Source organism: Massilibacteroides vaginae (assembly GCF_900178525.1).
GTDB classification, from domain to species: Bacteria; Bacteroidota; Bacteroidia; order Bacteroidales; family Tannerellaceae; genus Massilibacteroides; species Massilibacteroides vaginae.
Genome location: NZ_FXDJ01000009.1, coordinates 519,043 through 980,415 on the forward strand (window position 1 = coordinate 519,043; position 461,373 = coordinate 980,415).

Annotated in this window: 365 protein-coding genes, 7 tRNA genes and 4 pseudogenes (2 of these 376 cut by a window edge); 173 read left to right on the forward strand and 203 right to left on the reverse strand. The window is 40.9% G+C overall.

What is annotated here, in order from left to right:
- A protein-coding gene (locus B9Y81_RS10720) for a LytR/AlgR family response regulator transcription factor (RefSeq protein ID WP_085536925.1) crosses the window boundary here: on the forward strand, positions 1-678 show its 3' portion. Its footprint begins 171 nt before the window's first position; only the last 678 of its 849 coding nucleotides appear in the window; its start codon lies beyond the left edge, outside the window; it ends in the stop codon at positions 676-678.
- A gap of 287 nt (positions 679-965) precedes the next feature.
- On the opposite strand, the gene ybaK is transcribed toward B9Y81_RS10720, so the two are convergent.
- The gene (ybaK, locus tag B9Y81_RS10725) at positions 966-1,442 is read right to left on the reverse strand and encodes a Cys-tRNA(Pro) deacylase (RefSeq protein WP_085536926.1); all 477 of its coding nucleotides are present in this window, start codon (positions 1,440-1,442) and stop codon (positions 966-968) included.
- Between the two features lie 138 nt (positions 1,443-1,580).
- Here ybaK and B9Y81_RS10730 point away from each other — a divergent pair, with 138 nt between their 5' ends.
- Positions 1,581-2,399: a head GIN domain-containing protein gene (locus B9Y81_RS10730; RefSeq protein ID WP_085536927.1), complete on the forward strand. Its 819-nt coding sequence runs from the start codon at positions 1,581-1,583 to the stop codon at positions 2,397-2,399.
- Between the two features lie 78 nt (positions 2,400-2,477).
- Complete coding sequence (locus B9Y81_RS10735; RefSeq protein WP_085536928.1) at positions 2,478-3,284, forward strand: head GIN domain-containing protein; 807 nt, start codon at positions 2,478-2,480, stop codon at positions 3,282-3,284.
- A gap of 9 nt (positions 3,285-3,293) precedes the next feature.
- Here the strand turns inward: B9Y81_RS10735 and B9Y81_RS10740 are convergent, their stop codons facing one another.
- From B9Y81_RS10740 to B9Y81_RS10830, 19 genes are all read right to left on the reverse strand, one after another.
- Positions 3,294-4,301, reverse strand: a complete 1,008-nt coding sequence (locus tag B9Y81_RS10740) for an NAD-dependent epimerase/dehydratase family protein (protein WP_085536929.1) — start codon at positions 4,299-4,301, stop codon at positions 3,294-3,296.
- 2 nt (positions 4,302-4,303) lie between these two features.
- The gene (locus B9Y81_RS10745; protein WP_245832434.1) at positions 4,304-4,495 is read right to left on the reverse strand and encodes a hypothetical protein; all 192 of its coding nucleotides are present in this window, start codon (positions 4,493-4,495) and stop codon (positions 4,304-4,306) included.
- A gap of 46 nt (positions 4,496-4,541) precedes the next feature.
- Entirely contained in the window at positions 4,542-5,300 is a 759-nt protein-coding gene (locus B9Y81_RS10750) for a metal ABC transporter ATP-binding protein (RefSeq protein WP_085536931.1), read from the reverse strand.
- Positions 5,284-6,180 carry a metal ABC transporter solute-binding protein, Zn/Mn family gene (locus B9Y81_RS10755; RefSeq protein ID WP_085536932.1) on the reverse strand — a complete coding sequence of 299 codons (897 nt, stop codon included), beginning with the start codon at positions 6,178-6,180 and terminating at the stop codon, positions 5,284-5,286. Before B9Y81_RS10755 ends, B9Y81_RS10750 begins: the two co-directional genes overlap by 17 nt.
- A 129-nt stretch (positions 6,181-6,309) precedes the next feature.
- Positions 6,310-7,326, reverse strand: a complete 1,017-nt coding sequence (locus B9Y81_RS10760) for a type II toxin-antitoxin system HipA family toxin (RefSeq protein ID WP_085536933.1) — start codon at positions 7,324-7,326, stop codon at positions 6,310-6,312.
- A 120-nt stretch (positions 7,327-7,446) separates the two neighbouring features.
- Entirely contained in the window at positions 7,447-7,779 is a 333-nt protein-coding gene (locus tag B9Y81_RS10765; protein ID WP_085536934.1) for a HipA N-terminal domain-containing protein, read from the reverse strand.
- Positions 7,776-7,982, reverse strand: coding sequence for a helix-turn-helix transcriptional regulator (locus B9Y81_RS10770; RefSeq protein WP_095996275.1), 207 nt, complete (start codon positions 7,980-7,982; stop codon positions 7,776-7,778). Before B9Y81_RS10770 ends, B9Y81_RS10765 begins: the two co-directional genes overlap by 4 nt.
- Before the next feature lie 369 nt (positions 7,983-8,351).
- Positions 8,352-15,674 (reverse strand): T9SS outer membrane translocon Sov/SprA, encoded by a 7,323-nt coding sequence (gene sov / locus B9Y81_RS10775; RefSeq protein WP_085536936.1) that lies wholly within the window; start codon positions 15,672-15,674, stop codon positions 8,352-8,354.
- Positions 15,675-15,709: 35 nt separating this feature from the next.
- On the reverse strand, positions 15,710-16,303 hold the full coding sequence (gene ruvA, locus B9Y81_RS10780; RefSeq protein WP_085536937.1) for a Holliday junction branch migration protein RuvA: 594 nt from the start codon (positions 16,301-16,303) through the stop codon (positions 15,710-15,712).
- A gap of 92 nt (positions 16,304-16,395) precedes the next feature.
- Positions 16,396-17,847, reverse strand: coding sequence for a TrkH family potassium uptake protein (locus tag B9Y81_RS10785; RefSeq protein ID WP_085536938.1), 1,452 nt, complete (start codon positions 17,845-17,847; stop codon positions 16,396-16,398).
- 18 nt (positions 17,848-17,865) lie between these two features.
- The gene (gene trkA, locus B9Y81_RS10790; protein ID WP_085536939.1) at positions 17,866-19,203 is read right to left on the reverse strand and encodes a Trk system potassium transporter TrkA; all 1,338 of its coding nucleotides are present in this window, start codon (positions 19,201-19,203) and stop codon (positions 17,866-17,868) included.
- Between the two features lie 50 nt (positions 19,204-19,253).
- Positions 19,254-21,146: a 1-deoxy-D-xylulose-5-phosphate synthase gene (dxs, locus tag B9Y81_RS10795; RefSeq protein WP_085536940.1), complete on the reverse strand. Its 1,893-nt coding sequence runs from the start codon at positions 21,144-21,146 to the stop codon at positions 19,254-19,256.
- A gap of 133 nt (positions 21,147-21,279) precedes the next feature.
- A complete protein-coding gene (locus tag B9Y81_RS10800; protein ID WP_085536941.1) occupies positions 21,280-22,602 on the reverse strand; it encodes an ATP-binding protein in 1,323 nt (440 codons plus the stop codon).
- A 205-nt stretch (positions 22,603-22,807) separates the two neighbouring features.
- Complete coding sequence (locus B9Y81_RS10805) at positions 22,808-23,299, reverse strand: AAA family ATPase (RefSeq protein ID WP_085536942.1); 492 nt, start codon at positions 23,297-23,299, stop codon at positions 22,808-22,810.
- 13 nt (positions 23,300-23,312) lie between these two features.
- Positions 23,313-26,306 (reverse strand): restriction endonuclease, encoded by a 2,994-nt coding sequence (locus B9Y81_RS10810; RefSeq protein ID WP_085536943.1) that lies wholly within the window; start codon positions 26,304-26,306, stop codon positions 23,313-23,315.
- Between the two features lie 185 nt (positions 26,307-26,491).
- Entirely contained in the window at positions 26,492-26,743 is a 252-nt protein-coding gene (locus B9Y81_RS15295) for a hypothetical protein (RefSeq protein WP_176221481.1), read from the reverse strand.
- A gap of 212 nt (positions 26,744-26,955) precedes the next feature.
- On the reverse strand, positions 26,956-28,893 hold the full coding sequence (locus B9Y81_RS10820; protein ID WP_085536944.1) for a site-specific DNA-methyltransferase: 1,938 nt from the start codon (positions 28,891-28,893) through the stop codon (positions 26,956-26,958).
- A 74-nt stretch (positions 28,894-28,967) separates the two neighbouring features.
- Positions 28,968-29,690 carry a DUF4391 domain-containing protein gene (locus tag B9Y81_RS10825; protein ID WP_085536945.1) on the reverse strand — a complete coding sequence of 241 codons (723 nt, stop codon included), beginning with the start codon at positions 29,688-29,690 and terminating at the stop codon, positions 28,968-28,970.
- The gene (locus tag B9Y81_RS10830; protein ID WP_085536946.1) at positions 29,691-32,861 is read right to left on the reverse strand and encodes a helicase-related protein; all 3,171 of its coding nucleotides are present in this window, start codon (positions 32,859-32,861) and stop codon (positions 29,691-29,693) included.
- 607 nt (positions 32,862-33,468) lie between these two features.
- On the opposite strand from B9Y81_RS10830, the gene B9Y81_RS10835 reads away from it, so the two are divergent.
- The 9 genes from B9Y81_RS10835 to B9Y81_RS10875 all read left to right on the forward strand — a co-directional run bounded on the left by B9Y81_RS10835 (position 33,469) and on the right by B9Y81_RS10875 (position 47,967).
- Complete coding sequence (locus B9Y81_RS10835; RefSeq protein WP_085536947.1) at positions 33,469-34,689, forward strand: 3-phosphoshikimate 1-carboxyvinyltransferase; 1,221 nt, start codon at positions 33,469-33,471, stop codon at positions 34,687-34,689.
- Positions 34,690-34,702: 13 nt separating this feature from the next.
- Positions 34,703-35,137, forward strand: coding sequence for a phospholipase (locus B9Y81_RS10840; protein WP_085536948.1), 435 nt, complete (start codon positions 34,703-34,705; stop codon positions 35,135-35,137).
- Positions 35,137-35,943, forward strand: coding sequence for a metal ABC transporter permease (locus B9Y81_RS10845; protein WP_085537756.1), 807 nt, complete (start codon positions 35,137-35,139; stop codon positions 35,941-35,943). Before B9Y81_RS10840 ends, B9Y81_RS10845 begins: the two co-directional genes overlap by 1 nt.
- Positions 35,944-35,989: 46 nt before the next feature.
- Entirely contained in the window at positions 35,990-39,505 is a 3,516-nt protein-coding gene (gene porW, locus B9Y81_RS10850) for a type IX secretion system periplasmic lipoprotein PorW/SprE (RefSeq protein WP_085536949.1), read from the forward strand.
- 294 nt (positions 39,506-39,799) lie between these two features.
- The gene (locus tag B9Y81_RS10855) at positions 39,800-40,579 is read left to right on the forward strand and encodes a phosphatidylinositol-specific phospholipase C/glycerophosphodiester phosphodiesterase family protein (RefSeq protein WP_085536950.1); all 780 of its coding nucleotides are present in this window, start codon (positions 39,800-39,802) and stop codon (positions 40,577-40,579) included.
- Between the two features lie 191 nt (positions 40,580-40,770).
- Entirely contained in the window at positions 40,771-41,313 is a 543-nt protein-coding gene (locus B9Y81_RS10860; protein ID WP_085536951.1) for an RNA polymerase sigma factor, read from the forward strand.
- A 72-nt stretch (positions 41,314-41,385) separates the two neighbouring features.
- Positions 41,386-42,468, forward strand: coding sequence for a FecR family protein (locus B9Y81_RS10865; protein WP_085536952.1), 1,083 nt, complete (start codon positions 41,386-41,388; stop codon positions 42,466-42,468).
- A 180-nt stretch (positions 42,469-42,648) separates the two neighbouring features.
- Entirely contained in the window at positions 42,649-46,002 is a 3,354-nt protein-coding gene (locus tag B9Y81_RS10870; RefSeq protein WP_085537757.1) for a SusC/RagA family TonB-linked outer membrane protein, read from the forward strand.
- A gap of 18 nt (positions 46,003-46,020) precedes the next feature.
- The gene (locus tag B9Y81_RS10875; RefSeq protein WP_245832436.1) at positions 46,021-47,967 is read left to right on the forward strand and encodes a RagB/SusD family nutrient uptake outer membrane protein; all 1,947 of its coding nucleotides are present in this window, start codon (positions 46,021-46,023) and stop codon (positions 47,965-47,967) included.
- Between the two features lie 56 nt (positions 47,968-48,023).
- Here B9Y81_RS10875 and uxaC read toward each other — a convergent pair whose 3' ends face one another.
- The 9 genes from uxaC to B9Y81_RS10920 form a co-directional block, all read right to left on the reverse strand.
- Positions 48,024-49,427: a glucuronate isomerase gene (gene uxaC / locus B9Y81_RS10880; RefSeq protein ID WP_085536953.1), complete on the reverse strand. Its 1,404-nt coding sequence runs from the start codon at positions 49,425-49,427 to the stop codon at positions 48,024-48,026.
- A gap of 70 nt (positions 49,428-49,497) precedes the next feature.
- Positions 49,498-50,169, reverse strand: a complete 672-nt coding sequence (locus B9Y81_RS10885) for a bifunctional 4-hydroxy-2-oxoglutarate aldolase/2-dehydro-3-deoxy-phosphogluconate aldolase (protein WP_085536954.1) — start codon at positions 50,167-50,169, stop codon at positions 49,498-49,500.
- Between the two features lie 12 nt (positions 50,170-50,181).
- Positions 50,182-51,225, reverse strand: coding sequence for a sugar kinase (locus tag B9Y81_RS10890; RefSeq protein WP_085536955.1), 1,044 nt, complete (start codon positions 51,223-51,225; stop codon positions 50,182-50,184).
- A 275-nt stretch (positions 51,226-51,500) separates the two neighbouring features.
- The gene (locus B9Y81_RS10895) at positions 51,501-51,953 is read right to left on the reverse strand and encodes a methylated-DNA--[protein]-cysteine S-methyltransferase (RefSeq protein WP_085536956.1); all 453 of its coding nucleotides are present in this window, start codon (positions 51,951-51,953) and stop codon (positions 51,501-51,503) included.
- Positions 51,954-52,014: 61 nt separating this feature from the next.
- Positions 52,015-53,346 (reverse strand): TolC family protein, encoded by a 1,332-nt coding sequence (locus B9Y81_RS10900; protein WP_085536957.1) that lies wholly within the window; start codon positions 53,344-53,346, stop codon positions 52,015-52,017.
- 8 nt (positions 53,347-53,354) lie between these two features.
- Positions 53,355-56,417, reverse strand: a complete 3,063-nt coding sequence (locus B9Y81_RS10905; protein ID WP_085536958.1) for an efflux RND transporter permease subunit — start codon at positions 56,415-56,417, stop codon at positions 53,355-53,357.
- A 14-nt stretch (positions 56,418-56,431) separates the two neighbouring features.
- On the reverse strand, positions 56,432-57,529 hold the full coding sequence (locus tag B9Y81_RS10910; protein ID WP_085536959.1) for an efflux RND transporter periplasmic adaptor subunit: 1,098 nt from the start codon (positions 57,527-57,529) through the stop codon (positions 56,432-56,434).
- Between the two features lie 153 nt (positions 57,530-57,682).
- Positions 57,683-58,291: a hypothetical protein gene (locus tag B9Y81_RS10915; RefSeq protein WP_245832437.1), complete on the reverse strand. Its 609-nt coding sequence runs from the start codon at positions 58,289-58,291 to the stop codon at positions 57,683-57,685.
- Positions 58,292-58,328: 37 nt separating this feature from the next.
- Positions 58,329-58,457: a hypothetical protein gene (locus tag B9Y81_RS10920; protein ID WP_176221482.1), complete on the reverse strand. Its 129-nt coding sequence runs from the start codon at positions 58,455-58,457 to the stop codon at positions 58,329-58,331.
- Positions 58,458-58,613: 156 nt separating this feature from the next.
- Here B9Y81_RS10920 and B9Y81_RS10925 point away from each other — a divergent pair, with 156 nt between their 5' ends.
- Positions 58,614-59,075 carry an Lrp/AsnC family transcriptional regulator gene (locus tag B9Y81_RS10925; RefSeq protein WP_085536962.1) on the forward strand — a complete coding sequence of 154 codons (462 nt, stop codon included), beginning with the start codon at positions 58,614-58,616 and terminating at the stop codon, positions 59,073-59,075.
- A 271-nt stretch (positions 59,076-59,346) separates the two neighbouring features.
- On the opposite strand, the gene B9Y81_RS10930 is transcribed toward B9Y81_RS10925, so the two are convergent.
- From B9Y81_RS10930 to B9Y81_RS10965, 8 genes are all read right to left on the reverse strand, one after another.
- The gene (locus tag B9Y81_RS10930; RefSeq protein WP_085536963.1) at positions 59,347-59,949 is read right to left on the reverse strand and encodes a nitroreductase family protein; all 603 of its coding nucleotides are present in this window, start codon (positions 59,947-59,949) and stop codon (positions 59,347-59,349) included.
- 81 nt (positions 59,950-60,030) lie between these two features.
- Entirely contained in the window at positions 60,031-61,497 is a 1,467-nt protein-coding gene (locus tag B9Y81_RS10935) for a Na+/H+ antiporter NhaC family protein (RefSeq protein ID WP_085536964.1), read from the reverse strand.
- Between the two features lie 45 nt (positions 61,498-61,542).
- A complete protein-coding gene (locus tag B9Y81_RS10940) occupies positions 61,543-62,154 on the reverse strand; it encodes an L-threonylcarbamoyladenylate synthase (RefSeq protein ID WP_085536965.1) in 612 nt (203 codons plus the stop codon).
- Between the two features lie 136 nt (positions 62,155-62,290).
- A complete protein-coding gene (locus B9Y81_RS10945; RefSeq protein ID WP_085536966.1) occupies positions 62,291-63,148 on the reverse strand; it encodes an enoyl-ACP reductase FabI in 858 nt (285 codons plus the stop codon).
- A gap of 56 nt (positions 63,149-63,204) precedes the next feature.
- Positions 63,205-65,670, reverse strand: a complete 2,466-nt coding sequence (locus tag B9Y81_RS10950; RefSeq protein ID WP_085536967.1) for a bifunctional UDP-N-acetylmuramoyl-tripeptide:D-alanyl-D-alanine ligase/alanine racemase — start codon at positions 65,668-65,670, stop codon at positions 63,205-63,207.
- A 113-nt stretch (positions 65,671-65,783) separates the two neighbouring features.
- Entirely contained in the window at positions 65,784-66,836 is a 1,053-nt protein-coding gene (locus B9Y81_RS10955; RefSeq protein ID WP_176221483.1) for a DUF6807 domain-containing protein, read from the reverse strand.
- Positions 66,823-67,512, reverse strand: coding sequence for an AIM24 family protein (locus B9Y81_RS10960; RefSeq protein WP_085536969.1), 690 nt, complete (start codon positions 67,510-67,512; stop codon positions 66,823-66,825). The genes B9Y81_RS10955 and B9Y81_RS10960 overlap by 14 nt, the downstream gene beginning before the upstream one ends.
- A gap of 321 nt (positions 67,513-67,833) precedes the next feature.
- A complete protein-coding gene (locus tag B9Y81_RS10965) occupies positions 67,834-68,466 on the reverse strand; it encodes a hypothetical protein (protein WP_139822917.1) in 633 nt (210 codons plus the stop codon).
- A 259-nt stretch (positions 68,467-68,725) separates the two neighbouring features.
- Here B9Y81_RS10965 and B9Y81_RS10970 point away from each other — a divergent pair, with 259 nt between their 5' ends.
- Positions 68,726-69,529 (forward strand): DUF4372 domain-containing protein, encoded by an 804-nt coding sequence (locus B9Y81_RS10970; RefSeq protein WP_085536971.1) that lies wholly within the window; start codon positions 68,726-68,728, stop codon positions 69,527-69,529.
- A gap of 83 nt (positions 69,530-69,612) precedes the next feature.
- Here the strand turns inward: B9Y81_RS10970 and B9Y81_RS10975 are convergent, their stop codons facing one another.
- Positions 69,613-70,767, reverse strand: coding sequence for a 6-bladed beta-propeller (locus B9Y81_RS10975; protein WP_176221484.1), 1,155 nt, complete (start codon positions 70,765-70,767; stop codon positions 69,613-69,615).
- A gap of 76 nt (positions 70,768-70,843) precedes the next feature.
- Complete coding sequence (locus tag B9Y81_RS10980; protein WP_085536973.1) at positions 70,844-71,044, reverse strand: hypothetical protein; 201 nt, start codon at positions 71,042-71,044, stop codon at positions 70,844-70,846.
- 145 nt (positions 71,045-71,189) lie between these two features.
- On the opposite strand from B9Y81_RS10980, the gene B9Y81_RS10985 reads away from it, so the two are divergent.
- Positions 71,190-72,380 (forward strand): IS4 family transposase, encoded by a 1,191-nt coding sequence (locus tag B9Y81_RS10985; RefSeq protein ID WP_245832438.1) that lies wholly within the window; start codon positions 71,190-71,192, stop codon positions 72,378-72,380.
- Positions 72,381-72,842: 462 nt separating this feature from the next.
- On the opposite strand, the gene B9Y81_RS10990 is transcribed toward B9Y81_RS10985, so the two are convergent.
- A complete protein-coding gene (locus B9Y81_RS10990) occupies positions 72,843-74,201 on the reverse strand; it encodes a Gfo/Idh/MocA family oxidoreductase (RefSeq protein WP_085536974.1) in 1,359 nt (452 codons plus the stop codon).
- 242 nt (positions 74,202-74,443) lie between these two features.
- A complete protein-coding gene (locus B9Y81_RS10995; protein WP_085536975.1) occupies positions 74,444-75,829 on the reverse strand; it encodes a Gfo/Idh/MocA family protein in 1,386 nt (461 codons plus the stop codon).
- A 175-nt stretch (positions 75,830-76,004) separates the two neighbouring features.
- On the opposite strand from B9Y81_RS10995, the gene B9Y81_RS11000 reads away from it, so the two are divergent.
- The 3 genes from B9Y81_RS11000 to B9Y81_RS11010 all read left to right on the forward strand — a co-directional run bounded on the left by B9Y81_RS11000 (position 76,005) and on the right by B9Y81_RS11010 (position 80,599).
- Positions 76,005-78,143, forward strand: coding sequence for a S9 family peptidase (locus tag B9Y81_RS11000; RefSeq protein WP_085536976.1), 2,139 nt, complete (start codon positions 76,005-76,007; stop codon positions 78,141-78,143).
- A 142-nt stretch (positions 78,144-78,285) separates the two neighbouring features.
- Positions 78,286-78,834: a hypothetical protein gene (locus B9Y81_RS11005; protein WP_085536977.1), complete on the forward strand. Its 549-nt coding sequence runs from the start codon at positions 78,286-78,288 to the stop codon at positions 78,832-78,834.
- 115 nt (positions 78,835-78,949) lie between these two features.
- Complete coding sequence (locus tag B9Y81_RS11010) at positions 78,950-80,599, forward strand: IS1182 family transposase (RefSeq protein ID WP_085535336.1); 1,650 nt, start codon at positions 78,950-78,952, stop codon at positions 80,597-80,599.
- 121 nt (positions 80,600-80,720) lie between these two features.
- On the opposite strand, the gene B9Y81_RS11015 is transcribed toward B9Y81_RS11010, so the two are convergent.
- The 3 genes from B9Y81_RS11015 to alaS form a co-directional block, all read right to left on the reverse strand.
- A tRNA-Pro gene (locus B9Y81_RS11015) sits at positions 80,721-80,795 on the reverse strand.
- A gap of 33 nt (positions 80,796-80,828) precedes the next feature.
- Positions 80,829-81,890: a 3-dehydroquinate synthase gene (aroB, locus tag B9Y81_RS11020; RefSeq protein WP_085536978.1), complete on the reverse strand. Its 1,062-nt coding sequence runs from the start codon at positions 81,888-81,890 to the stop codon at positions 80,829-80,831.
- A gap of 11 nt (positions 81,891-81,901) precedes the next feature.
- Complete coding sequence (gene alaS / locus B9Y81_RS11025) at positions 81,902-84,520, reverse strand: alanine--tRNA ligase (protein WP_085536979.1); 2,619 nt, start codon at positions 84,518-84,520, stop codon at positions 81,902-81,904.
- 94 nt (positions 84,521-84,614) lie between these two features.
- Here alaS and B9Y81_RS11030 point away from each other — a divergent pair, with 94 nt between their 5' ends.
- From B9Y81_RS11030 to B9Y81_RS11040, 3 genes are all read left to right on the forward strand, one after another.
- Positions 84,615-85,598 carry a M23 family metallopeptidase gene (locus B9Y81_RS11030; protein ID WP_085536980.1) on the forward strand — a complete coding sequence of 328 codons (984 nt, stop codon included), beginning with the start codon at positions 84,615-84,617 and terminating at the stop codon, positions 85,596-85,598.
- Between the two features lie 4 nt (positions 85,599-85,602).
- The gene (locus B9Y81_RS11035; protein WP_085536981.1) at positions 85,603-85,965 is read left to right on the forward strand and encodes a MerR family transcriptional regulator; all 363 of its coding nucleotides are present in this window, start codon (positions 85,603-85,605) and stop codon (positions 85,963-85,965) included.
- Positions 85,966-86,042: 77 nt separating this feature from the next.
- Positions 86,043-86,414, forward strand: a complete 372-nt coding sequence (locus B9Y81_RS11040) for a DUF3127 domain-containing protein (RefSeq protein WP_085536982.1) — start codon at positions 86,043-86,045, stop codon at positions 86,412-86,414.
- 66 nt (positions 86,415-86,480) lie between these two features.
- Here the strand turns inward: B9Y81_RS11040 and B9Y81_RS11045 are convergent, their stop codons facing one another.
- The 7 genes from B9Y81_RS11045 to B9Y81_RS11075 all read right to left on the reverse strand — a co-directional run bounded on the left by B9Y81_RS11045 (position 86,481) and on the right by B9Y81_RS11075 (position 94,022).
- Positions 86,481-88,742: a RelA/SpoT family protein gene (locus B9Y81_RS11045; RefSeq protein ID WP_085536983.1), complete on the reverse strand. Its 2,262-nt coding sequence runs from the start codon at positions 88,740-88,742 to the stop codon at positions 86,481-86,483.
- Positions 88,743-88,927: 185 nt separating this feature from the next.
- Positions 88,928-89,374, reverse strand: a complete 447-nt coding sequence (locus B9Y81_RS11050) for a DUF937 domain-containing protein (RefSeq protein WP_085536984.1) — start codon at positions 89,372-89,374, stop codon at positions 88,928-88,930.
- 57 nt (positions 89,375-89,431) lie between these two features.
- Entirely contained in the window at positions 89,432-90,952 is a 1,521-nt protein-coding gene (locus tag B9Y81_RS11055) for a lytic transglycosylase domain-containing protein (protein WP_085536985.1), read from the reverse strand.
- 4 nt (positions 90,953-90,956) lie between these two features.
- Complete coding sequence (locus B9Y81_RS11060; RefSeq protein WP_085537759.1) at positions 90,957-91,733, reverse strand: DUF5683 domain-containing protein; 777 nt, start codon at positions 91,731-91,733, stop codon at positions 90,957-90,959.
- A gap of 10 nt (positions 91,734-91,743) precedes the next feature.
- Positions 91,744-92,622, reverse strand: a complete 879-nt coding sequence (locus B9Y81_RS11065) for a ParB/RepB/Spo0J family partition protein (protein WP_085536986.1) — start codon at positions 92,620-92,622, stop codon at positions 91,744-91,746.
- A 12-nt stretch (positions 92,623-92,634) separates the two neighbouring features.
- Positions 92,635-93,408: a ParA family protein gene (locus B9Y81_RS11070; RefSeq protein ID WP_085536987.1), complete on the reverse strand. Its 774-nt coding sequence runs from the start codon at positions 93,406-93,408 to the stop codon at positions 92,635-92,637.
- 281 nt (positions 93,409-93,689) lie between these two features.
- On the reverse strand, positions 93,690-94,022 hold the full coding sequence (locus B9Y81_RS11075) for a YegP family protein (RefSeq protein ID WP_085536988.1): 333 nt from the start codon (positions 94,020-94,022) through the stop codon (positions 93,690-93,692).
- Positions 94,023-94,769: 747 nt separating this feature from the next.
- On the opposite strand from B9Y81_RS11075, the gene B9Y81_RS11085 reads away from it, so the two are divergent.
- From B9Y81_RS11085 to B9Y81_RS11095, 3 genes are all read left to right on the forward strand, one after another.
- Positions 94,770-95,132 (forward strand): BlaI/MecI/CopY family transcriptional regulator, encoded by a 363-nt coding sequence (locus tag B9Y81_RS11085; RefSeq protein WP_085536990.1) that lies wholly within the window; start codon positions 94,770-94,772, stop codon positions 95,130-95,132.
- A 23-nt stretch (positions 95,133-95,155) separates the two neighbouring features.
- Positions 95,156-97,003: a TonB family protein gene (locus B9Y81_RS11090; RefSeq protein WP_085537760.1), complete on the forward strand. Its 1,848-nt coding sequence runs from the start codon at positions 95,156-95,158 to the stop codon at positions 97,001-97,003.
- 300 nt (positions 97,004-97,303) lie between these two features.
- Positions 97,304-97,966, forward strand: coding sequence for a tetratricopeptide repeat protein (locus B9Y81_RS11095; RefSeq protein ID WP_394335449.1), 663 nt, complete (start codon positions 97,304-97,306; stop codon positions 97,964-97,966).
- Here the strand turns inward: B9Y81_RS11095 and B9Y81_RS15520 are convergent.
- A pseudogene (locus B9Y81_RS15520) lies at positions 97,881-98,090 on the reverse strand (ATPase); the annotation flags it as partial. The gene B9Y81_RS11095 and the pseudogene B9Y81_RS15520 sit on opposite strands and share 86 nt — an antisense overlap.
- Before the next feature lie 171 nt (positions 98,091-98,261).
- Here B9Y81_RS15520 and B9Y81_RS11100 point away from each other — a divergent pair.
- Positions 98,262-99,785 carry a glycoside hydrolase family 10-like protein gene (locus B9Y81_RS11100; protein ID WP_085536991.1) on the forward strand — a complete coding sequence of 508 codons (1,524 nt, stop codon included), beginning with the start codon at positions 98,262-98,264 and terminating at the stop codon, positions 99,783-99,785.
- Positions 99,782-100,990 carry a clostripain-related cysteine peptidase gene (locus tag B9Y81_RS11105; RefSeq protein ID WP_085536992.1) on the forward strand — a complete coding sequence of 403 codons (1,209 nt, stop codon included), beginning with the start codon at positions 99,782-99,784 and terminating at the stop codon, positions 100,988-100,990. The genes B9Y81_RS11100 and B9Y81_RS11105 overlap by 4 nt, the downstream gene beginning before the upstream one ends.
- 3 nt (positions 100,991-100,993) lie before the next feature.
- On the opposite strand, the gene B9Y81_RS11110 is transcribed toward B9Y81_RS11105, so the two are convergent.
- Positions 100,994-103,279 carry a lamin tail domain-containing protein gene (locus B9Y81_RS11110; RefSeq protein ID WP_085536993.1) on the reverse strand — a complete coding sequence of 762 codons (2,286 nt, stop codon included), beginning with the start codon at positions 103,277-103,279 and terminating at the stop codon, positions 100,994-100,996.
- Between the two features lie 127 nt (positions 103,280-103,406).
- Here B9Y81_RS11110 and B9Y81_RS11115 point away from each other — a divergent pair, with 127 nt between their 5' ends.
- Positions 103,407-104,414, forward strand: coding sequence for an aspartate-semialdehyde dehydrogenase (locus B9Y81_RS11115; RefSeq protein ID WP_085536994.1), 1,008 nt, complete (start codon positions 103,407-103,409; stop codon positions 104,412-104,414).
- Positions 104,415-104,892: 478 nt separating this feature from the next.
- Here B9Y81_RS11115 and B9Y81_RS11120 read toward each other — a convergent pair whose 3' ends face one another.
- Both B9Y81_RS11120 and B9Y81_RS11125 read right to left on the reverse strand, forming a co-directional pair.
- A complete protein-coding gene (locus tag B9Y81_RS11120; protein ID WP_085536995.1) occupies positions 104,893-106,047 on the reverse strand; it encodes a cytochrome d ubiquinol oxidase subunit II in 1,155 nt (384 codons plus the stop codon).
- A gap of 15 nt (positions 106,048-106,062) precedes the next feature.
- The gene (locus B9Y81_RS11125) at positions 106,063-107,625 is read right to left on the reverse strand and encodes a cytochrome ubiquinol oxidase subunit I (protein WP_085536996.1); all 1,563 of its coding nucleotides are present in this window, start codon (positions 107,623-107,625) and stop codon (positions 106,063-106,065) included.
- 410 nt (positions 107,626-108,035) lie between these two features.
- Here B9Y81_RS11125 and B9Y81_RS11130 point away from each other — a divergent pair, with 410 nt between their 5' ends.
- The 8 genes from B9Y81_RS11130 to eco all read left to right on the forward strand — a co-directional run bounded on the left by B9Y81_RS11130 (position 108,036) and on the right by eco (position 114,749).
- Positions 108,036-109,517, forward strand: coding sequence for a Gfo/Idh/MocA family oxidoreductase (locus B9Y81_RS11130; RefSeq protein WP_085536997.1), 1,482 nt, complete (start codon positions 108,036-108,038; stop codon positions 109,515-109,517).
- A gap of 26 nt (positions 109,518-109,543) precedes the next feature.
- On the forward strand, positions 109,544-110,422 hold the full coding sequence (locus tag B9Y81_RS11135; RefSeq protein ID WP_085536998.1) for a 3-keto-disaccharide hydrolase: 879 nt from the start codon (positions 109,544-109,546) through the stop codon (positions 110,420-110,422).
- A 94-nt stretch (positions 110,423-110,516) separates the two neighbouring features.
- Positions 110,517-111,026, forward strand: coding sequence for a DoxX family membrane protein (locus B9Y81_RS11140; protein WP_085536999.1), 510 nt, complete (start codon positions 110,517-110,519; stop codon positions 111,024-111,026).
- 3 nt (positions 111,027-111,029) lie between these two features.
- Positions 111,030-112,685, forward strand: a complete 1,656-nt coding sequence (locus B9Y81_RS11145; protein WP_085537000.1) for a Gfo/Idh/MocA family protein — start codon at positions 111,030-111,032, stop codon at positions 112,683-112,685.
- Between the two features lie 117 nt (positions 112,686-112,802).
- Positions 112,803-113,174, forward strand: a complete 372-nt coding sequence (locus tag B9Y81_RS11150) for a DUF6249 domain-containing protein (RefSeq protein ID WP_085537001.1) — start codon at positions 112,803-112,805, stop codon at positions 113,172-113,174.
- Positions 113,175-113,189: 15 nt separating this feature from the next.
- On the forward strand, positions 113,190-113,753 hold the full coding sequence (locus B9Y81_RS11155; protein WP_085537002.1) for an RNA polymerase sigma factor: 564 nt from the start codon (positions 113,190-113,192) through the stop codon (positions 113,751-113,753).
- Complete coding sequence (locus B9Y81_RS11160) at positions 113,750-114,130, forward strand: hypothetical protein (protein ID WP_085537003.1); 381 nt, start codon at positions 113,750-113,752, stop codon at positions 114,128-114,130. Before B9Y81_RS11155 ends, B9Y81_RS11160 begins: the two co-directional genes overlap by 4 nt.
- Before the next feature lie 121 nt (positions 114,131-114,251).
- The gene (gene eco / locus B9Y81_RS11165; RefSeq protein WP_085537004.1) at positions 114,252-114,749 is read left to right on the forward strand and encodes a serine protease inhibitor ecotin; all 498 of its coding nucleotides are present in this window, start codon (positions 114,252-114,254) and stop codon (positions 114,747-114,749) included.
- 70 nt (positions 114,750-114,819) lie between these two features.
- Here the strand turns inward: eco and B9Y81_RS11170 are convergent, their stop codons facing one another.
- From B9Y81_RS11170 to B9Y81_RS11190, 5 genes are all read right to left on the reverse strand, one after another.
- Positions 114,820-115,032, reverse strand: a complete 213-nt coding sequence (locus B9Y81_RS11170; RefSeq protein WP_085537005.1) for a helix-turn-helix domain-containing protein — start codon at positions 115,030-115,032, stop codon at positions 114,820-114,822.
- Positions 115,033-115,053: 21 nt separating this feature from the next.
- Entirely contained in the window at positions 115,054-116,817 is a 1,764-nt protein-coding gene (gene sppA, locus B9Y81_RS11175; protein WP_085537006.1) for a signal peptide peptidase SppA, read from the reverse strand.
- A 1,855-nt stretch (positions 116,818-118,672) separates the two neighbouring features.
- Positions 118,673-119,083, reverse strand: coding sequence for a DUF3836 domain-containing protein (locus tag B9Y81_RS11180; RefSeq protein ID WP_085537007.1), 411 nt, complete (start codon positions 119,081-119,083; stop codon positions 118,673-118,675).
- A gap of 304 nt (positions 119,084-119,387) precedes the next feature.
- Positions 119,388-120,056: a DUF2461 domain-containing protein gene (locus B9Y81_RS11185; RefSeq protein WP_085537008.1), complete on the reverse strand. Its 669-nt coding sequence runs from the start codon at positions 120,054-120,056 to the stop codon at positions 119,388-119,390.
- A 40-nt stretch (positions 120,057-120,096) separates the two neighbouring features.
- Positions 120,097-122,301, reverse strand: a complete 2,205-nt coding sequence (locus B9Y81_RS11190) for a patatin-like phospholipase family protein (RefSeq protein ID WP_085537009.1) — start codon at positions 122,299-122,301, stop codon at positions 120,097-120,099.
- Positions 122,302-122,633: 332 nt separating this feature from the next.
- Here B9Y81_RS11190 and B9Y81_RS11195 point away from each other — a divergent pair, with 332 nt between their 5' ends.
- From B9Y81_RS11195 to B9Y81_RS11205, 3 genes are all read left to right on the forward strand, one after another.
- On the forward strand, positions 122,634-125,894 hold the full coding sequence (locus B9Y81_RS11195; protein ID WP_085537010.1) for a SusC/RagA family TonB-linked outer membrane protein: 3,261 nt from the start codon (positions 122,634-122,636) through the stop codon (positions 125,892-125,894).
- 34 nt (positions 125,895-125,928) lie between these two features.
- Positions 125,929-127,680: a RagB/SusD family nutrient uptake outer membrane protein gene (locus B9Y81_RS11200; RefSeq protein ID WP_085537011.1), complete on the forward strand. Its 1,752-nt coding sequence runs from the start codon at positions 125,929-125,931 to the stop codon at positions 127,678-127,680.
- 284 nt (positions 127,681-127,964) lie between these two features.
- Entirely contained in the window at positions 127,965-128,639 is a 675-nt protein-coding gene (locus B9Y81_RS11205) for an MIP family channel protein (RefSeq protein ID WP_085537012.1), read from the forward strand.
- 63 nt (positions 128,640-128,702) lie between these two features.
- Here B9Y81_RS11205 and B9Y81_RS11210 read toward each other — a convergent pair whose 3' ends face one another.
- The 8 genes and pseudogenes from B9Y81_RS11210 to trpB all read right to left on the reverse strand — a co-directional run bounded on the left by B9Y81_RS11210 (position 128,703) and on the right by trpB (position 136,331).
- Complete coding sequence (locus B9Y81_RS11210; protein WP_085537013.1) at positions 128,703-129,845, reverse strand: iron-containing alcohol dehydrogenase; 1,143 nt, start codon at positions 129,843-129,845, stop codon at positions 128,703-128,705.
- A gap of 55 nt (positions 129,846-129,900) precedes the next feature.
- Entirely contained in the window at positions 129,901-130,677 is a 777-nt protein-coding gene (trpA, locus tag B9Y81_RS15400; RefSeq protein ID WP_176221507.1) for a tryptophan synthase subunit alpha, read from the reverse strand.
- A gap of 30 nt (positions 130,678-130,707) precedes the next feature.
- A pseudogene (locus B9Y81_RS15405) lies at positions 130,708-131,322 on the reverse strand (phosphoribosylanthranilate isomerase); the annotation flags it as partial.
- Complete coding sequence (gene trpC / locus B9Y81_RS11220) at positions 131,312-132,130, reverse strand: indole-3-glycerol phosphate synthase TrpC (RefSeq protein ID WP_085537015.1); 819 nt, start codon at positions 132,128-132,130, stop codon at positions 131,312-131,314. The pseudogene B9Y81_RS15405 and the gene trpC, both read right to left, overlap by 11 nt.
- A gap of 3 nt (positions 132,131-132,133) precedes the next feature.
- Entirely contained in the window at positions 132,134-133,129 is a 996-nt protein-coding gene (trpD, locus tag B9Y81_RS11225) for an anthranilate phosphoribosyltransferase (RefSeq protein WP_085537016.1), read from the reverse strand.
- A gap of 44 nt (positions 133,130-133,173) precedes the next feature.
- Positions 133,174-133,740 carry an anthranilate synthase component II gene (locus B9Y81_RS11230; RefSeq protein WP_085537017.1) on the reverse strand — a complete coding sequence of 189 codons (567 nt, stop codon included), beginning with the start codon at positions 133,738-133,740 and terminating at the stop codon, positions 133,174-133,176.
- A 6-nt stretch (positions 133,741-133,746) separates the two neighbouring features.
- Positions 133,747-135,141, reverse strand: coding sequence for an anthranilate synthase component I family protein (locus tag B9Y81_RS11235; RefSeq protein WP_085537018.1), 1,395 nt, complete (start codon positions 135,139-135,141; stop codon positions 133,747-133,749).
- The gene (gene trpB, locus B9Y81_RS11240; RefSeq protein WP_085537019.1) at positions 135,138-136,331 is read right to left on the reverse strand and encodes a tryptophan synthase subunit beta; all 1,194 of its coding nucleotides are present in this window, start codon (positions 136,329-136,331) and stop codon (positions 135,138-135,140) included. The genes B9Y81_RS11235 and trpB overlap by 4 nt, the downstream gene beginning before the upstream one ends.
- Before the next feature lie 652 nt (positions 136,332-136,983).
- On the opposite strand from trpB, the gene B9Y81_RS11245 reads away from it, so the two are divergent.
- A complete protein-coding gene (locus B9Y81_RS11245; protein ID WP_085537020.1) occupies positions 136,984-138,444 on the forward strand; it encodes a tryptophanase in 1,461 nt (486 codons plus the stop codon).
- 71 nt (positions 138,445-138,515) lie between these two features.
- Here the strand turns inward: B9Y81_RS11245 and B9Y81_RS11250 are convergent, their stop codons facing one another.
- Genes B9Y81_RS11250 through B9Y81_RS11275 form a run of 6 tightly spaced genes read right to left on the reverse strand, consistent with a single transcriptional unit; the run spans position 138,516 to position 147,776 of the window.
- Positions 138,516-140,114, reverse strand: a complete 1,599-nt coding sequence (locus B9Y81_RS11250; protein WP_085537021.1) for a YfcC family protein — start codon at positions 140,112-140,114, stop codon at positions 138,516-138,518.
- A 34-nt stretch (positions 140,115-140,148) separates the two neighbouring features.
- On the reverse strand, positions 140,149-141,048 hold the full coding sequence (locus B9Y81_RS11255) for a cyanophycinase (protein WP_085537022.1): 900 nt from the start codon (positions 141,046-141,048) through the stop codon (positions 140,149-140,151).
- 9 nt (positions 141,049-141,057) lie between these two features.
- Positions 141,058-142,152: a M20/M25/M40 family metallo-hydrolase gene (locus B9Y81_RS11260; RefSeq protein ID WP_176221485.1), complete on the reverse strand. Its 1,095-nt coding sequence runs from the start codon at positions 142,150-142,152 to the stop codon at positions 141,058-141,060.
- A gap of 11 nt (positions 142,153-142,163) precedes the next feature.
- A complete protein-coding gene (locus B9Y81_RS11265; RefSeq protein ID WP_085537024.1) occupies positions 142,164-143,234 on the reverse strand; it encodes a choice-of-anchor J domain-containing protein in 1,071 nt (356 codons plus the stop codon).
- 21 nt (positions 143,235-143,255) lie between these two features.
- Positions 143,256-144,689 (reverse strand): RagB/SusD family nutrient uptake outer membrane protein, encoded by a 1,434-nt coding sequence (locus B9Y81_RS11270; RefSeq protein WP_085537025.1) that lies wholly within the window; start codon positions 144,687-144,689, stop codon positions 143,256-143,258.
- Between the two features lie 12 nt (positions 144,690-144,701).
- On the reverse strand, positions 144,702-147,776 hold the full coding sequence (locus B9Y81_RS11275) for a SusC/RagA family TonB-linked outer membrane protein (RefSeq protein ID WP_085537026.1): 3,075 nt from the start codon (positions 147,774-147,776) through the stop codon (positions 144,702-144,704).
- A 139-nt stretch (positions 147,777-147,915) separates the two neighbouring features.
- Between B9Y81_RS11275 and B9Y81_RS11280 the strand changes: the two genes are divergently transcribed.
- The 4 genes from B9Y81_RS11280 to B9Y81_RS11300 all read left to right on the forward strand — a co-directional run bounded on the left by B9Y81_RS11280 (position 147,916) and on the right by B9Y81_RS11300 (position 152,059).
- Positions 147,916-148,911 (forward strand): isoaspartyl peptidase/L-asparaginase family protein, encoded by a 996-nt coding sequence (locus B9Y81_RS11280; RefSeq protein WP_085537762.1) that lies wholly within the window; start codon positions 147,916-147,918, stop codon positions 148,909-148,911.
- Between the two features lie 1,531 nt (positions 148,912-150,442).
- Positions 150,443-150,739 carry a DUF2089 family protein gene (locus B9Y81_RS11290; RefSeq protein WP_085537028.1) on the forward strand — a complete coding sequence of 99 codons (297 nt, stop codon included), beginning with the start codon at positions 150,443-150,445 and terminating at the stop codon, positions 150,737-150,739.
- Positions 150,732-151,343 (forward strand): YIP1 family protein, encoded by a 612-nt coding sequence (locus B9Y81_RS11295; RefSeq protein WP_085537029.1) that lies wholly within the window; start codon positions 150,732-150,734, stop codon positions 151,341-151,343. Before B9Y81_RS11290 ends, B9Y81_RS11295 begins: the two co-directional genes overlap by 8 nt.
- Positions 151,344-151,345: 2 nt before the next feature.
- Positions 151,346-152,059 carry a DUF3784 domain-containing protein gene (locus B9Y81_RS11300; protein WP_176221486.1) on the forward strand — a complete coding sequence of 238 codons (714 nt, stop codon included), beginning with the start codon at positions 151,346-151,348 and terminating at the stop codon, positions 152,057-152,059.
- A 66-nt stretch (positions 152,060-152,125) separates the two neighbouring features.
- On the opposite strand, the gene murQ is transcribed toward B9Y81_RS11300, so the two are convergent.
- Genes murQ through B9Y81_RS11340 form a run of 8 tightly spaced genes read right to left on the reverse strand, consistent with a single transcriptional unit; the run spans position 152,126 to position 164,634 of the window.
- Complete coding sequence (gene murQ, locus B9Y81_RS11305) at positions 152,126-152,944, reverse strand: N-acetylmuramic acid 6-phosphate etherase (RefSeq protein ID WP_085537031.1); 819 nt, start codon at positions 152,942-152,944, stop codon at positions 152,126-152,128.
- A 14-nt stretch (positions 152,945-152,958) separates the two neighbouring features.
- A complete protein-coding gene (locus tag B9Y81_RS11310) occupies positions 152,959-153,795 on the reverse strand; it encodes an ATPase (protein WP_085537032.1) in 837 nt (278 codons plus the stop codon).
- Entirely contained in the window at positions 153,792-156,644 is a 2,853-nt protein-coding gene (locus B9Y81_RS11315) for an FAD-binding and (Fe-S)-binding domain-containing protein (RefSeq protein WP_085537033.1), read from the reverse strand. Before B9Y81_RS11315 ends, B9Y81_RS11310 begins: the two co-directional genes overlap by 4 nt.
- Complete coding sequence (locus tag B9Y81_RS11320) at positions 156,645-157,883, reverse strand: exo-beta-N-acetylmuramidase NamZ family protein (protein ID WP_085537034.1); 1,239 nt, start codon at positions 157,881-157,883, stop codon at positions 156,645-156,647.
- Positions 157,880-159,163 (reverse strand): MFS transporter, encoded by a 1,284-nt coding sequence (locus B9Y81_RS11325; protein ID WP_085537035.1) that lies wholly within the window; start codon positions 159,161-159,163, stop codon positions 157,880-157,882. The genes B9Y81_RS11320 and B9Y81_RS11325 overlap by 4 nt, the downstream gene beginning before the upstream one ends.
- Positions 159,160-160,089: a DUF4922 domain-containing protein gene (locus B9Y81_RS11330; RefSeq protein ID WP_085537036.1), complete on the reverse strand. Its 930-nt coding sequence runs from the start codon at positions 160,087-160,089 to the stop codon at positions 159,160-159,162. The genes B9Y81_RS11325 and B9Y81_RS11330 overlap by 4 nt, the downstream gene beginning before the upstream one ends.
- Positions 160,086-161,555: a glycosyltransferase family 2 protein gene (locus tag B9Y81_RS11335; RefSeq protein ID WP_085537037.1), complete on the reverse strand. Its 1,470-nt coding sequence runs from the start codon at positions 161,553-161,555 to the stop codon at positions 160,086-160,088. The genes B9Y81_RS11330 and B9Y81_RS11335 overlap by 4 nt, the downstream gene beginning before the upstream one ends.
- A gap of 28 nt (positions 161,556-161,583) precedes the next feature.
- On the reverse strand, positions 161,584-164,634 hold the full coding sequence (locus B9Y81_RS11340; protein ID WP_085537038.1) for a golvesin C-terminal-like domain-containing protein: 3,051 nt from the start codon (positions 164,632-164,634) through the stop codon (positions 161,584-161,586).
- Between the two features lie 780 nt (positions 164,635-165,414).
- Between B9Y81_RS11340 and B9Y81_RS11350 the strand changes: the two genes are divergently transcribed.
- The 6 genes from B9Y81_RS11350 (at position 165,415) to B9Y81_RS11375 (ending at position 176,814) form a co-directional block, all read left to right on the forward strand.
- On the forward strand, positions 165,415-168,777 hold the full coding sequence (locus B9Y81_RS11350; RefSeq protein ID WP_085537040.1) for a SusC/RagA family TonB-linked outer membrane protein: 3,363 nt from the start codon (positions 165,415-165,417) through the stop codon (positions 168,775-168,777).
- Between the two features lie 12 nt (positions 168,778-168,789).
- A complete protein-coding gene (locus B9Y81_RS11355; protein WP_085537041.1) occupies positions 168,790-170,658 on the forward strand; it encodes a RagB/SusD family nutrient uptake outer membrane protein in 1,869 nt (622 codons plus the stop codon).
- Positions 170,659-170,738: 80 nt separating this feature from the next.
- Positions 170,739-171,908 (forward strand): exo-beta-N-acetylmuramidase NamZ family protein, encoded by a 1,170-nt coding sequence (locus tag B9Y81_RS11360; RefSeq protein WP_085537042.1) that lies wholly within the window; start codon positions 170,739-170,741, stop codon positions 171,906-171,908.
- Positions 171,909-171,931: 23 nt separating this feature from the next.
- Entirely contained in the window at positions 171,932-173,392 is a 1,461-nt protein-coding gene (locus B9Y81_RS11365; RefSeq protein ID WP_085537043.1) for a sodium:solute symporter, read from the forward strand.
- A 10-nt stretch (positions 173,393-173,402) separates the two neighbouring features.
- Entirely contained in the window at positions 173,403-174,698 is a 1,296-nt protein-coding gene (locus tag B9Y81_RS11370) for a SpoIID/LytB domain-containing protein (protein WP_085537044.1), read from the forward strand.
- A 268-nt stretch (positions 174,699-174,966) separates the two neighbouring features.
- Positions 174,967-176,814 (forward strand): biotin/lipoyl-containing protein, encoded by a 1,848-nt coding sequence (locus B9Y81_RS11375; protein ID WP_085537045.1) that lies wholly within the window; start codon positions 174,967-174,969, stop codon positions 176,812-176,814.
- Between the two features lie 52 nt (positions 176,815-176,866).
- On the opposite strand, the gene B9Y81_RS11380 is transcribed toward B9Y81_RS11375, so the two are convergent.
- The 10 genes and pseudogenes from B9Y81_RS11380 to B9Y81_RS11415 all read right to left on the reverse strand — a co-directional run bounded on the left by B9Y81_RS11380 (position 176,867) and on the right by B9Y81_RS11415 (position 196,706).
- A complete protein-coding gene (locus tag B9Y81_RS11380) occupies positions 176,867-178,855 on the reverse strand; it encodes a DUF4954 family protein (RefSeq protein WP_085537046.1) in 1,989 nt (662 codons plus the stop codon).
- A gap of 6 nt (positions 178,856-178,861) precedes the next feature.
- Positions 178,862-180,076: a GTPase HflX gene (gene hflX / locus B9Y81_RS11385; protein ID WP_085537763.1), complete on the reverse strand. Its 1,215-nt coding sequence runs from the start codon at positions 180,074-180,076 to the stop codon at positions 178,862-178,864.
- A gap of 458 nt (positions 180,077-180,534) precedes the next feature.
- A complete protein-coding gene (locus tag B9Y81_RS15445; protein WP_262494098.1) occupies positions 180,535-180,660 on the reverse strand; it encodes a hypothetical protein in 126 nt (41 codons plus the stop codon).
- A gap of 820 nt (positions 180,661-181,480) precedes the next feature.
- Positions 181,481-182,620: a glycoside hydrolase family 88/105 protein gene (locus B9Y81_RS15355; protein ID WP_449560114.1), complete on the reverse strand. Its 1,140-nt coding sequence runs from the start codon at positions 182,618-182,620 to the stop codon at positions 181,481-181,483.
- Positions 182,612-184,252: pseudogene (locus tag B9Y81_RS15360) on the reverse strand (glycoside hydrolase family 43 protein); the annotation flags it as partial. The pseudogene B9Y81_RS15360 and the gene B9Y81_RS15355, both read right to left, overlap by 9 nt.
- 12 nt (positions 184,253-184,264) lie before the next feature.
- Positions 184,265-185,473 carry a DUF4861 domain-containing protein gene (locus tag B9Y81_RS11395; protein ID WP_085537764.1) on the reverse strand — a complete coding sequence of 403 codons (1,209 nt, stop codon included), beginning with the start codon at positions 185,471-185,473 and terminating at the stop codon, positions 184,265-184,267.
- A 43-nt stretch (positions 185,474-185,516) separates the two neighbouring features.
- Positions 185,517-189,935 carry a two-component regulator propeller domain-containing protein gene (locus B9Y81_RS11400; protein ID WP_085537048.1) on the reverse strand — a complete coding sequence of 1,473 codons (4,419 nt, stop codon included), beginning with the start codon at positions 189,933-189,935 and terminating at the stop codon, positions 185,517-185,519.
- 73 nt (positions 189,936-190,008) lie between these two features.
- Complete coding sequence (locus B9Y81_RS11405) at positions 190,009-191,667, reverse strand: pectinesterase family protein (protein WP_085537049.1); 1,659 nt, start codon at positions 191,665-191,667, stop codon at positions 190,009-190,011.
- Positions 191,668-191,785: 118 nt separating this feature from the next.
- Positions 191,786-193,426, reverse strand: a complete 1,641-nt coding sequence (locus B9Y81_RS11410) for a RagB/SusD family nutrient uptake outer membrane protein (protein WP_085537050.1) — start codon at positions 193,424-193,426, stop codon at positions 191,786-191,788.
- A 19-nt stretch (positions 193,427-193,445) separates the two neighbouring features.
- Complete coding sequence (locus B9Y81_RS11415) at positions 193,446-196,706, reverse strand: SusC/RagA family TonB-linked outer membrane protein (RefSeq protein ID WP_085537765.1); 3,261 nt, start codon at positions 196,704-196,706, stop codon at positions 193,446-193,448.
- A gap of 236 nt (positions 196,707-196,942) precedes the next feature.
- On the opposite strand from B9Y81_RS11415, the gene B9Y81_RS11420 reads away from it, so the two are divergent.
- Genes B9Y81_RS11420 through B9Y81_RS11430 form a run of 3 tightly spaced genes read left to right on the forward strand, consistent with a single transcriptional unit; the run spans position 196,943 to position 201,485 of the window.
- Positions 196,943-198,547 carry a glycoside hydrolase family 28 protein gene (locus B9Y81_RS11420; RefSeq protein WP_085537051.1) on the forward strand — a complete coding sequence of 535 codons (1,605 nt, stop codon included), beginning with the start codon at positions 196,943-196,945 and terminating at the stop codon, positions 198,545-198,547.
- 11 nt (positions 198,548-198,558) lie between these two features.
- Positions 198,559-199,998, forward strand: coding sequence for a tagaturonate reductase (locus tag B9Y81_RS11425; RefSeq protein ID WP_085537052.1), 1,440 nt, complete (start codon positions 198,559-198,561; stop codon positions 199,996-199,998).
- On the forward strand, positions 199,995-201,485 hold the full coding sequence (locus B9Y81_RS11430) for a UxaA family hydrolase (RefSeq protein ID WP_085537053.1): 1,491 nt from the start codon (positions 199,995-199,997) through the stop codon (positions 201,483-201,485). The genes B9Y81_RS11425 and B9Y81_RS11430 overlap by 4 nt, the downstream gene beginning before the upstream one ends.
- 10 nt (positions 201,486-201,495) lie before the next feature.
- Here B9Y81_RS11430 and B9Y81_RS15310 read toward each other — a convergent pair whose 3' ends face one another.
- Positions 201,496-201,672 carry a hypothetical protein gene (locus B9Y81_RS15310; protein ID WP_176221487.1) on the reverse strand — a complete coding sequence of 59 codons (177 nt, stop codon included), beginning with the start codon at positions 201,670-201,672 and terminating at the stop codon, positions 201,496-201,498.
- 234 nt (positions 201,673-201,906) lie between these two features.
- Here B9Y81_RS15310 and B9Y81_RS11435 point away from each other — a divergent pair, with 234 nt between their 5' ends.
- From B9Y81_RS11435 to B9Y81_RS11465, 7 genes are all read left to right on the forward strand, one after another.
- Entirely contained in the window at positions 201,907-202,605 is a 699-nt protein-coding gene (locus B9Y81_RS11435) for a DUF3823 domain-containing protein (protein ID WP_085537054.1), read from the forward strand.
- 101 nt (positions 202,606-202,706) lie between these two features.
- On the forward strand, positions 202,707-203,489 hold the full coding sequence (locus B9Y81_RS11440; protein WP_085537055.1) for a DUF5040 domain-containing protein: 783 nt from the start codon (positions 202,707-202,709) through the stop codon (positions 203,487-203,489).
- Positions 203,490-203,596: 107 nt separating this feature from the next.
- Complete coding sequence (locus tag B9Y81_RS11445; protein WP_085537056.1) at positions 203,597-204,898, forward strand: TolC family protein; 1,302 nt, start codon at positions 203,597-203,599, stop codon at positions 204,896-204,898.
- Positions 204,895-205,974, forward strand: a complete 1,080-nt coding sequence (locus B9Y81_RS11450; protein ID WP_085537057.1) for an efflux RND transporter periplasmic adaptor subunit — start codon at positions 204,895-204,897, stop codon at positions 205,972-205,974. The genes B9Y81_RS11445 and B9Y81_RS11450 overlap by 4 nt, the downstream gene beginning before the upstream one ends.
- A gap of 9 nt (positions 205,975-205,983) precedes the next feature.
- Entirely contained in the window at positions 205,984-209,082 is a 3,099-nt protein-coding gene (locus tag B9Y81_RS11455) for an efflux RND transporter permease subunit (RefSeq protein WP_085537058.1), read from the forward strand.
- Between the two features lie 276 nt (positions 209,083-209,358).
- Positions 209,359-210,042 carry a response regulator transcription factor gene (locus B9Y81_RS11460; protein WP_085537059.1) on the forward strand — a complete coding sequence of 228 codons (684 nt, stop codon included), beginning with the start codon at positions 209,359-209,361 and terminating at the stop codon, positions 210,040-210,042.
- A 7-nt stretch (positions 210,043-210,049) separates the two neighbouring features.
- Positions 210,050-211,396 (forward strand): sensor histidine kinase, encoded by a 1,347-nt coding sequence (locus B9Y81_RS11465; protein WP_085537060.1) that lies wholly within the window; start codon positions 210,050-210,052, stop codon positions 211,394-211,396.
- A gap of 9 nt (positions 211,397-211,405) precedes the next feature.
- Here the strand turns inward: B9Y81_RS11465 and B9Y81_RS11470 are convergent, their stop codons facing one another.
- Positions 211,406-213,004, reverse strand: a complete 1,599-nt coding sequence (locus tag B9Y81_RS11470; RefSeq protein WP_085537061.1) for an ATP-binding cassette domain-containing protein — start codon at positions 213,002-213,004, stop codon at positions 211,406-211,408.
- Positions 212,997-214,643, reverse strand: coding sequence for an ATP-binding cassette domain-containing protein (locus B9Y81_RS11475; RefSeq protein ID WP_085537062.1), 1,647 nt, complete (start codon positions 214,641-214,643; stop codon positions 212,997-212,999). The genes B9Y81_RS11470 and B9Y81_RS11475 overlap by 8 nt, the downstream gene beginning before the upstream one ends.
- 330 nt (positions 214,644-214,973) lie before the next feature.
- Between B9Y81_RS11475 and B9Y81_RS11480 the strand changes: the two genes are divergently transcribed.
- The 6 genes from B9Y81_RS11480 (at position 214,974) to B9Y81_RS11505 (ending at position 223,939) form a co-directional block, all read left to right on the forward strand.
- Positions 214,974-216,059, forward strand: coding sequence for a clostripain-related cysteine peptidase (locus tag B9Y81_RS11480; protein ID WP_085537063.1), 1,086 nt, complete (start codon positions 214,974-214,976; stop codon positions 216,057-216,059).
- A 288-nt stretch (positions 216,060-216,347) separates the two neighbouring features.
- Positions 216,348-217,010 carry a response regulator transcription factor gene (locus tag B9Y81_RS11485; protein WP_085537064.1) on the forward strand — a complete coding sequence of 221 codons (663 nt, stop codon included), beginning with the start codon at positions 216,348-216,350 and terminating at the stop codon, positions 217,008-217,010.
- A gap of 3 nt (positions 217,011-217,013) precedes the next feature.
- Positions 217,014-218,399 (forward strand): sensor histidine kinase, encoded by a 1,386-nt coding sequence (locus tag B9Y81_RS11490; protein ID WP_085537065.1) that lies wholly within the window; start codon positions 217,014-217,016, stop codon positions 218,397-218,399.
- A 70-nt stretch (positions 218,400-218,469) separates the two neighbouring features.
- Positions 218,470-221,613, forward strand: coding sequence for an efflux RND transporter permease subunit (locus B9Y81_RS11495; RefSeq protein ID WP_085537066.1), 3,144 nt, complete (start codon positions 218,470-218,472; stop codon positions 221,611-221,613).
- The gene (locus B9Y81_RS11500; RefSeq protein WP_085537067.1) at positions 221,597-222,802 is read left to right on the forward strand and encodes a TolC family protein; all 1,206 of its coding nucleotides are present in this window, start codon (positions 221,597-221,599) and stop codon (positions 222,800-222,802) included. Before B9Y81_RS11495 ends, B9Y81_RS11500 begins: the two co-directional genes overlap by 17 nt.
- 3 nt (positions 222,803-222,805) lie before the next feature.
- On the forward strand, positions 222,806-223,939 hold the full coding sequence (locus B9Y81_RS11505) for an efflux RND transporter periplasmic adaptor subunit (RefSeq protein ID WP_085537068.1): 1,134 nt from the start codon (positions 222,806-222,808) through the stop codon (positions 223,937-223,939).
- Here the strand turns inward: B9Y81_RS11505 and B9Y81_RS11510 are convergent.
- Positions 223,913-224,947: a helix-turn-helix transcriptional regulator gene (locus tag B9Y81_RS11510; RefSeq protein WP_085537069.1), complete on the reverse strand. Its 1,035-nt coding sequence runs from the start codon at positions 224,945-224,947 to the stop codon at positions 223,913-223,915. The two genes, B9Y81_RS11505 and B9Y81_RS11510, sit on opposite strands and share 27 nt — an antisense overlap.
- Before the next feature lie 195 nt (positions 224,948-225,142).
- On the opposite strand from B9Y81_RS11510, the gene B9Y81_RS11515 reads away from it, so the two are divergent.
- Together B9Y81_RS11515 and B9Y81_RS11520 are read left to right on the forward strand one after the other, a co-directional pair.
- The gene (locus tag B9Y81_RS11515) at positions 225,143-225,409 is read left to right on the forward strand and encodes a hypothetical protein (protein ID WP_085537070.1); all 267 of its coding nucleotides are present in this window, start codon (positions 225,143-225,145) and stop codon (positions 225,407-225,409) included.
- 69 nt (positions 225,410-225,478) lie between these two features.
- Positions 225,479-226,786 (forward strand): RtcB family protein, encoded by a 1,308-nt coding sequence (locus B9Y81_RS11520; protein ID WP_085537071.1) that lies wholly within the window; start codon positions 225,479-225,481, stop codon positions 226,784-226,786.
- Between the two features lie 36 nt (positions 226,787-226,822).
- Here B9Y81_RS11520 and B9Y81_RS11525 read toward each other — a convergent pair whose 3' ends face one another.
- Entirely contained in the window at positions 226,823-227,185 is a 363-nt protein-coding gene (locus tag B9Y81_RS11525) for a winged helix-turn-helix transcriptional regulator (RefSeq protein WP_085537072.1), read from the reverse strand.
- A 143-nt stretch (positions 227,186-227,328) separates the two neighbouring features.
- On the opposite strand from B9Y81_RS11525, the gene B9Y81_RS11530 reads away from it, so the two are divergent.
- From B9Y81_RS11530 to rarD, 6 genes are all read left to right on the forward strand, one after another.
- Entirely contained in the window at positions 227,329-228,099 is a 771-nt protein-coding gene (locus B9Y81_RS11530; protein ID WP_245832440.1) for an EFR1 family ferrodoxin, read from the forward strand.
- A gap of 577 nt (positions 228,100-228,676) precedes the next feature.
- Entirely contained in the window at positions 228,677-228,898 is a 222-nt protein-coding gene (locus B9Y81_RS11535; RefSeq protein WP_085537074.1) for a helix-turn-helix transcriptional regulator, read from the forward strand.
- On the forward strand, positions 228,895-229,230 hold the full coding sequence (locus B9Y81_RS11540) for a HipA N-terminal domain-containing protein (protein ID WP_085537075.1): 336 nt from the start codon (positions 228,895-228,897) through the stop codon (positions 229,228-229,230). Before B9Y81_RS11535 ends, B9Y81_RS11540 begins: the two co-directional genes overlap by 4 nt.
- On the forward strand, positions 229,220-230,179 hold the full coding sequence (locus B9Y81_RS11545; protein ID WP_085537076.1) for a HipA domain-containing protein: 960 nt from the start codon (positions 229,220-229,222) through the stop codon (positions 230,177-230,179). The genes B9Y81_RS11540 and B9Y81_RS11545 overlap by 11 nt, the downstream gene beginning before the upstream one ends.
- A 58-nt stretch (positions 230,180-230,237) precedes the next feature.
- Positions 230,238-230,543 (forward strand): DNA alkylation repair protein, encoded by a 306-nt coding sequence (locus B9Y81_RS11550; RefSeq protein WP_245832441.1) that lies wholly within the window; start codon positions 230,238-230,240, stop codon positions 230,541-230,543.
- A complete protein-coding gene (rarD, locus tag B9Y81_RS11555; RefSeq protein ID WP_085537077.1) occupies positions 230,512-231,414 on the forward strand; it encodes an EamA family transporter RarD in 903 nt (300 codons plus the stop codon). Before B9Y81_RS11550 ends, rarD begins: the two co-directional genes overlap by 32 nt.
- 376 nt (positions 231,415-231,790) lie before the next feature.
- On the opposite strand, the gene B9Y81_RS11560 is transcribed toward rarD, so the two are convergent.
- Together B9Y81_RS11560 and B9Y81_RS11565 are read right to left on the reverse strand one after the other, a co-directional pair.
- A tRNA-Lys gene (locus tag B9Y81_RS11560) sits at positions 231,791-231,863 on the reverse strand.
- An 81-nt stretch (positions 231,864-231,944) separates the two neighbouring features.
- Positions 231,945-233,090: an AI-2E family transporter gene (locus B9Y81_RS11565; protein ID WP_085537078.1), complete on the reverse strand. Its 1,146-nt coding sequence runs from the start codon at positions 233,088-233,090 to the stop codon at positions 231,945-231,947.
- Positions 233,091-233,143: 53 nt separating this feature from the next.
- Here B9Y81_RS11565 and dacB point away from each other — a divergent pair, with 53 nt between their 5' ends.
- The 4 genes from dacB to B9Y81_RS11585 all read left to right on the forward strand — a co-directional run bounded on the left by dacB (position 233,144) and on the right by B9Y81_RS11585 (position 236,946).
- Complete coding sequence (dacB, locus tag B9Y81_RS11570; protein WP_085537079.1) at positions 233,144-234,628, forward strand: D-alanyl-D-alanine carboxypeptidase/D-alanyl-D-alanine endopeptidase; 1,485 nt, start codon at positions 233,144-233,146, stop codon at positions 234,626-234,628.
- Positions 234,629-234,734: 106 nt separating this feature from the next.
- Entirely contained in the window at positions 234,735-235,892 is a 1,158-nt protein-coding gene (locus B9Y81_RS11575; RefSeq protein WP_085537080.1) for a TlpA disulfide reductase family protein, read from the forward strand.
- A 176-nt stretch (positions 235,893-236,068) separates the two neighbouring features.
- Complete coding sequence (greA, locus tag B9Y81_RS11580) at positions 236,069-236,539, forward strand: transcription elongation factor GreA (RefSeq protein ID WP_085537081.1); 471 nt, start codon at positions 236,069-236,071, stop codon at positions 236,537-236,539.
- 11 nt (positions 236,540-236,550) lie between these two features.
- Entirely contained in the window at positions 236,551-236,946 is a 396-nt protein-coding gene (locus B9Y81_RS11585) for an HIT family protein (protein WP_085537082.1), read from the forward strand.
- A gap of 214 nt (positions 236,947-237,160) precedes the next feature.
- Here the strand turns inward: B9Y81_RS11585 and B9Y81_RS11590 are convergent, their stop codons facing one another.
- The gene (locus B9Y81_RS11590; protein ID WP_085537083.1) at positions 237,161-238,267 is read right to left on the reverse strand and encodes a PspC domain-containing protein; all 1,107 of its coding nucleotides are present in this window, start codon (positions 238,265-238,267) and stop codon (positions 237,161-237,163) included.
- Positions 238,268-238,271: 4 nt separating this feature from the next.
- A complete protein-coding gene (locus B9Y81_RS11595; protein ID WP_085537084.1) occupies positions 238,272-238,598 on the reverse strand; it encodes a PadR family transcriptional regulator in 327 nt (108 codons plus the stop codon).
- Between the two features lie 193 nt (positions 238,599-238,791).
- On the opposite strand from B9Y81_RS11595, the gene B9Y81_RS11600 reads away from it, so the two are divergent.
- The 3 genes from B9Y81_RS11600 (at position 238,792) to B9Y81_RS11610 (ending at position 241,924) form a co-directional block, all read left to right on the forward strand.
- Positions 238,792-240,600, forward strand: coding sequence for an AMP-dependent synthetase/ligase (locus tag B9Y81_RS11600; RefSeq protein WP_085537085.1), 1,809 nt, complete (start codon positions 238,792-238,794; stop codon positions 240,598-240,600).
- A 45-nt stretch (positions 240,601-240,645) separates the two neighbouring features.
- Positions 240,646-241,771, forward strand: a protein-coding gene (prfB, locus tag B9Y81_RS11605; RefSeq protein ID WP_139822918.1) for a peptide chain release factor 2 whose coding sequence is annotated in 2 segments (ribosomal slippage) — positions 240,646-240,708 and positions 240,710-241,771 — 1,125 coding nt in all. Because the reading frame shifts where the segments join, the coding sequence is not laid out codon by codon here.
- 79 nt (positions 241,772-241,850) lie between these two features.
- A tRNA-Ile gene (locus tag B9Y81_RS11610) sits at positions 241,851-241,924 on the forward strand.
- Positions 241,925-243,125: 1,201 nt separating this feature from the next.
- Here the strand turns inward: B9Y81_RS11610 and B9Y81_RS11620 are convergent.
- The 3 genes from B9Y81_RS11620 to surE all read right to left on the reverse strand — a co-directional run bounded on the left by B9Y81_RS11620 (position 243,126) and on the right by surE (position 245,876).
- Positions 243,126-243,866, reverse strand: coding sequence for a NigD1/NigD2 family lipoprotein (locus B9Y81_RS11620; protein WP_085537087.1), 741 nt, complete (start codon positions 243,864-243,866; stop codon positions 243,126-243,128).
- Positions 243,867-243,968: 102 nt separating this feature from the next.
- Positions 243,969-245,102 (reverse strand): lipid-A-disaccharide synthase, encoded by a 1,134-nt coding sequence (gene lpxB / locus B9Y81_RS11625; RefSeq protein ID WP_085537088.1) that lies wholly within the window; start codon positions 245,100-245,102, stop codon positions 243,969-243,971.
- A 3-nt stretch (positions 245,103-245,105) separates the two neighbouring features.
- Positions 245,106-245,876, reverse strand: coding sequence for a 5'/3'-nucleotidase SurE (gene surE / locus B9Y81_RS11630; protein ID WP_085537089.1), 771 nt, complete (start codon positions 245,874-245,876; stop codon positions 245,106-245,108).
- A gap of 264 nt (positions 245,877-246,140) precedes the next feature.
- Here surE and B9Y81_RS11635 point away from each other — a divergent pair, with 264 nt between their 5' ends.
- Together B9Y81_RS11635 and B9Y81_RS11640 are read left to right on the forward strand one after the other, a co-directional pair.
- Entirely contained in the window at positions 246,141-247,226 is a 1,086-nt protein-coding gene (locus B9Y81_RS11635; RefSeq protein ID WP_085537090.1) for a metallophosphoesterase, read from the forward strand.
- A 3-nt stretch (positions 247,227-247,229) separates the two neighbouring features.
- A complete protein-coding gene (locus tag B9Y81_RS11640) occupies positions 247,230-248,360 on the forward strand; it encodes a metallophosphoesterase (protein WP_085537091.1) in 1,131 nt (376 codons plus the stop codon).
- Here B9Y81_RS11640 and B9Y81_RS11645 read toward each other — a convergent pair.
- The gene (locus B9Y81_RS11645) at positions 248,357-250,102 is read right to left on the reverse strand and encodes a S41 family peptidase (protein ID WP_394335441.1); all 1,746 of its coding nucleotides are present in this window, start codon (positions 250,100-250,102) and stop codon (positions 248,357-248,359) included. The genes B9Y81_RS11640 and B9Y81_RS11645 overlap by 4 nt on opposite strands.
- A 54-nt stretch (positions 250,103-250,156) precedes the next feature.
- Positions 250,157-251,134: an adenosine kinase gene (locus B9Y81_RS11650; RefSeq protein WP_085537092.1), complete on the reverse strand. Its 978-nt coding sequence runs from the start codon at positions 251,132-251,134 to the stop codon at positions 250,157-250,159.
- 121 nt (positions 251,135-251,255) lie between these two features.
- Between B9Y81_RS11650 and B9Y81_RS11655 the strand changes: the two genes are divergently transcribed.
- The 4 genes from B9Y81_RS11655 to B9Y81_RS11670 all read left to right on the forward strand — a co-directional run bounded on the left by B9Y81_RS11655 (position 251,256) and on the right by B9Y81_RS11670 (position 253,250).
- A tRNA-Asn gene (locus B9Y81_RS11655) sits at positions 251,256-251,329 on the forward strand.
- A 38-nt stretch (positions 251,330-251,367) separates the two neighbouring features.
- A tRNA-Asn gene (locus B9Y81_RS11660) sits at positions 251,368-251,441 on the forward strand.
- Between the two features lie 43 nt (positions 251,442-251,484).
- Positions 251,485-251,558, forward strand: a tRNA-Asn gene (locus B9Y81_RS11665).
- Between the two features lie 480 nt (positions 251,559-252,038).
- Positions 252,039-253,250, forward strand: coding sequence for a DUF418 domain-containing protein (locus B9Y81_RS11670; protein WP_085537093.1), 1,212 nt, complete (start codon positions 252,039-252,041; stop codon positions 253,248-253,250).
- Positions 253,251-253,294: 44 nt separating this feature from the next.
- Here B9Y81_RS11670 and B9Y81_RS11675 read toward each other — a convergent pair whose 3' ends face one another.
- A complete protein-coding gene (locus B9Y81_RS11675) occupies positions 253,295-254,482 on the reverse strand; it encodes a DUF418 domain-containing protein (RefSeq protein WP_085537094.1) in 1,188 nt (395 codons plus the stop codon).
- Positions 254,483-254,690: 208 nt separating this feature from the next.
- Between B9Y81_RS11675 and B9Y81_RS11680 the strand changes: the two genes are divergently transcribed.
- Both B9Y81_RS11680 and B9Y81_RS11685 read left to right on the forward strand, forming a co-directional pair.
- Positions 254,691-256,343 (forward strand): sialidase family protein, encoded by a 1,653-nt coding sequence (locus tag B9Y81_RS11680; RefSeq protein ID WP_085537095.1) that lies wholly within the window; start codon positions 254,691-254,693, stop codon positions 256,341-256,343.
- 36 nt (positions 256,344-256,379) lie between these two features.
- Positions 256,380-258,878, forward strand: coding sequence for a glycoside hydrolase family 2 TIM barrel-domain containing protein (locus tag B9Y81_RS11685; protein ID WP_085537096.1), 2,499 nt, complete (start codon positions 256,380-256,382; stop codon positions 258,876-258,878).
- 360 nt (positions 258,879-259,238) lie between these two features.
- Here the strand turns inward: B9Y81_RS11685 and B9Y81_RS11695 are convergent, their stop codons facing one another.
- The gene (locus B9Y81_RS11695; RefSeq protein ID WP_085537098.1) at positions 259,239-259,511 is read right to left on the reverse strand and encodes an HU family DNA-binding protein; all 273 of its coding nucleotides are present in this window, start codon (positions 259,509-259,511) and stop codon (positions 259,239-259,241) included.
- Between the two features lie 203 nt (positions 259,512-259,714).
- On the opposite strand from B9Y81_RS11695, the gene B9Y81_RS11700 reads away from it, so the two are divergent.
- The 10 genes from B9Y81_RS11700 (at position 259,715) to B9Y81_RS11745 (ending at position 272,067) form a co-directional block, all read left to right on the forward strand.
- The gene (locus B9Y81_RS11700) at positions 259,715-260,434 is read left to right on the forward strand and encodes a rhomboid family intramembrane serine protease (RefSeq protein WP_085537099.1); all 720 of its coding nucleotides are present in this window, start codon (positions 259,715-259,717) and stop codon (positions 260,432-260,434) included.
- Positions 260,415-261,290, forward strand: coding sequence for a rhomboid family intramembrane serine protease (locus tag B9Y81_RS11705; protein ID WP_085537100.1), 876 nt, complete (start codon positions 260,415-260,417; stop codon positions 261,288-261,290). The genes B9Y81_RS11700 and B9Y81_RS11705 overlap by 20 nt, the downstream gene beginning before the upstream one ends.
- 6 nt (positions 261,291-261,296) lie before the next feature.
- Positions 261,297-262,397, forward strand: a complete 1,101-nt coding sequence (locus tag B9Y81_RS11710) for an endonuclease/exonuclease/phosphatase family protein (RefSeq protein ID WP_394335450.1) — start codon at positions 261,297-261,299, stop codon at positions 262,395-262,397.
- 47 nt (positions 262,398-262,444) lie between these two features.
- A complete protein-coding gene (locus B9Y81_RS11715) occupies positions 262,445-263,302 on the forward strand; it encodes an alpha/beta hydrolase (RefSeq protein WP_085537102.1) in 858 nt (285 codons plus the stop codon).
- 145 nt (positions 263,303-263,447) lie between these two features.
- Complete coding sequence (locus tag B9Y81_RS11720) at positions 263,448-264,578, forward strand: hypothetical protein (RefSeq protein WP_085537103.1); 1,131 nt, start codon at positions 263,448-263,450, stop codon at positions 264,576-264,578.
- A gap of 13 nt (positions 264,579-264,591) precedes the next feature.
- Positions 264,592-266,454, forward strand: coding sequence for a DNA topoisomerase IV subunit B (locus B9Y81_RS11725; RefSeq protein WP_085537104.1), 1,863 nt, complete (start codon positions 264,592-264,594; stop codon positions 266,452-266,454).
- Between the two features lie 121 nt (positions 266,455-266,575).
- The gene (gene coaD / locus B9Y81_RS11730) at positions 266,576-267,031 is read left to right on the forward strand and encodes a pantetheine-phosphate adenylyltransferase (RefSeq protein WP_176221510.1); all 456 of its coding nucleotides are present in this window, start codon (positions 266,576-266,578) and stop codon (positions 267,029-267,031) included.
- 33 nt (positions 267,032-267,064) lie between these two features.
- Positions 267,065-268,657, forward strand: a complete 1,593-nt coding sequence (locus B9Y81_RS11735; RefSeq protein WP_085537106.1) for a S41 family peptidase — start codon at positions 267,065-267,067, stop codon at positions 268,655-268,657.
- Positions 268,658-268,697: 40 nt separating this feature from the next.
- Positions 268,698-269,300: an LEA type 2 family protein gene (locus B9Y81_RS11740; protein WP_085537107.1), complete on the forward strand. Its 603-nt coding sequence runs from the start codon at positions 268,698-268,700 to the stop codon at positions 269,298-269,300.
- 37 nt (positions 269,301-269,337) lie between these two features.
- Complete coding sequence (locus B9Y81_RS11745) at positions 269,338-272,067, forward strand: family 78 glycoside hydrolase catalytic domain (protein ID WP_085537108.1); 2,730 nt, start codon at positions 269,338-269,340, stop codon at positions 272,065-272,067.
- 80 nt (positions 272,068-272,147) lie between these two features.
- On the opposite strand, the gene B9Y81_RS11750 is transcribed toward B9Y81_RS11745, so the two are convergent.
- Both B9Y81_RS11750 and nagA read right to left on the reverse strand, forming a co-directional pair.
- Complete coding sequence (locus B9Y81_RS11750; protein WP_085537109.1) at positions 272,148-274,232, reverse strand: beta-galactosidase; 2,085 nt, start codon at positions 274,230-274,232, stop codon at positions 272,148-272,150.
- Between the two features lie 16 nt (positions 274,233-274,248).
- Complete coding sequence (gene nagA, locus B9Y81_RS11755) at positions 274,249-275,466, reverse strand: N-acetylglucosamine-6-phosphate deacetylase (RefSeq protein WP_245832442.1); 1,218 nt, start codon at positions 275,464-275,466, stop codon at positions 274,249-274,251.
- A 41-nt stretch (positions 275,467-275,507) separates the two neighbouring features.
- Here nagA and B9Y81_RS11760 point away from each other — a divergent pair, with 41 nt between their 5' ends.
- Entirely contained in the window at positions 275,508-277,175 is a 1,668-nt protein-coding gene (locus B9Y81_RS11760) for a nucleoside kinase (RefSeq protein WP_085537110.1), read from the forward strand.
- A gap of 925 nt (positions 277,176-278,100) precedes the next feature.
- On the opposite strand, the gene B9Y81_RS11765 is transcribed toward B9Y81_RS11760, so the two are convergent.
- The 4 genes from B9Y81_RS11765 to B9Y81_RS11780 are packed head-to-tail and all read right to left on the reverse strand — an operon-like array spanning position 278,101 to position 280,381.
- Complete coding sequence (locus B9Y81_RS11765; protein ID WP_085537111.1) at positions 278,101-278,529, reverse strand: DUF3788 family protein; 429 nt, start codon at positions 278,527-278,529, stop codon at positions 278,101-278,103.
- Between the two features lie 23 nt (positions 278,530-278,552).
- Positions 278,553-279,026, reverse strand: a complete 474-nt coding sequence (locus B9Y81_RS11770; RefSeq protein WP_085537112.1) for an AraC family transcriptional regulator — start codon at positions 279,024-279,026, stop codon at positions 278,553-278,555.
- Complete coding sequence (locus B9Y81_RS11775) at positions 279,023-279,952, reverse strand: helix-turn-helix transcriptional regulator (RefSeq protein WP_085537113.1); 930 nt, start codon at positions 279,950-279,952, stop codon at positions 279,023-279,025. The genes B9Y81_RS11770 and B9Y81_RS11775 overlap by 4 nt, the downstream gene beginning before the upstream one ends.
- Positions 279,953-279,958: 6 nt before the next feature.
- Positions 279,959-280,381, reverse strand: a complete 423-nt coding sequence (locus tag B9Y81_RS11780; RefSeq protein WP_085537114.1) for a VOC family protein — start codon at positions 280,379-280,381, stop codon at positions 279,959-279,961.
- A gap of 283 nt (positions 280,382-280,664) precedes the next feature.
- On the opposite strand from B9Y81_RS11780, the gene B9Y81_RS11785 reads away from it, so the two are divergent.
- The 5 genes from B9Y81_RS11785 to gntK all read left to right on the forward strand — a co-directional run bounded on the left by B9Y81_RS11785 (position 280,665) and on the right by gntK (position 288,298).
- A complete protein-coding gene (locus B9Y81_RS11785; protein ID WP_245832443.1) occupies positions 280,665-281,360 on the forward strand; it encodes a DsbA family oxidoreductase in 696 nt (231 codons plus the stop codon).
- Positions 281,361-281,598: 238 nt separating this feature from the next.
- Entirely contained in the window at positions 281,599-283,794 is a 2,196-nt protein-coding gene (pnp, locus tag B9Y81_RS11790; RefSeq protein WP_085537116.1) for a polyribonucleotide nucleotidyltransferase, read from the forward strand.
- Between the two features lie 206 nt (positions 283,795-284,000).
- A complete protein-coding gene (locus B9Y81_RS11795; RefSeq protein ID WP_085537117.1) occupies positions 284,001-286,403 on the forward strand; it encodes a sodium-translocating pyrophosphatase in 2,403 nt (800 codons plus the stop codon).
- Positions 286,404-286,420: 17 nt separating this feature from the next.
- On the forward strand, positions 286,421-287,740 hold the full coding sequence (locus B9Y81_RS11800; RefSeq protein ID WP_085537118.1) for a gluconate:H+ symporter: 1,320 nt from the start codon (positions 286,421-286,423) through the stop codon (positions 287,738-287,740).
- Between the two features lie 15 nt (positions 287,741-287,755).
- Entirely contained in the window at positions 287,756-288,298 is a 543-nt protein-coding gene (gntK, locus tag B9Y81_RS11805; protein ID WP_085537768.1) for a gluconokinase, read from the forward strand.
- Positions 288,299-288,555: 257 nt separating this feature from the next.
- Here gntK and B9Y81_RS11810 read toward each other — a convergent pair whose 3' ends face one another.
- Complete coding sequence (locus B9Y81_RS11810; protein ID WP_085537119.1) at positions 288,556-289,665, reverse strand: acyltransferase family protein; 1,110 nt, start codon at positions 289,663-289,665, stop codon at positions 288,556-288,558.
- Between the two features lie 21 nt (positions 289,666-289,686).
- On the reverse strand, positions 289,687-290,700 hold the full coding sequence (locus B9Y81_RS11815; protein ID WP_085537120.1) for an ATP-dependent 6-phosphofructokinase: 1,014 nt from the start codon (positions 290,698-290,700) through the stop codon (positions 289,687-289,689).
- A gap of 80 nt (positions 290,701-290,780) precedes the next feature.
- Between B9Y81_RS11815 and B9Y81_RS11820 the strand changes: the two genes are divergently transcribed.
- Positions 290,781-292,310, forward strand: coding sequence for a GH3 auxin-responsive promoter family protein (locus B9Y81_RS11820; RefSeq protein WP_085537121.1), 1,530 nt, complete (start codon positions 290,781-290,783; stop codon positions 292,308-292,310).
- On the opposite strand, the gene B9Y81_RS11825 is transcribed toward B9Y81_RS11820, so the two are convergent.
- Positions 292,289-293,068 carry a phosphatase PAP2 family protein gene (locus B9Y81_RS11825; RefSeq protein ID WP_085537122.1) on the reverse strand — a complete coding sequence of 260 codons (780 nt, stop codon included), beginning with the start codon at positions 293,066-293,068 and terminating at the stop codon, positions 292,289-292,291. The two genes, B9Y81_RS11820 and B9Y81_RS11825, sit on opposite strands and share 22 nt — an antisense overlap.
- Before the next feature lie 97 nt (positions 293,069-293,165).
- On the opposite strand from B9Y81_RS11825, the gene cysS reads away from it, so the two are divergent.
- Entirely contained in the window at positions 293,166-294,641 is a 1,476-nt protein-coding gene (cysS, locus tag B9Y81_RS11830) for a cysteine--tRNA ligase (protein WP_085537123.1), read from the forward strand.
- Positions 294,642-294,647: 6 nt separating this feature from the next.
- Here the strand turns inward: cysS and B9Y81_RS11835 are convergent, their stop codons facing one another.
- From B9Y81_RS11835 to B9Y81_RS11855, 5 genes are all read right to left on the reverse strand, one after another.
- Positions 294,648-295,535, reverse strand: coding sequence for a DUF3108 domain-containing protein (locus tag B9Y81_RS11835; protein ID WP_085537124.1), 888 nt, complete (start codon positions 295,533-295,535; stop codon positions 294,648-294,650).
- Positions 295,474-297,384 carry an Ig-like domain-containing domain gene (locus B9Y81_RS11840; protein ID WP_085537125.1) on the reverse strand — a complete coding sequence of 637 codons (1,911 nt, stop codon included), beginning with the start codon at positions 297,382-297,384 and terminating at the stop codon, positions 295,474-295,476. The genes B9Y81_RS11835 and B9Y81_RS11840 overlap by 62 nt, the downstream gene beginning before the upstream one ends.
- Positions 297,385-297,461: 77 nt before the next feature.
- Positions 297,462-298,727 carry a DUF2851 family protein gene (locus tag B9Y81_RS11845; RefSeq protein WP_085537126.1) on the reverse strand — a complete coding sequence of 422 codons (1,266 nt, stop codon included), beginning with the start codon at positions 298,725-298,727 and terminating at the stop codon, positions 297,462-297,464.
- Between the two features lie 313 nt (positions 298,728-299,040).
- Positions 299,041-299,895: a sugar phosphate isomerase/epimerase family protein gene (locus B9Y81_RS11850; protein WP_085537127.1), complete on the reverse strand. Its 855-nt coding sequence runs from the start codon at positions 299,893-299,895 to the stop codon at positions 299,041-299,043.
- Position 299,896: 1 nt separating this feature from the next.
- Positions 299,897-301,411 (reverse strand): Gfo/Idh/MocA family protein, encoded by a 1,515-nt coding sequence (locus B9Y81_RS11855; RefSeq protein WP_085537128.1) that lies wholly within the window; start codon positions 301,409-301,411, stop codon positions 299,897-299,899.
- Between the two features lie 398 nt (positions 301,412-301,809).
- On the opposite strand from B9Y81_RS11855, the gene ribF reads away from it, so the two are divergent.
- From ribF to B9Y81_RS11870, 3 genes are read left to right on the forward strand one after another with little or no spacing between them, the layout of a single operon-like run.
- Positions 301,810-302,745 (forward strand): riboflavin biosynthesis protein RibF, encoded by a 936-nt coding sequence (gene ribF, locus B9Y81_RS11860; RefSeq protein ID WP_085537129.1) that lies wholly within the window; start codon positions 301,810-301,812, stop codon positions 302,743-302,745.
- Position 302,746: 1 nt separating this feature from the next.
- Positions 302,747-303,805 (forward strand): M20 family metallo-hydrolase, encoded by a 1,059-nt coding sequence (locus tag B9Y81_RS11865; RefSeq protein WP_085537130.1) that lies wholly within the window; start codon positions 302,747-302,749, stop codon positions 303,803-303,805.
- Positions 303,806-303,814: 9 nt separating this feature from the next.
- A complete protein-coding gene (locus tag B9Y81_RS11870) occupies positions 303,815-305,095 on the forward strand; it encodes a lipopolysaccharide biosynthesis protein (protein ID WP_085537131.1) in 1,281 nt (426 codons plus the stop codon).
- An 11-nt stretch (positions 305,096-305,106) separates the two neighbouring features.
- Here the strand turns inward: B9Y81_RS11870 and B9Y81_RS11875 are convergent, their stop codons facing one another.
- The gene (locus B9Y81_RS11875; RefSeq protein ID WP_085537132.1) at positions 305,107-305,937 is read right to left on the reverse strand and encodes an ROK family protein; all 831 of its coding nucleotides are present in this window, start codon (positions 305,935-305,937) and stop codon (positions 305,107-305,109) included.
- A gap of 147 nt (positions 305,938-306,084) precedes the next feature.
- Between B9Y81_RS11875 and B9Y81_RS11880 the strand changes: the two genes are divergently transcribed.
- A complete protein-coding gene (locus B9Y81_RS11880) occupies positions 306,085-306,921 on the forward strand; it encodes a hypothetical protein (protein WP_085537133.1) in 837 nt (278 codons plus the stop codon).
- A 43-nt stretch (positions 306,922-306,964) separates the two neighbouring features.
- Entirely contained in the window at positions 306,965-307,735 is a 771-nt protein-coding gene (locus tag B9Y81_RS11885) for an NIPSNAP family protein (protein WP_085537134.1), read from the forward strand.
- Between the two features lie 606 nt (positions 307,736-308,341).
- Here B9Y81_RS11885 and B9Y81_RS11890 read toward each other — a convergent pair.
- Together B9Y81_RS11890 and B9Y81_RS11895 are read right to left on the reverse strand one after the other, a co-directional pair.
- Positions 308,342-309,577 (reverse strand): hypothetical protein, encoded by a 1,236-nt coding sequence (locus tag B9Y81_RS11890; protein WP_085537135.1) that lies wholly within the window; start codon positions 309,575-309,577, stop codon positions 308,342-308,344.
- Between the two features lie 12 nt (positions 309,578-309,589).
- On the reverse strand, positions 309,590-310,816 hold the full coding sequence (locus tag B9Y81_RS11895) for a DcaP family trimeric outer membrane transporter (protein ID WP_085537136.1): 1,227 nt from the start codon (positions 310,814-310,816) through the stop codon (positions 309,590-309,592).
- A 398-nt stretch (positions 310,817-311,214) separates the two neighbouring features.
- Between B9Y81_RS11895 and B9Y81_RS11900 the strand changes: the two genes are divergently transcribed.
- From B9Y81_RS11900 to B9Y81_RS11915, 4 genes are all read left to right on the forward strand, one after another.
- A complete protein-coding gene (locus B9Y81_RS11900; RefSeq protein WP_085537137.1) occupies positions 311,215-312,576 on the forward strand; it encodes a TrpB-like pyridoxal phosphate-dependent enzyme in 1,362 nt (453 codons plus the stop codon).
- An 86-nt stretch (positions 312,577-312,662) separates the two neighbouring features.
- The gene (locus tag B9Y81_RS11905) at positions 312,663-315,371 is read left to right on the forward strand and encodes a DNA gyrase/topoisomerase IV subunit A (RefSeq protein ID WP_085537138.1); all 2,709 of its coding nucleotides are present in this window, start codon (positions 312,663-312,665) and stop codon (positions 315,369-315,371) included.
- Between the two features lie 74 nt (positions 315,372-315,445).
- Positions 315,446-315,527 (forward strand) — tRNA-Leu (locus B9Y81_RS11910).
- Between the two features lie 157 nt (positions 315,528-315,684).
- Entirely contained in the window at positions 315,685-316,608 is a 924-nt protein-coding gene (locus B9Y81_RS11915; RefSeq protein ID WP_085537139.1) for a carbohydrate deacetylase, read from the forward strand.
- 644 nt (positions 316,609-317,252) lie between these two features.
- Here B9Y81_RS11915 and B9Y81_RS15450 read toward each other — a convergent pair.
- Positions 317,253-317,384, reverse strand: coding sequence for a hypothetical protein (locus tag B9Y81_RS15450; protein ID WP_262494099.1), 132 nt, complete (start codon positions 317,382-317,384; stop codon positions 317,253-317,255).
- 13 nt (positions 317,385-317,397) lie between these two features.
- The gene (locus B9Y81_RS11920) at positions 317,398-317,649 is read right to left on the reverse strand and encodes a hypothetical protein (protein ID WP_085537140.1); all 252 of its coding nucleotides are present in this window, start codon (positions 317,647-317,649) and stop codon (positions 317,398-317,400) included.
- A gap of 129 nt (positions 317,650-317,778) precedes the next feature.
- On the opposite strand from B9Y81_RS11920, the gene B9Y81_RS11925 reads away from it, so the two are divergent.
- Positions 317,779-317,964: a sigma-70 family RNA polymerase sigma factor gene (locus B9Y81_RS11925; protein WP_245832444.1), complete on the forward strand. Its 186-nt coding sequence runs from the start codon at positions 317,779-317,781 to the stop codon at positions 317,962-317,964.
- Positions 317,965-318,003: 39 nt separating this feature from the next.
- On the opposite strand, the gene B9Y81_RS11930 is transcribed toward B9Y81_RS11925, so the two are convergent.
- Together B9Y81_RS11930 and B9Y81_RS11935 are read right to left on the reverse strand one after the other, a co-directional pair.
- Entirely contained in the window at positions 318,004-318,552 is a 549-nt protein-coding gene (locus B9Y81_RS11930) for a DUF4468 domain-containing protein (RefSeq protein WP_085537142.1), read from the reverse strand.
- 6 nt (positions 318,553-318,558) lie between these two features.
- Complete coding sequence (locus tag B9Y81_RS11935) at positions 318,559-319,806, reverse strand: DUF4468 domain-containing protein (protein WP_085537143.1); 1,248 nt, start codon at positions 319,804-319,806, stop codon at positions 318,559-318,561.
- Positions 319,807-319,930: 124 nt separating this feature from the next.
- On the opposite strand from B9Y81_RS11935, the gene B9Y81_RS11940 reads away from it, so the two are divergent.
- Both B9Y81_RS11940 and secDF read left to right on the forward strand, forming a co-directional pair.
- Positions 319,931-320,509, forward strand: coding sequence for an NAD(P)H-dependent oxidoreductase (locus B9Y81_RS11940; protein ID WP_085537144.1), 579 nt, complete (start codon positions 319,931-319,933; stop codon positions 320,507-320,509).
- Between the two features lie 186 nt (positions 320,510-320,695).
- Positions 320,696-323,725: a protein translocase subunit SecDF gene (gene secDF, locus B9Y81_RS11945; protein ID WP_085537145.1), complete on the forward strand. Its 3,030-nt coding sequence runs from the start codon at positions 320,696-320,698 to the stop codon at positions 323,723-323,725.
- 181 nt (positions 323,726-323,906) lie between these two features.
- On the opposite strand, the gene B9Y81_RS11950 is transcribed toward secDF, so the two are convergent.
- Positions 323,907-325,538 carry a fumarate hydratase gene (locus B9Y81_RS11950; RefSeq protein WP_085537146.1) on the reverse strand — a complete coding sequence of 544 codons (1,632 nt, stop codon included), beginning with the start codon at positions 325,536-325,538 and terminating at the stop codon, positions 323,907-323,909.
- A 1,193-nt stretch (positions 325,539-326,731) separates the two neighbouring features.
- Between B9Y81_RS11950 and B9Y81_RS11955 the strand changes: the two genes are divergently transcribed.
- The 14 genes from B9Y81_RS11955 (at position 326,732) to B9Y81_RS12020 (ending at position 344,855) form a co-directional block, all read left to right on the forward strand.
- Positions 326,732-329,023, forward strand: a complete 2,292-nt coding sequence (locus B9Y81_RS11955) for a lysyl endopeptidase (protein WP_095996278.1) — start codon at positions 326,732-326,734, stop codon at positions 329,021-329,023.
- A 172-nt stretch (positions 329,024-329,195) separates the two neighbouring features.
- Positions 329,196-330,887 (forward strand): tetratricopeptide repeat protein, encoded by a 1,692-nt coding sequence (locus B9Y81_RS11960; protein ID WP_085537147.1) that lies wholly within the window; start codon positions 329,196-329,198, stop codon positions 330,885-330,887.
- A gap of 259 nt (positions 330,888-331,146) precedes the next feature.
- Complete coding sequence (locus B9Y81_RS11965; RefSeq protein WP_085537148.1) at positions 331,147-331,848, forward strand: succinate dehydrogenase cytochrome b subunit; 702 nt, start codon at positions 331,147-331,149, stop codon at positions 331,846-331,848.
- Positions 331,849-331,883: 35 nt separating this feature from the next.
- On the forward strand, positions 331,884-333,827 hold the full coding sequence (locus B9Y81_RS11970) for a fumarate reductase/succinate dehydrogenase flavoprotein subunit (RefSeq protein ID WP_085537149.1): 1,944 nt from the start codon (positions 331,884-331,886) through the stop codon (positions 333,825-333,827).
- A 30-nt stretch (positions 333,828-333,857) separates the two neighbouring features.
- On the forward strand, positions 333,858-334,613 hold the full coding sequence (locus B9Y81_RS11975; protein ID WP_085537150.1) for a succinate dehydrogenase/fumarate reductase iron-sulfur subunit: 756 nt from the start codon (positions 333,858-333,860) through the stop codon (positions 334,611-334,613).
- A gap of 282 nt (positions 334,614-334,895) precedes the next feature.
- Complete coding sequence (locus B9Y81_RS11980) at positions 334,896-336,164, forward strand: nucleotide sugar dehydrogenase (RefSeq protein WP_085537151.1); 1,269 nt, start codon at positions 334,896-334,898, stop codon at positions 336,162-336,164.
- A 561-nt stretch (positions 336,165-336,725) separates the two neighbouring features.
- Entirely contained in the window at positions 336,726-337,640 is a 915-nt protein-coding gene (locus B9Y81_RS11985; RefSeq protein ID WP_085537152.1) for a hypothetical protein, read from the forward strand.
- Entirely contained in the window at positions 337,633-338,901 is a 1,269-nt protein-coding gene (locus B9Y81_RS11990; RefSeq protein ID WP_085537153.1) for a protoporphyrinogen/coproporphyrinogen oxidase, read from the forward strand. The genes B9Y81_RS11985 and B9Y81_RS11990 overlap by 8 nt, the downstream gene beginning before the upstream one ends.
- On the forward strand, positions 338,888-340,336 hold the full coding sequence (locus B9Y81_RS11995) for a lipopolysaccharide biosynthesis protein (RefSeq protein ID WP_085537154.1): 1,449 nt from the start codon (positions 338,888-338,890) through the stop codon (positions 340,334-340,336). The genes B9Y81_RS11990 and B9Y81_RS11995 overlap by 14 nt, the downstream gene beginning before the upstream one ends.
- Entirely contained in the window at positions 340,330-341,217 is an 888-nt protein-coding gene (locus B9Y81_RS12000; protein ID WP_085537155.1) for an FkbM family methyltransferase, read from the forward strand. Before B9Y81_RS11995 ends, B9Y81_RS12000 begins: the two co-directional genes overlap by 7 nt.
- 25 nt (positions 341,218-341,242) lie before the next feature.
- Positions 341,243-342,091: a glycosyltransferase gene (locus tag B9Y81_RS12005; protein ID WP_085537156.1), complete on the forward strand. Its 849-nt coding sequence runs from the start codon at positions 341,243-341,245 to the stop codon at positions 342,089-342,091.
- Between the two features lie 2 nt (positions 342,092-342,093).
- Positions 342,094-343,017 (forward strand): glycosyltransferase family 2 protein, encoded by a 924-nt coding sequence (locus B9Y81_RS12010; RefSeq protein WP_085537157.1) that lies wholly within the window; start codon positions 342,094-342,096, stop codon positions 343,015-343,017.
- On the forward strand, positions 343,017-343,997 hold the full coding sequence (locus B9Y81_RS12015) for a glycosyltransferase family 2 protein (RefSeq protein WP_085537158.1): 981 nt from the start codon (positions 343,017-343,019) through the stop codon (positions 343,995-343,997). Before B9Y81_RS12010 ends, B9Y81_RS12015 begins: the two co-directional genes overlap by 1 nt.
- 45 nt (positions 343,998-344,042) lie before the next feature.
- A complete protein-coding gene (locus tag B9Y81_RS12020) occupies positions 344,043-344,855 on the forward strand; it encodes a hypothetical protein (protein WP_085537159.1) in 813 nt (270 codons plus the stop codon).
- On the opposite strand, the gene B9Y81_RS12025 is transcribed toward B9Y81_RS12020, so the two are convergent.
- A complete protein-coding gene (locus B9Y81_RS12025) occupies positions 344,846-345,754 on the reverse strand; it encodes a glycosyltransferase (protein WP_085537160.1) in 909 nt (302 codons plus the stop codon). The two genes, B9Y81_RS12020 and B9Y81_RS12025, sit on opposite strands and share 10 nt — an antisense overlap.
- A 102-nt stretch (positions 345,755-345,856) precedes the next feature.
- On the opposite strand from B9Y81_RS12025, the gene B9Y81_RS12030 reads away from it, so the two are divergent.
- Positions 345,857-348,361 carry a YfhO family protein gene (locus B9Y81_RS12030; RefSeq protein WP_085537161.1) on the forward strand — a complete coding sequence of 835 codons (2,505 nt, stop codon included), beginning with the start codon at positions 345,857-345,859 and terminating at the stop codon, positions 348,359-348,361.
- A gap of 87 nt (positions 348,362-348,448) precedes the next feature.
- Here the strand turns inward: B9Y81_RS12030 and B9Y81_RS12035 are convergent, their stop codons facing one another.
- Positions 348,449-351,166, reverse strand: coding sequence for a S9 family peptidase (locus B9Y81_RS12035; protein ID WP_085537162.1), 2,718 nt, complete (start codon positions 351,164-351,166; stop codon positions 348,449-348,451).
- Positions 351,167-351,417: 251 nt separating this feature from the next.
- On the opposite strand from B9Y81_RS12035, the gene B9Y81_RS12040 reads away from it, so the two are divergent.
- Both B9Y81_RS12040 and B9Y81_RS12045 read left to right on the forward strand, forming a co-directional pair.
- Positions 351,418-353,679 (forward strand): inorganic phosphate transporter, encoded by a 2,262-nt coding sequence (locus B9Y81_RS12040; protein ID WP_085537770.1) that lies wholly within the window; start codon positions 351,418-351,420, stop codon positions 353,677-353,679.
- A gap of 75 nt (positions 353,680-353,754) precedes the next feature.
- The gene (locus tag B9Y81_RS12045) at positions 353,755-354,711 is read left to right on the forward strand and encodes an aldo/keto reductase (protein ID WP_085537163.1); all 957 of its coding nucleotides are present in this window, start codon (positions 353,755-353,757) and stop codon (positions 354,709-354,711) included.
- A gap of 198 nt (positions 354,712-354,909) precedes the next feature.
- Here the strand turns inward: B9Y81_RS12045 and B9Y81_RS12050 are convergent, their stop codons facing one another.
- The 4 genes from B9Y81_RS12050 to dapB are packed head-to-tail and all read right to left on the reverse strand — an operon-like array spanning position 354,910 to position 358,540.
- The gene (locus B9Y81_RS12050; RefSeq protein ID WP_085537164.1) at positions 354,910-355,536 is read right to left on the reverse strand and encodes a WbqC family protein; all 627 of its coding nucleotides are present in this window, start codon (positions 355,534-355,536) and stop codon (positions 354,910-354,912) included.
- Positions 355,536-356,393 carry a signal peptidase I gene (gene lepB / locus B9Y81_RS12055; protein WP_085537165.1) on the reverse strand — a complete coding sequence of 286 codons (858 nt, stop codon included), beginning with the start codon at positions 356,391-356,393 and terminating at the stop codon, positions 355,536-355,538. Before lepB (B9Y81_RS12055) ends, B9Y81_RS12050 begins: the two co-directional genes overlap by 1 nt.
- Before the next feature lie 5 nt (positions 356,394-356,398).
- Positions 356,399-357,799, reverse strand: a complete 1,401-nt coding sequence (gene lepB, locus B9Y81_RS12060) for a signal peptidase I (protein WP_085537166.1) — start codon at positions 357,797-357,799, stop codon at positions 356,399-356,401.
- Positions 357,800-357,823: 24 nt separating this feature from the next.
- Complete coding sequence (gene dapB, locus B9Y81_RS12065; protein WP_085537167.1) at positions 357,824-358,540, reverse strand: 4-hydroxy-tetrahydrodipicolinate reductase; 717 nt, start codon at positions 358,538-358,540, stop codon at positions 357,824-357,826.
- A 155-nt stretch (positions 358,541-358,695) separates the two neighbouring features.
- Between dapB and B9Y81_RS12070 the strand changes: the two genes are divergently transcribed.
- Positions 358,696-359,148, forward strand: a complete 453-nt coding sequence (locus B9Y81_RS12070) for a copper resistance protein NlpE (RefSeq protein ID WP_085537168.1) — start codon at positions 358,696-358,698, stop codon at positions 359,146-359,148.
- 88 nt (positions 359,149-359,236) lie between these two features.
- On the opposite strand, the gene B9Y81_RS12075 is transcribed toward B9Y81_RS12070, so the two are convergent.
- Genes B9Y81_RS12075 through B9Y81_RS12105 form a run of 7 tightly spaced genes read right to left on the reverse strand, consistent with a single transcriptional unit; the run spans position 359,237 to position 369,745 of the window.
- Positions 359,237-359,821 carry a hypothetical protein gene (locus B9Y81_RS12075; protein WP_085537169.1) on the reverse strand — a complete coding sequence of 195 codons (585 nt, stop codon included), beginning with the start codon at positions 359,819-359,821 and terminating at the stop codon, positions 359,237-359,239.
- A gap of 57 nt (positions 359,822-359,878) precedes the next feature.
- Positions 359,879-361,174 carry a flexirubin biosynthesis putative acyl-CoA ligase FlxY gene (locus tag B9Y81_RS12080; protein WP_085537170.1) on the reverse strand — a complete coding sequence of 432 codons (1,296 nt, stop codon included), beginning with the start codon at positions 361,172-361,174 and terminating at the stop codon, positions 359,879-359,881.
- A 4-nt stretch (positions 361,175-361,178) separates the two neighbouring features.
- Positions 361,179-362,849, reverse strand: a complete 1,671-nt coding sequence (locus B9Y81_RS12085; RefSeq protein WP_085537171.1) for a C45 family autoproteolytic acyltransferase/hydrolase — start codon at positions 362,847-362,849, stop codon at positions 361,179-361,181.
- Positions 362,842-364,332, reverse strand: coding sequence for a phytoene desaturase family protein (locus B9Y81_RS12090; RefSeq protein ID WP_085537172.1), 1,491 nt, complete (start codon positions 364,330-364,332; stop codon positions 362,842-362,844). Before B9Y81_RS12090 ends, B9Y81_RS12085 begins: the two co-directional genes overlap by 8 nt.
- Positions 364,322-368,182, reverse strand: a complete 3,861-nt coding sequence (locus B9Y81_RS12095) for a trifunctional MMPL family transporter/lysophospholipid acyltransferase/class I SAM-dependent methyltransferase (RefSeq protein ID WP_085537173.1) — start codon at positions 368,180-368,182, stop codon at positions 364,322-364,324. Before B9Y81_RS12095 ends, B9Y81_RS12090 begins: the two co-directional genes overlap by 11 nt.
- Positions 368,175-369,341: a DUF2062 domain-containing protein gene (locus tag B9Y81_RS12100; RefSeq protein WP_085537174.1), complete on the reverse strand. Its 1,167-nt coding sequence runs from the start codon at positions 369,339-369,341 to the stop codon at positions 368,175-368,177. Before B9Y81_RS12100 ends, B9Y81_RS12095 begins: the two co-directional genes overlap by 8 nt.
- Positions 369,338-369,745, reverse strand: coding sequence for an ApeI family dehydratase (locus tag B9Y81_RS12105; RefSeq protein WP_139822919.1), 408 nt, complete (start codon positions 369,743-369,745; stop codon positions 369,338-369,340). The genes B9Y81_RS12100 and B9Y81_RS12105 overlap by 4 nt, the downstream gene beginning before the upstream one ends.
- A gap of 450 nt (positions 369,746-370,195) precedes the next feature.
- Between B9Y81_RS12105 and B9Y81_RS12110 the strand changes: the two are divergent.
- A pseudogene (locus B9Y81_RS12110) lies at positions 370,196-370,823 on the forward strand (virulence RhuM family protein).
- Positions 370,824-370,884: 61 nt separating this feature from the next.
- Here B9Y81_RS12110 and B9Y81_RS12115 read toward each other — a convergent pair.
- From B9Y81_RS12115 to B9Y81_RS12200, 18 genes are all read right to left on the reverse strand, one after another.
- Positions 370,885-371,523 (reverse strand): flexirubin biosynthesis protein LolB2, encoded by a 639-nt coding sequence (locus tag B9Y81_RS12115; RefSeq protein WP_139822920.1) that lies wholly within the window; start codon positions 371,521-371,523, stop codon positions 370,885-370,887.
- Positions 371,501-372,130, reverse strand: a complete 630-nt coding sequence (locus B9Y81_RS12120) for a flexirubin biosynthesis/transport protein LolA2 (protein ID WP_139822921.1) — start codon at positions 372,128-372,130, stop codon at positions 371,501-371,503. The genes B9Y81_RS12115 and B9Y81_RS12120 overlap by 23 nt, the downstream gene beginning before the upstream one ends.
- Before the next feature lie 4 nt (positions 372,131-372,134).
- A complete protein-coding gene (locus B9Y81_RS12125) occupies positions 372,135-372,824 on the reverse strand; it encodes a polysaccharide deacetylase family protein (protein WP_245832445.1) in 690 nt (229 codons plus the stop codon).
- On the reverse strand, positions 372,821-373,687 hold the full coding sequence (locus tag B9Y81_RS12130) for a beta-ketoacyl synthase chain length factor (RefSeq protein WP_085537178.1): 867 nt from the start codon (positions 373,685-373,687) through the stop codon (positions 372,821-372,823). Before B9Y81_RS12130 ends, B9Y81_RS12125 begins: the two co-directional genes overlap by 4 nt.
- Positions 373,681-374,880: a beta-ketoacyl-[acyl-carrier-protein] synthase family protein gene (locus B9Y81_RS12135; RefSeq protein ID WP_085537179.1), complete on the reverse strand. Its 1,200-nt coding sequence runs from the start codon at positions 374,878-374,880 to the stop codon at positions 373,681-373,683. The genes B9Y81_RS12130 and B9Y81_RS12135 overlap by 7 nt, the downstream gene beginning before the upstream one ends.
- Positions 374,877-375,137 (reverse strand): phosphopantetheine-binding protein, encoded by a 261-nt coding sequence (locus B9Y81_RS12140; protein WP_085537180.1) that lies wholly within the window; start codon positions 375,135-375,137, stop codon positions 374,877-374,879. The genes B9Y81_RS12135 and B9Y81_RS12140 overlap by 4 nt, the downstream gene beginning before the upstream one ends.
- A 12-nt stretch (positions 375,138-375,149) precedes the next feature.
- On the reverse strand, positions 375,150-376,907 hold the full coding sequence (locus tag B9Y81_RS12145) for a beta-ketoacyl synthase N-terminal-like domain-containing protein (protein WP_245832446.1): 1,758 nt from the start codon (positions 376,905-376,907) through the stop codon (positions 375,150-375,152).
- Positions 376,880-377,323: an acyl-CoA thioesterase gene (locus B9Y81_RS12150; protein ID WP_085537182.1), complete on the reverse strand. Its 444-nt coding sequence runs from the start codon at positions 377,321-377,323 to the stop codon at positions 376,880-376,882. Before B9Y81_RS12150 ends, B9Y81_RS12145 begins: the two co-directional genes overlap by 28 nt.
- Entirely contained in the window at positions 377,320-377,763 is a 444-nt protein-coding gene (locus B9Y81_RS12155; RefSeq protein WP_085537183.1) for a hotdog family protein, read from the reverse strand. Before B9Y81_RS12155 ends, B9Y81_RS12150 begins: the two co-directional genes overlap by 4 nt.
- A gap of 4 nt (positions 377,764-377,767) precedes the next feature.
- Entirely contained in the window at positions 377,768-378,853 is a 1,086-nt protein-coding gene (locus B9Y81_RS12160; protein ID WP_085537184.1) for a FlxJ family methyltransferase, read from the reverse strand.
- Positions 378,850-379,770, reverse strand: a complete 921-nt coding sequence (locus B9Y81_RS12165; protein ID WP_085537185.1) for an LpxL/LpxP family acyltransferase — start codon at positions 379,768-379,770, stop codon at positions 378,850-378,852. The genes B9Y81_RS12160 and B9Y81_RS12165 overlap by 4 nt, the downstream gene beginning before the upstream one ends.
- Positions 379,757-380,008, reverse strand: coding sequence for an acyl carrier protein (locus B9Y81_RS12170; protein WP_085537186.1), 252 nt, complete (start codon positions 380,006-380,008; stop codon positions 379,757-379,759). Before B9Y81_RS12170 ends, B9Y81_RS12165 begins: the two co-directional genes overlap by 14 nt.
- A 22-nt stretch (positions 380,009-380,030) precedes the next feature.
- Positions 380,031-381,254 (reverse strand): beta-ketoacyl-[acyl-carrier-protein] synthase family protein, encoded by a 1,224-nt coding sequence (locus B9Y81_RS12175; protein ID WP_085537187.1) that lies wholly within the window; start codon positions 381,252-381,254, stop codon positions 380,031-380,033.
- 2 nt (positions 381,255-381,256) lie between these two features.
- A complete protein-coding gene (gene fabG / locus B9Y81_RS12180; protein ID WP_085537188.1) occupies positions 381,257-381,988 on the reverse strand; it encodes a flexirubin biosynthesis SDR family reductase FlxB in 732 nt (243 codons plus the stop codon).
- 28 nt (positions 381,989-382,016) lie between these two features.
- Positions 382,017-383,570: a flexirubin biosynthesis tyrosine ammonia-lyase FlxA gene (locus B9Y81_RS12185; RefSeq protein ID WP_085537189.1), complete on the reverse strand. Its 1,554-nt coding sequence runs from the start codon at positions 383,568-383,570 to the stop codon at positions 382,017-382,019.
- Positions 383,571-383,701: 131 nt separating this feature from the next.
- Positions 383,702-385,174, reverse strand: a complete 1,473-nt coding sequence (gene gltA, locus B9Y81_RS12190; protein ID WP_085537190.1) for an NADPH-dependent glutamate synthase — start codon at positions 385,172-385,174, stop codon at positions 383,702-383,704.
- Positions 385,175-385,181: 7 nt separating this feature from the next.
- The gene (locus tag B9Y81_RS12195; RefSeq protein WP_085537191.1) at positions 385,182-385,979 is read right to left on the reverse strand and encodes a sulfide/dihydroorotate dehydrogenase-like FAD/NAD-binding protein; all 798 of its coding nucleotides are present in this window, start codon (positions 385,977-385,979) and stop codon (positions 385,182-385,184) included.
- Positions 385,980-386,023: 44 nt separating this feature from the next.
- Complete coding sequence (locus B9Y81_RS12200) at positions 386,024-386,407, reverse strand: co-chaperone GroES (RefSeq protein ID WP_085537192.1); 384 nt, start codon at positions 386,405-386,407, stop codon at positions 386,024-386,026.
- 276 nt (positions 386,408-386,683) lie between these two features.
- On the opposite strand from B9Y81_RS12200, the gene B9Y81_RS12205 reads away from it, so the two are divergent.
- Positions 386,684-387,547 carry an Rpn family recombination-promoting nuclease/putative transposase gene (locus B9Y81_RS12205; RefSeq protein WP_085537193.1) on the forward strand — a complete coding sequence of 288 codons (864 nt, stop codon included), beginning with the start codon at positions 386,684-386,686 and terminating at the stop codon, positions 387,545-387,547.
- A gap of 69 nt (positions 387,548-387,616) precedes the next feature.
- Here the strand turns inward: B9Y81_RS12205 and B9Y81_RS12210 are convergent, their stop codons facing one another.
- Both B9Y81_RS12210 and B9Y81_RS12215 read right to left on the reverse strand, forming a co-directional pair.
- Complete coding sequence (locus tag B9Y81_RS12210) at positions 387,617-387,937, reverse strand: T9SS type A sorting domain-containing protein (protein ID WP_139822922.1); 321 nt, start codon at positions 387,935-387,937, stop codon at positions 387,617-387,619.
- A gap of 76 nt (positions 387,938-388,013) precedes the next feature.
- On the reverse strand, positions 388,014-388,928 hold the full coding sequence (locus tag B9Y81_RS12215; protein ID WP_085537195.1) for a ribonuclease Z: 915 nt from the start codon (positions 388,926-388,928) through the stop codon (positions 388,014-388,016).
- A gap of 184 nt (positions 388,929-389,112) precedes the next feature.
- Between B9Y81_RS12215 and B9Y81_RS12220 the strand changes: the two genes are divergently transcribed.
- Positions 389,113-391,929 carry a M16 family metallopeptidase gene (locus B9Y81_RS12220; RefSeq protein ID WP_085537196.1) on the forward strand — a complete coding sequence of 939 codons (2,817 nt, stop codon included), beginning with the start codon at positions 389,113-389,115 and terminating at the stop codon, positions 391,927-391,929.
- Between the two features lie 559 nt (positions 391,930-392,488).
- On the opposite strand, the gene B9Y81_RS12230 is transcribed toward B9Y81_RS12220, so the two are convergent.
- A complete protein-coding gene (locus B9Y81_RS12230) occupies positions 392,489-393,037 on the reverse strand; it encodes a chromate transporter (protein WP_085537198.1) in 549 nt (182 codons plus the stop codon).
- 1 nt (position 393,038) lies between these two features.
- Positions 393,039-393,569 (reverse strand): chromate transporter, encoded by a 531-nt coding sequence (locus tag B9Y81_RS12235; protein WP_085537199.1) that lies wholly within the window; start codon positions 393,567-393,569, stop codon positions 393,039-393,041.
- A gap of 174 nt (positions 393,570-393,743) precedes the next feature.
- Between B9Y81_RS12235 and B9Y81_RS12240 the strand changes: the two genes are divergently transcribed.
- A complete protein-coding gene (locus B9Y81_RS12240; RefSeq protein WP_085537200.1) occupies positions 393,744-395,303 on the forward strand; it encodes a 4Fe-4S binding protein in 1,560 nt (519 codons plus the stop codon).
- 10 nt (positions 395,304-395,313) lie between these two features.
- On the forward strand, positions 395,314-396,711 hold the full coding sequence (locus B9Y81_RS12245) for an aldo/keto reductase (protein WP_085537201.1): 1,398 nt from the start codon (positions 395,314-395,316) through the stop codon (positions 396,709-396,711).
- A 65-nt stretch (positions 396,712-396,776) separates the two neighbouring features.
- Here the strand turns inward: B9Y81_RS12245 and porN are convergent, their stop codons facing one another.
- The 11 genes from porN to B9Y81_RS12300 all read right to left on the reverse strand — a co-directional run bounded on the left by porN (position 396,777) and on the right by B9Y81_RS12300 (position 407,126).
- Positions 396,777-397,829 (reverse strand): type IX secretion system ring subunit PorN/GldN, encoded by a 1,053-nt coding sequence (porN, locus tag B9Y81_RS12250; RefSeq protein WP_085537202.1) that lies wholly within the window; start codon positions 397,827-397,829, stop codon positions 396,777-396,779.
- A 15-nt stretch (positions 397,830-397,844) separates the two neighbouring features.
- Entirely contained in the window at positions 397,845-399,413 is a 1,569-nt protein-coding gene (porM, locus tag B9Y81_RS12255) for a type IX secretion system motor protein PorM/GldM (protein WP_085537203.1), read from the reverse strand.
- Positions 399,414-399,448: 35 nt separating this feature from the next.
- The gene (gene porL / locus B9Y81_RS12260; RefSeq protein WP_245832447.1) at positions 399,449-400,414 is read right to left on the reverse strand and encodes a type IX secretion system motor protein PorL/GldL; all 966 of its coding nucleotides are present in this window, start codon (positions 400,412-400,414) and stop codon (positions 399,449-399,451) included.
- 35 nt (positions 400,415-400,449) lie between these two features.
- The gene (porK, locus tag B9Y81_RS12265) at positions 400,450-401,871 is read right to left on the reverse strand and encodes a T9SS ring complex lipoprotein PorK/GldK (protein ID WP_085537205.1); all 1,422 of its coding nucleotides are present in this window, start codon (positions 401,869-401,871) and stop codon (positions 400,450-400,452) included.
- A gap of 6 nt (positions 401,872-401,877) precedes the next feature.
- Positions 401,878-402,825, reverse strand: coding sequence for a PorP/SprF family type IX secretion system membrane protein (locus B9Y81_RS12270; RefSeq protein WP_085537206.1), 948 nt, complete (start codon positions 402,823-402,825; stop codon positions 401,878-401,880).
- Positions 402,826-402,983: 158 nt separating this feature from the next.
- Complete coding sequence (locus B9Y81_RS12275) at positions 402,984-403,205, reverse strand: DUF2795 domain-containing protein (RefSeq protein ID WP_005633363.1); 222 nt, start codon at positions 403,203-403,205, stop codon at positions 402,984-402,986.
- A 77-nt stretch (positions 403,206-403,282) separates the two neighbouring features.
- Positions 403,283-403,846 (reverse strand): cob(I)yrinic acid a,c-diamide adenosyltransferase, encoded by a 564-nt coding sequence (locus B9Y81_RS12280; RefSeq protein WP_085537207.1) that lies wholly within the window; start codon positions 403,844-403,846, stop codon positions 403,283-403,285.
- 42 nt (positions 403,847-403,888) lie between these two features.
- Positions 403,889-404,677 (reverse strand): O-methyltransferase, encoded by a 789-nt coding sequence (locus B9Y81_RS12285; protein WP_139822923.1) that lies wholly within the window; start codon positions 404,675-404,677, stop codon positions 403,889-403,891.
- A gap of 66 nt (positions 404,678-404,743) precedes the next feature.
- Positions 404,744-405,577: a ribonuclease III gene (gene rnc / locus B9Y81_RS12290; RefSeq protein ID WP_085537209.1), complete on the reverse strand. Its 834-nt coding sequence runs from the start codon at positions 405,575-405,577 to the stop codon at positions 404,744-404,746.
- Positions 405,578-405,614: 37 nt separating this feature from the next.
- The gene (gene fabF / locus B9Y81_RS12295; RefSeq protein ID WP_085537210.1) at positions 405,615-406,871 is read right to left on the reverse strand and encodes a beta-ketoacyl-ACP synthase II; all 1,257 of its coding nucleotides are present in this window, start codon (positions 406,869-406,871) and stop codon (positions 405,615-405,617) included.
- Between the two features lie 18 nt (positions 406,872-406,889).
- Positions 406,890-407,126 carry an acyl carrier protein gene (locus B9Y81_RS12300; protein ID WP_085537211.1) on the reverse strand — a complete coding sequence of 79 codons (237 nt, stop codon included), beginning with the start codon at positions 407,124-407,126 and terminating at the stop codon, positions 406,890-406,892.
- Positions 407,127-407,279: 153 nt separating this feature from the next.
- Between B9Y81_RS12300 and purN the strand changes: the two genes are divergently transcribed.
- The gene (gene purN, locus B9Y81_RS12305) at positions 407,280-407,852 is read left to right on the forward strand and encodes a phosphoribosylglycinamide formyltransferase (protein WP_085537772.1); all 573 of its coding nucleotides are present in this window, start codon (positions 407,280-407,282) and stop codon (positions 407,850-407,852) included.
- A gap of 8 nt (positions 407,853-407,860) precedes the next feature.
- Here purN and B9Y81_RS15315 read toward each other — a convergent pair whose 3' ends face one another.
- Positions 407,861-408,034, reverse strand: coding sequence for a hypothetical protein (locus tag B9Y81_RS15315; RefSeq protein WP_176221488.1), 174 nt, complete (start codon positions 408,032-408,034; stop codon positions 407,861-407,863).
- Between the two features lie 259 nt (positions 408,035-408,293).
- Here B9Y81_RS15315 and B9Y81_RS12310 point away from each other — a divergent pair, with 259 nt between their 5' ends.
- The 3 genes from B9Y81_RS12310 to B9Y81_RS12320 all read left to right on the forward strand — a co-directional run bounded on the left by B9Y81_RS12310 (position 408,294) and on the right by B9Y81_RS12320 (position 413,996).
- Positions 408,294-409,205 (forward strand): hypothetical protein, encoded by a 912-nt coding sequence (locus B9Y81_RS12310; protein WP_085537212.1) that lies wholly within the window; start codon positions 408,294-408,296, stop codon positions 409,203-409,205.
- 193 nt (positions 409,206-409,398) lie between these two features.
- A complete protein-coding gene (locus B9Y81_RS12315) occupies positions 409,399-412,458 on the forward strand; it encodes a SusC/RagA family TonB-linked outer membrane protein (protein ID WP_085537213.1) in 3,060 nt (1,019 codons plus the stop codon).
- Positions 412,459-412,472: 14 nt separating this feature from the next.
- A complete protein-coding gene (locus B9Y81_RS12320; protein WP_085537214.1) occupies positions 412,473-413,996 on the forward strand; it encodes a RagB/SusD family nutrient uptake outer membrane protein in 1,524 nt (507 codons plus the stop codon).
- Positions 413,997-414,078: 82 nt separating this feature from the next.
- On the opposite strand, the gene pdxB is transcribed toward B9Y81_RS12320, so the two are convergent.
- Positions 414,079-415,191: a 4-phosphoerythronate dehydrogenase PdxB gene (pdxB, locus tag B9Y81_RS12325; RefSeq protein WP_085537773.1), complete on the reverse strand. Its 1,113-nt coding sequence runs from the start codon at positions 415,189-415,191 to the stop codon at positions 414,079-414,081.
- An 84-nt stretch (positions 415,192-415,275) separates the two neighbouring features.
- Here pdxB and B9Y81_RS12330 point away from each other — a divergent pair, with 84 nt between their 5' ends.
- From B9Y81_RS12330 to B9Y81_RS12340, 3 genes are all read left to right on the forward strand, one after another.
- A complete protein-coding gene (locus B9Y81_RS12330; RefSeq protein ID WP_085537215.1) occupies positions 415,276-418,194 on the forward strand; it encodes a DEAD/DEAH box helicase in 2,919 nt (972 codons plus the stop codon).
- 104 nt (positions 418,195-418,298) lie between these two features.
- Positions 418,299-419,843, forward strand: coding sequence for a glycine--tRNA ligase (locus B9Y81_RS12335; RefSeq protein ID WP_085537216.1), 1,545 nt, complete (start codon positions 418,299-418,301; stop codon positions 419,841-419,843).
- A gap of 2 nt (positions 419,844-419,845) precedes the next feature.
- Positions 419,846-420,415 (forward strand): BamJ family beta-barrel-assembly machinery protein, encoded by a 570-nt coding sequence (locus B9Y81_RS12340; protein ID WP_245832448.1) that lies wholly within the window; start codon positions 419,846-419,848, stop codon positions 420,413-420,415.
- A gap of 792 nt (positions 420,416-421,207) precedes the next feature.
- On the opposite strand, the gene B9Y81_RS15410 is transcribed toward B9Y81_RS12340, so the two are convergent.
- Complete coding sequence (locus tag B9Y81_RS15410) at positions 421,208-421,630, reverse strand: hypothetical protein (protein WP_245832449.1); 423 nt, start codon at positions 421,628-421,630, stop codon at positions 421,208-421,210.
- A 371-nt stretch (positions 421,631-422,001) separates the two neighbouring features.
- Here B9Y81_RS15410 and B9Y81_RS12355 point away from each other — a divergent pair, with 371 nt between their 5' ends.
- From B9Y81_RS12355 to B9Y81_RS12420, 15 genes are all read left to right on the forward strand, one after another.
- A complete protein-coding gene (locus B9Y81_RS12355) occupies positions 422,002-422,247 on the forward strand; it encodes a hypothetical protein (RefSeq protein ID WP_085537218.1) in 246 nt (81 codons plus the stop codon).
- A gap of 373 nt (positions 422,248-422,620) precedes the next feature.
- A complete protein-coding gene (locus tag B9Y81_RS12360) occupies positions 422,621-422,806 on the forward strand; it encodes a hypothetical protein (protein WP_085537219.1) in 186 nt (61 codons plus the stop codon).
- Between the two features lie 379 nt (positions 422,807-423,185).
- Complete coding sequence (locus B9Y81_RS12365; RefSeq protein WP_085537220.1) at positions 423,186-423,794, forward strand: replication/maintenance protein RepL; 609 nt, start codon at positions 423,186-423,188, stop codon at positions 423,792-423,794.
- Positions 423,791-424,285: a phosphoadenosine phosphosulfate reductase domain-containing protein gene (locus B9Y81_RS12370; protein ID WP_085537221.1), complete on the forward strand. Its 495-nt coding sequence runs from the start codon at positions 423,791-423,793 to the stop codon at positions 424,283-424,285. The genes B9Y81_RS12365 and B9Y81_RS12370 overlap by 4 nt, the downstream gene beginning before the upstream one ends.
- 96 nt (positions 424,286-424,381) lie before the next feature.
- Positions 424,382-424,528: a hypothetical protein gene (locus tag B9Y81_RS15320; RefSeq protein WP_176221489.1), complete on the forward strand. Its 147-nt coding sequence runs from the start codon at positions 424,382-424,384 to the stop codon at positions 424,526-424,528.
- A 19-nt stretch (positions 424,529-424,547) separates the two neighbouring features.
- Positions 424,548-425,408 (forward strand): DNA adenine methylase, encoded by an 861-nt coding sequence (locus B9Y81_RS12375; protein WP_085537222.1) that lies wholly within the window; start codon positions 424,548-424,550, stop codon positions 425,406-425,408.
- 11 nt (positions 425,409-425,419) lie between these two features.
- Positions 425,420-425,650: a hypothetical protein gene (locus tag B9Y81_RS12380; RefSeq protein WP_085537223.1), complete on the forward strand. Its 231-nt coding sequence runs from the start codon at positions 425,420-425,422 to the stop codon at positions 425,648-425,650.
- Between the two features lie 113 nt (positions 425,651-425,763).
- Positions 425,764-427,992, forward strand: a complete 2,229-nt coding sequence (locus tag B9Y81_RS12385; RefSeq protein WP_095996281.1) for a DNA cytosine methyltransferase — start codon at positions 425,764-425,766, stop codon at positions 427,990-427,992.
- Positions 427,989-428,342, forward strand: a complete 354-nt coding sequence (locus B9Y81_RS12390) for a DUF4406 domain-containing protein (protein WP_085537225.1) — start codon at positions 427,989-427,991, stop codon at positions 428,340-428,342. Before B9Y81_RS12385 ends, B9Y81_RS12390 begins: the two co-directional genes overlap by 4 nt.
- 25 nt (positions 428,343-428,367) lie before the next feature.
- A complete protein-coding gene (locus tag B9Y81_RS12395; protein WP_085537226.1) occupies positions 428,368-428,832 on the forward strand; it encodes a hypothetical protein in 465 nt (154 codons plus the stop codon).
- Positions 428,833-428,868: 36 nt separating this feature from the next.
- Positions 428,869-429,087 carry a hypothetical protein gene (locus B9Y81_RS12400; protein ID WP_085537227.1) on the forward strand — a complete coding sequence of 73 codons (219 nt, stop codon included), beginning with the start codon at positions 428,869-428,871 and terminating at the stop codon, positions 429,085-429,087.
- Positions 429,088-429,099: 12 nt separating this feature from the next.
- Entirely contained in the window at positions 429,100-429,378 is a 279-nt protein-coding gene (locus B9Y81_RS12405; RefSeq protein ID WP_085537228.1) for a helix-turn-helix domain-containing protein, read from the forward strand.
- Positions 429,356-430,324 (forward strand): toprim domain-containing protein, encoded by a 969-nt coding sequence (locus B9Y81_RS12410; protein WP_085537229.1) that lies wholly within the window; start codon positions 429,356-429,358, stop codon positions 430,322-430,324. The genes B9Y81_RS12405 and B9Y81_RS12410 overlap by 23 nt, the downstream gene beginning before the upstream one ends.
- Before the next feature lie 10 nt (positions 430,325-430,334).
- On the forward strand, positions 430,335-431,897 hold the full coding sequence (locus B9Y81_RS15325; protein WP_176221490.1) for a hypothetical protein: 1,563 nt from the start codon (positions 430,335-430,337) through the stop codon (positions 431,895-431,897).
- Positions 431,898-432,166: 269 nt separating this feature from the next.
- Positions 432,167-433,021, forward strand: coding sequence for a DUF4099 domain-containing protein (locus tag B9Y81_RS12420; protein ID WP_085537230.1), 855 nt, complete (start codon positions 432,167-432,169; stop codon positions 433,019-433,021).
- A 34-nt stretch (positions 433,022-433,055) separates the two neighbouring features.
- Here B9Y81_RS12420 and B9Y81_RS12425 read toward each other — a convergent pair whose 3' ends face one another.
- Positions 433,056-433,502: a transposase family protein gene (locus B9Y81_RS12425; protein WP_085537231.1), complete on the reverse strand. Its 447-nt coding sequence runs from the start codon at positions 433,500-433,502 to the stop codon at positions 433,056-433,058.
- A 98-nt stretch (positions 433,503-433,600) separates the two neighbouring features.
- Here B9Y81_RS12425 and B9Y81_RS12430 point away from each other — a divergent pair, with 98 nt between their 5' ends.
- Positions 433,601-433,852, forward strand: coding sequence for a hypothetical protein (locus tag B9Y81_RS12430; RefSeq protein ID WP_176221492.1), 252 nt, complete (start codon positions 433,601-433,603; stop codon positions 433,850-433,852).
- 1 nt (position 433,853) lies between these two features.
- A complete protein-coding gene (locus B9Y81_RS12435) occupies positions 433,854-436,241 on the forward strand; it encodes a DUF3945 domain-containing protein (RefSeq protein WP_085537233.1) in 2,388 nt (795 codons plus the stop codon).
- 131 nt (positions 436,242-436,372) lie between these two features.
- Here the strand turns inward: B9Y81_RS12435 and B9Y81_RS12440 are convergent, their stop codons facing one another.
- Both B9Y81_RS12440 and B9Y81_RS12445 read right to left on the reverse strand, forming a co-directional pair.
- Positions 436,373-436,717 (reverse strand): HigA family addiction module antitoxin, encoded by a 345-nt coding sequence (locus B9Y81_RS12440; RefSeq protein ID WP_085537234.1) that lies wholly within the window; start codon positions 436,715-436,717, stop codon positions 436,373-436,375.
- Between the two features lie 7 nt (positions 436,718-436,724).
- On the reverse strand, positions 436,725-437,042 hold the full coding sequence (locus B9Y81_RS12445; protein ID WP_085537235.1) for a type II toxin-antitoxin system RelE/ParE family toxin: 318 nt from the start codon (positions 437,040-437,042) through the stop codon (positions 436,725-436,727).
- A gap of 192 nt (positions 437,043-437,234) precedes the next feature.
- On the opposite strand from B9Y81_RS12445, the gene B9Y81_RS12450 reads away from it, so the two are divergent.
- From B9Y81_RS12450 to B9Y81_RS12470, 6 genes are all read left to right on the forward strand, one after another.
- Positions 437,235-437,801 (forward strand): hypothetical protein, encoded by a 567-nt coding sequence (locus tag B9Y81_RS12450; RefSeq protein WP_139822924.1) that lies wholly within the window; start codon positions 437,235-437,237, stop codon positions 437,799-437,801.
- 606 nt (positions 437,802-438,407) lie between these two features.
- Positions 438,408-438,584 carry a hypothetical protein gene (locus tag B9Y81_RS15330; RefSeq protein WP_176221493.1) on the forward strand — a complete coding sequence of 59 codons (177 nt, stop codon included), beginning with the start codon at positions 438,408-438,410 and terminating at the stop codon, positions 438,582-438,584.
- A gap of 271 nt (positions 438,585-438,855) precedes the next feature.
- Complete coding sequence (locus B9Y81_RS12455; protein ID WP_085537237.1) at positions 438,856-439,125, forward strand: hypothetical protein; 270 nt, start codon at positions 438,856-438,858, stop codon at positions 439,123-439,125.
- A gap of 50 nt (positions 439,126-439,175) precedes the next feature.
- Positions 439,176-439,523, forward strand: coding sequence for a type II toxin-antitoxin system RelE/ParE family toxin (locus tag B9Y81_RS12460; protein ID WP_085537238.1), 348 nt, complete (start codon positions 439,176-439,178; stop codon positions 439,521-439,523).
- A complete protein-coding gene (locus B9Y81_RS12465; RefSeq protein WP_085537239.1) occupies positions 439,495-439,800 on the forward strand; it encodes a helix-turn-helix domain-containing protein in 306 nt (101 codons plus the stop codon). Before B9Y81_RS12460 ends, B9Y81_RS12465 begins: the two co-directional genes overlap by 29 nt.
- A 54-nt stretch (positions 439,801-439,854) precedes the next feature.
- Positions 439,855-441,624 (forward strand): fimbrillin family protein, encoded by a 1,770-nt coding sequence (locus B9Y81_RS12470; protein ID WP_085537240.1) that lies wholly within the window; start codon positions 439,855-439,857, stop codon positions 441,622-441,624.
- A 181-nt stretch (positions 441,625-441,805) separates the two neighbouring features.
- On the opposite strand, the gene B9Y81_RS12475 is transcribed toward B9Y81_RS12470, so the two are convergent.
- The 21 genes from B9Y81_RS12475 to B9Y81_RS12575 all read right to left on the reverse strand — a co-directional run bounded on the left by B9Y81_RS12475 (position 441,806) and on the right by B9Y81_RS12575 (position 459,865).
- A complete protein-coding gene (locus B9Y81_RS12475; RefSeq protein WP_085537241.1) occupies positions 441,806-442,531 on the reverse strand; it encodes an InlB B-repeat-containing protein in 726 nt (241 codons plus the stop codon).
- Positions 442,532-442,545: 14 nt separating this feature from the next.
- On the reverse strand, positions 442,546-442,713 hold the full coding sequence (locus B9Y81_RS15335) for a hypothetical protein (RefSeq protein WP_176221494.1): 168 nt from the start codon (positions 442,711-442,713) through the stop codon (positions 442,546-442,548).
- Positions 442,714-442,716: 3 nt separating this feature from the next.
- Entirely contained in the window at positions 442,717-444,684 is a 1,968-nt protein-coding gene (locus B9Y81_RS12480; RefSeq protein ID WP_085537242.1) for a fimbrillin family protein, read from the reverse strand.
- Positions 444,685-444,734: 50 nt separating this feature from the next.
- Complete coding sequence (locus tag B9Y81_RS12485; RefSeq protein ID WP_085537243.1) at positions 444,735-445,658, reverse strand: fimbrillin family protein; 924 nt, start codon at positions 445,656-445,658, stop codon at positions 444,735-444,737.
- A 59-nt stretch (positions 445,659-445,717) separates the two neighbouring features.
- Positions 445,718-446,626: a hypothetical protein gene (locus tag B9Y81_RS12490; RefSeq protein WP_085537244.1), complete on the reverse strand. Its 909-nt coding sequence runs from the start codon at positions 446,624-446,626 to the stop codon at positions 445,718-445,720.
- A gap of 10 nt (positions 446,627-446,636) precedes the next feature.
- Positions 446,637-448,718, reverse strand: a complete 2,082-nt coding sequence (locus tag B9Y81_RS12495) for an OmpA family protein (RefSeq protein ID WP_085537245.1) — start codon at positions 448,716-448,718, stop codon at positions 446,637-446,639.
- 14 nt (positions 448,719-448,732) lie between these two features.
- Positions 448,733-449,275 carry a DUF3575 domain-containing protein gene (locus tag B9Y81_RS12500; RefSeq protein WP_085537246.1) on the reverse strand — a complete coding sequence of 181 codons (543 nt, stop codon included), beginning with the start codon at positions 449,273-449,275 and terminating at the stop codon, positions 448,733-448,735.
- An 80-nt stretch (positions 449,276-449,355) separates the two neighbouring features.
- Positions 449,356-449,775: a TraQ conjugal transfer family protein gene (locus tag B9Y81_RS12505; RefSeq protein WP_085537247.1), complete on the reverse strand. Its 420-nt coding sequence runs from the start codon at positions 449,773-449,775 to the stop codon at positions 449,356-449,358.
- Between the two features lie 6 nt (positions 449,776-449,781).
- Positions 449,782-450,342 carry a conjugal transfer protein TraO gene (locus B9Y81_RS12510; RefSeq protein ID WP_085537248.1) on the reverse strand — a complete coding sequence of 187 codons (561 nt, stop codon included), beginning with the start codon at positions 450,340-450,342 and terminating at the stop codon, positions 449,782-449,784.
- A complete protein-coding gene (gene traN, locus B9Y81_RS12515) occupies positions 450,339-451,217 on the reverse strand; it encodes a conjugative transposon protein TraN (RefSeq protein WP_085537249.1) in 879 nt (292 codons plus the stop codon). Before traN ends, B9Y81_RS12510 begins: the two co-directional genes overlap by 4 nt.
- 8 nt (positions 451,218-451,225) lie before the next feature.
- Positions 451,226-452,377 carry a conjugative transposon protein TraM gene (gene traM / locus B9Y81_RS12520; protein WP_085537250.1) on the reverse strand — a complete coding sequence of 384 codons (1,152 nt, stop codon included), beginning with the start codon at positions 452,375-452,377 and terminating at the stop codon, positions 451,226-451,228.
- 174 nt (positions 452,378-452,551) lie between these two features.
- Positions 452,552-453,175 (reverse strand): conjugative transposon protein TraK, encoded by a 624-nt coding sequence (gene traK / locus B9Y81_RS12530; protein ID WP_085537252.1) that lies wholly within the window; start codon positions 453,173-453,175, stop codon positions 452,552-452,554.
- A gap of 3 nt (positions 453,176-453,178) precedes the next feature.
- Entirely contained in the window at positions 453,179-454,213 is a 1,035-nt protein-coding gene (locus B9Y81_RS12535) for a TraJ family protein (RefSeq protein WP_085537253.1), read from the reverse strand.
- A gap of 21 nt (positions 454,214-454,234) precedes the next feature.
- On the reverse strand, positions 454,235-454,825 hold the full coding sequence (locus B9Y81_RS12540; RefSeq protein WP_085537254.1) for a hypothetical protein: 591 nt from the start codon (positions 454,823-454,825) through the stop codon (positions 454,235-454,237).
- Between the two features lie 24 nt (positions 454,826-454,849).
- Positions 454,850-457,327, reverse strand: coding sequence for a TraG family conjugative transposon ATPase (locus B9Y81_RS12545; protein ID WP_085537255.1), 2,478 nt, complete (start codon positions 457,325-457,327; stop codon positions 454,850-454,852).
- 1 nt (position 457,328) lies between these two features.
- Positions 457,329-457,640: a DUF4133 domain-containing protein gene (locus tag B9Y81_RS12550; protein ID WP_085537256.1), complete on the reverse strand. Its 312-nt coding sequence runs from the start codon at positions 457,638-457,640 to the stop codon at positions 457,329-457,331.
- Positions 457,640-457,981: a DUF4134 family protein gene (locus B9Y81_RS12555; protein WP_085537257.1), complete on the reverse strand. Its 342-nt coding sequence runs from the start codon at positions 457,979-457,981 to the stop codon at positions 457,640-457,642. Before B9Y81_RS12555 ends, B9Y81_RS12550 begins: the two co-directional genes overlap by 1 nt.
- A gap of 17 nt (positions 457,982-457,998) precedes the next feature.
- Positions 457,999-458,466, reverse strand: coding sequence for a hypothetical protein (locus B9Y81_RS12560; protein ID WP_176221466.1), 468 nt, complete (start codon positions 458,464-458,466; stop codon positions 457,999-458,001).
- Complete coding sequence (locus tag B9Y81_RS15525; protein ID WP_085537259.1) at positions 458,411-458,647, reverse strand: DUF3408 domain-containing protein; 237 nt, start codon at positions 458,645-458,647, stop codon at positions 458,411-458,413. The genes B9Y81_RS12560 and B9Y81_RS15525 overlap by 56 nt, the downstream gene beginning before the upstream one ends.
- Positions 458,601-459,407 carry a ParA family protein gene (locus B9Y81_RS12570; RefSeq protein ID WP_085537260.1) on the reverse strand — a complete coding sequence of 269 codons (807 nt, stop codon included), beginning with the start codon at positions 459,405-459,407 and terminating at the stop codon, positions 458,601-458,603. Before B9Y81_RS12570 ends, B9Y81_RS15525 begins: the two co-directional genes overlap by 47 nt.
- 131 nt (positions 459,408-459,538) lie before the next feature.
- Positions 459,539-459,865 (reverse strand): hypothetical protein, encoded by a 327-nt coding sequence (locus B9Y81_RS12575; RefSeq protein WP_085537261.1) that lies wholly within the window; start codon positions 459,863-459,865, stop codon positions 459,539-459,541.
- A 626-nt stretch (positions 459,866-460,491) separates the two neighbouring features.
- Here B9Y81_RS12575 and B9Y81_RS12580 point away from each other — a divergent pair.
- Together B9Y81_RS12580 and B9Y81_RS12585 are read left to right on the forward strand one after the other, a co-directional pair.
- Positions 460,492-460,872 (forward strand): plasmid mobilization protein, encoded by a 381-nt coding sequence (locus tag B9Y81_RS12580; RefSeq protein ID WP_245832450.1) that lies wholly within the window; start codon positions 460,492-460,494, stop codon positions 460,870-460,872.
- A protein-coding gene (locus tag B9Y81_RS12585; protein WP_085537262.1) for a relaxase/mobilization nuclease domain-containing protein crosses the window boundary here: on the forward strand, positions 460,857-461,373 show its 5' end (the start). It continues 815 nt past the right edge of the window; only the first 517 of its 1,332 coding nucleotides appear in the window; its start codon is at positions 460,857-460,859; the stop codon falls past the right edge of the window. Before B9Y81_RS12580 ends, B9Y81_RS12585 begins: the two co-directional genes overlap by 16 nt.

A 461,373-nucleotide genomic window follows, 5' to 3' on the forward strand; every position in this document is an offset into this window, starting at 1 on the left:
CTCATCATTCTTACGGGTGTATTAGTGGTGGTGATCAGTCGTATTATTATGTATTATTGGGGGAAGAGGCACAGTATCAGCAACAGTAGTTATGCGATTTGGATAATATTGGAGATTTTCTTTATGTCGTTATTCTATACCATATACACGATTGTGTTAAACCCCGAACGAGAATACTTAGCCGTATTCAAAGAATCAGCGATCAATACAAGTCTTGTCTTGTTGTTGCCTTACTCGGCCATCCACCTGTATTTTTCATATAAGGAAAAAGAACGTTTGCTGAAAATGCTGGCGGAGGAAAGAGAAAAAGTAGCCGAACAACAGCAAGTTTATTCTTTTTATGACGAGAAAAACGAATTACGCCTCTCTGTAAAAAGAACCAATCTGCTTTATATAGAATCCGCAGACAACTATGTGTGTATCTGGTATCTGAACAAAGGAAATCTAACGAAGTTTATGCTCCGAAATTCTCTTAAAGCAATAGAAGAAAGCCTGGCAGACACAAACATTATGCGGTGCCATCGATCTTATATGGTTAATTTCGATCAGGTGAAAGTAATCCGTCGCGAAAAGGATGGTATTTACATGGAACTCGGGATTGACAAAGTTCCCGACATCCCTATTTCAAAAACCTACAGCGAAAAAGCAACGCATTGGTTTACCTCTTATTCGTCTTAAAACAAGTTCAGAAAGAATCCCGGTGGTGTATCTAATTAACAATTCAATTTCTTCTTAAAACAGTGCCGTTTTTTTTCAATACTATACATTTGAAAAAATATCCTTTATATTTTTGAAAATAACCTTTATTTTTCGAGAAATAACCTTTATGTTTTTTGAAAATATAAGTCATTGATTTACAGCAATGTATAAGACCGGATCAAAACAGTAAATAAAGCCCGTTTTTTAACTTAAAATATGCAAAAACACGAGTTGCGAACCTGATATTTCACTTGTTCATTAAAACATTAAGCGGTCAGATCGCCAACCACTGCGCGAACTTCTTTTATCAGATCGTTTGGCGCAAGATGAATTTGCAGTCCTCTCAACCCCGCGCTTACATAAATCTGATCATAAGCAATGCAAGTATGATGTATATAAGTCGGGAAATGTTTTTTCATACCGATAGGGCTACAGGCACCACGTATATAGCCGGTGGTAGGCAGTAATTCTTTCATCGGGATCATGTCGCAGTTTTTATTTCCGGAAATCTTTGCGGCTTTCTTCAAATCCAACTCTTCTGCACCGGGGATAACACATACAAAACAGCCGGTTTTATCGCCTTTCAGCACCAATGTTTTAAAAACCTGGTCTACCGGCTCGTTCAATTGCTCGGCAACATGAGTCGCACTCAGGTCGGACTCATCTACTTCGTAAGGAATCAGATTGTAGTTAATCTTTGCTTTATCTAATAATCGGGCAGCGTTAGTCTTTGTTATTTTCATTTTATCCAGCTAAAAGTGGTTGCTAAAATACGTATTTTAGGAATATCTTGAAAATTTTCCCGGAAAAGTGAAACCAAAACATAACTTCGTACGTCTTACTTATAACTGAATGATACAAACAATTAAAATATAAACGATATGAAAGCAAAAGGATTATTTTTAGCACTGTGTTTAGTGGTAACTTTTACGGCAACCGCCGCGAATATCAAGGGGAATGGAAATGTTATTACCAAAGAAATCAGCGTTGGTGATTTTGAAACGATCGAAAGCGGAGGGAATATATCTTTTGAAAACAGGGGATTAAATTTCAAGAAAAACAACAGACACAAACTTAATTACAGTCAGCAAAAAGGGAAAAGCACACTGAACATTACGATGGATGAAAATCTATTTGCTCATTTAGACATTCAATCATCGAACGGAAAACTGTCTATCAAAACGAAAAACAGAGACAAATTGATTGCTACCGAGTTTATATTACAAGCAAAATCAGAGAATCTACAGAAGGTAACTTTGTCCGGAAGTATGGATTTCATAGCAGAAACACCATTAAAGTCTGATTACCTGAGCATATCCGTCAGCGGAGCAGGAGATGTAATTATGGATAAACGTGCCGATATAGCGTCTGTTCTCTTTACAATCAGCGGCGCGGGAGATGTAAAGGCATCCAATCTACATTGCACAAAGTTTGAGGCAAAAATTTCAGGCGCAGGTGATATAGACCTTAAAGGAAAAACAGACAACGCCAGATTCGTTGTTTCGGGCGCAGGTGATGTTTCAGCTTATGACTTCAAGGCCGAAGACGTTTTCGCTTCCGTTACAGGAGCAGGAGATATTAAAGTATATGCCGGTAAAACGCTTAACGCATCTGTTTCAGGCATAGGCGACATTAATTATAAAGGTGACCCTCAGGTACAGTCGAAAAAGTCCGGAATGGGTTCTATTAAAAAGAAATAATTTTGTGCTGCTTTTATTGTAACCTTTCTTTATCTTCGTTAGTCCTATAAACAAACAACTACCTAAATAACAAAAATTATGAAGACGAATATCACTGTATCAATTTGTTTTTTGCTGATTCTGTCCTTCACGGGTTGTATACCGATGAAAACAATAGAAGGGGATGGAAATCTGGTTACAAAAAAAATCAACATAACTGATTTTGACAAATTCTCCGGTTATGGAGGAAAAATGGTAATCAATTATGAACAATCATCCAACGAGGCGGAACTAACTGTTGTAACCGATCAAAACATCTTCGATATTTATTCATTTGAAACGAAAGACAAACACCTTAAAGTTAAGCCTCAAAGGAAATACGAAAAGAGATACCGCATCAGACCAACTGAGTTTACAATCAAAATAAACTCATCAACAATTAAACAGTTTGACTTGGCCGGTGATGCGACACTGAACGTAAACAGTTCGTTAACAGCTATTGAAAAGCTGGGAATAAATATAGCCGGAAGCGGAAACGCCAACCTGCCGGAACGTGTGGAAGTAGGAAGTATTAAAACAGAAATAGCAGGCAGTGGTACAATTAATTTCGCCGAAATGGCCTGTTCTGATTATAAAGGAGATATTGCAGGAAGCGGCACACTGATATTAGGCGGCGAAACCGACAAAGTAAAACTGTCTATCGCAGGAAGCGGCGAAGTGAAAGCTTTCAGTTTACAAGCAAAAGAATTATCCGCCTCAATCGCAGGAAGCGGTGACATAGAAATGACCGTAATCGATAAGATTAACGTAGACATAGCCGGCAGTGGAGATGTTCGCTATAAAGGCAATCCGGCTGATGTGAAAAAGCGTATTGCCGGAGTCGGTTCGGTGGAAAAGGTTGAATAAGCTTATAAGTTAAAGCCAGCCTTCCTTTTTATACCATTCAATAGCTTCTTCCAATCCTTTTCGTAAAGGATATTCAGGAATAAAACCAAGGTCATCCTGAAGTTTCGTAACATCACAAATCCAGTTACGTTGCTTCAGGATGATGTATTTATCCGTATTTAGTGTCATGCTCTTGCCCAACAGCTTGCCGATCGCTTCAGAGCAAATACAAGCCAGATGCACGATAGGCAACGGAATCCTTCCCCGTAACACGCGCTTCTTCTTTAGTATTTCCTGTATCATTTTAGCAAAAGATTCGTCTGTATGCACATCGCCATCGGCTACAAAATAGTGTTTATTCCGTATCGTTTCGTTCTCGAGCGCAAGAAAAGCAACTCGGGCAAGATCTTTTACATAAATAAATGTGATTCGCTGAGGCACACTTCCAGCGGCAAAGTCCACACCAGACTGTACGCTTTTTATTTCCATAAAATAATCTTTCTCTCCGGGGCCATAAACCCCTGTAGGGCGAAGGATCACATACGGAAAATAGTGTTGCGAACGTATATAGTTTTCCGCTTCCAGCTTACTTTTTCCATAAGCCGTGTCCGGACATTGCGGATCATCTAAACGTATCGGTTGAAAGGTAACCTCATCTCCCTTGCCATAGCTACTGAGACTACTCATCAGCAAGAACTTCTTCAACGTATGTCCCGAAGCATGAAGCGCTTCTACTAAATTCTTTGTATAAAGCGTATTAACACGATAGAAATTATCTTTATTAAGCGTTTTAGTCAGGCCCGCGTTGTGCAAAGCAAAATCAAAACTTCCATGTTGCTCTACGACTTCTCTCAGTTGAGTAGTTAAAGCCTGACTATCCTCATAGCGAAGATCAATAAACCGAATTCGTTCATCCTGAAGATTAGAGCGGTCGCTATTCTTTCGTATACCGGCCCAAACTTCATACCCTCTGTTTAATGCCTCCTTAACTAAAAAACCGCCGATAAATCCACTTGCTCCTGTAATCAGAATTCTCATAATTATTCTTTATTATCTTTCATGTAAAATGTATAGTAATACCAAAGCAGACCAATCCAGTTTAGTATCAAAACTGTTAGAATCCACAAAAACTTTTGCCCCCGGGTGATAAACGGATTCTGGGATACGGCCTTAATACCGAATAAAAGCACGGCAACCCAGACAATAAATCCGAACTCCGGCAATCCAATCATACACAACACATTCAAAAGCATAGCGGGTTAGTTTGCAGAATAAATATTAATGTTCGTGCTTCTTTAGCACCCGATGAGGCAGATCACCATGCCCTACAATCTCGATCGGACAATTATACACGTGAGTAAGCCAGTCTTCCGTTACATCGCTTCCCGGGTGATAATGCAATGTTTCATTCACACAAGCAATATTCTTTACCATGCTCACCACTGTACCTATATCATGAGATACCAACACAACAGCACTCTCTTTATTGATTTCCGACAGCAGATCATAAAAATGAGATTCAAACCGTTTGTCTACATACGAATTCGGTTCGTCGAGAACTAATACTTGCGGACGAGAAACAATAGCCCGGCCTAACAGCACACGTTGCAGTTGTCCTCCGGACAATTCGCCGATCGGGCGGGTTGGAAAATCCTGCACTCCCATTTGCTCCAACACTTCATCAATCCGCTTTTCCTGCGCCTTCGTGTAAGAACGAAACAAGGGTTTCTGTTCGGCTAAACCGGAAGCAACCACCTCCCAAACCGAAATTGGAAATTTCTTATCAATATTATTGATCTGAGGAAGATAACCGATCTTAAGAACAGGAACAAGCTGACCGTCTTTATAGAAAGTAATACTTCCCGAAGTAGGAGTCAACAAACCGAGTATTACTTTCAAAAGCGTAGTCTTCCCCCCTCCGTTAGGACCTATAATCCCAAGGAAGTCATCTTTATAAACAGCAAGCGAAACATCCCGCAATACGGTTTTAGTACCGTAAGCCGCGGAAACACCTTTTATTTCAATTATTTTCTCCATTAGCCAACGCCTGAGCAATATGCATCATTTCTTTCTTCCAGTCATAATCCAGCGGATTAATCACGACTAAGTTACAATTTGTTTCCTTTGCCACAAGCTCCGCGTTCTTCTTATCAAATTCCTTTTGAATAAACACCACCTTCGCACCCGATTCTTTTGCTGTATCGATCAGTCTTTTTAGTTGAGCCGGCGAAGGCTCCTTTCCTTCCATCTCAATGCTGAGTTGTGTCAGGTTGTATTCGGCTGAAAAGTAAGTCAGTGCCGGATGATAGATAATAAAGGTGCGGTTGGTTAACGGTGCTAAAAGATTATATATCTCCTGTTCGGTTTGTTCAATCTGGTCCATTAAACGATTATAATTGTTCCAGTAGTACTGCGTATTTTCTTTATCCAACGCGATAAAAGCGTTCAACGTATTCCACGCAATTTTCTTAGCCCCGTTAATCGAGCTCCAGGTATGCGGATCAACCCCATAATGCCCGTGAGTACACTCCTCGCTATGTTCATGATCATGGTCGTGATCATGTTCTTCCGTGTTTTCAATCAACTCCATACCTTCCGACAGATCAAAAACCTGCATATCTTTATTGTTCGCTATTATTTTGGAAATCCATACCTCTTCAAAGCCAAGATGTCCGACTCTAAAATAAGCCTCACTTTTACCAACCTGTACCATCTGTTGAGGAGTCGGGTCATACACTTCCGGGTTCTGACCTGCCGGCACCACGGTATTTATAACAAACTTATCTCCTCCGATTTGCTCCGCGAAATAACGCTGCGGCTCGATAGAAACAGAAACCAAACGTCCCTCTGTTTGCTTACTTCCGCATGAATTCAACACGACTAACAACAATGTAATTAATATCCCTATTTGTTTCATTTGTATCTTTGTTTCATTTACGGTACAAAGATAATCTTTTCGGAATAACTGATTTATTTCCTTTAGTAAAATACCTGAATGTTTTATCGATAGCGTTCGGCGGCAAACGGCAAGCAACCATTTAAACACTTAAATTCCGGAAGTTCTCCTTAATCTCTTTAACCTCTCTTCGTAACTACGAATGTACATCCGTTTTAATTTTTCATCTAAAAATGATTGCTCAGTCAGGGAGTAAACCAATGGTTGAGACAATAAGAATTCATTCAATATCTTTTTTATCTGCACATCCGAAACTCGGATTAACTTCCCCAAAGTCGCAAAGTCGTCCTGACAAGGATGCCCTTTTTGTTTGTATATTTCAGAGTAGTATTTTTTGTCAAATAATCCTCCGGTTAAAGCGAAATCTTCATCATTTACATGCAATGAACTATTCAATAAATCATAGGCAGGGCTCAACACATAATCGCCATTTACCGTTTGTTGCAAAGAAAAGTTTTTCAGGTGAGCATCACCATTCCCAAATAAGTAATTGAAAACAAGCAAACGAAAAAATTTGGTAATTTCCACCTGCCAAGCTGCAACGTACTTAGGAAAAAGCAACCCCATTTCGGTGTAACTCCCTGTATATTTAAACTGTTTCCCGTGAGTTTCGCCGGTTATCTGAAAAAGGGAGGCGAAATCCTCTTGCTTTATTTTGGCGCCCTTCGCATTGATATCAAAACGCTTTGTTATATAGGCAGCTTCTCCATCTTCAAAGAACACTAAGGCATTTTCTGCCGTTTGGATATTATATCCCTGACGAGCTATTTGCATAGTCAAATGTTCATTAGCCGGCATAAATTGACGATGTTGTAGTCGTTTGTAATCCGGAGCCGGCTTTATGAGATACCGCCCCTGAACTCCTTCAGTGGTTAAAACAATTTGTTTCCCATCAACTATGGCAGAATATTTTTCCTGCACTCCTGAAATCGAAATCAGACCAATGTTTTCGTCAAGAATAAGTCGATGACTGTCATCATTTGAGAAACCAAGGATATGACTAACTTTCTTATTATCGAATACCCGGCGGATAGCTGTAGGACTATAGGTACTAAAACCAACAGAAAGCATCCCCGGACAATTTTTTATTTCGAGCCTTTTTGCCATACTTAATGCCTTTTTAAAATTTCCAAAAAATAGAATACCACGATGTTTTTTCGCCCTGCATTGAGTTTCTTTTCGGACTATCTCCTCGATAACAACTCTCAAAACAACAACGGGCAAAATTTAAACGGGCTCTAAAATCTGTTTGATCGTTATTGCCCCAATCGTATCGTTATGTGCTACTGCCAGAAGTAAACTAAAATAATCGTTTTCATCAATTTTGCACTTTCCCGTCTGCACCTGTTTATTCACCCCTTCCGGTAACATATTGAAAAAAAACGGGAATATTGTTGGGGAGTAATATTCTTTCTTCGACTTAGGCAAAGTAAGGCTTATAGCAGTTTTTGTACTGTCACCCAAATAATCATCCGTATAACAAAACAGATAAGAACCATCTGTGTTTTCAGTTAAAACACCTGCCAGGTCATTATTAACAAAAACATTTGCCTTTCTCATAAATTATCTAAATTCTTTATCGACAAATTGAGCGACATCCCTAATACATCCGCAATTTTATTCAGTGTATTCAAAGACGGATTTGCTTTACCCGTTTCTATTTGCTTAACAGTTCGCAGTGCAACTCCGGAAATATCAGCTAAGTCCTGCTGTGTTATCCCTAACAGCAGGCGTCTTTCCTTTATTTTGTTATAAATATCCATACAGTGTATTATAATGCACTTTCGAGCAAATATATAATATAAATATCACCCGAACAACAAAATAGCTAATATATTGCACTTTTAGAATTTCACCCGTAAAAACCCGTCCAATTAATACCGAAAAAACGTGAATAAAAAATGAGTAAAATCCCACTTCATTAACAAGCGATTTTCAACAATACTATATATAAAAAAAGATATCCTTTATTTTTCAAAAAATATCCTTTATTTTCCCCAAAATAACCTTTATGTTTTTGGCCACAATTTACAAGCTGATTTACAGCACATTACAGCACCTCAAAAAAAACGAATATCCGAGCCCGATTTTAACTTAAAATGGTGAAGAAGGTGGGTGCTTTTTCGGGCGGGTTACTGTGCCAGCGAGAAACGAACTGTTACGCCGTAATTTGAGTTGGAGGTTGGGAAGGAGGCGCTGGAAACTAATGGTTCGTTGATTTGCAAATCATAGAAAGCGCGCAAAGTAAGCGAACGGCTTAAGCCATAGTCTGCGGAAAACTGGATTGTTTTAGCCACATTGCCGGATGTAGGTTGTGTGAGTCCGTCGTCTATCTTACGGATCAGGGATTGCATACGGCGATGAGAAAAGTCTACGCGGACAGTCAGGTCATTACTGAAGTTTTCCGTTTTCTTCATACCCAGGGCTTTATTAAATTCGGTTAGCTTATAACCAACACCTACAACTATTTCATTCATTAGCGCCTCTACCAACTGGTAAGAGGAGATGTTGAGGTTAAGGCTTCGTGTTTTTCTGAATTCCAGCCTTGAAGTGATATTGTTTAAGAAGGTAGCATCCACACCGAACAGCGGATTGAATCCTTCCGTTATATTCACGGCCGAAATAGAATAGGGCGAGGAAGGGATACCGTTTACAAAGCCCATTCCATTGCCGGCTGCGTCCCATTGCAGGAATGAGGTATACGACCCTACGTTATAAGAAGATCGGTATTGATGGCTTAGAATTACACTTTTGAAACGATCTTTTATAAACGGCAGACGAATCAGTCCGTCGTACGTTATTTTCCAGTTCGGACGCAATCGGGATAAAGAAGGGAACGGGGTTAGCCCTACCTTAGACGCATTCTGTCCGGTATAAGCCGCTAAAAACGCGGGAATTAACACATCGGATGAGTTGCGGTTTATTTTGGCTGAGTTCGGAGAAACGCTCTCCATATTATTATCTATACGGGAAGCGATTACCTCGCGATTTGTCCGTAATTGTTCGAATGCTTTTGAGGTATATCCGTTTCTTTGGTCTCCTATACCCTGAAAAGCCGTTCCGAAAGTAATTAGCGTCATGGTATAATTACCTCCGAAGGTTTCGGGCATTCCATTTAGCATAAATTTGATATCGGTCGTCTTGGTTTCCACACGGTTGGCATTCAGGTCGATCTTTAATCCGGGAAATGGTTCCAGATTAGCGCGTACATTCAGTGTGGTAGCTCTGCTTATCATCGCCGGTGTAATGATGGATTCGTCCATTACCAACCAACCTCTATCCGCTACCTCATCAATATAGGAGCGTCTTACATCTCCGAAAGCAAAACCAATTCCGGGCGCCATTCCGGCGGTATAATTCTTTTGTCCAAATATCGACCCGATCTCCGGCCTGAATCCCGGCAGCATCATCCCATCCGTCATCGAATATTGAATGTTCACCCGGCGTAGCATCATGGCGAAACGCGTCAGGTGTTGAGCTGTTTTAAAGATAAAATCTTCGGTAGGAGCTGGTCCCGGTTTAATGAACAGTTTCAGCTGCGCTGTATCTCTGTTGAGAATTCTTACGCTTGCAAAGTCTATCGGTTTAAATTTGACCGGATATATTTTACCATCTGCGCCTCTTGCCCGAATATGCAGTTTTTTCGTAAGCATGCCATGTCGAACAACTACGCCACTATCCGGACTTAGTGTTACCTCTCTCTCCAATTCTACCGGTTTACGCTTCTGAACTGTTTTTTGGGTACTGGTTCTTGTTCTGCCGAATTTCTGGTTTACCTCCTTGAGGTATTTATTTTTATTATACAGATTAATTAAATTCAGTCCTCCCTGAATGTCAAATTGACGTTGGTTTCTAATCGTATTACCTACTTCGGAGGCATCGATTGTAGTTACGCGCTCCCAATTGTACGTTGCGTTGTAAGACAATGAGGTGGTTACCCAATCCAAAACCGGCACAAAATGCAAGGGAACGTTATAGGTTGCCATAAAGGTCTGGTCGTACTTCATCGGGGTTCCCAAATCAAGTATACTTTGTATCACTGAATCTTTCCACACCTTGTACTGATCAGGGTTCAATTGCTTATTCACCTGCATGTAAGGTTCTTCAATACGCGCGTTTGTACCTGAGGTAAAGGCCATATTCAGGTTGTTTGTCAATGCCCACGACAAACTGAAAGCTCTGTCCCAGTTAAAATTCTGGCTAAATGAAACCGGTATATTCGAATTTTCCGTGTTGTTCAGATCACGTAATTGAATTTCATAATAGTTGCGCGTCATCGCCGTTTGGAAACTAATATTTGAAGGTAGATAATTCAGCGCTAACTGCTTTAGGTACTTAACATAGCCATTATTGTGCTTTATTTTTTCGAATGGTCGCAAAGGTTTGGCATACGGGGTATAATTGTACGCGAAATTACCATTGTAATCCTTCGTTGTTTCATACGCAGTTTCCGGATTCCTGATCTTGTTTTCACGGAAAGAATAACCGATAGAAAAGTTTGCCGGGTCATAAGGCATTGGTGTTTTACTCTTGATGTTCACCCTTACATTGTTAAATGCTATCCCTTTGGATACGGCAACATCTTGCGAGAACGATTTAATCGAATCTTTCTCGGCCTTTGTCTCCACATTATCTAACGCGTCTTTCAACTTTATATCCTTATCTAACGGATTATATTTGGGAGATAAAACTTCTTTTGAATAGGAGTAGAAAACCGGTATGCTCACTTGCGCTTTTTCGGGAAAGAATTTACCCAATTCCACATTCGTAGAAACACTGAATTGTGAGAAATCATCCAACCTCCGCTCGTTAATGGACTGATCTAACGCTCCGAAGCCTGCGGTTTCCATTCTTCCCGCCAGATTCACCGTACCCAGATCGGAGAGATTAACATTCAGGCTCGCATTTGCCGCCCAGCCTCCTTCTTCATTATAATCTGTAAGGCGTAACTCATTCACCCATATTTCTCCGCTCTTACGCTCTTTTGACGTATTCCGTATTCCGATCATGATCGTCTTCACCTCAGCCAGACTGGGATTTCCTATCACACTGATCGTATTGCGGGTATTATCCGGGTCATTACTTGAAAAGACCTGCTGATAGTTCACTCCTTCCCTACCTTCTCGCCGCGCTTTATTCCGCGCTAATTTCAGATCGGTTAAGATCTCCAGATTGAAGTTCAGCATATTACTTTGCGGCCATACAATATCTGCTTGTGTAGAATTATGGGGAGTTAATTGCAACGGAACCTCGTATTCATAATAATTATTCTTGTAGTCCGATCCTAATCGAAGGAATATGGTAAAATCGCCATTCTGCAAATTAGTTTGATTACCGATCAAAGCCTCTGCGTGGGTAAATAATTGCATCCGTTTGTATTGACGCAAATCGTAACTTGTGTTTTTATAAACAGCACGCGCGTCTTGTGAAGCCAGGTCTGTTACCTTTAAAGACAAAGATTGTTCATTTTGTAGTTGTATCTGAGGCTGTCCCGGATCGTGCGCACGGCTAACACCCGGAGGTAACACATAGTTTACCGGTTCTTTACGTCCGTTTTCCTCAATATTAACGGTAGAAACATCAAGTGTTCCTTTATTCGTAGGCAAACTACCCGGAGCAGATAAATCCTGTTCATAAGTACGCCACTCACCGCGCACCAACTCAAATTTACCAAAACGAAGTATTGTTGTTTCTTTAAAATCAGTCATAAACATACGCATGAAACGTATGGATTTGAAATCTTGAATAGATCCCACCTTAGTTTGAGGTTGCTTAATCGGAATCTTGAACTGATACCAGCTGATTGTTTCTTCTGTTCCGTTCGCCAATCGAACCTTTACCTGTTGCTCATTAACAATGTAGTTGTCTCCTACATTCATCTTTTCAGGACGCAGTTCAACTTTATACTGGAAGTATTTTTCATTTTTATTCAGGTTGTTGTCCTGATTTAAATCTTCAACATCCGGCAAAGTACGGGAAGCCGCATTAAAATTACCGGAACTTTCAGCCGAGTTACCTTCTGTTCCATTATACCGTTTGTATCTGGTGAGAATATCAGCACTCTCATCATAATACCCCCCCCGAAAATAATGAAACGTATCTCCTGCCGGATCATTACGTACGGAGAAAGGATCATTCAACATCTTATTCCACACATCTCCTGATAATTTAGACTCTAACTTTGCCAGAAAATCCCGGTAAGCAGGATATGTTTTTTCTTCTTCAGAAGACAGACCGTTCAAACCAACATCTTGCAAGGCTCTTGCACCGGCAGTATTATCAAATGCGTAAACAGTACTTTGCATCCGTGGCACCTTACCCCATGCAGTAAAGTCAATCTTTGTAGTGTCTCCATCAATGGGAAGTCCATTCTCGAAAAATTTCTTTTCATCTTTAAGTATATCTTCTGATATCTCCCCTAAATTAAAATAGAGATCACCGCCTGAAACTTTATTGTCGTAGATAAAAGGATCCATCATCCAGAACTCGATGTATTCAATATTAGCGGTTTCAAAGTCGCTTTGATCTATTTTACGCATAATACCTCCCCAGCGTTTTTCCGGATTCTGTAATGTGCCATCAGGATTTACTTGATCCGCATCAAGGTTATACGGTCCTCTTTCTTTCGGATAATAGGCTAAATTTAATACGGATAAGGTGTTGTCGGAATAAGCACCCTGATCCATGTTCGGGAATAATTCCGTTGTTTTAACCGCACGCATATAATGATTGGACAGCATATCTTTATCAATGCCCGACGGTCTTAAATTAGATCGTTCGCGGGTAAAAAGACCATCAATATAATACCAGGCTAATAAGGATCTGTTTTTTCCATACTCAATATCGTTTGTAAGGCCTGATTCAGGAAACAACTCAATATCCGAAATGCCATTCGTTGCCCGGGCAGGCACGCTGGCTAATGTCCACGGATAAGGGTTAAGCAAGTCGAACCCACTCTGTGTTGACTCAAAGTCATCCAGATATGAATACCCTCCTGTATTTTTATTTTCATAATGTCCGGCTATTAAATGTGCGAATTCGGCATTAAACGCGATCTGACTTGGTTTAGTCAACGTAAGTAGGGGCAGTTTGTCCAACATATTAGTCAGCCATTGACTTTCCGTTCGGTATGACATGTTTACCCCCCAAAGCGTATTTTTGATCGACTCATCACCAAAAGCCGTCTTTGTTGTAAGAGGCATTTCAGACAAATGCATAATGGTTCCACCCAACGTCAGGTTCTTGCTTAATTCATAACTCAGGTCAAGTCCCATCATGGTTTTACGCTGCATGCTGAACATTCCGCGGTCTTCAAGCGAAACGCTGATAGATTGTCCACTTGCAATAATAGCTTCATTCAATATCGTGACACGACCGGATGTATAATCTACGGTATAATCTACATTTTCGGTTAGCGTTGCCCCTCCGGCAGTTACACGTACCGAACCTCGGGGTACATTACTTGCTCCAAGTTCAATATCGGCTGCCGATGATGCTTTGTATTCCCCTCTAAGGATAAACTTGTTTTTTTCTGCTATTTGGCTGGCAGCGGTTAGTGTTGTGTCGTATAATTCCTGAAACACATACTTATCCGCAATCGCATTATTATTAATTTTCTTCCGCAGGTGAGAACCAAAAGGCTCTACAACAGGGAAAATAATCTTCCCGTTTTCAGCAAGAATCGTATAGCCTTCCAGAAAGTCATAAAACCCATCCGGATACGGTTGATTTTGCGAATTAAGACGGTCCAAATTCATAACACGCAAAAGAATTGAATCTTTGATCGCGCCTTCAGACAAATAATTCATGTAAGTTCCGGTTGTATCGCTTTGATAAAGTATGTCTAACCGGAATTTCTCATTTTGTACGGCATAGGCTCCGAGTGAATAAACATTCTTCATCATCAAATCCCAGAAAGGCATTATGGGAGACATATTCACACCTTTCAGCAGTTTCACATACAAACTGGTTGTAGTTTTCTCCGCATTATCCGTCGAGAATTCCCCTACCTGATAAGGTTGTCCGTTATATGTATATTCAAAAGCTACAGCTAATGCTTCATCCGGTTGCAACTGTGATTTAAGAGAAATATAACCCAAATACGGATTGTAGGAATACTCCGACGCATCCAAAAGGCGGGCACTTTCTATTCCTTCATAATCCAGTCCTCCTTCAATGAAGCCTTTAAAAGTCTGTTCTACTTTATTAATTTCACGAGCTCCGGAATAATTATTTACGATGGTTTCATATACTGTGTTCGCATCATTACGCGGATTCTCTCCTCCTCCTTTCGAAGTAAACTGCGGATTGGATATACGTTTACTTTCCGCCAAATCAGAAAAAGCAACGATATTACGTACCTGATCATAATTCCCTCGCTTATTGGTTACCCAAACTTCTACACGGCTGATAAGCACACCGGAACGCACATTTGGTGCTTGGTTGGAGAAATTATCGTATGTATCCCGGAAAAAATGAGAAAGAAAGAAGTGCCGGTTCTCGTCATACGCATCAACTTTAATCTCGAAAGGCTGGGTTTGCACACCACCACGGGAATTAACCGTTTTTGATTGTGATTCCTGCTGAGCAAGTAAGGCGTTGACTCTTAATTTCCCAAACTGGAGATCGGCTTTCATTCCAAACAAAGCGGCTCCACCGTTGATCAGTGAATTATTGGTTGTCATGCTTACATTACCGGCTTCCAACGATTTAATGATCTCGTCTTCTTCTCCGGTGTAAGCTAATTTCAACCGTTTTGAGTCGAAGTCGAATGAGGTTTCCGTATTATAATTCATCCCGAAGTTTACCTTCGTACCTACTTTGGCATTTACGTTTAATTGGACTGCTTCGTCAAAATTAAAGAAAGTTCGTGTTTGAGCACGTGCCGGCAGAGAAGGATTTTTCGTAGAATTTCGTTTCAACCCTAACGTAATATCAGCACTTCCCTGGGTTTTCACTTGTACACCACCCGGACCAAAGATACGTTCACCTATACCCAGGTCGAATTGCATATCGGTCAGGTTAAATTCTTTTTCTGCTTCTTTACGGAATTCTTCTTCATTTCGCTGACGGTAATAAGCACGGAGAGACTCCTGCATACTGTAATTCTGATACTCTTCAGGAGTCAACGTCATAGGCGTTCCTAATTCCATATCCCCCAGACGGGTTCGTACAATATAAAAACCGGTTTTAAGGTCGTATTCAATGGTTGTCTTTATATTATCCGGAGCTTTAAGATCAGCGGGAGTGCGTTTTTTAAGGTCATCATATTCCTGAGGGGTTATTTTGGATACCGGATAACGAGGCGGGATGGAATCTTCCTGAGCTGATTCCACCAATGCCATCTCCGGGAATGTCGCGTTAGATATCAGAAAGTCCGCACTCAGCGAATACAGACCTACTCCGAATAGAAACAGAGACAACCACAGTATATATTTTAATACCTTATATTTCATTCTGTCAATAACAATCCCCCAACACGATCACAGTATTATAACATTCGTAACGCGGCTTTAATAACCTGTTCTACCAATAAACCCGGAGCATCTTTCAAGATCGCGACAACTGCTTTTTGAGAGGGAGCTTTCTGAAAACCCAACATTGTAAGGGCAGCTATAGCTTCTTCCGCTACAGTTCCTCCTGCATAAGTTCCCGTAACCGAAGTACTATCACCACCGATTGAAGCCGTTTTCACTTTATTCTTCAGGTCAACCAAAATTCGTTGAGCGGTTTTAAGTCCGATACCTTTTACGGATGTCAGTGCCGTTTCATTTTTGTTCGCAATTACCTGAATCAATTCGGAAGGAGGAAATGACGAAAGGATCATTCTCGCTGTATTCGGGCCGACGCCGGATACCGTTATCAGCATAAGAAAAAGCTCCCGTTCCGTTTTTTCAGAGAAACCGAACAACAGGTGAGCATCTTCACGGATTACTTCATAGACATAGATCAATCCATTCTTTTTTCCGTTAAATGCGCTATATGTATTTAGTGATATATTCAATTCGTAGCCTATACCGCCACACTCCAAAATCATGCGTGCCGGTGTTAATTCAGCGACTTCACCTCGTATGTATTCTATCATTTATTTCTGATTTAATAAATCCGTATCTATTATAACGTAAAAAAACGTAAAACCGTATATCAGAACTGAATTTGTTTTTCGCTGATATTCCGTTATTGCTTCCAGAAGCCGGGAACTAATATCGTTAAAACAGTAAATATCTCCAGACGCCCCACCATCATAAGAAAGCCAAGGTACCATTTAGCCACATCAGGTATCGATGCATAATTAGCAACCGGTCCCAGCTCTCCTAAAGCAGGACCAACATTTCCCATACAAGAAACGGCCGCGCCCACTGCTTCTTCAAATCCCATGCCAAGAAATGCCAAAATCAGACAGCTGATCGCAATTAATCCTAGATAAGCAAAGACAAATGCCAATATCCGGTGCACCAAGTCGGCACTGATCGCCCGTCCGTTTATTCTAACCGGAATCACGGCATGAGGGTGTGTTTGTTTTTTGAACGAATTGGAAAGATTTTTCGCCAGAACCACAAACCGAGACATTTTCAAGCCACCGCTCGTTGAGCCCGCACAGCCGGAAATCAGCATCAGCAACAATGCGACAACCCAGAAAAAAGGTCCCCAGCTTATATAATTATCTGTCGCAAAGCCCGAGCCTGTTATCAGCGTAACTACCTGAAACGCCGCTGAACGTACAGCATGCTCTCCCTCCAGATAACTATTCATGCTGACCCAAGCTGTTATAACGACTGTACCAACCAGCACAAATCCGCTGAACCAACGAAACTCTTCATCATGAAACAAGCGTTTGAACTGTCCTTTAACACAGAAATAGATCAGACTCATATTTAATGCTCCGATAAACATAGAGCCTATCGAAACATACTCTACATACGCTGAGTTCCAATAAGCCAGACTTGTATTTTTTGTAGAATATCCCCCTGTCGAGATCAAGGTCAGGGCATGATTGGCCGCGTCGAAAACAGTCATTGGTCCGATAAGAAGCAAAAGAAATACACAAAGTGTCAGTAACAGATAAACACCCCAAATACGTTTTGCAACCTGTGTTACACGCGGCAGAAAACGTTCGTGGGTAATACCTGTCGTTTCAGCTTCAAACATTTGGGAAGCACTCACGCCAAAAATGGGAAGAATAGCCACCGTAAATACGATCACCCCTATCCCACCCTGCCATTGCGTCAGGCTTCGCCAAAACAATATACCGGGAGGCAATGATTCTATGTCAGTCATGATCGAAGCGCCCGTCGTTGTAAAACCGGAGATAGTTTCAAAGTATGCATCTGCCAGAGAAGTCGTGTAGCCTCCCAAGCAATAAGGAAGCATGCCCAGAAACGAAATCAACAACCAGGTCAGCGTTACAATCAACATGCCTTCCCTTCTACCATGCCCCGGATCTGTCGCGTTATGTCCTATCATCAAAAAAACAGCTCCGGTCAGCAGCATAATGCCACAAGAAATCAATAGGGGATGAAGATCACTGCTTCCATAAATCAGGGATACAATTACGGCAGATGACATAAACAAAGACTCAAGTATAAACATGAGTCCCAATATCTTAATAACGAATCGTATATTCGGCATCGCTATTTCTATCTAAAATTATCTAAAATATTTTTCCAAATCGCTGATCGCGTTTCCTAAACAAAACACCACGACATGATCATTACCTTGCAATTGCGTATCTCCTTCAACCATCATTGGCACACCGTTACGGATCAATCCTCCAAGCGTAATATTTTTGTGTAGCTTTAAATCTTTAATTGGTTTTTGAGTTAGTTTCGAACCCGGCTTTATCACTACCTCGGCTACATCCGCGTTCGAAAATGTCAGGAATTTCATATTCGAAACATCCGCGTCCAACAAAAACTGATAGATATTTCCGGCAGCGATCAGTTTCTTATTGATTACCGTTCCCAGGTCTATGTCATTGGCCAAAGGAATATAATCAATATTTTCCACCTGGGCGATCGTTTTGAACACACCGAATTGTTTAGCGGCCAGGCAGGCCAGAATATTGGTACTTGGATTATCGGTAAGCGCGATGAAAGCCTGCGCATCGTTGATTCCTTCCTGAATCAACAATTCCGTATCGCGTCCGTCACCGTTAATAACCAACACATTGCCCGGAGCAACTTCGGCAAACGACTGACTTGTTTCTTTTTCTGTTTCCAGCACTTTGATCCGTATATTATTCGGCAGATACTGGCATGCCCGCAACGCAATGCGGCTTGCCCCCATAATAAATACCTTCTTTACTTCCGGATTACTTTTCCCGGCATGGACCTGTACATCTTTCACATGCGATTTGGTGGTTGTAAAAAAGAGAATATCCCCGGCTTCAACCCGGTCTGTTCCTCCGGGTATGATCGTGTTATTTCTTCTTTTAATCGCAACAATATGATAGAGTTTGTCTTCGTCTTTCAATTCATTCAGGCACTTACCTGCCAGGCGCGAATTAGCCCTGATTTTCACACCTACCAATATCAGCATTCCGCCGAACAATTCCCAATACTGTCTTGCCCACGGATATTTTACAGCAGTTACAATCTCGCGTGCCGCCAGCATTTCGGGATAAATCATCGCATTGATCCCTAATTTTTCAAACAGTTCCTTATTCTTCGGAAGGAGATATTCGTAATTATTTATGCGGGCGAATGTTTTTTCCGCACCCAGATTAGCTGCTAAAATACAAGCCGTGATGTTTGTCGTTTCATGAGGGGTTACGCTAATAAAAAGATCAGCACGTTCAATCCCGGCATTTTCCAAATCATGTAATGAAGTAGGGTTTCCTACCATTGGCAAAATTTCAGAGCTGGAGCCCGGCAAAAGCAATCGCTCTTCGTCCGGATCCATTAATATGATATCATGCTTCTCCTGTGATAACATCTTGGCAAGATGCGTTCCAACTTCACCGGCTCCGGCAATAATAATCTTCATTTTCTAACTTTTAATAATAAAGGAAGTTTCACACCCAAAACCGTCGTTCTTCAGAAAGAACGAATAACACGTTCAATACCCTGCGCGTCCATATCGCACAACCGGAGCAGTTCAGAAACCGAACCTTGCTCAATAAATTGATCAGGCACTCCGATGCGCTTAATCCGTGGCGTATAACCATTGTCGGCCATAAACTCAATTACCGCACTACCTAACCCTCCTTTGCGAACACCGTTTTCCACTGTAATTACACGCGAGAAGTTCTTTCCCACCTCGTGCAACAGCTCCTCGTCCAGCGGCTTCAGGTAAATCATGTCGTAATGAGCAATTGACCCGGCTTCGCCATTCAGCGAATCAATAGCCTTAGCCACCTCATTTCCGATCGGACCAATCGACAGCACTGCTATATCTTTACCGTCACGCAACTTTCGCCCTTGTCCTATCGGTCGCATTTCCGGATCATTTCTCCAATTTGTTTTTTCACCTTTCCCTTTCGGATAACGAATAACAAAAGGCTCATTACACTTGTATGCCGTGTACATCAGGTTGCGCAATTCCCACTCGTCATAAGGCGAAGCAATAATCAGATTCGGGATTGGGCGAAGATAAGCCAGATCGAAAACACCATGATGTGTCGCGCCGTCTTCTCCAACCAAACCACCCCTGTCAAGACAGAAAATAATATGCAACTTTTGTATAGCCACATCGTGTATTACCTGATCATAGGCTCGCTGCATAAAAGACGAGTAAATGTTACAGAAAGGAATCATTCCCTCTTTAGCCATTCCGGCGGAGAAAGTCACCGCATGCGCCTCGGCAATACCTACGTCAAACGCCCTTTCCGGCATAGCCTTCATCATGTGGCACATGGAGCAACCGGTAGGCATTGCGGGTGTCACACCTACAATACGTTTGTCTTTTTCGGCCAATTCCACCAGTGTCAGGCCAAATACCTCCTGATACAATTGAGGCTGGTTTAAATTATCGGGAATAATACGCTCACCGGTTTCTTTATTGAATTTACCCGGCGCATGCCATTCAATCGCCGATTTTTCCGCGGGCTCGTATCCTTTCCCTTTTTTAGTTTTGATATGCAATAATTTAGGTCCTTGCATATCTTTTATATCGTTTAGAACCTTCACTAAATAATTCACATCATGTCCGTCTACAGGACCGAAATAACGTATACTAAATCCTTCAAAAAAGTTATGCTGTTGCGTGATCAATGCTTTCAGGCTATTATTAAAGCGCAAAATACTGCCTCTCCGCTTTTCAGTAATGATATTCATTTTTTTCAGCCCTTTGTAAACATCATAACGCATCTTGTTGTAAGCATAGCTCGTTGTGATATCTACGAGATACTGATTCAGACCACCTACATTATTATCGATAGCCATATTATTATCATTCAGGATGATCAGTAAATTATTAGGATCAGACGCGGCATTGTTGAGCCCCTCAAACGCAAGCCCACCCGTCATAGAACCATCTCCTATTACAGCCACCACATGGCGATCTTCTTCCTTTTTCAGGTTAGACGCGACCGACATACCCAAAGCAGCAGAAATAGACGTAGACGCATGCCCCGCAATAAAAGCGTCGTACTCACTTTCTTTCGGATTCGGGAAGCCGCTTATTCCATTCAATTTCCTAAGCGTATTGAATTTTTCCCTTCTTCCGGTCAATATTTTATGCCCATAAGCCTGATGTCCAACATCCCAGACAATCCGGTCGAAAGGCGTATTAAACACATAATGAAGAGCCACTGTTAACTCCACAGTTCCCAGACTCGCACCTAAATGGCCGGGATTAACGGAGAGAACATCAATAATATATTGACGTACGTCTGCACATACCTTTTCTAAATCCTCCTGCGGCAGTTTTCTCAGATCTTCAGGCGAATTAATCTTATTCAGAAAAGGCCCATATATAGATTCCGCCATACAATTTACTTTTTTAATGCGACAAAGTTACAGAATAAACGTCACATAACATCTCATATTGCTTCAGATTTGGAAAAGGCCGCAATGACAATCACCCGTTTGAGTTTCTTCTGCTAATAAAAGAATTACTAAATCACATATCCTCCAGTGACAAACATACCATTTCAATCTGATACTTAGGCAACAATTTATTCCTAAGTTGTTCCACCTTTGCTTTCAATAGTTCTGGCTTGAAATTTTTCTTTTGCCGTTTTATTTCGGCTGCTACTGCCTGGTTTTTCTCCAATTTTAGGGCAACAATATCAATTTCATTCTGATTACCTTTAAGCTCCCACCACGAACCGATAGCACGATATTGGAAACTTTCGGCAAGCTGCTGTTTGAAATATCTTTCTAACATGATACCCGAATAAGTCGGATAGTCCGATTTGATGATAACTTGTAATACATTAAAGTTTTTTATCTCTATCAGCGAACGATAACGGTCAAAATAGTTGAACCAAAATCGGATAAAGTTATCCTGTATCTCATACCGAACAGTTTGACTTCCTTCTTTTGATAATATTGGACGTTGACGAACAATAATATTATAATCCTCAATCAATCGTTTGATTTGACCGCCAATACTTTTATTTCCTAACGCGGCTTCTATCTCGGGTTGCGTATTGATACCGCCCGAAATAGCACTTAGGATAGAGAAGTAGGTAGCATAGTTTTTCCCGAACTCTTCTATCAGTAAGTTTTTTCCTTCATCAGTAAAGGGGGAGTTTTCCCGAACCATGAAAGAAATCATCTCATCTACACTCAATGTGATATTATCACAGAACAGTTCAACATACTTAGGGATTCCACCTGTAAAAGAATAAAGCGCAAGTAAATCATCATTGGTGTAATTGGGATTGTTGTCACGCATAATTTCTTTCAGCGTAGTTAAATCAAAAGCCGATAGTTTAATGATATTATCTGCCCTGCCAAACAGAGGTTCTTTCTTGTTTTGGAATATTTTCTGCATCAACGAATAAATAGAACCGGATACAATCAGATTCATTTTAGACTTTTTCCGGTAGCTGTCCCATATATTCTGCATGTCGCTATACACCGAATCATTGATGTTGTAAAACTCCTGAAATTCGTCAACAACAAGATTAAACGCTTTTTGTGAAGCCAACTCCATGAGATATTGGAACAATGATCGAAAAGTACGTATTTCAGCAGGAACAAACGTATCAAGCGATTGACTAATAATCGGAATAAACTCAGAACAAAGTGTTGCTTCGCTTTTACGACCCACAAACAGATAGACAGTCGGTAAATTCTCGACTGACTTCATGATAAGACTTGTTTTACCAATCCTCCTTCTTCCGGTGACTACTGTCAGACGAGAATGGTCACTAAACGATAATTTTTGTATTCGTTGCAACTCAGCCAACTCATTTGTTCTGTTATAAAACTTCATATTCCTCTTTAGTTACATCCGTAACAGTTACGGTGGTTACAAAGATATGTGAAAAATTGAATACGCAGTCATCTTTCTCAATTTTAAGCCTATATCATAAAACTAAGTACTCAAATTAACAGATAATCGAGGGGATTGAGTGGCTATCACCAGAATCACTGGCCGGGTATCACCGGAATATATAAAATTGAACGAACACTAAAGATCACTCAGGAGAATTGCACCCTTCTGTCAAATCAATAACCAACCAACCGCTTTCGCTACTTTTAAAATACGATAATTGTTCATCACTGAGATTGTCTTTAAGGACTGCAAAACATAAAAGATGTGTAGGACGAGCAAAATTATGGCTCTGCTTTAATAGAGGATTATTGAAGAACTCGGCGTCTCGCTTTTTCGTTGCAGGTTTTGATTGAACGACAAGTTTTTTTGTTTCATAGGCCTTATAAAAAGTCTCAACATACATTGTTGCACAATGAGTTTGACCTTTCACGGAGTGAACAGAGCAAATTTCAGTTGGAATACCATCTAATTTAATAGCATCAAGAATAGCAGACTTACCTGAATCATTTTCACCAATCAATACATTAAGCCCCTTATTAAGAGGAACCTCTAAGTGAGGAATAGTCTCTTCTGTTACTTCTTCCGAATTTCCATACTTACGAAAATTCCAAAGTTTTAATGATGAGATATACATTAGTTCTACATATTTACAAATTACTCAACCACTTCTTACCATCTTTTACAGGTGCAGCAACAATTACTTCAGGAGCAACTACTTCAAAATGCTTGCGGGCACACTTAATCTTATCTTGTTCTGCGGAACGGAGATCACCAAAGATTTCCGTCCCTTTGGTTTCAACCACAAAATAAACTTTATTCTCTACACCTTTCACGTATACTGCCCAATCGGGGTTGTATGTTCCAAGCGGTGTATCTATCTTGAAATTTGAAGGTAGTTTCATAAAGCAACTCACTCGCTCATTATTATCAAGAGTTTTTGCGAACTCTTGCTCTTCTTTAGAGTCTACAGTAAAACAGTCTACAACACATTTGTTGGGTGTCTCTGCAATTAGTTTATTAAAATATTGCTCCACCTCGTCGTCTGCCGGTAATTCCATCACATACTCATCCTCTATACGGGTATATTTTAATCCTGTCACCAATTCGTGCTGCATCAATCGCCGAATAGTATCGCGAACCAATTCCATATATAATTGAGGATTATAAACTATTTTCCCAAGTGTAGAACTATTAGATAGAATATCAACCAATGTCTGTCGTTTTAGCCCGGTAGTATTTTGTAGATAACGCACAATATCCGGAACTCGAACCTTACCTTTATAACTCATAGCACCAAAATCACTTTTTATGCCATCTTTATCCGACACTCCGGAGTCAGAATCTATTTGAATAGTTCCTCTCTCTATGTTATAGACTATTTTACCTACTTCTAATTCATTTAAAGCATCGATACATTTTCCTTTAAATATGTCCACATCAAAGTCTACGGAATAGACACTCTTGTACTTGATTTTATCCCATAATGCTTTGAATTCGTCCGAATAAATTACTTGTTTATTTACTCTTACTTTTTGTTTTGGTCTATGCTTGTTTAGAGTAATTTTACTTGCAAGTTCAGATACCCTTTTGGCTATAACTTCTGTATATGGTAAAAAAACGTCTTTCTTAGGCACTACTATTTCCGGATTCACTTTGATGGTATCTCTTAGCTTTTCGGTAGGAAGGGCTGCTACTTTCAGTCCTTTCACTTTTTTTTCTTCTACATAGCCTTCCTTTTTGAGATGTGCATACAACTCTATTGCTAAGGGTTCACCCAGCACATGCCTCACTCCATCTTCTGCCAGATAGGTCAAGTTCTTAAATTTATCAGGTGTAATTACATCGAATTGTTCTCCTTCGTCCTCTCTGAGTTCTGTTTGAAAACGAGACACAAAATCACCGAATGCTTCATTGGCGGTTACAGTCAATATATTTACTCCCGAATCATGTACCCGTTCTCCTGCTTGATTTACTGCTATTCGTAATCCACGTCCTATTTCTTGTCTGAGTCGGATGCTCTTATCCTGCTTCACTTGCGGATCTTTGAGCATACATATCTGAAAAACATTGGGATTATCCCAGCCTTCACGCAGTGCCGAATGAGAAAAAACAAACCTGCACGGTTCTGTTTCGCTCAGCAAAATTCCCTTGCGTTTCATTATTTTATCGTAGGTCGAAATATCATCATCAGTATCTCCTTTGGTATCTTTGAAATTCCCTTTTTTATCCTCTGAGAAATAACCATCATGTAGCTTACCTATATTGCCTCCCCATACAGAGAAGAGTTTCTGATAAAACAAGTTTTCTTGTATGAGTTTCAGAAATTCTTCCTCGAAAAATTTTGCATATTTACCTCGTTTATCTTCTGCTTCATAGTCCCGATAATTAACTACCCTGTCAATAAAAAACAGCGACAATACTTTTACTCCTTTATCCAATAAACTTAGCTGTTTTTCAAAGTGTACTTTAATTGTCTCGCGAATCATCATACGTTTCAACTCATCGTCTGAGTATAGAGAGCTACTTGTCTTTACACCACCGATATAGATGCGTTCTTGTCCGTTTATCTCAATGCCGAGATCATCGATATTGGTTAATCGCAATCCAATATATTCGGGGTTTCCGGTCTCAACATGGAAAAGAGCATTGTATTTTACTTTCTTAGATGTGCGAGACGATTTTCCTCCATTGATTATGTTGAGTTCTAAATCAGCTTCACGCTTCTGCGGGTTGGTAGAGTTCACTTTGATATAAACACCATTAAGGTCAGTATCTTCAAACACAGAAAGAATCTCTATTTGCTTAACTAATTCCTGATTGTAAGCTTCAACCGCACCTAATTTATATATTGGATTGGTTATCTGACGATGTGTTGCCGAATAGCGATACACAGCCATTGGAGCCAATGAACGAATAGCTTCTTTTGCCTTATTGGTATTATCAACCGACTGTGGTTCGTCAATAATTACTATCGGACGTGTTTCGGCAAGCAGGTCTATCGGACGACGACCAAATGTTTTTTCACTTTCACGATGAATGACGTTTGCCTTATCTTCTTTGTCAATATCTTTAAAACTCTTGTTGAAAGCCGCAATATTGATTATCATTATCTCCAACGTATTTGCTCTCGCATAAGATGCAACTTGGGGTAAATCTTGTGAGTCGTAGATAAAATGATTGTATTTGATGCCGTACAATCTCAGAAAATGATCTTTTAAATCATTAAAGGAAGCATTAACTCCTTCTCTGATTGCTTTGTTGGGAACTACGATTATAAACTTTTTAAAATCGTATTCTTGATACAGTTTGAGTATGGTTCTAAGATAAACGTATGTTTTACCTGTTCCTGTCTCCATTTCAATTGTAAAGTCAGGAAAATCCAATTTCGGTGAAACATCTAACCCTTGCTCCATCTGTACAGCACGTAAATTATCAAGGATTTTATTTTCAGAAATGGTTAGGCGGTTACCTTCGCCAATAACCGTTTGCGATTCTTCACTGCTGTAAAATCCTGAACCTCTGCTTATAGTAAAAGGCGATTTAGATTTTTGCTGACCATTGAAAAGTGCAGTTGCAGACTTCACAGCTTCAGCTTGATAAGGTAAGTCCGGATTGAATACTATCTTTGTTTCTTGTACCATATAAGTCACTTTAAAACCATATAGGCTTGTTTTTTTGTAAGTTAGAGACTAAACGAAAGCATAAATATATCAGATTTCTCTTGCAAAGAAGCTATTTATGTGCTATCTTCGCATCGAGTTCATAACCCATCTGGGTTAAGGAAATCGAAAAACGGTAGATCTAGATATCTATCGTTTTTTGCATTTTAGTGGAGTACATCTAACTTTCGTTTATATTTCTTTTCCATCTTATTTCTTTGTGCGTCTTTGCCTTTAATGTAATATGCAGATAGGAGATAGTAAGCATCTCCGCATCGTAATGGCTCAAGAACAATAACATACTTTTCATCTACATCATAATAGTAAGTTCTTATCCCTTCCGGTTCTCTGACTGAGAACAGGAGCATATTATCACTCTTTTTTTGGTCAAGATGATAGCGAACCCAGTGTAGCCTCATAGACCTGTCAATTTCAAACATACGTGTTCTAGTCACTTTGTCACTCATTTCAGTAGTAAGATGTCTAAAGAGTGTCTCTACAGGAATCTCAGCATGTGCTTTTACCTGCGGATATGCACAACTAATGTACCCTAAGAACATAAACGGTTTATGGTCGTTCTCAAGGTGACAACTCTCATCGCAGTATATGTTAAACGTCTTTTTCATATCTATTAGATGATTTCATAGTTAGTGATACCACGCTGTTTGAATAGCTGCATTGCATTGGTTTTATCGTTATCGGAAGCAAAACTTTCATCAGCCAGTACAATTTTGAGTTCTCCCGGTTGTACAAAGTCAGCTTTCAGGTCAATCATTTTACCAATTTGCTGATAAGTTAACCCTTTGGCAAATGATGCCAACATAAGGCCATAACCAACAACAAAAGCTTTTTTATTGTCAATCTCTTTTATACTCACGTGTGTGGTAAGCGGTAGTCCTAACTTCAGTATCACTTCGTAGAGAATATCTAATTCAGTACGTTCTTCTTTAAGTATGTCGAGGGTTTTGTTAAACTCTGCCCGTAGTTGTGCCGCGGCTTGCTGTTCTGTAGCTCCATCAAACTCAATATCCCACTCTTTTACATTGGAGCGGTCTAGTTTGAATACTTTGAATCCAATATCGAGTTTGGGAGCATCTTCGGCAAATAGTCCATCGTTTTTGGCTTTCTGTTCTTCTACTATCTTTTTGCCTGCACGGCGAATACGTTCTTTGGCTATTTCAGGTATTGTAGCAAATCCTGCCTTTCGGGCTTCGCTATCTTCGGGGGTAAGTTCGGGTAACTGTACACAAATATATTTGCGAGTACCTTGATCCTCTGTATTTAGTTGCATTACGGCGTGGGCAGTCGTGGCGGATCCACTAAAAAAGTCAAGGATAATAGATTTCTTATTTGTGTATAATTCAGCACATCTCTTAATTAGTTCCACTGGTTTAGGGTAATCAAAATATGCTTTATCCTCAAATAACTGTTTAAGTTTTTGAGAAGCATCTTGTGAGTGACCAACTTCTGAATATTTCCATAATGTCATTGGCGTTAATCCTTCTTTAACTTCTGATAGAAATCTTTTCACTCTTGGAACATTACTTCCATTTTCTCCGAACCAGATACGATTATCAGCAATCATTTCTTGAAAGCGTTCTTTTGTATACAACCAGCATCTTCCATTAGGGGGAAGTATCGTTTTCCCATTTGGCAATGTTAATTCATATACCTTCTCTTTTATTGCAGGCCCAACTGTTGAATTATCGCTTTGCCAGGGACCGCGTACATCATTATCAGGATTCAAATATCGAATATTACTCTCTTCTGTTCTTCTCAAACCATTACAACTAGTTTGATTTAATTGTTTTGCATAACAGATAATATAATCATGACATTCAGAGAAGTGTTTTTTCAGACTGATAGGCGCAAAAGACCTTTCCCATATCAATTGAGCAAGAAAATTATCCTCCCCAAAAATCTCATCACAAATACTCTTCAGATTCGAGACTTCATTATCATCAATAGAGATAAAAATTACCCCATCATCAGTGAGAAGGTTGCGAGCCAACTTCAAGCGAGGATACATCATATTGAGCCAATTGGTATGGTAGCGTCCGCTGGTTTCGCTGTTCACCGCATTGGTAGTATTGGTCTGCTCCAAATAATTGGCAAGGTTGTCTTTGTAATTATCTTTATAGACAAAATCTTTACCTGTGTTATATGGCGGATCTATATAGATCATCTTTACCGCACCCAGATACGAATCTTGCAACAATTTCAGCACTTCCAGATTATCACCCTCAATGTAGAGGTTTTCGGTAGAGTCCCATTCTACAGACTCCTCGGGGCAAGGACGCAAGGTTCCGGTACTGCGCTTCTGTGCTTCGGCAATAGCCCGACGTTTACCTGCCCACTCAAACGAGAACTTCTCGCCATACTTTTGGCGATACTCTATTTCGTCGGTCGGTATCGCTGCTTCGCCCAACAGTAAAGCAAGTTTCTCCATATCCACTTTTTGGCTTATGTTATTTCCGTCTTTGTCTGCAACTTCGGTTACTGCTTCGGGAAATAATGCCTTAATCTGCTGTATGTAATCTTCGGTTAGGTTTCTGCTCTTTCCGTCCATATTGTTAGTTGTCTTATAATTGTTATTCTAATTCTATAAAATTTCATTTTCCTAAATTATCTATTCCACATGTCTCATTTTCCATTGTTCAATAGATTAATTTGTTTCGCCAACTCCATTTTTTCTTTCAAAGATACAGATTTCTGGTTGAGAAGTTTGGTGAGCCTTTTTATTTCTTGTTGCAATGCCTTTTGTTCCTCGGTTTTTTGTTTTAACACTTCAAAATCAGAAGTATCAATGCGGGAAACTATTTCAGCATTACTCTCCTCATATATTTTTCGATGAAAATGTATATACGCTTGTTTGTAGTCTAAAGCAGGGATTTTTCCATAAGTGATTGCTTGCAAGAATAAACGTTGTGGTACGGTAAGCGATCCAATATCCATCCAATTGCTGAAATGATACTCTTCAACTACAATTTTGCCTTTCTCGTTCTTATTCAATCGTTTGAGAGCAGATGTAAACAAAAACTTGCCATTAAGATTGAACACAACAATTGTAGGGGACGGAAGAACCTCGTGTATAATTCGGGATAACCGTTGCAGAGACACCTCTCTTTTCAGTTCCACAGCAACAATTACGATAGTATCATAATGCTCTTCGTTAGTAACAACCGGTTCCATTGGGTAAGTCTGTTCATTAAATACATAAGTCAGACGTACCTCTTCAACCCTTTCCGTCAACAGGTCACGTTCCGCCTTAGAAAGCTCTCCATGTAAAAAAAGCTGTGTCTTCGGAATCCGCTTGTCATACGGTTTTATATTCTCCTTATAGCCTATGTAATCAAAAATATCCATCTACATTATCACTAAAAATGATATTAACTCGTAGTCGTTATCAGTTATTCGAATATCCGAATTCTCACTGCCAAACATAGATAATCCGCCCAAAGAGAAAACATCTCCGCAGTTATCATCTTCTTTATCTTTTACAAAATCAATAGCTTTGGAGCAAAGAGTCTTCCAGTGCTTCATGTTCATTTGGTTATGGCTCTTTTTGTTAAATGCGGTTACCAATTCCTTTATGGGCTCTTTACGTCCCAGGCACAAGGCTCTATAAATATCTAAAACCTGTTTAATCTGTTTTTCAGAAAAACAAATCTCACCATCATCCGAGACATAAACTAAATAGTAAGGAGCTAAAGAATTTCTCTGATCCTGAGATATTTTATCCGTGCTTTTCAAGCAGAAGATAACACCTGGCTTTATTTCATCCTGCAACTTATCGCTTTCATTTCGGCTAACTGCATAAACTCCTGTTGGAATCTCGCTGAGTACTGTCGGGTTCTTTTCTAAGAAGGTTGTCAAATCCATCCTAAAATCGTTCAATGTCAAATCGGTGATAGACACACCTCCGGCAAGATCTTCTATGTCTAAAACTTCTTTTTTTAGCTGTTCAAGTTGGTTTTTACGATATTCCAGGTCTCGCATTTCGGGATTAGATTCAATAATATTTTCTTCACCTGTTGCCGATATGTCTAAAAGTTTCATTCGTCCTTTTACACGTTGCTCTAAATTGATATATTCATCTAATCCAATGGCCGGCCAGAAATTAACCAACTGAATGCAGTCGTTTTTGCTGCCGATACGGTCAATACGACCGAAACGTTGAATAATGCGCACCGGGTTCCAATGGATGTCATAGTTAATGAGATAATCACAATCCTGAAGATTTTGTCCCTCAGAGATACAGTCAGTTGCTATCAACAAGTCTATTTCTTCACCCTCCTCTCCTCTTTCTTTTGAGCGGGGAGAAAAGTTTATCAGCATACCGACAAAGTCTTTACGCTTAACAGGGAAGTTTGTTTTAGGGTCGTCTGATCCTGTTACCAACCCCGTATATATACCAAACTTTGACTTTGCCCAGTCAACCAAATTTTCATATAAGTAATTAGCCGTATCTGCAAATGCTGTAAATACAATAATTTTCTTATTGCCTGAATTAATTGGATTAGTCATTTTATCGGAAATGAGTTGCATTAATTGTTGCATTTTCTCATCACGCTCAGGTGTAACCTTTTTAATAGCTTCTGATATACGATATAGAATAGACAGGTCGTATTCCAAATCTGATTGAAAACGTATTTTATCGAGGTCGGAAACTAAAATTTTTGTCGCATTACCAATCATTAACACCTCAATTTCATCGTCTTCCCAATATGCATCCGAATCATAATCGCTAATTTGAAAACCGACATCCTCACTCAATTTGGTCAAGACGGACTGTATTCCTTCTATCAGATAGCTAATGGTACGATCGAAAGCATATATCGAACTTTCCAGTCGTTTGAGGAGGTTGGTTTTCATCAATGCTTTCAAACTAAATTCACGGTCTGCTTGTTTGAAGCTACCTTTACCTTCGAGTTTAGTATCATATTTCTCTGCATAAAGGGATTTTAGTTCCGGTAAAACATATTCGAGTGGGGTATATACACACATTTCCATCCTCATGATCTCTTCATTGATAGACGCAAATGATGGAAACTGTCTCTTTAAATCAATTTCACAACTTGGATTCATAGGAGTTAATCTTGTTGGAAACTTGCCGATTTTCTCCAATCCATAATATTTTTCAATATGTTTTCTTGAGCGGGCAATAGTCAGCGAATCCAATAATTTGAAATAATCCCAATTCAGATAATCCAATAATGTTTCTGTTGTCTGCTCATTTGGAGGTAGCTTATTCCATAAATTGAATGCCCCTTGAGCCTTACGTAGCGTATTTGATATACTACCTATTTCTGCATTATGTGCAAAAGCGTTATCTCGGCCTTCAGATATAAAGGCTATCTGATTTTTTATATCGTTTAACTCCTTATTCACAGGTGTGGCAGAAAGCATTAAGACTTTTGTTTTCACCCCCGATTGAATGATATCTTTCATCATTTTCTCGTAACGGGTCATTTTATCTTTTCCGGTTGATGCATTACGAAAATTATGAGACTCATCGATTACTACCAGATCATAGTTTCCCCAATGCACATAAGATAAATCTACATCTCCCGAATAGCCATTTTCCCGAGAAAGATCGGTATGATTCAATAGAGTATAACTAAATAAGCGTTCTTTGGCAAATGGATTTCTCTTGTCGTTGAGTTTATAAACCATCCAATTGTCCCGCAGCTTTTTGGGAGCCAACACCAACACTTTATGATTGCGCAGTTCATAATATTTTATAACAGCCAAAGCCTCAAAGGTTTTTCCCAGTCCGACAGAATCAGCGATGATACAGCCTCCAAATTTTTCAATTTTATTGATTGCTCCCACTACACCATCTCGCTGAAAATCGTAGAGTTTATCCCATATCAATGTTTCGGTAATACCTGTCCGTTTTTCAATGAGTGCCTCTTGGTCTGCATCTTCCAAAAAACTTTTGAACAAATGACTTATGGTAAAAAAATACAACAGTTCGGGGGATTTGTCTTCATAAATATTTTTCAGTTGGCATAATATTTTCGCCTTAATGTCTTCCACTTGAGTGGTATTGCTCCAAATGGATTCGAATGCAGTGCGCAAGCTTTTTGCTCTATCCTTATCCTCTACTTTTTCATTTATGTGTATACGCCCCCCTTTATCCAAAAGGCCAAGTCCTGCTGCACTAAAATCTGAGTGAGTAATATAGTCAGTATAATGATTATTACAGTTTATACTCAGCATTTTCCCTTCGATTTTTTGAGACTTTACTTTTTTCACATTAGCATTCTTCCCTATCCATGTAGCAAATTCTTTTGCAATACCAGCATAGTCGAGATTAAGCTTCAGGCTATTTTCTTCAACGGTTTCGAAACACTTACCTGTAGAATCATATCTGTTAGGATTAATAATCAGTTTTACATTGTCAACCTGAGCAAGCTGTCCCTTGATTTCATTGTAACCGAATAATGTAAAATAAGATGTCATTATGTTCAATTGGCATCCTTTCTTGATATCTTCAAGCAATATATCTTTTAACTGGGGGATATTACTCATTGCCACTTATTCTTATTTAATAGTTCACGCTATCAACACCTAAAAGACTTGATATTTCATCAGGCATTTCCAAAAAAGGTTGAATTTTATTTGAGCACCATTTTGAGATGGCTGATGGGTTTATTTCCAACTGATCAGATAACCAATTGCTCGTTTTTCATGTCTTTATTGGTATTTAATACAAAAATATTGAAAATAATAATTGTTTGCATCATTATCCAAACATTAACCGGGTTTATTTTGGCTCTCTTATCCATATTCTCTATATTATTACGGGTATAAATATAAACTACATCTCCTCCCCCAACACCTAAATTTCACCGCTTTCATTGCTTTGAAAACGGGGGTTTTTGGGGGTCAAAAAAGTCGTTTTGTATATTGTTGATAATCAGGGCATTGTATGTAGTGAAAAACATAAAGGTTATTTTTGGAAAAATAAAGGATATGTTTGAAAAAATAACCTTTATGTTTTTTTTTATATAGTATTATAAAAAATCGCCTTTATTTTTAGGGTGAAATTTGATTTGGTAATTTGTTTCGGTAAAGGTTATTGCCTCGGAATAAAATCTGTATTTTTGTAGTCTGAAACTGAAGATTACGCAAAATGATGAATTACCTGATTACAGTTCCGTCCGGACTGCTTCAAGATACGATTAAACTGCCTGCTTCAAAGAGCATCAGCAACAGGGCGCTTATTCTGAACGCGCTGAGTTACAGTCCTTATGATATACAGAATTTATCGGATTGTGATGATACGGAGGTGATGGTGGCGGCATTAAATTCGAATGGCAACCATTTTGATATTAAGGCGGCGGGAACGGCTATGCGGTTTCTGACGGCTTTTTTGTCTAAAATCATTGGGGAATGGACAATCACCGGAACGGAACGGATGAGAAACCGACCGATCAGGTTACTTGTGGATGCGCTTACTGCTTTGGGGGCGCGCATTGAGTACATCGAGAAAGAGGGTTATCCGCCTTTGCGCATTTTCGGAAGTGCGCTGCAGGGAGGTGAGATCGCGTTGAACGGGGGGGTTAGTTCGCAGTATATCTCCGCTTTACTGATGGTTGCTCCGTTAATGGAGAATGGGCTTACGTTGCGGTTGGAGGGTGAAATCATTTCTCGCCCGTACATTAATATTACGTTGGAGTTGATGAAACAATTCGGCGTGGCTGCTTCCTGGGAGGGAAATGTCATCCGGGTGGCTCCTCAAGAATACACGCCCATTCCTTTTACCGTTGAGTCTGATTGGAGCGCGGCTTCTTATTGGTATACGATCTCGGCGTTGTCAAGCTGCCCGCAAGAGTTGCACGGACTTTACAAAAACAGTTTGCAAGGCGACGCTGCCGGTGCGAAATTGTTTAAACAGTTGGGTATGGAAACTGAGTTTACCGCACAGGGTGTTCGTTTGCTTCCGGGAGGTGCGCGTTGTCAGGAATTAATCTATGATTTTGTGCATGAGCCGGATTTGGCGCAAACATTCGCGGTAGCCTGTGTGTTATTAAATACTCCGTTCCGCTTTACCGGACTGCAATCGTTAAAGATAAAGGAAACAGACCGAATTGCGGCGCTGATAGCGGAAACGAGAAAATTGGGATATGTTTTACGCGAAACGGAAAACAATGGACTGAAATGGGATGGCGAACGTTGTGAACCGGATAAGGAACCTGTTATTGCAACTTACGAAGACCATCGGATGGCCATGGCTTTTGCCCCTGCTGCCGTAGTGCGTTCGGAGGGGATAAGGATTGCAGAGCCGGGTGTAGTATCGAAAAGTTACCCGCACTTTTGGAACGATCTGCAAAAAGTTGGATTCAAAATAATTTAAATACAAATCAGCTATGTGGTATATCGTAATTCTGACAGGCTTACTTTTGCTTGGCGTGGTGGCAGCGATAGCCGGATCTATCCGTCAAAAGAAATTAAAGGAAATGCTGGAACGGGGCGAAATCTCCGAAATTCCGGAAGCGCAAGAAGTGGACGGTGAATGCTGCGGACAGCATGAGATGTGCGAACGGGACAGTTTGATTGCAGCAGTAAGTAAACAAATTGAATATTACGACGATGAGGAGCTGGATCGTTTTCAGGGTTTGGAGGAAAGTGAATACAAAGACGAAGAGGTTAACGAATTCAGGGAAGTGTTGTATACGCTTCGCGAAGTGGAGGTGGCCGGATGGTTGCGCAGTTTGCAGCTGAGGCAGATAAATCTTCCTGAATTACTGAAAGACGAAGCTTTTTTAATTGTTGGCGAACGCCGTTTACACCCTAACACATGATTGAATTACTCGGATACGATTTCTTTCAAAACGCCTTATTGGGCAGTCTCCTTACCGCTATTGCCTGCGGAATTGTGGGCACTTACGTTGTTGCCCGTCGCTTAGTATTTATTAGCGGAGGTATTACGCATGCTTCATTCGGAGGACTTGGCCTCGGCTTTTTTCTGGGCACGAACCCTGTTTTAATGGCGTTGATCTTTTCCGTCTTGTCCGCACTCGGAGTAGAATGGGTAAGCAAAACACAAAATGTAAGGGAAGATTCTGCTATCGCGGCCGTTTGGTCGCTCGGCATGGCGTTGGGCGTATTGTTTATTTTTCTGACTCCCGGTTATAGTCCTAACCTTTCGGCTTATCTGTTTGGCAACATACTTACTATTTCTACTGCCGATATTATATGGATTGCCATTCTGGCGGTTGTCTTGCTTTTGCTCGTTTCCCTTTTCTTACGGGAAATGATTTATGTGGCATTCGACAATAGTTTTGCAAAGACACAGGGACTGCCGGTGAAGTTCATTGAATATATGATGATGTTTTTCATTGCGGTAACCATCGTTCTGTCTATCCGTTTGGTAGGGATCATGTTACTGATGAGCCTGCTCACCCTCCCACAGATGGTAGCCAACCAGTTCACTTCGGATTTCCGGAAGATCATGTACAGCAGCATCGTGATCGGATTTCTCGCCTGTGTAATCGGCTTGTTTTTGTCTTATTACATCAACATTCCTTCAGGCGCATTTATCATTCTGGTTCTCACCGTACTCTTTTTTGGAGTTAAAGGAGTACTTGCTTTTACCTCCAGACAATAAAACCGATTGTTTTCTGTTAATATAATGATGAATTGTCAGCAATAGGGTGAAAAAAGCATTTTACTATATAACATCATTATTCCTGATTGGTTTGCTTGTGTCGTGCAGTACGAAGAAAAACACGAAAGCAAGCCGTTTTTATCATGCCGTAAACTCCCGTTACAACATATACTACAACGGCAAAACATCTTTCGACGAAGCGATGGAATCCATGCAAAATGGCTACAAGGAAAATTATTCGGATATGATCTACCTTTTTCCGATCAGCGCGCAACCGAAAGACAAGCCCGAAATGGGAGGCCCTTTTGATCGTGCCATTGAAAAAAGCAATAAAGCGATCAAACTTCACTCCATAAAAGTAAAACCGCCCAAGAAACCGGGCTGGCGCAGCAACCCCAAATTAGTCGCTATCCAGGAGCAGGAAGAGTACAACCCTTTTCTGAAACAGTGCTGGCTGTTGATGGGGCAAGCTCAATTTCATAACGCGGATTTCCTACAGGCTTCGGCCACTTTTTCTTACATAGCCAGACATTACGCTACTGATCCGGAGGTGGTATCTGAAGCCAAACTTTGGCAGGCCCGAAGCTATGCCGAAATGGACTGGCTTTATGAGTCGGAAGATATACTGGGCAAGCTCAACACGAACGGTATCCACCCGAAGAAACTGAATCTCTATGCCACTGTATATGCCGATTATCTGATAAAGAACAAACAATACGAAGAGGCTATTCCCTATTTGCAAACAGCCATAAAAGCGGAAAAGAACGGACGCCAACGGGCAAGAATGCGTTATCTGCTGGGGCAACTTTATACGGACCTCGACCTAAACTCCTTAGCCTACAAAGCATTTGGCGATGTAATTAAGTCGAACCCTCCTTACGAACTGGAGTTTGCCGCCCGGATCAGACAGACGGAAGTTTTTTCGGGAACGAATTACATGAGCATGGTGAAAAAGCTCGAGGCCATGGCGAAAAGCGAAAAGAACAAAACGTATTTGGATCAGGTTTATTATGCCATCGGTAATATTTACATGTCGCGTGAAGACTCGACCAACGCGATTGTCAATTTTCACAAAGGCATAGATCAAAGCACACAAAACGGGATAGACAAAGCACTATGCCAGATAAAGCTTGGAGATATTTATTTCAATCAGGGCGAGTATGTTAAAGCACAACCTTGCTTTAGCGGTGCTCTTGCTTCCCTGCAAAAAGAATACAAAGACTACAAACGCATTGCTAAACTATCCGAGGTACTGGACGAATTGGTTGTACACGTAGAAGCCGTGCATTTGCAGGATAGCTTGCAAACCCTGTCAAAGATGCCGGAGGGTGAGCGTCTTGCGGTGATCGACGCCATCATTGCGCAGGTAGAAAAAGACGAAAAAGAAGCAAAAGAACTGGCCGACAAAGAAGCTTATCTGGCCGAAGCAGAAGCAAGGGGCATCGGAATAAACCGCCCCGGCACAGATTTAAACATACCCATGATAGCTACCGGTGCGGACGGTAGTTCGTTCTATTTCTATAGTCCGCAAGTCGTGGCACAGGGTAAAACCAAATTCCAACGCCAATGGGGACGGCGTACACTGGAAGACGACTGGCGAAGAAGGAAGAAGGAAATGTCTACCTTTATGGAACAGGCAGATAACACGGTTGATGAAACGGAAAACAGCACAGAAAACGGACTGACGGCAGAAGGAGAAGCCGCCGGTGAGCTTCCCGATGAACTGACGGATAACCCTAAAACACGTGAGTTTTACCTGCAACAAATCCCGTTCACACCCGAAGATATCGAAGCGTCAGACCTGATCATCATGGATGGTCTTTACCACATGGCCATGATCTATAAGGATAAATTAGAGGATTTCCGTCTCGCTGTGGAAGCATTCGAAACACTGGAACGCCGCTTCCCGGATCATGAATTCCGTTTGGAAAGCTACTACCAGATCTATCTGATCGCACTACGCATCAAAGACACGGAATTAGCCAATCGCTATAAAGCCAAACTAACAAACACCTTCCCGGAAAGCGATTACACCCTTGCGATTGCCGATCCGAATTACGAATACAATATCCGGATGATGGATACGGTGCAGGATTCTATTTATCAGGAAACGTACCAACGATACCTGACAGAGGATGTATCCACTGTTCGGCGCAATTACAAATCCGTTTTGGAGAAATATCCTTTAGCAGACCTGATGCCAAAGTTTATGTTCTTAGATGCCCTCACGTATGTACAGGAAGGCAATCCGGAAGGATTTAAAACAGCCCTCAAGGCTTTGGTTGAAAAATACCCGGGTGCCGACGTTACGGAACTGGCGGGCGAAATGCTGAAAGGTGTGTTGCGTGGTAGGGCTATGGTTCAGGGAGGAGTACGCGGAATGACCTGGAACCTGCGTTTCGGCATTGGTGAAGATGGTAGTTTATCGGCCGCCGACTCGGCCCGTATTTTTAAAGCGGACCCGAACTCGCCGTATAAAATGTTGTTGATCTATCCGACCGAACGCGTAAACAAAAATCAATTATTGTATGCGATAGCCGCCTATAACTTCGCCAACTTCTTGGTGAAAGAGTTAGATATCACCATAGAAGAGACCGGCCCGATGAGTATGATGGTTCTAAGTGATTTCGTAAACTTAGAGGAAGCTACGCAGTATTATAAAATGATATACGGTACAGATGGCTATGCGAACACGTTAAATAAAGAAATTGCCATTCTGCCGATATCGGAAGAAAACAGGCAGACCCTGCTTCGGGGAAAAACATTGGATGAGTACGTATCCTTCTTCGCAGACAGTCTGGGACAGCGTATCCCTGAATTGCAAGAACGGTGGAATATACGCCTGAGCGATAATGAAGAAGCCGAGATCGTCCCTCCTGTTCTACCGGATGACCTCGACGAAACTCCTGCAACTGAAGCCGCTGTAATTGAAACGGAAACAGCAATTGAAACAGCAACAGAGACTGAAGCTGCAATAGAAACAGAAGCGGAAACAATAATAGAAACGGAAGCAATAATAACAGAACAGGATTCGACAAAGGCAATTGCACCTGATATTGCTCCGGTTGTGCCGGACACTACACAGACTATACCGGTGGTTGCGCCGGAAGAAAAAACGCTGTCGCTGAAAGAGATCGAAGCAATACGCAAACGCGAGGCCGAAGAGGAAGCGGCAAGAAAAGAAGCCGCAAGGGTAGCGTTTGAAGAACAGCAACGCGCGGAACGTGAACTGCAAGAACGAATCGCACGCGAACGCGAAGAGTTGGTAAAGAAGCAGAAGGAAGAAGAAGCGGCTCTTCTAAAGGCGAAGGAAGACCAGGAAAAGCAACTTAAAGAAGATAGAAAAACGCAGCTCAAGAAACGGGAGGCTGAACGAAAAGCGAAGTTAAAAGCCCAGACTCAGCTTCGTAAAGAAAAGGAACGTGCTTATAAAGAACGTCTCAAATTGAAAGAAAAGGAACGCAAGGAAAAAGAGCGTTCCTACAAACAAAAGCTCAAAGAGAAAGAAAAAGCACAAAGAGAAGCCCGAAAAGCGAAAGAAGCCGCGGCACGTAAAAGATAACAACTTAGAGCCTGTTTAAATTTTGCTCGTTGTTGTTTTGAGAATTGTTTTCGAGGATATTTTCTTGTTTTGAAGAGGAGCATAGCGGGCTATGTGACGAAATAAAACAAGGGAATAGACCGAAAAGAAACTCAAAACAGGACGAAAAAACAACATAATATTATTCTTTGGAAAATTTAAACAGGCTCTTAATAATATGGTTATGAAAGGAACATATAAAACAATCGTTTACACCATTGTGAATAATGATGTGCGTTCCACATGATCTTAATGTAACTAATAAACTACAATCGTATGAAAAACTGGACCCTATTTTTGTTAACCCTAATCTGCCTGAGTGCGCATGGTCAAAACATTCATTACAATGCTTTTTCGCATAATGATTATTGGCGTGACAAGCCGTTGTTTGACGCTTTGGATTACGGATTCAATTGCGTAGAAGCGGATCTTTGGCTGATTGACGGCGAATTGTATGTAGCGCATGACAGACCCGAACCCAACAACGCAATCGTTTTCAGCGAACTTTATTTGAAGCCTCTGGCAGAACGGATAAAAAGCAATGGAGGGAAAGTATACGCCGGCAGCAACCGCCCTTTTTTGCTGATGGTGGATTGTAAAACAAACGGAGAGGAAATGTATCCCCTCCTCAAAAAACAAGTAGAACCCTACAAAGACCTATTCTGTTCCGTTGTGAACGGGGTTTATCAGGAAGGAGCGGTACTTCTCTTTATCTCCGGAGATCGCCCAGTCAAAAGCATCACATCCGAAACCACACGCATCGCTTTTTTAGACGGCCGGGTAGCCGACTTAGGCAAAAACATCTCCAAAACAATCATGCCCGTAGTGAGCGACAATTACAAATCCTACATTTCATGGAACGGAGAAGGCACCATACCGGAAACCGAACTGAACAAGATGCGATCAATCATCAACCAAACGCACAACGAAGGAAAATTATTCCGCTGGTGGGGAGCTCCGGACACACCCGAATTCAAACGCTTCTTCATCAACGAAGGAGTAGACCTGGTAGGAGCCGACGATTTGCATATTCTACATAAAGTACTAACCCCCTAAATTAACATAGCCTTCCAGAGTATCTGTCGTCCCGAACGGAGCGGAGAATGGATTAAAATTTAAACGAGATTTTGGTTTTTCAACATGCCTCAACCCATGTTTTTCGACACGGGCTTTTCCCCCTATGTCTTTTTATTCGTTTTTCATTTACCGAACTCATTTTGATTTATTATTTTCGTGAAAAAAATTAAATGTCTGAACGAGAACTATTAAATAAAATAAAAGAGGGGGATATTTCGATGTTTCGCCGATTTATTGATTTATATAATAGGGATCTTTATCTTTTCTCCTTAGGGTATGTATCCACGAGGGAGATAGCAGAAGAAGTAGTCAGCGATGTTTTTCTTGCTGTATGGAAAAACAGGGAAAAACTGGATCAGATACGATCCGTGAAATCCTGGCTGCTGGTTATGACCAAAAACCAATCCATCTCTTACCTACGAAAGGAGCAACCGGACACAATCATTTCGATTGATGATATAGGAGAGGCCGACAATTATTATATTCCACAGATACAAGCCCCGGACAATAACATAATCAGTCTGGAAGAAATGGCCCGGATCAACGAAGCGATAAACGCATTGCCGCCCAAATGCAAAGAGGTTTTCATGTTAGCCAAAATCGAACAAATTCCTTATAAAGAAATAGCACAGATATTAAATATCTCTGTTAAAACCATTAATGTTCATATAGCAAAAGCAATCGGAGTAATAGCTAAATTACTAAACGAATAATTTTTTTTGACTCCTAATAGGAGATTTCATTTTCTCTTGCGTCTTTTAAGTATAGAGCTTTAATCAAAGAAAATGAAAGAATCTAAAAAGAAAACGAATTACTTCTTAAATTCTTGCTCCCCGATTATTGAAAAAGGGGTGGCGGAATCTATTCATAAAAAAACGTTTGAAAAGATTGAACTAAACAAAGATATTTCAATTCTGCCCCCACCTGCAAAAACAGGAAAGAAAACGAGACTTTGGGTGTCTGTTCTGTCCGGTTCTGTTGCAGCAGCCATACTTCTATTAGCTGTATTCTCAATTAAACACACAAAAGAAGAGCCGAACTTCATGGATATTGTTTCACTAACAGAAAATCAGGTTTATGAAAACAACAGCGATGAAGTAGTATTGATTCTATCAGACTCCAGACAGGTCGTTTTTTCACAGGATGAATTAATTGCTTTTACTTCAGACGGAGTTCTTGACTATCCGATAACAACATCAGGAGATAAGAAAGACGACGCTACGCAAGAATCGCTTAATCAACTGTTAGTACCGAAGGGTAAGAGCTCACAACTGTTATTATCAGACGGCACCAAAGTTTGGGTTAATGCCGGCAGTAGAATTTTCTTCCCGAAAGTATTCTCCAAAGAAAAACGCAACATATACATCGACGGCGAAGCCTATCTGGAAGTAGCCCATAATGCTGATCGGCCTTTTCATGTAACAGCAAATGGTTTTGACATCAAAGTTTTAGGAACATCATTTAATGTTTTCGCTTACAAAAATGACGATATGAAAGAAGTGGCTTTGGTGAGCGGAAAGATAGAGATCACTGATCAGCAAAACCAGGTTCTTGAAATGAAACCGGACGAACTGGTCTCCTTTGCGCAAAATTCCATTCTGGAGAAAAAACAGGTAGACGCGAAGAACTATACCTCATGGATAAATAAAATATTGATACTGCAAGGGGAAACATTAACCGCGATAACACATCGATTAGCGTTAACCTACGGAGTAGAGATACACTGTGATTCATCTATCGGTAAAGAAGAGATGTTCGGCAAATTAGATTTAAACAACGACATAAAAGAAATATTAAACTACCTTGAACTAATGCTTCCTATCTCGGTAACACAGGAAGAGGGTACGTTTAGTTTGAGACAGAAATAAATCGAGTGTATAACAAATAAAAAAAAACCATGCGAAACATTAACACATAGAATAAGCCGGATGATACTGCGAATATCATCCGGCAAGAACTACAAAACAATCAGTGATAGTTATCATAATTCTTTAAATCCACGTAAATATATGAAAAACAGTTTTACAAATAGAAGTAAAGCATTAAAAATGTTTTACTTAAGTTTGATTTTTCTCTTATTTTTATGCGTCCCTTTTTCAAATCTGCAAGCAAAAAACAGAGAAGCATCTTCAGTTGAAGAGCAAAACCTCACGGTTAAAGTCCAAAATAAAACGGTGAAAGATGTTATTAATTACATTGAAAACAATAGTGATTTTATCTTTGTGTATGCCAAAAACTCATTGGAAACACTAAACCAAAAGGTTTCTATAAGTATAGAAGACAAAAACATTGCCTATATAATGGATGTATTGTCTAAAACAACAAACCTGAATTATGAAATAAAAGGACGTCAGGTTATTATCTCAAACAAAGTAAGTGAACCTCAACAAGAAAAAAAGGGGATCAATATAAACGGAACGGTTTGGGACGAACAAGGTGAGCCCTTGATTGGCGTAAACGTATCGGTACAATCAACAACCATTGGAGCGGTAACAGACCTGGATGGTAATTATTTCCTGACGGTGCCCGATAAAAATGCGGAGTTGACTTTCCAATACATTGGTTATGAGCCAAAGAAAATTATAGTTGGCAATCAGATCAACATCAACGTCAACATGAAAGAAGTCGCAACAAGTTTGAACGAAGTAGTTGTTGTAGGTTTTGGTTCACAGAAAAGAGAATCTGTAGTCGGCTCTATCACAACAATTGAGCCCACCTTTTTACAACAAAGCCCATCACGCGCATTAAGTAATAATCTGGCCGGACAGTTAGCCGGTGTTATTGCAGTACAGCGTTCCGGAGAACCGGGAGTAGATGGTTCTTCGTTTTGGATTCGTGGTATTTCTTCTTTTCAGGATGCGGGTAGAAACCCGTTGGTACTTGTAGATGGTATCGAACGATCGTTAGACGATATGAACCCGGCCGAGATCGAATCGTTCTCCGTACTAAAAGATGCTGCCGCCAGTGCGGTGTATGGCGTTAGGGGAGCTAACGGGGTTATATTGGTAAACACGAAAAGAGGAAAGTTAGGTAAGCCCTCTATCGACGTACATTATGAACAAGGGTTTACACAACCGGTTAAACTGCCAAGTTTTATTGGGTCAAGCGATTATTTGTCTTTGATGAACGAGTTATCGATTGATGGAGGTGGTTTGCAAATCTACGCTCCGGAGATTATTGAGAAATATCGTACAGGTGCTGATACCGAATTATATCCGGACATAGATTGGCTGGATCTTATTACAAAAGACTACGCCAGTAACCGCCGGGCCAACCTGAATATTACCGGTGGTAGTGATCTTCTACGCTATGCGTTAGTTATTTCTTACTATGGAGAATCGGGTATTTTCGAGAGAGATAAGAGTCAATCCTGGGATTCTTCTACGAAGTTGAACAAATACAATATGCGGTCAAATATTGATGTTAACATCACAAAATCGACCGTCGCACGTATTAGTATAGGCGGTTATTTGCAAGACACCAACGGAATGGTAAATGATGGTGATACAAGAGCTTCAGACCATGTGCTGTCTACCGCTTTCGAAACGCCGCCATTTGTACATCCCGCTATATATTCAACGGGCGAAATTCCAAAGGTAAAGTCACGCCACAACCCTTGGTCAAGAGCTACTCAACATGGTTTTTCAACGTACTCATCAGCGAAAATCGAGTCGTTGTTCTCCTTAGAACAAGACTTAAAAGCAATTTTACCCGGATTGAAGGCTAAAGGGGTATTCTCCTTTGACAGGTATATGAATTCCGGGGTGGTTCGTTCGAAAAGTCCGGACTATTACTATCCGGCTACTTCACGTTTAGAGAACGGAGAGTTAGATATTACAATCGCCGATTACGGACAAATGTTCTTAGGAACAGACGAAAAGAAAGAATGGGGAAACAGAGCTACTTATATAGAAGCGAACATAAACTATTCGCAACGATTCGGCAAGCACAATGTTGAAGGAATGTTCATGTATAACCAACGGGACTATCAAGACGGAAGCGTTGTTCCTTTCCGTCGTATGGGGGTTGCGGGTAGAGCATCTTACAACTATGACAATCGTTATATCGCCGAGTTTAATTTCGGTTATAATGGTTCTGAAAACTTTGCAAAGGGTTATCGGTTCGGCTTTTTCCCTTCTGTAGCTTTAGGATACTTGGTTTCGGAAGAAGCCTTTATGAGCAACATCAAGGAAACCGTATCTAAATTGAAGTTGAGAGGATCATGGGGGTTAGTCGGAAATGACCAGTTACAAGGACGTCGTTTTGCCTACATCACCACGATAAACAACAGTGATAACAATGGTTACAAGTGGGGCGTTAATAATGATTATCATCGCACAGGTCGTTTTGAAGGTGATTTCGGAATTCCTAATCTAACCTGGGAAACGGTTGAAAAAATTAATGTCGGTCTTGAATTAGGTTTATGGAATGCACTCGATTTGCAAGTTGACTGGTTTAAAGACAAACGCCGGGATATTTTCATGAAGCGTAACACAATTCCTTCGGCTGCCGGTTTTGTAAATACTCCTTGGGCAAATTTCGGTAAGGTTGACAATTCGGGTGTGGAAGTATCATTGGTCTACAACAAGCATATAAATAAAGACTGGAACATCGGAGTAAGAAGTACATTTACATACGCGAAGAATAAAATTATTGAGCAAGACGAAGCCCCCGGCGTAATCGGAACGAACAGAGAGAGAACCGGCAAGCCCGTAGGACAATTATTCGGTCTTGTAGCGGATGGTTTGTTTACTGAAGATGATTTCATTGACGTTGAAAAAGGAATTCTAAAAGACCATATCCCCAACCACACGTTTGTTTCCAAAATTCGTCCCGGTGATATTAAATATGTAGATATCGACGGTGATGGAGCAGTAACAGATATGGATGAGGTTGCGCTAAAAGGAACAACAAATCCACAATTAGTATATGGTTTCGGAACAAATATAAGCTATAAGAATTTTGACCTGAATGTTTTCCTCCAAGGTAATGGAAAAACCTACCGGTTTATTGGTGGGTCCGGTTTTATGCCCGGTAGTTCTATGGGGTCTATGTTTAATATTTTTGATAATTATCAGGACCGTTGGACACCTGAAAATCCGAATCAAAATGCTTTTTATCCACGACTAACCTATGGTCAGAATGAAAACAACGCGAAAAATTCAACCTGGTGGCTACGGGATATGAGTATGTTACGTATTAAAGACATTGAACTGGGTTATCGTTTCCCTAAAACATGGATAAACGATTACGGTGTAAAAGCATTGCGTTTGTATTTAAAAGGGTCAAACCTATTTACTTTCTCAAAGTTCGATATGTGGGATCCGGAATTGGACACACAAAACGGAATGAAATATCCGATCATGAAATCTGTTTCTGTCGGAATAGATGTAAATTTCTAATATCGTAAATTACAAATTATGAAAACAATAAAATTATTAAAATACATCGCATTTACCTTAGTGTGTGGGGTGTTTAGTAGTTGTGCTGACTTTATAGACAATGCTCCGGACGATCAGCTTGATCTGGAAATGGTTTTTAATGACAAAACACGTACGGAAGACTGGCTTGCAAATGTGTATTCTAAAGTGCCCGACTCCTATTGGCAATTTACCCGGGATATTGGTTGGGATACTGTTGGAGACGATATTACCCCTTCTCAAAGATGGTTACAATGGTGGGGCGGAACTTTGTTAAATTTCAGAGTGGGCAATTACTACACCAACTCATCTTGGAACAGTGGCTTTTGGAATGAATTACAACAAAGAATTCGCGCCGGATATATTTTAATCAATAACGCTCACCCAAATCCTTTACAGAAAGTAACGGAAGAGGACATTGAATTAATGAAAAATGAATGTCGCTTTTTAATTGCTTACTACTATTGGATGCTGACAGAATCATATGGTGCTGTTCCTTATTTTGATGATGTAGTAGATGTGAACGCTCCGTTGGAAGGGATGACACACGGGCAGGTTCCTTTTGACGAAATGATAGATATGTTGGATGCGCAATTGCTGGATTTATCCACTAAACTTCCGGACAAATGGGAAGAAGCGTTTTTCGGTCGTGCTACATCTATCGCAAGTCTCGCCGTACGTGCCAGAATGCTTTTATTTGCAGCAAGCCCACTTGTAAACGGAAATAAAATGTACGAAGGAATCGATCCGTTGTACAATGGCAAACAGCGTTTCAACACCACTTACGATGCGGGAAAATGGAAAAGAGCTGCCGATGCCTGCAAATTATTAATTGACAAAGCGCATGCAGCAGGTCATGGTTTGTATTATGAATATACGAATGATGGAAAAATAGATCCTTTCATGTCATACTACAATTTATTCCTGAAGAAAACCTCAGAAGGCAATAAAGAAATCCTGTTTGCTCGTCCTGATGTAAATTACGGCGAATATGAAAGACATAGCACACCACGTGGTTGTGGAGGTAACGGTGGTTTAGGTGTTACGCAAGGTATGGTAGATGCATTCTTTATGAAAAACGGATTGTCACCGATATTAGGCTATCATGCGAACGGATCACCTATTATCAATGAAGAATCCGGCTATACAGAATCCGGGTTCTCTACAGAGCCGGAGATACGCAACACGAAATGGGATCCGGCCCGTAAATCGGAAAATGTAAAACCAGGGCAAATTACAGTTGCTAATACATACAATATGTACAGTAACCGCGAGCCTCGTTTCTATTTGTCTGTGTTGTTTAATGGCGCCTGGTTCCATCAGGAAGGTCGTACAACAAGGATGATGTCCGGAGAATGGGACGGCGGACCTACACATGATGCTCCGCAAAATGGATACCTTAACAGGAAAAAGACCTCTTTAGAATCTATTCCAAGAGATGGTAAACAACCTTATCGTCCGGGTATTCTGTATCGTTTAGGAGAAGTTTATCTGAACTATGCCGAAGCATTGAATGAATCAACTCCGGGACACAGCGATATTATACTTTATCTGAACAAGATACGTGAACGCGCGGGTATCCCTGAATACGGAACAGGAACAGACAATAATGGATTCCAGCGAATTGCATACAATGATAACCAATCGGCTGTTCGCGAACTGATCAGAAAAGAACGTAGAGTAGAACTTTGTGGAGAAGGTATTCGCTACCACGATATTCGTCGTTGGTTATTAGGCGAAGAGTTACTGAATGGGTATGATTACGGTATGAACTTTGCCGGAACAGAATATTCTGATGATACAAATAATCCGAAAGCATTCTTTGTTCGCACCAAGGCGTTGTTACGTAGTTACCAAAAGAAACAATACTGGATGCCTGTTCATCAAAATCAAATCGACACAGACCCGACTTTGGTTCAAGCACCATTCTGGGAAAGTGAGGAGTAAGAAGAAAAAAAATCCCGGGACGAATCCCGGGATTTTTCACTCGCTAATCTAAAACATCACCATCCAAAATAATTTTTGGCGTTGAAATAACTTATATTTTCCACCATCTGTTTAATAAACGGAAGTTCTGAAGCCGGTAATTCACCATTCTCCACATCACGTCCGATCATATTACACAAAAGACGACGGAAATATTCGTGTCTTGGATAAGACAAGAAGCTCCTTGAGTCTGTAAGCATACCAACAAAACGACTTAACAAGCCTAAAGCCGACAGTGCGTTGATTTGCTTTTCCATTCCATCCAACTGATCCAAGAACCACCATCCTGAACCGTATTGCATCTTTCCGGCAACCGATCCGTCGTTGAAATTGTAAGCATTGGTTACCATCAGTTCATTGTCACGTGGATTAAGGTTATACAGAATCGTCTTGGCAAGAACACCATCTAAATTCAGACGGTCTAATAAACGATTCATAGCTGTAGCTACCTCGTAATCCCCAATCGCGTCATAACCGGTATCCGGACCTAACTGACGGAACATCTTGGTGTTATTATTTCGGATCGCTCCGATATGAAACTGCTGTACCCATCCTGCTTTCGCATCCATAACAGCCAAATCATACAACATAGCCGAACGAAACTTTCGATCGTCTTCCGCTGTTGGATTTTTCCCTGAACGTACTTTCGCAAAGATCGCATTAATTTCCGAATCAGTATAAGGATCTGCACAAAAAGTGGTCAGCCCATGATCGGAAAGACCACATCCCTGCGCCGCAAAGAATTGATGTCTTTTTTCTAATGCCGCAAGTAAATCTGCATAGGTAGAGATATTCATATCCGCGGCTTTTTCCAATAAAGCAAGATAGTTATTATAAACCTCCGCGTTATCAATCGTCATTGCCTTATCCGGTCTCCAGGTAGGCAATACTTTTACTTTAAATCCACTTTCACGTATAGCAATATGGTATTCTAATGAATCAGCGGGATCATCTGTTGTACAAACCAGTTCTACATTCATGCGTTCCATGATCGCGCGTGAACGAAATTCGGGAGTCTGCAATTTAGCTGTACATTCCTCATATATTTCACGAGCAGTAGATGGATTCAGCACTTTGTCGATGCCAAACACACGGCTCAGTTCCAAGTGCGTCCAATGATAAAGTGGATTACGCATTGCGTATGGCATCGTTTCCGCCCATTTTTCAAATTTTTCGTAAGCGGATTTATTTCCGGTTATATAATCTTCCGGAATACCGTTGGCACGCATCGCTCTCCATTTATAATGGTCACCACCAAGCCAGATTTCTGTTAAGTCTGCAAACTGATAATTTTCCGCGATCATTTTCGGAACAAGGTGACAGTGATAATCAATGATCGGTAACTTTGCTGCATGTTCATGATAAAGCGTACGAGCAGTATCCGAATAAAGCAGAAAGTCCTTGTCTAAAAAGTTTTTCATGGTTTTTCTTTATTTTAAAGAGTCTGTTTCAAAAGAACGCCTTCAGGTTCTTTTGAAACAGGTTCATGTTTTATTTTTTATATTTCAATATTATAGCTAACGCGTCACTACAAAGTTTTGAAATTGTATTCCAATCCTTTTTCTCAATGACTTCTTTAGGGAATAATTTAGATCCCATACCCACACAAGTTACTCCGGCCTTGAACCATGCGGATAAATTTTCTTCAGTAGGTTCAACGGCTCCTGTTGCCATAATCATCGACCAAGGCATAGGGGCTTTGATATTGCTTACGAACGAAGGACCACCTACATTCCCTGCCGGGAATATCTTACACAGGTCACATCCGGCTTCTTGCGCAAACCCGATTTCAGAAACCGAACCACATCCCGGCGTATAAGGAATCAGGCGACGATTACAGACTTTCGCTACTTCCGGATTAAATAAAGGTCCGACAACAAAGTTCGCTCCCAATTGAATATACAAAGCCGCAGTTGGAGCATCAACAATCGAACCGATACCCAGAATCATATCCGGACATTCATTAACCACAAACTTAGATAATTCGGCGAATACCTCTTGTGCGAAGTCGCCTCTATTCGTAAATTCAAAAGCGCGTACCCCACCTGCATAGCAGGCTTTTACAACTTGCTTTGCTGTCTCAACATCATTACTGTAATAAACTGGAATCATACCGGTGTTGGCCATTGCCGACAGCACCTCTATTTTATTAAATCTTGCCATATCTATTGCTATTTAACGAGAAACACGACCGGACGCGTCTCCACTCATTAATTTCTCTACTTCTTCAACGGTTACTTGATTATAGTCGCCATACACTGTATGTTTCAAACAAGAGGCAGCGACGGCAAAATCAAGTGCTTTTTGCGCATCGGCAGGCCAAGTGATCAGTCCATAAATCAATCCTCCCATGAATGAATCTCCACCACCTACACGATCAACGATATGGGTTATATCATAACGACGAGACTGGTATAGTTTTCCGTTAGTGTAAAGCACACCTCCCCAGGTGTTGTGGTTCGCATTGATTGAACCGCGTAAGGTAATAATTACTTTTTTTGCCCGTGGAAATTTAGCCATTAACTGGGTGCATACCGATTCAAACTCAACAGCATTCACTTCACCGTCCGTCTGCGCTACGTCAAAACCTTCCGGTTTGATACCGAACACCTTTTCCGCATCTTCTTCGTTACCCAATATTACATCACATCCGGCAACTAATTCGGGCATAATATCCGATACTTTTTTGCCGTAATTCCATAAGTTTTTACGATAATTCAAGTCACACGAAACAGGAACACCTAATCTGTTTGCCGCCTGTATCGCTTCCAGGCAAGCATCTGCTGCACCCTGAGAGATAGCCGGTGTAATACCTGTCCAATGAAACCAGGAAGCACCCTTCAACACCTCATCCCAATTAATCATACCCGGCTTTATTTCTGAAATGGAGGAATGAGCCCGGTCATAAACAACTTTACTAGCGCGGGCAACAGCACCGGTCTCCAGAAAATAAATACCAAGACGTTCTCCTCCGTAAATAATATCAGAAGTATCCACTCCATATTTCCGAAGATCCATCACGCAGGCTCGCGCAATATCATTTTTAGGTAAACGAGTAACAAAAGAAGTATTAAGTCCGTAATTTGCTAATGACACAGCGACATTGGCTTCACCACCTCCAAAAGTAGCATTCAGCTTATCACTTTGATTAAAACGAAGATAATCAGGTGTAGCTAAACGGAGCATAATTTCACCAAAGGTCACAATTTTTTTTTCCATGATTTTATGATTTATAGGTATATGTAGTTTCTGCACAAATATAAGTTATATCTTCCACAATGATTTGGTGCGCGCCCACAAAATGATCAGTCACCGAGGATATTGATCAATTTATTCCATACAACACACAATTAATATACAAAAGAACAGCTCAAAATCAATTTTTACGTATTAAAAGGAATAGACTATTCACATCAGGATTATGCCGAAAAGGTAAAACACCCTATAAAATAGGGTATGTCGTACTATGTGAGTTTGTATTCTAAACGTGTTATTTATCGTTCTAATAACAGTAATTTTTCTTTTATCTCTAATCCTCCGGCGTATCCGGTTAATTTTCCATTCGAACCGATGATTCGATGGCAGGGTATGATTATGGCAATCGGATTTTTATTGTTTGCTAATCCTACAGCGCGACATGATTGCGGATTTCCTATTGCTTCCGCTATTTGTTTATAGGTACGGGTTTCACCAAAATATACTCTTTGCAGTGCGTTCCACACTGATTTTTGGTAAGGGGTGCCTTGTGGATTAAGCGGAAGTGTAAATTCAGTTCTTTCTCCATCCAGATATTCGTCAATCTGCCGGGCAGTTTCTCTGATTAGAGGAGTTTCTTGTTCTTTATAGCTGTCATCAGGTTTTTGAAAGGATACTCTTGTGATATATTTATCTTCTTCACATATCCATATCAGACATAACCTGTTCGGGTATGAGTAATAATATTTCATGGTAGACTATTAGCGACTAATTTACAATTATTTATGTCGTAAAGATAGTATTATTTATGATTTATTCCTCAACAGGCAAAAAATATTCGAACAGTTGTCCGCTCAGTTGCAATAAGGATATCTCGCATATCTTTGTGGAATATTCTGCGATGGAACGACGTTCTTCCGCATTGAGCAAACTATTTTGCGCCTCACGCAATTCTATACCGGATAAGTCTCCCAATTTATACCGTTCAATTGCGATATTATAATTTTCCTGCGCCGCCATTAAGTTTTCCTTCTCCAAGCTCCAAAGATTCAGGTTGTTTTCATAAGCCATCCACAGATTGCTCATATCCGCCCGCAGCGATAAGTCCATTTCTAATAGTTGTAAATTCTTATTTTCTATCTGAAGACGGCTGTTGCGTTGCTCGCGGCGACGGTTAAATCCGTCAAACAGCGTAAAGCCGACGGTTACACCATAGTTCAGGCCTAAACGCTGTTGCCAATCGGTCGCCCCTATTTCATACCAGTTAGCGGTATATCCGTATCCCGCGTTCAACCTCACGTAAGGATAATTCCGGCTACGGGCTTTTTTATAATCCAATTCACTCAGCGACACTTTTTTTTGCGCTATTTGAAGAGATACATTGGAGGTTTGCGTACTGTTCCACAACTCCGCCTCATCCAAAAATGTATTGGGTATAATCATGGAATCTTTCAATTGAATTTGCTCCTCTACGTTATCCAGTGCCATTAACGTGTTTAGTTGAATGCGCGACCGATGCAGCGTCTCCAGTTGATTAATCACATTCGAACTATCTGCGTTAAAATCCACCTGTGCTTGTTGTAGATCAAGCCGAGACATGGATCCGATATAATAACGTTCCTCTACGATCCGAAGTCTTTCTCTTGACAGGGCAAGCGTCGCCCTTAAATTCTGCAACCGGGTTTTCTGGCGAATCAAATTGTAGTATTCGGCCGATAGAGAAGCTACAAAGTCCTCAATGGTTATCCGGGTGTTTAATTCACCAAGTTGTTTCAGCTCCTTTAATGTTTGGTAAGTAGCCTGAATGCCAAACCCGTCAAAAACAGTCCAGTTCACATTTAGTCCAACATTTGCGCTTTCCGAATTTACGGCGTTAGTTTTTTCCGTTGTTCCATCTGTCAGTTTATTTCGCGTATCATACATGGATCCACTAATGCCTCCGTTCATATCGAAAGTCGGCAAGTAACCGGCATTTCCGGGTGTAGCGTTATTATCGCTGATCACCTGTTCGTTCCGGATCATACGGATAGAATAATTCTTTTCCAACCCCGTTTCTATACATCGCCGAAGGTCAAAAATTTCTTGCGAGAAAGTTATGCCGACATTTAACGTAGCTAATAGGAGTAGATATATAATTCGTTTCATAGCAAATCTTAATTCGTTTGTGTTGGTGCTGTTTCATTCACGCCCAGCTTTTTTTGGCGGTTAGTTGAGATATAAGTGTACATGGCCGGAATAATAAACAAGGTGAGCAAAGTGGAAACTAACATTCCGCCAACCACGGCAATCCCCATTGCTATACGCCCTTGGGCACCTTCGCCTGAAGCATAAACCAGCGGCAACAGCCCGAGTATGGTAGATACACTCGTCATCAGGATAGGACGAAGACGCTGTATAGACGCCGAACGGATCGCCTCCCGGAAGCTATAGCCCGCTAATTGTCTTTGATTAGCGAACTCCACAATCAAAATACCATTTTTGGTTACTAAACCAATCAGCATGATAATCCCGATCTGACTGAAAATATTCATTGTCACCCCTCCTACACTCATAAAGAATAAGGCACCGGCAATAGCAAGTGGTACGGTAACCATCACAACCAAGGGATCCTTGAAGCTCTCGAACTGGGCAGCCAATACAAGATACACCATGATAAGAGCCAAGACTAATGCAAACATCAAGCTATCCGAACTCTCACGAAACTCTTTGGATTCTCCGGATAAAGCCGTACGGAAAGATTCATCCAGGGTTTCCGCCGCGATACGATCCATTTCATCCAATCCGTTTCCGATAGTATAGCCTTTCGCCAGTCCGCTCGAAATGGTAGCCGCCACAAAACGATTGTAACGGTATAATTGAGGCGGTGCAACATTCTCTTGCAAAGCAACCAGGTTATCCAGCTGTATCATCGCTCCATTATCACTTCTTACGTAGATGGATTTCAGGTCAACCGGCGTATTTCTTTGCTGACGGTTGATCTCACCTAATATCTGATATTGCTTCCCGTTCATGTAAAAATAACCGATGCGCTGTCCACTCAATGCATATTGCAATGTTTGGGCAATATTGCGCGTACTTACTCCCAAAAGAGAAGCCTTGTCACGGTTAATCTCAATACGGGTTTCGGGTTTAGTAAACTTCAGGTTCACGTCTGCCATCTGAAAGACAGGACTTTCATTTACTTTTTGCATGAATGCAGGCAACACATCCTGCAACTTTTCCAGCGATGTGGCTTGTAAAACATACTGCACGGGCATTCCTGCGCGTCGGCCGCCAAAAGTGGATTGCTGTTGCACAAAAGCACGGGCTTTGGTTTCTTTTCGTACCGCTGCCGACAGCTCTTCAGCCACATTCATCTGAGTCCAGTCCCGATCTTTTAAATCCGGCAATATCACATTCACAAATCCCCCACCAGACCAGGAACGGGCTATGGCCGCCTGACGTTCGGGCACAATGGAATCAACTATTTCTTCAATCCGTTCATTATAATCTCTTAAATATTCAAATGTTATACCTTCCGGACCACGGGTATTTATCGATACGGAAGATCGGTCTTCCAGCGGCGACAGTTCAGAAGGAATCTGTTTCCAAAAGAACGCAATCACGCCAAGGAGAAACAGAATAATAGGAAAAGAAAGCACTCTATGACTAAGAAAATAGTCCAGTCCTTTTTCATATATACGGTTTATCCAGTTGAAAAAAGGCTCTGTCTTTTCGTAAAACTTATTTTTCTTCTCTTGTTTTTTCAGAATCTTGGTTGCCAACATAGGAGTAAAGGTGAGGGCGACAAACGATGAAATTACCACAGCACCTGCTATCACAATACTAAACTCTTTAAAAAGACGCCCTGTCATTCCATCCATAAAAACAATCGGGAGGAATACGGCCACCAAGGTTACGGTTGTAGAAATAATGGCAAAAAAGATTTCTTTACAACCCTCAATACCGGCTTCTTTCGGAGAGATTCCCCGTTCTATTCGCACGTAAATATTTTCGGTCACCACAATAGCGTCGTCAACCACCAACCCCACGGCCAGCACAATCGCCAACATGGTCAGTACATTGATAGAGAAGCCGGCCACATACATAACGAAAAAAGTTGCGATGAGCGAAACAGGAATAACAACAACAGGAATCATTGTTACACGCCAGTCACGCAAGAAAAGAAAGATCACTAAAGCCACAATAATAAACGCGATATAGATCGTTTCCTGTACCTCAGCGATTGAGGCACGAATAAACCGGGTATTATCATAAACCATCTCGACGGTTACGTCGTCCGGCAAATCTTTCTTTAGTTGTTCTATTCGATTGTAGGCTTCGTTGGCAATTTCAATATGATTAGCTCCGGGTTGTGGGATAATAATATCCATCACCAATGGTTCACCATTTTTTTTCAACAAACTGCGCATATCTTCCGGGGCAAGTTCCGCATGCCCGATATCACTAAAACGTACAATATTGTTGTTGCTCTCCTTTATGATCAGATCATTGAATTCCTTCGCCGTATGCATCAGTCCGAGTGTACGGATGGAGAGGTCTATGGTATTTCCTTCGATACTACCGGAAGGAAGCTCCACGTTTTCACGATCTACGGCGTTTTTAACATCGATCGGTGTCACGCCATAACCGGCCATTTTAACCGGATCAAGCCAAAGACGCATAGAATACCGCTTTTGCCCCCAAATATCCACTGCACTCACATTCGAGATGGTTTGCAAACGTTCTTTTACGGTAAGTTCGGCTATTTCACTTAGTTCCATCAACGAACGTTCACGACTTTGGATACCTATCTGCATAATCGGAGAAGCATCCGCATCTGCTTTGGATACGGTAGGTGGGTCGCAATCTCGCGGTAAATAGCGTTGCGCGAGAGACACTTTATCACGCACATCATTTGCAGCCGTTTCCATATCGACAGACAGTTCAAACTCTACCGTAATACGTGAACGACCCTGACTACTAACACTGCTCAACGAACGGATACCGGGAATACCATTAATATTCTGCTCCAACGGTTCCGTAATCTGATTCATAACCACATCGGCGTTAGCACCCGGATAGGATACATTAACAGAAATGATCGGCTGATCTACACTGGGAAACTCACGCACACCCAAAAAGTCATATCCGATAAATCCAAACAACAGGAGAACGATGGTCATCACCGTTGAAAGAACAGGCCTGTTTATACTTAATTCTGAAATATTACTCATAACTCAACCGGCTTTTAATAGAGATTGTCTATAGAGACTTTCATCCCCATTCGTAGTTGCATTACTCCGGAAGTGATAATCGTATCTCCCTGCATTAATCCATCAAGCACTTGCACCCGGCTTTCCGTACGAATGCCCATGGTTATTTCTTTCGGCAGGGCTACTCCGTTCTCGTATTTATAGACGATATTTTTTCCCATTTCAGGGATAACCGCTTCACTGGGTACGGTAAGCGCATTCGGAATTTCCTGCTTTGTTATTTCAACAGACGTAAGACGTCCGGGCAAAATATTCTCTCCTGTATTCGGGTAAGTTGCACGTACATTCAACGTACGGGTCTCCAGGTCTACTTTACTTTCCACGGCATACACCGTTGCGTAAAATTTTTCCATCGCGCCATCGTTACGCTCCAGGCTGAACGCAATACGAGTACCGTTTTTCACCTCTGCGGAATAACGCTCCGGAATGGAAAAATCGATCTTTAGCGGAGAAATCTTAGTTAGTTTGGCGATGACTGTTGAGGGAGAAGTATAGGCCCCTTCACTCACATTACGCAATCCGATGATTCCATCAAACGGAGCTCGCAGTTCGGTTTGGGCAATATTGGCTTTCACTAATTCTATGTCGGCCATTAATTTATCCAGTTCGGTTTGTACCTGTTCGAAAGCTTCCTGACTAACCGCGTCTTTAGCCAACAAAGCCCGTTGTCTATACACCCGGTCTTGTGCCAAAGGTATTTGCGCTTCCAGTTTTTTCAACTGGGCTTGCAGCGGGTTGTCATTTATCTTAGCCAATAACTCACCTTTATCCACATGGGTTCCTTCCGTGAAATAGATGGCAACCACTTTCCCGGAAGATTCAAATGACAAGTTTACCTCTTCGTCCGGAATTACACTACCTGTACTGATTGTCCTATCCGAAAGCGACTGGTATTTTAACACTTCAGCATTGATATTCAAAATCCTGTTACGAGAAGACGGTCCGGGTGCTACCGGAGCATCAAAGCCCCCCTCTTTTGCAATCAACATTTGTTTCACTTTAGGATAAGCGATCATCCCGACTATCAAGATTACAATGATGGCTGTCACTCCCCACTTAGCTTTCTTTGTCATAACATTTCCTGGTACTAAAAATAAAAATCTACAACTATACGGAGATATAGACTACACATAAACGAAAAGGTTTAACTCGCTCCCCAAAAAAACATCCCGATGATCAAAATCTGACCACCGGGACATTCCCTCTTTTCCCTATCCAACCGTCAACTAAAAGCGCATCAACCGGGCTGCTTCTACCATACGAATCAATGCTTCTCTTGTTTCTGACCAACCCCGTGTTTTTAATCCGCAGTCCGGATTTACCCAAAGTTGTCCGGCAGGTATAACTTCGGCGGCTTTTTTCAACAACGAAACCATCTCTTCAACTCCCGGAACACGAGGGGAGTGTATATCATATACCCCCGGTCCGATTTCATTCGGGTATTTATATTTGACAAATGCATCCAACAACTCCATTTGAGAGCGCGAACATTCAATCGTGATCACATCCGCATCCATTAAGCCTATATATTCTATTATATCGTTGAACTCGGAATAACACATGTGTGTATGAATCTGCGTTTCATCTAGCAGTACTTTCAAGTTCGGACAGGAGCTGCGAATCAGGTCGTAAGCCAGTTTGTATAATTCTTGTGTTCGCCGGTCAATATCCAATGCGAGGAAAGGCTCGTCTATCTGTACCCATTCAACACCCGCTTGCTCTAATTCCTGAAGATATTGAATATAGACAGGCAACAAAGATTCAATCAGGTCAAGTCTGCTGAAACCCTCTTCCTTTTCTTTGCCTAACAACAAAAAGGATACCGGACCAATCAAAACAGGCTTAGTTTCAATTCCGGCTTGTTTAGCTTCCCTATATTCGGCAAGCGCCTTGTTCTAATTCGTCGGCACTTATTTTACCTGCCCAAAAGCTTTCGCAGGCTTTTTTTAATTCGCGTCGGCTACCGACCCGTGGATATCCTAATACTGTTGTTTTCATCATGCCTATATTTCTATTATTATCTACACAAAAATACAAATACAGCATATTCAAATATCAAAACAACAAAACACAGAAAATATAACTATATTGCGCAAGCTTAAAAGAACACATCACCACAAGTGAAATAAAACACACATTAAAACAGAATATTTATCTATGGAAGGAATTGACAATACGGATATTAAGATACTCAGACTATTGCAGGAGAATTCAAACATCACAACAAAAGAACTTGCGCAGCAGGTTAATCTCTCCCCCACTCCTGTATTCGAACGAGTAAAGCAATTGGAGAAAAAAGGGTTTATAAAAAAATACATGGCGGTTCTCGATACGGAAAAACTAAACAGAGGTTTTGTTGTTTTCTGCAACATCAAACTAAAGCAGCATAGCAAAACCTACGGACAACAGTTTATGAAGGAAATCATGAGCATCAACGAAATTACGGAATGTTATAACATATCCGGCGAGTTCGATTTCATGATCAAAGTTTATGTACGAGACATGAAAGAATATCAGGATTTTGTATTGAACAGATTGGGATCGATAGAAAGCATAGGTAGTCTGCAAAGCACCTTCGTTATGGCGGAAACAAAATATAATTACGGAATTATTCTATAAAAAAGCTCAAAAGAAACAGCCGATTACCAACGAATATTTCTCGTTTTTACCTGCTTTTATATATCGCTAATAATCAATGCATTATATTCCCCCAAAAACATAAAGGTTATTTTTAAAAAAATAAAGGATATTTTTCGAAAAATAAAGGATATCTTTTTAAACATATAGTATTATAAAAAATCACCTCTATTTTAAGACGAATTTAGTTACAAAGGCACACCAAAAAAAGAGACGCACAATCGCGCGTCTCTTTCAATACAAATTTCCCTTTTTAACGAAACACTAATAATCTTTTCTCTAACGGTTGAAATTCTTTTTCTCCCGGAGCTGCTGTAGGTTTACCAAATGGCATTTCGGCCATCAGCTTCCACTTCGGGCTTATTCCCCATGTCGACGCCACTTCCGCATCGATCAGTGGGTTGTAATGTTGAAGTGAAGCACCAAAACCTACTTCTTCAAGCATGGTCCATACGGCTAACTGATGCATTCCGGCTGTTTGTTGCGACCAAATCGGGAAGTTTTCACTGTAGGAAGGAAATGACTTCTGAAGTCCTTCCACTACTTCCGTGTCTTCATAAAAAAGAATCGTTCCGTAACCTGCGGCAAACGCTCCGTCAATCTTGGATTCCGTCGCACCGAAATGTTCAGCAGGAACAATTTTACGAAGTGTTTCCTTCGTTATGTTCCACAACTTTTTGTGTTGATCGCCTAATAATAAAACCACACGCGTAGTTTGAGAATTGAAAGATGAGGGTACATGCAACAAGGCATGTTCCAAAATTTCTTTGATTTGTTCATCGGACACCGTAGATTCGTTTGAAATGGTATAATACGTTCTACGGTTTTTTAAAGCTTCTTTAAATGTTAGTGCCATAATCTTATTGTTTATCTACTATTAACAGAACAACCGGCATCTAAAATAGTTTACAGAAAGCTTCTTTCCTCCTCTATGATCTTATTGATTTGCTTTATTGTCCACTTCAGGAGATAGGCGTGCTATTTTATAGCCTATAGCAGCAATGAATAAACTCATCAGTGGACTTGTAAGATTAAAGAAACAGTAGGGCAGATAGGTCAATGTGGCCACACCAAGAACGGTGGATTGGGTTAGTCCGCAACTGTTCCAGGGTACCAGCGGAGAAGTTACGGTAACAGCATCTTCAATAGTTCGACTCAGCAGACAACTGTCATACCCTTTCTCTTTATAAGTACCGCTGTACATCTTGCCTGTCAGTATGATTGAGATATACTGATCTGCCGTACAGATGTTAAAGAACAATCCGGACACAACAGTCGAAGCCACCATGCCAAATGTATTTTGCATAAAACGAAGAAAAACGGAAATTATGCTTGTCAACATGCCACTTGCTACCATCGATCCACCAAAGCACATGGCACAAAGGATAAGCCACACGGTATTCATCATTCCCGACATTCCCCGCGTAGCAACCAATTCGTTCAACATTGCGCTTCCGGTCTCAATCTGCGTACTTCCGTACAGTGTTATTAATGAGCCGGTAAACAAACTTTCTGCCGTAACGCTCACAGCGCCCGATATTTCACGAAGCACCTCCGGCTGAAAGATAAGTGCAAACACAACAGCCAAAAGGGATGAAATAAACAAGGTGATAATCGCCGGCACTCTTTTGGCTATCAGCATACCCGTAATAACAGGCACAATCAGCAACCACAGCGAGATATTGAATGTACTTTCTAATGTCATTCTGAATTCATTGATATGCACCGAATCCGTTGTTGCATTTGTAAATCCTGCCACTGTAAAGATCAGCAAAGCGATTATTATTGAAGGAACGGTGGTAATCATCAGGTAACGGATATGTTTAAACAAGGGAATTCCGGCAACAGATGATGCCAAAACCGTAGTATCAGACAACGGCGAAATTTTATCTCCAAAATAAGCGCCGGAAATGATAGCTCCCGCAATCCAGCCCTCGTCAAACCCTTGCACCTGCCCGATACCAAGCAATGCCACACCAATAGTAGCAACCGTAGTCCACGAACTGCCCGTCACAACCGAAACGATTGCACAAATCACACAAGTTGAAACAAGGAATAAATTAGGATGGATAAGCTGTACGCCATAATAAATTAATGTAGGAACCACTCCGCTAATCATCCAGGAGGAAGATAAAGCACCGATAATCAGAAGAATGATCAAGGCAGTTCCAACTCCCGTTATATTATTGACAATGGCTGCTTCAAATGTTTTCCATGGCACCTTGCAAACAGTCATACCAATCAAACAACAAACGGCAGACGAAAACAATAACACAATTTGACTGGCACCACTCAACGCGTCACTCCCCCAGATAGAGATCGTAACAAAAAGAAGACCAACTAATACAGCAAGCGGAACTAAAGAAAGTAAAGGGGACGGGGTTTTAGAAGGGGAGTTCTCCATTGATTATATAATTTCATAATTACCAGAGAACAAATATAGCTAAAATCAATAGACGAGTTCGCCTTTTCCCTGTCTTACAATTTCAAAATCGTCTGTAGTACAGTCTACAACAGTCGAAGGATTTAATCCTCCATACCCTCCATCAATTACAACATCAACGATTTTTTCATATTTTTCAAAAATTAATTCAGGATCAGTGGCGTATTCAAGAATCTCATCGTCTTCATCATGGATCGTTGTTGTAAGAACCGGATTCCCTAATTCTTTTACAATTTGGCGAATTATAGTATTATCGGGCACACGAATGCCGACTTCCTTCCTGTTTTTATAAATCTTGGGTAGTTCACTGCTGGTAGGCAATATAAAGGTAAATGCGCCCGGTAAATTTTTGCGCATGAGTTTAAAGGCGGCATTACTAACCTTCGCGTATTCGCTTAAATTGGAAAGGTCGTAGCAAATGATAGAAAGGTTGCTTTTTTGGGGATTTATATCCTTCATCCGGCATATCTTTTCCACAGCTCGTACATTCAGGGCATCACATCCGATAGCATAGATCGTATCCGTTGGATAGATTACAAGTCCTCCGTCACGTAATACATTAATTACTTTATCAATTTCTTTGGGATTCGGGTTTTCTGGATAGATCTTGAGGAACATAAGAGTAAGTATTCGGGTTTATACTAGAAAATCAATACAATATAACAAAAATTGTTTTTCTAAAAAGCGAAACAACGAAGCAATCCGACTGTTTGAGTCTGGATTGCTTCACTGTGATTGTTATGACATAAAGTCGTTATCCGTAAATGGGATTGCCATTTTCGTCTGAGAATTCCTCTACACTCTTGCTGTATTGAGTCATTGCGCGTAAACTCATACCCATGTTGGAAAATCCACCATCATGATATAAGTTTTGCATCGTAACTTTCTTTGTCAAGTCAGAGAACATTACAATACAATAATCCGCACACTCATCAGCAGAAGCATTACCCAGCGGACTCATTCTTTCGGCAAAGTCCATTAAATGCTCCATACCTTTTACACCACTACCGGCAGTGGTCATTGTAGGTGATTGGGAGATTGTATTCACACGTACATTTTTTTCGCGTCCGTAAATATAGCCGAAACTACGGGCAACCGACTCTAAAAGACTCTTCGCGTCCGCCATATCGTTATATCCGAAGAATGTACGTTGTGCAGCAACATAACTAAGCGCCAGCACAGAACCATATTCTGAAATAGCATCCTGTTTTTTCGCAACCTGAAGCATCTTATGGAATGAGATAGCCGAAATATCCAGCGTCTTTTCCAACAGATCATAATCCAGATCATCATATGTACGTTTCTTACGTACGTTCGGACTCATTCCTATAGAATGAAGTACAAAATCGATTTTTCCACCAAGTATCTTTACTGATTCTGTAAAGACCATATTCAAGTCATCAACGTTAGTTGCGTCTGCAGGTAAAACCGTAGCATTCAATTTCTGTCCCAATTCGTCAACCTGCCCCATACGAACAGCGATCGGCGTATTACTAAGTGTTATGATCGCGCCTTCTTCAACGGCCTTTTCGGCAACTTTCCAAGCGATAGACATATCATTCAGCGCACCGAAGATAATCCCACGTTTGCCTTTTAATAAATTATGACTCATACCTTATTATTTAATTGATATGGCACAAAAATACGAAAAATGCGCAATCTCAACAATTATTCTCTAAAATATACTCTTTTTACTCTCGGCGAAATGGAGGTAAGTATCTCATACGAAATAGTTTTCAGCTTTTCGGAAAGCTCGCCGACAGGAAGTTCTTCACCGAATACAATCACACGATCTCCTTCTTTTGCGTCAATATCAGTAACATCTATCATACAGGCATCCATACATATATTGCCAATGATCGGGCATCGCTTGCCGTTGATAACAACTTCCCCTCCTCCATTACTAAAATGCCTGTTTAATCCATCCGCGTATCCTATCGGTATAATTGCTATACGTGAATCGCGGTTTACAAAGCTCATCCGGCCGTATCCTACCGAATCACCGGACGGAATCTGTTGTATTTGCAGAATGATTGTACGGAGTGTGCTTACATTCCTTAAACCCTTTTGACCGGAAGCACTTACACCATACAAACCGATACCCAGCCGCACCATATCCATTTGCTGGCCGGGGAAACGTTCTATTCCCGCCGAATTAAGGATATGCCTCATCACTTTCTGCTGCAAACTTTCTTCCAGTTCAGCTGCCGCTTTCTCGAATTTCAGGAACTGCTGATTGGTGAAATCATCCAAACAAGGATCATCACTTCCTGCCAGATGAGAAAAAACCGTGCGCACCACAACTCCGGATTGTTCCTTAACACGCCGACCTATCTCCGCCATATCTTCCGGTTGAAATCCGAGGCGGTGCATGCCTGTGTCTACCTTTATATGTATCGGGTAAGATGTAATTCCGCGTCGTTCCGTTTCTCTAATCATGGCATCCAGCAAGCGAAAACTGTACACTTCCGGTTCCAGCAAGTTCTCGAACAGCACATTAAAACTACTGAACTCCGGATTCATCACAATGATCGGTATGGAAATTCCTTCTTTGCGAAGTGCCGCTCCCTCATCGGCTACGGCTACGGCGAGATAATCACAGCGATACTCCTGCAAGGTCTTCGCCAGCTCGTATGATCCGGCACCGTAACCAAAAGCTTTCACCATGCAAACTATTTTTGTTTCCGGTTTAAGCCGGGAGCGGTAATAGTTAAAATTATGCACCACCGCATCCAGATTCACTTCCAGAATCGTTTCATGTACTTTTTTTTCCAGCAGTTCCGAGATACGTTCAAAATGAAATCGACGGGACCCTTTGATCAGGATCAGTTCATCTTTAAACGACTTGAAGGTGACCGATTTGATAAAATCGTCAGTAGTTCGGAAAAATTCTTTTTGAATATCGAACTCCGATTCATACTCTTTAATATCACGTCCGATACCGATAATACGATCAACCTTCTTCCTTCGCACCATGTCTGCCACTTTCTTATATAAAGATTTCGGCAATGTACCTGATTGAAGAATATCCGAAAGGATCAATGTACTCTTCAGGTTCTTATTCACCCGGCGACTGGCCTGAAAATCTAATGCGATATCCAAAGAATTGATATCCGAATTATATGTATCGTTAATTAACAGACAATTGTTGATTCCCTCTTTCACATCAAGGCGCATGTCTACCGGTTCAAGTGAGGCTGTTTTTGATTCATCACTTACACTGGTTGGTTTAAGATAAAGAATCAATGCCAGACAATGCATCACGTTTTCGATGGAAGCATCGTCGGTAAAGGGTATTACAAATCGCTTGCTAAGTCCTAACATCGTACACTTGATCACAGTTTCCGTCTCTTTCTTTTCGATCGACTCAACAAACAACGGTGCTTCCGAATCCTTCCGGCTCCAGACAATCGCTTTATGTGATAAACACGACGACTCAATACAGTTCGCGATAAAGCCATTGTCTCCATCGTAAATAATCGCTTCGGCTTCATTAAACAAGGTTAGCTTTTCCATGCACTTTTGCGTTGTGGAAAGAAAATTCTCCTGGTGTGCTTCGCCTATATTGGTAATAATCCCGATTGTAGGAGCAATAATCGGCTGTAAACATTCCATCTCATCCGGTTGAGAAATGCCGGCCTCGAAAATCCCTAACGTATGTTTTTCGTTCATTTGCCATACGGAAAGAGGAACCCCTATCTGTGAATTATAGCTCCGCGGCGAACGTACAATATTAAAATCCTTATGCAACAACTGATAAAGAAACTCCTTAACAATCGTCTTCCCGTTACTTCCGGTAATACCGATCACCGGAATATCAAAACGCTTACGATGAAATGAGGTTAGTTTCTGCAACGCCTTGAGGGTGTCTTTCACAACAAGGAAATTCGCATCCTTCATGAGGTTGAATTCGGGCAGCAGTTCAGATACCACAAAATTACGAACCTTCAGGTGATATAATTCATCAACATATTTATGTCCATCGTTAGTCTTCGTTTTAAGTGCAAAAAAAAGACTCTGTTCCGGCAATGTTAATCTTCTGCTATCTATCAGTAATATGCTGATGGAAGTATCTGTTATTTCTTCAGTTTTCGCGTCAATAATACGCGCAACCTCTCTGATCGAATATTCCATTTTCTTTGCTTTTGATCTAAAAAAGTCTGGTTCTTTTTATCAAAGAAACATATTTTATCCTGAACTATATCCTCTATCCGCGTAAAAATCTATAAAATTTCATTAGTCGCTTCTCACTCAAAATGATAAAATAGCGCATTCAATTCCTCATCGGAAGCAAACCCGCCGGACTTTAACGCCAGTTTGTGTTTAATGCAAATCGAATCCCCCTTTTTAAGGGTACATTGTATCGGATCAAGTTCTTTATTAAACGCATTACGCCCTAAGTTATTAATCGAAAACAAACCATATCCCCGGGCATGACTACAAGCAGGATAACCGGGATTGTCCGGATGATCAATTATGGCAATAGATACAGGTAAGCCGTCTTTCTTTGCAGACAACACCACCCAGGAAGCTTGTTTTCCCCAAACATCATCTCCCATGGCTCCTTCGCTGTTTCGGTATACCCCGTTGGCATTACCCTGATTAACAATCTTCGCTTGCGACTGTTTGCCGTCCTTTCCTATAAAAAAGTCCGGTTTATCGGTCGCGGCTTCAAATTCACGGGCTACACGGATAGCAAAAAGTCCTTCTTTATTATCTTTCAGCGTGACTGTATCGCCCCATGCAGTCAATATAGTCACCCGTTCTATCGTCAAAAAGCTCCCTTCTTTTCTAAAAACATATCGCGCGTTTTCTTTCAACAACACTTCCTCTTTCAGGTTAATCCATTCAGACTCCGCCTCTATTTCCGCTCTATCCACTCCGCTTCCCACAAACCTGATTGCCTTATGCCTAACAGACCCATAGTGCATCTTTCGCTCCGGTGGTATAGCTGAAGAATTATTCCAAAAGTCCAACCCATTCACATCTCCGAAATTAAACCACACACCCACATGGTGCGGATGATCCGTCCGTTCATTCTGCCGGGGAGCTAAAGGATACCCTCTCGTAACCTCCACCCCATCCGGTGTAATCAAAGGGAATAACACCGGTTTATCTAATGTATTTGAATATAAATAAGAAGTAATCAGCTGCCCATTGTAGAGCACATCAATCTGCGGAGAACGCTCATTTTCAACAATTGAAAAACCTTCCGCTTTAACCTGAAAGGAAAAAGAAATCAACCCTCCAAGAAAGAGTAGTAAAACAGCAGGGCATTTTTTTAATTTACTCCGTGCCATACACTTCCTCATACGGTTGAACGATAACCCAACCTTCTCCTTCGAATTTCATTTGCAAGCTTTCGCCACTACTGCGTCCGATAAAGGTTTTAAAGGAGATATCTGTTTTAAACTCGGGAGTTAGATTGCCGGACCAAGCCACCGTTGCATTCGGATCGGTATAAATCGGATAACCGGGCTTTACCAATAAGGTTAGCGGATCACCGTGAGTGGTAATGGCAACATGACCTGTACCGCTAATACTTGCCTGAAAAAGACCTCCTCCCATGATTCCGGCAACACTTCTCATCAACTTAACGTCCGACTTTAACGACTCTTCGTGCGCCAGAATATCGTTACCACTAACATGGATTGCTTCATTTTCAAGATATAAAACACGTATTTTTTTAGCACAGTCTGCCACATAAACCCGTCCGGTTCCTATTGCTTTCATCATACTTGTTCCTTCACCGCCAACCGCTTTTTTCAATAAATTTCCAACGCCTTTGCTGAAAATACCTTCCCGCTCAAACTTAACACTTCCATCATAGGCAATCATTGCCCCCTTTTTGATCATTACGGTCTGTCTATTAATATTCAATTCCAGAATATACTCTTTTTCCAACTCGAATAACCCATTCTTAGAATCGTCTTGAACTGTTTCCTGTACTAATGATTGAATAGAATACTTTTTCATCTAACTTTTTTGTTTTTAAATACGAATAGTGCTTGCCAAAGATAGAGATTCTGCATGATTTAACGAGGAATATAAGAAAACATCTGTTTCTTTATTATCAACCCGACCGTTCCTCTTCGTTATCCCGACTGTCCCTTCCCTGTCATCTCGACCGGAGTGGAGAGATCTCTGCATGGGACTTCGTTCAATAATAATCAGACAGGATGAGATGTTTCGACAAGCTCAACATGACAATGTGGTTGGGATGAGATCCTTCGACAGGCTCAACATGACAATATGGTTGGGATGAGATCCTTCTTTCACTTTTGATATTAAGTATCATTATTCCTTCAAACTGATTAATTCATCAGTAATAATATTTAACACCTGTATTGAATCAAGTTCAGTTAATTCACCGCTAGCGTATTTGACCAAGTTATTACATAAAACGATTATCTTTCCCCATGGAGAACTCTCTTCAGGATCTGCTATTTGGCTACAACGAACTTCATTTGTTGACTTTCTGAAAAAATTAAAGTAGTCGCCATCTTCCATTGTTATGTGTATCACTCTATCTTCAATATCTGTAAGAATTCTAAATAAAACATCCAACCTATGAGCAAACTCTTCATTAATATCTTTATTATAGATTTGAAAATGCACAGAATCCCGGCAGCTTATATACCATAGATTATCCTGAAAAATGATAGTTTCAATTTTGAATACACTGTCATTCATTTTTATTATTTGAAAAGCATATTCCGGACTAAAAGAGGGCAATGCAACAAATCTGACAACATATTCTTCATGTAAATTCGTTGAAAGAATTTTCAGAAAATCTTTGTTATACTGTTCTATCTGCTTAGTAGAAGATGAACTTGCACATGAAAATGTTTGTCCTTTTACTAATAGTGAAGCGAATAATGCAAAAGAACAAATCAATATCAGTTTTTTTCTTTTATTTCCAGTATCCATATCCTCCATAATTATTAATAATATTATTCCATCCAATTACAGTTCCACTAATACCTATCAAATGAGAGAAAAGTAAATCTGCAGGACTATGTTCTGAATTCTTAGGATGTGTATGTGCTTTATTATATACCTTAGCTCATTGCTGTCCCATTAAAATCTAAAATAGTTCTTTGAAATATTTGAAATATAGTTAGTTAGGTCGGTTTTTCGAGCGCGACGATTTCAATTCATAACTTTGCAGTTCATAATAATTGCTATAATGAATAAAGAGAAGTATGTGTTTGCTCAATTGATCTCATTCTTGAACGAAGATAAGTTTCGGCGTATAGTTAACAAGTACCAAGGGAATCGCTATATAAAGCATTTCACTTGTTGGAATCAACTGCTTGCATTGATGTTCGGACAACTCTCCAACAGAGAAAGTTTGCGAGATTTGATTATCGCTCTTGATGCTCATCATTCCAAGTGTTATCATTTGGGTATGGGCAAAAATGTCTCAAAATCATCTTTGGCAAGAGCCAATCAAGATAGAGACTATCACATCTTTGAAGAGTATGCCTACTATCTGGTAAATGAAGCCAGAGAGAAGCGGAAGAATGTGCTTTCAGATATGGCTATCGAATTGATCGGATTCTATCCGAAGCAATACTATCCAGACAAACTTCGATTAGTCCGGTATTGGGATGAAGAACAAAAACGAGAGTTTGTATTTCTGACCAATGCAATGCACATTTCTGCTCTACAAGTTGCGGATTTGTATAAAAACCGATGGCAAGTAGAACTGTTTTTCAAATGGTTAAAACAGCACCTTAAGATCAAAAAGTTTTGGGGTACTACTGAGAATGCCGTTCGAATTCAAATTTATGCTGCCATATGTACATATTGCCTAGTGGCAATCATTCAACACGATATGCAACTGGGCAGAAGCACATACGAAGTTCTTCAAATATTAAGCATTTCATTAACCGACAAAACTCATCTTCGAGATCTTTTTGACAAAACTATATTTCAAAATGACAAAGAACGATTTGGACCAAATGGACCTAGCTTATTTAATTTTTAATTACGTCCCAATTTTAATGGGACACTAATGACTCAATAACATAAACTATAGATAAATTGATAACTAAATCAAGAATAGTATCTTTATTTTTTCGGTTGAGCAATTATAACAATAGGGTTATCGTCTTCTTGCATGTTTTTTATTAATACCTTAGCACGTGGGCTCAAGGAAGATGTGCCAACTCTTTCCACATATTCAAGTATTTCTTCTGGGATAATACGTCCTATAACTTCTTGCTTTTCGTTGATATGCGTGGGAATAAACACAGGCAGCCCATCTATATCATTCAAGAAACCATAATTTCTATCGTATATCGAAGAGGAATTAACGAAAACTTGCTTGCTTCGTTTATCATAATATCCACAGTAAAGCCCAAAAGCGTTATGACCAATTCCATAGTTAAAGAAAATGTAGCGAGAGGTTTCACGTACCAGATGTAATATCTTTTTATCTTTTACAGAGTTTTCCTCTATCGATTTGGCATAAGGTTTGTTCCCTGTACGAACCACAAAATGAGGAATCAAAGTTTCATCTGTTATTTGATATGCTGTGTCTCCTAAAAAACCTGGTGTCACGTAAAGCTTATTCTCCAAATAATAAAATAAAGAAAATCCACCAGGTTGATCATCTCGAGTAAACAACTTTGGATCGAAAAAAGAATAATTAGGATATGTTTTATATACCGTGCCGTTTTTGTCAATTTCTTTAAGTTTAATTGGTTCGTTTCCATTTTTATTTGAAACAGTTACAATATATCTATCATTTCCTAAAGACCATAAATATTGACCATCAGGATTCCCGTCTACTATTGTTTTAAGTCTTCCGGTTTCAATATCATAACCTTTAAGCCGCGTCACATCGTGGGCATATATAATATTATTTTTTTCATCTAAGGGATTAGAATGTAGCATAAACCGTCTATACTCTTCCGGTCCTCCTCCCTCTTTACTTATTTGATGAATAAATTTCCCAGTTTTTCTATCAAACAAACAAGCTTTCTTAAAAATATCTATAGCTACTATATATTTAGCTGTAACATAATATCTAGAAGTTGGAGTTAATAAACCATCAGGGTGAGTTTCAAGAGGGATATATTCTACTTTATCGAAAATTGAACTCATCGGGATATTTCCTTGTTTTGCTTTTGTTAAATCAATAGTAAAACAAGAGTTCTGAGAATACATAAAGGGCGCTATTATCATCCCACAAAGCAAAATAAATAAAATTCTGTATTTCATAAACATGGTATTTTATTCAAAAAATATCTGAAGAAGAGAATTTAAATCTCTTCTTCAGATATTTTGAAAAAACTTATTAGCTATAACATCTCACATCTTGACCTGCAGAAGACCAAACTCCCATCCATGCAGAAGCAACTTCCCAACTATTAGTAGAGAAGCTACCACCGTCACTACTACCTGATCTGTAACACGTCCATCCTCCTTTTACTTTTTTCATTTCATCAGGTGTTAAAACTGTTTTTCCACCCAAGCTAATTTTACTTAATTTTCTCATTGTAATAATTTATTAAATTGTTACATTGCTGTCCCATTAAAATCTAAAATAGTTCTTTGAAATATTTGAAATATAGTTAGTTAGGTCGGTTTTTCGAGCGCGACGATTTCAATTCATAACTTTGCAGTTCATAATAATTGCTATAATGAATAAAGAGAAGTATGTGTTTGCTCAATTGATCTCATTCTTGAACGAAGATAAGTTTCGGCGTATAGTTAACAAGTACCAAGGGAATCGCTATATAAAGCATTTCACTTGTTGGAATCAACTGCTTGCATTGATGTTCGGACAACTCTCCAACAGAGAAAGTTTGCGAGATTTGATTATCGCTCTTGATGCTCATCATTCCAAGTGTTATCATTTGGGTATGGGCAAAAATGTCTCAAAATCATCTTTGGCAAGAGCCAATCAAGATAGAGACTATCACATCTTTGAAGAGTATGCCTACTATCTGGTAAATGAAGCCAGAGAGAAGCGCGTCGCTACCATCTTTAAACTCGGAGGAAACGTATATGCGTTCGATTCGACAACCATTAATCTGTGTCTTACTGTATTCTGGTGGGCTAAATTCCGCAAGAAGAAAGGCGGAATTAAAGTACATACATTATATGATGTAGAAACACAGATACCGGCATTCTTTCATATCACTGAAGCGGCAGTACACGATTCAAAGGCGATGAAAGAAATACCTTATGATCCGGGGTCATACTACATCTTTGATCGTGCATACAGTAATTTCAAAATGTTGTATAAGATTCATCAGATTGAAGCATACTTCGTTATTAGGGCAAAAAAGAATCTGCAATACAAACCCATTAAATGGAAACGAAGGATGCCGAAGAATGTGCTTTCAGATATGGCTATCGAATTGATCGGATTCTATCCGAAGCAATACTATCCAGACAAACTTCGATTAGTCCGGTATTGGGATGAAGAACAAAAACGAGAGTTTGTATTTCTGACCAATGCAATGCACATTTCTGCTCTACAAGTTGCGGATTTGTATAAAAACCGATGGCAAGTAGAACTGTTTTTCAAATGGTTAAAACAGCACCTTAAGATCAAAAAGTTTTGGGGTACTACTGAGAATGCCGTTCGAATTCAAATTTATGCTGCCATATGTACATATTGCCTAGTGGCAATCATTCAACACGATATGCAACTGGGCAGAAGCACATACGAAGTTCTTCAAATATTAAGCATTTCATTAACCGACAAAATCATCTTCGAGATCTTTTTGACAAAACTATATTTCAAAATGACAAAGAACGATTTGGACCAAATGGACCTAGCTTATTTAATTTTTAATTACGTCCCAATTTTAATGGGACACTAATGAACCTAAATAATTTCGGATTAAAAAAATAAAGCAATCGCAATATACTATTCTTTTGTTGTAAAACAACATCAAACACGTCATTTTTTCTGTCATCCCCGACCGTTCCTCTTTGTCGTTCCGGCTATCTTCTTTGTCATCCCGACCGCTCCTCTTTTCAACCAAACTGCTCCTCTTTGTTATCCCGACTGTCCCTTCCCTGTCATCCCGACCGAAGTGGAGGGATCTCTGCATGGAGCTTCGTTCAATGGGAGGGGAATATGCACAGGAAAAAACAACATAGTAATGTCTTTCAAAACATAAAGGTTATTTTTTCAAATATAAAGGTTATTTTTTGAAAAATATCCTTTATGTTTTTTGGCTTTTTATGTCATTGAATATCAACGACTTATAAACACCCTCGAAATTGACGGTTTAGAGGGGGAAAACAGGCGGATTTTCAACCGCCTGTTTTAAGGGTTTTCAATAGATAAATGGTTTTCCGCCTGCAAGAATTTGCTTTGTGTTTTCGTCGAATACGACTCTTTGCCCGGTGCGGTATGCGGCATTTGCCATTCCGCAAGCTATGGCATGACTATATCCTGCTTCAACCGGACAGTTCGTTTTTTTGTTTTTTGTTTTTACGCATTCCATCCAGTTGCGCATATGGGCGGATGTTAACGGATCGCCTCCGGTATTCGCTCCCGCTTCCGCATGTGTTTCCGGGAGTTTGAATGGCTCTAATAAATTAGGTTGCATATTCATAGCGGCAGCTTCCCGTTCTCTCATTCCACCGGTTGGGGTAACTTCGTTTGTATCCAGATTAAGCATTCCGCCGTTTGAGTAATATAGTTCTTTTACATCGCCGGCGCTATTGCTAAAACGGGAAGAGTAGACCACCTGAAAGCCCTTTTGCGGATTATCTGTCGGTCCGTAGTCAAACACGGCAGTCAGGGTGTCGGCATTTGTGCGCCCATCGGGCCATTGATAGATGCCCCCGTTGGCCACCACGCTGCGGGGATATTTCAACTTGGTAAACCAATGCACGGTATCAATCTGATGGCACATCCATTGCCCCGGAATACCGGAGGAATAAGGCCAGAACAAACGATACTCCAGGTATTTTCTGGGATCCCAGGTAGTTGGTGGACGGTTCATCTGATAGCGCACCCAATCCACATCTTCCTCACGGATGGAGGCGCATTCTTTTGGTCTTCTCCAACGCCCGGGCTGGTTTACGTTCCAACACATTTCTACCATATTAATATTTCCGAATTTACCCGATTCTATGTATTCGGAGGCCGCTTTGTAATTTGCGCCGCTACGCCGTTGCGATCCGATCTGCACAACAATTCCGGCAGCAAGGCAGGCAGTCAACGCTTCATTGGCATCGTTCATCGTTTCGGCAAACGGTTTTTCCACGTAAGCATCTTTTCCAGCTTTCGCCGCTTCAACCAAATGCAACGCGTGTTGGAAATCCGCTGTGCTTATAATTACCGCATCTATATCTTTGCGGTCATAAAGTTCTTCATTGTTGCGGCAAGAAGCGATATCCCATCCTGTTTTTTCTTTCAGAAAAGCCTGTCCCGCTTCCCTGCGAACACTCCAGATATCCGACAATGCCACAAATTCGAAATTCAGCTCCTTTGCATGATTCATAAAACAAGGAAAGAGCGAACCTTTAAAGCGGTCTGAAAAGCCAACGACGCCCACTTGTATCCTATCGTTTGCCCCTATTACACGTCCATAACTACGAGCAGAAAGTCCGGTCGCAAAGCCACCGAATGTTAATCCGGCTACACCGGCTGTGGCTTTTTTAATAAAATCTCTTCTGGTTGACATGGTGATGTTAATATTATTTGTGAGGGTGTTCTAAAAGTTGGTATTGTTGTACATATATTTAGAGCCTGTTTAAATTTTGCTCGTTGCTGTTTTGAGAATTGTTTTCGAGGATATTTTCTTGTTTTAAAGAGGAGCATAGCGGGCTATGTGACGAAATAAAACAAGGGAATAGACCGAAAAGAAACTCAAAACAGGACGAAAAAACAACATAATATTATTCTTTGGAAAATTTAAACAGGCTCTTACACTATTCGTGTATACTGTTTATTCGCTTCGGGTTTAACCGACGTAAGATCCGCGATTTTCACCGGCTGCCCACTCGCGATACTTTTGCGTGCGGCAATACCTACTAAGCAAGCCAAGGCTCCGTCTCTTGCTCCGGCGCATTGTTTCAATGGGTCGGGCGTATTCGGGATGAATATCTGATCTTGCAATAGCGCATCGCCACCACCATGTCCGGAGGTGCCATGAGGTATATGGATATACTCCCGTTTTTTGAAGTTGCGGAAAAGAACAATTTCATCGTAATTTGCATCACTAACGGGTTTGGATTCTTGTATCCAGGCATCGATACGTCCTTTCGTTCCGTTGAAAGCTATGCGGTATCCTTCATAAGGGGAATAAGTGGTCAACGAATAGGAAACCTGCACTCCATTTTTATAGCTGATGCTTGCGGCCATCTTGTCAAAGATATTGACATCATTTTTAAACACACAGCCATCACGAAGATAGCCATCGTATTTTTCATTTTCAACATAAATTTTCCGGTAATAATCATTCTTGGTTACATCCCAAAAGAAATTACAGTCTTTGGTGTGATTGCATGTACGGCAGTTTTCCGCGCGGAAAGGACCGTTCTTTCCATAAAATTCCAAAGAGCCCAATCCGAATACCGTTTCCGGATCACTATCGATCCACCAGTTCAGGAGGTCAAAGTGATGGCTTGCTTTATGCACCCAAAGCGAACCGCCCTTTTCCACCAATCTATGCCATCGCCGGAAGTAATCCGCTCCATGCGATGTGTCTAAGTACCAGTGAAAATCTACAGAGGTTAGTTCACCAATCTCGCCGGCGCGCAGCATCTCCCAGATTTTGGCACGGTGTGGAGAGTAGCGGTAGTTAAACGTGACCCGGCAGTTCTTTCCCGTTCTTTTTTCAGCGTCCAGAATAGCCTGTATCTTTTGTTCGTCAATCGTCATTGGTTTTTCGGTCAGCACATTCGCGCCCAATTCCATACCGCGGATTATAAATTCATGGTGTGTAGCATCGACTGTTGTTACGATCAGCAGATCCGGTTTTGTATCTGCCATCATTTTTTCGAAGTCGGTAAACGTCGGACAACTCGCCCCGATATATTCTTTCCCGAAAGCAAGACGCCCGGGATTAATATCGCATAAACCAACAAATTCGAGTTGGTCGGAATAGCGTTTCACCAGATCACGCCCCCACATGCCACATCCGCGTGAGCCTGTGCCGATAAGGGCAACCTTTGTTTTTTTAGTAAGGGCGGCCGTCGAACTCAGTTCTTCCGCGTTCAGATTTGACGGATTAAGCAAAGCAGTGCCGGCAATAGCACCTGTAGAGGCTAAGAAATGCCTCCTGGACATAGATTTAAGCTGATTTTTCATTTTCTTATAATTGGTTTTTATTACTATGTATTTTATGGTTTCTTTAAGAACTTGGATGAGCTGCCGAATATATGTGACTAAATTACAATATTTTTTTTCACCAACACAAATATCTTTCTATCATTAATATGTACTTTTGCATATTGTCTTAACATTGCACTTAATACAGCGTATTATGAAAGAAATCAGTTTTTTGGCACTAAGTTTGCTTCTTATTATGGGATGCGTGGAAAATAAAAAAGTAATATTTAAAACGGCGACACCTCCTGTTGCTGTTAAGAAAGAACATGTAAGAGAGATACATGGAGACAAAGTAGTTGATCCTTATTACTGGATGTACGATTTTTTCGGCAAAGGTCCGGACAGCACCTTGGTAGTGGATTATCTGAAAGCGGAAAACGCTTATGTAGACACGGTTATGAGCGGAACTGTTGCTTTTCAGGAGGCTTTATTTAATGAAATGAAAGCCCGAATCAAGGAAAAAGACGAGAGTGTTCCGGTATTCAAAAACGGCTATTATTACTATACCCGGACAGAAGAGGGTTTGGAATATTTTAAATATTGCCGTAAAAAAGGCTCGCTCGACGCACCCGAAGAGATTCTACTCGACGTGGATGCCCTGGCGGAAGGTCATGCTTACTATGCAGCCGGAGGTTTTTCGGTTAGTGAAGACAATAAGTTACTGGCCTACGGCGTGGATAATGTGAGCCGCAGACAATATACAATTTACATCAAAAACCTGGAAACCGGCGAACTTTATCCGGAAGCAATCGCCAATACAAGCGGCGGTTCGGTTTGGGCAAACGATAATAAGACTTTATATTATACTTCAAAAAACGAGAAAACACTGTTGTCTGAAAAAATCAAACGCCATACCCTCGGAACCGACGCCTCAAAAGACGCGACTGTTTACGAAGAATCAGATAAGAGTAATTACATCGGCGTGGGAAAGAGTAAAAACAATCAGTACATCATGATTTATTCGCAAGCAACTCTTTCTGCTGAACTATTACTGGCTGACGCGTCAAAGGCAGACGCGCAATTCAAGTCTTTCCAGCCTCGTTTGAAGGATGTATTGTATGATGTTATTCCGCTTGAGAATGAATTCCTGATCCTGACCAATAAAGACGCTGTGAATTTCCGGTTAATGAAATGCCCGATCGACAACACAGGTGTTGAAAACTGGACAGACGTAATTGCTCATCGCAAGGATGTATTGATTGAAAGCGTGGATGAGTTTAAAAACTTCTTAGTTGTGGAAGAACGCAAAGAGGGATTGATTCAGTTTCGCGTGATTAACCGATCGACAGGCGATGAGCACTATATTGATTTCGGAGAGCCAACCTATATGGCTTACACGGCATCAAATCCGGAATACGAAACAGCCAAGGTGCGTTATGGGTACACTTCACTAACAACACCGAGTTCTACGTATGATTACAACATGGACACGCATGAAAAAACGCTACTGAAGCAACGTGAAGTACTTGGCGGCTACAACAGTGACGAATATCAGGCAGAACGCATCTACGCGACAGCTAAAGACGGAACGAAGGTGCCCATTTCGTTAGTTTATAAGAAAGGGAGCAAACGGGATGGGAAAACGCCTTTACTGCTTTATGCTTACGGAAGTTATGGCGCGAGTATGGATGCCGCGTTCAGCAGCAACCGGTTAAGCTTACTAAACCGCGGATTCACTTATGCCATCGCACATATCCGCGGCGGACAAGAAATGGGACGGCAATGGTATGAAGACGGCAAGCTGATGAAAAAGAAAAATACGTTTACCGATTATATTAATTGTGCCGAATTTCTGATCCAGGAAAAATACACCGCCGCAGAACACCTGTATGCCGAAGGTGGTAGCGCCGGAGGTTTATTAATGGGTGCGGTAATAAATATGGCTCCACAGCTATGGCGAGGTGTTATTGCTGCCGTTCCGTTTGTGGATGTAGTAAACACCATGCTTGACGAAAGTATACCGTTAACCACAAATGAATTCGACGAGTGGGGAAATCCGAAAGAAAAAGACGCTTACCTGTATTTGAAAAGCTACAGCCCATACGAAAATATCGAGAAAAAAGACTATCCGAATATGTTGGTCACCACCGGATTGCACGACAGTCAGGTACAATACTTCGAGCCGGCTAAATGGGTAGCTAAACTCCGTGATACAAAGACCGACAACAATGTGCTGCTGCTGAAAACCAACATGGAGTTCGGTCACGGAGGTGCAAGCGGTCGCTTTGATTATCTAAAAGATATTGCCTTGGAATACGCGTTTTTCCTGAGTCTGGAAGGTATAACCGAATAAAGATACATGTAGCAAAAAATTTGCAGATATCACAATTAACAAATGTCTTTTTTTTGGGGATGTTGCTAATATTTAATAATTTATACATATATTTGCAGGCGACTAATTAAATTGTTTTATTCAAATTTTTAACTATTATTTCATGAAGAAATTATTTTTTTCACTGTTATGTGTATTTATCGTTGCCGGAGCATCGGCACAATCGTTTAACAAAGGAGACAAAGTATTAAATGTTGGTATCGGATTAGGCAACAGCCTGTATAATGGCAGTGGCTTTAAAACATCTATCCCTCCACTTTCCGCTTCTTTTGAATATGGCGTAGTTGATCATCTGTTTGATGATAAAAGTTCTATCGGTGTTGGAGGTTATTTCGGATATACATCCAGCAAATATTCTTGGGGTAATGAATATGATTACAAGTATTCAAGTGCAGTTGTTGGAGCCAGAGGTAGTTTACATTATGCTTTTGTAGACAAACTGGACACATACACCGGTATAGGATTAGGATACAACATCGTATCAGGAAAATCAGACTATAAAGATTTAGGACGTTATTCAGCAGAATCGAGTGCTTTGTATTGGGCTTGGTATTTAGGTGCCCGTTATTATTTCACCGATTCTTTTGCCGGCATGGCAGAAGTAGGCTATGACGTAGCTTACCTAACCATTGGCGTAGCATTCAAGTTCTAAGTCAAAACACTCAGTATATAACAAAAAGAGGGTGTCCAAAAAGTTTTGGACATCCTTTTTTTATTGCTCTTTTTTTATTATATTTAAGTCATAAAACAAAGACAATCATTGCTTTATGGCCAAAATATCATGGAAACCCTACAATCAGGGGCAAGGTGTTCTTTTTCCGGTAAGTATAGACAGTAAGATACCTGAAGATCACCCCGTTCGTTTAGTCAATCATATTGTTGACGAGCTTGACTTATCCGACATTGATTTTGGATATAAAGGAGGAGGCAATAGTAGTTACCACCCCCGGATGTTGCTAAAGATTCTTTTTTACGCCTATCTGAACAATGTCTATTCCTGTCGAAAAATAGCCGCTCAATTAGAACAAAACATTTATTACATCTGGCTCTCTGGCGATCAACAGCCTAATTTCAGGACAATAAACAACTTCCGTTCGCTTCGTCTAAAGCAGAGTATCCATAAGCTATTTGTTCAGATCGTCTTCATTCTGGTAGATATGGGCTACATCAGTTTGAAAGAACTCTATGTAGATGGCACTAAGTTGGAGAGCCGTGCTAACCGATACACTTTTGTATGGCGCAAAAGCGTTGAAAGAAATAAGGCTAAGCTGGAATCTAAAATACATGGTATTCTCTCTCAGATAGAAGACGGTATTACTCAAGACAATGCTCCCGATGATGAGCCTCCTACCCCCATCAACAGTCGGGAATTGAAAGAAAGGATACAGCAGATAAACCGGGAGAACCGTAGTAAAGAAGAACTTAAACAAATCAAAACGCTGGAAGATAAACATTTGCCAAAACTTCAGGAGTACGAAGAAAAGTTGGATACTCTGGGGGAGCGTAATAGCTTTGGCAAAACCGATACGGATTCAACTTTTATGCGCATGAAAGAGGACCATATGAGAAACGGACAGTTAAAGCCCGCGTATAATCTTCAAATAGGTACAGAAAACCAATTTATAACACACTATGATCTCTTTCCTAATCCAACAGACACATTGACTCTTATCCCTTTTATGAATGGATTTGAAAGCAACTACAAGATACGTCCTGAACAGCTTTGTGCCGACTCGGGTTATGGAAGTGAAGAGAATTATACTTACCTGGAAAAGAAAGAAATCGAGGCTTATGTAAAATACAATTATTTTCACAAAGAAGAGAAACGTTCCTTTAAAAACAATGCATTTCTACAGGACAACCTCTATTACAATAAGGAGAAAGACTATTTCATCTGTCCGATGGGGCAACAAATGAAAAAGATTTATACGACAAATCGTAAAACTCAAAGTGGCTTTGTTTCAGAGATAAGTGTTTACAAAGCCAGCCGTTGTCAAGGTTGTCCGCTCAGGAGTTTATGCCATAAGTCAGAAAACGACAGACAAATACAGGTTAATCATAAGCTAAGGGAGTATAAACGGAAAGCCCGTGAAAGGCTTACCTCGGAAGAAGGTCTACGAATGCGAAAGCGACGCCCCATAGAACCCGAAGCTGTTTTCGGTCAAATCAAATACAATAAAGCTTACAATCGGTTCCGCCATCAATCAAAAGAGAAAGTGGCAATGGATTTTGCTGTCTTTGCTATAGCCTTTAACCTGCTCAAACTATATCGAAAGCAGAAAAAGGCAGTTTTTGCTCAAAAAAGAACGGTAAAAAACAAGAATGTAGAACTTTTTAGAGTCTATCAACACCACGAAGAGAGAAAAACTCAGATTATAAATCTGACAAAGCTAAATCAACAAAAGAACGCAGCATAAAAAGATAAAAGAGAGTGCCCTTGTGGGACACCCTCTTTTTTATGCCATTCACCCAACTTACAAGACATAAAAAAAGCCTTCAAAATCTCTCTAAAGTAGATTTTAAAGGCTTTTCGGTTAGTCGGGGTGAGACGATTCGAACGTCCGACCACTCGCCCCCCAGACGAGTACTCTAACCGGGCTGAGCTACACCCCGCTTAATGTGAGTGCAAAAGTATTCTTTTTTTTATTAGATTCCAAAGCTTTCCCTGTAAAAATCAAGTGCGCCAAGGATCTGTTGCTTATCGACTGATTGGTTGATCTGAACTTCTCCGATAGCAGACAGCAGCGTGAAGTTAATAACTCCCCCTTCGTTCTTCTTGTCGTGTGTCATCAATTCATACAAGCTTTCGTAATCATCGCAATCGTGTATAAATGGAGGATAATACGTTTTGATATAGTAAACGATCTGAGATAGTTCGCTCATCGGAAAGCCGCAAGCTTTATGCGAAAGGTATAATTCGCCTATCAAGCCGGCAGCAACAGCGTGACCATGAAGTAAGGGACTATTCTTCTTAAAAGAAAGACTTTCGTAAGCATGTCCGATTGTATGGCCCAAGTTTAACGCCTTCCGGATACCTCTCTCCTTAGGATCTTCTTCTACAATACGTTCCTTAATGGCAACCGATTGAGCAACGAGAGTGTCTAACTGATTTAAATCACCCGAATCCGGCTCAAATGAAAAGACATCCGCATAGACTTCTTTGGAAGATATTAACGCGTGCTTTATCATTTCGGCATAACCGGACAGGATATTCGCATGGTCTAATGTACGTAGAAATTTGTTGTAGATAAAAACACAAAGAGGTGGATAAAATGATCCGATCTCATTCTTCAGTCCATTGAAATTAATTCCTGTTTTTCCTCCTACAGCGGCGTCAACCGAAGCCATCAGGGTAGTCGGGATATTGATTGTTTGTATACCGCGTTTGAATGTCGCGCCTACAAAGCCACCCATATCTGTTATCATTCCACCACCAAGATTAATCAATAATGAGTTACGCGACGCACCGCTTTCGCATAAGCATGTCCACAACCGGGAAACCTCATCTATATTTTTGTGGGTATCACCGGCTCCGACCGTAAAAACCGGAGCTGATGACAGTAATGATATTTCTTTCAAAACAGGATAACAGTCTTTCAGCGTATTTTCATCCGTCAGAATGAATACCTTATCGAACTTCAACGCTTTGAGATACGCCTCCAGTTCTACCTTCAGATCTTTGCAAATGACGACTTTCCGTTTATCCATAAATACTCTTGTTATTTATTCAGAGATCCTACGATCTCATTTACCGCAATAGTTAATCCGTCAATATTCTTTCCTCCGGCAGTTGCGAAATGAGGTTGCCCTCCACCACCACCTTGGATATGTTTTGCCGCGTCTTTCACTAATTGGGAAGCATTCAGACCATCTGCAACCAGATCATCGCTAAGCATAACCATTAAAGTACATTTAGACTCTTCGATAAATCCACCCACAAAAGCAAAAGAATCGTTCACTTCTCCCTTTAGCTGAAAGGCAATATCTTTTCCCATATCAGGTTTACCCGGACCAATATATTGCACGGTGAGTATTCCGTTTTTATTTTCAGCTCTTGCTAACAATTCTTCTTTCAGAAGCTTTGTTTTCTCTTTCACAAATTGCTCCAGTCTGTTCTTCATATCGGCGTTCTCTTCGATTGATTTTTTAACAGCCTGCACTACATTCGGCATATTATTCATCAACGAACGAAGCTCCGACAACACATCCTGCAATGTAAAAATATACTCTTCTGCTCTTTCTGCAGTTACCGCTTCTATTCTACGTACACCTGCAGCAATAGAGCTTTCAGCCATTATACGGAGTGAACCAATCATACCGGTGGAAGGAATATGCGTACCACCACATAGCTCGATAGAGCTACCGTATTTAACTACACGCACTTCATCGCCATATTTTTCACCAAACAACGCCATAGCACCTAATTCTTTCGCCTCATTGATTGGCATGGAACGGTGCTCCTCTATCGCGTAATTCGCACGGATCTTCTTTCCTACACGTTTTTCTATTTCACGAATTTCGGCATCTGTTACTTTTTGATAGTGAGAGAAGTCAAAACGCAACGTTTCCGGTGACACAAATGAACCCTTCTGTTCAACATGAGCACCTAACACTTCGCGAAGCGCTTCGTGCAACAAGTGCGTACCTGTATGATTACATTCGCATTGCAAACGCTTTTCTTCATTAATCTTAGCCGTAAAAGAGGCTGTGATATCTTTAGGTAAACGAGCTGTCAAATGTACCGGAAGATTATTCTCACGCTTAGTATCTATGATTTCAATCTTTTCATCACCGGTTATAAGCCATCCGCTATCTCCTACTTGCCCCCCCATTTCAGCATAAAACGGAGTTTTATCTAATACCAATTGATATAGCTCTTTGTTTTTTTGCTTGATCTTACGATAACGAAGTATTTCGGCATCACACTCAAAATAGTCATATCCTACAAACTGACTATCTCCTTCTTTTACGATAACCCAGTCGCCTGTTTCTATAGCGGCGGCATTTCTGGCGCGTTCTTTTTGTTTTTGCATTTCCGCATTGAACTCGTCCAGATTTACTTCCATCTTATTTTCGCGAAGGATAAGTTCGGTCAGGTCTAACGGAAATCCGTAAGTATCATATAACGTAAAGGCATCTACACCGTTCAGGATACTTTCTCCGGCCGATTTAGCATCGGCTATCTTTTTATCCAATAAACGGATACCAGTTTCCAATGTATGCAGGAACGATTCCTCTTCTTCTTTTATTACCTTTTCGATCAATGTTTTCTGAGCGATCAGTTCGGGATAAGCATCACCCATCGTTTCGATCAGAACAGGCAGCAATCCATACATGAATGCTTCACGACGATCTAAGAATGTATACCCATAGCGCACCGCACGACGTAAGATACGACGGATCACATAACCCGCTTTCGCGTTCGAAGGCAACTGTCCGTCCGTAATAGAGAAAGCGATTGTACGGATATGGTCGGCAATCACACGCATAGCGATATCTTTTTGCTTATCTACGCCATATACAGAACCACTCTTTGCCGCTATTTCCTGAATAATCGGTTGGAACGCATCCGTATCGTAGTTGGAAATCTTTCCTTGTAAAGCCATACAAAGACGCTCAAATCCCATACCGGTATCGATAACTTTAGCCGGAAGCGGATCCAGTGAACCATCTGCTTTACGATTATATTGCATAAACACTAAGTTCCAGATTTCAATTACCTGCGGATGATCTTTATTAACCATTTCGGCACCGCTTACGGCAGCACGTTCATCGTCAGGACGAAGGTCTATATGTATTTCAGAGCAGGGACCGCACGGACCGGTATCTCCCATTTCCCAGAAATTATCTTTTTTATTGCCATTCAGTATTTGATCTTTAGGAAGAAACTTTTCCCAATATCCGGCAGCTTCATCATCCCTTTCCAATCCTTCAGCCGCACTACCTTCAAACACCGTTGCATAAAGGCGTTCCGGATTTAGCTTCAGCACGTCTACCAGATATTCCCATGCCCAGTTAATGGCTTCTTTCTTAAAATAATCTCCGAAAGACCAGTTTCCAAGCATTTCAAACATGGTATGGTGGTACGTATCATGTCCCACTTCTTCTAGGTCATTATGCTTACCGCTTACGCGAAGACACTTCTGTGAATCGGCTATGCGAGGGTATTTGATCGGAACATTCCCCAGTATTATATCCTTGAATTGATTCATTCCTGCATTGGTAAACATCAATGTAGGATCGCCTTTTATCACCATAGGAGCTGAAGGCACAATCTGATGTCCTTTTGAAGCAAAAAATGCTTTAAAGGATTCTCGGGTTTCTTTTGCTGTCAACATACGTCTTGTATAGTCTCGTTAATATTCTGAAAAACAATTTGCAAAAGTACTCCATTTTATTATTTTTGCCACTGTTTGAACAATAAAATATTAAATGAAGCTGTTTAAAACCCGAAAAACGTACTATCTCTATAATCCGGCTACACTTAGTTACGAGCGGGTATATCCTTCGGCGAAAGATCGTTTCTTCACCATATTGCGCCATTTGAGTACAGGAGTCGCCTTTGGTGTTGTCACCTTTTTTGTGATGTTCTATCTGATCGATTCACCTAAGGAAACATTGTTAATAAAAGAAAACAAATTACTCCAGACACAATACGAGATTCTGTCACTTCGCCTCAACGACGCGTTGGCTGTTCTTACCGATATACAGCAGCGAGACGAAAATCTTTACCGGGCTATCTTTCAGGCCGAATCAATTCCCGAATCCATTCGCAAATCCGGCTTTGGCGGAACTAACCGCTATGAGCACCTTACCAGTTTACCCAATTCGGAATTGATTGTCGCCACAACCCAAAAGATGGATATCCTACGGAAGCAGCTTTACATACAATCCAACTCGCTGGAAGAGCTGATCAATATCGGCAAAACTCAGGAAGAAAGACTGATGTGTATTCCGGCTATTCAGCCTATTTCGAATAAAGACCTGACCAGAACAGCCTCCGGATATGGTATGCGTATCGACCCGATTTACCGGACACGCAGATTTCACTCGGGCATGGACTTTTCTGCTAAAACAGGAACAGATATCTATGCCACGGGAAACGGGGTCGTTACCTTTTCGGGTTGGAGACAGGGGTATGGCAATTGCCTTATTATTGACCATGGCTTCGGTTACCAAACGCTTTACGGGCACATGCAGAAGTTTAAAGCCCGTGTAGGTCAGAAGGTAAAACGGGGAGAAATAATCGGCTATGTGGGCAACACGGGTAAATCCACAGGTCCTCACCTGCATTATGAAGTAATTGTACGCGGCAGACACGACAATCCGTCCAAGTACTATTTTATGGACCTCACTCCCGAGGAATACGACCGCATGATTCAGATTGCGGAAAATCACGGACAGGTAATGGATTAAGGCTATGGAAGAAAAAGATACCAACAGCAAAAAGCTCTACTACTCCATCAGTGAAGTGGCGGCCATGTTCAACCTGAACGAATCGACTCTCCGTTTCTGGGAAAAAGAGTTCAACATTATCCGTCCGCGCAAATCAGAAAAAGGTACACGTTTCTATAAAACGGAAGACATCGAAGCCATCCGCCTGATTTATTATTTGGTAAAAGAAAGGGGCATGACGCTGGCCGGAGCACGTCAGAAATTAAAAGACAACAAGGATACCACTGTAAAACAGGAAGAGATCGTTAATCGTTTGAAGCAAATAAAAGCAGAGTTACTCTCTATTCGCGATGCTTTCGACGCGTTGGAAAACGAACAGCAACCCTGAGGAAACAGTACCCGCAAAAAGAATTAGTAACTTACGGCAGAAAACCGTAAATTCGCATCCAATATAAAAAGACAATCATGGAAATTACAGGAAAGATCATTGCTGTTCTTCCCGAGCAAGGAGGTACAAGCAAAAATGGCAACGAGTGGAAAAAACAAGAATATGTATTGGAAACGTATGATCAATACCCCAAAAAGGTATGCTTCCAGCTATTTGGAGCAGATCGCATAACGCAAGCAGACATTAAATTAGGGGAAGACGTAAATGTGTTTTTCGATATCGACAGCCGTGAATATCAAGGCCGTTGGTACACCAACATCAGCGCATGGAAAGTTGATCGCGTTGCAATGCAATCTTCACCCGAAGCAGCTACATCTCCAATCAGCAATCCTACAGTAGCAGCACCCGATTTTGGTCCGGCCAATCCGGTGGATGACCTGCCTTTTTAACAACAAAGAAATTACATTATCATGTAGGGGTGAACTTTTTTCGCCCCTACGATAAATTCGGATTTATCATTCGCCAACTCTGCCTACCGATTTAATGCTCTTTAGTTTCGACAGCTTAACGCATATTTTCTGAATATCTTCCACGTCGTGTACTTTCATCTTTATTTTTCCTTCGAAAACACCATCTTTCGCCTCAATCAACAATCGCTGGATATTCACGTTAAAATCTTCGGATATAATTTTTGAGATATTACTTAACACGCCAAGCGAGTCAATCCCTTTTACCTCGAGTGTGGCTTCGAACGAGGCGGTTTTATGACTACTCCATTCCGTGGATAGAATACGTTCGCCAAAGCTGCTTTTCAGGCGCATAGCGATGGGACAGGAACGCTTATGCACCACCACATTACCATCGTCATTTATAAAACCCAGCGCATCGTCACCCGGAATTGGTTTACAACATTCCGCCAGCACATAGTTCCGGTTAAAAGCTTCCTCACGAAGGATATACGGTCTTTTCTTGTCGTATTGCGGTTTCTCTTTCGGTTCTTCCTCAACGGACGCATCTTCTTCCTGCGTTTTTCCAACACCAAGAGCTTGTTTCAGGTATTTGAAAAAGAAGTTGTCTGTTTTTTCTTTCAATATCTTTTTTAAGTTTTCCGGAAGTACGGTCTCTCCTTTTTCTACGGAATAAAACAGATCCTCCCTTTTCGGAAAACCATAATAAAGCGCCAGCTTATCGAGTTCTCCGGTATTCGGATCAATCTCCGCGTTCTTCAAGGCAGTAATCACCTTGTGTTCTCCTTCACGGGCAACCTCACGGCGCGAACGTTTTAAAGCATAATCTACCTTCGCCTTTGCCTTTGCGGTTGTTACAAAATTTATCCAATCGGGTTGCGGCTCCTGCGAACGCGAGGTGAGTATTTCAACCTGGTCGCCACTTGCCAGGGGATGACTCAAGGGAACAAGGCGGTGGTTCACCTTTGCCCCGATACATTTATTCCCGATATTGGTATGAAGCGCATACGCAAAATCCAACGCGGTGGCACCCTGAGGAAGTGTTTTTATATCCCCTCTCGGTGTAAACACAAAAATTTCGGCACTGAAAAGATTTAATTTTATCGTATCTAAAAAATCTAACGCGTTTGGATTCGGGTTCTCCAGAATTTCCGTGATTGTATGCAACCATTTGTCCAGTTCCGTATCCTCTTCCACATTATGTTCTTTATATTTCCAATGCGCGGCAAAGCCTTTCTCGGCAATATCATCCATTCTGCGGCTACGAATCTGAATTTCCACCCATTGACCGTCGGGTCCCATAACCGTCAGGTGCAATGCCTGATATCCGTTTGCTTTCGGCCTACTCACCCAGTCTCGAATCCGGTCCGGTCGTATGCGGTAAATATCTGTAATAGCAGAGTAAATCTCCCAACACTGGTTCTTTTCATCTATTCCCAGTTGAGATTCAAAGATGATACGCACAGCATAAATATCATATATCTCATCAAACGATACACCTTTACTCTCCATTTTACTCCAAATAGAGTAAGCCGACTTAACCCGCGCGCGCATTTCGTATTTAAGTCCCATGCTTTGCAGTTTCTTATCAACCGGAACGGCAAAATGTCCGAACAGTTTTTTGCGCGCTTCTTCGGTCGCGTCCAACCGTTCTTGTATAAAGGCGTATTCCTGCGGGTGTTCGTATTTGAAACTAAGATCTTCCAGTTCTGTCTTAATAGAAAAAAGGCCCAACCTGTGAGCCATAGGGGCATATAGGTAGAGCGTTTCTCCGGCAATTTTAAATTGTTTGGCAGGCAAAAGCGATCCGAGTGTACGCATATTATGCAAACGGTCTGCTATCTTAATCAAAATCACACGGATATCGTCACTCATTGTGAGCAACAGTTTGCGGAAGTTTTCAGCCTGTGCCGAAGCCTGTTCACCGAAGATACCTCCTGAAATTTTAGTCAGCCCGTCTACAATCTGGGCGATTTTGGGGCCGAACATATTGCTGATATCCTGAACCGTATATTCTGTATCTTCCACAACATCATGCAGCAGAGCGGAACAAATGGAAGTAGAGCCAAGCCCCATTTCCCGGCATACAATACGGGCAACAGCCAAGGGATGCAGAATATAAGACTCGCCGGAACGTCGCTTGACACCGGAATGAGCCTGATTGGCAAACTCAAACGCTTTTGTTATTAATTCTACCTTTCTTCTGTGATTAGAGTTTAGATAGTCTTGAAGAAGCGCCTCAAACTCAGCACGAATTTGTTTTTCATCAGCAGACATTTCTTCAACTCCCGGTTTTTTCGCATCGCTCATAGTCTATCTCCTTGTTAATTGCTGTTTGCATACAAATATATTAAATCCAATTGATTCCCACTACAGAATGGGAATCCTATCAATAGTTAATTTTAAATACAACAAACCCGTTGTACGAGTAGTTTCGGTCTACATCCGAACAACGGGTCGTTTGTTTCGGGTTTGCAACTTCAAACCGCTATTTCTTACTTCCCAAGAATGCCACCCAATAATCCTCCGGCCTTTTCGATAAGGCTGCCGCCGGATTTTCCTCCTGCCAACGAAGTTAGCACAGCAACAAGATCCACGTTTTTATCTGAAGAAGCTTTTTTGGTTACCCCATCGATTATGGTTGGAAGAAAAGCCTGAATTGTATTAGCCAGACCACTGTCGATACCCAACTTAGGTGCGATTTGTTGCACAAAAAACGATTGGATCATCTTAGTTACCGGACTGGCAGACGCGGCTGTATTTCCATTAAAAAGAGACATAATACGCTCTAATCCATTTGATTCGCCGGCAGCTTGTTTAAGTCCGCCAAGGATTGAATCACCGATTCCTCCCACAACACTATTTTCTTTTTCCTTTGGCAGCTCGATCTGTCCTTTTATTGATTCGGCTACCTGACTTTTAATTAATTCCAAAAATTCCATACGCTACCATGTTAAATGTGTTAAAAACTATTCACTCAGAAAAACAGAGCCGGTTAACTAAACTACCGGTATCTTCAGTATCTGTCCGGGACGTAAACTCGTTCCCGTCATATTATTTGTGCTTTGAATAAGCGCGATCGTTACACCCGGATACTTTTTCGAAATCGAGTACAGCGAATCTCCGGACTGAACCGTATATGAGCGATAATCACTGTTTCCCTTATCGGTATTTACAGTGGTCGACGCAGCGGCTTTCTTTGTAGCAGCCGGTGCATTAGCCTTCGCGTTCGAAGCAAAAGCAACGCCTCCGTTATCTACATAAAGCACCAATCTTTTCCCCACAGCAACCCGGTTACTGCCCAATCCGTTCCACTTACGTATATCTTTAGCCGTAACACCGTATTTATTTCCTACAACATGCAGATTCTCTCCTTGTTTCGTAATGTGTACAATGCGTTCACGGGTTGTTTTCACCTCCGTGGTATTATTCAGCATATCCGCTAACAAAGAATCCGTTCCATGATAAAAAATCGTATCTTCATTTTCCACAAAAGCATACGTTTGTGCCGCAGGCAATTTAAGAACAGCCGATCCGGTATTTCCCGGCACAATATCTCTTTTATATTGGGGGTTCAACACACGAAGCTGCTCTATATCAAGAGACAGCATATCAGCCACCTGATCAAAATGAAGTATTTTATTCACAACAACCGTATCGGTTGCTAAAGGCAGATTTGTTTCTACCGGGCAAAGGTTGTGGTCGCAATAATAGTTCATAATATAATTGGCCGCGATAAACAAGGGAACATAAGAACGGGTTTCTTTAGGAAGATAAGGGAAAATGTCCCAAAAATCAGTCTTCCCTGAACGTTTCATTGCTTTATTCACATTACCCGGACCACAGTTATAGGCAGCCATAACCAAATTCCAGTCGTTATAAATCGCGTACATATCCTTAAAGTAACGACAGGCGGCATAGGTAGACTTTACAGGGTCTAAGCGTTCATCTACTAAGCTATTTATTGTAAGTCCGTAAACTTTTCCGGTCGGCAACATGAATTGCCAGAGGCCCGAAGCCCCAACACGTGATAAAGCCCTTGGGTTCAAAGCACTCTCTACAACAGCAAGATACTTCAATTCAAGAGGCAGATCATGTTCATCCAATACCTGTTCAATAATCGGAAAATAATAATCTGCCATCCCCAACATATAACGAACCAATCCGCGGCGACGCTCGGCATACAGGTCAATGCATTGACGTACCACCTTGTTGTATTGCATCGGAATAACCCGAGGCAGTCTATCCAAACGGTCTCTATAAGTAGAATCAGGGAAAAACACATTTTTTTCATCATCTTGGCAGTAATCAACCGAAGATGTAAAATACCTCACATGCCATGAATGGAGAAGACTGTCTATATCCGCATCCAAACTTTCCGGGATATAACCAACCTCATCAATTAGTTCCTCTTGAGAAAGAACAGAATAGGTTTCGTCTCCCGTAATCTCTGTCTCTTGTGCGACAGCAAAACTTAGACTTAGCAGTAAGCCTATTATTAGCAAGAGTTGCTTTATCATTAAATTAGAATTTTATACTACAATTTATTCCGTATATATGAGGGGTCTGACTATTTCCCGGCGTAATTGTCGGCTCTACCCTCATGGATAAATCCGGCGAAATATCAAAATCAAACAAATGCGCGTCAACATACGCGTCAAGCATACCCAATACATAAACCCCGACACCAATAAAGATACTCATATCCCGAAACCGACGAAAATAATCTTTCCTGCGCTTCAACTGATTCTGAAAATTCACATCCCGCGCTTTCGCAAGCATCGCTTCGTCATCGTTCCAGTCTATAGATCCTGTCACAAAGTTCTGCCACAAGTCTTTGTGCATAATCGGATCCTTCTGAACAGTGCCCCAATAGGCATTGGAGTAATCCGAATAATTCCCGTGATTCCACGTCATGGCATACACACATCCCATAAGCCCTCCATAGATAATAGGGAGCTTCCAATACTTTTTATTATAAATCTGCCCTAAACCCGGAACCAGCGCGGAAAAAAGCAACGCTTTCGTCGGATTGGGCTTAAAAGGTTCGACCACCTGCATTTCCTCCGGCGAAGGAACTACAAGCGAATCAGCCGCCAAAAGCACGGCTTGTGTCACCGAATCTACCGCTGATACAATTACAGTATCCGCTGCAATTTCCGGGTAATCCACCAAAACTGTGTCTGCTATCGTTGTATGCACTTCAACAGGAACAATTTCCTGCGAATACCCTGTCAGGGCAACACAAAACGAAACACACAAGTATATTATTATTTTATTTACGCTAAAAAAATTATCCACATTCAACGGCTTATCGTTTCAGTTTGTCAAGCAAACCAACCAGTTCTTCCAATTGCTCTTCAGATACGAAAGGAATAGTAATCTTTCCTTTACCCTTATCATTGTAGGTCAATTGTACTTTTGTTTTAAAGAAAGACGACAGATGGTCTTTCAATAAATTATACTCTTCGGGCAACAACGCCTTTTTCTCTTTCTTCTCCTTTTTCGTTTCGGTAACACCTGCACTGCGTACGGATTCCTCCACATTGCGCACAGATAAACCTTCCGTCAGGATGCGCTCGTATAACTTCAGTTGCTCTTTAGGATTTTCCACCGGAAGCAAGGCACGCGCGTGCCCCATATCGATTTTCTTATCTTTCAGCCCCATTTGAATCTCCGCCGGTAATTTCAGCAAACGAAGGTAGTTCGCTATCGTGGCGCGCTTCTTCCCTACCCGCTCACTTAGCCGCTCCTGGGTTAAACCGTAAAGATCAATCAGTTTCTGATAAGCCAATGCTATTTCAATGGAATTCAAATCTTCACGCTGAATATTTTCGATCAGCGCCATTTCTACTACATTCTCATCATCAGCGGTCTTGATATAAGCCGGTATCCCTGTCAATCCGGCTTTTAAAGAAGCGCGATAACGCCTTTCGCCGGATATGATCATATACTTATCCGGAGAAATCTCACGCAATGTTATAGGTTGAATCACGCCCAACGAGCGTATTGAAGTAGCAAGTTCCTCTAAAGCTTCTTCTTCAAAGACCGTACGGGGTTGTTCCGGATTAGGTTGAATTTTGCTTAATTCTATCTCACTAATAGATGACGAACCACCCGTTTTCAGGTCATCCATCGTTATCAGTGCATCCAATCCGCGACCAAGGGCCGATCTTTTAAGTCCTGCCATAATACAAATATCTTATTTTCGTTTCTTATTCTTTTCAATCAGTTCCTGTGCCAGTTGAATATGGTTTAAAGCACCTTTGGATTCAGCGTCATACAGCAGTGCCGGCTTTCCGTAACTGGACGCCTCGCTCAATTTAATGTTGCGTTGTATAACCGTATCAAACACCAGTTCCCGGAACGGTTTTTTCACTTCTTCATAAATCTGATTAGCTAATCGAAGACGCGAATCATACATCGTCATCAGGAAGCCTTCAATTTCCAATGAAGTATTTAATCTTGATTTAATAATCTTTATCGTGTTCAGTAATTTACTGATACCTTCCAATGCGAAGTACTCACATTGCACCGGAATTATAACAGAATCGGCGGCGGTAAGGGAGTTGACAGTAATCAAACCAAGAGAAGGAGAACAATCGATCAAAATATAATCATACAGTTCTTTCAAGGGCTGAAGCACTTGCCGAAGCAACTGTTCCCGGTTTTCAATATTCAACATCTCAATTTCCGCACCAACCAAATCAATATGGGAAGGGATAATGTCTAAATGCTCCACTTCAGTAGAAATAATAGCGTCTTTCGCCTCATTTCCATTGATCAGACATTCATAAATAGACAACTTCACATCGCGTATATCTATTCCAAGGCCTGAGGAAGCATTTGCCTGAGGATCAGCATCTACCACCAGAACCTTTTTATCAAGCACAGCCAATGAAGCCCCTAAATTTATGGTCGTTGTGGTTTTACCCACTCCTCCCTTTTGATTTGCCAATGCTATTATTTTCCCCATAATGTTAAGCTTTATATGTTTCGGTCGCAAATCTATCCAAAAAAATAATAAACCATTTGACCGACTATCAGCAAATGAGCTAACTGTTGATAAGTCAACCGTTTTGTTGATAACATGCAAATATAAACAGAATTAAGTTATTCTGCTTATTCTTTATTTTTTATTCACATACCATGCCGGCTTAGCACACAAATCACCCGGTCTCAAACTAAAAGAAAAGCCATAAAGATACATTATACTGTTTCTCTATGGCCTTTTTTGTCGTAAATGGCAGTTTACTTTTAGCTGTCCAATTCAACAACAGGAGATTCAGGAGCGTTTTTTTTCACTGATTCGATGCCGTTATCACGACCGGACTCTGAGGCGTACATCTGGCTCGAGCCGATTACCTGTCCGTTTGTTGCTTTCAGATTAAAGAAAAATTTCCCGTTCGAAGCAACCTTCTTTTCATATCTGCCATCAACCGGACCGTTCTTTTTAACTGATTCTATACCATTTACACAGGCTGCTTTTGTTGTATATCCTTCGCTTGTAAGAATAATTTCGCCATTACCGGCTTTCAAATTAAATTGAAATTCACCATTTTTTCTTTTTGACAGTTCAAATTTTCCCATTTCGATTCTATTAATATTAAATTTATAAAAGTTAGAATAATACGTACATTATTATTATGTATTTACGGATACTAAATAAACAAAACCATTTTAATTTTTTTTTGCAGAAACAAATAGTATTATAGCATAAACCCTCCCAAAACAAATTCAAGCCAAACGAATGCTATTCAAAAAAAAAAAAACGAACGCTTTAAAACACCGCATGATCTACGTCAAATTTCTGTTCGGTCTGATCCTTTTTAACAATTCAAATTCCCCCTTTAAATCAGCGTTGTTTTTTTGCATACTTTATAAATATAAATATATCCTTTATTTTTCTGAAAACATCCTTTATTTTTTCAAAAATAACCTTTATGTTTTTCGGCATATACATAATCCTGATTATCAACAACTTAAAAACACGTCAAAAAAAAAGCAATTTACCCCCGATTTTAACTTAAATCGTAGAAAATGGGTTGTGCCGGATATTTATTTTTTTCATAGAAGAGCCTGTTTAAATTTTGCTCGTTGGAAAATTTAAACAGGCTCTAAGCATCGGATTAGGTACAGACGTTTATTGTATCAGATCAAGTAACAACTATTGTATTATCATAAGTAACAACGAGAAACAGTCTTTTTTATTTTTATAAATACCGCAAAAAGAACAAACATTAATACTAATTAACCCTTTGTCTGTTTTTATATTACGATTTTTACGTAGATTTGCTACGAAACATTCGTAATGATAATATTAAAACTGAATATAGAATGGAAAAGTTAACAATGCAAGAAGAAGAAGCCATGCGCTGGATATGGCAAACGGCACCCTGTTTTGTAAAAGATGTTTTGGTGAAATATGATGACCCCAAACCTCCTTACACTACGTTGGCGTCTGTGATTAAAAATCTGGAGCGAAAAAAATACGTGAAAGCGAAACCTATAGGAAACACTTACCAATACACACCGCTAATAGCTGAAAGCGACTATAAGCGCACGTTTATGAACGGAGTGGTACAAAATTATTTCGAAAACTCCTATAAGGAAATGGTTTCTTTCTTCGCGAAAGACCAAAAGCTAACGGCTAAAGACCTGGAAGATATTATTAAGATGATTGAAAGAGGTAAAGAATAACTTAACACCTTACTGTTATGAATATTACACCTGAATTAGCTTATTTCGTAAAGATAAACATAGCGTTTATTCTGTTGTACGGCTTTTATCGTTTGTTCTTTTATAAAGACACATACTTTACTTTACGCCGTATAACCTTACTCACGTTTTATGTACTTGCTTTTTCTTATCCTTTATTTAATATTCAAGAATGGGTAAAAGTACAGCAACAGCCTATTGCAGAAGTAATTTACTATTATTCGAGTGTATCACCGGAAATAGTGGTAGAGCAAACAAACGCCAACGTTATTTCATGGGGGCAAATAATTAATAACATCGCGCTCTTAATTTACGTTACAGTTGCCGGATGTTTGCTTATACGGTTCATTATTCAATTAGCCAGCATCCTCCGGATCAAACGCCTCAGCAAACGGTCCGTTATTAATGGAATTCCCGTATACCTGCTTCCAAAGCCGGCTGCTCCGTTCTCATTCTTCCGTTCCATATTTGTTTATCCGGACAGTCATTCGGAAAAAGAATTGGAAGAAATCCTCATGCATGAATGTACGCACGTTGCTCAATGGCATTCGATTGATGTGATTTTCAGCGAACTGATTTCTATTTGCTGTTGGGTAAATCCTTTCGTCTGGTTGCTGAAAAGAGAAGTCAGACATAACTTGGAATACCTTGCAGATAACACGGTAATACATTCCGGCTATGATAGTAAAACCTATCAGTTTCATCTGTTAGGTTTAATGCACCAACAGTCAACGGCTACATTATACAATAATTTTAATGTGTTAGACTTAAAAAATCGAATCATGATGATGAATAAAAAACGATCCAGCAGAATGGGAAGAGCCAAATACCTCATCTTCCTACCTTTTGCAGCTTTATTACTGCAATTTTGTAATATCGACCGTACGAAACAAGAATCGACTTCTGAAACTACAACCGAAGCCGGTTCTGTAAAAGTGAGCGGAACGGTAGTGGATACGAATGGTAACGCCATTGCCGGAGCAAATGTGATTGTGGATGGCACTGATACAGGTACCATCACAGACCTGAATGGGAATTTTGAGTTGCAAACAGATAATAATGCCACACTTTCTGTTTCATTTATTAATTATGACAAAGAAAACAGAAGCGTAAGCTCGGTTCAGGCAACTCCTACAATTATTTTAAAACCGGCGGGACAAAGTAAATCCAGAGATCAAGTTTTCACTGTTGTTGAAGAGATGCCTAAATTCCCCGGTGGTGAAGCGAAACTGCTTGAGTTTATTAACAAAGGCATAAAATATCCTGTAACGGCTCAGGAAAAAGGTATTCAAGGCCGTGTGATTGCCAGTTTTATTGTTAACAAGGACGGTTCTGTATCGGATGTAGAAGTTGTGCGTGGTGTTGACCCGTTATTAGACACGGAAGCCGTACGGGTAATAAGTACATTCCCTAACTGGGAACCGGGTAAACAACGCGGCCAGGCGGTAGACGTGAAGTATACAGTGCCGATTACGTTTAGATTAAGTTCCGGAGGGAATGAAACTGCTTCACCAAATGCGTCCAATCAGATAAAAGGCGATGTATATACCGTAGTGGAAGAGATGCCCAGATTTCCGGGAGGAGAGGAAGCATTACTAAAATTTATCAACCAAGGAATAAAATATCCTACAGACGCACAGGAAGGTGGTAAACAAGGACGTGTGATTGTTTCGTTCACCGTTAAGAAAGATGGCAGTGTAGCGGATGTAGAAGTTATGCGCGGAGTATATCCTTCGCTTGACAAAGAAGCTATGCGTGTAATTGGCACTATGCCTATCTGGGAGCCGGGTAAAGAAAAAGGACAGGCTGTGAACGTGAGATATACAGTGCCGATTACCTTCAGGTTGCAATAACAGCCCGGAATATTGTTTTGATTAGAAAATCTTCATCACAAAGATAAGCACGAGATCATGGTGAATTATAGATTGGTTTATCTTCTCTTCTGTGTTCTGCCTTTCATCGGGCAGGCACAAGAAGAGAACAGCCTGCAAGAGTTAGTCAATCGCAAACAATATGCTGCGGTAATTGACAAGGTGGAAACGCTTACAGCAAGCGACTCATCGAATTTCAATACAATGTATTCGATAGGGCAGGCTTATGAAGGCTTGCTACGGTATCGAAAGGCTTACGATTTTTATCACCATTGTTTCTATATGGACACGACAAACATCGATGTGTTGAATACCGTTGCCCGTACAGCAATCAACGTAGGCAAGGGAACGGAAGCAGAGCAGCTTTTTCGTAAAGTATTAGAAACAGACAGTCTTAATTTTTACGCCAACCATCAACTGGCTCGTCTTTATTATCAGACGGGCGACTATGAGAAATCGATAAAAAGATACGCTACCCTGATTGAATATAATGAGCAAAACTCCGCTTTATTAGCCGGATTGGGAGATTGCTACACCAAAATGGAACAATACTTTCCGGCGGTATCCAGTTATTTTCTGGCTTACAATTACAATCGTGAAAACGCCGGTCTCGCAAGCAACCTCATCAACGGTATGCTACGCATCGGTGGTGATTACACAGAAGAGGCGTTGGCCATTTGCGACACAGCACTCTATTACAATCCCGGAAACAGACAGATCCTGCGAAACAAAGGGATGGCACTCTACATGAACAAACGTTATGCGGAGGCTGATACGCTATACACCTCGCTGATGGAGACAGGAGACTCCACCTACATCACATTAAAATACGGAGGCATTTGCAGATATCAGGCCGGACGAATGCGTGAAAATCTTTTTTTATCAGTGGGGAATAAAAACAGTGCCTTATCAGCCCTGTCTTCCCCATACGACGAGGCGATATAATTGAGGTGTTACGGAAATTTAGTATAGAAGTCAGCAATTCTTCCGATTCTTTTTTTCGGTCGCAAAAATATACGGGTGCAACATATCCTCCTATTATAAATGGATTACGTATTTTATCTTCCATAAACTAAACGTTTTTTCAAATGTAATTATTTAATTTTGAATAATTACTATTCGAATAATCATATTACACCTAATGAACTTGTTGGTTACAACTATTTTCGGTTCAAATGGAATATATTTCTGTAAATTCAATCTTATCACTATTTTTGCAGGAAATTAAATCCGTAAATTCATGTCTGCTAATTATTTCCGGCTATTATCCGTGGCTCTGATTGTGTTTATTACATCCTGTTCCGTTTCTAAACAAGTAACGGCTCCGGTATCGGAGAATCCGAAAAGAGAATTTCGGGGAGCCTGGATACAAACTGCTTTTCAAGGCGAATATAAAAACATGTCTCCTGCAGAAATGAAGACCAGCTTTATTAAAAAACTGGATTTCTTACAAGATTGCGGCATCAACGCTATCGTTTTTCAGGTACGCCCCGAAGCCGATGCTTTTTATAAATCAGACATTGAACCCTGGAGTCGTTTCTTTACCGGCGAACAGGGGCTTGCTCCAGCGGGTAATTTTGATCCGATGGCTTTCCTTATTCAAGAATGTCATAAGCGAAATATGGAGTTTCACGCTTGGCTGAATCCTTATCGTGCAAGTACGGCAGGAGATACAAGGTTTGCAGATTCACATATTTATCATGATCGCCCCGATTTGTTTGTTACCTATAACAAGCAGGTTTTGTTTGATCCGGGGATCCCGGATAACCGACAGTTTATCTGCCGCGTAGTGCGTGATATTGTTTCCCGTTATGATGTGGATGCGATTCACATGGATGATTATTTCTATCCTTACCCTGCTCCGGGAGAATCTTTCCCCGATGATGTCAGTTTTCGGAAATACGGCAAACCGAAAGGTTATACCGATGCACAACGTGCGGATTGGAGGCGCGATAATGTAAACACCTTGATAAGCGAACTTAAACGGACTATCTTACTGAGCAAGCCTTGGGTGCGTTTCGGTATCAGCCCGTTTGGTATCTACAGAAACAGGAAAAGTACGCCTGACGGTTCCGGAAGTAACACAAACGGACTTCAGAATTACGACGATCTTTATGCCGATATAACACGCTGGGTAAAGGAAGGCTGGATCGATTATAACATTCCTCAACTCTATTGGGAGATGGGGCACACGGCGGCAGACTATACTACACTAATTAAATGGTGGAACAATAATGCCTACGGAGGTCATCTTTATATCGGACAAAGTGTAGCCCGTACTATGCAAGCAAAACAGCTGACTGACAAAATGCGTTATGCCCGTACGTTACCAAATGTAATGGGAAATTGTTTTTGGCCGGCCAACGAATTGCTTTGGAACAACGGAGGCGTTTCGGATAGTTTGAGAAGGCATTATCATCGTTCTCCGGCTCTTATTCCGGCCTACACACATTTACACAATCGGGCACCTAAAGAAATAAAGAAGCTAAAAGCCGAATGGACGGAGCATGGTTATATGCTCCATTGGCAAGCGGAACAAAGCCCTACAAATCCGGAGTTGGCTTCGTATTTCGTAATTTATCGTTTTGCAAAACACGAAATAAAAGATCTAAATAACCCCGATAATATCGTGGCTACAACCAGAAACTCCTTTTATTTGTTACCATATAAGAACGGAAACGAGAAATACACGTATATTGTAACGGCTGTAGACCGTTTTCATAATGAAAGTAAAAAAGGCAAAGTCAAAAAAGTAAAACTATGAAGTATCTTTTATCTTCATTTCTATTTCTCGCATTAATTCTCACAGGTTGTTCTGACGACGAAACACCGAACGGTCCAAGCCGAACTATTTTAGTCTACATGTCATCAGACTCCGATCTTGCAGGCAATACAGGAACAAACCTACAAGCACTAAAAACGGCATCTTCCACATTTGATATGCAGAATAATCGATTGCTTGTTTATATCAATCGACCAATTGAGCCACCAGTCTTAGTTCTTGTTCAAAACGGGATTGCAGACACAATTCAAACATATAGTATTAATCAAAGTTCCGGAACAAAAGAGGTCTTAAATGATATTATTTCTGAAGTACGAACAAAATACCCTGCAGAAAGTTACGGTTTAATCCTTTGGGGACACGGATTAAATTGGCTTCCTAATAAAAAAAAGCAGACATTTAGAACAGGAGATATTTATAATCAACTATCTAATAATATTGCAACCCCTACACGGCCTACAACAAAAAATTATGGTTATGACAAGAACCAAAATGCAATAGAATTAAACGATTTACAGAGTGCAATTCCAGATAACACTTTTGAATTTATACTTTTTGACGCTTGCTATATGGGTAGCATTGAAGTTGCATACACATTAAGAAGCAAATCCAAATATATTGTTTCTTCTGCTGCAGAAATATGGGATTTAGGCTTTCCTTACCAAAATATTTTCAGTCAATTATTTTCACAAGAAACTGAAAAAGCGTTACGATCTATATGCACTTCCTTTTATAATTTTTACACAATTGGAGAAGGAACCAGGAATAGAGACAAATCTGCTACTATATCATTAGTATCAACAGATGGTTTGTCTGATTTAGCATTAACTTCACGATCAATAATTATGAATAACAAAGAATCTTTAGAAAATATATCTTTATCCAACATTCAAAGCTTTGACAGAAGAAGTGCTTTTTACGCTCCTGGTCTAATTTCATATGACTTAAGAGATTATTTTTCACATATAGTTGACCCGGAAACACTAAACTCTTTTGATATCATCTTAAATAAAACAGTTCTATTCGAAAGACATACAGACAACCTATTTAAATATTTTTCAGATGGTTTTGATGTTAGCACGCATTGTGGATTAACATTATATCCTTATCAAACATTAAATAATAAACACCCAGAGCTCGGAGAATGGTACAAACAACTCGAATGGTATAAAGCTGTTTACGAATAAATCTCACTTTACAAGGAAAACTTTTTTATACGTCTTGCGTCCTCCTTGCGGATGATGTAGTTCGGCATGGAATATGTATACACCGGTTGAAGGCTTGTTTCCTCCGGTGGCAAATCCGTTCCAGGAGATTATACCTTCCGTTCCTAACAGTTCCTGATTAACGATCTCCGTGATTTTTCTGCCTGAAGTATCGTATATACTTGCCCTGCAAATATAACCGGCTCGATCTAAACGATAGGCTATTTCATAAGTTCCTGTTGCCGTTATAAACTCCGGATCTTGAATTCCCGTAGGATTTCCTCCGCCATTTGTTCCACCTTGTGAGTTGGCGTATCCCGGAGTTCCTCCTCCTGATAAGGAAGACGCGGAAGTCCAGTTGTCCGGATCTTGCGAATTGCCATCCAAATCAATTTTCTCCAACGCAACCCCTTTTTTATTTTTCACGGAAGAAGAGTGCCATTTTTCACTGTAATGCACCTCATCGATAACCTCCTTGTCTTTACTACGAAACAAAACAAGTTCTGATGATGTGTTCGCCAGAATAGGTAGCTTCACTTCGTTTATTTTTTCAGGCGAAGGCACTAAAAAGTAATCGAGCACACCCGCTGCGTTTTTAGTCAACACACAATATTCGCCCGCGTCAAGAGGTTCGGCGAGGGAGCTTAGCGCATAATTCGTGCTTAAGGTACCGTCCGACTTCCGAACGGCTACAGCCAATCCGTTCAGTGGCAATGTTCTTTTCGATCGGTTGTATAGTTCAATATATTCACTTCCTCCTACCTGTGGTTCGGGCAATAGTTCCGAAAAAACTATTTCGTAAGGAAGTACAACAACCTGATCGCTATCTCCTGCGTTCTCTCCTTGATCGGTCGTAGAATTTTTTGATCCGGGAGTGCCACCTCTTTCATCCGAAGAGTATTGCCAGCCCTCTCCTATCCGCTCCCACGAACAACCCGGTTTAGCCTCTGTATAAGTAATATCATCGATAAGAACACCCTCTTTGGTTGTTAACAGCAATTGTTTTCCCGTATTTGCTAATGCCGATGGAAATGTTGCTAAGGGAATTGAAACGCCACCGTTATCGACCTCTACAGCACGACCTTCACGAAAAAGCACCGCGTATCCTTTTGCAGGGATAGCCGATTTTAACAACGTTGCTTTTGCTGCATAGTAAAAAGACCAACCAGTCAGATCAATGGCTTCATTTGTTGTATTATGCAGTTCCACATACTCCGTTTCCGGCAGACCTTTTGCGCCATTGGGATTGGCCATAACTTCATTTATCAGGATATCTCCTTTACTGTATTGGGAAGTCACCGGCTTGGAGCTTTCGTTATCCGTAACCTCCGCTGTCGCAATAAAGGGAGATAGCGTTGAATGGTTTGATTCCCGATTCGAATCATACAGATTTTCGTAAGTTAAGGTATACGCCTTTCCATTTTCCATAGCTCCATACCAGATCAAACGAACCTGTGTTTCATCTTCCGACCAGTAGATTTCATCCACTTCGCCCAGCGATGTAAGAACGAAAGAAGCGTATTGCGGATCAACCGCCTGGTTAAAGGTCAGCAGAATTGTCGAGGCATCTTCCTGTTTAAGCGTAAGAACAGATAGTTCGGTGGGCTTAACAGGTAAAGCAGGTTCGGTTACGCTGAAATTTTTGATATCGACCGGACCGAAATATTTGTTTTTCGCATGATCTGTGGAATAATTACAATAGAGTATAAAGTAGCCCGGATTCACTTCGGGCGTATAGTAGGACGAACCTATTTCCGTAAAATCGGTCTTCGTATGGAGCCGGGCATATAATTTTATCTCCTCCTTATCGGCCACCACACGTATATGAATATCGAACGGATTATCCAGATTATTAATCGGTTTTGAAATTAACGCAGAAGGGCTTTCCCATGCTTTCTTTTTACAAAGGGATATTTTTTGCACCTGCCCTCCTCCTATTTCCACATAATAAGCGGATTGCTGATTGGAGAAATTACAGCTATCACTCCACAAATAAATACGCATATAGTTTGCAGACGTGGTTCGATAGCCTGATTTAACCCTGAAATTCCATTCATTTTCATTTAACGTAGCTCCATACAAGTATATCGCGGCTTTATCTTTTTGCGCTCTGGCGTTCAATCGCATAAATCCATTTTCTATCACAAATCGGTCTACATCCCCTTTCCAGGGATACTTATGCGCAATATCAACATTATCGAATGCATCGTGGAGTTGTGCATGTATACAAAAAGGCAGTAAAAATGCAAAAAACAAGAACAATTGTTTCATAGGTTATAAGGTTCTGTATTAAAATACGTATATTTGTGGCTTAAGCGTTATAACTGTTTAGCCTATAAATACTAAAAAGGCAAAGTTATAACGATTTTTTTATTCATTATATAAATTAACGCTCAAAATGAAAGTAGCAATTGTTGGAGTAAGCGGAGCCGTAGGACAAGAGTTCCTGCGCGTGCTTGATGAGAGAAACTTCCCGCTGGATGAGCTCGTACTTTTTGGCTCTTCCCGTAGTACAGGACGTTCTTATACCTTCCGGGGTAAGCAATACACTGTAAAGGAACTCAAGCATAACGACGACTTTAAGGGTATCGATGTTGCTTTTGTTTCAGCCGGAGGGGGAACATCTACCGAATTTGCGGAAACCATTACCAAACATGGCACCGTAATGATCGATAATTCCAGTGCGTTCCGCATGGATAATGATGTTCCTTTGGTTGTGCCGGAAGTAAATCCGGAAGACGCATTAAACCGTCCGCGCGGAATCATCGCAAACCCGAACTGTACAACTATACAAATGGTTGTAGCCTTGAAACCGATCGAAAAGATTTCGCATATAAAACGTGTACATGTATCTACCTATCAGGCAGCAAGTGGTGCGGGAGCATCTGCCATGGCCGAACTGGTAAAACAATACGAACAACTATTGAAGGAAGAAAAGCCAACGGTCGAAAAATTCGCTTATCAGCTGGCTTACAACGTAATTCCTCAGGTAGATGTATTCACAGACAACGGATACACTAAAGAAGAACTGAAGATGTATCATGAAACACGCAAGATCATGCACTCCGACATAGAAGTTAGTGCTACTTGTGTACGTGTGCCTGTTCTTCGTGCGCACAGCGAAGCTACCTGGGTAGAAACAGAACGCCCCATCAGTGTAGACGAAGCACGCAAAGCATTTGCAGAAGCAGAAGGTGTTGTTCTGCAAGATGATGCAGCAAGCAAAGATTATCCGATGCCGCTGTTTGTTGCCGATAAGGAACCTGTTTATGTAGGTCGTATCCGTAAGGATATCAGTAATCCAAACGGATTAACATTCTGGACCGTAAGCGACCAAATCAAGAAAGGTGCCGCACTGAACGCTGTTCAGATCGCCGAATACCTGATCAAAGTAAAGAATATCTAAGAGAATCATATCGCTGATCAACAGGTTTATCGAAGGATCTCCTATTACGTTTGTAGAGATCCTTTGATAAACTTTTTTTTTAATTAAAGATCTCCCCCTTCTTCTTATCGCTCCAACCAAAATATCGGGTTTACAACAAACATTTTTTTCTATTTTTTAAGTTAAAAACAGCACATACCCTCCTCTTTTTCGCTCAGTTTTCACAGTACTGATAATCAGCAGATTATTAATACTAAAAACATAAAGGTTATTTTTCAAAAGATAAAGGATATTTTTTCAAAAATAAAGGATATCTTTTCAAACATATAGTATTGTAAAAATCCGCCCCTGTATTAAGACCGAATTTGAATTGTTAATCTGTTGGAATTAACATATTCGCCAACCGGAAATTCCGATAGATTCACTAAACAAAAAAGGGTGTGTCAAAATAAAACATTTGACACACCCTCTCTTATTGTTTTAATGAATGAAGATTACATCAATAGGTATGTTGCCCTTCTTCTTCCATTTCTTTTTTGTCGATCTTACGTATGTCCAATGCTTTCCATGCATGGTAGATATACCACAGCACGAATGGAACAAGAATGGAAACATAGCTCATCGTTTTCAACGTAAAAAGACTTGAGCAGCTGTTTTCGATTGTCAACGAGCTTTGGAGATTGGTTACCGAAGGATAATAAGCCGTGTTATTCCAACCTACGCAAAGGAAAAGAGCAAGCACCGTCAGTACAGTTCCCACACCCGAGAACCAGATACCTTTTTTCCAGTTTCCCGGTAGAATCGTTTTAATGATACCAAATAATACAGAAACAACTCCCACAAGCAGAACAACCAAAACAGCAGGCATTTCGATCAGGTTCATAAAGTATTTATAAGGCTGCATAAACACTTCTTTAGTTTCTGGATTCACCGCAAATCCATCCTGCACCAAGGTGTGGATAAGGAATGCCAGGAAGAACACAAGGAATAAGGCTGTTTCCGGAATCAATTGTTTTCTGGAACGTTTATCTACCTCTTCATCGTTAATATTATTGATGAAGTAAAGCAAAGCCTGTATACGCGCAAGGAAGAAAACGGCCAATCCGAGACATACATTCCAGATTACCAATACCGCTTCTAATCCGTGCCACGGGTTGTCCCAAGAAGAGATAACCGGCATACCGATCTCCATCAGGTTTTCTTTATTCACTGAAAATTCAGCACCATTAAAGAATGTACCAACCGCTGTTCCTAAAAGTATCGGAGCCAACACACCGTTAATAATAAGGAATATCTGGTATGTTTTCTTTCCTAACAGATTTCCTTTCTTAGATTGATACTCGTAAGATACGGCTTGTATAACAAAACAAAACAGCAAAGCCATCCACACCCAGTAAGCACCACCAAAGCTGGTTGAGTAGAATAAAGGGAATGAAGCAAAGAAGGCCCCTCCGAAAGTAACCAGGGTTGTAAAGGTAAACTCCCATTTACGTCCGGTAGAGTTAAGCATCATTTTTTGTTGAAGTTCGGTTTTTCCTACCGTAAACAATAGTGACTGACCGCCTTGTACAAAGAGCAGGAAAACAAGCAATGCCCCCAGTAAAGAAATGATAAACCACCAGTATTGTTGCAATAATATATATGTACTATCCATGATTCTAATTGTTTTTTAGTTAGATTGTTTTTCGAATTCAGGTCCCTTTTTGATCGCTTTAATCATGATTCCGATCTCAGCAACCAACAGTACCGTAAACAAGATCAGGAACAAGAAAAAAGTAGCCTGAACAGAACCCACACTTAGTTTGGAAACAGAAGCCGACACCGGTAGAATATCCTGTATCGCCCAAGGCTGACGCCCTACTTCCGCCACAATCCAACCAGCCTGACTGGCTATATAAGCCAAAGGAATTGAACATAATAGAACCCATTGCAGCCAAACTGCCTTTTCCATCTTCTTTTTTCTTTCCATAAACACGGCGAGTGCAAACAGAAGAATAAAGAATCCGCCTAACAATACCATCACACGGAAAGAATAGAAAGTTAATCCTAACGGAGGAATAAGGTCTGCTTTATCGCGCACATAACCGTAACCGAAATATTCGAAGTTAGCTTCCAGCGTCGTTCTGTATTGCTGTGCAGCTACTTCATCTTTATCTTTTTTAGCTCTCTTGTAATCGGCCAACGCTTTAATAGCGATCTGACCTCTTTTAATTTTTTCTTCGGCCGAAATAGCAACAGTTCCGTCGTTTTTCGTATACCCTCCATCAATCAGGTTAATGATTCCCGGTACATATCCGTTCAAATCTCTTTCCGCAAAAAGAGAAAGCATTTTTGGCAATTGGATATTGAACAAGAAAGGATTCACACCGTCGTTATAGGCTTGCTTAGCCGGATTCAAAATACCTACAGCAACCAATCCTACTCCGTTACCACCTTCGTAAAGACCTTCCATTGCGGCAAGCTTCATCGGTTGTTTCTGAGCCACCTGATAAGCCGATCCGTCGCCGGTCCAAGCGGTTAATAAGGTAGCGATCAGTCCGAAAGTAGCGGCAATTTTTATGCTGCCTAAAGCAAATCTCGACTCACGTTTTTTCAGCAAAAACCAGGCGCTGATACCCACCACAAAAGCAGAACCCACGATCCAGCTTGAAACAACAGTGTGGAAAAATTTATTGATCGCCACAGGAGATAATGCAACTGCCCAGAAATCGTTCATTTCGTTTCGTACGGTGTCCGGGTTGAATTGCATACCGGCCGGAAATTGCATCCAGGCATTAGCAATCAAAATCCAAAGAGCCGATAAGGTAGCCCCAATAATAGTCAGCCAAGTTGCTGTAAGATGAAAACGTTTGCTTACTTTATTCCATCCAAAGAACATAATGGCAATAAATGTGGCTTCCATAAAGAACGCAAGAATGCCCTCAATCGCAAGCGGAGCTCCGAAGATATCTCCAACAAACCAACTATAGTTTGACCAGTTTGTTCCGAATTGGAACTCCATGATTAAACCAGTAGCGATACCGATCGCAAAATTTATCCCGAAAATTTTCATCCAGAATTTCGCCGTATCTTTCCAGAACGGGTCTCCCGTTTTGTAGTAGATAGATTCCATTATTGCCTGAATAACGCCAAGTCCAAGCGTAAGAGGAACAAACAACCAATGGTACATGGCCGTAAGAGCGAATTGGGCCCTTGACCAGTCAATTAAAGAGGTGTCAATGTTTTCAACCATAATTTTACAAATGTGTTTAGTGAATTTTAGTATGTATTTAGTCCGTAATTTACTATAAATAAAACAATCACTCAAACCAAGATGCGCGATCTTGGTTATTCATTATCAATAGAGTAAAAGAAAATATACTAAATAAAACAAATATAGTAAATATTGTATTTTATTAGCACTGAATAAACAAATATATTTACATTTGTATAGGTCTCTACCACCAATCAGATAAATATTATTTATATAAAAATAAAGAATCTCTATCAGCATTGTTAAAAAAGACTATTTTCGGAGATATTCAAACCTACAGCCCTTGACCATAATCAGGCATTGGCTATATTTGCGTTGCTTTGTCAAAAAGTATCATAAAAAAACAAAGAGCAAACATTATTAAGTGCTAATCTATAAAAATAATTATTATGTCAAACATTTCTAGAAGATCATTTCTTCAAAAAGGAACCGCGGCTGCTGCTGCTTTAACGATTGTTCCTAATGCAGTTCTTGGTAAAAGCCACGGACATACTTCTCCAACAGACAAAATGAACATTGCCGGTATTGGTATCGGAGGTATGGGTGCAGCTAACCTGCGCAACATGGAGTCTGAAAATATTGTAGCTCTTTGCGACGTAGACTGGAGATATTCGAAAAAAGTATTCGATAAATATCCTCAGGCAAAGAAATACTGGGATTATCGTAAGCTTTACGACGAAATGGGCAAATCAATTGACGGTGTAATGGTAGCTACTGCAGACCATACGCACGCGCTTATTACTGCCGACGCAATTACAATGGGTAAACACGTGTATACGCAGAAACCGCTTACACACTCAGTTTACGAATCTCGTTTATTAACAAAATTAGCCGACAAATATCAGATCGCTTCTCAGATGGGTAACCAAGGTGCTTCAGCTGAAGGCGTTGATTTGATCTGCGAATGGATTTGGAATGGCGAAATCGGTGAAATCACAAAAGTAGAATGTGCAACCGACCGTCCTATCTGGCCACAGGGATTGAACACTCCTGAAAAAGCATCTAAAATTGCTTCTACACTGAATTGGGATTTATTTACAGGTCCTGCAGCAATGCGTCCGTTTAATGAAGTTTATCATCCATGGAACTGGCGCGGATGGTGGGCTTATGGAACAGGAGCTCTTGGTGATATGGCTTGTCACATCATGCACCCGGTATTTAAAGCATTGAAATTAGGATACCCAACTAAAGCAGAAGGTTCTTCTACTTTATTATTGAACGATTGTGCTCCTCAAGCTCAACACGTAAAATTAACATTCCCTTCTCGCGACAATATGCCTAAAGTAGGTCTTCCTGAAGTTATCGTACACTGGTATGATGGTGGTATGATGCCTGATCGTCCGGAAGGATTCCCTCAAGGAAAAGAATTAATGGGCCCAGGTGGTGGTTTAACTATATTCCACGGAACTAAAGATACATTGATCTGCGGATGTTACGGACGTGAGCCTTGGTTGTTGTCAGGACGTGTTCCTAACGCTCCTAAAGTATGCCGTCGCGTAGACAAAGCAATGGATGGTGGTCACGAACAAGACTGGATCCGCGCTTCTAAAGAAAACGCTGCTAATCGTATATTGACAAAATCTGACTTCTCTGAAGCAGGTCCATTTAACGAAATGGTAGTTATGGGAGTATTGGCAGTACGTCTGCAAGCTCTTCATAAAGAATTACATTGGGATGGTATAAACATGAAGTTCACTAACATCGGTGATAACGAAACGATTAAGACTGTTATTAAAGACGGCTTTACAATCAAAGACGGTCACCCATCATTTAATAAAGACTACACAGATCCGGTTAATGCAAAACAATTCGCTGAAGAATTGATCAAGCATAACTATCGTGCAGGATGGAAATTGGCTGATATGCCTTGATAATTTATTTGTAAGAATTAAATAAAATGAAGAAAACTATTTTATTAGCAAGTGCTGCTACCATGATGTGTGTTTTTGCATCTTGTGGAGGTGGTAAAAAAGCTGAAGAAGCGCCTGCAGAAGAAGCTGCTCCTACTGCTACACAATTGGCGATCAACACAAAGCCTCTTGATGAAAGCGTAAATGCAGAAGAATCTTTTGAAGTAGATAAGGATGGCTATATCTCTATTTTTGATGGAAAAACGTTCAAGGGATGGCGTGGTTATGGAAAAGACCATGTTCCGGGAAAATGGACTATCGAAGATGGATCTCTTAAATTCAACGGAACAGGTGGAGGAGAAGCTCAGGACTTAGACGGAGGAGATATCATATTTGCTCATAAGTTCAAAAACTTCGAATTAACTTTTGACTGGAAAGTAGCTAAAGGCTCAAACTCTGGTGTGTTCTTCTTAGCTCAAGAAATTGAGTCAACTGATAAAGACGGAAATAAGAGATTAGAACCAATCTACATTTCTTCTCCTGAGTATCAAATCTTAGATAACGAAAACCATCCTGATGCCAAAATGGGTAAAAATGGTAACCGTAAATCTTCTTCTCTTTACGACATGATTCCTGCTGAACCTCAAAACGCTAAGCCTTTTGGCGAGTGGAACACAGGTAAAATCATGGTGTATAAAGGAACAGTAGTTCATGGTCAAAACGGCGAAAATGTAGTGGAATACCACTTATGGACTCCACAATGGACTGATCTGCTTCAGGCAAGTAAGTTTAGCGAAAAAGCATGGCCGATTGCTTTCGAACTATTAAATAACCTGGGTGGAGAAAAACGTGAAGGTTATATTGGCTTCCAAGACCACGGAGATGATGTATGGTTCCGCAATATTAAGGTTAAAGTATTAGACTAATCTTAATTTTCGGTATCGAAAGATACTAACTTATTAGTTACCCGAAGCCGAAAGTATATTCGTGCTTCGGGTATTTTTTTTATTACACAATGCAATGAAAACAACTCAAAATTACTCCAATGCGCAAGTTACCTGGTTGGTAATCTTACGCGTATTTATTGGCTGGCATTTTATGTACGAGGGATTAGTGAAGATCCTTAATCCTAAATGGACTTCGCTTCCTTATTTACTTGATTCAAAAGGGCCGGCATCTTCTTTCTTTATTAATTTAACACAGAATGATTCTGTGATGACACTAGTGAATATTTGTAATGAGTGGAGCCTCTTCTGTATTGGATTTTGTTTGATTCTCGGAGTATTCTCTAAACTTGCCTCCATTGGGGGTATGATTCTTCTTTTTGCCTATTCCTTGTCGCATCCTGCCTTAATCGAAACATCTTACATGATGCCGTTTGAGGGTTCATATCTGTGGATAGACAAGAACTTGGTAGAGTTTGCTGCACTTGGTGCTTTAGCGGTATTCCCTACTTCTAAAATTATTGGTTTAGACCGGTTACTTATTAAAATTCTGCCTGCCGGTTTCTTAAAATTAAAACTGATTTAAATTATGGCAACAGAAGAAACAAACAAGAACGAAAATCAGAACCAGCCCGACAAAGGTCGCCGGGAAACGTTAAAAGCGTTGGCTACTGCTCCTGTTTTAGGGGCTTTGGCTTATGGCGTTTATAAGAAAAAGAAATACGCACTGGGCAATCGTGACATTTCAGATGTATTTAAGATAAGTGGTAATGAAGCCAGTTTTCTTGAGCCTGTTAAAGACGGGCAAAAAATACGGGTGGGTATTATTGGATTTGGTATCAGAGGTAAACAATTGCTTCGTGCTGCCGGATTTGCAGAGCCTTCGTGGATCGACAAAATGATCGACGCGAATAAAGCAAACAAAAAAGACACCCGTTACGAACAATATCTGGAACAGGATGATCTGAATATTGAAATAACAGCCGTTTGCGACATCTTTGATGTATATGGAGAAGACGCAATATTAGCCGGGTCTAATATTCACAGAGAAGGTAGTAACGGCAAGTTCGGGAAAGCACCGAAACGCTACAGACATTACAAAGAATTGTTAGCGGCTGAAGATGTTGACGCGGTAATCATTGGAACTCCGGACCACTGGCATAGCACAATGGCTATGGAAGCTGCAAAAGCCGGCAAACATGTATACTGCGAAAAACCGTTATCTTGGACAGTTCCTGAAACCTACATGGTGCGGCAAGCGATTAAAGAAACTGGTATAGTATTCCAGCTCGGTCATCAGGGACGGCAAACGGATTGTTATCAAAAAGCCGCGGAGATTATCGGAAACGGACTTCTTGGTCCGGTAAACCTCATCGAAGTATGTACTAATCGTAACTCACCAAACGGAGCCTGGGTTTACGATATAATAGAAGGTTCATCTCCCAAAACGATTGACTGGGCACAGTTTGAAGGTCCGGAAGAACGTGTAAAGGAATACATGGACTACATGAAGAAATATAATTTGGAAAGATATATCGGTCCGGAAGAACGAAGCAAGTTCAGCTTAGAACGTTTCTTCCGCTGGCGCTGCTGGTGGGATTACAGTACCGGTTTGTCAGGCGATTTGCTGACGCACGAATACGATGCCGTAAATCAAATTATGAAAGTTGGCATTCCACATTCGGCAACTTCTTCCGGAGGTGTATATTTCTTTAAAGACGGACGTACTGTTCCCGACGTGCTACAAACCACTTTCGAGTTTCCTGATCATAATATGGCAATGCTCTACAGTGCAACGCTGGCAAGTACCAGGAATAGAGGAAAAGTGTTTATGGGCCATGATGCGTCTATGGAAGTATCGAATATATTGCAGGTAACTGTAGATAGGGATTCTACTCGTTATGCGGAAAAGATTCAAAGCGGAGTGATTCCTACCGATGATCCGTTCTATACGTATGTGCCGGGACAAAGCAGTTCCGACTCGGTAACATCGCCTACAGAACTCTATTTTGCAAAACGTGGTCTGCTTTATACGTATGTTAACGGCAAAAGATATGACACCACCCACTTGCATATCCGCGAATGGCTGGAATGTATACGTCAGAAAAAAACACCGAGTTGCAACATAGATCAGGCCTTCGAGGAAGCAATGACCGCCCACATGGGAACACGCGCATACCTTGAAGGACGCACCATGTATTGGGATAAAGACAAAGAGGAGATCGTAAGGGGAGAATTTTCCTGATATCTTTCAACATAAAAGAAAAAGCGGATAATATTTGTCCGCTTTTTTTGTAACCATATCTTTGTACACTGTGTCCTATATACAAAACGGATTAATAACAATTAAAAACAAAAAAACATGGAAGGTCTTTTAATCCCAATTGTAGCTATTGTATGTACAATAGGTCTCCCCATTATAATGGTAATCATACTCGGGGTACAGGCACAAAGAGGACGCCACGAAGAACGATTAGCAATGATCGAAAAAGGAACTGTACTCGAAGAAGCGGAGAAAAAGCCCAATCGTTATCCTGCCCTACGCAATGGTATTGTAATGATCGGACTCTCTTTAGGACTGATAGTCGGACTCTATGTTGACCCTTATTTACCGAGTTACAATGACTACTTTTCATTCGGTATTCCAGCATTTACCATTTTATTCGGCGGAATAGGGTTTATCGTTTATTTCTTTTTTTCTCGCAGTATGCAACAGAAAGAGCGTAAGAACTGAACGAATAACATGTAAATGGAAGAACGAAAGTGGATAGATCAAATTCTGGCAGGAGATACACAAAGTTTCTCCTGTCTTATCGCGAAGTATGAAAAAATGGCTTATACGCTCGCCTTTCGTTTGATGGGGAATAAAGAAGAAGCAGAGGAAGTAACCCAGGATGCGTTCATCAAGGTTTACGGGGCCTTGGATACGTTCAAGTTCGAAAGTAAATTCTCAACATGGCTCTACCGCATCGTCTATCGCACGGCATTGACAGCCTTACGCCAACAGAAAATATTTACCGATTACGACGAAGCAAGACCGGAAGAGCTAACTGAAGACGAGATGGATTCGGCCTCTTCTTTATTGGAAAGAAACGACAGACGCGAGATTATATCAAACGTGTTGAAAATACTTTCTTCGGATGAAGCCATGTTGCTTACGTTGTTTTATCTGGAAGAATGTTCGATTGAAGATATCCGTCAGATCACAGACCTGACCGTCTCTAACATAAAAGTAAAGTTGTTTCGCGCCAGAAAACATTTTTACGAAAAGCTACAACAGATTATGAGAACAGAAACAATGAGTTTATTATGAAACGAAACGAACAAGATACTGATCAATTAACCCGCGCGTTAATGCAGGAAACGGTAGAGAAACCGTCATCAGAACTAAATAGCCGTATTATGGCTTTCTTGCTTAAAAAAGCACCACAAAAGCAAGCGTTCAGCATCAAGAAATCGGTTTCTGCCGGTCAACTCTTTATTCTTTTTGTCGTTTATATGTTTGTAATCGCAGGAGGATTGCTGCTTATGCAAAAACAGAGCGAAGATTTATCCGAATTAATGCTTCTGCTGAAACAACTATTCCCGATCATCCTTACTGTAGCCGGTGGTGTATCCTTTTTTGTTCTATTCGGATTACTCGACGAATGGCTTCAACAACACGGATATAAAATACCGCAAGAAGAGTAATACTATTTCCTCATTTAAACGACTGATGATTAAACTATGTTAAATCTATACCCGGCAAACAAGCATTAACCTGATTCGTGCATCTATACTTTCAGAACGAACCAGTTAAACAAATAGGAAAATGAAAAAAGTCGGATTAGTATTAGGTAGTTTTGTATTGAGTTTACTATTTTGCGTAAATATGAATGCACAGTGTAAAACAACAGGCACGGAAGAGGCCATCAAAAATTTAAAACCTTACCCGGCAGTTCTCAACAACTTAGAAAGACACGTACTGTTTCTTGAGGAAAAGACAGATGAAAATCTTTTCAAGGTTGAACTGATAGCAGGCAAGACAATGGAAGTGGATTGTAACCGCCATGGATTAGTAGGCAACTTCAGCGAAGAAACGCTTCAGGGATGGGGATATACTTACCATGTATTTGCTACAGAGAATCAGGTCATATCCACACTAATGGGTTGTCCGGATAATACAAAGACTGAAAAATTTGTATCGGCACAACCAATTACGGTTAGATATAACAGCCGATTACCGATTGTGGTGTATCTGCCGGAAGGAGTGGAACTAAAATACAGAATATGGACAGCCGGTCCGGAAAGTTCGGTAGGTAAGGAGTAAGAATAATACAATTAAAATAGGTAAGGCGCACAACCGGGGTTAGAGAACCCATGGTTGTGCGCCTTTTTCATTACATTTTGTCTTCTTTATAGGCCAGAATATCACCGGGCTGACAGTCCAGCTCTTTACAAATGGCTTCCAGCGTAGAGAAACGTACGGCCTTCGCCTTGCCCGTCTTTAAGACAGAAAGATTGGCCGGAGTGATAGCTACGCGTTCGGCCAAATCACCGAGTGATATCTTACGTTTTGCCATCACGACATCCAGATTTACTACAATCGACATTATTCGCTGTTTTAATTCATATTACATTGCTTCAATTCCTACCGGCATCAATGCTTGTATTCCGGTTTGAGGTGTAGCCGAATGAATTAATTTGAATGTTTCGTATTTGTCGCCTAAATAACTTTTGATCAGACTGATCTTTATTTCTTCCAATTTGCTTTCCAACAATTCGGTAAGGAAATCTTTGTTTGAGTTGTAGGCAATCACACTATAATCGTCCAGATCAGCCAACAAAGCGGCTTCTTCAATCGCGGTATCCACACCACCCAACTTATCAACCAATCCTCTTTCAAGCGCTTGTTCTCCGGTCCATACCCTACCTTGCCCGATAAAGTCTATTTCATTTTTTGTCATTCCGCGTCCTTCGGCACAACGACTAATGAACAAATCATACGTACGCTCTACCGATGCCTGAATAATCGCTTTTTCACTGTCGGTCATTGGGCGTGACATATTTCCTATATCAGCCAAAGGATTTGTTTTAACCACATCGGTAGTTAACCCTACTTTATCAAATAAACCGGCACTGTTCGGCAGAATACCAAACACCCCGATCGATCCTGTCAACGTAGTTGGCTCTGCTACAATCTTATTGGCTCCGCACGAAATATAATACCCTCCGGAAGCAGCATAAGTTCCCATAGAAACGACTACGGGTTTCTTTTCTTTCAGTTCAATCACCTTTTTCCAAATCTGCTCAGAAATATAGGCGCTTCCTCCCGGAGAATTTACACGAAACACAACGGCTTTAATTTCGTCGTCTTTTGCCAGTTTCTGCAATTCGTCTCCTACCTTCTCGGTGATAAGTTGCGTACTGCCTCCCATTCCGGAAATCTGTTCCATAATTTGTCCTTCCGCATAAAGGATCGCGATCTTATCCGCTTTTACTTTCTTTTTATCCTTAAGCATTCCCATTTTATTTGTATTGGCAACAATCAGTTTGCCATCAACGTCTTGTCCGGCTTTAACTTTCACCAGATTTTCCACGTCCGAACGATAACGAACGCCATCGGTCAACTTCATATCTACCGTGGCTTGTCCTTCTTCAAAAAATTTCCCTTCGTTAATAAAAGCAGTTAATTGTTCCTCGCCAATGGGACGACTGGCAAGTATCTTTGAAGTTATATTCTTCCATACAGATGCCTGATAGGATGAAATCTGTTCGCGGTTTTCGTCACTAAACTTCTTTAAGAAATAAGGTTCAACAGCACCTTTAAATGTTCCAACCTTAAATATCTCAAAATCTACCCCTATTTTATCAGCCAATCCGGTATAGAATAAACCAACAGAAGAAAGTCCATGCAACTCTACTCTCCCCAGCGGATTCACAAACACCGAATCTGCAACACTTGCCACATAGTAGCCGCCCTGCGTATAACTGTCGGCATACGAAATAATAAACTTACCACTTTCCTTAAAATCTTCCAACGCTTCACGAATAGCATTTAAAGTTGCCGTTGATGACGCCGTATTCGCTGTTTCAAGATAAATACCCTTAATATTATCATTCTCCTTTGCCAAACGAACCGACCGAAGAATTTTAGATAAAGACATGGACTCCTTCTCACCAAGCAGTTCTAATAAAGGATTAGACACACTATTTTCGACAATAGCTCCATCCAACACAAGTTTAAACACCGTGTTTTGCTTTGGCTTATATTCAGACTCACCGATACTTGATGCCATAATTCCGGTAAATACAAACGATCCCACAATAACAAGAACCAGCACACCCATCAATACCCCAAACATGGAAGCAAAGACACTCTTAAAAAATTGTTTCATAAAATTCAGCTGTATTAAATAAAAAATATATTGTTAAACCCTACTCTACTTTAGCCATTAACCAATAATAAACAACACGCATAAAAATCGTTTGGCAAATAAATGCAACTTTTTTTACTCCACCAAACAAGACAATAAATAATTATCGATAAACAATAATTTCATCCACCCAAACACAAAAAAAAGAAAGATGTTACAAGTAGATAAGGGCAAAAGAAATTATTGCCCCTACATTAATATAATAACAAAGACTTTTCCGCTGATCATACACATTGTCATCCTGAGCCTGTCGAAGGATCTCATACCAACCCCACTGTCATCTTGAGCTTGTCGAAAGATCTCATACCAATCCCATTGTCATCTTGAGCTTGTCGAAGGGTCTCATACCAATCCCGTTGTCACCCTGAGCTTGTCGAAAGATCTCATACCAACTGACTATTATTGAACGAAGCCCCATGCAGAGATCTCTCCACTCCGGTCGAGATGACAGGAGAGGGTAGGTCGAGATGACAGGGGAGGTGATCGCAACAACAAAGAGAAGCGGATCCTACCCGGAAAAGAGCGCGATGCCGCGCCAAGCGGCGAGCCGTGAAAAAACCGGCCTCACTGGATGAGCGTTAAAAAAAACACGGAGCGAAAGCGTTAAAAACAAATCGTTGTTTGAGCGTAGCGAGTTTCGATTTGTTTAGCGAAAGCGCAGTGTTTTTTAGCGAAGGAAGTGCAGCCTTGATCTTTTTTGCTTCGTTTTTTGGATCAAGCCAAAAAATGAAGTGGGGTCACAGGGGTGAAACCCCTTAAAACCCTGTCCCATCCACTGTCACCCTGAGCTTGTCGAAGGGTCTCATACCAATCCCATTGTCATCCTGAGCTTGTCGAAAGATCTCATACCATCTGACTATTTTTTAACGAAGCCCCATGCAGAGATCTCTCCACTTCGGTCGAGATGACAGGGGAGGGCGGTCGAGATGACAGGAGAGGGTAGGTCGAGATGACAGGGGAGGTGATCGCAACAACAAAGAAAAGCGGATCCTACCCGGAAAAGAGCGCGATGCCGCGCCAAGCGGCGAGCCGTGAAAAAACCGGCCTCACTGGATGAGCGTTAAAAAAAACACGGAGCGAGAGCGTTAAAAACAAATCGTTGTTTGAGCGCAGCGAGTTTCGATTTGTTTAGCGAAAGCGCAGTGTTTTTTAGCGAAGGAAGTGCAGCCTTGATCTTTTTTGCTTCGTTTTTTGGATCAAGCCAAAAAATGAAGTGGGGTCGCAGGGGTGAAACCCCTTAAAACCCTGTCCCATCCACTGTCACCCTGAGCTTGTCGAAGGGTCTCATACCAATCCCATTGTCATCTTGAGCTTGTCGAAAGATCTCATACCGTCTGACTATTATTGAACGAAGCTCTATGCAGAGATCTCTCCACTCCGGTCGAGATGACAAAGGGGGGATTGTCGAGATGACAAGAGAAGGTTGTTCGAGATGACAAGGAGGGGGATGGTCGGGTTTAAAAAGGGGAACATTCATTATTCGTAGGGGCGAAAAATCTTTCGTCCTTTACCAAGAAAAATACGCAAACAAGAATCAAATTAACAATTGAAAAATAGCCATCAATCAGCAGAGAAAAATCATTATACTATATAAATAAAAAGATAACCTTTATCTTTCCGAAAATAACCTTTATTTCTCAAAAAATAACCTTTATGTTTTCAGCAACACTTACCGTAGTGACAACCAGCAATATACAAAAACATCAAAAAACAACAAATTATCCCCGATTTTAACTTAAATCTGCAAAAAAACGAACTAAAAAAAGGGCAGCCTCACGGCTACCCTTTCCCTTTACTTTGTGTGTTTATTGTTTATTTATTGAAAAATACTATCGTAATTAGAAACCGGCAGGTTCATTTCCTGAACATTAAGACTGAAATCATTCTTAGATTTATTCCACATGGCATAAACAGAATTAATTTCATCACTTGCACCATTATAGGCATAAGTTGTTAAATAAAAAGGCTCCCAGTTTCCTGATTTCTTGTTCCAGCGAAAAGCTTTCTTTTCTGTAACTTTTCCGGCTTCATTATAGGCAAATTCATACTTTACCTCTTTATTAAGAAGACCTTCTTCCTGAAGGAATACCACTTTAGAAATTACTTTACCGTTTTCCTCCTTTGTATCATAAATATAGTTACGAGGAGACGATGCATTTATCGCAATACTGCAGATAAACATAGCTACAAGAGCAAAAATACTTTTTTTGAAAACTGACTTCTTCATAACGATTTGTTTTATCATTTTGTAATACAAATGTAGGCTCATTACCCGACATTCGCAATATTGAAGTTTCATTTTGTAAGCGTTTTATATATATTTAACCATTCAATGCGGTTTTGAGCATATCAAATAATTCCATAAACAGATCGCCTCCTACAATATGATACAAAGATAGACTATTTTTCAGAAATATCTTTAATAAAAATAAAATACTACACCCTAACGTAGTGTTATTCAACGTATATCAAATTTAACAATTAAGTATTAAATTGAAAGCTATCGCACAAATATGGTCAGTATTAACACATTAGACTTCCCCTTTAAAGTCGTCGACGATATAATTCAGGAATTTATTGAATGGATAGAGCTTTTGATAATCTGAAACACTTTCTTCAATCCAGTTTTTTTGTGTAAAAAACGCATTCGGCTTATAGGAAATAACAGAGAAATCTTTAAGCCGTATTATATTATTGTAAGGAGAGTCCGGAAAACCTACCGGATTACGCTTTAACGACTCACCCTCAAGCGCCGGAAAAACGTTCTTGAAAGCAGGTTCTTCGATTATTTCCACAAACTCATCAATCTGGCTAAAAATCTCCTGACGCAGTTTTTTCAACAAAGGAGGCGGGGGCATCCAAACTCCTCCGGAGAGCAAGCAGCCTCCGGGTTCAAGATGAAGATAGTAACCTCCCCGATCACTACCTCGCCCTCCCCGGGCAATATAAGCAGAGAAATAAGTCTTATAGGGCGTTTTATCCGGCGAAAACCGGATGTCTCTATAAATACGGTACAAACAGTTTTTGGCTTCCAATCCGGCAATATCCGGATCGAACAGAGCGATCCGATTAATTAATTGTTGTACTTCTTCCGTAAATCCGGCTCTCAACACATCATAGCGTTTTTTATTTTCCTGAAACCACTCACGATAATTATTCTCTTTTAGTTCGGTCAAAAAGTCCAGTATTTCCGCGTTCATTTTATTCATTTATTTAAATCGTAAACATACATCTATTTAATCAGAAATAGTAGCCCAGATTCATATAGAATTGGACTCTTTCGGAACGGTCGGATAAGCCTAAATTCACGCTTAACGGCCCTGCCACACTATTAAATCCATACCCTATGCTACCTCCCCAAATATGTTTGCCATCCCATATTTTTTTAGGTGTATCGTGGTGTATCCCCCAATTACCAATAAGGGAAATAAAATGTTTTTTCCCTATACGCTGTCTGAGGTGTAGTTTGCCTACAAAAAGAGCATTCGACAAAACTTCAACTCTATTGATGCCCGCGAATGGCATTTGTTGCGGTGTATATTTTCCGAACACCTCGCCACCCAAAGCGTTCAGAAAGGGATAAGCCACATCATCACCAAACAACGCCCGTCCATAAGCGGAGGGAAGCAAGCTAAGGTGCGAGTTCAGTGGAATAATCGTAGCCGCGCAGGCAGAAATTGAAGTAAAGGGAGTATGACCTTTATATTTGACGAAATTATCGGTATAAATATCATACTGCAAACGGAGGGAAATACCTTTATTCGGGAAATAACCCCGGTCGAAAGTTTCGTAATGGGCTAAGGCGAAATAGCTGATAAAGTCTTCCGGCGACGGGTCATACTCTTGCGCTTCTCCCGAGAAGAGGAATCTTTTATAATCATAATATTCATATCGTATCCCGGTCTGAAATTTAAAATTCAGCCAGTTCATATCCGTATATCCAAATTGGGCAAGATGATGTAAATAGGTGGTATTGTAATTTTTCTTCCCTCTATGGTAAATATCCAGGTCTTTATAATCAACCATATAAGAAAGGTTGAAATTTCGAAGCGGATTGTTTTCAATTGTATAATCTAAGCGTGCATAGGAGCTTTCACTAACACGCCCTGTAATGGCAAAACGCGAACGAAACCGGGTTCTGTAATCGAGTGTCGCATTCAACAGCACGGCCATTATTTCCTCCGTATCAAACCGCAAACCCAGGTTCAGCGAACTCATAGCTTTAGGTTCGGCAATCAGATAAAGTTCATCCTGATTAGCTCCGGATAGTTTGTAGCTCACGTTGGCATAGAAATCTGTTCCTATCATAATATCCATTGCCTTTTTCAGCTGCGCAATCGTTACCGTACTGTTTTCTTTTAACTTACAAAGTGAAAGAAGCCACTTTTCATCACGCGCATCGATACCTTCAAAACGTATAGTACGTATAGTAATCGCTTCATCGTTTCCGGATACGAGCTCACCTCTCCCTTCTTTTTCGTCAGGCAGGAAATCATCCTCTATGCCGATTTTTTGTTTTAAGGTCACCAGCTCATCCCATTTCGACCGCGCCTCCTGCTCTCCGCGACAGGTCATTGTGTCCAATGCAGCAGAAGTGAAGCTCGCCGAATTGTAAGGAGACATGTTCGGGCGCAACAGCAAATCGGTAATATCTTTATTATTCTCATATTTATCCAAACCATGCAAAGCGATAATCTGCCCCACCACATCACCCGGCGTATTCAATCCCTTTAACACTTTCAGGTCACTCGTACCCAAATCAACACCTATGATAACCTCCGCACCCATGTTTCGGGCAATATCCGCAGGGTAATTATTATTCAATCCTCCGTCTACCAAAACCATGCTATCCAGACGAACCGGATTAAATACCGCCGGAATCGCCATACTCGCCCGCATGGCCATAGGCAGACTACCTTGTGTAAAAACATACTCTTTCCCATCCACAACATCTACCGCCACACAGGCAAAAGAGCTTCTGAAAGTTCTAAAATCGACGGCGTCATGATAACCCACTGTCAGATTAGAAAAAAGGTTCTGCAGATTTTGCCCCTTTATCACCCCCTTTATCACCCGATCTTTCTTGTCCTTGCCAAAAGGAAGCGATAATATATAACGTTCGGAAAGTTCTTTTTCCGGAAAAGACTGGCTACTGCGCTCAATCCGGTCACTCAAAAGCATAGTCCAATCCTGCGCCTTAACAATGCTATCAATCTCGGCAGGAGCATAACCGATAGAATAAAGTCCGCCAACGATAGCACCCATACTCGTTCCCACCACATAATCTATAGGAATTCCGGCTTCCTCAATTACCTTAAGCACACCAATATGAGCAACCCCTTTCGCGCCACCACCCCCTAAAACAACGGCAACTTTTTTGCGTTCACCGGCGAAGACCTGCAACACAAACAAAAAGAGTAAAAAAACACAAAAAGCTTTTTTCATTTAATCACTGTTTACAACAAACAAAAATAATGGCTTTATCTGACTAAAACCCTGATATTTGTATTAAAAAAAGATTAAACCACAATTCCCAAAGGAATAGGAGAAAGAAGTGAGTGAGAGAAGACAATTTATATTTATTAACATTTATTTTGATGTAATATCAATTTTTTATCTCTATAATTGCATGATTTATTTCTATATTTTAGATTTTAATTATTAGAGATTCTTTCATTTACATCCTCTAATACGTTATTATAGAGCAATAAAACAACCGGATCACGGGTTGTAGTGATTATTAAATATTTATTATTTGTTAACCTAATAAATTTATTATGCAGAACGCACCATTGACACTTACTAAAAGCGGAATAGGCATTGCTTTAAGTTTACTCCTGGTTGGAGGAGCAGTGTCTTTACCTATTCAGTCAATCAAAGCAGAGGCTAGTATTTCTCAACAAACCCGGAAAGTAACCGGAACAGTAGCCGACATCCACGGCGAACCGCTACTTGGAGTAAACGTTGTTGAAAAAGGAACTACTAACGGTACTATGACCGACTTTGATGGTAATTATACATTAGAGGTCTCGGCTAATTCAACACTCGATTTTTCTTATATTGGTTACATTACACAGTCTGTACCTGTTACAAGCAATACACTTAATGTCGTGCTTGCAGAAAACACACAAGCTATCGATGAAGTGGTAGTAGTAGGTTATGGAACACGTAAAGCAGGTGAAGTAACAGGAGCTGTATCTACCGTAAAAGCAGGAGAGATACAAAAACTGGCAGTTGTTAATGTCGGCGAAGCACTTAAAACAGTACCGGGTGTAACTACGCTACAATCAAACACACCAGGAGCATCTCCAACGATTCGCATCAGAGGACTTGGAACTATCAACAACAATGACCCGTTATGGGTGGTTGATGGTGTTCCCGGAGGTACGGTTAACCCCAACAACATTGAATCTATGACTATTCTTAAAGATGCTGCTGCTCAAGCGATTTATGGTACAAGAGCAGCCAATGGTGTAATTCTCGTCACCACGAAAAGCGGAAAGAAAAGTCAGAAAACACAGATAAACATCAATGTAAAATCCGGAATTGTAAAAAATGCTAATCATTATAAAATGCTAAACACTAAAGAGTATGGAGAAATGCTTTGGTTGCAAGCTAAAAATGATGGTATTTCCGATTATTCACATCCATTATACGGATCTGGATCAACTCCTGATATCCCCGATTATATTTTTCCAAATCGTGGAGTTAATGTTGATGAAAGTTTATACGATAATTTAATGATTGAAGAGGATGGAACAGACACCTATTTAATAACTAAAGCAAATAAAGAGGGAACCGACTGGTTGAGAGAAATAGAACGTACAGCTCAGATACATGACATATCAATGGATGTTAGTGGTGGTAGCGAAAATACGGTATATGCGTTTCAGTTAGGTTATCTGAAACAAGAAGGAGTATTAAAATACACAGGCTACGATCGGTATAATCTTCAATCAAATGTAACATCTGATGTAACAAAATGGTTACAAGTAGGGGAGAATTTAGGTATCACTTACTCCGAACGTTACGGAAATGACACAAATAATGCGGAAGATTCGCCAATCTCATGGGCCTATCGTATGCAGCCAATTATTCCTGTTCATGACATTGCAGGGAATTATGCGGGTACAAGAGTTGGAGGAAACTCAGGAAATGCAAGAAATCCTCTTTTCTTATTAGATACAGATCAGAATGATATGAGAAAAAAAATGAACATAAGCGGTAGCGTTTTTGCAAAAATCACTCCTCTTGAAGGTTTATCACTTAAAACATTATTTGGGTTTAATTATATGTCTTATAATGTAAAAGACATCAACTATGTTGAAAAGGCTTTCGCAGAAAGAGGAAAGTATGATTATCTTTACAGAACAAATCAATTTTCAAAGCAATGGAACTGGACAAACACGGCAGAGTACACAAAAATGATTGGTGCGCACTCTATCACCGCAATGTTAGGAACAGAAGCTGTCGCTTATGATTTCAATGAAACCAAAGCCGAACGATACAACTTCACACTGAAAGATCCATCTTATATTGAACTTAACACAGGCGTAGCTGGTCAAGTAAATAGCGGTTATCTAACCGAATGGAGTTTATTCTCTATTTTTGGTAGAGTAAACTATGCTTATGATAATAAGTATTTATTTGAAGGAGTAGTAAGACGAGATGGTTCTTCTCGCTTTGGGGGTAATAATAAGTATGGAACTTTCCCAGCATTCTCAGTTGGTTGGAGAATCTCAAATGAGCCATTTATGGCTTCAACCCGAAATTGGTTAGATGCGCTAAAAATTCGTGGGGGATTTGGTATAACCGGAAATGACCAAGTTGGAAGTAATTACAACAGCTATACACAATATGCATTTGATTTAGGAAAATCATTTTATCCATTAACCGGAGACAACGGCAGTCAAGGAAATACTGGCTTTTTGCAGAAAACATTCGGTAATGACAACGTAAAATGGGAAACAACTAAAACAACTAATATTGGTCTTGATGCAACACTATTCCAAAGCCTCACATTTAATCTTGACATTTGGCAGAGACGTACTACTGATATGCTTTATCCGAAAGCTATACCGCATGTATTGGGACAAGCTACAGCACCATCAGTCAACGTAGGTGAAATGAGTAATAAAGGTTTTGATTTTGAGATCGGATATAGTGGGGAGGCTTTAGCTAAAGAACTTAATTATTTTGTTAGTTTAAATGTGTCTCATTACAAGAATAAAATTGAATCATTATCTGGATCAGCTGATGAATTTTTGGAAGGGAGCGGCTTCCGCGAACAATACTATACAAGAAGTCAGCAAGGTACAGCATTCCCCGAGTTTTATGGTTATGTTGTAGATGGAATTTTTCAGACTCAAGAGGAAGCTAACGCTTGGCCAGTTGCTTTTGGAGAAAACGGAACTTATAACAAACCTGGTCATTATAAATATCGTGACATTAGCGGTCCGGATGGAAAACCTGATGGTGTTATAAATGCCTATGACCGAACATACATCGGCTCTCCCCATCCTAAATTTGTTACCGGACTTAATTTCTCTGTTGAATACAAGAATTTTGATCTAAGCGGTCAATTATTTGCAAGCTATGGCAATAAGATGGTTAATTACGTAAGACGTTTTATTGACTTCGCTCAATTTAATGGAGGACGTAGCCATGACAGATTGTATAATTCATGGGGTAGCCCATATTTATCAGATAATTCAAAAGCTAAACTTCCAATAGCAGAAGGAAATGACACACAAAGTCAAGTGCCGTCAACTGCTTTTATTGAAGACGCATCATATTTGCGTTTAAGGAACCTACAATTAGGATACAATTTAGGAAATCTTCTAAAAGTAAAAGGCATAAGCAGTTTACGTATATATGCTCAAGTAACAAATCTATTCACTATAACCAATTATTCAGGATTAGATCCGGAAGTTAATATTACAGGTTCCGACAAGACTGCAGGTTCGAACTTAGGAATAGATTCAGGAGCTTGGCCAACACCAAGACAATATATGTTTGGACTTAATGTTGGGTTTTAATTAATTCTTTTTATTTACTTTAAAATATATACAGATGAAAAATATATTGTCTTTAACACAAGCTGTATTGCTAATCGGGTGTATGCTTTTACCTTGTTCATGTGATGACTTTCTGACAAAAGAGCCACCGGGGGTCGCATCCGGAGCTGCGCTTGAAACAGATCAGGGAGTAGAAAGTCTTTTAGTCGGTGCGTATGCCGCTCTTCGAGGAGAAGGACGTTTTGGAGGAGCAATGGGAACAGACTGGACTTATGGAAGTGGCGCTTCAGACGACTGTTATAAAGGAACAGAGTCTGGAGACCAAACGAACTTCAACGATGTGGAGAGATATACAGTTTTACCTACGAATGCTTATATGGCTGAAAGATGGAGAGACTGTTACAATGGTGTTGCTAGAAGTAATAAAGTATTAGAATTCCTAAAGGTTGCCCAAAAAGGCAGCAGTCCATTTACAGAAGAACGAGCCAAACAAGTAGAAGCTGAGGCTAAATTCTTAAGAGCATGGTTTCATTTTCAGGCTAATAAGATATTCAAGACTATTCCTTATATAAAAACTTTAGAGGAGTTAGGAGGTGTTAAACCAGAAGATGTTCCGAATAAAGATGCCGGATGGGACGAGATAGAAAATGACTTACAATTCGCTATTGACAATTTACCTGAAGACAAATTTCCAGGTCAACCAGGGCGTGCAATAAAATATTCTGCTATGGCAGTAAAAGCACATGCTCATATGTATCAAAACGAATTAGATCAGGCAAAAGTACTATTGGATCAGATTATCCAGAGTAATAAATACAAATTAGTAGCAAATTACTTTGACAACTTCGACGAGAGAACTGAAAACAACGAAGAGTCTATCTTTGAAATTCAATGCTCTGCAAGTCCTGTAAATAAAACATCAATGCTGTTAGCCGGTCCTGTGATGCATCAATCGGGTGGTGGAGCTGCTCTTGGTTGGGGCTTTTATCAACCCTCACAAACACTGGTAGATGCCTATCAGGTAGAAGATAACGGATTACCTATATTAGATATTACAAAAAGAAAAACAATTAAAAATGATATGGGAATCGAAAGTACTGAGGAGTTTACACCAACAGATCAATTAGTAGATTTACGACTAGACTGGACTGTATCTCGACGCGGTGTTGACTTCTTAGGTTGGGGAATCTGTGAAGGACGTTCATGGGTTAGAGCACAAGAAAACGGCGGACCGTATATGACGAAAAAATTCATGCATTTCAGTGAATCTCAAGCTTCTCAGAACGGAAGTGGATTTGACAATAATCGGAATTTCAGAATGTATCGTTACTCACATGTTCTTCTATGGAGAGCGGAATGTGCTGTTGAAGAAGGAGATCTTACTAAAGCTCGGGAATTAGTTAATCAAATCCGGAACAGAGTTAAGACAAGCAATCCTGTTATGGGATTATGTAAAACAACAAAGTTTTCAGGAGGAAATATTGAAGTTGAATGGGACAAGCCGGCAGCAAACTATAAAACAGAACCTTATCCGGATAATCATTCAGCCTTTTCATCAAAAGAGAATGCACGTGAAGCTGTCAGAATGGAAATACGCCTTGAGTTCGCAACTGAAGGACAAAGATTCTTTGATTTAAGACGTTGGGGTAATGACATTGAAGTATTGAATGACTATATAAAACGTGATGGTACTTTCAGGATTTTCATGCATGGAGCTAAGTATACAGATAAAAACAGGTATTGGCCAATACCTCAAGCTCAGTTAGACATACAACCTGCATTAACGCAGAACCCTGATTATTTATAAGAAAACACTTTTTAGTGATTTTATATAGACTAAGACAAAAGTGTCTGTAAAGTAGAAAAACCAAACATGGAGAAACTACTTTACAGACACTTTTTCATCTAACAATATGTCATTTATTAAAAAAACACTATTTTTGACCATTAACCGTTCCAAGGACAAGTAAACTTTAATAAATAATGTTTAAATTTAAGTACTTGGTTACTTACTTGATTACTTGATTACTTGAATACTTGATTACTTGATTACTTGATTACTTACTTAGTATTAACAAAAAGAGATTAAACATGAAGAAGTATTTTGCTGAATTATTGGGTACTATGGTACTCGTGCTTATGGGATGTGGTAGCGCCGTTTTTGCAGGTGCAGGTCAGCCTTTCGCGGCTGTTGGAACGCTTGGAGTAGCTTTTGCCTTTGGTCTATCGGTGGTTGCCATGGCCTATACTATTGGAAAGATATCCGGTTGTCACATTAACCCGGCTATAACGCTGGGGATGTTGGTTGCAAACAAAATTTCAGCGAAAGACGCTGCGGGCTATATTGTTTTTCAGGTTATCGGCGCGGTTATCGGATCGGCTATTCTTTTCTTATTAGCTCAAAATTCGGGTTCGACAACCACTTTGACCGGTGCTAACGGTTATACGGATCTGACTCAGGCCTTTGTTGCAGAGGCTGTGTTTACCTTTATTTTCTTACTTGTTGTTTTTGGATCTACTTCAAAAGGAGCAGCTAATAACTTCGCGGGATTAGCAATTGGTCTTGCATTGGTATTGATCCACATTGTTTGTATTCCTATCACAGGTACATCCGTTAATCCGGCTCGTAGTATTGGTCCGGCATTGTTTGAAGGAGGTGCAGCACTTTCACAACTTTGGTTGTTCATCGTAGCTCCGTCTATTGGTGCTATCCTTGCTGCGTTTACGTGGAAGGCTATCGACACAGAACCGGAAACCGGTAAATAAAATATATTTTATATAAGTACACGGGCAAACTTTACTTCAAGTTTGCCCGTGTTTTTTATTTTATTACAAACAAGATCTCAGAATTTTGGCTGCCATAGCACCGTCAACATTTCGACCTTCACCAAAAGCGACATTACGTTCGTTAAAGCGACGTTCTATCTCAACAATTGTATCTTCTCCTACATTTACTTCTCCGAGACGTGTTGCTAATCCGATATTACGGAAAAACTCTTCGGTTTTACGAATAGCCAGATCAGCATTATCACTCATGTTGCCAATAGAAATGTCCCAAACTCGTTCTCCATACTGAACTAACTTTTCTTTTTTCTGTTCCATCAGTACACGTAATGTACCCGGTAATAGGATGGCGAGCGTTTGTCCGTGTGTGATTCCGTGTAAAGCCGTCAATTCATGTCCGATCATATGCGTAGCCCAGTCTGACGTTACGCCCATAGATATAAAATCATTGAGGGCCATAGTCGCTGTAAGCATAAAATCCGCCATTAAATCATAGTTTGTTTTGTCTTCTTTGATCTTCGGAGCTATTTCCACCAAGGTAGACAAAAGCCCCTCGGCCCAACGGTCCATTACGCGGGATTGTCCGGGAGTAGTCATATATTGCTCCATCACATGCACAAACGTATCCGCTAAACCACAAGCCACCTGAAAGTCGGGCAATGTAAATGTTGTTTCAGGATCTAAAATAGAAAATTGAGGGAAATTACTGTAGAAAGGGTATTTCTCCTTCGTTTCGTGGCGCGAGATAACAGCTCCGCTATTCATTTCAGAACCGGTTGCCGGCAAGGTGAGCACGGTTCCCAAAGGAACAGTTTCGGCCGAATATCCTTTCTTTACCAAATCCCACGCGTCGCCTTCGTAAAGCAGACCTGCGGAAATTAGTTTTGTTCCGTCGATAACAGAGCCACCGCCTACCGCTAATAGAAAATCCACGTTCTTTTCTTTCCCTAAATCAATAGCCTTACGCAGGGTTTCAATCGACGGGTTGGGTTCTATTCCCCAAAATTCGGTTACTTCATATCCTTTCAAGGCAGTAATAACCTGATCATAAACACCATTTTTCTTTACACTTCCGCCACCAAATGTAATTAGAATACGCTTGCCCGAGGGTATTTGCTTAGATAGCTTAGCAATTGTACCCTTTCCAAAAATTAAGCGCGTCGTATTCTGAAAGCTAAAATTGTTCATCGTAGTTTTTTAAAGTTATTTTCCCAAAGTTAGCCCTTTTTCTGAAAAAATCACTTCACTTTAGTCCCAGATCAGTCAACAGTCTTTGCACGGCGGCTTTAGGGCTTGATTCGGAAGCCAACAACTGTACAAACCGACTACCCACAATCACGCCCGAAGCATGGGCAGAAGCAGCATCATAAGTAGCTTTATTGCTTATGCCGAAACCAACTAAACGTGGAGTGGAAAGATTCATCTCGTTGATACGACGGAAATAATCTTGCTTTTGTTCGTCGAAACTTTTTTGTGCACCTGTTGTTGCCGCGCTCGATACCATATAAATAAAGCCGCTTGTATTTCTGTCGATCAAACGGATACGCTCTTCGGACGTTTCCGGTGTAATGAGCATGATCACACGTATGTTGTAGGTTTCCGCGATCGCTTTATAATCGGCCATATAATCGGCGTAGGGAAGATCGGGAATGATTACTCCGTCAACACCCACTTCGTTGCACGAACGACAAAAGTTTTCAAAACCGTATTGCATGATCGGATTCAGATAACCCATCAACACAATAGGAATATGTATTTCGTTTCGCGCATCTTTCAATTGTGAAAAAAGAAGCTTCAAGCTCATTCCGTTATGCAATGCTTGTGTAGCGGCAGCTTGTATCACAACACCATCCGCCATCGGGTCTGAGAAAGGAATGCCGACTTCTACCATATCGATTCCTTCAGCCTGTAATTCCCGTAATACAGGCATTGTATCGTTCAGCTTAGGATAGCCGGCCGTAAAATAAACGGAAAGTATTCCTTCTTGTTTCGTTTCAAATAAATGATCTATTCTGTTCATGCTTTTCTTTTTATAGTTCGTAATAAACTGACGCAGCGCATCACTGTTTTTATGGGCCGGAGCAACTTCGAAGCCACTATTTAAATCGATCCCGGCAAAGCGGGAGTGACTAAACTGGCGCAGGGTTAATAAACTTTCAGGACGGATACCGCCACTGAGCAGGAAAGGTGTTTCGCCTGTGTAGGCCGAAAGTACGCTCCAATCAAATGATTGTCCTGAACCGCCATAGCTTTCACATTTGGTATCGAACAAGAAGTAGTCCGCACGACCTTCGTACTCTTTTGTTACCTCCAGATCGCTCACACCGGCTATGGAGAATGCCTTTATTACGGCCAATCCCCGTTTTTGCAGCGCATAGCAAATGTCCGGTGATTCATTTCCGTGCAATTGCAGATAATCCAGTTGATAGGCATTCGCAATGTCCAGCATTTGTTCAAGCGGTGCATCCACAAATACACCTACCTTCTTTATCCGTCGATCCGCGTGATAGAACTTTTCTTTTAATTCACGGCTACCCTCTCCTACGTAACGGGAAGAACGGGGATAGAAAATCAGTCCTAACCAGTCTGCTCCCGCTTCTATAACTCGCCCGATATTAGCAGGATCGCGCATGCCACACACTTTGATGATTGGGTTAGTTGCCATGGGTAATATCTTTTATCAGATTATTCAACTCATTGCCGGGCTGTGCTCCGCGCATAAAAGTTTCTCCGATCAGGAATCCACGGAATCCAACGGCACGCAATCTTTGCAGCATGGCGGCGTCTTTCAGTCCGCTTTCGGAAATCAGCAGCGGATTCAGGTCTTTCTGCTTGCTTAACACCCGCATCTTCTCCGCCAGACGGAACGAGTTTTCTACATCGGTATGAAAAGAACCAAGGTTACGGTTGTTCACACCCAGCATATCCACGTCTTTGTTCAGATGTTCCAATTCTTCTTCACTGTGTACTTCGAGCAACACTTCTAAGTCAAGGCTATGCGCCAATTCGGCAAACTCCGCGCATTGGGCCGGAGTCAGCACGGCGGCAATCAGCAACACAGCATCAGCCCCCATTACTTTAGCCTGATATAGCTGGTAGGGATCAATGATAAAGTCTTTTCGCAAAAGCGGCAACCGAACTAAGCCACGTGCCGTTTGCAAATCGCCCAGCGCACCACCGAAAAATTCGCCGTCGGTTAACACCGAACAGGCGGCGGCTCCTGCCGATTCGTATGCCGGAACAACTTCATGCACAGCCGCTTTCGGGTGCAACCAGCCTTTAGAAGGCGACTTACGTTTGAACTCGGCAATGATTCCCGAAGGGGACGCTTCCAAAGAGGCACGCATAGAAACGGTAGACCGGTCAATCCGTTCATGCCCCAACGCGAGTAATGTTCCCAGGCTAACGGCCTGCTTCTGGCGGTCTACTTCCACGCGTTTATTTGCAATTATATTTTGTAGTATATCTCTCATCTTTCAACGGTTTATTTCTATAAACTTACGAAAAGTTTCCATTGCCCGTCCGCTTTCCAACGATTCACGTGCCTCGGCAATGCAATCTTCTATCTTTTTTTCCGGACAAATCACCTGGATGGCAAAGGCCGCATTTATGATCACACAATTCTTTTGAGGCTCGGTAGCCACGTTGCGCAACACATTATCAAATATCCGTGCCGCCTCTTCGGGTGTATCTCCCCCCAATAGGTCTGATTCGCCACAACGGGCAAAGCCAAGCGATTCGGGCGAATATACTTTTTCTTTTTCCGGCATGGCAACCTTAAACTCGGCAGTCAGCGAAATCTCGTCATAGCCGTCCAGACTGTGAACTACGGCAAAGCGTGTTTCGCTTACCTGATACGTATAACTATAAAGCCGCAATAACGGCAAACTGTACACACCCAACAGTTGATAAGCAGGAATCACCGGATTAACCAACGGACCAAGCATGTTAAAAAAACTGCGCACACCCAGACTTTTACGTACCGGAGCCACAGCCTTGAGTGCCGGATTAAACAAAGGAGCATGTAAATAAGCAATTCCCGAAGCATCCATAGAACGACGTAGCTGATCTATGCTATTTGTAAATTTCACCCCGTGATTTTCCATCACATTACTGGCTCCGCTTACCGAAGTAGCTCCATAGTTTCCGTGTTTCACCACCTGATAGCCTGCTCCGGCAACTACAACACAAGCCGCAGTACTAACGTTGAAGGTGTTTTTGCCATCCCCTCCCGTTCCGACAATGTCAATAGGCTTGTATTCGGACAGATCCACCGGCACGCGCAAATCCAACAAAGCTTCCCGAAAGCCGGTTAGTTCTTCAACCGAAATATTCCGCATCAAAAAAACCGTGATCAGGCTCGCTATCTGAGCATCATTATATGCCCCCGAAGCGATATTTTGCAATATCCGACGCGCCTCATCCTTGCCCAGATATTGATGTTCGAACAATTTATATAATGTATCTTTCATACGATTATCGTTTTTTGATTTTACTTACTCATCAAAAGCCCTGATTATTTCTTCAACCAATTCTCCATAATACGCTTACCTTCGGGCGTAAGAACAGACTCAGGGTGAAATTGAATACCCCTCACGTCGTATTCCCGGTGACGTAACGCCATAATCTGCCCTTCCACAAAGTCGTCGGCTGTTATTTCAAGGCATTCCGGAAAACCGTCTTTAGACACTACCCACGAATGGTAACGCCCGGCACGGAAAGAAGTGCCAAGTCCGTCAAACAAATATTCTTCTTTCAGAATACGGATATCCGAACAAATACCATGGTGTACATCCGTTAGGTTGATTAGTTTTGCACCGAAGGCTTCCCCGATGGCCTGTTCGCCAAGACAAACCCCCAGAATACTTTTGGTTGGGGCATATCTTTTAATAAGCGGCAACAAGATACCAGCTTCCGAAGGTATTCCGGGCCCGGGAGATAACAGTATCTTATCAAACCGGTCTACCTCGTCTAACGTTATTTTATCGTTGCGATGCACCTCCACATCCGCGCCCAACTCTTTCAGGATGTGCAGCAGATTGTAGGTAAATGAGTCGTAATTATCAAATAATAAAATTTTCATGGTGTATCAGTTCTTTAATGTGGCGGCAAGATCAATCGCTTTTTTCAGCGCGCCCAGTTTGTTATTCACTTCTTGTAATTCACGTTCGTCGTTGCTTTGCGACACAACACCCGCACCGGCCTGATAATACAGCACATTACCTCGACTTACAAAAGAACGGATCGTAATAGCCTGATTCAAATCGCCATTCAGTCCCAGAAAACCAATACAACCACCGTACGCACCACGATTGTGCTTTTCAATTTCGGTGATCAACTGCATGGCTCTTATCTTGGGCGCACCGCTAAGTGTTCCCGCGGGAAAAGTGTCGATATACGTTTTTACGGAGTTACTTTCCGGATTGATTTCTCCACTGACACGCGAAACGAGATGAATCACATGGCTGTAGTATTGCACTTCCTTGTAGAAATCCACTTGCACATCGTGCGCGTTACGACTCAGGTCGTTTCGTGCTAGATCGACCAGCATCACATGTTCCGCGTTTTCTTTCGGATCTGCCAGTAATGCCTCCGTACGCTCTTTGTCCAAGGCCACATTTCCGGTACGAAAGGCTGTTCCTGCTATCGGGTCAATGCTGGCATGTCTGCCCGTTACTTTGCAATGGGTTTCGGGTGAGGAACCAAATATCCGAAATCCGCCAAAGTCAAAGTAAAACAAATAGGGCGATGGATTTATACTGCGAAGCGCACGATAAACTTTGAAATCGTCTCCCTTGAACGCCTGCTCAAAGCGGCGACTAAGCACAATCTGAAACACATCCCCGCGCATACAATGTTGTATTCCCTTACGCACCATCGCTTTATATTCCTCGTCGGTGATAGGCGAAGTTTCTACGCCAACCGGAAGAAAATTATAGGAAGCGTAATTCCGATTGTCGATCAGGGTTTCTATCTCGCACAGGCTACTCTCCTCTCCTTCCTGCAGCAACTCCACCAAAGTCATTTCATTACGAAAATGATCAAACACCAAAATGTACTTGTATAATATATAGAGCATATCCGGCGCGTCGTTTTCCTCGTGGTGTACTTCCTGCACCGGAATATCCTCAAAATAGCGAACCGAATCAAAAGCCGTATAGCCGAACAGTCCGCACACATTCTTTTCTTTCCCTTCTATCGTAAAGCGGTTCAGGAAGGCCGTGATGCAAACATCAACCGGCTTATCGCGAACTACCTCAACCGACGCATCCGGAAAGGTCATCGTACATTCATTATTATTAACGCCGATACTGGCAACCGGGCGAAGAGCGATGTAGGAAAGACTGTTTTCATCTCCATGGAAATCCGAGCTTTCCAACAAAGCCGATTCCGGATAAATATCGCGAACCCGGAGGTAGATACTAACAGGCGTATGCAAATCTCCAAGCAGTTTTTTACTTATGGTATGATAGGCGTAATTCATTTGTTTTTCGTGTTAAAATAGGCAATATAGGTTTCAATGTCTTTATCTCCTCGTCCGGAAACGGTGAGTACCACCACCTCATCCGGTCGAAACTGTATTTTTGGCAAAGTGCCTAAAGCATGCGCGCTTTCCAGTGCCGGAATAATTCCTTCTAACCGGGTTAACTCGAACGCTGCTTCAAGTGCTTCATCGTCATCTACGGCAAGAATTGCAGCACGTTTTTTCACCGCCAGGTTCGCATGAACCGGACCAATGCCCGGATAGTCCAAGCCTGCAGAAATCGAATAAGGCTCCTCAATTTGTCCGTCTTCGCTCTGCATCACCAACGTACGAGCTCCGTGTATAATCCCTTTGCGGCCCAGCTGAATCGTAGCAGCCGATTCTCCGGAATCGACACCTTTTCCTCCTGCCTCGGCAAGAATAAGGCGTACACGTTCGTCGTCGATATAATGATATATGGTTCCGGCCGCATTGCTTCCGCCACCCACACAAGCAATCAGCGTATCGGGATAATCTCGCCCTTCCTTTTCCATCAATTGTTCGCGAATTTCCTCACTGATAACCGATTGCAAACGTGCCACCATATCCGGATAAGGATGCGGACCAACGGTAGAACCGATAATATAAAACGTATCCGCCGGATGACAGCACCAGTCGCGTATCGCCTCGTTGGTTGCGTCTTTCAGTGTCATATTTCCCGACGTGACAGGAACAACTGTGGCACCGAGCATTTTCATCTTCTGCACATTCACCTGCTGACGCTCTACGTCTGTTTTGCCCATATACACGATACAGTCCATGTTCATCAAGGCGCAAACTGTTGCCGTAGCCACTCCGTGCTGTCCGGCTCCTGTTTCAGCGATAATACGTGTCTTCCCCATCCTGCGAGCCAACAAAATCTGCCCAATCGTATTGTTGATCTTATGCGCACCCGTATGATTCAGGTCTTCTCTCTTCAGATACATCTTGCAACCGTATTTCTCACTCAGTCTCTTCGCATAATAAAGTGGAGACGGGCGGCCTACATAATCCCGCAAAAGCTGATAATATTCCGCCTTAAAACTCTCGCTTTCTATTACTTCCAGATACGTTTTCTGCAATACCTCTACACACCGGTGAAGTATTTCCGGGACGTACGCTCCGCCAAACTCACCATAAAACCCATTCTCATCTACCTGATACGTTTTCATCCGATTTATTTATTTAAAATTTATTCCATTTTAAGTTAAAACAGGTGCCTGATCGCTGCTTTTCAAGAGCAAGCAAAAATGGCTGTAAATCAACGCCTTGTATGTTGCCAAAAACATAAAGGTTATTTTTCGAAAAACAAAGGATATTTTTTGAAATATAAAGGTTATTTTTTCGAACATATAGTATTGCAAAAAATCATGCTCAAAAACCCTCCCTTTCAGCAGTGAATTTGAATTGTTAATTTCCTTCCTACAAAAGTCTGTTTTGTTCCTTTGTTTCATTTCTTCCGATTTGATGAATGTGCATTACAACAAAAAAGGCCTATCGCAAGTGCGACAGGCCTTTTTGTTGTAATTATTCTATTTTAGTATATACACGAGGCTTCGTTCCTTACGACCGTTGGAGTTGTAGGAAGCGCCACCAATATGTATTTACTATATTCCGATTCATTTTTCGTTGTGTTATTACGGCAGCAAATATAGAGATTATCTTACAATACGCAAAGATTATTCTGTTTTTTTCTGCAAATAAAAATTACACAAATAGTCAGCATTATGACGATTCAAGCGCTTTCTTTTGTCAAAAAATACGGTTTCGTACGATAATTTATATACTTTTGGGGCTTTGTTTTAACTATTCATTAAAATAATCATGCAAAACACGAACAACAAGATCAAATTTTATAACGGAGAAGATATTCCTTTAGAATTACATAAAGTCCGTATTGTACAAAAACTGCATTTGGTTCCTATTGAAAGGAGACTGGAGGCTTTATATGAAGCCGGGTTTAATACTTTCCGACTGAACACGAAAGATGTATTCCTTGATATGTTGACGGATAGCGGCACAAACGCGATGAGCGATCAGCAATTGGGAGCGATGATGATGGCAGACGATGCCTATGCCGGCTCTCAAAGCTTTGTTCGTTATCAGAAAGCGGTAGAAGAGGTATTAGGTAAGAAATATCTGTTGCCTGTTCATCAGGGACGAGCGGCCGAAAATATTATCAGCCATGCCTTCGTTAAGAAAGGAAACATCGTTCCTATGAATTACCACTTCACTACGGCTATGGCTCATATCACGCAGTACGGTGGAAAGATTGAGGAACTCTTATATGATGAAGCTTATGTGATCAATAGCAAACATCCTTTTAAAGGTAATATGAATATTGAAAAGCTGGAAGCTTGTATTCAACAAAACGGCGTTGAGAACATTCCTTACATCCGGATGGAGGCTTCGACCAACCTGATCGGCGGACAACCTTTCTCGGTTGCTAACCTCAGGGATGTAAGAGCTATCGCAGACAAATACAACATTCGTTTGGTGTTAGACGCCAGCCTTTTAGGAGAAAACGCGTGGTTGGTAAAACAGCGTGAAGAGGAGTTCAAAGATAGTTCAATGCAAGAAATTATGCTGGCTATAACCGGCTTGGCCGATTTGATTTATTTCTCCGCAAGAAAGCTAAGTTCGTCCAGAGGAGGAGGTATCTGTACAAACAATGAAGCCATCTACAAGGAATTACAACCGCTTATTCCGCTATTCGAAGGTTTCCTTACTTATGGAGGTATGTCTGTTCGCGAAATCGAAGCAATTGCCGTAGGACTCTACGAAACCTTGGATGAATCGATGATCTGTCAAAGCCCTCAATTTATTGAATATCTTGTAAATGCACTCGACAGTAAAGGCATTCCTGTAGTTACACCTGCCGGAGTTCTGGGTTGCCACGTTGATGCTATGCGTATATGCGATCATCTGCCGCAAACCGAATATCCGGCCGGAGCATTAGCCGCGGCGTTTTTCCTGATATCCGGTATCAGAGGTATGGAGCGTGGGTCTGTTTCTAATCAACGCGACGAAGAAGGCAATGAGACTTATGCGGATATGGAACTATTGCGTCTGGCTATACCCCGAAGAGTATTTACGTTATCACAAATTAAATATGTTGAAGACCGTATGACGTGGCTTTACGAAAACCGCAACCTGATCGGAGGTCTTAAGTTTGTAGACGAACCACCCGTATTACGTTTCTTCATGGGAGGTCTTGCTCCTATCAACGATTGGCCCGAAAAACTAATGGCGAAATTCAGAAAAGATTTCGGAGATAGTTTATAATAAAAAAATGTCATCCTAAGCCCGAACCGGAAATGTCGCGGACTTAGGATGACAAATAAATAAAGAACCGTTTAAAAACCGTTCAGCTCGCAATAAACAGTGGGTATAAGTAACAGGAGTGCTAAAATTATAAAGATAGCCAGAATCCGAGAAAACCATTTTACCCAAACCGCATACGGAATACGGGCGATACCTAACGCACCGATAAGCACACCGGAGGTTGGTGTGATCATATTCGTAAACCCATCTCCAAACTGATAAGCCATAACCGTTGCCTGACGTGACAGACCAATTACATCCGAGAATGGAGCCATAATCGGCATGGTTAGCGCTGCCTTCGCGGACGCAGACGGAATAATTACGTTGATCATCGTTTGAATAGCATACATTGATGTAAGCGAAACCATTTTTCCTGCTCCATCCATTATAGAGGCTAATCCGTGAAGAATCGGATCGATCATCTTGCCTTCCTGCAAAATCCAGATAATACCACCCGAGAGCCCAACGATAATCGCGGGAGAAAGCATATCCTTCGCTCCGGTAAGGAATTCAGCAATCACATCATCGGCTTTTCCTCCGCTTGCAAATCCGGCCAGAATACCCATCGCAAGGAATATCCCGGAGATCTCACCCAAATACCAGCCGTGTCCCATTACACCGATAATCAGAAAAACAACCGTAAATCCCAATAAGGAAAGAATAAAAAAATGGGATGATTTACGTGCTCCAAGCAAACCGGACAGCGCAAACAAAGCCGTACAAACAGGAATAGCCGGAAGGGTTATCGCAGCGGTACCTACCGAGAAAGTACTGTGCGGATAGGTAACAGAAAATGCCGTAAGCGCAACAAGTACAAGTACATAAACCAACCAGGTAGAACGAGGTGTTACATACGCAACCGGCGTTTCGGCTGCTTCTGTTTCTCTTTTTCGCCAAAATTCATCCGCCTCATACATCGGAGAAATACGCGGGTTTTTCTTCACCTTGGCGGCATAGATCAAAACACACAGTATTAAAGCGATTGTAAAGATCACCCAACAAACAAGTCGGTATTCGAATCCTGAAAACAACGGCAGATTAGATAATCCTTGCGCAATACCGATTGTAAACGGATTTAAAACAGATCCGGCAAAACCAACATGAGACGCTACATAAACAAGACATATCCCCGTAAGCGAATCATATCCCATGGAAATGGCTAACGGTACAATAATGATAATAAAAGCCAATGTTTCTTCACTCATGCCGAACACAGATCCAAAAAGACTGAACATAATAATAATCAGCGTCATTATCACATTATTAATTCCTATTTTCCGAATCAGAGCATACCGTTCTAAACCTTTCGCTTTATTTAAAAAAGCAAGAATACCAACATCAATTGATTTACTACTGTTCAATACCTGAAAAGCACCTCCGATAATTAATAAAAAGCCGATAATTCCGGCTTGCATTTCAAATCCGGTCAATAAAGAACTGAAAATCTGCCAGGTTTGTGGGGAAGATTCAACCCGTTGATAGGAATTGTCTTTAATAACCGTTCGCTCCATCCCGTTGACCTCAACAGTGGTTCTAACGTATTCGCCGGCAGGGACAAACCAGGAGATTACAGCAGATATAATAATAAGAACAGATATAATCGTAAATGTATGAGGTATCTTCTTTAGCATTTCTTTGTGTTTGAAAGTAATTAAATAATTGGAATCAGAGTGTGAAGGATTCGCCCGAGGTATAAAGCGAAAGACGGATATTCTTAGCAGACAGGTAACCTTCTTCGTTATCCGGTTGATTAGTCATCTGATCGTTTTCGAATAACATGACAGCACTTTGTCCGGCTACTGTACACGTTCCATCCGGCGCCACGATAATGGCTGTAGCTTCATCAATACCTATGCCCTTTAATCCCGGGTTTTCTATTACAAGCGTAATCAGTCTGTTTTCTCTTTTACGATAAATAAAGTGCTGGTCAACAATAGCCGAATTAATAAAACCAAAACCGTCTGCTGTTTGAACATTACCGGCTTTGATCACTTTGAAATCGCCACTGCCTTCTCCGTTTACGCCCTCTTGTCCTGTCAGCATAATCTTACTCATCACAGCTGCTCCGGCACTTGTTCCGCCGATAACACCTCCTTCTTTGTAAATATCTCTGATCTTTTCAAGAAATTTTGTTCCTGCCAGATAAGCGGTCAGATTATTTTGATCACCACCGGAAAAGAAAATCGCGGTAACGCCCTCTAAACGGCCCAGACTTTCTTCCGTGTCTATATCTTCTTTCGTGCAGTTGATATAACTAACCTCTTTGCATCCCATCTCCTTGAATTGTTCTTCCTGATATTCACCTGTGTCAACTATATCACCACTTGCGAAAGGAACAATAAGTATCTTCGCGTCTGTTCCTCCTCCAAGCGCAAGATATTTCATCATCAGGGAATCCGGTCGTTCTCCACCACCAATAATAAAGAGATGTCCTTTCGGATTTTCAGGAAAAAGTAAGGAAGCTGATTTTTCTACTACAGGAAGTTGTTCCTTCTTCTCGGCAGTACAACAGGAAAGCAAAGTAACTGTAGCTATTAAAGCAAACAGCATAATATGTTTAAGCATGTTTTCTGATTAGTCTGTTAATAATGTGTATGCAATATCACAATTTGTCTGCATATCTTTATAAAGAATAAATTCGTTCGTTCCATGTGGATTCTGAGCACCTACACCCAGGTTGATCGTTTGAACCCCTTTGTCATTCATCGAGTTCGCATCACTACCACCCATGGATTTGAAGCCTGTAATTTCTATGCCAAGCTTCTCACCAACGTCAAGAATACGTAAATACGGAATAGCTTCAGGAGAAATTTGATAAGGCGTAAAATCCCAGATATAAGAACACGCTATTTTTCCTCCGAAATGAGCCGCCGCTGCTTCAAAGTCCTGAATAACTTTAGCCATTATTTCTTCACCTTGCGCTTGTTGTTCGGTACGAATTTCACCTTCAATCACAATTCTGTCCGGAACTACATTCGTCGCTGTTCCTCCGTTAATGATACTTATACTGGCTGTTGTCTTTTCGTCAATACGTCCGAAAGGGAAAGTAGTCATGGCTTTAGTCGCTATCTGGATAGCGTTCACACCTTTCTCGGGAGAAATTCCCGCATGAGACGCTTTACCGAGTACCGTGATCTTAAATGCGATCGCACCACAGGTTTCGTTCACGAATTTTCCCGGCGTCATGTGAGAGTCAAAAGCAAAGCCATATTTCATCTCCGGGGTAGGCTTATAGTAGATTGAACCGGCCAATGTAGTTTCTTCACAAACAGTAAAAAGTAACGTACAAGGATGAATTTGCTTCTTATCATTCACCGCGCGTTTAAGTGCATAAAGAATAGCCGATACGCCACCACGGTCATCAACACCGAGTATGGTGGTTCCATCAGAAGTAATACGGTCTTCCAATAACTGAGGTTTGACTCCTTTTGTAGAGCTTGGCGTATCCATGTGTGCCATCAGCAAAAAATCACCGCCGCCGTTAATCGGAACGATAACATTTCCGGAATTACCTTCAGATCGTTCTGCTGCTCCGTCCATATAGGCTTCAAAGCCTAATGCTTTGACATAATCCATTATAAACTGCGCCACCGGCAATTCTTTGCCGGATGTCGCGTCTATTTTAATCATCTCCAGAAAGAGATCGGTTAGTTCTTTATCAGGCGTCATAAGTCTCATTTTTAGAATGCATAAACGACTACGTTTTTAAGCAGGAATCTGTCCATGTCAGTACAGTTTCCGTGAAGGAACGCAATATAGAATGTTTTTCCGGCATAACCTTGCAAATTGGTTGTGGTAGTTACGACAGACCAATATTTATGCGCATCTGTCAATTCTGTCCAATCTTTAAGAACTTTTGCCTCCCGGCAGTTTGCTTCCGTAATAGGCGCTTCCGAAATCAATATCTGATACTGTTCCTGATAGGCATTCTTTGCAGAAGCACTTAGGTCATAGCTTAATGTTACGGATTGTGCCGAAGCCGGTACTGTTATAGCCGGAGAAACCAGGTAGTTTTCAGGAGTCAAAGCACCATCTGAACTGATATAAGAACGAGACATTGCAAAACCACCATCTGTAGTTGTGTGCTGCCAAGCGTATCCGTCTCCATCCTTATCGATATTACCCCACGTAGCCGGAATACCCGATTTGAAACTTTCTTCAAAATAAGTAGTCTTGACCGAAATGATATTAAGCGCTAACAGTCCGGTTGGTTTATTTGCCTGCGCGTTATCGGTATCTTCCAGTACAACATAAGCAACAGTGTTATTACGTTCCAGAATATTAACCGTAATGTAAGCAAACATCACTCCTCCCTCGATTGTCACAAATCCGGTTCGTGTCTGCGGATCGTAAACAACATCTTTGCTACCTTCAAAATTAAAGTCCTTCCCGTATTGGGCTGTTGAGTTATATACTTCATAAGCCGATTCTGGTAGTCCTTCCGGTTTTTCTGTAACAAAACGGGAATCACTTTTTATAAAATAAAGCTGCTCCGCTATACGGAAACGAACCGTTGTAGCACTTGCATTTTTGCGAATCATCTGTACACAGATCGTATCTTCGCCAAGGATGGAGGTTTCTTTTGCGATCAGGTTATTACTGCCACTTACCGTCTGACCGCTCTTGTCCGGACTGAATTCATAATATACCGGACCTTGATATGTTCTATCTTCTTTCTCACAGGCTGTAAATCCAATCATACAGGATAGAAGAAAGAGTAAAGTGTTGAAAGAATAGCTTATTTTTTTCATTTTGTTTCTTCGTTTGCCGGATTAATAACCCGGGTTATTTACAAGATTCTTATTAGCATCCATCTGCACATCAGATATTTTAGACACCACCCTGAAATCAGTATAAGGTATTGCTGCCTTTCCGTCGGGTTTTGAAATAGCCTGACCACGTCTTTTTAAGTCAAAAAAACGGAAACCTTCAAAGGCAAGTTCAAGTCGGCGTTGTAATAAAACTTCCGTCAGCAATGTATTATCTGAAGCATCTGTCTCGCCAATACCTCTTTTCACACGTAACAGGTTAACATCCGCACGAGCCGCGTCAAATTGCTTTAATTCCGCAAAGGCTTCGGCACGATTCAATAAAACTTCTGAAATACGGATAACCGGAACATTGTCTTGTCCGAATTCGCCTTGCCAACTATTGAATTTACGGCTCCACCACACTTTTGTACCATTCATTTTTGCTTTTTTGAAAGCTGCGAAACGGGTGTCATTATCCTGATCATAAAGTGCGATCAGCTCTTCCGCGATGGTAAAAGTGCCATCACCCGAGCCTTTAGCAATATCATAGCCATCTTCATCCGTGTTAGAATCGGTCATACCGTAGGTTGAATGCAAGGAGGCAGAACCTAATGCCTCAGCGGCAGTATAATACAGATAGAAGATAGACTCCCTGTTTTCAGAAAATACTTTTGTGTAGTTTCCGTCGTAAATTGTGATATTACCATTATCAATCACATAAGTAGCCGCGTCTTTACTGTCGTTCCATTTTTCCTGAAATAAGTAAACGCGGGATTGTAACGCTTTATTTGCTAACGCTCCTATACGTTTAGGAGCCAGTCCGCTGTCATTTCCTTCAAGCAAAGGAAATCCGGAAGTCAGGTCTTCCTCTATGAATTCCCAGATATCTTTTACGGTGGCACGCTTTGGATAGGTTTCTTCGCCCAATGTTCCTCCCGAATAGAAGAACGCGTCTTTTATCATCGGAACACTAAGGTTGAAATCATTCACCAGATGATTGGGTTCGCGACCGTAAGTAATCGCCAGATTTGTGTAGCATAATGCCCGAAGAGTCAACGCCTCTCCCTGCAAGGCTTTGCTTTTGGTTGTTTCCGGTAGTTGCTCCAGATACATAAGCACTTCATTTAATAACGTTATCATCTCGTAAGATTCCGTCCAGATATCTAAATGAGCACCGACTTTATTGTCTGCGATGTCTTTATAGCGGGTAGCAACCGGCGATAGTTTGGTGTTATCCGCAAGAACTTCCGGAATAGCCAACACATCACGTCCATAATAAGTTACTTTCTGCATCAGATCGTATACACCAAGCAACATAGCTTCGCACCCGGACTCGGTTTTTACTAATTCCACAGGAAGTAAATGCTTTGATTTTGTATCTAATAAAGAATCACAGCCGGTCGTAAACAAACAACTCAATATCAAAGCCGGCAGGTATTTATATATTCTATTCATGTGTCTTGTCTATTAAAAATCCAGTTTAACACCAATATTATATGTTCTCGATTGCGGATAAGTTCCGGTGTCATATCCTGTAAATTCAGGATCGTTACCCGGATACGAAGTCCAAGTGTACAAGTTGTAAGCAGATGCGTAAACCTGCAGATTAGCTATGTGGAACGATTGTAGAAGTTTGTTGTTGAAATTATAGCTCAACATAACATTCTTCAACTTAATATAATCCGTTTTTTCGTAGTGCAATGTTGATTCCTGGTCGTTTCCACGTGGATTACCCGGATAAGCTCCTTCATACGATGGCTTCGGCACCCAGGTTACATCGCCCGGATTTTTCCAGTATGAAGTGTATTTATCCAGCATGGTGTTGCTGTCTCCTGCTGATGCCAGCAACGTAATCTTATCGCTCCAAAGACTTACACCTCCATTCTGGAACTGGAAGAAGAACGACAGGTCAAAGCCTTTCCATGAAATATTATTGGTCAGCCCTCCAAAGAACTTTGCCTCGCGAGGTTTGCTCCAAACCCGATCTTCCGGTTTTGGGTTATAAACTATGTAACCATCTTTGTCATAATACATCGGACGTCCGTCGGCTTCGTTCACTCCGGCCCATTGGTAAACAGGTTCGGAGGTGATCGATTCACCAACTTTATATCGCCCAAGTTCAGAAAGTCCGTCCTGTAAAGACGTGATCTCGTTCTTGTTATAGGAAATATTGAATGACGTATTCCATTCCCAATCCCCGGTTTTTACATTTACGGTATTCAATAAGAATTCAAAACCTGTATTTTTCACACCACCCATATTAGAAGGAATCTGAGTAAATCCGGTAGTGGCAGGAATTGTACGAGCATAAAGCAAGTCTTTCGTGTCTTTTATATAGAAGTCCATTTCCGAAGAGATACGGTTATTCAAAATAGAGAACGAAAGCCCGATATTCTTAGAATGGCTCTTTTCCCAAGTCAGAAAAGGATTACCGATTGATGCCGGAATGATAGCGGATGAATTATTATAAGCACCGCCGCTTGAATACCACCGGCGAGCCACATAGTCACCTATGTCTGAGTTTCCTGTAACGCCATAACTTGCCCTTAGTTTAAGATCATCAAACACGGCTATATCCTTCATAAACGCCTCGTCGTTGATTCTCCAGGCAGCCGATACGGAAGGAAACCAACCCCATTTATTTTCTTCACCAAAGCGGGAAGAGCCGTCACGGCGGATTGTTGCGTTAATAATGTAACGATCCTGGAAAGAATAATTGATACGGGCAAACATACCGGCCATCTTCCATTCCGAGAAAGTTTCTGTCACTTCGGTTGGGATAGCGGTAGTACCAAGCAAATGCAAAGAGGGGTGAGAAACTCCGGTTCCTGTCGCTCCATGGCTCTGATAAGATTGGTGACGATAAGAAAAACCGCCCATTGCGGAGATACGGTGTCTTTCGTCCAGCACTGTACTGTAATTTAGCACCTGCTCGGTCTGAAAGTTAGTCAGGTCTTTAGTATAAGCTGTAACCGAACCTTGCGCTTTCTCGCCTTCACGCGTGCGTGGATCGATAAACAAGTGTTCGTTGATGGTTACAACATCTATATTGTAGCTCGACTTAAAAGTCAGGTCTTTTGTGATCTTAAAATCCAATGAATTTGCAGAAAGTAATTTATTGGTACGCCCTTTGTATTCATTCAGATTCTGCATTTGCACGGTGTTGTGCATAAAGTAGCCATAAGGAAGACTTGTGTAGTAGTCTCCGTTTTCGTCATACGGACTGTTTGCCGGATGCATCAGAAAGGCAATACGGTTCGGGTTCGAGGCACGTACACCGGATTGTTGATCCTGATTCATTATAGAATAACTATTATTGGTAGTCAACGTCAACCATTTAGCCAACTCATAACTTAAGTTCACGCGGAAAGTTCCACGTTGAAACCCTGTTCCAATCAAAATACCATCCGTATTATTAAATGATGCCGAAAGATAATGTCGCTCTTTTCCCGTGCCGCCCGATAAGCTGACCTGCGCATCCGCTACATAAGCCGTGCGATACAGCAAATCATACCAGTCGTACGTAGGAGCTTCAGAAAAACCATCTTCGCCCCAACCATTGTCTTTGTATTCATTCAGTTTGTTCAGGTACTCACTGCTGCTTTCGCCGTATCGGTTTTTATAAGCAATCAAATCCAACTCAGCCACTTGAGGAGCGGTGAGAATATCAATTTTATTGGCAATTTTCTGCATACCTCCCGAAAGGCTTACAGAAATTTTGTTTTTCCCTTCCTGACCTTTCTTTGTGGTAATAATAACCACTCCGTTTGCTGCCTGCGCTCCGTAGATGGAAGCAGAAGCACCATCTTTCAAGATATCGATAGACTGTATTTCCGAAGGATTCAATGAGGATAAAACATCTGTCGATTTAATTATCCCACTTGTTTGATCTCCGGTAATCATTTGCACACCATCAACAATATACAAAGGTCCGTTGTTTGCGCTGATGGAACCGGAACCGCGAACTAAAACAGAAACTGCTCCTCCCGGAGTACCGCTTGCAGAAGTGATCTGCACACCGGCAACCTTTCCCTGCAGAGCGCGTTGCATATTTTCGGTAGGCACACGCGTAAGCTCGTCACTTGAAATATTTGATACCGCACCGGAAATATTCTTCTTTTTCTCTGTTCCGTAGCCGATTACAACAACATCAGACAACACCTGCGTATCTTCCTGTAAGGTTATTGTTACCGGTGAGGCCGAAGAAACACGGACTTCTTGTGTAATATATCCTATGTAGGAAACACTAAGAATTATGTTTTTTTGAGCGGAAAGACCCGTTATCGTAAACAGTCCGTCAATATCCGTCGAAGCACCGGTTGTACTTCCCTTCACAATAACAGAAGCACCAATAACAGGCAACCCGGCAGCATCCACAACCTGTCCCGTAACGGTAGTGATATCGACCTGCGGCAGATTAGGACCTATCGGCTGATGAGAATCATTGGATGCAAAAGCCCGGAAGTCACTTCCGGCTATAAAAAGCATTCCAATGCAAATAGCGCTAAACAGCGCCGACAATGAGCTCTTTCTTGTATTCATTGGCTATACGTATTGACATTCTTAATTTGACAATTATGAAACGGCGCAAAATTAAGATTTTATTGCAATAAATTGACACTTTGCCGTCGTTTAATCAAAAAAAGCGATATTTTTGTCAACAAACATCAAAACTGAGTATATGTTAAGGCAATGGTTTATAACTTTTTTTATCTTATTAGCAGGAAGCACTATCGCAAACGCACAAGAACGTGAATATGTACTGCTTATTCATGGCGGAGCAGGAGCAATGAACGCATTAAAAGAAAACCCCAATAAAGAAATGCACTATTACGCCTCCCTTGATTCTGCCCTATTGATAGGAAATGAGATCCTTTCATCCGGAGGAAAAGGCGTTGACGCGGTAATTGCAGTGGTTAGTTATCTGGAAAACAATCCGTTGTTTAATGCCGGAGTCGGCGCAACGGTTAGTGCAGCCGGCTCGTTTGAATTAGACGCTGCTATAATGGAAGGCAAAGATCTGAGCGCAGGAGCCATTGCAGGAGCAAAACGCATAAAAAATCCGATCAAAGCAGCACAGGTAGTAAAAGACAATTCACCCCACGTAATGCTTTCCGGCGATGGAGCAGATGAGTTTGCCGCCTCTCAAGGCATTGAAATGGTAGAAAACAACATGTATTTTTCTACACCCAATACGATGAAATGGGTAGAAGAGTTCAAAAAAGAATCTGAAAAGAACGGAACCGTAGGATGCGTTGTGCTTGACAGCGAAGGAAACCTGGTTGCCGGAACAAGCACAGGAGGCATGTTAAAAAAACGCTGGGGAAGAATAGGTGATTCGCCGGTGATTGGCGCGGGTACTTACGCAGACAATAAAAGCTGTGCGGTTTCCTGTACCGGACATGGCGAATATTTCATCCGCCACGCCGTAGCTTTCAACCTTTGTGCCCGCGTAAAATACCTGAAAGAACCCATTCAAGACGCGGGCAACCAAATCATTCACACAGATCTTAGTCCCGACGCCGGTGTAGGCGGCTTAATAGCTATCGACAAAGACGGCAATTTCGCTATGCCATTCAATAGTGAAGGAATGTTCAGGGGATATATATATAAGGAAAAAGGAAACGACAAGATTATAAAACAAGTCGGAATTCATAAGGAGCTGCATAAACCCTAACCCAAGATGTAAACCAGACAAAAAAAACGTCAAACCCACTTTATCAATCTGATACATTTAAGGCCATTTTTGTATCAATTGAGGAATCAGAAAGATGTTCTTATTTGTTAAACAGGATGCGTTTTTAGCAAATATATGTTTACCCTTAAAGAGAAACGGCTTTTCTATCAGAAAATCGTCTCCCTCCTAAAAGAAATTTGTTCGACATTTCTTAAAAAGACATTAGTATATATTATTCTAAACATCCTTTATCATTAAAAAAATATCCTTTATTTTCAAAAACACATACTAATATTGTTTTTCAGGAAAATCAGCCCCACATAAAAGCCGCCTAAAGCCTCATTAGCCGAATCCGTGCCAAAAACGAACACCAACATTACCCCAAAAGGGAAAACAGTCTAAAAAAGATCGAAAACAAGTCGCTTTCATATTGATAGTCAAAGTTAATTTTCAATATCAATCTGATTTCCAACATCACTTTCACAAAAGGAATAACTTTATTAATTCAGATCGCCCCCCCTGTCATCTCGCCCATCCCTTCCATCCTGTCATCTCGACCGAAGTGGAGAGATCTCTGCATAAGGCTTCGTTTAAGAATAGTCAGTTGGGATGAGATGTTTCGACAGGCTCAGCATGACAATGGATGGGACAGGGTTTTAAGGGGTTTCACCCCTGTGACCCCACATCATTTTTTGGCTTGATCCAAAAAACGAAGCAAAAAAGATCAAGGCTGCACTTCCTTCGCTAAAAAACACTGCGCTCTCGCTAAACAAATCGAAACTCGCTGCGCTCAAACAACGATTTGTTTTTAACGCTCTCGCTCCGTGTTTTTTTTAACGCTCATCCAGTGAGGCCGGTTTTTTCACGGCTCGCCGCTTATCGCGGCATCGCGCTCTTTTCCGGGTAGGAACCGCTTGTCTCCCTGTCATCTTGACCATCCTCCCCTGTCATCTCGACCGGAGTGGAGAGATCTCTGCATAAAGTTTCGGTTAAGAATAGTCTGATGGGATGAGATGCTTCGACAGGCTCAGCATGACAGTGGATGAGACAGAACCACTCACCCCCTGTCATTCCGACCACCCTCCCTGTCATCTCGACCGGAGTGGAGAGATCTCTGCATAAAGTTTCGGTTAAGAATAGTCTGATGGGATGAGATGCTTCGACAGGCTCAGCATGACAGTGGATGAGACAGAACCACTCACCCCCTGTCATTCCGACCACCCTCCCTGTCATCTCGACCGGAGTGGAGAGATCTCTGCATAAAGTTTCGGTTAAGAATAGTCTGATGGGATGAGATGCTTCGACAGGCTCAGCATGACAGTGGATGAGACAGAACCACTCACCCCCTGTCATTCCGACCACCCTCCCTGTCATCTCGACCGAAGTGGAGAGATCTCTGCATTAAGCTTCACTATACGGTAAAAGGACAGGATGCGATTCCAAAAAAATATTTTAATTTTTCTTATTCTAATATTGATTTTGTTTAGTTTTATATCTATTTTTACAAATACGGGGTAAATAAAACAAAACTATGGAAGAGATTAAGAAAAAATTACCGCTCCATTGTCCGGCTTGTGAATCGCCGTTAAGAGTGGCACGATTATTCTGCAAATCGTGTGAAACCGAAGTATCTGGTTCTTTTGAGCTGCCCTTGTTTTCTCGACTTACGGAGAAAGATCAAACGTTCATCATTGAGTTTATTAAATCGAGCGGAAGTTTGAAAGATATGGCTAAAGATATGGGCATCAGTTACCCAACAGTTCGTAATTTATTAGATGATCTGATTGAAAAAATAAAGTTTTTGGAGAAAGGAGGACAAAATGAATAATCGAACGGTTCGCTTCCTGCTGAATCCATTTGAACGGATCGCGGGATTTCAGGCTTTGAGTTGGGGCTTTTTGGGTTTAGTATTGAGCATCGGATTAGCTTATTTTACCGATTATCATTATCATGGACTTTTGCATTATGGTTCGGCTCCAAACCCGGTCTGGTGGTGCTTTATGGCGGAACATTTCATTGTATGGCTTATTCCGGCATTGTTGTTTTACATCGGAGGGATGCTGCTTTCCCGTTCCAAGATTCGCGCACTCGATGTCTTCGGGACAGTTCTATTCGCACAAATTCCCTTACTATTTACCAACCTGATCGTCTTCCTTCCCTTTTATAAACAAATGTCAGCAATTGATCCGACCGGACCTTTGCAGGAACAAATTGCACAAGCAAGCGAGCTTATGCTTCAACCCGGTTTCTGGTTGGGGCTTTGGTTAAGTCTTGTCGCTTTCGTGTTTGTTATTTGGATGGGATACCTGATGTTTAAGGCTCTGGCCGTGTCGTGCAATCTGAAGGGAACGAAGTTGGCCATCTTATTCTGTATCGGATTCTTCGGAGGAGATTTCATTTGCCGGATCATTATTAACCTTTTATATTCATGATTATGGGAGAGATACTTTTTACTATAATAATCGGACTGTCTCTGATTGGATTAGGATTTTTAGTTGTTAAATTCCCAATGCTTATCAGTGGATATAATACAATGCCGGAGGCTGATCGAAAGAAATTTGATATCGATTCCTATGCTTTGTTTATGCGGAAAATAATGGTAATAATGGGATGCGTAATAATCTTTGGTTCTATAATACTCTATTTAATAGACAAAAGAAGCTTACAGTCTGCTCTCTGCATTACTACAATCTTTACAGGATTAGGATTCCTGATGAAGAAAGGACATGATCTGACGAAAGATATAAAAAAATCAAAAACACAGAAATGGATAGGTCGGATAACTGCCATTGTTGTAGTTGTAATTTTTATTTGCATTATTGACACCGGTCGACCTGCCGGAATAGGAGTAAAAGACAATTTTTTTATCATAAACGGTGCGTATAGCCAAAGGATTCCGCTCACAGAAATTACAGAAGTGGAAATAACAAACGAACTACCTGACATCACATTACGAACAAACGGACTCAGTTTCTGGAGATTTCATAAGGGCTACTATCGTACAGAAGAAGGAAGCATAATGCTTTTCTTCCATTCCGGGAAAAAGCCTTTGCTACTGGTGAAATCAACAAAAGCACCGCCTATTTACATTAATAGAAGCACAAAAGAGGAGATAGATGAGCTGTATAGGTTGTTGAAGGGGGAATAAAACATGAACAACTGTTATGCTTTGTACGGGGAAAAGGTCTTTCGCCCGTACAAAGCTAAATCAAGTTCAGATGCTCCCTTTGTAAGCATCTATTGCTTTCTTCACTGAGCCATGCAACAGTAGCATGGATTTGGCTCTTTCGTAAGGAAGCCCTAATTCTTCTACGATCATACGGGTTCCACGATCAACTAATTTTTGATTGCTTAACTGCATGTTGACCATTTTGTTTCCTTTTACTCTTCCAAGTTGGATCATCACACTTGTGGAGATCATATTCAAGATCATTTTTTGCCCTGTTCCGGATTTCATTCGGGAACTTCCGGTTACGTATTCCGGACCCACAACCATTTCTAACGCTACGTCAGATTCTGCGGCCATAGGGGAATCGGGATTACTGGTAATACATCCCGTCAGAATTCCATTTTTGCGGGCTTCGCGTAATGCACCGATCACATAAGGTGTAGTGCCCGAAGCTGCGATACCTATAACTGTATCTTTATCGGAAATCTGATGTTCGGTCAACTCCTGCCATCCTCGTTCCATATCATCTTCCGCATTTTCCACCGGATTTCGCAAAGCGTTTTCTCCTCCGGCTATTAATCCGATAATCAGTGTCGGCGGCATACCGAATGTGGGTGGTATTTCCGAAGCGTCCAACACACCTAAACGTCCGCTGGTACCTGCACCAAGATAAAAAAGACGTCCTCCCTGCTGCATACGGGGCACAATCTGAGAAACAAGTTTCTCTATTTGAGGAATGATCTTTTGTACGGCTAAAGCAACCTTCTGATCTTCTGTATTTATATCTTCTAATAATTCACGTATTGGTTTCTTTTCCAGATCACTATAGAGCGACGACTGTTCAGATACTTTTTCAAAAGCCATAATTCTTGTTTATTTTATTTTTCCGAATGATAAGAAATAAGTCCTTCCATGGGCTGACGCATGATTCGACCGATTTGTATGCCACACGCTGTTGCCACTTCTTTTAGCACCTCCTGATAATAGAACGCAACCGAACCTACCAGATGAACGGGATAGGATTGATAATCGTACTGCATTACATTGCGTTTAAAGAAGGCCCGGAAACTTCCTTCCACAATAGCCCGTATTTGTGGGTCATCGATATTTTCGGCAAGAAAAGGTGAAAATCCGGCCAGAAAACGATTCGGAAATGGTTTGCGATAGACACGATCAATAATTTCAGGCATAGTAAGGTTAAATTGTTTAAGGAACTTTTCTTTGAGTTGCACGGATAGTTGATTTTTCAACACATCCCCCACAAGAAGTTTTCCTAATACGGCTCCACTGCCTTCATCTCCAAGGATAAATCCCAATGGTGATACATTGGAAACGATCTCCTGCCCGTCGTAGAAACAAGAATTTGAGCCTGTTCCCATAATACAAACAATCCCCGCTTCGTTTCCACAAACGCCATGAACCGCAGCCAATAAGTCTGTATTTACTTCAATTCGGCTTGCCGGAAGAATATGGGTAATCGCGTTCTTTACTACCGGCTGTTTTTCGGGAATACAGCCCGCTCCATAAAAAATAACGGATTGCACGGAATGTCCGTTCAATTCGGGCAATAGTGAAGTTTTTAGTTCTTCGGCTATTTCCTGTTCTGTCTGGAAAAAAGGATTAATTCCTTTAGAAAGAACAGATTTTACAAGCTTTCCTTTTTCAACTACGCTCCAATCAGTCTTTGTTGATCCGCTATCTGCTATCAATATCATTTTTCTAACTCCTTTAATTTTGTTACTTGTTTTGTGTTTGATTCCGTACATTGATCTACTAAATACACGATTGATACATAAGGTATCCCGGCATTTGTAGTTAAACCGATCTCACAGGTACGACTGTTTGAGTAACCGATTTTCACACCTGCAGCTTCAATCTGAGGGTGTAATTTGCGTAATGCATAATTGTTTACTTCGGGATGCGTAAAGCCTTTATCTCCGGCAAATCCACAGCAGCCCACTTCCTGAGGCACCAGCACCCGGGAAGAGCAACGTTTAGCCAAAGCAATTAACTGATCTCCCAGTCCCATTTTCTTCATCGAACAGGTTACATGTACAGCCACAGGTGTATCTGTCTGCTTAAACGTTAACTTATCCAATAAAAAGGTGTTTATAAATTCTACAGGCTCGTAAAGCTTCAGTTGCTTCATCGTATGCCGCATGCGGTAAAGACAAGGGCTTTGATCACATAAAACAGGATATTTACCCTGTTCGCTTGCCTTGAGTAGTGCTTGTTCTAATTCGGCCGATTTTCGATCGGCTATTTCTTCCATTCCTTTGCTTTCCCATATTGTACCGCAACAAAGGTTATCCATGTTTTCAGGAAAGAGCACTTCGTAACCGGCTTTGTTCAACAGGGAGATCATTTTGTTCACCTGAGGCGTTTCATCGGGTGAACGACGGGCTGTACCCATCGCCTGATTAATACAGCTGGGGAAGTAAACTACTTTTAGCGGAGCTGTAAAATCACGTAATTTCTTTTTCTTCAGTCGATATCCTTTGGGCATAGCCGGAGTCCACAGCGGCATTCCTGTCATCTTGTGCAATCCACTTGTTATCCCTCCTAAAACGGGAGTACCCAATATTACATGCGCCATATCCGCCAATTCAAGTACCGGGCGCAATCCTTGTTTGATAGACGACAAATGATCGGCAGTAAAAGCACCTACTTTATGCGCAAAGGGTGATAATTCTTCGGCTCTGAGCTGATGCGTTAAATCACCGGTATTAATATGCATCGGACAAGAGGTAGCGCAAAGTCCGTCGCCTGCGCAGGTTTGATTGCCGAGATAGCGAAAATCACTGATCAAAGCTTGCAGGCGTTTATTATCTTCGCCGGTCGCTTTCAAACGGGAAATCTCCCGTTGAATGATAATACGCTGGCGAGACGAGAGTGTAAAGCCGGCTGTCAGGCAATTGATCTCGCAAAAACCACATTCGATACATTTATCTACGACAGGGTTCGTTAACGGCAGTGGCTTTAAGTTACGAAGATGACATTGCGGGTCATCATTAAAGATAACACCCGGATTCAGCAGATTCTTCGGATCAAACAAACGTTTCACCTCCTGCATCATCGCCCAGGCATCATCGCCCCACTCATAACGAACGAACGGAGCCATATTTCTTCCGGTACCATGTTCCGCTTTTAACGAACCATCGTATTTATCCACAACTAATTTAATCACATCGTTCATCAATGCGTCATAACGATCGATCTCTTTTTGATCCGAAAAAGATTGGTTAATGATGAAGTGGAAATTTCCTTCCAGTGCATGCCCATAGATACACCCGTCCGAATATCCATGCTTAGCAATCAAGGCTTGTAATTCGGCTGTAGCTTCTGGCAGATGTTGAATCGGAAATGCAACATCTTCGATCAAACAAGTAGTACCCGGCTCACGAGTTCCTCCTACTGAAGGGAATATGCCTGAACGAATTTGCCAATAGGGAGCATATTCTTCTTCTTTTGTAGTAAAGTGAGGAGGGGTAAATAATTTAAAGGCGGACAAACAATTGGTAATCGCGTCTATATTTATAGTCAATTCTTCTGCCGAATCTCCTTTAGTTTCGGTCAGAACCGCAGTAAGTCCTTTTCCTGCCGGATCTTTTACAGACTCCAGCGACTTACTGTCGAGCAATTCTGCTCCTTTCACAATCCATTCACCTTCTCCGTTATGCAAATCTTTCATGGCTACTACCGCACGGCAAGCTTCCTTGATATCTTCAAAGTAAAGCATTGCACTGGCCTTATAAGGATAGTCGTGTTCTGTTTTCATCACAACCTCCGAAAGAAAAGCCAACGTTCCTTCCGATCCAACCATCAAGTGAGTAATAATATCAAACGGATCATCATAGATGATGAAGGGCAACAGATTAAGTCCTGTTACATTTTTAATGGAATATTTCTTCCGGATACGCTCCTCCAACGATTTATTCGAGCGGATCTTATCCCTTAATTCCTCTATTTTACGAATAAAGTCGGGTTTCTTTGCGATAAAGCCGGCACGACTCTCTTTATTTCCGGTGTCCAACACTGTTCCGTCAGGGAAAACGATACGAGCCGAAAGTAAAACTTTATCGCTATTCGCATGCGTTCCGCAGTTCATTCCCGAAGCATTATTTATAATAATACCACCGATCATGGCACTTTTCACTGACGCGGGATCGGGAGAGAATTTACGTCCGAAGGGCTCAAGTATTTCATTCACACGCTGACCGATCAGTCCCGGTTGCATGCGGATCACTTCTCCATTCTGTTCAATTGTATAGTTCTCCCAGTATTTTCCGGCCACGATCAGGATAGAATCGCTCAATGTTTGCCCGGATAAACTTGTTCCCGCAGCCCGAAAAGTAACCGGCAATCCTTGTTTATCAGCCACGGCCAATAGCGAACTAACCTCTTGCTCATTGACCGAACGGATCACAATCTGAGGAATCAAACGATAGAAACTTGCGTCAGTTCCCCAGGCTAAACGACGCAATTCATCTGTGTAGATACGTTCTTCAGGAACAAACGTCTGTATCTCCTTAAGGAAGTCCGTATATTTATCCGCTTTATTCATTTATCTGTATAAATAATAATTCTTAGCAAGCTTTTTAAAGGCGGTGGCATCTTTATTCCAATAGGCGAGCACATCAGATGCTTTGTTGTTTTCTGTAAACAACTCACGTATTTTATTTGAACCACTAACCTTATCAAACATAGCAAAGCGATCTGTATCCGCATGATCGAATACCGCTTTATCAGGATAGCGTACGGCGATTTCCTGCATCACATAAAACTGGATTTCACTTAGTGCGGCTTTCTCGTAATCCGTTATATGTACTTGCACGCCTTGCAGAAGTTCTCCTTTTCCTACAGAATAAAAAGGCTTAAGATGCATAGGACGAAAAGTAACACCCGGTAGTTGCAACGCGTTCAGACTTTTCGCGAATTTATCTGCTTCAATCCATGGAGCAGCAAACATCTGGAATGGGATTGTATAACCTACGCCAATAGATACATATCCTAATTCACCCAGAATACCACTGACCGGATAAAAGTAAGACGAATGAGGATGCGGAATATGAGGTGAAGACGGGATCCACTGTAGCTTAGTTTCCGGATAGGTCATTTTGCGCTTCCAGCCTTTCATCTTAATCACCTGCAAGCGGCATTGTCCTTTCAGCATTTTTTCTCCATTCAACATCAAGGCCAGCTCACCGCATGTCAAGCCGTATAGATAAGGGATAGGATACTGACTTACAAAAGAGAAATACCCTTCTTCCGCCAAGTTTCCTTCTACTTTTAAACCTCCCAAAGGATTCGGACGATCCAAAACGATAAACTCAATATTATTCTCCGCGGCAGCTTCCATCGCTAACCCCATTGTGCTGATATAAGTAAATGATCGACAGCCGATATCTTGTATATCATAAACCAACACGTCAATACCTTTCAACATCTCCGGCGTTGGCTTACGTGTTTTTCCATATAACGAAAATACAGGTAGCCCGGTCGATGCGTCGGCAGAGTTATCCACTTTATCTCCGGCATGAATATCTCCACGCACGCCATGTTCAGGTCCGTACAACGCGACTAATTTCACATTTGGCGCGTCATGCAGTACATCTATTGTAGATTTCAGTTTATTATCCACCCCGGTCGGATTCGTTATTAATCCAACGCGTTTTCCCTCCAGACATTTGAAGTTTTGTTCTTTCAGCACCTCTATTCCGGTTTTCACCTGCTTAGCGAAAACTTGTCCGGAGATGAATAAGCAACATGCTAATCCAATTAATTTTAATTTTAATATCATCATTTTTTATTTTTACCAAATTCTGGATTGATCGTTTTTCGTACTAAAACTGCCGCGAATATACCCGGCAGCGTACAAATACATACCCACCAGAAGAACGTTGTATAACCCATCATTTCCTGCAACCAACCGGCAATCATTCCGGGCAGCATCATGCCTAAAGCCATAAAACCTGTTCCAATCGCATAATGTGCTGTTTTAAATTCGCCATCGGCAATCTTGATCAGAAAGAGCGTATAAGCCGTAAATCCAAAGCCATAACCTAACTGCTCCAACACGATACAAGAGGTGATAAAGATTATACTTTCGGGTTGAACCACGGACAGGTACACATAGAACAAATCCGTAACATTTAAAAAGATAGCCATTGGTATGATCCATTTACGAAACCCATCGCGTGAAATAACAACGCCGCCCAATATGCCTCCGGCCAATAAAGCCGCTACACCTAAGGTACCGTATGCCAATCCTACCGTAGCCGTATCCAATCCGAGTCCTCCGGCAGAAACAGGGTCAAGCATAAACGGCGAACTCAACTTCAGCAACTGTGCTTCTCCTAAACGGTAGGTCAATAAAAAGAAAAGAATCAAACCTATATCATTCTTTGTAAAGAACGACACAAAGGTAGTCCAGAAATCACGAAGCAGTTTACCGGGTGACAGTTCACCATGCGAAATATCCTCAGCCGGTTTTGGCAACACCGCTTTATGATACAAAGACATGGCCAGAAACATACCGGCAAGCAGAAAGAACGTTATCGACCAGGCAAGCGGAATATTCCCATCCCGGTTTTCCATAAATCCGGCAAAAGCAACTAAAACACCTTGACCGAAGATCATTGCCAAACGATAAAAAGTATTACGAATGCCAACAAAGAAAGATTGTTCCCCTTCCTTAAGTCCCAGCATATAAAAGCCATCTGCCGCGATATCATGCGTAGCAGACGAAAAAGCCAGCAACCAGAAAAACGCCAACGTTAATTGTAAGTAATAGTCGGTCGGTATAAAGAAAGCGATTCCAGCGAAGCCAACTGCGATAAATGATTGCATAGTAACAATCCACCAACGCTTGGTTTTCGCCAGATCAACAAACGGACTCCATAACGGCTTGATCACCCACGGAAGATATAGCCAACTGGTGTATAAGGCAATTTCGGCATTGCCCAATCCCATACGCTTATACATAATAACAGCAATGGTCATTACTGCGACATACGGTAATCCTTCCGAAAAGTAAAGAGAAGGAACCCAATACCAGGGTGATTTCTGTCGTTTTTCGTTCATAATAGTTCTTTTAATCGGTTACTTATATCTTCTTCGTTTACTTTATCTATACAAATCTCATCTACTATTTCAGTGATATTATCAGAAGTGATCTTGTTGAAATCTTTCTCCAACGGGGTGATAAATACGCCACCCAAATCTACAGAGGCCGGACTTATGGTTAGTTGGTCTTCCCCTTCCCTGAAAAAACAATCCGGACGGTGTTTCTTTCTCGGGAACACCACCACGATCCACTTTCCTTTTTCAAACCAGGCGAGTAGATTCATCATCGGTTCATCGGTAGTAGGAAGTTCGTTCAATAACTGATAAACAGTATCAAACAATAAACAGACATTGAGCTTATCACTTCCCTCTATCACCCAACCACGGCGCAAGTTATCGCTTATTTTCCAGATAAGGCCGCGTTTTGTTTCGGAAAGTAATGAACTGGTCTGTTTCCATGCTGATTCAAAAGGGAGAAACCCTTTATTACCGGCCTGAAAGTGGATGTGATCCGGAGCGGAAGCACCGCAACGAGGTCCGTTATAGAAAATCACATAATCTTCCAACGTTTCGGCCAATTCCAACATATCCATCATGCGTCCGGCTATGCGTTGCGGAGTATGCAATACGGAAGGGACGGTAAGATGGCGGGGAAATATCGGAAACGGATTGATCAGAATCGTGTATTTTGCCTGAAAAGGAATTCCGGTCTGTACTGCCGGACGATTTGCACCGCAAAGGAAACAGGCTCTTGCCTGAATAGACTTCGCGTCTACCTTTGCCGCAGAAGAAACAATCCGGGCCGGATTAAATTGCACCCGAATGGTATTGCCGGAGATGGCAAAGGTCTTTTCGCGCACCTCTTCCAAGGCCGCGTAATTCTTTGCAGCCATCTCCCAGTCACACAGTTGTGCGTCAAACAAATGTTTTATCGCTTCTTTCATTTATTCTTTCTGTTCAATGCGATTCGCGCCTGTAATTCCCAAGTGCGGATACGGTCTTTATATGTATTATGATTGTTTTGTTTTACAATATCCAACGACGCGTCCGAGTTATCATCCCAACGGCGGCAAAGATAAACCACATCATACACACGCCCGATCTGATACTGCCGGGAGATAGCCAACCCAAGGGCATAATCTTCTCCATAGCTCGTATTCGGCACTTTAATGTCTCGAAGTACCGGTGTATAGAATGCTCTCGGCGCACCTAAGCCATTTATACGCAAGGCATTGTTGCGTCCGTTGTCCGGCGTCCATTCTTTATGATCGATTACACCGGGAGGAATTGTATTCAGATTGAAATCGGTCATTTCATACGTTCCTACTACCATCGCGCAATTTTGTTCGTAGAAGGCATCCACCATTGTTTGTAAGGTGTTTTCATTCTTATACAAATCATCACTGTCTAATTGCACGGCAAACTTACCGCACGCAGGATGATGAACACCCTGATTCCAGCATCCTCCGATTCCTAAATCTCCACGTTCGGGCAGGATATGTACCAAACGACTGTCGCCGGCATATTTTCGAATTGCCTCCGTTGTTCCATCGGTCGAATGGTTATCTATTACGATCAGGTTGAATGCGAATGTCGTTTTTTGCTTCAAAACAGAATTGATGGCATCCTCAATCGTACGTATTCTGTTTCTTACCGGAATAATCACCGATGCTTCATATTCAAAATCACCGGAATCGAAAGCTATCGATTTGAATTGAGGGGCAAGGTAACCGCCTACTACCTTCAGGTGTTCGGTACATGCTTTTTCCATTTCAATCTGCACGGCGCGATTTCTCGGATCAACATAATCAAACATTTTTTCGCCGCTCTTACGCAGGTCTTCTTCTATTTCGGTGTAGAGGTATTCGTTGATATGTACTAACGCTTCTGATTGAGCAACTTTCAAACGCAAATCATATAATCCGGCATAAAGATAATCTACATCCATGCGTTGAACGGCTTTTTTCAGGGCTTCGGTATTGTATAGCATAACCGAACCAAAATCAAAATCGTCTCTCAGACTACCTTGTTGATAATCCGCCACAGGAGCATTTTTGCGGTCAGTTCCACAAAGTTTGTAATGATCTGCGTAAACCATACCGGAGCCGGAGTCTTCCGCAATGCGTACCATACGTTCCAGAGCGAAATAACCAAGTGCCAAAACAGTTTGCTTTGTATAGATTAATGTATAGTCGGCTTTTGCGTTTGACGCGATCGATTTAATCGCTTCTGTTGAACGAAGCGAATCTATTTTGATTACAGGACAACCGGCATACGTATTTCCTGAGATTCCTTCGGAAGCCAGAATATAAATGGAACCCACTGATTCAAAAGCCTTCAGTCCTTCTAATGTTTGTTTTATTTGCGCTTCTCCGGCGTACGGAATAAAGCAATCAATCCTGTTTTTCATGTCAATTCTATTTTTATTCTTTAGGTTTTTATTTTTCATCAAAAAAAGTCAGTACGGCTTGCATCAGCCGATCCCGGGCATCCTGTGTTTTAACCGATTCAAAAGGTATCCCCAGCACACAGGTTCTATAATCACCCTTGTAAGCCACTCCGGCACTCAGGTTGTTTTCCGAATAGCGGAAAATCGTAAACGCGTTGGGAGAAGCCGGCTCGATACCATCGGGAGATTCAACCACATAAGACTCTTCATTCAGCGTATTATGCCAGTTATAAGTGCCGGAAAATGCAGTAAACGGAGAAGCTACACTTTTGAAACTACCCGTAATAGCGGCCAGATTGGTGCGCCATTTATAGTTCAACACCCGGGTTGCGAATGCAATACCTTCCTCATCTGCCGGACCGTTGTCCCAAAGGTCTGTTCCTACATAAGCACCAGACACAAATAAATTTCCGCCACCCTCACAATAGTCGGTTATCGCCTTTCTGGCTTCGGGCGAAAACACGGCAAATTCCCGTGGATGAATATTCCCCCTGCCTATTTTCGTTTTACATTCTTTTCCCAGAATCCAGTCCGTAATGCTATAATCTGTTAACCGAACCTGCCCTTGTTCTACCGATTCGTCGCTGCATGAAACAAACGAATACCCGGCTTTCATTAGCGAAGCCCCGTGTAAAGCCGGATAATCAAACGAATTTCCGGCAACAACCATCGTTTCATAATTCGCGCGACTGGCTCCGAATCCGGCGGCATCATCATCCATCCAGGGAATATGCTTCCGAAATTCGGTCATACTGCCTATATAACTGATATCGTTCAGGTAAGGCACCCCGTGATCTACCTGATCCAAAAAGCCGGACAGACTATCGGTAACAAAATCGGCAGGAGCACTTACACGGTTAAATGCGTTAACAACAAGTACCTTCCCTTTTTCATTCAATACTTTTCCGGCAGAAAGAATCTCGGAGGGGAAACTTTCACCACCCCGATTAACGGCGGTTACTTTATAACTGTAAATGATGCCCGGTGATTGGCTCGCACGGAACACATTTCCTTCTACAAGCTGTCCATTATCGAAAGCCTCATCCCCCATCCGGGTGTATACAATATATTTTTCCGCTTTTGCGGTAGGTTCAAGTACATCTTCTACGGCCTGCCACTTCAGTTCTACTTCATTTTCTGAAACAAAACGCAAATTCAAATGATCAACGGGCAAAGGCTGAATCACATAATCCTGTTTATATTGTGAAGCGATAAACTTCAGAATGCCTTTGTAGATGGAACGACTCACCGTAAAGCGAAATCTCGGATCAAGACCATAGCGCATATCAGCAAAGTTCTGATGCGAAAGCAACTCTAACAACATAGTCGGCACATTCGGTTCGCGTGCTTCGTTGTACGATTTATTCCACATGCCTCGCCGGCTCCATTCCGGTTCGTACAGCGCGCGGATATCGTCTACGATAGCAGATTGAATCAGATCATTCAGGTCTCGAGACACATAACGGGATGCTTTATTCGCGAAAGTTCCATCTCCCGAAGCTGTACAAAAGATTCCCAACGTTCCGATGATTGAATCATTTCCGGTAGTACCGGCGTCCGAATGAAACGCGAATGCCATATCAATCGGAATATGTAGCCCTGGTTGATCCGGATTTACCGCAGATCCACCCGATATATAGTTCACCCATTTTCCGCGTGATTTATAATCATCGGTATAATCATTCACGCCCTGACTGTCTGAGTAGACGCTATCCGGCACACCTGCCCATTGCATCCAATAACGGGCAGCCTCGGTAAAACGCGGATAACCACTGGTTTCGTATGGATAATCTACCGATGGTATATTTTTCACGTCCTTGTTTGCATCGCTTTCCGAACTTTTTACATTTTCAGAAACTTGGTTATCGGCAGCAACCCGGCGGGCAATTGTTCCCATTCCGCCACCAAACTTCACGCCATCGGCGGTAACCATTCTGCCGGCTTTTGACGATAGATTGGAAAGCACTACTTTTCCGGAAGGATTTTGCCCCTCTTCAAAACTAAAATGACCTAAATAAATCCAGGTTCCCCCTCCCATTTGCTGGTTTACCCGAAATTGTGTGCTGCCACCCTTATGAAATACGGTATAGAGCGCATCATCCGCACTGTTTTTAAGCGTTTTATAGGAAACGTAAACAGCATAAGATCCTTTTTCGGGCAGGTTGGGAATCCACTCGGCTGTACTCTCCTTGCCTTTCCGGATACTGTTTATCTGTCTGAATGTACCTTCCTTAAAGGGATTTTCAAAATCCTTATACGATTGCCTCAAATGCGCAAAGCCTACTTCGCTTCCCGTTTGCCACAAATTCTCACCGCTATGTTCGGTATAAGTCGACGTTTGGTCTAAAACGCCATCGTTGTCAACAATTACTTCTTGTTTTTGCACATCACGCTCGCGGGGAATCAACACGTTTGCTCCTGCATTTTCCAACATCGGAACCAAATAGGGCAATACATACGCTTGGGTATAGAGGTCTTCCACTGTTTGAAATATCCGGGCGCGCTGCCATTCCCAACGTGTTAGTTTCGATTCATAGTAATAACCATGACTTTGCCATAAAGCAATATGTCTGTTTTGCAAACCGGCCTCCGGTTGATTGGGTGTAGAAAGTCTGGTGACTAACGCCGTTCCTTTTTTATGTGTAAAGGTTTGTGCCTTCCGTTGCTCTTTCTTTTCCTTATATAATAGCGGTATCAGGTTTTCAATTAACCGTCCGTCGGTGTACAACGCTGTTTTGTAGCGGGAATAAGGTTTCGGCAAACAGGAATTGACTAAACGATAAGCAGCATCCACATTGTCCGGACGAAACGGAACGTAAGAACAATTCATATTCGCAAAGAACTTTACTTCTTTTTTCCGGTCGGAAATCACAACCGAATCAATAATGATTTCTCCTATTGCTAAATCTTTGCGAAGCAGCGAATCTAAACGATGAGAAATCGCACCTTTCACGTCCGAAGAGAAAGTCTGTGCTTTAACCGGAATAACGTGACCGGCGAAAAGCAAAATAAACAGTAAGATGGCAGACAAATTGTTCATATATAGCTATCTCAATATAATGTATACTCAAAGATATATCGTTTTATTATTAAAACAGGCAGTACAATTAAAATACGTTGTATCAATCAATCTAAATCGACACAAAGATTAACAAATACGGTTCTTTTTTACAAGAACACCAACAAAGATAGAATTCTTTACGTATCATCAACAAATAATTAGATATTTTAATATATGCGCTTTTTAATTAACAAAACAAACCACATAAAACAAACCCGAATCGTCTTTCTCAGGTATCGTCAAAGCAAACAAGCCCACAAGAAGGTTATTTCATTATATATAAAGATTATAAACACATTCATAAAGGATATTTTTCTTTTTCCACAGTTGTTGAACGCTTTTTCTATATATATGGAAAAACTTTTCTATATATGTAGTAAAGTTTTTCCACAGATATAGAAAAAAGAAAATAAAGGATATAAAAAGAGAAATATAGTATAGTTAAAGAAAAATATCCATACCTGTCGAACCAATAGTCCGGCACCAAAACCCCTATTATGTTAAATTTTTGTTTCCGATTATTAATTTTTACTAACTGATAGTCTTTTTTAGTATTAATATTTCGCGGTATTAAAGAATATGGTAGCTTTGCGAACAGAACCAATACAAAAAAACCAAGAAAGTGTAAAAACTTTCAAACTTAAATATAAACACTGTGTGGGATAACTGCATAGGATTACTTATCCTCGGAAGAGGGATAAATAATCAATCTTATTTTTATTATTCTTAGATTAACAACCTTATTATTTAAACAATTCTATGAATGTAACATGGAAAACATCCAGAGGGTCAGCAACAAACACATTGCGGCGTATGCTGACATTAGCTTTGACTTTTTCAATAGTCAGCTACGGGAATTTGCAGGCTAACTTGGTTGAAGAGGCTCCCTCGGCAATCATGCAGCAAAGCACAAAAAAAGTTGAAGGGATTGTAACCGACCAAAGCAACGAACCACTAATCGGCGTCAGTGTTTCTGTTCAGGGCACATCCAGCGGCACAATTACCGACCTTGACGGAAGGTACACCTTAGACGTTAGCTCCGAAAACACCACACTGGTATTTTCATACATCGGATACAAACCACAAACCGTCACCGTATCCGGCCAAGTATTAAACATAATACTCGAAGAAGACACCAAAATGGTCGAAGAAATCGTAGTGGTTGGATATGGGGTGCAGAAGAAAGAGAATTTAACAGGTGCTGTGGCATCGGTGAAATTAGATAAAACAATAGAAAGCAGACCTATTGCTGATGTAGGCCGTGCTTTACAAGGAGCTGTTCCGGGTCTTACCATTACAAGCAAATCAGGAGAGATCGGCACAGCACCCAATATTAAGATTCGTGGCGGAGTAGGCTCGCCAAATGGAAATTCAAATCCGCTTATCTTAGTAGACAATGTCGAAATTTCTGATATCAGTTTAGTTAACCCGGATGATATTGAATCAATTTCTGTATTGAAAGATGCAGCATCTTCTTCTATTTATGGAGCAAGGGCTGCATTTGGAGTAATTTTGATCACAACAAAAGCGAAAAAAGTAAACGACAAATTACGGGTAAATTATTCAACAAATTTAGCATGGAGAACTCCTACAAAAACACCTGATCAACTTTCCGGATGGCAACAGGGAGAGATAAATCTTGCAGGGGTTATGCGTAATGGTTCTACAAATTATTATAATGTGGTAGGCAATATGGTGGTTGATCAAAAAACGATTGACGGCATGAAAGCCTGGGAGCAACAATATGGTAACGGCAAAGGATTAGGACGCGAAATGGAATACGGTCGCGACTTTGAAATAGATGATACCGGTATGCATTTCTATCGCACATGGGATTGGTATGATATGTATATTAAAAAGTGGATGCCTCAGCAAACACATAATTTATCGGTAAGCGGAGGAAACGGAAAAACAAGTTATGGTCTTAATTTAGGTTATCTTACTCAAGATGGTTTAACCAAAGTAAATTCAGATAAATACGATCGTTACAATGCCAGTCTCACGATAAACTCCACATTGAATGATTGGGTCAAGATCAGAGCTAATGCTTTATATACAAGAACAGATATTGAAAAACCTTTTATGTATGCATCAGACTTATATGACCACCTATACTACCTTTATCGTTGGCAGCCCATGTATCCTTATGGAACTTATGAGGGAAAGGGATTTAGAAGTGCGCTGACAGAATTGGAGCAAGCTCAGATGACTAATAATCAGAAAGATTACTTACGCATGGGAGGAGGTATTACACTAACACCAACACCTATCGAAGGTCTAAGCTTCGATTTAGACTTTACTTACACAACTACTGATAGTCGCTTTAATAAATTTGGTGGTCAGGTAGAAGCTTATGATATTTTTTCGGCGCATAAGTCACTGGAATCAATGGAAAACTCATACGGCAATTACATATCATCAAACTATGACTATGTACAGGAACAGCGTGGACGTACCGAAATGTTTACAACAAATGCCGTTGTGACTTATTCAAAAACAATAGGTGACCACGCGTTTAAAGGAATGGCTGGTTCTAACTTGGAAAACAGCGCATATCGTTTTATCTCGGCACAACGCAAGGGGCTTTACAGTGTGGAAGCACCTGAGTTGAATCTTGCTTATGGAGATCAATTGGTAAGCAGCAGCCACACACATTGGGCTGTAGCCGGTTTTTTCGGAAGAATAAACTATGCTTTTCAAGACAAATATTTGATTGAACTAAACGGACGTTATGACGGTTCTTCCAAGTTTCCACAAGGTGATCAGTTCCGTTTCTTTCCATCTGCATCAGTAGGATATCGTATTAGTGAAGAATCGTTTATGAAAGCACTTTACCCTGCTCTTTCTTCTTTGAAGCTAAGAGGATCATACGGGGCAATTGGAAATCAGGACGTAGATGCAAACGCGTTTCGTTCTTTAATGACTGCATATCCAAAGGATTCATGGATTATAAATGGAAAAAACACAACATCTGTAGGCACGCCAACTGTTACTTATAATTCTTTAACATGGGAAAGTGTGAGAACCATAGATATTGGTATAGATGCACGCTTTTTGGATGACAAGATAGGTGTAACATTTGACTGGTATAAGCGTACAACTACAGATGTATTAGCAGCATCTACCCTACCATTAACCTTGGGAGCAACTGCACCGAAACAAAACTTCGGAGAACTGGAAACTCCAGGATGGGAATTAGCTGTAGACTTTCATCACCGTTTTGGAAATGGATTGAGTATAACTCTTGGAGGGCAAATAACAGACTATTATACGAAAGTAACTAAATGGGCAGAAAACACGAACGTCCCCACCTACGGAGGAGATGGTACCGGATGGTATTCCACAACATATTATAAAAAAGGAATGCGCTTAGGTGATATCTGGGGGCTTAAGGTTGACAGACTTCTTCAGGAAAATGATTTCAACACAGATGGTACATTAAAGGCAGGTTTACCTGATCAGTCAGAAATATTCTCAGGAGGGATTACATTACAACCGGGTGATGTACTTTATAAAGATTTGGATGAAGATGGAAAAATAACAACGGCAAAGAGCTCTGAAGACACGAGAGATCAGACAATTATAGGCAATATGTTCCCACGTTATCAATATGGCTTTACATTGGGTGCTGAATACAAAGGTTTTGACTTTTCTGCATTCTTCCAAGGTGTAGGAGAACGTAAACTTTGGGCTATGGGTAACCAAGTTTTACCGGGTTATACATCAGGAGAGCCTTTTTACAAAGGTGCAGATGATTACTGGAGCCCAGAAAACACAAATGCGTTTTACCCACGTCCTACAATTTACGGACAAGCGGCTAAATGGAACTATGCTGTGAATGATCGTTACCTATTGAATATGGCATATCTAAGATTGAAAACTTTAACAATTGGATATTCTTTACCAAAATCTCTACTTAATAAAATATTGATCAGCAATGTGAGAGTGTATTTTACTGGAGAAAATTTATTCGAATTTGACAATGTAAAACCGGACATTGACCCTGAAATCGACGTAAGAGCTATCACAAGTGGTGGTTCAACGAGCGCCGATGCACGTAACTTCGGAAGAAGTTATCCATATCAGAGAACGTTATCTTTTGGTTTACAAATCACTTTATAAAATCAATACAAGATGAAAAAGAATCTAATATATATAGGGCTACTTTCTATCTTCGCTTTCTTCGGTTGTGAAGATTACTTAGACAAAGAGCCATTAGACAAATTGACAAATAAAAACTTCTGGGTGAATGAAACCAGTTTGCGTTCTTATTCTCAGGATTTTTACTCTTCCTATTTTACTGGATACGCACAGGATTACCGGTTATTCGGAGGTTATTTTTCCGGAGACTCATATAATGACGATTTTCTGCTTACTACTGCGACAGGAACAGACAGGGCTCAACGCTTCTATTTTCCGGCAAGCAACACTACCGCTCCAAACAATAATATTGTCTGGAAAAAACAATTCGAAATGATACGGAAAGCCAACGTAATGTTGGAAAACATTCCGAATATGAACATTGAAGAATCGGCAAAGATGCATTGGACAGGAATTGCGCGTTTTTTCAGAGCTATTGCTCATAGCACTTTAGTTAAAGAATTTGGAGATGTTCCGTTTTATGATGTGGCACCTAAACCAGGTGAATTGGATCTTTTATATAAAAACAGAGATTCAAGAATTAGCGTAACAGATAAGATCCTTGAGGATTTTAATTATGCTGTTGATAATGTACGGGTTGATGATGGAACTTTACAGCTCAACAAATACGTAGTTGGTGCTTTTATGTCACGCTGGATGCTATTCCATGGCACTTGGTGTAAATACCATGGTTCTTCTGTTGGAGGAACAGGTTCTGCTGTAGATAATGGCACGATCAAACGTTATCTGGACGGCGCTATCAAAGGAGCGAACGCTGTAATGAGTTCGGGCAAGTTCAAAATAGGAAATACTTATAATGCTTTATTTACAAGCGAATCACTGGCAGGAAATCCGGAAATCGTCTTCTACCGTGAGTATGTAACCGGGTTATTCTGTAATGCATTATTAGCTTATAACGCAAAAGAAGACCAGGAACTGGGTGGTGTTGCAAAAGATCTTATCGATAGTTATTTATGTGTTGACGGTTTGCCTATTTCTCAATCTACATTATATAAAGGTAAAGATGACCCAAGTATCGAGAATTCGTTTGTGGATCGGGACCCCAGATTATATGATTCATTTGTGGATTCCTTGCGTATTATGAACTCAGGATTACATTCCGCAACTTCACCGACAGGATATGTTTCAAAAAAATTCCTCAACGAAAAGTGGTTGGCAGATAACGAGCCTTACATTACAGGTCTATTAAGCCCTGCTGATGCTCCTATAATTCGTTATGCAGAAGTACTTCTTAATTATGCAGAGGCACGGTTTGAAGTAGCGCGTGTTGGTGGCGATGCTTTTACTCAAGCTGATTTGGATGTTTCTATCAACCAAATAAGACAAAGACAGCTAAGCAAATGGGGAGATACAGCAGAACCTCGTTCACTACCCCAGATAACACTAAGCGGAAATGCTATCAGCGTAAATGGCGTTATCATAAATGACCCGAAAAGAGATGCAGATGTAGACCCTGTATTATGGGAAATACGACGCGAACGCCGTATTGAGTTAGTTATGGAAGGACGCAGAAGCGACGACCTGAACAGATGGGCGAAATTTGAATATCTTAATACTCAAAAAGGAGGTCAACCTTCTGATATTGTACTGGGAGCATGGATCAAAAAAGAAGATTATCCGGGAATCAATAGTGCAGTAAAGCTATTTAATCCAAGTGGTGATGAGTCCAAAGAAGGTTATATCATGTTCTACTATTATGCAGGTGATAAAACCGCTCAACGCACATTCACGAAGGGAGATAAAAATTCCGAACGTAACTATCTGCGAGCTGTACCTATTACTGAAATAAACAAATATTCAGACGTTGGATATACACTAAGTCAAAACCCCGGTTGGGAATAATCAGTTTAATAGTTCATATTTAAAAGAAAGTTGCTCCAAATATCCTTACATTTGGAGCAACTTCATAAAAACACAATACCATGAGACAATTTTTCATAACAACGATTGTGCTTTTTTTGTCTGTCACGTTCGCTTCGGCACAGCAAAGCAGAGTGATAGTCGGCGCGGAATCGACCAAAGAATATTTCCCGATACTGAAGAATAAGCGTGTTGCCATCATGTCCAATCATACGGGTATGGTAGGGGATGAGCACCTGCTCGATCTTTTATTAAGAAACAAGTTTAATGTGGTAGCGATCTTCTCTCCGGAACATGGTTTTCGCGGAGACGCTGACGCAGGCGAACATGTAGCCAGTTCTGTCGATAAGAAAACGGGAGTGCCTATTCGCTCACTTTACGGAGGTGAAGGACAAAAGCCAAGCCGGGAATCGATGGACATGTTCGATATAATGATTATTGATATACAAGACGTGGGGCTTCGTTTTTACACGTATTACGCAACGATGGTTCGATTGATGGACGCCTGCGCTGAATACAATAAGAAGATGTTAGTATTAGATCGTCCGAATCCGAATGGTCATTATGTAGACGGCCCGATCTTAGATATGAAACACAAATCAGGTGTAGGCTGGCTGCCTATCCCCGTTGTGCATGGCATGACGCTGGGCGAACTGGCTTTAATGACGAACGGAGAACGTTGGCTGCCTCAATCCCGGGTTTGTGATGTTACCGTTATTAAATGTAAGAATTATACCCACCAAACCTTATATCAGGTTCCGCTCCCCCCTTCTCCTAATCTGCCAAACATGAAATCGATTTATCTTTACCCTTCTACTTGCCTGTTCGAAGCCACTCCGGTTAGTCTGGGCCGAGGTACAGAATTTGCGTTTCAGGTATATGGACATCCGAATATGAAAGGGTACGATTTTTCCTTTACTCCCAAAAGTATTCCGGGAGCAAAGAATCCTCCCCAACTTAATCGTCTTTGTTACGGTGTAGATTTAAGAGACGTGCCGAACGAAGATATATTCGCAAGAGGATTCGATCTGAGCTATGTGATCGATGCTTATACGAATTTAAAATTAGACGACCATTTCTTCCGCCCATTCTTCGAAAAATTAGTCGGGGTTGATTATATCCGGAAGATGATCATAGCTGGAAAATCAGCAGAAGAAATCAAGCAAATGTGGAAAGGTGATGTAGAGCAGTTTAAACAGCAACGCAAACCTTATTTGCTTTATGCCGAATAAAATTAAATACCGAGAATAAAATGATGACTCCTATTTTAGTTTTGCTCACCATAGCAGCTTATTTTGCCGTATTATTTGGTATTTCGTATATCACAGGTCGTAAGGCGGATAATCAGGGATTCTTTACCGGCAACCGGAAATCGTCCTGGTATGTAGTTGCCTTCGCCATGATTGCCTCAGCTATTTCCGGCGTAACCTTCGTGTCGGTTCCGGGAATGGTTGCCACGCAATCCTTCTCCTATCTGCAAATGGTTCTTGGGTTTGCCGTTGGGCAATGCCTTATCGCCTTTGTATTGATACCCTTGTTCTATAAAATGAATCTGACTTCGATTTACGAATACTTAGAAAATCGGTTCGGACTTTCGTCTTACCGGACAGGAGCTTGGTTTTTCTTTATTTCAAAAATGTTGGGTGCCGCGGTAAGATTGTATTTAGTCTGTATCGTTTTGCAGCTCTTGGTTTTTGAACCGTTGAATGCCCCCTTTATTCTGAACGTGGTATTTACTGTTTTTCTGGTTTGGCTTTATACGCATCAAGGAGGTGTAAAGTCATTGATCTGGACAGATTCACTGAAGACGTTCTGTTTAGTAGTATCTGTTGTGCTATGCATCTATTATATCTCAAAAGATCTGGGTTACAATTTTTCAGAAATGACGGCGATGGTACGTGACAGCGATCTATCTAAAGCCTTCTTCTTCGACGACATAAAGGATGGCAAGTACTTCTTCAAACAATTCTTTGCAGGAATATTCCTTGTGATCGCGACAACGGGCTTAGATCAGGATTTCATGCAAAAGAACCTCAGCTGCAAAAATCCGAGAGACGCGCAAAAGAATATGGTTACAAGCGGAATATTGCAGATTTTCATTATTCTGCTGTTTCTTGTCTTAGGCGTGTTGCTTTACACCTTTGCCGCCCAAAACAATCTGGAGATACCCACTAAGGGAGATGACCTGTTTCCTTTTATTGCTACAGGAGGCTATTTCCCGCTGATCGTAGCCATTTTGTTTGTGATCGGATTAATTTCAGCTGCTTACGCAGCGGCAGGTTCGGCACTAACGGCACTAACTACCTCTTTTACGGTGGATATTCTGCAAAGCACTAAAAAAGACAATGAGCTGAAAGTAGCCAGTACGCGCCGGATAGTACATATCGGTATGTCCGTTATTATGGGATTAGTGATCATTCTCATCAACTTGTTGAATAATACGTCTGTGATCAATGCCGTTTATATTCTGGCCAGCTATACATACGGTCCGATACTCGGTATGTTTGTATTCGGCATCTTCACGAAAAAACAAGTACACGATCGCTTTGTACCTTTGGTAGCACTTCTCTCACCAATTCTTTGTTTCATTATCGACACCAATTCGAAAGCCTGGTTCAATGGTTATGAGTTCAGTCATGACCGTTTGATACTGAATGCATTTCTGACATTTGTCGGTTTATTGTTATTAACACGAAAGAAAACCCTTCAATCTTAATATTTCATCTATGGAAGCAACAGTTAGTATTGGAATCCTATGGAACCCAACCATCTCTTTTTCTTTAAGCGAAGACTATCGTTTTAATGGTAATCCGGCAACAGGCGAATGGACCGCAACACTGAAAGACGGTAAAATCAGCTGGAACGGAGAATTTTACGATGAACTGCTCTTTAAACCTCAACAAGCAGATTCTTCATTCCGCATCAAAGATGTTGTGATTGGCATCAATTTTCATTGGGAACGAAAGGAAGATCAGCAATTTCAGGGAGCCTTAAAGTTAATTGCGGATAAGGATCAACTGATTGCTATTAATATATTGTCGGTCGAGGATTATCTTACGAGTGTTATTTCGTCTGAGATGAGTGCGACAGCTTCTCTCGAATTATTAAAGGCACACGCTGTAATCTCACGCAGTTGGCTTCTCGCGCAAATTGAGAAGAACAAAGAACTTGTTTCTGCAAACGAAAGCTATTCTACCTTTACAGAAACAGAGAACGAATTGATCCGCTGGTACGATCGGGAAGACCACACCCTGTTTGATGTGTGCGCTGATGATCATTGTCAGCGTTATCAGGGTATCACACGCGCTTTTTCCAATATAGAAACCGTAAAGCAAGCAATCAATGAAACCCGGGGGCAAGTCTTACTTTCAGAAGGCAAGATATGTGACGCGCGCTTCTCCAAATGTTGTGGAGGCGTAGTTGAAGAGTTTCAAAACTGCTGGGAGAACAAACAATTTTCTTACCTTGTAAAACTTCGTGATGCGGCAGACAATAAAGATATACCCGATCTGACTATAGAGCCTGAATTTATTACATGGGTAAACACCCGACCTGATTCATTCTGCGATACGACAGACAAGACTATCCTCGGACAAGTTCTAAATAACTATGATCAGGAAACAACCGACTTTTATCGCTGGGAGGTTCGCTATTCCCAAAAGGAACTGTCCGAATTAGTTTATAAACGCTCGGGAATTGATTTCGGAACCATACAATCACTCATTCCGATTGAACGAGGAACTTCCGGTCGTTTAACCAAGCTCAAAATCGTTGGTTCTAAAAAAACAATGATCATTGGAAAGGAACTGGAGATAAGGCGCACATTATCCACCTCTCATCTTTACAGTTCAGCCTTCATTATCCATAAGGAGGGAGATCATTTTATTCTGAAAGGTTCCGGTTGGGGACATGGCGTTGGTTTATGTCAGATCGGCGCAGCGGTAATGGGAGAACAAGGCTATTCATATGATAAAATTTTACTCCATTATTACGTCGGAACAGACATAAAACGTCTCTATTAACGACACGAAAAGATCTCAAAAAACAAATTGCGGAAAAATTTCTTTATTTAGCGTTATTTAACTGTTTCAATCTCTAACATAATAACGCGATAAAGATTTTTTTTCTAACCTAAAACACTTCTAAAATATCTAATAATCATAAATTATTGCCAATTAGTAAATGCCCCTAAAAACACCCTCCAAAACTGTTTACGTTTCATAAAATTACATTATAAAGATTGATTTTTTTCGATACCTTTACTCTATCATTCTTTAAACCAATAAAGTCATGGCACGTAAACTACTTATTCGAGATTTGACATTAAGAGATGGTCAGCAGTCTGCATTTGCTACCAGAATGACTCAGGAACAAGTCGATAGAGTCTTGCCTTATTACAAAGAGGCGAATTTTTATGCTATGGAAGTTTGGGGCGGCGCTGTACCGGACTCGGTTATGCGCTACCTTAATGAAAATCCTTGGGATCGGTTAGAAAAAATCAAAGCAGTTGTTGGAAACACCTCTAAACTAACTGCCCTTTCACGAGGACGAAATCTCTACGGATACGCTCCTTATCCGGATGAAATCATTGATGGATTTTGCAAAAACTCAATTGATTCCGGCTTAGGCATCATGCGTATTTTTGATGCACTGAATGATGTAAATAATGTAAAATCAACGATCCGCTACGTGAAACAATATGGCGGTATTGCCGATTGCGCGGTTTGTTACACCATTGATCCGCACTTCACTTTAGCAGAAAGGCTTAAGGCCGGTCTGAAAGGAACGCCACTTCCCAAAGCTGTTTTCACAAACGATTATTTCCTGCAAAAAGCAAAGGAGATGGAACAGCTTGGAGCCGATATGATCTCTATAAAGGATATGAGCGGACTGATCCAGCCAAACAGAAGCGCGGAAATGGTGAAACTCTTTAAGAAAAACCTTACTATTCCGGTAGATTTCCACACGCATTGCACACCGGGCTATGGCTTAGGATCCGTATTAGCCGCTATTATCAACGGAGTGGATATTGTAGATACGGTTATCTGGAATTTCGCGGGAGGACCTGCCGCTCCGGCAATCGAATTAATCTATATTTTCTGTCAGAAATTAGGTATCGAACTGGACATCGACATGGAGGCTGTTGCAAAAATCAACCGGGAATTATTCCATATCCGTAAGGAATTAGATGCATTCGATGCCGTAAAACAATTTCCTAAACCTTTCAATCCGTTAACAGATCAGCTGCCGGCAGAGATAGACAAAGCTTTTGACGATGCGATAAGCGCAGCCAAAAAAAGCAACGAAGAGGCTCTTTTACAAGCATGTCACCGGATAGAGACATACTTTAATTTTCCAAAGCCGAATGAATTGGTTAAGAACGCCGAAATACCGGGCGGTATGTACACCAATATGGTTGCTCAACTCAAACAACTCAACGCGATGGATATATTGGAAGATGCGATGAAGCTGATTCCAACCGTACGTTTAGCAGCCGGACTTCCTCCGTTAGTTACGCCGACCAGTCAGATTGTAGGTGTGCAAGCCGTCAATTGCGCCCTGGACCTGAAACACGGTAAAGAGATGTACACCAACACATCCAATCAGTTCGTTTCTTTGGTGAAAGGAGAATACGGCAAGACCCCTGTTCCCATTTCACCTGAATTCAGATTAAAAATCGCCAAAGTTAAGGAAGAAACACCATACGACACATCGAAACATAAAACGCCGGACAATCCCACATTAACGGAATACGGAGGGGTGAAACTCGCTGAAACAGAGAAAGAAGTGCTGTTGCTCGACTTATTCCCTTCTGTCGCGTCGACTTACCTCACAAATCAGAAAAAGTTACGCTATGAAAGCATCCCTCAGCCGGAAGAAAAACCTGTAGAGATCAAAAAAGAAGAACAACATCCTGTTACCGGAAAAGTATTGGAAGCTCCTATGCCCGGAAGCATTTTTAAAATGCTCGTAAAACCCGGAGATCATGTGCAAAAAGGACAAGACCTACTGATTTTGGAAGCCATGAAGATGGAAAACAACATCATGTCAGAGTACAGTGGAACCATTAAGCAATGGTTTGTACAAGAGGGTACGATTGTTGCTGCCGGAGCCAAATTGGTCGAGATCGAAGAATAACCTTACCTATACCCTATAACATAGAGACGTACAACCGTGCGTCTCTATTTTTTTATAATAACAGCTGCAATCGCCCGATCAGTTCATCACCGAGTGCACGCTTTTTCACGATATGCTCTTGCACAGCAGATACAAACGGATTGTTTTCAAAGTCTCCGCGAACCCCTTCAAAATCGCCCAGTTTTTCCTCGGCAGTACCATCCACACCAAATCCGGTCATAAACGTGAGTGAAAACTCTTTCTTCGCATCCTGATATAGCATTTCATCTAAACGTATTACGGATTCCTGCCATTTCCGAACCAGTAGGATAATTTCTGCTGCTGTAATTTCGCGCAGATTCACACCGTAGTAAGCTGCTATAACTTCGTAAGACCAAGTCCATTCCAGCGAATAATAGGCTTTATGAACTTTCCGGAAATAAGTCGCTATCTCTTCCAAAGAGACCACTTCTTTTGCCTCTATTTTATCAAGAAATGCATTCAACAGTTTTTGAGGAAGAATAAGGCCGGACATATCCACCCATTCGCCGCTACCGTCAACACAATCCGGCGAAAGCCGTTCATGCACATCGCTGATCGAGGAAAAAGCTTCCCCTTCCAAACGTTTTATCAAGGAGTTGCCCAGAAATTTATTAATTGCCAACCGGTATAATTCCAGTCCGTTGCGAAGCGAATTTCCTTGAATACGTGTGTTCTGGTAATAATACACATCCGAAGTCTCCCCAACCAGATTTTGCAGATTAGTCAGAATCTCTACCGCTTTGATCATCTTTCGGATCGTATACGGACTCAACAAGTTATAGTTGATCATATCCAGCAATTCCGTATCCTTTCGGTTGTCTCGTTTAGGCCATTTCTGAGCATCACGAATAGTTCCTACACTACGAAGATTTACCCCCGGCACCAGATAAGTTTCATCATTCTTTTCAATCAGATAAGAAAAAGGGATATCCGAAGTGTCGCTATGCTGATGATGACGCCCCATAACAAGAGAAAACGCCCCGATACGAGCCGGCCAAAGAATATAAGAATCACTGGTTGTCTTTGATCCTCTTTCTACAATTCCCTGATGAATAGGCCCCAGCTTATACATGTGATTACTCTGGTTCGACCCGGAACCGGCATTCAGGAAAGAGAACATTCCCGCGATCAGAAGACTGCTTTTATGCATTGAAACAGTAAAAGGTCCGGCAAAAATAGCGCAAGCCTCTCCGTTTTCGAACCCACAGTTACTAAACAACAGAGAGTCGTGTGCCGAGAATCCGTGCGTAATATGGCAGGCTTGTCCGATAAAGCAACGGATAATTTTAGCACCGTCAGCAATATAGGCTCCCGAAGAAATGATGAAATCCTGCGCAATCACACTATCCCCAATATATACCGGAGCCGCCTCATTGCTGTTGATTGTTCCGTTTTCTAAACGTGTTGAGTTTTCAATCGTAGTATAATCGCCAATCTTCACGTTCCGGATTGTACCGGTATTAATGATCCGCGAGCTTATGCCCACACGTCCGATACGGGAAGTAACTCCGGCCGTATAAACAGAAACCAACTCGTTAAGGCGGCTTATCAAATTCGGGCGATGGCGGTAAAGCGCTATTATATAGCCCAAAGAAGCAGACAAACCATCATAAATAGGAACCTCACGCCCTCCCGTCTCATTCAAAACCGAAACCGGCGTGTTATTTCCAAACGAAGTTTCGCCTTCAACAAGCAGCACATTTATATTCTGTATAACAGCATCTTCCCCGATATGGTAGTTGGCAATATAATTCTGCACGTTTTCTATCAGCACATTGTCATCCAATACACAATTGAACAGTGTAACGTGCCTTAATCCGCTGTGTTTCTTTAGTCCTCCCGGAAGTTCAAACACTTTACGGAAAGCACCAAGTTCCACCCGTCCGGCAAAACGAACATGATGCACATAGTTTATATCAAATTCTTCCGGAACAAATACACAGTTCCAATCGTCCGCATAACAAAACTGCGTTTGCAAAGTACCTATCTCATCCGGGCGAAGATTTCGTTTGTTAGCCATAGGTGTTTATTCATCTTCATCGTACTGCTGAAAGAGAAAGTCATTATACGGAAAACGCGTTATGTGTATTTCTTTCACCCGTTCATACAGTAACGACTTAAGCGCATCTATATTCGTACGTTCTTTTGCGGAAATAAACAGACAGTTATCCTGATACTTATTCATCCACGTCCGCTTCAGTTCATCTAAGTTTACATTCTCCCGGGTAGCCGGCGTCAGATCATCTTCTTCTTTCTGCACATAAGTAAAAGCGTCAATCTTATTGAACACCATGATCATCGGCTTTTCGACTTTATCGATTTCAGCCAGCGTTTTGTTCACCACCTCAATCTGATCTTCAAACGTAGGATGAGAAACATCCACAATATGAATAAGAAGATCAGCCTCACGCACCTCGTCGAGTGTAGACTTAAACGACTCAACAAGTTCCGTCGGCAATTTACGGATAAACCCTACCGTATCAGAAAGTAAGAACGGAAGATTCTCCACAATCACCTTGCGCACAGTCGTATCCAGCGTAGCAAACAATTTATTTTCAGCAAAAACCTCACTCTTACTCAACAAATTCATCAAGGTAGATTTACCTACGTTGGTATACCCCACAAGTGCCACACGCACCATCTTACCCCGATTCTTGCGTTGAACACTCATTTGCTTATCGATATCCTTGAGGTCGTTTTTCAGTTTCGCTATCTTATCAAGAATAATACGCTTATCCGTTTCCAACTGCGTTTCACCCGGACCGCGCATCCCTACACCCCCACGCTGACGCTCCAAGTGCGTCCACAAACGAGTCAGACGAGGCAACATATACTTATATTGCGCAAGCTCCACCTGTGTTTTAGCGTGCGCCGTCTGCGCGCGACGAGCAAAAATATCCAGAATAAGATTCGTTCTGTCCAATATCTTGACCTGAAGTTCCTTTTCGATATTACGTAGCTGCTTAGCCGATAACTCATCATCAAAAATCACCAAGCCAATTTCATTTTCAACCACATACTCTTTAATCTCCTTCAGTTTTCCCGTGCCCACAAAAGTAACAGGATTAGGATAGTCCAGTTTCTGCTGGAACCGTTTAACCGATTCCACCCCGGCAGTATCGGCCAGAAAAGCCAGTTCATCGAGATACTCTTTTACCCTTTGCTCATTCTGCTCCGGAGTAACCAACCCCACGAGTACAGCTTTTTCTGATTGCGCTTCTGATATGATAAATTCTTTCATACAGGCAAAGATAATCATTTCACGAATTCCAAAATCATCCAACCCCAATGAAGCATAATGAATTATCATAAAAAGTTGATTCCATCTCATTTACGGCCTACATTAGGCGGTTTGCCTATAGATGAAAGACAGTCGAAAGGCAAAAAGCAAGCACTAACCCATTCACCCCTCAATTCCATCAGATAAATCCACAAAAAACGGACAATTCCCCTCCCCAAAACAAAGGATATTTTCAAAAACATAAAGGATATCTTTAAAAAAACAACCTTTACGTTTTCAGACACATTACTATATCTCAAAAAAAGCCAATGCTAAACACAATAATGCAGGCGATAAAAAACCCAAGATCCAAAATAAGCCCCATTTTATCACCGTTGAACAAGCGTAACAAAAAACGAACAAAGAAGTCATTCCCCATCAAAAACAAGCTTAAAAAGAAAATCCCAAAAAGTTTCGTTTCACCAAAACTCGAAAGCAGAAAACAAAACACCCCTTAAAACCCGTTCCCATCCATTATCATGCTGAGCCTGCCAAAGCATCTCATACCAACCCAATGTCATGCTGAGCTTGTCGAAGCATCTCATACCAAGTGAGTATTATCGAACGAAGCACCATGCAGAGATCTCTCCACTTCGGTCGAGATGACAGGGGAAGGGTGGTCGGGTTAACAAAGAGGGTGGTCGGGTTGACAGGGAAGGGCGGTTCTTTTCCAGAAAAGAGCGCGATGCCGCGAAAAGCGGCGAGCCGTGAAAAAACCGGCCTCATTGGATGAGCGTTAAGAAAAACACGGAGCGAAAGCGTTAAAAACAAATCGTTGTTTGAGCGAAGCGAGTTTTCGATTTGTTTAGCGAAAGCGCAGTGTTTTTTAGCGAAGGAAGTGCAGCCTTGATCTTTTTTGCTTCGTTTTTTGGATCAAGCCAAAAAATGATGTGGGGTCGCAGGGGTGAAACCCCTTAAAACACTGTCCCATCCACTGTCATGCTGAGCCTGTCGAAGCATCTCATACCAACCCACTGTCATGCTGAGCCTGTCGAAGCATCTCATACCAAGTGAGTATTATCGAACGAAGCACTATGCAGAGATCTCTCCACTTCGGTCGAGATGACAAGGGAGGGATGGTTGGAATGGTGAAGAGGATAGTTGGAATGGTGAAGAGGATAGTTGGGGTCGCAGGGGTGAAACCCCTTAAAACACTGTCCCATCCACTGTCATGCTGAGCCTGTCGAAGCATCTCATACCAAGTGACTATTATTGAACGAAGCACTATGCAGAGATCTCTCCACTTCGGTCGAGATGACAAAGAGGGATGGTCGAGATGACAAGGGTAGGATGGTCAGGTTGACAAGGGAGGTGGGTCAATGTTGTTAGGGGCGAAAGTTTTTTCGCCCCTAACAATCATTCTAATTATTGCACCAATTCACGTTCGAGAACGGCCATGATAAATGGTCCTATGGCTTTCGGATCGTTGGAACGGATTGTTTCGTTGATGTAGTATTGATAGTCGCCGGAGCGATTTTCTTTTCCTCCGAGTCCGGCTACAGCGCAAGCACGGGTAAGATCGGTCAGTCCGTTTTCATCTTTTTTAATGAACTCTTTCAGGAAACTCTGATAGGATCTCTCCGCCATTTCACGATAGGAACTGTCTATATACCCCATACGTGTTGCTTTAAACAAGGTGTAGATAAACATAGCGGAAGCCGAAGATTCTAAATAATTGCCTTTGTCGCCACTACGATCAAGCACCTGATACCACAGTCCGGTTTTTTTATCCTGAATCTTTTTTAATTGCACAACGATATTATTCAGTATATCTAACACGTCGTCTCTTCCGGCCTCATCGGCAGGAATAAAGTCTAACGCATCTACTATAGCCATGGCATACCAACCTAACGCACGTCCCCATACGTGTTTGGATTGCCCCGTTTCTTTGTCGGCCCAAAACATTTGCCGGCTGACATCCGTTGCGTGGCGATACAAGCCATTCGCCGGATCGTAGGTGTGGCGGGCTGCCACGCGGATTTGATTGATCGCATCCTGAAAATCCTGCGGACGATTGAACCGGGCGGCATATTCTACCATAAAGGGAGTACCCATATATACGCCATCCAGCCAGACCTGATGCGGATAGATTTTCTTATGCCAGAAGCCACCGTCGTCATTGCGCGGATGCGTATCCAACTGACTACGGAGCAAATCAATAGCTTTCTTTATTTTTTCGCTTTTGGTGTAGTCGTAAAGACGGAACAGCATCTTTCCGGAATTGACACGGTCAATGTTATAATCTTCCAGTTTGTAGGCTGTGATGGAACCGTCGGCATGAATCATGGTGTCGGCGTATGCCAGTGCGTAGTCAACATATTTTTCATCACCGGTTCTTTCATACAATTGAAGGAATGCCTGTAGTTCGAGTCCATGGCAATAATCCCATTTCAAACTTGGTTGGAAATCCAGCTGCCAGGATTCAGGACAACGTGCCATTTCGGAATCGGCAATCCGGATTGCCGGCTCAAGCAAAGCCAAACGATCCTCACCGTTTTTGCTGATACGGAACCAGTCGGCATCCAACCAGCCGCCGTCGTTGGTCTGAATATTCGGACGGGTACAGAAAAGTCCGACTTTGGCACCGATCCATTTTCCCTCTTTAGCCTGAAAAGGTTTGCCGAAACTCTTGTACGTTTTACCATCCGTGCTATAGGCAAACCGGCAAACGGCTTTGGAGTCGAACGCCACTTGCAGATAAAGCCAATCGTTGGAAACGGTCACCTTTTCCTGAACCGTTTCGGAAGAATGTTTGTCGGCCTCGATACAGGAAACCTGAGAAAGCGTAATGCCCTGTTCTGTATTTTCCATAATCAGTCCGGCATAATCTAACCCCATAACGACTAAACCTGCACGTTCGCCGAAATATTTTTGTGTAGGATTGAAACGAACCTTAGTGGTAGCGGTAAATTTATCAGCAGGCGTTTTTTGCAACAGCAGATTTGCTACGTTCCATAGATTAGCGTAAGCCTCTGTTACCGGATAGGAATAGAGTCGGATCAGTCCGTTGGTTGCATCATTGAATACCCATTTCGGATTAAAGTTCGCGTGCCATTGCCATTGCCCTCCCGTTTTATTCGCTGAAAACTCATCGCTTTCCTGCGGCGTATTTATCGGGTAGGATTTTCCCACATCCGGTTTCTTGTAACGCAGAACAGGGTTTCCACAACCATCTCCGTCTCTATCCAAACCAATTACAGGCCAACCATTTTTCCATTTCATTGGTTGAAGATGAACCAAACGTCCGTAGGTTCCTACATCCTGGAAGTGCAGAAACCAGTCTTCTCCGGTATTGGTATCTACCCACGCTCCCTGATGCGGACCGTTGATAGCCGTCTTCCCTTGCGCCAGCACCACTTTTTCTTCGTATGGACCATACGGATTAGCGGAACGTAAAACCAACTGCCAGCCAGTGGCTACTCCCCCGGCCGGTGCAAAAATATAGTACATTCCATCGCGTTTGTAGAACTTAGGTCCTTCTACAGTCTCGTGTTTTTCATGTCCGTCAAAGACAATTCTACTTTCAGTAATAGCAGCTGTCGCTTCCCCGTTGAGTTCGCATACCGCCAAAACACTTTTAAGTCCGGCACGACTTCCGGCATAAGCATGTGCCAGATAAACCCGTCCGTCGTCGTCCCACAAGGGTGTTGTGTCGATAATGCCTTTGCCTTCTTTTACTAACACAGGCTTGCTCCACGCACCGCGTACATCCCTTGTTTTCGTCATAAACACGCCCTGATCGGGGTCTCCCCAAAAAATATAAAACTCGCCCTTATAATGGCGTATACACGGAGCCCAAATACGATTTCCGTGTTCAGGGCGTTCCGGAATAAGTTGCGGTTCTAAGGCATAGGGCACAGCAGCCCCCACAATGGTCCAGTTAACCAAATCGTTGGAATGGAGGATTTGCAATCCGGGCAGACAATTGAAACTCGAAGAAGTCATGTAGTAATCATCACCCACTCTGCATACATCCGGATCGGAATAATCGGCATGCAAAATGGGGTTTTTGTAGGTTCCGTCACCATTGTCTGCAACCCAAACGGAAGAAACATAGGTGTTTTGTTGAGCTGAAAGCGCAAAACAAGCTGAACAGCATAAGCTAATTATTGCTGTAACGATGGTGTGTGTTTTCATTTATTGTTGGTTTTATTTCTTTATTTCGATCACTAAAGGCTGTTGAAGGCTTTTTTTCCATTCGGACACATACGCAAACCATTTTTCGGGCGTATCATAACCGAATGTTTCTTTTCGCGAAGTGAAGTTGATGTGGTATGTAAACGTTTGCAGTCCTTTCCCTTTAACCGTATAGAGATAATTAGCCAGGTCGTTCTTCTGTTCGCCAATTACATTCTCCGGCAATGAAATAGCAAGTCCGACCGTTTCTTTCGCATACTTAACCGTGTCGTTTACCGGCCAGTCTGTTCCCCAACAAGCCACTAATCCTTTGTTGTCGGAATGAGAAACAGATCCTTTTATATTTTGTATTCCGGCTGCAAACACCTCATCCTTCAGAGGTTTATCCCATTTTACCTTTACCTCGCAATCACGATGTCCGGCGTAGAGGATATAACGCACATGCATATCGCGTTTGTTTCCTTCGTATTCCCATCCCCGCGCGATGACATCTACGATAGTTCGCACCGGCCCTGTGGCGAGAATCGTTTCCGTGCGTGTATCTACCGGTTCAATGTGGATCGCTTTGCTGCCGTTCCAACCTTTTAATGTGCCTAATCCGCAACTTCCACTCACTCTTAACACGTCATCACCGAAGCCACGAGCCAACTGTTCGTCTGTAGGGTAAAATTGAGACGCTTCAATTTCCAATTGTTTTTTGAATTTTCCGTAAATATCAACGGTCTGTTTCCTGTCAAAATAAATACGATAAGCAACTAATTCCGACTCAAATGCAGGACCATGATGGTGTAAGAGATTATAAACATCACTACTTCCCGGTGTTGTAAGCGACTGAATAAGTTGGTGCTTCCCGTTCTTTTCGCTTAAAAGCATTTCCGCGTAAACGCGTGAGGGATATACGTTGTTTGATGTTTCTGAAGATAACCGGATTTGTAAAATCCGCTCGGATGAGGCGTCCATGTCTAAAACGAACGCTAATTCGTCCGGACAGCCGTCGTTGTTCAAATCATCCAATTGCGAAGCGATCTCTTCCGTACCATTGAGCACCAATGCTGATTTAACAGTAAAAGAGACAGGCAATTGTTTCAGGTCGATAACTATAGGTTCGTCTTTCTTGTTATGCTGCCATTTATTGATTACTCCTAATTGGAATACCGATTCTTCCGCTTCTGCAGAGAGAAAAAGAAGAGTTAGTAAAGCAGTCAATAGTTTTCTAATCATCATACGATAAGCTTATTTTATGTGTTTTTCAATGTTACTTAATTTATCCGCGTGTTTTCTGTTCTTTGTATTCGGTAGGCGTCATGCCAAACTGTTGTTTGAAGCATTTACTGAAATAACGCGGATCATTAATACCCACCATATAGGATATCTGAGACATACTATAATCTCCGGTTTCGATGTATTCGGCAGCGCGTTTCACACGCATCTCCCTGATGAACTCAATGGGTGCTAAGCCTGTAAGCGCCTTTAATTTTTTAAAAAACACCGAACGGCTTACCGCCAGATCTTTCACCAGATCTTCCACAATCAAGTCTCCATTATCCATGTTCGCCTCCATGATCTCAACCAACTTATTCAGGAAGTTTCTGTCGTTTTGAGACATGCCGGAAGTATCAATCGGGGCTTTTTTCTCGGTTTCAGACACCGGAGCCATCAATGTGGACCGGTAAAGTTCCTGAAGCTTTTTGTGTTGAGCCAGCAGATTTTCCACCCTTGCTTTCAGGTAGACAGAACTGAACGGCTTTGTTATATAATCGTCGGCACCGTACTTAAGTCCTTCCAATCTGTTTTCCAAGGCAGACTTAGCCGTTAATAAAATGATCGGGATATGGCTGGTAGAGAGGTTCTCTTTAATTATCCGGGTTAGTTCGAGTCCGTCTTTTTCAGGCATCATCACATCACTGATGATAATGTCCGGAATCAACGTAAGCGCTTTTTCTGCTCCTTCCTGACCGTTTAAGGCTTCGGCAATACGGAATTCGGAGGCAAAAACCGTTCTAAGGAATAAACGCAACTCGTCGTTGTCTTCCACAAGCAACATAACTTGTTTAGACGACTCATCGGTCAAGGTATCGGGTTGTTCCGGATTTATATTCAACTGCTTTTCCTGCCGAAGTTCCTGTTTGCCGGAATGGTCTGCCAAAATGAACTCTACAGTTTCGTCAAAATGCTCTTTCCCTTTTTTCAGTTCGACCGAGAATGTACTTCCTTCTCCCAGCTGGGTTTCAACGGAGACGGTTCCTTGGTGCATTTCGGCTAAATCTTTAACTAAAGAAAGCCCTATCCCTGTACTGGATTGATTAAACAGGTTCTTATCGACTATACTTTCGAAACGAACAAACAGGCTGTCTTTTTTATTGGCGGGAATACCTATTCCCTGATCCTGCACACCGAGACTGATGGTTTGTTCGTTCTCGCGGATAAACACCTTGATCATCTTGCCTATGGGTGTATATTTAAATGCGTTGGACAGTAGATTGAATATGATTTTTTCCAATTTATCGGCATCTGCCCATAAGTACAACTGTTCTTTTTCATGTTCAAACATAAAGTCGATTTTGTGTTCTTCCGCCAATACTTCAAAGTTAGACATGATATTTTTCACGAATGAAACTACCTCGATACGTTGTACACGTAGTTTCATTTTCTTGTTCTGCATTTTCCGGAAATCTAAAATCTGATTTACCAAGCGTAACATACGGTCTGTGTTTCTTTCAACCAATTGCAACTGCTTCATGGCTTCCGGTGTTTGAGGCGTATTTTTCATCACATACTCTACCGGTCCGGCAATCAGGGTTAGCGGTGTTCGCAGCTCATGAGAAATATTCGTAAAAAAGCGAAGCTTGATGTCGGACACTTGTTGTTCTACCGAAACCTCACGTTTCAGACGGAAAATAGTAAACAGAATATAGACCGCAATAAAAATAATCCCTACTATTCCGAGTACATACAAGATGAGGGCCCACGGGGTTTCCCAGAACGAAGGTAAAATCGTAATAGGAAGGCTTCTCGCGTTATCGACCCATACCCCATCGTTGTTGGTTGACTTAACCCGGAATATGTACTTTCCCTTAGGCAGGTTCGTGTACGTAGCAACGCGCTGACCGTCCACATAAGACCATTCCTGATCAAAGCCTTCCAATATATAAGCGTATTTTATATTTTCCGGAGCCTTCGAGTCGATCGCGGCGTAATGGAGACTCAACACATTTTCTTTGTGTGAAAGCGTAAGTTTATCCATGTCATCCAGAATACAATGTAATTTTTTATGTATTCCCGGCCTTACTTCTTCATTGTTTATCTGTAATCTGGATAAGGTTAGCGGTGGAACAAACGTACTTTTAGCTATTTTTTCCGGAGAGAAAGACAAAATCCCGTTACTTGTACCGAAAAGCAGTGTGCCGTCTTTCATACGAATAGAAGACGCCTCATTAAAACCGGCTTTGATATCCAGTCTTTTGTCGTTATAGTTCTCCATTCTTTTCTCGTCGGGCAGGTATTTGCATAAGCCGTTTTCTGTACTTATCCACAAGTTCGCCTGGCTATCTTCCTGAACAGATAAAAGGATATCGTTCGGCAGCCCGTCGTTCGTAGTAAAGGATTCAAATGCAATGTCGCCATTTGCGTGTCTTTGCTTTAAGCGGTTTAACCCGCCGCCGAATGTACCGAAATACAGTTCGCCGTTTTGTGTTTCCGTAATCCAATATACATCGTTGTTACTCAAACTCTCGCTATTGCCGGGTGTACGTTTGTGGTGATGGAAAGTGATTGTTTCGGGACTTGTAAAATTACTATTGAAAGCCACCAGTCCGGAAGTTGTACCCACCCAGATCATGCCTTCGGAATCCGAATAAATAACCCTCGACCTGTAACAAACATCAATCGGATACCCTTTCAGGTTGTTTTTGTGATTGATGAAAATTATTTTGCCATCTTCTCTTTTCTCTAAATAATTTATTCCACCGCCAAAGGAAGCAATCCAAAGCCTTCCGTTACGGTCTTCGTGAATGCTATACAGATTATTGTCAGTCAGACTATACAAATCGTCAGCATTACTTTTGTATTGTGTTAATTGAAAGCGTCCGTTTTTCTCTTCTGCCCGAATTAATCCGTCGCCTTTTGTCGCAATCCAGATTATTCCGTTAGTATCTTGCATAATATGGTAAGCCACTCCCATGATAGGCTCACTACTTTTAGCCAGAGCACCCTCTTTAGTCAGAAAGCCAAGAAAATTACTATGCTTATCATATACGCGAATTTTCCCATCACGAAGCCCCATCCACAAGCGTGACTGATTGTCTTCAAACAAGGAGCGTACATCATTACTCAATGATTCATAGTTCAGAGAAACAGGTTGATCTAACTTAAATAAATCCGGAAGAAAAGAAATTTTCTCCAATCCTTTTGAGTGTGTACACATCCAAAGATTCCCTTGTCTGTCTGATGCAATGGAATGGATCTTGTTAGAGAATTTCCAGTCTTTCGCCCCCGGCTTATTATAAAACGGACGAAGCGAATTGGTCGTTCTGTCGAAAACCGAGAGACCCCCATTGAAAGGATGTACCCATAAGTAGCCGTTTGTATCTTCGTGAATTTTAAACTCCGGTTGCGAACGGTAGGCACTGCCTATTTCTACTTCCAGAAGCTCTTGCTTTATTATATGGGTATATGGATTAAAATGAGTAACTCCTTTGGCGTCTTCCAGGTTGAGCCATATTTCTTTTTCCCTGTCAACATAGATGGAAAGTATCTTCCTGCCGGGAAGTTTGGGATTGGTGGTGTTGGAATAATGAGTAGCTGTTTCTGTTGCCGGTAAATAGAGGAATAAGCCATCGTCACGGGTCGCGACAACCAGTTTTTCGTTATCAATTGTTTTAATGTTTAAAATATCAGACGGAGTATTCAGTTGAATTAACCGGAATATTTTTGTCTGCTTGTCGCAAAACCAGATACGTCCGGTCATTGTGCCAAAATAAAGATGCTCCGGCGTTTCTTCCATACAGAAAAAAGCTTGTTTTTGCCGCTTGAATGAAGACTGGATATCGGTAAAGTGGAAGGTGGCCTGTTTTTCTCCCGGAGGAATCATACCCAGACCGTTTTCGCTTAACAGCCATTGGTTTCCGTCGCTGTCTTCTGCTACACTACTAATTTCCATCGAGGGGAAAGAAGCAGCCTGATTGGAATAAGTATCTATTGTAAACCGAGCGGTTTCTTTATCAACCGTTACCCGGTAAGCACCATCTCGCTCTGTAAGCAACCAAATATGCTTGTCATTTATAACCTGAATGGAGGTAAAGGTGAGATTCGTTTCTCCGGAATCGGGAACTTGCTGAAAAAACTCCGTAGAAGGATTAAAGCGATAAACATGGTTGTCGTATGTCAGCACCCAGATGTAACCAAGCGAATCTTCCACCATGAAATCGATCCGGTTGTTCGTCAGACTTACACTGTTGTTCTCACTTGATTTGTACGTTTTAAAAGTATACCCGTCGAATTTATTTATACCGTCCCAAGTGGCAAACCACATATATCCTTTTTTATCTTCCAGGATATTCATCACCGAATTCTGAGATAATCCTTCATCTGATGAATAATGGGTGAACACACATTGCCATTGTGCTTGCGCAACAAACACAATAAACAAAAATAAGAACGATATGCTAAGTTTTTTTCTAATCATTTTTGAAAACTATCATTACAAGTATAAGAAAATAGATTCAAATATAATCATCTCTGCACTTTCTACATGAGGTCTATTTCTTTTCTGTCAGTAAAGTTTCTTTTTCTACTAACGGGTTCCAATTGTCATTGCCTGATACTATGCGTGGAATAGAATAGGCTTCGATAGATTCCAATCGCTGTGCGAAAGGGGCTCTTTGTTCGGTGGCGGCTCCTGATCCGGCGTTTTCAAATTCCGCAAAGAAAACAGTTCTTTCCGCGTCTTCTTTTCCCCAGTTATGCCAACCGGCCGGGTGTATATGCTTGCCTAATTCACACCGAATGAAAACGGCCTTCGCATAAGAACGCCACGGACGAGAGAGATAAACCCCATCTACATCATCTTCAGCAGTTAGCATACAATCGAGAAAAACATATCCGTGGGTAGCACCTTCAGGGGTAGATGGCGCAGTGATATATCCTTTTCCCTTACTGTGGATTGTACATCTGTTGAAAACTGCCGTTGACCAGCCGAAGATAAAGTCTACAGTTCCTTCGATGTAACAGTCCTCGTAATACTGGCGGCTTCTGTCACCGTAAGTATAGAGTGTGTCCTGAAAACCGAGAAAACGGCATTGCTTGAAGAAGGTTCGGTCTCCACTAACGAAACAAGCAACCGCCTGTCCTACCGGACCGGAGGTATTCTCGAAAGTAATTCCTTCCGCATAAAGATTATTCCCATAGAAATAGACCGTTGAGGATCCGGAAGTCGACTTGTTTTCTCCAAAAGAATTCTTCTTAGCCGCAAAATCATCGTACGAAATAACCGTTCCTTCTTCTCCGATCAAAGAAACGTTTATCTTTGATTCGGCTACAATCAGTTTTTCGTAATAAACACCCTGCCGTATCAATATACGAGTGCGTCCTTCTTTGCGGTAATCCGGAACGGCATTGATCGCTTCCTGAATGGTAAAGAAATCACCGGAACCATCTTTAGCCACAACAAAATCAACGTTATGCACATAACGTGCTAAATCAGGAAGTTCGGTTTGTAGTGCTTTCGCAACCATTCCGGCTACGATACGGGCTCCTTTTATATTTAAATGGGTATTGTCTTTCTTTCCCTCAGGACATGCGGGTACAGACTGTTCTTTTACCCACATGAAAAAATCACGTGAAGGTATATCACCAGCTTCTTCTACCCACGTATGTGTCAGTTTATTCAAATCAATGAGAGTAGTTGAGGTTTCCTTTGCCACGCGCTTAGTCGCTTCTACGTAAGTTCCGTGCGTATCGGTTAATTGTCCGGACGCATTAAAATGCCGTCTTACAATTGATGTGAATAAAACCGGTATACCTTTTTTAGCGCGTGTTTCATGAATAAAACGTTTCAAATTTGCGTCGAAAGTAGATCCCGGATCGGTATGACGCGCGGCATCTTCCTTTTGATCGTTATGTCCGAATTGAATGAATACGTAATCACCCGGTTTAATTTGAGCAAGCACCTCGTCCCAACGATTTTCGTCGATGAAACTTTTGCTGCTTCTCCCGTTTACCGCATGATTAGCGACACGAACGTTTTTCGGGAAATAAGCGGCAAACATTTGCCCCCACCCTCTTTCAGGATTACCTCCATCCAGGTTCTTATTCGCCATTGTCGAATCCCCTATCATAAAAACAGTCAACTCATGCCCTTGCTGGAAGGACATGAGTGAGAGTGCCATAAAAACTAATATGAAATTCTTAATTTTCATTCTTCTATTTTCTTATCTGAAATACACAACCTATACAAAAACAGACCCTATGAATTAAACATTGCATTTTAACAGTTGATTATACCGCACAAGGTCTGTTTTCGTTTTTGTCAGGCAATCAATAGCCGGTGTTTTGAGTAAGTGCAGGATTCAGTTCTCTTGCCGCAAGCGGAATCGGACGAAGCACTTTTTCGCCAACAGCACCGGTAGAGATGTCCGGGTTATGCTTTTCCGCATATTCAGCCAGCTTTCCTGTACGTTTCAAGTCTGCCCAGCGATGGTATTCGCCGGCTAACTCTCTTGCACGTTCGTCCAGAATATAATCTACAGTCATCTCTTTCTCGGTTGCAAGCGTTGCTTTCGCTCTTCCCCTTACTTCATTAACATACACTAAAGCTTCGCCCGGTTTGCCACCCTTGATCAATGCTTCAGCAGCAATCAGGTAAGTTTCGGCCACACGTGCAAGGAAGATGTCGTGCATAGACGCGGTTGTAGCGAATGTTCCTTTTCTGTCTGTGTCGTCAAACTTGCGGAAGGAGGCAACACCATATACATCTTCACGCATCTTAGAATTGTAAGTAGTTGTTTGTCCACCGATGTTTGGTCCTTTTTCGATCATTGGAATAACAATCGCATTAGCGCGGCTTGGCAGTTCAGCTCGCCATGCGGCGATAGAAGCTTCGTCTGACGCCCAGGATGGAGCGTAATAATAAGTTACCTTGCTGGAGTTTTTCTTTCCATCGTCATAGAAATCCCAATAACTTTCTCTCAGCTCCTGCATAAATGTGGCATCATATCTTTCATCTTTTGGAGAAGACGCGAATACCTCGTGCATACGTAAAGTCGGGGTTAATGTGGAAGAAGTATATTTATGCCCTTTTTCCGGTCCATCCAGGTAAGCTCCGAAATGTGCTTGTTGCTTATTTCCTTTTGTTTCGTTTTCTACAGTGTTGATATTATACTGAACGGAGAATATGATTTCCTCGTTCTCTTCATTCTGCATATTAAACAAGGTAGCGAATGGAGTTGTCAGTTTCATACCGCCGATTGCTTTGTCGGCCGCATCTTTAGCTGCAGCAAAGTCTGTAGCCGAACCAAAACTTTCGTACCCTTTAGTCAGATAAGCTTTCGCGAGAAAATGATTAGCAGCACGCTTGTCAAAATGTCCAAAGTTTGTTCCCGATGCTCTGTCTGCCAAAGCCGATGAACCACTTAGTTCCGTCAACTCGCTAATGATAAAGTTGAATACATCTTCAGCTGAAGCACGAGGTACTTCATTAATCATAGTAGCATTTCGTTCAATTACCAAAGGTACACCTCCGAATTGCTGTACTAATGTAAGGTAATACATGGCACGTAACCCACGGGCTTCGGCCACTAACTGAGCGTTAGCTTCCGCCTTTCCTCCCCAATAAACAACATCATTTGTTAGAGAAATCGCCTTGTAGTAATTGGTGTAGAAATCTTTAACTTCCGTATTGGCTTCCGTAAGCGAAGGTCCGTAAGTGCCTAAACCTGCGGGTAAAGAAGTACGACCGTTTGCAAACAAATCCGTACCGCACACATATAGCCAGGGGTCATCACCATATAATGTTCTCAACATACTATATGACGCATTCGAAAGACTTTTAAATCCGGCTGCCGTAGAATAATAATCGGGTTGTCCGATGTTACCCTTGTTGTCTTGTTCAATAAAGTCGGAACAAGCGGAAAAAACCATAAGCAGGAACATTGAAACTCCTATATATATCTTTTTCATGACTTTTTGTTTTTATAGGTTAGAATTTAACATTAAGACCAATCTGGTAAGCAACAGAACTTGGTCCACCGGTTCCATTACTAATTTCTGCCTCTGCCCATTCCGGATCAAATCCCTTATATTTTGTGAAAGTGAATGGATTCAGCACATTGGCGTAAATACGTAAACTTTGAATGTTTACTTTTTGCAGCAAGGTTTTCGGGAAAGTATATCCGACTGTGATATTCTTTACTTTTACGAAAGAATTATTGACCACTCCGTTTGAGTTGAATTCTGTGTTCTTTCCAGTTCTCCATCCGTTACCTCCTCCGTGATTGATCGCCGCATCGTTTGTCGGATAAGGATAAGATCCATAATGTGTAGACGAAGCCATTACCGTTTTGTCTGATTGTAATATACCGTTGTCATCAATATAGGTATTAAAAATCGGAGCTCCTTCCGGAATATAGAAATCCATTTTAAGTTTCGTACGTCCACGATCCGAATAGTCGGTAAACTCATCCATAAACGGACTATACGTTTTACTTCCTTGTTTTGTATTAATAGAGAATGAGAAATCCCAATTTTTCCACTGAAGCGAAGAAGAGAATGTTCCGGTCCAGGTAGGAAGACGATGTCCGAGTACTACACGATCCTGATCATCGATCTTTCCGTCTTTGTTTTGATCCACATAGCTCATCGAACCTTCGAAGTAACCATATTTTTCGTATTGTTCCTGTGAAGCCATTTCTTTCGTAACGATACCCGCCTCTTCCAGATCGAAGATCACATCTACCGGCTGTCCGATAAACCAACGTTGCGCACGCATGTCTTCTTTACCGTTTTGCAGTTCAAGGATTTTATTCTTGTTTGCAGAGAATGTAAAGGAAGTACTCCAATGCCAGTCTTTTGTATTTACATTTACCGTGTTCAAGCCGATTTCAATACCGGAGTTACGTACCTTTCCGATATTTGCCCACATCGTTCCGTTCTCAGCTCCTTGCTCAAGCAATAACTTTTGTTCCATCAACAAGTCTTTGGAGTCTTTGTTATACCAGTCTATCGTTCCGCTGATTCTTCCGTCGAAGAAACCAAAGTCGAGTCCCAGATTGACTTCTGTTGATTTTTCCCAACTAAGATCTTCGTTTACAATTCCGTTTGGTCCGTATCCTTTACCTATTGTAGAGCCAAATCCGTAGTAATATAATTTACTGGCTAAAGCCTGCGTGTCGTAAGCTCCTACCGCGCCGTTGTTACCGGTGTATCCTAAGCTCGTACGTAATTTCAAGTTGCTTATTACAGCGTTGCCTTTCAAAAATTCTTCTTCACTTATTCTCCAGGCTAATGCCATAGAAGGGAAAACGCCCCATTTGTTTCCCGACTGGAATTTAGAACTACCATCCCATCTGGAAGATAACGTAGCCAAATATTTTCCTTGGTAACCATAATTTAAACGTAGCGCGTAAGAAATCATGGAGACTTCGCTATAACCACTTGATGGAGATTGTATATTGGAACCCGATCCCATATTGTACCAATCCGTTCCTGGCAATACACCTACCGAATGGAATCCTGCTTTTTCGTATTGCGAGCGATACATACTGAACAATCCCATGGCATTGAAATTATGATCGCCGATGGTTTTCACATAATTGGCTTGTGTATCCCATGTATAGCTGAACCATTCTTCATTTGTCCGTTTAGCTAAAGATTCACCTTCCGGCGCTGATGTTGCGTTATAAGTAGATGATCTTGTAGAAGACAAACCACCATAAAACTCCCCTCTTCTGCTTGATTTGTAAGTAGGAGAAAGCGTAGTTTTCAATATTACTTCATCGATCGGTTGATACTGCAGATAAATATTGGAAAGCACATTGTATGTTTTTGTGTTGTCCTTAGCGTGTTCTTTGTCGATCAGCGGACTCACTGAAGAAGAGAATCCGGCAGGAAACGTAAGGCTCGATTCTTGTCCCGGTGCGAGGTCTTTTCCCGGCATATAATTCATTTCTCCGGTTTCTGTATTATAAGGAAGCCAATATCCATTTGCGCGGAATGATTCCTGTACAGCACGTTGGCTACCGAAGTCTTTATTGGTAACAGCCAGATTAACCGAAGAGCCTAATGTTACCTTGCTGCTGATTTTACCGTCAATAGCCACTTTCAGGTTCATACGATCATACTTATCACCCATAACGCCATCTTCTTGCTGATAACCGGCACCTACACGGTATGCTGTGTTCTTTGTATTACCGGCAACATTAACAAAATGGTTTTGTTGCACTCCGTTACTCAACATCAGGTCACGCCAATCCGTAAAGTCACGATCCTGATATTGTTGTCTCATTTTTGTGCTGATATCTTTTCCTTTGTCATTCCAAACCGAAAGCAAGTTGCCATTGGTCATTTCCATGGCCAGCTTTCCATTGTTTACAACATAGTTCTTGTTCGCGTCTTTTACAGGAGTGGTGTATTTCATGTAGCGGAAATCCATCCATTCCACATCATCCATAAAGTCAGGCATACGGGCAACGGTTCTTAAACCTACGTAACCGTCATAAGAAACAGAAACCCGACCTTCGTCTTTACCGCTTTGAGCCTGTTTTGTGGTAACCATCACAACACCGTTCGTAGCGCGCGATCCATAAATAGCCGTTGATGACGCATCCTTTAGAATATCGATTTTCTCAATATCCGCAGGATTCAGAAAATTTATATCTTCCGTAACAACACCATCTACTACATAAAGAGGAGACGCATTTTCCTGCAATGTGCTTTTCCCACGAATCTGAATTGAAAAACTTTCCCCTGCACGACTGGACGACTGAGAAATATCTACTCCGGCCACTTGTCCTTGTAAGGACTCCATTACGGTAGTAGAACCTTTAGAAAGTAGCTTTTCGTTGTTTACAGAACCTACAGAACCGGTAAGGTCGCTTTTCTTTTGCACACCATAACCAATAACGACAACTTCATCTATCGCCTGTGAGTCTTCTTTTAACAATATATTTAATGTAGAATTATTACCCACCGGGATTTCCTGGGTAATATAACCAATGTAAGAAATAACAAGAATGTCGTTGGTTGAAACATCCTGAATGCTATATTCTCCGTTAAAATCTGTGATTGTACCATTGGTAGTACCTTTTACCAGAACATTCACTCCAATCATAGCCTCACCGGTTACATCGGTGATTGTTCCTGAAAGCTGACGTCCCTGTGCAAAAGCTATCACACTGTAGAAACTCATAAATAAAACTATGAGTCCATTAAGCAAGCGCTTTGTATTAATCAGTTTGTTCATGATAGATAGATTTAAATTACCCTTGCGGGTTTTAATTAGTTTGATGCAAAAATAAGAAGGACTACGCAACTTTATGTGAACAGATTGTTCAGTTATGTGAAAAAACTGGTCTTTCAGTTCCATAAGACGTGTTTTTAAATAATACTATTAATCGAACAATTATTACCCGTAGTATTTAGCGATTTACCGTAAAATTGTGATTTAAATAATTTTTGTAAAACCTATATTTAATGTCCATGAAACGAAACATTGTCGGATTTTTATTCTATGCGCTGTTGATAGGAGGCAGTCTTACGAGTTTTACACTGAAGGCAACAAACAATACCTCGGCAGAGCAAAGTTTTGCTTCTTATTACGATGGTGTCCCTTTTAAAACGGAAATACTGAACAGACCACAATTCCCGGATCGCACGCTTTCAATAACATCTACAGGAGCTGTTGGAGACGGCCTGACAGACAATACGGACGCGATTAATCAAGCCATTAAACAAATTGCGGAACTCGGAGGAGGAAAAGTAGTTATTCCGGCAGGCGTATGGAGTACCGGTCCTATCCGTTTATTAAGTAATGTGAATCTTCACGCGGAGGTAAACGCGATCATTGTCTTTAATCCGGATCATACGCTTTATCCAATTATTGAAACCTCTTTTGAAGGCCTTAATACCCGTAGAAGCACCTCTCCTATTTATGCGAAAAACGAACAAAACATCGCAATTACAGGTGAAGGAGTGTTTGATGGTTCGGGCGACGCCTGGCGATTTGTGAAGAAAGAAAAGTTAACAACAAGCCAGTGGAATACATTGATAAATTCCGGGGGAGTTGTTAATGAAAAAAAAGACGCATGGTATCCAAGTGAAGAATCACTTAGAGGACATCGGGTAAGCGACATGTTTAATAATCCGCAAAATCTGGAAACCGATGCCGAATGGGAAGCGATACACCATTGGTTGCGTCCAGTGTTTGTAAGTCTGGTCGGATGTAAGAATGTTTTGTTGGAAGGGGTAACTTTTCGGAATTCTCCCTGCTGGAGTATACATCCGCTTTCTTGTGAGAACTTTATAATGAATCGTGTCAGAATATTTAATCCCTGGTATTCACAGAACGGAGATGGTCTTGATCTGGAATCCTGCAATAAAGCTTTGATCATAAACAATCTGTTTGATGTGGGTGATGACGCGATGTGCATCAAATCCGGTAAAGATAAAGACGGCTGGGATAGAAATGAACCCTGCCGCAATGTAATTATCCGTAACAATACGGTATTGCATGGGCATGGAGGCTTTGTTGTGGGGAGTGAAATGTCGGGGGGAGTGAATAATATCTATGTAAAAGATTGCTCCTTCTTAGGTACTGACGTCGGACTTCGGTTTAAAAGTACGCGGGGCCGGGGCGGATTAGTCGAAAACATCTGGATCGAAGACATACAGATGATTGATATTCCGACTGAGCCATTATTGTTCGACCTCTTTTATAGCGGAAAGTCGGCCATGGAAGATCTTCAAGACGGAAAAGAAGTCGATACGCGTATTCCTGAGGTCACAAAAGAAACCCCGTCATTCCAAAATATCTTCATCAAAAGAGTTACATGTAAGAACGCGCGTAGGGCAATGTACTTTAATGGATTGCCGGAAATGAAGATAAAAAATGTCCAAATAGAGGATGTTCATATAAGTTCGAAGTTCGGGGCTGAGATAATTCATGCGGAAGATGTATCTTTACAGGGTGTGAAGATTATCCCGGAAACAGGTTCGCCCGTTATTCTTAAACATACAAGTAATATAACGGTGAATAACCGAAAATTCCCGGATACAAAAAACAAGGAGTTGAACATTAAAGATTAAGAAATGCTGTCATGAAAGAATTGAACAAAGAAACAGTCACAAAACCATTTTTCCCTGAAAGGATCATTCAATTTGGAGAAGGTAATTTTCTCCGCGCTTTTGCCGATTGGATGATACACGAAATGAATGAAAAGGCCGATTTTAACAGTAGCGTCGTTGTTGTGCAACCTATCGCGCAAGGAATGGCCGACATGCTGAATAAACAGGATTGCCTTTATCATGTTAATTTGCAGGGACTGGAAAAAGGAGAAAAGGTAAATTCATTAACTTTAGTTTCTTCTATCAGCCGTGCACTGAATCCTTATTCGGAATTTGATAGTTTTATGAAACTGGCGGAGCAACCGGAGATGCGTTTTGTTATTTCAAATACGACTGAAGCCGGGATTGTATTTGATCCTGCCTGTAAACCGGACGATAAACCTGCCGCAAGTTACCCGGGAAAACTTACCCAATTATTATATCACCGTTTCCGGACCTTTAATGGAGACAAATCCAAAGGGCTGATCATTTTCCCTTGCGAATTGATTTTCCTGAACGGACATAAACTGAAAGAAACAATCTACCAATATATTGAGCTATGGGCATTAGGCGAGGACTTCAAAGCCTGGTTTACCGATGCTTGCGGAGTTTATGCCACATTGGTAGATCGTATTGTTCCGGGATTCCCCCGAAAAGAAATTGACGGGATCAAGGCTAAATTGGATTATAACGACAACCTGGTTGTTCAGGCAGAAGTATTCCACTTGTGGGTGATTGAAGCTCCCGCGTCTGTAGCAAAAGAATTTCCTGCGGATAAGGCCGGCTTAAACGTATTGTTCGTTCCCAGTGAAGAGCCTTACCACGAACGTAAGGTAACTTTGTTGAATGGTCCGCATACCGTTCTTTCGCCCGTTTCTTTTTTATCCGGCGTTGATATTGTTAGAGATGCCTGTCAACATGAAGTGTTAGGGAAATTCATCCATAAAGTGATGTTTGATGAACTGTTGGAAACACTTGATTTGCCGAAAGAAGAGTTAGTGAAGTTCGCAAACGACGTGTTGGAACGTTTTAATAACCCGTTTGTAGATCATTCTGTGGTTTCTATCATGTTGAATTCATTCCCGAAATACGAAACAAGAGACCTCCCTGGTTTAAAAATATACCTGAAACGTACCGGCAAACTTCCTGAAGCACTTGTTTTAGGTCTGGCCGCAATCATTACCTATTATAAAGGTGGTGTACGGAAAGACGGAGTAAAGATTGAGCCGAACGATGCCCCTGAAATTATAGAAATGGTACAAGGTTTATGGGCCTCCGGAGATTTCAGAAAAGTTGCCGAAGGCGTATTAAGAGCGACATCTATTTGGGGAGAAGACCTGAATAATCTATCAGGACTTACTGACATGGTGACCGGCTATCTGAAAGCGATAGATGAAAAAGGTATGATTGACGTTGTAAAAGAGATACTATGAGCAATAAATATATTCAAATTCACACAACCGACAATGTTGTAGTTGCAATTACTGATTTGACTGCCGGCGAGACTATTCTGATTGACGAAAAAGAAATAATAGTAGCCGAAGATGTTCCTACCGGACATAAGATCGCTTTAAAGGATCTCCATGCGGGTGACTTTATTATTAAATATGGTTATCCGATCGGACATGCGCGTGAAGCGATTAAAACCGGAGCTTTGGTAAACGAGACGAATATAAAAACGAATCTGGATGGTTTGCAGGAATATACCTACTCACCTCAACCGGCTCATGTTTTACCGGCAAAAGAAAATCTGACGTTTAAAGGATACCGCCGTAAGAACGGAGACGTAGGTATTCGGAATGAAGTATGGATACTGCCCACTGTGGGTTGCGTAAATGGTATCATTAACCGTTTGGCAGAGCAACTTCGTAAGGAAACACAGGAAGCCGGTGTAGATGCTATTCTTGCGTACACACATAATTATGGCTGCTCACAGCTGGGTGAGGATCACGAAAACACGCGTAAAATACTTCGCGATATGGCTTTGCATCCCAATGCCGGGGCAGTGCTTATCGTCGGACTGGGTTGTGAAAACAATCAGGTGAAAGCGTTTAAAGAGTTTCTGGGCGATTATGACACAGAACGTATCCGCTTCATGGAAACACAGAAAGTGTCTGACGAATTAGAAACCGGAATGGAGCTTCTTCGTGAATTGTACCAGCTTGCCGCACAAGATAAACGGACGGATATACCCGTTAGCGAATTAAAAATCGGACTTAAGTGTGGAGGTTCTGATGGATTCTCCGGCATTACCGCCAATCCATTATTGGGTGCGCTGTCAGACTATTTAGTAGCACAGGGAGGAACAACCGTATTAACAGAAGTTCCTGAAATGTTTGGAGCCGAAACAATCCTGATGAACCGTTGTCAGAACGAAGAGGTGTTTGATAAGACCGTTCACTTGATCAATGATTTCAAATCCTACTTTATCGAGAACAAGCAACCGATTTACGAAAACCCTTCGCCGGGTAATAAAGCCGGAGGCATTTCTACATTGGAGGAAAAATCGTTGGGCTGTACTCAAAAGTCCGGTACATCTATTGTACGCGACGTGTTGATGTATGGCGATCGGTTAAAAGAAAAAGGGCTTAACCTGCTTAGTGCACCGGGTAATGATTTAGTTGCCAGTACTGCCCTTGCCGCAGCCGGTTGTCACGTTGTACTATTCACCACAGGACGAGGCACTCCATTCGGCACATTCGTTCCCACTGCAAAGATTTCCACCAATACAAACCTCGCTCAGCGTAAACCCAACTGGATCGACTTCAATGCGGGCGTATTGTTAGAAGGTGAAACAATGGATCATGTCTGCCGGAAGTTTATCGAATTTGTAGTTGCCGTAGCCAGCGGCACGCATACACACAACGAGAAAAACAACTACCGGGAAATAGCGATCTTCAAGACCGGAGTAACATTGTAATATAAAACTTTCAACGATTCATGACGACAGGAAATCTCTTGTAGTCATGAATCGTTTCCTCCCTCACCTCACCCCGACTATCCTCACTGTCATCTCGACCTCCCTCTTTGTCATTCCAACCACCCTGCCCTGTTATCTCAACCATCCCTCCCCTGTCATCTCGACCGGAGTGGAGAGATCTCTGCATAAGGCTTCGTTAATTAATAGTCACTTGGGATGAGATCTTTCGACAAGCTCAAGATGACAACTGGATTGGTATGAGACCCTTCGACAAGCTCTGGGTGACATGGGTTATTGATTTGATGGATACTTCGAGAGGCTCTGGGTGACATGGGTGAAACAGTTTTTTTTGCTCGTTTTTTGCTTGATTTTTGGGGTTTTGTAAATTGCTGATAATCAGCATTATTTAATTTACAATCGTATGAAAAAGAATAAATTATATATCGCATTTCTATCCTTTTCCGTATTTTTTGCATCGTGTGGGCTTACTGATATTGACAATTACGATGCGCCGAATGCTACAATACAAGGAGGGATATATGATATGGAATCCAACGAACTCATCGAACAGGATATTGTTGATGGGATGCAGATAGAATTTGTAGAACAAGGTTTCGATAATCCACACACGCAGTATATGATCGTGAAAAATGACGGAACTTACCAAAACAATCTAATGTTTGCCGCTTCTTATACCATGCAGCCTGTACGGGGTAATTTTGTTCCTGTGGAAAAACAGGATATTACGGTAAAAAAAGGGAATAACACGGTCGATTTTAAGGTACAACCTTATATACGTATCAAAAACGCGGAGATTTCTAAAGTAGGAAATAAAGTTGTGGCAACATTTAAAATCGAACAAACGGTAACAAACGATGTAAAACAGCTGACTTTATTTGCGCATCAGGAACCCAATGTAGGATGGAAACTGCATACGGCGTCAGCCAATCAGGATGTGAATACGACAACTCTTGGAAGCACCTTGTATACGCTCGAAATAGACTTGGCTGCAAATTCTTCACTACAATCTGGTAAGGAATATTATTTCAGGGTTGGAGCCTTGATAGATGCTCCCGAAGCAAAATACAACTATGCTCCGGCAGTGCGCTTAAAACTATAAATACAATCTTACATAAAGTATCCGGGCATCAATTTTATAAGGTGCCCGGTTTTTTTTATTAAACAGTTAAACTACTTTTGTAAATAAACCCATATTATCAGATGAAAAACATATTTGTAATTGTCTTGTTTATCACGGCATCGATGAGCAATTTTTTATTTTCACAAAATGCTACAAACTATACTATACTGTTGACGGGAGCATCTTTCGCATCGTCAGACAACGGGTGGTTCGAAATTGGCTGTCGGACATTGAACGCACAGCCTGTTAACAGAGCCATAGGAGGAGAAGCTATTGCTGATGCTGCCAACCGAATGATCAGTGGTTCTTTGTATTCTCTTGAAGAATTAGAAAACATCGACGCGTTCGTGATTATGCATGTTCACAATAAGGATGTGTTTGATGAATATTTCCTGCTAGATAAACATACGGATTACGCCACTCCTTTCGACAGAAGTAATTATGCTGTGGCTTTTGATTATCTTATTAAAAGATACATAACCGAATGTTATGAGCTGAAGAACAATCCGAAATCAAAGTACTATGGAACAACATCCGGAAAACCGGCAACCATCATTTTGTGTACCAATTGGCATGATAGCAGAACGCTGTATAACTCCACCGTGCGCAAACTGGCTCAAAAATGGGGCTTTCCGTTAGTCGAATTTGATAAATACATTGGTTTTTCGAAAGATGCAGTACACCCGGTAACCGGCAAACAAACAAGTTTGTTGTATTCGTTAGATTCACAAAAGATAGGCGAAACGGAATTTGGCTGGCATCCGCAACAAGGAACCGATAAATACATTCAACAACGCATGGCCTCCATATTTGTAGCGCTGATGAGGCAGATTCTTCCCGACAAACAGGCAAACACGTTTTAAGCGTTATTATATACGCTATTACACATTCTAATCTACTTCTAATCTAAGCCCAAAGCTGCTCTAATCTTTAGAAAATAGCTTTGCATCCAAAATAGATTGTTGTAGATATGAAAAAATACTTCTTCTTTTTTGGCTTCCTATTGCTATGCGCTAAGGGTACTGCTCAGTATAGAGAAACAATAAAGCTTACTCCTGCGGACGTTGAGGCCGTTTTCCTGAAACAAAACATTCAACTCATCGCGGAACAAATGAATATCAGCATGGCCGACGCTGATATTTTGCAGGCCCGGTTGTGGGATAATCCTACGCTTTCGGTTGGCGACGTAAATCTTTGGACTACACAAGGGCAACGCGAAGGTGAAGCGGAAGTTATCCCTCCGGTGTTTGGCTCTTTTGCCAGAAACACACAGTTTTCCCTTGAACTGAGTCAGTTGATTCAAACGGCAAACAAAAAAGGCAAACTGGTTGGCAGAGAGATAGTATCCAGAGAAATCGCTGTTCAGGAATTTGAACTTGTTTTACGTGGGTTAAAGATAGAACTAAGAAGGGCAATCCATGAAATCATCTATTTGCAAAACTACCTGGGCGTATTATCTACGCAACAGGAAGCAATAAGCCGGCTGATAACCTCTTACCGAAGCCAGCTGCTGCAAGGAAACATCGCAAAAACGGAAATGCTCAGGCTGCAATCGTCATTGCTTGAAATCGAAAATGAAGAGAATGAAACGAAAGCAGACCTGAATGAACAACTGAAAATAGTAAAATCACTGCTGTGCATCGATCCGCTGATACGTATTGAGTTGATTGATGTTGAGAAAGAAACGATAGCACCGGAATCAATCCTATTGACGCAATTAGTAGGGCAAACCCTGACCGGCAGAGCCGATATAAAGCGAAGTCAACTTCAGACTAAGTTTTTTGACAAATCATTGGCTTACGAAAAATCACAACGTATACCCGATCTTACCTTCAGTGTCGCCTACGACCGTCGCGGAGGGGTGTGGAGAGACTTTGTGGGCTTTGGTGTAAGCATGGATCTGCCTTTTTTCAACCGGAATCAAGGGGGAATCAAAGCCGCGAAGATAAGTCGCGCGCAAAGTTTGCAGTTGGAGGAACAGTTGCTCAACGAGGCACAACACGAAACGGTGGAAGCTTACAGCAACTATTCCGATGCCTATAATTTTTACCGGAAGATCAGTTCAGACGATCTGCTTACCCAGCTCGACACGATGCTGGATGTATATTCCAAAAATTTATTGAACAGAAACATCAGCATGGTGGAATATATCGATTTCATGGAGGCGTACAAAAGCAACAGGCAAACGCTGCTGATGGCACGGAAAAAGATGCGGATGCAATTTGAAGAATTACAATATATAGTAGGAACAGAAATCACAAACGCTTTATGATAAACAGAAATATAGTTTTAGCTGTACTGGCAACAGTTTTCTTGTCGGCCTGTTCGGGTAACGGAGATAAAAAAGAGCAGAAAGAAAATCTAATCAAAGATGCTTTCTTAAAAAAGGTGCAGACTATCCCTGCGGAAATGAGTAGTCAGGAACAGGAATTAACACTTGCCGGTAAGGTAGCATGCGATCCGGAAAAAACAATCCATTATTTACCCCTGCTTAATGGTGTTATTGACAGGACTTATTTTTCATTAGGGGAAAAAGTATCAAAAGGACAAAACTTGCTTGATATGCGTAGTACGGAGCTAAGTACGTTGTTGTCTGAAAAAACGTCGTTAGAAACGGAAGAAAAATTGGCCGAGCGCGAACTTAGCACAGCACAAAGTTTGTATAACGACGGCATGTTTTCCGAGAAAGAGCTATTCGAAGCACAAGGCAAGCTAAAGCAAGTACAGGCTTCGCTAAATAAAACGAATGCAGACATTGCGGTCTACGGCATACAAAAAGCAGACGGCACATTCGCGGTAAAAGCGCCTATCGCAGGGTATATCATTGAAAAGAACGCTTCATCCGGCACAACGGTATCCGAAGGCAGTGAGCCTTTGTTTACTATTGCCGACCTCAACACGGTATGGATACTTGTTAACGTATACGCCGGAAATCTGCAATTTGTACACGAAGGTATGGAGGTAGAGATAACCTCTCTCTCCTATCCCGGAGAAGTGTTTAACGGTAAAATCAGTTATATACCACAGGTTTTCGATTCGGAAGAGAAAGTGTTAAAAGCCAGGATCGTGATGCAAAATACAGCGCTGAAATTCAAACCGGAAATGTCGGTTGTTGTAAAACTGAAAAGCAAGAACCGGGCAAACAGCATTGCGATACCTTCGGATGCCCTCATTTTTGACAACAATCGCTATCACGTAGTAGTAGAAGAGTCGGAAGGTCTGTTCAGGTATAAAGAGGTGCTGCTGCAAGGACATAATGGCAATACTTCTTACATCGCTTCAGGATTGGAAGAAGGCGAAAAGGTAGTTATCAGAAATCAGTTGTTAATCTATTCCGGTCTTAAATAATATTAGGTTATGCATAAATTTGTAGGAAATATAATTGCTTTTGCCCTTCGCAATCATGTGTTTGTTCTTTTCTTGACCGCCATTCTCTTTATAACGGGTATAGCGTGCTATTTCAATACGCCTATTGAGGCTTATCCGGATGTAACGAATACGCGTGTACGTATTATTTCGCAATGGCCCGGCCGTAGCGCAGAGGAAGTGGAGAAATTTGTAACCTTGCCCGTTATGCGGGCGATGAATACCATTCCCCGTAAAACAGATGTACGTTCTACATCTCTATTTGGTTTGTCGGTGGTAACTGTTCTTTTCGAAGATGGTGTAGACGATTTCTTCGCGCAGCAATACGCCTCCAACCGGATGCAAGACCTTGATCTGCCCGAAGGCGCGGATACATCTATCGAACCACCGTCGGGAGCCACCGGCGAAATTTTCCGCTATGTGTTGAAAAGCGATTTACCCATACGTGAAGTAACCGCGATAAACGAATGGGTGGTAGAACGCGAACTGTTGTCGGTGCCCGGCGTAGCCAGCATCAACAGTTTTGGCGGAGAAGAGAAAATATACGAAATAAAAGTCAATCCGGTGGAACTCGCCAATTACGAGCTTTCTCCGCTGGATGTTTACGAGGCCGTATCAAACAGCAATGTAAACGTAGGTGGAGATATTATAAAGAAAGGAAGCCAGGCTTTTGTGGTGCGGGGTATCGGTCTGCTTGAAAGCGTGGAAGACATTGAAAACATCCTGATAGAAACACGCGGGGGCACTCCCATACGTGTGAAACAGGTTGCCTCGGTCGGCATATCGTCCAAGCCACGTTTGGGACAAGTCGGATTGGATGATGAAGACGATATTGTACAAGGTATTGTGGTTATGCTGCGCGGACAGAATCCGGGAGAGGTAATCAAAGGGGTAAAAGACAAGATTGCCGAACTAAATGATCGTATACTCCCGGCTGAAGTAAGGATAGAGCCGTTTCTGGATCGCACAACATTGGTGGAGACAACCGTTAATACGGTGGTTAAAAATCTGGCGGAAGGCATCTTGTTGGTATCCCTCGTTGTGTTTATATTCTTGTTTAACTGGCGCACCACCGTTATTGTCGCTACGGTTATTCCACTTTCATTCCTTTTTGCCATTATCATGTTACGCATTCAGGGCTTACCGGCAAATCTGATCTCAATGGGCGCGCTGGACTTCGGACTGCTTTTGGAGGGAACACTCGTTATTGTAGAAATCATATTTGTAGCGATGAAGAAGCGGAGTAATCAGTTGGGCGAACGGTTTACCCGCACCTTAAAAAGTGGTTTGATAAGAAGAAGCGCAAGCAGCGTGGCCTCTCATATTTTCTTTGCACAGATCATTTTAATGGTTGCCCTCTTCCCTATTTTCTCGTTTCAGAAAGTAGAAGGAAAAATGTTTTCGCCGCTGGCCTTCACCTTGGGGTATGCGTTGTTAGGCTCGCTGATATTGGCGTTGACTTATGTTCCCGTGATGTGCAAGTTATTGATGACCAAACCAATAAAAGAGAAATCGAATTTCATCAGCCGATTCTTTATAGCTATTCAATACAAGGTGTTTGCATTCAGTTCGCGTTACCGCAAGGGAACTATTGCCGCTTTCTGTTTAGTTCTTTTGGTTTGCTTAACCCGTTTTATGTTCTGGGGCACAGAGTTTATTCCGAACATGAATGAAGGGGCAATCTATATCCGTGCCACATTGCCGAATAGCGTGAATCTGGACGAGTCGGTAAAAATAACGCAGGAGATGAAAGAAAAACTCCGGAAGTTTGACGAAGTAAAGTTTGTGCTATCGCAAACAGGACGCCCGAACGACGGAACCGATGCGACCGGATTTTTTAATATCGAATTTCACGCAGAATTGAAACCGGAAAAAGAATGGAGCCGAAAGATTAAGAAGGAAGCACTGATTCAGCAAATGCAGGATTCATTGGATATCTATCCGGGTGTTATTTTTGGGTTCAGCCAACCTATTCAGGATAATGTAGAGGAATATGTAGCCGGTGTAAAGAGTGCCTTGGTTATAAAAATATACGGCGATGATCTGTATAAACTGGAAGCTCTTGCCGACTCTACCGCTTCTGTGATACAAAACATACGGGGTGTTGAAGATGTAAACGTATTCCGAAGTATCGGATTGCCCGAATTGCAAATAAAACTGGAGGAAGCACAAATGGCACATTATGGTGTATCGATGGCGGATGCGCAAGCGGTAATCGAAATGGCTATCGGCGGAAAAGCCGCGACTAGATTTTATGAAGGCGAACGCATATTTGATGTACAACTTCGTTTTCAGCAGGAATACAGAGACAATGAGGATAAGATTGGAAATATTCTTATCCCCACAATGGATAAAAAATACGTGCCGCTGAAAGAGATCGCCGACATCTCGTTCATTACGAGCCCTACATTTGTTTATCGCGATGGCAGCAGTCGTTACGTTGGTGTAGGTTTTAGTATCCGCGACCGCGATTTGGGTTCGACAATAAACGAGGCACAGAAAAAAGTGACGGAAAACGTACCTTTACTCCCTGAAAACAAGATGGTTTGGGCTGGCGAATTCGAAAGCCAGCAACGTGCCACCGGTCAGTTGGCCATTATCGTTCCGGCTGTTATCCTGCTTATCCTGTTTTTGCTCTACATGAATTTCGGCACAGTAAAAGACACCTTGATCGCGGCGAGCACAATGCCCTACGCCTTTATCGGTGGATTTATATCGCTATGGGTAACAAATACGGTGTTTGGCATTTCGGCCGGTATTGCATTCATTATTCTGTTCGGGGTAACCTCTATAGATAGTATTTTGCTTATCGCACTGATGAAATCTAAAATGCAACGCACAAACAATCTTCGCTTAGCCATAAACGAAGCCGTATCCGAGCGTCTGCGCCCTGTGCTGATGATTGCCCTGATGGGATCCATGGGCTTACTTCCGGCTGCCCTTTCACACGGAATGGGGTCGGAAATACAAAAACCGTTGGCCATTATGATTGTGGGAGGAATTCTGATAAGTATGATTTTGTCTTTCACCGTGCTTCCGCAAGTTTTCTATTTTGCCTACAGAAGAGACAAGCGTTTGAAAGAAAAATAAGAGCTGTTTTTTTTACATTACTATATGTTTAAAAAGATATCCTTTATGTTTTGAAAAATAAAGGATATCTTTTCAAAAATAACCTTTATATTTTCCGCCTCTATAATAGACTGATTATCAGCGATGTAAAAAAGCCCTCAAAAACGGCAAATTAAGTCGCGATTTTAACATGAAAAAAGCACAGAAAGAGTTGTTGAAAACCGGTTTTTCTTCTTGGACAAAATAAAATAACTATTTTTAGAATCTGTAAGAGCCTGTTTAAATTAGTATTGCATTATGGAACTTTTATTGGTTGAAGATAATCGCCGTATCAGCGAGTTTATGGTGAAGGGACTGGAAGAATGTGGGTTCTCGGTTGTTCTAGCCGAAAACGGTACCGACGCCCGTAGTCTGATCACGCAGCGTGAATGGGGTTTGATTTTGCTCGACATCATGCTTCCTGATTTAGACGGAATCACACTGCTGCAATACACCCGGTATAAAAAAATCAACACTCCTATACTTGTAGTCAGTGCGTTAGGTGAACCGGACGACAAAGTCAAAGCGTTAGACTATGGCGCGGATGATTACCTGGCAAAGCCTTTTCATTTTAAGGAACTGGTGGCACGTATCCATGCGCTGACCCGCAGATCGAAGTTTAATAATGAAGTACAAGACAAAGCCCTGGTTGCCGATGACCTGAAATTGTATATAGACAGCCATGTGGTGGAACGGGGCGGTGTAGAGATAAAGCTGACCTTGCAGGAATTCAAACTTCTTCAGCTGTTAATGGAGAATAAAAACAAAGTATTGCCCCGCCCTCAGATTTTAAATACGGTGTGGGGGATCGATTACGATACAAATACAAATGTGGTAGATGTGTATATATCTTATCTCCGAAATAAGATTGATTCGATGTCGCAGAATAAGCTGATCCAAACCGTAAAAGGAAGAGGATATTTAATACGAACGCAAGCATAAACCGGGTATGAAAATTCAGACACGTCAAAGTTTATATAGTTCCCTCGCCTTCGGAGTTATTTTTATTATCATCTCATTTTTTATTTATGTTCTTTATCAGAAAAACACCCAAAGGGCAGTAAATAAGAATTTAGAGAAGACAGCCTATTTAGTGGCGTTTTTTCACCTGGAAGAAGATGAACTCAACGCGAATGAATTTGAATCCGTAAGGAAACAATTCGATGCCATAGTAGCCGGCGATTCCTATCAGGTTTATAATCAGAACGACGAAATTGTTTGGGGCAATAAGAATGAAACGATATCCTTATCTACATTGAATGCGATAAGAGAGAAGCGAAGTTTATCTTTCTCCTCCGAAAACGAGTTTTGTCACGGTCTCTATTACGAAGATAATCAGGGCGATTTCGTAATTGTAGCCAAGGAACCCAAAGCACTGTTAAATGAGCAATTGGTCGCTTTGTTGTGGATACTGCTATCGGCACTGATTGTGGGTCTGATCGCTGTTGTTTTACTTAGCCGTTGGTTGGCGCGTATTGCTTACAAACCTTTTAGTTCGGTAATAGATCAGGTAAAAAACATTCCGCCACACAACCCGACAAATCAGATCGACGTGCCCAACACAAAGGATGAATTGCAGGAACTGACCGAAACATTTAATCATTTGCTGGAACAGATAGCGGATACGTTTATTATTCAAAAGAATTTTGTTAATTATGTTTCGCATGAATTCAAAACGCCTTTGGCTTCGATGCTGGGAAATTTAGAAGTATTCTCCCTCAAAGACCGTAGTCCGGAAGAATACGAGAAACTTTCGTTGAAACTTATCTCGCAGATTCATCAGTTAGAAGAGATTCTGAATACGCTGATCATTATTTCAAACCTGAGAAAAGAAACGGAATTGAGCAATCAATTCAGGATAGATGAACTGATTTGGGAGATTATTGAAAAGCTCTCACTCAGTTATGCAAATAATAAAATCAATGTTCAACTGGATATTTTGCCGGAAGACGAAGATATATTGATGGTCGAAAAAGACCGTACGCAATTGTTGATGGCCATGTTTAATATCATCGAAAACGGGGTTAAATATTCAGGAGGTAAATCAATAGACATCAGGCTGTATAGAGAGCATACCCGGCTGAATATCGCGGTTGCGGACAAAGGTATCGGCATCCCTGCCGGGGAACTTAAAAACATCAGCAAACCCTTTTACCGTGCCGACAACGCAAGCCCGATGCACGGAAGCGGTATTGGACTTTCAATCGCCTTACGCATCCTGGAAAAGAACAACATTAAATACCGCATAGAATCCGGAGTGAATACCGGCACAACGATTATTATCTGTTTTGAATAATAAGAAATTCTAAAGCCGAACCACCTTATCCACTATTCCTTCAAATTCGGTCAGGTGTGTAGCCATCAGGATGGTAATATCCGGATAGCGTTGTTTGATGTTTTGGAAAATGGCGATGGCGTTTTCCGAACTGATACCGGCTGTAGGTTCGTCTACTACCAATAATTGAGGCTCTTTTAGCAGAGCTTGCGCGAGAAGTAGTTTTTTACGCTGTCCGCCGCTCAGGGTTTCGCCGTTTTCACCGATCCAGCTATCTAAACCGTTTGGTAATGCCGAACGCCAACTTTCCAGATCTACTGTTTTTAGTACTTGCTCTATTGCTTCGTCGGGGTAGCTTTCGAAATTCTCACGCAGCGTTCCGGTGAGGAGATAAGCTTTTTGTGTAACGTAAATACATTCGGGTACAGGTAGATGCAATAGATCCGCATCATCATTCCAGACCAAAGAGCCGCTCCGGCGGTATTCGGGATAGAAGAGACTGTTCAGCAAGGTTGTTTTTCCTTTTCCTGTTTCTCCGTAGAGGGCAATCCAGTCTCCTTTCTCTATAACCAAGGATACTTCGCCGGTTTCGACAGGTGTTTCGGGTATTTTAGCACTTACATTTGTTAGGCTTAGCTTTCTCAGCGCATCGTGTACCTGTACTGTTTCAACCGGTTGCGCGCCTTGTTTTAGAATTGAATCGATATCTTTTATCTGGTGTTCCACCGAACTTTTTTCTGATTTTCCGGAGAAAAGCATTTCGGATAATTCGGCCTGTGCCATGATCCCAAAGAAAATCCCGATCGCGGTAGGTGCATCTATTCCGTACTGTCCGGAACGCCATAGCAGGAATGCGGCGATGTAACTAAATCCGAGTCCGGCAATCAGTTGCAGCCAGAATGAATTCGTTTGCAATTTCTTTTCTAATTGTTCAAGTTCTGATAATCTCTGTTCGTATTGCAGGATAGCCTTCTCTTCCATATTGTATTTTGAGATTTCAATTCTGCCTCTGAAACTTTGAATGAGTGCCTGGTTATTTGTTTCACGGGCTGATTTCAGGGCTTGATAATGCTTTCTGTTCTTCACAAAAAAGAATTGAGGCACGACAAACAATAAAATAGCAGATGAGATTACAAACTCCAATGCAAGTGGTGCTGAAAAGAACGCCATAAAAAAGGCATAAACACTAAGTGTAAGGATTAGCGAGGATAAGGGCAACAGCCATAAAAGAATATGATTTAATAGCTGATCTACCCCGTGCGTACTGTTTTCGAGCAATGCGGAGTTATTATTGACTTGCTTTTTGAAATAGGGAAGCCGGGCAACAGACTGAAATATTTGTAATTGCAGCCGTTGCTGCGCCTCGAGTGTAGTTTTATGATTTTCTAATCGTTCGAAGTATCTCATGGCAGTACGCACCAATGCCATTAAACGGATAATGGCAGACGGAACCAAATACGAGAATGTGGTGCTTGCGGTAATGAACACAACACTGCAAATGGCCAGAAACCAACCGGAAATGGCCGGAAGCGCTACAAAGGAAATAGTCCATAACAACAACAAGAAAAACCCCCGAAACCATTTGCCGGCTAAGGGATACAAGATATGTTTGGTAATAAATTTATTCATAAGTCATTTGTTCTCCCCAGTTTAAGTTTACTATCCGATCGGCAACAGTATCAAACATCTTCTCGTGCGAAGCAACGATCACCAATTGGCTTTCGGCCAACTTCATTATTTGTGGAAGAATGATGCCGACTGTATCGGTGTCTAAATTTGCCGTCGGTTCATCCAGAATAGCGATTGGTCGTGGGTGCATCAGCATACGGGCAAGGGTGACTAATTGTTTTTCACCACCCGAAAGCTGTTTGCCGTTGTGGCTTAAAGTTGTTTGCCAGCCGTCTTCCTTTTTGTTTAGTATCTTATCTAAGAATGCAGGATAGTTGTTGTTCTTATCTGTGTCTTTTTCCAGAAATACGTTGTACTTCAACGTTCCATCAAAGATGAACGGAAATTGATTCATGTAAGAGGTGTTTGCCTTCAGCCATTGCCGGGACCATTCGTTCGTTTTCCCGTTGACCGACACGGTGCCTTCTTTCACGGGCAGACTCCCTGTACATATCTTCAGCAAAGTCGATTTGCCCGAACCGGATATTCCTTTCACCAATACCAACCCTTTACGGGGCAACGTAAGGTGAATATCATGCAGTACTTTTACGGGCGAATCAGGATAAGCAAAGTTCAGTCTGTCTATCTCGAATGTATCGGCTGCTTCACGGATATCGACAAAAGTCGTGGTGTTTTCGTCTTCCAACAACGGCATCACGGTTTTTGCAGAAGCAATGGCTCTGTTGCGGTCGTGATAAGCACTCACAAACTTTCGCAAATAAAAGAAGAAATAAGGAGTTATGGTGAGTAGGAACAGTGCGATTCTGAAATCGTATCCTTTGCCATAGTTCGGCCCGGCCATAATACCGAGCAGACTCATGCCGAGATAAATAGCGACCATCGCAATCGCAAGGGTAACAAAAAGTTCCAATACCGCCGAGGATAGGATAGCAACCCGCATTACGCTGGTAGTCGCGTCATTTAAAGCCTTGCTTTTTTCTGAAAGAAAACGGTACTGCGGTTTGAAATTAGCCAAATTAACTATTTCCGCGATCGTTTGCAGGCGATTGTAAAACACTGCCGAATATTTCAGAAACAGATCAATATGTTTTTTGTGAAGCGCTTCGGCTCCTATTCCGATAATAATCATCTGCATAGGGATAACCACCAGCGAAACAAGAAGTACAAGACCTACCCATTTCTCCGTCCAAAGACAAACCACCATTAACAGCAGACTAACCAACACCGATGCCATTGCATAAGGAATAAAGAAGGCAAAATAAGGCTTCAGATCATCGCTCACCCGGGTAACGAACAGCGTGCTCGATACGGAATCTGATTTGCTGTTGTTTAATAATATCGGGTAAAGTTCTTTTTTTACCCGCCCTACAATGATATTCCCCGCGTTGTAGTTGAGCTGCGAGGCAACATGGGCGAAAATATATCTGCCCGTTAGAAATACCGATGCAATCAACAGCTGATCCGGCAAAACGAGTCCATCGTTGAGCCACGAAGCCGCAAATCCCGACAAGTACCAACAAAAAACGACAAAACACCCCGCGCTTATCAACGTAAAAACCGAAGCCCGGATATAAGCACTCTTCGCTTCAACAATCCTTTTATTTAACCAGCGCGAAGCACTTTTCTCATTTTCCTCCATTGAGTATAGCTTAAATTAAAACCTCATCCCTCACAAACAAAGATAAGTATTTATATAAACAATTCCCGAACAAAAAGTTCTCACAACTTCTGCAGAACTCAGATTAACAAAGAGAGCTCAACATAAAGAGAGACCCCTCCCCACCCGATTACGCGATTTGCTTTCATAATAGTATATCTTTTCGGTTAAAAAAGGATGATGCGGGGTAAAATGATGTGGGAAAGACGTGACAGTGCGGAAATTATTGCTTAGATTTGCGCTGAATTTCATTTGTTTAACTATAGAATATAAGGGAATGTCGTTTTGTGGGCATCACCTTCGCTTAACTGTATGTGTAAATTAATCAAAACCTCGATTTTTATCTTGTCTTTGTGCTTGTTTTTCTCCGGATGCACTAAAGAGGATGAGGAACCAAAGGAGACTATACGAACTGTTCTTTATTATATTGGGGGGGATAATAACCTGAGTGGTGAAGCGCTGCAAAAGGCCGATCAACTGAAAGATGTGGTTATTCCTAAATGCGGAAACTTGCTTATCTACCTCGATTCAAAAAACAGCAATCCCAAACTGATGAAAGTTGGCAACGGCAAACAAACTATTGTTCGTGAGTACGAAGACAGCAATTCGGCTAACGCGGACGTGTTCAAGGGTGTATTGCAGGATGTAATTGAGCTTTATCCGGCTCCCTCGTATGGGTTGGCTGTGTTCTCGCATGCTTCCGGATGGATGCCTAATGGTACTTATGGAAATGCTGCACTTCGCTCGGTGATCATTGACGGAGGCAATGAAATGGAAATTCCTGATTTTGCCGCCGCTATTCCCAACGGTATGTTCGATCATATCATTTTCGAGGCTTGCTTCATGGCAGGTGTCGAAGTGGCTTACGAATTGAAAGATAAAACTAAATACATTGTCGCTTCTTCGGCCGAGATCGTTTCGCCGGGCTTTACTCATGTTTATGCCAAAGCTATACCTTTTTTATTCAAAGAAGAAGCAGACCTCACCGGTTTCTGTCGCGCGATTAAGAGTGATTATGAACAGCGTGAAGAGGACGTCAATTCACTGACACTTAGCCTCATCAGCACGCGTGAGATTGATGGTATTCTGGACGCATTACGTGGTACGAATGTAACCCCGGACATTTCATCACAAAGCTTTAGCCGCTACGGCAATTCCCTCTTCTTCGATCTTTGCGACGGCTACAAAACGTTGCCTGCCGATAAACAAGCCATGCTGCAAGCCGCTACCGAAGCGTGTGTAATCTGGAAATCGGCTACCGACCACTTTATGCTGCCCAAACATGGTGGATTTAGCATACAGGCACACTCCGGACTAACCATCTACATTCCGCAAGATCGCTATCCCAACCTGAACAGAAGTTACAGCTTATTAGAATGGAATAAAAAGATAAATTAACAATTCAAACTCAGGCTTAAAACAGCGGCTTTTTTTCATAATACTATGTATTTGAAAATATATCCTTTATTTTTCAAAAAATATCCTTTATTTTTGGGAAAATAACCTTTATGTTTTTCAATATCTTCAATGTGCTGATTATCAACAACATAAAAGACAGCTCCAAAAACTGAAATCCAAGTCCTGTTTTTAACTTAAATTCACAAACAACAAACCCCACCTCCTCCGGAATAATATAGCACACAAAATTACCGAAAATAGGGAATGTGTCTTTATATTTGCAGTACTATGCGGCATATCCTTATCATAGAAGACGAACCCGGAATCTATAACTTTCTGAAACAAGGGTTGGAGGAGGAAGGTTATAAGATTTCTATTGCTCCTGATGGAAAGCAGGGTGTAGCGCTTTTCCAATCGGAAACACCAAACTTGGTTTTGCTGGACTGGATGCTGCCAAAGATGACCGGCTTAGAAGTTTGCAGAGTTATTCGTGAAAAAGATAAGGAAACACCCATTTTGTTTTTAACGGCAAAAGACACTGTGCAGGAAACAATAGAAGGACTGCAAGCAGGTGCTAACGATTATATCAAAAAGCCGTTTAGCTTCGACGAGCTATTGGAAAGGATAAAGATACATTTCCGTAATAAAGAGCAATCTATCCTTACACTGGGCAATATTATGCTGAATTTAAAAACGTATGAGGTTAAAATGGATTCTTCGGATATCCCCCTGACTCAGCGTGAGTTTGAACTGCTTGAGTTTCTGGTTCGTAATAAAGGCTGTGTCTGCAAAAGAGAGGAGATCATAGAAAAAGTATGGGGAATTAATTTTGAATACGACACGGGGGTTATTGATGTATTTATCAATGCCATACGCAAGAAACTAAATTTAGATAAGGACAATGGATACATTAAAACCGTGCGCGGTGTAGGGTATATAGCCAATATATAGTATATGAAGAATTTTTCTTTCAGAAACAGAATAGCGCTAAACTATATAATCACTACGGCATTGCTGATTGGGATTGTATTTGCTACCATTTTTATAGTGGTAAAAATCAGCGTATCCGGTCATCTGAACGAAGATCTCCGCCGTGAAGCAGACCGCCATTCGCAGGAAGTAGAAGTGAAAAACGGAACTATAGCCTTGAAAAGTCATAAGGAATGGATGGAACGCGAACATAATACAGTAGGCGTAGACCCCGTATTCATTGAATTTCTGGATATTGATGAAACCCTGATCGACAAATCTCCTAACCTCAAAGATACCAATTTGCAATACGACCCTGACCAGAAAGACAATGAGTTCTTCAACGGAGAGCTTGCCGAAAAAAGAATCAGACAGGTGCAAGTGCCTATTCTGGATGATTCCGGGAAAAGAGTCGGACATTTATTGGTTGCAGTAGCCCGTGAAGGTTCAGAAGTGGTTTTGGAAACGTTGCAACGCATTCTCCTACTTACGTACCCTATTTTTCTTGTCATTTTGTTTTTCGTGGCTCGATTTATTGCCGGAAGGAGCATTAAACCCATTAACGATATTATTGATACGTCAAATAACATCACACGAGACAACCTCACCGAACGCATCCCGCTGCCTCACAACATGGATGAGCTATATATCCTTTCGGATACGATCAACCAACTTCTCGATCGAATAGAGAAAACCATAGAACGTGAGAAGTCTTTTACCACCTATGCTTCGCATGAGTTTCGCACGCCATTGGCCGTATTGAAAGGAACACTTGAAGTGCTTATACGCAAACCTCGCCGGCAGGAAGAGTATGAAGAAAAAGTAAAATACTGCATTAATGAAGTAGACCGTTTAAATCATTTAGTGGATGAATTGCTAATTCTTACCCGCTATGAAAACATGAAACAGTCTTTGAAAATGGTAGACGCGAATATTAAAACAATTATTGACGACAATTTAAGGTATATCGATAGAAGCATACAACAGAAAGATATTCAAATCAAGACGATTATATCGCCCGAAATTGTTTATCTGAAAACTGACAGCTATTTGTTTTCCACCATTATAAACAATATACTATCCAACGCAGTGAAATATTCTCATCAGCATGGAGAGGTGGAAATAAATGTGAGCAATGAAGGTAATGTTATGTATTGTGAAGTAAAAGATAACGGTCCGGGTATTTCTGAACAGGATTTAAAGAAAATTTTCGATAAATTCTATCGCTCCTCAGACCATTCCGATATTAAGGGATTTGGCTTGGGATTACCTATTGTAAAAAGATTCTGCTCCCTATTAAATATCAGGATCGACATAACGAGCAAAGAGGGGGCAGGAACTACTGTCAGACTGCAAATACCCCAATCTTAAGCAAATCTTAAGCAACTCCATTTAACATCTTCCTATTTTTGTTTAACATAAAAACAGGTAGGAAAAGTCGATGTTAGAAAAGATTATACGGTTCAGTCTCAACCGCAAGCTCATCATATTGTTATTTACGTTTGTCATATTTGCCTATGGCACTTATTCCGTATTTCATATACCAATCGGGGCGGTTCCTGATATTACCAATAATCAGGTGCAGGTTATCACCACTTCTACCAATCTTTCCACCGAAGATATAGAGCAATTTATCACCTATCCCATCGAGATGGAGATGGCCAACTTGCCCGGCGTACAGGAGATTCGTTCTGTTTCTAAGTTCGGACTGTCTGTAGTAACAATTGTTTTCGATGAAAGCATGGGAACTTATCTGCCCCGCCAATTGATAGCCGAGAAGATAAAAACCGCATCCGAACTTATTCCCGAAGGTTTCGGTTCGCCCGAAATGGGTCCTATATCCACCGGTTTGGGCGAAATCTACCAATATATACTTGATGTAAAACCCGAATACAAAGACAGATACTCTGTTACAGACCTGCGCACCATACAAGACTGGATCGTAAAAAGGCAACTTTCGGGCATCCCGGGGGTAGTCGAAATCAATACTTGGGGAGGATACCTCAAACAATACGAAGTAGCGATTAACCCCTCCCGGCTGAAAGCAATGTCCATAACAACGGGCGACATAGTTACCGCATTGGAGAAAAACAACAGCATTGCAGGCGGTGCATACATCGAAAAGGTCAATCAGAGCTATTTTATTCGTGGAGAAGGGAAGATAAGCTCAATCGAGGATATTGAAAGTATAATCGTCAAGAATGTGGATGGAATCCCTGTTCTTGTTAAAGATATTGCTACCGTTCATTTCGGTAGTGCCAACCGCTTCGGTGCAATTACCGGCAACGGAGAAGGCGAAAAGGTGCTCGGTCAGGTAATGATGCTCAAAGGGGCCGACTCGAAAGAAACCATCAATGCCGTAAAAGAGCGTGTAGCAGAGGTGCAAAAATCACTTCCCGAAGGTGTATATATTAATGCGTTTTTAGAGCGAAGCGAGTTAGTGGCAAAAACGACTTTCACCGTTACCGAAAATCTTATATTGGGCTGTCTGATCGTTATATTTGTGGTTGTACTCTTACTGGGTAATATCCGATCAGGACTTGTGGTTGCATCCGTTATACCTCTTTCCTTGTTATTTGCGATCTCCTTGATGCGGATTTTTGGGATAGACGCCAACCTGATGAGTCTGGGTGCAATCGACTTCGGAATTATTATAGATGGTGCGGTTATTATTGTAGAATATGTATCGGCACAAATGACCGCCAATGCTTCAAAAATAAATCTCCTGCCTGTATCCGACCGAAAAAGGGAAATAGACAGAATAACACTGGGAAGTTCGTCTACCATGATGAATTCCGCCATTTTCGGACAATTGATTATTCTGATTGTGTTTATTCCCATCCTATCTCTTTCGGGAGTAGAAGGAAAAATGTTTCGTCCGATGGCACTCACATTTGGTTTTGCGCTTATCGGAGCTATGCTGCTCTGTTTAACCTATGTTCCGGTAGCATCCTCTTTATTGATAAAACCGCAGCTGCAAAAGAGAAACGGGATAACCGTCAGCATCATGCGATTATTAACCAAATGTTATTTACCCGCCATCACATGGGCACTGAAGCATACAAAGGCGACACTGGCAAGTGCCGCTGGTTTACTTGTTTTGGCTATTCTCGTATTCTCCCGAATGGGTGGCGAATTTATACCACAGTTGGATGAAGGCGACTTCGTTATCCAACCCGTCCTAAAAACAGGAACATCTTTGGCAAAAACGATCGAAACCACCACGTTGATAGAAAAAACAATACTGAATAAATTCCCCGAAGTAGAACAGATCGTCAGCCGTATCGGTGCGGCCGAAGTACCTACCGATCCTATGTCGATGGAAGAAAGCGATATTATCGTAAAAGTAAAACCGAAAAGCGAATGGGTATCAGCAAGCACGAAAGACGAATTAGTTGATAAAATAAAAAAAGAACTTGAAGCGACCATCCCAAATATGGAAATCGAATTTACCCAACCTATCGAGATGCGTTTCAATGAACTTATTTCGGGTACACGATCTGATGTGGCTATCAAAATATTCGGCGAAGATTTAAGCGTATTAGCTGAGAAAGCCGAACAGATAAAGCATGCAATTGCCAATGTGGAGGGTGCTGCCGATATTATTGTAGAAAAAATAGACGGATTACCACAAATGACTGTCGAGTACAACCGCACACACATAGCCCGGTATGGACTGAACATTTCGGATATAAACGATATCGTCTCTTTATCTTTCGCCGGGACAACCGTTGGTAATGTTTTTGAAGGCGAACGCCGTTTCGATCTGGTAATCCGTTTGGAAGAAAACCTCAGGAACAATATTGATGATTTGCAAAACCTCTATGTAGCGCTTCCCGATGGCAGACAGATTCCTTTGCGCGAACTGGCGAAGATAGAATACACCGAAGGACCGGCCAAAATATCCCGCGATGACACCAAACGTCGTGTTGTAATAGGAGTAAACGTGCGTGGTCGTGACATGGAAAGTGTTGTGAAAGACGTTTCTACGATTATCAATGAAAAGATTAATTTACCTCCCGGATATACGGTAACCTATGGCGGACAGTTCGAGAATATGCAAAATGCGCTTACCCGGCTTAAAATAGCTGTGCCTGTCGCTTTGTGCCTCATCTTTGTGCTACTGTATTTTGCTTTTGGTTCGATAAGGGAAACCATGCTTGTCTTTACTGCCATACCGCTATCGGCTGTAGGAGGTGTATTACTGCTCTGGCTACGGGGAATGCCTTTCAGCATTTCGGCAGGAGTTGGCTTTATCGCTCTGTTCGGTATCGCCGTATTAAACGGAATTGTATTGGTAGAACACCTGAAAGTGCTGAAAAATAAAGGCATGAAGAATATAGATGTGCTGATACTGAAAGGGACTACCGACAGACTTCGCCCTGTAACACTAACTGCCGCCGCCGCTGCACTTGGTTTTCTTCCGATGGCCATTTCTTCTTCGGCAGGAGCAGAAGTACAACGCCCTCTGGCAACGGTAGTTATCGGTGGATTATTTACAGCCACCCTGCTCACGATGGTAGTTTTGCCTATACTTTTCAAAGTGTTTGACAAAAATCTGACAAAAGATGAAGACGATATTTAAAAACATAGTGCTCGGATGTGTATTGGCTTTTAGCACGGCAATTTATTCGCAAAACAATAATCCCGAACTAAACAGGCTGATTGAAACAGCAATTACGAATAACAAGGAGTTAAGCTCGTATCAATTGCAGACGCTGGCTTCGAAAGCAAACATCGGAACAGCTTTCGACTTCGATAAAACCTCGGTTTATTATAGCTACGACGAAAACAATATAGCCCCGAACAATAAAGCCCTACGGGTATTTGGAGTAGAACAGACTTTTTCGTTCCCTACTGTATATGGTGCCAAACGCAGTGTAAACAAATCGCAATGGGAGCAAAACAAAGCTTTATTCGAAATACAAAAGAATAAACTCATACTTGCTATTTCGCTGGTATATGAGCAGATTGTGTATACACAAAATAAGGAGAAGCTATACATTCAATTAGATAGTCTCTACTCGGCTTTTTCGAAAGCAGGAAGCCGTAAGTTCGAATTGGGCGAATCTAATTACCTGGAAAAAATAACGGCAGAAGCTAAATCAAAACAGATATATACTACACTGATTCAATTGAAAAACCAAAAGCAAGCCCTTTATGAGCAAATGAAAGCATTGGTACAAAGTGAAGACGACTTACAGATATCAGACAATCAATTGAGTTTATTGTATCTCGAAAATGTTAGCATAGGCAAAGAATTGCAGAAAAATTACCTGGAATCGATAAGCAATACATACTCTTCTCAAATAAAGTTGCAAAATCAAAACTGGCTTCCCGATTTGAGTGTAGAATTGTTTTCAGGAACCAACAAAGGGCTGGGATACAGGCAAAGCGGCTTTCAGATAGGCATAGCTATTCCTTTATTTTTCAGTGGTAATGTTTCGAAACGCAAAACAGCGAAGTTGGAACAGCAAAGTTGGGAGGCCATGCAAAGCAATCGTGAAATACAAATGGAAAGTTTCTATATGCAAAAGCAAGCCGAACTAAATCAGCACAGAGAAATGATTACATATTATACAGAAAACGGACAACTGCTTTCGAAAGAAATCATAAAAACCGCCGATATGAGCTACAAAAATGGTGAGATAGACTTTTTTCAATACATTCAGAGTATGGAGAATGCCATCAACATAGAGTCTGATTATCTGGACAATGTGCTTTCTTACAATAAGTCTTATTTAGAGTTACATTATTTCAATTTTAACGAATAAACAATGAAAAGATATTCTTATATACTATTTGTGTTGGCTATTGGTTTTTTTAATTCCTGCGGAGGAGAAAACAAATCAGCGGAGGAACAAAGCGCCGATCAAGAAAATACGGCTGTTATAGAAATTACTCAAGAGCAGTTCAACGCGATGAAAATGGAGATTAACGCTTTACAGGAAAAAGAATTTGACAATACCGTAAAAGCATCAGGCAGAATAGATGTGCCGCCTAAGAATAGGGCGAAAGTAACCTCTTTTGTTGGCGGATATGTTAAATCAATAGCTTTGCTTGTCGGCGATAAAATAGCTAAAGGACAACCTCTCCTGACGCTCGAAAGTCCGGAGTATATCGACCTGCAACAATCGTATCTGGAGATAGCAGGGCAAATGAAATACTTGGAATCGGAGTACGAAAGACAAAAAACACTGTTCGACGAAAAGATATCTTCCCAAAAGAAATACCTCGAAGCAGAAAGCACCTACAAGCGGGCAAAGTCTACTTATGAAAGCCTTCGCCAAAAGCTGAACATGCTCCGCATCAATCCGTCGGAGGTGGAACAGGGAAAATTCTCTTCCTACATTACGGTCTATTCTCCTATTTCAGGAGATATTACAGCTATCAATGCTAATGTGGGTATGGCCGTTTCACCTGTCGATGTGATTATGGAGATTGTGGAAACACAAGCCATGCATCTGGAATTAGCGGTATTCGAAAAAGACGTGTTTAATCTGAAAACCGGATTAAAAATCAGATTCACCGTGCCACAAGTAAGTTCGGAAGAGTTCGAAGCGCAAGTCACCCAAATAGGAAAATCGGTAGGAGGAAATGACCGCGTTATCAATGTATATGCGTCATTGGATGCTACCGCTAAACAAAAACTGCTGACAGGAATGTTTGTAGAGGCACAACTTGTTGCCGCCTCCCGAAAAGCCTTATGCGTGCCTTATGATGCTATTACCACAGAAGAAAACAACAACTTTCTACTGGTTTTGGAGTCAGAGAAAGAAGATGTTTACATTTTTCGGAAAACATTAGTCAAAACGGGCGAGAGAAATGGAGATTGGATAGAAATTATTCCGGATAGCAAGTCTACTACCAGTACAAAAATATTATCAAAAGGAGTCTATGATGTAATGTGATTCATCATACAATTCCTTAGCCAACCTATATTTCCAACCCATAAAATCAACCAATGATTGTGGAGAGAGAATTTTGATAGAATCTACAAAACCGAAAAATTCTCGCTGCAATTCCAAATTGACAACAACATTTATTTCAAAAGTTTTTGAGCCATCATCGTGTTCTTCAATCACTTTCTGACTTTTGTGAAATGGCTTAGTCAATACATAAGGTGTATTCTGCTTGTCAACCCAGAAACGAACAGTTTCGGTCTTCATCCCTATGTTTTTGGTAACACCCACTAAATCGTCAAAAAAAGTTTCAGGATCGAATAAGTTGTTTTCTACGAATCTTTCTTTTTGAGCAGTCTCAATTGTTTGTATTCTATCCAGAGCCAGATTGATAAGTGAGTTTTTTTTTCGCCCAAATACAAACCAGCGGTTGCGATACTCTTTTAATAAATAAGGATGGAAGAGGAATATATTTGCTGATCGAGCCTTGAACGAGCGGTATTTGATACGTAACACTTCTTTATGTACAATAGCATTGTAAATGATATCCAAATGATTAAGACCTTTTAGTCCTTCGTTCTTTTCAAAATCAATTACAGGAATAGTTTTTTGCCGTGCCGAAGTTACATGATCTTCCAACCTACTGACAATATCTCCCATATCTGAAAAATAAGAGAATCCTTTGAATTGTCTGAGAACCTCCACTGCTTCCGACATGGTTCTCAAATCCTGTTCTGACAGTGGTGTATTGGTTATGCTGTAATTCTCATCCTCATACATATAGTATTTATTGTCATATACGACAATAGGAGCATTATATCCCAACTTCTCGCTGCGCATCATTTGGATATCCATTTGCACAGTACGTTTGCTGATACCTTTATCTATACCCTCATATTCATAGAGAGCATCCGAACAAGCATCTATGAGATCTTCGAGTGTCCAACGGCGATATTTGTTTCGAAGGCAAGTGTCTATTGTTTTGTAGCGGATTAAGGCGTTACGATTTATCGGCATGATATTAGGAATGAATATTATTCCAAAAATAATAAAAATAAATTTACCTACGCAAAAAGAATGCGTATCGTGTATTTTCCTTTGTATCGTCAAACAAAGAAATCATTAACAAATTGCCCTTGTAGTTTAAAAGGAAAAGCCTACGAAAAAAGATTGCGAGTCCAAATCTCATCAGGGGTATAAACAAGAACAATTATGGAAAAGAAATATAAAGAATTGCACAAGAAGATTGATGAAATACTTTGGAACGACTGGGATCCGATAGGAGTAAATGACATTGAATGTATTAGAAACGAATATTCATCCTATGTTCCATATATAGTGAATTTAAAAATGAAAGGTGCTGATGTAGAAAAAATCACAAGACATCTCTTTCATTTAGAATCTGAAAGTATGGGAATGAATGGCAATATAGAACGTTGTAAAGAAATTGCACAAAAAATCATAACATTAAAGAGCTGAGTCACGATACGAAAAAGCATTGTGTTCTAACTAATTAACTTTGTAACAATTAATAAAAAACAGCAAATCATGATAAGATTAAAAGGAAAATATAACCAAGATTGTAAAATATTCTTGGAAGAAGTTGAAGACGGAGCTATCCAATTAGTACAAAATATCTTAAATCACGAAATATCGGAAGGCGTGCAAGTACGCATCATGCCGGATACCCATGTAGGAAAAGGAATCGTGATTGGTTTTACAATGCCAATGACTACCATGATTAATCCGAACTATATTGGTGTAGATATTGGCTGTTCGGTAACCAGTTATAAGTTAAACAAACGGTTTGATTTGGAAGATCTTCCGCAAGTGAACAAGCAAATCCGTAAAGCGATTCCAATGGGACATAATATCCGAAAAGGGAAAGATTTTAACTATTGGTGGGTAGAAGATTATTTAAAAACCGTTACTGCAAACGTAAATAATTTTCAAAATGAATGGAATAAACGTTTTTCGGATAGTAAAGAAGCTATCACCGTAAATCAAGAATATATTACCGATTTGTGTCAAAAAATTGGAATAAGTGAAAGAATGTTCTATAACTCTGTAGGCACATTGGGTGGCGGTAACCACTTTATTGAGGTAGGAGAATCGACTATAGACGGTTCACATTTCCTTACTTTACATTCCGGTTCACGAAACTTTGGTCTGAAAGTATGTAACTACTATGCAAAAAAAATGGCTGTAGCCAAATTCAAACCGCAGGAGTATCATGACGAATTTAAGGATATCACGAAAAACACAGTTCCAACATCTGATATTCCTATTAAGTTAGCCGAATTAAATGAGCGATATGATGTGGGTAAAAAAGAGCTGTTATTGCAAGGTGACGATATGTACGAGTATTTGGTAGATATGGTTATTGCGCAGACCTATGCCGAGTATAATCACCATGCGATGGCACACGCTATTTTTGTCGGGTTGCGAGATGTGAAAGCTGTGGAACGAATACACTCAAAGCATAATTTTATCGACCCGCAAGACTGGATTATCCGAAAAGGAGCGATTCGCGCCTACGAAGGCGAAAAAATGATTATCCCTTTTAATATGCGAGATGGACTGTTGATCTGTGAAGGAAAGAGCAATGCTGACTGGAACTGTTCGGCGTCACATGGTGCAGGACGAATGTTGGCTCGTAATAAGGCCTTTAAAACCTTAGATATAGAAGAGTTCAAAAGCGAGATGGAGGGTATTTATTCTACTTCGGTTTGCGGTGCTACACTTGATGAGGCCCCTATGGCTTATAAAGACAAAGATCTCATTATAAACGCAATTCAGGACACTGCAGTTATTCTCGATACCGTTAAGCCGATACTGAACATTAAAGCGAATTAGGAAACTTAATCCCCCCCAAAAATCAGGATATTGAAACTATAACATTCGAGCCTGCGCTTTTTTTATCTCATCAATATGCGCATAGGCCCAATCTGCAAAACGTTCAATTAACGGCAATAAATCCAGACCTAACGCTGTAAGTTCATATTCCACTTTGGGGGGAATTTCCGGATACATTTTTCGTTTCACAAATCCATCTTTTTCGAGTAAACGAAGTGTACTTGCCAATACTTTCTGTGAGATATCAACAATACATCTATTCAATTCATTAAATCGCATTTTCCCGTTTTCACCTAAAGTAATTAATATAATCATTGACCACTTATTACCGAAATGCTCCATAACTATCCTGAACGGACAATTTTCCGTATAGGGATATTTTTTCAAAAATTGTTCCATTGTAAATTCTTGTACTTCAATAATTCAAACTTGCAAGTAAGTGACTATCCTCTTTGTAAGTTATTGTTTTTCAATCCATGAGTGAATACTTTTATGCTTTCTAAAAGTAAGTAACTTTATCATTATACGCAAACAAAATGAATATGGAAACAAATGAAACAATTACAATCTACTATTTTACAGCAACAGGAAATAGTTTGACAACTGCCTCTGTAATAGCTTCCCGGTACAAACAATCAAAATTAGTGAAAATAAACAGGCTGAATGTAGCAGAACATCCATACTCAGCTATAGTCGGATTTGTTTTTCCGGTCTATATGGGAGGAGTGCCGCCTATAGTCTATAGTTTTTTGAATAATTTTCCATTCCGAAAAGATGTATATTATTTTTGCGTAGCCACTTACTATACCTATAAAGGCAATACGTTATCAGTTGTAAACAAGATAACAAAAAACAAAGGAGTCTGTTTGAATTATGGGAACTATGTACCTACGGTGGGAAATTGTCTGAAAGAGTATGAAGTTTCTGCGGTAAAAAGACCCGCCATATTAGAACGTGCAGATGCAATTACAAATAAAATTGCGGATGCTATAAAGGTGAAAACGGATAAACGCCTCCCGAAACATTGCGGACTATCCGAAAAATTACATAAAGGTCTGTTTAATCTCTTTTTTAATGACACCTATAAAAAATTCATATTGGAAAATAACTGTATTGGATGTGGAATATGCAGTAAAGTATGCCCTGTAGATAATATAGTTATAAATAACAAGCAACCTCAATGGGGTGTAAACTGTGCGTCATGTCATGCTTGTGTACATTGGTGCCCTAAAAATGCTATCAGTTTAGGTAAATCCAAAGGACGATTGCAATATCATAATCCCAATATAAGAATTGAAGATTTATTACATTAAGCCGGTTTTCAAAAGAAAAATACGGACTAAATTGAACACCCGGCCAACAATAAGTATTTTGCATTTTTTAAGTTAAAAATAGGACTAAATATGCTGCTTTTTGAAAATTCTATATACTGCTGATAATCATACTATTAGATACACCCAAAAACATAAAGGTTATTTTTCCGAAAATAAAGGATATCTTTTTAAAAATAAAGGATATCTTTTCAAAAAGATAGTATTATAAAAAACAGCCTCCGTTTCATGCCAAAATTGAATTGTTAATTCCACACGCCAACCGAATTTTATTTTGAACCGGAAGACCCATTTTTATCATCAAAAAATGATACAGAAAAAAGAAGATGTCTCACCGAAGCGAGTCGTATATCTCCTACTCAGCAATACAAGCCGGTTTGCATGATGCCTAAAAAGTATTTCTTGAGTTAAACGGTGATTGCATTTCACTATTTTTCTGCAGTTTTTTATTAAATCATATCCCCTAAAAGGTATAATAACTATTTTAAAAACACATTTTATACCCTAAGAGGTGTATTTAAGTATTTATTTACTATATTAGCACCCAAAGGGTATAATTATGGAAAATCTGTCATTGTCAGCGTATGTTAAGCAAAAGCGAAAGCAATATGACTTAACACAAGTGGATCTCTCCGAAAAGGCCGGGGTGGGACTTCGTTTTGTGCGTGAACTGGAACAAGGCAAACAAACTTTGCGAATGGACAAAGTCAATCAGGTATTAAATCTATTTGGCGCTGAACTCGCACCTGCTCCAATGGATAGAAGCAAATTAGAATTATGAAACAGGCCGAAATATTTATGCGGGATAAGTTGGCAGGAATGTTAACTGAAGATGAGAATGGTTTCACTTTCCAATATAACCCCGATTACTTGAATAGTGGGGATTCGGAAGCGATTAGTTTAACTATGCCTTTGAAAAACGAACCTTATAAAGACAAAGTATTGTTTCCTTTCTTCGATGGGTTAATACCTGAGGGCTGGCTTTTAGTTATTGCCGAACGTAGTTGGAAAATCAATCAACGAGACAGAATGTCTTTATTATTGGCTTGCTGTAAAGATTGTATCGGAGCTATTAGTGTTATTCCTGCAAATATAGATCGCAATGAAGAATAGATGTTTGTATTGTTATCAGTCCTTGAAAGATGGGCAAATAGACTTTCATCCTGCTTGTGCGAAAAAGATATTCGGAACAACAACAGTTCCCGAACTACCATATACAAAGGAAAATATTTCGGTATTGGCAGAAGAGGTTGTGCGTAGCCAAACAACAATAACCGGAGTACAGCCTAAATTGTCTTTAGACATAGAATCAACAGACAAGAAGAGTGAGCCGAAACGTTTTACCATTGTAGGCTTGTGGGGGAGATATATACTGAAACCTCAAACGGATATGTATCCGAACTTACCGGAATTGGAAGATCTGACGATGCATCTTGCCGAAATAGCAAAGATTAGGACTGTACCACATTCATTAATTCGTTTTTCAGATGGAGAGCTTTGCTATATCACTCGTCGTATAGATCGCGATGAGCAAGGAAATAAATTTCCAATGGAAGATATGTGTCAACTTGCTGAACGATTAACCGAATATAAATACAAAGGTTCTTATGAACAAATTGCTAAGTTAATCTCTAAATATTCAAATGTACCTATATTAGATTTGGTCAATTTTTGGGAGCAAGTATATTTTTGTTGGTTAACCGGAAATTCGGATATGCACTTGAAGAATTTTTCAATATACAGTACCCAAAAAGGCATATATTCTTTGACTCCGGCCTATGATATGCTTTCGACAAAGCTTGTGATGCCTGAGGATAGGGAAGAATTAGCCCTCACACTCAATGGTAAAAAGAGAAAGCTCAAACGTGCAGATTTTGAAGCAGCTTTTGCCAAATCGGGTTTGGACAAAAAAGTAGGTGGGAATATCTTTCTTAAATTTGAAAAGATTATTCCGCTGTGGTCAGCGCTTATTGATAGGTCATTTTTGAGTGAGGATATGAAAGAGGTATATAAGGGGCTTATCCGAGATAGAATAATGGGCTCTAAATCGAATAGGGGTTGAAGAAAAAGAATCTCACGCAAACTTTTTCCGGTAAAGGACAGAACAAGTTCGTCAAGCATTGATTGTCTGTATCGACGAAAAGACACTAGCCACAAGCTCCCGGTTCTTTAAAGAAGGAGAGGCCGCCAAAGTACATGGTGTGAAAATGACAGATATAAGTAAAATAGGCAAAGAGAGTTTTAAGCAAATAAAAGAATTACCTAAGCAAAAGATATTTGATCTATGCGGGGATTTGTGGAAGTCCGGCTATTTGGAAGAATCGGTTATTGCCTGTATCTGGGCAGAATCATTGCACAAACAGTACGAAGAAACAACTAAATTAAAATGCAGATATGAAATTCAGCAATGTACGACTTATAACTAAATCTGACACATCCGAATACAACAGGGGTTTAGCACTATGTACAGCATGTTACGTACTTTGGGGTATTTTTCCGCTATACTGGAAATTGTTAGAAAACGTACCGTCGCTTTTCATATTGGCTAATCGTGCATTGTGGTCGGCTATTTTCCTAACGATATTTTGTGTTATATGGAATCGCAAAACATTTATCCGTGTTATTTCGAATAGAACAATTGTAAAACACATGTTGCTTTCTGGTACGTTGATTACAATGAATTGGGGTACATTTATTTATGCTGTTAATAACGGATATCTGATAGAGTCGAGTTTGGGTTATTATATCAATCCGTTGGTAAATATTGTGATGGGTATGGTATTTTTTAAAGAGCGGCTGAATCTTTATGAAAAAATATCGGCAACATTAGCTTTTGCGGGAGTTATGTATATGACATTCAGTTACGGCTCTCTACCCGTTATTAGTCTTGCTTTGGCGCTTACATTCAGTTTGTATGGTGTTGTAAAAAAGAAAGCAGGATTGCCAGTTGTGTCGGCTTTGGCGCTTGAAAATATTATGATATTGCCAGTTGTATTCATTTATTTTACATGGACATTTGCAAATACTCCTGAAACATTTCATAATTTGACCGTAACCGAAACGGCACTTCTTGCAACCGGAGGACTTGTTACTGCTGTTCCGCTACTGATGTTTGCCAAAGCAGTAAAGTCCATATCTTATATAACTGTTGGATTTTTACAATATATCGGTCCTACTTTACAACTTATAATCGCAGTTCTTGTCTTCCATGAGAAATTCTCATCTTCGCATTGGATATGTTTCGGATTAATTTGGGCTGGTCTGACAGTCTTTACATTTAGTACCGTTAGAAAATAGATCAGTCGGAACAGCCGGTTGGCAACGAGTATTTTGTATTTTTTGAGTTAAAAATAGGGCTAAATATGCTGTTTTTGGGGAATTCTATATATTGCTGATAATTAAACCATTAGATGCGCCCAAAAACATAAAGGTTATTTTTGAAAACATAAAGGATATTTTTAAAAAAATAAAGGATATCTTTTTAAAAAGATAGTATTATAAAAAACAGCCTCCGTTTTGAAGACTAATTTGAATTGTTAATTCCACAAACCAATCGGGTTTTATTTTTGAAAGGAAGAGGATTTTTACAATGATTCAAGAAGTGATAACAACAATATAGCTAACGTGCAAAAAAAAATAGGGCAACCCTAAAGGGAAGCCCTATTTTTTTGAGTGATCCGCCTGGGGTTCGAACCCAGGACCCCATCCTTAAAAGGGATGTGCTCTACCTGCTGAGCTAGCGAATCATCCTGTGCGTTACTTCTGTAATGCGGGTGCAAAGATATGGGTAATTTTTAAATATACAATACCTTTGGCATTTTTTTTACCTATTCATCGCCACTTTTTAGTATTTCTTCTTGCTTTTCCTTAATTGAGGCTTCTAATTTGCTATTGTTTTCCATCAGAATAAATCGCTTGTAATAGGATAAACAAAGTGTTGTTAATGGAAGTGCAACTATTAATCCGATAAAACCAAGCAATGTTCCCCAAACGGATAAGGAAAGAAGTATAATCGCCGGATTTAAGCCCATTGCCTTTCCCATAATACGGGGAGTAAGGAAAAGGTCTTGTATAATTTGCACAATGATTAATACTAAAATGCCTGCTCCGAGAATAAGCCAGAAGTTCTCTCCTGTTTCGGTCGATTTCAGCAATGCCAATAACAACATAGGGATTATACCAATTGTTTGCAAATAGGGAACAAGGTTTAAAACGCCCATAAATACGCCAAGGGTGATCCCCAAGGGAAACCCAACTATTTTAAATCCGATAGAAAATAAGATACCTACACAAAAAGCGATTAGCGCCTGCCCACGGAAATAGCGATTCATGCTCAACTCTACATCGTCGGCCAGACCTTTAATGAACGGGCGGTAATTGGAAGGGATCAGTTCTTTCCATCCATTTGCTATTTTTTCGTAATCCAGCAAAATAAATATGAAGTACAGAAATATGATAAATACGATTGTTATACTTACTAAAACGGAAAAAGTGTTAGAGAGTAGAGTCCACAAGCGTGGAGCCAACTGCTTTACGGCATTCAGAATATTCTCCTTGCTAAGCAGATCCATTAATTCGGAGAGGTTAACGTTATTTCGGATATAGAGCAGCCACTCTTCCGGAATAAACGGGATATATCCGCTGCCGGAATTATGAGTATTTAATAATAGAACGATACGCTCTATTTCTCCGGTCATTGAAGGTATGAGGATGAGAACGCAGGCTATAAGAAGTAATAGATTAGTCAGAATCACAGCTATAATGGCTAAAATCCGACTTTTCAATTTAAGCTTGCATTGAAAGAACCGCACAAAAGGTTGCATAAGGTATGCCATCAACCAGGCAATTAAAAAGGGAAGCAGCGCGTTACGTAAGATAGTCAACGCATACAGGAGTCCGGCTATTGCCAGAACGCCGAATACGATCCGAGAAACCCGGTCGAATGTAAAAGGCTTGTCAAACAGCGAATTCATACGTAGAACTTTTTTATCTTTGTTCTATACAAAGATAGAAGAAAGATACCTATATGGACAAGATATACATCATTTTATTCTCGCTGACAATCAGTATCTGTTTTACCGCACCGTTGCGAGGTCAATCGCCCCAGCCTGTGAAACGTTTTCTGGCTTTGCCGGAATTGGAAGGTGCTTCTTTTTCATTATTAGTAAAAGATGTTGAAAGTGGAGCGGTTGTATATAACCATGATGCTGAAAGAAGCCTGACTCCCGCTTCTGTGATGAAACTAATAACAACCGCAACCGCATTGGAGGTATTAGGTGAAGATTTTCGTTTTGAAACAGTGTTGGAGCATGATGGCGAAATAAGAAACGGGGTTTTACACGGAAACTTGTATATTCGAGGAGGAGGAGATCCCACGCTCGGCTCGTCGTTCTTCGCGGAAGACAGGAATGCTTATCATCCGGACAATAACACCTTTTTACCTCAATGGGTTGACGCATTGACTAAAGCGGGTATTCACACAATCAACGGAAGCGTAATTTCTGATGAACGAATTTTTGACAACGAAGGTGTTTCCCGAAAATGGGTGTATGAAGATATGGGGAGTTATTATGGAATGGGCAGCTACGGCATATCTGTGTTTGACAACCAATACAAATTAGTGCTTCGCACGGGCATTTCCGGAGGAAAGCCAACGATAAAGCACACGCTGCCGGCAGTGAAAGGATTACGATTCAGGAATTACCTGACCTCTTTGAATGTAAGCTCTGACAGTTCTTACATTATGGGAATGCCGCTGATGAATGAGCGGTTTTTATACGGTATCGTTCCATCAGGGAAAGAGAGTTATATTTTACGGGGCGACATTCCCGACCCGGCACTATTCTTAGCAGAATATGTCACTTCCGGACTCTTTAAAGCCGGATTTGAAATAACAGGCTCGCCTTCCTGTTTTCGTATTCTTGAAGAAAATGGCGATATTCCCACAAAAGCCCGAACCAAGATTCACGTCACCCACTCACCTACTTTAGCTGAAATTGCAGCAGTAACCAATGAAGTAAGCCATAACCTGTATGCAGATGCCTTGTTGAAAACCCTGGGACTGACGTATTCCGCCTCGAAGCACGAAAGCATATCTTCATTTGATCGCGGAATAAAAGTGCTGCTTCAATTTTGGGAAAAGAAAGGCTTAAAAACTTCCGTATTGCAACTTTATGACGGCAGCGGACTGGCAGCAACTGATAAATTGACCACCGCCTTTATTTGCGATCTGTTAGTGTATATGAAAAATGAATCACGCGTCGGGAAAGCCTATATAAATAGCATTCCCCGTGCCGGAGTGGAAGGTTCGGTTCGTAATTTCATGAAAGGCAGTCGTCTGCAAAATGTTGCCCGATTGAAAAGTGGAAGTATGACAGGAGTCAAGACCTATGCCGGCTACATAACGAAAGACGATCATACGTTTGCCGTAGCTTTGATGGTTAACAGCTATCCCGGAGAAGGTCGCCGGGTAGTAAAAGCGATAGAACAAGTACTGCTTTCCCTTTTTTGACAACCATTTATCTCTTTCATTGACTTATGAAACAAATACCTTTACTTGCCTTATGTATATATATGGTAAAAAATGTATATTTGCATCCATAATAAAAAGAAACTAAATGAAACACTTATCCTCGTTGTTGTTTATCGTGTTAAGCTCAGTGTGCCTGATTTTAACAGGTTGTAGTGACTCCTCCAATTTTACGGTAAAAGGGGTTGTATCAGGTGGAGATAAACAGATGCTATATCTGGAAAATGTAGGTATATCTACAGTTACCGTATTGGATTCTGTTAAACTTACACAGCCGGGAAAGTTCAAATTTAAATATCCAAAACCGGAAAATCCTGAATTTTACCGATTAAGGCTCAACAATCAGCTAATCAACTTCTCGGTAGATTCTACTGAAGTACTTGATTTTATCGCTGATGCCGGAACATTCGCGACTTCTTATGCCGTAGAAGGTTCGGAAAATGCTAAGGCTATTAAAAATATCACCTTGGCTCAACTTGACGCGAATCTTGAAATAAGCAAACTCCGAAAAGAATACCAAGCAAACGAAATAGCCGACACACTCTATAGTTCAAAAGTGTTGGAAGCAGCAGAAGCGTATAAAGAGGTTGCACGTAAATACATCTATACAGCACCAATGTCTGCAGCAGCCTACTTTGCCTTATTCCAACAAGTAGACGGTTTGTTGTTTTTTGATTTATACGACAAAAATGACTCTAAAGCGTATAGTGCGGTAGCTACCAGCTACGATCATTATTATCCGGGTAGTGCAAGAAGCAAACATTTACACAATCTGGCCTTACAATCAATCAAAATAATCCGCGGTCAAAGACCGATCAATATGGATGAGATAGAAGCGAAAGAGGTTAATTTTATCGATATCGAACTACCTGACCTGAAGGGACAACAGGTAAAACTTACTTCGATAGCCAACGGATCTCCGGTGCTTGTTAATTTCACAGCTTACCAAACAGAATGGTCTCCTTCTTTAAACATGAAACTGGGAGAACTCTACGAGAAATACACTCCTCAAGGATTTAAAATTTATCAGATTTCCTTAGATACCGACGTGCACTTCTGGATGAACGTAGCGACAAAACTACCTTGGACTTGCGTACGTGATCCACAAAGCGTTTACTCGCAAACCGCCGCGTTATATAACGTAAAGCAACTACCGGCTATATTTATTCTGGACAAGAAAGGGAATCTTGTAAAACGCGTAGAAGACATCAAAACATTGGACGCCGATTTGAAGTCCGTGTTGTAATAAACGGATAAAACAGAGCGTTTTGTGTTGTAAAGCATTGGGAGTCTTTTGGTAACCAATGAACTTATTCGTATATTTGCATTATGTGAAAAAATAAGAAGAGTTCCGATCATTGGATTTGGTCGGGATTCTTTTTTTATTGTAAATAATTTAACAAACAGATAGGAGATTTTTATATGGCAGTTACTTATATGACAGAAGATGGCTACAACAAACTGATAGCTGAAGTAACTTATATGGAAACGGTAAAACGCCCTGAAATATCAGCACAGATAGCTGAAGCTCGTGACAAAGGAGATTTATCTGAAAACGCAGAATACGATGCGGCTAAAGAAGCACAAGGCTTGCTCGAAGCAAAAATAGCTCAACTTAAAAGCCTGATAGCTAATGCTCGCCTGATAGATGAGTCTCGCGTTACAACGGATGAGATCCAAATATTGAACAAGGTGAAGATCAAGAACGTTAAAAACAATGCGGTAATGACCTACACCCTTGTATCTGATTCGGAAGCAAACCTGAAAGAAGGAAAAATTGCGATCAGCACTCCGATTGCGCAAGGATTGTTGGGCAAGAAGAAAGGCGAGATCGTTGAAATATCAGTACCTTCCGGTGTGATGAGTTTTGAAATTATGGATATTTCTATTTAATACAGAAAAACATGGCAACGATTTTCAGCAGGATTATCAATGGCGAAATACCCTGCCATAAAATAGCGGAAAACGAAGAGTTTTTTGCCTTTTTGGATATAAATCCAATTGCTACAGGACACACGTTAGTTGTGCCTAAACAAGAAACTGATTATATTTTTGATCTCGACGAAGGCCTGTTAGGCCGGATGATGGCTTTTGCTAAAAAAGTTGCCATTGCCCAGCAAAAAGCAATACCCTGCAAGCGGGTAGGACTGACGGTTATCGGACTGGAAGTTCCGCATGCACATATTCATCTTGTACCGATTCAAAAAGAATCGGATATTTACTTTGGCAAAGAAAAGCTAAAAGTCAATGCAGATGAGCTGACTCATACCGCTGAAGCGATCAGATTGGAATATAAATAACGAAGTAAACTTTTTAATAGATAAGTTTTTGTCTATATTTGCAGCCGTATTTGCGGATAATATTTACTATTTAAGCAAATATTTGACGAAATAAATTGATTCATTAGTGGTTTTTACTCATAAAATTTGTTAACCTTGAAAAAAGGCCCCTCTGAGATAGAGCGGCCTTTTTTATTAATCTAAAATTACACAACATTATAATGAACAGCTATTATCATAGCGCGATTCTAAAATTAGTCGGGATATTATACCAGTCTCCCCAAAAAGGCAAGCCAAATCTGACAGCCAGAATTATATTAGTCACCAATGCAATGATCCAAAGAATGAGGAAAGTCCATTTTACACTGTTTGCAACCGGCTTGAATTTGAAAATTTGACCGAGTATCGTATAAACGATCACTACTATCGGAATAGCAATCATGAAGATCGTGCAAAGACTGGCTACCAACAACAAACTTTCCGGATATACATCAAATGTTCCCCAATGCACATTAGGCAATATTGAGTAAAGAATGCCGAAACCTCCTCCAAAAACAAGTGCTATCGCAACGATAACCAACACAAAGAGTGCTATAAGCAATGGCGGGAATAGAATGATAGCAATAAGCACCAAAGCAATTTTCAGTATAATTCCTACTATTGAGACAAAAAGATCAAGCATCTTTTTGAAAAACGTTCTGGGCTTTTCCGAGTTCATGTAGTCGTTCACGTTATCCGATACTTTTTCAAAACCATCGGTAACTGATTTGCCTATATTCTCAACCGTTACACTTTGTCCTTGCATCTGTAGCTTTTCGGTGGCCGTTCTGGCTTCCGGAATGATAATCCAAAGAAGGATATATACAGGAACAATGACTCCTTGCGTTAGAAATACCAACAAGATTAGCGCGATACGTACCAGACTGGTATCCCAACCAAGGAAAGCAGCCAAACCACCGGCAACACCACCCATCATCCGATCATCCGGATTTCTGAACAGCTTACGATGTACAGTCTGCCGGTCTTTTTGTCCGCCTGCTTGGGTATCATTGCTTTTCTGCTCAGTTGCTGCCTCATCAGCTTCGAAAAGCTCTTCGGGCTTACCCATTCTTTTTATTACTTTCTCAACCTCTTCCAACGTGATTACTTCGTAACCTAATCTGATCCGCTCTCCAAACAATTCGGAAATACGCATCTCAAAATCATTCATAATCTCGTCCGAACCCTCTTCCTGTTTGAAGTGGATACGCAGGTTGGATAAATATTTATCTAATAGCTGATATGCATCTTCATCAATGTGGAAAACTACGCCTCCCAAATTAACCGTAAGTGTTTTTTTCATCTGTTTAATTGTTTCTGATGTGATTGATTGTATCATTTAATTCCTGCCACGAAAATTCCAGTTCCCCTAGAAACTTTTCCCCCTTATCAGTTAATTGGTAGTATTTCCTGGGCGGTCCCTGCGTGGATTCAATCCACTGGTAGCTCAACAATTCGCTATTTTTCAATCGGGTTAGAAGAGGATATAATGTGCCTTCAACCACGATAAGCTTAGCCTCTTGCAGCTTCTGAATAATATCAGAAGTATAAGCCGGCTCTTTTTTCAATAGCAAAAGGATACAATACTCTAAAGTACCCTTTCTCATTTGTGATTTAACATTCTCCGCATTCATCTTTTTATATTTACAATACAAAAATATGTATAACCTACGTACTATGCAATACATACTACTATATTTTCAGTTATTTTAACTACACAGCAGTCGTTTCTGCACATAAACGAGTGATCTGTGTAAAATAAAATAGTAATTAGAAGCATATTAAGTACATATAACCTATTTTTGTGATAGAAATTAAATTTTTAGAATTATGATTTACCATCTCGCTGAATTAGTTCATAGACAGGCTGAAAAATACGGTTCTCGTACCGCGTTGAAATATCGTGATGACAAGAATGGAAAATGGCTCAAGATTTCCTGGCAGGAATTTGCTGAAACCGTATTACTCACAGCTAAGGCTATGGCCGAGTTTGGAGTAGAGGTGCAGGAGAACATAGGCGTTTGCTCGCAAAACATGCCCCAGTGTTTATACGCCGACTTCGCGGCTTATGCCAATCGAGCAGTATCAATTCCGCTTTATGCCACAAACTCTCCGGCTCAGATCTCATTTATTGTTCATGATGCACAGATACAGACCCTTTTTGTTGGTGAGCAACTGCAATACAACAATGCGTTTAAAGTGCAAAAGGAATCAGACTGCTTGAAGCGTCTTATTATATTTGATCCGGAGGTAAAGCTGAATCCTGAGGATACGACCTCCATCTATTTTAAAGATTTTCTGCGATTGGGAGACAATACGCATGCGGAATCAACCGTCCGGGTAAGAATGAACGAAGCCAATGCGGAAGACCTGGCAACAATCATCTACACTTCGGGCACTACCGGCGATTCAAAAGGCGTACTCCTATATCATGAGCAATACCTGCAAGCCATGCGAATTCATACGATGCGTTTGCCGTATGTTACCGACAAGGATCTCTCTATGTGTTTTTTACCCCTAACACATATCTTCGAGAAAGCATGGGTTTATTACTGTATTGTTCGCGGCTCAAGAGTAGCGATCAATAAGGACCCCAAGATGATCCAGAAAACATTGCCGGAGATTCATCCTACCATGATGTGTAATGTGCCCCGCTTCTGGGAGAAAGTATACGTTGGTGTACACGAAAAAATAAACAGCTTCTCCCCGCTTATGCGCAAATTCTTTTTTCACGCCATTAAGATAGGACGAATCCATAACCTGGAATATAAAAATAAAGGAATCACTCCTCCGTTAGGATTACGGATTAGTTTTGCTTTTTATAATAACACAGCTTTCATGCTACTTAAAAAAGTGCTCGGTATAGATCGCGGACGTATATTCCCGGTGGCCGGTGCTCCTCTGGCAGACAAAGTGAATGAGTTCCTTCAGTCGGTTAACATTCCGATCATTTACGGATATGGATTAAGCGAAACAACAGCAACCGTTTGCTGCTACAACCCGACAGGTTTCATTATCGGATCCATTGGCGAAATTATGCCTGAATTAGAAGTGAAAATCGATGAAACAAATAATGAAATCCTGATTAAAGGAAAAACAATAACGCCCGGATACTATAAGCGCCCGGAAGAAAACAAAAAACTATTCACAGAAGATGGTTTTCTGCGTACCGGTGATGCCGGATACATGAAAGACAACGTGCTCTATTTCACCGAACGAATCAAAGATCTTTATAAAACTTCGAACGGAAAATACATTGCCCCACAAGCAATTGAAGGACTTATCAGCAGCGACAAATACATCGAACAGATTGCGGTAATCGGAGATGAGCGAAAGTTCGTTAGTGCACTTATTGTGCCCGTTTATCCTTTGTTGGAAGAATACGCTGAGCGGAAAGGAATTGCGTACAACAGCCGGGAGGAATTGGTAAAAAATACAGAGATTCACCGGATGATCGAATCCCGTATTGAAGAGTACCAGCGCAACTTAGCTTCTTACGAACGAATCAAGCGATTTACGTTACTGACTCAACCTTTTACCATGGAAGGAAGAGAACTAACCGATACATTGAAGCTTCGCAGAAACGTAATCAAGGAAAAGTATGCCACTCAGATAGATACTATGTATGAGGAGTAAAAGGATTTCACTATCTTTGTGCCCACAAATCAAAATGAAACAAATATGATTACAGCAGACCAACTACATTCTGTGTTGGAGCGCAAGGAAGCGCTGAGGGGGTACCTTTGACATCGATAACAAGAAAATACAATTAGAAGAAGAGGAACTTCGTACACAAGATCCCGGCTTTTGGGAAGACTCCAAGCGTGCGGAAGCACAAATGAAAATTGTAAAGGAGTTAAAAAAGTGGATCGAACTTTATGAAGACGTAGATGCGGCAGCCGAAGAACTTCAGTTGTCTTATGAATATATCAAGGAAGAGATTATAACCGAAGAAGAACTTGATACCGCATATTCGAAGTGCTTTTCTTTAGTTGAAGCCCTGGAATTCAGAAATATGCTTCGTCAGGAAGCTGATCAGATGGGCTGCATACTGAAAATAAACTCAGGAGCAGGAGGTACCGAAAGTCAGGATTGGTCATCCATGCTAATGCGTATGTATATGCGCTGGGCAGAATCAAACAATTACAAACTAACAATCAGCAACCTTCAAGACGGTGATGAAGCCGGAATCAAGACTGTTACCATGCAGATTGAAGGTGATTACGCCTATGGTTACCTGAAAGGCGAAAACGGCGTACATCGTTTGGTGCGAGTTTCACCCTACAATGCACAAGGTAAACGTATGACTTCTTTTGCATCCGTGTTTGTTACTCCATTGATTGACGACACCATCGAGATTGAAATTAACGCGGCAGACTATACCTGGGATACCTTCCGTTCAGGAGGAGCAGGCGGACAGAACGTAAACAAAGTGGAAACCGGAGTACGTTTGCGCTATAACTACAAAGATCCTGACACAGGTGAAGTACGTGAAATTCTGATAGAAAACACCGAAAGTCGTTCGCAATTAGGCAATCGTGAAAACGCAATGCGCTTGTTACGCTCCATGCTATACGATATAGCCCTTCAAAAACGAATGGCCGAACAACAGAAAGTTGAGAATAATAAGAAGAAAATTGAATGGGGATCACAAATACGCAGTTACGTGTTTGACGACCGCCGTGTAAAAGATCACCGCACCAACTACCAGACCTCAGATGTGAATGGCGTAATGGATGGTGAAATCGATGGTTTTATCAAGGCCTACCTAATGGAGTTTGCCGCAGAAGAGAATACAGAAAAGTAGTCTTTTTTTAGGCCAACTCTTGCATAACAAGATAAAATGTCGTAATATTGCACCCGATTTCAGAGCCAGTCTCTGAACCGGTCCTATAGCTCAGTTGGTTAGAGCACCTGACTCATAATCAGGGAGTCCCTGGTTCAAGCCCAGGTGGGACCACAAAAAAAGCACTTACAGAAATGTAGGTGCTTTTTTTGTGTCTTATCCATTACGTTTCCATAACAGTTCAAAAGGTCACATTTTCTTAAAAAAATCACCATTTTTCCAGGCAATTATGGACACTAAAAACAATAGCCGGATTAATACATCCTTTATGAAAAAAAAGATAACCTTTATATTTCAAAAAATAAAGGTTATTTTTTGGAAAATAAAGGTTATGTTTTTCAGGGTGTCTTTAGTGCTGATTTTCAACAACTTGCAAAACCCTAAAAAAGCAGGTAAACGCACCCCTATCTGAATGAAAAAAAGGAGAGATTTTGACAACAAGAAAAGGCGGTTCCTACCCGGCAAAGAGCGCGATGCCGCGCCAAGCGGCGAGCCGTGAAAAAAAACGGCCTCACTGGATGAGCGTTAAAAAAAACACGGAGTGAGAGCGTTAAAAAAAAATCGTTGTTTGAGCGCAGCGAGTTTCGATTTGTTTAGCGAGAGCGCAGTGTTTTTTAGCGAAGGAAGTGCAGTCTTGATCTTTTTTGCTTCGTTTTTTGGATCAAGCCAAAAAATGAAGTGGGGTCGCAGGAGTGAAACCCCTTAAAACCCTGTCCCATCCACTGTCACCCAGAGCTTGTCGAAGGGTCTCATACCAAGTGGTTACAATCTAATTACGCCATTTGCAGAGATCTCTCCACTTCGGTCGAGATGACAAGGGAGGGGATGGTCGAGATGATAAAGAAGTGGTTGGAATCAAACCGTTAACCATTGTCATCTTGAGCTTGTCGAAAGATCTCATACCGTCTGGTTACAATCTAATTATGCCAGTTGCAGAGATCTCTCCACTTCGGTCGAGATGACAAGGGAGGGATGGCCGAGATGATAAGGGATGGATGGTTGAGATGACAAAGAAGTGGTTGGAATCAAACCGTTAACCATTGTCATCTTGAGCTTGTCGAAAGATCTCATACCGTCTGGTTACAATCTAATTATGCCAGTTGCAGAGATCTCTCCACTCCGGTCGAGATGACAGGGGAGGGGTGGTCGAGATGACAGGGAGGGTGATTGGATTGGAAAATAGGGAAATCGATGTTCGTTGAGATTCGCTGATCTGATATTTTGATTGAGATATAATATAACAAAAGAGAGCCATTCTCACAATGACTCTCTTTCTAAACTAAATGATATAAAATAAAAGTTATGTGGGAAGGTGTTATTCTAATCCTTCGTGAAACACATCCTCAAAATACGTAGCGTTACGTACTTTTTGTTTAGTTGCAAATTTGATATTGTATATCTTATCTCCGTCAAAAGTTTTTACCTTTACTGTAATGGTTGTACTGTCCGGAGTTAAAGAATCAGGAACTGCTTCGAATTCGGGCAATCTGAATGCTACCAGGTCGCCACGTAAATAACCCGGAGATGGGTCGTCGTAGGCATTATGTCTTAATTCATATACTAATGATGAATTATCTTCAGCTGAAGGAATCAGGTTGACGAAATGTTTCTTTACACCTCCGAAATAAGCCTTCAGATAAACATTCAGATAATTATCACCTGCCCAAATTGCACTAAGCTCTATGGGGTCTGTGCCGTAAATGGAATCATTCTTGGCTCCTTCGTTTTCGGCGATATCTTTTGTGAGAATGTCGTCTATCCGATTGATTTTTACCCAATGATCATACCCGTCTTTCTCATCACTCAGAATCGTAAAGTTAACCAAAGCGCGTTGGTTTTCTTTCGGTTTGTAGTTGAGATAAACTGGAGCCGCGGGCCAAAGTGTTGTTCCGTCATCTAATCGTAAATAAAAGCTTGTATCACTAATAGGAACAACAGTAGCAAGATCAATCCAAAAACTGTCTAATGATTTGCCGTCATCATCAAGGCATGAATAAAAAAGCGTGGAACTAAGTGTTACGCCAATCATCACTAAAAATAACTTCACTGTTTTCATCTGTTTTACCTCTTTTTGTCGTTTTACATAAAGGAAGATGATAAAGTGAAACAGACTGCTGCATTTCAGTTAGTTAAAAGATGTTAGGCGGAGATTCCGTTTTCAACGGTTAAGGGCGGTGTAGATTAATGAAGCTGTTCGTGAAGAAGCACCCGGATCGCCTAAAGATTCAATTACCTGATCGTATCCGTTGAGCATTCGCATACGGTATTCGGCATTATTTGCCAGCAAATCAAGCTCTTTGCTGATCGCTTCTTTTGAGAAACGCGCGCCGAAGAGTTCCTGAACAATCTCATGGTCGGCCACAAGGTTTACCAAAGAGATGTATTTCGTATGAAAAAAATGACGGAACACAAAGCTAACCAGCTTTCCCACCGGTGTATAATAGCACACTACCTGCGGAACACGGAACAAGGCGGTTTCGAGTGTTGCCGTTCCGGATGTAACCAACGCCAGACTGCTTTGTGCCAACAAGGGGTAAGTAGCGTCAAAAATAACACGAGCCGATGTTTCACTTATAAAATCTTGGTAATACTCCGGGTCAATTCCGGGAGCACCGGCTATTACGGGTTGTAATTCGGGGAAACGTTCGGCAACTTTCAGCATGGTGGGCAGATTATCTTTGATTTCCTGTTTCCGGCTTCCTGCCAATAAAGCCAAAACAGGCTTTCCCTCCAATGCGTATTTCGCTGAAAACTCAGGGAAAGTTTCAGTGTAACCATTTTTAAACTCGCTAACCGAATCGACGGTAGGATTTCCTACATAATCCACCTTGTAGTTCAGGCTCGCGAAAAAAGCCGGCTCAAAGGGGAATATGCAAAACATCCGGTTTACATACTTGCGGAAAGACTTGATCCGGTATTGTTTCCACGCCCAGATTTTGGGAGATATATAATAATGTACGGGGATATTCAATGTGGTTCGGACGTATTTTGCTATTTTCAGATTAAAACCGGGGTAATCAATCAGTATCACTACATCCGGTTTATAATGTTGGATATCTTTTTTGCAAATATCCATATTTCTGAAAATAGTACGTAGGTTAAGCAGTACCGGAATAAAGCCCATATAGGCCATTTCGCGATAATGCTTTACCAGCGTTCCTCCGATAGCCTGCATCAGGTCGCCTCCGAAGAAACGAAAATCCGCTTCCGGGTCTTCACTCTTTAGCGCACGCATCAGGTTCGACGCGTGAAGATCTCCGGAGGCCTCTCCGGCTATCAGATAGTACTTCACGATTTAATCTTTAATTATATCCGTTAGTTTTTCTATAAAAGAATAATCCGTTACATCAATTTTACACGGTACAACGGAGGCATAACCGTTTTCAAGTGCTAACGTGTCATTGTCTTGTTGGATTGGGCGAGTGTTTTCGAAATTGCCCGAAAGCCAATACACCGTTTCGTTCCTTGCATTGTGAGAATGCACAAATTCGTTTGTCCAACGCCCTTTAGCCTGGCGGCAAACTTTCATTCCCTTCACATGAGGCATATCGGGAACATTCAGATTCAGATAAACACCTTCCGGCAAACGGGTTCTCAATATGCGACGGGAAAGTTTACGTGCAAAACGGCAGCTTTCAGTAAAATCAGCATCCGGATTAAGATCGGTAAGTGAAACACCGATGGAAGAAACACCGAATATACATCCCTCAGCGGCAGCACCCAGCGTTCCTGAATAATGCACGCAAACAGCTACATTTGTTCCATGATTAATACCGGAAACCAATAGGTCCGGCTTGCGGTCCAGCACTTCATTGATAGCCAGTTTCACACAGTCTACAGGGGTTCCGGTACAACTATAAACAGTCAGATCGTCTTCTTTTCTCACCAACCGGTACGTTATGGGAACCTGAGATGTGATGGCACTTGCCATTCCCGACCGGGGACCGTCCGGCGCCATTACTACTAATTCACCTAAGTCTTTTAAACACACAATCAACTCATTAATCCCTTTTGCTCCGATACCATCATCATTGGTAATTAAGATAAGGGGTTTCTCTTTAGCCATGTCGTTTCCTGATTTTATTTATTGAGGTAAAGATACGTAATTTCACCTGAACATAAAATAGGGCATTTCTACACAATAATCGTCTGCCTTAGTTCGGGCAAACGAGCAATCTTTTTTATTTCGAACTTATTCTTGCAAAAGAAATTAACTTTACGTCCTGAAAATTTGTTCTTAGTCAGAACGAGTTTACATTAATTGTAAAAACGAGTACTATAGCATAGGATACGAATATGTATCTTTGTCCGATTATTTAAAATAGCCCATATGCCAATTATTTTTTTCCTTATCATCGGTTTGTATCTAATCGGTAATTTCTATATCTATTTCAGAGGAGGGCAAGCCCTGACTAACTACCCTACGGGAGTTAAAGTGTTGTTGAGTTTGTTATTCTGGAGTGGTGCGCTCTCGCTTATTTTCACCTTTTTAGTAAGAAGAGTCAATTTATCCATGAAATTTCTGTCTTTCACACACGAAGTAGGAAGTGCCTGGTTGGTATTTACGCTTTATATGGTTCTGTTTCTTATCTCCTTTGATTTGATCCGATTGTTTTACCGTCCGTTCGCTTATGGGTTTCATCTGGCTTTTGCATTTACACTATGCCTGTTGAGCTATGGCTATTACAACTATAAAAATCCGAAATTACAGGAATACGATCTGGTTATAAACAAACAGGCGGAAGTTTCGACACTAAGAGTAGTTGCGGTAAGTGATATTCATCTGGGGTTTGGTACGGGAAAAGCAACGCTGAGCAAGTATATAGATAAAATAAACGAACAGAAGCCTGATCTGATCCTGATCAGCGGTGACTTGATCGACAATTCGGTTCTCCCCTTAAAGGAAGAACACATGGAAGAGGAGCTAAACAAGTTGAGTGCACCGTTAGGTGTTTTCATGGTGCCGGGTAATCATGAATATATTTCGGATATAGATGAAAGTCTGGCTTTTCTAAAAACCACCTCCATTCAAGTGTTGCGTGATTCGGTTGTGAGTCTGCCCAATGGTGTGCAATTAATCGGGAGAGACGACAGGCATAATCACCGCAGAAAGCCTTTGCGTGATCTGGCTGAGCAAGTTGATCACTCAAAACCCGTCTTGCTGCTCGATCATCAGCCTTATGACCTGGATAAGACAATAAAGGCCGGTGTTGATCTCCAGTTCAGCGGACATACACACCGCGGACAAATTTGGCCGGTCAGCTTGTTGACTGATCGTTTATTTGATATTAGTTATGGCTACGATAACAGAGAAGGTACGCATTTCTATGTATCTTCGGGATTGTCATTGTGGGGGCCGCCTTTTCGTATCGGCACAGATAGTGAATTGGTTGTGTTTAATCTAAACTTCAAATAGAAAATGAAAGTCTTTCTTCAATCAATAGTTGCCCAGCTGCTGCTTAATCCTTATTTATTTACCAGAGGATATCAGGCGCTACCAGCTAAGAAAAGTTGGAGAATCCCCTATGCCCTATTCTTCATTATTGAACTGTTCTTATTTTTCACCGGCTATTTTTTTCATAAGGATCTGCCCGACGAGGTGTTCACTTCCATTATGTATATCTGTAACTCCTGGTATGTTGCTTCTCTTTACATCACGATCGCTTTATTATGCCTTGAGTTGATCCGACTTTCGCAACGATTCTGGAAATGGTTTCCTAAACGGGTTGTTGAGAATATGGGGAAAATAAAATTAGGCTTGTTTTTTCTTATCCCTTTCTCCGTCTGCCTGCTCATGATAGAAGGATACAGGCGTGTGGCTTATCCCATCGTAAAGCATGTACATATAACAATTCCCAAAGAGGTTCCCAGAAGAGACAGCCTGCGAGTGGTTATGATGAGCGACTTACATATTGGAGAAGTGATCGGGAAGAAGCTGGTGCAACGCTACGTAGCTCTTAGTAATGAACAAAAACCGGACATGGTGGTGCTTGTCGGAGATATTATGGATTATGAGTCACGGTTTGCCGAAAAAATGCATACCGAAGAAGATTTGCAACAGTTACAGGCTCCGTTGGGGACTTATGTTGTATATGGCAATCATGAATATCGGGCTAATCGTCATGCCAAATACAAATGGCTGAAGAAAACCGGCGCAACACTACTGATAGATTCTGTCGCTATGCCGGACTCTACCTTCTATCTTATCGGAAGGGATGATTATATTAATAAGGAAAGGAAGACGTTGCGCTCATTGATAAAAGATCTTGACCAGACAAAACCAAGTATTGTTCTGGATCATCAGCCCTGGGCTTTTGCGGAAACAGCGATGAATAAAGTAGATCTCGGATTGCACGGGCATACCCATAACGGACAACTATGGCCTTATCCTTTATTGCTAAAAGCCGTATACGAAAAAGCATACGGTTATCATAAAAAAGGGGATTCGCACTTTTATGTGTCTTCGGGTATAGGAATAGCAGGACCTCCTTACCGTGTGGGAACGGTTTCAGAACTGGTTGTTCTTCATATCCGTTTTGAGAAGCCTTAGCAAACGATTCCGATTGGAATAGAACGCCATGCCGAGAACCCGGGTAATAAGTGATTCCCTATAGCGGCTACTTCCTTTTCTTCACTTGTTTTGCTGAGGGTTTCCTGATATAGTTCTGGAGCAGACAATACTTCGATCGCTTTATCCAACACCTCGTCATCCTTCAGGCTTTCGATCAACTCACCCTTCTGGTAATAATAACGTTTTACAATTTCAGTAGACAATAGCTTCTTAATCTGATCTTTGAAACGATCGAAATCGCGGTCCAGATCCGGTGTAATTTGCTTTTGCAACGCAACAATTATTGAGCTGTCGCCATCTAAATATCCTTCAAAATCGGCAATCTCTTTAAATGTTTTCAGCGCTTTCTCGCTTTGACGGTCGTAGGTGAAGTTTTTCTCTTTGGCATACGTCTTGAATGCTTCAAAATCTTCATCGGTTATTGCAAACTCATCTACCGGAGCAATTTTCGGATGTTTCTGTGCCCAATCCGTCACAAAGTCAAAAAGCGCATAATCTGTTACCAGATAATACATCAACGTAGGTATTTTAGGCTCTTCTACCTCAAACTCAGGGCGAACTCCTCCTCCGTCACGCACCGGACGACCTTTAGAGGTATAAAACACAGAAGTTAAACTATCCGGTATAGCAGCTGCACTGCCATCCGCCTTTCTGTGTGAGTAATCAATTTGTTGTATGCAGCGTCCGCTCGGAATGTAATATTTACTCATGGTTACTTTCAGACTGCCATTAAAGGGTAATTCGCGAGGAGATTGCACTAAACCTTTACCAAACGAACGTTGTCCTACCAACACCGCTCTATCCATATCCTGCAACGCTCCCGAAACAATTTCGGCTGCCGAAGCAGAGGCTCCATTGATTAATACGGCAATAGGCATAACGGTATCTATCGGTTCAAGTGAAGTACGATATGTACGATCCCATTGCTTAACCTTTCCTCTGGTGGCAACTACCTCCTTGCCTTTAGGCACGAACATATTAACGATCTGAACAGCACTTTCGAGCAATCCTCCACCATTGTTTCTCAAGTCAAGAACAAGCGATTTGATTCCTTGATTTTTTCTGAGGTCGTCAAACGCGTTTCTGACTTCCTGCGCGCTTTTATCCGTAAATCCCTTCAGGTTAATATAGCCAACACCATCTCCACGTACACCATAATAAGTTACCTGATCTACCAAAATTTGTTTTCTGATCAATTCTACTTTGCGTGTTTTCTTTTCTCCCGGCCGTTGAATAGTTAACCGTATTTTAGTATTCGGAACACCTTTAAGTAAGGCGCTTACCTTGTCGCTTGTAAAAGAAGACACCTCAGTTGTGTCTATAGTCAAAATCTGATCTCCTGCCTTAAGTCCGGCTAATTCGGCCGGCATTCCTTCGAAAGGTTCAGCAATAATAACGGCATCCTCGCGCTGGCGGATATAAGCACCAATACCTCCGTATTCGCCGGTGGTCATATACTTTAAATCGCCCATATCCTGCTCCGGAATATATTCTGTATAAGGATCCAGATCACTCAGCATCCCGTCTATCCCCTTACGCACCATTTTCTCAACTTCTACAGAATCCACGTAGAACATTTCAACTTCTTTAACTAAAGCGTTGAATATATCCAGATTCTTACTTACTTCGAAACGATTGTCTTTCTGTGCAGAAACAGTAACAGGAAGAATAATTGAAAACAGGAAGCAAATCAACGAACTATATATCTTTTCTCGCATCATCAACTAATTTTTTATATGAAATTATGAACGTAAATGTATATAATTATCCGACTATTAATTCAATATGTCTTTTACTTTTAACTTTATTTGTTCCCAACTCTCCTCGGGAATTTGCGGTCCAATCACATCTATCACATAACCGGCCAACATAGAACCGATCCGTGCTGATTGCTCCAAAGTAGCCCCAATAGCCTGCCCATACAAGAATCCGGCTGCAAAATTATCTCCGGCGCCTGTTGTGTCTTTAGGCAAGCCACCTTCGGCCGAAACATGCACAATGTTTCCTTTACTTGCAACAAAGGCTCCGTGGCGCCCGATCGTAACAAGTGATATATCAACCATAGTCGATAGTTTTCGCACAGCATCATCTGCCTTTAATCCGGTAAACGCTTCCGCTTCGCTTTCGTTGCTGAAGAGTATATCAACGTATTTCGGAATAATATCTTCCAGCAGTTTTCTGAAGCCATTAACAATATTAAAGTTCGAGAGGTCGAGTGCTACCTTTAAGCCCAACTTTTTAGCTTTCTGCATGGTGGACTTCACCAACTCTTCGTTAACGAGAAGATAGCCTTCTATATAAATGCAATCGTAGCCCGAGAGTATCTCTTCGCTGATTTCAGAAGAGGTGATGGTCGGAGCAGGACCAAGAAACGTGCACATGGTGCGCTCACCATCCGGAGAAATCAAAACCGTACAACAACCGGACACACCATCTGTTCGTATAAAGTAAGGTGTTACTCCAACTGCTTTCAGTGCCTTTTCATAATAGGCTGCATTGTTATCCTGCCCTATTTTACCGATATAGCCGGAGTTCACGCCGAGCGACGCCAGCGTTCTCATCGTGTTACAAACTGATCCGCCGGGTGTCAGCGTTCTTTCCAAATCCAAGTTAGAAGACTGGATAGCGATCATTTGTTCTTCGCTAATCATATCCATTGCACCTTTCTTTACTCCAATGCGGGTAAGAATTTCTTCATCTTTCAATTGAAGTAATACATCCACTAATGCATTGCCCAATCCTATCATGTTCATGTCGAAACTTTTTGCGCAAAGATATTGCATATTTGGAAAACATCCCGTACTTTTGCAAAGCATTTTCAGAAGGGCATACTATTCTAATATATTATATTGCTTCTTTTTGAAAAACAAGAATTCTTCCTTAGCTCAGTTGGTTAGAGCATCTGACTGTTAATCAGAGGGTCCTTGGTTCAAGTCCAAGAGGAAGAGCAAAAAGACGCCGGGAAAGACCGGAAACATAGTGAAATTCTTCCTTAGCTCAGTTGGTTAGAGCATCTGACTGTTAATCAGAGGGTCCTTGGTTCAAGTCCAAGAGGAAGAGCACTGAAAGACACCGGGAAAGACCGGAAACATAGTATAAAAATTCTTCCTTAGCTCAGTTGGTTAGAGCATCTGACTGTTAATCAGAGGGTCCTTGGTTCAAGTCCAAGAGGAAGAGCATTGAAAGAGCATCCTGAATGGGTGCTCTTTTTTTATGTATATAATGGAGTTCTTCCAAATCCAAGGCAATTTTGTTGGATCAATCTAAAAAATCCTATTAGCGACAATTATTTTACACTTTTTTTAAGTTAAAAACAGCACTTTTTTGCCGTTTTTGGCCACACCCCTACTGCACTGATAATCAGTGCATTGTATATACCGAAAAACATAAAGGTTATTTTTGGAAAAATAAAGGATATCTTTTCAAAAATAAAGGATATATCTTCAAATATATAGTATTGCAAAAAAACACCGTCTTTTCAGCGTAGAATTTGAATTGTTAATTTGTTTGCAGCTACCTATTTGTTAACCGGAAATTCCTATAGTTCCATTTTTCGTTTTGCTTCCTGTTCTTTTCGTTTTGCTTCCTTTATCCCGCCTATGATCAATACATTCATTTTACTTTTATCGGCAAAACCAATAAAAAAAATAATTAAACATGTCGCTTGATCAATCAATTTCAGCTCCTCAGCAACGTATTCATGTATTGGATGCATTAAGAGGATTCTCTTTGTTAGGAGTAATTCTTATGCATATGTTACAACACTTCGGCGTTTATTCCGGAGTTAGACCGGAAGTACCGCTGTTTCCTGTTTTAGATTCAGCGATTCAATGGTTGTCTCAGCACGTGATAATGGGTCGTTTTATCAATATTTTTGCCTTTTTGTTTGGATTGAGTTTCTTTATTCAAATGGATAGGGCTTCTAAGAAAGGAGTAGATTTCCGGTTGAGGTTCTTGTGGAGAATGGTTATCCTTTTTGCAATAGGTATATTCGGGAATAGTTTCTTTACGGCTGATATTTTACCTATATATGCCTTCTTCGGATTGATTATGGTGGCGCTTTTCCCGCTTAAAAACTGGATGTTGCTCGTCATCGCTGTGCTACTTTTGGTTGGTACGCCCCGATTTGTAAAGGTAGGATATGATAAGATGACCAAAACCGAGCAGGTGGAGAATACGCCTCAAGCAAGGCCGGCTCCGCCAACGGGAGAAAGCGTAAAGCCTACTTTTATTAATTCCGCGAAAGAGAATCTGACCACCAGATTTCAGGGCAAGTTGAATTATCAATTTGGACTGAACGGCCGTGGGTATGTAACGATGGCATTGTTTATTTTAGGATTGGTTGTAGGGCGTTTACGTTTCTTTGAGGAACTCGACATACATAAAAAAAGGACGCTTCTTCTTTTTGCGGGATTTGCCGTTGGTTCTTTTATTCTCGGTAGTATACCGAAAGAAGAGGTGAGCTACCGGATGCTTTTGCAGGGCAACGTAACCCCCTCCATGTTAGTTTCAATGGCACTGAAAGACATTCACACAGTTGTGTTTTCGGGCGCATTAGCGCTGGGTTTCATTCTGCTTTATCAAATGAAGAACGCAGGGAAATATTTAGAAATTCTGACTCCTTACGGACGTATGGGGCTGACTAATTATGTAACCCAAAGTATTGTAGGAGGTACTTTATTCGCCATGTGGGGCTTTGGCGAAATATTCGGTGCTTGGGGAACAACAGAAGTATTTTTTCTTGGCTTGGCAATATATGCTTTACAGGTGGTAGTGAGTATTTTTTGGATGAAGCATTTCCGATACGGTCCTTTTGAATGGTTTTGGCGTTCGGCCACCTACCTAAAAATACAGCCTTTCAGAAAGTAGTTTTCAAAAAAGCTGCATTAACAGGTATCCGGACCGGCAGGTGTTTATTTCTTTAAAATCCAGGTTAATTTGTGCCAGATTAGTTCAAGAGGACCTTGCTTATGATTTTTAAGCCAATATTTACAAAACGAAATTTGGACAAAAAGCAAAACAAAGCCGATCAGGATACTAAATGTATGTCCGCAGTATGGTGCCAGATTCAAGGCAAAAGGGAAGAAAATAAGCGCACCCAAAATAGATTGGGTGATGTAATTGGTCAGACTCATTCTGCCATAGAAGCGCAGATTCACAGTAAGTGCTCTGAAGCGTTCTTTGTTATTATATAATAACACAAACGACGACACAAGAATGAGCGTAAACGAAAGTTTTTGCCACATATCGAGTATAGTTGCCACATTTTGCTTTATAAGTTCAGAACTACTGGCAGCCAGTTCAACCTTTAACTGATAAAGAGGAGCAAACAGCACGGCAGCAATGATCAGTACATGGATCCAGAATTTATTGTTGAGTTCTGAAGGTACAAACAGTTGCTTGCGTCCCAACAATAATCCAAGCAGGAATAATCCGGCCGTTTGAAACGTACGTCCGGCCTCTATCGCCCAATAAAGACTCGCTTTCTGCCCTGTAGTTGCATTGCATTTAATAAACTCGAAGAAATCTCCCGATTTATTTACTGTGGTAACCTCGCCGTATAACGAACCGACACCCAAGTCGGGCGTACTGTATTGTGGATTGAAAAGACCGGCAAAGTAATGAAACCATTCAACCGGTTGCAACAAGAATAGAATAGCGGTTATCAACACCGCTTTGTTGCTCCATTTCCGCACTACTACCAAGATCAAACCAACCAGCGCAAACAACAAAAGCACATCTCCTCCCGGAAAAAAGGCAGCATTAAGCGTCGCGAATCCAATTAAAAGAAACAAACGCCAAACAAAACGCACGCCGAAATCTTTCCCTTTGTTCTGCTGATTCGTGTATTGTATATAGAACGTAAAACCAAAAAGGAGCGCGAATATGGCATACGCTTTACCGGCAAACAACGAAAATGTCACACTATTTATGCCTTGGTCAAGTATGTTAAGCCATGCGGGATATTGATCAGGGTCCGGATAAACCGGATAAATAAAATGTTCAAGGCAGTGTACCAAAAGGATTGCCATCACAGCAAAACCGCGAAGCGCATCAACCACTTCTATACGTGGTGATTTAGTGTGTGCTGTATGTTTCATTTGTTTATTATAGTTTTCTCATTAAAAAACAGCAGTTCTATATGGACGGCAAAGATAAAATAAAACTTGATTAATCTCATCGCTCTCTGATTAAACCTGTAAGAACATGCTCCTCAATAAATTGCTACTGGTTGAAAGAAAATAGTTAGCTTTGGGCTATTGTAAGAGAAAGAATCATCTTGTAATTACAAATAATATTCAACGCTTCATGAAAAAAATAGTTTCTTTTTTAATGTTATTGGGGTCAATATTGCATTTGAATGCCCAAGACATTGTTCAGGTTTCGCAACCCCAAATCCCTATTCTGATAGAGAGGGGAGATAATGTATTGTTTTACATCAGGCTGGATGCCCGGACATCAACTACATTAGACGAACTGACGATTGACTTCGAAAATGCCGGCACCGGATTTTTACTATCCGACATCAAAGCGCTGAAACTATATTATGCCGGTGTGGAAAATGTACAACGAAAAGAAGGCGTGTATTATGCTCCGACGCAATACATTTCGAGGGATGAAGCAGGCAAAACCCACCAGGCCAATCCTTCTTACTCAGTTAAGATTGCAGAAGTGGACAACATCGCGAATAGCGTAACACTAAATGCGGCTCAGAAACTGATGAAAGGAGTTAATTACTTTTGGGTAAGCATCGAGATGAATCCTAAATCGTCAATCCATGCTACGTTATTGGCGAAAATTGCCAAGGCTAAAGCTGATGGAAAATCAATAGGAATAGAATATAAAGAAACGGAAAACAGACTTCGACGCTTTGGCGTAGGTGTTCGTTATGCCGGCGACGATCAGGCTGCGGCTTATCGTATTCCGGGAATGGCAACAACAAACAAGGGAACTCTTTTGGCCGTGTATGATGTAAGGTATAACAATAGCGCCGACTTGCAGGAATATGTAGATGTAGGCGTAAGTCGCAGCACCGATGGCGGACAAACTTGGGAACCGATGCGAACCGCAATGGCATTTGGTACGTATGGCGGATTACCAAAAGCTCAAAACGGAGTGGGAGATCCGGCTATTTTAGTGGATAAAAAAACAGGAACAATCTGGACTATTGCTGCTTGGACGCACGGAATGGGTAATGGCAGGGCGTGGCACAATTCGCAACAAGGAATGCAGGTAAATGAAACCGCTCAACTCGTTTTGTCGAAAAGCAACGATGATGGCAAAACATGGTCTGAACCAATTAACATTACCTCGCAAGTGAAAGACCCATCGTGGTATTTCTTATTGCAAGGACCGGGAAATGGAATTACCATGGAAGATGGAACGCTTGTGTTTGCTATTCAATATATTGGAGCAGATAGAATTCCTAATGCGGGAATTATGTATAGCAAAGACCATGGTAAAACCTGGACTATACACAATCATGCCCGTACAAACACTACCGAAGCACAAGTAGCAGAAGTAACTCCGGGCGTATTGATGCTCAACATGAGAGATAACAGAGGAGGAAGTCGCGCTGTTTATACCACGACTGATCTGGGCAAAACATGGAAAGAACACGAGTCATCCCGCACGGCTCTACAAGAACCGGTATGTATGGCCAGCCTGATCAACGTGAAAGCAGAAAACAATATTCTGGGAAAAGATATACTGCTTTTCTCCAACCCGAACTCAACAAAACACAGAAATAACATAACGATCAAAGCAAGTTTAGACGGAGGCAATACCTGGCACACAGCGAATCAATTATTGTTAGACGAAGAACACGGATGGGGTTATTCCTGCCTATCTTTGATAGACAAAGAAACAATCGGAATAATCTATGAGGGAAGTACCGCTCATATGACTTTTCAGGCGGTGAAGTTGAAAGACTTGATCCGTGAAAACAAGGATATGGAATAAGTAACAAAAAAACTAATAAATAAATTAACCGAAAGCATGTATAAAACGTTTACTCAACTAATACTGATTCTCTTAGGAGGATTGCTATTCAATGCTCAAGCACAAGTACGTACGGAACAACGCTTAGAAAAGGGTTGGAAATTTACGAGATCCGACAATCCGGATTTTAGCAAACAAGCGTTTGATGACTCTAAGTGGCAAAATGTAACAGTACCTCATGATTGGGCAATTTATGGCCCTTTCAGCAGCGACAACGATATGCAAGAGATGGCTATTGTGCAAGATGGACAAACAAAAGCCGAGCAACATGACGGTCGTACAGGCGGACTTCCATTTGTGGGAGTTGGTTGGTACCGAACATCGTTTGAAGCGCCTGCTTTTATGAAAGGACAAACAGCCACGCTTATTTTTGATGGAGCAATGAGTAATGCCGTAGTTTATGTAAACGGCACTGAGGTGGGCTATTGGCCTTATGGGTATAATAGTTTTCATTTTGATGTATCCAACTACGTAAAGGCCGAAGGGAAAAACACATTAGCCGTGCGGTTGGAAAATAAGCCGGAAGCTTCTCGCTGGTATCCGGGCGCCGGATTGTATCGGAACGTACATTTGGTAATTAATCAGGAGGCTTATATCCCTACTTGGGGTACACAACTAACAACTCCGGTTGTGAATAGTGATTTTGCAAAAGTAAACATCAAAACAAAAGTTGTGTATCCCGATGGTAAAGATGCCGGTAATTACCATGTAGTAACCGAAATCGTGAACGAAAGTGAAAGGGTAATTACATCAAATCGGAAATCGCTGACAGGTTTTGACGCGAAAGTGATTGAACAAGAGTTGGTGGTAGAAAAACCGTTGTTGTGGGATACCGAAACCCCCAATCTTTACAAAGCCATAACTAAACTTTATGAAGGAGATGTGCTAAAAGATGAATATACCACCCCTTTTGGAATCAGAACTATAGAAATAATCCCCGATAAAGGTTTCTTCCTGAATGGAAAGAAAACTGTTTTTAAAGGCTTGTGTATGCACCATGACCTTGGTCCGTTAGGTGCGGCAGTAAATGATGCGGCTATTCGTCGCCAACTTCGCATCCTGAAAGAAATGGGCGCAAATGCGATCAGAACATCTCATAATATGCCGGCGCCCGAATTGGTGAGAGCTTGTGACGAAATGGGCATGCTGGTAATGGCAGAGACGTTTGACGAATGGAAAACTCCGAAAATGAAGAATGGCTACAACCTCGTGTTCGACGAATGGGCAGAGAAAGACATGGTAAACCTGATCCATCAATTCCGTAACAACCCAAGTGTGGTGATGTGGTGCATTGGAAACGAGGTGCCCGACCAACACAATGCGGATCAAGGCCCTAAGTTGTCGTTGTGGTTGCAAAACATTTGCATGCGCGAAGACCCTACACGCTTTGTTACTCAGGGAATGGACGCGCCCGATGCAGTGATAAACAACAACTACGGTGCAGTGATGGAAGTTCTCGGTTTTAATTATCGTCCGCATAAATACCAGGAAGCTTACAAAAAACTACCTCAACGTATTATTTTAGGAAGCGAAACAACCTCTACCGTTAGCTCCCGTGGCGTGTATAAGTTTCCCGTTGAACGCGGGCAAATGAAAAAATATCCCGATCATCAATCTTCGTCCTATGATGTAGAACATTGCGGATGGTCTAATCTGCCTGAAGACGATTACATACAACACGAAGACCTGCCCTATTGTATCGGCGAATTTGTGTGGACAGGCTTCGATTATTTAGGAGAGCCTACTCCGTATTATACCGATTGGCCCAGTCACTCCTCACTTTTCGGAATAGTAGATTTAGTTGGCATTCCAAAAGACAGATACTACTTATACAGAAGTCATTGGAATAGAGAAAAAGAAACACTGCATATACTACCACACTGGAATTGGAATGGACGAGAAGGAGAAGTTACCCCCGTTTTTGTATATACAAACTACCCTTCGGCAGAATTGTTTATCAATGGAAAAAGTCAGGGAATACGCAAAAAAGACCTTTCCGTAACAGTACACAACAGCGACACCAAAGACTTTAAACGTCAGGAACGCTATCGCCTCATGTGGATGGACACCAAATACGAAGCAGGAACAGTAAAGGTAGTGGCCTATGATAACGAAGGTAAAGCGGTAGCAGAAAAAGAAATTCACACAGCCGGAAAAGCCCATCACCTGGAAGTAGCGGCAGATCGTTCCGTCATTAATGCCGACGGTAAAGATTTATCTTTTATCACCGTAAAATTAGTCGACAAAGACGGAAACCTATGTCCGGACGCACAAAACTTAGTGAAGTTTAAAGTAAAAGGAGCCGGCACTTATCGTGCAGGAGGCAATGGAAACAGCGTATCTTTAGACCTGTTTCACGAACCACAAATGCACCTCTTCAACGGAATGCTTGTTGCCATTGTGCAGTCGGCAGAAAAACCGGGCGTTATTACATTGGAAGCAGAAATAAAAGGAATACCTAAAACAAAGATCGAAATTGAAACAAAAACCTTCTGATCTGTAAACAAACAACCCCTCTAAAAAAGCCTCGATTGGCAGCAACATCATGCTACCAATCGAGGTTTATTTTAAGTAAAAAACAGGCCGAAATTCCAAAAAAACAGCCATTTCATAAGGCGCTGAAAATCATCGCATTGGAGAGAGCTAAAAACATAAAGGTTATTTTTCGAAAAATAAAGGATATCTTTTCAAAAATAAAGGTTATCTTTTTTTTCATATAGGTATGTAAAAAAATCAGCTGATTTTTTACTCCAAAAATACGCACGTTGAGGAAGGTTATCGGGGAATAAAAAAACTGCCGGAATATATGATTTTCACATTAGATCCGGCAGAGAACAAGTTCAAAAAGTCCGCCATTTATTTTACTGTTTCAGCTAATTCAGTTCCTGCTTTGAATTTTACAGATTTGCGAGCAGGGATATCGATAGGTTGCTTAGTTTTTGGATTAACCCCTTTTCTTGCTGATTTTTCCGTTACAGAGAAAGAGCCGAATCCTAACAGAGCAACTTTGCCCCCACTTTTTAATTCTTCAGAAACGGTTTCAACAAAAGCCTCAACTGCTTTTTTGGTATCTACTTTGCTTAAGCCGGATTTAGCCGAAATGGCATTGATAAATTCTGTTTTGTTCATGATGGTTTGATAATTAATGTATTAAACATTTATAATTAATAGTCATTAGTAGTTTCAAAAGTAGCTTTATTTTAAATCTCCGCAAAAAAAAGCAAGCTAAATTTACTGATACACTGCATTTTTCCGTTTTAATGGGTGCTTTTTATGTACTCACCTCATGCAGATAGTAAAATATATTTACCTTTGCTTACAAATAAAAGAATATTATGATCCAAAATAACACGGGATTTCTTAGTTCAATTCCGCCCGCGACTAAAAATATTATTATTATAAATCTCCTTCTTTGGGTAGCAACCTTGGTGCTTCCGCGGATAGGAGTCGACCTCATCAGTTTTCTTGGTCTTCATTTACCTTGGGCCAGGGATTTTCATGCGTTTCAGTTTATTTCGTATATGTTTTTGCATGATACAAGTTCCTTTTCGCATGTCTTTTTTAATATGTTTGCCGTTTACATGTTCGGACGCGTACTTGAAAATGTATGGGGGCCAAAGCGTTTTCTTATATTTTACTTTGTAACGGGAATTGGCGCCGGATTGATACAAGAAGTGGCCTGGTATTTTGAGCTTCGCGATTTGCTTTCTTCAAATTACGAAGTAGTCAATATGGCGGGTACGATGATGCCTAAAGGAGAATACCTGAATATGTTTGTAACTATCGGTGCTTCCGGAGCGGTATTTGGTATACTGCTTGCTTTTGGTATGTTGTTTCCGAATGCTCCGTTATTTATCATGTTTATACCTGTACCTGTAAAGGCAAAGTATTTTGTGTTCTTTTACGGACTTGTAGAGTTATTCCTTGGTGTTTCTCGTTTCAGCGGAGACAGTGTGGCGCATTTTGCCCACCTCGGAGGTATGCTTTTCGGGTTCTTCTTGATTCGTTACTGGAAGAAAAAAGACGCAGACAATGGACGATATTTTTACTAACATAAAGCAATCTTTTCGCAATGGGGGCATCCCGCTTCAATTGATTTATATCAATGTAGGGGTATTCCTTATCATTCGTATGTTCGGAGTGATTTGTTTGTTATTCAACATTCCGCATATTTCACTCCTTGATTTTATTGAGCTCCCCTCCTCTATTCCGGATCTGCTGCGCAAACCGTGGACATTGATCACTTATATGTTCACACATTATGATTTTTTCCACATCCTGTTTAACATGTTGTGGCTGTATTGGTTTGGTAAAATCTTTCTGCAATTTTTCAATGCCCGGCAACTGGGCGGTCTTTATATTCTGGGCGGATTGGCCGGCGCGCTGTTTTTTGTACTATCGTATAATATGCTGCCTTATTTTCAGTCTGCCGCTCCCTACAGTGCTTTAATAGGTGCTTCCGCCTCTGTTATGGCTATTGTTTTTGCCATTTCATTCTATCGCAAAGACCTGGAAATCCAGCTGCTTTTAATAGGGAGAATAAAGCTGATCTATTTGGCACTCGCTACGTTGATTATCGATTTTCTGGCCATAACCTCCAGCAATGCAGGAGGACACATTGCCCATATCGGAGGAGCTTTGTTGGGTATTTTATTTGCTGCTCAGATAAAAAAGGGCAAAGATTTTACGAATCCGATAAACAAGGCAGTAGACTGGTTTGTAAATCTGAGAAAACCTAAATCCAAAATGCGTGTTACCTACAAGCGCAGTGAAACGGATTATGAATATAACGAACGGAAACATAAACAAAATGAAGAAATAGATCAGATTCTGGAAAAGCTGAAGCGATCCGGCTACCAAAGTCTGAGCAGCGAGGAAAAGAAAAAACTTTTTGATGCCAGTAAATAAATGAGTTTGAAAACGCTTAAAATAGCATTTCATCTTTTATTGTTTATCGCGAATGTAGTAGCGGCAATAGTATTGATTTTATCGGCCTTCTCGGACAGAGTGCCGCCGGACAAAAGTTTGTTGTTCGCTTATTTAGGCTTATTTTTCCCGTTTTTCTGCTTCTTTATCCTTTGTTTTATCCTCTACTGGTTGTTTACTCAGAAATGGCGTTTCTTTTTTGTTAATCTCATAACGATTCTGATCTGCTGGGGAAGCATTCAGCGTTATTTCCCTCTTCATTTTCAAACAAAGGAAGTACCTACCGAAAACACGATCAAGGTGCTGACCTACAACGTTATGTCGTTTGCTTTCCAGAATCATACGAAAGAAAATCCGAATGAGATATTGGAGTATATTGCAAACTCGGGAGCTGATATTATTTGCCTGCAGGAATATTTTGAGAGTAAATCGAACAAACAGTTATCTTTAGCTAAAATACGGCGCGTATTGAATATGTATCCTTATTACAGTACCAGTTTCGTGAACACGACGCCTTATTACAAAAGCGGATTGGCTGTATTCTCTAAATACCCGATAGCCAAATCCCGTCCGATCAGGTATGGCAGTCCGAACAACGGTTCGTCTATTCATGAAATAAAAGTAGACGGCAAGAAAATAGCGTTGATCAATAATCACCTCGAGTCTTTTAAGCTCACAAGCGAAGACAAGAGCAGGTATTCCGAGTTTATCAAGAATCCGGCAGCTGATCTTTTGGATGACATAAAGGGTTCATTTCAACAAAAAATTGGTCCGGCCTTTACCGTGCGCGCTAAACAGGCCAGAAAAATACGTGAAGAGATAGAGAAAACGGAAGCCGACTATGTGTTGGTATGCGGCGACTTTAACGACACACCTATTTCTTATGCCCACCGGAAGATACAAGGCAACCTGCATGATGCCTTCGCCCAGTCGGGATCAGGTTTTGGTGTAACCTACAATCGCAATGTTTTCCGGTTCAGAATAGACAATATTCTTTACTCTTCAAATATGAAATCGTTTAACTGCACGGTAGATAAAATTTATTATTCCGACCACCACCCTGTTTGGTGTTATCTGCAAATGAATTGAGTTTTTCTTTTTGTATATTTGTGAACAAACTACTATTTACAACTATTATGAACACAAAACTACATTTACTAAGCATACTGTTTGTGTGCATCTTCCCGATTGAAGCCCAGCAGGTGATTAAGTTGTGGGAGAGCAATCCTCCGGTAAGCAACAACATCACAGCACCCGAAAACAACAAGGATCATTGGATCACGAATGTATCGGAAGCAGAACTTACCATTTATCTTCCTCCGAAAGAACTAAACACCCAAAAGGCTGTTGTTGTTTGTCCCGGTGGCGGATATGCAGGTCTGGCGTCCATGCACGAAGGCGTACAAGTAGCTGAATGGCTGAATAAACAAGGGATAGCGGCCTTCGTGCTTAAATACAGAATGCCCAATAAACATAAATCCGTACCGCTTGACGATGCCTGGCAAGCCATGCGCCATGTGCGTGAACGGGCAACCGAATATAACGTACGTCCGGACAAGATCGGTATTGCCGGGTTTTCTGCCGGAGGACATTTAGCCTCAACCGTATCTACGCATTTCGCGCCTACAGGAACAAGCACAAGACCGGACTTTTCCATCCTGTTCTATCCGGTGATCACGATGGATATCGCTACCCACGGAGGATCAAAAACAAACTTATTGGGAGACAACCCTTCTATTTCCGATCTGCATCTTTTTTCCAACGAAAAGCAGGTGAATAACACTACGCCTCCGACTATACTTTTATTGAGTGACGACGATAAAGTGGTGCTTCCTGAAAACAGCACCCGCTATTACGACGCCTTAAAGAAGAACGACATAAAAGCAACGATGTATATCTTCCCCGAAGGCGGACATGGCTGGGGTTTACGTAGCGATTTCAGGTTTCACAAAGAAATGACAACATTACTTGCCTCCTGGCTAAAGGATATTTGATTTCAACTTGGCAATGCCTAAAGCAAATCAGGTCAAAACAGACTGTTTTTTCCACCCGACAGGGCCCTTAATTTACTGAATGCGATAACTATTATTATCACTGTCAAATAAATTGTTTACATTTGCCATTCAAATTTATTGACTGATGAGCGTTATAATTAGAGAAATCACTCAGAAGAAAGAACTCAAAAAATTCGTTAAGTTCAACATAGAACTTTATAAAGATAGTCCTTACCATGTACCGGGTCTGGTTGAAGAAGAAATGATAACGTTGGATAAGAAGAAAAATCCCGCGTTTGAAGTTTGTGATGCCGTATACTTCCTGGCTTACAGGGACGATCGCGTAGTAGGCCGTATAGCCGGCATGGTGAATAGGAAGAGCAACGAAGTTTGGGGTCAGAAATATGCCCGTTTTGGGTTTGTAGATTTTGTGGATGATCAGGAAGTGGTCGACGCGTTGTTTGACGCCGTAGAGAAATGGGCGAAAAAACAAGGTATGGATCATCTTCATGGCCCGTTAGGATTTACCGATCTGGATCATGAAGGCATGCTGATCGACGGCTTTGACCAGTTGGGAACAATGGCAACGATCTATAATCATCCGTATTATCCAACGCACATGGAACGCATGGGCTATGCGAAGGATAACGATTGGCATGAGTTTAAGATTTACATTCCGGACGCGGTTCCTGATAAACATCTTCGCGTAGGTGAAATTGTGAAAAAAAAATACGGGCTTAAAACCGTGAAGTTTAAACGCAGAAAAGACATTTGGCCTTACGCGCACAAAATTTTTGAAGCGTTAAACTCTGCTTTCGGTCCGCTGTATGGATTTGCACCGCTTACCAAAAAACAAATCGATTATTACGTAAATCAGTATATTCCGATGATCCGTTTGGATATGGTGACGGTTATTATCCACGAGGAGACCGACAAGGTGGTTGGTTTTGGCATCTCGTTGCCCAATCTGTCTCACGCGTTGAAGAAGGCGAAAGGACATTTGTTTCCGTTTGGATTTATCCCGTTGTTGAAATCATTAAAAAGCAAACCGAGGATAATCGACCTGTATTTAATGGGCGTATTGCCGGAATATCAAAACAAGGGTGTTAACGCGCTTATCTTTAACGACCTGATCCCTGTTTATCAGAGCTTAGGTGTTGAGTATGCCGAAAGTAACCCGGAGCTGGAATCCAACAACGCGGTGCAGGCCCAATGGGATTACTTTAAAAGAGAACATCACAAAACCAGAAGAGCATTTATTAAGGAATTGAAATAAAAGAGTTTTTTCTATGAACGAACTGAATTCAACAACACAACAGCAGACTGCCTATAATGATGATGACATCAAAACCTTAGACTGGATGGAGCATATCCGCCGGCGTCCGGGGATGTATATAGGTAAGTTGGGAGACGGAAGTTATGCCGACGACGGCATCTATGTTTTGTTGAAAGAGGTATTAGACAATTCCATCGACGAATACATGATGGGATACGGGAAAACAATCGAAGTTACCGTCGAAGAAGGGACTGTTTCAGTACGCGACTATGGCCGTGGTGTTCCATTGGGCAAAGTGGTCGATGTATCGAGCAAAATGAACACCGGAGCAAAATACGACAGCAAGGCTTTTAAAAAATCAGTCGGACTAAACGGTGTCGGTATTAAAGCCGTAAATGCGTTAAGCAGCTATTTCCTCATAACGAGCCATCGTGACGGGGAATGCAAACAGGTAGAATACAGCAAGGCTGTAGTTACCGAAGAAACAGACATCAAGCCTTCGGATGAGTCCAACGGAACACAGGTTTTCTTTATTCCGGACAAAGAGATATTCAAAGAATATCAATACAAGGACGAATTTATTGAAGGGTTACTCAAAAATTATGTATTCCTGAATTCCGGTCTGACGATTATTTATAACGGAAAGAGATTTCACTCCCGTAACGGATTGGTCGATCTGCTGAATGAGAATATGACAACCGAGCCTCTTTACCCTATTATTCATCTGAAAGGTGAAGATATTGAGCTGGTTATTACCCATAGCAATCAATATGGTGAAGAATACTATTCGTTTGTAAACGGACAGCACACAACGCAGGGAGGTACTCACCTTTCGGCTTTTCGTGAAGCTACCGGAAGGGTGATCAAGGAGTATTATACGAAGAATTTCGAATATTCGGATATCCGTGCCGGCATTGTAGCGGCCATCAGCATTAAGGTGGAAGAGCCCGTATTCGAAAGTCAGACGAAAACCAAACTCGGTTCTAAAGACATGGAACCCGATGGTGTTAGTGTGGCTAAGTTTATTGGTGATTTTATAAAGAAAGAGTTAGATAACTACTTACATAAGCACCCGGACACATCCGACGCCCTTTTACGAAAGATTCTTGAATCAGAGAAAGAGCGTAAAGCGATAGCCGGCGTAACGAAACTGGCTCGCGAAAGAGCCAAGAAAGCGAATCTGCACAACAAGAAGTTGCGTGATTGCCGTATCCACCTCAATGATGCCAAAGGAGATCAGAAAGAAGACTCCTGTATTTTCATTACCGAGGGAGACTCGGCGAGCGGTTCAATCACAAAGAGCCGCGACCCAAACCTACAGGCGGTATTCAGTCTGCGTGGTAAGCCGCTGAACAGCTACGGGCTGACAAAGAAAATTGTATATGAAAACGAAGAGTTCAACCTGTTACAGGCCGCTTTGAATATTGAAGACGGCTTGGAAGGACTTCGCTACAATAAAGTAATTATTGCAACCGACGCGGATGTGGATGGTATGCATATCCGTTTGCTGCTGATCACGTTCTTCCTTCAGTTCTTTCCGGATCTGATCAAACGTAATCATGTGTATATCTTGCAAACGCCTTTATTCCGCGTTCGCAATAAACAGAAAACCTATTATTGTTATTCGGAAGAAGAACGGCTTGCCGCGATAGAAGCCGTAGGAAAGAATCCGGAGATCACCCGATTTAAAGGTTTGGGCGAAATTTCGCCCGACGAGTTCAAACATTTTATCGGGAAAGACATTCGTCTGGATCCGGTAACAATGAAAAAGGAAGACCTTGTAAAGGAGATGCTCGAATTCTATATGGGCAAAAACACGATGGAAAGACAGAATTTCATTATTGAAAATCTGGTAATAGAAGAAGATCTGGATTGAAATCACAAAAACAGAAAGAGATGAAAAATCCGGATGGAAGCTATTCGAAAAAAACAACAACGGAAGAAAAGATTCAGCTATTTAATACATTAAAAGTAACCTTTATCAAATATAAAAGATGATAAGAAGGGCTATATTCCCCGGCACGTTCGATCCCTTTACTATCGGGCATCAGTCGTTAGTAAGGCGCGCATTGGAGATTGTTGATGAAATTATCATTGCTATCGGGATCAATGAAAAGAAACAGACTTATTTCCCTTTGGATAAAAGACTGGAGGCAATTGAGAAGCTATATAAACATAATGACAGGGTTCAGGTCATGGCGTACGACTCGCTGACTGTAGATTTCGCGCAATCTGTTGACGCGCAATTTATCATGCGTGGAATTCGTACCGTAAATGATTTTGAATACGAAAAAAGCATAGCAGATGTGAATCGCAAGCTCACCGGAATTGAAACGTTTATCCTCTTTACAGAGCCTGAGCATACACACATCAGTTCAAGTATTGTACGCGAACTGCTGAGTTACGACAAAGACATCTCTCTATTCGTTCCGAAAGAAACGGAACTGTATTGATATAGAATAATCTATTTTGAATAAAACTAAAGCATGAAACAATTTATATTTCTTTGTCTGTTTATCACTACCGGATTTGCTCAGACATACGCACAAGGTCAAAGTATTAATAAAGAAGCACGCAAACTGTCCATGGCGTTGTATGCCATCTCTAATCTGTATGTTGATCCTGCAGATGAAGGGAAACTGGCCGAACACGCTATTGTAGGTATGCTGGAAAAACTTGACCCCCACTCCAACTACCTTGATCCGGAAGAAACGAAAGAAATGACTGAACCGTTAGAAGGTAATTTCGACGGGATCGGTATCCAGTTTAATATGCTTACGGATACGCTTTATGTTATTCAAGTAATACCGGGAGGTCCTTCTGAAAAAGTAGGACTGATGGCAGGAGATCGTATTGTGCAGGTAAATGATACCGCGATAGCAGGTGTAAAAATGAAAAATACAGACGTGATGAAGCGTCTTCGCGGACCAAAAGGCACAGAAGTTCGTGTAAAAGTGAAACGAAATAAAGAGGATGAATTAATTGAGTTTCGCATCATACGTGGAAAGATCCCTGTATATAGCTTAGATGCTGCTTATATGGCTGATAAAGAAACCGGATACATTAAACTGAACCGCTTTGCCGCGTCTTCTGCGGATGAGTTCCGGGAAGCATTGGCTAAACTACAAAAAAAGGGGATGAAGAACCTGATTCTCGATTTGCAGGGTAATGGAGGAGGCTACCTCAATATTGCTATTGACATTGCCGATGAGTTTCTGGAGAAAGATCGTTTGATCGTATATACGGAAGGGCGTAAAATGCAGCGTGAAAACGCCAATGCAACCGCTAAAGGAGGATTTGAGAAAGGAAAATTAATTGTTCTGGTAGATGAGGGATCTGCTTCCGCAAGTGAGATTGTGGCCGGAGCGATACAAGATTGGGATCGTGGTGTAATTGTTGGCCGCAGAACTTTTGGCAAGGGACTTGTTCAAAAGCCTATTCCGCTACCCGACGGATCAATGATCCGATTAACGGTTTCCCGCTACTACACGCCTACAGGACGCTGCATCCAGAAACCTTACGAGCAAGGCAAACAGGATGAATACAATCAAGATCTGATTGAACGCTATAACCACGGCGAACTGATGAGTGCAGACAGCATTCATTTTCCGGATTCAATGAAGTATAATACACTTGTATCCAATCGTGTGGTTTATGGTGGTGGTGGCATCATGCCCGATGTTTTTATTCCTGTAGATACGACCCGTTATACGGATTACCATCGGAAAATTGTTGCTACAGGTCTTGTAAATCGTATTTCGATGAATTATTTAGACAAAACCAGAGAATCGATGACTAAGAAACACCCTACTTTTGCCGCTTATAAGAAAGATTTTGAAGTAGGCGAAGACATTATGCAGGATTTGATCGCACTCGCCGAAGAAGAAAAGATCGAGTTCAATGAAGAGGAATACAACAGATCCAAACCGCTGATCAAATTACAAATCAAAGCACTTATTGCGCGTGATATGTTTGAGATGAGCGAATATTTTCAAATCATAAACGAGGATAACCCGAGTTTTCAGAAAGCACTACAGATACTCTCAGAAAAGAACACCTATATATTAGCTCTTGATTAAATGAATAGAACAGTTTTATAAACATTAAAGACAACCGTAAATGAAACGAAAATTAATTGCTTTAATTCCATTTTTATCTTTGATTATAGTTCTGTCCGGATGTGGCACAACCGTTGGCAACGACCTTTCCGGAGCCTATAATATGACACAATGCAAATATGCTTACAACTCAATCTCGAATCTTTCGGTATCCGGAGTCAATCTAACTTCAGGATCGGCATTATCTCCTGCAAATCTGGTAAAACTGACAGCCATCCTTGCCGGAAACCCGAGTAATATCCCATTGAATTTTACCGTCAACATGAACGTAACCAACCCGAATGAGACGCCTGCGCTTCTCAACAAATTACAATACGCGGTTAGCATCGACGAGATTCATTTCACCAATGGAACACTCGAACAGTCCGTAAATATCCCGGGAGGAAGTACCCAAACAGTCCCACTCACAATAGGCGTAGACGTAGCAAATCTGATGAAAAATAACAGCCAAACCGCATTGTTGAACATTGTAAAGAATATAGCCGGTATAAGCGGTGAAAAATCCACAGTATCGCTTAGCCTCAGACCAACATTCAACATCGCAGGACAACCCATAACATCACCAATCGCCTTCCCAGTAAGCTTCTCATTTGGCGGAAAGTAACTGTATATTATGAAAACAAATCTAATACTATTAAGTTATGATCAAGAATCAATTCTTATTACCCGTTCTTATCTTACTTATCACTGTTGCCGTTGCTTGTACTGAGACACATAATGTAGTGCTTTCATCGTTAGTAACAGAGATGCGTGAGAATCCCCAAGGTGTCGGAAACGCAGCTCCACGCTTTTCTTGGAAACTGGAAAGTGAAGCTCAAGGTATTACACAAGTTCGCTATCAGATTGAAGTGGCAGCCTCAGAGCCGGATTTGAAAAATAAGTCAAATTTATTATGGAACACCGGTGAAATAGAGTCAGACCAATCTTTGTTGATCAAATATGCCGGTGAGCAATTGAAATCAGGCAAAGCTTATTTCTGGAAGTTGACCGTGTGGACAAATACCGGCCAAAAGATAGAAAGTCGTGTTCAACACTGGTCGAATGCTTTATTGAAAGAGGCAGACTGGAAAGCGAAATGGATAGGCATAAATGATCCGGAAAACTTACAGGTTGATAAAAACCGGACAATACTCCCGGCTCGCTATCTTCGTAAAGAGTTTAATGCGACTTCTTCGCCCAAACGTGCCGTGTTATATATTTCTGGGGTAGGTTCTTCTACATGTTATATAAATGGTCTACAAGTTGGCAATGATGTGTTTGGCCCGTTACCTACCTGGTATGATGCGTCAGTTCCTTTTCTTACATACGATGTTACCTCATTCGTGAAAAGCGGTTCAAATGCAATTGCCGTAGCCCTTGGTAATGGTCGCTTTCTGACTATGCGGGAGAAAGGAATGCATGGTTTCGGCTTGCCACGGCTGATCGCTCAACTTCATATTGAGTACGAAGATAAAGAGGAAGTCATAATTACGGATGAAACATGGCAGGCTACAAACAACGGGCCTGTTGTGGAAAACAATGAGTTTGATGGTGAAAAGTATGATGCCCGCCTTGAATTGGGCGAATGGACCAAGAGTGGATACGATGCCTCTGCATGGCAATCAGCCGCTATGATGGAAGCTCCTAAAGGAAAACTTGTAGCTCAGCTATCTCCCAGCCTGAAAGTGATGGAAGAAATACGCCCAATATCAATTAAGGCAGTAGAAAACGGACGCTACATTGTTGACATGGGGCAGAATATGGTTGGCTATATACATGTTAAACTTAAAGGCAAACAGGGTCAGCCTATATCCATGCGGTTCGCGGAAGTGTTAACACAGGATGGAGATAGCTTATATATGGATAATTTACGCGGTGCATTGGTTACCAATGTCTATACTCCCGCTTCTGATGGTATCTTCACATGGGAACCTCAATTCGTTTATCACGGTTTTCGTTTTGTTGAACTATCCGGTTTAGAGAGTGAGCCCTCAGTTAATGATTTAACAGGGAAAGTAGTCTATGACGAGATGGCTACCATCGGTAAGTTTGAAACCTCGAATGAACTAATAAACAAGCTATACTCAAACTGTTATTGGGGAATACGGGGTAATTATCGGGGAATGCCTACGGATTGCCCTCAGCGGGATGAGCGATTAGGATGGCTTGGCGATCGTACAACAGGTGCTTATGGAGAAAGTTTCATTTTCAACAATGCGCTGATGTACAAAAAATGGTTAGTGGATATAGAAGAGTCTATGAATAAAAACGGTAGTATCTCTGTGGTGTCTCCTCGTTACTGGACTATTTACAATGATGATGTTACCTGGCCTGCAGCCTATTTTTATGTTGCTGACATGCTTTATACTCAGTTTGGAGATGATTCCTCTATTAAAAGGCACTATCCCTCCATGAAGCGATGGGTTAAGCACATGACCGACTCGCAAATGACGGATTATATCCTCATGAAAGACACCTATGGCGATTGGTGTATGCCTCCTGAATCCGCGGAATTGATTCATTCACAAGATCCGTCACGTAAGACGAATGGACAGGTGCTTAGCACAACTGTATTCTACAGCATTTTGCAACTGATGGAAAAATTCGCGACTATGAACGGCAAAGCTGATGACGCGGCATCTTTCGCGGAACTTGCAGGTAAGATTAAAGCGTCATATAACGAGAAATTTTTCAAACCCGAAACAGCTCAATACGATAATAATACAGTTACGGCAAATCTATTATCATTGCAGCTGGGTCTTGTTCCTGAAGGATATGAAGCAAAAGTTTTCCGTAATATCGTTGAAAAAACAGAAGTCGATTGCAAAGGACATGTTAGTGTAGGCGTATTAGGCATTCAGCATTTAATGCGTGGCTTGACCCAACACGGAAATCTGGAATTAGCGTATAAAATTGTAACAAACGAAACTTATCCATCCTGGGGATATATGATCAGAAATGGCGCGACGACTATATGGGAGCTATGGAATGGCGACACGGCCAATCCGGCGATGAATTCGAGAAACCATGTTATGTTGTTGGGCGATCTGCTTATTTGGTTTTATGAAGATCTGGCGGGAATAAAAAACGATCCCTCTTCTGTTGGTTTTAAGAAGATATGGATGGAACCTGTATTTCCGGAGAAACTGGATCATGTAAATGCTTCTTATAATTCACCGTACGGAAAAATAGAAAGCGTATGGAAGCGCGTTGGAGATAATCTGACCTGGCATATAACGATTCCGGCGAATACTACGGCTACAGTGAAACTACCTTTAAAATTCGGTGTCAAAGTAGATAATAAAATGGCCGGGATTCGTTCGGTTAAGGAAACAGGAGAATCTTTGGTTGTCGAATTGGGTTCGGGTAACTATGTGTTAGCATCCGAATAACCCTTTATTTAATAGTAAAAAGAACATCCCGATCGGAAAAAATCGGGATGTTCTTTTTTATAATCAGCTGGAGGAGCTTGTTATTTCACTTTCCAGACTAAAACACCTGCTGGTTCGATTTCTTTTGTTCCAATTAATATTTTCGCACCTGCCGGCAGAGGAAACGGATAGTTCTTTGACGAATAGTTGACAGCTATTCCGAAGCCATCGCGATATTCCATCCATACTCCTTCCGGAAAATCCATAAGCGAAGTGTTGCTGAACGCGTAAATACGTTTTAAAACATCCGCTTCTAACTCTCCGCTTTCCGTTTCCGTTCCGATGTAGGTTACAGTACCCTTTCCTAACTTGCGGTGGGTAACCGTTGGAGTTCCTTTATAAAACTGGTCTGCATGCGTTGCCCATACTTCTGTTTCATTTAGAGGAATAAGTCCTTCGCTCCAGTTATTCCAGGCATATTTCTTTCCGTTCATTTCCACATTGCCGGACTGGTTTGCCGGAACAAAGTCGTGGAAATCATATCCGGCTCCAATCAGAGGGGCTATCTTATCGGCGATAGGAGCTTCAAATAAATGACTCATGCGATCTTTCCATCCCGAACGCACACTTAAAACAAGGTGTCCTCCGTTTTTCACATAATCAGTCCAGGCAGTTATTAACGAATCATCTACCATTTCATAGGCGGGAGCAATCAAAACAGGATAGTTGGAGAAGTCTTTTCCTTCATAAATCACATCTACCGGAGCTCCAAAACGCTTTAAGGCTTTGTAATATTTCTGAATGTGCCTTTCGGTATCCCACGTATTATTCAGTTTTCGTTTCTCCATGCTCCATACATTCTCATGTGTATAAAGAATGCCTACTTTACGATTTGTATAATCCGCCGGCAGGGCTGATCCCGGATCGTAATTCTTCCGCAGAAGCGCGATTTCGTTGATGAATTTCTCAAATTCCAGTCCTCCCCGGGAAGGAGTTACGCCGTCCGTACTAATAATTCCCTGATGAAACTGCTCGTCGCCAAACAACGGCTGACGAAAACGGTAAGTACAAGTCAGATCACTTCCACCGGCAAACACAGACCACAACCACAACCTTACGGCTCCGGGATAAGGCAGACTGTTGCGTGTTCCCCAATTCACCTGTCCGGGTTGGAGTTCCATTACGCCGTATATTCCGTCTATCGGGCGGGTAAAGTCGTTTGCGAAAGGAATACGCATCGGGTCGCCTATACGGAAACCAAGTTCTTCAATGCCGGGATCTCCGTATACCATATAACGAGTATATGTATTAAAATCCAGCTTCTTTGATTGTCCGAAATGACCATCCGCATAGTTCGGAATATAGTTGGAGGTGATCCATTGATCCGGATTTGTGTACTTCCTCAACACATCGGCCTGTTCATCCATGAAAGAAGCAGCTTCGTATGCCGAAAATCTTTTCCAGTCTAACAGTTGGTGCGGATTCTGCCCCCAATTTGCCGGCAAGGGAAATGTAATTTGTTCAAAAGAAGCATACACCTGACTCCAGAATGCAGCTCCCCAAGCTTTATTCAGGGCGGAAATATCATTATTATATTTCCTTTTCAAGAAAGAGCGGAAGCGGTTTAACGCATCGGTGTTATAATCTTGTCGAACTCCGGGTTCATTATCCAATTGCCACCCTATTACGCGCTTATCATTTCCGTAACGTTTACCCAGTTCAGCAATCATCTTCATCGAATATTCACGATAAAAGGTACTTGAAAAGGAAGCATGTTGACGTGCGCCGTGATCAACCGTAGTACCATTCTCATTCTTTATCAGAATTTCCGGATGCGAACGTGTGAGCCATACCGGAGGAGTAGCTGTAGAAGTACATAATACAACCTTGAGGTTATATTTAGCAGCCAAAGCAATTGCCCTGTCTAACCAACCGAATTCATAACGCCCCTGTTCCGGTTCTAATTGCGCCCAGGCAAATTCGGCGAAGTGGGTAAATTCAAATCCCATTTCAGCCATTTTCTTCAAGTCTCGTTCCCACTGACTTTCATCCCAATGTTCGGGGTAATAATAAGCACCTACAAGTGTTAAATCTTTTTTCGGAAAATACTCTTTTCTATCCTTTGCCGCGCCGGAAGGGATTAGCAGCACGCAGGCAAAGGCCATCATTAGCAATTTGTGTTTCATACTCATTTTTATGGTTTTACAATCTGTTATAAACGATTCGTCCTTCTACGATCGTGGTTTTAATCTCAATATTGGGGTCAAAGATAATAATATCCGCGTCTTTACCACACGCCAGCTCGCCTTTCGTGTCGAATATACCCATAATACGAGCAGGCGTTTCCGAAGCCATGCGAACTGCATCCGGCAAGGGTATGCCAACCTGTTTAACTAGCGTGCGGATCAGCCTGTCTGCCGTAGCTACACTTCCTGCTAAAGCAGAACGATCGGCCAATTTACAAACGCCATCTTCCAAAATAATCCGCCCGTTATGAATAAACGTTCCTTCTTCGCACGAAGCGGCAGCCATAGCATCGGTAACCAACATGATTTTATCGGGCCCTTTTATCTTGTAGATCAATTTTAAAATAGCAGGAGGAACATGGATACCGTCGGCTATCATTTCTACCGTCATATCATCTATCAGGTAAACCGCCTCAATAGTTCCCTCGTGTTTGTATTCTCCGGCTTTATGAACTCCGGTCATGGCATTATAGAAATGAGTAGCATGCGTATAACCGGCCTCCCAAGCCTCGCTTACCATCGCGTAATCGGCCACTGTATGGGCCAGCGAAACCACTACCCCTTGCTTTGAAGCAAAGCGGGCAAAATCCAAAGCCCCCGGAAGTTCAGGCGCGGCACTCCATCGCTTGATACAAGACGTTTCGCTCAATAATGCTTTATATTCGTTTTCACACGGCAACGACAAATAGGCAGGATCCTGCCCGCCGCACATATCTTTGTTCAGATAGTTTCCTTCTAAATGAAGTCCCATAACACGTGCTCCCTGCGGCGTCTCATCCATTATTTTCTCACAGGTTTTTATACTCTGCCTGAAAACAGATAGAGGGGCGGCCGCCAAAGTGGGGTATATGGCTGTTGTGCCATGCTTCGCATGCGTGGAAGCGATTGTGCGAAAAGCTTCCGGAGTCGCATCCAGAAAATCAAATCCGCCGCCTCCATGCACATGTGTATCTATACAACCGGGTGCAACAAACAAGCCCTTGGCATCCAGTTCGGGCATACGCTCCCCACTCAACTTATCGTCCTCTATAGCAACTATCTTTCCGTCATTTATTATTAGCGATTTATGCCTGCAAATTCCTGTAGGCAGTACTAATGCGGCATTCTTTATTCTATACAATTTATCGTTGTTGCAAGCATTCATGTGATCTTGTATTATCGGATTATTATTCATAACTTTAAGCAATAAAAATACAAAAACCAATTCACTTTTATATGGATGCAACCATTAGAATTTATTGTAAGAATAATAACACATACACGAATGTTCCCTCAGGGTCTTCTTTACTTGAAATATATGAATTAGTGGGGGCTCCACTTAAATACACTCCCCTGAATGCGCAGGTAAACAACAAGGTGGAAGGATTAACTTATCGGTGCTGGAAATCGAAAGATGTCGAGTTTATGGACTATACCCATTCGTCCGGATCGCGCGCTTATATACGTTCGCTTTGCCATATTTTCGCTAAGGCGGTTTATGAAACTATACCAAAAGCTGGTTTAAATCTTGAGCATCCTGTGTCAAAAGGTTACTATTGTGTGATCAAAAATGGTGAACAGATCTCAGAAACAAAAATTCAGGCAATCAAGGTTCGTATGCAGGAAATTATTGACGCGGACTTCAAATTCTATCATAGATACGTACGCACCTCAGAGGCTTCCGAGCTCTTCCATAGCCTCAATATGAAAGATAAGGCCCGGTTAATTGAAACATCGGGTATGGCCTATACGTCTTATTATGAATTGGATGGTTACGTTGATTTCTTCTATGGGTGCCTTACTCCCTCAACGGGATATATCAAGCTGTTTGATATAATTCCGTATAACGACGGCATTTTACTCCGCGTTCCTAAACGTACAAGTCCAAATGAACTTGAACCGCTGATAAGACAGGATAAGATGTTTGAAGTTTACAAGGAACACCTCACTTTACAGCGCATGGTGGGTCTAAACAATGTGGGAGATCTAAATCTCTCCTTAAAAAAAGGAAACACATCGGATATAATCAAGGTATCTGAAGCGGTACAGGAAAAGCAAGTTGCCAAAATAGCTGAAGATATTGCTCGTCGCTTTAAAGACGGTGTACGTATTGTGCTGATATCCGGCCCCTCTTCTTCCGGAAAAACAACCTTCTGCAAACGATTACAAATACAGTTGCTGACAAACCTAATCCAACCTATCGCTATCTCTTTGGACGACTATTTTTTAAACAGAGAAGATACCCCAAAAGACGAATCCGGCGATTATGATTTCGAATCGCTATACGCATTGGATCTGCCATATTTCAACAGCGATCTTGAGAAGTTATTGGCAGGAGAAAAGATTAATTTGCCCAGCTTCGATTTTAATACGGGCACACGGATTTATAAGGGCAAAACATTAAAACTAAAGGAAAATTCCGTACTCGTCATAGAGGGAATACATGCGTTAAACCCGGAACTTACCGCCATGGTGAACGACAAGTGCAAGTATAGGGTTTATGCCTCGGCGCTGACCTCCATCTCGTTGGACAACCACAACTGGATACCGACTACCGATAATCGGTTGTTACGTCGCATTGTTCGCGACTACCGGTTCAGGGGATATTCCGCAAAAGACACGATCTCCCGTTGGGCAAGCGTTCGTCGTGGAGAAGAAAAATGGATTTTCCCCTACCAAGAAAATGCCGACGCAATGTTCAACAGCGCGATGATATACGAGCTCGGCGCTTTACGAAAATACGCCGAACCCATTCTGATGGAAGTACGTGAGTCCGACCCTGAAAATGCAGAGGCATACCGTTTGCTCCGATTCCTGCGTTACTTCAACTACATCCCCGACTTCGAACTACCGGGCACATCACTGCTACGCGAGTTTTTAGGAGGCGGAAGCTTTAAATACTAAAAACAAAACCAATCAACCCACTGTCATGCTTCGACAGGCTCAGCATCTCATACCAACCCCTTGTCATGCTGAGCTTGTCGAAGCATCTCATACCGTCTGACTATCATTTAACGAAGCCATAAGCAGAGATCTCTCCGCTTCGGTCGAGATGACAGGGAGGGTGGTCGGGGTGACAAGGGAGGGATTTCGAGAAGACAAAAAGGATGGTTCCTACCCGGAAAAGAGCACGATGCCGCGATAAGCGGCGAGCCGTGAAAAAACCGGCCTCATTGGATGAGCGTTAAGAAAAACACGGAGCGAAAGCGTTAAAAACAAATCGTTGTTTGAGCGAAGCGAGTTTTCGATTTGTTTAGCGAAAGCGCAGTGTTTTTTAGCGAAGGAAGTGCAGCCTTGATCTTTTTTGCTTCGTTTTTTGGATCAAGCCAAAAAATGATGTGGGGTCACAGGGGTGAAACCCCTTAAAACCCTGTCCCATCCACTGTCATGCTGAGCCTATCGAAGCATCTCATACCAACCCCTTGTCATGTTGAGCTTGTCGAAACATCTCTCCGCGTCTGACTATTCTTTAACGAAGCCATAAGCAGAGATCTCTCCACTTCGGTCGAGATGACAAGGAGGGATAGTCGAGATGACAAGGAGGGACAGTAGAGATGACAGGGAAGGGGGGGGCGGAATGACAAAGAAAGTGATAGAATTAACAATTCAAATTTAGCCATCAATCAACAGAGAAAAATCATTATACTATATAAATAAAAAGATAACCTTTATTTTTCCGAAAATATCCTTTATTTTTCAAGAAATAACCTTTATGTTTTTAGCCAAATCATACACGCTGATTATCAGCAATATACGATTTGGCTAAAAAAAAGCAACTTACCCCTGATTTTAACTTAAAAAATCACACAAACGGATACCAACCCAATCATCATTTCAATTTCTTTTTAAACCGAATAATGGTCAGTAAATCCGGAATATCCTCCACCTTATTAATCTCAATAATCATAGGAATTAAACGACCAATAAGCTTTGCAGAACAAAACTCTTCTTTGATCTGCGTTGAAACAGGCAAAGCAGCAATCGCTTCAAGGTGCTTTTCCTTGAAAAAAAACGAAGTCTTAAAAAAACCGGCCCATACCGAAAGCCAAAAGACGGTTTTCTGCTTATACGTTACTTTGCCAAGCCAGGATTTGCCGTCATTATAATATCGCCATTCAACAGTCAGTCCGTAATTTTCGCTTGTAACCGTCTCAACAAATGATTCCAATACGCAAAAGACCGCATCACCAAGCGCATCTTTCAAAACTTCATTCGTAGGGAATATCTCCGGATTCCTCAATAACATTTGTGGTTCCATCGCTTTAGTGTGTATTATTTATTTTATTTCAAAGGAATACGGATCTCCACAATCCAGGGAGCATCAGGATCCTGCTCATCACCAACGCAACCGACATATAGTTCATAATGATCGCGTGTATCGCATTGATAGGCTTTTTCGTTAACAGTGGCATACGCTTTTTGCCACGCTTCGCAAAATTCGGCCATGACGATCTCTGCCTGCATTACAAAATATTTACCTCCGCTTATTGTATACTGTTTCATCCCTTCACCCGGTGTTGTATCGGCAAGATCCTCTAAACAAGCTTCCGAACGCAATTGCTCCACAGGAGTAGTTAACGGATCGTCATGATACACACCGGCCATTTTAGGAGTTGCCGCCCAAAGATTATTTGCTGCTGCCCATCCGGCTATTTTTTCAAAAGCGCCCCCTATTCCGGAATAATCGCCAAGGTGTGAAATTGCAATCGTTTTAATCGGATTGAGCGTCTTTATCTCTGTGCAATTAATTTTCATACGTCTAAATTTTGAATAATTTGTTTTATAATATCTTTTATTTCAACGGGATGAACCACGGTTGTGGTGTCGGCATTGGCTAACACCCATCTGGCTAAAACCTCAAGCGAATAGGCCATGTAGGTTTGTTCTATTCCACCGTCTGTCAATTCGTTCTCGTTGATTAATCCCATAAAGAAACACCGGTCTGCGTTGTATCTGGCCACCTCTTTGCTTGTTCGCAACACTACTTCCGTAAGACATTGAGGTGCATCGGTTCCGGCCAGCGATTCCAATGTAGGATGTATTTTTGTATGCTTGTCGGTTGTTGTCCTTATATTGCTAATACGATCAAGTCTGAACATCCGGTACTCCTTTCGCAGGTGACACCAGGCCGTAAGGTACCAGCTCGGGTGTGAATAGCAGATTCCGACAGCCTCTAAGGAACGTCTGGTTTTATTATCATCGGCATTGGTATAGTCAATCTCAATAATCAGTTTTTCGTTTATACTGTTCAATATCATCTGCAATAAGTTCGGTAAACTTTCGCGTGTATTCCTGCTTTTATACACGGCGATAGAATCACCCATATTATGAAGATATTGCTTATCTACAGCACGCAACGCGGCTCGTATTTTATCCATGCCCTGACGGAAATACTTACTGTTCTGACTATCTGTAAGCTGTTCGATAATTTTCTCAGCAGTAAGAAAAGCGATAGCCTCCTCTTTTGTGAACATCAGCGAAGGCAACCGATAACCTTCAACCAACGAATATCCAACCCCGGAATTTCCGCATATCGGCACACCGGCTTCAGCCAGCGTATTCATATCTCGGTAAATGGTGCGCAAACTCACCCCGAAACGTGCTGCCATTTCAGACGCCTTAACGATTGGTCGCGACTGAAGTTGCACCAACAAGGTCGATATGCGGTCGATCCGATTCACAGCCGGTTAATTTTCGGAGAACAAGATCGCCCAAAGCACGCCATAACGATCGAGAACCTCGGCATACCGCTTAGCGAAAAAGGCTTCGCCAAGTTCACATTCAATCTTTTGCGCTCCTACAGATAATTTGGCATACACCTCCTCGGCCTGCGCAATCGAATCGCAATCGAGCGTCAGCATGTGTCCTTTATTCCCAAAGTTCCGTTTATCATGCGGCAACGTATCAGCAACGCTCATCGATCCTCCGGGAAAACCGATACAACAATGTAAAATCAGTTGCTTGCACTCGTCCGGAACGGGCATCTCCGGTGTAGCAGGCATAGAATCATACCGAAAGATATTCTCTATCTTTCCACCCAAAGCGTTTGCATAAAAACCAGCCGCTTCTTCGGCCACTCCATTAAAAACAAGATAAGATGTAAGTTTCATATTCAAAACATTTTATTGATTGTAAAACAAAGATAAAGCGCAAATCTGACAACAGTATGTCAACAAGTTTTTGATAAATGTAAATAAAATAGTTTTTTTTAGTCTCAGAGATTCTTCGTTGCGTGTCAAATATAAAAAAGGTTTTTGATCCGGCTCTACGTTTGCTTTATGTATTTTTGGCTACTATTTAACAGCAACTTATTTAGTTTATCTGTTTACTATATAATAGGATTGTAAGCAGAAATTGTTAGATTCGCAAAAAACATTTTGAACTATGGGGAAAATGAAAATTGATATTTGGGCAGACATTGCCTGTCCGTATTGCTATGTTGGCAAAAAGAAGTTAGAAGCTGCTCTTCAGGCTTTTCCTCACGCCGACCAGATTGAGTTAGTATGGCACAGCTATGAACTTAATCCTGATTTAAAAAATGAGCCTCTTAACTCAACCTATCTGGATTATTACAAAGACAAACAGGAAGAGTTGAACGAACTTCAAAAACTGGCTCAGGCAACAGGAATACGGTTTAATTTCGAAAACTTAGTAATTACAAGTACATCAGACGCGTTGCGCACAATCAAACTGGCGCGTAAGTATCATTTGGAAGGGAATACGTTCGAGGCTTTTTTCTTTGCTTATTTCACTGAAGGTAAATGCATAAGCGACCGAGAAGTTATAAAGGAAATCGCGTTAAATGTAGGCTTGCCTGTGGAAGAACTTATGACAATGCTCGACGGCAATGAGTTTCTGACTGAACTGACAGAAGACATTCGTTATAGTGAGGATCAATTAAATCTGGAATATATCCCGTTTTATTTGTTCAATAACAAGACGATTATTCAAGGCTCTATTTCGGGAGATGTTTATCTGGAAACACTAAAGAAAACGTTTGACGACTGGAAAAGCAACGGTGTTTCCACCCAAACGGATCACAGCGTTAAAGGGATAGGTTGTTCTATCGATGGAAAAGGTTGTCGTTAAGGAAACAACCGGATATATACATTTTGATCCGTAGACGATCAAAGAAATTCCTATTACTACTCTATTGTAATTGACCTACAAAGTCAGGAGAAGAACAACACCGGTTTCAGCCAAAGGTTCATCTTGCCCATTAAAAAAGGGATCTTCTGTGCTTTTTATTTTCATTTACATCTAATTAGAGTAAACTTTCACTACATTTGCAACAGTTTTACAGATAAAAAATAAGATAAAGAAGATTATGCTTAATCCAATTAACAAGACGATCAAGTTGGGTGATGGAAGGACCATTACCATCGAGACCGGAAAATTGGCTAAACAAGCGGATGGTGCCGTTACTGTAACAATGGGTAATACCGTTTTATTGGCGACCGTTTGTGCAGCGAAAGATGCAAACCCCGGTGTCGATTTCATGCCGCTTCAAGTAGAGTACAAAGAAAAATTTTCAGCAGTAGGCCGCTTCCCCGGAGGATTCACAAGGAGAGAAGGCCGCGCTTCGGATTATGAAATCCTGACATCCAGATTGGTGGATCGCGCTTTGCGTCCTCTTTTCCCGGATAACTATCATGCAGAAGTATTTGTTAATATAATTTTATTCTCGGCAGATGGCGAAGATATGCCGGATGCTTTAGCAGGTTTAGCTGCTTCAGCAGCTCTTGCCGTATCAGATATACCTTTTAATGGTCCTATTTCAGAAGCACGTGTAGCTCGCGTAGATGGTAATTTTATCGTCAACCCTACTTTCTCTCAATTGGAAAAAGCAGATATCGATATCATGGTAGGTGCTACGCTGGATAACATTATGATGGTAGAAGGCGAAATGAGCGAAGTGCAAGAAGAAGAAATGCTTGAAGCAATCAAAATCGCTCACGAAGCTATTAAGGAACAATGCCGGGTACAGCTTGAATTATCTGAAGCTTGCGGCAAACTTACCAAACGCGAATACTGTCACGAAGAAAATGACGAAGAACTACGTAAAGATGTACACGATAAATGTTTTGCTAAAGCGTATGCAGTAGCAACATCGGGTACAGGAAAACATGAACGTGGTGAAGCATTCCAAAATATTATTGCCGAATACAAAGAAGGACTAAGCGAAGAAGATCTTGCAGCGAAAGGTGAAATGATCGGTCGTTATTATCATGACGTAGAGAAAGAAGCTATGCGTCGTGCGATTCTGGATGAAGGCAAACGCCTTGATGGTCGTAAAACAACAGAAATCCGTCCGATCTGGACAGAAATAGATTGTTTACCTGGTCCTCACGGTTCTGCTGTCTTTACACGTGGTGAAACTCAATCGCTCACAACGGTAACGTTGGGAACAAAATCAGATGAAAAACTGGTAGATGATGTATTGAATCACGGAAAAGAACGTTTCTTGCTTCATTATAACTTTCCTCCTTTCTCCACAGGAGAGGCTAAAGCTTCACGTGGAGTAGGTCGTCGCGAAGTGGGTCACGGAAACTTGGCTCACCGTGCTTTGAAACGTATGATCCCTGCTGATTATCCTTATGTAGTACGTGTGATTTCCGACATCCTTGAATCAAACGGTTCGTCATCAATGGCAACAGTTTGTGCCGGAACATTAGCGCTTATGGATGCCGGTGTGAAGCTACAGAAACCGGTATCAGGTATCGCCATGGGATTGATCTCAGAAAATAAAGGAACAAACTACGCTATCCTTTCAGACATTCTTGGTGACGAAGATCACTTAGGAGATATGGACTTCAAAGTAACCGGTACAAAAGACGGTATTACAGCTACTCAGATGGATATCAAGGTAGATGGTCTGTCATACGAAATTCTTGAGAACGCATTAGCACAGGCTAAAGCCGGACGCCTTCATATCTTAGGTAAGATCACAGACTGTATCGCAGAGCCTCGTACCGATCTTAAGCCTCATGCACCTCGTATTGAAACCCTCACTATCGGTAAAGAATTTATCGGTGCGGTTATCGGCCCGGGTGGAAAAATCATTCAGGGAATTCAGGAGAAAACCGGTGCGACTATTACCATTGAAGAAGTGGATGGCTTCGGTCAAATTGAAATTTCAGGAACAAACAAAAACACAATCGACGCTGCTATCAGAGCAATCAAGGGTATTGTTGCTGTTCCGGAAGTAGGTGAAGTTTACGAAGGAAAGATTTCTTCCGTAATGCCTTACGGTGCTTTCGTTGAGTTTATGCCGGGCAAAGACGGATTACTTCATATTTCAGAAATAGACTGGAAGAGATTGGAAACAGTTGAACAGGCGGGACTTAAAGAAGGAGACATCATTCAGGTTAAACTGGTTGACGTTGACAGCAAAACCGGAAAGTTCAAACTTTCAAGAAAAGTATTACTTCCTAAACCTGAAGGTTACGAAGAACGCCCACCAAGAGGTGAACGTCCTCCAAGACAAGACCGCGGACCTCGTCCGGAACGTCGTCAGGATTAATGGAACTACGATGAAAAGGATTAACTAAAGAATAGCATTTCAGGATTATTCTTTAGGGATTAAAACATTAAAGGAGAAAATAAGGTATACCTTCATTTTCTCCTTTAATGTTTTTTTTATTTTAGCCTGATAATATTACCTAAATTATTAATAACTTGGGTTCGTTTTTGACTTTTTTAAACCACATTATAAAACACGTTGAACCCATGAGAAAAGCACAACAAATTAGCGCATTCATTATTGTATTTATTTTATCTAACATCAGTACCAAACTCTACGCCAGCGAACTTGATCTCGCAATCCCGGATCTTCATGAAGGCTCATTTCACATCTGGGGAAGTAGTATTTCCGCCTGGGATTTTTTATTTTACGGTGCCCTTATTATTCTCGGAACTTTAGGTTTTAGTCTTTTACTTTTTGCTCAAATTAAAAAACTACCGGCTCATACGTCTATGCTAAAAGTCGCAAATACGATTTATGAGACTTGCCGAACCTATCTTCTTCAGCAAGGGAAATTTTTACTTTTATTATTCGGCCTGATAGCCGTTGTGTTATGTGTGTATTTCTTCGGACTTGCCGAACAAAGTTTTTCGGTAGTCATTCAGGTACTTCTTTTCTCGGTTGTTGGTATGGCCGGTTCTTATGCGGTTGCTTGGTATGGCATTCGTGTAAACACGTATGCTAATGCGAGAACGGCTTTTGCAGCTCTACGCGGTCGTCCGCTGGATGTTGTAAACATTCCTTTGCGCGCAGGTATGAGCGTTGGACTGTTTCTTATTTCGCTTGAATTAGTAATGATGGTTTTCATTCTTTTATTCGTTCCTCGCGAGATTGTCGGAATTTGTTTTCTTGGCTTTGCCATTGGTGAATCATTAGGTGCAAGTGCTTTGCGTATTGCCGGTGGTATATTTACCAAAATAGCGGATATCGGTTCGGATCTGATGAAGGTTGTGTTTAAGGTGAAAGAAGACGATCCGAGAAACCCGGGAGTTATTGCCGATTGTACGGGAGATAACGCCGGTGACAGCGTCGGACCAACAGCCGACGGATTTGAAACTTACGGTGTTACAGGTGTAGCTTTAATTACTTTTATCACATTGGCCGTTCCCGACCCACAGATGCAAGCCAAGCTGATTGTATGGATATTCGGTATGCGTTTCCTTATGGACTTCCTTTCCGGTTGTGCCTTCTTTATTAATCAGGGTATTTCTGAAAAGCTTTACGGTAAAAAGAAAGCATTTGATTTTGAATCGCCTTTAATGAGGCTGATCTGGATTGCTGCCATCTTATGTATCACGGCATCTTTCTTTATGAGTTACCTGTTGCTCGGTGATATTGCCGTTGCAGGGCTTTGGTGGAAGTTGGCTACTATTATCAGTTGCGGAACTTTAGCTGCTGTATTGATTCCTGAATTTACCAAAATATTTACCAGCTCAAAATCGGGACATGTGCAGGAAATTGTAACGGCCTCTCGTGAAGGTGGTCCTTCGTTAAATATCTTATCCGGGATAGTAGCAGGTAATTTCAGTGCCTTCTGGACAGGCTTGTTGATTGCGGCACTAATGACATTGGCTTATTTTACAGCCGGACTTGGGCTTACTGATGTATTAGGCCCTCACGCCTCTATATTTGCCTTCGGATTGGTTGCTTTCGGATTCCTTTGCATGGGACCGGTAACCATTGCAGTAGACAGTTATGGCCCCGTAACAGATAATGCTCAATCGGTATTCGAGCTGGCTCAGATAGAACAAATTCCGGGTATCAGTGATGAGATTAAGAAAGATTTCGGCTTTACTCCCGATTTCGAAACGGGGAAACATTTTCTGGAAGCGAACGATTCGGCCGGAAATACGTTTAAAGCAACTGCCAAACCCGTTCTGATCGGAACAGCTGTTGTCGGAGCTACAACAATGATCTTTTCAATTATTCTTTTGCTGGAAAAAGCGGGCTTGCTTAACCTTTCATTAACAGACGCACCCGTGTTACTTGGCCTTATCAGTGGCGGAGCGGTGATTTTCTGGTTTAGCGGTGCGTCCATGCAAGCTGTAACTACCGGAGCTTACCGGGCGGTAGAATACATTAAGAAGACATTTAATATGGATAAAAAAGAAGCAGACATTGAAGACTCCAAATCTGTAGTAAAGATATGTACACTTTATGCACAGAAAGGAATGTGGAATATCTTCATAGCTTTGATCTCGCTCACACTCTCATTTGCGTTTATGGATCCAAACTTTTTTGTCGCTTACTTAGTTTCAATTGCTGTATTCGGATTATTCCAGGCCATTTACATGGCAAATGCCGGAGGTAGCTGGGACAATGCAAAGAAAGTAGTAGAGGTTGATCTTCGTGAAAAAAATACTCCACTTCATGAAGCTGCCGTTATTGGTGATACCGTGGGAGACCCGTTTAAAGACACCTCATCCGTTTCGCTTAACCCGATCATTAAGTTTTCAACACTGTTCGGACTTTTGGCCACGGAGATATGTATTGATATGAAGTTTAATCCGGCTTACGATTTTTCTATGTATATTGCCATACCATTTTTGCTTATCGGACTTTATTTCGTTTGGCGTTCGTTCTATAAAATGAGAATTCCTATAAAATAACTTAACACTTTCATATTATGAGTTTCTTTATAATTGCTTTAAGTTTACTACTGTTAATCGTACTTATTTCATATTTTAAAGTCGATGCCTTCTTAAGCTTCGTCGCCGCTTCTATATTGGCCGCAATTTGTTTAGGCATTCCTTTAACCGATATTCCACAAGTAATTGATAAAGGAATAGGTAGTATTTTGGGAGACCTAACCCTGATTATCGTTCTCGGAGCCATGTTGGGGAAATTAGTCGCGGCGAGTGGTGCCGCCCGAAAGATAGCCGATGTTATGGTAGGTATGTTTGGAACGAACAAAATCCAGTGGGGACTAATGATAACAGGTTTTATAGTCGGTATCCCCCTATTTTACGGCATTGGCTTTATCCTGCTTGTCCCCATTATTTTTTCTGTCGCTTACCAGTATAAACTTCCGGCAGTATATATCGGACTCCCCATGTTGGCGGCATTATCTGTAGCGCACGGTTTCCTTCCTCCCCACCCTTCGCCCGTTGCATTAGCCTCTATGTTTGGAGCCGACTTGGGGATTACACTGATTTTGGGTATTGTGATTGCCATACCTACTATTATTGTAGCAGGACCGGTGTTTAGCATGACCTTAAAAAACATGAAAACAGGACAGGTTAAGCTGTTCGAAATAAAAGAAGTTAGTGAAGAATATTCCATTCCGGGAAAAACAAACAGCTTCGCGACTGCTACCCTACCTGTTTTCCTGCTTATTATCGTCACGGTTTTGCCCTATATATTCCCTGCCATGAGTCAGCAAACAAGTAGCATCTTCTCTTTAGTAGGAGCCCCATCCATGGTGATGTTCCTAACCATAATTATTGCTACATACACGCTGGGGTTACGGCAAGGACGCTCCATGACGGAAGTTATGCAGATTTACGCTGAAGCCGTAAAAGACATCGCGTCTATTCTTTTGATCATTGCCGGATCCGGTATATTTAAAAATGTAATGGAAACAAGCGGAGTTAGTCTGGAACTTGCCGCCACGATGGAGGGATTATCCATACATCCGCTTATTCTGGGTTGGATGATTGCAGGAATATTACGCGCCTGCGTAGGCTCTGCAACAGTAGCCGCCCTTACTGCCGCCGGCGTAATACTTCCTTTGGCAGCCAATACGGGAGTAAACCCCAACCTGATGGTATTATCATTAGGTGCAGGTAGTTTGATGTTTTCTCACGTAAACGATTCCGGCTTCTGGTTATTTAAAGAATACTTTAATTTAAGCATAAAAGACACATTGAGATCCTGGTCCATCATGGAAATTATCGTTGCGATTATGGGCTTGGTCGGTGTACTCACACTTAATTTGTTTATATAATCTGTTAAAATGAATATGGAAAATAAACCAAACAAGGCGAAAAAGCACTTCAGCTTTGTGTTTATGGGTGTTTCCGGCAGCGGAAAGTCTGCAGTAGCCGAAGCTGTGGCCCAACAAATGAAGTCGCCTTTTTTAGATGGAGACTTTCTTCACCCACGGGCAAACATAGAAAAGATGGCTTCCGGACATCCCCTGAATGACGACGACCGTGCTCCCTGGCTCAAAGCAGTAAACTCCGCGATCTACGCCATGCAGAATACGCATAGCGTATCCGTGTTAGTTTGCTCCGCATTAAAACAAAAGTACAGGGATATGTTAAGAGAAGGCAATACCGGCTTGTATTTTATTTACCTGAAGTGTGATTTTGAATTGATCAGCGAACGTTTAGAAAAGCGGAAAGGACATTTTTTCAAACCCGAAATGCTAAAATCTCAGTTTGAGGTATTAGAAGAGCCCGTTAACAACCACAACGACATTTGCTTTATCGATAGCAGCAAAACATTAGACGAAGTTGTTGAAGAGGCCCTTTCTTTTATCAAAAAAACAGTCGCGCAATAAGGTTAAATCTGAAAGAAATCAACCCCAAAAACAGAGGCGTTTTTTTATAATACTATATAAATAAAAACATATCCTTTATTTTTCAAAAAATAACCTTTATGTTTGGAAAAATAACCTTTATGTTTTTCGACAAATATAATGCGCTGATTACGAGCAAATTAAAGAACACCCGAAAAACAGAGAAAAAAGGCCTGTTTTTAACTTAAAAATGCGCAGAAAAAAGGGCAGCCAATAAAAATTGACTGCCCTTTTTTTCTTTATACTTTCAAAAATATCTTCTGCTTATACAGGAAGTACAAGAACAACCAACATACGGTAAAGTACCCGATGTTGCTTATCAAAGCTCCCGTTTGTTCGGATGAATGGTTAATTATACCACCCAAAAAGAAATTCGAGATTTTATTGAAATCGATAATTCTTTGCGCCAGATAGATCGTTATCGAGTTCAACCCGACTACCCTGAAGAACAGCGAGTAACGGGTGTATCCCTTTACATCAATGATGTAATAGAACACAGCGAACATGAGGAGTGAATATCCCGCCAATACGCAGACAAATGAGCTTGTCCATAATTTTTTATTGATCGGAAATACAAAATTCCAAAATAATCCGATGATGAAAAACGCCAAGGCAGCCATAATCATGTAGCTGACTTTTTTCCTTTGCGGACACTTTTCGTCGGGCAGCTGAACTACTTGTCCGGTAAACATGCCTAACAACGCTGTGGCAATGGCAGGCAGCGTGCTGAAAATTCCTTCCGGATCAAAAATACCATCATTCAATCGTCCCGGCAGCAACACGCGGTCTATCGCGCCAACCAAGTTGTCTTCAAAAGAATACGGAGTGGCCGAGTCCGGTATCAGCCACATGCACAACCAGTAGCCAATCAGAATAATAACGGTAAGCAGCACATTGGTTTTCGTATTGAAGCGCACAAACAACAGGGCGGCAAACATCCACGCTAACCCTATACGGGCCAATACGCTGGCATAACGCATCTGTTCAAAGTCCAGTTTGAAAATACCGTTATACACAAAACCTAATAAGATCAGTGTTATACCCCGCTTCAGTATTTTAGCATAGATTTCCTGATCCGACTTTCCTCCGGCACGTTGTTTGTCTAACGAAAAGGGGAAAGAAATGCCGGCCACAAAAAGGAACAAAGGGAAAATCGTATCGTGATGACTCAATCCGTTCCACTGCACATGCGACATCTGATCGCTTAGCCAGATCATTGTTTCCGAATTCGGGAACAAATCACTAAAGGCAACGATTATCCCGGTCAGGCCCATGATAAAAAACATGTCAAATCCTCTAAGCGCGTCTAAAGACATTAGACGAGCACTCTTCTTTTTCTGTGTTTTCATTTGTATTAGCTGCTTGCTTTGTTATTTTCCGAAAGAAATTCCCATTCTCTCGCCTTGCTTGATAAGGTCATGCTCGTGAGTCACTAATTTTAATTTACCGGCAACTTCAGACAGCGGAATGGATTCTACCGTGTCCCCTTTCATGCAGACCATTCGACCAAACTGTTTATTCGCGATCAGTTCGGTAGCGTGTCCGCCTAAGCGCGTTGCCAGATTTCGATCGAAAGGAGAAGGGTTACCGCCACGTTGTATATAACCCAATACGGTTTCGCGAGTTTCAATTCCGGTTACTGCTTCGATCTGTTTGGTGATATAATCTACCGGGCGTTTGCGATTGGGCGAGTCGATACCTTCTGCAATAACAACAATCGAGTAAGGCTTCCCTTTCTTGGCGCGTTCCCATATCATGTTAGTTACGATTTCCATATCATAGCCTAATTCGGGCAGCAGGATTACATCTGCTCCACCGGCCATTCCGGCATAAAGAGCGATCCATCCGGCGTGATGGCCCATTACCTCTACTACCATAACCCGTTTATGCGAACTGGCGGTAGAATGTAAACGGTCGATAGCTCCAGTCGCTATGTTTACAGCCGTATCAAAACCAAAGGTGATATCTGTTCCCCAAATATCGTTATCGATTGTTTTTGGCACGCCGATTACATTCAATCCGAGATTGACTAATACATTGGCTGTTTTTTGTGTTCCGTTTCCTCCGATGCAAACCACACAATCCAATCCTAGTTCTTTATAATTTCTTCTGATAATCTCTGCTTTTTCAGACTCAGGAATCTCCAGTTGTTTACGTAAAGGTTTTTCTCTTGATGTACCCAGAATAGTTCCTCCCAGATTTAATATCCCTGAAAGTGTTTGTTCGTCGAATTCCTGTATGTCTTTTTCAATAATGCCGGAAAAACCACTATGGATACCTATTACCTCCATGTTGTAATGCATAATGGCGGTCTTCCCGACCCCGCGTATAGTAGCGTTAATTCCGGGGCAGTCACCGCCCGAAGAAAGGATACCAATTTTCATTGTAACTGTATTTTAGTGTATAACAAAGATATAAATAAAAAGAGAATGCCTACATTTGCAGTTGCACAATTAAACTGAGCATGGATATTTTAACAAAAACTCTTTCCCTTTTTTCCCAAGGCAGGCTAAAAGCAATCGATCAATTCGCTGAAAATGCAGATCAAATACAACAAAAACAATTAAAAGGCCTTTTAAATGCTGCCCGTAATACGGAGTGGGGCAAGAAGTACGATTATAAATCAATCACATCATACAGCCTCTTTAAACAGCGTGTTCCGCTTCAGACCTATGAAGAGATCAAGCCTTTTGTTACCCGGATGATCAATGGAGAGAAGAATATCCTCTGGCCCTCAGTTGTTAAGTGGTATGCGCAAAGTAGCGGTACCACGAACGACCGCAGTAAATTCCTGCCGGTAACGAATGAAATATTGCATGATTGCCATTATAAAGGCGGCTTTGATAGTGTAGCCCTCTATTTGAGGAACAACCCGCAGAGCCGTTTTTTTATGGGAAGAGGGTTGATTCTTGGAGGAAGCCATAGCCCTTCGCCTTTAAATCATGAGGCGCATTGTGGAGACTTATCGGCAGTTTTACTTCAGAATCTTAATCCGCTGATTAATTTCATTCGGGTTCCTTCAAAAGAAATAATCCTGATGGATGAGTGGGAAAGTAAAATTGAAGCAATCGTAAATAACACCTATAATAAGAATGTAAACAACCTTTCCGGTGTCCCTTCCTGGATGCTGGTATTGATCAAGGCTGTTCTGGCAAAGACGGGGAAAGCTGATCTGACGGAGGTATGGCCCGATCTGGAAGTATTTTTCCATGGAGGAATAAGCTTTGAGCCTTATCGGGAACAATATAAATCGCTTATTTCGACAGACAGGATGCATTATGTAGAGACCTACAATGCCTCTGAGGGATTCTTCGGCATACAAAGCGATCTTTCCGATAGCAGTATGTTGCTTATGATCGACTACGGCGTTTTTTATGAATTCATCCCGGTGAATGAATTAGATAACGAAAATCCAACTATACTACCGCTTGCAGAAGTAGAAACCGGGAAGAACTACGCGATGGTAATCACCACTTCCGGTGGTTTATGGAGATACCTGATCGGTGATACTGTTCGATTCACTTCGCTTCGCCCGTTTAAGTTTGTTATCTCAGGAAGAACAAAACACTTCATCAACGCCTTTGGCGAAGAATTGATGATTAATAATGCCGATAAAGCCCTAAGTCAAACATGTAAAGAAGCGAATGCTATTGTAAAAGAATATACGGTTGCCCCTCAGTTTATCTTAGAGCAAGCAAAAGGAAAGCACCAATGGTTTATTGAGTTTGAAAAAGAACCGACAATATCTATTGCAGAATTTGCAAACAGATTGGACAAGCATCTTAAGGAACTTAATTCCGACTATGATGCCAAACGCTATAAGGATATTTCATTGATGGATCCGGAAATTATTCCGGCTAAGCCCGGTGTTTTCTATCAGTGGCTGAAAGAAAAAGGCAAACTTGGCGGTCAACACAAGATTCCCCGACTGAATAACGACCGGACTCATATTGAAGAGCTATTGGCTATTAATCAGAAACTGAATGACAAATAAACGCCTCCTCCCTGAGGTGTGATCGATGGTGCTAAAACCAAGTTTTTAGCGGCTTTTGCATTTACTTGTTTCGCAATGGCATTGCGAATCGGGAAATAAATCAAATAAGAAAGTTCGACCGACAAAATTCCAATCCCGGCTCCTGCCAACACATCCGATGCCCAATGGCGGTTGTTGTGTATGCGCAAAGCCCCTACGAATGCCGCCATCGCATAGCCTGAATAGGCCAAAACAGGCGCACTGTCTTTAAATTCTTTATACGCTAAGTGAGCTCCCAGAAAAGCATTCGCGGTATGTCCTGATGGAAATGAATACGGTCTGCCGTCCGGTCGTGTTTCGTCTATTGTATTCTTTAAACCGTGCACCATTCCTGCATTAAACCCTTCGGCCAGTGTAAGAAGAAAGATTTGATCAACGAAGTTGTGCTTCTCTTTCGCAAACAAATCGCAAACAAACACCCAACCAAACATCCCCCACTCCATATAGTCATCTATACGAATCTTTTTCGCCGAATTTTTACGAGAAATAAGATGAAAATCCTGCCAACCGTCTATAGCTGTACCTAAAGCACCGGCAGCAATTAATGAACCGGGCAGAATAAGACTTTTGGCATTGAAAGAATAAGGCATTACGGGCATTTTTTCCGTAACAATATCCTGTGTAGAGCTTGATAATGTAGTCAGACTATCTGTAGTTGTTGAAGAAAATCCTTTCGAGACAAATAAGAATGTGAAAAGAACAGGAAATAGAATCTTCATACACGTATACGGTTTTATTTTCATGTGCGCAAAGATATAACGCTTACGTAGATTATTTCTATATTTGTGTCTGTTATTAATGATTATAAGAATAATTATGGAACATCCGTTGCACATTCACAATACATTGACCCGTAAGAAAGAACAGTTTATACCTCTACACGCTCCGCATGTCGGACTATATGTTTGTGGACCTACGGTATATGGAGACGCGCATTTAGGACATGCCCGTCCGGCAATTACGTTTGATATCCTTTTCCGTTACCTACGCCATCTTGGCTATAAAGTTCGCTACGTACGTAACATTACAGATGTAGGCCATCTGGAACATGATGCCGATAGCGGCGAAGACAAGATCGCGAAAAAAGCACGTTTAGAACAATTGGAACCCATGGAGGTTGTGCAATATTACCTCAACCGGTATCATAAAGCCATGGATGCCCTGAATGTGCTTCCGCCCAGTATCGAACCTCATGCTTCAGGACATATCATTGAACAAATTGAGTTGGTGAAAACTATTCTGAAGAACGGTTTTGCTTATGAAAGTGAAGGTTCTGTTTATTTTGATGTGGAGAAATACAATAAGCAGCATAATTATGGTGTCCTTTCCGGACGTAATGTTGAAGACATGCTTAATACCACCCGGGAATTAGACGGGCAGGAAGAGAAGCGTAATCCTGTGGATTTCGCTCTTTGGAAGAAAGCACAACCCGAACATATTATGCGCTGGCCTTCTCCTTGGGGTGCCGGTTTTCCCGGATGGCATTGCGAATGTACGGCCATGGGCAAGAAATATCTTGGTGAGCATTTTGATATACACGGAGGGGGAATGGATCTGGTGTTTCCACATCATGAATGCGAAATAGCACAGGCAATTGCTTCTCAGGGAGATGATATGGTGCATTACTGGATGCATAACAACATGATCACAGTAAATGGGCAGAAAATGGGTAAATCACTGGGGAACTTTATAACATTGGACGAGTTTTTCGACGGTAGCCATAAGATGCTGCATCAGGCTTATTCGGCAATGACAATCCGGTTTTTTATTCTTCAGGCTCATTATCGCAGCACGGTAGACTTTAGTAATGAAGCACTTCAAGCGTCAGAGAAAGGATTGTCTCGTTTGATGGATGCGTATGCAAATTTACAAAAGATAACCCCATCGGAAACTTCCACAGTTGAGGCCGAAGGAATCCGAACGAAATGTTATGAGGCTCTGAATGATGATTTGAATACGCCAATTGCTATTTCTCACCTATTCGATGCCGCCCGTATAATCAACACCGTAAAAGACGGTAAGGGTACAATCACAGCTGCCGACCTGAAAGAACTGAAGGAGATATTCGATCTGTTCTTATTCGATCTGTTGGGCGTACGAAATGAAGCTACTGCTGCCGGAAATTCGTATGAAGTATTCGGAAAGGCAATGGACTTGTTGCTTACGATCCGTCAGCAAGCAAAACAAAATAAAGATTGGGCCACTTCAGATAAAATCAGAAATGAACTGACTGAAATTGGCTTTGAAATAAAAGACACGAAAGACGGTGCCGAGTGGAAGTTAGGGAAATAAACCTCCCTACCTTCTGTCTTTTGGCATTTCAATCCGGCAGGTGAGCGGGTATTTCAATCCCGAAGAAGATGTATAGTAAGCCTCAGCCGCTCCAAGTTTAAGTTTTGCACGTAAGCGCACAGGAATACGGTTCTCATCGTCTCCTATCCATATTTCAGCAGCAGATTCACTCTGCTCGAACACATCGTCATAGATATCCATCGAAAAGTGAAGGGTTTTAAATTTAGCGTTGTCGCGCTCAAGAATCTCTTGCCCTCTGTAATGAAACCCTACGTTCACCACATCCCTACCGATCATAACTTTAAAAGAGAAACGATCTCCGTTTTTTAATTTCTTATAATCCAATGAGCGGAGATACAAAAGAGAACTCATCATATCAAAAGTACAACCCTCTGACACCAACATGGTGTCAATCCGTACTCTTGTAGGGCTATATCGAAGTGAATGCGCCGAAACCTCGTCGCCTTTATACGAAAACGTAATCTTGTCGATCGAATAATATCCCCCTTCATTAGAATTCTTTCCGGAACGGATCAATACCCTGTCTTTGTCATGAAAACTGGCTAATGTATCTCTCATTTTATAAATGGATTCAAACATTCCGGTAGTTCTGAACAACAAACGATAGCTATATCCGGGAGCATTATCTTCGTTCGTTTTGCGGTAATCTATAGAGGCTTGTCCGGCTTTAGGCATCAGAATTCCCCATTTAAAATACAGAGCGTAATTAACTTTTTCGCCCGTTACAAATGGTTCATTTATAAAACGGCATTGCCCGGAAATATTTTGCTGCACACAAAATACTAAGCAGATAATTAAAAGTAAATTCAGCCTAAAATGGCAAACCCGACATTCCCCGGCTACCTGAGGATTGATTGTTTCTCGTTCCCTCATTCTTGTAATCTCTCTTTGGTTTTGTTACTTCTTTCGGTTTATTCTTCGTGATATCCATCGGTTTCTGACCGACAACAGGAGTTGATAAAACAGTCCAGGTCTCTTCTACGTCCCAGTTTTGCATTACATCAAATACTTTAGGATAATAATATACGGTTTCAGGCTGACGCTTATCAGCATAGTTACCGGTATCCCATACCCCATTTTCATTTTTGTCAACGATTAACCGGGCATAATATTTATCCGGCTTCAAATTCATAAACAACACGCCCCCATCTTTTACAGGAGCCTTCCGAACAGGAGCATCGTTAGTACTCAACAGTTCTACAAACGCAGGTTCATTTATATCCGGAATATTTATATATAAATTACCATATTCATCCTGCTTTTTAATCTTGAAAGTTCCCGAGAAGGGATCATTCCATTTTCCAAATACGCTATGAATAACCGCAGAGTCAATCACAAGCCTGTATTCTTCCGCATAATTCCATTTCCGGTGAATGAAATAGGCTAATGAATTTGTTGAGTCCGGGAAAAGATTGAATTCCGCCGGAGACCAAATGGAATCCTGCATTTGTTCCAACAAAAACCAATCCCGGGACACATCAAGTACAGGCTCATTAAACTCAACATGTATGGTATCGAAAATATCCAATTCGCCCGGCAAATACACATTTACGCCCAAGCCTACAGGCTTTTCTTCGTCTTCCTTAGATTTCTTTTTTTGATTCGGGCGTCGGCGTGAAAGAAATTGTAGTGTATCCGTTTGCGCTTGTAAAATATTCAGCGAGTCACTTTTCGGATAGGTCAATTCAAACTGCAACGTATCTTGCGCAATCAGTGTGGGATCGGTAATCCAATAATTTACAACACTACCGTTTTCGAGCGTTTGAGCGTAATACCAACTGCTGTCTGAAGGTACGAAATTAAGCGGAACAGGTGTCGGGATTGTATCTAATGGCGCGTTAAAGGTCAATACACCTAAATGCTCCTGCGGACGGTCGGTTTTTTGCAGGTATTGACGAATAAAGATCTCCTTAAATAAAAACAATTCAATATCATCCGGCATGAAACGGGTATATGGAATAGTCATAACCGTATCCACTGTTAGCGAATCTTTCCAGATGGTGTCTTGCCGGGTTGTGAATTCGAATGTAGGGAAAAAAGTAGAATCATGAAACGCGATATCTTCGCCGGGCTGATCAAATCTGAAATCCCTGTTTACGTCATTCAGCGCGAAAACGCGGTATGTTCCTTCCGCTATATTCCGTATGGTGAACTGCCCTTTATCATTCGTTTTACTGGTTCGTAAGAAGGGTGTTTTTACGAAAGCAGAATCTTCCAGATTATTATGCAGCCCAACAACAATACCGGGCATCGGCTCTAGGTCTTCCGCGTTCAGTAACGTTCCGGACACCTCCAATGTATCGATCGCGTCTCCGGTAGAAAAGGCAAACGAGAAATTTTCCAATACATTTTTTTCGTTGTTGTCCGAAAGAGAATTGGTAAAGTCAATCGTATAGGTCGTATTTGCTTTCAACGAATCTTTCAGCTCAATCAGCACTTTCCTGCCGCTTGGACGAATTACGGGCATGGCTAATTGAGGCGGCGTAATGATCACATTTTCCGACGGATTATCTACCTGTATTAATTCATCAAACAATATTTCGATCTTGTTACCCGTATAATTTGTCTGATTAGGAGAAGGAGTACTACTGATAAACCTCGGAGGAAGTTCATCATAAGGTCCGCCATTAGGTGACGCGATGTTGGCACAAGAGTAAAAAAGAAAAAACAACATACATCCTGTTAACGCCAGAATATAGAATCTTATATTGCTGTATTTCATTAAATTTCGTATTACAAAAGGCAAAAATAGGGAAAATACTGTCACAGAGTCGCTTCAACTCAGTGAAATAATGTTTCTTAAGACTTTCTTTTGAGATAATAGTAGCCAATACGGCAATACATACATTTCTTTTTTTCACAATATTCCCGTTTTAACTGAATTACAGCTTGTGAATCCGCGGCATTTCGGGGTTGAATACCCGCTTGCTGAAAAAGCCGGCAGATTGAATTCTGCTCCGCAGGGATACGTTCCAGAATCTGTATTGCGCGTTCGCAGTATTCTTGCTTGTTTTTTTTCTTGCCGTAAGCAAAAAATAAAGACGCGACCGTGTTTATAATTAAAATATTAATCGCATTCTCGCCAATTAATTTGGGCTTGGAAGCCGACAGGTGCCGGAAATTATAATGCGTAAGCCAATAATCGGAAGGTTGGACACGAAAAAAAGCTCTGATCTCGTTTAACGTGTTTGCCTCCAGCAGTTGAGAGAAAAGGGTATCATGCGTAAACCACAACACAGCCAATTGTGCGAGTTTGACATGTGGAAAACTGACCGGGCGTGTTCTCAGACTTCTGAAAAGGGTTGTATCCAAAGGAGTCAGATCAAACTTATGCGCCAGAAACCGATATTCCCGTCTCAGCAAACGATAGTATTCATCCCCATGTTCTTCTTCCAACATTCCGGCCTGACCGAACAGCAAAGCCTCTACCTGAGATATGCTGTGCCTGTGTTTCTGAATATATCGAAGCGGCAAACCACAGGCTAACTGTTGAAAAGCATCACTATTCAGACCGAACCCGAAATTACGGGTGAGCAGAATATAAAACACCTCATTCCAGTCTGACTCATTTTGTTCAAGAAGCGTGAATATATCCTGTGTTTTACGTTCCAACCGTTCACTTGTCAGCACATTCAGCCACGAAGAAAGCAAAAAAGCATCCGTTCCATTAATAACAGAAGCACAGGGCAACACCCTTTCCGACAACAACAATTGCCGAATATTCTTCCGAATATGCTCCGGAACAGGAAGCACTAATTGCGGAATCACCTCGCCATTGGAACGACAAATCGGCATATCATTTTCCTCCACAATATGCAAAATTACCGTATCATAAGCCTTATCCTTGTCATGCCCATGCCTCATCCAATCCGAAGCCTTTGTATGGATTTCAATACTACCCGCCCAGACCGTATCCCCATCCTTAATTTTCGCATTAAAAAAGTCGGGACCCGCATCCGAGTTTGGTATTCCCGGATCGATCACAGAAATTTCATTTCCATCGATAATATTCAATCTTGAAGAATAAAGCCTGTACTTCCAGACATAATGAAGCAACCGTTCCATATGAAATTCATAGTTATGTTTACCACACAAAACTACTTTAAATTCTTAATGAAAAGAAAGAGGTCTGCCAAAAAAAATCCGGCAGACCTCATTAGTCCCAAAAAAGAATAAAGGATATTTTTTCAAATAGTTTCTATATCATCAAAAAGAAATCCTTTATTTTTCTTTTTCCATATATATAGAAAAACTTTACCACAACTATAGTAAAGTTTTTCCACAGTTATAGAACTGTTTTTCCACAGCTATAGAAAAAGAAAAACAAAGGTTATACAGACCGATTTATTCTATTTGTTTGCTTTTTTATTCTTAACAATCAAAACAGCTCATTTGCTACCTGATTAAAATAGTCGATACATTGTTTTATATCAGGCACGGAATTGTCCCAGTTGTATTCGTATTCGATGGAGAAGACGCCTTTGAAATTTTGCCTTTTGAGCTCTTTCAACATGGCTTTCACATCCAGAATTCCTGTTCCCCAGATCATGTCATGCTGTTCTGCTTCTCCGGCTTTCTTTTCCGCGATGTCTTTGAAATGAAGAGAGATGATGCGTCCTTCCAGTTTTTTCAGACAGTCTATCTGGTTTAATCCTTCACGACGCCAATGTCCTACATCCGCACTTGATCCGATTAGTTTGCTTCTGTTTTTAATTGCATTAAGCAGATTGTCGGGTGTCCAGTAGTCTGATGGCTGTGGATGGTTGTGTACGCTTATTTTAATCTTATATTGCTCCGCCAGTTGCTCTACTAAATCCCAGTCTTTTAGAGCAGGCTCACAGGAAATAAACTCGAGGTCCATTTGTTTCGCGAAAGCAAACATCTTTTCCCAGTCGGATGATTTTTCTGCTACATACACCCCACAGCCTACAATCTTAATTCCTTTTGAAGCGGCTAATTCCTTAATTTCACGCTGTGTTGTAGCGTCGAGATTAAAGTCGAACACCTTATCTCCCCATTTTCCGCCCAGCTTATGTCCGGGATAAATCTCGATATTTTTAATTCCTAATTGATTTGTTTTGTCAAGCGCTTCAATTAGCGAAAACTTATGGAAAGAGTAAGATTGCATCCCAAGACGCCATCCGTTTGCCTCTGCTTTTGATTGTGCCATTGCCGGTAGTGCCAATAGCGACACCAGCAGGAGGAGTATTGATTTTATACCGTTCTGTTTCATGTTATTTAGGCATTTCTGGTAATGAGAAACCATTGTTATACGTATGCTTAATCCATTCGTTAGCCATATCCTGAGCGTTGAACTCTGCAAATCGCCGATCAAATCGAGGGTCTCCGTCGATAACCTTAAAATCATCTACGGTTACGATCTTGATCTTATCAGACGCCGAAATATTAGTGAAACGCATATTCTCGCCATCCCACTGTAGTTCACGGTGAAGGCCGTTTAATCCGGACAAACGAACGGCAAGAACGCCCATAACCACCATTTCATTGAACGGACCTGAAAATTGGAAGTTTGAGGAAGCTTCGGTACGGTTATCCGGAGATTCCTTACAGGCACGTATCCAATCCTGTTCATGCGCATTGGTATTCCATATATCACCGTTTCCTCCTTTAACTCTTGGAATTGTGGCTTTAGGCTGATTGAAATGATCCATTGCGGAGAAAGGAAGCAGCGTTGGGTTCATGCCGTAACAACCGGTCATGATCTTTCCTTTTGTTCCGATAAAAATGATTCCTCCGTTTTCGTCTCCCATCATATCTCCGTCTTTCAGTTCTTCCGGACGAGGAGGCATTAATCCACCGTCATACCAATGTACTTTCACTTCCGGCATTTTTACGTTTCCTTTCGACGGGCGAGCCGGGAATGTATACGTTACCACTTGCGCGTGAGGAGGTGAATACATATTGCTGAGTGTAGAACTTCCAATTACACTTGTGGGGTACTTCAAATCTAACGCCCAATAGAGAGGGTCCATAATGTGGCAGGCCATATCGCCGAGGGCTCCCGTACCGAAATCCCACCATCCGCGCCAGTTCCACGGTGTATATACCGGGTTATACGCACGTTTCTGTGCCGGGCCTACAAAAAGATCCCAATCCAGAGTAGACGGTGTTTTCATTTTATCCTTAGGTTCTTGCAAGCCCTGCGGCCAGATCGGACGGTCTGTCCAGCAATGTACTTCAAAAACATCTCCGATAACACCGGATTGTATCCATTCGGCTATCTGTCTGCACCAATCAAATGAGTTTCCCTGATTTCCCATCTGCGTAGCCACACGGTATTTTTTCGCGAGTTTAGTCAGCAAACGGGATTCGTAAACGGAGTGTGTTAGCGGTTTTTGCGTATAGCAATGCTTCCCTAAGGTTATGGCATGAGCGGTTACCCCGGCATGTGTATGGTCCGGAGTGGCTACCATAATCGCGTCAATGGAACTACCCATCTGGTCAAACATAACCCGCCAGTCTTTGAATTGCTTTGCTTTAGGATAGTCTGCGAATGTTTTTGCGGCATATTTCCAGTCTACATCACAAAGGGCTACAATGTTTTCCGTCTTCATGTTGGCCAGATTACGACGCCCCATGCCTCCGACTCCAATCCCTGCGATATTCAGTTTGTCGCTCGGCGCTGTATATCCATGTGATTTCCCTAAAATACTACCGGGAACGATAGTCAGTCCGGCTGCTGCGATTGCTCCCGTCCGGATAAAATCTCGTCTTGAAATGTTTTTCATGCCTATTTATTTTAAAGTTAAACAATATTCATCCGCGTATTAAAAATCACACTTGTATCACCATTTTTCAGTGCGACTTAAACCTTGCTTTTGCTTTATTTTGGTGTTTTCTCTATAAAGAAACAAATAAAAACGCCAGAATCACTATTTATCACCTGATTAAATTAGATGGGAGATCCAAAACAGTTATAGTATTCATGGATAGCCAGATAGGGATATTGCTTTGCTGGTTTGTTCTCACAAATAAGTAAACCGTCCGATATATACATCTTCATCTTTATTCGTTCTTTATATAATATGACACCGGAGAACGAAAAACTACTTACAGTACGCCTCCCCTCTTTTGGCTGATTGTTGCGTTTCGTTATCTTTGTAACCTAATGTAAAGAATGACTACGATGATAGTTTCGAAGGGAACGGATATTCCGGAGACAGAGGGATTGGTTGCTACAATCGGCTTTTTTGATGGTGTTCATCTTGGACATCGGTTTTTGATTGATGAATTAAAGCGCGTAGCGGAAGCTAAAGGACTGCCTTCTGCTGTGATTACTTTCTCTGCACATCCGAGAACGGTATTGCAGCCGGATTTCCATCCGAATCTGTTAAATACGTTGGACGAAAAATTAACTCAGCTGGAAACAACCGGCTTGGATTATTGTATTGTGATGGATTTCTCGGAAGAATTGTCTCAATTATCCGCTCAAGCGTTTATCACCCAAATTCTGAAAGAACAGCTGAATGTAAAAACCTTACTGATCGGCTATGACCATCGGTTTGGTCATGATCGCACAGATGGCTTTGAACAATATGTAGCTTATGGAGCTGCTTGCGGCATGAATGTTATGAAAGCATCGCCTTATGAAGCGGAGGATGTCACGGTCAGTTCTTCCGCCATACGTGACAAACTGCTGAATGGTGAAGTAGAAGCTGCCACTAAGTTATTATCTTACCCATACAGTTTAACCGGGCACATTGTAGATGGTTATAAAGTGGGGCGTAAACTTGGATTTCCTACGGCCAATATTGTAGTAAACAACCCGGATAAAATAATACCCGCGATAGGTGTTTATGCCGTTTGGGTTTATGTGGAAGGGGAGAAACACAAGGGAATGTTATATATAGGCGACCGCCCTACTTTGCAAAATGGCACTCATATTACCATGGAAGTGAATATTCTAAACTTCGACCGGAATATTTATAATAATCAAATTACAGTAGCGTTCATTAATTATGTGCGTGGAGACTATAAGTTTAACTCACTTGAAGAGTTGAAAGATCAATTAGCCGCAGACCGGGATGTAGTTGATAAGAGGCTCGATAAAACAGCAAAATAGTATGGAACAGTTTTTTTACGAAGCAATAGATACACTAAAAGGAATGATTTCCCGCTCATCATTTAGCCGGGAAGAAGGAGATGTTGCCGACTATTTGAATGAAGTATGGACCTCTGCCGGCCATCTTGTTAACCGAGAAGGCAATAATCTTTGGATCGTATCTCCCGGCTTCGACTTAAACAAACCGACGATACTGCTTAATTCGCATATAGATACCGTTAAACCGGCCTCCGGTTGGACTAAGGATCCTTTTTCACCAGACGAAAATGATGAAGATCAGTTGTTCGGTTTAGGGAGTAATGATGCCGGAGCAAGTGTAGTATCTCTTTATGCCGCATTCGCACAACTTATTCAAAAAGAGCAAACTTACAACCTGATCTTTTTAGCTTCCGCAGAAGAAGAAGTTTCCGGAAAAGAAGGTATTGAAAGAGCCTTGAAAGAACTTCCACCAATCACTTTCGCGATTGTAGGTGAGCCAACTGAAATGCAACCGGCTATTGCGGAAAAAGGACTGATGGTGTTGGATTGTGTAGCTAAAGGACAAGCCGGCCATGCGGCTCGTAATGAAGGAGTAAATGCCATTTCAGTGGCTATGAAGGCGATAAATTGGTTTCACACCTATCAGTTCCCTGAAAAAAGCGACTTTCTTGGTCCGGTGAAGATGAGCGTAACGATTATCCATGCCGGAAGTCAACATAACGTAGTGCCCGATCGTTGTGAGTTTACGGTAGATATCCGGACAAATGAATTCTATCCGAACGAAAAACTATTTTCATTGATAAAAGAGCAGGTTGATTGTGACCTGAAAGCCCGCAGCTTCCGTCTTAATTCTACCCGTACGGATTTAGACCATCCTTTTGTACAGCGCGCCTTACTAATGGGCAAAGAACCTTTCGGTTCTCCTACATTAAGTGATCAAGCGTTAATGTCTTTTCCTTCTGTAAAAATGGGTCCCGGACAATCTTCCCGTTCGCATACAGCAGATGAATTTATTCGTCCTTCGGAAATCAGGGAGGCGATAGACACCTATGTACGCCTGTTAGACGGACTCCAACTTTAGTTCAAACCCATGTTTAGAAAAGTACTCGAAACAATCGGAACACGCTACGTTGTTGCTTTGCTTAATCTGGCGCTGATCTTTATCAATGCCCGGGTACTTGGAGTTCATGGTGTTGGTCTGGCCGGTTTGATCATAGCTGCCGTCACCATCGTTGTTTCTGTTAACAGTCTGCTTAGCGGAAACACGATTGTTTACTTTATGAGTAAATATCCGGCACGATTAGTTTTGCTGCCGGCTTATCTATGGATCCCTGTCAGTTCTGCAGCAGTCAGCCTGCTGATGTATGCCTTAGGTTTATTTCCCGAAAATTATGGAATCGATATCTTTTGGCTTAGCCTTCTAAACTCCTTTGTTGCAGCCAATTCTCGTTTTCTTTTGGGAAAAGATAAAGTAAAAGGATTTAATCTGACTTTTCTTCTTCAGGGAGGATTATTGTTTTTCTTACTTCTTTATTTCTATTATATACGTGAAGAACAGAGCATTCAGTCCTATTTATGGGGAATGTATCTGGCAAACGGTATAGCCTTATTTGTAAGTTCCCTGCTGCTTATCCCTCATCTTGTAAAACCTGAAAAAGAGACAACAAAAAAGCCGTATTTCACGCTTGTACGTGAAATGTTTGTTTACGGACTTTGGAGTAGCGCGGATAATCTGGCCGAGATATACACCACCAGATTAAACTATTTTATGCTACGTCATTTTTCCGGATTAGGAGCAGTAGGTCTGTTGGATGCAGGCACAAAAATATCAGAAAGTGTATGGCACATAAGTCGAAGCGTAAGCCTTATCACATACAGCGAAGTTAGTAGGCAGAAAGAAAAAGTCGCACAAAAACAGATCGTGCTTCGCTTAGTTAAGTTCACTTTTTTTGCTGTCTCAACAGTTACGTTGCTTATCACGTTAATTCCCGAATGGATTTATACAGATTATTTATTCACCCCTGAATTCACCGGGATACGCCAAATAATTTTAATCCTTGCCCCCGGTATAATTGCCTTTGCATGCAATAATGTTTTAGGTCACTACTTCATCGGCTCAGGCAAGATCCGGTATAGCGCATACTGTTCGTTTACAGGACTATTTGTACTCATTACCGTCGGATATTTCCTAATCCCCACCTATGGCATTACAGGCTCCGCCATAACCTCCAGCATAGCGTTCTTATCTATGCTTACATGCTCAACAACGCTATTCCTAAAACAAACCTCAACACATTTCCAAGAGCTCCTCCCCAACAAACAAGACTTTAGATTTATTGCGGAGAAAGTGAAAGATCGTTTTCAACGATAAAAAGCACAGATTCACTCCTCCACCAACCCTGCTGCTCCTAAGATGGCGATGTCCGGATTGGTTGAGATGCGTATTTGTAGCTTTTCCATGGATTTGGGGTAAGGGAATTCTTTCATGGCTTGGTGCATTGCCGATTCAAATAAGGGGAATGCTGTAGTGATGCCGCCTCCGAATATTATTGCTTCCGGATCGTAAGCGAAGACAATGGTTTCTACTAAACGCCCCATGTGTATGCCGAATTCTTCCCATATCCGGAGTGCTTCGGGATCGTTGTTCCGGGCTTTTTCGGCGGCTTCTTTTCCGGTCGTATTGTGTTGTGTTTTAAAGAACATGCTTCCGCAGTAATCTTCTAATGTAACGCCCAGATAGGGCAGACAGCCAATTTCTCCGGCACCGGTATTGCTTCCTCCGTACAAATGATCGTTGATGATGATACCCGCTCCTACTCCGGTACCCAACGTAACACCTACCAGATGTTTAAACGGACGACCTTCGCCGAATTTCTTTTCTCCAAGGGTAAAACAGTTGGAATCGTTATTGATATAAACGGGAACGTTAAACTCGGATTCAAGAATGTCTTTTAAGGGAACTTCTATCCAGGATGGAATGTTAGCCACATTGTAAACCACTCCCGTTTCACTATCCAATACCGACGGAACGCCAACTCCAATTCCTCGTGTTTGAGGAGTCATCATTTTGCTGATCTGTGCTTTCAGATAGGTGAGCGATTCCTCTAATGGCATTTGTCCCGGACTTGGGGCCGTGATTTTATTTACTAATCGGTCATCAGACAATTGACCGATGCGGACATTTGTTCCTCCTAAATCAATTCCTAGTATCATAATATTATATTAGATGTAATGATTGCACAAAGAAAAGCTTTTTTTCAATATTAGCGAATCTAAGCGGCCTATTTCTTATATAACTGCATTTTTATTACTAAATCTCCTCTTATTGTCTATATTTGTCATAGAAATCAAAAATACCATATGAAACTGATTGCTGAGAGTGGCTCAACAAGAGCTGAATGGGTGCTGGTAGATCAAGATATCGTACTGCAAAGAGTCTTTACGGAAGGGATAAATCCTTTCTTTCAGAACAGAAGGGAAATCAGTCGGGCTGTTCGCCTGAATTTACCGGAGGCTTTTTTTAAGCGAAAATTAGAGCATGTCTATTTTTATGGGGCAGGGTGTAATTCAGAAGAAAAGAAGGGCATTCTTTCCGCATCACTTGTCGCGCAATTCAAATCTCCGATTACTGTTGAAAGTGATTTGCTTGCAGCAGCACGCGGACTCTTTAAAAATGAACCGGGTATTGCCTGCATTTTAGGAGCCGGCTCAAACTCTTGCTTCTATAATGGAACGGATATTGTGAAAAATGTACGTCCCGCAGGCTATATATTAGGAGACGAAGGAGGAGAATCCGTTTTAGGAAAACGTTTTTTGGCAGACGCTTTAAAAGATCTTGCACCAATTGGATTGACAATGGATTTTTATGATAAGTTCCGGATTACGGCGGATAACGTGATGGACTCGGTCTATAACGCGTCTTTCCCCAATCGCTTCTTAGCCACTATTTCTTACTTTCTGGCAGGTTATCTGGACAACGACTATGTATATGGCTTGTTTACGGATAATTTAAGAAGTTACTTCACCCGTTGCGTGTGTCAGTATAATTACGAGAGATATCCAATACGTTTTGTCGGTTCATTTGCCTCTAAGCATGCTGATATTCTGGAAGAAGTTGCCCGTGAATATGATATAGAGATCGACCTCATACTCGAAAGCCCGATGTCCGGACTGATTGAGTACCATAAGTCTTTCTGATTTTTTAAAAAAACTACAATAACAACAGTCTTAATTTACTATTATGAAACGCAGACAGTTTATTAAAACGGCTGGAATAATGGCCGCCATTCCCGCGGTAGACAGCATGGCATCTGTTCACTCTTCGTATGCCCAAGAAAAGGAAATATACGAATGGCGTATTTATACGTTGACAGCAGACAAAACCGAGTTAGATGATTTTTATCAGCAGGTTTTAATTCCGGCCTATAGCACATTTAATATAGCGGTTGGCGCTTTTACTCTTTACAAGAAAGAAGAGCAGGAAAAACGTTTCTACCTCTTTGTTTACCCCAACATCACGACCTATCATAAAGTTAAAAAGGAAATATGGAAAAATGAATCTTTCCGCAAAGCGGCTCAACCATTTTATAATACTTCGGCTGTTAATCCGGTCTACACCGAATTTGAAACGTTTTTATGCGAAGCTTTTGACGGGATACCCAAACTTTCTAAACCTGATAAAAATAGAACCGTATTCGAATTTCGTAATTACAAAAGTCCGAATGAAGAAGCCAATCAACGAAAAGTACACATGTTTAATGTAGATGAAATGGCAGTTTTCGACAAAGTAGGTATTAATCCGGTTTGTTACGGAGAGGTATTAGCCGGTCCGCGTATGCCATCCCTCATTTACCTGACTTGGTATAAAGACATAGACACCCGCAATGAGGCTTGGAAAAAGTTTGGAGAACATCCTGATTGGTTACGCATTAAGGTTTTGCCGGAATACGCGAACACAGCGACAGACAATAAAAACACCCTTCTTTCACCAATGCCGTATTCTCAAATTTAAGTTTTTGAAGAGTAAAATTTCACCTAAAAACTGAGACAAAAAAGGCTACCTAAAAAGACATAGTAATATCTTTAAAAACATAAAGGTTATTTTTGGAAACATAAAGGATATTTTTTCAAAAATAACCTTTATGTTTTTCGCCTCTATAACTCATTGATTATTAGAGCCTAAAAACCTCAGCATTTTCCTCTCTGTCAACCCGATTCCCCTCTCTGTCATCTCGACCTACTTCCCTGTCATTCCGACCATCCCCTCCTTGTCATCTCGACCGAAGTGGAGAGATCTCTGCATAAGGCTTCGTTCAACAATAGTCAGACGGTATGAGATGCTTCGACAGGCTCAGCATGACAGCGGTTAATGGTATGATTATATGGTGGTTCTCTTCCCTGTCATCTCGACCATCCCCTCCTTGTCATCTCGACCGAAGTGGAGAGATCTCTGCATAAGGCTTCGTTCAACAATAGTCAGACGGTATGAGATGCTTCGACAGGCTCAGCATGACAGCGGTCTGATTATGGGATGGTTGGCACGAAAAAGGGGCGATTTTTTTCGCCCCTACATCGGTTTATAATCAATAGATTGTATAATTTGTTGTGAAATGTGCGATTAGAATGAGTAGATCATTACTCCCAGAATACGGTGGTTGGTTATTGAATGGGTGTCTTTTACTTTGCCATTCTCGGGGTTTATTGTTCCGTACCAGGCGATAGACGGCATATATTCAAATCCGAATTTCCAATGTGAAAGATTATAGGTCAATTGCACTTGAGTGGATAGTAATTGATCTAAGTTTAGTCCTGTTCCGTAGGAAATGCCATTTATTGGGTCGCTTGTTCCAAGATTTTTCATATAACCAATGAATAGACCCGGCTTCCACTTCTTTCCATAAACGATGTTTAACCAAGTGGAAGAGTTGCGGTAGGGGGTGTAATCCGTTTCTCCTGTAATAGGATCAATTGCTGTACTTGCATATCCGCCAATCATTGAATTATGCACCTGATTGGATGCCAATAGTGTTTTTCCGGCCACAAACCAGTCGGCAGACGTATATTTCACGTGTGCTTCAAGGGAAAGCGCGTTAACACGTTCGTTCACCTTGAAAGTATTTGAGTTTCCGCTTTCATCGTTCACAACAGACTGTGTACGGGGAGTGATAGACAAAAAGTCAACTCCGACACCCGCTTGCCAATTCGTTGTTTTATAGTCGAGACCGGCATAAAGTTCGGGGATACAGCTGTTTTTAATGTAATCTTCCGCTTTCCCTTTTGGTCCGGTAGATAAATATTGTAACTGCCATACGGTGGAAGCTTTGAGTTGCCAGTTGTTATGAATGTATCGGTATGTTAACTGCGGACTTCTGTTAAAAGGTTGGAAAGGACCTCCGGTAGATAGATTAAGTACTTGCGGAAACACATCACCAAACAGCGGATGCCAAGCCTGACCAATTGTTACGTCGGATTTTCCCCAATCCAGATTAACATAGGCATGACGGATACGCAGCATGGCGAAATTACTTCCTGAACCGCGAAAATCGCCTTCAATTTTCACCGTCGAAACCGCATTGCCAATATTTGGTCCTGTAATATCTATTCCCAGACGGGAATAAAGTAAGTACATACTACCATTGGGCGTCGAGTTCAGATCTTTCCCGTTCGCATCTAATTGTTTATCTTTAGGAAACAGGAAAAACAGCCCATCTACCATCTCTTCGTTCGCACGTGAGTTGTAAAATAAGTCGCCACGTAATTGGCCGTAGAATTTATACGAAAAGTTTTGCCGTTGCGCCCAGGAATTGTTTGTCAAACCAAAAAGAAAGAGAATGAAAACCCATAAAAACTTCATAAATTTTAGCTATTAAAAATAATACATTACCATGCCAAGAAAACGATGATTCGTTACCGCCTGCGAATTTACTACTTTTCCTGTGGCAGAACAAATTTGTCCGTACCAGGCAGTTGCCGGACAATACTCAAACCCGATCAGCCAATTCGGCAAATTATATGAAAAAGCGGCATTAAACGTTAACAATTGATCAATTGCCAAACCCAGCCCGTACACCTTATCGGCTGAAACCAACGGGTCGTTTGTTCCCAGATTTTTGGTATATCCAACAAATAAACCCGGTTTCCATTTCTTGCCGTATGTTATATTAAGCCATGAAGTAGCGTGTCGAAAAGGAGTATATTCCTGCTCGCCGGTCGATGCATCTACCCTTTTAACGCCATATCCGCCAAGCAAAGCCGTTTGATCTAAAGCAGAAGCCATAATGGTTTTAGCGGCAATTGAAAATTTCTCGCCTGTATAACGCGCGTGTGCTTCGTAAGAAAAAGTAGTCATTCGCTCATCCACTTTATATTTTTTATCGTTCCACTCGGAAACTGCACGAGGAGTTAATGAGATCAAATGAATTCCGGCTCCAACCAACCATTCCTTTCCCGAGATAAAATCTGCCCCTGCGTACAATTCAGGCACACAACTATTCTTAATATAATCTTCACTCATTCCTTTAGGTCCGCTGGAAAGATATTGTAATTGCCATAAAGCGGAAGCGGTCAGTTTTAGTTTGTCCTTCCTATATTGATAGCGTATTTGCGGGCTGCGATTAAAAGGCTGGAAAGGAGCTCCGGTAGATAAATTTAACATATCAGGCATAACCGATCCAAAAAGAGGATGCCATGTTTGCCCGATCAACAACTGGCTGCGCGTCCAATCCAAGGCTACATAAGCCTGCCTGATACGTAGCATTGTTGTGCTTGCGGAAAAACCACCGAAGTCTGTTTCCACTTTAGCCGACGAACGCGCGGTTCCTATTTGCGGTCCCTGAACATCCATCCCCAGTCGCGTAGTGAAAGTATAAAAACTACCGTTAGGTGTCGCGTTTAAATCTTTCCCATTGGCATCTAAAGACTCATTAAGCGGAAACAGGTAGAAATTACCATCTACCGGAGCCATATTCGCTCTGGTATTATAAAAAAGGTCACCCCTAACAAATCCGTAAAACTTATATGAGAAATTTTCTTTTTGCGCAAAAGAGTACGTATTAGTAAGGATCAAGCTTAATAACAAATAGTAGTGTTTCATTGGAGGTTTTTGTATACTAAAAGCGACTTTGCTTTCGGGTCGCAAATATACTTTATTTTGTGTTTCCGTTTATGAAATAATAGAATATAACGTAGGAAAAACAACAAAAAAGGAAAAACTTATCCGGCTGCCCGGTCGAAAAAAAGAAAGACCGAAATAGATTGCCGATGGCTATACTATCCTGCAAATTACAAATAAGATATTCAGAAATACCGAAACCATTTGCGGTTACTGCTAAAACCGGCTTGTTAAGCTCAATGTGAAAGACTTGACGGTGGTTGTGAGTCTATTTGTTTGTTTCCGGATTTGAGGGATAGGAATTTTATTTGTTCCTTTGCTTTCAGGTTGTAAGCAGCCGCTGTCTCAAAGGATTATTAATGTAAGCACCAGATATAAAAATGAGTACCAAAAAATTTCTATTACAAGAACAAGACATACCAACCGCATGGTATAATATTGTAGCGGATATGAAAACGAAACCACTTCCTTTTCTTAGCCCACAAACAAAAAAACCTCTTAAAGCTGAAGATCTGTATCCTTTATTCGCGAAGGAGTTAGCTCAGCAAGAAATGAACGAAACAGATGCTTGGATTGAAATTCCGGAAGAGGTTCGCGATTTATATAAGATATGGCGTCCTACACCATTGGTACGTGCTACAGGTTTAGAAAAAGCATTAGATACACCGGCACATATTTATTTTAAGAACGAAAGTGTAAGTCCCGTAGGCTCGCACAAACTAAACTCGGCAATTGCACAAGCCTATTTCTGCAAGAAAGAAGGTGTGACCAATATTACGACTGAAACAGGTGCCGGTCAATGGGGAGCAGCCCTGTCGTATGCGGCAAAAGCGTTCGGGTTAGAATTGGCGGTTTATATGGTAAAGGTGAGCTATCATCAGAAACCCTATCGTCGTTCAATCATGCAAACCTTCGGAGCTCAGGTTATCGCTTCTCCAAGTATGAGTACCAAGGCCGGACGCAAAATATTGACCGATCATCCGAACTATCAGGGTAGCTTAGGTACGGCAATCTCCGAGGCTGTTGAACTGGCAATGCAAACGCCTAATTGCAAATACACATTGGGTAGTGTGTTAAATCATGTGATGCTTCACCAAACAGTGATCGGACTGGAAGCCGAAAAGCAAATGGAAATGGCAGGAGAATATCCGGATGTCGTGATCGGCTGCTTTGGCGGAGGTTCTAATTTTTCAGGCATTACATTCCCTTTCCTTCGTCATAAGCTGACGGCAGGTAAAGATATTCGCATCATTGCGGCAGAGCCCGCTTCTTGTCCGAAGTTAACGCGCGGACAGTTTCAATATGACTTTGGAGATGAGGCAGGCTATACACCTTTGATTCCGATGTTTACGTTAGGACATAATTTTGCACCGGCCAATATTCACGCAGGTGGTTTGCGTTATCATGGCGCAGGTTCAATCGTAAGTCAGCTAAGAAAAGACGGGCTGATGGACGCTGTGGATATCAAGCAATTAGACACCTTTAAAGCAGCTACCCTCTTTGCACAGGCCGAAGGTATTATCCCTGCTCCTGAGTCTTCTCACGCTATTGCCGCCGCTATACAAGAAGCGGAACAGGCAAAATTAGAAGGCAAACCCCGTACTATCTTGTTTAACCTTTCCGGACACGGACTGATTGACATGGCAGCTTACGATCAATATTTATCCGGAGACCTGACCAACTTCGAGCTAACAGATGAGCAGGTGGCCAAGAATCTGGAAGAAGTGGAAAAAATCATCTAACGGAATCGTCATTTTCAATATATGAATTTTGAGGTATTATTCATATATTTGCATGAGAAGTACATAAATGAGCTGCTTATAAATATATGAAACCCGAAAACAATACGGATAACAGAGAAGACGAAACAAACGAACCAGAGTCTGATTTAGATAAAGAAAAAGACGTAACGGGAAATACGCATTCCGAATATAAAATTCCGGGAAAATCCGAGGGAAGATCATCGTATCATCTGTCGGGAATGTATCAGGACTGGTTTCTTGACTATGCTTCCTATGTAATACTTGAACGAGCTGTGCCGCATATTAATGACGGGCTTAAACCCGTTCAACGCCGTATTTTGCATTCCATGAAACGATTGGATGACGGGCGATATAATAAGGTGGCCAATATTGTGGGGCATACGATGCAGTTTCATCCGCACGGGGATGCTTCTATCGGAGATGCCCTTGTGCAGCTCGGTCAAAAAGATTTGTTGGTAGACTGTCAGGGAAACTGGGGAAACATTCTGACCGGAGATGGTGCTGCCGCGCCGCGTTATATTGAAGCGCGCTTGTCTAAATTTGCTCTTGAAACCGTATTTAATCCGAAAACGACATATTGGCAGCTTTCCTATGATGGTCGTAATAAAGAGCCGATCACGCTGCCCATGAAATTCCCTCTGTTACTTGCTCAGGGCGTTGAAGGTATTGCTGTTGGACTCTCGTCTAAAATATTGCCCCACAACTTCAATGAATTGCTTGATGGGTCGATCGCTTATCTTAAAGGGGAGGGTTTCACGCTCTATCCCGATTTCCAGACAGGAGGTTATATAGATGTATCCAAATACAACGATGGGGAACGCGGAGGCTCGGTAAAAGTACGCGCTAAGATCAGTAAGTTGGATAACAAAACATTGGTTATTACCGAAATCCCTTACGGAAAAACGACGTCTTCTATTATTGATTCTATATTGAGAGCAAATGACAAGGGAAAGATCAAAATCCGCAAAATAGACGATAATACCGCACGTGATGTGGAGATATTGATACATCTGGCACCGGGTGTATCCTCAGACAAAACAATCGATGCGCTTTATGCTTTCTCCGATTGTGAAATAAGCATCTCTCCTAACTGTTGTGTGATTCGGGATAACAAACCTCATTTTCTTACCGCAAGTGAAGTATTGAAGCATTCGACGGATCAGACATTGATTTTGCTTCGTACGGAACTTGAAATAGAGAAAAAAGAAAAGGAAGAAGCCCTGTTTTTCGCTTCTCTTGAAAAAATATTTATTGAAGAGCGCATTTATAAAGACAAAGAGTTTGAAAATGCGAAAAACATGGATGAGGCCATCGCCCACATCGACCTTCGGTTAGAGCCATTCAAACCTCAGTTCATTAGGGAAGTAACGCGTGAAGATATCCTTCGCTTAATGGAAATAAAAATGGGTCGTATCCTTAAGTTTAATTCCGACAAAAGCAACGAGTTTATCGCTCAGATATTAGAGGATATTAAAGTGATTGATCAGCATTTGGATACGATCGTTGATTATACAATCAATTGGTTCACCATGCTGAAAGAAAAGTACGGAAAAGCTTATCCTCGTATGACTGAGATAAGAAACTTCGATACGATCGAGGCTACAAAAGTGGCCGAGGCCAACGAAAAACTATACATCAACCGGGCAGAAGGGTTTGTTGGAATGAGTCTGAAAAAGGACGAATACATCTGTAACTGCTCAGATATTGACGACATCATAATCTTCTACCGAAGCGGAATATACAAGGTTGTTAAAGTAAGCGACAAAATGTTCGTGGGCAAAGATGTGTTGTATGTAAATGTATTCAAACGTAACGACAACCGCACGATATACAACTTGATCTACCGGGACGGTAAAGCCGGATTTAACTATATCAAACGTTTCGCCGTGACAGGAATCACACGAGATAAAGAATATGATACAACGAAGGGCACAGACGGCTCCCGTGTACTCTACTTCAGTGTCAACCCCAACGGAGAGGCCGAAACAGTAAAAGTTATATTGAAGCCACGACCACGCCAGAAGCTGCTTCTGTTTGAAAAAGACTTTAGTGAAATTGCGATCAAAGGACGTGGTTCGATGGGTAATATCCTGACCAAAGCAGATATCCACAAAATATCACTAAAACAGAAAGGAAGTTCCACGCTTGGTGGGCGGATGGTTTGGTTTGACAGAGACGTTCTGCGTCTGAATTATGACGGAAGAGGAGAAGAATTAGGCGAATTCTGCAGCGAAGATCAAATACTTGTCGTACTTCGGAATGGAGACTACTACATGACGAGTTTTGACTTAAGTAATCACTATGAAGACAATATTTTGGTGATCGAAAAATTTAATACCAATAAAGTCTGGACTGCCGCTCTTTTTGATGCTGATCAGGGATATCCGTATTTGAAACGCTTCCAAATGGAGGTAGGCAATAAAAAGCAAAACTTCTTAGGCGAAAACAGCGAAAGCCGTTTACTTCTGCTGACAGACGAAACTTATCCACGAATTGAAGTAGTTTTTGGAGGACATGACAGTTTCCGGGAACCACTTGTGATCGATGCCGAAGAATTTATTGCCGTAAAAGGATTCAAAGCAAGAGGAAAGCGAATCACCACATTCGAGATCAACACAATCAACGAACTGGAACCTATACGTTTCCCCGAAATTACTCAACAACCTACTTCCGTTGAAGAAGACAAAGAGGAAGAAGAGGCACAAAGCAACGCTGATATCTTAGATGAAATCACCGGTCAGATGAAGTTATTTGAAAACCCGGGAAAAGAATAGTATTTTCTGTGGATAAAATACTAAAAACATTTGCATAAAAAGAAAAAAGAGCTACCTTTGCACCGCAATCAACAGCGGCTGTGGTGTAATTGGTAGCCACGCCAGACTTAGGATCTGGTGCTGAGAGGCGTGGGGGTTCGAGTCCCTTCAGCCGCACAAGGTTAAATAATCCTCCGATTTTTTCGGGGGATTTTTTTGTTTTCAGGCATTTCAAACATATTCTTTTACCCTTTTCAGGAATCCATACTGTTCTGTTATTTATTTTTAGGTTTTATCAGATTCTTTTCTAATTTTGTTCAAAAAGTAAGACAGTATGAAACGATTATTTTTATTCGCCCTTTGCTTGTTTATTGGACAAGCCGGCTGGTCTCAGAGTCTTGTGGAACGCTTAGGATACAAAGCGACTGATCGGTTATTGATTATCAACAACGACGATGCAGGCATGTGTCATGCAGCCAATCAGGCTTCCATTAAAGGGATGGAAGAAGGACTGATTAGTTCGGCTACAATCATGATGCCTTGTCCTTGGGCTAATGAAATAGTGGAATATGCGCGAATTAATCCGGATAAAGGCTTTGGTGTTCATCTCACTTTGACCGCAGAATGGAAGAACTATCGGTGGGGCACAATCGCGTCACGCGATCAGGTTCCCGGCTTATACGATCCCCAAGGATATATGTGGCGAAGTGTAGAGGAAGTATATCGTTCATCAAATACACAAGAGGCATTAATAGAAGGACGGGCGCAAATTCAAAAAGCGTTAAATGCAGGACTTCCCATAACTCACCTCGACTCTCACATGGGAACTTATCAATATTTGCCGGAGTATATGCACATATATCTGCAATTAGCTGAAGAATTCAACCTTCCCGTGAGAATGCCATCTGCTTCAACAATAAAAAAAATGGGCGCTCCTGCTTTTCGGGATATTTGTAAAGAAAAGGGCATAGTCTGCCCTGATTATTTTACTCATGAAGAGTTTACAAACTATAAAACAGAAAATGTTGAAGAATTCTGGACCAACTACATTAAGAACTTAAAACCGGGTGTTACCGAAATATACATTCATGGAGCTATTGACGGAGATGAAATACGCGCAATCACCGGATCCGCACCAACGCGTGTAAAGGAATTAGCTTTTTTCACCAGCGATAGACTGAAACAACTCATTAAACAAGAGGGCATTATCGTAATCAGCTACCGTCCATTATTAGAACTTCAACGAAAACATAAATAAAACATCAGCAGGTTTAACAAAAGCATAAAAAGCAGTATTAAACCAACAGCCCACATAAAAAGTGCACTGTTATTAATTCCCCAAATCGTACCATTCCGCACAAATCCCAAGGCAAGGATTTAATTTTTTATTGACATTATGTCAATAAAAAACGACAATACTTCATCATATCAGGATATTTTCTTATATTCGCATCGTATTTCATAATATAAATTATCACTTAGTCATTTCCGGAAATGCCGACAGAGGCATACTATAACAAAAGACGCCTCCTTTACACAAGGAGCCGTCTTTCGTTTTTTTTATTTAAAGTTACAGCTCAGATGATATATCCGGGTGGTATATTGTGGACCAACGGTTTTTCCGCTACTACGAATAAAAAATAAATTAAGGGAAGAATAAGACTTTAATTTTGTAGCAAAAGGATCAAAACGTAAATATTGTATATCTATTTTTTCAGAGATATTGATTGATTGTTTCTATACTTTAGATTATTTTTCCGAAAATCATGTAATCCAAAATATTTTTGAAGATCCCCAACAGACAGTTTGAAGAGCTTCAAAACGTTTGTTGAAGAGCCTTGAAATGTCTACTGAAGAGCTTCAAAAAAACAATTAGTCAGAAATCTTCAAAACAGGAACCTTTTATTGTTGTACCTGAAAAGGGACGTTAGCTGTAGAAGCAAAGCCTGTACCATCCAACACATAAACATAAATACGATATTCTCCAGGGTCGTCAATAGAAATATTCAATTTGTTGACATTTGTAGTCTGCACCTTTCCGATTCTATCAGGACGAGGTTCGTAAGCTCCACCTGTTGCTGTTTATGCCAACAACATCCAAATCGGGTGCATATTCAGCAATAAGATCTAATGCTTTTGCATTATGTGAAATAACGGTAGAAGTAAGATGTCGACTGTCAATCAATAGATGAAACCCATCTACTTTTTCAATGATTTCTATTCCTTTTTCTTGTGCATAACCGCATGTTGGCAAAAGTACCGCAAATAGAAGACAACCAAGTTTTATAATTTTTCTCATATTAAAATATTTAATTACTATAGATTATTCCAATGAGTTCAAGCCGGAACAAGGCGTTTACGTCTTCAGTTTTCTTCCTTTTAATCAATTCAAGCCCTTTGTAATAATCAAACTCACGATCAGCGCCTTGTGGAGATAGGAAAAATAAACTCTGCCATAAATAGTCTTCCCCAAAAAACGAAAGTTGCTTTCAAACTTATTCGGGAAGACAATTTAAAGTACAAAGAGGTTTCTGAGATATTAGGGATATCTGTCAAAACCGTTGAGGCTCACGTAACAACTGCTGTCCGGAAGTTACGGGAGGCTCTTAGATGAGAAGCATAGCGAATATTCTTTTGCTTAATGTTCTTTTGCTTAATGTTCTTTTGCTGCGAGATAAACATCATCCAGTAGTCCTTCCACAAAGAAAAATGTAGCATTGCAGAATAGTTCCGGATTTTTAATGGATGGAACTTTATTTCCTTTACCATTATCCGCAATTACTGATTCTGCCGGATAGGTTCTTAGCCGTTTGGCATTGTCGGGATCGTATTGGAAACTCAGATCTTTAACTTCTACTTTATAATTGTTGTCGAAGCAAGATATATACATTTTGTATTTCAGGATAGTTGTTTCCTTTTCGTTTAGCAAAAGTTCTATTCTCGAGCTGATCAAGATAGTTTTCCGTGAATGATTACACGATACATTTGAAATAAAAATATCTTTCCCGTATTCTTCGTTCGCCCATTTGCTGATGGCTTTGTATAATGCGGATTGGGAGGCGTCTTTCATATTTATGTTATCGGTATAACATATTTTTCCCTCTTTTTCCGGGGCGCATGCTTCTGCCTTTCCTTTGTTTCCCTGAGCAAAACAAAGCGCGGGGAGAATAGTTAGTAACAATAATACAATTCCTTTTTTCATAGTTTTTTATTTTATCCAAACATTTATAATTTCACCTACAAACATTTTGTTGACCTGTTTTCCAATCCACTCTTTTCTGACTTCTTCATTCGAGATGGATTCCTGACTCAGGGATTGTGATACCAGTTTTCGACATTCAATTATCATCCACGCTTCGTTGAAGGCTTTACTGCCGGAAGGAGTGGTTACAGGCGTTAATCCTGTTTCTTTTACTTTGTCTTTCTCACGTCCTGAATTACTGCCGCAATATTCCAAAATTGAACGATAGGCTTCCGTATAAAAAGAAAGGGTGTAGGTTTCATATTTTTCCATTAAAGGATACGTATGTCTTGTAGGGTTGATAAAACAGAATGCAGACGGTTTGCTGAAAACATATCCCAAACCTCCCCAACTTGCGGTCATCATATTAAATTCCGTGTCGTTACCGGCTGTGATCAACATCCAGTCTTGCGACAGCATTTTAATGATATTGCCCGGAATATTCTCCGCGGGTATTTGTTTATATCCGCTGAGGCTTCCGCCCGTTGAGTTTTGTATTGGCGTTATGATAGTGGCAGGAGTAGATGGAGTTACGGGAGTAGAAGAGGTTACGGGAGTAGAAGAGGTTACGGGAGTAGTTGTTTCCGTTCCTCCAATAATTACCGGTTGGTTGGGGGGTTGAGGAGCTTTCACTGCATCAACTGCTCCAACAGTCTGGCTATGTACTTGGTTAGAGAACGCTTGTGTCGCATTAGCAAATAACTCATCTACATAATCGATCGTTCCTCTCCTGAATTTCCCATTGATGCGGTTTAGCTTTCCTTTGTTTATAGCAGCCTTATCCGTGATCCATTCTTCGGCGATATATTTTTCCGGCTCGCGTTGGTAGGATACATTATATTCATATCTTATTCCGTTTACTTTCATGTTAAGCTGATTGCCGGAGCAGCTCATTACTACACGAAAAGACATTGTTGCTCTGTCTAAAGCTAACGCAGAACTTGAAAAGACGATATAATCTTCCCCGATTGCCGCGATATCCCCTTTGTCTTTATCCGAGAAAACTACCCGATTATTCTCCCGGCTGAACCGTTCCTTTGCCCAATCCAGCGCCACATCATAAACCTGGTCTTTAGACAACTTGGTAAAGCTGAATGTTTTTTCAAAAACAACTTTGCCTTCAACTTCAGGCACATTGCCTTCCAGGTATTTAGCATCGTCCTGAGCAAAACCGTAAAAAGAGATAAAGAGAAATAATGTAAGTATTTGTTTCATATCCAACCTAAGATTTAAAGATATATCCTAAGCAAACGTAGGAAAAAAAACGGAATATATTAGCGGGTAGCTTATAAGAATACTTATTAGCTTTGTAAAAAAACATAAAACAAATCTGTATGATATGAAAAATATACTGATAATAAATGGGCATCCGGCCAGTAAGAGTTATATCCATGCACTCCAGGAAGCATACAAAAGCGGAGCGGAATCTGCAGGTTACTCGGTAGAAGAGGTAACGCTGTCTGAAATGGATTTTTCGCCCATACTGCAATATGGCTACCGCAAGCGTACAGAGCTGGAACCGGACCTACTAAAAGCCTGGGAGAAAATGCAGAAAGCTGAACATTGGGTTTGGATTTATCCTACCTGGTGGGGTGGCATGCCGGCCTTGCTAAGGGGCTTTATTGAACGGATTTTCCTTCCCGGATTAGCTTTTGAATACCAGGAAAAATCACCGTTTCCAAAGCAACTTCTTAAAGGGAAGACCTCCGAAATTATCACAACAATGGATACCCCCGTGTGGTATTACAAATTCATTTACCGAAACGCGGGAGTGTCGATCCTTAAAAAATGCGTGCTCGGGTTTTGTGGCGTTAAAAACAAACGGGTCACCTACCTTGCTGTTGTAAAGACTTCTACGGAAGAAAAGCGAAACGAATGGCTTTTAGCTGTAAAAAGGCTGGGAATGAGCAAGAAGTAAAGAATGGTTTCGGGATCGTGTTTATTGCAGATTAGAGGCGGCTTACTAAATTCTCGTAAGTATTCAATAAATCGGTGTGAGGCAAATAATTAATGCTTTTATATCGCATAGAAAGAAAAAAAACCTATATTTGCACCCTGTGAAAAAACGAATAATAAAATAATAACATAAACAATAAAGATTCAAATGCAAAACAAAGGATTTGTTAAGGTCTTTGCTACGCTTCTTATGCTTGTTTGTTTGTTTTACCTGTCATTCTCTTTTGTGACCGGACATTACAACAACAAAGCCACTGAGTTTGCAAACGGAGACCCTGTGAAGGAGAGTCAATACCTTGACTCACTATCTACTCAAAAAGTTTGGCTGGGGTATACCCTTAAAGAGTGTCGCGAAAAAGAAATCAGTCTTGGTCTTGACCTTAAAGGTGGGATGAATGTCGTACTTGAACTTAACGTTGCAGACGTTATACGCTCTTTGTCAAACAACAATCAGGATGAAAATTTCAATCAGGCTTTGACATCGGCCTACCAACGTCAGGCTGCAAGCCAGAGAGACTTCATCGATTTGTTTGCTGAAGAATACAAGAAATTAGACCCAAACGTGCGTCTTTCTGCTGTATTCAGCACATTTGAACTAAAAGAAAAAATTACTCCTCAAAGCACCGACGCGCAAGTAATTTCAGTGCTTCGTGATGAACTGAAAAGTGCGATCGATAATTCATTTAACGTTTTACGTACTCGTATTGACCGCTTTGGTGTGGTATCTCCTAACATTCAACGCTTGGAAACAACCGGCCGTATATTGGTGGAACTTCCTGGTGTTAAAGAGCCGGAACGTGTTCGTAAGCTTCTTCAGGGTAGCGCGAATCTTGAATTCTGGGAAACGTATACTTTGCCAGAAATCTATCAAAACTTAGTGGCTGCCGACAATGCGCTGGCTGCTGTTCTGAATACTACGGCTACAACTTCAGAGTCTACCACGGCTACAGAAGAAACAACTACCGAAACTCCTGCTGAAAGCACTACAACTGAAACTGCTGCCGAACCGGTTAACGAAGCAGACTCGCTTCTGGCAGAAATCTCGTCTTCTCAAGACGCTGAAGCAGAACAATCTTTCGAAGCATTCGCTAAAGAGCATCCGCTTTTTGCCCTACTACAGGTTAATCAGTACAACGGACAACTTGCTCCGGGTACGGTTGTAGGTTATGCGCATGTGAAAGACATGGACAAGATCAACGAATATCTTGAAATGAAACAGGTTAAGGATGTACTTCCACGTAATCTGTCCTTGAAATGGGGGGTTAAGGCGATTGATGAAAAAGAAACATTGTATGAGCTATATGCGATTAAAATTACAAACCGTGACGGTACGCCGGCTTTAGGAGGTGACGTAGTTACCGATGCGAATGCAGACTTTGTTCAGCAAGGCGGACGTTCCGAGCAGCAGGTTAGCATGGCTATGAATGCGGAAGGTGCAAAAGCATGGGCTCGTTTAACAAAAGAAAATATTGGAAGACCGGTCGCTATTATCCTTGACGACATGGTGTATTCTGCTCCTAATGTGCAGACAGAAATTACCGGAGGGCGTTCATCTATCAGCGGAAACTTTACTCCTGAAGAAGCGAAAGACCTTGCAAACGTATTGAAATCAGGTAAGATGGCTGCGTCAATTCATATTGTGCAAGAAGACGTTGTGGGTCCTTCGTTAGGTGAAGAAGCAATTAACGCCGGTGTGATCTCTTTCGTTCTTGCATTGATCGTACTTGTTCTTTACATGTGCGTGTTCTACGGATTAATCCCGGGAATGATCGCTAATGCGGCCTTATTTATTAACGTATTCTTCACAATGGGTGTTCTTGCCTCATTCCAGGCTGTACTTACCTTGCCGGGTATCGCGGGTATGGTGTTGACCCTGGCTATGGCAGTGGATGCAAACGTGTTGATCTACGAACGCACAAAAGAAGAGCTACGTGCTGGCAAAACATTGGGCAAAGCGATTGAAGACGGCTATAAGAACGCATTCTCTGCTATTTTTGACGCGAACCTAACTTCAATCATTACGGGTATCGTATTGTTCTATTTCGGTACAGGACCTATCCGTGGGTTTGCTACAACGATGATTATCGGTTTGCTTGCTTCTTTCCTTACTGCCGTGTTCTTGACTCGTATTGTTTATGAGGCATTGATCGCGAAAGACAAGCTAAAGAATGTTACATTCACTACTTCTTTAACTAAGAACTTATTAGTTAACCCTAACTTCAACTTCTTAGGAAAAAGAAAAATCGGATACCTGATCCCGACTGTAATTGTTGCATTGGGTGTTGTTTCAATGATGACAATTGGACTGAACAACGGTATTGACTTTACAGGAGGACGTAACTATATTGTTCGTTTCCATCAAGATGTAAATACGGATGAAGTACGCGATCTGTTGGATGAAAATCTGGAAGGTGCCGTAAGTGTTATTACTATCGGTAGTTCGGATCAGGTACGTATTTCGACCAACTATAAAATCGCTGATAATGATCCTGCTGTTGATGAGGAAATCGTAAATAAAATTTACACAGGACTAAGCTCTTTACTTCCTGACGGAACAACACTAAATCAGTTCAATGATACGTTTGTACAGAGTTCACAAAAAGTAGGACCGAGTATGGCCGACGATATAAAGAATAGCGCGTTCTTTGCTGTTATCTTCTCTATGTTGTGTATGGCCTTATATATTCTTCTCCGTTTCCGCGACGTTGCGTTCTCGGCCGGGGTGTTTGTTTCAGTACTGATGGTTACGCTGTGTATCATATCGTTCTACACATTACTTTGGAAGGTATTGCCTTTCTCAATGGAGGTAGACCAGACATTTATCGCTGCGATCCTTACCATTATCGGTTACTCTATTAACGATACCGTGGTTGTGTTTGACCGTATTCGTGAAACAACGGCTATCTATCCGAAACGTGACCGTTTCCAGGTTATTAACCATGCGTTGAACTCTACATTGTGTCGTACGTTCAGTACTTCATTCTCTACATTCCTTGTAGTATTATGTATATTCATGCTGGGTGGTAGCACAATCCGTAGCTTTACGTTTGCTATTCTGGTTGGGGTTATCTTAGGAAGTTACTCTACCTTGTTCGTTGCTGCTCCTTTAGCATACGAAATTCAGAAGAGAAAGCTTAAAAAGAAAGGCATTGTTCTGGAAGAAGGAGAAATAAAGTAAAAGAAAAAAATATGCTTGAAAAAAGCCTCTGTAGTCAATCGATTACAGAGGCTTTTTTATTGCTGAATGTTATGGGGAGAAAATACGATTAAGGAAGATATTTCCCTACAAAAATACCCCGGTAATCAGCTTTACCTGAAAACCGGGGTATTATTATTTTTTGCGAATAAGTGATTCAACCTTAGCAACAGCGAGGTTTTAGTTGTTTGAAGAAATCGTTTCCTTTGTTGTCAACCAGAATAAACGCGGGGAAATCTTCAACCTCAATCTTCCAGATTGCTTCCATTCCCAATTCGGGATATTCCAGACACTCTACTTTCTTAATACTGTCTTGCGCTAAAATAGCAGCAGGTCCGCCAATACTTCCTAAATAGAACCCACCATGTTTCTTACAAGCGTCGGTTACCTGTTGACTGCGGTTACCTTTCGCAATCATGATTAAGCTGCCGCCGTTTTCCTGAAACAAGTCAACGTAAGAATCCATACGACCGGCAGTAGTAGGACCGAATGAACCGGAAGCCATACCCGTTGGCGTCTTGGCCGGACCGGCATAGTAAATAGGATGATCTTTTACATATTGTGGCATGCCTTCACCCGCATCCAACCGTTCTTTTAGTTTAGCGTGTGCAATGTCACGACCAACAATAATTGTTCCGGACAAAGACAGGCGGGTAGATACCGGATACTTGTCTAACTCTTTCAGGATTTCAGCCATTGGCTGATTTAGGTTGATCTTAACCGCGTTGCCTTCACCAGCCTGACGTAATTCTTCCGGAATCAGGCGACCCGGGTTTGTTTCCATTTTCTCGATCCAGATACCGTCTTTATTAATTTTCGCTTTAATATTTCGGTCTGCCGAGCAAGAAACCCCCATTCCTACCGGACAAGAAGCACCGTGGCGAGGCAAACGAATAATACGTATATCGTGCGCGAAATACTTACCACCAAACTGAGCACCAAGACCCATCTTGTAGGATTCTTCCAGCACTTGTTTTTCCAGTTCAACATCACGGAAAGCACGACCACCCTCATTTCCTGTAGTTGGCAGATTGTCGTAATAATGAGCAGAAGCCAATTTCACCGTTTTTAAATTCGTTTCAGCAGAAGTTCCACCAATCACAAAAGCAATATGATAAGGAGGACAAGCCGCTGTGCCGAGCGATTTCATTTTTTCCACTAAGAAAGGCACCAATGTAGTAGGATTAAGCAACGCCTTGGTTTCCTGATATAAATACGTTTTATTGGCCGATCCCCCACCCTTCGCTACGCAAAGGAATTTATATTCATCCCCTTTTGTGGCATACAGATCAATTTGTGCAGGCAGGTTACAACCCGTATTGATTTCCTTATACATATCCAAAGGCACATTCTGAGAATAACGAAGATTCTCCTCCACATAAGTTTTGTAAACACCTTTAGACAAAGCCTCTTCATCACAACCGGAAGTCCAGACCTGCTGTCCTTTTTTACCGACGATGATAGCCGTTCCCGTATCCTGACAAAAAGGCAATTTGCCTTTAGCAGAAACCTCAGCGTTCCGAAGGAAAGTCAAGGCCACAAACTTATCGTTATCACTTGCCTCAGGATCCGCAAGTATTTTTGCTACCTGCTCCTGATGATCAGGGCGCAGATAAAAAGAAACATCGTGAAAAGCCGCGTTAGCCAATTTAGTTAAAGCCTCAGGTTCAACTTTTAAAATAGTCTTACCCTCGAACTCTACAGTTGAAACATGCTCTTTCGTGAGCAGATAGTACGCTGTATTATCAGCGCCCATAGGAAAAGGCTCCTGATAATTAAAAGGAGGTGTTGCCATATCGCTATATCTTTATTTAGTTAATAATGTTCGCATACAATTAAAGCACGAACAAATCTACTCATAATTTCGCACAAAGCATGAACCCAAACAAAAGACTTTTGACACACATTCATCATCCATTATCTCAGAAAAAAAACGCGCATCCCAATCCCCCACCCAAAAACCCTGTCCCATCCCAACGAACTACCATGCTGTACTTTCATTGATTAACGAAGCCCCATGCAGAGATCTCTCCACTTCGGTCGAGATGACAAGGGAAGGGATGATCGAGATGACAAGGAGGGGTCAGTCGGAATGACAAAGAAGGGAGCCACCCTATAATCATGCCATTAACCATTGTCATCCTGAGCCTGTCGAAGGATCTCATACCGTCTGACTATTATTGAACGAAGCCCCATGCAGAGATCTCTCCACTTCGGTCGAGATGACAAGGGAAGGTCGGTCGAGATGACAGGGGAGGTGGTCACAACAACAAAGAGAGTAGCGGTCCCTATCCGGAAAAGAGCGCGATGCCGCGATAAGCGGCGAGCCGTGAAAAAACCGGCCTCACTGGATGAGCGTTAAAAAAAACACGGAGCGAGAGCGTTAAAAACAAATCGTTGTTTGAGCGTAGCGAGTTTCGATTTGTTTAGCGAGAGCACAGTGTTTTTTAGCGAAGGAAGTGCAGCCTTGATCTTTTTTGCTTCGTTTTTTGGATCAAGCCAAAAAATGAAGTGGGGTCGCAGGGGTGAAACCCCTTAAAACCCTGTCCCATCCGCTGTCATCCTGAGCCTGTCGAAGGATCCCATACCAACAGACTATTATTTAACGAAGCCCCATGCAGAGATCTCTCCACTTCGGTCGAGATGACAGGGAGGTGATTGTCGAGATGACAAGGGAAGGATGGTCGGAATGACAAGGGAAAGGTCGGTCGGAATAACAAAAATTCGTTGCAATCCGGTGAATTTTACCCCTTTTTTCAGGCCAAAAATGAGGCCAAATAACCCCAAAAATCGCCCAAACACAAAGCCCTGTAAATCAAACCATTAAAAACACGAAAAACATAAAGGTTATTTTTGGAAAAATAAAGGATATTTTTTGAAAAATAAAGGATATCTTTTTTTTCATAAAGGATGATGCAATAAAACCCTTCTTAATTCACGATTAAAACGCGGTTTTTTCTCATGTTTCTTTTTATACGACAAAGAAATATGAGAGAACATAATAGTTCAGAAAAAGAAAATTCTATTTTTGTGTTCATGTATTTAAAGCAGGTCATAGTAAAAATTGTTTTATTCTTCGCGTTTTGTATTTCTTTCGCGTTGAAAGCACAAATCAGTCATGGAGGCAGACCACTTCCTTATCTGACTATGAAATCCGTGCCCACCAATATTTTTCAGGAAATGCCGGCTTTTGACATTGATGCCGAAAAGAGAATAGACTCCTTAGAGCAAAATGATTTTCGCGGAGGATTCCGGTTTGCATACAAGTTTATGACCGATTTTTCGCCGGGAAACTCCGGTTACTCCTTTACATTGGCTGATGGAACCAAAGTGTGGAGACTGGGTATCCGCTCTGCCGAAGCCTACTCGATCAATCTGCTTTTTTCAGAATTTGAACTTCCCGTAGGTGCAAAACTGTTTCTTTACACACCGGACCAAAGTCAGGTTTTAGGTGCGTTTAACCATTTAAACAATTCGGAGTACGGATTATTGCCCGTAGCACCCATACAAGGACCTGAAGTAATTATTGAATACCAGGAACCTCCGGGTGTTGATTTTCCGGGTCGCCTCAAAGTAGGCGAAGTGAACCATGCATACCGCGACTTTCGCGGACTTGAACCCGATGATACCCGTCCGGCTTTTGCCTGTATGCCCCCCGTTGTTTGCTGGACAGACACAACCGATAGATACGATGAAATAGCGAGAAGCGTTGTTTTGCTGGTAATAGACGGAACCACAATGTGCAGCGGCACTTTAATAAACAACACGAGCAATGATAAAACCCCTTACCTGTTAACCGCTTCGCATTGCCTGAACAAACAGTTTACAATATCCAATCCGGATTATATAAAAATCGCGAGTACGATAGTCAGCTTCTTTAACTACGAAAGCCCTTTCTGCACCCCTATTTTAAGAGGAACCGAAGAGCTTTCTATGGCGTCTGCCCGGCTCTATGCCGTTAACGAGTTTACCGACATGGCTTTGTTGGGCTTAATGGATATACCGCCGGTTTATTACCAACCCTATTACGCCGGTTGGAACATCACGGAAACACCTGCCGGACCGTATAAAAACATACACCATCCCTGGGGAAGCGTGAAACGGATCAATAACAGCACAACAACAAACCTGGAGTTGCAATCCTATACGAGTATGCCTCTGTTTAATAAAAATTCATTCTGGCATATCGATACATGGGAAAGAGGAAGCACGGCAGGCGGATCGTCCGGTTCGCCCTTACTTGATAGTGAGAACAGAATTATCGGGGCACTTACGGGAGGGAAATCTACCTGCGACAATCCACAGGATGATCTCTTTTACGCCCTGCACAAAAGCTGGACTGCCGGCAATTCAAACGAAAACAATCTGCAACCCTGGCTTGATCCGTCGGGATCCGGCTTGTCAACCTGCCTGGGACTGGATCCTTATGGTGCCGATAAGGCTATAAAACTAAGTAATGTACAGACAAGCGGCAACCGGGAATTGGCTGAAGTTACCCTACTCCCTCAACCGGAAAGCGGGCAACAGTTCGGCGTGAATTCATTACAAACAACGGAGTATGCCGAATCGTATACAATTGCCGGATACGCCGCATTATACGGAGCTTATTTCGTTACCCCTCCTATCCGGAATAACACCAATCTGACAGTCGAAGTTACGATTTATAATACCTCCGGGAACAACACTCCGGGCGAAGTATTATATACGACAGATTTCAAACCTACTTATACAAACAAACTAACTCAAAGTGATGATTTTCAAGAAACAACCAAGCCGCTAAACCGGGCTCAGGAAAGCTTCGTCAAATTTGAAACACCGGTAGCTGTTTCCGATCGTTTCTTTATCGGATATAAAATTACGGCATTTGAGAAAGATTCGTTTGCCGTTTATAATCTTCCCGGCCATGCCACGTCCCAAAACACAGCATGGTTCAAAGCAGAAAACGAATGGAAAGAAAATACGGCGCATCCCTTGAATCCGTTTAAATCATCCCTTTTTATTAATCCGGTTTTCCAAAGAAGCGATCCGCCTACGGCAAATGAAGAGACAATTATTCCGGAAATAAAAGTACACACAGATCGCGAAGAAAAAAAGATAACGATACAACTGCCCGCTGAACTAACCCGTGTGCGCTATGCGCTTTTTTCGGTAGACGGTAAAATAATACAGAACGGCATATTTTCCGAAGAGCGAAATCACCTTTATTTACAACAAAAAGGAGCGTTTATTCTGGCTTTATACTCCGGGAATAAGAAGCAAGTAACAAAGGTTGTTTTATAACGGATTTCAGACGTGAAAGAATCTTATTGATCTTAACACGTCTTAACGTCAAAGTTTTTATCGTATCTTCTTTATTCATAACGAAAAAATATATAGTTTTGCACGTATTGGCAATAGGGATTGGATAGAAGTGAAACAAATAAATAATAACTTTTAAAACTTACATCAGATTATGAACAAAAAGTATTTACTGCCTCTCTTAGTATTGGCTGCGATCGTAACTTTTTCATCTTGCTCGAACAAGTTGAAACCGTTAGCGCAAGAGTACATCAAAGCTGAGCCGCAGCCGTTAGAGGCTATCGGTGGTCAGGTTCCTGTAACTATTAACGCAACATTCCCTGCCAAATGGTTTAACAAAAAAGCCGTTGTTACAGTAACTCCGGTTCTTCGTTATGCGGGTGGAGAAGCTTGGGGAACTGCTTACACTTACCAAGGTGAAAAAGTAGCGGGTAACAATCAGGTAATCCCTCAAAAAGAAGGAGCAAACGTAACAATGAAATCTTCTTTCGCGTACAAACCTGAAATGAAAAAGTCTGAATTGTATCTTACTTTTGACGCAAAGATCAAAAATAAAACAATCAAACTTCCGGATGTAAAAATCGGTGATGGTGTTGTTGCAACTTCAGAATTGGCAAATGCCGCTTCTGCAACTCCTGCTATTGGCGCGGATAAATTCCAACGTATCATCAAAGAAGCTCACAGCGCAAACATCATGTTCCTTATCCAACAAGCAGAACTTCGTTCGAAAGAACTTTCAAAACAAGAAGTTAGCGACTGGAAAGACTTAGTGAAAAATGCAGACGAAGCTCCTAACCAGAATGTAGCGATCGAAATTTCCGCTTACGCTTCTCCGGACGGTGGTGTGAAATTGAATACAGGTCTTGCTGAAAGACGTGAAGGAAACACTTCAAAATTCTTGAACAGAGAATTGAAGAAACAAAAAATCGACGTTCCTGTTGACGCTCGTTACACAGCGCAAGACTGGGAAGGATTCCAGGAATTGGTTTCTAAATCAAACATCCAGGATAAAGACCTTGTTCTTCGTGTTCTTTCTATGTATCAGGATCCAGAACAACGTGAAAATGAAATCAAAAACATTTCAGCGGTATTCAGCACATTGGCAGACGAAATTCTTCCTCAACTGCGTCGTTCTCGCTTAACTGCCAATATCGAAATCATAGGCAAGTCTGACGACGAAATCAGCGCATTGGTAAAAAGCAATCCTAAAGAACTAAGTGTAGAAGAAATCCTTTACGCTGCAACATTGACAAACAATGATGGCGAAAAAGAATCAATCTATAAGAAAGCAAGCGAATTGTATGCAAACGACTTCCGTACTTGGAACAACATCGGTATGCAACGTTTCAAAGCAGGTGATTTAGCAAAAGCTGAAGAAATGTTCAACAAAGCAAACTCAGTAAAAGCTAATCCTGAATCTAACATGAACTTAGGTTTGATCGCTTTAACAAAAGGCGACAAAGCAAAAGCACAACAATTGTTAGGAAGCGCTTCAGGCGTTAACGAATTGAGCGAAGCATTAGGCGTTCTTTATCTGCAACAAGGAGAATACGCGAAAGCGGTTAACTCTTTCGGTTCAATCAAGAGCAACAATGCTGCTTTAGCGCAAATCTTGGTTAAAGATTACAGCAAAGCACAACAAACTTTGGCAGGCGTTGCAAACGCTGACGCAACTACAGATTATCTGAAAGCAGTTGTTGCAGCTCGCACAAACAACTCAAGCGATGTAATCAACAGCCTGAAATCAGCTATCGCTAAAGATCGTTCTTTAGCAAAAGAAGCTGCAGCTGACTTAGAATTCGCAAAATATGTTACTAACGCTGATTTCTCAAGCTTAGTAAAATAAGATAACTCTTTTCAACTAAAAGAAACCGGCATTTCACAACGAGATGCCGGTTTTTTTATTCACGGATGTTATTATTCATCAGATCCTATCCCCCACTATTTTTAACCCCTGCGAATCCCTGTCATATCAACCCTTCCTGATTGCCGAAATATTTCTTTAATCGTTTGTTTGATCCATGTATTTACTCTACCTTTGCGGCAAATCACAAGTGTTGAAGCGCAAATTCTAAATACAATTAAATAACTTAAATTCTTATCTTATGTGGTTACTTAATTCTTCTATCGGGAAGAAGCTGATAATGAGTATATCGGGTCTCTTCCTTATTCTATTTCTGGTGTTCCACTTATGCATGAATATTGCAGCGGTCTTCTCGGAAGAAGCATACAATATGATTTGTGCGTTTTTGGGATCCAACTGGTATGCAGTAGCGGGTACGTTGGTGTTAGCGGCCGGCTTTGTGATCCACATTGTATATGCGATTATCCTTACGCTCCAAAATCGTAAGGCGCGCGGTAATGATCGCTATGCAGTAAACACACGTCCGAAACACGTAGAATGGTCTTCCAAGAACATGCTTGTTTTGGGCTTTATTATTTTAGGCTTCTTAGTGTTACACTTTGCGCAGTTCTGGTATAAAATGATGTTTACCGAATTAATGGGGCATCATGAAATTGAATTGGGCGGAAAAATGGTTGGTACAACAGAAGGTGCTACTTTTATTAAGTACTACTTCAGCCAGCTGTGGATCGTAATTGCTTATTTAGCATGGTATGTCGCTTTGTGGTTCCACCTAACTCACGGATTCTGGAGCGCGCTTCACACAATTGGTTGGAACAATACCATTTGGTTTAACCGTTGGAAAGTGGTTTCAGATGTTTTCGCAACAGTAATTTGCTTAGGTTTCGCGTTTGTTACTATCGCGTTCTATCTAAAGAGCCTTTGCGGAGGTGCTTGCTGTTAATTTCAGGTGTAATCATTCATTGAAAATTTATTATTATGACTAAGATAGATTCAAAAATTCCCCAGGGGCCATTGGCTGATAAGTGGAAAAATTATAAAGATCATCAGAAATTAGTAAACCCGGCAAACAAACGTCGTTTGGATGTGATCGTGGTAGGAACCGGACTTGCCGGTGCTTCTGCCGCCGCTTCACTTGCTGAAATGGGTTTCAATGTACTGAACTTCTGTATTCAGGACTCTCCTCGTCGCGCGCACTCTATCGCAGCACAGGGAGGTATAAACGCTGCTAAGAATTATCAAAACGATGGTGACTCGGTTTACCGTCTTTTCTACGATACAATCAAAGGAGGTGACTACCGTGCTCGTGAAGCTAACGTATATCGCCTTGCTGAGGTTTCCAATTCAATTATTGACCAATGTGTTGCACAAGGCGTTCCTTTCGCTCGTGAATACGGAGGTTTGTTAGATAACCGTTCATTTGGTGGTGCTCAGGTATCACGTACGTTTTACGCCCGTGGTCAAACGGGACAGCAATTGTTGTTAGGTGCTTACTCTGCGCTTAGCCGCCAGATTGGCTTGGGTAAAGTGAAAATGTACACCCGTTATGAAATGCTTGACGTTGTAATCGTTGACGGTCGTGCGCGTGGTATCATTGCCCGCAATCTGATCACCGGCAAGGTAGAACGTTTCTCTGCTCATGCGGTAGTTGTCGGTACAGGTGGATATGCAAACACTTTCTTCCTGTCTACTAACGCTATGACGTCTAACGGTTCTGCCGCTTGGCAATGCTACAAGAAAGGAGCTTATTTCTCCAATCCTTGTATGTGTCAGATTCACCCGACTTGTATCCCTGTTCACGGAGAATTCCAGTCTAAACTAACGTTGATGTCTGAATCACTTCGTAATGACGGACGCATCTGGGTTCCTAAAAACAGTAAAGACGCTGAAGCGATCCGCACAGGAAAGCTGAAACCAACACAAATAAAAGAAGAAGATCGTGACTACTACTTGGAACGTCGTTATCCGGCATTCGGTAACCTTGTTCCTCGTGACGTGGCCTCTCGTGCGGCTAAAGAACGTTGCGATGCCGGTTATGGTGTAGGTAACACAGGTTTGGCTGTTTACCTTGACTTTGCTGATGCGATCAACCGTCTGGGAAAAGACGTTGTTGAACAGCGTTATGGTAACCTCTTCCAGATGTACGAAAAAATTGTAAATGACAATCCTTACGAAACCCCGATGATGATCTTCCCGGCATTGCATTACACCATGGGCGGACTTTGGGTGGATTATGAATTGATGACTAATGTACCCGGTTTGTTCGCTATCGGTGAGGCAAACTTCTCGGATCACGGAGCAAACCGCTTGGGTGCGTCAGCATTGATGCAAGGATTGGCCGATGGTTATTTTGTATTACCTTATACAATACAGAATTATCTGGCAGATCAGATTCAGGTTCCTCGTTTCAGTACGGATCTTCCTGAGTTTAAAGAAGCAGAAAAGAAAATCAACGACCGTGTAAGCCGATTGATGAACATCAAGGGTAAACGTTCTGTTGATAGCATCCATAAAGAGTTAGGCCACATCATGTGGGATTTTGTAGGTATGGGACGCGACGAAGCCGGATTAAAATCGGCTCTTGATAAACTGAAAGCACTTAAGAAAGAATTCTGGAGCAATGTTCGCATACCCGGAGCTGCTGAAGACCTGAACGTTGAGCTTGAAAAAGCATTGCGTTTGGCAGACTTCATCGAGTTGGGAGAACTGATCGCTCATGATGCGCTTGACCGTGAAGAGTCTTGCGGCGGACACTTCCGCCTTGAGCACCAGACAGAAGAAGGAGAAGCGCTTCGTCATGACGATAAGTTTGCTTATGTATCTTGCTGGCAATATCAGGGAGAGGATAAAGATCCTGCTATGCTGAAAGAGCCGCTTGATTATGAGTTTGTAGTACGTCAACAACGTAACTATAAGAACTAATAAAGTACCAACTCTAAAAAATTAACGACAATGGATAAAAATATAAATATCACACTGAAAGTCTGGCGTCAGAAAGGTCCGAGAGAAAAAGGTGCTTTCGAGACGTATAAATTGACAGACGTTTCTCAGGGAAGTTCATTTCTGGAAATGCTTGATGTTCTTAACGAGCAGTTGATCAACGAAGGTAAAGAGCCTGTTGTATTTGATCATGACTGCCGTGAAGGTATCTGCGGTATGTGTTCGCTTTATATCAACGGGCATCCTCACGGACCTGATACAAGCGTAACAACTTGTCAGCTTCACATGCGTCGCTTCAACGATGGCGAAACTATTACAATCGAACCTTGGCGTTCGGCAGGTTTCCCGGTGATCCGCGACTTGATGGTTGACCGTACGGCTTATGATAAGATCATTCAGGTGGGTGGATTCGTATCGGTAAACACCGGAGGTATTCCTGACGCTAACGCGATCCCTATTCCAAAGAAAGATGCCGATTTAGCAATGGATGCGGCTTCTTGTATTGGTTGTGGAGCCTGTGCGGCAGCTTGCAAGAATGGTTCGGCCATGTTGTTCGTGTCAGCTAAAGTAAGTCAGTTAGCTCTTCTTCCGCAAGGAAAAGTAGAAGCTGCACGTCGCGCCAAAGCAATGGTTGCGAAAATGGACGAACTTGGCTTTGGTAACTGTACAAACACACGTGCTTGTGAAATGGAATGTCCGAAAGATATTTCTGTAAGCAACATCGCTCGTTTGAACCGTGAATTTATCTGGGCGAAACTGAAAGACTAATTTCGTTTTCAGACCAAACATAAAAAAGAGGCGCTCCTGATTAGGAAGCGCCTTTTTTTGTTTATATACGCCATATTAGATATTATTAAAAGAAAGTCAACACTTATTAGCATTTTCGGTATTGCTAAAAATGAAAAGATATTTACTTTTGTGTAGTGGTTTTTTCATAATAGTATTAGATTTAAGGTTAACAAAGTTGTTTAGAGGTTGTCGTGAGACAGCCTCTAATTAGTTTTATACTTACCTTTGTGTTTCGAATCACAGAATTAAACACAACATCAGATGAATAATATAAAAATCGCGGTTATTGGACTCGGCTATGTAGGTTTGCCTTTGGCGGTTGCTTTCGCACGTAAATACAAAGTAGTTGGATTCGATATCAACGAAGAGCGCGTTTCTCAATTAAACAACGGCTCCGATCGTACCAAAGAGGTTGAACGCGACGAATTATCCGAAGCTTTGTCTTCAGGATTAACGATAAGCCACGATGTGGAGGCTATTTCCGATTCGAATTTTTATATTGTAACCGTACCTACCCCTGTAACTCATTTTAAAACGCCGGATCTTGTTCCCCTGCTCAATGCTTCTGCTTCAATCGGGAAAAGATTAAAGAAAGGCGATATTGTGGTTTACGAATCGACGGTATATCCCGGTTGTACCGAGGAAGACTGCGTACCCGTATTGGAACGTGAATCCGGGTTAACATACAATCAGGATTTTTTCTGCGGTTATTCGCCTGAGCGAATCAATCCGGGCGACAAAAAAAACAAGCTGACCAATATCGTTAAGGTTGTTTCCGGCTCAACACCCGAAGCAGCCCACACAATAGAGCAGGTATACCATTCGATAATTACCGCCGGAACGCACAAAACATCCAGCATTAAAGTAGCCGAAGCGTGCAAAGCCATAGAAAACGCTCAACGAGATGTGAATATTTCATTTGTAAACGAATTGGCCCTGATCTTTGACCGGATGAATATCGATACGAAAGAAGTGCTCGAAGCCGCGGCAACAAAATGGAACTTCCTGAAATTCACGCCCGGATTAGTTGGCGGGCATTGCATCGGCGTTGACCCCTACTATTTACTCTACAAGTCACAATGCCTGGGCTACAATCCGCAGGTAATCCTGTCCGGCCGAACCATAAACAATGAAATGGGACGCTTTGTAGCCTCAAAAACCGTAAAACTAATGATCAAGAACGGCATAAAAATAGTAGGCAGCAAAGTACTGATCTTGGGATTTACCTTCAAAGAAAATTGCCCCGACACCCGCAACACAAAAGTAGTCGATGTAATCGATGAACTGCAAGACTTTGGCGTAGAAGTAGACATCTACGATCCGCATGCCCTGCGCGACGAAGTAAAAGCCGAATACGGAATCACCCTCCTGCCCGAACAACCCGACCTGACCAAATACAACGGAATCATACTGACAGTCGCCCACAAAGAATTCCGGGAAATAGACTTCACCTTTGTTCAAAACCAATCAACAGTCCTGTTTGATGTAAAATCAATGATCGATCAAAAACTAACCCACGGCCGCCTCTGATTACATAATTCAGTTCCAAACCAACGCCCTGTTAATCGCTCTTTTCGATCAAAAGGATTAAGAACCTGTTGAAATTATCCGAAGAATAATATGCTGTTGTTCCGAAAAACACAAACAAGAACGAAATGCAGACTTCAGATCGTTTAACGATTATCCATATATTCCAAACGTCTGTCGAAGCGCTTAAATCTGTCTGTCGAAGCGCTTTGAAATGTTTGTCGAAGCGCCTGTAAACGTCTGCCGAAGCGCCTCAAACTTACGATTGAATAGATATTCAAAAAATAACGACGCTAAGTATTTTTATTTCAGACCAATACAATTAGAGAAACAAAGCCTGACAAAACGAAATCAGCAAATCCGATATATTCATACAGATATAACAACCCGCCAAGCCACTATAAAGCACTATAAAAACACAAAACATCCAATCCGTTTTTCCACTTGCCCTACTATTCTCCTGAAAAGGAAATAAAGTCCCCCCCGATTCGTTATATTTGTAATCTTTTTTGTCATTCCCACATGGGAGTGACGAGCCTTTGGTATAACTAATAAAAAAACAAAATGCATAACACTGTAGGTTTATTTATCATTTATAATCACAGATACGATAAGAATATTGAAAAGATTGAACAACTTTATAAAAAAAGCTTCTCACATATTTTTCACATTATGCCCTTTTATGATGGAGATAAGGAAAATGTATTGCCAGTCTATGCGTCATCCTATCAGTTTTCCAGTTATATTCCTCAAGCTATGGAGCAATTAAAGTTGAAAAACATTTCTTTTGATCATTATTTTTTTCTGGCAGATGATATGATTCTTAACCCCAAAGTTACAGAGAACACATATAAAGACTTGTTTAAGATCAGTTTGGAAGATTCTTTTATTAGTGAATTTGTAGAATTTACAAAATTCAACTTTTATACTTGGCATGGAAAAGAGGCGCTAACTTATAAAATTAAAGCGACTGGAGCTGAAATAGACTCTTTTATTCCCAACAAAGAAGAGGCATTGTTAAGATTCAAAAATTATGGGATTAATTTCAAAAATTGGAAATGGTATCATTTTATTCCTCCTATAAAAGTGGGAATTAGACCAATAATACGACTCACGTCTATTTGGGTTAATGCTTTTTTCAGGAAAGGTAATTTAAAGTTGAAATATCCCTTAGTAGGTGCATTTTCAGATATTGTTATAATATCCTCAAAACACATGAAAACGTTTAGTCAATATTGTGGAGCTTTTGCTGCAGATGGGCTTTTTGTAGAATATGCATTGCCAACATCATTACTTTTAACTACAAACCGTATTATTACATTAAAAAATCTGGAATTTGAAATGGGAGCTCTTTGGGGAAAAGAGATGATGCAACTGAACAAATACGATCAGAACCTGAATAATCTTTTGAATAATTTTCCTTCACAATATTTATTCGTACATCCGGTAAAACTCTCTAAATGGAATTACAATGGATAAGATAAATACAATTGCAATTATTGGAGCAGGTGTTTCCGGATTAGCAGCAGCACGTGTCTTAAATAATAAAAGACAAATACAAGTCTTTGAACGTGAAATAAAACCAGGAGGATTAATATCATGTACAAACGAAAAAGGAGTATTATTCCATCGGGTAGGTGGTCATGTCTTTAACTCAAAACTCCCCCATGTACTGGATTGGTTTTGGTCTATTTTTAATAAAGAGGATTTTATCGCCACGAAACGTAACGCTAAAATAGCGCTTGCATCTAACAAAATCATAGGATATCCGATAGAAAACTATCTATATGAACTGGAAGTAGAGGTGGCAGATAAGATAATAGAAGAACTCCTAAGTCTTATAGCTGAGGAAAAAGATATATCTGCACATAATTTTGAGAGTTTTTTCTTAAAAAGATTTGGAAAAACATTGTACGAATATTATTTCAAGCCGTACAATACTAAAATCTGGAAAACAGATTTAACACAAATCTCATTAGACTGGTTAACGGGGAAGTTACCCATGCCGACAATTTCAGATATTATTAAAATGAACATTTTACGGTTAGACGAGAGCAAAATGGTTCACAGTACATTTTTCTATCCCCGCCGTAACGGTTCCCAGTTTTTAGCAGACACATTAGCAGAAGGCTTGCCCATTCAGTACAACAAAAACATTGAAAGCTACCAACGGACAAACGGTAAATGGCAAATTGAAGGAAAGCAATACGATGCGGTCATCTATACTGGAGATATACGTGACTTGACCACAAGTCTACCAAATGAAGTTTTATCATCTGAACATAAAGAGATGGTGAAAACACTTCGTGCGAATGGAACAACTGTAGCTCTATGCGAAATTGATGCGAACGATTGTTCGTGGCTTTATTTTCCAGATAAGAAGATTTTGCCCCATCGCATAATATATACTGGTAATTTTAGTCCGGCTAATAATGGTGACAATAAAAGACTTACTTGCAGCATTGAAATTTCCGGACATTGTTCGATAACTGATTTTTATGAAGAACTAAAAAAGATGCCCGGTAATCCAGAACTTTTGGCTTACAATTATCATCCAGCTTCTTATGTAGTGCATACACATGAGACCAAAGGAATTATAAACCCTATAAAGCAAGCATTAGAGACACAAAAGTTTTATCTTTTGGGACGTATGGCAGAATGGGAATACTACAACATGGATACAGCTATAGATGCTGCAATGAATATTGAAAAGCGTTTTCAAGAAAATGGATACAGGTAACTTGAAAAGCAAAACAGCCAAAGGACTGTTTTGGGGTGGAATAAACAATGGTATTCAGCAAATTATCAATCTAACAATTGGAATCATTTTGGCACGTTTACTAAATGCTGATGATTATGGAATGATTGGTATGTTGGCAATTTTTATAGCAATATCCAGTACTATTGCTGATTGTGGGTTTACCAATGCATTAATTAACAAAAAAAACACTACTCACAAAGAATATAATGCTGTTTTTTGGTTTAATGGTTTTGTTGGAATATTATTATACTTACTCTTATATTTAACCGCACCTCTTATCTCTAAATTTTATGGTAACTCAGACTTAACAAACCTATCTCGTTTCATTTTTATATGCGTTTTTCTGGGAGGATTTAACCTTGTACATAATGCTATATTATTAAAGGAATTAAAGATAAAAGAAAAAGCATTGATAGATTCGATCTCATTAATAATAGCAGGAAGTGTTGGAGTGGCTACAGCTTTTGCCGGATTAGCTTATTGGGCCTTGGCACTTCAAACTGTTATTTTCTCTTTTTTATCAACAGTCTTACGATGGTATTTTATTAAATGGAGGCCGACTTTTCATTTTGATTTTACTCCAATAAGAGAAATGTTTTGGTTTAGTTCAAAAATATTTATCACAAATATTTTTCAATATTTCAGCTATAATCTATTTTCCGTAATTCTTGGACGATTTTACAATGAAAGACAAGTCGGTTTATATTCTCAAGGACAAAAATGGATGTCAATGGGGCAGACTTTTATTGGAGGTACCATACAAAACATTGCACAACCAGTCTTGGTTCAAGTAACAGAAGACAAAGTAAGACAAAAAAATGTTTTTAGGAAAATACTACGATTCGGAGCTTTTGTTTCATTTCCTTTAATGCTTGGGTTAGCTTTTGTAGGAAAAGAATTTATTGTTATTACCATTGGAGAAAAATGGATTGAGGCAGTCCCTTTTCTGCAATTATTCTGTATATGGGGAGCTTTCGCATATATTTGGACTCTATGTACAAATTTATTATTAGCCCATGGGAAATCAGATCAATACATGTATGGAATGATCATAACCAGCATTCTGCAGTTAATAATAGTTTTAGCTGTATTTAAATACGGTATATTTACAATGGTAATTTGCTATTTAAGTATCTATTTCATCACTTTGGGAGGATGGTTATATCTAATAAATAAATTAGTTGAAATTAAATGGGTTGAAATACTGAAAGACACTTTACCTTTTCTTCTGATTACTTTATTTGCTCTGTTTATCACTTGGATTTTAACAAAACATTTCAGTAATAACTACCTTCTATTTTTCTCTAAAGTTTGTTTGACTGCTTTAATTTATACTTTAATTATATGGAAAAGCAATGCAGTCGTTTTCAAAGAAAGTGTTAACTATTTCATGAATAAAAATAAAATATGCTAGCAGATTTATATCGAGCCTATATTCCTCTACATATACGAGAAAAAATTTACTCTTTCTGTTTAGGGAGTTTTTTAAGTTCTTACAGAAGATCAAAGGCTATACTCAAGGCAAATGTACAATACTATTTTTATTGGTTATTTTCTGAAACGGAACAAAACCAGATGTACAGATTTATTAGTAAATACGGTCTAACCCCATACCCTTGGTTGTTTACTCTGGAGTACGAAACACCTGCAAAATGTTTTCATGATAAACATAATGGGCTAACTTACATCATACATAATAACAGAAAATTATTTTTCCCTAAAGAATTATCGATTAGTCAGATTCAATATATCTACCGAAGTTTGGTTATAGAACAAGACATTCGTTCAGCTCACAGGTATTTAGCAAATGATTATTCTATGCTTCAAGATATGATCATTCTCGATATTGGTGGGGCAGAGGGGATTTTTTCATTAGATGCAATAGAATTTGCTCAACACATTTATTTATTTGAATGCGATCCAATGTGGACTGATGCTTTAAATGCAACATTTGCACCCTGGAAGCAGAAGTTTACTCTTGTGTCCAAATATATAACTAACAAAGAAAGTAATACAGAGACTACAATCGACTCATTTCTTTCCTCTTATAATTATTCAAATTTATTTTTTAAAATGGATATAGAAGGAGCAGAACTATCTGCCTTACATGGTGCGGAAATTACTCTGAAAAGACAAAATATCAAGATGTCAGTATGTACTTATCACACTCCCACAGATGCTGAAAAGATTGAATCATATCTTATATCCCTTGGATATAAAACATCCTTTACTGATGGATATTTATACATCAATTATCATTTTAACAAAGGTATTCTTAGAGCCTCCAAAGAATAAAATAAACTAGTTTCAAATCATAAAGATGAAAATTTTAGGCATTGTAATATTGTATTATCCCGACGCAGATATCATTTCTAATATATCCTCATATATAAATTCCTTAGACACATTAATCATTTGGAATAACACACCAGAGATTGATCGTAAAAAGGAAATATTTAAAGGCATAAAGAGTAAAACGCCTATAATATTCATGAATGAAGAAAATAATGTTGGAATAGGTAAAGCATTAAATAATTCGGCAAACTACGCTTTGGAGAATAATTTTACACATTTACTGACAATGGATCAAGATAGTTTTTTTAATGAATACACTTTTCATACATACTTAAAAAAAATCAAAGAGAATAAAGACACACATGTTGCTGCATATTGTGTAAATACAAATAGTACTGAAATATTAGATACCACTGAGGTTGTTGAGTTATTTATAACCTCTGGTACAATAATAATTACTGATTTTTTCAAAAAAATTGGAAATTTCAGAGATGACTTCTTTATCGATGCAATTGACACAGAATATAGTTTCCGAATTAGAAAAAACAAATACAAAATTTTACAATTTCGCGATGTTTTCATGCACCATAAATTAGGAAATCCTACTGTTACTCCATTCCTCTGGGGGAAATTAATTTCCCCAAATTATTCTGCTGTAAGAACCTATTACATCGTTCGCAATCACATTATTTTAAGACGGTTATATGATAAAGATTTTTCTTTTTCAAAAGGATCTTTTAAAACAATATTTTTTTGGAGACCGATTTGCATCCTTTTTGTAGAAAAAAACAAACTGCAAAAGGCATATTTTTTTTTACGTGGAATATATGATGGTATTCGATTAAAAACAGGTGCCATTAATCATATTATATAAATATGGATGTATCAATTATTTATGTAAATTATAAAACCTCACAGTTAATAATAGACAGTATCGATTCTGTTAAGGAAAAAACTCAAGAGGTAGATTACGAAATCATTGTCGTTGATAATAATTCAGAAGACGATTCGCATACAATCATTAAAAATAAACATCCTAAAGTTTTATTTCTCTCACTAAATGAAAATTTAGGCTTTGGAAGAGCTAACAACAAGGGGATTATGCATGCAAAGGGTAATTATATCTTTTTTTTAAATCCTGATACCTTACTTAGGAATAATGCGATCAAATATTTAAAAGATTTTCTGGAAAATAATAAAGACTATGGGGCTTGCGGTGGAAATTTGTATGATGAGAACAGCTTCCCTACGATGTCATTTGGTCGTAGATTCCCTTCGTATTTTGAGGAATTTGCATCAATTTTTTATTTAAAAATACCATCATTCACCTCCCCCAAATCTTATTTTTATAATTACTCGGATTGTATATTGGATGTTGCTTTTATAAGCGGAGCAGATCTTATGGTCAAAAAAACAGTGATAGATAAAGTAGGGGGTTTTTCTCGTGATTTTTTCATGACATATGAAGAGACCGAATTATGTTATAGAATTTTTAAAGGAGGATACAAAATAGGGGCTGTCCCCAATGCAAAGATAATGCATCTTGAAGGTAAATCAGAATACATAAATAAATCAAGATTATCTTTTTTTTATGAGGGAATGTTGACCTATTTTCACAAAAAGAATCCAACTATTGGCATTCCATTGATTTATTTAATTGTACAACTTAAAAATAATCTCAGATTACTACAATTCATAATTTTGAGAAATAAAAAGAAAATTGGTTATTGGAGATTAAAACAATTAACATGCAAACAAACATTTGCTTCATTTAAAAACAAAGAGAGATTTACAAAATAATGAAAGTTTCTATAATTATTCCAATTTATAATGTTGAGGCATATATTGATCGTTGTTTAACATCTGCTTTTAACCAATCCTATCCACATATAGAATTCGTTTGCATTGACGATGGGTCTAAGGATAATAGCGTTAAAATAGCAGAAAAAGCAATAAATAAAAGTGACAGAAAAAAAGATGTAATTTTCATAATAAATCCTATGAATAATGGTGTTGCCGCTACTAGAAACATCGGACTTCAACAAGCTACAGGTGATTATATTTTTTTTCTAGATAGCGATGACGAATTACCTTCAGATGCAATTGAATGTTTAATAAAAGCAAACAATTCAATTAATGCAGATATAATTATGGGAGATTTCTCTATGACAGGTGCCCATAAAAGAGATTTTAAAACGATACAGCTGCAAGATGGTTGTTATAGAAATGAGGAAATATTAGACACCTTCCTCCTTATGAAATGGTCTGACATGACCTGTAACAAAATGGTCAGATTAGATACAATTCGGAAAAACAATATATTTTTTGAAAACAACATTATACACGAAGACACGTTGTGGAGTTTTATTCTTGCTGTAGAATCTTCTTTAATGATTATTTGTAACCAAAGGACTTATATTTATCACATTCAAGATCAATCAATCACCCAAAAAAAAACAGATCATAATTTTAATAGTTTATTGATCGTTCTCAATAAAATTATTTCTATTACCATGGAGAAAAAAATATTTGAGAAAAATAATCACATAAACGATTATTTAATTGATTATTGTTTTTATTTTCTGAAGGAATCTTTTCGATACAGAGGAAACAATAGTCTATCTAAAGAGGTATTCAAAAATATTAGTGCGCAATTACATAATTTCAAATCAATAACAAAAAACACAAATTGGTCCTCTAAGATAAAGTTCATTCTGCTGAAACTACCATTTAATCTAAGTTTTTTTGTTTTTAAACTTTATTTATTTATAAAAAGATAGTAACATTATACATTAAGAATAGCAAGTCTCATAAAATCCAGTAAAATGAAAAATAATAGTATTAAAGATTATAAAATTTGCATTTGTACAAGATCTATCAACATTTCTTTATATAAGAAATCAATGTCCACCATTACACTCCCATATAAAAAATATCGTTTCTTATTTACTACAGCAGATGGTTATTTATATGACCTATTGAAACTAGACTACGACTATGTTGTTAATATTGACGAGGATGCCTTTGTTGTTGATAATGATGCTTTATTTAATCTTATATTATATTGTATTGATAATAATATCACAAATTGTGGAATGCCAGATGGAGGAATTCATCCAAGAGGTGGAAATCCAATTGTAACAAATCCTTTTTTTAACATTTTTGACATTAAAAAGATTAAAGCTCATTTTGATATTAAGAAAATCAATTCTCAAGACTTAAACCCTGAAGTTTTGAAAGATTATATCCCCCATTATTTAACAAATGAGAATTACACATTTAATGAATATGAACCTTTTGACAAGTATTTTGTTTGGCTTGCACTTAATTTCAAACCCTTATATCTTGATGTTCAGACACACAAGGATGGCTTTAGTACAATTCTTAAAAACCAAGAAGGAAAGCCTTTTTTAATTCATACTTGGTTTTCTCGAATGTACGGGAAAGATGCTTTCCACACAAACAGAATAAACAATATAATTAGCTTATGTATAAAAAGTGAGGCAGAGGAATACAAAACAAAATATCCTATATGGTGTTATAGAACTGTTGACTACGTGGGGATTCGTGTTTACTATCCTCTAATCAGAAAATTTAAACGAGTATTAGTTCTATGTGGACTAAAAGACTATTGCTGAACACCTAACAACCCTCTCGCAAGGTTCCAGCGAAAGCTGATCAATTTATTCCCTTTGTCTGGTTGAAATGTGAGAAGGTATCCAAACCATAAGAAAAGTGACACTCCCCATTTGAAGGCTTCTTCCAGCAATTTCTTATAATAGAATTGCTTTCCTATGTTCAACGTCCTTATTCTTTCGCTCTTCCCTATTGAGTAAGTCATTTTATCAAAAAAGGCTTCTGTTAATTTCTCTGCCGGAATATGATGGTATATTCTGGCTTTCGGCAGATAATAGCAACTCTCATTACCATTCATAAGTCGTAAAAAGAAGTCTTTATCTTCTGCTCCTAACAAAGAAGAACCTTTACGACCAAGATCAGTGTTAAATTCTCCATATTTGTCAAATAGTTCTTTTCTGAAACAGGCATGCCCGGTTCCGGGATAATCTTTTGGGGGAAGCTTTTTAACTTGATTGCCCTTATCGTATGCTCCGGTAATAGCTCTTGAAATATACTTAGAAAGCCATTTGGGAGGTGTAGTTTCGAAAACAGGAACAACAGGTCCGGATGTAATTCCCACTTCATGGTGTGTTTCAAAGAAGATTTTTATATTTTCCAGAAAGTCCGGATCCACCGTCTCGTCATCATCCAAGAAAACAATGATCTCACCATTTGCTTCATTAACTCCTCTATTTCGGGCATAAGAAATCCCCTGATTATATTCAATTAGATAACGGATCGGCAATAAGCTGTTTTTTTGATATTCGTTTACTATTTCATCGGTATTATCAGGACTGTTATTGTTTATTATCAATATCTCAAAATCAACAGACGGTAATGTTTGTTCTTGCAGGCTGTTTAGAACCATAGGGATGTATTTCCCTCTATTATAAGTACAGATCACTATAGATAAATACATACGTCTTCGAAATGAATAAGTTAATATAGAACAAAGATAGAGATTATATTCTTGATAGATTTGATATATTTGCAATTGCGTTAGAAACCTAAAAGAAAATTCATGAAGCTAAATTGGAAAGAAATAAGTTGGCATGCGTTTGTTGTAGTTTTGTTTACAGCATTAACTATGTTATATTTCTCGCCTGTTGTATTTGACGGTAAGTCTGTTCGACAGGGAGATACGGAAAAATTCGTTGGAATGGCACAAGAGCTCCTTAGTTATGACAATGAGCAGAACAAGGATATTATTGCCTGGCAAGGAAATATGTTTTCCGGAATGCCCTCTTATCACACTACCGTTATAGGTGCTCCGTCTAATAATTTATCTTTTTTCGGGAAAGTAATGTCCTTTTTGGATTATAATTGCGTCCGTATGGTTTTTATAGGGCTTTTGAGTTTTTATATTCTTATGTACGCAATAGGTGTGCGAAAATGGCTTGCGATTGCCGGTGCTATCGCTTTTGCTTTTGCCTCTTACAATCTCATTATTATTGAAGCCGGACATATCACTAAAGCATATGTAATAGCCTATATGCCATTAACTTTGGCCGGTATGTTTTTGTTGTTCAAAAGAAATTATCTTTGGGGAATTCCTCTCTTTACCATTGGGGTAGCCATGTCTGTATATGAAAATCACTTGCAGATTACTTACTATCTGATGTTGTTTTCCTTGTTTGTTTTTCTTGGTTTTGTTTATCAATCATTCAAAGAAAAGAAACTTGTTGAGTTTTTCAAAACTTCTTTGATTATGGTTGGATGTGTAGTGTTTGCGATATTACCGAATGCCGGAAACATGTATGGTAACCTTGAAATGAGTAAAACTTCTACCCGTGGTGCCACCGAACTTACTACTACGACTGCTGATGGGGAGAAGATTTCTTCGGGATTGGATAAGGATTATGCTTTTCAGTGGAGTTATCAGAAACGGGAATTGTTGACTTTGTTGATTCCTAATGCGTTTGGTGGTGGGTCTGTTGGTACTTTAGGGCAGGATTCGGAGCTTTATAAAGCGGCAAGGGCTCAGGGGGCTCAGCTTGGGAAAGAGATACAAACCTATACGTACTGGGGGGATAAGTTTACTTCCGGACCGGTTTATTTTGGTGCTTTGGTTTGTTTTCTGTTCGTGTTTGGGATGTTTGTTATCCGGAGTCCTTATAAGTGGTGGTTGTTTGGGGGTGCTTTATTCCTGACGTTTCTCGCTTTGGGGCGTTATATGGATTGGTTTAATGATATTATGTTTCACTACCTGCCTTTGTATAATAAGTTCCGTACTGTTGAGATGGCGTTGGTTATCCCCGGTATGGTATTCCCGATTGTAGGGATTTGGGGATTGAAGGAATTCTTAGCCGGAGACGTGGACAAGGAGCTGTTTAAGCGCGGCATGATCGGGGCGTTGGCTATTACGGGAGGTCTTTGTCTGATTGTTTGGGTAATGCCGAACCTTCTGCTTGATTTCAGGTCTGAGCTTGATGCCAGAAATCAATTTCCGGATTGGTATTATCATGCGTTATTGACCGACAGGGCTTCTCTTGCTTCTGCTGACGCATTGCGCTCGTTGATTTTTATTGTATTAGGAGCGGGTTTAATGTTTTTCTACTGGAAAAATCAGCATAAGAAAACGATGGGAATGATTGTTTCCGCCGGAATTGCAGTCTTGATCTTGGCAGACTTGTGGACTGTAGATAAGCGTTTCCTGAATGAGGGTGATTTTATTAAAGAAAAGCCTCACGAAACGTATAAGGCCTCGGTGGCGGATAATGAGATATTGAAAGATACGGATCTTTCTTACCGTGTAGTCAACCTGAACGATCCGTTTCAGGAAACGAACACGTCTTATTTCCATAAGTCTATTGGTGGCTATCATGCCGCAAAACTCAGGCGTTATCAGGAGTTGATCGATCATCGACTTAGCGGCGAGTTAAATGGAATCATTGCAGCACTGCAAAAGGCGCAAACGGTGGAGGAAGTTATGGAAGTGTTTGCCTCTTCTCCTTCGTTAAACATGCTTAACACCCGGTATATTGTTTATCATCCGGAGCAAACGCCAATCCGCAATCCTTTCGCGTATGGAAATGCCTGGTTTGTATCTGAAGTAAAAATGGTAGAAAACGCAGACGCCGAAATTGCCGCGTTGAATGAAATAAGTCCATTGAGAACCGCTGTTGTGGATCAGCGTTTCGCTGCTGATTTAGCCGGCTTCGTTCCTGTGGTTGATTCTACAGCAACAATAACAATGACTGCCTACAGACCGAATCGGCTGACTTATGTTACTGAAACAACCTCAGATCAGTTAGCTGTATTTTCCGAAATCTATTACGAGCCGGGATGGAGAGTTACGGTTGATGGACAACCTGCTTCGCATTTCAGGGCAGACTGGACGCTGCGTGCTATGCTTGTTCCGGCAGGAAAACATGAAATCGTATTTGAGTTCTACCCCGAAACCTATGTTTTGGCGGCTAATGTAAGCGCATATAGTTCATTCCTTATTCTCTTGCTGTTTATCGCTGCCGTGGGTTATTCGATTTGGCAATATTACAGAAAGCCGAAAGCAACGGACAAAGAGTAAAAGGTTTTATCCTATTGATAAAAAAGTTATCCGGTAAAGATCAGCACAACTGATTTTTACCGGATAACTTTTTTTATAGGGGCAGGATCAATAGCCCAGGTCGAATGGTTGATCTACGGCTTTTACTCCTTCACTCATCCACTGCGGCATGGGCTTTCCTTTTAGATAGTGATCGAAGAACTGCAGCATGCGTTTCTGGAAGTCTATACGGTTAGCCATTTTCGTAGGCCAATGCGGTTCGCCCGTGTAATTGAGTAGCCAAACCGGTTTTTGCAAGCGTTTTAACGCAACAAAATACTCGATGCCTTGATACCAGGGCACATGTCCGTCCGCATCATTATGCATAATGAGTATGGGCGTATTTACCTTATCCATGGTGAACAAGGGTGAGTTTTCATGATAACGCAGCGGAGCTTCCCAAGGGGTTGCACCGATACGACTTTGACCGTGTTCGTATTGAAATGAGCGGTTTAAGCCCGATCCCCAACGGATTCCGCCGTACGCGCTGAACATATTGACTACCGGCGCTCCGCTTTCGATTGCCGCAAACAAGTTTGTGCGCGTTGCCAGATAAGCCACCTGATATCCTCCCCAGCTATGTCCCTGAGCGGCAATTGCCTTTTCATCTATAAATCCTTTGTCAATCAACGACTGAATGCCGGGCATAACGCTATTGAAGCAATTTTCACCGGGATATCCATCGGTATAGCGAACATCCGGATTAAAGATGATGTAACCATTGCTGTTATATAGGTGGTAATCAACTGTAGACCGGTGAGGCTGTGGCATCCGGTAAGCGTAAAGCGACTCCGAATTGCGTTCATAGAAATTTACAATCAGCGGATATTTCTTGTTCGGATCAAAATCCGCTGGTTTGTAAACAACTCCTTCCAGTTTATTCCCATCGAGAGAAGTCCATGAGATTAATTCAGCCGTTCCCCAACGTATATTTTCTTGTTGTTTACCCAAGTGGGTAAGTTGAATGGATTTAGAGAAACTCAGGTCGGAATAACGGGTTTCGGGAAACTGAGTAAAGGATTCGGTAGAATAGATAACCGCATTGGCGTTTTTGGCTTTCGCTATAAATGAAGCTTTGAAGTTACCGTTCAACACCATTTTCGGATTTGCCGCTTTGTTTAACGTAGCAGAATAGAATCCGGTAGTTTTCGTTGCCTCATTAAATCCGGTCAGCAGTTGCATTTCGTTCAGATCAATGTATTTCTTCTCCTTGTCGATTGTCTGTATCCGATATATCGTGTTTGTTTCCTTGCCGTTGATCGTTAGGTTGACCGGCTTTTCGGATGCCGTGGGGTTGAACTTCCAGATATTGTTTCTATCATACAACAAAAGGAATTGATCCTCTTTAGTCCAACCTGCCGCGCCATAAGCGGTAGGATAATCGGGAACATCATGGTCTGTGTCCCACGCCGGGAAAGTATCGGGCGATGTGAGTTTATAAATCTTATTCTCTTTTAACAGGCAGGTAAACCAGGCACTATCCGCATTGCTGTACCAAAAAGCATATTTACCGGCCGGAGATAACCTGATCCGGTTCTCATTCGCTTTGGTTAAGGTAGTTACTTCCCCACTTTGCAGGTTAACGGTGTATACATCCTGTTTGTTTTTCCCCCTCCACATCCGTTCTGTTCCATAAGGCTCGTTAGCGAATAATAAGGCAATAGCTCCGGATTCCGGTAGCTGTAGGTTCGGAAGCTCCAGTGTATTGAGCTGATGAATACTTTCTGCCGGTAAATAATAGGCCGCCGTATACGTTTTTTGTGCGTCTTGTTTGCGATCCACCAATTGCTGCGTTTGTTGCACCGCTTCATTCCAGTTCCAGATTTGCACATCCGGTCTGTTTTCCGCTAAAACAGTGGTGTCGCGCTCGCGAAGTTTGGGAGATGTCGGGAAGAAGAGGTAATTACCGTCTTCCGAGAAACGGATATCTCCATGATGGCTGATTATCCAGTCTGAAGGAATGTTTGTATTCCCTGCTTCCGCGATAAGCTGTGCTTTTTCCGGAATTGCAGACAGGAATAAAGCATACTCGTTTTTCGCTTCCGTAGAATCTTTTTCCGCTTTATCGGTATAAAGAAAGGCTAATTTATCGCCTGCTTTATTGAATTTCACATTCCCGAACTTACCTTTTCCTTCCTTCAGCAATGTTTGCTGTCTGTTCGTTGTTTGATAAACATAAATTCCGGCTTTCTTATCAATTGAATCTCCTGCTGATATATAATACATGAAGTTGCCCTCTTTCGCGAATCCGAAATCAGAAACTCCGGGGATTGTATCTGTCGCTTTGCCGTCTAAAGACCGGATGTAAAGGGTGGAATCTTTTCTGTTGCCCTGTTTGTAAGCCAACCGGTCGGTGGTATAAGCCAATTTGTATGTACTGATTGAATCCAAGGTTTCCTGTTGTCCGGAAACGGAACACAAGATCAGTTTATTCATCGGCATTTGATCGCGTTTTGTTTTCTGCAGCTTCAGTTTTTCCATCTCCACTAAAGGTGTTTTTTTCTCCACCACCAGATAACCGGACGATGACGCGAAAGCAAAATTTCCGCCCGACGAAACACGAGCAACCTCCTTACCTGTTTTAGTAAATAGCAAAACAGTTGCATCGCCTTTCCAAGGCTCGTGTTTCACGGCAATAAAATTGCCGTCGTCAGATAAATTCTGTTTTGTGATATGTTGCCAGTCGGCTAACTGCTCTGCCGTAAGTGCCTGATCCGGCTCTTGCGCGAAAGAAAAAAAGCTACTGAATAGAAAGCAAGAAACCACTACCTTAATCTTAAAACTCATAGTCGGAAAAAATCTTAAATGTTTGTATTTGTTTACAATAATACGCTTTTGGATCGGAATAGCACGAATTGTTTGATAGATTTCTTAAAGGGGAGCTGTTGTATGGACAGATCGGATAGTTTTTTAGTTAAAATACAATTTATTGATTGTCAGAACTAAACAATCAATGTAACACGATTGTAATATTTATGAAACGCGACCGAAACAATCGTTTCAGAAATTTGCCACCGATATTGTATAATTATTATTTGATGGAGACTATATACCTGGTATTTTTAATATGCCTCTTTATTTTAGCGATATTCGACCTATCTGTGGGTGTAACCAATGACGCTACCAACTTTTTAAACTCTGCTTTAGGTGCAAGAGCAGCATCCTTCAGAACCGTGATGATCATCTCTGCTTTGGGTATTTTGATCGGAACAACTTTATCAAACGGGATGATGGATATCGCAAGGCATGGCATATACCAGCCCCAGCATTTTTATTTTACCGAGATCATGTGCATCCTGCTTGCCGTAATGCTTACGGATATGGTTTTGCTGGATATCTTTAACTCCTTAGGATTGCCAACTTCCACAACAGTGTCTCTTGTTTTTGAATTATTGGGAGCCACCGTAGCCGTCGCGCTGATCAAAATATCGAATTCTAACGGTCTGTTAAACTTAGGAGACCTGCTGAATACGGAAAGAGCCTTTACAATGATTCTCGCGATATTCCTTTCCGTCGCGATTGCTTTTATCTGCGGAATGATTGTTCAATTCTTTACCCGTATACTATTCACGTTCAATTATAAGAAACAAAGCAAATACTTCGTTGCCGTTTTTGGAGGAGCAGCTGCCACTTCAATCGTGTATTTTATGCTTATTAAAGGATTAAAGGACGTTACCTTTATGACTTCCGATGTAAAAGCGATGATCTATGAGAATACGGATAAGATCGTGATATATTGCTTTATCGGATTTTCCATTCTTATGCAGGTATTGCATTGGTTTAAGATCAATGTATTTAAGATAATTGTATTGCTGGGAACATTTGCGTTGGCACTTGCTTTCGCGGGTAATGACCTGGTCAACTTTATTGGCGTTCCCATGGTTGCCTATTCTTCGTACGTCGATCTGATTGCGCAGGGAGGAGCCGTGTCGCCGAACTCATTCCTTATGGAATCGTTAACGGAATCAGCACAAACGCCTTGGTATTTCTTGTTTGGCGCCGGCGTAATCATGATAATCGCCTTAATGACTTCCAAGAAAGCGCATACAGTTGTTAAAACCTCCTTGGACCTGTCTCGTCAAAAAGAAGGAGCCGAAAATTTCGGTTCATCCCCGATCGCGCGTACTTTAGTGCGTAAAACAGCCAATATGTTTTCCTCCGTTATTAATACAATCCCACCCTCTGTAAGAGAATGGATAGACACCCGTTTTGTAAGCATTGAAATGCCCGAAGAAGAGCAAAATGTGAGCTTTGATATGGTAAGAGCTTCAGTAAATGTAGTGTTGGCCAGCTTATTGATCGCTTTAGGAACATCGTTTAAATTACCGCTCTCTACATCCTACGTTTCCTTTATGGTGGCGATGGGTACTTCTTTGGCCGATAGAGCCTGGGGGCGTGAAAGCGCGGTATATCGTATCACCGGAGTAGTTTCGGTTGTTGCCGGTTGGTTTATTACGGCAGGGGCTGCCTTCCTTTTCTGTTTTGTGGTTGCGTTGATTATTTATCTTGGAGGTTTCGCGGCGATGATCGGCATGGTGGGACTCGCTATATACATCTTAGTGCACAGTCACCTGATGTATAAGAAAAGACAACGTAAAGCCGCCTTGCAGGAAGAAGTGAACTCTACGGTAGCTGCTTTGCAAACCGTAACCGATAAAAATGAAGCCTTGTCTTTATTCCGCGAATTGAGTCGTGATGAACTGAACTCGACGTTGCTTTTTGCAAAAGACACCCTGCATAAAGTAGCCTATGGTTTTATGAACGAAAACCTGAAAGACCTCCGGCAGGCATTGCTTGATATAGAGGAAAAGAAGATCCATATTAAACAGGTTAAGCGCGTGGGAACATTAGGTGTCAGCCAGCTTGACCGTGAAATTGCCATCGAAAAAGGACTTTATTACTATCAGGGCAACGACTTCTCGAGTGAACTCATCTACAGCATCCGTCGTATGACAGAGCCTTGCCGTGATCATATCGACAATCACTTTAATCCGCTTAGCGAAATACAGAAAGCGCATTATGGCGCGGCTGTAGACCGGATTTGTGCTTATTTGCAGAAGTGTGCCGACCGATTAAAGGAGAACGACTATTCGTCCTTTAAAGAGCTTGTGTTGGAATCTTCCGCCTTGTCGAAAGACCTGGTTATTCTGAACAAAGAAGAATTACGTCGCCTGCAAGGTCAAACCGGCAGCACGAAGGTGAGCATGGTTTACCTCAACATGATACAGGAAACTAAAAATGTAGTTGTCTTCTCTACCAACCTCATGAAAGTGAGCCGTAAGTTCCAGGTGGAACGCTGAAAATGTTAAAAGATTTATTCTTAAGGATTTATTTCATGGAATTTCTATTTTTGTTTAATCAAAACAGAAAGAACCATGAAATACAACTTTTGCGGAAACAGCGGCCTGCAACTTCCTGAAATATCATTAGGATTATGGCATAATTTTGGCGATGTAGATGATTTTAATGAAGCTACATCCATGATAACGCACGCCTTTGACAGCGGTATCACTCATTTTGATCTGGCAAACAATTACGGACCTCCTCCGGGAAGCGCGGAAACGAACTTTGGTAGAATTCTGGCGAAAGAACTAAAAGGACACCGGGATGAGCTCGTTATTTCGTCAAAAGCAGGTCATCTGATGTGGGATGGCCCCTATGGCGACGGTGGTTCCCGTAAGTACATTATGGCCAGCATCGACCAGAGTCTTAAACGAACCGGACTGGAATACTTTGACATTTTCTATTCGCATCGTTACGACCCTCAAACGCCGATAGAAGAAACGATGCAAACCTTGGTCGATATTGTAAAGCAAGGTAAAGCGCTTTATGTCGGGATATCAAAATATCCGAAGAAAGAACTGATAAAAGCCTACGATTTCTTGAAGAAACAACACGTTCCCTGCCTTATTTATCAGGATAAATACAGCATGCTGGTTCGTGATCCTGAAAAAGAACATTTATCAGTAAACGATAAATACGGTGTAGGATTTATCGCCTTCTCTCCCTTGGCACAAGGCTTACTAACGAATAAATACCTGCACGGTATACCCGAAAACTCGCGCGCGAATAAAAGTCACGGTTTCTTGCAAAGAGAAGAGGTGACAACTGAAGTAATCCATAAGGTAGTAGCATTAGACGAGTTGGCTAAAAAACGAGGTCAAACGTTAGCGCAGTTGGCTTTGGGCTGGCTGTTGCATAACGAGAAAGTAACATCGGTAATTGTAGGAACCAGTTCGTTGGCTCAATTAAAAGACAACCTGAGAGCGAGAGAATACACCGATTTCAGTACCGAAGAACTAAATTTAATAGAAAAAATTCTAGCAGATTAAGCACCTGTTTTGAGTTAAAAACAAGGCTCGATTTCCTGTTTTTTAGGATTTTTTTAGGCAGCTGAAAATCAGCGCATTATACATGCCTGAAAACATAAAGGTTATTTCTTGAAAAATAAAGGTTATTTTTCAAGAAATAAAGGATATCTTTTTAAACACATAGTAATATAAAAAACAGCCTCTTTTTTAAAGACGAAATTAAGCTTGAATAATCGATCGCTGAAGAACCAATAATCCTTCAGGCCCCATATTGAATAGAAGATCCGCGATACTTAGATTCGGCAAAAAACCGAATTTGTCTCTGAATACCTGGTAATAGGGAAAAGGGTGGAACGCGGGGTCTTCTATTTTTGATTTCGGACTGATCGTTTCCCTGAAATCATGCGCAACCTCAGACTGATACTGATCGGTATATACAACGTTAGGCGTTAAATCCAACAAGTTACAAATCAACAGGCGAAGTTCTTCGTTGAAATCGAAAAGGAAATCATATTTCTTTTCATAGAAAGGAGCAAAATCATCCTGGTAATATTCGAAGAATGGACTGGTGCCATAGGCAGATACAAGCGCGTTCCAATGTAAATGCCGCCAATTCCCATGGTCGGAAATACGGATATCTTTGGTAAGGCATTTGATCGTGTCCGGCTTTTCAATGGGCACAGATAAAGCAAGCGCTCCGTTTGCTCCGGCTATAACACATCGGTTACGATAGGTCTGTTTGAGGTAGTTTTCCTCTTTTTCAATTCTGATCTCCGGAAATTGTATTAGTTTACAATAGAACTGAACAGGAGCCAGATAGGCGGAAGATAAATAGGCCGTATTCATCAATTTACGGGATTAAAAAAACGTTTTGTTTGTGGGCTGAACCAACAATACCATGCGGTGCCTACGATACTTTCTTCGGGGATAAAGCCAAGATGACGCGAATCTATTCCCTCATTCATATTATCAGACAAAACCCAGAAGTAATCTTGTTCAAAAAAAAAGAAATCCGTTTCTTTCCCATCAAGATATAGTTTATCGTCCCGAAACGAAACAGGAGATTCCGCTTCGCGGGAAATAGCTTCTTTACAGGCAATAAGACATTCGTCAGTAAGTCTGTATGCTCTGTCTTTACGAGGAACGATCAACGAATATTCCTGAGGAGTAAGTTTTATAAAAGTCTGATTAATCGTTTCCGGAAGTTCTTCGCGAATGGAATATTCTTCAAATGGAGTTAACGAAATTAAGAAGCTGCTTCTTTCGTTTTGCAGGTTACGAATGGGTATCTTCAGCTTGTTGAGCGTTTTAACGAATAAGTCTGCGGCCGAATTGTCTAATCGATATTGACAAATAGCATTGGGCGAAAGCGGAAAGAAGCGACCATTGATAGTATATCCGTCGCCGTTTACCCGAATTGTATCACCCGGCAGCCCTATGCAGCGGCTAATAAACAAGGGAGACGTTGTTGTATCTTTACGAAGCGGACTTGTAAAGAGTATTACCTGATTTCTTTCCGGCAGTTTCGAAAATTTATTTACAACAATAAGGTCTCCTTCCTTTAATGTATTTGCCATTGTGGAAGTAGATATGCGGTATGATTCAACCAGGAAATAACGTATAGCCACTACTACCGTAGCCAAAAGAAGTAAGGTAAGTAGTAGCTTTACTGTTGATTTTATTTTCTGTCTATTATACTGCATTTACATTAATCCGCATGCACCATACGGAACAAACGATTCCAACGTATCTTACCATCAAACAAAGAGCGATCTTTATCCAAAGAGAGCCAGATCAGAATAGGTTTACCTACGATATGATCTTCGGGCACAAATCCCCACGAGCGACTATCGGCACTGGCATGGCGGTTGTCGCCCATCATAAAATAATAGTCGTATTTGAATGTATAAGAAGTAGCCGGTTGGTCGTTTATATATATGGTTCCGTTTTTCACTTCCAGTGAGTTGTTCTCGTAATTTTTAATACACCGTTTGTAAACAGCCAGATTCTTTTCATTTAGCTCGATTGTTTCTCCTTTACGAGGAATCCAGACCGGTCCGTAATTATCACGTGTCCATCCTGTTCTGTAATCAACCGGGTAGTATAAATCCCCTCCGGCCGCATCCGGCTCAACGATTATATTTTTAATAACAGACAAATTCTTCGCTTTCTCTAAAGCAGCTTTCGTCATAGGCATCCGGTAAATAGGGTTGAACTGTCCGTTTTCATTGGCCGTGAAACCAATATAAGAGAGCGTTCCATTATTATCAGGATGTATCGACATAAGCCTACGATCTTCCTTACTGATTCCTAACAAACGGAATTGCTCTTCCAACAGTAAAGACCCCGTTGTTTCTACGTAGTAGATCAGTTGCATAAACTCCGGGTCTTCCGTTATATTTCCGTCGATATATACTTTGTTGTTCCGAACCTCAAGTAAATCGCCCGGCATACCGATACAACGTTTTACGAAATTCTCCCGTTTATCTACCGGTCTGTACATCACTTCGCCAAAAAAGGCTTGATCCAATAAGATACGTTCACGACCGTATTGCTCTATCAGGGAATAATAATCCGGGTTTTGTTGCAGCACGGCAATGGTATCTCCGGCCGGAAAGTTAAACACCACGATATCGTTTCGTTTTACCTGCCCCAAGCCCTTAACGCGTTTATAATCCCACGTAGGCCATTCTAAATAAGACTTGCAATCGAAAAAAGGCAAGGTGTTTTGCACCAAAGGAAAAGATAGCGGTGTATTCGGCACGCGAGGTCCGTAGCTAAGCTTGCTTACAAAAAGATAATCTCCTACTAAAAGCGATTTTTCCAAAGAAGAACTCGGAATCTGGTAGTTTTGGAAAATGAAAATATTGATAAAATACACAGCCACTAAAGCAAATATAATATCGTCTACCCACTCTAAAACATTCCTTACTTTTGGATTCTTGGATCTTTTCCATGCCCCCCAGGGGATATATTTAGTGAGAAAAATATCGACCAATACAATAATACCTAAAAGCAGCCAGGCGTTTTGCATCCAAAGCGTAAAAAGAAGATAAAGAAAGGTGGCGATACCGAACTTTATCCATTGTTTTTTGCTAATATCTTTCATCTGTGATGTTTTGTATATAAGGAATTAGAATTTCAACATATCTTCCATGCCGAGAAAGCCTTTATTCTCCGCGGTAAATTCAGCGGCAACTACTGCACCTAAGGCAAACCCCTGACGGCTTTTCGCATCATGCTTAATGCTGATATAATCGACTTCAGAATCGTAAACAACCTCATGAATACCGGGAACCTCCCCTTCGCGTATCGCATAGATAGGCAGATCGGTTTTTTGCTCCTCTTTGTCTAATGTCCAGCGATCTTTACGTTCGATATTTTCAAGAATACCTTCGGCCAATGTTATCGCGGTACCACTCGGCGCATCTAATTTGTGGATATGATGCGTTTCTGTCAGCTTAATATCGTATGCCGGAAAGTTATTCATGATTTTCGCCAGGTGCTTGTTAAGGGCAAAAAACACATTTACTCCAATACTGAAGTTAGACGCGTAGAAGAATGTTTTCCCTTCTTTCGCACACAGTTCTTTTATATTGCTTAGTTTATCTAACCATCCCGTTGTTCCCGACACCACAGGCACACCTGCTTCGAAAGCCTTCAGGTAATTGCTGAAAGCAGTGGCGGGTGTGGTAAATTCGATAGCCACTTTCGCGCTTTTAAAAGCAGCAGAATTAAATCCGTCCGGGTTATTTATGTCGATAATAGATACGATTTCATGTCCGCGGGCAATGGCGATTTGTTCAATAGCCTTTCCCATCTTTCCGTATCCGATCAATGCGATTTTCATATTCCTGTTTTTTAAACTATTACTTCGTGCAAATATACATGATTCTAACGGTTTAAGCACATTGACATATAATTTAACGTTATATTATAAACAAAATCGGGTTTTATTTATTTTATATAACAGAGACTGTTCTCATACAATTAAAAAAAAGAATTATGTTCAAAAAACTAAGTGTATTTGCGTTTGTTTTTCTATTAGTTAGCTGTGGTCAAAAGGCTGCAAAAACAGAAGATTCGGTAGAAGCGGAAGCTAAAACAGAGACTGCAGCAGTTCCTGACATGCATACTGCCCAGGTTTCATTAGATTATGAAGGCAAATATAAAGGCGTACTACCTTGTGCTGATTGCGAAGGAATAGAAACAGAATTAACACTGGAAAGCGGCGGAAAGTATACGTTACAAACAACGTATCTGGGAAAAAAGGAGACAGCTTTCGAAAAATCCGGCACGTTTACCTGGGGCGAAAACGGCAGCACAATTACCCTGAGCGATATAACAGATGCTCCTAATCGCTATTTTGTAGGAGAAAACCAACTATTCCAGCTTGATATGGAAGGCAACCGAATCACCGGTGAACTGGCAGATAAGTATATCCTTAGAAAAGAGTAGAAACAAGCAAAATGCGCAACAAAAAAACCGACATCTAAAGAAATGCTCCTTGATGTCGGTTTTTTTTAAATTTTTCTCATGCGTTGTATTAATACAGTTTCATTTTTTCAACTTGCTTGAGCGTACCGTGCACGGAGAACGCCCAAAAATTTCTCAAGCCAAAACCTCTTGCTTTGGAAGTTATCTTCTTCTGTATTAGGATTTTTTTAGATGCGATGTCAAAAATAACAACATCGTAGGTTGCTTCCGGTTTGCCTTTATTAAGTAATCCTGCAAATAAAACTGCACCATAACCTTTATCTGAACCCGTATCTAATTTCTTTAAAAGAGTTTTCACATCGTCTTCACTCAGACTGTAATCATTAGATTCTGCAACGAATTCCTTGTTTTTGATTTCATCAACAAGATCTTTCACAGAGTTCAGGGATAGTGAGACTTCTTTTTTGAAAGTTTTTGAAACATCATATTTTTTCTGTTCATTAATAAACAGGTTATTGATTCCTCCGAATGCAGCTTTAAACTCTGATAGTGATTCGTTGGCACCATAAACTTTTGCCTTTGAAAAATCTACTCCGTAAAACGTAAGTGTTTCACTATCTTTAAGTCCCTGATTGTCCTGCGCATAACTCAGTCCGGCGAAGAATAAGAATGCAAATAATAATAACTTTTTCATATAAACGTTTTTTAGTGTAAAACAATATACTCCAATGTCTCCTAATTGAATAGGAAATCAACGTAAATCTATAAATTTAATTGCTTTCCTGCTCATCTGAGGGAACTGTATTTTTAAAATTTCTTCCTCCAGAAGAAATTTTATACCCGGAGCAACCCTTATTTTAGAGCGAAACAGATCTTTTATTTGCTTGGCAAATTGCTCAGAAGGCTTGTTTGTGCCTACACTAATCTGTATTTCGTCAGTTCCAAGGTCGTTAGTGAAAACTTCTACTACGTAACCCTTAACTTCGGATATATTATCTAATATATCATATAACGCAGGAGGATAAAGTGTTGTTCCTTTGTATTTAATCATTTGTCCTTTGCGTCCAAGAACAGAACTTAGTCGTATAGTGTTCCGACCACAGGAACAAGGTTCTGTATAATGGTAACAGATATCGCCTGTTTTGAATCGTAACAACGGCATCCCTCTTACACCGATGGTAGTTATTGTTACTTCTCCTGCTTCTCCGTCTTTAACGGGTTGGTTATTATCATCCAGAAACTCGACTATAATAAGTTCAGGTTGTAAATGTCCTCCTTTACAAGCCCCACATTCAGTAAATGAAGATTGCATTTCTGTTGAAGCATAGGTAGATTGAAGTAGTGGATGCCTCCAACGTTCATGAATGCGTTTACCTAATGTATTTAAGGAAAAGTCTGGATTTCGCAACGCTTCTCCAATGCAGAGTGCTCGTTGTATGGAAGAGTTTTCATAGTCAATGCCGTTTGATTCCGCATATTCGATTAATTTGATCAGAAAGGAAGGAACCACTATGCAGCAGGTTGGTTTGAATCGTTCAATCGTATCCCACTGCAGTTCTGGTATTCCGTTTCCTACACGTATAACTCCTGCTCCAAGTTCACGAATTCCCATGAAATAAGCCATTCCCGCCATAAAACGACGGTCTAAGGTTGTCATCAGCTGCATAACATCTTCCGATGTGCAACCTGCTGTAGTAAATGACAGGTATTCGTTATAAGCCAAACGGTCGAGGTCTTCGGATGTAAGCGCAAAAGTGACCGGGTCTCCTAATGTACCCGAAGTGGTTACATAATCAATGATCTGTTTTTTCTCAACACAGACAAAATCATCATTATAAAGCTGTAGATCTGTTTTGGTGGTTACAGGTATATCCTGCAAATCTTCGATCGTGCGGATGCGGGAAATATCAATATGATGTGTTTGAAACAGACGCTGGTAAAATTTAGAGTGTTGCTGAAGGTAACTTAATTCCTCAGCGAGTCTTGCCTCCTGAAATGCCCGTATGTCGGCAGGACTCTGAAACTGTATTTGACTGAACTTATGCATGATCTTATTCTTTAGTTCTGATTTTCTTTTCTATTCTTTGCCGCTCGGGAACGCGCGCTATTTCTTTTGTCAACGCCTCTTTCCAGCACGATAAGGCGTCTTGCATCTTGCCAAATGCCGCGTAGTAATCACCACTTAGTTCCCAAGTGAAGAAATTATCCGGGTTCGCGTTTTGAAAACGGAGAAGTGTTTTTTCGTCCAATGGTTCTTCTGTTTTGATATGTCGACGTATTTCCTTTATCAGTTCCTTGTACGTGAGCAGGTCTTGATAGGCTTGCGTTTGAAGGAACGGATCGGACGGAATAGCTTCTGTTTCTATTGAAAGCTCAGCTTCCGGGTCAAGATTGAAGATATCGTTCAGGTCATACGCCACATATTTTCCTAATTGCCAGGGTGAAGTAGATACCCAAAACTTCCGTTCTTCGGGTTTGAAGATCACGGAGTGATGCGCGATGAACTGATTAATGGATTTCTCGTTTGCCAAACCGATGGATTTACCTGCCTTTCCCTGATAGTTGCGTAGTATATTAACGGCTTTCGGGGCATCAATAGGTTTGTTTTCTGTTAACAATTCAGTCAGTCTTTCAAAACGATAGGGACTATCCGAAGTAGCGACGTTTTCCTGATTGTATTTGTCGTCTGCAAAAGCGGGCGACTGGTAATGGTTTGTACAGATAATCCGGTTATTATCCGTTTCAAACAACGCGGTCTTAGCCGGAGACTTTTCTATAATCGCTGCTTTCCCATCCTTTGCCGATCCGATCAATATTGACTCGGATACGAACGTTTTGTGAGCATTGGCTATCTGATAAGCTTCTTCAATCGTTGAAGCATATTGTAGTATCTGACGACAAAGTATTGAGATCGGTGTAGCTGCGGAAACAGGCATAGTAGATTGAGCCGCGTTAATAGTCACCGTTAGCCCCGCTTCATTCATACCCGAAAGAACTCCCGTCATTCCTGCCCAGCCTATAGACGCGAAACGATAACCTGAATCCGGTTCATAAAAAGAAACCAGTTTATGGCGGGCAAAGTCGTCGCCCATATAGAAGTCGAAATTCCGCCCGATCAGTAAGGTCGAATCCGCGCTTTCATCTCCCCATACGCCAAAAGAACTACAACCTACCAACATGTAGCTTTGCATCGCATGACCGATATCATGCGCTCCGTGATAATTTAATTGACGTTCATATGGAGTTCCTATGGCATCATACTCATGTGTGCACGATAAGGATATACCATATATCTCTTCTCGGTTCTCCAAAGGCACATATTCACCCATATTACGATTAAATAAGATCAGCATGACACGCAAGAACTTGAGATAACTCTCGGAAGGGATGATCTCCTTAATCTGATCAACAAATACTTTCTCCTGATAATAGAGTAAATCTTCTGATAATTTGCCAAAAGCGATTCCTCGTTCGGGTGCGCTACCTCTTAGCACGATTTCCCATAAACCGCTTTTGCTTTTCTTTAAGAAGTTCGGACCGTACGTACGTAAGCTGTCACTTTTAACTAAGCTATAGGCATTTTGATTTATATCGCTGAAGTCCGGTTGCTTCATATCCGCGGAAAAGTAAAGCCCTGTCAGATAAAGAAAGAGAAGCAATACGACACCGGCCAGACATAAGCCTGTATATTTAATCGCTTTTATGATCGTCTTCTTATGCATCGCTTACTTTTTTCGCTAAATATTCTTTTCCTAAAAGTTCCGAACAAGTAAGCATAGCTGTAAGCGTTACTCCCAATGCACCGTGTACGTTGAGGTTTTGTCCGGTTTGCAATAGGTTGGTTATGCGGGTACGAGAAGAAACAAGTGTGGCAAGCGGATTCTTGTAATCCTTTATGATGCCGTATGCCGATCCTTCCGGTGTTCCTGTATAGTCACGATAGGTGAGAGGAGTCGCTGTGTATATCTTTTGGGTATTTTGGCATAATCCGGGATAATACCGTTCTACAAACCGGATCAGTTCCTCTGCTTTACGGGCTTTAAACTCTTTATATTCGTCGCCTCTTTGCTCTACATCTGTATCCGTCCAGCGGCTTACTTCATCAAAATACATAGGCGACAACAAGTAGATCACCTCTGTGTGTTTTTCTGATAGAGCGGATGCCTGCATAGAAACCATGCATGTGTTTATTCTCTTATCTTCCTTGTGCTTAGAAGCATACCAGGCGTTATCTTCTCCGTGTATATAGATATTATGATTCAGATAAGGAGTCGTGCCCGGTTTTTGAATTAAATAAGCAGAGAAGAAGCCGTAAGAGTTTGACAGGGATTGCATACGTGAGATATAAGCCTTGCGTATCAGATTTGTTTTTTCAAGTAAAGAGGTTAGTACCGCAGGATGTAAAGACGAAATCACATACTTGGCGGAAATACTCTCTTCCCCATTTATTTCGACGGAGTTGACTAATTTATCTTCAATGCCTAAATGGGTTACATTTGCATTGCAGCGTACTGTACCGCCATTTTGTTTTATCTCTTCAATCAACGCGTCGGCTACCTGCTGACTTCCATTCACAAAACGATAAGCTCCCTGGATATATGAGTTGTTGATCATCGCGTGATGGTAAAAGTTAGACACATTCTGATCACCTGCGTAGAGCATAGCCGTACCGGTAAGTACCTGACGAAGCGTATCGTTTGAGGTTGTCTTATAGATCTCCTCCCAAGCTGATTGATGGAAGTTGGATATATCGCCGGAAGATAATTTGCCGGATTTTAATTGCGACAAGCTTATTCCATAACCGATTTGCTTCAATCTATTCGTATACTGAATGAGAGCTTCTCTTTCTTGTGGAAAATCCTTAACGAGTGTTTCAATAAAACGTTCGTGCCCGATCGCATAGGAGTAAACATGGTCCCTAAAATGGATCAGGTCAAACCCCGTTTCATCCAATCGTTTGATTTGCAACTTATCCATGATGCCGAAGTAATTGAAATATTGTCTCAGTACTTCCCCTTCATCTAAGCTACCTACATAATGAATTCCGGTATCTAAAACTCTGCCATTACGTTTGAATGATTGGAAGCAACCTCCTGCAAGTGGATTCTTTTCCAATACACAGACATTAAACCCTTCTTTGCTTAACGTGGTGGCACAAATAAGACCGCTTAGTCCGCTTCCTATAATAACAACATCATATTTCATGTACAATCGTTTCTTGTCTGGTAAACAAATAAATGGTATTAGACGTTAGTTTGTCATTTTCAAATGCTTGCATTTTTAGATTATGTCGTTCCGCGAAACCAACAAACTGAGCTTTATCCGGGAAATAAAGTGCATTTACTTTTTTGTTAAAGCCTAACAAACGGGTAGAGAAGAGTTCTGTCAACCGGGTTAGAGCGTGTTTTTCCTGCTTTCCCGCGTCACTATCTCGTACAATCAGCATTCCTCCGGGAAGGAGCCGTTGCGCGCATCTGCTCAATAGTTGTTGTTGTGAATCGAAATCAATATAATGCAGCATATCGCTGATGATAAACACATCGCTTTCCTGTAAGTCGGCCGTTAAGGCATCGGCATGTCTGAAAGAAAGTTGTTCGTTCTTGGAGAAATTATGATTGGCTACGGCCACCTTGTCTTCATCGTAATCCAGACCTTCTATCGTGCGTGTATCAGCATACATATTTAACATATATGGCATCATACCGAAGCCACAACCGACATCCGTTATTTTTGCTTCTCGTGGGATCAGGTTATGAAAGAGTGTATATTGATCTTCTAATTTAACCTTGATGCGCGTATACCATTCTTCGACAGGACCTTTGTAAATGTAATTCGTAACCAGTTGTTGGTAGAAATGAGGGTTATCGGATGTACCGTATAATGCTACTGCCTCCGCGTATTTCTCCCGGAAAAAAGTAGCAGTCTTTTTTGTTCTCTCCTGATAAGACACATCTTCATTGTGCTTGATGCGAGGATAGATATGCATGGCGAGAATGCCTCGTTTGATATAGAAAGGCTGTCTCTTGGAAATGACCATTCCTGTTCCATACAGAATGATGGGGATAATATCTAATTGAAGTTCGTGGGCGAGATAGAACGCTCCTTTGTGGAAACGCTTTACCTGACAATCTATTGAACGGGTACCTTCCGGAAAAACAATAACGGAATAGCCTTCCGCCACTTTCTTTTTTAAATGTTCCAATGCATTTTCATAGCCTTCGGTCGTATGCATAAAGTCCGCGTAACGAACGATGCGTCCGAAGAAAGGAGATTGCCACACCCAACTATTGGTGACCATAACCAATTTAGGGGCAAGTGACAATAGTAGTAAGATATCTAAGAAAGACTGATGATTAGCCACAATGATAGCCGGCTTCTCAAAGGATTCTGAGGAGAAGTTCTTTGTGATTTTGCGCGCGGGCCAGGTGGTTTTTAAGAAAACTCGCAACAAATGCATCAATGTTAAACTAAACCACGCCTTCTTCCGATTGCGCTTTACCGGGATAAGTATAAGGATAGACGCTAATCCAACCATCAACGAACAACCGATCAGGAACAGATTGAAGAACCAAACGGTAGTTAATATCGAGCTGATTGTGTATGGGTAATTTCCTTTTGCCGTTGGTTTTGCAATAAAGAACCGGAAAAGGATAGGCAATAAAGTATAAGAAACCAACACAACCGAGCACATCCCCAGCAGAGAAATAACAGAAATGGATTGCAAAGCGGGATGCTGTGCGAAAACTAAGGCGCCTAATCCGACAACGGCAGTAAACGATGAGAAGAAAATAGCCGTTTTATGTGCGTTCAATACTTTTTTACCCGTCCGGTACTCCTGCAATAAACCATCCATGATGAAAATACAGAAGTCGTCTCCCAAACCGAAGATAAAGGTGGAGAGGATGATGTTGACAATGTTGAATTCAGTCCCGGTAATTGCCATCAGACCAAGAATCATTACCCAGCTTATGGTCAGCGGAGCTAATGTCATTAACGTAAGTTCTAACCGTCCGTAGGAGATAAGTAAAGCGAAAAAGATCAGGAAGGATGAAATATACAGTACTAAATAAAAATTGTCGTGAATGGATGCGACCCATTGATTTGCATAAAACGAACGGTCGAAGATAATCGGTTTGTTTTCACCTGTAAATTGTTCGTAGACAGCTTCTTTGTGAGACTCGTCTAACTTTACCTGCGTGATGAACATCGCTATATCAGAAGCATTTACCATCCAGTCATCCAGTAGTGATACGGAGGAACCATTGTCAAAAACAAGTGGTTTATAATTCTCTTCCAGTAGGGCAAAGGCCTCTTGAAATGAGGCTTCCTTAAACCGGTATTTATGCAGATTCTTTCGGATCTCTTCTTTTACAAATGCTTTCTTCTCTGCCGTCCAAAAGGATTGCCAGCGTGCTATTCGTTCTTGCTGTACTTCTATTGGGATCAGCAAGCTTTCGGCTGAAGAGAAATTCTTAATCAGGCCTTCATCACGTAGCTTTTCAAGCTTGCGATTCGTCTCATTGTATTGTTGTAAGGCTTCGTTTGTTGATTCGCCACTCGAGATAAATAGTGTTGTTTTGTTGTCTGTCTGAAATAAATCGGTCAGCTTCTCTTCTGCCGCTTTCAGATGAGGTGGCTCGAAGTTGATGTTCATCATATTTCCATCGAAACCTACTTTTCCTGATAGGTAGATGCAAGCCAGGAAAATAAGGGTAAGCGATATAATAAGCGGCTTATTTTTCTCATAGGCGTATCCGTTGATGCGTTCGATGAGTTGCAATACTTTATTTGATTGTTGGCTATCGGCTTTCTTCTTCAGCAGGTGAGGTAAGAATATGAGGCAGAAAAAGGTTGTTCCTACTAAGGAAAGGGCGGAGAATAAGCCAAAATCGCGCAATAAAGCAGAGGTGGTAAATAATAATCCCAGGAATGCACCGATTGTTGTAAAGCTGCCAACTGTCAGCGGATAAGCCAGTTCCTTTATGAGTTGAGGAATAGACGTGACATGATTAAAATGTGAAAGCACATGTATCGAATAACTCAGCGCGATACCAAAAACAATCGTTCCCGCGCCGATCGCGATCGCTGAAATAGAGCCTTTGATCAGGAAAATGAGTGCCAAAGCGAATGTTCCGCCGTAAATCACCGGTAGAAGGATCAGCAACAAGGCGGAGCGGCTTCTGAATACAACCGAAACAAATACGATAATGATCAGCAATGCGATTGTCAGCGTCAGCATAGTATCCGACTTTATCTGTCGGGCATTGTATACGCTTACCGCCGGACCACCAAAGTAAGTAACTGATACCTCAGAGAAATCATGTTCCGTGAGCGCGATCATTTCTTCGATCGACTTAATCAGTATATCGTTCTTGCCTGTACTTCCTATGCCATATTTCGGCGAAAGGATGAGGAGCAGAGTAGACATATCCGGTGAGAAAATGTGATCCTGCCAAAGCTCGTAATTCGATGTGTTCTGGAATTCCTGTAGTCGTTTTAGCGCGGAAAAGCCCAGGCCCATGGGATCTTTAGTCATCATCTTGCCGGTGGCCATCCCTGTTGGCGATAAGAGATTCATGTAGTTTGTGCGCATTCGGTCTGCTATACCTTCTGCTGTAAACAGGGAATCCATGCGGGCGAAGTCTTCATCACGCAGAAATGCAGGTAGATGTTCGTATATCAATCCCGTGAGTTTGCCCATTACTTCTGAGTCTATCTTAAATGTAATGTCGGTGATATACTCAGACATATCTTCTTCAGACAGATTTTCATTCAGTTGCGTTCCTGCTTGAATCAGATCTCCGGGTAACACCGGATTTAATGTGTCTCGTGATGAGAGCATTACGATGATCTTATCCTTGACTTTGAGATTCTTAAAGACCTCTTCCGTTCGCTTCGAATCTTTGCTGTCAGGGAAGAAGCGAGTTATATCTTCCTCCGGTTTTATCTGAACGGCAAAGATGAGCATCAGTATAAAACTGCCGAACAAAAGAAAATTCCTGAGAACCGGATGGCGGTGGAGTACCGTATAAATATGTACGAAGAATTTACCCATTGCAAACAGGTTTGGGTTTACGGGTAACGGACAGAACACAGAAGCAAATCAGTCCGGCCAATAGTCCGCAGAGAGTAGCAAAGACCATACTCCCGACTAAATACTGAATCAGCGAATCTTTCAACGTCTCGAACGTAACCTCATGAAAAGAGAGTGTAATCGGATAGCCCAGCACCCAGCCTCCCATGGCATAACTTCCGAAAAGCAGAAAGGGAATCATTGGCGGCAGACTAATATTCGAAGCAACCAGGGTGATCACCTTATTTAATTTCATTAAATGAGCCAATACTCCTGCCGCGATCATCTGATACCCCCAGATAGGAACAATTCCCATGAAGACTCCGAATCCGACAGCCGACGAAATGCGTATGTTAGACTCTCCTGAGTTGGTGATGTTTGTAGAGATAAAGTTGCGGACATTCTCTTTCGTGATTGAACGAAAACAAGTAAGCGGCCAGTACCAAAGAAAGGCAAGCAGAACAAGTACTGTATTCAGCAGACTGATCCGTGTGAAATCCCGGAAAGGGCGGAAATGGCTTACTCGTTCTTCCCTGGGAGGATAGTAAACGTTTACGGGAATATTACGTACAGTGATGCCTTTCCAGGCAGCGCGGACAATCAGCTCCAGTTCGTACTCGTACTTGGTTGTGAGTGTTCGTATATTCTGTATTTTCTTTAGTGGATAAAGGCGGAATCCGGATTGCGTATCCGCTAATTTCACTCCTGTTTCCAAACGGAACCAGAAATTGGAGAACCGATTGGCAAATGAATTCTTTCCCGGCATGTTTTCGGAATCCAGATTACGCGAACCGATCAACAAACTGTCTGGAGTTCGCTCTATCTCACGTAAGAAAACCGGAATATCCGACGCAAAATGCTGTCCGTCAGAATCAATTGTAATAGCATAGCGATAGCCTTGTTTCGTTGCCGAGGAAAGGCCGGTTCGCAGAGCGTGCCCTTTTCCTTTATTCTTTGCGTATTCAATCGCCTGTATCTGAGGAAACTCTTTAAGAATCTCGGACGTGTTATCCGTAGAGCCATCGTTGACAACAAGCACAGGCAGAGCGTAGGAGAGAACATCCCGAATTACTTGTCCCAATGTTCCCGCATTATTGTACGTTGGAATAATGACAATTATTTCTTGTTCTGCTATTGTCATAATTCGATAAGCTTCGCTTTCAATTTGAGAACAGTCTTGTCTTCTGCGTTTACAGAAGCCCGTATCATGTTATTGTCGTCTATTTCCAGATTGACCAACAGCCGGTTATTCTCTTCAGGATTAACGACAGACAGAAACTTGCAAGTTTTGATATGCTCATAACGCAAGGCTTTGTTTATGATCTTCAACGCACACGCTTTAACGATATGAAGCAGACAAACACCCGGAGTAACCGGTAGACCCGGAAAGTGACCGCTATAGACTGCATGATTCTGATTTAGAAAAACTTCGAATGAATATTTTCCTGTCTCCTCTGTCCCTGGCTTTATCTCGTATAAATCGGTTAGCATTTCTGTCTTTTGTTCATTATTGAATTGCGCAAAGGTAAAAAGTTTCTGTGCCAAAAGGAAGGTTTTCTGCGCCTTTTCAAACCCGATGGAATATTCGTCCGATAGAAATGATTTTCCGAGTTAAAATTAACAATTCGATTTTGCCATAAAAGAGTCCTCAAAATAAACATAGTAATATCTTTAAAAAGATAACCTTTATCTTTTTGAAAACATCCTTTATTTTTCGAAAAATAACCTTTATGTTTTTCGCCCCTTTAGAGGGATTGAAAATCAAGGGCTTTTAAAAGAGCGAATTTGAGGGCAAATCACCCTTGTTTTTAACATAAAAAATGTGAAAAACGAAGGGTTTCGAATGGTTTATATTCTTTTAAGTTCAGTATAAATAATAGAATATGTCTTTGATAGTCATTTTGCATAAAATGCTCTGAAATTCATTTTATTTTTGTGCTATTTGAACCCGTGTTAATTGATTTCTGCTATTTTTGTGATAGAATAATGAATAAAATGGAACAACACGGAGAAATAATACTATACCAACCGAATGAAGCGGTGAAATTAGAGGTGCGTATAGAGGACGAAACTGTTTGGTTGACGCAGGCGCAAATGTCCAGTTTGTTTGATGTGAAAGAACATACAATCACCTATCATATCAAAGAGATTTATAATGCAGAAGAGCTTGAAGCAATATCAACTACTCGAAAAAATCGAGTAGTTCGAAAAGAAGGTAATCGGAATGTTAATCGGGAATTAGATTTTTATAATTTAGATATGATTATCTCTGTCGGTTATCGTGTTAATTCAAAGCGTGGAGTTCAATTTCGTATTTGGTCAACAACCATTTTGAAAGACTATTCTCTTGATGTTAACAAAGAGGAAACCACATGTTACCGCATCGGTTTTTACCGGAAGATTCACCAATGAATTAAGATTGGATCTGAAGAAACATAATATGCAATATCCGGAAATAACAATTTGTGAACATAAGCAAGTACATGATCGTTTCTTAATAATTGATGAATCAGAAATATATCATATTGGGGCTTCATTAAAAGATTTGGGGAAAAAGTTGTTTGCCTTTTCTAAGCTGACCATAGATGCTCGCTTAGTTCTGCCCAAATCTATTGATGATTGAAGTTGTATTTTATTATCAGTGAGTTAGTCCGTGTAAAATGAAAAGAAGGAGGTTCGAACAGCTAAAAAGCTGTGATGCTGAAGCGAAGTTTTAATAGGGGGTGGGAGACAACAATCGAATCTGTTTCTGATTGAGAAGTTTGTTGAAGGCTTATATCTGTTTTTCCTAAAATAGAGCCGAAGGTGATCTTGTCTACGGTATTCGTTGAAAGCTGTTTGCGGTAATGCCCTTTAGCTTCTGTGTTCTTTAGTTTGTAGACAATCGTGTTTTGTTTTTTATTGTTTTCATAGACGATCGCTTTGTTTTGATCGGCTAATTGTTGTCCGAATAAAACAGTTAGGTCACGGTGTAATAAATTGAATAACTGCTTTTTGTGTAGAGGAGGGATGCATTGACGGATCTCATACGAGTTTTTATCCATTGCCAGATCGAAGATCGTCAGACCGAAGTGAGTAGTAAATAAGATGCGTGAGCTATCTGCTTGCTGTCTGAGAAGCAAAAGTCCGCTGAAATTTCGTTTGCCGAACGTTATCTCCATATGAAACTTGCGTAGCTCGGAAGATTCCGGAATCATCGGTGGAAGCTCTGATTTCCTGATCGTTGTCTGTTCCGCCCGCTTGTATCCGCTCCGTATGCCGGGGGCACAGGCGGAGACGCAGAGGAGTAAAGAAAGTAAACTAACGAATAAGGAACTTTTCATCTGTAGTCAGCGTATTATAACGTTGGTTCTTGAAATGAAACTCGGTATAGTCTTTCTCTGTCTCGGATAGTTTCAGAGTTGAAACGGCGAAATTCGAGCGATTGAATGAAATCGTTATCTCATAAATATACGCGCGGACATTCTGCGAAAGCGGCTGTATCTTAACAACGTAATGCTGAGGGTTCTCGAAATAGCTAAGTTTATATTCTTGCTCTACTCCTTTAAGGTCACCTATCATACAGGCCGATATCATCGTTTTCATCCCGTTCATCATTTTATTGCTGCCGAGGTCGACCACCTGAGGCTTCCCTTCGGTTACCATACGAAGTTTTCCTTCATTGATCGTTATTTCGTAGCTGATCGGGGAGATATAATCCATTCTGATCTTGTTTTCCTTGCGGTAATAGAAACGACCGGTCGATTCTATCTTATCCTCAAATACGGAAAGATACTTCTCCTGTACAAAGTCGCTTTCGATAGAAGTGATATCAGCGGCTTGTTGTTTCAGCTTCTCCTGAAAGACGGCAATATCCCGAAGTGGTGTCAACTGAGCTGACAATGAGCTGACGCAGAATAGCGAAAGAAAGAAAATGAATAACTGTTTCATACGATTAAGATAAATCAAACATCCGATCAAGCGAGACTACCTGATAGTTTTGATCCTTCAAATATACTAAAAGATTACGGAGAATAGATGCGGTATGTGGCATCCGGTCGTGAAGAAGAATAACCGCTCCGGGTTCTATCTGTCGGATAATTCGTTTCAGAATTCGCTCTTTCGATTCGTTTCGGGTGTCGAAAGAACGGATACTCCAACCAATCGAGTGATATCCTAAACGGTGTACGACCGAAGCAACTGTCGGGTTTGTTACACCGAACGGAGGCCGGAATAAGTTCGTTTTATGCCCCGTGATTTGTTCGATGCTCTCGGCCGTTCGGGTAAGCTCGGTACTCATCTTCGTTTTCGAATAACACGGGAAAGCTGGACGGTGGGTATAACTATGGTTCCCTATTAAATGTCCTGCTGCCTGAATCTCTTTTAGCAGATGAGGTGCAGCCTCACACTTTTCGCCAATACAAAAGAAGGTAGCGGGAGCATTGAATTCTTTTAATATGCTTAAAATAGAAGGGGTGAATTTCGGGTCGGGACCGTCGTCAAAGGTAAGGGCTATTACTTTCTGAGAAGTCTTTCCTTTGCAGTATGATTTCATATAAATGCCGGCCGAAATACGATAAGAAGCATACACGAAAAAAACGGATATGCAAATCAATACAATTAGTATGACGGCCCATAAAATCATAAAGTTGATCTTAACAGAATAAAAGAATGATTTTTCAGAAAGGAGTTACAAATAACAATAGGTAATCCCGTTTTAAATAGTTCAGGTGCTTTGCAAGCCATCCATAACGCGAAAGAGGTTGAGGTAGGATACTCTCCGCAAAAGCATTTATATGAATCGGGTGATATAAACTTCGCTGTTTGAATTCCATGCTTTGCAATAAAGTTATCGGCCAAGTGCTGAAGTTCTTCTTTAGTATAGTCGCCCGTAATCATTTCAATGTCCTGAATGATGATAGCGGGTGTTTGTTCCGGTGGGGTAGAGGATAAAAGGAAAAAGGCGGCTCCTTCGCCGGGAGCGTAGTGTTTCCAATTTCCCATTCTTCCTAACAATGTATTCAAAGTCGGCGTCATTTCATCTGTTGCTCCAGCCAAAACTTTACGTGCATCTCCTTCAGCGAGAAGAGAAATAGCGTCAGCCAAAGCACTCTCAAACGAAAAGCCCCGGTGTACGTATGTGTTGTTATATTGATGATTATCCGTAAGGATCGCCAACTGTGCGCCAATTGTGTTGAACGTTGATTGAATGAACGAACTGGGGGATGGTTGTTGCTCGTCCGTGTCTAGAAAGGAATTCATAAAGATCTCCGTATCCGTGAGACAACCGTATCCGGTTGCTGTTAGTATCGCGTCTATAGGTTCGGTAATTCCGTCTAAACATTCCATTCCGGTAGCTACACCCATTCGTACCATTCGGCTCATTCGGCGTCGCATATTGGCATTCTTTATCCAGACTTTATAGTCGGGCTCAGCAAAGACAAAACCGTTTTCTGCTGACTGAAAAGAGGCTGTAGCACGTTCAATATAGACGGGGTGACTTAACATAGTGTTGATTTATACCGTTGAAATAACAAAGATGTATTATTTCCGCCGAATCCAAAAGAGTTGGATAATACATTCTCGATTTGTTCGCCTTCTTTATAGGTAAGTACGGGGATCATTCCATTCTCTTCCATGGGCGTAGAGAAGTTGAGATTGGGATACAAGATTCCGTATTCAATAGATAAAACAGAGAATACCGCTTCAATTCCGCCGGCTGCACCAAGAGTATGCCCGGTAAATGCTTTCGTGGAACTAAACGGAGGTATGTTTCCTTCAAAGAGACGGTTGATAGCGGTTGATTCAGAGGCGTCATTGTTTGGTGTTCCTGTTCCGTGCCCATTGATATAGTCTACTTGCGAAGGAGAAACGCCGGCCCTGCATAAAGCTGCTTTCATCGCCAGGAATGCTCCTGTCCCTTCCGCGGAAGAGGCTGTCTGATGGTAAGCGTCATTGGCATTTGCATAGCCGGATAGGGTTGCATAAGGTTTGCGCTTGATGGTTGCTTCCGATTGTAGAACAACGTAGCCCGCGCCTTCTCCCAGGTTGAGTCCGGCACGAGTATTGTCGAAAGGGCGGCAAGGTTCATTATCCAGGATCATCAATGAAGCGAAGCCATTCAACGTAAACTTGCATAAAGCGTCCGTTCCGCCTGCAATGGCGACATCCAATATCCCTTGCCGGATTAGTCTTGCCGCAAGTAAAAGCGAATTAGCAGCGGAAGAACAAGCCGTACTGATTGTTGTACGCATTCCGGTAATACCTAAATGATCCGCTATTTTCTCGGTACTATCTCCGGCATCATGTGTGGCAAAGTAACGTAAATGTCCCTTAGTTGGATTCTCCCGGAAGGTAGGATAATGGTTTTCACTTACATCCATACCTCCCGTTGAAGTAGAAGAAATAAGTCCGATTCGTAATCCAGAGTTTATCGTTACCCCCGAATCCTTTAAAGCTTCGTGTGCAGCAGAAAGTCCGAGTAAAGACGTACGTGAGTATACCTTAGAGGAAGGTAAACCAAGTCTCTCTTTTAGGCCCTCATTGCTCAACTTTACTTCAGAAACAGGTACATGGTGGTTTGTCGGGAAAAGGGTAACCTTCCCTAATCCGCTTTTGCCCTGCCGAAAAGCTTGAAGATGCGCTTCAACATCATTTCCGATACCGGAAATACAACCTATACCTGTAATGCAAACGTTCATTTCTTTCTATGTTCCGAGATATAATCCGCTAATGTTTGAATAGAGTAGAAGATCTCTTTACCTTCTGAAGGTTTCTCAATTCGGATTCCGTAGTTTCTTTCTAAGATCAGGATAATTTCCAACGCGTCAATAGAATCGAGCCCTAAACCTTCGTCTCCAAACAAAGGAGCGGCGTCTTCTATTTCTTCCGGTGTTATATCTTCCAGATGCAGTGTGTCAATTAAAGCTTCTTTTAATTCTTGTTTTAATGCAGTCATGATTTATATCATTTAATTTGTTTTTTCTAACCAGCTGAAACGGGCTTCGTACTTTTCTCCGACCAACTCGCACCAACCAATAAGGCAAGCCTTGAGTTTGTTTCCACTAAGAATAAGCGAAGCATAGTCCATCAGGAATGTTTCGTCATACTTATCCTGAATAAAGAAAGTGTTTTCTCCTTTAATTCCATAACGGATGCAGAGTTCTCCCATTACCACGTTCGGTAGTGTGTAAACAAAAACAGCCGGACTTGCTTCCGTTCCGCTTTCTATAATTGTTTGATGTTGTTTGTCTGTATCTAATGAAGAGGATCTATTGGCAAAAATAAGTGCGATCTCTTCGGGATTGTAGTTCTTTTTCAGTTCTTCTACAGTTAGAAGAAACGTAGTCGCCATATAGCCAAGCTTACAGAGATCGTCCATTTTATAAAACTTACGATCGTCTACTTGTCGGTCTTTATATGCCGCGCGGATAAAGTCGGGAAAGTCGGCATCTGTTAGCTTGAAAACAAGCTGGTCGTTTACCTTTATCTCTCCGTTTGTTATCAGGCATTGACTTTTGATCTTATATATAGCAGGAGAAAGAGTAGGTATTGCTTTCGCTTCCTTTTCCAGCGCAAGTGAAATAGCAGCATTGCATCCTCCAAATCCTGAAGCTGTTTTAATGCAACGTTTCAGGTCAAAGGAGCGATGTTCTTCACTGATATTTAAAGCGCAAGGAACACCGTTGTTCTTGTATCCGAATGTGCCGAAGACCTCACCGCTAAGCAATTCTTCCATGCAAGCAATAGTCTCAATAATCCCCGAGGCTCCTAAAGTATGTCCCCAGTAAGATTTCAAACTATTCAAAGGAAGATTCTGTAAACCCGCCCAAGTAACGGCTTTAGATTCCATTTCATCGTTATAGGCTGTACCTGTACCGTGTACATTCAAGAAAGAAATATCATCTGTGGAAAGCCCCGCTTCAGTCATTGTTTCTGAGATAGCCATATATAGTCCGTCTCCCGTACGCGAGGGACCTGAAATATGATTGGCGTCATTGGTAATCGCTCCGCTTTCAAGTACGATTGGTTCCTTTTCGCGGACATAATCTTTTTCGGTGGTGAGGAGTACAGATCCGCAGGCTTCTCCGAGAGAAAGTCCGTCTCTATCCTGATCAAACGGACGGCAAGCGGTCGCGCTTAATGATTTGAAGGAGTCGAATCCGCTAACAACAAAGTGATTCAGTAAATCTCCTCCGGCAACTAAAATATGTTTGTATTCTCCTGCAGCAATCATTCGTCGTCCGACAATTAAAGCCGATACGCCCGATATGCAAGCATTCGATATAATGATAGGTTTGTTTTTTAATCCTAAGGCTGTTGCGATACGATCTCCCAATACGGATAAAAGCACTTCTTGGGGAGAATCATCTTCTGAAAGTCGTTCTATATTGCCCTTTGTGGTAGACAGCACCAAACAGCAACTCTCATCCGAAGGATTTATACCGCTCTTCCGAATCGTTTCACGTAAAGTAAGAATAAAAAGTTGTTCTAACGGGGTAAATTCATTTAGTCCGCCTTCAGCAGCAGCGAGATTCCATTGCTTTTGGTCAATACGAGCTGCATTAAAGACTTTGTTGTATATGTCTTTATCATCAATTTCCCCTATTCCTGATTTATATGCACGTATATTTTGCATATTCTCATTTACAGAAAATCCGATAGAACTGATGAGAGAAGGAGCCGTTATATAAGTATACTTCAACAGATTTCCCATTTTTGTTTCCATTCTTTGTAAAAATCAGGAGTGTTCAGTACTAACTGTCCTGATGTTTTATCAACAAAAACTTGTACGCTATTAGCTATAGCGACAATCGTGTGATCACTTTCGCGGTAAGCAATATATTCGAATTGTATCTTAGCAGCTTCTGTCGGTATATAGCGTGTTTCAATAATTAGAGAATCACCGTAAACGAGAGATTGTTTATACTTGACATTTAGTTCAACAATGGGAACAGCGTAACCGGCTTCGCATATATCCAGATAACCGATTCCAAACTCGCTCCCAAAGCTTTCACGTCCGTCTTCAAAATAACGAACATATTCTCCATGCCATACCACGTGCATTGAGTCTACTTCACTGAAGCGTACCCGTATTGTCGTCCGGTTAATTAATGAAGCATCTTGTGTTTTTGTTCGTCTCATTTATCTTTCTTTAAAAATATCTTCATTTTACCCGATGCAACAGGCTTTCCCGCTGATTCTACTTCAGCAGAGATCAAGGTGATATCAAATACTTCCTGTTCTATACGTATTATTGTTTGAAGAACTTCGCCTACTTTCGGTAAACGATGAATAGTGATCTGGTCGGCAGAACCAAAAAATCCGATAGGAACTTCTTCATTTCTACTTCTATAAAGATAACCTACACGAGCGGCCGCTGATTGCGCGATATGTTCTATAATTCCACATTCGTCTAATTGTCCGTCCGAACAGAAAAGACAATCTTCCCCAACGGTTAGTCCTGAACAAGATATCTCACCAAAAATACCGTAGAAAGCGTCAACCATAACCATTGGCGGACGCTGCGGAATAAGGGTGAGTAACTCGTCTTTTACTAACAGTGCTTTCTCAAAACAGGTCATGATTCTATTTGCATTTACATTTAACAAGGCTATGTCCTAATCCGAGGTTGTCATGAATCGTTTCCACCTGCAATCCAGCCTGATCGATCAGTCGTATCATATCGTCTGAATGATACATCTTGCTATTTCCGTTCGCCATTGCTGTAAAATAGAGACTTGTCTGCGCTAAGCAGAAAGAAGCCGTTTCATAGCGTTGCCGATCCCAGAACGTTTCCATTATATATAACGAACTTTCGGAAGTCATAGCCTTTTTTACTCGTGACAAGATACTAAATACTTCTTCTTCAGAAAAGCAATCTAAGAATTGACTCATCCAGATGGCGTCAAAAGTTTCCGGAAAGACTGTTTCCGGATTCAGAAGATTCGCGGCAAAGTCGTGGATGCGTTCTGCTCCGGGCTTGTCGGAAATATTCTTATACATCATCTGTATTTGTTGAGGAAGATCCATGATCGTAACATTTACGTCAGGAGAATAAGCCACGCACTCCAAAGCCCACTTTCCGGTGTTTCCACCCACATCAAGCAAAGTAGAAACCGGTTTTTCGAAGACGATCTTCAATGCGTCCCTAAAAGAATTGTCGGAATAGAAATGATCAAAACCAAACCAGCTTTTCTTTACTTCTTCCGGCAAGGAAGATAAACCTTCGTAGATGGTTGGCCAATTGCCAAAGACCTTCAAACCTTCCGGTTTACTATTTAGTAATGCTTCCTCCAAATGAAATAAACCAGCATAGTTTACATCATGATTAAAATCCATGTTGACGGATGCCATTTCGTCAGTCAGCAGAAACCAGCCGGTTTTGCTCAAGAAGAACTTTTCGTCTTTCAATAAAACCGTACCAGTTGTAAGAGAAGACTCCAGCAAAACCTGAGCGGCATACTTACTAAGCTTGCTCTTTTCTGATAGCTCATCCAAGGAAAGTCCGTTGTCAGCATCTCTTAGCGCTGTAAACAAACCAAATTTTTTCATTAACCGGGCAACTTGAAATACTACCGGGGCAAATGAAATTACCTGCGCAAAGCGTTGCGCTTCAGCCGCAGATAACAGATCTTTACTATATTGTTCTTTTTGAGGAGATGTTAATTTCATAAGCTTTTGTTATTGGGTAGTTTCCAAAAGTCGTAATAGTTAAACCATTGTTCGGGGTATTGCTTTACCAAACCCTCTAATACAGACGTATATTGTTCCAGCAAATACTGTGCTGAACTATTTTTTCCTTTTACATCGGAATCTTTGGCAGGCACGAACCTGAATTTATATTTCATTCCTTTTTCGCGAACGGCAAAAAAGAAGACAACAGGGACGCGCAATTTTGATGCCAATAAATAAGGACCGGAAGGAAATGCCGCTTTCTCATTCAAAAAGGTCGACTCAAGAGTCTGACTTCCTTCGACAAAACGATCTCCTTGAAAACAAATATATTCTTGCTTATCCAATGCGTTCTTTATTTCAAAAACATGCGCCAAGCTGTCCTGATTTACCGGGATAATCTTATAGTTCTGCTCTTTTTTGTTTTGTTCGAGTACTTGCTTGATCTTTTGGTATTCGGCATCATACATGACAACATTCATCTTCTTTCCGTACTGATCGAAGAAAGGAGCGCCAATTTCCCAATTACCTACGTGCGCACCCATCAGTATTACTCCTGTAGGTTGGTTCAGTATTTGAAGAAATTGATCGTAGTTATCGCCGAAATCAAACTGATAAGCTTTCGTTTTCCCCATTCCCACAGCAACTTTGTCAATCAAAGTCTGTCCTAAAAGGTAGTAGTTTCTGATCAGAAACCAGCAGCTTTTACATTTCCCATAACCCAATCTCTTTCGCGCGAAAGACCAAACTGAGCGGGTTGCCTTCGGAGCAAAGGGTATAAAATAAATAATAACTAATGTCAGAAAGGCATAGGCCGCCCTGATCCCGAATATCTTAATAAGAAAAATAAAGAATAGATATCCGAAAGTGCCGCCTCTGGTTTTCCCTTTCCAATTAGAGTTTTTATTTTGATTCATTCACCCGGGAGTCAATAAAGTCGTAGAAGTCCTGAAACGTTTTGATTCCAATAAAATCCTGAGCCTTTAGTGTGAAACCAAAGTTCTGTTCCACAAGAACTACCATATCAACCAAATCTAAGCTATCTAACTCAAGTGTTTGCATAAGTGGAGCATCAGGCTGAATTAGTTCAATATCTGTTTCAAATTCTTCGGCGAGTTTTTCGTTTATTTTTTGAATTAATGCTGCATCTACCATAGTTTATGTATACTTAAAATATTTAAGGAGTAAATTTTTTGATGATTAAAGACGAATTAGTTCCACCAAACCCGAATGAATTAGACAGGTAAGTGTCAAATTCAGTTTCGATAGTCTTTGTCGGAATATTTAATAAAGAAGATGCTTCGTCAGGCTCTTCAAAGTTAAGATTGGGTGCGATAAACCCTTTCTCCATCATCAGTGTTGAATATACGATTTCGCTGGCTCCTGCCATCCACATTTCATGTCCTGTCATTGATTTAGTAGAAGTGACATAAGGGGACTTTTCTCCGAAAACCTGCACAATCGCATGAGCTTCGTTCAGATCTCCTAAAGGAGTTGATGTTGCGTGCGCATTAATATATCGTATGTCGGAAGGCAATAGTGAAGCATTACGTAACGCCATTTCCAGAGAACGTTTAGGCCCGTCTATGTTCGGAACAGAAATATGGTCTCCGTTAGAGGAAAAACCATAACCAATTACTTCTGCGAGAATAGTTGCTCCCCGTCTTTTCGCTGACTCGTAGCTTTCAAGTATAACAGTCGCTCCGCCACCGCTGGGCACTAATCCGTCACGGTTTTTATCAAAAGGACGAGATGCTGCGCCCGGATTATCTTCACGTGATGAGAAAGCCGATAAACCATCGAAACTCCCTACGGAATACATGTTTACCTCCTGCGCTCCACCACAAACGATTGCTTCCTGTAAGCCTGATTGAATCAGCAAGAATCCCATTCCGATCGCATGAGATCCACTTGCACAGGCCCCTGAGATCGTGAAATTTATTCCGCGTAACTTGAAGATAACAGAAAGGTTCATCGTTACTGTCGAATTCATACTCTGAAAGATAGACCCTGAACCGACCAATGCGGTATTACGCTTTTCGCGGATAACATCCACCGCGTGAATCACGGGTTCTGTGCTGCTATCATTCCCATAAAGGATACCAACCTCGTTCTTCTCCAGAAAGTCTTCGTCAATGCCCGCTTGTTGTAGAGCCTCGGTTGTAGCTACATAAGCATACATACCCTGTTCTGAAAGATAGTTTCGTTTTTTACGATCTAAACAACCTTTCAGGTCCGGCCTTTCCAATATTCCGGTTAGTGCTGAGTTATATCCGTACTCTTTACGAACAGGATCAATTCCAATACCGGACACTCCGTTGTAGAGCGAAGAAACGACTTCCTCTTTGTTCTTTCCGATACAGGAGTAAATACCCATTCCTGTAATAACTACTCTATTCATCATTATGTATATAAACCTCCATTAATAGAAATGACTTCCCCGGTTATATAAGCCGCTGCCGGTGAGGCGAGAAAACCTACCAGTTCAGCCACTTCTTCGGGCTCTCCAAATCTGCCTGAAGGAATTAACTTCTTTAATTCGTTTTCGTTTAAACCTTCTGTCATGTCCGTACGAATAAAGCCCGGAGCGACAGCGTTTACGGTTACTTTCTTTTTAGCGACTTCCTGCGCCAAAGCCTTAGTGGCTGCGATTACCCCACCTTTAGCCGCGGAATAGTTGGTTTGACCCGGCATACCTTTTATTCCTGATAAAGAAACGACATTAATAATACGACCGAAGCGTTTTACTATCATATCTTTTAAAAGCAACTGAGTTACATAGAAAAAACCATTCAGACTTGGATTAATTACATTATACCATTCCTTTTCAGTCATCCATATCATCAGGTTATCTTGCTTTATACCGGCATTATTTACAAGTACTTCAATATAACTACCTGCATGTTCAGATATCCATTTATTTAAGGCTTTGTTTACGCTATCAGCGTCAGAGACATCAAACGGCATTAGTTCACCTTTACCGCCCAGGCTCTCTATTTCTTCTAACGTTCTCTTGGCCTCTGTTTCATTGGAACGGTAGTTGATTAGTAAGGTGTATCCCATTCGGGCAAGCTTCAGGCAGATAGCTCGTCCTATGCCACGGCTTCCTCCTGTAACTAACGCGTATTTATTCATAATTTGAAATCCCTTGTATTATTGTTTGTCAAAAGTGTCGTAAAGATAATTGTTTGTTCTTTAACCATACAATCATCTTTTCTATTTCTTTGTATTTGGGGGTATCCTCCTTAAAAACGGGGAAGAAATCACGTAATTCCTGATATATACCACGTGTGTATCCAGAGAGTTTATCTTGCGATTGAAGATAGTCTATCGCCTGTACGATCGCCATAAAATGAATAGCCATCACCTGAAAACCATTGTCTATTACTGTTTTCGCAAGCAAGGCTGAGTTTGTTCCCATACTTACAATGTCCTGATTATCGTTATTGCAGGGAATGCTATGAATATACATCGGGTTGGATAATGTCTGAGATTCAGCAGTGGTCGAGGTTGCCGTGAATTGTGCCGCCTGAAGACCATAATTTAATCCTAAAACACCCAGATTGACGAAAGGAGGGAGAATTCCATTGATCCGATCGTGAAACAGATAGTTCAATTGTCTTTCTGTCAGCATGGTTAGCTTGGTGATCGCTATCTTGAGTTTGTCCATTTCGAATGAAACATAATCACCGTGGAAATTTCCACCATGATAAACACTCTCTGTCTCCGGGTCGATGATCGGATTATCGCACGCTGAATTTAATTCATTGACCAGCACCTTTTCCGCGGTATCTATTGTGTCAAGAATAGGACCTAATATCTGTGGTACACAGCGTAATGAATAATAAGGCTGTACTTTATGACTGAAAATCTTTTCTTCATTCTTTGTGAATAGAATCTCTTCGCGCTTTAATACGGAACGACTATCCTCAAAACAACTAAGCATCATCTTAGCAATACGCTGTTGTCCGGAATGACGCTTCGTTCCATTTAAAACAGGCGATGCGAAGTCGTCGAAGGAAGACGCAATTTCATTCACCATCACAGATGCTGTAACCGAGAGTGCCAGTAATTGGCGTGCGTATATCAGGTTGATTAATCCTATTCCTGTCATTACAGAAGTGCCGTTTGTGACAGACAATCCCTCTCTTATCCTGACCTTAAATGGGGTTAACCCCAATTTTTTCATAACATTCTCCGACGAATCCCAGTTTCCTTCAAACATCACTTCACCCTCTCCGATCAGAGTAAGTGCTATGTGCGCCAATTGAACCAGGTCTCCACTTGCTCCGACTCCTCCATGCGCAGGAATACGCGGAAAAACATTGTGGTTGATAAATTCAGTCAGTAAGACAATTAACTCTGTATGCACACCTGAATATCCTTGTAAAAAAGTAGATAGTCGGGCTATCATGGCTGCTTTTACATAGATAGGAGGGAGAGCTTCTCCTGCACCGGTAGAATGACTTCGTATAATGTTATATTGTAGCTCTTTCAGTGAATGATCTTCTATCCTATACTGAGCCATGGGGCCGAAACCGGTGTTGATACCATAGATGATTTTCTCTTTTGAGAATTTTTCCAGAAAGTGAAAACAATGATCTACTTTGTTCAACGTGTCAGCCGGGAGAGACAGTTTTGCTTCGCCAAACACAAGTGCTTTTATATCGTCTAAAGAGAAGCCACTATCTGTATTGTATATATATTCTTCTATCATTTCTTTTAGAAATATCAGGCAAAAATACGATTTTTAGACCGGATTTTAAAGATATAATGAAATGAAGGACAAAACAGAAGAGAAGATATTCTCTTTCGTTATGTCCTTCATCGTGCTTTTTATTTGTTTTCTTATTTCGAAAGCAGACTTTCGGCCATGGCTGCGGCTGCTTTACGTCCGTCTCCCATTGCCAGGATTACCGTAGCACCTCCACGAACAATATCTCCTCCGGCGTATACATCGGCTAAAGCTGAACGCATATTGTCTTCACTTACAACGATCGTGCCTTTACGGGTTACTTCCAGTCCGCTGAATGCTTGAGGTATAAGTGGATTTGGAGATACGCCCACACTGACAATCACCTCATCCACTTCAATCGTGTCGATTGCTCCCGGAATAGGGATCGGGCTTCTTCTTCCCGAAGCATCCGGTTCGCCAAGTTCCATTTTTTGAAGTTTCATTTCTTGTACCCGGCCTCGTTCGTCACCAAGGTATTCAATTGGGTTGTGTAGCGTTAGGAATTCCACACCTTCTTCTTTGGCGTGTTTTACTTCTTCCAGACGTGCAGGCATTTCTTCTTCGCTTCTACGGTAAACGATCATTGCTCGTTCAGCACCTAATCTTTTAGCCGTACGAACAGAGTCCATCGCGGTATTTCCTCCGCCAATCACAGCAACTTTTTTTCCTATCAGAACGGGAGTATCACTCTCAGGATTAGCCGCATCCATCAGATTAACACGAGTAAGGTACTCGTTGGACGACATAACACCAACCAAGTTTTCTCCCGGAATATTCATAAAATTAGGTAATCCGGCTCCACTGGCTACAAAAATTCCTTTAAAACCATCCGTATGCAAATCCTCATAACTAATTGTTTTTCCTACAATGCAGTTCGTTATAAACGTAACCCCCATCTTACGCAGACTATCGATCTCTACGTCTACAATCTGGTTTGGCAGACGAAATTCAGGTATGCCGTATTTTAATACGCCGCCGATTTCGTGTAAGGCCTCAAAAACAGTTACATCAAAGCCTCTTTTCGCCATATCTCCGGCAAAAGATAATCCGGCAGGACCTGAACCAACTACCGCAATTTTAATTCCGTTCTTCTCTTCGATCTCCGGAACGAATATATTTCCACTTTCACGCTCATAATCTGCCGCGAAGCGTTCCAGATAGCCAATAGCTACGGCTTCTTTTTTCATCTTAGCTGTGTAGATACATTGGCTTTCGCATTGTTTTTCCTGTGGGCACACACGTCCGCAAACAGCTGGCAACGCGCTTGTTTCTTTTAATATTTTGGCTGCCGACGAAATATCTCCAACCTCTATGTATTTTATAAATGTCGGAATATTGATACTTACCGGACAACCGGTCATACAAGTCGGATTAACACAGTCTAAACAACGCTGAGCTTCCAGCATAGCTTGTTCTTTGGTAAGTCCGAGGTTTACCTCTTCATTGTTTTTATTTCGGTAGTCGGCATCCAGTTCGTTCATTTCTACACGAACGAGGTCTGTGCGTTCTTTTGCTTTTTTGCTTTTGCGAAGTTCTTCCCTCCACGGTTCCGCACGGCGTGCGGCAATACTATCTTGTTGTGTCATAAGGTTCTTATTTTTGCTCTAACTCTTTATATGCTCCCAATCGCATCAACATTTCGTCGAAGTCTACTTGATGGGCATCAAATTCGGGACCATCTACGCAAACAAACTTTGTTTGTCCGCCTACGGTTATACGGCATGCGCCACACATCCCCGTGCCATCCACCATAATCGTATTCAGGGATGCTAATGTAGGAACATCGTATTTTTTCGTGAGCGCAGCAACAAATTTCATCATGATTGCGGGTCCGATAGTTACACACAAATCTACCTTCTCACGATTTATTACACTCTCAACCCCATTCGTAACCAACCCTTTATTTCCGTATGAACCATCATCTGTCATGACAATCACTTCGTCCGAATATTTCTTCATCTGATCTTCTAAGATCACGAGTTCTTTCGTACGCGCTGCCAAGACTACGATCACCCGGTTGCCTGCATTATGAAAAGCTTCTACGATCGGTAAAAGCGGAGCTACGCCAACGCCTCCTCCTGCACACACAACAGTCCCTACCTTCTCAACATGAGTGGCTTGTCCTAACGGACCTACAAGGTCTGTGATATAATCACCTTCATTTAAAGCACATATCTTCTTTGAAGAGCCACCAACACCTTGAATTACCAGGTCTATCGTTCCTTTTTGGATATCCGAACCAGCTATGGTAAGCGGTATACGTTCTCCCTTTTCGCCTACTTTTACAATCACAAAGTGGCCTGCTTTTCTTGAACGCGCAATAAGCGGTGCTTCAACAACAAGCTTTACCACATTTGCCGAAAAGTGTTCCTTACTTACAATTTTATTCATTCCAATCGCTCCTATCTTTCGTACTAATTACTGTTTTACACATTTTATTCAAACAAGCCCTCGTCTCTCACCAGCATTAAAATGGCAGAATGAGGAACAATCAGGTATGTTTCTTCATTAAAGTTAATTTCGTATGCCGCGTTTTGCAGATAAATAGCCAGGTCTCCTTCATGTGCCTGAAGAGGAAGGTATTGAACTTCGTCGTTCTTTTTCTTCCATGCTTCGTCTTCTTCCGCCGGCGTAGGAAGAGGATAGCCCGGTCCTGCTTTAATAATATAACCAGATTGTATCTTTTCTCCTTGTTGTACGGAGGGAGGAAGATATAATCCCGATTTCGTCTGACTATTCGGGTTTTTGGGTCGGATGAGCACCTTGTCACCGATCATAATAAACTTATCTATATCCTTTTGATCTATCGATAATTGCATATAAATGATATTAGAAATTTTAGTTCCGCAAACTTAATCAAAAAGAGTGAATTATGCATTGTCTGAAGGATTACAAAATGAATTGTCTGTTTTTTCGCTATATTCTTTTGATAAAATGAAACCAAAGTACCTGCCCTTACTTACAAATCGTTTTCCCGGTTTCATTGATTTTCTCTTCATTTTATTGCAAAAGTGAAAATCCATTCGAAAAAACAAAAGCCATTTTTATTACTTTTGCCGGAATAAGTATTAAAAATAAGATCAAAAACCTTACCTATGATTGAGAAAGAACCTTTCTGTTATATCAATCCGCTAACTGATTTCGGATTTAAAAAGTTGTTTTTTAACGAATTAAACAAAGATCTCCTAATTGATTTTTTAAACGAAATCATTCCTGAACCAGATAAAATAGTTGATCTTCAATATGAACCGACGATTTTACAAGGAGAAGAAGCAACCGAACGGAAAGCTATTTTTGATATTTTCTGCACAAACGCAAAAGGAGAATATTTTATAGTTGAGATTCAACGAGCCAAGCAACCCTACTTCCGTGACCGAAGTTTATACTATGCTTCCTACCCAATCCAGAAACAAGGAATCAAAGGAAAATGGGACTTTCGTTTGAAAGCAGTGTATTTTATTGGAATATTAGACTTTGTATTATTTAATGAAGTAGCAGACGATCACGAACATTATTTAGAATATGTGCAATTAATCCGCCAAAGAACAGGTACAATTTACTCTAAAAAGATTAACTTCGCCTTTGTAGAGCTTCCGAAATTTAAGAAAACTGAAGCCGAACTTCGAACCAATACAGATCGTTGGTTGTTCTGTTTACGTAATCTATCTCGGTTAGACACTCGTCCTGAAGCGGTGCAGGGCAGGATTTTTGAAAAGTTATTTAAAGCCGCAGAAATAAACCGACTAACGAAACAAGAAATGGCGACTTACAAAAAGAGCATATTAGAATACGACGATGTCCGCAACGCAGTTGATTATGCGCGTAAAGAGGGTCGTGAGGAAGGTGTTCAAAAAGAGAAACGCACACTGGCTATCAATTGTTTGAAAGAAGGTATGTCTACAAAGCAAGTCAGTAGGATCACAGGATTAAGCGAAGAAGAAATACTGAAACTTCAATAATCAGCTGTTATGGGGATAAGTCCGGGATAGCATGCTTTTCACGCAAACCCGGCCCCTACTTCTATATTATCAGCGAACAACTATCTTCCGGACGGTTTCTTCTACCCGCACGATATAATACCCTTTTGACAAGTTTACCGGATATTCGCCTGACGTATATTTTATTTCAACTTCCAAAACTTTTAAACCAACAACACTGTAGATTTCAAGTTTACTCCCTACAGTGGCATTGTTAATTTTAATTCTGTTGTCAACAAATGAGATCTCGATTTCCGGTTTTGTTTGTTGCTTTTGCGGATAGGATATGCTAACTCGGTCAGCAGAAAACATGTTGACCGGAGTACTTGTTATGAAGAACAAGATTAAGAGTATAGAAAAAAATCCTCTCATGCGCAGATATCCTTATATAAGAACAAAAATAATTATTTTTCCGCTCAGTTGCCTGAAAATAATGAAAAAAACACGATTATAATGGAATTACCATTCCTTCAAGAGCAAGGATCGTATCCGGAAAGATTTTATCCGCCTCTTCTTTTAACACGGAAATATTTTCATACCGTGCCGAATAATGACCGATCACAAGTCGTTTGGCTTTGGCACGAAGTGCTATTTCAGCAGCCTGAGCAGCGGTAGAATGGAATGTTTCTTTTGCACGAAGTGCTTCATCTTCTCCAAAAGTAGCTTCGTGATAGAGCAAATCTACATTTTCTATGATCGGGATCATATCCGGGTTGAATGCCGTATCCGAACAGTAAGCATATCTTTTAGGAGGAGTTGCCGGAGTGGTCAGTCTGGAGTTAGGAATAACCTCGCCATCTTCAGTTACAAAGTCGTCTCCTTGCTTAATGTCTTTCAACTTTTTCACAGGAACTTTATAAAAGTCCACCATATCACGAATAATATGTGCCTCACGCGGCTTCTCCTCAAAAAGGAATCCACAAGCTGCTATACGGTGTTTTAACGGTATAGAATAAACATTTACCGAACGATCTTCCATGATGAGGTTGTGCTGATGGGGGTTGATCAGGTTAAATTTCACCTCGAAAGGTAAGCCTTTGCAAAACACGGCTAAGATGGGATCCATATAGTTTTTTATCTCTTTGGCAGCATGAATCGTTATCGCACCAGTCCGTCCGAGCAATCCTAATGTAGAAAGTAGTCCGGGCAAACCAAAGCAATGATCACCGTGGAGATGGGAAATGAAAATATGATTTAGTCGATTGAAGCGTATCCGCATTCTGCGCATCTGCAACTGAGTGCCTTCGCCACAGTCGATCATATATAATTTGTCTCTGAGATCAATGATCTGGCATGTTGGCAAATGCCTTGTTGTTGGTAATGCTGATCCGCAGCCAAGAATATTCAGATTGAATTCTGCCATATTGAAAAATAACCTTTTTTACTGGGGTTTTGTTGTCCTGCCATAAGCTTGGGATAACAAAACGTATTTCTTTTATAAACAGGAAGTTTATTTTAACAGCCTCCTCCTTTTTATGCAGTCAAAGGTACGTTATTAATTCCAAAAAGTTTTGTTAGTTTTGTTTTTCTAATATAATACCGTATTTATGATTTGCAGAACAAGCACCTTCATTGCTGCCTTAATTTTCTTGTTTTCAGTCGTTTCTTTATTCGCTCAGACAAATGTAATATCCTTACCGCTCGACTCCGCGATAAATTACGGCAAACTAGATAACGGGCTTACCTACTATATCCGCCATAACGCCCAACCTGAGCAAAGAGCAGAATTCTATCTGATACAATCCGCCGGCTCGTTGCAGGAAGAAGACAGTCAACGCGGACTGGCACACGTGCTTGAACACATGGCATTTAACGGAACAACGCATTTTCCCGGTCAGGAAATTGACAATTACTTAGAAAGCATCGGACTAAAAAGCGGAGAGAACCTGAACGCTTATACAGCTTTTGATGAAACGGTTTATATGATAATGAATGCACCGACTACCCGCACGGGCATTATCGACTCCTGTCTGTTGATTTTACGTGACATATCGTCCGACTTGTTTCTGGAAAATGAAGCAATAGAGCGAGAAAGGGCGGTGATACGGGAAGAATGGCGGTCGGACAGAGATGCGAGTACGCGTATTCGGGAATTACAATATCCTGTTCTCTTAGCCGGTAGCAGGTATGCGCAACGGTTACCTATCGGACAGATAGAAGTGATTGAGACTTTTAAGCCGGACGATCTTCGGGCGTATTATAAAAAATGGTATCGCCCGGACTTACAGGCAGTTGTGGTGGTTGGCGATTTGGATACAGCCTATGTAAAAACAAAGCTGACGGAACTGTTCGGCAGCCTTCCTAAGCCGTCAACGGCTCCCGAACGTATAGTTGCAGATGTACCAGACACGCATCAACCAATCGTCAGTATAGCCAAAGACAAAGAAGCGCCGGGGTATATTGTGAATTTATTCTATAAGCACGACCGGATGCCGGACTCCCTCTATGCCTCAGTTCTCGGAATCAAAAAAGACTTTGTGCAGACCGTAACGACTACGCTGCTGAATGAACGATTAGACCTAATGCTCTATGAAGCCGATCCGCCTTTCGTATTTGCCGAATCATCAGATGGCGATTATATGGGCACAAAAACCAAAGCAGCCTGGAGTATAGCCGCAATTGCAGAAGAAGGAAAAATCGAATCGACACTTGAAATTCTTGCCCGTGAAGCCGAAAGGGTTAAGCGGTTTGGTTTCACAAATGCCGAATATGAGCGAGTGAAAATAAATGTGTTGAAATATTATGAAAATCTTTATTTAGAACGTGATAACGAAGAAAGTTCAACGTATGCAACTACGTACATCACGCACTTTACTATGGGTGGTTATTTGCCGGATATGGAAGCAGAGTTTGGTTGGGTAAGCCACATCGCGGAAGAGACTTCGCTGGAAGAAATCAATCAACACGCGCGGGAAATTCTGAACAGCAAGAATGTGATTATCACCATTTCCGGACCGGATAAGGAAAGTACGGACCTTTATCCCGATGAGGCTTCTCTTCTTCAAACTTTTAACAATGTGGCAGAGATGGATTTAGAAGCGTATCAGGAGGATGAAAACCTCCGTCCGCTGCTTGCTGTACAACCAATCCCCGGAGAGATCGTTCGGATAGAACAGGATTCAATTTTCAATGCCGTGCTACTGACGTTAAGCAATGGGGTGAAAGTTGTTGCCAAGCAAACGGCTTTTAAAGAAGATGAAATTGTAGTATCCGGAACAAGTCCGGGCGGAAGCACATTGTTTGATGATAAGGATGTGCATAACCGGAAAGTTCTTATGGATGTTGTTTCGCTTGGCGGATTGGGTGAACATTCGGCTATCGAACTAAATCGGATTTTGGCCGGAAAGTATGTGTCTTGTTCAACCACCATTGACGAAAATAGCGAGAGCGTAGGCGGGTATTCGTCTGCCTCGGATCTTCGCACACTTTTTGAATTGATTTACCTGAATTTTACTGCGCCAAGAATGGACGAAGCGGCCTTTACCTCTTATGTAAACCGCATAAACGCGCAACTTAAAAATCTGGAATTAAACCCGATGGTCGCTTTCGGAGATTCACTCACAACGGCACTGTATGGCGACAACCCGAAAGTAAAACGTATCAATGAGGCAGAACTCGCCTCCTTAGATTATCCCCGTATTCTGGAAATGTATAAAGAACGATTTGCGGATGCGTCTGATTTTGTATTTACCATCGTAGGCAATTTTACTATGGACACTGTGGCGATGTTGGCTAAAGAATATCTTGCCTCCCTACCCGTGTTGCATCGCAAAGAAGAAGGAAATGTGAAGGCTCTTGTGCCTTATAAGGATGGTGAAAAGCAGATACTTTTACGAAAAACGATGGAAACACCTAAATCATCGGTGGTGCATTATTATCATGGCGAAGCCGAATATTCCTTAAAGAATATGTTGGCCGCTAACATCCTGACCCAATTACTGGACCTCGTTTACATGGAGAAAGTTCGTCAGGATGAAGGAGGTTCTTATGGTGTAAATTCAATGGCACGAATCACCTCTTTCCCGGAAGGACGTACCTCCTTACAGATATATTATGATACAGATCCACAAAAACAAGAATTGATAAACGCCATCGTTCTTGCGGAATTGCAACGTATTGCTGAAGCGGCTCCCCGTGAAAAGGATTTGGCGAAAATAAAAGAGAATCTGATCAAGAATTATCAGGAAAATCAGACGTCCAATATTTATTGGTTAAGCGCGATTGACAATTTTTATTTTATGGGGTTTGACGCCTATTCTACCTATCTTGAAACGCTGTCGTCCATCACGTCCGGTGATATCCGTAATTTCACAAAGACGCTTCTTTCATCCGGCAATCATATTGAGGTGGTTTTATCGCCATGAGGCAATCATTACCACCTCCCTCCCTGTTAACCCGAGCACCCATTCCTGTCATCTCGACATCCCTCTTTGGCGTCTCAACCACCCTCCTTATCATCCCAACCACCCTTCCCCGTCATCTCGACCGAAGTGGAGAGATCTCTGCATAAAACTTCATTATACAGTGAAAGAACAGCATGGGAATCAGACAGGATGAGATCCTTCGACAAGCTCAGGATGACAAGGGTATTTTAATCCTTTATCAGATAGTTTTGTTGGTAAAGATCGAAAAAAATTTCGCACCTACATTTCTATCCTGCCACCCTTCCCCTGTCATCTCGACCGAAGTGGAGAGATCTCTGCATGGAGCGGAATTAAATAGTATATGAGGCTTTGGCAGGGTAGCAAAAATACGGGAAAATGTCCTGTTTTTATTCAATTGATTATCAACACCTTATAAGACCGAAAAACATAAAGGTTATTTTTTCAAACATAAAGGTTATTTTTTGAAAAATAAAGGATATCTTTTTTTTCATATAGTATTGTAAAAAAATGGCTGGTTTTATTGTCGAGGAAAAACCTATCAATAAATAATTAATCCGGTGATTGCGGCGATTATTATCATTAGGATTGGGTGCACATTCAGCTTCCACGTTAATATGAAGGTGGCGGCAAAGATCAGAAAGCTTTTGATATCGATAAAGTTTTGTTCGTTCATTAATAAAAGAGCGGCAGCGGCGATGAGTCCGACCGTGGCGGGACGAAGTCCAAGGAATGCCGCGGAAACGTACCTGTTGCGTCGAAATTTAGCATAGGAAACGGAAATCATCAACACAAGAAATAGGGAGGGAAGGCTAACAGCGATGGTGGCGATAGCAGACCCAAGGATACTGATGTTTTGTGAATAGCCTTCATTCAGAATAGTTGTATAGCCTACGTAAGTAGCGGTATTTACAGCCAATGGACCGGGTGTCATCTGTGAAATGGCTACGATGTCCGTAAATTCTTGCGAAGTGATCCATTGGTGTTCTTCCACAACGTCTTGTTGTATTAGTGACAACATGGCGTAGCCTCCACCGAAACCAAACATGCCGATCTTAAAAAAAACGAGAAATAGCTTCCAAAATACCATATTACTTTTTATTTATCCATAAATCATATATGACTCCGCCCAATGCAGAAACCACGATAATATAAATCGGAGAAACCCCTAATTGCCAAATCAGCAGGGCGGAAATTGCAGGGATGAAGAGTACACTTTTCTTCAACTTCAGCTTTAAGGCGGTGGTAAGACAAGGAACGGCAATCAGTGCCACAGTTGCCGGTCGTAAGGCTTTGAATGCTTTTTCAACCCATACATTATCCGCAATCTGCGTAAAAAACAACGCGATCATAAGAATAATAAAGAAGGAGGGCAGCACCGATCCGAGCATACAAACGATAGCTCCTGCTACTTTTTTAAGTCGATAACCAATAAAAATAGAGATGTTAATGGCGAACGCGCCCGGCAGAGATTGACTCACGGCAAAGACATCCATAAAGTCATCGTCATCCATCCAACCTCGTCCTACCACCTCCCGTTGTATAAGCGGAAGCATGGCATATCCGCCACCGATAGTGAATGCTCCGATCTTAAAAAAAGTAAGAAATAATGTCCAATACATAATTTTCCGTTTCGATTTTCGGAGACAAAAGATACTACATTTTATCTGATTGACAAGATGAACAAGATGGATTTTCGTTTTCCTCCTTTTGTTTTTCGTTTTGCCGCCAATTATGCTATTGAAAATTAGAAAACAATTTATATTTAAACAACGAACAAAAACAGATAATCTTATATGTTACGAAAAATCAGATTGATTTTGGCGATGCTATGTTTTTCGCTGATAACTATGCTTTTCCTTGATTTTACCGGTACTTTTCACCACTGGTTCGGATGGTTGGCTAAAGTTCAGTTTGTGCCGGCATTATTGGCTTTAAATGCAGGAGTAATAGTCTTTTTAATTGCATTAACCTTGTTGTTCGGCAGGGTGTACTGTTCTGTAATTTGTCCCTTGGGCGTTCTTCAGGATATCGTGTCGGACTTATCGCGTAGAGTGAATAAAAAGAAGAGGCGGTTTTCTTTTTCTCCCCCGCTGTCCTTGTTGCGCTATGGGCTGTTAGCCGTATTTACGGCAGGGATTATTTTGGGCATCGGTTCTCTTGTTGCCCTACTTGATCCGTATGGAGCATACGGACGCATCGGCAATAGTTTGTTCTTACCCGTGTATCAGGGCATAAGCAATGTATTAGCTCATTTTGCCGAGCGGATCGACAGTTACACTTTCTATCCGGTAGAAGTTTGGCTAAGTAGCATTTTCACCTTGCTGATAGCCTTGGGCACGATTATCCTTATAGGAGTATTGGCCTGGAAAAACGGACGTACCTATTGTAATGCGATTTGTCCGGTAGGAACCGTTTTAGGATTTTTCTCGCGCTTTTCATTGTTCAGACCGGCATTCGATATGGAAAAATGTACGAAATGTGGTTTGTGCGAACGGAATTGTAAAGCCTCGTGCATTGATTCGAAGCATATGTCCATCGATCATAGCCGTTGCGTTACGTGTTTTAACTGTATGGAGAAATGTAATTTCGGTGCGATGAAATATGTTCCCCGAAAAATGGGAAAGGAAAAAGCAGTACAACCGGAAAATGTATCGATGATGACAGACAAACCCAGCAAGGGAGTTTCGAGGCAAAATTTTCTGTCTATTTCCGGTTTGTTCTTCTTAGCGAATACCGTTAAAGCGCAACAACTACAAGTAGACGGGGGCTTGGCCGAAATAAAAGACAAGAAGGCACCCGACCGGAAAGTTGCCATAGTTCCTCCGGGAGCAGAAGGTATCAAAAACTTTAATACGCATTGCACCGCCTGCCAGCTATGTGTAACGGTTTGCCCCAACAAGGTGTTGCGTCCTTCTCATAATTTATCTACACTGATGCAACCGGAGATGTCTTACGAAAGGGGATATTGCAGACCGGAATGTACGGAATGTTCGAAAGTCTGTCCGACCAATGCCATAAAGCATATCACCCTCGGCGATAAGTCGGCTATAGCGATTGGGCAGGCTGTATGGATAAAAGAAAACTGTGTTGTAAATACAGACGGATTACCTTGTGACGCCTGCGAACGCCATTGCCCCACTTCGGCAATAACCTTGGTGCCGCTTCATCCAGAAGATGAGGAGACAAAGCCTCAGCAAGGGGGAGCTCCTTTCGGCAGACAGCCTGTAGTACTTAAAATTCCAACAGTTAATAAAGAGTTGTGCATCGGTTGTGGTGCCTGTGAATATTATTGTCCGTCTCGTCCGTTCAGCGCGATGTATGTAGAAGGTAATCTAAGGCATCATTTAATTTAATCGTGATGATATGAAAAATAAAAATCAAATGAATATAAGCCGGCGTAATTTTTTAAGAACTGCCGGTGCAGGCACAGTTGTTACCGCGGCCATGATGACCGGTTGTAACCAACGTAACAAAGTATCTGCTTCCGGTGGTGTAATTGGTGAAGTGCCCACGGATAAAATGACCTACCGGACGAATCCTCACTCCGGTGATAAAGTTTCACTTTTAGGGTATGGCTGTATGCGATGGCCAATGAAGGAACGAGCCGACGGCAATGGAAGGGAAATAGATCAGGAAACGGTAAACGAGTTGGTAGATTACGCCATTGCACATGGTGTGAACTACTTTGACACGGCTCCCGTCTATGTGCAGGGAATGTCAGAGACGGCAACAGGTATTGCCTTAAAGCGCCATCCGCGGGATAAATTCTTTATCGCCACTAAATTATCTAACCATCGTGCAGCTCCCGGACCGAAATCAAGAGAAGAAGGAATCGCGATGTATCGTAAATCAATGCGTGACTTGCAGGTGGATTATATTGATTATTACCTGATACATGCGGTCGGGTTGGGTTCCGGATTGGAAACAGACATGAAACGTTTTATAAACAACGGACTACTTGATTTTCTTCTTGAAGAAAAAAAAGCCGGGCGTATCCGCAATCTTGGCTGGTCGTTTCACGGTGATGTTAAATCGTTCGATTATATGCTGGCCATGGATATTCAATGGGATTTCTGTCAGATACAACTAAACTACCAGGATTGGAAATATGCTACCGGCTGGAATGTAAACGCGGAGTATTTATACGGCGAACTGGAGAAGCATAATGTTCCCGCTATCGTTATGGAGCCATTATTGGGTGGACGATTGGCGCGTGTTCCGGTGCAAGCTCTTACCATGATGAAAGAATCGCACCCCGAAGACAGTGCGGCAAAATGGGCATTTCGCTATGCCGGAACCCCCGAAAATGTACTGACTGTGCTTAGTGGAATGATCTATATGGAACATTTACAGGAAAACATACTCACTTATTCGCCTTTGCAGGAGTTAAAAGAGAATGAATATAAAACACTGGAAAGGGTAACGGAGATTCTGATCAACTCTGAGTTTATTCAATGCACCGAGTGTCAGTATTGTATGCCTTGCCCGTATGGCATTGATATACCCGGTGTTTTCGCACATTACAACAGGTGCGTAAGTGCAGGTAAATTGTTGAAAAGTTCGAACGATGAAAACTATCGGAATGCGCGCCGGGAATTCTTGGTAGGCTATGACCGGACTGTACCAAAGCTAAGACAAGCGGATCACTGTATTTCATGCAATGAATGCCTGCCTAAATGTCCGCAAAGCATAAAAATCCCCCAGGAAATGCTTCGGGTAGATAACTATGCCGAACTGTTGAAACAAAATGTAGAATTCTGATTAAAAAAAGCCTGCTCTCCAACTTGATAAGAGAGCAGGCTTTTTAAATATATATCGGTTTTATTTTATCTTCTACCTCGTATGCTACGTACAGGAGCACTTTTTTCGGCTTTAGGAGCTTTGGTTTTAGCAGCCTTCGGCTCTTTTGTGGAAGAAACTCTGGAAGCGCGAACGGAAGCGCTTTTCTTTGCTTCTTTCGTGTCCGGCGCTATTTCTGCTGAATCCGGTTGTAAGTAAAGTGCTTGCTGGAATGCAACCAACTGTCCTTCTATACGGTCTTGTTCCTTTTTAAGAGAGTCCGGAGTAGGGCAATATTCAACGAGCGAACGGTTCATCAGATTTTCTGTCTTTACAATCTCACCATCATACATACGACGACGGAAATAATCATCTACTGTAAATGTTTTCGCGTTGTTGGTGTTTGAAGTCATGATGTAACTGTTACGGATATACGGACGAATATTCTCGTAAGGCAACCAAAACATCGGGCGACGTTCTTCACCAAGATCTCCTGAAGCATATAATATTGGACAAATAGCCAATATCTTAATGTCGAACACAGAGTTGTTCTGATCGAAATACCAAGCCTCTTTCACATAATACGAACGAACATCGGCGGACGGAACATCACTTTCGTTAATAACTAATGAGGGTTCGCCTCCGCGACCTTCTACTTCTTCATAGAATATATAGTAGCGGTCAAGAAATTCTTTATTGAACGTGATTTTATGCGCATCCGAAAAATCTTCGTAATCGCCCAAGTATTCATACGCGTCTACGCGGTTCTCGCTTACTACCTGAAAGACGGTAGAAAACAGGTTGGCGTTTCCGTTTATCGGACGAACAGGATAATATAGTGGCGCATTCTGTTCTTTCGACAGATCTACTTCGCGATAAATTACACGCATCCAACGGGCATTACCCACCTCTTGAGTGAGACGATCGTTCATATCCTGAGCGCGAACTGTCAGCTCGGGAAGAGACGACGCGTTATCTTCTGCTCTTTCACCACGTTCGAGGCGAGGCGTTCTGCGCTCCTGTTGGGTTTCCTGCGCAAACAGCGTGTTGACTGCTAAAAGCGCGTTAATTAGGGTGACTATGCAAAACAAGCGTTTCATATTCTATTCTTACTCTTAATTTACAATAACTTCAATCGTAGACAATGTTCTCTCGATATTGTCAGGTCCTTTCGCAACTACACGGGAAATATAAAAACGTTTTCCCCTCGCAAGGGCGCGTATTTTAGCTTTTTGTGCTGCGGTGAACTGTGTTCCTTGTGAAACTTCGGGAATAGCATTTCCCATAGAGTCAAAGAATGTAAGTTCAAATCGGAGAACATTATATTCTACATTCAATAAATCGTCATCAATAGCAGCCAGAATTCCATCTGCGGCTACAAGATCACGTTTGGAAATAGCACCGCCTTTGAAACGGCGTACATTCCCGTTTGCATCTTTATATTCGATATAAGGCAACGGATCAGGCAACGCGCGAACACGGAAAGATGATTTCGCCATCTCAACAGTGCGCCCGTCTGCCATACGGGCATTGACAGAGATTACCGCTTCGGTTCCAACTTGCGCGGGACGGGCATACCAAACATCCCCTTCGCGGGTTAGCGTTCCATTGCTCATGGTCGCTGAAACATTGCCACTGGCAATCCCGGGAACGGCAATTCGTATCGGGTTGGTGTATCCAGCATAAAGCACATTCATCAGAATTGGTGCTACAGTTGCAGTAGGCTCGGTTACAAAATACTCACTTTCAAAATTATGTCGGGCTACGGTTCCGTCATTATTCGGCATTTCAATATAGCCCTTCAAAGGGAATGTTCCGGTACTTCCTGCTGTTACGGTATAAACTCCTTTATTCTCATAAGGCAACTCGTTTCCGTTCACGTAGACTGCCGGACGCTTGGTAGAATCGACCGCTGATAGCACAATGCTGGCCTTATATTGACCACCACGCATAACAACCTGACTTTCCGGAATTACCTGTGCTCTGATCTGATTCACACGGTAGTCGCCAATATCCACACTACTCAAGAGGTTAGATAATACTTCCCCTTCGGCCGAACGGATATCATTCTGTAGTTTCGTAAGTATAGTGACTGCCGCCACAACCGGCATATTTTCGAACATGGCTACTTCCCAGGAGGGGGTTGTAGTTCCTTTTCTTTTAGGAGCCACAGTACTGAGGTTTGCCTCCAGTACTTTTGTTTTCTCAGGATCCGCAATCATATCGGCCATCATTACACGATAGGCATCAACCGCTGCGCGCAATTTCTTTCCTTCCCCTGTAATAGGCGAGAGCATAATGTATGACGATGATTCGATATTATCCTGACGTCTGATATTATTAACGTCGCCGTTCTTTCCGTCAGCGTGTTTAACAATACGGTCTTTTAATGTCTGAATATAATCATACAACTTGTTTGACTCTTTTCTTACCTGAATGCTTTTCTCATACCATTCCTTCACCTTCTCCGGGTTACTCTGGTAGTAAGATTCCATGTCACCGGCAACAATATCATTGCGACGGGAGGTGTTATTTATAGAGGTTCGCATACTATCCTCCACCAACACGAATCCGTCCAGAACTTCAGTCGAGATGCTCAGAGCCATCATCGCAATGAAGACCAGATACATCAGGTTGATCATCTTCTGACGTGGAGAATTAGGTTTGTTTGCTACTCCTGCCATATTTTTATCTTGATTTTACGCTTTCTATTTATAGGTTATTTGCCGCTATGCGGATCAGGGTTGTTTGTGTACGGATGTTGATAGGCTCCCGGAGCAGGTGCTCCATACATATTTACAGTCATTGCCTGTAATAAACGACCATATACCTGATTCAATTGAGATAACTGTTGAGCCATTTTTTCTGTTTCGCTACGGAATACCGAGCTATCCACCACCGAACCGTCATACAAATCTTTTATGCGATTCAAACCGCCGTTGATATGTTCGATCGTTTGGATTTGCGAGCTGATGCTCTTGAGCTGGATTTCGTAGATGGTGTTTAATCCCGAGATATTACGGTTCAACATTTCCATTTGCTGTACATAACCACGGGAATGCTGGTTGATTCCATCCGAATTGTCCGTAATGCTTTTATATGAATTCAATAAGGTATCGGAAACATCGGTCAGTGATGAAGTTACGTTTGTAAACTGCGCCATCTGGTCTGACATCGAAGAAAGTTGTTCCAAATATTTTTGTGTAGCTTCTGTAAGTTCAGCCATTTTAGATATCTGATCAGCTGCACCGCTAAGCTTTTTAATGCTGTCTGAAAGGTTTTGCGCGTCATCCTGAGATAAGTCTAATGCCCCCAATCCTGCGTTGCGGCTTACGTCACCTACATTTACTTGAATTCCGCCGTTGCTTGAGTCATCATCTGCTGATCCTCCTGCAAATCCTACCGGACGATCCATGGGATTTTTTGATTTTAACACGGGGAAAACCTCTTCCCAGTGGTAATCCATGGTAGGTTTTTCGAACCCGAACACAAAGAATACAAAGAACTCCGTGATCATACCTACTGCCAACATGAGGTCTCCATAAGGTAAATGCAACAGTTTGAACATCGCTCCGAGAATAACTACGGCCGCACCCCAGCTATAGAAAAAGTTCAGTACCCGCTTTCCTTTGTCGCTGGCTAAGAACATCTCTATTCTGTTTTTATATCTTCTATACTTTCCCATATTTATTGAAGTATTTTATCGTCGTTTTATACTGTTTATTTTCCTTTTGAACGTGAGAAACCTACTTGCGTACGAGCACACCGGAATCCGATATATGAACGGGTTTCATTCTGGTACTCAAAGGTACGCATGTCTGAACGGATGAATTGCGATACATCTTTCCATGAACCTCCGCGCACAACTTTTTTCTTCATATCATAAGGATCCTCCATTGCCGCGTTATAACGCAGGTCAGGATTCATATCATTCATTTGGCTTGGACCTGATTCCGAATAAACCGTAGAAGTCCATTCCGACACATTACCTGCCATGTCATATAATCCGAATTCGTTAGGAGAATAAGACCCGACACGCGATGTGATCAGGTGACCATCCTCTGTATAGTTTCCTTTTCCGGGCTTAAAGTTACCGAGGAAGCATCCTTTTCCACTCTTTAACTCGTCGGTTGCCCAAGGATATTTATTTTCGCTTTTACCGGCACGTGCTGCATATTCCCATTCGCCTTCAGTTGGCAAACGGAAAGGTTCTATTGCTTGTCCCGGAGGCAGGTTGATTGATTCTTTATACAAGTTTGTTCTCCAGACACAATAGGCTGTAGCTTGTTCCCATGAAGTTCCTACTACAGGATAATCGTCATATCCCGGATGCTGGAAGTACATACGCATATAAGGCTCATTGTACGCATTGTTAAAATCGTTTATCCAGGATGTTTCGTCAGGATAGATATTTACAATACGTGTATGCAGAAAGTCCGCATAGTTACTTAACGGGCGAGTAATGGTTTCATTTACGGGAAATCCCTCATCATCAAAATAAGCGGTGTCTTTGGATATCATTACAACTTCGTTAGGATTAACGACAAAATCCGTGTTACGCACACGATCATACGGATCAAGGCGATGTTTCCTCAACGCAGCCGAAGTAAAATCATACCATTCGTATTTGTAGTTCATTTGTTTCTCGTCCAAACGCTTTTCTCCGGTAACCGGATGCGTATAGTAAACGCTCTCTATCGCACGAAGTTCGTCTTCATTCGCTCGTTTCCAAGGAATAGGCCTACTCCAGTCCAAATGCGGAGTTACAGGCTCACCGTAGCGGTCTTCCGTTATTTTAAACAGGTCATTCCCTCCATAGGCAGGATCTGCCAGGCGTTCGCGGATAATGGAATCGCGTACCCAGTAAAGGAACTGTCGATATTTTGCATTCGTAACCTCTGTTTCATCCATCCAGAAAGCATCAAAAGATACCCCTTTCGTTTCGGACATAATACCCCACAGCGAATCCTTATCGGCAGGACCCATATCGAAGGAACCCCTTTTTATCAGAACCATTCCGTATGGCGCAGGTTCATTCATTGCTACTGTCCTTACTCCCGTAACTTCTCCGCTTCCCATCATGGAGCGTCCGCAGGAGGACAACAAGGTCACAATTAGTAGTGCTATTAAAACTTTTTTCATATACTATTATAATATACGTACACTTTTATGCTTATTCTTACCTGTTTTTGTTTTCTTCAGTTTCATCTTGTATGTCAGCATTAACTCATGACTGCCGTGACTACCTTTCAGTATCGGGGTAGTCGGGAAATCGTAGGCATATCCTACCTGAATATTCCCGAAGCTGGCTCCGAGCAAGAAGACAATGGATTCATTTATCCGCCATGATAAACCTCCGTTAAACATTTTATTATATACTACCCGTCCGGTTACATCCGCCTGAAACGTACGTGTATCTGACTTCAGGAATACAGAAGGTTGCAATTCATACAACGGGTTCTTTAATTGAATATTGTATCCACTTACCAAATTATATGATCCGGCAATGTAAGTATATACGTTCTCTTGCAACATTATTTCCGGTTCGGTAACGTGCATAGCACCCACTCCGAAATAGAAATTTTTCCTTGTATAATAAATTCCGGCATTAACATCAAGTCCTACAGCACTCACCAGCGCGTTGGGTATCGCGGGGTCTTCCACCTGGGTTGTCACGTCTTTGCCTGAAGGAAGTGCTTTACTTCCATCAAAAGATTGGTTTACAATCCCTAACTGCAAACCAATAGAAAGAGTTCCACCGAACAATTTGTTTTTATAGGCGTACTGTCCGGCAATATGTGTATTCTGAAAAAGCCCAATGCTTTCCGTGAATAAGATCATACCGACCCCATGGTTGGTTTCGCCTAATTTAAGCGGCATATCCGCGCTGACAAAAAAGGATTTCGGAGCACCGTCTATCCCAACCCATTGCTGGCGGTGAATCCCAAGCAGGTTGAGGTCTTCTCTCGTTCCGGCAAAGGCAGGGTTATAATACCCCATAGTCATGAAATACTGACTGAACTGGGCGTCGTATTGCGCCTGTACAGCAGTAGTAATGCAAAGGAATAATATGATGGAACGAATAACTCTCTTCATTGTCAAAATAACACACAGACTTTTTTTCAATCTGTACAATATACAAAACGGGCGGAAAGACAATAAATTGTATCACCGCACCTAAAGCAAACGAGGTAGTGAGACACAAAGCCTTACTACCTCGTCTTTATTTTACGAATCTATCCGTATACGATTCATTAATACTCTTCTTCATTAAAGAAAAAGTCTTCTTTACTGGGATAATCAGGCCAAATGTCTTCCATACACTCGTATATCTCACCTTCGTCCTCCATCTCCTGTAAATTTTCAATCACTTCCAAAGGTGCACCGGAGCGTTGTGCATAATCAATAAGCTCATCTTTTGTTGCTGGCCATGGTGCATCTTCCAGCTTTGAGGCTAACTCTAATGTCCAATACATAGTTAATCAATTATTTTAGGAACCATCTTCGGATGGTCTGTTTTCTCAATTTTTCCGCAAAAATAAAACAATATTCTTTAGATGCAAGTATAATCCCATTTTATTTCACTGCCATGGGTAGTAATACATAGTTTACGGCCTAAAACAAAGAAATAATCCGATAATCTGTTTGTGAAAATCAGAACGTTTTTATCCGTCTCAACAGAGCTATTCAGTGCGTAAATACAACGCTCACCACGGCGGCATACGGTACGGCAAACATGCGACAAAGCGGCTGATCGGCTTCCTCCGGGGAGTATAAAGTTTGTCATGCGTGGCAGATCGGCATCAATCCGGTCTATTTCTTTTTCTATCCGGCTGACATTTTCATCTGTCACCTGACTTTCAATATTTAATTCCGTATTTTCCTGGTCTGTAGCCAAGTAAGACCCGATGTTGAATAGTTTATGCTGAACAAACTTAAGGAAATCCAGGTCTTTCTCGTCCGTTACCTCAGTGATTAATAACCCGATAAAGGAATTTAGCTCATCGATTGTTCCGTAACTTTCTATACGCGGATCCGTTTTTGAAACTCTTTTGCCCCCTACTAAAGCCGTAGTTCCTTTGTCGCCGGTACGGGTGTAAACTATGCTTTTTTTCATTTTATATTGTATTTAGTTTTTCTTATTGTCTAAACTATTAACCTAAAAGGACACGATATAGTTCCGCTTGTGTAGTTTTTTATTAAAGAAAACAATACCGAACTCATATACATCAACGGTTACACTCACCTCCGGTCGAAAGCAAAGATGTTTCCAAAACTCCTTTTTCTCCTTCGTGGTTTTGATTCCTGAAACAACCAAAACAGATTGGTCGTGCAAGTGAGAAAGACATTGGTCGATAACATACGTATTTAATTCCGTACTGTTGAGAAAATCAAGATACACAAAATCCACCTGCTCCCGATCAGCAAGCGCAACCGGCAAAGTTTCGTAGTAAGGGCCTTCCTGCAACTGAATATTGTTTGCCTTATGCTTTTCAAACACAGCACGACAAAGAGCAGCGCGACCGGCGTGTTCTTCGAGAACAAGCACCTGCACATCCGACGAATAAGACGAAAGATAGAGTGTGGAAAAACCAACGGCCTCCCCTACCTGAAGAATATTCCGCGGTTTGAAATAATTGGTCATCCGCAACAACAAAGCGCCGTTTTTGGGCTTTATCGCTATTTTCTTCATAATCTCATGAATCGAAATACGCTGTTCGCCCTGACCGTTTTCAGCAGGCAGGAAAAAAGATTGATCCGGATAGCTTATTTTCTTTCGTGTCAGTTCAATGTCGTTCTCACAATAATAGGCGGCACGCTCATCAATTACTTTAGTGATAAAGTTATAGGCGAAAGGCGAATGCACCCCATGCCCTTTCCGATAACGAACTTTTCTGTATAAGAGAAGACTTCTTTTATAAAACTTACCTCTGGAAATGATTTTCATATCTAAAATACTAATCCCCCACAAATATAGCACACTCCCGGCAACAGGCATGCCGGATAGCAGTTTCTATTCAAAACTTTTATCATGCAGATCCGAATCCGTGCCCTGCTCCTCATTCTCATCCGGCAATTCATTAAAACTGTCTTCTGAGGATTGTTCTTGTTGTAGTTTTTCTTTTAATTCCGAGATGTAAGCCTGAAACTCTTTGTCTTTTCTCAACTTACGTACAGCCATTTTCGAGGCGTTCTGCTGTGATTCTTTCTTGGTGTATCCGATACCAATACCTATTGAAACATCAAAAAGTGTTACTTCAGTCTGAAACACCGGATTACCTTCGTTATCAATAAAAGATTCGATCAGATTGAACGATACTTCCATTTTATTCTTTTGGCTCCATTCGATCAGGCTGGATTTAAAATTCACTTCTTTCCGAGCGATTCTATCCAGATGAACGTGCTTCTTTATAATTTCTTCATCAATAAATTTATAACAAGCGCGATAGCCTTTATCCAGATAAATAGCTCCGATCAATGCCTCTAAGGCATTCCCATACATATAATTATTGTGTGAGTTGATTTTTGTGGAATAAACTACTTTTTTATTCAACCCAATTTCAATAGCCACGCGATTTAAGGTTTCTCGCTGAACTATTTTGGAGCGGGTGTTCGTAAGGAAACCCTCCCGTCCGTATTGAAAATGTTTATATACGATATCAGCTACCACCGCATCCAATATCGCATCACCCAAGAATTCCATACGTTCATTATTGAGCCACTTTCCATTATCTCCTTCAATGGAAGAAGACTTATGCAAAAAAGCCAGCTCGTACAGCTGGATATTCTCGGGATAGAATCCGAGCATCTTATATAAAGAAGAATAAGGCTCCTTCGTTCTATTCATGAAGTGCCTTATTCTTTTGTATAATTTTATAAACACCTTATTTTACAAATTTCTTTACAATCACGCTTGCATTATGTCCGCCGAATCCGAATGTATTCGACAATGCCGCGTTGATTTCTTTTTTCTGTGCTTTGTTAAAGGTAAAATTCAGTTTATAATCTATTTCCGAATCATCGTCTCCTTCTTCGTGGTTGATCGTTGGAGGGATAGTTCCGTTTTGCACAGCCAATATGCATGCAATAGCTTCCAATGCGCCGGCAGCACCAAGCAAGTGGCCTGTCATAGATTTTGTAGAACTGATATTCAGGTTATAGGCGTGATCACCGAACACATCCTTAATCGCTTTTACTTCAGAAATATCCCCTACAGGAGTTGATGTTCCGTGTACGTTGATGTATCCGATTTCTTCCGGCTTCATTCCGGCATCTTCAAGCGCGTTTCTCATAACCAACTTCGCTCCTAAACCTTCAGGATGAGAAGCCGTGAGGTGATGCGCATCAGCAGACATACCCGTTCCAACAATTTCGCCATAGATTTTAGCTCCGCGTGCCAATGCGTGTTCCAGTTCCTCCACCACAAGACAGGCAGCACCTTCACCCATTACGAATCCGTCGCGACTTGCGCTGAATGGACGAGACGCTTTATCCGGGGCATCATTACGTGTAGAAAGGGCGTTCATCGCATTGAAGCCTCCTACTCCTGCAATTGTAATTGCAGCTTCAGCACCACCGGTAACGATAACGTCTGCTTTTCCCAGACGAATATAGTTGAACGCGTCTGAAATAGCGTTTGTCGAAGAGGCGCATGCCGATACAGTAGCAAAATTAGGACCTCTGAAACCATATTTCATTGAGATCTGACCTGCCGCGATATCAGAAATCATTTTAGGAATAAAGAATGGATTAAATCGCGGACCACGTTCCGGATCATATCCCATAACTTCCTCTTCAAATGTTTTTATACCACCAATACCGGCAGCAAAAATAACGCCGATACGGTCTAAATTTTCTTTTTCTATATCAAGAGCTGAGTCTGCAACAGCTTCCTGAGCCGATGTAAGCGCAAGCAATGTATATTTGTCACACTTACGGGCTTCCTTACGATCCATTATTTGTAACGGGTCGAAATTCTTTACCTCACAAGCGAACTGCGTCTTGAACTTGGATGCATCGAATTGAGTAATAGGTCCTGCGCCACTTTTCCCATTGACAAGACCCTCCCAAGTTTCCGAGAGGGTGTTACCAAGAGGTGTTATAGCACCAAGACCTGTTACTACTACTCTTTTTAATTCCATACCTTTAATTAAAGGGGATTATTTCGCATTAGCTTCAACATAAGCGATAGCATCGCCAACCGTTGTAATTTTTTCTGCTTGATCGTCTGGAATAGAGATTCCGAATTCTTTTTCAAATTCCATAATCAATTCCACAGTGTCAAGAGAGTCTGCTCCTAAATCGTTAGTAAAGCTAGCTTCATTGGTAACTTCTGTTTCTTCAACACTTAATTTATCGACAATGATAGCCTTTACTCTTGATGCAACTTCAGACATAACTTTTCAATTTAGATTAATAAATACGAATATACTTTTTAAATTTGCAGTGCAAAGAAAAGCAATTTTTATCTTACAAAGCAAATTTAATCCGCTAAAAATGCGGAAAACTGCACATAAATCGCATTCTTGTGCATTCAAACAACGATGAAAATGAAAAATATAGCTGTTTTCGCTTCCGGCTCGGGTAGTAACGCTGAAAATATCGCCCGATATTTCTCTAATAGTGATAATGTTAGAGTGGCCCTGATTCTGTCGAACAATTCGAAAGCTGGTGTGCACGAACGGATGAAGAAATTAGGAATACCTTCACTGACTTTCTCCGGGGCTGAATTCGCGGAAGGTAGTGCGATACTTTCCAAGCTGAAAGAATATGCTATCGACCTGATCGTTTTGGCCGGATATATGAATAAGATAACTACCCCTATTTTACAAGCCTATCCCGGACGCATCATTAATATACATCCTGCCTTATTGCCTAAATTCGGTGGTAAAGGTATGTACGGTATGCATGTGCATGAGGCGGTTGTAGCTGAGGGCGAAAAAGAATCCGGCATCACGATTCATTATGTAAATGAGAATTACGATGAAGGGGCTCCAATCTTTCAGGCCACCTGTCCTGTTTTACCCGACGACAACGCCGAAATGGTAGCAAACAAAGTACATGCGTTGGAATACGAACATTTTCCGCGTGTTATTAAGGAAGTGTTGAATACTATTTCCTGATATCTCGATTATATCTGCAGAATAACTTTTCCTATCGCAAGGCAGGGAAACCTTGCCGGAATTGTTCGAATCTGCCATTCTACTGTTCCCTCGCCTATGGAAGGATCGGAACAGAACCGGTGTCTGCGGAATAGTATTTCAATCTCCCACAACCGCCCAATATCCTCCTCTTGCCGATCCATGACGAACAATGCCCCCTTCTGTTGTCATTTTCTGAAGATGATATTTAACAAAGATAGAGAATAAATTTATTTTAGGGTAGTCATCAGGGTAGTTTAATTGAGGTAGTACTACCCAATAAATTTCTCTTCATAGCAATATAATAAACTTGCGGTAGGGATATACCATAATCATGGTATTGCCGCGAGGGCAATATGGAGAATATCTTTGCCACGGATATTAGTTATAAAATAAGTTTGATTTTTTAAATTTTACAAAACTATGAATTTGTTGAAGTCTTTTGTTGTTTTAGTACTCCTTCTGGCATCAGGTACAGCTTTACATGCTGAGTCCGGATCAAAAGAAGTTATCTACATTAAAAGCGAACGTTTCGCTACTCCTTTGATTCAAAAATGGATCGAGGAATATAAAAAAGTGAATAACCAGGTAGATATACGTATAGCTGATAAGCATACTGAAACGAAGGATATCCGAATGCAACTAACAACAGCAGACAATCCGAAAGTGGAAAAAAACGAATTCGTAAACAATTGGGGGCGTTACGCCTTGCTTCCTGTGGCAAATAAGGAAAGCGACCTTTTAGAAAAGAGCAAGGTGAACGAGAAAACGCTGAAGGCTATTTTCTTTGAACAAAGTATTCCGGAAGATAAAAGCAAAGAGAATAAGGATATACCGGTTTCTGTTTATTCCGGAGCGGGAAAAGCGTCTTTTTCTCCTGTTTTTGCTTCTTTTTTAGGTGCTGACAACAGCGAATGGAAAGGAAAGAAAATTGCCGGAGACGATGCTTTTCTGATCAACGCGATTCAAAAAGACAAGCAAGGGATAACGGTAAACAGCCTGAATTACATTTACGATTTTTCGAATCAGGAGCTTAAGGCCAACATCGCTATTCTTCCGGTGGCTACAAAGAAAGAGCATAAAGAAGTGCTGGAAAAAGCAGAACTCAATGAAGTGATCAGTCTGCTGGAAAATGAAAAAGTAGCGCTGATCCCTGTTGGAAACCTCGGCATTAAATACGAAAAAAACAACACTGAAGTAAGAGCCTTCGCTAAATGGATATTGTCTGAAGGTATTAGCCACAATCATGCATTCGGTTTCCTGAAGCCGAAACAAGAGGAACTTGTAGCAGAAATCAATCGCATAGAAAAACTTGAGCTTACTTCCCTTTATTAATTCCAACATAAAGTATATTTTGCTTTTTCCATATATATAGAAAAACTTTACCACAGATATAGAAAAGTTTTTCCACAGATATAGAAAAAGAGAAATATCCTTTATGTAAGAAAAGTTTTCCTTTACGTCGATAGAAATGATGTAAAGCGCATAGACGAAGAATAGGTTATACAAAAAAAATCACCCGAAAATTATGTTAGCAAATAAAAGTATACGTCTTTTTAAAAGAAAGACGCTGGGATCTGTATTGTTTTTTCTCACCGCGTTTCCGTTGGGTTCTTTAGCGCAGATTACAATCAACGGCAATGTAACTGATCAGAAAACCGGAGAATCTATAATCGGTGCAGCCGTTATTATAAAATCGACAACAACCGGAGTAACAACCGATATGGATGGAAATTTTTCCATTAGTACGGATCAAAGTCTGCCACTCACATTGGATATCCGCCTCATCGGTTACCGAAATCAGGAAGTGGATGTGTACGACACGGAGGAATCTATCCGGATTGTACTGATTGAGAATCACAACTTATTGAGCGAAGTTGTGGTTACGGGTGTTGCGCAAGGCACTACGCGCAAGAAGCTTTCTTTCGCGCTTACCAAAATAGACAACGAGCTTATCAATACTGTTCCGGCCACGGATGCTTCTACTTCGTTGAGAGGGAAAGTAGCCGGACTGAGGATCGACCAGTCTGATGGAAACAAAGGGGCTACCGTTTATCTGAGGGGTGCGAAGTCTATCTCCGGCAATATCGAGCCGTTGATTGTTGTAGACGGTTTTGTTACCGGACTGTCGTTGTCGGATATTAATCCCGGTGATATCGAAAACATTGAAGTTGTTAAAGGTGCAGCCGCTTCAGCGTTATATGGAACGCGGGGTGAAGGCGGGGTTATTCAGGTGATCACGAAGAAAGGAAAAGGTGATAAAATATCGGTCGTTGTTGATAATGAGATAGGTTTTAACAGTGTGCAGCATATCCCTGTTACTTCCCGGCTCCATCATTACAGGGTAAACGCGGATAATTCTTTCGCACTAACTGCCGGCGCGCGTACAATAGATTATCAGGATAACGGTTTTTCGGTAAATCTGCATCCGTATAAAGACAACTATGATAATGTAGGCTACGTACTGCGAGACCGGGTGTATTATTCTAATGCTATTTCATTAGCCTCAAGCGGAGAGAGGTATAATTTTTACACGTCGGTGCAGAATCAATCCAAAGGCAGTGTTTCAGACGCGATAGACTCGGACACCAGACAGAGCTTCCTGTTAAATCTCGGGTATAAATTAACAAGTGCTTTGGATCTGGATCTGACAACCCAATACAGTCATGAAAACACGCCCTCTTCTGTAACATCCGACGGGAGCGACGGACTGCTTTACTCCACCTTGCTTCTTGAGCCGTTTGTAAACCTGAAGCAGCGAGGTAGTGACGGCAATTATTTGTTAGCACCCGATGGTAGTGAATTATTGCTTACCAGGTTGCCGAATCCTTTATACGAGTTGACTACACGAGAGTATTCGTATAAGACGGAAAACCTCCTGCTCGGCGGGAAATTAAGATACCAGATTACCGACAAGTTGAGTGCCGAAGGTTCGTATTCTATTCAAAAACAATTCTTCAATTCGGAAAATTATTATCCGATAGGTTATCAGACTACTTCTGTTGATGTAACGAAGAACAATGGATACTACGGTAAAGAAACACGACGCGTCAGCACCAGAAACGGACAATTCCAATTGAACTACAATCAGACTTTCGGAAACGTAGACTTTGGCGCGGCATTAAAATCGGTTTATGAAGCCACCGATTTAGAGGGATTTAGCGCTAACGGATACAACCTGACCGCCCCTGTTAAATCGTTGAATGTAACCGAGGCGGCAACCAGAACCACCACTTCGGATTGGGCGAAAACGGTAAACTATGGTTATTTTCTGAACCTGAAGGCAGGTTGGAAAGACAAGTTATTCATTGATTTGTTGGGTCGTTTGGATGAAAGTTCTCGTTTTGGAAGCAATGTCGGTCTGGCGTTTTTCCCTCGCGCGGCTTTGGCTTATCGCTTAACGGAGGATATTAAACTCCATCCGATTAGTGAATTTAAAATCCGTGTTGCTTATGGTCAGGCGGGCAGTCTGCCTCCTTTCGGTGCGAAAGACAGCAAAGTAACCTTGACCAGTTCGGGCGGAGTAAGCTATACGCAGAATGACAACACGGATTTGAAACGTGCCGTAACAGAAGAAACCGAAATCGGTTTTGACGCGATTGTAGCGAACTGGCTGAATGTGCAATTCAACTATGCTTTTTCAAACAGTAAGCATGACTTTATTCAGGTGCCTTCGTTTGCACCTATCTCAGGTTCTGCCACTATTTATGATAATCTGGGAGAGGTAAAGTCGCACTCCATTGAGCTTGAATTAGGCGGACGGGTACTCGAAAACAAGAAATTCTCCTGGACCACGGGGCTCACATTCAGTCGCGTACGGAGCGAGATTACCTCGCTGGGAGATGTGCCCGAATTTACCGATGGCGACTACAGGCGCGCAGTTGGGCTGAGTACTTCCGCCATCTGGGGGTACGGAATATTCACAGACTTAGCTCAGTTGAAAACAAACCAAAACGGCTTTGTGGTGAATGCAGGAGATGGTACAAAAACTGTGGCCGATTATGTGCTGAACGATGTTGGTATTGTTGTTGAGAAAAGCAAATTGGGTACGGCAAATGAGCAACCGGTGTTCTATGTGGATGAAAAAACAGGAAACACAAAACTAATTGGAGACGCGCAACCGGATTTCATCGTCGGGTTTACCAACACATTCACTTACGGACCTCTCTCCCTGTATTTTGCATTAGACTGGAAACAAGGAGGTCAGAAATATAACGAAACAGTTCAGTACCTGACTTACTTATATCGTTCTGAATTTTCGGATAGAACCGCGCGGATGGGGTATCCGTTAAACTTTACCACACAGGTTTTCAATGCACAGCTTCCTACCGACTATTGGGTTGAAAGCAGTACCTACCTGGCTTTACGCGAAGTGGCCTTATCCTACGAGTTGCCGGTTGAAAAACTTGGATTGAAAAAATTAGTCAAGAACGCTCGTTTTTCTTTGGTAGGCCGTAATTTATTTACACTGACAAACTTTACCGGTGTAAATGTTGACGGAGAAGGTAAAACTAATGTACGCGCGGGAGACTTCTTCAACTATCCGACCTATCGCATCATTTCCGGTAAATTAACCATTCAGTTTTAATAAATAAAAAAGATATGAAAGCATTACTATACATAGCCGCCATGGCAACTGTCCTTACCTCGTGCGAATCGCTCGATTTTGACGATCCTTCTACCTTAACGAACAACGAAGCTGCCGAGAAAATAAAAAGTTTCGGTTATTCGCTAACAACAAGTAGCGTGCAAACCACATTCAGCACAACAACTGCCGCTGCCGGTGTAAATATCAGTTTACTGGCAGACCAGACAACAAATACCAACGGAAATGGTTCCTGGTGGGATTATTCAAAAGAACCCAGAGTAAGACTGGTGAATAATTCAGCAGCAAGAGGATACGGTGCATCAATCGCTCCGCTTTACACTAATTTTTATCAGGCTAATCTGGATGCGACAAAAGTAATCGACTTGATTGAAAACCGGCAAATCAAAGCGTATGACGACGCGGGCAAAGACCGGACCACCGACTGCCTGATCGGAGCCTATTACGCGAAAGGAGTATCTCAAGGCTATCTTGGCGTGATCTACGATCGTGGAATTATTGTAGACGAGGTGACTGTGAGCGAACGCGCTTTCCCAAATTCGTACAAAGACCTTGTCGAAAACGGCGTTAAGCTACTCGATAAAGCTATTCAGCTGGCAGAAACCTCTTCCGATTTCAATTTCGACTTTCTTATAGAAACTCCGATCAGCAAGGAGCAGTTCGTCAAGCTGGCCAATTCGATAGCGGCCCGCATCCTTTCTTCGCAAGCAAGAGAAAAAGCTGAAGCCGATGCTTTAGGTGATGAACATTGGCGTCGCGTATTGGCATACGCCGAAAAAGGATTTGACGCGGATTTCCTGATCACGACTGTTTCAGGAGGTTATTATAATGCGCTGGTAGACCGTTTGGTGTATATATACAGCGGAGCTGCCTATCTGCCGCTCGACATAAAAATTCCGCATCTGGCAGATAAGACCGGAACTTACCCGGATGCCTATCCCAAAGACGCGACAATCCTTGCTCCTGTTGTAACAGACGACCGGCGCTTTGATGAATATTTCGGTTATTCTACAAATTTCGGTATACTTCTTGAAGCACGCGGACGAGATCTGTTCAGCAACTATTATCGTAAAAGATGGGCAAACAACAGCAACAGTCTGAATGTTCCGGGCGCCATCAATCCTTATTTCCTTGCGGAAGAAGTGCGACTACTCCGTGCCGAAGCTAAACTCCGGCTGAAAGACTACACAGGAGCTGCCGCGGAACTGAATGCATCGACGGCTTCCCGCAAAAGTAAAGGATTACTGCCCGACGTGGCAGCTACGGAAAGCACCCTGAGGGATGCCCTGCATTATGAATACGCAATCGAAATCGACGGAGCAGGAGGAGTATTTGTTCCCTTTACCTTCTTAAGGAGAAACGACCTGTTGCAAGAAGGAACACCAACACAATATCCCATACCTCAAAAACAACTGGAGTTAATCGGTGTCGATTTATATAGCTTCGGAGGTATAGAATACGCCGGCGAAACTGGTATATACGGCGAATTAGCCACAGCAAAGGGTAATGGATGGAAATGATTAACTTATTTTCTTTTATAAATAAGAGGATGTCCAAAACTTTTTGGACACCCCCTTATTCCTTTTTATGCCTTTTCATTTATCAGGAAGAGACACGAAAACCTATATGCCGGAGCAAAACTTTTTCTTCCAGTCCGGCATTTATTACCGTATAAGCGGAAAATTCTCTTGGGTGCGGGTAGTTTGCCCGGAACCATTCGAATTTATTTGGTTCCTCCCGAAGGGCTTTGTCTATCTGTAACGGAGTAAAACTATGAAATATGGCCTGCTCTATTGGAGAATCCGTGTATTGTGTCAGGTTTATCTGAGGTTGAGCAGGTTGCGGTGGCAACACATCTTGTGTACGAACATCGGCTATCCCAAAGAAGGTACGGATATGCTCAAGGCAGGCACGTGTGGCATTGGCTTTTCCATCGGCCGAAAAGCCGGCAATATGTGGAGTCGCTATTGAAGCCAGCTCTATTAATCGCGAACTGATCTCCGGTTCTTTTTCCCAGCAATCCAGTATCAACTCACTAACCAGACCGCTTTCTTTTGCCTGTATTAAGGCGTTCGTGTCATGAATGCCACCACGCGCGGCGTTCACAAACCAAGGTTTTCGGATAAGCTTATTGAAGAACGCCGTATTTGCCAGATGATAAGTGGGGTATTTCCCGTTTTTTTCCAATGGGGTATGCAGGGTAATAATATCTGCTTCTCGCGCAATTTGATCTAAGGAAACAAATGCGCTACTTCCTTCCACTGCTGCTCGTGGAGGATCATGTAGCAAAACTCGCATTCCAAAAGCTTTACATAGTTTTTCAACTTCTTTTCCGACATGCCCTACTCCTATAATTCCGATTGTTTGATCCTTCAACAGCACATGCTTTCGCAACGCGATCGTTAATAAGGAAGACAACACATATTGCGAAACAGAAACCGCATTACATCCCGGAGCATTATACCACCGGATTCCGTTTTCCTCACAATACGCCGTATCAATATGATCAAATCCGATTGTAGCGGTTGTAATGAGTTTTACCCGGCTCCCTTCCAGCAATTCCCGCGTACATTTATTGATACTGCGCACAATCAGTGCATCGGCGTTTTTCACGGCCGCGGATGTAAATTCGTTGGACGAAAGATAGGAGACTTCCGCAAAGTCTTCGGGTATTCCTTTTAGAAAAGGTATCGTTGTGTCGGCTACTATTTTTATCATCAATTTCGATTAAACGTTCTTTGAGGCGTTGCGACAAAGATAAATAACATATCTTTACAAGATTGAATTGGAGGTACCTTTATGAAACTTTCTCGCTTCTTAGTTGTAACAATAAATAACCATCCGGTTTTCGGACCATTACTGATCCCTTACTTCGCGTGTGAAACTTCACCCGGTGTGCTTCAGACGGAAGATAACGCCACAATCAAACAAAAAAAAGAGATCACACTTAGTAGAGAAGAAAAGAAGATAATTTCGCTGGCTCAGTTTTATACCGAACGAAACCTCATGAAGGTTTATTCAAAAGAACATACGATTTCCGACTTTGTCAATAAGCTAAAACCTAAAACATTCAAAGAATCCATACGTCCGCATATCGAAAAAATCCACCTGCAGATCATCCCGTTGATCCGAAAAGCATCGGTTCCGGTTTATCTGAGGGATACCGGAGCCGATTTGTTGTATGAGCACCACCTTATTCATCTGCCCAAGGAAAACACGGAAGCGGTTTTCAGCTGTGAGTCAACAGAACAACACTTTCGCTATGCGTTAGGATGTTATCAAAACGGTAAGCTTGTAACGCTTCAGCGTGTTAAACCTTATTTGGTATTAGCATCCGATCCGGCGGTATTGGTCATTGGCAAGGATATGCTGGTTTTTGACCGACTTCGTTCCAGATCAGTCTCTCCGTTTTTAGAAAAGACGTATGTGGAAGCTCCGGCTTCAGAAACAAACCGATATTTAGACAAGGTAGTACTGCCGTTGATGACTGATCATCCCATTAAGACGAAAGGAATTAACATCATAGAACGTCAGCCACAAAAGACAGCCGAATTACTGCCTCTTACTTCACTTACGGATACACCGGAACTGAAGTTAACCTTCAAATATGACCAAACGGAATTCAATCCCGGACAAAAGGCAAACCTCACCTACCCCCGATTGGAAAATACCCAGGAAGCAACTATTTCTTATTTCAGGAGAGATCCGGAATGGGAGAAACAACACATAGATTTTTTGTTGGCAAAAGGATTCCATCAGATATCAGACAGTCTTTTTCAAAACAAATCCTTCATCTCCGAATATGCGCTGGTGGATTGGATGAATCAGGAAAAAGAGGAGATATTCCGCTTATTCTCTTGCAAAATACCGGAAGATCAATCTACTTATTTTATCGGAGATATCGAACTGAAACAAGATATGGGAGATCAAACCGATTGGTTTGAAGTGCGCATCAGGGTGCAAATCGGCGCGTACACCTTTCCTTTCATCGCCTTTAAGAAGAATATCATGACCGGAGACCGCCGCTTTCCCTTACCGGACGGAAGAATTGCCCTCTTGCCGGAAGAATGGTTTGATAAATACAGCAGTTTATTCGCTTTCGGAGAAGAGCAAAACGATCAAATCGTGGTAAAGAAAATGCATCACAGCATAATCAACGATTTGAATGAAAAGGTTTTGAAGGTTGCTGAAATGGATTATTCTGAAAAAGAAATAATTCCGGTGCCTCCAAAAATCAAGGTTACGCTGCGCCCTTATCAGCAAACCGGTTTTTCCTGGCTGGTTCATCTTGCCAAGAATCGTTTGGGCGGTTGTTTGGCCGACGACATGGGTTTGGGTAAAACGTTACAAACAATCACACTGCTGCAACATCTTTACGACCCGGATCCCTTTTTGCCGCAAAAAGAAAAAACAAGTTTGGTTGCTGATCAGGAAGGACAGTTGGCGTTGTTTGACGAAGTGAATTCGGATTGTGAAAGCATCGTCACGGAAGAGCCGATACATGCCAGTCTGATTGTTGTACCTACTTCCTTAGTAACGAATTGGAAAAGGGAGATCAGAAAATTCAGTTCGTTGCGCGTTTATGAATATTCGGGTGAACGCAGAACGCCAAATGCGAATCGTGCCTTCAAGCGTCATCACATTGTATTGGTTACTTACGGCTTATTACGCAGAGATATCGATCTGCTGGAGGAATACGCATTTAATTATGTTATTCTGGACGAAAGCCAATACATCAAGAATCCCGAATCTCAGACATACCATTCGGTTATGCGCTTAAAAAGCGAACATCGTTTAGCACTTACGGGTACGCCGATCGAGAATTCGCTGAAAGACCTTTGGGCGCAGTTTAATTTTATCAATCCCGGCTTGTTGGGCACAGCGTCTTTCTTTCGCAATCACTTTACAGTGCCGATCATGAAAACCGGTGATACGCGCATTCAAGACAAACTGTTGAGATTAATCTCCCCCTTTATCCTCAGACGCACCAAACAGCAGGTTGCACCGGAACTGCCTCCTCTGACCGAGAAAGTGATCTATTGCGAAATGACGCCGGAGCAAAAAGATATTTATAAGAAAGAAAAAAACAGCCTGAGGAATTCGCTGCTGAACGAATGGAGCAAGAATAAAATCATGGCCTTAAACGGAATTATGCGCTTGCGTCAGTTAGCGAACCATCCGAGTCTGGTTTTACCGGATTACAAAGGCACTTCCGGCAAGATGGAACAAATTACGGAAGCCTATGAAACACTATTAAGTGAAGGCCATAAGGTTTTGATTTTCTCCTCTTTCGTTACGCATCTCGAACTATTGGCCAAAGAGTTCGATCAACGGGGATGGAAATATGCCCTGCTGACAGGAGCTACCATAGACCGGGAAAAAGAGATCAACCGCTTTACACAAACAAAGTCGGTATCGGCCTTTCTTATTTCATTAAAAGCCGGAGGTGTAGGACTGAATTTAACGGAAGCCGACTATGTTTTCATTCTTGATCCGTGGTGGAATCCGGCAGCGGAAACACAAGCAGAAAGTCGCGCGCATCGCATCGGACAAGGAAAGCAGGTTTTCGTGTATCGTTTTATTTCAGACCATACGATCGAAGAAAAAATACGTTCATTACAAGAACGGAAAAGCACTTTAGCCGAAACTTTCATCGCCGAAAACGATCCTTTGCAGAGCCTCACCGACCATGAATGGAAAGATTTGATCCGTGGGTAAGTATGGCTCATACGGCATATAAATAGCTTTAAATTCTGCACTTTACCAAAAATTCGTTTACTTTGCATCCTTATTGATTTCATATTTTAAACTACTGCATTAATATGGCACAAGAAGATGTTTTTAAGAAGTTAGTCTCGCATTGCAAAGAGTATGGTTTTGTATTCCCTTCTTCGGAAATTTATGACGGCCTCGGGGCTGTTTACGATTACGGGCAATACGGCGTGGAGTTGAAAAACAATATAAAAAAATATTGGTGGGACAGCATGACGCTGCTTCATGAAAACGTAGTCGGGATCGACTCTGCTATCTTTATGCACCCTACCATCTGGAAAGCATCGGGACACGTGGATGCGTTTAACGACCCGTTGATCGATAATAAAGATTCAAAAAAACGCTATCGCGCGGATGTATTGATCGAAGATCATCTGGCTAAAATAGATGATAAGATAAACAAGGAAGTGGCTAAAGCCGCCAAAAGATTTGGCGATTCGTTTGACGAAGCTCAGTTTCGTGCCACTAACGCTCGTGTATTGGAAAACCAAGCTAAGCGTGACGAAATACACGCCCGGTTTGCCAAAGACCTGAACGACGCGAACTTTGAAGACTTGCGTCAGCTGATCTTAGACTGTGAAATCGCATGCCCAATCTCCGGAACACGTAACTGGACGGAAGTACGCCAGTTCAACCTTATGTTCTCTACCGAAATGGGTTCTACAGCCGAAGGAGCTTCTAAAATATACCTTCGCCCGGAAACCGCTCAGGGTATCTTTGTAAACTACCTGAACGTACAAAAAACAGGTCGCATGAAGATTCCTTTCGGTATCGCTCAGATAGGAAAAGCATTCCGTAATGAAATCGTGGCCCGTCAGTTTGTATTCCGTATGCGCGAATTCGAACAAATGGAAATGCAATTCTTTGTTCGTCCGGGAGAGGAAATGGAATGGTTCAGACAATGGAAAAGCGCTCGTTTGAAATGGCATAAAGCACTCGGATTAGGCGACGAAAAATACCGCTACCACGATCATGAAAAATTAGCTCACTACGCCAACGCCGCTACAGATATTGAATTCGAAATGCCATTCGGATTTAAAGAAGTAGAAGGTATCCACAGTCGTACGGACTTTGACCTGAGTCAGCATGAAAAATTCTCAGGAAAGAAACTGCAATATTTTGATCCGGAACTCAATAAAAGCTATACGCCATACGTAGTTGAAACCTCGATCGGTGTAGACCGTATGTTCCTTAGCGTAATGGCCGGTTCTTATTGCGAAGAAACTCTCGAAAACGGCGAAACTCGTGTTGTACTAAGATTACCTGCCGCATTAGCTCCCGTTAAATTAGCGGTATTGCCTTTGGTAAAGAAAGACGGTCTGCCGGAAAAAGCAGAAGAAATAATTAACATGCTTCGTTTCGACTTCCGTTGCCAGTACGACGAGAAGGACTCTATTGGAAAGCGCTATCGTCGTCAGGATGCAATCGGTACTCCTTACTGCATCACGGTTGACCACGATACATTAAATGACAATTGTGTTACCATCCGTTTCCGTGACACCATGGAACAGGAGCGTGTAAGCATTGACAAACTTCATGAAATCATTACTGAAAAAGTAAGCATGAAGTCATTATTAAAAAAAATAATTGAATAATCATGATGAAAAAGTATTTCTCTCTACTCCTAATCGCGCTATGCACAGGCTTTGTTCTTTCATCCTGTAGCAGTGATGATGATGTAAAGATCTATATTGTTGATGACGCATGGCAGGCGGATAACGAGAAAGCCTTTAATGAAATTGCTAAAAATCCGGAATACAAGGAACTCAAATCAGAATCCAACGTAGGCTCAATCTATTACAAGGTATTAGAACCTAAGACGTCTACTACCCCAACCAACGATTCGATTTTTTATACCAGCAAAGTAAAGGTATATTATTTTGGTGTATCGATGGACGAAACAAGCCGTAAGATGGAATATGTATTCGATTCCTCATCAGCAGATCCGGTAACTCAAACTCCTGCTACTTTTACGGTTAGCGGAGTTGTGGATGGATTTGGCACGGCATTGCAGAACATGCATCCCGGTGATCGTTGGGAAATCTGGATTCCATGGCAGTTAGGCTATGGCTCTACAGGAAACATTGTGTATAATCAGTCGGCTCGCCCTTGGGCATACTCCACGTTAAAGTTTGAAGTGGAGGTAGTTGAGATTGTTGAGCCCTAAAACCGGGCTGTTACACCTTATAATTCCTGAACACAGCCGGCCTGATCAAGATATTATAAAAATCAACAACTAAAAACACTACGCAAAAACCCTCAATGCAGGTTTTTCCAAATAGTGTAAAATTTGTTAAAAGAAAATAATTGCCGGAGTTTATATTGATTTTCTTCATATATTCGCAAAAGAAACAAAAGCGTTTCCGTTAAGGGTTAAGCTTTTAAATTTTTCTTATACAACCAAAATCTTAACTAAGTAGGAACGTGGACTATTCGCAGAGGGTTTTCCACGTTCTTTTTTTGTGCAATTTCCTCTTCTCCTCAGTCAGCAATCCAACCGTTTCGATCCCTGAAATCGGGGTCAAGTGGAAATCGGATTATAGAAGAACAATTTGATTACATATTACGGGATTTAGGAGATTACTTCTGGGTAGTTTCAAATAAAAAATGGGGCCTCATCCATATCGACACACCGATAACGGATTAAACCGGCGAGATAGAGTAGAAATATCGTAATAAAAAGAGGATAATAAGAAAAGGCAGCTAAAAGCTGCCTTTCTTACTGTTGTCTCACCAGGATTCGCTTTCTATCTATGCACCAACATTTTATAATATTTGGTATATATCTGGTAGAAAAAACAGTCAGTACACTAATAATTTTTAATCCTATTTTTTGAATCTATATATTTATTCATCATCGAGGGTGCTGTAAAACCCAAAAGCGTCTCAGCGGTGTCGATTTAATCTGATTTTTCACCAGGTACTAATTGAATACAGTTCCTGTCCCTACAAGCACATTTCATGCACCGGCCACAATATCTCCGCCCTGGCCTTTTAGATAATCAATTTCTTTAAGCAATTCAATCTTTTCATTTTGCGCCTGAACAAGCATTTCTTGTGTATTAGTCAGTTTTTCCAAAGTTTCAAGATATTTTGCCATATAGTCAATATTATCAATATCCTTCTCTTTTTTATTAATAGTTACTGCCGATTGACTTATGTTATCCTTTAGTATACTACCCTTACCTGTTAAAAGCCAAGATTCCGAATACAGGGGATATTTTTCAACCACAAGTTGAAGCCATTTAGATTGTATGTCCGTTCCATTATTAATAGCTCGTGATAAGACCCCCTTACTCGCTCCAATAATGCGCTCTAAAGCAGTAATTGTAATTCCTTCATGCTTTGCAATTTGTTCTATTCTCTGCAGAATTGTATCCATTTGGTTGAAAATATTCATCATTAAATTTGGATAGATGAAAATTATCACCTATCATTGCACTGTATTTCTATTACATCTCCTTTTCATCTTGAAAAAATAGATGTAACCAACAAAGCTAATAAAATATCACTAAATCAAATTAATAATTATTCTATTATGGCAATTTATAGACACCGAATACTCTACGAAAAGGGAGTTATAACAAAACTAGCATTCAAATTTTCCGTAAGTGAAGCAACCGTAAGGAATGCGTTACGCTATTCTACCGATAGCAAGCAGGCTAAAGATATAAGGAGTGAAGCCTTAAAAAACTATGCTTGCCAACCTACCAAAATAAAGATTGAAGATGGAATACTATAAATTATTTAGTTATGGTAAAAAAAACATCTACGAGCATTGGGTTGGATTATTTCAAAGATTATATATCCTACGAAGAAACACTAAAGGCACTTTGTATCAAAAAGCCAACACTTCAGGAACATATCAGAGAAGGTAAAAAATTCATTGAACCGGGTGATACGATCATCCTTCCAAACAGAAAGAGAGTATTCCTCCGCTCTGCTGTGCAGCGCGAAATAGCCAATGTATTACACGAAAATGGAGTGCGCGAACTCTAAAAAACAAAAATAAGTATCACGCTCTTTGAAATGTTTGAAGTGCTAAGTAATAATGCACTATAATCTGGCGTCCCAATACGTCAGCCGAAATGGTTCCGACAAAGTAGGCTATTGGATTTCGTGTAAGCTGATTCTTGAAAAGTGTCATACAAGGACAAAGAGAATAACACGAATTGAAAATAAATACAGATATGACGAAAATAATCTATTCGTAATGGGATAATGCTGGCAGGGCCATTAATTTATACTTAACTGTATATGCAAAAGACATTACGATATATCATATTGCCCGTCACGTCTCGATTCCGTGATACAATCCATAAACGGATTGGCGGGCTCAATGTAATAATGCAGAGTTAATAATAAAACAGGTATGTATAAGACAAACTTAATAACCGAACTGACGCTTGAATTAAGAGAGATGGAAAATATATCAGACGAAAAGATACGGGAGCTTCATGGTTGCTCAAAGAATGATGCTGTATCAGGCATTAAGGCTTATATCAAATCTTATAAGAGTGAAAGAGCGCATTCTTTATGTCCCAACCAATGGGAGTAACGCCTCCGAATCCCGTACCATTATTCTTTTAAAATAGCAGAAAAAAAACACCGTGATTTTATACCTGAAAAATGAGCTTAAAAAGGGGTATAAAGAACTTAAGAAGTAAACGAGGTTAACTGACTGGTAATCAATAGGGGTCAGTTTACGGTTTATAAACTTTTAGTTTACGCATGCATAAACTATTTGTATATTTTTTCACCCCTTTTTATATACTATTAGTCTATTTTTTGCACCTATTTTTTATACTATTAGTATACGGGAAATATACTATTAGTCTATTTTTTGTACCTATTTTTTATACTATTAGTATACGGGAAATATACTATTAGTCTATTTTTTGTACCCTTTTCTTATACTGAACATAATAAAACAATATATGAAGAATATAAAATTTTCTGATTTTCCCAGTAATAGCGAGAATCCATTTATGAACAAAGCAATTGAACAGATTGGCCAATCAACAGTCCGAAGATACCGATCATCAACAGGGACTTCGAAAAATGCTATTTTACATGCTGTAGATACAAACACCGGTCAAATTGTAGGACATACTGCTTTTATAAGACAAATTGAAGTTGACGAACAGGAGTTTATAAAATTTTATCTGAAAGAATTTAAAGCGTTTTGTGGTTTATCTGAAAAAGCTATGAAAATATTCAATTATGTCTTGAAACAACTAAAACCTAATACAGATGAATTTTTATTCATCATGCCAGACTGTATTAATGATACAGGTTATAAAACCAAAACATCCATTTATCAAGGATTGACCGAGTTAATTCAAGCAGAAGTAATAGCTAAAGGAAAAACAGATGTTCTTTATTACATTAATCCCAATATGATTTTTAATGGGAATAGACTAACATTTGCAAGGACTTACGTGAAGAAACAAAATGAAAAAGAGATATCATTAAAGGATAAAAAAGAACTAGCAGATAAAGATCAGTTAAGTCTGAATCTTTTTGATGATAGTGAGGAGCCATGACAATCGAAGAATTAAGATACCGGCAATCGTGGACGCTGTTTCAAAAGATTGATCACGCTGTTGGTGTTATTTCTCAATTTTATAGTCGATTGGATGGTAAGGTATTTGTCTCATTCTCCGGAGGGAAAGACAGCACAGTTTTGCTGGATATTGTAAGACGCTTTATTGATCCTGATTGTCTGGCTGTTTTCTGCAATACTGGAAATGAACATGCGGAAATTGTACGTTTTGTGAAAAATACAGGAAATGTCCAAACTATCCGTCCTAAAACTTCATTAAAGAAAATAATTGAGAAATATGGTTTTCCTCTTATCAGTAAAGAACAAGCTCTATATATCCGGCAAGCAAAGCACACCAAATCAGAAGTGCTTCGGAATATTCGATTATTCGGTAAAAAAGGAAGAAATGGAAAATATCTTACACAAGGGGCTATTTCAAAGAAATGGCAATACCTGGTAAGAATAGACAGGATGCTAAGCGTAAAGCATTAACTATTCTCGAAAGAAAAAATATCACTTCCTTAATTCGGAGAGACTGGCCTGATAAAAAGAAACAGATTTTTGTTGACGAAATTTAAATCAATGCATATGAAATATCCTTCACCTCAGAGATTCAATCCAACCCAAGAAGAATTAGAAAAAGTTGGAAATCATATCGCAAAATTTTTCTCGAACGATAAAATAATAGTAGCAGGAGATAAGAAAATACGCGGGAAAAGTAAAAAGAAAATATAAGTGAGATAAAGTATATATTATGAGTGGAAACAAAGATAAACTTATCGCATTTAACTATTTCGGAGGAAAGTTTACCTGGTTAGACTATATCTATCGCTATTTTCCTGATAACTTTAATCACCTGGTCGATACTTTTGCCGGAAGCATGGTAGTCTCCATCAACTATAGAGGTCGGTGCATCAAGACCGCAAACGAAATCAATTCTGACATTACTAATTTCTTTGAAGTACTCAGAGATCATGAAGATGAATTGATCAGGCTATTATTACTTACACCATGTTCAGAACTGGAATATAATAATTGCTGGGAACCTTCTCTGAACAGAATAGAACAAGCCCGGCGATTCTATGTCAGAGTAAGACAATCTTTCTTTGGACTCGGTGCACAACGGAAAAACAAAGGCTGGCACATGGCTAAATCTCATGTAAATGCATGTGGTGGCGAAACTGTTTCCCGATGGAATAATGCCATAGAAAAATTACATGATGTAGCGGAAGTGATTCGTTCAGAATTTCAGATACTGAATGGACATTATGCTGATTGTATTGATAAGACAGATACAAAGCATACTTTTTTCTACTTAGACCCGCCTTATCACCTTGAATCCAGAAAGTCTTCAAACGACTACAAATTTGAGTTCTCTGATGAACAGCATGAGGAATTATCAGATAAAGTTCATTCTATAAAAGGCCTGGCCATGATAAGCGGCTATGACTGTGATTCCATGAACTTCCTGTATAAGGATTGGAATAAGGTAAAACTTCCTGTAAAGAAAAACAACATTAGATCGGGGAATGTACAGGAAGTTATCTGGTTTAATTACGAACCTAAATTAGATGGTTTGTTTGATTTGAAAGAAATAATGAATTGTCATCATTAACTGATTTGAATATGGGGAATTTTGCAGAAGGCTTATACGCTATGAGCCGGAAAGGATTTATTGGACCAAGAGTGCACCTGACCCGCAGGCGAGCATGGATATTAAGAGATATAATCAAAGAAGCTGAGTGCTATGTTCCTGACGAAGATCACCCACGCTATAATGATTATTGTGCAACCCTTGAATGGATGAGACAGGAAATAAAGAAAAGATACTCAGAGTTTGATTTAGGTAAACTTTAATAAATATTATTATTCATTTTGAAGAGCCATTTCGATGCTGCCGGAGTGGCTTTTTTATTTTTAAAACAATGACGAATAACAAAATTACTCCCACAGCCTTAGGCGTTCTCAATATGATACTTTCGATAGAGGAAATACTGAAATCAAATGTTGATTTGTATTATATCGACCTGTTCTGTGGAGCAGGAGGAACCAGTACAGGAGTAGAGCTTGCGACTGTAAATGGTAAAAGAGTAGCGAAAGTAATCGTTTGCGTCAACCATGATATTAACGCTATTGCAAGCCATTTTGCAAACCATCCTCATGCACTCCATTTCACAGAAGACATGAGGACGCTTGATCTCTACCCTGTATTAAGTATCATCAAGAAAATACGCTTTAGAAACCCAAATGCTAAAATAGCATTGTGGGCTTCTTTGGAGTGTACTAGTTTCAGTAAAGCAAAAGGTGGCTTGTCACGCAACCCGGATAGCAGGACGTTAGCTGAGCATCTTTATAGATATATCAAAGCTATTGATCCGGATCTGATTCAGATCGAAAACGTAGAAGAGTTTCTGGACTATGGTCCTGTGGAAATTGTCATTGATAAAACGAGAGATGGCCACGAGTTTTGTCCGCTTGATAAAACCAAAAGAAAAGAAACAGAAGATGAAAAGGCTGTCCGCAAAGCAAAAAAGAGGAAGAAATTTCAAAGGTATATCTATGGACCGACTTACAGGCCTATTAAAGAGTTGAAAGGAACCTATTACAAGGAATGGAAGGAAAGGATCAAATCCTATGGATATGAATACGACCACAAAATAATGAATGCTGCCGATTTCGGAGCATACACAAGCCGTAAACGCCTGTTTATTCAGTACGCCAAACCGGGAATGCCCATTGTATGGCCACAACGCACACACTGCAAATCCGGCTCTAAAGATTTATTCGACAGCCGTCTAAAATGGAAACCGGTTAAAGACTGTTTGGATTTTTCCGATGAAGGAGAAAGCATATTTGGAAGGAAAAAAGACCTGGAAGAAGCATCTCTGGATAGAGTAAAGTCAGGGCTTATCAAGTTTGTTGCCGGAGGAAAAGACAAGTGGTTGATGAAATACAATTCCGTCAATAAGAAAACTCGAAAACATAACCCTCCATCTGTAGATGATCCGTGCCCTGTTATCGGATGTCAGGACAGATTGGGAATTGTTCAGACTAAGTTCTTTCAGCAAAGAAATACAGGAAACCCAGACAGCAAAGTGTTTGGAATTGACCAGCCAGCAAGAACCGTGACATCTACTGGTGGTAATATGGAACTCGTACAAACAACGTTTCTGTCAAAACAGTTCTCCGGGCATCCGGATAGTAAAAATATCAGTATCGAAGGTCCGGCGCATACCATAACCGGAATAGATCATCACGCAAAGGTTACAACGAACTTTATTTCCAAGTACTATTCCGGAAAACCTGATCACAAGAATTACGGAGTAGATGAACCGGCACATACTTTGTGCACAAAGGATGGCCAGGCATTGATCTCTGCAAAAAGTTTCCTTTCGGTGTATTATGGAAATGGCTTTAACACAGCGGTTGACAATCCAGCTCCAACTGTACGTACTAAAGATGGTTTAGCTTTAACTTCTCCTAAGTTTCTGATGAATAATTACTCCGGAGGTGGTCAACATGCTGATATAAATAAGCCTTGTCCGGCTGTAACAACTACTCCAAAGCAGAATTTGGTACAATGCAACTTTATTGATCAGCAATTTGGACAATCGAAACCGGCATCTGTAAACAGTCCGCTTGGAGCATTGACGCAGAATCCGAAATATGCAGTTTATCAATGCAAGAAATGGCTGATGAACACCAGCTTCGGAAATGTAGGTAATTCGCTCGATGAACCGGCACCGGTCGTTACTGCTAATCGGAAATGGCATTACTTAATGGATGCTCAATATTCACGAATAGGCAGAGATGTGGATCAACCATGCTTCACCCTGATAGCAAGGATGGATAAAACACCGCCTTACCTGATTGAAGCATCATCTGAAGCCAGAGATATCCCTTCTTTTATCAAAATCGTAGGCGACACAATCATTTACGAAATATACAATACCGACAGTCCGAAAACGAAGGAAATAAAAGAGTTCATGGCCCTATATGGGATCATTGATATCAAAATGCGCATGCTTCGTATCCCGGAACTGAAAATGATCATGGGATTCCCCAAAAACTATGTTCTGAAAGGCACACAGACTGATCAGAAAAAGTTTATCGGTAATGCCGTTGAAGTAAACCAGGCTAGAGCAATGTGTCAGGCAACAGCCATGAAATTAATCGAATTTAAATTGATAGCAGCATGAAAATATACATATCCGGACAAATAACAGGATTGCCCTATGAAGAGGCTGAAAAAGCGTTTAATGAATCCGAAACAAGACTTAAAAAGTTTGGATTTGAAGTTGTTAATCCTCTAAAAAAAGAGATTCCCAATACCGCATCCTGGACAGAGCATATGAGAATGGACATCAAGCTACTTATGGACTGCGACACGATTTATATGCTAAGAAACTTCAGACAGTCCAATGGCGCTATGATTGAGTATGAGCTGGCAAAAAAACTGGGATACACCGTAATAAGGCAGATGTCACCATCAACCGACACGGTTGACGATATAAGGGATACTGAGCCTTTCTCAACAGGGATAGAATAAAAAAAACAAAAAAAACGATATTAAAATGGCAACAATTAATGAAATTGATATCAGAAAACCAGTTACAATACGGGGAACACGATGGGCAACACGAGAAGAAGATATTGAATCTTTTGGTTTAACAACAAAAGAAGATATAGAGGCTATGTCTCAATATTTGGGAACAGGACATATTCTAACCGGGGTTGAATTAAAATTAGATATACCTGAAAGTGCTTTATTCGTTCAACTAATAAGAGAAAACCCTGAGTTGGCGGAAATGATTGAAGATACAGGAAATCTTCAATGTATTGCCGAAGATATGGACGGTCTCGAACTTCTACATGCAGACGTTGAAATAAATTTATTTATTAGTGTTTTAAAAAGATATTCTCATCCGTTATTGAAAAAGATTCATGATATCGTAAACGTATGGGATCGGGAAAATAAACTCATAACATTTGAAACATATAGGATTCGTAAACCAAAGCAAAAAAAGAACAAAGAATAAACTAAATAGTATTCATAATAATAAAACAATAATTCAATGAAGAATCCCTGCAAAATTGTAAAAGACTGTATTGAAAATGAAGAACCTGTATTTGTCCTTCGTGGGAAGGACATATTTGCTATAAAGGCTATTCAGGCGTACTACGAATCCGTAAAAAACGGTGGAGCAGCTGCTGATTTCGTTAATGAAATTAATGAGATATGTAAAGATTTTGAAGCTTTTGCCAATGAATCTAATGTGAAAATCCCGGACTGAAATAGTACTACTATGAATATTGATGAAAAATTAAATGTTATCCTATATGAGTTAGCTGTAATTAAAAAAGAAATAACTCAAAAGAAAGATAACAAATCAGAGAGAGAAGAAGAATTTGTTGACACTCAGCAAATATGTGAAAAACTAAAGCTGACAAAAGACGCAGTCAGAAAATACAGATTTAAAAAAGTTATTCCATTTTATAAAATCCGCGGAAAAGTATTGTTTAAAATGTCCGAAGTTATTAATAGTCTTAGTTATTATCACAATGGAAGCAACAGAAGCCAATAATATACCACTAGAGTATATCCTATCGGAATATAACAGATATCCGGTAAAGTCATATAATCTATATGATATGTATTGTTCACCTTTCCGGAATGAGAAAAACGCCAGCTTTAAGGTGGACAAGGTTCATAACAGATGGAATGACTTCGGATCAGGTGAATACGGCTCAGCTGTCGATCTGGTGATGAAACTTGAAAACTGTTCCTTTTTAGAAGCAATGGGCATCTTTGAAACAAAGAAGTTCAACCAGGGACTGACTTTCGAAGACCTTGAGCGCAGACAAAGTGAATTTGAAAAACCGCATTCTGAACTCTCTATCCTTAAAATTGCACCTCTGAACAATAAGATTCTTCTTAACTATATCAAGTCAAGAGGTATTGATGAAGATATTGCCCAGAGGCTCTGTAAAGAAATGTATTATAAAATCGGGGAGAATGGAAGGAACTGTTTTGCTATTGCCTTTGAAAATAATTCCGGAGGTGTAGAATTCAGAAACCCAATGTTCAAAGGATGTGCTAAACACAAGGATTTAACAGTGTATGAAAATGGGAACAGTAAGTGTGCTGTATTCGAAGGATTCATAGATATGCTTACCTATTTTCAGATAACAAAAAATGATCCTCAAAAACAAGCCGTTGATGTTGTTGTATTAAATTCCACAACGATGCTGGATCGTTCCCTTGAATTTCTGAAAAAACATGCTTCAGTACATGCTTTCCTGGATAACGATCAGGCAGGTAGAAGCGCTTTAAACCGATTGATCAGCGCAGGAATAAATGTAGTGAATGAAGCAGCATATATCTATCCGAAGCATAAAGACTTCAATGAGTTCTGGATGGAACAGATCAAACTCAATCAATCCCCAGATAAAAAAAAAGAAATGAGGGAGAATCCTGTTAAGAGGGATCATAATAACAACCATTATAAAAGTAAATCAATCAAATTTTAAATTATTTGTTATGAAGAATGCAGAAGAGAGAATTAAACTCGTAGTTTACAAAGAGCATACATTAGGATACATTGATCCTAAATTACCCAACAATGTAAATATACTTCACACATCACCCTTGAAAGGATCACCTCGTATCACCAGCGATGATAGTTTTTGTATCAACAATGAGAATGAAGTCAGATTGGCCGGCAAGAAAGATTTCGATGATTTCCGGGTATCTTTTAATGGGTATGATAATAAAGATTTATACGTTTTTTTATCAGAAGAAAATATAGATATAATATTTTTATCTGCAATAAGTAAGGCTGGTTCTGAGGGAATAAATGCCTGTTTTTATATGGATCGTGTCGCATTAGATTCAATTTTAATCCGTTATGATTTAGAGGGGATAGAAAACAAAATGGGAGAACTAGCAACGATTTGCAGGAGTGGATCCGATGATGAAATTTATAAGGCTAATAAGGAATATGAAATTCTGGAAGACAAATTAAAAATAAAAGCTGCCAATGCATTAGAGCAATTAAATATAAAAACATCATTTAAAGATCTACAACATTTATCAGGTACTACAAATGAAAATGAAATTATTGGCAAAATATCCTATTATGGATTTGATGGTAACGTTAGTGAAGTAATGGAATATACAGATAAGGAAAGCTATTTAAATGCAATTCGTAAGGAAATGAGGGAGAATCCTGATGGCCTTAAACACCAAACATTAACGAGTGATCCGGAACTTCGGAAAGTGGTTGATGATATTATGTATGGTGCATACGGAGTGGATAACCCACATACCTTAGATTGGTATTCTCCGTCTAAAGATGTTTTCCTTATTTACGAGGATAAGTCTGAAGGAATCTCTCTTGAAATAGAGTTGACACAACAACAACAATCAGAATTAAAAGAAATAGAAACAAAACTTGAAGATCTGAAGAAAAGCGGAGTAGAGCATCTCTCTTTATTTTCTTTCGATTATACTGTTAATCTTTATACTGATGCCTCTTTTGAAAAAGAAACAGAACTTCGGGAGTTTCCTGAGGTTTCAAATGGAGTAATGCGTAAAGAAATTGAAGCAAAGATTGATAACGACCAGACAAATTGCTTGAATACAACTGAGTATGGTACGATGTACACAACCGAGGCTATTAATTCTGTAATAAAAAGAATTCAAGACAAAAGTATTTTTGTAGATAAGGAGGTCTCTACTAAACCTGTATTAACTACTGATGAGATTCCAAACTTAAATAAAGGACTGAATCATTTACTTGAATCAGTGAAAAATGAAGTTCTAAACTCTCATAGAATATCCGATATCCATATTTACTCTCTCAAAACAGGGAGTATAGCTATTAATTGCAAAATAGATGGGGTTCCGCAACACGCTGTAAAGATGTCGCGAGAAGATGTAAACAGCTTTGGTGAGAAAACCGACCGGTACAGCCTGGTGAGTAAATATTTTAGTGATACACTGAAAAAGGATCCTTCACAAGTCCAAAAGGAAGGAGTGAGAAATATAAAGAAATTTACCTCTCCGAAAATTAATAACAATAAACCTAAACACAAAATGTAATGATATGGATAAATACATTTCTTATAGTTGAAGCGAGCTTGGCAGTGGTTGGGTTCGCTTCTTTGTTTTTCTTTCTATGGAGAGAAGAGAAGCGTAAAGAACAATGTTGAATAAAAAATGGCTGTCATCACGACAACCAGTCTTCAATTACTAACCTTAAATCTAATACCATGAAAAACATATTACAAATGTAATAGATCGGATTGGTTTACAATGATTTTCAGGATAGATAATATTTATAAGGTTTTAAAACTAATTTATAACGAATCATGAATCTATCAGAATATAATAATTCAAATCAGGATAAAGACAATATCCTTGTTTCACAACTTAACAAACTTGGTGTTACAGAACTGGATAGTAGGGAACTGGACAGACTTCTTAAAGGAGATAAGACACTAAACCTTATCCCTCTATCTATTAATATAGCAGGACAGGAAATGAACACCGCAGCCTTTCTTTCTCTGAAGAAAAACCCGGATGGTACTGAGTCACTGCAAATACATGCTATTGTTAGTGATCAGGTAAGATTGCAGTCTATTGCAAATGCTAAAAATGGGGTTGATACAGCGTTTTCACTTTTTAATCAGAATGAAGACCAGGTGTTTGAGTTTATGCTCCGGAATAACCTGGCAGAGACATTTGCCAAGGCATATTGGAAGCAGGCAAAAAGAAACGATTCTACAACGAAATATAATTCAGACAATGAATATAAAAGAACCGTAGAGCAGGTTAGACTCTTAGATGAGAAATTCAGGAAACAATGTAGTGAATTTAATAAGATCAAAGGTGTAGAACTGGACCCATCACAGATCAGGGACCTAAAGCAAGGGAAAACAATTGAAGTAGCCAATTTGGTGGATAATTCCGGTGAAAAGTATTCCGGCTTTATAAAACTGAATTTGACAGATGCCCAACTTAAGGAGTTCAGAGGTAATCCAAGTAAAGCAATTAATATCAGCAAGACTGCTATTGTTACACCTAAGCATGATTATAAAGTACAGGTTAATCAAAATAATCATGGATTGAAAACGGAAGAAAATAAGTTCTCCAGTGAAAAAATCAAGTCGGGTGATACATTAGCTAAAGATGTAAAAGAAAACAGGAAGGGACAGAAATTATGAAACCTCTCCAGTGGATTAAGCAATTCATTAGACATTATATTGAATAAGGTTCTATATCACACATTTTCAATGATATTCTAAAATTATGCAGACCGCAAGCTATAAGCATGACCAAGTCATCAAAGCCCAACTTGCGACATCTGAAACGCTCTTTGACAATACGACATTTTTTGATTCCCCCGATAGCATGCTCCACAAGAATACGGAAGCTAGATATTTTGCTATTCTCTTCCTTTTGGGTATAGGACAACTCTTTGCCTTTGGGCTTCTTTGTTGGCATTTTTATGGTTACATTTTTAGGGGTATGTCCTAAAAAGCCTGTATCTTGCCATAAACAGATTCCTGTTGGTAAACTTATTGGCTGTTCATCTACAATTCTTTTGTCATGAACATGCCCCTCATAAGTTTGAGATAGCCACAGCACCCTTTTTTCAGGAGTACACAGCAGATTGTTCTTCACGTTATGAGTTTTTTTTACCACTGTAACATGATTTTTGTCTAAAAATTAATCGAATGGACAAAACTATCTTAGTAAAACAGTATAAATATAAATACAATTTCAAATTTTCAATAATTATCATGAAACTTACAAGTAAACAGTTAGAAGTCCGGGAGAAATATTCCGGACTTTCTTATGATGAGTTGGTGCAAACAGCACAAGACTCGAACATGTCTGACCTGGATTTTATCCTGGCACAACCGGAACTTTCCGAAGAGTTTAAAACCTGGCTCAGCGACCGGGATTTACTCGATGACTTTGAGGAAGCGGACGCTACACTCTTTCTCGAAGAACAGGAGATGTTCTTAACTTATCACCAGGAGGACTTTTAACATGGCAAATCCTATTACCGACAAGGCAATTGAACAATTTGCCCAAATGATGGTCCGGAAGATGGAAACGCTCTCTGCTGACTGGGAAAAACCCTGGTTCAACACAACCGGTTCAGGGCAGCCTCAGAATCTTTCAGGAAGGCCTTACAGCAGATTAAATGAGCTTTTCCTGTTCTTTCTCAGTGAAGAGCTAGGCTACAAAACTCCCGTTTTTTTCACTTTTCTACAAGCGAAAGCGGAAGGAATAACAATTAACAGAGGCGAAAAATCCTTTCCGGTACTCTTCTATAATTTCTCGGTAAGAGAGATCGCTTCAGGTAAGAAAATTCCTTTTGAAGAATATGCCAAACTTTCCATGATTGAAAAACAGGACTATAAGGTTACACCCTATCTGAAGCTTTATAATGTGTTCAACCTGGATCAGACATCATTCGCAATGCAATTTCCGGAACGTTTTGAAGAGTTGATGAACAAATTTAAAGTTCCTTCGTTAAATGATGAAGCCGGAATGGTTGCTTCTAAGCCTCTTGATGAGATGTTAAAGGAGCAGTCCTGGCTTTGCCCTATCTACGTGGAAAAAGGAGATCAGGCGTTCTTTAAACCGTCTTCAGATGAAATCCATGTGCCTTTAAAAGCACAATTTAATTCAGGGGAAAATTTTTATGCTACTCTTTTGCATGAGATGACTCACTCAACTGGTGCTGACGGTCGATTGAATAGAAAATTTGGTGAACACTTCGGAGATGAAAACTATGGCAGGGAAGAACTTGTAGCTGAATTAACAGCAGCGCTTATGTGCCGGGAGCTGGGACTGTCATCTACCATACGCGAAGAAAATGCAGCCTATCTGAAAGGATGGATCGACATTATCCGGAAAGAGCCTAAATATTTGTTTTCCGTATTGTCCGATGTCGGGAAAGCGGCAGCTATGATTGAACAAGGGCTTTTATCACCAAAAGTAAATCTGGAACTCAAAACAGAGGTTGTAGCAAGTAATGAGAGTAATAAGAAAGCAACAACTGCTGAATATAACATCCAGAAGACAGCGCATACTCCTACAATCCTTTCTGCAATCAAACAGGCTTATGTTAACGGATTCCCTATTATCTACAATTCTCCGGAATATCCACCTCTTTTCAATAATCCCGAAGGATTCCGGGAGTTTGCCGAGGAAAACGGCTTCTCTATTTCTGATGTAATGAAAACCTTCAATGAACACAAAAAAGAACTGGAGATATTCATTCAGGAAAACATCAAAGAGATCATACAAGGAAATTATGCAGGCAATAATGCCACACAACAATTAAATTCAAATGTTATGCAAATCGAAGAACAGAAAATCAATTGGGATGAATTGAAATCAAAGCACGGGATCACTCGTGAAACACTGCAACAGGCAGATGTCCTGGATGAAGTGTTACAAGGTAGAAAAAGCTCTAAGCTTGTCCAGCTCTCCTATGAGGGCCAGGACGGACCGCGATCTTTTAATGCTAAAATCCGGTTTCAGGAAAAAGAAGGTTCCGTGGGATTGGTGTATTATCCGGTACGGCAAGCTCCCGACCTGGACAAACCCTATTTCGGATATGAGTTCACAGAACAGGATAAGAAAAACTTACTTGAAACCGGAAATCTGGGTCATACGGCAGAGATTGAACGAAACGGGGACAAGGTTAAGGTGCTGATCAGCGTAGATAGTCTGACAAACGATCTGGTACAAGCAGATGTTGACAGACTCAGGATTCCAAATGCAATCAAAGGTGTTACACTTACTGAAGAGCAAAAGTCTTTTCTTTTGGATGGGAAACCGGTACGCATCAAAGATATGACATCAAATGCAGGGAATACATTCTCTTCCTATGTGATGGTGAACGCGGAAAAACGATCGCTGGAATTTGTCAGTCTTAAACCAAATATTGTAGAGAGCGTGAATGACCTGACAGTCTTGAATGGTGTAGCCATATCTGAGGAAAACAGAAAAATATTATCCGAAGGTGGCGCTGTCTTTATTGAGGGTATGACTTCCCGGGATGGCCGGGAATATTCAGCAAATATAAAGTATGATCCAGAAGCTAAACGAATACGGTATGAATTCCCGGAGAATACTGATGCCAACAGTCATGAGTTTAAGATTCCCTATAAAATTAAGGGAGTTACTCTTACTGAAGAACAAAAAAACAAGTTGCTGGCCGGTGAAAAAGTACTGATCAAGGATATGACATCTTCACAGGGTAAGAAGTTTTCAAATACAGTATATCTGGATAAGGAAGAAAAGAAAATTAAGTTTTCTCCTTTCGAGGATAAGTCGCAAAAAAAAAGTGAACGAAAGGAGGTTCGGGAAAATACGGAAAAGAAAGACGTAAAAAAGAAAAGCAAAGGACACAAGGTGTAGTTTTTAATGAACGATATTTTACTACTTTTGCCTTGGTTGTGATTAGCTTTTATTTCCGTATAAAAGTTTTTCTCCCCCCCCTGATTTATTTAGACAGATAGATCAGGGGATTTTGTTATCTATTCAATAAATTATAGCATCGCAGCGATTTTGCGTATTTGGGCGAGGCGGTCTGCAAAAGATTTGTTTTGCTTTGCCATCTGTAGATTATAATCGGATTGTATGCCAATAAGAGGTTCGGCATCAATACCCAATGCAGCTTCAAACAACAAGGCGTATTCGGTTGTTACAGGGCGTTTGCCGTTCAGCACCTCATTGAGAACGGAGTAAGAAACACCCATTTGTGCAGCAAGTTTGCGCTGTGATATGCAGCGGTACTCAATTTCTTCTTTCAGAATTTCGCCCGGATGTACCGGTTCTGATGGTGTAAGATTGTTTGCTATCATTCGAGGGTCAACCCCTTTTAACGCAATCATAATGTTTTTATTTATAATGATTTGATAATTCTAATATATTACATACAGTAGCAACGGATTCAACCCCGTTGTCTGTTACCATAAATTCGATTCGGTATTGATTGTTTACCCTTATGGAAGAAACACCCACCTTGTCACCTTTCAAATTCTCAAAATTCAGACCGTTGTATTTTGCAAGCGAAAGAGTGTCAGGTACGCGACTCATCAAGTTGATGCAATATTGGTATTTACGTACTATTTCGGGCTGAAAGCGATGTTTCTTATCATCGGCTTTTCCCGTTTCGTACAGGTCTCGCAGGTATTCCTTTTCAAAAGTTACAATCATACCATTTTGTTTATTCAGGGCAAAGATACTTAAATTCTGTAGTATTCGCAAAAAACAGAACATGAAAACGAAAAGGGAAAGAAGAAAAAAGAAAAGAACACACTGTGTGATTTTTTGTTGTTGGAGAACATTTCCCCCTTTTATATCTCAACAATATTATACATTTACATAATTTATTGGAGTAGAATGATTATGGGAACGAAATTAAAATCAGCGGGACGAAAAATAAGACTACTTAGATTGTTAATAGTAGTTCGGGCTTATTCGGCTTATCGAATGATGAATCTTAATAAAGAAGCGATGTCAATAGAAAACAGTTGGCAGGACGCAGAACGCTTGCAACATAACATCAATGCCATTTTTCCACATTATGGCGCCTCAGTTGAATCTTTCATTCACAATAAACATGAATTAGCCGATGAAGCATTAAAATACTATGACGAATTTAAATATTGGTTACATGTTGCCAAATCCGTATGTATCACAGAAATAGCGCTTACTGCATTTTGCAAAAATATTGAAAACGGATCATCGGCTTATTGGTTAAAAGCAATCGGATACTTGTATTACGGAGATTGGCTTACTTCATTATATCTCTACTTGCATAAAAAAATAACGAAGGAACAATTACATACAAGCCTTGTTGAATATTCGCTTTTTACAGGTAAAGCCAGCTCTGCAAATATGGCATTTTTTAGGAAGAACATGATTGAGATAGAAAAAGTAATAGCAGAAATTCAGAACAAACAGTTAAATTGAAAGATTAAAACTCCTCAAAGATTTTGATTCATTTTGTGGACTGAAATAAAATTTAGCTGAAAACACTCCCCACCCCTTTTAAGTAGAAAATAAAGATTCTTTCCAGATTATGCATTTGCTCATTATTCCGCTATTAATTTCATTTCCATACTCCTAACGGAGTGGACTGAAATTAATAACTCCATAAAGATAAAAAACATAGTTAACCGACAGAAACGAAGAGTAATAAACCTATACTCCGATAAATCTACATTCAGGATTATTACACTTCTTTACTTTCTGTCTGATCGGTAGTTTATTCAACATTATTTTACCCACCCTAATATAAATACATTCCTATTCCTTGATTTTATACCACAATCCTTTGTTTTCTCAAAAAGTATTTTCATATTTGTAACAGCTAAACATCACTATACATAGTGCCGATGAGTAACGGATAATGCTCACAAAACTTATTTGAGGGCTTTTTTTATGCCCATACTATTACAATATAAGGCGGTTGCCTTTCCTGTAATTACATAGCTCTTCGGACTACGTAGTGATGTTTAGCGACACGGGAAATGGCAGCCGTTCTTATTTCTGCCTAAATGCTAAACATCACTACGTATGAAAACAAAATCAATTCCATTTGCCTCTGTCCGGGAAGGCAAACTGTACCTGTCTTATGATGCAAAAATGTATCTTACTGTTTTCTTTGCAGCTATTTCTCCTGTTTTTATTGTATTCCTCATTCCTGCAGTACACTTTTACCTTTCAGCAAAGAAAGGAGGTAAGAATGGATGATTTGGACAGGAAAATTAAAAAACTCGAATACATCGTTCAATTAAATGAGAAAATTCTTGAAATGAATTCAATAAAGTTGAATACAAACAATGTGGAGAATTCTATGACAAAACCGAAATGCAAAATTATTAATATGTTCCCCAGCGAAAGAAAAAACAGGTAGTTAAAATGACACAAAACAACTGATTTACAACAATAAAATCCGCTTCTCTCCTTCTTTATATGGAATCTTTTTTGTATATTTATATACTGACAATCAATATATTATGTCATGAAAAAAGAATATTTACACATCATTATCGCAGCCCTGATTATTGTTATAATCGGCTGTATCTCCTATATCATTATGTCGGATATGGGATACTTCGGTACTACATCCGAAGTAACAAAAACTGATCCTTCTCTCTTTGAAGCTGGAGGAATAGCACTGAGCCCTATCCTGAAGTATCTTTGGGATAAACTGGTACAACTATTCTTCCTGATAGTTACTATACTGATAGGTGGAGTGATCCTGGCAGGTATCGGAGTTATTTTCGCCTGAATTTTCACCCCTCAATGTTGCTCAATTGATAAACATTTAATATATTTGCAATGAAACATGACAGAAAAATTCTTCTCTATGGCGGTTTTTTCGAAGCCTTTATGGATGAACTCACAGAGAAAGAAAAGGAAAAGGTCCAATATGGACTACTCTTACTCAAGACCCAAGATAAACTTTCAACTAAGTTTGTTAAGTTTATACAAGATGAATTATACGAACTAAGAATCCAGTACAATAGTAATATTTTCAGAGTGTTTTTTATTTTTGATCAAGGAAATATTGTTATTTTATTTAATGGGTTTCAGAAAAAAACTCAAAAAACACCTATTAGAGAAATAAACAAAGCTTTAAAAATTAAGGAGGAATATTATGCAGACAAACAATCACAAAATCGTTGACTACGATGCTGTTCTTGATGCTAAATTTGGCGCAAACGGAACACCTTCACGAATTGAAGCGGAGGAAAAAGCATACGTTTTTTACACCGGACAAATAATTGAAGATGCAAGAAAAAAAGCGAAAATGACACAATCTGAATTAGCAGAATTGGTGGGAACAAACAAATCGTATATATCAAGAGTTGAGACAGGAAGAACAGAGCCAAAAGTGTCAACGTTCTTTCGCATTATCTCAGCATTAGGCCTATCTGTTGATTTGAAGCCATCAAACGCTTGAAAGTCTTTTATTATAAGAACTTTCACTTATTTGCTTACTAAGACATACAAAAAAATGAAAACATATACATTTCTATTATTGACACTTGTAATACTTCTTTTTTCTTGCGATAAAGAAGATGATCCCGTGAATCCGGTAACAAATAAATACCTTACCATTAAACCAAATATTCAAAACCGATTGGAGACGAAAGCCGGTGGGGTCGTAAACGCTTTCAAAAAAGACGACAGGATCGGACTGTACATTGCTGGAAAGAATGTACAAAACAATGTCCCGGCAGAATTTAACGGGACGGAATGGTCTTTAAAAGAAATCGAAGGCGCTCAAACAATACTAGCTTATTTCCCATATTCAGCGGAATATGAAACTATTGAAGCTGTCAATGTGGATATTAAGGAACAAACAGATTTCTTATATTCCGGAAGCTCGCAAGTAATAGGTAACATTGCCAAACTAAATATGAAACACGCTTTATCACTTGTATCTATTGTTATTATGAAAAATGATTATAACTATGAGGGAAAAGTAACAGAACTGGAAATAGATAAAATCCCAATGTCAGGTCAAGTAAACCTGAAATCCGGAGAGACAAAAATAACAGGTGAACCAATTACATATAAGAGAACCCTCAATTACACGCTTGACGATTATAACCCTCAGAAGATATCAACAATAGTTCTGCCGGTAGCAGTTAAGAATCTGGGAGAAGTGACATTCAGAGTAATGATAGATGAAGTCGGCTATTCATTCTCAGTGCCGGAATCACACGTCTGGGAAGCCGGGAAAGAATATACATACACATTGAATGTTTATGAGACGTTCAAACCTAATGTTTTAGAACTCATTCCTGTTGATGTTTCTTATTGGGATACTTATGGCAAAACGGACAAGATTACTATTCTTGCTAAACCAAATCAGAATATTTGGTTTCATTCAGGAGCACCCTATTCAGGCAAAATGACTGTTAAAGGTGAAGGGCAAGTTTTTGGCGGGAGCATAAAAAACACATCGTCATCTCCTTGGGAAGGAGAATGGAGATATGGAATGTTTGATCTGGCAGGAAACTTGGTTGAGCTCTACCAACCATACCATATTTCTATTCCCGGCAAAGATATTGACGGAGACTATATCCCTTGTTATGTAGATTGTACTCCTGGTAAGTACCAGGCATTACCTTTACTCCGAGATAAAGGAACAGACTATTGGTATGTTCCACGACTACAATTTGAAGGGATGGATGAATATACCGTATTACCGAAATCAGCTAATATAACGCCATCTCTCAGATCTGTAAAAGTAGAAGGATGGTATGAAGCTTATCCCGGTATTGCTTCATATGATTTAAATACACCTTTCAGCACAATAATTACAATTACGAACAGAGCCGGAGTGCCTCTGAAAGGTGAAATAAAAGCGATGTGGGAAAGGAAGTTAGAACCTGACTTTAATATATACCCCATATCCTTTATGGAAGCATCGGGATATAACATAGAGCAATGGTCAGATGAAATTGGACGAATTAGTATTGATTACTCCTCAGATATGAAAATCAAACAGGAGCAGATGATATGTACAGTCACAAAAACAAGACCTAATGTTAATATTTGTGGTCCTGCTATTCGTTGGTATTATCGTGCAGAACGTACTTCTGATTGGATTCTTATGCGATGTGATTTTGATCATCAGTTTGATAAATTGAAAGGAATAGTAGAAATAGGTAAACCAAGTGCCAATTTACCGACAGAAATATGCTTAAGGAGAGTAACAACATTGTATCCTGCGACTAATTACGCTGGAGTAAAAATAAAAAATAGTAACAAATGATATTCGATCAAACAACTAATTATTGGATTATTGGATTACTGAATGTCCCTAATTACTTTATCAACTAAATCAAATTTAAAATAAGGGCTGCTCAATAGAACAACCCTTATTTTTTTTAGTACTCCGGGATTTCTCATCAGGGAGGTACTGTCTGTTAACTTAATATTCTACTATGAAATCACTAATCTATATAAAAAGTATAAGTAGTATTTCCGTTCAACGTTCCGGAAATTGTAGACGATTTTCCAAAAGAGCCGCTTTTTTCGTTACAATAGACTACACCATAATTATTCGTTGTATTAAATATTTGCCGGGCTTCATCTGCCGTTCCGGAAGCAACGTAGTGGCTTCTGAAATTGGACAAAGTAAAAGTCGCTCCCATTGTTGCATTTCTTACAAAAACAGATGACCATCCGCCGGTTCTTAAATCCAACTCAGCAGTAGATGTTGTTCCATTGATTGTAACATCAACCCACATGTGTTCATATTTATTTTGAACATTTTTATCTATGAAATTAATTGTCAATGAAGCATTCTGAGTTTCCTCTTTCTTGAACTTGGCGGTGAAATAGATTTTAGTGGCAGGGGGAACTGTTACTGTATAGGAGGAACTACCAACACATTTTCCTTCATTTCCCTCAAATGATTCAAGTTTGTACCCTTGATTAGGAATTGCTTCAACAAAAGCCTCTGTGTTCCCTTTATATTTACCAGCTCCAGTAGCATACCCTCCATTCAGGTAAACAGTAGCTTTTGTCGTTGTCAGCAGCTCATCATCGACATAGGTATCAATCAGTATTTCTCCTGTCTCTTGTTCGGTAATTGGATCATCATTCTCATTAGAACAAGAAATAAACATTGTCAATGACAACAATACTGTCATTAATGTAAATATTAATCGTTTCATAACTTTTCTAGTTTTTAATTGTTTGTACTGTCTTTTTTTAACTTACCGAAGTATTGACCTCCGTCCTGATATTCTTCAACACCGATTTCTGTTTGTGTTGGTTCAACAGTATCCCCCGAACAGGAGGATACTGAAACCATTAGTGTTAAAATGAAAAATATGAAAAGAAATTTTGTTCTCATAATTTACTGTATTATAACTTCACCATCTTCATTACCTTCCTGGTAAAGGCTTGCCGAAGCACTCACTCCCTGATAACTGGCAGTGAACGTTCCGCTCCTGCCTGTTGTGTTCGGATTAGCAGAAGCTGTTACTGTATCACCACTTCGAGAAAATCCTGTGCCACTAGCAGAACTACTCCATCCTGTGTGTGAAACCCTTGACGTATTTGTCAGGACTCCATTCGTATACGTTTTTGTAACCTTATACAGCTTCACTGTAAACGTCTTACTTCCACCCGATGAAGCAAATGTGTGTGATGGCGGGTCAACAGTGATCTCCCAGCTTTCCTGAGTCGTTATCACATCAGCTGGTTTACCACTCTGGTAAAGACTGGCCGAAGCACTTACGCCCTGATAGCTTGCAGTGAACGTTCCGCTTCTGCCTGTTGTGTTCGGATTAGCAGATGCCGTTACCGTATCTCCACTTCGAGAAAATCCTGTACCACTGACATAACTACTCCATCCTGTGTGTGAAACCCTTGACGTATTTGTCAGGACTCCATTCGTATACGTTTTTGTAACCTTATACAGCTTCACTGTAAACGTCTTACTTCCACCCGATGAAGCAAATGTGTGTGATGGCGGGTCAACAGTGATCTCCCAGCTTTCCTGAGTCGTTATCACATCAGCTGGTTTACCACTCTGGTCTACCTGCGCGTAACCCGTTTTCGCGGACTCGTCCTGCCTCCAATACACTTTTCCTGAACGTGAAGAACTGAAATTGTTTGCTTCCCAGCTTAAAAAGGTTGAATTACCACTTGCGTTGATCCATGACGGACATGACTGAAGGGAATATCCTACATTTACTGCCGAACCTGATGGTACTCCATTCAGGTATTTTTGCTTCATAGAAACTATCAACACATTACCTGAACCTGCCTGCCATCCGGTATTGATCTTCCAGTTAGTTACTACGAAGGTATAGTTCCATGTCTCTACCGGTGTTTCAGACTGGAATACGGGTGTCAGTTCCCTGTCTCCCGATACCGTGAACGTATAGTTCCTGTCAGAACTTACCTTATTTCCGTTTTCATACCAACCGGCAAAGACATAGCCATTATCAGGAGTCGCTTTTACCGTACACTCTTCCCCGACTTCATACTCCCCACCACCGGTTGCCGTTCCGTTCGCTGCCTGGTTTACCTTTACAGTTGCCTTCAGGTCGATGGTGTAGATCACATTCACTCCGGGTTGCAGGTTTTTGCTTGCCGGCAGCTTGAAATCTACCGTCTTGCTGTTCGCCTTCGTGATCTTGAAGATTGTACCGGAAAGTGTTTGCACCGGGAATGTGACCAGGAAAGAGCCTGCCGACTCTTTATACATCGTGATATCCGACTTACTTCCTCCGGCTGTTGCTGAATTTGAAGAAAAGCTAAATGAACCACTAGTCTGAACCTGAAGTAAACTTACGGCAGACACATCGTTATCAACCTTCAATTGTACAGTAGCGAACTTATGATCGAATGAAAGAGGAACATTTCCGGTTTCTATACCGGTTGTATTTATCGCAGAACAGAAGTCCGCATCCAACCATCCGGAACCATTCACCTGATTAGTCGAAGCTGAGTGTACAATCTGATTTATGTTATTATATGCGGAATTATAAGGGGAGTACACATAAAAGTCATACTTTTTTCCGCTGTACTGTATCTTTGTTCCAACCGCATCAAAAGATGTACCGTTAAAGCGATATTGCACATTAACATACTTAGGAGAATTTAAACTTCCTACCTGATTGTCGTTTGTGCGTTCAACCGCAAATACACCTACATCATCTCCCACGTCAAAAGCACCTGATTGAGTACTTTTAGTTACAGGTGATAATATGAGCTTGATTTCGCCCTCATTAATCAGTTTTTCTTCGCTCTCACATGATGAAAGAAAGAAAACAGAGCAGATAAATAAAGCTAATATGTTAATGTATTTCATCATACCTGATTTGTTTATGGCCTGCACGGTTTCCCATGCAGACCGGTTAATACTTATACTTTCGGAACAAGCGTGATAGTACCTTCGTCATCATCTGTCCAAGGCTCAATAGTTACACCACCGCCATTTCCGTTGTCACCGCCACCGATTTCAAGACCATTATCATTCAGGTTGAATGAATAAATGTTTCTGTAACCCTGCTCCCAAACGGTTCCCGCTTTAAAGAAATGATGGAACTCCTCTCCATCGATTGTAAAGGTCACTTTCAAAATGGTTGCACTCGCAAGAGCTGAAACCGGCATAACAATAGCAGAGAAAGATGATTCTGTTGCCTGAATTGTTTGTGATGCTGTAAGATCTAAATTCTGAGGTGTTGCTGTAGCTACTGTTCCGGCGGGAATATTCAATGTACCGGTACTGTTTAAGGCTGTACCCCCGTTTTCATTTGAGATCACCACTTTCGTAAGATTGCCGGCTCCTCCGGTATAGTTGCCCAACTTCATTTTGAATAATACCTGAGAGAGGGCATGCTTCATCTCGATATCCACATTCTGACTTAAGACCGTTGCAGTCGATTTTCCTGTTCCATACAAGTAATCAGTCTGTGAAGTAGATTCAACAGCCATAGCAGTACCGTCCGTTACTGAACTGACATACGGGTAATAAGCAAAAATAGTTGCTGCATTATTCGTCAGAGGGATACGGGCAGAAGTCCAGGTTGATCCGTTATAGGTAAACGGAACGTTCAGGTTAGAAGCGATTCCTTCATAAGCACTATTGATCGTTCCGGTAGTTACAAAAACTCCTAATTGATCATTTGCGGACCAGGCTGATTTGGCAGCTCTAGTCATTAACCCTATGCTTGGATTGACCTTTAGCTGTGTATCGGACTCAACTTTTACAACTTCATCATTGTCATTTGAACAAGATGTTAAGCATACTGTAGCTGCCATTGCAGCGAATAAAAACTTCTTCATTTTCTTGTATTTTTTAATTGTTTGTAAAGTGATTTATATAATAGAAAAATCATTTTCGTTTATTGCAGGACTATTGCCCCCCAATCCTTATCTACCCAATTTCTGATTGTTGCTCTGATGGTAAGATTAGCCAGTATTTCGACATCGATGTCGATCTCCTTCTGATCGGCCGTAAAGTTTTCAAGGACATCATTTAAGTCAACTTCCGCCTCTCCACGTCCGCCACCTTCAAAATCCACAATAATATTTACCTTATTATCGGGTGTGTTATTGATTCCGAAAACAAGGACGGAAGATGTGTATCGTTTCTCTTCCTTTGTCTTTTCTGCCGGAAAGTGTAGCGAAGCATACTCTATTCCTTTCTTTTGATTATAAAGGTGGCGTGATGTTGTTACTCCATCCAGGATGGCACTGATGGAATCGACTTTGAATATTTCTGCCATCCCTTTCAAATTGAAGTTGAAGATCAGTTTTTGTACGAGGATCTTCCCATTACATTTCACGTAAGTCGTATCATCCGTCCTGATCTCTTCAGTATCGGAAAGAAGCGAATAAACAAACTGTTGTTTTGTTGTAATGAATGTTTTGCCGGCTGATGTTTTGAGATCGGAATAGATCTCGCCCTCTTCAGGTACATTCTCCAATCCTTTGACCGGATTAGTTGCTTTGTTGAAGAACAGGAATTTATACTTTCCTATATTAAGATTCCGGATAAGGGGATTGTCCTCAAAGCGCTCTCCCATTCCCGTCATCGAGTTTACAGCTTTTCCGGTAACTGGATAGTAAACTATATTCATATCATTTACTGCCGGCTCTCCCTGCTCTTCTTTCAGGTGACTCCAGTCCAATTCCGCTTTTAATGTCCCGAAATAGACACAATCATCATCATCGGAAAAGTCACAACCTGTCAACAGACAAAGTGTAACGAGTGATGCCACTCCCTTGATTGCTAGTTTTTTTAATTTCATATTGATAGATTTATAATTGTTCGTTAGGAAATAAATTATAAGCCGTCATAATTCGGTTAATCTCCGGATCAAGCTTGCCACGCCATATCTTCGATTCATCCTCTTCACACGCCTTCAGGAAATATCTTACTGCATCTTCTTCACGTCTTAGCCTGGTTGCGAGGATAGAAAGTAGGTAATTACGGTTCGCGTTATCATCCGTACCGCTTAATATCTCATAGGCACGACCGTCATAGCCAAGTGACATCAAGCATACGCCGGTATTGAAATCATTATAATCAGAGAGGATAACCAGTGCATCTTTGTATTTACGTTGTTGCAGATAATCGACTCCTCTATGGTAGTAATCATCAATCACGGTCGTATGGATCGTATCCTTTATCATGTCTCTTCTATGCAAATTGAACTTGAAATGAACAGCCCGGAGATCAGGATAAATATGTTGACTGATATAGGCATAGTCCTCCGCATATTTTTTCTTTATTTGGGATTCTCTTTCATCCGGGTTGCTTTCTGATTCAATGATGGAAAGGATTTCTTTCTTATGCGGAAGATCTTCATATGCTGCATTCACTATTTTTGCAGTCAACCTGTCCCAATCTTCACCGATTGCCTTTGCCGAAATGAGCGTATCGATACTTTCTTTATCATCCGTCTTTTTAATCAGATAGTTCTTCAATGATTCAGAACGTTGCATAGAGAGTGATTTGTTTAATGCAGCAGAACCCTCAGGACTGGCCGTTGCGGTCATGGAGATACTATCCATGATCAGCTCTCCGGAGAAGGTGAGTTTCTCTATTGTTTCGAATATCTGGCTTAATTCCTTTTCATTCTCTGCCAGCTCTTCCTTAATGGCCGATTTACCTTGTTCAAAGGCTATAAAGGAGGTCAAATTCACTTCTGCTTGTCTTTCTACTATCTTCAACTTATATCGCTCCGTTTCATCTAAGAACTGTAACATACTACTTATGTAGAAAGTAATTGTGTCTGAGTCAGGCAGACGGTAAGTACTTTCGTCCTTTGCGACAACGAGACCGTTTAATGTCAGGTCTATTTTCTTAACATCATCTGTCGCATCTACCTCTTGAACATAGTAATACTGAAAATTATCTCCGGATTGAACAATGGAATCAAGGCGAGCCTGCTCATACGGAAATCTTACATACTCCTTATATTTATCCTCCACCATTCCCTTTTTACGCTCATTCTCCATCATCTTTTTATAATCAAAGAATCGCTCTTCAATACGTGCGGAATCTGCAGGGGTGATCTCTTTTTTAACAATCCGGTAGTCATCCAGGAACATTTTATACTTATCCGGAGCAGTGCCCTTTTCTATATCACGTATCAGCCAGTATTCAGGAAGAATCCCAACGATTGGCCTGGTTCCTGTCAATCGCCTTTTGTTCCTCTCCACCTTATTATTGAATATCAGGTATCTTTTGTTTATTTTATCCGTCCAGTCGATATATTCCTTTTCCCAGAGCAGATCACGGCGCCACGATTGATAAAACTCATTCTCTAAATCCTGCATAGCTCTCTTGTAGCCCTTCTCATCAAAAAGGTGTTGCAGGTACTCTTCGTCCGGAATAATTGAATTGATAAAGGATTGATACATCGCATATCCCTTTTGCTGTGTCTTCAGGAAGTCTGCTCCGGAAAGAAATATCTTATCCAGTTCAATTTGCTCAGACTTTTTATATAAGACAGGCGTTAACTGTAACTGCCATTTGCTTGATAGCAGCGTGCCGGGAACGGTCACAATAAAGTCAAGGTTTACTTTACCACGTCTCTCTGATACATTCTTTGATTTGGCGGTAACCATAACCCCTTGCAGATCTATAACACTGATATTTTCCCCATCCTTATCTACCTCACTTTTTGTCACCGTATGTTCCAATCCTTCCTTATCGACATAAGTGATGTGTTTAGGAGCTTCCGTTGATATACTTTCCTTTTCGGTATCTTTGATGGCAGGTTGTGATAACCTTACCCGTTCATCATACTTTTTCAGGCGGGATGTAATTTCTCTTGAACAGGAAATATTAATTATCAATGATGTCAGAAGCATATATATAGCTGTTCTTTTCATATCTTTATCCTGTTTTAAAAGAGATAAATCAAGGAAGCAGCCACTTTGGTCGGAATAAAATATACCCCGTTCTCTTTTCCAAGTCGCACACCGCATTTCTTACAAGCAAACTTTTCATAATCTGCCCATACTACTCCTGCACCAATTTCCCATTCGAAATTCCATCTGGGAGATAATGTATAAGCTTTGCCATAAGATAACCCTGCGCCAAAAGCTTTTCCGTCATACCGGTAATCATCCCATATGTTTCCTACATGGTATCTGGAGGCAATCGCATACATCCCAAAGAAGCTGCCGGCATAGGTTTCACGTAGCCAGTAACGTACTCCCGGCATAACCGTAAGATTCTGAAAACGCCTGTTCTCAGAAAAAACAAAAGGGTTGTATTGAACCGGTACATGTAATGACCAGGTACGGTTCAGTGTCATTGACAACTCGGCATTGATATTGGTAGTGGCAAGCCCTATAACATTTGTACTTGCGGAGTAAAATTGCGCCTTTGCCCCAGAAAAACTGAAGCATAAAAGCAGTGTGAATAAGAGATGTTTTGTCTTCATTTCTTTAATTTTTACGTGATAATGTCCTGTCACGCCTCATTGTCGAGACGTGTTAATTATGATTTTCAATATCTTATTGCTTATTTATTCGATAACGTGACTACTGTTTCTTTTTCTTTTCCAAATGAGTCTTTTACCAGTATTTCTATCTTATGTGTTTCTGCTGATTGAGAAGTATAATACAACTTAAAGCCGGAGGCGGGAACTTCATAATACTGATTGTCGTTCATCATTTTATCTTTATCAGTTGTTATCACCCCTTTGCCTAACCTAAGAAACACACTGACATAATACTTGGTATGATCATAGTTGCCTTCTTTATCTATAAAGAATTCCAATTCTTTCGTTTCACCCTCGCTGATTTCTGTCCGGTATTTTTGCATCCTTACTTCAAAATCATAATCCTGACGGATATCAATCTCTGAATTACAGGAAAAAAGAATAGTAAGCAGAGACAGTAGAATACCAGGCAAGATGCTGTGTAGATGTTTTTTTTTCATGATCCTTTAATTAAAAAAGTATTTAATTCCAAAACCAATCTGATTGTGAAACTTATTCGTATCACCACCAAACAAACAGCGTTCACGGATATTCATGAGTAGTGCCACACGATCCGAAAGAAAAGCCTCCAACTCTATGGTTAATGCACCCCCTAAAACAAAATGGTCTTTGTCTTCAATGATCGCTCCATCGGATAGTTTTTTATTGTTCCAGTTTACCGTCTCATAACCACCTAATGCAGACATCCCCAGAGAAAGGAAAAAAATGTCTTTTCTGTCTGACAAAAAATTCAAGTAATAGCCTGCCTCTGCAGTAAGCTGACTTACCGGTATTTTCTCATTTGAATAGGTTGTATTCCTGTTTAGGAACTCTGCTCCTATCACCCAACGGTTCCGACTTTTATTATATACCGAGTAAGCAATACCCATGTGATAACTATCAGGTCTTAGATCAACCATACCACCTGTAATCTGTATTCCTTTCTGACCAGGTAGATAGCGCTGTGCAACAACTTCAAGATTACTGACTCCGGTTAATAATAAAATACTGATTAGAATTCTTTTCATAACAAGATACTTTTTACTGGTCTGGCTCCTAATATGTCACTTGGCAAAATGTTGAAGATCACAGTCCTCCCTCCATTTTTTTCGGCTATTTCAATTTGCAACACTTTGTCAGAAGATAATGTGAACTTATTGAATGCATAGACAGAGCGGTAAGTGCTTCTGCCCGTTGCTCTGGCTAAAGAATTATTATTAAATTCCCTTACCGGAAAAATAGACTCTTCCTGACTGGCCTGTTTCTTAAACTTCTTCCTGTCTTTAACTGTGAACCGTACATAATCAATATCATAGGTAACATCAGATGTGTTATTAATTCCAAGATGAAAATACAGAATATTCCCTTTTACATATATTCCCCTTGCCGTTGCTTCTATCTTATGTTTTCTTTCACCAATACTGGCAATATCACGGATATTATCTTTATAGATTGAGTTCAGGATCATCTGCAGGATCATGGGTGATTCTCCGTCAATATCTTTCAATATGATCTCCTTCCTGTTGTTAGGCATCTTATCGGTAAGTGATGAAACGATAGGATTCATCTCATGGAACAGAATTCCGGGATCATCATTAAAGGAAGCGATAAACGTATAGAAACTTCCGTCTTCACAGATCACAGAGAAATTTGTTTCTCCTTCGAATCCTTTATAAGCCGCTTTTACACGAATCACATTTTCCGTCTCCTCCGCTTTGCCGGCAATCAGGAAATTACTTCCCAGATCGACATATTTCACTTTTGCAGGGAAAGTAATATGAACTGTCTTAATAAAACCAACTTCCAGTGGAAAAGGAGCTACTTTTTCTACTCCCTGGGCAGATAGCTTAAAAGAAGACAATATAATTGAAATCAATAATAGAAATACATTTTTTCTTTTCATGGGGAATTTTATTTTAGTGGTAATAACATGACCTGGTAATTTGCTTTCAGAGTAACTTTTACAGTTCTCATTTTACGTGATAAGAGCTGGCTACCTCCCTGCATAACTGCACGTGAAGCATCCATCGCTATCTGTTGTCCCGCACTCCGGGCTACGGATATACTGCCAATACCGGAGCTCGCATTCGCTGCAGCCTCTTTTGCTGCTGTCAGCTCCGCACTGCCGGGACAGAAGACACCGCTCACACCATCCGTATCATAGACTTTCAGATGTACAGGGATGATATTTCCGGAATATTCAATGCTGCTGATAATGATATCCAACCGGTCACCCTGTATTCTTGCTGTACCTGCCACTAACTGGTTCTTTGGAATAATCATATTACCGACCTGTAGCGGTTCAAGAAGTTTGAGCATTACACGCTCTCCATTCATCACCGTTATTTCTTCGTAGATACAGGCCTTGATTGTATTCTTTCCAGTCTCATAGCCTTCACCCACAGCCGTAATAAAGCCGGCATTATAGGGCATATTTAAATACAATTCATCAGCAAGCGTAGTAACAACTTCTTTTTCCGGTTTGGTGACTTCTAAAGCATTGCGGTGTTCGTCTATTTCAGGCAGAGGTAATTCTTGTTTTGGAGCCTGTGTCTGTATGAACTGTTTCAATAGCTCTATCTTTTCCTTGTCATTCCCGGTACTGGATGTTCCGTTTTTTTCTTTTCGTAATCTGGATATTTCATTGTTTAATCGTTCATTTTCATAGGCCAGATTATCAAAATCATCATATATCCGGCTATTGGTCATGTTTAACTTTTCCTTTAAATCTAAAACAACAGACTTGTCCGGATCATTATCATTTAATTCAACGCTACCTGTATTCCCTGGATTAGACAAATCAAACATATAATCCTGTAGTGATTTCATCCTTTCATTCTTGCTCTCTTCAAATTTTGAATTCTCGTAGGCTGATTTCTTGTCTTTCAACTCTTCGGTATAAGCTTCCGGCAGTTCTGAGATTAACTGTGAAGAATTAGCAGTTGAAGGATTCTCCTTGCCGTCAAGGAAGAAGATATAGTATAGAAATGCTCCTCCTATAATCGCCAAGGCAACATAGAAGAGTAAATCTTTCTTATTCTTTAACTTATTTGTTATATTCATCCTGTAACTTATTTATGATTTGTTCGACACGTTCCTGTTTATCAGATTCTCTATTGTATATCTTTGTAAATAAGCTGATCACGTAGAGAATTAATATAAGACAGATTAAACCGATTCCGACAAGCTTTCTCTGTTCAGCTTTCTTATCGACTTTTTCAATATCATTTTCGTCCATCATCTTTCCAGTTTTCTTAGTTCTTTATTATCTATCACTCTGAAATCTTCAATCATAAAGCCGTGAGAATTATTATCACTCCTGTTCACATTAATTAGTTTACAGGTAGTGATAAGGGTACGTTCCGTAATATTCGATTCACGAATAATGATCTGTCTGCCATGTGTTGTTACGGTATAGGGATAGACATCGAAGTCACATTCGAATTTGTCAATCTCGATCACCTGACTCATGTTTCCTGATATCATCCGGTTGAAGTACCCCTTTTCTGCCAGATCCTTATAGTAATTATAGGCTGACTTATCAGCAAGAAATAAGGAACGCTGTATGTTCGATTCAATGGCGTTCTTATCCGGCGAAAGGGTGAAAAAGAGTTCATGAAATCGCTTCACATGATCCCTTGCTTCAACCGGACGGTTCTGATTGATATCCTGGGCAAGAGCCAGCATGAGCGACTTCCCTTCATCCAGTACATAGATTTTCTGCCGTTGTGCTTCTGCGTAGCTGTAAGCACTCCATACACTATAAACCGTTATGAGCGTACAGCAGGCGACAAACACGATGCCGAACAGGCGAATTTGTTTGAACGACGTTTCTATATTTTGAAGACATTTGAATTCCATAATTTATTTCCTTCCAAATATATTTTTCATTCCTTGCGCCATTGCTCCGGCCACTCTTGCTGCTCCACCTCCCATATTTCTCATTCCCTGCGCTGCCGCATTTGTTCCCTTGCTCATGGCCTGGTTTCCTTTACTTGTCATATTACGGGCATAAGAACCACTACCTCCGGCCTGAATTACCCAAGAGGCAATAGAGGGAATCGAAAAGTAACCGAATATTCCAACAACTGTCATAGCCAGCAATAACGTATTGTTGATTGCTACTCCTGTAGAGAATCCATCCAGTTGTTTTTCACATAACATCATATGTGCACGGGACAGGACAGCCGTAAAGAGATTGGCTATCGGTAGCCAAAGAGAAGTTGAAATATATCTTGACATCCAGTTCGATATCGAATTCTCAAACATGGGAAAACAGGCTGCAGCAAATGCCAGGGGACCAAGTATAGCCAGGATCAGTAGGAAGAAGGTTCCAACGAGATTTATGATCATACGAGCAGCTGCACTCAGAATATCAAGAAACGATTCCAGGATAGATGTAAAAAGTGTTTTCTGATACTCCTTCTCAGCCGCTAATTGTCTCCGGGCAATCTCTTTGAAGTCCTGTTCTTCAATTTTTTGGGAACCTTCACTCTCCGACACTTTTGCCTGCGTCATCTGCTCTTCTTTTGTGAGATGGTAAATGATATCTGACGAAGGATACTCCTGCGCTTTTGCTTCTTCCAGTTCATCGTATTTGTCAAAGTAGTCAATCTCCTGCGACTCGGCAAGGGCAGAGGTAGCCTTTGCTATCGGCATCATTATTCCATCCAGCGTACCGATGACTAAAGGTTCAAACATCATGATGCAGAAAGCAAAGCTAAGCGGTTTAACAAGTGCCCAGAAGTCGATAGGAACAGCATCGGCCATTGCTTTTAACGTCACCATGGAGATAGCGATAAGGCAACCGATCATTGCAACTGCTTTTGCAATAATGGCCATATCGCTACAAAGTGGCAGCATGTCTTGCTTCAACGTATATAATAATGCTTCAAACATGTTTTTTCTCTTTTGCTGGGATTATCGGAGCAATTCCCGCTCGAGACGTCGTTGCTCTTTTTTTCTGTTTATCGATTCGGATTCTCCTGTCATTTGAAAGTTCAGACCTCTGGACTCGTTATGTAAAGCCAGTATCCGGGCATGATAAGTGTCGATCGCATCCAAACGGTCTTTATCGGGAATAGACATCCCTGTATTAACAATCACATTATTAAGCCCTTCTATGTTTTTTGCAATAGCAGATATTATATTTTCCTGCTGTTTACGGTAAACATTGATCTGATCCGAAGTGAAGTTCTTATCGCTCATTACTTTAGAATAAGTTGTCTGATAACCGACAACGGTTTCGGTAGAGAGCTTGATGCAGCCTTCAACATTTCGGCTTTTCTTAACTATGCTGTGAACATCCTTTAGCGCATCATAGTATTCCTGGCCCTGCTCAAAGATTTTCTTTGACTCTTTCAGATTATCGACTGTTGAAGTGGCGGTTGACGAAAACTCAATATAATCGAGAGCTTTCATAAACAGGTTTCCAAGATCTGTGACCGGAAACTGTGCTTTGGCATTTGCCATAAATGCCAAGCAAATTGATAGTAAATAAAACTTTTTCATTTTCGATAGATTTTATATTATTTATTAATTAGATAGTTGCTCTATAGCTTTATGCATACTTCCCAGTTTTTTATAAAGACTGAATAGTCTGTGTTTTTCAGATTCTTTGGTCGTATAGCACCAGGCTTCCTTGCGGCTTACCTCGATGGCATATACTGCAGACTGTTTACCTCCCAATCCGATCCAACATTCTTTGTATTTGGAATTTGGACGGTTGCTCCGGTTAATTGACAATATCTGTGCTTTGTCTTTATCGGAGAGTGCAAGAAGTTTCTGAATATTTCCAAACTTATTTTTGTAATTACTCTGATCGAGCAGGATCTTACAACCGGAATTGTTCACTATAGAATCTTTCACAATCTCTGAGTCCAGAATATCTTCTATCTCCTGTGTGACCATTATGACCTCTCCGTAATACTTTCTTACTGTTTTATAGAGGTACTTAATGTATTCAGCCATGCCGTCTTTTGCGATTGCTTTCCATGCCTCTTCCATCATAAGGATTTTACGGATATCCTTCAGTCTTCGCATTTTATTGACATAAGCTTCCATGATGACAAGCGTTACGACAGGGAAAAGAGTTTTATTATCACGTATGGCATCGATCTCAAACACGATAAAACGCTTGTTTAACAGGTCAAGGTCTTCTTCCGAATTTAACAGGTAATCAAATTCTCCGCCTTTATAATAGGGTTGCAAGACATACAGAAAGTTGTCGATATCAAACATATCCGGCTTAAACTTCGGATCGTTTTGCAACGCCTCCCTGAATTCCACATCAACAAACTCATAGAATGTGTTGAAAGAAGGCTTCACCTTTCCGCTTTGTAATTGTTTTATATATTCGCTGACGGCACGTTCAACGGTTACACGTTCTGTATCGTTTACATTACCTTCTCTACGCCATAAGGATAGGATTAGCGTTTTCAGGGAGTCCTTCTTTTCAACATCATATATCTTATCTTCGGTAAAAAATGGATTGAAAGCAATCGGATTTTCTTCCGTGTATGTATAATAAATACCATCTTCTCCTTTTGTTGCCTCATTGATCATAATGCATTGCGCCTCATATGAGTTTCCCATGTCAACGATGATAATATGACTATCCTGCTCGTAATAGTGTCTTAGGAAATGATTCATTGCAAATGATTTACCGGAGCCGGAGGGCCCGATCACAAACTTATTCCCATTCGTAATAATACCGACCTCCTGTGGATGGTCAGAGATGTCAACATGGACAGGCTTACCTGTTATCCGGTCTGATAGGCGTATCCCTTTGGGAGATGGAGAATCCTGATAATTTGTTTCACTGGCAAAGAAACAGAGTGCATTTTCCAGAAATGTGATATAGGTTTCTTCACGGGGAAAATCACCGGCATTACCGGGTATGGACGACCAGAACAAGACAGGGCTATCAGTCGTGTTATGATGTATCCGACAACCGATTTTTGCAATTGAACTTCCCACTTCATTTTTTATCTGACGTAACTCTTCTTTATCATCAGACCAGGCCATCACATTACAATGACATCTGACAGAAGTCAGTTTAAGAGTAGAAGACAACTCCAGATAGGCATCAATGAATTCTTTGTTGACAAGATTGCTGCTGCTCAGTTGTTGCAGTGAATACATCTTATCCGATGTTTTCTCCAGTTCTCTTTTTATCTCATCACTGTCCTCAATAAAGATCACCTGATTGTAAATATGGTTACACGTCAGGAGCAGTCCTAGTGGAGCAACAAAGGAAACCAGGCAATCACAATTCTCTGTACTGTATTGTTCATACCGTAAATCTGTACTGACTATTGGAGATACCTGATCGGCAGAGGATATCGTATGTACTACAATCCGGTTGTCTCCGATCTTTACGCCATCGTCATCAATGACAAAATCCTGCAACGGAAGGCGGTTATCTTCCTGGGTGAGATTCATATATTTACCCAATATTCCCTCGTTCTCTTTTGTTCCCAAAAGACCGTCAGTACCAACACGTTCGATTTGTATGATCCCTGAATCTTTCAGTATCTGTTCGAACTGTAATATCGAATCGGCGAACTGATCAAAAGATTTCGAGTTTACTTCCTGTGGAACAATATGACCTCTCAACAGCATACTATCTACTGATTGGATTTTACTCCTTCCTTTTCTGGATTTTGTAATATACAGGTAACAGCTATGCTTCAGGTAGGGACGGCCAGAAAAATGCTTCCTGTAAGCATTTTCTAAAAAAGTAGCATCATCGTTTAGAGAGGTTCTGTCGTGGGTTGATTTGGTAAACCAATCCTGTTTACTGATTATCGTATAGGCCGGCAGTACTTTAATCGCACGAAGCCATACGGAATGGATTCCTTCATAATCCTCCTTTGACAGTGTGAAGATTTCCGGCAGAACAAGTTTATAGGCTGCCGTTATCTCAGCCGACTTACTGATCAGAAAATCATTCTCGACAGCATAAATAGGAAAGACCTGTCTTATATCAAAACCTTTAGACACGTTTTGCATTCTATTTTCTTTTTACAAGTTGATAAATTTCCACAGTGTTCTTTATATAGCGGGGTAACCGTTTTCTAACCATTACCTTCATAACCCCATGTCTTCCAAATCGCTTATTGATCTTTATTATTCCACCCAGAACACCTGTTACGGATAGTACCAAGATCAGGATCACAAGAAGTACAGGTATGCCTGTGTTTCCTAGTATTGCAGCGATTATGATGAACAGGACAATGGAAACAGCCGCTAGTATAATGTACTGGCCACGAAGACCGAATACAATAACGGTCTCACCAACGCCGGGGTTAGAAGGAAAGTCCATTAATCAATAAATGTTTTACGGATAAAGGTCTCACCAACCAATAGGGCAATCGCTCCAAGAACAAACGCCAAAGCATGTTTAGATGACTCAGGATCTTTGCCTTGTATTTTCGCGTAAATACGTACTGCACCAACGACTCCTAGTACCGCTGCAATTACCCAGATCAGCTTCTTTACCGGATCATATAAACTTTTTATTTCGCTTGTGGCTTCGTTAATAGCTGCTACACCATTTGAAATGCCGGATTGAGCGAGCAGGCATTCGTAAAAGATTAATAATGATGCAAGGGTGAAAATGAACTTTCGTTCAACTTTTCTTAATTGTCTTCTAACTGATTTCATATTTTATAATTTTAATGTTAATCCAAGAGTGCTGATAAATCAGATAGTTCTGTATTGTCTTTGATATCCCGACTTTTCAGTTCTACATTATCAAGCAAAGAAGATATCCGATTTTTAATCTGATGTCCAAGTTCGGTACCACCCAGATTTTTTATTGCTTTTTTTGATTTTTCCGTTAGCTCTTCCTTTCCGGTGATTACAGAATCGATCTGCTCCAATGACTCAAAAGATATTTCCCTTGTTTCAAGAGGGATCGCTTCCGCTTCATAGTCTATTTCGGGAACCTCCTTTGCTTTTAGCTTGAAAAGTCCTGCTTCTCCGACTTTCGTTTTGCTTACTCCCATGATAGAAGTAGAATCCGCTGATTTTTTTTTTTGCTGGGGAGTAGTCTTTTTCCGGTTCAGAACTATACAGGCAATCTCAAAAGCTCTAATAAAGAGGAGAATCGTGCTTATAGATTTCTTTAATCGATTCAACATTTTCATTTAAATGATCCTGAATTATGTTCTCAACGATATCTGCAATGGGAATGCGCTCATACCCTGGACCACCATAGGACAGGTGGAAGAGCTTAGTCCTTGTTTCTTTCGTGATAAGGACACTTGATTTCTTGCCCTTGTCAAACCGCTTCTTCAAGAACTTTCTCTTGTAATCCTCTCTTGTCATATGTTGAATCTATATAGGTTAATAATTCCTCTGTAAAGCCTTCCAGGTTTATGGATGTCCCTTTTGTTGCCGCTTTCATTGCCGGGAAAAAGGTTGAATTGAAAACGAAACGGGCATCTTCTTCTATCTCTTTCTTGAACTTGGAGGATGCAGGGAAATAATGTTCCATCACCCGGAGTTTTAACGGTTTAATGACTTCTATGTCATACTTCTCGTAGAGGTTATTCTTTTCCCGTTTATCCACTTTATTCCAGAATAAATATATATTATCTGATTTGCCGGATTTTTTGAATAATTCAGACAGAGTAAAGGCAAACTCCAATGTGGATTCCATGACTTTGCGCTCCGCTTCCATCGGGATAAACAGGTAGTCCATTCCTTTAATCGCTTTCACGATATGTTCTGAATTTACCGTACCTGGAAAATCAAAAAAGATATAATCATATGTTACCGAGGATTTGTTCAAGACCTCCTCTGCAAAACCTAGTATATCAGGGCTTTCACACGAAAAGACAGGATATGGCTTTTTCTGAAGTCTCTCAAATTGGGACTGAGCCATCTGATTGAATGAAGCAATAGACATGATCTGCTTCTTTTCTCTTTCACGCTGCTTCTTGATGCTGAACTGTGGATAGTCACAGTCTATCACGGCAACATTAAATCCTTTTTCATAGTAAAGGATACTGGCCAGAAGAGTAGTAAAGGTGGATTTACCAACACCACCCTTCTGGGAAGAAATACTTATTAATTTTGTGCCCATACCGAAAATATTTAATTTGATATTTTCGGCAAATAAAGAGAAGAATTTCTGTTTTTGGGTTATTTTTCAAGTTCACGGAACGCTTATACCCGATTAGGAACGCTTATACCACTTTTATACTAAATCACTTTTTATTTTTTCTTGGAAAAGAACTCCGTAACAATTTCATCAATCAGTTGCTTCATACTTTTTGATTTTCCGCATCTCTCTAATTCGGACATCTGATGTTTTTTTAACAACAAAAGAGTCTGAGAGGAAACCCTGATTTGAATATTGCCGGAAGTCAAGGAATCTACTTTTCTTGATACTTCTCTATTTTTCATGCTCTTTTCTTTTTTCTTTTTGGGGACTGTTTGTTCTGGATGAGAATCTTCTTTTTCATTTAGTGCCTTTCTGAAACTACCATCAAAGCTGGAGATCAGAGATTCATCATCATTTAATAAAAAATCATTATTCATATATTCATTATTTTAATTAATACTATTCACTTTAGTTACTTGTAACATTGTCATGTTGTAGCATTGTCGCTTTAGTTACTTGTAACATTGTCATGTTGTAGCGTTGTAACTTTAGTTACTTGTAACATTGTCATGTTGTAGCGTTGTAACTTTAGTTACTTGTAACATTGTCATGTTGTAGCGTTGTAACTTTAGTTACTTGTAACATTGTCATGTTGTAGCGTTGTAACTTTAGTTACTTGTAACATTGTCATGTTGTAGCGTTGTAACTTTAGTTACTTGTAACATTGTCGCTTTAGTTACTTGTAACATTGTCATGTTGTAACATGGATTCGAAGATATAGGAAATGCCCAAAAAACGCAGTTTGATGGAACGCTTATACCCGATTAGGAACGCTTATACCCTTTTATTTGAAAACTGAAGCCTCTACCTTTATCTCCAATAAACGGAGTAATTATTTCTTCTTTATCGGATGCAATTTAATTCGGAACGAAGTGAGAATTTTATCTGCTCCAGCAGATAGCCAGTTGTGTCTTTGTCATACAAAGACCGGGAATGTATTACATTCATTTCCGGGTTAGAATTACTCCCAAGTCGTAATTTTCAACAATTAACAAAAATAGTTATGGAAGCAAACAAAGATGTTATGTATTCATTTAGATTAACAACAGAGGAGGCTATTAATTTAGAGCGCCAAATGAAATTGTCAGGAGTGGAAAACCGTACAAAATTCATAAAATCAGCCATCTTTAATAAGCCGTTGAAGGTAGTGAATGTTGATAGAAATACACATGAATTCTACAAAATCCTTGTAAATATTCAAGCACAATATAAAGCGATTGGGAACAATTATAACCAAGCAACGAAAGCAATTCATACTACATTAACAGACAAAAAAGCGCTTGCTTTTCTTTATCAACTCCGAGATGCAACACTTGAATTAATTAAAACCAACAAAGAAATATTAAGTGTAACTAAAGAATTTGAACAATGGTTGCAAAAATAAATACAGGCTCTTCACTATATGGCGCTCTTCAGTATAATCAGGAAAAAGTCGATAGAAATGAAGCTTTAGTTCTATTCAGTAAGGGCATTATTCACGATGAAAGTCTCAATTATAATGTGAGAGACTCTGTCCAATCATTCGACTTATTGATGATTACAAATAAAAGAACCAAAAAACCAGTCGTTCACATATCTTTAAATCCTGATTTAAGAGATCAGGTGGATGATGAAACAGCAAAAGAAATAGCACAGGAGTATCTTGACAAAATGGGATATGGAAAACAGCCTTATTTACTATATAAACATAACGATATCGACCGTACTCATTACCACATCGTTACGGTATGTGTAGATGAGAATGGAGACAAAATCAATGACTCATATTCAAAAAGACGATCTATGGAGGCTTGTAGAGAAATAGAGAAAAAATATAACCTGTACATTCCAACTAAAATCGAACTTAAAAATGAATACCGGATTAAGCCGGTTGATCATACTAAAG

Coding starts and splice junctions, on each gene's coding strand:
- B9Y81_RS12510 (WP_085537248.1), bottom strand. CDS start 450,342: ATGAAAAGAATTCTAATCAGTATTTTATTATTAACCGGAGTCAGTAAT.
- B9Y81_RS11335 (WP_085537037.1), bottom strand. CDS start 161,555: ATGAAAAACAGGATTGATTGCTTTATTCCGTACGCCGGAGAAGCGCAA.
- B9Y81_RS11950 (WP_085537146.1), bottom strand. CDS start 325,538: ATGGCAACACCTCCTTTTAATTATCAGGAGCCTTTTCCTATGGGCGCT.
- B9Y81_RS11635 (WP_085537090.1), top strand. CDS start 246,141: ATGCCAATTATTTTTTTCCTTATCATCGGTTTGTATCTAATCGGTAAT.
- B9Y81_RS11315 (WP_085537033.1), bottom strand. CDS start 156,644: ATGAATAAAGCGGATAAATATACGGACTTCCTTAAGGAGATACAGACG.
- B9Y81_RS11195 (WP_085537010.1), top strand. CDS start 122,634: ATGCAGAACGCACCATTGACACTTACTAAAAGCGGAATAGGCATTGCT.
- B9Y81_RS10860 (WP_085536951.1), top strand. CDS start 40,771: ATGTCTGAACGAGAACTATTAAATAAAATAAAAGAGGGGGATATTTCG.
- B9Y81_RS11725 (WP_085537104.1), top strand. CDS start 264,592: ATGAACGAACTGAATTCAACAACACAACAGCAGACTGCCTATAATGAT.
- B9Y81_RS10765 (WP_085536934.1), bottom strand. CDS start 7,779: ATGAGAAAGGCAAATGTTTTTGTTAATAATGACCTGGCAGGTGTTTTA.
- traK (WP_085537252.1), bottom strand. CDS start 453,175: ATGGAATTCAAATGTCTTCAAAATATAGAAACGTCGTTCAAACAAATT.
- B9Y81_RS12220 (WP_085537196.1), top strand. CDS start 389,113: ATGATTTGCAGAACAAGCACCTTCATTGCTGCCTTAATTTTCTTGTTT.
- B9Y81_RS11720 (WP_085537103.1), top strand. CDS start 263,448: ATGAGCGTTATAATTAGAGAAATCACTCAGAAGAAAGAACTCAAAAAA.
- B9Y81_RS11980 (WP_085537151.1), top strand. CDS start 334,896: ATGAATAATATAAAAATCGCGGTTATTGGACTCGGCTATGTAGGTTTG.
- ybaK (WP_085536926.1), bottom strand. CDS start 1,442: ATGAAAATAACAAAGACTAACGCTGCCCGATTATTAGATAAAGCAAAG.
- B9Y81_RS11360 (WP_085537042.1), top strand. CDS start 170,739: ATGAGACAATTTTTCATAACAACGATTGTGCTTTTTTTGTCTGTCACG.
- trpC (WP_085537015.1), bottom strand. CDS start 132,130: ATGAGAGATATACTACAAAATATAATTGCAAATAAACGCGTGGAAGTA.
- B9Y81_RS15295 (WP_176221481.1), bottom strand. CDS start 26,743: ATGAGGCTACACTGGGTTCGCTATCATCTTGACCAAAAAAAGAGTGAT.
- B9Y81_RS12200 (WP_085537192.1), bottom strand. CDS start 386,407: ATGCAATTATCGATAGATCAAAAGGATATAGATAAGTTTATTATGATC.
- B9Y81_RS11970 (WP_085537149.1), top strand. CDS start 331,884: ATGACTAAGATAGATTCAAAAATTCCCCAGGGGCCATTGGCTGATAAG.
- B9Y81_RS10835 (WP_085536947.1), top strand. CDS start 33,469: ATGAATTACCTGATTACAGTTCCGTCCGGACTGCTTCAAGATACGATT.
- porL (WP_245832447.1), bottom strand. CDS start 400,414: ATGGGAAAGTATAGAAGATATAAAAACAGAATAGAGATGTTCTTAGCC.
- B9Y81_RS11235 (WP_085537018.1), bottom strand. CDS start 135,141: ATGAATTACGCCTATCATACCATAAGTAAAAAACTGCTTGGAGATTTG.
- B9Y81_RS11095 (WP_394335449.1), top strand. CDS start 97,304: ATGGACACGACAAACATCGATGTGTTGAATACCGTTGCCCGTACAGCA.
- B9Y81_RS12030 (WP_085537161.1), top strand. CDS start 345,857: ATGAAGCTAAATTGGAAAGAAATAAGTTGGCATGCGTTTGTTGTAGTT.
- B9Y81_RS11030 (WP_085536980.1), top strand. CDS start 84,615: ATGAAGCTGTTTAAAACCCGAAAAACGTACTATCTCTATAATCCGGCT.
- B9Y81_RS12555 (WP_085537257.1), bottom strand. CDS start 457,981: ATGAAATCAGTTAGAAGACAATTAAGAAAAGTTGAACGAAAGTTCATT.
- B9Y81_RS11455 (WP_085537058.1), top strand. CDS start 205,984: ATGCATAAATTTGTAGGAAATATAATTGCTTTTGCCCTTCGCAATCAT.
- B9Y81_RS11405 (WP_085537049.1), bottom strand. CDS start 191,667: ATGAAAATTAAGAATTTCATATTAGTTTTTATGGCACTCTCACTCATG.
- B9Y81_RS11865 (WP_085537130.1), top strand. CDS start 302,747: ATGGAACAGTTTTTTTACGAAGCAATAGATACACTAAAAGGAATGATT.
- B9Y81_RS12400 (WP_085537227.1), top strand. CDS start 428,869: ATGAAGAATCCCTGCAAAATTGTAAAAGACTGTATTGAAAATGAAGAA.
- B9Y81_RS12545 (WP_085537255.1), bottom strand. CDS start 457,327: ATGCAAAACGTGTCTAAAGGTTTTGATATAAGACAGGTCTTTCCTATT.
- B9Y81_RS12155 (WP_085537183.1), bottom strand. CDS start 377,763: ATGACCTGTTTTGAGAAAGCACTGTTAGTAAAAGACGAGTTACTCACC.
- B9Y81_RS11065 (WP_085536986.1), bottom strand. CDS start 92,622: ATGGCAGGACTTAAAAGATCGGCCCTTGGTCGCGGATTGGATGCACTG.
- B9Y81_RS10920 (WP_176221482.1), bottom strand. CDS start 58,457: ATGATGAAAACAACAGTATTAGGATATCCACGGGTCGGTAGCCGACGC.
- B9Y81_RS12505 (WP_085537247.1), bottom strand. CDS start 449,775: ATGAAAAAAAAACATCTACACAGCATCTTGCCTGGTATTCTACTGTCT.
- B9Y81_RS12215 (WP_085537195.1), bottom strand. CDS start 388,928: ATGGCAGAATTCAATCTGAATATTCTTGGCTGCGGATCAGCATTACCA.
- B9Y81_RS11850 (WP_085537127.1), bottom strand. CDS start 299,895: ATGAAACAGAACGGTATAAAATCAATACTCCTCCTGCTGGTGTCGCTA.
- B9Y81_RS10890 (WP_085536955.1), bottom strand. CDS start 51,225: ATGGAAAAAAAAATTGTGACCTTTGGTGAAATTATGCTCCGTTTAGCT.
- B9Y81_RS12490 (WP_085537244.1), bottom strand. CDS start 446,626: ATGAAATTAAAAAAACTAGCAATCAAGGGAGTGGCATCACTCGTTACA.
- B9Y81_RS10930 (WP_085536963.1), bottom strand. CDS start 59,949: ATGGCACTAACATTTAAAGAAGCTTTAAAAAACCGTAGAACGTATTAT.
- B9Y81_RS11135 (WP_085536998.1), top strand. CDS start 109,544: ATGAAGAAAACTATTTTATTAGCAAGTGCTGCTACCATGATGTGTGTT.
- B9Y81_RS12440 (WP_085537234.1), bottom strand. CDS start 436,717: ATGATTGCGTTAAAAGGGGTTGACCCTCGAATGATAGCAAACAATCTT.
- B9Y81_RS10995 (WP_085536975.1), bottom strand. CDS start 75,829: ATGAAAAATCAGCTTAAATCTATGTCCAGGAGGCATTTCTTAGCCTCT.
- murQ (WP_085537031.1), bottom strand. CDS start 152,944: ATGGCTTTTGAAAAAGTATCTGAACAGTCGTCGCTCTATAGTGATCTG.
- B9Y81_RS11230 (WP_085537017.1), bottom strand. CDS start 133,740: ATGAAAATTTTATTATTTGATAATTACGACTCATTTACCTACAATCTG.
- B9Y81_RS11110 (WP_085536993.1), bottom strand. CDS start 103,279: ATGAAACAATTGTTCTTGTTTTTTGCATTTTTACTGCCTTTTTGTATA.
- B9Y81_RS11420 (WP_085537051.1), top strand. CDS start 196,943: ATGAAACGAAACATTGTCGGATTTTTATTCTATGCGCTGTTGATAGGA.
- B9Y81_RS11760 (WP_085537110.1), top strand. CDS start 275,508: ATGGATGCAACCATTAGAATTTATTGTAAGAATAATAACACATACACG.
- B9Y81_RS12085 (WP_085537171.1), bottom strand. CDS start 362,849: ATGCATAAGAAGACGATCATAAAAGCGATTAAATATACAGGCTTATGT.
- rarD (WP_085537077.1), top strand. CDS start 230,512: ATGAAATTCAGCAATGTACGACTTATAACTAAATCTGACACATCCGAA.
- B9Y81_RS11480 (WP_085537063.1), top strand. CDS start 214,974: ATGTGTAAATTAATCAAAACCTCGATTTTTATCTTGTCTTTGTGCTTG.
- B9Y81_RS11530 (WP_245832440.1), top strand. CDS start 227,329: ATGGAAACAAATGAAACAATTACAATCTACTATTTTACAGCAACAGGA.
- B9Y81_RS10870 (WP_085537757.1), top strand. CDS start 42,649: ATGTTTTACTTAAGTTTGATTTTTCTCTTATTTTTATGCGTCCCTTTT.
- B9Y81_RS12080 (WP_085537170.1), bottom strand. CDS start 361,174: ATGCATAAGTTCAGTCAAATACAGTTTCAGAGTCCTGCCGACATACGG.
- B9Y81_RS12000 (WP_085537155.1), top strand. CDS start 340,330: ATGCTAGCAGATTTATATCGAGCCTATATTCCTCTACATATACGAGAA.
- B9Y81_RS12320 (WP_085537214.1), top strand. CDS start 412,473: ATGAAAGCATTACTATACATAGCCGCCATGGCAACTGTCCTTACCTCG.
- B9Y81_RS11535 (WP_085537074.1), top strand. CDS start 228,677: ATGGAAAATCTGTCATTGTCAGCGTATGTTAAGCAAAAGCGAAAGCAA.
- B9Y81_RS10910 (WP_085536959.1), bottom strand. CDS start 57,529: ATGACAAAGAAAGCTAAGTGGGGAGTGACAGCCATCATTGTAATCTTG.
- B9Y81_RS11915 (WP_085537139.1), top strand. CDS start 315,685: ATGAAACGATTATTTTTATTCGCCCTTTGCTTGTTTATTGGACAAGCC.
- B9Y81_RS15310 (WP_176221487.1), bottom strand. CDS start 201,672: ATGCAGAGATCTCTCCACTCCGGTCGAGATGACAGGGGAGGGATGGTT.
- B9Y81_RS12015 (WP_085537158.1), top strand. CDS start 343,017: ATGAAAGTTTCTATAATTATTCCAATTTATAATGTTGAGGCATATATT.
- B9Y81_RS11010 (WP_085535336.1), top strand. CDS start 78,950: ATGGCCAAAATATCATGGAAACCCTACAATCAGGGGCAAGGTGTTCTT.
- B9Y81_RS11160 (WP_085537003.1), top strand. CDS start 113,750: ATGAAACGAAACGAACAAGATACTGATCAATTAACCCGCGCGTTAATG.
- B9Y81_RS12330 (WP_085537215.1), top strand. CDS start 415,276: ATGAAACTTTCTCGCTTCTTAGTTGTAACAATAAATAACCATCCGGTT.
- B9Y81_RS11840 (WP_085537125.1), bottom strand. CDS start 297,384: ATGAAATACAGCAATATAAGATTCTATATTCTGGCGTTAACAGGATGT.
- B9Y81_RS12175 (WP_085537187.1), bottom strand. CDS start 381,254: ATGAATAGAGTAGTTATTACAGGAATGGGTATTTACTCCTGTATCGGA.
- B9Y81_RS11995 (WP_085537154.1), top strand. CDS start 338,888: ATGGATACAGGTAACTTGAAAAGCAAAACAGCCAAAGGACTGTTTTGG.
- traN (WP_085537249.1), bottom strand. CDS start 451,217: ATGAAAAGAAAAAATGTATTTCTATTATTGATTTCAATTATATTGTCT.
- B9Y81_RS10865 (WP_085536952.1), top strand. CDS start 41,386: ATGAAAGAATCTAAAAAGAAAACGAATTACTTCTTAAATTCTTGCTCC.
- B9Y81_RS10975 (WP_176221484.1), bottom strand. CDS start 70,767: ATGAAATACAGAATTTTATTTATTTTGCTTTGTGGGATGATAATAGCG.
- B9Y81_RS11125 (WP_085536996.1), bottom strand. CDS start 107,625: ATGGTTGAAAACATTGACACCTCTTTAATTGACTGGTCAAGGGCCCAA.
- B9Y81_RS11895 (WP_085537136.1), bottom strand. CDS start 310,816: ATGAAACACTACTATTTGTTATTAAGCTTGATCCTTACTAATACGTAC.
- B9Y81_RS10840 (WP_085536948.1), top strand. CDS start 34,703: ATGTGGTATATCGTAATTCTGACAGGCTTACTTTTGCTTGGCGTGGTG.
- B9Y81_RS11085 (WP_085536990.1), top strand. CDS start 94,770: ATGGAAAAGTTAACAATGCAAGAAGAAGAAGCCATGCGCTGGATATGG.
- B9Y81_RS11310 (WP_085537032.1), bottom strand. CDS start 153,795: ATGATATTGATAGCAGATAGCGGATCAACAAAGACTGATTGGAGCGTA.
- B9Y81_RS12240 (WP_085537200.1), top strand. CDS start 393,744: ATGTTACGAAAAATCAGATTGATTTTGGCGATGCTATGTTTTTCGCTG.
- B9Y81_RS12005 (WP_085537156.1), top strand. CDS start 341,243: ATGAAAATTTTAGGCATTGTAATATTGTATTATCCCGACGCAGATATC.
- B9Y81_RS11430 (WP_085537053.1), top strand. CDS start 199,995: ATGAGCAATAAATATATTCAAATTCACACAACCGACAATGTTGTAGTT.
- B9Y81_RS11325 (WP_085537035.1), bottom strand. CDS start 159,163: ATGAACGAAAAACGACAGAAATCACCCTGGTATTGGGTTCCTTCTCTT.
- B9Y81_RS11585 (WP_085537082.1), top strand. CDS start 236,551: ATGGCAACGATTTTCAGCAGGATTATCAATGGCGAAATACCCTGCCAT.
- B9Y81_RS10750 (WP_085536931.1), bottom strand. CDS start 5,300: ATGGAGAAAATAATTGAAATAAAAGGTGTTTCCGCGGCTTACGGTACT.
- B9Y81_RS11270 (WP_085537025.1), bottom strand. CDS start 144,689: ATGAATAGAATATATAAATACCTGCCGGCTTTGATATTGAGTTGTTTG.
- B9Y81_RS11200 (WP_085537011.1), top strand. CDS start 125,929: ATGAAAAATATATTGTCTTTAACACAAGCTGTATTGCTAATCGGGTGT.
- B9Y81_RS10740 (WP_085536929.1), bottom strand. CDS start 4,301: ATGAGAATTCTGATTACAGGAGCAAGTGGATTTATCGGCGGTTTTTTA.
- B9Y81_RS11190 (WP_085537009.1), bottom strand. CDS start 122,301: ATGAAAAAAGCTTTTTGTGTTTTTTTACTCTTTTTGTTTGTGTTGCAG.
- B9Y81_RS11130 (WP_085536997.1), top strand. CDS start 108,036: ATGTCAAACATTTCTAGAAGATCATTTCTTCAAAAAGGAACCGCGGCT.
- B9Y81_RS11050 (WP_085536984.1), bottom strand. CDS start 89,374: ATGGAATTTTTGGAATTAATTAAAAGTCAGGTAGCCGAATCAATAAAA.
- B9Y81_RS10755 (WP_085536932.1), bottom strand. CDS start 6,180: ATGAAACAAATAGGGATATTAATTACATTGTTGTTAGTCGTGTTGAAT.
- B9Y81_RS11940 (WP_085537144.1), top strand. CDS start 319,931: ATGAAAAATATACTGATAATAAATGGGCATCCGGCCAGTAAGAGTTAT.
- B9Y81_RS10830 (WP_085536946.1), bottom strand. CDS start 32,861: ATGAGTAATATCCCCCAGTTAAAAGATATATTGCTTGAAGATATCAAG.
- B9Y81_RS11400 (WP_085537048.1), bottom strand. CDS start 189,935: ATGATTAGAAAAAAACTTAGCATATCGTTCTTATTTTTGTTTATTGTG.
- nagA (WP_245832442.1), bottom strand. CDS start 275,466: ATGAATAATAATCCGATAATACAAGATCACATGAATGCTTGCAACAAC.
- B9Y81_RS12445 (WP_085537235.1), bottom strand. CDS start 437,042: ATGATTGTAACTTTTGAAAAGGAATACCTGCGAGACCTGTACGAAACG.
- B9Y81_RS11870 (WP_085537131.1), top strand. CDS start 303,815: ATGTTTAGAAAAGTACTCGAAACAATCGGAACACGCTACGTTGTTGCT.
- lepB (WP_085537165.1), bottom strand. CDS start 356,393: ATGCAGTATAATAGACAGAAAATAAAATCAACAGTAAAGCTACTACTT.
- B9Y81_RS11205 (WP_085537012.1), top strand. CDS start 127,965: ATGAAGAAGTATTTTGCTGAATTATTGGGTACTATGGTACTCGTGCTT.
- fabF (WP_085537210.1), bottom strand. CDS start 406,871: ATGGAATTAAAAAGAGTAGTAGTAACAGGTCTTGGTGCTATAACACCT.
- B9Y81_RS12580 (WP_245832450.1), top strand. CDS start 460,492: ATGGAAGCAAACAAAGATGTTATGTATTCATTTAGATTAACAACAGAG.
- B9Y81_RS11100 (WP_085536991.1), top strand. CDS start 98,262: ATGTCTGCTAATTATTTCCGGCTATTATCCGTGGCTCTGATTGTGTTT.
- dapB (WP_085537167.1), bottom strand. CDS start 358,540: ATGAAAATCGCATTGATCGGATACGGAAAGATGGGAAAGGCTATTGAA.
- B9Y81_RS12375 (WP_085537222.1), top strand. CDS start 424,548: ATGAGTGGAAACAAAGATAAACTTATCGCATTTAACTATTTCGGAGGA.
- B9Y81_RS11680 (WP_085537095.1), top strand. CDS start 254,691: ATGAAAAAAATAGTTTCTTTTTTAATGTTATTGGGGTCAATATTGCAT.
- B9Y81_RS12100 (WP_085537174.1), bottom strand. CDS start 369,341: ATGACAATAGCAGAACAAGAAATAATTGTCATTATTCCAACGTACAAT.
- B9Y81_RS11960 (WP_085537147.1), top strand. CDS start 329,196: ATGAACAAAAAGTATTTACTGCCTCTCTTAGTATTGGCTGCGATCGTA.
- B9Y81_RS11705 (WP_085537100.1), top strand. CDS start 260,415: ATGGACGATATTTTTACTAACATAAAGCAATCTTTTCGCAATGGGGGC.
- B9Y81_RS12125 (WP_245832445.1), bottom strand. CDS start 372,824: ATGATTTTATGGGCCGTCATACTAATTGTATTGATTTGCATATCCGTT.
- B9Y81_RS11410 (WP_085537050.1), bottom strand. CDS start 193,426: ATGAAAAAGATATATATAGGAGTTTCAATGTTCCTGCTTATGGTTTTT.
- B9Y81_RS11375 (WP_085537045.1), top strand. CDS start 174,967: ATGGCACGTAAACTACTTATTCGAGATTTGACATTAAGAGATGGTCAG.
- B9Y81_RS11460 (WP_085537059.1), top strand. CDS start 209,359: ATGGAACTTTTATTGGTTGAAGATAATCGCCGTATCAGCGAGTTTATG.
- B9Y81_RS11210 (WP_085537013.1), bottom strand. CDS start 129,845: ATGAACAATTTTAGCTTTCAGAATACGACGCGCTTAATTTTTGGAAAG.
- B9Y81_RS10955 (WP_176221483.1), bottom strand. CDS start 66,836: ATGGCACGGAGTAAATTAAAAAAATGCCCTGCTGTTTTACTACTCTTT.
- porK (WP_085537205.1), bottom strand. CDS start 401,871: ATGAAAAAAGTTTTAATAGCACTACTAATTGTGACCTTGTTGTCCTCC.
- B9Y81_RS12270 (WP_085537206.1), bottom strand. CDS start 402,825: ATGAAGAGAGTTATTCGTTCCATCATATTATTCCTTTGCATTACTACT.
- B9Y81_RS12040 (WP_085537770.1), top strand. CDS start 351,418: ATGGAGACTATATACCTGGTATTTTTAATATGCCTCTTTATTTTAGCG.
- B9Y81_RS12130 (WP_085537178.1), bottom strand. CDS start 373,687: ATGTTAAGTCACCCCGTCTATATTGAACGTGCTACAGCCTCTTTTCAG.
- B9Y81_RS12115 (WP_139822920.1), bottom strand. CDS start 371,523: ATGAAAAGTTCCTTATTCGTTAGTTTACTTTCTTTACTCCTCTGCGTC.
- B9Y81_RS12335 (WP_085537216.1), top strand. CDS start 418,299: ATGGCACAAGAAGATGTTTTTAAGAAGTTAGTCTCGCATTGCAAAGAG.
- B9Y81_RS11045 (WP_085536983.1), bottom strand. CDS start 88,742: ATGAGCGATGCGAAAAAACCGGGAGTTGAAGAAATGTCTGCTGATGAA.
- B9Y81_RS12090 (WP_085537172.1), bottom strand. CDS start 364,332: ATGAAATATGATGTTGTTATTATAGGAAGCGGACTAAGCGGTCTTATT.
- B9Y81_RS11250 (WP_085537021.1), bottom strand. CDS start 140,114: ATGCTAAAGAAGATACCTCATACATTTACGATTATATCTGTTCTTATT.
- B9Y81_RS11540 (WP_085537075.1), top strand. CDS start 228,895: ATGAAACAGGCCGAAATATTTATGCGGGATAAGTTGGCAGGAATGTTA.
- B9Y81_RS12235 (WP_085537199.1), bottom strand. CDS start 393,569: ATGTATTGGACATTATTTCTTACTTTTTTTAAGATCGGAGCATTCACT.
- B9Y81_RS12570 (WP_085537260.1), bottom strand. CDS start 459,407: ATGGGCACAAAATTAATAAGTATTTCTTCCCAGAAGGGTGGTGTTGGT.
- B9Y81_RS11490 (WP_085537065.1), top strand. CDS start 217,014: ATGAAGAATTTTTCTTTCAGAAACAGAATAGCGCTAAACTATATAATC.
- B9Y81_RS12045 (WP_085537163.1), top strand. CDS start 353,755: ATGAAATACAACTTTTGCGGAAACAGCGGCCTGCAACTTCCTGAAATA.
- purN (WP_085537772.1), top strand. CDS start 407,280: ATGAAAAATATAGCTGTTTTCGCTTCCGGCTCGGGTAGTAACGCTGAA.
- B9Y81_RS10895 (WP_085536956.1), bottom strand. CDS start 51,953: ATGAAATATTATTACTCATACCCGAACAGGTTATGTCTGATATGGATA.
- B9Y81_RS11695 (WP_085537098.1), bottom strand. CDS start 259,511: ATGAACAAAACAGAATTTATCAATGCCATTTCGGCTAAATCCGGCTTA.
- B9Y81_RS12160 (WP_085537184.1), bottom strand. CDS start 378,853: ATGAAATTAACATCTCCTCAAAAAGAACAATATAGTAAAGATCTGTTA.
- B9Y81_RS11520 (WP_085537071.1), top strand. CDS start 225,479: ATGATAAGATTAAAAGGAAAATATAACCAAGATTGTAAAATATTCTTG.
- B9Y81_RS11935 (WP_085537143.1), bottom strand. CDS start 319,806: ATGAAACAAATACTTACATTATTTCTCTTTATCTCTTTTTACGGTTTT.
- B9Y81_RS11040 (WP_085536982.1), top strand. CDS start 86,043: ATGGAAATTACAGGAAAGATCATTGCTGTTCTTCCCGAGCAAGGAGGT.
- B9Y81_RS12050 (WP_085537164.1), bottom strand. CDS start 355,536: ATGAATACGGCCTATTTATCTTCCGCCTATCTGGCTCCTGTTCAGTTC.
- B9Y81_RS10820 (WP_085536944.1), bottom strand. CDS start 28,893: ATGGACGGAAAGAGCAGAAACCTAACCGAAGATTACATACAGCAGATT.
- porN (WP_085537202.1), bottom strand. CDS start 397,829: ATGAAACGCTTGTTTTGCATAGTCACCCTAATTAACGCGCTTTTAGCA.
- B9Y81_RS11500 (WP_085537067.1), top strand. CDS start 221,597: ATGAAGACGATATTTAAAAACATAGTGCTCGGATGTGTATTGGCTTTT.
- B9Y81_RS11685 (WP_085537096.1), top strand. CDS start 256,380: ATGTATAAAACGTTTACTCAACTAATACTGATTCTCTTAGGAGGATTG.
- B9Y81_RS11985 (WP_085537152.1), top strand. CDS start 336,726: ATGCATAACACTGTAGGTTTATTTATCATTTATAATCACAGATACGAT.
- B9Y81_RS12540 (WP_085537254.1), bottom strand. CDS start 454,825: ATGAAAAAGTTTTATTTACTATCAATTTGCTTGGCATTTATGGCAAAT.
- B9Y81_RS10960 (WP_085536969.1), bottom strand. CDS start 67,512: ATGAAAAAGTATTCTATTCAATCATTAGTACAGGAAACAGTTCAAGAC.
- B9Y81_RS12360 (WP_085537219.1), top strand. CDS start 422,621: ATGTATAAGACAAACTTAATAACCGAACTGACGCTTGAATTAAGAGAG.
- gltA (WP_085537190.1), bottom strand. CDS start 385,174: ATGACACAACAAGATAGTATTGCCGCACGCCGTGCGGAACCGTGGAGG.
- greA (WP_085537081.1), top strand. CDS start 236,069: ATGGCAGTTACTTATATGACAGAAGATGGCTACAACAAACTGATAGCT.
- B9Y81_RS11265 (WP_085537024.1), bottom strand. CDS start 143,234: ATGAAAAAAATAAGCTATTCTTTCAACACTTTACTCTTTCTTCTATCC.
- B9Y81_RS12495 (WP_085537245.1), bottom strand. CDS start 448,718: ATGAAAAGAACAGCTATATATATGCTTCTGACATCATTGATAATTAAT.
- ribF (WP_085537129.1), top strand. CDS start 301,810: ATGATAGTTTCGAAGGGAACGGATATTCCGGAGACAGAGGGATTGGTT.
- B9Y81_RS12485 (WP_085537243.1), bottom strand. CDS start 445,658: ATGAAGAAGTTTTTATTCGCTGCAATGGCAGCTACAGTATGCTTAACA.
- B9Y81_RS12450 (WP_139822924.1), top strand. CDS start 437,235: ATGGGAACGAAATTAAAATCAGCGGGACGAAAAATAAGACTACTTAGA.
- B9Y81_RS12435 (WP_085537233.1), top strand. CDS start 433,854: ATGGCAAATCCTATTACCGACAAGGCAATTGAACAATTTGCCCAAATG.
- B9Y81_RS12420 (WP_085537230.1), top strand. CDS start 432,167: ATGAATCTATCAGAATATAATAATTCAAATCAGGATAAAGACAATATC.
- B9Y81_RS12480 (WP_085537242.1), bottom strand. CDS start 444,684: ATGATGAAATACATTAACATATTAGCTTTATTTATCTGCTCTGTTTTC.
- sppA (WP_085537006.1), bottom strand. CDS start 116,817: ATGAAACAATTTTTTAAGAGTGTCTTTGCTTCCATGTTTGGGGTATTG.
- trpD (WP_085537016.1), bottom strand. CDS start 133,129: ATGAAAGATACATTATATAAATTGTTCGAACATCAATATCTGGGCAAG.
- B9Y81_RS11070 (WP_085536987.1), bottom strand. CDS start 93,408: ATGGGGAAAATAATAGCATTGGCAAATCAAAAGGGAGGAGTGGGTAAA.
- B9Y81_RS10965 (WP_139822917.1), bottom strand. CDS start 68,466: ATGGATACTGGAAATAAAAGAAAAAAACTGATATTGATTTGTTCTTTT.
- cysS (WP_085537123.1), top strand. CDS start 293,166: ATGGAACATCCGTTGCACATTCACAATACATTGACCCGTAAGAAAGAA.
- B9Y81_RS15335 (WP_176221494.1), bottom strand. CDS start 442,713: ATGAGAACAAAATTTCTTTTCATATTTTTCATTTTAACACTAATGGTT.
- B9Y81_RS11650 (WP_085537092.1), bottom strand. CDS start 251,134: ATGAACATGATAGGATTGGGCAATGCATTAGTGGATGTATTACTTCAA.
- B9Y81_RS11885 (WP_085537134.1), top strand. CDS start 306,965: ATGAAACGCAGACAGTTTATTAAAACGGCTGGAATAATGGCCGCCATT.
- B9Y81_RS12150 (WP_085537182.1), bottom strand. CDS start 377,323: ATGAGACGAACAAAAACACAAGATGCTTCATTAATTAACCGGACGACA.
- B9Y81_RS11875 (WP_085537132.1), bottom strand. CDS start 305,937: ATGATACTAGGAATTGATTTAGGAGGAACAAATGTCCGCATCGGTCAA.
- B9Y81_RS12470 (WP_085537240.1), top strand. CDS start 439,855: ATGAAAACATATACATTTCTATTATTGACACTTGTAATACTTCTTTTT.
- B9Y81_RS15315 (WP_176221488.1), bottom strand. CDS start 408,034: ATGGATCGGCAAGAGGAGGATATTGGGCGGTTGTGGGAGATTGAAATA.
- B9Y81_RS12395 (WP_085537226.1), top strand. CDS start 428,368: ATGGCAACAATTAATGAAATTGATATCAGAAAACCAGTTACAATACGG.
- B9Y81_RS12390 (WP_085537225.1), top strand. CDS start 427,989: ATGAAAATATACATATCCGGACAAATAACAGGATTGCCCTATGAAGAG.
- dxs (WP_085536940.1), bottom strand. CDS start 21,146: ATGGCGGAATCTATATATGGGCCTTTTCTGAATAAGATTAATTCGCCT.
- B9Y81_RS12185 (WP_085537189.1), bottom strand. CDS start 383,570: ATGATAGAAGAATATATATACAATACAGATAGTGGCTTCTCTTTAGAC.
- B9Y81_RS11780 (WP_085537114.1), bottom strand. CDS start 280,381: ATGAAACTTACATCTTATCTTGTTTTTAATGGAGTGGCCGAAGAAGCG.
- B9Y81_RS10825 (WP_085536945.1), bottom strand. CDS start 29,690: ATGGATATTTTTGATTACATAGGCTATAAGGAGAATATAAAACCGTAT.
- B9Y81_RS10735 (WP_085536928.1), top strand. CDS start 2,478: ATGAAGACGAATATCACTGTATCAATTTGTTTTTTGCTGATTCTGTCC.
- B9Y81_RS10985 (WP_245832438.1), top strand. CDS start 71,190: ATGAATAAAGAGAAGTATGTGTTTGCTCAATTGATCTCATTCTTGAAC.
- B9Y81_RS11750 (WP_085537109.1), bottom strand. CDS start 274,232: ATGAAACACAAATTGCTAATGATGGCCTTTGCCTGCGTGCTGCTAATC.
- B9Y81_RS10950 (WP_085536967.1), bottom strand. CDS start 65,670: ATGGAATATTCGATCAGAGAGGTTGCGCGTATTATTGACGCGAAAACT.
- B9Y81_RS11815 (WP_085537120.1), bottom strand. CDS start 290,700: ATGAAAATTGGTATCCTTTCTTCGGGCGGTGACTGCCCCGGAATTAAC.
- dacB (WP_085537079.1), top strand. CDS start 233,144: ATGGACAAGATATACATCATTTTATTCTCGCTGACAATCAGTATCTGT.
- B9Y81_RS11005 (WP_085536977.1), top strand. CDS start 78,286: ATGAAGAAATTATTTTTTTCACTGTTATGTGTATTTATCGTTGCCGGA.
- B9Y81_RS11715 (WP_085537102.1), top strand. CDS start 262,445: ATGAACACAAAACTACATTTACTAAGCATACTGTTTGTGTGCATCTTC.
- B9Y81_RS11810 (WP_085537119.1), bottom strand. CDS start 289,665: ATGAAAACACAGAAAAAGAAGAGTGCTCGTCTAATGTCTTTAGACGCG.
- B9Y81_RS10785 (WP_085536938.1), bottom strand. CDS start 17,847: ATGCCGAATATACGATTCGTTATTAAGATATTGGGACTCATGTTTATA.
- B9Y81_RS10875 (WP_245832436.1), top strand. CDS start 46,021: ATGAAAACAATAAAATTATTAAAATACATCGCATTTACCTTAGTGTGT.
- B9Y81_RS11820 (WP_085537121.1), top strand. CDS start 290,781: ATGGATATTTTAACAAAAACTCTTTCCCTTTTTTCCCAAGGCAGGCTA.
- B9Y81_RS10730 (WP_085536927.1), top strand. CDS start 1,581: ATGAAAGCAAAAGGATTATTTTTAGCACTGTGTTTAGTGGTAACTTTT.
- B9Y81_RS12340 (WP_245832448.1), top strand. CDS start 419,846: ATGATGAAAAAGTATTTCTCTCTACTCCTAATCGCGCTATGCACAGGC.
- B9Y81_RS11140 (WP_085536999.1), top strand. CDS start 110,517: ATGAAAACAACTCAAAATTACTCCAATGCGCAAGTTACCTGGTTGGTA.
- B9Y81_RS10760 (WP_085536933.1), bottom strand. CDS start 7,326: ATGGCAAAAAGGCTCGAAATAAAAAATTGTCCGGGGATGCTTTCTGTT.
- B9Y81_RS12300 (WP_085537211.1), bottom strand. CDS start 407,126: ATGTCTGAAGTTGCATCAAGAGTAAAGGCTATCATTGTCGATAAATTA.
- B9Y81_RS11395 (WP_085537764.1), bottom strand. CDS start 185,473: ATGATTAGAAAACTATTGACTGCTTTACTAACTCTTCTTTTTCTCTCT.
- B9Y81_RS12070 (WP_085537168.1), top strand. CDS start 358,696: ATGTTCAAAAAACTAAGTGTATTTGCGTTTGTTTTTCTATTAGTTAGC.
- B9Y81_RS10885 (WP_085536954.1), bottom strand. CDS start 50,169: ATGGCAAGATTTAATAAAATAGAGGTGCTGTCGGCAATGGCCAACACC.
- B9Y81_RS12405 (WP_085537228.1), top strand. CDS start 429,100: ATGAATATTGATGAAAAATTAAATGTTATCCTATATGAGTTAGCTGTA.
- B9Y81_RS11415 (WP_085537765.1), bottom strand. CDS start 196,706: ATGAACAAACTGATTAATACAAAGCGCTTGCTTAATGGACTCATAGTT.
- B9Y81_RS11425 (WP_085537052.1), top strand. CDS start 198,559: ATGAAAGAATTGAACAAAGAAACAGTCACAAAACCATTTTTCCCTGAA.
- B9Y81_RS15410 (WP_245832449.1), bottom strand. CDS start 421,630: ATGGATACAATTCTGCAGAGAATAGAACAAATTGCAAAGCATGAAGGA.
- B9Y81_RS11320 (WP_085537034.1), bottom strand. CDS start 157,883: ATGATGATATTAAAATTAAAATTAATTGGATTAGCATGTTGCTTATTC.
- B9Y81_RS10970 (WP_085536971.1), top strand. CDS start 68,726: ATGAATAAAGAGAAGTATGTGTTTGCTCAATTGATCTCATTCTTGAAC.
- B9Y81_RS11145 (WP_085537000.1), top strand. CDS start 111,030: ATGGCAACAGAAGAAACAAACAAGAACGAAAATCAGAACCAGCCCGAC.
- B9Y81_RS12550 (WP_085537256.1), bottom strand. CDS start 457,640: ATGGACTTTCCTTCTAACCCCGGCGTTGGTGAGACCGTTATTGTATTC.
- B9Y81_RS10810 (WP_085536943.1), bottom strand. CDS start 26,306: ATGGTACAAGAAACAAAGATAGTATTCAATCCGGACTTACCTTATCAA.
- B9Y81_RS12010 (WP_085537157.1), top strand. CDS start 342,094: ATGGATGTATCAATTATTTATGTAAATTATAAAACCTCACAGTTAATA.
- B9Y81_RS11435 (WP_085537054.1), top strand. CDS start 201,907: ATGAAAAAGAATAAATTATATATCGCATTTCTATCCTTTTCCGTATTT.
- B9Y81_RS10945 (WP_085536966.1), bottom strand. CDS start 63,148: ATGAGTCATAATTTATTAAAAGGCAAACGTGGGATTATCTTCGGTGCG.
- B9Y81_RS12280 (WP_085537207.1), bottom strand. CDS start 403,846: ATGAAAAAAAGCATAGTTTACACCCGTACCGGCGACAAAGGAACTACG.
- B9Y81_RS11515 (WP_085537070.1), top strand. CDS start 225,143: ATGGAAAAGAAATATAAAGAATTGCACAAGAAGATTGATGAAATACTT.
- B9Y81_RS11965 (WP_085537148.1), top strand. CDS start 331,147: ATGTGGTTACTTAATTCTTCTATCGGGAAGAAGCTGATAATGAGTATA.
- traM (WP_085537250.1), bottom strand. CDS start 452,377: ATGAATATAACAAATAAGTTAAAGAATAAGAAAGATTTACTCTTCTAT.
- B9Y81_RS12140 (WP_085537180.1), bottom strand. CDS start 375,137: ATGACTGCATTAAAACAAGAATTAAAAGAAGCTTTAATTGACACACTG.
- B9Y81_RS11185 (WP_085537008.1), bottom strand. CDS start 120,056: ATGAACGCGGAAATACTGGACTTTTTGACCGAACTAAAAGAGAATAAT.
- B9Y81_RS11340 (WP_085537038.1), bottom strand. CDS start 164,634: ATGAACAATTTGTCTGCCATCTTACTGTTTATTTTGCTTTTCGCCGGT.
- B9Y81_RS11170 (WP_085537005.1), bottom strand. CDS start 115,032: ATGTCGATTGTAGTAAATCTGGATGTCGTGATGGCAAAACGTAAGATA.
- B9Y81_RS10940 (WP_085536965.1), bottom strand. CDS start 62,154: ATGTTCCTCAAGATCTATCCAGAAAACCCGAATCCCAAAGAAATTGAT.
- B9Y81_RS11280 (WP_085537762.1), top strand. CDS start 147,916: ATGTTAAGGCAATGGTTTATAACTTTTTTTATCTTATTAGCAGGAAGC.
- B9Y81_RS11330 (WP_085537036.1), bottom strand. CDS start 160,089: ATGAAAGAAGCGATAAAACATTTGTTTGACGCACAACTGTGTGACTGG.
- B9Y81_RS12135 (WP_085537179.1), bottom strand. CDS start 374,880: ATGAACGTTTGCATTACAGGTATAGGTTGTATTTCCGGTATCGGAAAT.
- B9Y81_RS11300 (WP_176221486.1), top strand. CDS start 151,346: ATGGGAGAGATACTTTTTACTATAATAATCGGACTGTCTCTGATTGGA.
- B9Y81_RS12315 (WP_085537213.1), top strand. CDS start 409,399: ATGTTAGCAAATAAAAGTATACGTCTTTTTAAAAGAAAGACGCTGGGA.
- B9Y81_RS11835 (WP_085537124.1), bottom strand. CDS start 295,535: ATGAGGGAACGAGAAACAATCAATCCTCAGGTAGCCGGGGAATGTCGG.
- B9Y81_RS12535 (WP_085537253.1), bottom strand. CDS start 454,213: ATGTTTGAAGCATTATTATATACGTTGAAGCAAGACATGCTGCCACTT.
- rnc (WP_085537209.1), bottom strand. CDS start 405,577: ATGAATAGAACGAAGGAGCCTTATTCTTCTTTATATAAGATGCTCGGA.
- trkA (WP_085536939.1), bottom strand. CDS start 19,203: ATGAAGATTATTATTGCCGGAGCCGGTGAAGTTGGAACGCATCTTGCC.
- B9Y81_RS10990 (WP_085536974.1), bottom strand. CDS start 74,201: ATGTCAACCAGAAGAGATTTTATTAAAAAAGCCACAGCCGGTGTAGCC.
- B9Y81_RS10855 (WP_085536950.1), top strand. CDS start 39,800: ATGAAAAACTGGACCCTATTTTTGTTAACCCTAATCTGCCTGAGTGCG.
- trpB (WP_085537019.1), bottom strand. CDS start 136,331: ATGAAAACGTATCAGGTAGATGAGAATGGGTTTTATGGTGAGTTTGGC.
- B9Y81_RS11825 (WP_085537122.1), bottom strand. CDS start 293,068: ATGAAGATTCTATTTCCTGTTCTTTTCACATTCTTATTTGTCTCGAAA.
- B9Y81_RS11900 (WP_085537137.1), top strand. CDS start 311,215: ATGAGTACCAAAAAATTTCTATTACAAGAACAAGACATACCAACCGCA.
- B9Y81_RS10980 (WP_085536973.1), bottom strand. CDS start 71,044: ATGAGAAAATTAAGTAAAATTAGCTTGGGTGGAAAAACAGTTTTAACA.
- B9Y81_RS11595 (WP_085537084.1), bottom strand. CDS start 238,598: ATGAATGCGGAGAATGTTAAATCACAAATGAGAAAGGGTACTTTAGAG.
- B9Y81_RS11180 (WP_085537007.1), bottom strand. CDS start 119,083: ATGAAGAAGTCAGTTTTCAAAAAAAGTATTTTTGCTCTTGTAGCTATG.
- B9Y81_RS11855 (WP_085537128.1), bottom strand. CDS start 301,411: ATGAAAAACATTTCAAGACGAGATTTTATCCGGACGGGAGCAATCGCA.
- B9Y81_RS12095 (WP_085537173.1), bottom strand. CDS start 368,182: ATGGGTAAATTCTTCGTACATATTTATACGGTACTCCACCGCCATCCG.
- B9Y81_RS10900 (WP_085536957.1), bottom strand. CDS start 53,346: ATGAAACGAATTATATATCTACTCCTATTAGCTACGTTAAATGTCGGC.
- B9Y81_RS11905 (WP_085537138.1), top strand. CDS start 312,663: ATGAAACCCGAAAACAATACGGATAACAGAGAAGACGAAACAAACGAA.
- secDF (WP_085537145.1), top strand. CDS start 320,696: ATGCAAAACAAAGGATTTGTTAAGGTCTTTGCTACGCTTCTTATGCTT.
- B9Y81_RS11255 (WP_085537022.1), bottom strand. CDS start 141,048: ATGCTTAAACATATTATGCTGTTTGCTTTAATAGCTACAGTTACTTTG.
- B9Y81_RS11355 (WP_085537041.1), top strand. CDS start 168,790: ATGAAAAAGAATCTAATATATATAGGGCTACTTTCTATCTTCGCTTTC.
- B9Y81_RS11365 (WP_085537043.1), top strand. CDS start 171,932: ATGACTCCTATTTTAGTTTTGCTCACCATAGCAGCTTATTTTGCCGTA.
- B9Y81_RS11075 (WP_085536988.1), bottom strand. CDS start 94,022: ATGGGAAAATTTGAACTGTCAAAAAGAAAAAATGGTGAATTTCAATTT.
- B9Y81_RS11745 (WP_085537108.1), top strand. CDS start 269,338: ATGATCAAGAATCAATTCTTATTACCCGTTCTTATCTTACTTATCACT.
- B9Y81_RS11495 (WP_085537066.1), top strand. CDS start 218,470: ATGTTAGAAAAGATTATACGGTTCAGTCTCAACCGCAAGCTCATCATA.
- B9Y81_RS15325 (WP_176221490.1), top strand. CDS start 430,335: ATGAAGAATGCAGAAGAGAGAATTAAACTCGTAGTTTACAAAGAGCAT.
- B9Y81_RS12145 (WP_245832446.1), bottom strand. CDS start 376,907: ATGGAAACAAAAATGGGAAATCTGTTGAAGTATACTTATATAACGGCT.
- B9Y81_RS11470 (WP_085537061.1), bottom strand. CDS start 213,004: ATGAATAAATTTATTACCAAACATATCTTGTATCCCTTAGCCGGCAAA.
- B9Y81_RS11670 (WP_085537093.1), top strand. CDS start 252,039: ATGTCGCTTGATCAATCAATTTCAGCTCCTCAGCAACGTATTCATGTA.
- B9Y81_RS11465 (WP_085537060.1), top strand. CDS start 210,050: ATGAAAATTCAGACACGTCAAAGTTTATATAGTTCCCTCGCCTTCGGA.
- aroB (WP_085536978.1), bottom strand. CDS start 81,890: ATGGATAAACGGAAAGTCGTCATTTGCAAAGATCTGAAGGTAGAACTG.
- B9Y81_RS10925 (WP_085536962.1), top strand. CDS start 58,614: ATGGAAGGAATTGACAATACGGATATTAAGATACTCAGACTATTGCAG.
- surE (WP_085537089.1), bottom strand. CDS start 245,876: ATGGCTAAAGAGAAACCCCTTATCTTAATTACCAATGATGATGGTATC.
- B9Y81_RS11260 (WP_176221485.1), bottom strand. CDS start 142,152: ATGACGCCTGATAAAGAACTAACCGATCTCTTTCTGGAGATGATTAAA.
- B9Y81_RS11620 (WP_085537087.1), bottom strand. CDS start 243,866: ATGAAAACAGTGAAGTTATTTTTAGTGATGATTGGCGTAACACTTAGT.
- B9Y81_RS12165 (WP_085537185.1), bottom strand. CDS start 379,770: ATGAATCAAAATAAAAACTCTAATTGGAAAGGGAAAACCAGAGGCGGC.
- B9Y81_RS11785 (WP_245832443.1), top strand. CDS start 280,665: ATGAAAATTGATATTTGGGCAGACATTGCCTGTCCGTATTGCTATGTT.
- B9Y81_RS12475 (WP_085537241.1), bottom strand. CDS start 442,531: ATGAAACGATTAATATTTACATTAATGACAGTATTGTTGTCATTGACA.
- uxaC (WP_085536953.1), bottom strand. CDS start 49,427: ATGAAAAACTTTTTAGACAAGGACTTTCTGCTTTATTCGGATACTGCT.
- B9Y81_RS11275 (WP_085537026.1), bottom strand. CDS start 147,776: ATGAATACAAGAAAGAGCTCATTGTCGGCGCTGTTTAGCGCTATTTGC.
- B9Y81_RS10935 (WP_085536964.1), bottom strand. CDS start 61,497: ATGGAGAACTCCCCTTCTAAAACCCCGTCCCCTTTACTTTCTTTAGTT.
- B9Y81_RS12205 (WP_085537193.1), top strand. CDS start 386,684: ATGATTGAGAAAGAACCTTTCTGTTATATCAATCCGCTAACTGATTTC.
- B9Y81_RS12210 (WP_139822922.1), bottom strand. CDS start 387,937: ATGAGAGGATTTTTTTCTATACTCTTAATCTTGTTCTTCATAACAAGT.
- sov (WP_085536936.1), bottom strand. CDS start 15,674: ATGAAATATAAGGTATTAAAATATATACTGTGGTTGTCTCTGTTTCTA.
- B9Y81_RS11990 (WP_085537153.1), top strand. CDS start 337,633: ATGGATAAGATAAATACAATTGCAATTATTGGAGCAGGTGTTTCCGGA.
- B9Y81_RS11380 (WP_085537046.1), bottom strand. CDS start 178,855: ATGGCTAACAAACGAAATCTTCGCCCGGATGAGATAGGTACTTTGCAA.
- B9Y81_RS12385 (WP_095996281.1), top strand. CDS start 425,764: ATGATACTTTCGATAGAGGAAATACTGAAATCAAATGTTGATTTGTAT.
- B9Y81_RS11485 (WP_085537064.1), top strand. CDS start 216,348: ATGCGGCATATCCTTATCATAGAAGACGAACCCGGAATCTATAACTTT.
- lepB (WP_085537166.1), bottom strand. CDS start 357,799: ATGAAAGATATTAGCAAAAAACAATGGATAAAGTTCGGTATCGCCACC.
- B9Y81_RS12230 (WP_085537198.1), bottom strand. CDS start 393,037: ATGGTATTTTGGAAGCTATTTCTCGTTTTTTTTAAGATCGGCATGTTT.
- B9Y81_RS11590 (WP_085537083.1), bottom strand. CDS start 238,267: ATGAAAAAAACACTTACGGTTAATTTGGGAGGCGTAGTTTTCCACATT.
- B9Y81_RS11735 (WP_085537106.1), top strand. CDS start 267,065: ATGAAACAATTTATATTTCTTTGTCTGTTTATCACTACCGGATTTGCT.
- B9Y81_RS12275 (WP_005633363.1), bottom strand. CDS start 403,205: ATGTATTGGACATTAGAGTTAGCCTCAAAGCTGGAAGATGCACCATGG.
- B9Y81_RS12025 (WP_085537160.1), bottom strand. CDS start 345,754: ATGTATTTATCTATAGTGATCTGTACTTATAATAGAGGGAAATACATC.
- B9Y81_RS12455 (WP_085537237.1), top strand. CDS start 438,856: ATGAAAAAAGAATATTTACACATCATTATCGCAGCCCTGATTATTGTT.
- B9Y81_RS15320 (WP_176221489.1), top strand. CDS start 424,382: ATGAAATATCCTTCACCTCAGAGATTCAATCCAACCCAAGAAGAATTA.
- eco (WP_085537004.1), top strand. CDS start 114,252: ATGAAAAAAGTCGGATTAGTATTAGGTAGTTTTGTATTGAGTTTACTA.
- B9Y81_RS11890 (WP_085537135.1), bottom strand. CDS start 309,577: ATGAAGTTTTTATGGGTTTTCATTCTCTTTCTTTTTGGTTTGACAAAC.
- B9Y81_RS12170 (WP_085537186.1), bottom strand. CDS start 380,008: ATGGTAGATGCAGCATTAATTCAAAAAATAAACGAAAAACTCGCCGAA.
- B9Y81_RS10800 (WP_085536941.1), bottom strand. CDS start 22,602: ATGAAGTTTTATAACAGAACAAATGAGTTGGCTGAGTTGCAACGAATA.
- hflX (WP_085537763.1), bottom strand. CDS start 180,076: ATGAAAGAATTTATCATATCAGAAGCGCAATCAGAAAAAGCTGTACTC.
- B9Y81_RS11920 (WP_085537140.1), bottom strand. CDS start 317,649: ATGAGAAAAATTATAAAACTTGGTTGTCTTCTATTTGCGGTACTTTTG.
- pnp (WP_085537116.1), top strand. CDS start 281,599: ATGCTTAATCCAATTAACAAGACGATCAAGTTGGGTGATGGAAGGACC.
- B9Y81_RS15525 (WP_085537259.1), bottom strand. CDS start 458,647: ATGACAAGAGAGGATTACAAGAGAAAGTTCTTGAAGAAGCGGTTTGAC.
- gntK (WP_085537768.1), top strand. CDS start 287,756: ATGGAAAATAAACCAAACAAGGCGAAAAAGCACTTCAGCTTTGTGTTT.
- alaS (WP_085536979.1), bottom strand. CDS start 84,520: ATGTTGACAGCAAAAGAAACCCGAGAATCCTTTAAAGCATTTTTTGCT.
- B9Y81_RS11575 (WP_085537080.1), top strand. CDS start 234,735: ATGAAACACTTATCCTCGTTGTTGTTTATCGTGTTAAGCTCAGTGTGC.
- B9Y81_RS12460 (WP_085537238.1), top strand. CDS start 439,176: ATGAAACATGACAGAAAAATTCTTCTCTATGGCGGTTTTTTCGAAGCC.
- B9Y81_RS11370 (WP_085537044.1), top strand. CDS start 173,403: ATGGAAGCAACAGTTAGTATTGGAATCCTATGGAACCCAACCATCTCT.
- B9Y81_RS12195 (WP_085537191.1), bottom strand. CDS start 385,979: ATGAATAAAATTGTAAGTAAGGAACACTTTTCGGCAAATGTGGTAAAG.
- B9Y81_RS12500 (WP_085537246.1), bottom strand. CDS start 449,275: ATGAAGACAAAACATCTCTTATTCACACTGCTTTTATGCTTCAGTTTT.
- B9Y81_RS12245 (WP_085537201.1), top strand. CDS start 395,314: ATGAAAAATAAAAATCAAATGAATATAAGCCGGCGTAATTTTTTAAGA.
- B9Y81_RS11510 (WP_085537069.1), bottom strand. CDS start 224,947: ATGCCGATAAATCGTAACGCCTTAATCCGCTACAAAACAATAGACACT.
- B9Y81_RS12020 (WP_085537159.1), top strand. CDS start 344,043: ATGAAAAATAATAGTATTAAAGATTATAAAATTTGCATTTGTACAAGA.
- B9Y81_RS12075 (WP_085537169.1), bottom strand. CDS start 359,821: ATGAAAAAGTTATTATTATTTGCATTCTTATTCTTCGCCGGACTGAGT.
- fabG (WP_085537188.1), bottom strand. CDS start 381,988: ATGAATAAATACGCGTTAGTTACAGGAGGAAGCCGTGGCATAGGACGA.
- B9Y81_RS11845 (WP_085537126.1), bottom strand. CDS start 298,727: ATGGAACGGTTGCTTCATTATGTCTGGAAGTACAGGCTTTATTCTTCA.
- ruvA (WP_085536937.1), bottom strand. CDS start 16,303: ATGATAGAATACATACGAGGTGAAGTCGCTGAATTAACACCGGCACGC.
- B9Y81_RS11445 (WP_085537056.1), top strand. CDS start 203,597: ATGAAAAAATACTTCTTCTTTTTTGGCTTCCTATTGCTATGCGCTAAG.
- B9Y81_RS11105 (WP_085536992.1), top strand. CDS start 99,782: ATGAAGTATCTTTTATCTTCATTTCTATTTCTCGCATTAATTCTCACA.
- B9Y81_RS12410 (WP_085537229.1), top strand. CDS start 429,356: ATGGAAGCAACAGAAGCCAATAATATACCACTAGAGTATATCCTATCG.
- B9Y81_RS11155 (WP_085537002.1), top strand. CDS start 113,190: ATGGAAGAACGAAAGTGGATAGATCAAATTCTGGCAGGAGATACACAA.
- B9Y81_RS11055 (WP_085536985.1), bottom strand. CDS start 90,952: ATGATAAAGCAACTCTTGCTAATAATAGGCTTACTGCTAAGTCTAAGT.
- trpA (WP_176221507.1), bottom strand. CDS start 130,677: ATGAACAGAATAGATCATTTATTTGAAACGAAACAAGAAGGAATACTT.
- B9Y81_RS10805 (WP_085536942.1), bottom strand. CDS start 23,299: ATGTATATCTCATCATTAAAACTTTGGAATTTTCGTAAGTATGGAAAT.
- B9Y81_RS11295 (WP_085537029.1), top strand. CDS start 150,732: ATGAATAATCGAACGGTTCGCTTCCTGCTGAATCCATTTGAACGGATC.
- B9Y81_RS11525 (WP_085537072.1), bottom strand. CDS start 227,185: ATGGAACAATTTTTGAAAAAATATCCCTATACGGAAAATTGTCCGTTC.
- B9Y81_RS11450 (WP_085537057.1), top strand. CDS start 204,895: ATGATAAACAGAAATATAGTTTTAGCTGTACTGGCAACAGTTTTCTTG.
- B9Y81_RS12120 (WP_139822921.1), bottom strand. CDS start 372,130: ATGAAACAGTTATTCATTTTCTTTCTTTCGCTATTCTGCGTCAGCTCA.
- B9Y81_RS10770 (WP_095996275.1), bottom strand. CDS start 7,982: ATGGATATTTATAACAAAATAAAGGAAAGACGCCTGCTGTTAGGGATA.
- B9Y81_RS15445 (WP_262494098.1), bottom strand. CDS start 180,660: ATGAGATGCTTCGACAAGCTCAGCATGACATTGGGTTGGTATGAGATG.
- B9Y81_RS11120 (WP_085536995.1), bottom strand. CDS start 106,047: ATGGATAGTACATATATATTATTGCAACAATACTGGTGGTTTATCATT.
- B9Y81_RS12035 (WP_085537162.1), bottom strand. CDS start 351,166: ATGAGTTTTAAGATTAAGGTAGTGGTTTCTTGCTTTCTATTCAGTAGC.
- B9Y81_RS11975 (WP_085537150.1), top strand. CDS start 333,858: ATGGATAAAAATATAAATATCACACTGAAAGTCTGGCGTCAGAAAGGT.
- B9Y81_RS11770 (WP_085537112.1), bottom strand. CDS start 279,026: ATGAAAATTAATTGCACAGAGATAAAGACGCTCAATCCGATTAAAACG.
- B9Y81_RS11545 (WP_085537076.1), top strand. CDS start 229,220: ATGAAGAATAGATGTTTGTATTGTTATCAGTCCTTGAAAGATGGGCAA.
- B9Y81_RS11645 (WP_394335441.1), bottom strand. CDS start 250,102: ATGATGCGAGAAAAGATATATAGTTCGTTGATTTGCTTCCTGTTTTCA.
- B9Y81_RS11675 (WP_085537094.1), bottom strand. CDS start 254,482: ATGAAACATACAGCACACACTAAATCACCACGTATAGAAGTGGTTGAT.
- B9Y81_RS11440 (WP_085537055.1), top strand. CDS start 202,707: ATGAAAAACATATTTGTAATTGTCTTGTTTATCACGGCATCGATGAGC.
- B9Y81_RS11930 (WP_085537142.1), bottom strand. CDS start 318,552: ATGAAAAAAGGAATTGTATTATTGTTACTAACTATTCTCCCCGCGCTT.
- B9Y81_RS11765 (WP_085537111.1), bottom strand. CDS start 278,529: ATGGAACCACAAATGTTATTGAGGAATCCGGAGATATTCCCTACGAAT.
- porM (WP_085537203.1), bottom strand. CDS start 399,413: ATGGCAGGAGTAGCAAACAAACCTAATTCTCCACGTCAGAAGATGATC.
- B9Y81_RS11350 (WP_085537040.1), top strand. CDS start 165,415: ATGAATGTAACATGGAAAACATCCAGAGGGTCAGCAACAAACACATTG.
- B9Y81_RS12365 (WP_085537220.1), top strand. CDS start 423,186: ATGAAGAATATAAAATTTTCTGATTTTCCCAGTAATAGCGAGAATCCA.
- B9Y81_RS11115 (WP_085536994.1), top strand. CDS start 103,407: ATGAAAGTAGCAATTGTTGGAGTAAGCGGAGCCGTAGGACAAGAGTTC.
- B9Y81_RS12370 (WP_085537221.1), top strand. CDS start 423,791: ATGACAATCGAAGAATTAAGATACCGGCAATCGTGGACGCTGTTTCAA.
- B9Y81_RS11150 (WP_085537001.1), top strand. CDS start 112,803: ATGGAAGGTCTTTTAATCCCAATTGTAGCTATTGTATGTACAATAGGT.
- B9Y81_RS12310 (WP_085537212.1), top strand. CDS start 408,294: ATGAATTTGTTGAAGTCTTTTGTTGTTTTAGTACTCCTTCTGGCATCA.
- B9Y81_RS10905 (WP_085536958.1), bottom strand. CDS start 56,417: ATGAGTAATATTTCAGAATTAAGTATAAACAGGCCTGTTCTTTCAACG.
- B9Y81_RS12355 (WP_085537218.1), top strand. CDS start 422,002: ATGGTAAAAAAAACATCTACGAGCATTGGGTTGGATTATTTCAAAGAT.
- B9Y81_RS11640 (WP_085537091.1), top strand. CDS start 247,230: ATGAAAGTCTTTCTTCAATCAATAGTTGCCCAGCTGCTGCTTAATCCT.
- B9Y81_RS11505 (WP_085537068.1), top strand. CDS start 222,806: ATGAAAAGATATTCTTATATACTATTTGTGTTGGCTATTGGTTTTTTT.
- B9Y81_RS11880 (WP_085537133.1), top strand. CDS start 306,085: ATGAAACTGATTGCTGAGAGTGGCTCAACAAGAGCTGAATGGGTGCTG.
- B9Y81_RS12380 (WP_085537223.1), top strand. CDS start 425,420: ATGGGGAATTTTGCAGAAGGCTTATACGCTATGAGCCGGAAAGGATTT.
- B9Y81_RS10745 (WP_245832434.1), bottom strand. CDS start 4,495: ATGATTGGATTGCCGGAGTTCGGATTTATTGTCTGGGTTGCCGTGCTT.
- B9Y81_RS15330 (WP_176221493.1), top strand. CDS start 438,408: ATGAAAACAAAATCAATTCCATTTGCCTCTGTCCGGGAAGGCAAACTG.
- B9Y81_RS11565 (WP_085537078.1), bottom strand. CDS start 233,090: ATGAATTCGCTGTTTGACAAGCCTTTTACATTCGACCGGGTTTCTCGG.
- B9Y81_RS11475 (WP_085537062.1), bottom strand. CDS start 214,643: ATGGAGGAAAATGAGAAAAGTGCTTCGCGCTGGTTAAATAAAAGGATT.
- B9Y81_RS11955 (WP_095996278.1), top strand. CDS start 326,732: ATGAGAGAACATAATAGTTCAGAAAAAGAAAATTCTATTTTTGTGTTC.
- B9Y81_RS11795 (WP_085537117.1), top strand. CDS start 284,001: ATGAGAAAAGCACAACAAATTAGCGCATTCATTATTGTATTTATTTTA.
- B9Y81_RS11290 (WP_085537028.1), top strand. CDS start 150,443: ATGGAAGAGATTAAGAAAAAATTACCGCTCCATTGTCCGGCTTGTGAA.
- B9Y81_RS11800 (WP_085537118.1), top strand. CDS start 286,421: ATGAGTTTCTTTATAATTGCTTTAAGTTTACTACTGTTAATCGTACTT.
- B9Y81_RS12430 (WP_176221492.1), top strand. CDS start 433,601: ATGAAACTTACAAGTAAACAGTTAGAAGTCCGGGAGAAATATTCCGGA.
- B9Y81_RS12575 (WP_085537261.1), bottom strand. CDS start 459,865: ATGAATAATGATTTTTTATTAAATGATGATGAATCTCTGATCTCCAGC.
- B9Y81_RS12560 (WP_176221466.1), bottom strand. CDS start 458,466: ATGAAAATGTTGAATCGATTAAAGAAATCTATAAGCACGATTCTCCTC.
- B9Y81_RS11245 (WP_085537020.1), top strand. CDS start 136,984: ATGCAAAACACGAACAACAAGATCAAATTTTATAACGGAGAAGATATT.
- B9Y81_RS12465 (WP_085537239.1), top strand. CDS start 439,495: ATGCAGACAAACAATCACAAAATCGTTGACTACGATGCTGTTCTTGAT.
- B9Y81_RS11740 (WP_085537107.1), top strand. CDS start 268,698: ATGAAACGAAAATTAATTGCTTTAATTCCATTTTTATCTTTGATTATA.
- B9Y81_RS12285 (WP_139822923.1), bottom strand. CDS start 404,677: ATGAAAATCATTTCCAGAGGTAAGTTTTATAAAAGAAGTCTTCTCTTA.
- B9Y81_RS11000 (WP_085536976.1), top strand. CDS start 76,005: ATGAAAGAAATCAGTTTTTTGGCACTAAGTTTGCTTCTTATTATGGGA.
- B9Y81_RS11035 (WP_085536981.1), top strand. CDS start 85,603: ATGGAAGAAAAAGATACCAACAGCAAAAAGCTCTACTACTCCATCAGT.